This is a genomic window from Buttiauxella sp. AC142 (assembly GCF_979253435.1).
Map to the genome: position 1 here is coordinate 115,344 of NZ_CEEDCH010000001.1, position 461,373 is coordinate 576,716.

Genomic DNA, 461,373 nt, shown 5'->3' on the forward strand with positions numbered 1-461,373 from the left:
CAACAGGCTGGCATCGAGTTTTAGCGTACCGATATCGGCGCTGGTGATCGTGACCCAACTGGTGCCATTGAAATACTGCAATACGCCACCGGTTGGCAGCGACTGGAAGACAATTTTTAGGGCGTTAGCTCCGACAACTTCGTTATTGAGTGCGTAATTATTACTGCCATTAATATTGGCGATGTTTTCCCACGGCGAGCCGCTGTTGGCGTCATCCGGGTCGCTTAAATTCAGCTGCGAGGTGGTGATATACACCGTTTCGCCTTCCGCCAGAACCGTGTTGGAGGAGCCTGTAATCACGGGCGCATCGTTAACCGGAGTGACGAAAATTTTAAGCTCTGGGTTCCACGTCACTGCCACCGGGTTGCCATTGGCGTCGAGCGTGACTTGCCCTGCGGAAACGGAGAAACGCGCATTAAACTCGAAGTTTTCGCCGCCGTCATGAACGATGCGCACCAGGCCCGCATCCAGTTCTGCCTGGGTGAAAGACCCAAACGCGTTAACCGCGACCATGCCGCCGTTGCCATCACTTTTCATGATGGTCAGGCCGCTTTGGCCCGCATCGGTCCCGAGATAGGTATACACGATTTCATTCGGGCTAATCCCTTGCACCACATAACTCATGCCCGGCGTGGCGTCGGAGATGTTTCCGGTGCCAGACAGCGCCAGCGAGCCGCCTTCGTTAATAGCACCGTGCGGCGGCTGCGTCGGGTTATCGGGATCGGTGCCGATATAATCTGAGCTGTTCGTGCTGTCAGGAATATTCCATGGCGGGACGTTATCCGGCGTCGGGTTATTGGCGAGGCGAACCAGGCCAATCGTGAACTGGAAATGGGTTAACCGATCGGTTGCCGCGTCGCCGTCCCAAATCCCGCCCTGGCGGGTAAATGTGGTGCCGTCCGGGTTCCAGCGCAGCGCGGTGGAGTGGTCAATGACGCGGAAGTTAAACACGTCGATGCCGCCCGGTTGCGCATTCAGATACTGCGCATACGCGACTTTACCTTCAATCACATCTTCCATAGTGAAGGTGTCGCCGGTCTTTAACAGCAAGCCGTTGAGCGTCAAATAACCGTGCGTCAGCCCGGCGGTATCCACAACAAAACTGACACGTTCGGCCGGGGAGTCGGTATCCAGGCTGGTGAGCATTTCGGGCGTAAGCACCACGTCAGCCGGGCCTGGCACCACATCGGCGTGCAGGCTGGATTCGGTATCAAGGAACGGGTCGTCATCTACCGGCTGAATATCAAGTATTATCGTGTTACTGGCGCTGGCAGACGTAGCTGTACCACCGCCTTCGTCAGTCACGGTCACGCCGAATGAATCCGTTCCTACGTTGTCCTGGCCGTCATTTTCATAGGTCAAAAAATTGCGTTCGGCATAGCTGAACTGCTGGCCTTGTGTGACCGGCACTCCCTTAAAATAAAGTGTGCCGTGAGCGGGCAACGCAGTAATGGTTAGCGTGAGATTGATGTCCTGCGTATCGCCACCACTTTCGGCCACGATGTACTGCCCGACATTCCCTGTGTTGGCTGCGTTTTGCGGCTGGCCTTCATACACAATGCCCCCGCCGCTAATGGTGGGCGGCTGGTTTTCAGGTGCTATCTCAAGGGTGACGTTTACCGTGTCGGATTGGCCGATGGGCGTTGCGCCGTCGTTCACTTTGGCGGAAAAACCATCGGCGGTGTTTTGTGTGTCACCCGTCGCGGTGTGGACATATTTCAGCGTACCGTTGCGCACATCTTGCTGAGTAAACACCGACCCCACGCCCAGGCGCGTGCCGTTGAGCGTCAGATAACCGTATTGCGGTATCGTCGTCAGGCTGTAGACAATTTGCGATGCGCTTTGCGCGCCAATCTGTAATTCAGGATCGAGTGCTGCGAGCGTGGCTTCAGTAATCACGGTGCCCGAACCGTTTCTTTCCGGCACGATGAGCGTGCTGTCGGCGACTGTAACCGGATCGTTGGCTGGCGTAATCGAAATGTGCGTGACCAGGCTGTCGTTACCAGAAAGGCTAAGGATGTAAAACTGCACATCGGTTGAGGCCGACTGATGCCCCAGTTCGGTATCACTGGCGGTGAATTTAAGCGAGTTAAGCCAGGCCTGTGCATCCGCCACGCTTCCGACGAACTCCAGGGTTTTCCCGGAAGTTGCACCGTTAACCAAATCCCCTGCGGCAGCATTCGTTAAGCTCACGCTAATCGCGACGTTTTCATCGCTGACGTTAAGCGTTAAGCCACTGAAGCTCCCGGTTTCAGCACCCGGACGCAGTGCACTTGGCTCAGAAACCACCATATCCGGCACGCGAGTGGTGATTTCCGGCGCTTGTAAAACACCGTCATAAGCCAGGGATAACGAGCGCGTTTCAATGACGCCAGTGCTGGACTCAAGCGTCCAGTCTGCGGCTTTTGCCGCGCTGCCGGTTTCGTCATTCGACGCCGCCACATCCGCATGGGTGTAATCCGCCATACGCGTAATGAGCACGGTATCTTGTGCGGTGACATTGCAGCCATACAGCAAAATATCGCCATCAGTGGTGAGCTTTTCGCCCAGCTTTTCTAGCTGCTGCTGATACTGCGCAATCGTTTTATCGTTAAGTTTGTCGCTACCGAGGGTGATTTCATCGCTCGCGCCGTGGCTGATGATATGAATCGCGCTGATATTTTTATCGTTTTTTAAGGCGTCATTAATCTGCTCAAGCCCGGACTGCTTTGAGTCCAGCACCAGCACGCGGCTGCCCTCTGGCAACTGGCCTACCAGCGACTGCCAGTTCTGCACGTGGCTGTCGACAACATACACCTCATGCGGGGCAGAGGCTGGTGCGTCAGCAGGTGCAGGCGTGGGCGCGGTAATTGACGCAGGAGCAGGGGCGGTTGATTGCGGCACAGTCACCGCTTTCGAGGCGTCCGGCGCGTTATTGTGATGCTGCGCGTCTAGCGGGTTATCCGTATGGCTTGCGGCTTCAGCGACGGCTGCGCCATCAAACAATTGTCGTGGCTCCAGAGCGAAACGATGATGGCGGGGGCGGGCGGGGTTGTCTCTTCTTTGTGTCGACATAGCGGTGCATCACTCTGGTAGCGCGTCGTAGCATTAAGATAATGATACAACGTGTTTACATAATATGAATGTATTAGATGGGCTTATTACATAATATTTACGAATGTATTGAGAGTGAGTTTTTCGAAATATTCACATGCTTTCTATAAGGTTTTTGGCAGAAAGGGAGATGGCGGGATAAAAGAACTAAATTGTTTCCTGAGTTAATAATAAAGCCACGTGCAGTTATTGTTCTATTTTAATTTTCGCATCACGGAATAGTTTCTATCTGAGAGTTTAATGCATTATTAAGCGTGAATTGCCAGGAACGAATCGAGCTAAATTAGATTAAATAGTAAGCAATACTTTTATATTTCTAATAATAGCTATTATCTGAGAAATAATGAGTTACCAAATAATGTTAGCAAGATGTGAAGATAAATAAAAAGCCACCGGATTCGGTGGCTTTGGGGGATTAAGCGTGTTGTCTATTCACGTTGCGGTTAACGTTGCGCTTGCGTCGAGGGCCTGAGGATGACAGTGGCATCATCAATTCGCGCACTGCGTTTTAACGCGTATCCGACAGCAAACACCACCGCAGCGCAGCCCAGGAACAGCAGGCGGCCCCACATTGGGTTTGGAATCAGCATCATCGCAGACAAGCCCGCAGCCATGTAGATAGTCAGGTCGCCCAGCTTGTTACGTTGCATACGGTCAACGATGTCCTGCGCGTCGTCTTCAACACACTCCGTTTCGACATCTTTAAAGAATGCATCTGTTGCGGCGACATTGCTGTCGGCCTGCGGTTTGTAGAACAGGGCGCTCAGGCAGAAGAAGCCGCCGGTCAGCACCAGGTGTGCAACGATAGGAATGATGGTTTTCAGCTCGCTCACTTCACGGCCAGTCAGTGTTTCAACCCCGAACCAGGACATGACGTACTGCGGCGTGAACACATCAACCACCATCCAGGAGACGCCCAGGCCGAATACTACGGTTGCCCATGGCGCCCAGGAAGGCGTTCTGCGAATCAGCATACCGAAGAACAATGGCACCAGAATCGGCGATTGCAGCAGGGTCGCGACTTGCATCATCAGGTCAAAAAGACTCAGGTGCTTGAGCGAGTTGAAGAACTGCGCCATGAAGATAACCAGCAGGCCGTTCACCAGGCAGGCAATTTGGCCCGCACGCAGTTGCTCTTTGTCGGTCGCTTTGCCTTTGCGCACAATCGTTGCGTAGAAGCTACGTACGAAGATACCGGAGTTACGGTTTAGTGCTGAGTCCATAGAAGACATGGTTGCGGCAAACAGGCCAGCCATCAACAGCCCCACGGTGCCAAGCGGCATCGCTTCGCGGGCAAACACCAGGTAAACCGCATCACGTGCTTTCGCGCCAAGTTCTGGATATTGTGCGCCTGCATTCGGGTAAAGAATCGCCGTCGCCCACGGTGGAATGAACCAAATCACCGCGCCAACCAGCATCATTAGCAGCGCCATTAAAGCGGCCTTGCTGGCGTTTTTGGAGTCTTTAGCATTCAGGAAGCGATAGGACTCCTGCATGTTGTTGATACTTTGCAACTGCTTCACTACGAAGAACAGGAAGGTACCAACCATCAGTAACGGGTAATTCATATCCGGGCCAGTAAAGAAGCCGGATGGGAATTCAGTCACGATGTTTGCCGGGCCGCCCACTGCCCACAGGGCAACCACTGCGCAAGCGACGGAAATGACTGCGATAACCAATGTTTGAATAAAGTCGGATGCCACGACGCCCCATGCGCCACTCAACATGGAAATCGCCAGCACCGCGAGGCCGGTAATCCAGATAGTCGTGATGATATCGGCGTTAAATACAGCGGAGGCAAATACCCCAAGGCCGTTTAACCACACGCCTGCATTAATCACGCTCAGCGGGATAATAACCCAGGTAAAGAACTGCTCGTTGACCGGGCCAAAACGGCGGCGAACCGCTTCAGTTGGGGTGTCTACGCGCATTTGGCGGAAGCGGCGAGCGAAGTAGGCCCACGCCAGAAGATAAGCAAACATGTTGCCGATAAACACCGCCAGCACGGCGAAGCCATCGTTAAAGGCTTTACCAGCGGCACCCGTGAAGGTCCAGGCGGAGAACTGCGTCATAAATGCCGTTGCCCCAACCATCCACCACAGCATCTTGCCGCCACCGCGGAAATAGTCGCTGGTGCTATTATTTGCCATTTTTTTAAATAGCAGACTAATCGCCACCATTAACAAAAAATAACCCGCTATTACAATATAGTCGTAAGACATTTTAGTACCCCATGTCCGTATGAGTAAGTTTCAACTGGAAACATTAAAACACTGCAATCATATAACTTGAAATAGCGTTTCAATGTTTATTTTAAATAGCGGACGAGGATCATGTTTTAGGATTTTTCTGTTAGTGCTTGAGAAGGATCTTAGGGGCGGCGGGGGACGAATCATTAACCAGTAAGGTGATATGTAAGGGGAATGTTAGTTAAAAATTGGGATTTCTCCGCTACTGGCACACAGGCCTTTTTCTTATCGTTTAGCGAACCAATTTCATGAGACAGGCATATGAATCGCTACTCCACTGTGCTGCTGCTCGGCACCCTGACCATGACCTCAATTGCCCACGCCGATGCGCTGGATGGCCTGTTTGACAACTCGATTGTCGGTTCTATTTCGCAGGCAATAAACGACGCTTATAAGCCAAACGATAACCGTGACGATGAGCAGGATGATAGCCGTTGGGAAGAGCAGGACAGGCAGCGTAGCGAAGATGGGCGTCGGCAGTATGAGGATCGCCGCCGTCAGCTTGAAGACCGACGCCGCCAGCTCGATGACCAGCAGCGTCAGTTAGACGAACAGCGCCGCCAGCTTGAGGAAGATGAGCGGCGCTTAGACGATAACTATCGTTAATTACTCGAACAAATTGTGGTGCAACTTCTGCACCACTTTTTCTGCGTCATCGCCCGGCACCAGGAAGCACAGGTTATAGCTGGATGCGCCGTAGCAAATCATGCGGATATTGAACGGTTCAAGCACGCCAAACACCTCTTTGCCCACGCCGCAGGCTTTCGACAGTTGGTTGCCGATGATAGCAACCAGCGCGAGGTTTTCTTCCACTTCAACGCGGCACAATGAAGAAAGCTCGGTCAGCAAAGACGTCGTCAGCAGGCTGTCTGAGGTGGATGTGGAGCCGGTGGTGTCCAGCGTCAACGCGACGCTGACTTCAGAAGTGGTCACCAAATCAACAGACACATTGTGTTGTGCCAGAATGTTGAACACTTCCGCAAGGAAACCGTGGGAGTGGAGCATGCTCATGCTGTGAAGCGTCACCAGCGTTTGCTTGCGGCGAACGGCCAGCGCGCGGAACAGCGGCGGGTTTTCAGTTTGATTACACACCAGCGTGCCACCGGCTTTTGGATCTTTACTGGAACCCACAAACACCGGAATACCGCAACGAACCGCAGGTAATAACGTGGCCGGGTGCAGCACTTTTGCACCGAATGTTGCCATTTCAGCCGCTTCTTCAAACGCAATTTTGTCGATGCGTTTTGCCGCGGGCACCATGCGTGGATCGGTGGTGTAAATGCCCGGCACGTCAGTCCAGATATCGACACGGCTTGCATGTAACGCCTCGCCCAATAATGCCGCGGTATAGTCGCTGCCGCCACGACCCAGCGTGGTGGTGCGGCCTTTCGCTTCGCTACCGATAAAGCCTTGAGTAATAACCAGAGATTGCGCCAGACGTGGCAGGAGCTGTTGGCTCGCCAGGTCGGCTAAGGTGGTGACATCCGGCTCGGCGCGGCCAAAACGGTCGTTAGTGCGCATGATTTTACGGATATCAAACCATTGCGCGTCAACTTTGCGCTCGCGCAGGATCTCGACAAACAGCAGCGTAGACATCAGCTCGCCGTGGCTAACCAGTTCATCCGTCAATGCGGTTGAAGTTGCAAGCGAAGCCGCTTCAGCCAGAGTGGTGATGTTCTCGAGCAGACGCTCGACTTCTTCGCGGATGATTTGCGGGTTAGCTAAACGTTCGACAATGTCATATTGAATTTTGCGAATCGCATCGAGCTTAACAAAACGCTCTGTAGCTTCCAGTCCGCCTGCCAGCGCCACCAGCAAATTGGTGATACCTGCCGATGCGGAAAGAACGACAACGCGAACGTTTTCATCAGCCAGCACCACGTCGGCGCTGCGGTTCATCGCGTCGTAATCTGCAACGCTTGTGCCGCCAAATTTGGCAATAACGGTTTGTGGGTAGGACATTACGGTACAGCCTCGTGTCAGGGAGCCATCGCTATGGCAAAAAAGTCAATCAACCTTGGCACAAGGGAAGAGCGGGATACGGGGCAGACGTAGAATAGAAGTTCTGAACTACGATACACCCAGAAGCGCCCCACCTTGTTTCCCCGATTTCTTGACGCCGCAGCGGCGTTGTCTGCGCTAACTCACCCGAATCACTTACTCAAGTAAGCTCATCGGGATTCATTAGCTTGTCGCCTTGCTGCAACGCCAATAAATTCGGGGAATAATTTGGAGCACTGAGTGCTCCTGGTGACAGCCCAAGGGATTCAGCCCCCGTGGCCGATAATACATGCTGCCATACATGCACTACCTCGGCGTCGCTCCCCCTCCTGTGTCGTCTGCGGATTGGCTCCTCAAACACGATACCTGGGCGACGCGCCTCTTCTGGCTTACTCACAAGTGAGCAAGTAGCCGTATACAAATAAAATGTTACGCGCCAGATGTCAACGTCTGGAAGCCGGGGATTTATCGGTCTGCACCAATGCAATCAAAGTGCAGGGCAGCGTTGGGGTGGTTTGCCCGTTTATCGCGATAGTTTTTCCTTCTTCCAGACGGGCAAAAAGTGGCACGACGCCGCGATTTTTCTCCAGATATTCCAGCCAGCCAAAATTTTCATTCAGACGGGTCGCTTTAATGGTCGCTCCTTTGGCAAGCTGGCTGCTTAAATTGCTCCAGGTGACATCCTCAGGAAAAAGTTTCTCATGGCGACGAAAACGCGCGCTTTCGTTACTGCCTCGCCCTTTCAACGCGGAACCGGAACGGATAGCAAAAACCTTATCGTTGCCGAAAATATGGCTGAAGTGATAAACCGCCAGCGCGTTTTGGTGGCGGTTCGGTGAGAGCGCGAGCACTTGCGCTGTGTTGCTTAAATCGAGCACGTTTTCCGCATGCTCCGACCAGGCATTTCCGTAATAAGCGGGCAATCCTTCCATGCGGGCCAGGCGGTAATATTCCCAACTATTATCGGTGAGGATTACCGGAATGTTTTGTTTCACCAATGCGTGAGCCAGCGTTCGCGCCACCGTATTTGCGCCAATAATCAGTACCCCTTTTGGTTTGCGTTGTTGCACGCCGAGCCACCTTGCCAGCGGGCCGCTGGTCAGGCTTTGCAGCACCACGGTGCCAATAATGATGGCGAATACCACGCTGACCAGTTTATCCGCGCCTTCGTAACCGCTTTTTTGCAGCGTCAGGGCGAATAACGAACTCACCGCCGCCGCGACAATACCGCGCGGAGAAATCCAGCTCAGCAGCAGCTTTTCACGCAGGGTTAACGACGAACCAAGAGTAGAAATCGCAATGCATAACGGGCGGGCGACAAATTGAATCACCAGCAGCAAAACGACCAGCGGCCAGCCCATCGCCAGCACGCCATGAATATCGAGGCGGGCAGCGAGAATAATAAACAACGCCGAGATAAGAATGGCCGACAACTCTTCTTTGAACGCGACGATATCGCTGACATCCACATCGCGCATGTTCGCCAGCCAGATGCCCAGCACCGTCACCGCCAACAACCCTGACTCATCGGCCAGCGAGTTTGAAAGGCCAAACGTCAGCAACACCACTGCGAGTACGGCAAAATTTTGCAGATATGCTGGAAACCACACGCGTTTTAACGCGGTGCCAAGCAACCAGCCAAACAGCGCGCCGCAGGCTAAACCCACCACCACGGTCTGAGCGAAGATCATCAGCAATTGCAGATGCGAGCCTGCTTCCTGGCGCAGCGTGATGAACTGGAACACCAGCAACGTAAAAATCGCGCCGACCGGGTCGATAACAATCCCTTCCCAGCGCAGCACCCGGTTAATCGCGGCGTTCGGGCGCACCACGCGCATCAGCGGAGCGATAACCGTTGGGCCGGTCACGACCGTCACGGCACCCACCAGCGCTGCCAGCGCCGGTTCTAAGGCCAACAGCCACCAACAGGCGAGGCTAATCACGGCAAAAGTCGCCAGCATCCCAACGCTGACCAGGTTGCGCACCACGCCGCCTAAACCTCGAATCTCATCAAAACGCAGCGTGAGCGCACCTTCAAACAAAATAATGGCCACGGCGAGGGAAACCACAGGAAACAGCAGTTCGCCAAAAAGCTGGTCGGGGTTAAGCACATGCGTAAACGGGCCCAGAATCAGCCCGAATAACAGTAAAGGGAGGATGGCCGGAAGCTTAATCGCCCACGCCAGCCACTGCGCCGCCAACGAGCTAATGGTGATAATCACCAATAAAAGAGGTACGGACAGTTCCATAAAATTTTTACCTTACCTGGTTTACAGCGCCATACTGTTTTTCTCAGTGTAGACGGGGTCCAGATGGGCTGAGTCCGCTTCGATAACTTTTTCGCTGGCACATAACCTGAAACGGTATTCCCTGTGCAATGGCAGAAAAATCATCACAAATCCCGTTTTGTGGATATACAATTGACCGCAGTCACAGTTCTCAAATCAAAAGGGTAACGCTATGAAAAATATCAACCCAACGCAGACCGCTGCATGGCAGGCCTTGCAGGCGCATTTTGACGAAATGAAAGACGTCACAATCGCTGAGCTGTTCGCGCAGGATGCTGATCGTTTTGGCAAGTTCTCCGCGACTTTCGACGATTTAATGCTGGTGGATTACTCCAAAAACCGCATCACTGAAGAAACCCTGACCAGGCTGCAAGCGTTGGCAAAAGAGACGGATTTGCAGGGCGCAATCAAGTCCATGTTCTCTGGCGAGAAAATTAACCGCACTGAAGACCGTGCTGTGCTGCACGTTGCACTGCGTAACCGCAGCAACACGCCAATCATCGTTGATGGCAAAGACATCATGCCAGAAGTGAACGCGGTGCTTGAGAAGATGAAAACCTTCTCTGAAAGCATTATCAGCGGCAACTGGAAAGGCTACACCGGCAAAGCGATTACTGACGTGGTGAACATCGGTATCGGCGGTTCAGACCTCGGCCCATTCATGGTGACCGAAGCGCTGCGTCCATACAAAAACCACCTCAACATGCATTTCGTGTCTAACGTTGACGGCACCCACATTGCCGAAGTGCTGAAGAATGTTGACCCGGAAACCACGCTGTTCCTGGTTGCCTCTAAAACCTTCACCACGCAAGAAACCATGACCAACGCCCACAGCGCGCGCGACTGGTTCCTGGCAACCGCTGGCGATAACAAACACGTTGCGAAACACTTTGCGGCGCTGTCTACCAACGCGAAAGCGGTTGGCGAGTTCGGTATCGACACCGCCAACATGTTTGAATTCTGGGATTGGGTCGGTGGCCGTTACTCCCTGTGGTCCGCGATTGGTCTGTCTATCATCCTGTCAGTCGGCTACGAAAACTTTGTTGAATTGCTGTCCGGCGCACACGCCATGGATAAGCATTTTGCTAACACTCCGGCAGAACAGAACCTGCCTGTGCTGCTGGCGCTGATTGGTATCTGGTACAACAACTTCTTCGGCGCAGAAACCGAAGCGATTCTGCCATACGACCAGTACATGCACCGTTTTGCTGCTTACTTCCAGCAGGGCAACATGGAATCCAACGGCAAATACGTTGACCGTAACGGCAACGCGGTGGATTACCAGACTGGCCCAATCATCTGGGGCGAGCCTGGCACTAACGGCCAGCACGCGTTCTACCAGCTGATTCACCAGGGCACCAAAATGGTTCCTTGTGACTTCATCGCGCCTGCGACCAGCCACAACCCGCTTTCTGACCACCATCCTAAACTGCTGTCTAACTTCTTCGCTCAGACAGAAGCGCTGGCATTTGGTAAAGCACGCGATGTAGTTGAGCAGGAATACGCCGACCAGGGTAAAGATCCAAAAACTCTGGAACACGTTGTGCCGTTCAAAGTATTCGAAGGCAACCGCCCAACTAACTCCATCCTGCTGCGTGAAATCACTCCGTTCAGCCTCGGCGCACTGATTGCGCTGTATGAGCACAAGATCTTCACCCAGGGCGCGATTTTGAACATCTTCACTTTCGACCAGTGGGGCGTGGAATTAGGTAAGCAACTGGCTAACCGTATTCTGCCTGAGCTGGGCGATGCGGCTGAAATCAACAGCCACGACAGTTCTACAAATGGTTTAATCAACCGTTATAAATCCTGGCGTGCATAATTAGCGTCTGGAATTAAATATAAGCCGATCTTATGGTCGGCTTATTTATTTAAATAAGATAATTCCCCTTGCCCCGTAAATGGCTTAATTCCCCGGCGTGAGGTTAATCCTAAAAACACCTATAACCTGATAGTTTTACGGGTTTACTTTCGGATTAAGTAGATTGTATTTCCTCTTGATTATATTTTAACTGTCTGTTTTTCATCATCTAAATGAAATGACAATATTGCCAATATTGTCATATTTCCATTTATCTTAAAGCTCGTTCCTTATTCCCCGCTGCGGTCTGTCGCTATTACTTGTTGTGTATACTCGAAAGCGCCTGAAATTCTTTTGGGCAACCTCCATTCATTCAATGAAGGGAAATTGTTATGAAGAAAGTTCTTTATGGCGTTTTCGCCATATTCACGCTGGCAGCGGCTGGCGCGGCAAATGCTGACCCTGTTTCTGTGGGTGAAGCAGCTGGCGCACAAGCAACGAATGTGTCCGCAGGGAGTTCTACTGCGACCAGCGCCAGCACTGTCGGGTCGGCAGTGGGTGTAGCACTTGCTGCAACCGGTGGCGGTGATGGTTCCAATACCGGGACCACAACCACCACGACGACCAGCACCCGTTAATTTCGCGGGTGATTTAACTCTAACCACACTTCGGTGTGGTTATTTCGACTCCGGGGAAACCTCGTGCAGCGACTCGTAATTCTTCTTTCTTGCCTGTTACTTCAGGCATGTTCCGACACCACCAAAGGCCTTGGCTCCTCGCTCTGGCACAGCATGGTGGGGGATGACGGCATACAGCTAACTCATGATGAAATTCAAAATATGCGCTACGCCAGCCAGTACATGCGCATCAATAACGGCCCGCAAATTTTTGTGGTGCTGGCCTTTGACGAAAACGGCCAACAAAAATGGGTGACGCAAGACCGCTCGATGATCGTCACCGAACATGCCCGCATCGTGAAAACCACCGGGCTTGGCGACAACCTCCAGCAGGTCACTAACCTGGCAAACGACCCGCTAACCAACCCGAATCAGATTATTGATGGCGCAAGCTGGACGCGGCAAATGGCCTGGACTGAACACCAACAGGTGCGCATGGCGACGGCGCGTTCGACCTTCACCTGGGACGGTACCGACACGCTAAAAGTGGCGATGAGTACCACGCCGGTTCGCGTGCTCGACGAAGAAATTACTGCCGACGGCAAAACCTGGCATAACCGCTTCTGGGTAGACAGCGAAGGTCATATCCGCCAGTCAAAACAATATCTTGGCCCCGATTACTGGCCTGTTAACACGATCCTGTTGAAGGCGGCGAAAGAATGAAAATAAAACGTAGGTCGGATAAGCGCAGCGTCATCCGACACGTTTTTGCGGCGCTCACCTTATCCACCCTGGTATTCAATGCTTACGCTGCCGGAAACGTGACGATTTACCCACAAAATCAAACCATTAAAAACGTAGAAAGACTGGCTGATTTAGTCACGCAGCCTGCACTGGCAAACGCCTGGTGGCCGGGTGCCGTCATCAGCGAACGCCAGGCATCTGCTGCGGCAGAACAACAGCACCAGAAATTACTGGCTCAGTTAAGCGAATTTGCCGCGCAGGAAGACGGCGACGACGCCGCAGCTATCAACGGCATGCGCCAGCAGATGCAGGCCATACACGTCACCGGACGGCAGTTTGTTGACCTCGATCCTGACTGGGTGCGCGTTCGCCCGCGTGCCAACGTCCCACTTCAGGGCGAATACAGCCTGTGGACCGGCGCACAGCCGACCACCATCACGCTGATGGGTTTGGTCAGCTCGCCGGGCGAGAAGCCGTTTGTGGCCGGGCGCAGTGCCGATGAATATCTGGATGGCATCGACAAACTCAGCGGGGCTGACCGCAGCTATGCGTGGGTGATTTACCCGGACGGCAAAACGCAAAAAGCGCCGGTCGCGTACTGGAATAAACGCCATGTGGAACTCACTCCCGGCAGCATCCTGTTTGTCGGTTTCAGCGACCGACTTTTTAACTCTGATTTCAACAGCCTGAATCAGCAAATCCTCAACTCTCTGACCCATCGGAGACCGGATTGATGAAGAATAAAACGCTCTACAGCTTGCTGGCGCTGGCGGTCTCCGCGGCCTGCCATGCCGAAACTTTTCCGGCACCTGTTGGCCCGTCACAATCGGATTTCGGCGGCGTCGGTTTGCTACAAACCCCAACGGCACGCATGGCGCGTGAGGGCGAATTCAGCCTTAACTATCGCGATAACGACCAATACCGCTTTTACTCCGCTTCGGTGCAGCTCTTCCCGTGGCTTGAAACCACGCTGCGCTACACCGACGTGCGTACCAAACAATACAGCAGCGTCGAGGCTTTCTCGGGTAATCAAACCTACAAAGACAAAGCGTTCGACATGAAAGTGCGCCTCTGGGAAGAGGGATATTACCTGCCGCAAGTGGCGGTCGGCGTGCGCGATTTAGGCGGCACCGGGTTGTTCGACAGTGAATATATTGTGGCGAGCAAAGCCTGGGGGCCGTTCGACTTTACCCTCGGAATGGGCTGGGGCTACATGGGCACCAGCGGTAACGTGAAAAACCCATTCTGCGAAGTCAGCGACGGTTATTGCTATCGTGATAACAGCTACAATCAGGCGGGTTCGTTCAACTTTAGCGGCATGTTCCACGGCCCGGCATCCCTGTTTGGCGGCATTGAATACCAGACTCCATGGCAACCGCTGCGCCTGAAAGTGGAATATGAAGGCAATAATTACACCCAGGATTTTGCCGGGAAACTCGAGCAGCGTAGCAACGTTAACGTCGGCGCTATCTACCGTGTCGCCGATTGGGCCGACGTTAACGTCAGCTACGAACGCGGCAACACCTTCATGTTTGGCGTGACGTTGCGGACCAACTTCAACGATTTGCGACCGGGCTATAACGACAATCGTCGCCCGCAATACCAGCCGCAACCGCAAGATGAAATTCTCCAGCCGACGGTGGTCGCCAATCAGCTCACACAGCTTAAATACAACGCGGGGCTGGCCAACCCGAATATCCAGGTGAAAGGCGATACGCTGTATGTAACCGGCGAGCAGGTGAAATACCGTGATTCCCGCGAAGGTATTGAACGCGCCAACCGCATTATCATGAACGACCTGCCGGAAAATATTCGCACCCTCCGCATCACCGAAACGCGCCTGAATATGCCGCAGGTGACGACGGAAACGGATGTCGCCAGCCTGCAAAACCATCTGCAAGGCGAGCCGCTGGGGCATGAAACACAACTGGTGCAAAAACGCGTCGAGCCGGTGATCCCTGAGAAAACCGAGCAAGGGTATTTCATCGACAAATCAAAGGTGAATTTCGCGATAAACCCGGTGCTCAACCAGTCGGTTGGCGGGCCGGAAAGCTTCTATATGTATCAGGTTGGCGTGATGGGAACCGCCGACTGGTGGGTCACGGACCACTTGCTCACCACCGGCAGCCTGTTTGCTAACATCGCCAATAACTACGACAAATTTAACTACACCAATCCGCCGAACGACTCGACGCTGCCGCGTGTGCGTACCCACGTTCGCGACTACGTTGAAAATGATGTTTACGTCAATAACCTGCAAGCCAACTACTTCCAGTACCTGGGCAACAGTTGGTACGGGCAGGTTTACGGCGGCTATCTCGAAACCATGTACGGCGGCGTGGGCGCGGAAGTGTTGTACCGCCCGGTCGATAGCAACTGGGCGATTGGTGCCAACGCCAACTACGTCAAACAGCGTGACTGGACCAGCTCGCTGGACATGATGAAGTTCACCGATTACAGCGCACCAACCGGCCATATCACCGGTTACTGGACGCCACCGTTTGCGGACGATGTGCTGGTTAAACTCAGCATCGGCCAGTATCTGGCGAAAGATAAAGGCGGCACGCTGGAAATCTCGAAACGCTTCGACAGCGGCGTGGTGGTCGGCACCTACGCGACGATCACCAACGTCTCGAAAGAAGAGTACGGGGAAGGGGATTTCACCAAAGGTTTCTACGTCAATGTGCCGCTGGATATCTTCTCTTCATCGCCAACCCGCAGCCGCGCGCAGGTCAGCTGGACGCCATTAACACGTGACGGCGGGCAGATGCTGGGGCGCAAGTTTGAGCTGTATGGCATGACGAGCGACAGAGATATTAATTTCCGCTAGAGCAAAACTTTGCGAGCGGGTATCCGGTTTTTGGTAAGGGAAAAAAGAACCGGATACCCGCGTGATATGTTCTTCTGGTAGCTTCGTAGGTCGGATAAGCGAAGCGTCATACGACAACAAACAAGGATGCTTCAATGTCGAATTACCGCCGTATGCGTGTTGCGGGTGGAACATGGTTCTTCACTGTAAACCTGCATGACCGTCAATCCGATTTGCTCACCAGAAAGATTGTTGAGTTAAGGCAATCCATTCGAAAGGTAAAACAACGCTACCCTTTCGAGATAAACGCCTGGATTATCTTGCCGGACCATATGCATTGCGTCTGGACGCTACCTGCAAATGACAGCAACTACTCTCAGCGCTGGCGAGCAATCAAAAAGACCTTCACAAAATCTTTTTCTGGAAACACCACCGTCTGGCAAAAACGTTTTTGGGAGCACAGCATTCGGGATGAGCGGGATTATCAGGCGCATGTCGATTACGTGTATATCAACCCGGTTAAGCATGGATTAGGGAAATCAGCCAGTGAGTGGCCGTATTCGTCTTTTCACCGTGATGTCAGAAATGGGCTTTATCCAGCGGATTGGGCGGGGAAAGTCGAAGATTTTCAAGCCGGAGAACGAAAAGCCGGTGGATGACGCCTACGGCTTATCCACCCTACAAAATCGCAAATCGTAGGTCGGATAAGCCGCAGGCGTCATCCGACAAAAACACTAATCCACCCGAATAACCATCCCGTCAAACCCGGCTTCAAACCCTTGCGGCAACGCATTGTCCATCAGCCAGCAATCAAATTGATGGCTGATGTGTGTGAGGATCACGCGCGGGCAATCCATGTGTTTATTCAACTCGAAAACCGTATTGAAATCGCAATGGTTTTTCGGCGTTTCGGTACGCGGTTCGTGGCTGCAATCAATCACAATCACCTGCGGTTTATTGTTCGCCAGAAACTTCAGCGTTTTTTCCGGCAGGCCAGCGGTGTCGCATAGCCACGCCACACGGCTGTGCGGAGTTTCAAACAAATAACCAAAAGTGAGTTTTGAATGGTTGAGCGGCAGAGGGGTTATGCACAGCGCCTGCAGCGTAAACCCGACAAACGGTTCCAGCGTGTGGCTGAAATCGAGAATTCCAGGATGTTTAAACAGATCGTCGCAGCCTTGCTCATCCGGTGGGCCGTAAACCGGGATTTTATCGCCCACGCCCCAACGTAGCGGGAACAAGCCCTGAACGTGGTCCATATGGTAATGGGTGAGCAAAAACTGCTGAAATTCTCCAGGCAGCCAGTGGTCCATTAAATCGGGAATGCCCGCATCCAGCAGCGTGACCGCGTCGTTAAACTTCACGACTGCGCTGCAAGGCTTGCGGCGATAGTGTGGATGATTGCGCGCACGCTCGCAGGCCGCGCAAGAACAGCCGAAGGCGGGTACCAGTTGCGCACCGCCGGTTCCGCTAAGGGTTAACGTCAGGCTCACTCAAACTCTCCACCGGTTTAGTAAAGCGGAAATGGGTATTTTGATAGCCTTCGCGCTGGTAGAAACGGTGCGCGTCGAGGCGTTTGGCGCTGGTGGAAAGCTCGGTGAGTTCCGCGCCTGCAATCCGCGCCTGTTCTTCTGCCCAGGCTAACAGTTTGCTGCCCACGCCGTGGCCGCGTGCGGCGGGCATCACCACCAGCTCCTGGATTTCACCCACCCAGTTCACATGGTGCAGGTGAAATTGCATATGCAAACTGATCATGCCGACAACAGCACCGTTAAGTAACGCAAGTTGGTAGCATAAGTTGCGATCGTCGAGGTTGGCTGCGAAACCCACGTTAAATGCCTGGCGGTTAAACTCCGCCTGTTTTAGCTCACAAATCAAAGCGTAAACGGCATCGCTATCGGCGAGTGTGGCGCGGCGTAATTCAAGCATGGCGCGTTTCCTTGTGAATTTGGTGGATGACGCTACGCTTATCCACCCTACAAAATCATGCACTTGTAGGTCGGATAAGCGTAGCGTCATCCGACATTAAAGCAGCTCAATAGATCAAATGTATAAACGACGAGACAGATTCATCAAGACTATCGTCGTTATTCAGTATCAAGCACTCGTCCAAATTCGGGGCGTAAAGTGCCGCACGTTGCAGGCGCTGCTCGATTTGCAGCGCGGTTTCGCGCCCGCGAGCTTCAAGGCGCTGGCGCAAAACGTCCGTCGAAACATGCAGGCAAATGGGCACTAACGCTTTGCCATAACGCGCCCGTGCCTGGGCCAGATGCTGGCGCGAACCGTTCACCACCACGTCGAACCCGGAATCGAGCCAGATATCCAGCTCGATGCCCACGCCGTAACGTTGGTGATGCGCCTGCCAGCACAGGGCAAACAAGCCCTGGCGCTGGCGCTGGGTAAACTCCTTTTCACTCAGAGCGATATGATTTTCACAGCCAGCGTCGGCGGCGCGGGTGATATATCGGTGCGCCACCAGCAGTTGATTATTCTCCTGCTGGCGCAGCGCGCCGAGCAGGCTGTCTTTCCCGGAGCCTGACGGCCCCATCAACCAGACTATTTTGTTCATCAGAACACCCGTATTCCCTGACGCCAGACGTGGCCGACGTGAATGTGATCGCCATGCTGATGCGCCAGTACCATATCGGCACGTTTGCCTTCCGCAAGCACGCCACGGTCGTCAAGATTCAGCGCTTTGGCCGGGTTGCGCGTCACCAGTGCCACGGCCTGCGCCAGGGTGAAATGGTTGGTTTCTTCAAAAGCCACCCGGAACGCGGCATCCAGCAAACTCGCCGGATAATAGTCGGAGGAGAGAATATCCAGCAGGCCAACTTGTGCAAGTTCATGTGCCGCCACGTTGCCGGAATGCGACCCGCCGCGCACGATATTCGGTGCGCCCATTAATACGCTCAAACCATGCTGGCGCGACGCCTGTGCGGCTTCCAGCGTGGTCGGGAACTCGGCGATGACGCTGCCCAGTTCGTGAGATTCTGCGACGTGCGCACGGGTGGCGTCGTCGTGACTGGCGAGCGCAATATTGCGAGCGCGGCATTCAGTGGCAATCGCCAGGCGGTTGGGTTGCGACCAGCGTTCAGCCAGCGCCAGCTGTTCCGCTTCATAGCGGTCCATGTCGGCGTCGTTAAGCTGATATTTTCCCTGATAATATTCGCGATACTTCACCAGGTTGGAGAACTGACGCTGGCCTGGCGAATGGTCCATCAACGACACCAGCGACACGCCGCCACGGTCGATCAACTGCTGGAACAGCGGCAGCGTGGTGTGGTGCGGTAGTTCGCAGCGCAGATGCAGGCGGTGCTCGGCGCGGTTCACGCCACGCGCCTGGCTGTCCATCACCGCGTTGATCATTTTCTCTAAGTTTTCCAGACGGTCGCCGCCGTCGCGCACATCGCCAAGGGCGACGGCATCGAGCACGGTCGTGATCCCGCTCGCCACCATTAAAGCATCGTGGCTGCTCATCGCCGAATGCGCGGGCCAGTCGACTTTTGGGCGTGGGGTAAAGAATTTGTCGAGGTTGTCGGTATGCAGCTCGATAAGCCCCGGCAGCAGCCAGCCACCTTCGCCATCTTGCGCCTGCGGCAACTGGCTTGGGCTGTCGGCAAAATTACGAATCACACCGTCGGCCACTTCCAGCGAGCCGTTAACCACTTCATTTTCCAGCACCAGCTTGACGTTATTAATGATCATTTTTGGCCTCAACGGTTGCCATATTGTGTAAACGATCTGCGACCTGGTTGCGCACGCTTTCATCGTGGAAAATCCCGACCACTGCCGCGCCGCGCGCTTTGGCTTCCAGTATCAAATCCACCACGGCGGCGCTATTTTTCGCATCCAGCGAGGCCGTCGGTTCATCAAGCAGCAAAATCGGGTAGTCGACGATAAAGCCACGGGCGATGTTTACGCGTTGCTGTTCGCCGCCGGAAAACGTTGATGGAGCCAGGTTCCACAGGCGCTCCGGCACATTCAGGCGCGTCAGCAGCATGGACGCTTTGTCTTCACAGACGTCACGCGAGACGCCCAAATCCAGCAGCGGCTGCATCACGACTTCAAGCGCTGAAATTCGCGGGATGACACGCAAAAACTGGCTCACCCAGCCGATGGTCTGGCGGCGCACCGCCAGCACGTCACGCGCCGGAGCCTGCACAATATCGAGCCACTCGTCGTTATGTTTGACCCAGATATGGCCCTGGTCAGGCAAATAGTTGGCGTACAGCGAGCGCAACAAAGTGGATTTTCCGCTGCCGGAATGGCCGTGCAGCACCACACATTCGCCCGATTCCACTTCCAGAGAGGCATTCGCCAGCACCGGCAAACGGATGCCGTGTTGATGGTGTAACACAAAGGTTTTGCTGAGGTTTTCAACCCGTAATCTGTACATGTTGGTTCCTTAAAACGTCTGCCATGACGTCGGATGACGGCTTCGCCTTATCCGACCTACAGGTTCGTTGTTCGTAGGTCGGATAAGACGCGTCAGCGTCGTCATCCGACAAATGTCAGTTCTGCAACACCGATGACACCAACAACTGGGTATACGGATGGTGCGGGTCGTCCAGCACACGGTCGGTCAGGCCGCTTTCCACCACTTGCCCCTGTTTCATCACCAGCAGGCGGTCGGCCAGCAAACGCGCCACGCCCAAATCGTGGGTGACAATCACCACCGCCAGGTTCAGCTCACGCACCAGGCCGCGCAGCAGGTCGAGCAAACGCGCCTGCACCGAAACATCCAGCCCGCCGGTTGGCTCGTCCATAAACACCAGTTTCGGGTGCGTCACCAGATTGCGGGCAATTTGCAGACGCTGCTGCATCCCGCCGGAAAAGGTGGTTGGCAGGTCGTCGATGCGCGAAGCCGGGATTTCCACCTCTTCTAACCAGCGCTCGGCGGTGGCACGAATGTCACCGTAATGGCGTGCGCCGGTTGCCATTAAACGCTCGCCGATGTTGCCGCCCGCCGAAACGTGGCGGCGCAGGCCGTCCATCGCATGCTGGTGAACCACGCCCCATTCGGTGCGCAGCAGGAGGCGGCGCTCGCCTTCGCTCATGTCATATAAAGAAGAATCGAGATACACCACTTCGCCGTTTTGCGGCGCGAGGCGGGCAGAAATGGATTTCAGCAGCGTGGTTTTACCGGAGCCAGACTCACCGACTATCCCCAGCACTTCGCCAGGATAAAGCTCGAATGACACATCGCTGAAGCCTTTGCCCGGCGCGTACAGGTGGGTCAGGTTATTGACCGAAAGTAAGGGTTGAGTCATTTGCTTGCGGCCTCGCTGTTCTGGCGGCAGAAATCGGTATCGGAGCAGACGAACATGCGGTTGCCCGCATCGTCGAGCACCACTTCGTCAAGGTAGCTGTGGTGCGAACCGCAAATCGCGCAAGGCTCTTCCCACGCCTGGACGGTAAACGGATGGTCGTCAAAATCGAGGCTTTCGACGCGGGTGAACGGCGGCACCGCGTAGATGCGTTTTTCACGCCCGGCACCGAACAGTTGCAGCGCGGGCATCATGTCCATTTTCGGGTTGTCGAATTTCGGGATTGGCGACGGGTCCATCACGTAGCGTTCGTTCACTTTCACCGGGTAGGCGTAAGTGGTGGCGATATGGCCGAAACGGGCGATGTCTTCGTACAGTTTCACCTGCATCACGCCGTATTCTTCCAGCGCGTGCATGGTGCGGGTTTCGGTTTCGCGCGGTTCGATAAAGCGCAGCGGCTCAGGGATTGGCACCTGGTAAATCAGGATCTGGTCCTCACGAAGTGGCGTTTCCGGGATGCGGTGGCGCGTCTGAATCAGCGTGGCGTCGGCGGTGGATTCGGTAGTCGCCACGTTGGTGACGCGCTTGAAGAAGTTGCGAATCGACACGGCGTTGGTGGTGTCGTCTGCGCCCTGGTCAATCACCTTCAGCACGTCGTTTTCGCCGATCACGCTGGCAGTGATCTGGATGCCGCCGGTTCCCCAGCCATAGGGCATCGGCATTTCTCGCCCGCCAAACGGCACCTGATAACCCGGAATGGCGACCGCTTTGAGAATGGCGCGGCGCAGGGTGCGTTTGGTTTGCTCATCCAGATAAGCAAAGTTGTAGCCGGAGAGTGCCTTAGTCACGATGACGTTCCTTTTGCAGACGTTTGAGCAGTTCCAGTTCGGCCTGGAAATCGACGTAGTGCGGCAGTTTCAGGTGCGAGACAAACCCGGCGGCTTCGACGTTATCAGCGTGGGCCAGCACGAACTCTTCGTCCTGCGCCGGGCCTGCTACCGTTTCATCGTAGTCCGGCGCTTGCAGCGCGCGGTCAACCAGCGCCATCGCCATCGCTTTGCGTTCGCTCATGCCGAACACCAGCCCGTAGCCGCGCGTGAAGTGCGGGTCTTCATTTTCGGGGGCGACAAAACCATTGACCATTTCGCACTCAGTAATCAGCAGTTCGCCGACGTTAAGTGCAAATCCCAGCTCTTCCGGCACAATTTCTATATCGACATAGCCACTGCGAATCTCTGCCGCAAACGGGTGATTGCGTCCGTAGCCGCGCTGCGTGGAATAGGCGAGGGCCAGCAAATAACCTTCGTCGCCGCGCACCAGTTGTTGCAGGCGCGAGGAACGTGAACACGGGTAAACCGGCGGCTGGCGGGTGATGTCGTCAGGTTTTTCGCCGTTATCTTCTTCGGCTTTCGCCAGCCCCTGTTTTGCCAGCAGGCTGAATACGTGCGGCGCGGGTTCGGCGTGGTCATCCGCGGTTTTAAGCTGTGGCGCTTCGCCGTTTGCCAGCAAGGTGAAATCCAGCAGACGGTGGGTGTAATCGTAAGTCGGGCCGAGTAATTGCCCGCCCGGCACGTCTTTATAGACCGCAGAAATTCGGCGCTCGATGCGCATCTCGGCAGTGTTCAGCGGCTCGCTCACCGCCAGGCGCGGCAGCGTGGTGCGATAAGCGCGCAGCAGAAAGATGGCTTCGACCATGTCGCCGCTGGCCTGTTTGATGGCGAGAGCGGCGAGTTCCCGGTCGGCAATACCGCCTTCGGTCATCACGCGATCCACCGCCAGGCCAAGCTGTTGCTCGATTTGCGCGACGCTCAGTTCGGCCAGGTTTTGGTTGCCACGACGATTGTGTTCCTGCAATTGATGGGCGGCGGCTATCGCCTTCTCGCCCCCTTTGACGGCGACGTACATCAGCACACCTCCACATGAGTGGTGCGAGGGATCGCCAGCAGGCGGTCGCCGCAGGTGAGAATCAGGTCGATGCCCAGCGGGAACGGGTGCGGGCGCTCGGTGAGTTCGTGGATCACGCAGTCCGGCAGTTGTGGGGCAATCATGCGTTCTTCGCGAATACCCGCGCCGGTTAAGCGCAACATGCGGCCACCGCTCAGGCTCGGCACCTGCAAAATCAGCGTGGCGCTGGTGTCGGGGGCGACGTCGGTGCCTTGCGCCAGCGCGTTCAACTGCCCGGCGGTGATTTCTGCGTCGGCGACGGCAAACTGCGCGTGCTCAGGCGTCAGGGAAATGGGGGCATTTGTATGGAATCGGACATTTTTCAGCGTGACGTCATTGCTCAGAGCGTCGCTAATCCACACCGGAGTGTCGTTATCGGCAAGCGTCAGCAGCACGCTGGTGGAGGCCACGTTCAGCGGTTTCCAGCCATGTTGCAGGGAATGCAGCGCGACGATTACGCCCGGCTCGCTCATCGCTTTTAGCAGGCGACGGAAGCTCTGTTGGGCGTCCTGCACGGGCAGGTTGAAAGCGGTCATCAGGGTCATGCGTTATCTCCGCGAACCAGAGTGAAGAAGTCGACTCGGCTGCTGTTAATTTGGGTGCGGCGAGCAGCTAAACGCTGTTCGCGATTGGCGGCCAGAGGCGCAATAACAGTTTCTTGTAAAGTCTGGAATCGAACTTTTTCCTGCATCAGCGCGTCGATCACGGCACAGCGTTCGGCGTGGGCTTTGTCGCGCCCTAATAAGTAGCTGTAGCCGTAAGTCCCGTTGGCGAGCTGCACCACGGCGCGGGTTAGCGTGGCGTCACCGGCAAAAAAGCGTTGCCCGGTTGCGCCCATTCGCGCCTGAATTTGTGCAAGTCCGGTTTCGGCCTTGCGGATAACTTGATATTCAGGGTTGAGATTTTGTTCTGCCCAAATGGCGGCCAACTCTTGCGGCAGGCTGTGGGCGAGCACGGCCATCCACTGCTGGCGCTGTGCGGTGTCAAAATGCGGTGCGTCCATTTAGTGCTCCATGGTGAATTCAATCATGTCGGCGCGCGTCAGGCTGACGGAGTATTCCGCAGGCGAGGCGTCACCTTCATGGTGGTTGAGAGTGCGCACGCACAGCAGCGGAGACATATTCGGGATCTCCAGCAGGCGACTTTCTTTGGCCTGAGCGCGGCGTGCGCTGATGCGTGTTTGGGTGCGTGTGAGGTTGATACCGAGTTGGGTCTGAATCACGTCGTGCAGCGAACCGCTGGTGAACTGTTGCAGCGTGGGCCACCAGGCAAGTTCCGCAAAGTAATGGTCAATCAGGCACACCGCGATGCCGTTAACGCGGCGCAGTGTGCGCAGGTGAATAATGTTCTCGCCTTCGGTGACGCCGAGCGCGTCTGCCACACTATTGGAGGCCGGGCGCAGCACCGCGAGTAAGCGCTCGCTGGTGGGGTGGCTTCCCTGGTCGAGCAGGTTCTGGCTAAAGCGGGCTTGCGAATTTAACGGGTAGTCGAACGGGCGCATCAGCACTAACACACCAATTCCCTGGCGGCGCTGCACCCAGCCTTTCTCAACTAACTGGTCGATGGCGCGGCGCAGCGTGTGGCGATTCACTTCATAACGCGCTGCCAGTTGGCTTTCGGCGGGCAGGTAGTCGCCGCAGCGGTAGTTTTTACGCAGCTCCACTTCGAGCAGGGCGGCGATTTCCTGGTAACGCGTCGGGTAACTGGTCGGATGTCTGGATAAGTGCATTTTCAACAAAGCCTCGTTAAATGAAATGCTTACGTAACCGTTGCGACATGAAATCCAACAGGCTGACGGTGATGATGATGACAATCATCAGCGCGCAGGTTTGCTGGAACTGGAATCCACGAATCGCTTCCCAAAGTGTTACGCCAATCCCGCCTGCGCCCACCATGCCAACCACCGTTGCCGAACGGACGTTCGACTCAAAGCGATACAGCGAGTAGGAAATCAGCAGGGGCATCACTTGTGGCAGTACGCCGTAGATAATCTCTTCAAGTTTGTTGGCACCGGTGGCGCGAATGCCTTCTACCGGGCCGGGTTCGATAGCTTCCACCGCTTCAGAAAGCAGTTTGGACAGCACGCCGGTGGTGTGAATAAACAGCGCTAAAACGCCAGCGAAGGGACCAAGACCGACGGCGACCACGAACAGCATGGCGAACACCATTTCGTTGATGGCGCGGCAGGCGTCCATCAGGCGGCGCATCGGCTGGTAAATCCACCATGGCACTAAATTGTCGGCGCACATCAGGCCGCAGGGAATGGAAAGCACGATGGACAGCGCTGTGCCCCAGACGGCGATTTGTAGCGTGACGCCCATTTCACCGAGGTATTGTTGCCACTGGCTGAAATCAGGCGGGAAGAAATCGGCGGCGAAGGTCGCCATGTTGCCCGCATCGCGGAACAGAGTCAGCGGAGCCATTTCCGCGCCTTGCCAGGACGCAACGAGGACCGCTAACAAAATCGCCCAGCTCAGTAGCGAGAACCAGCTACGTTTTGGTGCGGCGACCTGAATGGTTTGTTGCATGGGGTGCTCCGTGTTTGGGTTTTGCTTAACACTGTCGGGTGACGCTGCGCTTACCCGACCTACAAGCTCTGGGCCGTAGGGGGGATAAGCGAAGCGTCATCCACCAACAATTTACTGAACCGCTTTATTCACGTTGCTCATCGCAGAAAGCGCGGCGGTCAAACGATCCAGGTCACTAAGCTGGTTTTGCAGGGCAGTGACTTTGGTGGTTTTTTCCGGCTCGGCTAACCCTTTGTTGTCCTTCACACCTTGCATCTGTTTAAACAGGGCGAGCTGGCGAATCGGCACCAGTTGCAGGTCGCTGGATGGGCGGAACGGCGCCCAGGTCAGGCCTTTGAGCACCGCAGCTTCTTCCGGCGTTTTGCCGTAAGTCATGAAGAAGTCATAGATTTTGTCTTTGGTGGCTTCGGAGAGGTTTTTACGCCACACGATCGGATCGCCTGGGATCAACGGAGATTTCCAGATGACTTTCAGATCTTTGAATTTCTCAGGGGCGGTTTGCTTCAAACGATCAAGGTTTTCAGTGTTGTTGGTCGCCACATCCACCTGTTTGTTCGCCACCGCCAGCGCGTTGGTTTCGTGGTTGGCATTCACTGAGCGTTTGAATTCGTTCGGTGCCGCGTTGTTTTTGGCGAAAACGTAGTATCCAGGGACCAGATAACCCGAGGTTGAGTTCGGGTCGCCGTTGCCAAAAGTCAGCTCTTTGCGTTTCGCTAACATGTCCTGCAGATTATTGATTGGGCTGTCTTTGTTAACGATCAACACGCTCCAGTAACCCGGCGATCCATCTGCCGCGACCGTCTGAGCAAACACCTGGCCGTTGGCGCGATCCACCGCTTCCATGGCCGAAAGGTTGCCGTACCAGGCGATATCCACTTTGTTAAAACGCATACCCTGAATGATCCCGGCGTAGTCCGGCGCGAAGAAAGCATTCACTTTCACGCCCAGTTTCTTCTCCATATCCTTCAGGAACGGGTCCCACTGCGGTTTCAGGTTTTGCTGGGATTCGGTGGAGATAATGCCGAAGTTCAGGGACTTTTCTTGCTCATCCGCATGGGCTGCGTTGAACAGGGCGCTAACGCTCAGGAGGCTGGTAAAGGCGAGTGCTTTTACGGCTTTGTAGCTCATGGCTGACTATTCCTTGAAGTAGATAGCAAAGTGGTTAAGCAGCAACCGCATCAACGCGATTTATGCTGCGGTAAAGATTTCCCAGCCGTTCGTTGTCGAACGCCGAGCTGCTTCCGTCGTAAAAAACATGACCCTGGCGCAGGGCGACAATGCGTTCGCAATAGCGCAGGGCGTAATCCACCTGATGCAGCGTCACGACTACGGTGATGCCGTCCAGACGGTTAATGTCGTGCAGCGTTTCCATCACGATGCGTGCGGATTCCGGATCGAGTGAGGCAATCGGCTCATCGGCCAGAATCACTTTCGCCTGCTGCATCAGCGCCCGGGCAATCGCCACGCGCTGCTGTTGCCCACCGGACAGGGTGGAGACGCGTTGATACGCAAATTGCGCCATGCCGACGCGGGTCAGCGCCTGCAACGCACGTTGCTTTTGTTCGCGGGTAAACCAGTTAAAACAGGTACGCCAGAACGGCGTGGCACCGAGCGCGCCAATCAGCACGTTTTCGAGTACCGTCAGGCGATTCACCAGGTTGAACTGCTGGAAGATGTAGCCGGTGTGAGCACGACTCTTGCGGATATCGCTTGCCAGGCGGCCTGCTTTTTGGACGGTGTGGCCAAGCAATTCAACATGACAATCGGCTGATTTATCAGAAGTAATCAGGCCGCTTAGGTGACGTAAGAGAGTGGATTTTCCTGAACCAGACGGCCCCAGCAAAGCGACCATCTCACCTTCATTAACTTCCAAATCAACAGCATTTAATGCCTGATGCTGGTTGAAGGTTTTGCTCAGTTTGTTGACGCGAATAATAGTTTGCATCACACGGCTCCTTAAAAAGTTGCCTCATGGTGCCGATGAAATGTGACGATTTTGTTAAGGATAAGTGTACATATGATGAAGAGTGAGTCTCAGCCTGGAAGTCATCAGGCTAATCAACTATTTGTCGTATTGTTTAGCGTCTCGTTTTTGGCTTTGCTTACAGATACCCTCTGGCCTTGGGAATTCAGCAATGAGCAAAAATATTATTTTTTGTGCCGATGGCACATGGAGCGCTCCTGGTGTTGAAGAACAAGCGGATGACGAAGCCGCGGCAAGTAATGTTTATCAGTTATTCGTTGATTTAAAAGGTGCTGTAGACCAGCAAAGTTTGCTGCTGGCAAATGAACAAGAAAAGACGCTTACCGATAACAGCGGCAATGTGCTGCAAGTGGCCAAATATATTCATGGCATGGGCGATCCGCATAACGGCCTGGTAAAAAGCCTGGGCGGCGCATTTGGCGCGAGCCTGATCATCCCGATTATTCGCGGCTATACGTTTATTAGCCGCCACTGGCAGCCTGGCGACCGGATTTATATTGTCGGATTTAGCCACGGGGCTTATACCGCGCGAATGCTGGCAGAAATGATCGTCGATCGCGGCTTACTCAACCGCGACAGGCTGCATTTAAACGTGCGCAATAAAGAAGAGGCCTGGCGTTTTGGTTCGTCCATCTGGGCGCAATATCTGGCTCATGCACCGGATATGAGCCCGAGTATTTTGGGCAGCGTATTGCGTGAGCTTCCTGGGTTTTTCTGTGACAGCGTTGATCCCACTTGTATTACGCGCCCGGCTTCCATTGAAGCGGTTGCGGTCTGGGAAACCGTCGGGCAGATGGGCATTCCTAAATATTTCAACGACAAACGTTACGATATTTTTCGCTTTCACAGTACAGAGCTGCATTCGCGGGTCAAATACGGGCTACAGGCGATTGCAATAGATGAACAGCGCGTCGATTTAACCCCGGTGCTGTGGGACAACCGTGACCGTATTTTGCAGGTGATGTTTCCGGGGATTCATCATGATGTGGGCGGTTATTACAGCGGCACTGATGAAGATCGCTGTTTGTCTAATGGCGCGTATTTGTGGATGCACGATGCGCTCGATGATTTGGGTATTCATTTGGCGCGGGGCGAAGTGGTGTCTGATGCGCTTGGTCCGATGCACTGCGAATGGTATCCGCCAACGCGCTATTTGCGCATTATGCCGCGCCAGCTTCCTGCCCCCGTTAGCTCGTCAATGATGGTGCATCAGTCGGTTATCGAGCGGATTAATGGGGGAAAATCGTTGCTACAACAGTCGGCGGTAAGCGGGGAGTGGCAGACCGGGCCTTATGTTCCGCACCCATTGCTGGATTACCAGCATGCGGCAAACGTGATCCCCATTAATTGGGCGATTGCGCGGTAAAAAGTGTTACCCATGTGCCCGGTTTGTACCGCTAGCGTCATCCACCCTTTCGTCAGATTTGTCGGATGACGCTGCGCTTATCCGACCTACGTTTGGCATCAGGTCGAACCGGTTACATCGGTTTTTCGACATTCACCATCCACGGAATACCGTATTTATCGGTCAACATGCCAAAGCCTTTTGCCCAGAAGGTTTCTCCGTACGGCATGGTGATATCGCCTCCGACGGAGAGATTATCAAACCAGCGTTTGCCTTCGTCGACATCTTTGCTGGTAAGACTCAGCGCGTAACCCGTGTGTTTCACTTTATCGGCGCACATATTGCCGTCACTCATCATCACTTCGCCGCCGCTAATACGTACATTGGCATGCATGATTTTATCGTCAGGCCAGTTAAATCCGCTGCCGCAACCCTCGGCGGTGTCGCTTGCTTCATCCTTCGGCATTTCGCCAAAAGTCATTTTAAACAGTAACTCAGCACCAACGGCTTGCTTGTAGAAGTCGATAGCTTCTTCGCAGGTGCCGTCAAAAAAGATGTAGGGGCCAATAGACATGGTCTAATTCCTCATAGAGAGAGATTATTTTATGGACAGAACAAGTTTAGATGCGGGGCGCGGGGCTAGCCAGGCGGGGGGAGGGGGAATGGTGGATGACGCTGCGCTTATCTACCCTACAACGACCCTTCGTAGGTCGGATAAGCGCAGCGTCATCCGACACTAAGTTAGTTCTTTTTAACGAACTCAGACTTCAGCTTCATCGGGCCAAAACCATCAATCTTGCAATCAATGTTATGGTCGCCTTCAACCAGACGGATCCCTTTGACTTTAGTACCAATCTTCAACATTGAAGAGCTGCCTTTAACCTTCAAATCTTTCACTACGGTGACGTTATCGCCGTCAGCCAGCAGATTACCGTTGGCATCTTTAACAATCAGTTGGTCGCTGTCTTGCGCAGGTTCGGCATCATTCCATTCATGGGCACATTCCGGACAAATAAACATACCGTTGTCTTCGTAGGTGTACTCGGAATTGCATTTCGGGCAGTGAGGGAGAGTCATAAATAATATCCTCAAAAATAGCGGCGTTCCGCCAAAAGTGGCACGATTATACATTAAAACCCTGCTTTTGTCGGGACTACTGCTGTAATGATGAGTGCTTTCAGACATGCAGCAATAAGAAAGTGCTATTTTAAAACGTTATTTAATTTCCAAATTCGCGACGAAAATACAGAATTGGATTATCAAAATGCGTTATTGTATTCTTTTCCGAGTTATTCAACTGGCGACTCGTCCAGGTCTTTTCTATATGAAAAATTAGTCTTAATTATAATATTAACGAATAAATGATTTCCGCACGTAATTATAATTACCGGTACTGCATTCCCACAAAAATATAAAGACTTTTAAAAATCCGCGTAATTTGATTTAAGTAAGGATTTTTTATGCACACACAAGCAATATTTGAGTTAAGTCAGGAAGCAGAACGGTTATTGCAACTCGCCCTGCAAAACCTGAATACTTTAAAAACGACCTCTTTTACGGCACAGCATAACAATAATTATTTCGCTCAACCGTCAACAGGCAAGGTTGCAGCCTCGCAATTTTGCCCACGCAGCATTCAGGCGCAACAGGCGCTGCTGCAAAATGAGCTACGGAAAATTACCCAGCATGAAATGGTGCTGGCGATAGTCGGAACGGTAAAAGCGGGAAAATCTACCACCATTAATGCCATTATTGGGACGGAAGTTTTGCCTAATCGCAACCGTCCGATGACGGCGTTACCGACGCTTATTCGCCATACGCCCGGCCAGCGTGAACCGGTGCTGCATTTTCCCTATGTTCAGCCCATTGAAAAGCTGATGGAGATATTGCAAACCCGTTTGCAACAAGCGGACAGCGAAACGCTGACAAAACATCTGGAAATTGACAAGGATATGGCGGGGTTATTAACCCGAATTGCCGAAGGAAATTCATTCGCTAAGCATTATCTTGGTGCGCAGCCCATATTTCATTGCCTGAAAAGCTTGAATGACCTGGTGCGTTTATCCAAAGCGCTGGATGTGCCTTTTCCTTTTAAAGCGTACGCGGCGATTGAACATGTTCCGGTTATTGAGGTGGAATTTGTCCATCTTGCAGGAATGGATGAAACCCATGGCCAATTGACACTATTAGATACGCCAGGGCCAAATGAAGCTGGACAGCCACATTTGCAAAAAATGCTTCAGGAACAACTGGCGCAGGCATCGGCTGTGCTGGCGGTGCTGGATTACACCCAATTAAAATCGGTTTCTGATGAAGATGTGCGCAAAGCTATTTTGGGCGCTGGAACTTCCGTCCCGCTTTACGCGCTGGTGAATAAGTTTGACCAGAAAGATCGCAATAGCGACGATGAAGAACAAATTAAAGCGCTGATTTCCGGCACATTAATGAAAGGGGCAATCGATCCCAGCCATGTTTTCCCGGTGTCATCTATGTGGGGATATCTGGCCAATCGCGCTCGTCATGAACTGACATTACACGGCAAATTACCGCCTCCCAATGAGCAGCGCTGGGTGCAGGATTTTGCTGACGCCGCACTTGGCCGTCGTTGGCGCAATGAAGATCTGGCGGATGCTGGAGCCTTGCGCCAGGCGGCAGAATTACTGTGGGAAGATTCGATGTTTGAAGCACCGGTCAAAACGGTGCTCCATGCCGCTCATGCTAATGCGTCGATGTACGCGCTGCGTTCTGCCTGCCAGAAATTGCTGAACTACACCCAGCGCGCGGAAGATTACCTGAATTTCCGTTGCCACGGCCTGCAAATTGCCAGCGAGCAATTGCAGCAAAATATCGCAGCACTGGAAGATGATATGAATCTGGCGGCGTCCAGTCAGCAGACGGCCAATACCGTTGCACGTAATAACGTCAAACAAGCCATTGATGCAATGGGTGATTTTATTCGTCGCTATGAGCTGCAAATTATCACCCACATTGAAGATTACTTTCGTAATGGCATGGTGCCAGAGAAACTCACGCGCCAGGCGCTCTCGTTTGGCACTCAGCGCGGGCGCGACTTTGACGCCCGCCACGCCACTCTCAGTTTTGACGACGAGCCTTCTGCGCAAATTGCGCTCCACAGAATTCGCGCTTCATGCGAAGTCATTCTGACTGCCGCACAAGAAAAGATGACCGAGGAGTTAACTCATCTTTTCAGTTATCTCGAAGTCGAACTGGCCGATACGCTGCGAAATACCCTCAAACCGATTGAATCTCGCGTCGCGCAGGGGTTAACGCAGGCCGGGTTTCGCACCAATATTAGCCTGCCGGTGTTTCACGTCGGCTTATTAAACTTCAATGCTAATCAGGCATTTAACGAGCTTATCGAAGAGCAGGATATTCCCGTCGCGCGATTACGCCGCCCGGAGGGAATGCGTGGAACGGTGGCTCGCTGGCTCAATAGCGACGATTGGGGCTGGGAAGGCTACACCGTCATGCAAAGTCGCTACGTGATTTCCCTGGCCGATGTGCAACGCAGGCTGTGCCAGCATGTGGCTGAGTTCTTGTTGCAGCTTAACCAGAACATGGCGGCACAAATCGAAATGTCTGTCACGGAGGGAATGACCGCCTTCTTCGATGATTTTTCCCAGGCGCTGGATGCGATACGCCTGAATCTGCAACAAAGCCTGATGGCACGTTCGCAAAATGAAGAGGCGGTGATGATCTTGCGCCAGCAGCTTCAACAGTGTGTCCGAACCACACGCTACATCCACGAGGACACCCGCCTGTTGCGGGATGATATTCAGACGCTTTTTACGGTAGAACAGCAATGAGTGGTTTATTACCCGGAACGCAAACACGCGCTTTGGAATGTGTTGCAGAGAAGTTTGTCGTCGACTTTGCCAGAAACAGTGGTGCCATGCGCGAGTCGTGGCGCAGTCAGCACAGCAAAGCCTTTTATCAACGTCTGACGAAGGAATTCATCGGCCAAAGCCAGTTGCAGAAATGGGCGCTGGACGACGTATTACTGGATGCGCCAGAAGTGACGTTGGCGATGCTCGGGCAGCTTTGCCAGCGGGTTGCCAAAAAGCACCGGGCAATGGTCAAGGTACAAGAGAGCATGCGTACGCGCGTATCCTATGATGTTCCTGAGATTCGCCAGCAGTTCGTGCAGTTACAGCAACTGCTGGTGCAGCGTATCGACAAACTGGAAATTCAATTGAACGCCAGCGATATGACTCATCTGGGGCTGGTGCATTGCGAGCAGGTTATTGCCCGCTGGCAGTCCGGGCATTACTCGGCATTTTCTCCGGCCGGCCGCTGTTATATCGCGCTACAAGAGTTGTATTGGGGTGCGTTTGGCGAGGCGCTACGCTTCGGTAATGCATTGCAAACCACGGAGTTAATTGAGCAAGCACGTGCGCTGGCTATCAGGCAATTAGCGCAAGATGTGAATGCGTCTGTCCGCACTCGCCATTACTACTATGAATGGCTGATGTTCCCAACAACGCCAGAAATGATGGAAAGCAAAGAAGCGCTGGCATGGCTTGGTGATGATTGTGACAGCGAAAAACACCCGGTTAGTTTTGCTACAACGCAAACACATCAGGGCGTTTCGCTGGGGATGCCGCGTATTTGTTCGGCAATGCGATTGGGTAGTGCGATGGTCGATGAAGTTTTTAATTAAAATAACGAATAACAGTAATGACTTCTGGAATATATTTATATTCCAGAAGTCATAATGTTCAGCGATATAATCCCATAACATCGCAAATATGAATAATATTTGCGATGGAAGTAACAGCCCTATCTTACTGTTTATCATGCCTAAAAATTAAGAAGTACCATCATCTGCCTGAAAGTACCAATTGTTAAAATTCATTCTGTGTTGTCCCTCTCTTGCTGCTTTTTACGGCTCGCCGCAAAATCTAATTTAACGCATGTCGAGCAGAACAAGACTTATTACAAAAGGGGATATGATGAAGAAGATCTTTTTATGCTGTGCAGCCGGAATGTCTACCAGCATGTTAGTGGAAAAAATGAAGCAGTCCGCCACTCAACGCGATATTACCGTTGAAATTACGGCGGTGCCGGTTTCTGATTTTGACCAAATCATCACTGAAGCAGATGTCATTTTGCTGGGGCCGCAGGTGAAATTTCAACTGAAGAGTTTATCCACCGCTGCCGCTGCGCACGGCGTCCCTGTTGCAGCCATTGATATGATGCAGTATGGCTCTATGCAAGGTGACAAAGTGCTGGATCACGCCCTGTCTTTACTGAATAACCCACAATAAGGGCAGGCTATGAATTACGATTTTCCTGATAATTTCTGGTGGGGAACCGCCACCAGTGCGACACAATCCGAAGGGCATAAATCCGGTGATGGTAAAGGGGAGAATATCTGGGATTATGCCTCGCACCATTTTAATCAGCGATTTCATAATGGCGTAACTGCCGATGACACCTCGACCTTTTACCAGAATTATCGGGAAGATATTCAGCTTGCCAAAAATATCGGTCTGAACTCGTTTCGTACCTCTATTTCCTGGTCACGATTAATCCCTGATGGTGATGGGGAAATTAACCCGCAGGCAGTCGATTTTTACAATTCAGTCATCAACGAACTGCATGACCAGGGTATTGAGCCGTTTATCAACCTGTATCATTTTGATATGCCGATGGCGCTTCAGGAAAAAGGCGGATTTGAAAACCGCGAAGTCGTGGATGCGTTCGCCAGATATGCGGAAATCTGCTTCGACCTATTTGGCGATCGCGTCCGTTATTGGTTCACGTTTAATGAGCCGCTTATCCCGGCAGAAGCCGGATATTTGCATCCGCGTCATTATCCGTATGTGACCAATTTCCGTCGCGCAGCTCAGGTGCTCCATCATATTGTACTGGCGCATTGCAAAGCCGTTGCAGCCTGGCGACGTATGAATTTGCCGGGAAAAATCGGCATTATCATGGATGTTATTCCGGTCTATCCGCGCAGTGATTCACCGGAGGATTTACACGCCGCAGAAATGGCAGACTTGTTTTATACCCGCAGTATTAATGAACCTATTTTGCTGGGGCGATATCCTGACGAACTGATAGCGCTGCTGAAAGAACACGATCAGCTGCCGCAGAGTTTGCCGGGTGACTGCGAGCTTATTGCCAGCACCAAAATTGATTTACTGGGAATAAATTACTACCGCCCTCGCCGCGTCAAAGCACGTGAAACGCTACTCGAAGAACCGCATGGTTTTGTGCCGGAACGTTTTTTTGAAGAATACATCATGCCGGGTCGCAGGATGAATACATCCCGCGGCATTGAGATTTATCCCGCAGCGCTCTATGACATTGCGATGGTGGTGAAAGAGCGTTACGGCAATTTACCGTGGTTTGTTTCTGAAAACGGAATCGGTATTTCTGATGAAGAACAGTTCATGGTTAACGGCCAGGTTCAGGATGATTATCGGATTGAATTTCTTCAGGAACATCTGAGCTATTTACATAAAGCGATGGCTGATGGCAGCAACTGCCTGGGCTATCAAATGTGGACGTTTATCGACTGCTGGTCATGGCAAAATGCTTATAAAAACCGCTACGGCTTTTACCGCCTGGATTTAGAAACGCAGCAACGCTCATTGAAAAAGTCAGGGCTTTGGTTCCGTTCGGTAATTGAAAATAATGGCTTCGAGAGGGCATAAGATGTCTTACTTTGAAAGACTGGCTGAAAAGATGCTCCCGGTGGCGAATGCCATCGGCAATCAGCGTCATATGCAGGCAATCCGCAACGGGCTGATTTCTATTTTGCCACTGACGATTGTGGGTTCATTTTTCGTTATTTTGCTCAATATCCCGATCAAAGGGTATATGGACTTTATCGCGCCATGGCGCGATATGCTGGATGTTCCCTTTCGCTTCACCGTCGGGCTGATGTCGCTGTACGCCGCCTTTACCATTGGCTCGTTCCTCGGGAAAAGTTATAAACTCAACGATATTACCAGCGGGCTATTAGCGATGCTGGCGACGCTGCTGATGATTGTGCCCGTCAACATTAAACAAGGGGTTACTGTTGCCGGAGATGTGGTGTCGGGGCGTTATATTCCAATCACATCGTTAAGTTCCCAGGGGTTATTTGGCGCAATTATTTCATCGTTAATCGCCATCGAGATTTATCGCTTTATAAAAGTCAGAAATATCGAAATTAAAATGCCGGAAGGTGTGCCGCCGGTTGTAGCCAGTTCGTTCTCAGCGTTGTTCCCGACGCTCGCCGTGGTGCTGGTTTTCTGGATCCCGCGTCACTTTTTTAATATTGATATTAACGCCATTATCAGCTTCATTATTATGCCGCTCAAAGGGTTTATGACCGGCACGAATCTGTTTGGCGGTATTGTGACTCAATTCTTTATCGACCTGTTCTGGGTGTTTGGTATCCACGGTCATGCAGTGATGGGGCCGCTGATTCGTCCACTTTGGGATCAGGCGATTGTGCAGAATATGGAGATGTTCCAGGCCGGAACCAGCGCCTATGAGCTGCCGAATATCTTCACCGAGCAATTCTTCCAGTGGTATGCGCAGATGGGCGGGACGGGCTCCACACTGGCGTTAGTGGTGCTGTTTATTCGTTCTAAAGCGATATATCTGAAACAACTGGGGAAATTATCGTTTATTCCAGGGTTATTTAATATCAATGAGCCAATGATATTTGGTGCACCGATAGTGATGAACCCGATTCTGGCGGTGCCGTTTATTCTGGCACCGATGGTGAATACCGTGGTGGTGTATCTGTTTACTATCACCGGGCTTATTCCGCGTATGATGGTGAAACCACCGTTTACCATTCCAGCCCCGCTCGGCGCGTTGATTACCACCAACTGGAACCTGATTGCCTGCGGGCTGGTGTTTATCTGTTTCTTTATTTCTCTGGCGATTTATTACCCGTTCTTCAAAGTATACGAGAAAAAAATGCTGGAAACTCAGCAGCAGCAACAAGAAGAAGAGAAAGCAAAGCAACTGGCTGATGCATAAAACTGACTCAGGGTGTTCACGCTTACATGGGAAGGATTTTTCCCTTCTCATGTAAGCGTGAGACGGTTGTATTCAAAAATAACAATTAAGATTCAAACGTAATAATTGAAATCCCTATCCTACGTATGTAGTCCAAAATAGATCATTCAAATATGATCGAAATCATTTTTCTCCATTATTCCTACAGGGTGTAAATATTTAAGAACACTTTGCCAGTGATGTTAAAATTTAATCTACGCCAGAATCATCTCTAAAAGTAATAATATTACGCGCTTCGCTGTTTCCTTTTCATACCAGGATGTTTTAACGCAATGAACGCGATAATCGTTGACGATCACCCATTGGCTCGTATAGCCATTCGCAATTTGCTGGACACCAATGGCATCACTGTCACCACCGAGCTGGACAGCGGTGAGCAGGTGGTGCAAACCGTAGAAAGACTCAAACCTGAACTGCTGATTATTGACGTCGATATCCCCGGTCTTAGCGGTATCGAAGTGCTGGAGCAATTACGAAAGCGGCACTATCTCGGCATTATTATTATCATCTCTGCCAAGAATGAACTGTTCTACGGTAAACGTAGCGCCGAATTTGGTGCCAATGGATTTGTGAGCAAAAAAGAGGGGATGAACAATATCCTCGCGGCTATCGAGGCGGCAAAAAATGGCTACAGCTATTTCCCTTTCTCTCTCGAACGCTTTAGCGGTTCGACCCTCACCGAACAGGATAAGCTGGATACCTTGTCTACCCAGGAGATGAAGGTATTACGCTATATCCTCAATGGCATTGATTACACCACCATTGCCAGCAAAATGAATATCAGTAATAAAACCGTGAGCACCTATAAAAGCCGCTTAATGGAAAAGTTAGACTGTTCTTCATTAATGGAACTTTACGATTACGCGCAAAGAAATAAAATAGGGTAATACGATGCGATCTGGTTTATCTATTTATCTGGTAGCACTGTTTTGCTTAAGTATATTTTCGGTTCCGGCGGCGACGCATTCCATTGAGCTGAAAAGTAATTATCATCCGGCGCAACTGGATGTCCGTTTAAACGCTGAAGAAACGCGTTGGCTGGCGCATAAAACCACCTTAACGATCGGTACCTGGTTGCCGGAAGTCTCGCCTATTGATTACGAAAGCGGTGGCGAACTTTACCAGGGCGTGAATGCGGATTACCTCGCGTTGCTGCAAAAAAATATCAACACTAAAATCGCTATCAAACAATATGATAACGAAAAGGAAGCGTTGGCTGCGCTATCGCGAAATGAAGTCGATACTTTGCTGACTCAACTCTCCGACCGTGAAGAGGTTGGCAGCCATTTGCTGCGCACTTCCGCGCTGATTAAGACCTGGCCGACGCTGGTTACTTCGCTGAAAAACACGCTGCTGCCGCTCAAGAGTGACAAACAAGTGACGGTGGCTTGTGTGCGCGGTTGTTCGTTTCTCGATGTGATTAAAGTGGCTTTCCCGAAAGCTAAAATTACCTTTTATGATAGTGATTATCAGGCGCTGTCATCGGTCATGTCCGGGGTTAACCAATATTTTATTGGCAACAATGTCACCACCGGGAATTGCATCTCGAAATATTTCTCACAATCGCTGGTTATTACTCACTACTTTAATAAACAGGAGCAATATAACTATTTTGTTACCAACCAAAATCAGCCGCTATTGCGAAATATCCTTGAGCGTTTCATTACTTCTATCAGCAACGAAACGCATATGCGGGTGATGCAGAACTGGTTGAATCGCGGCAATCTCTCCTATCTTAATTCGCCGATCCCTTTTAGCCGTGAAGAGGAAGAGTGGCTTAAAAAGCACCCTAAAGTCCGGGTGTTGATTAACCCAAACTACCCGCCGTTTACGCTGGTCGATAGCGACGGTGAATTGCGCGGCATTATGGCGGATTTACTCAATATTATTCAGTTGCAAACCGGCCTTGAGTTTCAACCGGTCATCGTCAATTCCAACCGCGAAATGACGGAGAAAATGAAGCCTGGTCAATGGGATATGATTCCCGCTGCCACGCTCAGCAGTGAGCCGCAGCGCTTTATCTCGTTTAGCGACCCGCTGATGAATGTCTCGTTTGTGCTGGTGACGGCACACCGCGAAAACGCCAGTCTGCTGCTTGCAAAACCGCAGCGCATTGCCGTGGCCGCAGGGCAAATTTTGACGCGTGACTTAAGGAAACGGTTCCCGCAGGCGACCTGGGTTGAAACAGACAATGTCAGCGTGGCGATGAGAATGGTGGAGGAGGGCGAGGTTGACGCCGCAATAACTACCGAGCTTTCAGCGCGTTATATGATTGACCATTACTACCCGCAGAACATGCACTACATGCGTTTGCCGGGCATGCCGAGTGCGTCGCTGAGTTTTGCGATGGCGCGTGATGAACCAGAACTCAAGTCCATTTTGGGTAAGGCGCTACAGGCGATTCCTCCGCGTGACATTCTCCAAATGACGGAGAAGTGGTCGAAAATATCCAGCGTGCAAATCGATACCTGGAGCCTGTACAGCAAGCAGTTTTATCAGCTGGTGATTTTCGCGTTGGTGTTGATTGCCATCAGCCTCGCCTGGGGGCTGTCGCTGTCGCGAGAAGTGCGTAAAAGAAAACAATCCCAACGTGAACTTGAAGAACAGCTTTACCTCAAAGAGGCGCTTTCTCACGAGTTAGAAGCGGAAAAAGATAAAGCCATTCAGGCGACTAAAGCGAAAAGCCGCTTCCTGGCGAGCATGAGCCATGAACTGCGCACGCCGGTGAGTTCAATAGTCGGTTTTTTAGAGTTGCTGTCCGGGTCAGATCTCAGTGCCAGCCAGCGTAAAGAAGCGATAGCCCTGGCGGGAGCAACGGCGCAATCATTGCTGGGGCTGATTGGTAAGATTCTGGATGTCGATAAAATTGAGTCCGGTAAATATCAAATTGCTCCGCAATGGACGGATTTATCGCAACTGATCGACTTGCAGTGCCATTCGTTCGATGCGCTTGCCCGGCAAAAAGGGATTGCGCTGCGTTGCATCAGCCATCTGGCTGCCGACCAGCGGGTGTTGGTTGATCCGCAGGCATTGCGGCAAATACTCACGAATCTGGTGGGAAATGCGCTGAAATTTACCGAAAAAGGGCATATCCAGGTTTCGGCTCGCCTGATTCCTGAAGATGAAAAACACGGCACGCTGGTTGTCACGGTGAGTGATACCGGCTGCGGCATTAGCCCGGAAGAACAGGAGATGCTGTTCCATCGTTATGCGCAGGCGCGCCAGGGGCGCGAACAAACCGGCTCGGGTTTAGGGCTGGTTATCTGCAAAGAGCTGGTGACGCTGATGGGCGGCACTCTTGAGCTGACTAGCCGCCAGTCGCAGGGCACCACATTTACGATAACGCTGGACGTTGAAACCGGGCGCCAAACGCTGACGCCGACGCGTGATACTCCCGCAGCGCTATCGCCCCTGCCGCGTTTGTCGATTCTGATTGCGGACGATAATCCGACTAACCGTCTGTTGCTCAAGCGCCAGTTGAACGCCATTGGTTACAACGTGGATGAAGCCTGTGACGGTGAAGAAGCGGAGGCGAAAATCCTCAACAAGCCGTATGACTTGTTGATAACGGACGTCAATATGCCGAAGAAAGATGGCCTGGAATTGACGGCATCTTTGCGCCGCCAGAATCAGCGCCTGCAAATTTGGGGGCTGACTGCCAGCGCGCTTTCGCAATCGCGCGAGCAATGCCTGCAAAGCGGGATGGATGAGTGCCTGTTTAAACCGGTGTCGGTTCAAACGCTGACGCATGAGTTGAGCAAACTCGATACTGGCCGTGCGTCGCCTGGCGTCACCCGTCATTTAAAGCTCAGCATTCTGACCGAGAATACCGGCGGTGACAGGAAGTTAATGAATGAAATTCTGGAAACTTTCCGCGAAGCCTCTGCCAATGATTTGCAGGCGGTCGTGCGCTCCATCGAACTCGATGAGCCGCAGAAATTTTTGCACGCGTTACACCGTTTGCATGGCTCGGCGCAAATACTGGAAATCACTGCTTTGCAGAAAGTTTGCGAACCATTTGAGTCACGTCGCCATGATGCGCTGCCGCTTGAGGAGCGACGGGAGGCGTTAGAGGAAATTGCGACAGTTATGCGTGAAATCGAGGTGGAGATAGAGAGTTTGATGAGCCATTAAAAATAGGTGGATGACGCTTGCGCTTATCTACCCTACGAAACCGGAATCGAAATCGTAGGCGGATAAGCGCAGCGTCATCCTGCATCCGGCATGATAATTTTAGTTGCTGGCAGCAAACATTTCGCTATCCACCACGATGCCGTCTTCCGCACTTTTCAGCACCAGATTCGCTTCATAGTATTTGCCATCCGCCAGCATTTTTTGTGCTGTAGCCACCGCTTTGCGGGTCTGGTTCAGCGGCATTAAATACTGATCTTCCATCACGCCAATTCCGGCCAGACGCAGTGTATCAATCGCGCCTTTCTGGTCGCCTTTAGCCAGTTTTGAGTTGGCAGATTTGATGGCGCTCTCTTTTTCTGGTGTCGCGATATAGTCTTCAGACAGCGCAACGGTGGCGTTAATAATCACATACTGGTCGTCAATCATCTTCGCTTTAGTGTTGGTTTTAACGAATTTCTTCCAGTCGGTACTGTCGTCTTTCAGAAGCGTTGCGGCGTCATCTGTCAGCTTTTTGGCGCTGGCTGGAACGCCATGGAACAGCGCGAGACGGGCAAGCTGAATATCGCGCATCGCATTTGCACCCTGAACGGCAATCTGCATCACATCAGTGGCTTCTTTTTGTATCTGAGCGGTTGCCGCAGTTTGCGCCGCAGTATTTGCCGTCGCCGCCATAACCGATGCGGAACACATCATCGTTGCCATCATGCCTGCCAGAATTAATTTTTTCATTTTCTTCTCCTTAATAAACCAGGTGGTTATCACCGAACGCCATCAGAATAAAAAATAACTGTCACGATGAAAATCAGAGCGCCGAATGAATAATGCAGGTGCAGTCTTACAAATGTCGGAAAGCGAATACAGACGTCAGACTTAGCGTATAACAATGACCCGTCACTCTTATTTACCCGCCTGGTGGCAAGCACTACCATTTCAATCATTAACTATACGGCGGAGATGTTATGTTTATATTTAACCAATATAGAATGAAAGCGTTGAGTGAAGTTTCTCGCCTTCATTATAAAAAGCATGCTTTGGTTATGGCGATATTACTGCTTATTTGTGGTGCCTGCTGCTTACTTTTTCCCTTTATGGCTGGCATGTATCTCGCTTATATAACCGGCATGATGTTTATGATTTGCGGGTTTTATACTCTTTATTGCCTGCTGGTGTTCCGCACCCAGCACTGGAAATCGAAATTGGTTAGTGCTGTCTTCGCGATAGTGTGGCTATTGTTGGGCTACAGCTTCATCGTTAACCCGCTGGTTGGCATCAACTCTTTGTCGATTGTTTTCTGCTGTTTGTTCATTATCGGCGGGGTTTCTCGCATCGTATCCGGCTTTACTATGCGTGGCCGGGCAGGCGCAATCTGGAACGTACTCATCGGTGTCTTCGACCTGTTGATTGCCGCCATATGGCTTGGCCTCAACCCGAGTCAATCTTATTTATTCACCACCGCCTTTATTGGCCTGGAGATGATTTTTAGCGCTAGAGGCTTTATTTCTCTGCGTAAGAAACTCTCTCTCGCTCAGCCCAAAAAATTGGCGATGAAAGATTCGCAATAATTAATGAAATTATTTAATTTATATTAAGGAATAATTATGACTATGCTCAATAAGCCCGTCGAAAATGATAATGACGACGTTTATGCTTCCGTAGAATTGTCCACTTCATTGCCAAAAACCGCATTTCCGGTGCAGGAAAGTAACCCGCGTAATGTGTTTCACGCCATCCACGATGAACTGATGCTCGATGGTAACTCCCGTCAAAACCTGGCCACTTTTTGCCAGACTTGGGTGGATGACGAAATTCGTCAGTTGATGGATTTGTCCATCGACAAAAATATGATTGATAAAGACGAGTATCCGCAAACCGCTGAAATTGAACAGCGCTGCGTGAACATGCTGGCCGACTTGTGGCACTCCCCCGCGGCTACCGACACCTTGGGTTGCTCCACAATTGGTTCTTCCGAAGCGGCGATGCTGGGCGGCCTGGCGCTGAAATGGCGTTGGCGTAAACGTCGTGAACTGGAAGGTAAATCAACCGACAAGCCAAATATGGTGTGTGGCCCGGTGCAGATTTGCTGGCACAAATTCGCCCGCTATTTTGACGTTGAGCTGCGCGAAGTGCCGCTGGACGGCGATCGCCTGATGATGACTGCGGAAGAAGCGCTGAAATACATTGATGAAAACACCATCGGCGTGGTGCCGACTCTGGGGATTACCTTCACCTGCCAGTACGAGCCGGTGAAAGAGATTCATGATGCGTTGGATGATTTGTTTGAGCGCACCGGGCTGGATATTCCAATGCACGTTGATGCGGCGAGTGGTGGTTTCCTTGCTCCATTCTGCGCACCAGAAATCGACTGGGATTTCCGTCTGCCACGCGTGAAATCTATCAACGCATCCGGCCACAAATTCGGCCTGGCCCCGCTGGGTGCGGGTTGGGTGGTATGGCGTGAAAAACAGGATCTGCCAGAGGAACTTATCTTCAACGTGAATTACCTCGGCGGCAATATGCCGACCTTTGCGCTGAACTTCTCGCGTCCGGGTGGGCAAATTGTCGCGCAGTATTACAACTTTCTGCGTCTTGGTCGTGAAGGCTACCGCAAAATTCATATGGCTTGTTACAACACCGCGCAGTACCTGGCCCGCGAAATTGCCGCCATTGGGCCGTTTGAAATCATTTTTGATGGCAGCCACAAAAACGGTATTCCGGCACTGACCTGGGCGCTGAAACCGGAACATCAGCATTGCGGTTATACCCTTTATGATCTTGCCGATCGCTTGCGCAGCCGTGGCTGGCAGGTGCCTGCTTATTCTATGCCGACCCATCGCGAGGACTTAGTGGTGCAGCGCATCCTGGTTCGGCACGGCATGAGCACTGACCTGGCTGAATTGCTGATTGCTGACCTGAAACGCACCCTCGACGCGCTGGAAAAAAATCCCGTCACCCATTCGTTGACCGCTGAAGAAGCGGGTGGTTTTAACCACGCATGATTCATGTCGGATGACGCTAACGCTTATCCGACCTACACAAATCATCATCCGCGGGCCACGCTGCCTGCGGATGCGGAGAGATTTATGTCCACCACAACGACCAATCCCCCAGCCCGGCAACTCACTTTGCTCGGCTTTTTTGCTATTACCGCTTCGATGGTGATGGCGGTTTATGAATATCCGACTTTTGCGACCTCAGGCTTTAGCCTGATTTTCTTCCTGCTGATGGGCGGCCTGTTTTGGTTTATTCCCGTTGGCCTGTGCGCGGCTGAAATGGCAACGGTTGAAGGCTGGGAAGAGGGCGGTTTGTTCGCCTGGGTTTCCAATACGCTCGGGGAACGCTGGGGTTTTGCGGCTATTTCCTTTAGCTATTTGCAAATCGCTATCGGCTTTATTCCGATGCTTTATTTTGTGCTCGGCGCGCTTTCCTACATTCTTAACTGGCCTGCGCTGAATACCGACCCGCTGGTCAGAACCGTAGCGGCAGTGCTGATTTTGTGGGGGCTGGCGCTCACCCAATTTAAAGGCACGCGTTACACCGCCCGCATCGCAAAACTCGGTTTCTTCTTCGGGATTTTATTCCCGGCTGTCGTGCTGGTCGCGCTGGCTGTTGCCTGGTTGTATAACGGCCAGCCGCTGGCGATTGAGATGTCGGCGCACACGTTCTTTCCTGATTTTTCGCAGATTGGCACTTTAGTGGTGCTTGTGGCGTTCGTGCTCAGTTACATGGGCGTTGAAGCCTCGGCGACTCACGTCAATGAAATGACCAACCCGGCGCGCGATTACCCGCTGGCGATGATCTTACTGGTGATTGCCGCCATCGTGCTCAGTTCCGTGGGCGGGCTCTCAGTTGCGGCGGTGATCCCAGAACACGAAATTAATCTTTCTGCCGGTGTGATGCAGGCATTCAGCACGCTGATTGGTTATTACGGTCCTGGGTTTGAATGGGCGATTCGTGTGGTTGCCGCACTGTTAATGTTGGGTGTGCTGGCAGAAATCGCTTCGTGGATTGTCGGCCCATCGCGCGGCATGTTGGTGACGGCGCAAAAAGGGCTGCTGCCTGCGCGTTTTGCCAAAGTGAATAAAAATGGCGTGCCGGTCGCGCTGGTTATTTCCCAGTTAATCATTACGACTATTGCGTTGATTGTTCTCACTAATACTGGAGGGGGTAGCAATATGTCGTTCCTGATTGCCTTGTCACTCACCGTGGTGATTTATCTGTGCAGTTACCTGATGTTGTTCCTGGGATACATTCAACTGGTGCGTAAACAACGCGATAAAAAACGCGCTTTCCAGATCCCTGGTGGTCAAAAAGTCAAACTGGTGGTGGCGTGTTCCGGCCTGGTGGTTTCGGTGTTGGCGTTTGTTGTTTCGTTTATTCCACCGAGTTCTTTGCCGGGCGCACATGCTCACGATGTTTACGGCGGCTTGCTGGTTGTCTGCTTTGTGCTGGTGTTTATCCTGCCGTTTAATGTTTATCTGTTCCGCGATAAAGCCAATAAAAAACATGCACCTGAGATGGTCCATGTGAAAGTCGATAACGCACCTGACGGGCACTTTGCGGTGCATCCGAAAGCGCGTCCTTCGCACCTGCCAAAACCTTAAAACGGCTGTCGTGCCATCCACCGCGCAAAGTGTGGATGGCACTCTCGCTATTTTTCTTTATTGAAGGATAATGGTCGATTCTGAAACGACAGTTTAATTTTGGTTAAGGGAAGAGGCGTGAGCAATAACGTTTCACGGTTTACTAATAAGAAAATCGCATGGATGGGGGCCGCTTTTTGTTGCCTGTTATGGGGTAGCGCTTACCCGGCAATTAAAAACGGCTATGAAATATTTCAGATAGCGACGGATGACCTGGCGGGGAAAATTGTCTTTGCCGGTTATCGGTTTGTGATAGCGGGCCTGCTGTTGCTGGCGTTTGCGTCTCTACAAGGCAAGTCTGTTGCGCGTTTATCACGCCAGCAGTTTTCGCAACTCGCGTTATTAGGCGTGACGCAAACCGCGATTCAATACATCTTCTTTTATATTGGCCTCGCCTATACCACCGGTGTGAAAGGTTCAATTATGAACGCCACCGGCACCTTCTTTAGCGTGTTACTCGCGCACTTTATTTATCAGAACGACAAGCTCAGCATCAATAAAGTGGTGGGCTGCGTACTCGGTTTTGCCGGTGTAATGGTGGTGAACTTCAACAGCCAGCTGATGGATTTTAGCTTTAGCCTGATGGGCGATGGTTTCGTGGTGCTGGCAGCATTTATTCTTTCTGCCGCGTCGCTGTATGGTAAGCGGATTTCGCAGACCATGGACGCCACCATTATGACTGGCTGGCAACTGGCGATAGGCGGCCTGGTGCTGACCATTGGCGGGTATGTCAGCGGCGGCACACTGACGTTCCACGGCTGGGAGTCGGTGGCAATTCTTGGTTATTTAGCGCTGTTATCTTCCGTGGCGTTCGCGCTGTGGAGCCTGCTTTTGAAACACAATCGCGTGGGCATGATTGCGCCATTTAACTTCCTGATCCCGGTGTCGGGCGCAGTATTGTCGGCTATTTTCTTGCAAGAAAGCATTCTTGAATGGCGCTATGCGCTGGCGTTAGTACTGGTGTGCTTCGGCATCTGGCGCGTGAACGTGGTTAAGTCTCGCTTAAATTAGACCAGGCAAAATCAGTAAATACAGGCCATTATTTATGGGGCGTTGGTGGATGACGCTTCGCTTATCCACCCTACAACGGCTTGCGTAGGTCGGATAAGCGAAGCGTCATCCGACATCAAACTGACCAATATGACGGGCCTGCAAATGACACGACTTACTGCGAAAGATTTCCCTCCTGAATTACTCGAATACTTCGATTTTTACGTTCATGGCAAAATCAGCAAACGTGAGTTTCTCGATATCGCGGGCAAGTTTGTTGTCGGCGGGCTTTCGGCGGTGGCGCTTGGCACCTTATTAACGCCGAATTACGCTTACGCCACGCAGGTGGAATTTACCGACCCGGATATTGTGGCGGAATACATCGAATACCCCAGCCCGCAGGGCCATGGGCAGGTGCGGGCTTATCTGGTGCGCCCGGCAAAAGCGGCGGGCAAAGTGCCTGGCGTGGTGGTGGTGCATGAAAACCGTGGCCTGAATCCATACATTGAAGATGTGGCGCGACGCGTTGCCAAAGCCGGATTTATTGCGCTGGCACCGGACGGTTTAAGCTCGGTGGGCGGTTATCCGGGTAATGACGAAAAAGGCCGCGAGCTGCAATCGCAGGTCGATCCCACCAAATTGATGAATGATTTCTTCGCCGCTATCGAATTTTTGATGCACCACGACGCGGTGACAGGCAAGGTCGGCATCACCGGTTTTTGTTACGGTGGCGGCGTGGCCAATGCTGCGGCGGTCGCTTACCCGGAACTCGCTGCTGCCGTACCGTTCTATGGCCGTCAGCCGAAAACCGAAGATGTGCCACGCATCAAAGCGCCATTATTGCTGCATTTTGGCGAGCTGGATTCGCGCATCAACGAGGGCTGGCCCGCGTATGAAGCGGCGCTCAAAGCGAACAATAAAGTCTACGAAGGTTATATCTATCCCGGCGTGAATCACGGTTTTCATAACGATTCGACACCGCGTTATGACAAAGCCGCAGCGGAACTGGCGTGGAAGCGCACGATTGATTGGTTTAATAAATATCTGGCTTAGCTTTGAATGAGAATTCTGGCCCCCAGCGCCACGCCATTTTTACCGGTGCGTTTAATCAGATACATTGATTCGTCGGCACGTATCACCGCATCGCTGAAATTGTCGCTGGCCCAGGATTCATTGACGCCAATCGAAGCGCCGACTTTTGCCGCCCCGTTACCCAGCTCAAACGGAGTAATCGCGGCATCCAGGCATCGCAGGGCGATACGCATAATTTCCTGATTATCCAGCGTCCACGGTAACAGCAGGATAAATTCATCGCCTCCGATGCGGCCAATGGTCACTTCTGCCGGGCAGGCATCACGTAGACGCTGGCTGAGTTGCAGCAGGACTTCGTCGCCGCTGCGGTGTCCCAACGTATCATTCACGTTTTTGAAATCATCAAGATCGATAAACGCCACGGATAGCGAACCGAGATTTTTGAGCAAATCGAACTGCGCATGCAGCGCATACCGGTTGGCCAGCCCGGTAAGCGGATCGTGATTAGCCAGCGTGGAAAGCTGCTGTTCGTACTGCTTTTCTTTGGTCATATCGATGTGGGTGCCGGTTACTTTCAGCGGTTTCCCATCATCACTCCACTCCGTCACACGACCCCGATCAAGCACCCAGGAAATGGTGCCATTTTTGGCCTGCATCCGGTGTAGCGCTTCGTAGAATGGCGTCTTGCCCTCGAGATGGTTATAAAATGCAGACAGCACCATTTCTTTATCTTCAGGATGAAGATGCTCCCGCCACACGTCAAAATGAGCGCTAAGTTCTTTGGGCTGATAACCCAGCATGGAACCCCATCGGCGGTTAAAAATAATTAACTTTCCGCTCGCGATATCGAGCTGCCATAAGCACAAACCCGTCCCGTCAAGAGCCGCACTCAGCTTGTTACGCGAGTCGTGCGCAATTCTCTTAAGACGGGCGTTGTGCCTCTTGAGGTTCTGGATCTGCTGCCTGAGGATTTCTTCTGACATTGACCGTAGTTATGTTCAAATAATATCCATTCTTAACAGCTATTAATGTGTTGTAAATATGGCTGAGAAAAAATCGTTCTAATTTAAGTTAAGTTGCGATTCAGAGCCGCGTTTTTTGCGTTGCACGTAAAGACACGCAAACATGATGACCGCGACGACCACGGCCAGCGCGCCTTTCCAGCTATCGCTCGTCGCATCGCGGAACGTTTCTTGCAGGAAAAATAGCAGCGACATCAATGCCAGCGACGCGCCTGCAAGCTGTAACAGGCTGGTCGGGGCGTTGAGTACCACAATGGATACCAGAAGAATAGCCACCGGCATCGCGGCAAAAATAATCGCGACGGTGCTGAGATTGATGAACTGGCCGCCATAAATCACCAGCGTAAGAGGCAGGCAAAACCAGAACAAAAACCCGCAAAACCGGAAAAGCCGATGCCCCGTCGGGAATAACACTTTCGCTTGATGCATGGGAAGCCTCCTTCTGGTGTTAACTCAATGATCGATATAGAGATAATGCATCCAGCTTGTCATGCGTAGCAGGATTTTGCGGATAATAGAAACGTGTTTGAAATAGTCTGAATAAATCGCCACCTGGCCCATCGTCCCGGCGGGTAAGTTCTTCATATCAGCCATATTATTCAACTCTATTTCTGCATAAATACCGTCGAGTTTCGGGTCGAGACTTAAGCCTTGTAGATGGCCTTGCGCCTGGTAGCTGCTGCTGGCGACTACCGGCAGAATTTGCTTCACTTTCCCTTTAACCACGCTGCCTGGCAGGCCGTTAAACACCACTTCCGCTTCATCACCGGCGGTTAAACGCAGGGCTGAGTTTTGGCGGAAGACGGCAAACACGCTGTTTTTCTGCTCCGGAACGAACACCATCACCGGGCGCAGCGGGAGCGGGCGCACGAACATGCCAGGCTTCAGAAGAAGCTGCGTGGCGTAGCCATCGCTCGGCGCGTAAACGACGGTTCTTGCCAGGAAATATTCCGCTTCTTTGAGTTTAGATTTAATCCGGTACACTGCCGCGTTTTCGCCGTTGATCATGGCATTTAACTGGGCCGCGGTTTCATCCCGTTTCGAGAGAACCGAGCGCCACTGGGCCTGTGCGGCGAGGTAATTTTGTTGCGCGCGAACCACTTCCTGGTCGGTAAACGGGCTTTTCATTTTGTCTTTGCTACCGTTCTGGTAGCGATTGGCATCTTTCAATGCTAAATCGCGAACGGCTTTTGCCTGGGCAATATCCGCATTTTCGGAAGCCAGGCGTGCTTTAAGCATTTCCACGTTTTGCTGGGCGGTTTCTATCTCACCTTTCAGGGCTTCGACTTTTGCCTCGTAGGCCGTCGGGTCGATACGGAACAGGAAATCGCCTTTTTTCAGTTTCTGATTTGCGTGTGGGGTGACTTCAACCACCACGCCTTCCACTTCAGGAATGATAGGCAGCGTCACCGTGACCATCTGTGCTCGCTCAGAATACGGATGGTTATAATTCATTAATAACAGTAGCGAACCAATCAGAACAATACCGCCCAAGACTGCGGTAGGAACCGTCCATTTATTTAACGGGATTTTGAAAAATTTAAATATACCGAAACAGATCGCGGTATAAGTCAGAATAAGTAATAAGTCCACAGTAAATCCTGATCGGTTATTCGGCCGTTGATGGCTTTGTTTGCGTTTTTTGATGCTGGGCTTCGAGTTGCGCTATTCTTTCTCGCAAGGCATCCATTTCGTTATTTTTAACCGTGAATCCCCAGCCCCGGTCTTCGCGATATAACATTGCCCAGATCCACAAAAATGGCCACAAAACATGGAGAGTGAATAAACTTACCCAACCCGCAGCATGAATAGCATCCTGATGAGGATGATTCCGATGCACTGCTATTTCATAGGGAATATCGTGTACCACAATCACGCCATAAAATAGCGTCAACCCAACAAAGATAAGTGCCACTAAGGCAACATAATCGAGAAACATACCTGGAGTCCCATGAAGAAATTTCAGCAGACACTAATGAGAAGGCGTGAATGGCACCACTTTTATTTTGTTTAAAAATAAATAATGTGTCATTTTTCAATTGCACAAAGCGCCAATATTGTGCAATAGGAAGAACGGATAATTACACTTCTTTTCACCGCTGAAACAGTTGTGGGAAAATTGCTACAACTTGTTTAGGTTTTATTATGGACAGTTGAATCTATAAGTGAAACACCGCATGGTATGGCTCCCTGCCATATCGTTGGCATGGTATATACTTCAAGGAAAGATTAGGCATCTTAGGATTAAAAATGATTATACCCCCTCCCACGCGGCCAGAAGCTGCCATTCAGAATCTCATTACAGCTCTCGAACCCTATGGAACCCCCATGGAGGTTATTCCGCGTAAAAGGATAAACTGGGAATATAAAGAGATCCCTCAGTTCTATGTCTTTAAAAGTGGTGAGCTTTCTGTTCTGCGAGCCACAGACGGCCTGGTCATCACCACGGTCTACGACCAGAATTTGTTTGGTATTGCAGAGAGCATTCAGCCAATGCGCAGCCATATTCTGCGTGCAGAAACTGAATGTACCATGCTGCGTCTTGATGCCAGCCTCGGGCATGAACTCATCACCGAGAAAGGGTTATGGAAAGATATTGCTATCATCCTGGCTTATTACACCACCCATCTTTTCTATCGTGATTCAGTCGTTGTGCAGCAGCGGACCTATTCGATCATTCGCGGTCATCTTCTTGAAATGAATCGCCTTTCAACAGAATTACGTTCAAGAGTTTCTATTCTTGACTATATTCAGGAACGAACACATTTATCCCGTAGCAGTATTTTGAATGTGATGTTTGCCTTAAAGAGCGGTGGTTACATTGAAATAAAACGGGGTGGATATTTAATCGAGGTGATTAATTTACCCGAGAGGTTCTGAGATGACTTTACTGTGAATATTTAAACGGAGGTCATCTTTACCTTCCGCTGCCTGCCAACACATCGCCCTTAAAATTAATTCCACAGGTAATAGCTATCCTGCTAATCAAAATTATGAACTCAGGATGGCTTTGCTTCATTTGAAAGGCTCAGGCCGATCTTCTTATAATAATCAGATAATTTTGCTCGCCTTTTTTAATGTAAAATTAAATCAAAATGAAATTCCTTCCTTCGTGTTCTCTGCATACCATCCGTCGCTGAAATAGTCATGCTACTGAGTAATCTCTCCGGGACCACTTCAAGGATTAATATGAAAAAGACTCTTATTGCGTTAATCGTCATCAATGCCTGCGCAGTAACCAATGCTAATGCCGCAGCGGATGCTAATACCTGGTACAGTGGTGCGAAATTAGGTTGGTCACATTACTCAGATATCAGTGGCAATAATAATTTTAATGGCAATCAGAATAACGCTGCTGAATTTGATACCGACAGTGACAATGTGGGTGGCGGTGTATTCTGGGGCTATCAAATTCTTCCCTGGTTGGCGGTAGAAAGCGGATACGATTATCTCGGTAATATGCAGGTTCAGGGAAATAACGGCGCAGCAAATGGCAAAATGAAGGCCCAGGGTCTGCAATTTTCGATGAAAGCCAGCTACTCATTCAACGAGAATTGGGATATCTACGGCCGCGCGGGGGCCATGGGGTATCGTGCGGAAACTGACCAGGCTGAGCACAGTAATTTTGAAACCGGTGTGCGCCCATTGGCCGCCATTGGTACCGAATACGAATTTAATGATAACTGGGCTGGCCGCCTGGAATATCAGTGGGTGAGCAACGTCGGCAATTCAAACCAGATTGGCATGTCCGCTGATATCAATACCGTCACCGCAGGCGTGGTCTATCGCTTCGGGCAAAATTCAGCAGCACCGGTTGCTGAAACCGCGCCAGTGGTAGAAGGCCCGCCAGAGCCACAGCGCTTTAACCTCAAATCTGACGTGATGTTTGAATTCAACTCTGCGGTGCTTTCTGCACAGGGGGAATCGGCGGTACGTGATCTCTACAATCGCCCTGAAATTCAGGCCGCTAAAGAGAAAACCACGATGGTGATTGGCTTTAGCGATCGCCTCGGTTCGGCAGAATACAACCTCAACCTTTCAACAAAACGCGCTCAGGCCGTGGCCGATGAACTGGTGCGTTTAGGGATGCCCGCTCAAAACGTGCAGGCCGAAGGCCGTGGTTTAAGCGAGCCGGTGACCGGAACAACATGCGATGCGCTGCAAGAACGCAGTGAACTGATTAATTGCCTGGCACCTGACCGCCGCGTGGTGGTCGAAATCGCCGGTGTCGGCGAATAACCTTAATAATCCCAGTAGTCATAAAAAAGCAGTGATGTTCGTTTTGCCCGATGCATTTGTGCCAGTCGGGCTTTTTTTTGTCTGCTAACCCCACGAGTAAAAATAAGGAACGCGATGAAATTATTAAAAATGGTTTTACTGATTGGTGCGGTATGCGCCGCAAATTCGGCTCATGCCGTGTCGATTCATGGTGAAGCGGGCGCCAAATGGACCAATTTCGGCGTGAGCTTTGGCGCGAACGAACCGGGTTTTACGTTCAGTGGAAATTGGGCGCATAACGATAACGACGGCGACGTCGCCAGCCTGGGAATGGGTTGGAATATTCCGTTAGGTTCGGTACTCGTAACGCTCGGCGGCAAGACGCTTTATCTCAACCCGGATGATAACGATGAAGGTTATGCGGTGGCTGTCGGCGGCGGCGCGCAGTTACCCCTTGGCGATCACTTCTCTTTATATGGCGATGCCTATTTCTCGCCTGACTCGCTTTCAAGCGGCGTAAAACAATACGGTGAAGCGAACGCGGGTGTGCGCTGGAAAGTGAACCCAACCTTCTCTGTTGATGCCGGATACCGCTATTTGGGAATGGAAGGGAAAGATGGGCATAGTGATAATATCTTAGCGGACGGCGCTTATGCCGGGGTTAACTTCAATTTCTGATCTGTTTATTTTTATACATTTATAGAATTGCTGGTTAATAAGTATCTGGTTAAAATTATTATGTTGATGCACTGAGTCTCATTGCTATTATCAACCTCGAGCAATCGATCCTTTAATATTGTTAGCGCATATATTTATGCCAATGCAGTATACCCGCCTGTCCGGCGGGTTTTTTTTATACCCTTCATACTTCAAACTACCTCTTTGTTGGCTGCGTTCATTCACCCGAATCACTTAGTTTACTAAGCTCATCGGGATTCTTTCTCTCGCCGCCGCGATGCAGCTTGAATTATTTTGGGTATAAAGCGGGGAGTTTATTTTTAAACGAAAGGCTAATTGAATGTCAGCCTTGCTAGCCTTATTCTTAATTTATCCCATACGGATGTGGGATATGTAAGCAATCATCAAATAGTCAGTCGCAAATAGTAAGCAGCAAACGCCACACTATGGCAACATAGTGTGGCGTCCTGTGTTTAAAATTTAAGGATATAGAATGAATAAAATATTTAAGCTTGTCGTGATGGCAACTGCGCTGTCATTTTGCGGTGTGGCTTTGGCTTCTCATTCTACTGACACGCTACCGCAAGACTCGCTGGTTAAACAATTACAGCTGACACCTGAACAAATTCAGCAGGTAAAATCACTGCGTAAGAACACGGAAGAAGAAATTGGCAAAATTAACACCGATGCTTTAAAGCAGGATGCGATAATTGATATGTTCAGTTCCGGAATGTGGAACGATGCTGAGGCTAAAAATCAGCTCGACGCCATTGGTGATATTCAGAATCAGGTGCGGTTCCAGAGAGCAAAATATCTTTTTCAGGTCAGCCAGATACTGAGTCGAGAGCAAAAACAACATTTACAGCAAATATTGATTGAGAAACAACTCTATTAAATGAATTCTCTTTGTCGGTCGGATTGGCGGTAGCGTCATCCGACAAAACAGGCAAAATGGTGGATGATGCTTGCGCTTATCCACCCTACAAAACTCCTTTTTATTTTCATTATGATGCGGTATCCGTTACCGGTTTTAATATATTACTAATCTGAATCAGCCCGCTCTTATTCTCGTCGTGTAGATAGATATCATTGAGTTCATTAATTTCTTCCAGTTTGGTTAACGCCTGGAACACATTATCAATGCCATAACGATTATCAAAAACATCCACGCTTCTGAGGTCATCAACCCGCGCTGATTTAATGCCTGCGGTCAGGTTGGCAATGGTGTTTTTATTCAGAGTATGCAGGTTTTTTAACTCTTCCGGATTCTTGCTTTCACTTGGGGCTGATGTAACCGGCTGGAAATTAATCGTATTCAATGCTTCTACGGTTTCATCTGCTGGTTCAGCACATCCGACAATAACTAAGGCGAGTAGTAATACGCAGTTCTTTAACACGGTAGTTCCTTGCAGTTTGCGGGCGGAATAATTCAGACGGCAAGTTACCTGCAACGGTCAGGCTGAAACTATAAAAAGTTTGTTTAATTTTAAATTTTATATATCCGTGATATTGCAAGTTGCAGTATCACGGACATATATGTGGCGGAATTACTTCTCTAATTTGTCCTGAGTGCGTAACTCAAAGTCTGACGCATCATGGCGCTCATGCAATTGCTGTGACGGTTCGCCAAAGGTGCGGTTCACAATACGCCCACGCTTCACCGCCGGGCGGCTTGCCACTTCATCGGCCCAGCGGACAAAGTTTTTGTACGAGGCAACATCGAGGAATTCCGCCGCGTCGTACAGCCCACCTTTTGCCAGCGCGCCGTACCACGGCCAAATCGCGATATCTGCAATGGTGTATTCGTCGCCGGCAATAAAACGATGCGTAGCCAGTTGCCTGTCTAGCACGTCCAACTGGCGCTTGGCTTCCATGGCGAAGCGGTTAATTGCGTACTCAATTTTCATCGGTGCGTAATTGTAGAAATGGCCAAAACCACCGCCCAGATACGGCGCGGAACCTTGCAGCCAGAAGAGCCAGTTCAACGTTTCAGTACGTGCCGCAATCTCTTTTGGCAAGAAGTGACCAAACTTCTCTGCAAGGTAAAGCAGGATGGCACCGGACTCAAACACGCGAATCGGTGGTGTCGCCGAATGGTCCATCAATGCCGGGATTTTCGAGTTCGGGTTCACATCCACAAAGCCGCTTGAGAACTGATCGCCTTCGCCGATGCGAATCAAATGCGCGTCGTATTCAGCCTCACTCACGCCCAGCGCCAGCAACTCCTCAAGCAGAATAGTGACCTTCTGCCCGTTCGGTGTGCCGAGGGAATAAAGCTGCAACGGGTGCTTGCCAATCGGCAGCGTGCGTTCATGAGTCGGGCCTGCAATGGGGCGGTTGATATTAGAGAAGGTGCCGCCTTCGCCTTTTATCCACGTCCAGACTTTTGGTGGCTGATAGTTGTTATCTGACATGTTGTGTTTGCCTTTAAGTTGCCAGGGAGTGACTGGAAAGTGTAACCCCACTTTGTTTTGTTCGGTAATCGCCCGCTATTTTTTTTAACTTCCGGGCGTGTGATCTGGGGTAACAATTAATTAACTATAAATTTGCAATATGAACCAAATGATACAACATTAACCGACTTATCCCGACAGACCAGGAGCCATCATGCAGCGTTCAATTGCAACCGTATCTATCTCTGGCACGTTGCCTGAAAAACTGGCCGCAATTTCGGCTGCTGGTTTTGACGGTGTCGAAATCTTCGAAAATGACCTGCTTTATTACCCAGGCTCGCCCGCCGACGTGCGCAGAATGGCGGCGGATTTGGGACTGACCATCACGCTCTTTCAGCCGTTTCGCGATTTTGAAGGAGCATCGCGTCCTCAGTTTGCCAACAATCTGGAACGGGCGCGCCGCAAATTTGACCTGATGCATGAACTGGGCTGCGACACCATGCTGCTGTGCAGCAATGTGGCCCCTGATTGCTCAGCCAACATTGATTTGCAGGTCAGCGATCTCGCCCATCTTGCTGAACTTGCACACCTTAATGAAATCACCGTCGGTTATGAAGCGTTAGCGTGGGGCACGCACGTGAATCGTTATCGCCAGGCGTGGGAGCGGGTAAAGCAGGTTAATAGCCCGGCGTTGGGGCTGGTGCTCGACAGCTTCCACGTGCTTTCGCTCGGCGATCAATTGATTAATCTCGACGATATTCCTGTCGAGAAAATCACCTTCCTGCAACTGGCCGATGCGCCACTGATGAAAATGGATGTGCTGGAGTGGAGCCGCCATTTCCGCTGCTTCCCAGGGCAAGGTGAGTTGCCAGTGGTGGAGTTCACACGTTTGCTGACCGAGAAAGGTTTCCGCGGGCCATGGTCGCTGGAGATTTTCAACGACAGTTTCCGCGCCACGCCGAACGCGCCAACGGCCAAAGATGGCTATCGCTCGCTGTTGTGGCTGGAGGAGCAAACCTGGCAGACTCACCCGCAAATTGACGCCCCGCTTTTTCACAGTGCGCCGCAGGCCAGCTATCAGGGAATTGAGTTTTTAGAATTTGCCACCGATGATAAAGATGCTGTGGCATTGGGCGAAGCCTTGCAACCGCTGGGTTTCGACCATGCCGGAGAGCACCGTTCCAAAGATGTTTCGCTGTGGCGCAACGGCGGCGCGAATATCATTATCAACCACCAGTCGCACAGTTGGGCGGATGAATTTCATCGCCGCCACGGTGTTTCGCTCTGCGCGATGGCGTGGCGGGTGAAAGGTGCTGCGAACGTTTTGCAGCGTGCGCAAGATTACGGCTACCCCGTCTGGCATGAAAAACACGGCCCGGATGAGCGTGCTCTGGCAGCGGTTTGTGCGCCAGATGGGAGCTTGATTTACTTGATTGAAGCGCCTGAGCAGGGCGAAAGCGACATTTATCAAACCGATTTCACGCTCTCAGAAACTGCCGCCAAAGGCACGCTGCGCGGCATTGATCACCTGGCGCTTGGCCTGGTGGAAGGCAGTCGCGATAACTGGATTATGTTCTTCCGGGCGGTATTTGGTTTCGAGCTGGATACCGAACTGAGCGTGCCGGACCCGTATGGTCTGGTCAGGAGCCAGGTGATGCACAGCCCGTGTCAGTCGATTCGCCTGCCGCTGAATATGTCGCACAGTCTCGATACGCAAATCGCCCGGTCGGTGGCGAGTTATCAGGGAACCGGCCTGCAACATGCAGCATTTGCCTGTGATGATTTACCTTCGACGGTAGAAAGCCTGCAATCTAAGGGGCTGACGTTACTTCCTATTCCGGCGAATTATTACGGCGATTTATTGGCGCGCTACGGAGTCAATAACGCGTTATTACAAGGGCTTGAGCGTCTGAATATTCTTTATGAGCGGGACGCGCAGCAGCATGAGTTTTTACATGCCTACACACCGCCATTCCGCCCGGATCGTTTCTTCTTTGAACTGGTCGAACGGCGGGGTGATTATCAACAGTACGGTGCGACTAATGCGGCGGTTCGTCTGGCTGCAATGCAGATGCGGTAACTCGATTTAAAACAATAAATGAACCTTAAGGTTCAAAAAGGCACCTGTAACCTACGACATAAGAAGGAATTACTGATGGCAAGTTATGAACAGGGCGATATCGCCGCCCCGAAAACTGCTGTTGAAAAACGTTCGCGCACGCGAATGGTCATCCTGACGCTGCTGGCTATCGGGACCATGATTAACTACCTCGACCGGACGGTATTAGGTATTGCCGCGCCGCAACTGAGTGCCGATCTTGGAATCGGTGCCGCAACTATGGGCATCGTATTCTCGGCATTTGCGTGGACGTACGCCGCAATGCAAATTCCCGGCGGCATCTTCCTTGACCGCTTCGGCAATAAAATCACCTACGCGCTGGCGCTGTTTTTCTGGTCGGCATTTACCTTATTCCACGGCTTGACGATGGGCCTGAAAACCTTGCTGCTGTGCCGCCTGGGATTGGGTATTAGTGAAGCGCCGTGCTTCCCGGTCAATAGCCGTGTCGTGGGCAAATGGTTCCCGCAACATGAACGCGCTCGCGCCACGGCGGTGTACACGGTCGGAGAATATGTCGGTCTTGCCGCGTTTGCGCCGCTGTTGTTCTTTATTATGGAAACCTTCGGCTGGCGCGCGCTGTTTATCTCCGTGGGCGTGGTCGGCATTTTATTTGTGCTGGTGTGGTGGCGTTATTACCACGAGCCGCATGAGTCTAAAACGGCTAACCAGCTCGAGCTTGAGTACATCGGCCACGACCAGCAATCGGCTGAACCTGAACCGAAAATGAACTTTAGCTGGGCGAATGTCGGCAAGCTGGTGAAATGCCGTCAAATTCTCGGCGCGGGTATCGGGCAGTTTGCCGGAAACACGACGCTGGTGTTCTTCCTCACCTGGTTCCCGACGTATCTTGCGACGGAACGGCATATGCCGTGGCTGAAGGTGGGCTTCTTTGCGATCCTGCCGTTCCTCGCGGCGGCGGTGGGTGTGATGTTTGGCGGTTGGGTTTCAGACCAAATCCTGAAACGCACCGGGTCGGTGAATATTGCCCGTAAACTGCCGATTATTTCTGGCCTGCTGATGGCGAGCCTGATTATCTCAGCGAACTGGATGCCAACCGACGCGCTGGTGATTACGGTGATGTCCGTCGCTTTCTTCGGGCAGGGCATGGTCGGACTTGGCTGGACGCTGATTTCCGATATGGCGCCGAAGAACCTGGCGGGACTGACCGGCGGCTTATTCAACTTCTGCTCCAACCTGGCTTCCATTATCACGCCGCTGATCGTCGGTTTTATTGTCGCGGCAACCGGCAACTTCTTCTACGCGCTGGTGTACATCGGCGGTGCTGCGCTGCTGGGCGTCTTCGCTTACGTCTTTATTCTTGGCGATATCAAACGTATTGAGATGGAAGATTAATCATGGAAATCAGTGGCAATACCCGTTTAATCGCACACCTGGGCTATCCCACCACCACGTTTAAAGCGCCGATGATTTACAACCCGTGGTTTGAAAGCCAGGGCATTGATATCAAAGTGGTGCCGATGGGGGTCAGGGCTGATGATTACGCGCAACTGATTCCTTCTTTATTCCGTATGACTAACATTATTGGCGCGCTGGTGACGATGCCGCACAAAGTCTCGACCTGCGACTTAGTGCAAAGCCTCAGCCCGACGGCGCAAATTGCCGGAGCCTGTAACGCCATTCGCCTGGAGCCGGACGGTCATCTTCGCGGTGATATGTTCGATGGCGACGGCTTTGTGCGTGGCATGTTGCGCAAAGGGATTCAGGCGCAAGGAGCGCGTGCGTTGGTGGTCGGTAGCGGCGGGGTGGGGTCGGCGATTGCGGCCTCACTGGCGGCGGCAGGCGTTGAATCTCTGGCGCTTTATGATAGCCGCCCGTCAAGCAGCGAAGAGCTGGCAATCCGGCTGCGCAGGCACTACCCCACGCTGACGGTGCAAACCGGTTTGCGCAACCCGCAGGGGTTTTCGATAGTGGTGAACGCAACGCCGCTGGGCATGAATGCAGGGGATGAATTGCCTGTGGATATTCACGCGCTCACACCCGGAAGTTTCGTTGGCGAGGTGGTGATGAAGAGCGAAATCACGCCATTTCTGCGCGCTGCAATGAAAAGAGACTGCCAGATACAACCTGGAACAGATATGTTATTTGAGATGATTCCTGCATATATGGAGTTTTTTGGCCTGCCGGAAGTGACGCCAGAAGCCCTGCGAAAAGTCGCAAAAATAGATTATTAACAACGCATTAGAACATAGCGAGGCGGGTGTAACTTCGTATGATTTACACCCGCTAAGCGAAGCGCTAAATGAGACGTAATTTAACTACAGAGCTGTGGACGGCTAAAATAATCCTTGTCATTCATCGCCTAAGCATGAGTTAATACGCCCCATCGGTTTGACGTACAGACCTTTAAAGCAACCTAGTAAAGCAGTCCTTCAAGAGTCATCCCTGGATACCCTTTGTCGTGTGCTCCTCTACCGCTTCATAAAATCTGTAAAGCATACCAAATCGCCGTAAGGCACACTCAATTCAAAAGGTAATACACATGTCTAACAAAATGACTGGTCTGGTAAAATGGTTCAACGCTGATAAAGGTTTCGGCTTCATCACTCCAGACGACGGTTCTAAAGACCTGTTCGTTCACTTCTCTGCAATCCAGAACGACGGTTACAAATCTCTTGATGAAGGCCAGAAAGTTTCCTTCACCATCGAGAACGGCGCTAAAGGCCCAGCAGCTGGTAACGTAACTAGCCTGTAAGGTTAGCGTTAACTAAGCTCTAAAGAATTTAAAAACCCGCTTCGGCGGGTTTTTTCGTTTCTGTCCGATACCGCTCTGTATCGAGATCTCTCGTCAAAACAGGCTGTTGTAGGGTGGATAAGCGCTAGCGTCATCCACCGTTTACGCCTGTCATTGCTGGTGGAAGTGTCGGATGACGCTGCGCTTTTCCGACCTACGAAGCTATGATTTACTGTTTTGGCGATTCCGGAACACAGGATTTCGGGTCAAACACCGTTCTCCAGTCCTGCTTCATATCCACCACCGTCCAGCCTTTTTCCTTCGCCATACTTAGCCCTTCGACCAGTTTACCGCTGGCAGGCGGATGGCTATCGTAAGCATATTCACGCTCGGCATCGGTATGGTGAACCAGCAAACCGAAGGTTTTATAGTCCGGGTTGGCTGCGGTGTACTGCATCATCGCCAAATCGCCATCGCTGTTACCAAACGCCGCAACTGGGCGTTGGCCCATAAACAGATGGATAGCAACGGGCTTGGCGGCCGCATCGTCGTAGAAAGCCCCTTTCATGGTTTTGCGTAACTGCGTGCCGTTGTCGGTCAGGGAAAACGCGCTAAGCGAGAATGAGCCGATCACTTGCTCAGGTGGAATGCCGTACATTTTCTCCGCGATTACGCGCATAAAATCAATGCCGCCGCCGGATACAATCCACGTTTTGAAGCCGTTTTCACGCAGGTAATCGAGCAACTGGCGCATCGGCTGGTAGCCCATTTGATCGTACCGGCAGCCAAAGCGATTATCCCGGTGGCTACCGACCCAATTGGCTACGCGCTGGTCGAATTCTTCGGTGGTGATGTTGCTGTGCGTCAGCTCTAAAAGCTGCATCAGCCCTTTTTCACCCGCGGCAGCAACGGTTTTTAAATCATTATTCAGCACCGCGCTCACAATGGGATCGTTTTTCCATTCCGGGTGCTCTGGCGCGAGGCGTTTTACTTCATCAATAGCGAACTGGAGCTGGAACGTTAGCGGTGCTTCGGGCCACAACGTGCCGTCGTTATCAAACACCACGTAGCGCTTTTGGGGTGGAATATAGGTTGAGCGGTCTTGATTGGTGGCATTTTGCACCCATTGTTCAATGGATTGTTTCGCCGCCGTATCTTTCCACGCAGACAGCGGGTCGGCGGCGTGAGCCGTACCCATTGCACCCAGAATTAGCGTTGTGAGTAAGAGTTTATGTTTCATCGTTCACCCCTTTTGGTGGGAGTCAGTTCGGGCAATGGGACAGGGTTCCAGAAGCGCTGCCAGACGTGGTGCAGATACCTGAAACTGCGCCGCAGCGGGCGGCGCGTAAACCAGAGAAGCAGCGCCATCAGTACGACGGAGCCAATAATCAAAACGATGCGCCATTTTCCATCATCGGTGGTGCCGCGCAGTGCCGATTCACTTCCTGCGGCACGAGCATCCAGAACCTGCATGGTGGAGCCGGGCAATTGCGCCACTTGCCATCGCTGATTTGCCGTGTCCCACCAGCGTAATTTCAGCGGCGGAATGGTGATGGCACCCGCTTGTGAAGGTAAATAACGCAGGGTTTCTTCACGCTGTGCGCCTTTGATTTCCCCTCGTCCCGTTTTCAGCATGGTGTTCACTGGCGTCAGGCGCTGGGTTTCGGTGCCAGGAATGGCGTACAGCAATTGCGGGATTTGTGTGGCAACAATCCCGTTGGCCTTAACCGTGACGGTGCGCTCGATTACGTCACCCGCGTGGAGTTTGTCGTCTTTGCTTGCGTGATACTGGGTGATTTTCTGGGTGAGCGTTAAGTTGCTGGCGGGCAGGAAGCGATCCGGCTGCTCAACACCTTCCGGCCAGACCACCTCTTTTTTCAGCTCGGGTAATTGCACCGTGATGGGCGGTTGGTTGGGCGAGGTGAGGGTGATTTCCACCGCAGGCATGCGCAGCTCGCCCTGATCCCACGCGGTGATTTGTCGCTCAAGGCGCACGCCGCTCCAGCTAATGCCATTTTTCTGGCGACTCAGCAGTTGGTTTGGCAGCGGCGTGGTGAGTAACGAGCCGTTCTCAATTTTAAAATCAGGCCATTGCGGAGGGGGATTAAACCAGCTATCGGTCCAGAAGGTGATAGCCACCCGCACGGGCTGACCGGGCGCGACATGCTCTGGCGCTTCAAGCTCGCGCGTAATGTCCATCGCCGCTCGGGCAGGTAACACCGCCAGCAAAAGCACCATCAGCAAGGCTCTCATGGCGTCTCCTCCGTGTTGGCGCGGTAGAGATTTTCCAGCAGGCCAGAAGGGGAAACCTCCAGGTTTTCAAACCACTGATTGACCTGTGGGCTGCTGCTGGCAACGGGTTGGATATCCTTCTGATTGACGCCCTGATCTTTCTTTAAATCGTGTTTAATTTCGTCCGGTTTATAGTCCTGTTCTTTACCCTGAGCCGCCTGGCGATCGCGTTCTTTCTGGCGCAATTCCATAATGATTTTGGCGATGGCGGCGCGGTTTTTCTGGGCCATTGCCCAGTCCGGGCGCAGGCTTAAGGCGCGGTCATAGCTGTTAATGGCCTGCTGCCACTGCTTTTGCTGGGCGTAGCTGTTGCCCGTCCATAACAGCGATTCAGCGGTTTGCGGCGCCTGGCGAAATGCGGAAGTAGCCGCGACAAAATCTTCGGCGCGGTAGTAGGCGATGCCTTGCCACAGCGGGTCCTGAAAACGCTCTGCCGCTTTTTTATATTCACCTTTATTGAAGGCGAGTTGCCCCTGCATATCCGGGCTAATCCACGCATCCTGCCATGCGGCCTGGCTTTGCGGCAGATACAGCAGCGGCACCAGCACAATCAGCCAGCAAATCAGCTGTCGCCGTCCGAGCAGCAGTAGCAAAAGCATCGGGATCACCAGCAGATAGCCGCTGTTTTTCCAGTGCAAATCGCCGCGAGCGTTGTTTTGCGCGCTCACCGATTGCTGGATGTGGCTGGCGAGTACCGATAAATCGCTGTCGTCGCTGGTGACGAGCGTGACCGGAGTGCCGCCATCGCGAATTTGGCTAAAGCGTTCGACGTTCAGACGTGTATCAATCCCACGCTGGGCGTAGCTTTCGGGTAATTCACCCCCACGTGCAGTCCCCGGAACCCAGATTTGAATGGGCGCTTTTTGTTGGGCAAGCCAGGTTGCGTCTTGCGCCGAAACGGTGTCGGCAATCAGTAAAATATTGCGCGGCATATTCGGTGTTTCTGGCATGTTTTTCATCGCCAGGGCGATAGCCTGTTTTAGCCCCGAGCCTTCACCTTCTGGCAATAAATTTGGGCTTTGGGCATGCAAGAACAGCGAGTAAAACGTCGGGTCGGAAGTGAGCGGTGTGGTCAGATATGCATGAGCGTTGTAAACCACCAGGCCGAAATGCGTGCCTGTTGAACGATTCATCAGGTCCATGATTTTGCTCTGCATACGCTGGTGGCGGCTCGGCGCTAAATCCTGCGCGTACATCGCTGGATCTTGCTGTAACACCACCATCATGTTGCTTTGCTGCGTCAGTGCGGCTGGGAGTTCACGCTGCCAGGTCGGGCCTGCCAGAGCGATGACACCGAGTGCGCACAACCACGGTAAAATCTGGGTCAGGCGTTTTTGTCGCCCAATAATCAGCGCTTTGGCAAACGGCTTATCCATAATCTGGTGCCAGGCGCTGCGTTGGCTGCTGGCAACAAACCACAGCAGCGCGCAAATCAGCAGGCCGAGCAGCCGCCATGGGTAAACAAAATGGAAGTCACTCATGCTGTTTTCTCCCGCACGAATCGCGTGACCGCGAGCAAAATCAGCAACGCCAGCGCCAGTAGCAGCGGCCACTGGAACAGCGGGATGTGCCACGACCAGCCGATGGATTTCACCTGCACGGGGGTGATGGCGTCGATTTCCTGCCATACGCTATCGAGAGCCGCGCCGGAACCGGCGGCAGTCCAGGATTTTCCGCCGGTAATACGCGCGATATCCTGCATTAGCGGCAAATCTACTTTGTCATCGCCAGTGCTGTTCAGATCGCCAAAGGCGATGGTGTGTACCTGAACGTGGTGTGTTGCCGCCAGTTGTGCGGCGAGCGGTGGCGCTAATTGCGATGCGGTGTCGTTGCCGTCGGTGAGCAAAATCGCCAGTTTGCTGGCGTCTTTGTTAGCGGTGGTATCGAGCAGTTTCACACCGATTCCCAGCGCGTCGCCAATCGCGGTTTGTTGACCAATCATGCCGGGCGCGAGTTGGTTAATGCGCGTTTGCAGCGCCTGTTTGTCTTCGCTAATCGGGGCGAATGGCCACGCCTGGCTGGCAAAAATCACCAGCCCGATGCGGTCGGTTTTACGCGCCGCCACGAATTTTCGCACCGATTCCTGAACGGCCTGTAAGCGCGTGATCCCACCCTGAACGTCGTTTTTGCCCATCGAACCGGAGACATCCAGAATCAGCACCACATTGCGCATCGGTTTTTGAATATGCTGCGGCGGTGTCAGGTATTCCGGGCGCGAGAGGGCGGCAACCAGCAGAATCCACGTCAGCCAAAAAATCAGGCTTGAGAGTTTGCTGGTGCGCACCGGCTGGCTGTTGAGTTTCAGCTCATCAATTAATTCCGGTAAGAACGGCACGCGAACATGTTCTTTGACTTCGCGATCCTGCGGTAAAAAATAGCGGCCAAGCAGCGGCAGGAAAATCAATAACCACGCCCACGGCCAGGCGAAATCGAGGCGGCTCAGAAACTCAGACATAAGGCAGTTTCTCCAGCCAGTGTTTCAGTTGTGTTTGCAGACGTGCGTTTTGATTCGCCTCGAGCTGGTTATCCGGCTGGCAATATTTGGCGCTCAATTGCTGGCGCAAATCGGCGTCGATTTCGACATGCTGCAAGAGTTGTTCAGGCGAAAGCGTGTGGCTAATTTGGCTGCGCGGCTGGTGCATCAGCAGAATGCGTTTTATCAGTTCCAGCCAGCTATCGGCGCTGTGAGGCTGCTGCAATGCCGCCAGCGCTTCACGACGCCACACATTGCGCCGCCATCTCGCCAGGCGGAATAACCCGAAGATAATCAGCGCGATAAGTAACACACCGCCGAGCACAAACCAGCCGGGCGGCAAGGGAAACCAGGAGATGCTTCGTGGAAGCGCCGGGTTTAACAGCTCCGGCACGCTAAATCCTTTCTCCAGCATTCAGACTCCCTTTTGTAGCTGCTTGAGAAGATCGTCTGTGACGACTATCTGGTTCACGCGGATGCCAAGCCGTGTCAGTCGGTTTTGCAGGCCGGAAAGTCGCGCAGTCACGCTTTGTTGAATCTCATCTTTTAGCCGTGGCGAAAGCGAAAATGCGGCTTCATGACCCTGATAACTGGCGGCCAGGTTTCCTTGCGCCGGGAGGGTGAGATGCAGGTTGTCGAGTGTGACAAACGCGCTAATCTCGCAGCGCCGCCGCAGAGCGGCCAGCAAGGCTTCACCGGACGCATCGAGATCGTGGAAATCACTGATGACGGCCATCCAGGATCCGGCGGGGATCAGATGCATGGCGTGTTGCAGCACGCTGCTGAGCGTCACGGTTGCGGGCGTTTCATCAGGGTAGTGTTCGGGTAATTGTTGGTTGTATTGCAGCAGGTCATCGAGCACTGCGGGCAGATTGGTGCGTGGGGCGCGGCATTTTTGCAGGCTGTAATTCGCGTCGCTGAACACCGCGCTGCCGATGCGGTCGCCATCGTGCCAGCTTCGCCATGCGAGCAGGCCCGCAATTTTGGCGGCTGCGACAGATTTGGTTTGCCCGCGGGTGGCAAAAAACATATCCAGCCGCTGATCGACGATCAAGAACACCGGGCGCTCGCGCTCTTCGTTATACATGCGGATCCATGGCGATCGCAGGCGGGCGGTGGCTTGCCAGTCGATCAACCGCACGTCATCACCTGGTTGGTAGCGACGGAGACTATCAAAATTAAGCCCGCGCCCCTGCTGGCGTGAAACACGCTCACCCGCCAGCGCTCCCGGTGGGATCTGCCCCGGTGGGTTCGACAGCAAACGTGCTTCGCCTGCCAGCGCCATCAGGGTTTGGCGATCCACCTGTAACGCGCTATTCATTACGCTACCACTGCGTCGAGCAACATCCGGATCACGTCGTCCGGCGAGGTGTTATCGGCGTTGGCCTGGTAACTGAGCATCAGGCGATGGCGTAACACTGCCGGGGCGACGAGCTTGATATCTTCTGGCAATACCGCATCGCGGCCTTCGAGCCAGGCCAGTGCGCGGCCACAACGGTCGAGTGCTAAGGTGCCGCGCGGGCTGACGCCAAACGTGATGTAACTGGCGAGCGTGTCGCTGATACCCTGCGGATGGCGGGTCATATCCACCAGATTGACGATGTAGTTTTCAATGGTTGGTGCGACGTAAACCGCCGAGATTTCCTGCCAGCAGGTGGCAATATCTTGCTGCGATAACATCAGGGTTTCAGGCAATTTTTCCGGCTGTTCCGTGGAGCTTGCGAGGTATTTTTGCTGCTGCTCGGAGCGCACCAGTTGCATCACTTTTTGCTCGTTTTCTTTGGACGGATAATCCACCAGAACTTTCATCAAGAAGCGGTCAAGCTGGGCTTCTGGCAAAGGCCAGGTGCCTTCTTGATCCACCGGGTTTTGCGTCGCCAGCACCATGAAAATGCCCGGCAGCGGCCAGGTTTTCCCGGCCACCGTGACGTGGCGTTCTTCCATGGCTTCGAGCAAGGCCGATTGCACTCGTGCCGAGGCGCGGTTTATCTCATCGGCCAGAATAATATTGCCGAAGACCGGGCCTGGGCGGAAACGGAACTGGTCTTCTTCACGCGTGGCATTTTGCTGGTAAATCTCGCTGCCGGTGATGTCTGACGGCAGCAGATCTGGCGTGAACTGTATGCGGCGGAATTCACCTTCGACGTGTTTAGCGAGTTCACGCACCGCACGGGTTTTTGCCAGACCCGGCAAGCCTTCGAGTAGCACGTGTCCGTCGCAAAGCAGCGCGACAATTAACATGCGTACCAGCGATTCCTGACCCAAAACCTGTTGATTCATACGCTGCTCAAGTTCGAGCAGTTTCTCTCTGTTTGTCATTTGCGCAATCCTGCAAAGTCACGTTTCAAAAGCGTGGCGAGACCGACAAGAATCGGCTCGGCGTAATTGAAGAAAGTCTTGATGCCGGGGCAAAGATAATTAAGGCCAGGCTCGCCGTCTGGCGTGCGGACAAGGCGGTTTTTCGGGCATTCACCCCAGCATAATTTCAGGTACGGGCACTGTTTACAGTATTCCGGCAGCGTGTCTTTCTTACCCATGCCAAAGGCTTTCTGGCGTTCGGAAAATGCCATGTGCGCGAGTTTGGTGTCTTCGATATTGCCAATCTGATATTCGGGATAAACGTAGTGGTCGCAGGAATAGATATCGCCATTTTTTTCAATGGCCAGCCCTTTGCCGCAGAACTCAGACGCAGTACAAATTTGCGCGGGCATACCCATGGTTTGGGCGACGGCGGTCTCAAACAGGTTGACCTGCACGCGGCCTAAATCGTTATTCACCCACTCTTCAAATACCGTTTTCAGGAAGGTGCCCCAGTCATCGGGGTCCACTGACCAGTCGGTGACGATGGAATCCAGATCGCCCGGTTTTGCGCGGCGCGTACCGGTAATGGGAATCGTGTCATCGCGCCAGAATTGCGGGGCGGTGACTTTGAAATCAACCGCTTCTACGCACGGGTTAAATTGCACGTAGGTTGCGCCCAGTTCGCGGGTGACAAAGCGGTACACTTCCAGCGGGAAACGAGCATTGGTGCGGTTGACGGTGACGAGCGCGTTGAATGGGACTTTGTATTTTTTGAGCGCTTCGACGCCTTTCATCACTAAGTCGAAAGTCGGTTTGCCGCTGCGCGTGACGCGATAGCGGTCGTGCAATTCTCGTGGGCCGTCAATCGACAAGCCAACCAGAAAACGGTGTTCTTTGAGGAATTCAGCCCATTTGTCGTTAATCAACACGCCATTGGTTTGGAGGTCGTTTTCGATGCGCTGGCCGGGCTTTTGGTACAGCTTCTGGAATTTGACGACTTTTTCGAAAAACTCCAGCCCCATCAAGGTCGGTTCGCCGCCTTGCCAGGAGAAAACCACTTGCTCGCCATCCTGGCCGTCAATGTACTGACGAATGAAGTTTTCCAGCACTTCGTCGCTCATGCCGGTGTGGCGGTCCTGATGCAGCAGATCTTCTTTACTCAGGTAAAAACAGTAGGTGCAATCGAGATTGCAGGTGGAGCCGGTTGGCTTCGCCATAACGTGAAAACGACGCTTATATTCAGGGCCTTTGCCATCATATTTCTCTGCTGACGGTAATGCTTTAACCGGCAATGTTGTGCTGTACTTCATAGCGAACCCCTAAATAACCGGGCAGCGAACTGCCCGGTAGAAGTAAAAATTAATTACTCTTAGCACCTTGCTCGATCAATGCCTGAACATCTGACACTGTGAAAGAGCCTGGTTTCTGACGTGGCGGGAATTCCTGGAAGCTTTGCAGCATTTCACCAACGTATTTCTGCGCACCACCGAGCAAGAACAGACGGCTATAGAACCAGCTGTTGTAGTCCATGCCGGTATCGCCTTTTTCAAGCGGGTCGATTTCCAAATCGAAAATCATCGGGACGCGCAGGACGGTGAACGGATAGCGCCACACATCCATGCCGGTGTGTTCCTGAATCATAAAGTGCGCTTTCCAGCGGCCATAACGGATTGCCAGTAAGTCACCGTCATCGCTCCAGTAGAAGAACTCTTTACGCGGGTCTTCGCCTTTACCTTGCAGGAAGTCGAGCTGGTTGTAGCCATCAAGGTGCACTTTGTAAGTCATTGAGGTGGTTTTGTAGCCTTTAAGCAGTTGTTCTTTGATATCCGGAACGCCTGCGGCGGCAACAAGTGTTGGGAACCAGTCGTTGCTGGCAAAAATATCGTTAATCATGGTGCCTGGTTTGATGTGGCCCGGCCATTTGATCATCGCCGGTACGCGGAAACCACCTTCCCAGCCGGTATTTTTTTCGCCACGGAACGGTGTCATCCCTGAATCAGGCCAGGTGGCAAGCATCGGGCCGTTGTCGGTGGTGTAAAGCACAATAGTGTTGTCTTCGATGCCAAGGTCTTTAATCTTCTGCAAAACCTCGCCGACTATCTTGTCATGCTCAACCATGCCGTCTGCATAATCCCCAAGCCCCGTCACGCCTTTGCTGGCATCTTTGAGGTGGGTTTTGTTGTGCATACGCGTGGTGTTGTACCAGGTGAAGAAAGGTTTACCGGCTTTGGTCTGGCGTTCCATGAAGTCGTTGTTGGCGGCGAGGGTTTCTTCGTCAACGGTACCCATACGTTTGATGTTAAGCGGACCGGTATCTTCAATTTTGCCGTCGGCGGTGCTCTTAATCACGCCGCGTGGGCCAAATTGTTTACGGTATTCAGGATCTTTCGGGTAATCCGGGTTTTCAGGCTCTTCTTCAGCATTCAGGTGGTACAGGTTGCCGAGGAATTCATCGAAACCGTGCGCGGTTGGCAGGAATTCGTCGCGGTCGCCGAGGTGGTTTTTACCAAACTGCCCGGTCGCGTAACCGAGTTGTTTGAGGATATTGGCAATCGTTGGGTCTTCTTTACTGATACCTTGCGGCGCGCCCGGCATACCGACTTTACTCATCCCGGTACGGAATGGCATTTGTCCGGTAATGAACGAAGAACGCCCTGCGGTCGAGCTTTGCTCAGCGTAATAGGAGGTGAACTTCGCGCCTTCACTGGCGATGCTGTCAATGTTCGGCGTTTTGTAACCCATGGTTCCCTGGTTATAAGTACTGAGGTTCCAGTAACCAATATCATCACCAAAAATAACCACGATGTTAGGTTTTGAGGCGTCTTGTTTCGGTGCATTTTCGGGCGAGGCTGTTGCGGGAGCGGCATGAACAGCGGACACGGCGCCAGACATTAAAGTCAGCATGCTGGCTATCATTGTCCTTTTGAAAGGGACGTTGTTAAGCATCTTTGGGACTCCGTTCATTTAAGGGACTCAGTGAGTATAGTAAAGACCTGAAATTTGCTATTACGTTTTGAATTCTCATGAAAATTAGCTCAATAAATGAGATGAGATTGTTCTTGAGTGTATAAATAGAGGGTTGTTATCTAACTCTTTGAATAAAAAGAAATAGCGGCATATACAGTAACATTTTCACTAAAGAGGATTTTAACTAACTCATTTAAAAATAAACGGAAAGAATCAAAATTAGATGGGAGTGCAAGATAATAGACAGGAATAACCGAGCAAAATAATGGTTTTGCCCGGCTATTTTATTGGTCAAATGGGATGGGAAGAGAAAAAATAAATGTAATTACTTCCTGGAATTATTTAAATTATCTTAATTAAATATTTTAGTAATTTACCCGATTTCTACCTTGTTCCTTGGCTTTATAAAGTTGCTGATCTGCCTTTTCAACCAGTGCTTCGAGCGTCATTCCTTCTTGCCATTGTGCTATGCCCTGGCTGATGGTGAGCACCGAGGAGATACGCGAGCCTTTGTGGGGAATATGCGCATGAGCAATATTTTGCTGAATCCTGTGGCTGATAGCTTTTACCTGCGAGATGTCATCGCAGACGGTCAGCACCACGAACTCTTCACCGCCAAATCGAAACGCGCTGTCGCTGTCTTTACGCAAAGATTTTTCAATGCATTGCGAGACTTTAATCAGGCATTTGTCTCCGGCAACGTGACCATACATATCGTTGTATTGTTTGAAGAAATCGATATCCATTACAATCATGAACAGCTTTTTTTTGTTGCCAGCAAGCGCGCTGACACACTCTTCAAAGAAACTCGTCATGCTGAGTCGGTTAAACAATCCGGTCAACGCATCGTAATGCGCCTGCTGCACCAGCTTCTTAATCAGAATATTTTTCTCGTATTCGCTGCGCTGAACGCGCTGGTACCACTCGAGCAGAATGTAGCGGGCAGAATAAATCACCATCAGCATGATTACGGCCCCGACAACCTGCGCCACGCTGAATTTATCCTGTAAGAAGAATTCGACATACAGCAAGCAGACCACCAGTGGCGCGGAGAATAGCAGCAGCAAACGCCCTGAAATGTAAAAGGTAATGGTCGCCGGTAATAATACCGAGACGGTTAACATCAGTGTGATAAGCGGGTTTTGATAATAAAGAGTGAAGTTCAAAAATAACACCGACCACAATAGCCCAAACGCCAGAACCACAAAGGGCAGCAGTTTGTGGTAGAAACCGTCGTTAATGTTCTTCTTTATTTTTACTGTGATCAGCAGATTGATTAATGAAAGAGCAATGATGCATCCGCACAGTATTTGCAACATCAGCGGCAGGTCTTCAACATCGCTACGGTGCGTGCCACGTAATAATAACCAGGCGCAGAAGATAATATTCAAAGACAAAAACCACATATAGCCTTTGGTGCTGGTAATGACGCTTTCGCCCGTGCTGTGATTAATGTCCACTCATCCCGCTCCTTTTATAAATTTAATAAATGATAACCTGCGTGCCCTTGAGATGCCACCTGGTGAAATGCGCGTCAGGCAACTCCTTAACATCTCTCAAGTTATCTTGAATATGCCTCACGCTGGTCTATGCTCAACGTAGTATAGAGACGGGTGCGATTGATCTCGTGTGATTGAATAATAAAACAAAATTCTTTCTTTTCCGGGTGATAAATATGATTAGGGCGCTGCTAATTTTTTTGGCATGGACCACTCTGTATACCTCTGGTGCGTTGCACGCGGCGGAACCACGGCAACTTCCTTCTGAACAGGATAAAGCACGCACGGTTTATATTTTTCACCATCCGATTGTTATGTTGCAGGCCAAATTCGGCCTGACAACACCGGAAGAACGTGTGCTGCGCATCCGCCAGATGCTACGTTCGCTCAGTGAAGATGATATCCGCCATCCTGTGCAAATTACCCCGGTTCAGCGCTACAACCAGCAAGGGCGGCTCTTCACCATTAACGGTAAAGTCGTGATGCTACTGGCGGAAGGTGACCTGGATGAAGGCGATGATTTAACCCTGGACCAGGCCGCACAGCGGGTATTAACGCGCATGGATGAACAGCGCACTTCGTTAAGGGATCAGTATTCTTCGTCTTATCTCGCCATCGCGACGGTAAAAACGCTGGTCGGAACGGCCGCTTTAGGGTTGCTGTTCTATGGCGCGTTTAGATCCTGGCGCAGAGTGAAGCGCTACTTTGAGGCAAGAGTCAGCCAGAAAAAGGGGCTTATTCCGGCGAAATGGCGTGAATTGGTTGGTGCAATTGAAGGCTATCTTTACGGTTTACTGATGATTTTGCTGGGGATCGCCGCGTTTTATGTCTGGCTGAGTTGGATGTTCCGGCTTTTTCCGTGGACGCGAGTCTGGGGAGAATCATTAGGTGACTGGTCGATTAATGTGTTTCAGAAAATCGCGTTATCTATTGTTTCCGCGTTCCCCGGTTTGCTGATTGTTTTGATTATCTTTTTAATCACCGCCTTCATTCTGAAGTTGCTGAAAATCCTGCTGACACGTGTTGAGGGCGGCAAGATGATGGTGCCGGGCCTTCATCCTGAAACGGTCGGTGCCACGCGCAAACTCATTTCCGTCATGGTCTGGCTGTTTGCTCTCTCGGCGGCTTATCCGTTCCTGCCCGGTGCTAATTCGCTGGCCTTTAAGGGGATCAGCGTGTTCTTTGGTTTGATGTTAACGCTTGGCTCCGCGGGGGTGATGAACCACGCCATGAGCGGCCTGGTGCTGACTTATTCCCGCGCGCTGCGCAAAGGCGATGTGATTCGTATTGGCGATAACGAAGGGTTGGTCAATGAAGTCGGTATGCTGGCGACCAAAATTCTGACCCGCGAAAACTACATTGTTACGGTGCCAAATGCGGTGGTGGTCAGCGGCAAAATCACCAATCTCAGTGCGCAAAATCCGGGTGGGGGCGTCAATCTGACGACCAGCGTCACCATCGGCTACGACACGCCGTGGCGGCAGGTTCACGCGATGCTTGAACTGGCCGCTAAACGTACCAACGGCATTGAACAAAATACGCCGCCGCTGGTGCGCCAGCTTAATTTGATGGACTGGTATATCGCCTATGAATTGCAGGTCAAACTGCGCCCGGGTGAATCATTGGCAGGAGTGAAAAGCGAATTGCACAGCCATATTCAGGATGTGTTTAACGAATTTAACGTGCAGATTATGTCGCCGAATTTCGTCAATCAGCCGGAAAATGCGGTGATGGTGACGCCAGAAAATTGGTTTGCACCCCCGGCTATACAGCCTGAAAAACCGTCATGAATAATTTCACGCGCGCCTTTGCAGCACTTCTTTGCGTCGGACTGTGGTTACCCGCAGATGCGCGTGCCAGCGGATTTATCGACGACTCCGACGGTATGCTGGACATGAGCCAGTATCTGAGTGAAAACCGCTACGGCTTTTTGCCGATTCCGGTGGTGATCACCGAACCGGCGATAGGCTATGGCGGTGGCTTGTTTGGTCTTTTCTTGCATGACACGGCTGATAGCGAAGCGTCAAAATCCCGCACGGACGGGCGAAAAATACCGCCAGCGATGTCGGCGTTTGGTGGCGGGGCGACGCAAAACGGCACCTGGTTTGTCGGCGGCGGGCATCGCCACACGTGGAACAATGACGGAATTCGCTATCTGGTGGCACTCGGTTATGCCGATATTAATCTGGATATCTATTCTGGTGATATTGCAGGCTTTGACCGGGGAAAGGGCGTTAGCACTCAAACGAAAGGCTACGGCGGAATACAAAAACTGCTGTTTCGCGTGGCCGATTCACCATTTTTTGTCGGTGCGTCGCAGTTTTATGCGAATATGGAAATCTCTGCCGATAACACCTTTATTAACCGTGGGTTACAACGTGTCCTGGGTGAGAAAAGCTCTACCTCTGGTGTCGGGTTACTGGCAGAATATGACACCACGGACAACTTTTTCTACCCGCGTAATGGGTTGTCCGTCACCGGGGAATACCAGTTCTATACCAACTTCCTCGGTGGCGATTATCGCTACGACACGCTGACGCTCGACGGGAAATATTTCCAACCGTTGAGCACTGATTTTACCCTGGCGCTGGCGGCAAATTATCAATCGCTGTCACGTCACGATAAACATTTGCCCCCGATGGCGCGGCCCTACATTAATTTGCGCGGGATCTCGCGCTATCGTTATCAAGGGGATTACGTCAGCACCGTGCAAGCGCAGCTCGAATGGCAGATGACACCGCGCTGGGTATTGCAGGGGTTTGTTGGCGCGGGGAGTGCCAGCAAAGAAGCGGATGAACTTTATGAGCAAACCGAAGTGGCCTATGGCGGCGGGTTCCGTTACCTGATTGCCCGCCAGTTTGGTTTACATACCGGAATTGATGTTGCGTTTAGCGACAATGAACAAGCGGTCTATTTCAACGTAGGGGCGGGGCTGTAAAAGGAATTTGCCGCCTGACTGACAACGCAGACATTAAAAGAGAACGTAATGAAAACAAGGCTAAGGGGCGTGCAACAGTGTCAATTGATTGCACTGCCGTTACTGTTTTTATCCGGAGCGGCGTTTGGCGCGGCAACGGATACAGCGACAGAGAGCAGCACGTTTCCTATCTGGGGAGATGAAGCTCGTGCGCGGGGATACTCCATCCCACTGCCGTTTGGCGTGAATCTCAGCTACATGAATATGCGCCAGAATGTTGATGTCGATAGCATTACTTTCTCCGGGCTAAAACTGGGGGCGCACCCGATTCCCAGCGATATGTTTAATATTGACGTCGGCCATACACGCGAGCGCAGCAAATCGGAAAACTTGCGCCTCGATATGTGGGTTTTCCCGTTTTTGAATATCTATGGGATTGTGGGCTACACCAAAGGCTCGTCGGTTTCGAACGTTTCGGTTGATGCTGACCCGTCGCTGTACACCGGTATTGACCGGATTATTGCCTCGTCGGTACATCGCCTTAATCAAAGCGGTGATTTGCAGAATATTGATTTCACACTCGATTTCGAAGGCCGAACCTACGGCACCGGTTTTACGCTGGCGGGTGGCTATAAAAATTGGTTTACCCTGGTGGACACCAACTACACGCGTACCGATTTCGACATTCTCGACGGTAAAATTTCGGCGGTAACGATATCGCCGCGCGTGGGTTATCGTTTTGATATGCCGTCTATTTCCGGCCCGTCGCATTTAAGCGTGTGGGTGGGGGCGATGTATCAGGACGTTCAGCAGGAGTTCAAAGGTAGCCTCGCTGACCTGAAGATGCCTCCCCAACTTCAGCCGCTGATTAGCGCGGTGAATAAAGATAACGAAGGGCGCTTTGACGTTAAGCAGCACCTTACCTCACCGTGGAACACGCTTATCGGTGCGCAATACGAGCTCACACAAAACTTTAATGTGCTGACTGAGATTGGTTTTAACGAGCGTAATAGCTTCTTTATCGCAGGCGAATATCGATTCTGATGAACAGAAGTAGCGCGCTATTTTTGAGTTTGTTAAGCCTCATGATGATACCGGCCACCACGGACGCAATGACGCGCGAAGAGATCGACGGTTTTCTGGGAAAGCTCGGTGCCGATAACCAGTATGATGCCAGCAAAGGTATTAACTGGAGCGTGCTGCCTGGGCCATTTTATACCCCGGAGCTGAAACTCGGTTTAGGAACGGCGATCGCCGGGATTTATCGTGTTGATCCGAACGATCATGTGACCCAGAACTCTTCGGTATCGTTTACCGGGTTCGTCAGCAGTAGCGGCGCGTTGGGAATGGGTATGAAGAACTACACCTTCTTTAGCGGTGACGAATGGCGACTTTTTGTTGATGCTTCTCTGGCAAAAATCCCAACCGGGTTTTGGGGGATTGGCTACGACGCCGCACAAGGTAACGAACAAAAATATACTCAGCAATCATTCAGTCTCCATCCGCAGATTATGCGTCAGGTGGTTGATAATCTTTATGCAGGCTTAGGCTGGGATTATTCAACTTACGACGCTGAAGATATTGATGACCCACATCCTGACGATAACTTTTCCCGCTACGATGCGGGCAGTAACTCGAACAGTTCCGGTGTTACCGCCGCCATTAACTACGATTCGCGGGATGTGATCACCCGGCCCCAGCACGGGCAATTTTTCAGTGCTGAATACAGCCTTTTTGATCCTGCGGTTGGCTCAGATACCCACTTCACCATATTGCAGCTGCAATATAATTATTACTATCCGCTCAACGATCAGGACGTTCTGGCGTTTGATCTTTGGGGACGTTTTGCACGGGGTGATGTGCCCTGGGATCGTTTGTCCGAGGCTGGCGATGACAACCGAATGCGCGGTTATTATCAGGGGCGCTATCGCGATAAAGACGTGGTGAGCACGCAACTGGAATACCGTAAAAAGCTTAACTGGCGACACGGCTATGTTTTATGGATTGGCGCAGGGGCGCTGGGCGACAGCCCGCAGCATTTGTCAGATAACCCGCTGCTACCGACCGTAGGCGCAGGCTATCGTTTCGAGGTGAAGCCAGACATGAACATTCGCCTCGACTTAGGATTTGGAAAAGAAAGTGCAGGGTTTTACTTTCAAGTGGCGGAGGCATTTTAATGCGGGTTTGGTTTTTGGCAGCGCTATTGGGCGTGGCATTTCAGAGTATTGGCGCACCACCGAAGCCCGCAGATATCTTGCCTTTCGAACAGGCGAGACGCGTGTGGCCGGTGGCGCAAGATCTTACCGCGCCCGAGTCGCTGCGCCCTTGTTGCGCGTTTGGCTACGATTTACAAGTCCGCGCAGTGGGCGTGCCGATTCCGGTCTATCAGATTGGTAATATTTTGACGCTCTCGACGCTCGGCCAGCATCGTTATAACGACAGCGCGCTGGGGGCGGTTAAAAATATCGTTGGTCTGAGCGAAGAGAAAAGCGGCCTGATTTACACCCACCGTGGGGGCTTTATTGATATCGCCCACGTCCGCGATACTGCCGATAACACCTTCTACCTTTTTACGCAGATTTATTCCCGACTCGGCCAGGACTGGCGCCTGTTTTATAGCGAAGAACTGGGCGTGCGACGTGTCCAGCTTCATGCCTTCACGCCGCCAGCCTCTATGGTTGAACGCTACACGATTGCGGCCTGGCTTGCGGGGCATCTCGCGTTTCAACTGGCACAATGGCATGAAATTGCCCAGTGGTATGGATTCCAGTCGGTCCCCGGTTTTTCTGAGGAAATATCCGCTTTCTCGCCAGAAGATTTGTACTCGAATTTGTTGGGTGCCAGGCTTGCGATAAACGTGATTCTGCATGGACATGGCCGCTCGGTTGAGGCCTACAATGCCGCGATGGATAAAGCGTTGCACAAAGCGTTGGTGCAACTTGGCGCGGTGCGGAAAACTGAAACGGAGAGAAAATTTCGCGAAGTGGACGGCGACTGGTGGAACAGCAAACGCCGGGTGCCGGATAAATTTCTGGTGCTCAATCGTAACTACGATTTAAGCGAAAACCGCTTCCCGACGCCGGTACCGTTTGAAAGAGCAAAACCTTACCGTCTGCTGATGCCGGCAACCGTCGCGGGTGTAACAATAAGCCAGCTTGGCGAGTTGCAAATCCATACCGGCAGTGACATGCGCGGCCTTAAAGTACCGGATAGTTTCTACCTTCCGGCACAGTTCCCGGCGCTGGCTGAACAAGCCAAATACGCCGACCAGATACAGCTCCAGCAAATGAAGAAGTGAGTCTATTTGTGCAAAATAAGAAATGACTGCTGGGTAGGGATACTGTCTACCGGGCATCTGTAGGGTAATATATTCGTTGGACTCAATGTGAGGTATTAATTGTGAAAAATAAAAACACGTTTTTTAATATTTGTGCGTTAGCCGTGGCGGCGACTCTATTAACAGCTTGCGCGGGTTCATCAAAACAAGAAAGCACCGGTGGTTACATTGACGACAGCGTGATCACTACAAAAGTGAAATCTGCGTTACTTGCTGAAAAATCTATTAAATCCACAGCTATTGGCGTTGAAACCTTCAAAGGCCGCGTACAGCTCAGCGGTTTCGTCTCTTCTGCGGCAGAAGCCAATAAAACCGTTTCAGTCACCAAATCGGTTAAAGGCGTGAAGGCCGTTGAGAACGATCTGATCGTGAAGTAATAACAAAATTGAACTTCAAATAAGCAGGAAAAGGGCGTTGTCATTTTCCTGCTTATGCTCATTTAAAAAAATGAGTTGTGATCGTATTTAAAAATCAGCGTCATAAGTAATCGTTATTGGACTGGCATGCGGTTGTTCGATTTGATGTTACGAATATGTAACTAACAACCAGGAAGCCGAGCATGTTCACCATCAAAACCGACGATCTTTCGCACCCGGCGGTGCAGGCATTAGTGGCCTATCATATTTCCGGCATGCTGGAGCAATCTCCGCCAGAAAGCAGCCATGCTTTAGATGTGCAAAAACTCCGTGACCCGACCGTGACATTTTGGTCGGCGTGGGAAGGGGAGCAATTAGCCGGAATTGGTGCGCTGAAAATGCTCGATGATGAGCACTGCGAGCTGAAATCCATGCGCACCGCGACGGAGTTTTTACGCCGTGGCGTGGCGAATCAGTTCTTGCTGCATATCCTGGGCGTGGCGCGTGAACGGGGATTTCAGCGCATCAGCCTTGAAACAGGTACTCAGCCAGGGTTTGCGGCCTGTCATCATCTGTATCTCAAGCATGGCTTTGTGGATTGCGAGCCGTTCGCGGATTATCAACTCGACCCGAACAGTCGCTTTATGACGATGGTTTTGTGAGGGGAGTTAGAAACTCAAATCTCAGAAAGCAAAAAACCCGCCATAGGCGGGTTCTTCTAAATGTGGTGCCCGGACTCGGAATCGAACCAAGGACACGGGGATTTTCAATCCCCTGCTCTACCGACTGAGCTATCCGGGCAACGGGGCGCATTAAACCGTAAAGGCCGTTGGGCGTCAACGGCTTTGTCATAAAAAACGGGTTAAATGCGTTTAACTGCCTGCTTTTCATTCATATTGGCGAGAAAATCACTCATCAGGTTAATGCGCCACCTTGTCGGCATTGCGCAAAGCGCAGAATGTCTTCGGCAAGTTGACGAGCAGTCTCAATGTCTGCCTGACTGCGTTTGACCAACAAACGGCTCAGGCAGCCTTCCAGCACCAGTTCCATTTGGTGAGCCACCATCGTTGGGTCGTCCACTTCCAGTTGCGTCAGCATTTCATGGGTGAATTCCCATGCGGCCTTTTTCTGCTGATCGGCCAACTGGTGAATCGGGTGCGACGCGTCCGGGTAAAACGTGCAGGCAGCGATAAACAGACAGCCTGGATAACGATGGTTGTTGACGCATTCGGTCAAGGCTTCGTAGCGTTTCAATAGCTTCTGCTCAAGCGATAGCTCTTCGTTAAGCACGAGCTGGCGACGCCAGATATCCACTTGCTGGCTCAAATAACGCAGGGCGTCGTACAACAGCGCTTCGCCATTAGGCCAGAAGTTTCGAATCTCATTGACTGGATAGTCAGCCTCGGTTGCGACCATCTCAAGGGTGGTGCTGGCAATGCCTTCACGTTCAAGGACGTGTAGGGCGTGCTCAAGTACGTCTTCGCGTTGCACGGTTTTCTCCTCCGTCGTTCAACGGTTTGTCCCACATTAGTGTTGTTTACTGCGCGTGTTTCTGCAAATGCGTACGGAAATCGTTGGCATCCATAAAACCGGTAACGCGTGCATCGGGCTGTTCCTGTCCAGTTGTATCAAAGAACAGGATGGTTGGCAGCCCTAAAACCTGTAAATGCTTTAATAGCGCGTTGTCTTGTGCATTGTTAGCGGTGACATCTGCCTGAAGTAAAACGGTATTGGCCAGTTGCTGCTGAACTTGCGGATTGCTAAAGGTGTATTTCTCGAACTCTTTACAAGCCACGCACCAGTCCGCGTACAAATCGAGCATTACCGGCTTACCTTTTGCCTCAGTAAGCGCTTTATCCAACTGTTGAATGTTGGCAATTTTAGTGAAATTAAGATGCGCCTGGCGGGTGGCGACGGGGGTACCAAATGCCCAGTCTTGCAGCGGTTTTGCCGACACTAACGCGGTACCCAGCAGGATTATCTGCACCACTCGCATCCAGGATTTGGTCGCCTGCAGGCTGGTGATAAATGCCCAGCCGAAGAACGCCACGCCAAGCAAGCTCCACAACCGAACGCCCCACGGTTCTCCCAGTATGCGTTCCAGCAGGAAAACCGGCAGTGCAAGGATCACAAAACCGAACGCGATTTTGACGGTTTCCATCCACGGGCCACTTTTTGGCAGCAGACGGTTGCCGAAAACGGTGATCAGCATCAGCGGTAAACCCATGCCTAACGCGTACAGATATAACGTGCCACCGCCGAGCCACATGTTTCCGCTCTGGGCGATATACAGCAGGATTGCACTCAGCGGTGCGGTGGTGCAGGGCGAGCAAATCAACCCGGCCAGCGCACCCATAGCAAACACACCGCCTGCTGAACCCCCTTGCTGGCGGTTACTCATCAACGTAAGTCGAGTTTGCACAGACGACGGCAGTTGGAGTGTAAACAGGCCAAACATGGACGCGGCGAGCAGCACAAACAGCGCTGATAAACCGATCAGCACGTAAGGGTGTTGCAGCGCGGCCTGGAATTGCAGGCCAGCGGCAGCGACGACAAGGCCGAGCGCGGTGTAAGTCAGCGCCATGCCTTGCACATAGATGAAGGTCAGCAGCAGAGCGCGAGCGGTGGATAAACGCTGTTTGCCGCCCAGCACGATGCCGGAAATCAGCGGGTACATCGGCAGCACGCAGGGCGTGAAGGCGATGCCGATGCCAATTAAGAATGCCCAGAGTGCGGAGAACGGCAGTTGGGTGGGTTCAGTGTTGTCTGAACCCCTCACCCCGGCCCTCTCCCCAGGGGAGAGGGAGGAAGGCGAGTCGGCACTGGTTTGTCCCCTCTCCTGGGGGAGAGGGTTAGGGTGAGGGCCACTCGCCTCAGCCACCACTTCACTGAGCGGCACAATGCGTGTCTCAGGCGGGTAACAGAACCCGGCTTCGGCGCAGCCCTGATACGTCACGCTGACCGTCGCCCCTTTGACCGCCGATTTCACCGTGACCGGCAAATTCAGCCGTTGGGTGTAAATCTCGGTTTTGCCGTAGAACTCGTCTTCATGCCAGGTGCCTTTCGGCAGGTCCAGCGGGGCGAGTTCGGCCTGGGCTGGGTTGAGTTTGATTTGCTGGCGATAAAGGTAGTAGCCCGGTTTTATCTGCCAGTTCAGGTTGAGCTGGTTTTCAGACTGCTGAAAATCAAAGGCAAAAGCCTGGTCGACGGGAACAAACTGAGATTTGCTCTGGTTGTCGAACAGACCGGCGAATGCGTGTGAACTGAAGAGCGCAAAGATTAGCGCAAAGATGCGTAGAGCCATGAGAGGTATTCACTATCTCCGTGGGTAACTGGCAAAACCAGTAATTCAGGGGTTTGGTATGGGTGATGCGATTTCAGGCAAGCCAGCAGGGCTTCCTGATGCTCAATGTCACTTTTGAGCAGCATTTGCACCTCATACTCCTGTTCCATTTTCCCTTCCCAGTAATACAACGAGGTGGCACCGGGTAATAAGGTGACGCAAGCCGCCAGTTTTTCAGCCAGCGCCAGCGCGGCAAGTTCCTGCGCGGTGGCTTCGTCCGGGGCAGTACAAAGGATGACAACAGCCTGGGTAGTCGGCATAGCTAACCTCGTATCTGGTGGGTCAGCGGTGACTATAGCATGAGGGAGCGAGGGGAGGTGTTAAACGGGCCGCTAGGCGACCCGTGTTTTGAAAGATTTACAGAACCAGCCCGCCGACAATAAAGCCGAGGATGACGCACAGCGAAATGGCAATCACGCCAGGAATCAAGAACGCATGGTTAAACACGTACTTACCAATACGGGTGGAACCGGTGTCGTCCATTTCTACCGCCGCCAACAAAGTTGGGTAGGTTGGCAATACGAACAACGCAGAAACGGCAGCAAAAGAGGCGATAGCGGTGAGCGGGCTAACACCGAGCATCAGAGCCGCAGGCATCAATGCTTTGGTGGTCGCCGCCTGGGAGTAAAGCAGAGTGGCGGCGAAGAACAGCACTACCGCTAACATCCACGGATAGCTTTGCAGTAAATCGCCCGCCACAGCCTGAATATCCTGAATATGGTTTTTGACGAAGGTATCGCCCAGCCACGCCACACCCAGCACACAAATACAGGCGCTCATGCCTGATTTGAAGGTGCTGGCATTGAGAATTTCACCGGTGTCGATTTTGCAGGTGATGCAAATCAGAGTGGCGATGGTCAGCATGAACACCACAATCGCTTCGTTACGCGGCAGAATTGGGTTTTGAATCAGGCCCACGGTGTCGCTGATGGCGGTAGCGTAGAACATCACCGCGACGATACCGATAAGGAACAGTAAAACGGAGCGTTTGGCGTGTGGTTTCAGCTCAAAGACGCTGCTGCCACGCAGCTTCACTTCACCTTTTGCGACGCGTTCCTGATAAACAGGATCGTCTTTCAGCTCACAGCCGAGGAAGTTACAGACGATAGCCGTCAGCATAACGGCAACCAGTGTGACGGGAATGCAGATAGACAGCAGGGTCAAATAGCTGACGCCTAACGGCTCCAGAATACCGGCGAAGAACACCACTGCCGCAGAAATCGGTGATGCAGTAATCGCGATTTGCGAGGCGACAACGGCAATAGACAGTGGACGAGATGGGCGAATGCCTTGCTCTTTTGCCACTTCGGTAATGACCGGCAGCGTGGAAAACGCCGTGTGGCCTGTTCCGGCCAGAATCGTCATAAACCAGGTCACCAACGGTGCCAGGAATGTGATGTATTTTGGATGACGACGCAGTAATTTTTCGGCGAGGCTGACGAGGTAGTCCATTCCTCCCGCCACCTGCATGGCAGCAATGGCGGCAATAACGGCCATAATGATTTCGATGACATCGAACGGGATGGCCCCGGGTTTAATCTGGAAAAATAGCGTTAAAACCAGCACACCAAAACCGCCAGCAAAGCCAATGCCTATGCCGCCGAGTCTGGCTCCCAGGTATATCGCTAGCAGCACGATAACAAGTTCAGCTCCAAACATGATTTCCTTCCTTGTGTTTGATTATTTGATAATTATATGTTGTGTTTTTGTGATTGGTGCAAATGAAAAAGGCACGTCCAATGGACGTGCCTTTTGTCGACTACCTAAGAAGATTACTGTTCATTTTCATCGGTATAACGTTTTGCTTTATAGACCGGGTGCATCAGGTTGTTGATGGAGAAAATGTCGTCCAGCTCGGCTTCGGTAAGCAGGCCGCGTTCCAGCACAACTTCACGCACGCTCTTGCCGGTTTCAGCACAAATCTTACCGACGATATCACCGTTGTGGTGACCAATGAACGGGTTCAGATAAGTGACGATACCAATCGAGTTGTAGACATAGCTTTCACACACTTCTTTATTCGCGGTGATGCCGTTAATGCATTTTTCCAGCAGGTTGTAGCACGCATTGGTCAGGATGTGGATGGACTCAAACATCGCCTGGCCAATCACGGGTTCCATTACGTTCAGCTGCAGCTGGCCCGCTTCGGAAGCCATGGTGACGGTGATGTCATTCCCAATCACTTTGAAGCAAACCTGGTTAACCACTTCTGGAATCACCGGGTTGACTTTGGCTGGCATAATAGAAGAACCGGCTTGCAGTTCTGGCAGGTTGATTTCGTTCAGGCCGGAGCGTGGGCCGGAAGAGAGCAGGCGAAGGTCATTACAGATCTTCGACATTTTCACCGCCAGGCGTTTGAGCGAGCTGTGAACCATGACGTATGCGCCACAGTCGGAGGTCGCTTCAATCAGGTCTTCGGCAGGTACGCATGGCAGGTTGCTGACTTCAGCCAGTTTCTGTACCGCCAGTTGTTGATAACCTTCTGGCGTGTTCAGGCGAGTACCGATTGCGGTCGCACCAAGGTTCACTTCCAGCAGCAGTTCTGCGGTGCGCAGCAGGTTGCGGGTTTCTTCATTCAACAAGACGTTGAAGGCATGGAATTCCTGGCCCAGCGTCATTGGCACGGCGTCTTGCAACTGAGTACGGCCCATTTTCAGAACGTTTTCAAACTCAACCGCTTTGCGTTGGAAGCCGTCGCCTAACTGATTAATGGCATCAATCAGTTTCACAATAGAAGCGTACACTGCGATACGGAAACCGGTAGGGTAGGCATCGTTGGTGGACTGGCATTTGTTGACGTGGTCGTTCGGGTTCAGGTACTGGTACTCACCTTTCTGGTGGCCCATCAGCTCAAGCCCAATGTTGGCGAGCACTTCGTTGGTATTCATGTTGACGGAAGTACCGGCACCGCCCTGGTAAACGTCCACCGGGAATTGGTCCATGCACTTGCCGTTATTCAGCACTTCATCGCAGGCCTGGATAATGGTGTTTGCAATGCTTTTTGGAATGGTTTGCAACTCCTTGTTCGCCATTGCCGCTGCTTTCTTAACCATAACCATGCCACGTACAAATTCAGGGATGTCACTGATTTTGCTGTTGCTTATGTAGAAGTTTTCAATCGCTCTCAGAGTATGAACACCATAATAGGCATCCGCTGGCACTTCCCTGGTACCCAACAAATCTTCTTCGATACGAATGTTATTTAACATGTGAACCTTCTTAATTAAAGCTGCCATTGATTGATCATTGCACACACAGGATCTCTGGTTGTGCGATGAATAGACCGACGATTATGTCCATATTCGGTCTGCGTGCCGTGATGATATGCTGATGATAGCGAAAAGCAGTAATCTGGATCACTTATTAAAGGTCATCTCACATAACAATTATTAATATGTGATGCCGATCAATTGTTGAAAATTTCCAAAAAAATAATGCGGCACGAAGATTGATTTTTGGCTAAGGCGTCGCCATCTCTTTGGCTAAGCATAATCGCTAACCTATTTTCGCAAATGCCTGAAGGCGCTTGCCCAACTACAGGAGTGTACGGTGCGCTGGATACCGTTAATTGCCGTCTTTCTCTATGTATACATAGAGATTTCATTGTTTATTCAAGTCGCTCATGTGATGGGTGTCTTCCTGACACTGGTGCTGGTGATATTCACCTCAGTAATTGGTATGTCTCTGGTTCGCAATCAGGGCTTTAAAAATTTCATGCTGATGCAGCAAAAAATGGCAGCGGGTGAAAGCCCGGCCGCTGAAATGATTAAAAGCGTTTCGCTGATCATTTCTGGCCTGCTGTTGCTGTTACCTGGCTTCTTTACCGACTTCCTCGGTTTGTTGCTGCTACTGCCACCAGTGCAAAAGCATCTGACGCTGAAACTGATGCCGCATTTACGTTTCTCGCGCACGCCGGGCGGCGGTTTTAGCGCGGGTACTGGCGGTGGTTCAACGTTCGACGGTGAGTATCAACGTAAAGATGATGCGCCGAAGCAGCTCGACGATCGCGATAACGACGATCGTCACAATCGTTAAAAATCGAAAATTTTTTTGTTTTCCCCCTTGAAGGGGGGAAGGCTCATCCCCATCTCTCAGGTCACCAGCCGATAACCCATTTTGGGCCGGCGTTACCTAAACAATTGATACTGACTTTCTCAAAGGAGAGCTATCACATGAGCATTCGTCCATTACATGACCGCGTTATCGTCAAGCGTAAAGAAGTTGAATCCAAATCTGCGGGCGGCATTGTTCTGACTGGCAGCGCAGCAGGCAAATCAACTCGTGGCGAAATCATCGCTGTCGGTAAAGGCCGCATCCTGGAAAACGGTAACGTGCAACCGCTGGACGTTAAAGTCGGCGATATCGTGATTTTCAACGATGGTTACGGTGTTAAGTCTGAGAAGATCGACAATGAAGAAGTGTTGATCATGGCAGAAAGCGACATCCTGGCAATTGTTGAAGCGTAATACGCGCACTAACTGAACGAACATAAACGAATTTAAGGAAAGTTAAGAATGGCAGCTAAAGACGTAAAATTCGGTAATGACGCTCGTGTGAAAATGCTGCGTGGCGTTAACGTACTGGCAGATGCAGTGAAAGTTACCCTCGGTCCTAAAGGCCGTAACGTTGTTCTGGATAAATCTTTCGGTGCACCGACTATCACTAAAGATGGTGTTTCTGTAGCGCGTGAAATCGAACTGGAAGACAAGTTCGAGAACATGGGTGCGCAGATGGTTAAAGAAGTTGCCTCTAAAGCGAACGACGCTGCGGGCGACGGTACTACCACTGCAACCGTGCTGGCTCAGTCCATCATCACTGAAGGCCTGAAAGCTGTTGCTGCAGGCATGAACCCAATGGACCTGAAACGCGGTATCGATAAAGCTGTTATCGCCGCTGTTGAAGAGCTGAAAGCGCTGTCTGTTCCTTGCTCTGACTCTAAAGCAATCGCTCAGGTTGGTACTATCTCTGCTAACTCCGACGAAACCGTTGGCCAACTTATCGCTGAAGCGATGGAAAAAGTGGGCAAAGAAGGCGTTATCACCGTTGAAGAAGGCACTGGCCTGCAAGACGAGCTGGACGTTGTAGAAGGTATGCAGTTTGACCGTGGCTACCTGTCTCCGTACTTCATCAACAAACCAGAAACCGGTTCTATCGAACTGGACAGCCCGTTCATCCTGCTGGCTGACAAAAAAATCTCCAACATCCGTGAAATGCTGCCAGTTCTGGAAGCCGTTGCGAAAGCAGGCAAACCACTGCTGATCATCGCTGAAGATGTTGAAGGCGAAGCGCTGGCAACTCTGGTTGTTAACACCATGCGCGGTATCGTGAAAGTCGCTGCTGTTAAAGCACCAGGCTTTGGCGACCGTCGTAAAGCTATGCTGCAAGACATCGCTATCCTGACTGGCGGTACTGTTATCTCTGAAGAGATCGGTATGGAGCTGGAAAAAACGACTCTGGAAGATCTGGGTACTGCAAAACGTATCGTGATCAACAAAGACACCACCACCATTATTGATGGTAACGGTGAAGAACCTGCAATTGCAGGCCGTGTGTCTCAGATTCGTCAGCAAATCGAAGAAGCAACTTCTGATTACGACCGTGAAAAACTGCAAGAGCGCGTAGCTAAACTGGCTGGCGGCGTTGCAGTAATCAAAGTCGGTGCGGCTACCGAAGTTGAAATGAAAGAGAAGAAAGCACGCGTTGAAGATGCCCTGCACGCTACCCGTGCTGCGGTTGAAGAAGGCGTGGTTGCCGGTGGTGGTGTTGCGCTGATTCGCGTGGCTTCTAAACTGTCTGAACTGCGTGGCCAGAACGAAGACCAGAACGTGGGTATCAAAGTTGCGCTGCGCGCAATGGAAGCTCCACTGCGTCAAATCGTTCTGAACTGCGGCGAAGAGCCATCTGTTGTTGCTAACACCGTGAAAGCGGGCGACGGTAACTACGGTTACAACGCAGCAACTGAAGAATACGGCAACATGATCGACATGGGTATCCTGGATCCAACCAAAGTGACTCGTTCTGCTCTGCAGTACGCAGCATCCGTGGCTGGCCTGATGATCACCACCGAGTGCATGATTACCGATATGCCAAAATCTGACGGCCCTGACTTAGGCGGCGCAGGTATGGGCGGTATGGGTGGCATGGGCGGCATGATGTAGTGCGACGAGAGTCGCATTCCTCTGCGTAACTAACTGAATAAACAGAGAAATTCCCTCTCTAACAGTTAGCTTACGCGCCCCAGGAGAGCGGGGCTAGTCCCCGCTCCCGAAAGCCGTTTAGCGTAGCAGAAGGTGAGCCGTTTCGACGGTGGAATACGCCCCCGAAGTTTGGGTAACCTTTCAGTGATGAGCAGTAACGCGCCCATTACTTTCACTCAGTTATCTGCAGCGGTTAATTCTGCGCGGAGTGCCCGTCAGGGCAGACGTCGGTGACTCCAAAATCGACGTTACATCTCAACGATTGTGACACCTCGTGTCATACATCTTCATTTCATCCTTTCATGGATTCATGAACAGGGCGGGATCGTTTTGCTCGCGATCTTCACAAGAGGAATGCAGCGCAAGCTGTACGGGTGATTGTTCTGCCGCTATTTCCTGAGCAGAAACAGCGAAGAAGAACCCGTTGTTCAGCCAACGGTAGCCTAAGGATAGTGCGTCACTGGTAACGGTGAGGTGCGAAGCTTCCTGACAACGTACTCCCGCGCAAGCGGCGGCTGGTATCCGCGAGGACGCCATCTGGATTGGTCTAACGACATGACCATGAGAGGCCAGGCTGTATCGTAAGGTTAACGTACGTGAACTGCTGTTAAACACCGTCAGCCGCATTGAGCGTAAGTCGTTGATACGCTTTGACCAAAAGGTGGGTGAACAGGTTATCTCTTTTACATCTGGGGATACGCTGATGTTGTTTCACCGGTGGATAGGCAGAACCTAACCGATACGTGTCATCTGTATGGAACTCGGTAAGCCCGTATATCCGCCTCATCGAGGCAGGGGAGCCGTAAGGCAAACTGTTGGGTATGCGGGTAGAGGAGGCCGGAGAAAGCAAACGCCGCGCTGTAATGGCGCGGACAGAAGCATGAAACAGGGCTTCACCGGAAACGGGGCAGACTTCCGGCTGGTCTTAAATCGCAGTAAGGCTTGTAAAGCTTATTGAATGTACCCCGAGGGGCGAAACGTGATTTCTCCCTCGGGGGAATCCACGTCCGTCCTCAGGGTGCTCTGCACGAGCATTCAGGAGGATAGCAAGGTGAATACCGGAATGCGAGTTGAATCGCAGGCGGTATCTGCATCTTCCCGCCCGGAAAGGTGGCACGCCATTAACTGGCGCAAAACCTCAGAAGCGGTGAGAAAGCTACAGGTACGCATTGCGAAGGCGGCGCAACAGCAGGAGTGGCGACGAGTAAAAGCGTTGCAACGAATGCTGACCCGTTCGCTGGCGGCTAAGGCATTAGCGGTCAGGCGAGTCACGGAAAACCGGGGCAGGGATACCCCCGGAGTGGATGGAAAGTTATGGAATACCCCGAAAACCAAATGGGAGGCTATCTTCGATATGAAGAGAACCGGATATCACCCTAAACCGCTACGGCGGGTGTATATCCCGAAGTCGAACGGCAAGTTGCGTCCGCTCGGGATACCGACCATGAGGGACAGGGCCATGCAGGCGTTGTATCTGCTGGCGCTGGAACCCGTGTCGGAAACAACAGCCGACCGCAACAGTTATGGTTTTCGTCCGATGCGTTCAACGGCGGATGCTATTGAACAATGCTTTGTAGCGCTCAGCCGGGGCAACTCGGCGCAGTGGGTGCTGGAGGGCGATATCAAAGGGTGTTTCGATAACATCAGTCATGACTGGTTACTGGCGCATATCCCGATGGATAAGCAGGTGCTGGGTAAATGGCTGAAGGCAGGTTACATGGAGTCTGGTCATTACTATGCAACCGGTGCGGGAACGCCTCAGGGCGGCATTATCTCGCCGGTACTGGCCAATATGGCGCTTGATGGACTGGAAACGGTACTTGAATCCCGATTTGGGATGAAGAATACCAAAACCAGCTACAAGACCAAGGTCAACTATGTGCGTTATGCAGATGACTTTATCATCACCGGTATCTCGCAAGAGTTGCTGGAGAATGAAGTTAAACCTCTCGTTGAGGCCTTTATGGCGGAACGGGGGCTGCAATTGTCGCCGGAGAAAACGGTGATAACGCATATTGAGCAGGGTTTTGACTTCCTCGGTCAGAACGTGCGCAAGTATCGCGGGAAAATGCTGATAAAGCCTTCCCGTAAGAACCTGCGAACGTTTCTGGCGAAAGTGAGGGACATTGTGAAGCGTCACCCGACGCAAACACAGGACTGGCTGATACGCCAGCTCAATCCGGCATTACGGGGTTGGGCGAACTATCACCGGCATGTGGTGGCAAAGGAGACGTTCAGCTATGTCGATTACCGTGTCTGGAAGCTGCTCTGGCGCTGGTGTTGCAGGCGGCATAAAAACCGCAATAAACGCTGGGTGAAAAATAAATACTTTCATACGGTAAATAATCGTCGCTGGACGTTTCAATGGCGGGAGGATAAGGATAATCCGGTGACTTTAGTCTATGCAAAAGACACCGTCATTAAACGACATACCAAGATAAAGGCGGAGGCTAATCCTTATCTGCCTGAATGGGAACCGTACTTTGAGCAACGCCTTGAGCGTCGCTGGAAGGAAACCATGCAGGGCAGGAAGAAGTTGCTGGCGCTCTGGCTCAGGCAGGAGAAACGCTGCCCGCTCTGTAACCAGTTAATTACTATGGAAACAGGCTGGCACGTTCACCATAAGCACCAGAAGCATCTGGGCGGAGGTGACGAGCTTGAGAATCTGGTCATGCTGCATCCGGGCTGCCACATCCAGTGGCATGTGAACGAGGAAAAAGATGCGCAACCGGTTCAACCCGTCGGTTGAACTTATTAAGGCTTGAGCCGTATGCGGGGAAACTCGCATGTACGGTTCTTAGGGGGCGGCGGCGCAGTAATGCGCTGCTGCTACCCGACATTGCCCCAACACCTGGTGTGAAGTTACACCGTGTTAAGAAAACCCTCAGGCAGAAATGTCTGAGGGTTTTTTCTTTTTGGTCGCAGTCTGGTATAAGATCTCACCGGGCGAAGACGGCCCGCTACTTTTCAAGACAGCATTGATAACGGGGAACAACATGCGCATTAAAGTTTCAGCAGGAATGGCTGTAGCAGCGCTGCTGCTGGCAGGCTGTAGCACCAGCAATGATCTTTCTGCTGGTGGGCAGGGCGTCCGTTTTGTTGAGGATAAGCCAGGCACTGAATGCCAGCTATTAGGAAATGCAACCGGTGAGCAAAGTAACTGGTTTTCCGGGCAGCAGGGCAGTGAAGGCGGTTCTATGCGTGGCGCGGCAAATGCTCTGCGTAATAACGCAGCGGCAATGGGCGGTAACGTGCTGTACGGCGTGAGCAGCCCGAGTCAAAACTTGCTGTCGAGCTTCGCTCCGACTGCCAGCACCATGACTGGCCAGGTTTATAAGTGCCCGAACTGATTTTTGGGTGAAACCACCCTCACCCCGACCCTCTCCCTAAAAGGGCAAGGGAGAAACCGTACATTTCCCTCTCCTGGGGAGAGGGTTAGGGTGAGGGAGAAATTCTCGAAAACGATCAGCTCTGTCGTAACTGCAAGTCTATCGGGGTCTTGCTCGGCTCACCGCCAATCTCACGGGCAAGTTTAGGCACCATATAGCCTGATACCATCGTCAGCAACTCACGCATAATCTTGCGTGCTTCATCGTCACTCACCATGAAATGCGCCGCGCCCTGCACTTTATCCAACACATGCAGGTAATACGGCATTACCCCTGCATCGAATAACGCGTTACTCAGTTGCGCGAGTGTTTGTGCATTGTCATTCACATCGCGCAGCAAAACGCTTTGGTTGAGTAACGTCACGCCAGCCAGGCGCAAATTCGTCATCGCTGCTCTGAACTCGTCACCAATCTCTTGCGCGTGATTAATATGATTAACCAGAATCACCTGCAAGCGTGAACGCGCAATGCGAGCCACCAGTGTTTCGGTGATACGAGCCGGGATGACAATAGGCAAGCGGCTGTGAATGCGTAACCGTTTAATATGCCCGATGGCTTCCAGTTCGCTAATCAACCAGTCCAGTTCACTATCTTTCGCCATCAGCGGATCACCGCCGGAGAAAATAATTTCGTCCAGTTCCGGATGTTCACTGATGTATGAGATAGCGGCCTGCCAGTTGCGCTTGTTTCCCTGGTTATCGGAATACGGGAAATGGCGACGGAAGCAATAGCGGCAGTTAACCGCGCATCCGCCTTTGACCAGCAATAACGCGCGGTTGCGGTATTTGTGCAGCAGACCGGGCACCACGCTGTGCTGCTCTTCGAGAGGATCGGTACTAAAACCGGGCGCGGCAATAAACTCTTCTTTTGAGGTTAGGACCTGGCGTAAGAGTGGGTCGTTCGGATTGCCTTTTTCCATGCGCGCAACAAAAGCTCGCGGTACGCGCAAAGCAAAAAGTCGACGCGCATCACGTCCCGCCAATAGCTCTTCGTCAGCGTTTAGCTCTAAAATATGCAGCAGTTCATCAGGATCGGTTATAACATCGGCAAGTTGCGTCAACCAATCTTCTCTGCGGGGGGGATTTAGGGTTACAATGTGTGCCATTTTTTGGCTAAGCTACCAATTAACAATTTCAGAGGGCCTTATGGCGACTTATTCTAGCAACGATTTCCGTGCCGGTCTTAAAATCATGTTCGAAGGCGAACCTTACGCGGTTGAATCCAGTGAGTTCGTGAAACCAGGTAAAGGCCAGGCCTTTGCTCGCGTTAAAATGCGCCGCCTGCTGACAGGCACCCGCGTAGAAAAAACCTTCAAATCTACCGACTCCGCTGAAGGCGCAGACGTTATCGATATGAACCTGACTTACCTGTACAACGACGGTGAGTTCTACCACTTCATGAATAACGAAACCTTCGAGCAGCTGGCAGCTGACGAGAAAGCCATTGGCGATAGCGCTAAATGGATGCTGGATCAGGCCGAGTGTATCGTGACCCTGTGGAATGGCCGTCCAATCGCTGTTCAGCCACCAAACTTCGTTGAGCTGGAAATCGTGGAAACCGATCCAGGTCTGAAAGGTGATACTGCTGGTACTGGCGGTAAGCCTGCAACACTGTCTACTGGTGCTGTGGTTAAAGTACCTTTGTTCGTTCAGACTGGCGAAATCATCAAAGTTGATACTCGCTCTGGCGAATACGTTTCTCGCGTTAAGTAATACGTGAAGGTTGGCGGTGGCGCGCTTTGCGCATCACCGCCGCTTGCATAAGGCAGGGAAGATGAGCCGTTTGATTAAACATTTACTTTTCATCACGTTGTTAACCACTGTTCTCACTGGCTGCAACGCCACCCGTGGCTTTGGCGAAGACCTGCAACACCTCGGCGGTGCCATCGAGCGCGCTGCAAACAAGTAATTACCAACACTCCTAAAAATCTGCTTTTTCCTTCAGTCTGCCAATTTTTGTCTATGCTTTAACTGCTATACACAAACAATATGGTCAAAAAAGGAAACGGTCATGATTAAGAAAACTATTGCAGCGTTCTTTTCTCTCATAGTGCTTTCGTCGTTACTTACTGCGTGTAATACCACCAAAGGTATGGGTGAAGATATTCAGGATGGTGGTCAGGCGATTTCCGGTGCCGCAACAAAAGCGCAGAATTAATGTATTAGCGGACGGTACGGTATCTTCGCCGTACCGTTGTTTATTTCATGATGACTGATACTGTTAGATAAATAATGAAAAGCGATTGCTAATGCCGAGCTTCATACGAATATTACGCTTATAGGTATATACCGTCTTCGTGCTAATCCCCATCATGCTGGCAATAAAATCATTATTGGCTCTGTCGGTCCATAACTTTAATATGCGTTCCTCACGTAAGGTGAGTAATGGTGATGTGAATTGCCTGTCAGAATTAAAGGGTGGGCGCGCGCTCAGTTGTTTGTGAATGACTGCGTACAACTCAGGCAGTGGCACGGTTTTGTTATATATCGAGCGTGAGCCTTGCACCAGGCAGTACTCTTCAATCATTTTATGACGCATGCTGTTAAGCAGCATCAAACGAATCGATGTGCCGCAGGCGGAATAAATCGACGAGAGTTGTTGGATATTATGTAGCGAACTGGCAAAGCTTGTAAAATCGGCAATAACCAGATTAGGTCGCCACTGTATTATTTTTTCACGGGCTAAAAGTAAGTTATCAGTTTCAGAAATAGTAAATGCAGTATTTTGACTGAGCCAGTTCTTAAAACCCTGCCGGGTATAATGGCAGCGGTCAATTAACAATATCTTATGCATACTTACCGTTCGCGTAACTCACTGATACAGCCTTATCTGAATTCTGAAGAGTGCACATAATATGAAAAAAGAGTAGAAGTGAATTGTGGATATACGGGGCGTTTTGCAGCCAATTCCTGGCTTAACAACTCACCATCTGATTGCTAGAATAGCGCCTTCAACCGCCTTATGGGACGACCCATAAGCGCGTCTTTATTCCGGGGACGGCCCCATTGACTGGAGCTGTATATGGCCTGGTTTGTTCTTGTTATCGCCGGTTTGCTAGAAGTCGTTTGGGCCGTTGGCCTGAAATATACCCACGGTTTTACCCGCTTGTGGCCAAGTGTCATCACGGTTGTGGCGATGATCGTCAGTGTCGCGCTGTTGTCATGGTCGATGAAAACGCTGCCGACGGGCACGGCTTACGCCGTCTGGACCGGGATTGGGGCCGTTGGCGCTGCAACCACTGGCATTATACTGCTAGGCGAATCAGCAAGCCTGGCCCGCATCGCGAGCCTGGCGTTGATTGTCATCGGTATTATTGGCCTGAAACTCAGTACCCACTAACTGGCGGGCTGTTTAATCCACATAAGTTTATCGACTGAGAAGCCCTGCTGCGTGGCGATGTTCAGCATTTGCTGTTTCACGTCATTGCTGATGGTCGGCGTGCGGGACAAGATCCACAGATAATCTTTATCCGGCCCGCACACCAGTGCGTGCCGGTAATCTTTATCGATGGCTATTACGTTATATCCGCCATAAAACGGTCCAAAGAATGAAACCTTCAGGGCAGCCCGGCTTGGGTCGCCGGTGAAATAGGCCTTGCCAATACTTTGCTGCCACATTTGCCTGTCAGGGTTAAAACCTCGGTTGATGACCTGAATGCCCCCGTCATCCATGGTGCTGTAAGTTGCCGTGACTTGCTCCAGCCCGCTTTCAAATTTATGGTCCATGCGGGCAATTTCGTACCATTTTCCCAGGTACCGTTTAGCCTCAAAATTATTCACTACTTTGGTGCCAGGTGGAGGAGTGGGTGAACTACAGGACACAACGAGAAACGCAACTGCAAGGGCGGTGATAATCGGCCAGATGCGCATAGCAAATTCCTTCTCGGTTTTTTGCTAAGTGTAGATTGTGGCAGGAATTAAGGTGGCTTAGAGAAGAAATAAAAAGGCGGGTAATGGATAACGTCACCCGCCACAAAATATGCTACTGCAATGCGTTTAAAATCGTATAGGCCGCTTTTACGCGCTCAGGGTTGGGATAGCTTTTATTCGCCAGCATCACGATGCCAAGTTGCTGCTCAGGAATAAACGCCACGTAGTTGCCAAAGCCACCCGTTGAACCCGTTTTATGCACCCACGAGGCTTTTACTGCGGCCACTGGTGGGTTTATTGCTGTGACGGGTGTCAGGGCAAGAGCGACCTTATTATCGCTCCCGTCAATCACCGTATTGGCTTGCAATGGCCAGTTCAGCATCTCCCAGCCTATGCCTTGATACATGCTGCCAGCACGCCAGTAGCGCGATTGTGCAAGCTCGATTCCCTGGCGTAACGTCTTATCGGCCACGAGTTCAGGAGAGATGTTGTATTGCACCCAGCTCGCCATATCTTCAATGCTTGATTTCACCCCATAGGCTTCGGCATCCAGCATTCCGGGCGACACGCGCACGGGCTTACCGTTGCGATAACCATGGGCGTACTGTTTTTCCTCAGACGCAGGGACTTTTATCCAGGTATGAGCCAGTTTCAGCGGCTGGAACACACGCTGCTTCATCGCCTCTTCAAACGTTTTCCCTGACGGTTTAACCGCCAGCGCGCCAAACAGGCCAATACTGGCGTTGGAGTACAGGCGCTTTTCCCCAGGCGCTGCCTGCGGCTGCCAGGTCTGGTAGAAATTCAGCAGCGCGGCCTGGTGGGTGACTTCATCCGGGACTTGCAGCGGCAGCCCACCCGCCGTGTAGGTCGCCAGATGCAGAAGAGTGATATCTTTCCATTGGCTACCCGAGAGCGCAGGCCAGTATTTCGTTGCCGGATCGCTTAATTTGATTTCACCGCGCGCAATAGCGTCGCCACCCAGAACGCCGGTGAAGGTTTTACTCACGGAGCCAAGTTCAAACAGCGTCTGTTTTGTCACCGGGATATTTTGCTCAATATCCGCTTTACCGTAAGTGAAGTAGTACGGCTTGCCCTGATAAACCACCGCCACGGCCATGCCGGGAATGTCCTGCGCCTTGAGTAAAGGGGTAATCGTCTGTGCGACGGTTTTACCGATTTGTTGTTCGGTGAGGGTTTTCGGGGCAGCAAAAGTGGCACATGAAACGCTGAGTACCAGGGCACTGCAAAGGGTTCTTTTGATCATTGGCGATCCTCCATGAAAGTGACACTTTAGCCGTGAGCGCTACAAATAAAAAGGCCTGCGCAATTAATGGCAGGCCTTGTTTAAATCATCGGAGTGATTAAAGCGTGATGACGCCAATCAGTGTCACGACGCTCAGAATCGCAGCCAGACCATAGAACACCCACTTGCCAGATGGCACGTGAATCTTCAGGTCATGCATCGCGTGGTGAATACGGTGCAGCCCGCACCACAGCGGCAGCACAATCATCAGGAAGATGAACAGGCGGCCAATCAAGCTCTGTGAAAATGCCAGCACACGGTCATAGCCCAATGCATCGCCTGGGAAAAGACCCAGCGGCAGCATGATGCCAACCAGCAGCACGATAACTGGCGCGATGATGGCGCCCCACATGCCGCCTGCGCCAAACAGACCCCAGAATACCGGCTCGTCGGAGCGTTTTGGATTTGGATTAATCATGACGTCCCCCTTACCAGAACAGTGCAATAAACAGAATGACGGCCGTGGCGACAACCGTCACCGCCCATAAGCCTTTAATCACCGGCTCCGGCCCCATTTTTTCATCTTTAATGATGATATTGGCGGCCTTCGGTGCCAGTTCAAACCAGGTTTTTGTATGCAGTAAAGCGGCTGCCAGAGTGATGAGATTGAGGATAATCACAATCGGGTTTTGCAGGAATGTAACAAATCCCGCCCAGCTTTCCGGCCCACTTTTTAGCGAAAACAGACCACAGATCAGCAAAATGCTGAACCAGACCGTTGGCACTGAAGTGCCTTCGCGAATCATATAAAAACGGTAGAAACCGAGTTTTTGCCACCAGGTTGGCGTCATCGCCCGTACATAAGGCTTACGTTTCGTAGTCATTTTGCACTCCTTAGCGTGGTTTCAGGGTGGCAATCAAAAAGTCTTTTGAACTTTCGACTTTACCCTGCTGGATGGCAGCGGCGGGATCGACGTGTTTCGGGCACACTTCGGAGCAGTAGCCCACGAAAGTGCAGCTCCAGACGCCATTCTTGCCGTTTAACTGCGCCATACGCTCTTTCTTGCCATGGTCGCGGTTATCCAGGTTGTAACGGTGAGCCAGCGTAATGGCCGCCGGGCCAATAAACTCAGGGTTCAGACCAAACTGTGGGCACGCTGAATAGCACAAGCCGCAGTTGATGCAGCCGGAGAACTGATGGTATTTCGCCATCTGTGCCGGAGTCTGGTTATTTGGCCCCTGATCTGGCGTACGCGAGTTGCCAATGATGTATGGCTTTATCGCTTCCAGGCTTTCGATAAAGTGGGTCATATCGACCACCAAATCGCGCTCGATAGGGAAGTTCGCCAACGCTTCAACCTTCATGCCCTGCGTGTATTCGCGCAGGAAGGTTTTACAGGCCAGTTTTGGCACGCGGTTGACCATCATGCCGCAAGAGCCGCAGATAGCCATACGGCACGACCAGCGGTAGGTCAGGTCGGGTGCCAGATTGTCCTTGATGTAACCCAGCGCATCCAGCAGCGAGGTTTGTTCATCGTAAGGCACTTCATAGATTGCACTGTGCGGCTCGTTATCCGTTTCCGGGTTGTAGCGCACGATTTCAATCTTCAGGGTTTTCATCACTTCAGCCATTCGACGTCTCCTTCTTCTTGTCGGCCGCTTCTGATTCCGCACCGTAGACGCGTTTAGCCGGTGGCAAAGTCGTGATTTTCACATCGCTGTATTCCAGACGCGTGGTTCCATTGGCGTCACGGAAAGCGAGAGTATGTTTCAGGAAGTTCACGTCATCACGCTCGGTGCAACCTTCGTCCAGGCGCTGGTGTGCGCCGCGTGATTCTTTACGTGCCATCGCTGAGTGCGCCATACATTCCGCAACGTTCAAGCCGTGGCCCAGTTCGATGGTGTACAGCAAATCCGTATTAAACACGCTGGAAGTGTCAGTAATGCGAACGCGTTTGAAGCGCTCTTGCAGCTCAGCCAGCTTATCAATGGTTTTCTGCATCAGTTCTGGCGTGCGATAAATCCCGCAACCTTCTTCCATCGACAGACCCATTTCATCGCGAATCTTCGACCAGTTCTCAGAGCCTTCCTGATTAACCAGTTTCTTGAGGCGAGTTTCTACGTCTGTGGCTTGTGCATTCAATGCAGCGTCATTGGCGGGCGATGCTTCGTTGGCACGACGCATCGCGCCTTCACCCGCCAGGCGACCAAACACCACCAGTTCAGCAAGAGAGTTCGAACCTAAACGGTTCGCGCCATGCAGACCAACAGATGAACATTCGCCGACTGCGAACAGGCCTTTAATGCGGGATTCGCACTGGCTGTCGGTTTCGATACCGCCCATGGTGTAGTGCGCGGTAGGGCGAACGGGGATCGGCTCTTTAACCGGGTCGACGCCAACATACGCTTTTGCCAGTTCGCAGATAAACGGCAGACGTTCGAGAAGTTTTTTCTCGCCCAGATGACGCAGGTCGAGATAAACCACATCGCCACGTGGAGTTGGAACGGTGCGACCTGCACGCCATTCGTGCCAGAAGGCCTGAGAAACTTTGTCGCGCGGACCGAGTTCCATATATTTGTTGCGCGGCTCGCCCAGCGGAGTTTCTGGACCCATGCCGTAATCTTGCAGGTAACGATAGCCGTCTTTGTTGACCAGAATACCGCCTTCACCACGGCAGCCTTCCGTCATCAGAATGCCGGAACCAGGCAGGCCGGTTGGGTGATATTGCACAAATTCCATATCACGCAGTGGTACGCCGTGGCTGAGTGCCATGCCCATACCATCGCCGGTCACAATGCCGCCGTTGGTGTTGTAGCGATAAACGCGACCCGCACCACCGGTTGCCATCACGACCGCATTAGCGCGGATTTGTACCAGCGAGCCTTCCATCATATTCATGGCAACTACGCCACGCGCAGCGCCGTCATCAACCAGAATGTCGAGCACGAAATGCTCGTCAAAACGCTGGATTTGCGGGAACTGTAATGAAGTCTGGAACAGGGTGTGAAGCATATGGAAGCCGGTTTTATCCGCGGCAAACCAGGTGCGTTCAATCTTCATGCCACCAAAGCGGCGCACGTTGACGGAACCGTCCGGGCGACGACTCCATGGGCAACCCCATTGCTCAAGCTGCGTCATTTCGGTCGGGCAGTTATGGACGAAATAGTCGACCACATCCTGCTCGCACAGCCAGTCGCCACCGGAAACTGTGTCGTTAAAATGATATTCGAAGCTGTCGTGATCCTGCGTAACGGCAGCAGAACCTCCTTCGGCGGCCACAGTGTGGCTACGCATTGGGTAGACTTTGGAGATCAGAGCGATTTTGGCTTGTGGATTGGCTTGGGCCGCCGCGATGGCTGCTCGTAAGCCCGCTCCGCCAGCGCCAATTATGGCAAGATCGGCTTGAAAGGTTTGCACGACATTCCTCCAGATTTTTAGTTATTTCGCATAGCTAATTTAACCAAAGGTAGTTCACCGATACGGCGGCAGCTATAGCGAAAGGGTTTTCCCTGCTCCTTTGTAGGTAGCGGATTATAGCCGCAGGCTTTTTAAGGAAATTTGACGTGTTCGATTTTTTTGCTGTTCAGTTCAGCAATTAATTAATACTCATGATGATTTATGTCACGAAATGAGGATTCGTCACGGCATACTGGCCTCAGCAACGTTGAAAATTTACTGCGCAAAATTTGTCTCGCCTATGCGTTGCGGGTAGACTTCTCGGCCTTGTATGAATACGGAGACTCCACCATGAGCGAAACGGCCACCTGGCAGCCGAGCGCATCCATCCCCAACCTGTTGAAACGCGCTGCGATCATGGCTGTTATTCGGCGCTTTTTTGCCGATCGCGGTGTACTGGAGGTGGAAACACCCTGCATGAGCCAGGCTACGGTAACGGATATCAATCTGTTCCCGTTTGAAACCCGTTTTGTTGGCCCAGGCCACGCTCAGGGCGTCAATCTGTACCTGATGACCAGCCCGGAATACCACATGAAACGCCTGTTGGCGGCGGGCATTGGCCCGGTATTCCAGCTGTGCCGCAGTTTCCGTAATGAAGAGATGGGCCGTCACCATAATCCAGAGTTCACTATGCTGGAGTGGTATCGCCCATGCTACGACATGTATCGTTTGATGAATGAAGTTGATGATTTGCTGCAACAGGTTCTGGAAACTGATGCGGCGGAAACGCTCTCTTATCAGCAGGCTTTCCAACGCCACCTGGAAATTGACCCGCTTTCTGCGGATAAAACTCAATTACGTGAAGTTGCGAGAAAACTCGATTTAAGCAACATTGCCGATCAGGAAGAAGACCGCGATACCTTGCTACAACTGCTTTTCAGCATGGGTGTCGAGCCGCATATCGGTAAAGAAAAGCCGACGTTTGTGTACCACTTCCCGGCAAGCCAGGCCGCCCTGGCGCAGATCAGCACCGAAGACCATCGGGTTGCCGAGCGCTTCGAGGTCTATTTCCGAGGTATTGAGCTGGCAAATGGTTTCCACGAATTAACCGATGCACGTGAGCAGCAGCAGCGTTTCGAGCAGGATAACCGTAAACGTGCTGCCCGCGGTTTGCCGCAGCAGCCGATTGACGTGAATTTGCTCGAAGCACTCAAAGCAGGGCTGCCTGATTGCTCTGGTGTCGCGCTAGGTGTGGATCGCTTGATTATGTTGGCGCTGAAGGCTGAAAGCCTGGCCGACGTGCTGGCGTTCCCGGTGGACCGGGCTTAAAGCCACCCTCAGCCTGGCAATTTTGTCCGGGTGAGATCTTTAAGCCTCGCTGATTTTCCGTTCACCCGTGCGTTCAGTTATCTCTTTAATGCCAGCAAACGGTGAACGTGCCAGTGGGATAACGACATCCCCCTGGCGACCCCGTCGCCCGGTGATTAAATTGCCGCTGCGCGGTAAACCCCAGCTTATCCCCAACATCAGGGTCGTTCGCGACTCGTTCCAGACGATCGCTCTCTTTCGCTGCTCCCGGCAGCTCAACCCTGATTTATGGGGAACACTGGGGCAATTTATACCGGGAACAAGGTCAAAACCGGCTCAGTGTGATCTTTAGGTTTTGACGTTGACCTCTGGTTCCGGCTTCAATCACCTCCATTTTGACTCCAGGTGGCGACGGTGGCCACCCTAAGTCGTTCACCGGTTCAGTGGCTATATAAAACACTGAACACCGGGTGAACGGAACTGTCTCCCGACTCACAGAAATGTGACTAAGAGACAGCCCACCGGAGAGGGGGTTGTCCGGTTTTCTCCTTCTCCTGGGGAGAAGGCCGGGATGAGGGGTGTTGGCTTACAAACTTCCCGGCGTTCTGCCTGCTTTCCCTGAAGATGTTAGCGTCTTGTTGCTACGTTGCCCGCCCAGACTATCCAGACGCATCTGGAATGGTGGGAACGGCAGTTCGATACCGTGTTCGCGGAAGCCCTGCAGAATCAGCTGGTGAATCTCATGGCGCAGCGGCATACGGTGGTTCATCTCTGCGGCATAAATTCGCAGCTCAAATATTTGAATGCCCGCCTGCAAGTCCACAAGGAATGCTTCTGGCGGAGGGTTATCAATCACCAACGAACAGCGCTCGGCTGCCTGCAACAACACCTTCGTGACTTCCTCGCTGTTTGCATCAGACGGGGCTGGAACAGTTAGCACCACACGCGTTACCGAATCCGACAGCGACCAGTTGATAAACTGCTCGGTGATAAACGCTTTATTCGGCACGATGATCTCTTTGCGGTCCCAGTCGCTGATGGTGGTAGCTCGCGTATTAATTTTAGTGACGCTTCCGGTCAGATCGCGAATCGTCACGGTGTCGCCAATACGGATCGGTTTCTCGAACAGAATGATCAGGCCCGAGATAAAGTTGGCGAAAATCTCCTGCAAACCAAAACCTAAACCAACACCAAGGGCTGCGACCAGCCACTGCAATTTCGACCACTCAATGCCAATCATCGAGAAGCCGACCAATGTCCCCACCAGTAAAAGCAGATATTTGGTGACCGTCGTGATGGCGTAACCGGTACCAGGTGCTAAATCCAGGTGCTGGAGGAGTGCGAGTTCAAGCAGAGCAGGGAGGTTACGCACCAGTTGCATGGTGATAATCAGCACCAGAATGGCAATTAACACTGAGCCCAGGGTTATCGGCTCGATGCTTTCCACGCCTTGTACCGTTGAAGTGACATCCCACAACGTGATGTTCTCAAGGAAGCCAAATGCAGAATGGATTTCCGACCACAACACGATGACCGATAGAAGTGCAATGAGCATCAGAATCGAACGCACCAGGCGCAGAGACTGCACGCTGATAGTATCCAGATCGATTTCTGGCTCTTCGATAGTTTCTGCCGAACCTTCAGTGCTGTGGCTGTGAGCGGGTTCTTCTTCGCCACGAGCACGTTGGGCGAGTATTTCCGCACGACGATGTTTGGCGCGATCGAATGCCAGGCGGCGGCGCTGAATGAGCATCCAGCGACGGAAGATATGATAAACCACCAGTAACAAGAACCAGATGGCGACCGAGGTTTCAAGCCTTGCCAGCAGAGCTTGCGCGGTTGCCAGGTAACCTACCACGGCGGCCAAAATAGCCAGCAATGGAGCCGCCAGCAGCAGGTTCCATAATATCGTGTTGGCAATGTTTTCGCTGTTGCCCTGTTTATCCAGATACAGTGGAATTCCTGCCCGTTTCAGGCTTAACGTGACCAGTGCCATCGCACCGCAAATCAAAATAAAGCACAGCCGCCCAAGAGAACCGGAGAACTCCCGGTCACTGAGATTATCAAACATTATCAATGCCATAATTAGCGGCACGATAAGCCCGATACTCATCAGGTAATAACGCATAGCGCGGGCGACACGTTGCTGGGGCCAGCCGAAATGCACAATGAACAAACCGTTAGGACGGGCGAATGTGGCACAAATCATTACCGCCCAAAGCAGAGGAACGGTGGCGGTCACGCCATCGCCAATCGCCACTGCGAGGGGATATGGCCAGGCCGCTTGTAACCCGAAACCAAGCGTTGCCCAAAGCACCGGCAACGGTAATGCCACCAGAATCGACCAGAACACGGTGCGCAGCGTTAAGCTGAAATGATCCTGCGTCACTTTCCCCACTTTGGCGCTGGAGCGCTCCAGGAAAGCCGTAAAGTGGCGGCGCGAGCTGATACTGAAGCCTACCAGGATCAACGCAGCAAACAGCGGCAGCAGCGTCTCTTTGCTGGTCAGCATCATGACGGTGGCGCTGCCAAGCTGGCTGAACGTGTCCATCGATACCAGTCGACGCAAATCTTGCACGATCTCAACCGGCCAACTGAAGCCTATCGGGCTGACGTCTGAGGTCCAGAACAGATAACGGTGCGTCGCTTCGTTCACCTCTTTGAGCGCATCTTCCAGTTGGCTGTTGGCCACTTTCAGTTTGGTTAGCTCGAGAATGAGGTTATCGCCCCCTTGTAGCAGGGAGTTGAGCAGCTCGCGTTGGGTACGTAACTGCGCTTCCAGAATGCGATTTTGCTCGGTGGTGAGTGGCTGACCATCAAGTTGACGAATCTGGCGCAGTTGCTGGTGTTTGCTTAGCAGATCTTCGTAATGCAACCGCTGAACACGCAACTGGCCCAGCTCGGTATCCACTTGCTGCGGCTTTGGCATCTCCGGCAAACGTGCCACCTGGGCACGTAATGCTTCTCCCAGCACGTTAGAGACCCCAAGCCATTGTGACTGTTCACGCAGCGTGTTGAGCGCCTGGCGCACCTGCAACGTCTGGCTGCTCGCCTGGCGCTGCTGAGAGGCGACTAAATCCATGCGCTGAGCCTGTTGATTCAACGCCTGAGATAGCTCCCGGTTATTTTTGAACTGGGCAACAATGTCTGGTGGTAAATTCGCGCTGCTTTCAGCCAGCAGTTCGGTGCTTTCCAGCGCTTGTTCTGCTTCGCGCTGACGCTGATTATTCAATTGGTTACGCAACGCTTGCAGATAAGCATCCAGTTGCGTGCTCTGCTTTTGAGCAAGCTCAGCCCGCAGGCGTGAAAGTTCCTGGCGGTTACTGGCGGAAAGCTGCGCCAGTTCCAGTTCATCGACCAGGGCTTTCAGGCGTGAAGATTCAGCCTGCAAAGAGAGATTCTGTGCCTGCGATAATGGCGTGCTGGTGGTGGTTTGCGTGCCCAGCCGCCGTTCGACTTCGTTTAACTGGCGGCGAGCGTCAGTTTGTTGCTGCGGAAGCTGGCTGAGGGAATCGGTGATTTCTCGGGTGCGTTCTTGTTCTTGCTGCGCCAGGCGGCTTTTATCCAACAACTGGCTACTGACTTGCAGGATTTCCTGGTTTAAGGCATCGGTAGACATACCTTCCGGCACTTTCTGCGGCTCTTCGCGCAGGCTGCTAATCTGACGGCGTAATGTTTCAGAAAGCTTTGGAAAGTTATCAATGACTTGCTGATATTGCGTTGCACGTTCCTGAGAAGCTTTACGTTCCTGAAGTGCATTGAGAGCGGCCTGAAGCGTTTCCACGGTTTCAGCCTGAGCGGGCTGATCTTTTGCAGATTTAGCTTGTTCCAGTTCCTAGGAGATTTGTTTGGCATCAGGGGCTGGGGCGGCATACAGCGGTAGGCTTAGGCACCAGGCCATCAGAAAAGTGAGTATCAGGCGCACGTAAATACCTATCTTAGTTAACCCCTTCATCCTTCAAGCCGCAGCTGCGTTGGCTGCCTTTACTCACCCCAGTCACTTATTTATATAAGCTCCTGGGGATTCGCTCAGTTGCCGTCTTGCTGCAACTTGAATGATTTTAGGTTGAGCTTTAAGCGTTAAACGTCGGGTTTGGTTTCCTGATCGGCGGCAACTTCTGCTTCAGTAATCTCACTGACAGGCACTTCCGGTTCGCCCATAGGTTCGGTAGATACGGCCAGCGGTTCACCAATCTTAGTCACAGACAGGCTTTGCAGTTGCTCGGCCAGGTTCACTTTGCCCGGCGCGAACAAGTTAATCACCGTTGAGCCCAGTTTAAAGCGACCCATCTCCTGGCCTTTTAACAGTGCAACAGAACCTTCGCTTTCACCGGCAGGCCACGTCCAGCGTTTGATCACGCCTTCACGCGGTGGCGTGATAGTGCCTGCCCAGACGGTTTCGATGCTGCCAACAATGGTCGCGCCGACCAGAATTTGCGCCATTGGGCCAAATTCAGTATCGAACAGGCAGATAACACGTTCGTTACGGGCAAACAGGTTCGGGACGTTTTGCGCCGTTAAATGGTTCACGGAGAACAAATCGCCCGGCACGTAAATCATTTCACGCAAAATACCGTTACACGGCATGTGAACACGGTGGTAATCACGCGGCGACAGGTAAGTGGTCACGAAGCTGCCGTTACGGAACAGATCGGCCATTAAGTAGTTACCGGCAAGCAGGGCTTCCAGGCTGTAGTTATGGCCTTTTGCTTGCAGGATTTTGTCTTCTTCGATTGGGCCTAACTGGCTCACTACGCCGTCGGCTGGCATCACCAGTACACTTGGGTCGGTGTTAACCGGGCGTACGTCGTCACGCAGTGGACGGACGAAGAATTCGTTGAAGGTGCGATAGCTGGCGGTGTCCGGCTTTTGTGCTTCCTTCATGTCGACTTTGTAGTATTTGACGAACAGGTCGATAACCAGTTTGGTCAACCAGCCAGCTCGTTTGCTTGCACCCCAGCCTGCCAGGCGGGTCAGCCATAGTTTAGGCAGGATGTACTGGAGCGAAAGTTTAAAGTTGTCTAACAAGATAGCCTCCTGGCTAAGTACCCATTTTAGCGGGCATACACAAAAAGGAGCGCGATTTTAGCGATGCCCAGCTTAATTGTCAGCGTTCAGTATCGGAAAAGGTTTTACGCGATTTTACCTCGGACATACTTTCCAGTATGCGATGGTAGTTGTCGAAACGCGTTTCAGCGATCTCCCCACGCTCAACGGCTTCGCGCAGCGCGCAGCCTGGATCGTTGGTGTGGCTGCAGTCACGGTATTTGCAACGACCTAAATAGTCGTGGAATTCAGTAAACCCATTCGTGACTTGATCTGGCTCTAAGTGCCACAGACCGAATTCGCGCACGCCTGGGGAGTCGATAACATCGCCGCCGCCTGGGAAGTGGTAAAGACGCGAAGCGGTCGTTGTGTGCTGACCTAAACCTGAGTTATCAGAAACGTCATTAACCAGAATCTGGACTTCTTTAAAGCCGAGAAGGTTGTTCAGCAGGCTTGATTTGCCCACGCCGGATTGCCCGGCAAAAATACTGACGCGGCCAATCAATGCTTCTTCAAGCTCTTTCAGACCTTCAACTTTGTGGCTGGAAACAAACAGAACGCGATAACCAATCTTGCGGTAGATATCCATTTGTTCGTTGACGAACGCCAGGCCTGCTTCGTCCAGCAGGTCGGTTTTGTTCAATACCAGCAGTGGTTCGACGTCGAGGGTTTCGCACGCCACCAGATAACGGTCGATAATGTTTAGCGACAGCTCAGGCAAAATGGCGGAAACCACAATTATCTGGTCAATGTTAGCGGCAATGGGTTTTACGCCGTCATAGAAATCAGGGCGTGTCAGAACGGTGGTGCGCTCGTGTACTGCATCCACAATGCCTTTAATCGTGACACCTGCCGCCGCTTCTTTAGCCGGGCGCCAGACTACGTTGTCGCCTGTTACCAGCGAACGAATGGTACGACGGATATTGCAGCGGTGAATTTCACCACCGGGTGATTCGACATCGGCATGTTGGCCGAAACGGCTAATGACGCGACCATCGCGTGGTTCACCAAACTGAGAGTCGTCAGGATCGGCTTTCTCCACAGTCTGTTTAAGCCGACGCTGGTGATTTGCTGAAACCCGGCGCTGCTGTCCTTTGGAGAGTTTATTTTTGCTCAATCTTACTGGCTCCTGGTCGCCCGTGATGGGCAAAACCTCTATGATACACACTATTTTATACGAATTAACCCATCGACAACGGTGGGCTACGCACAAGAAGGGTGGAAAATAGCATGAGTGGAAATGAAAACAATCTGATTTGGATTGATTTAGAAATGACCGGCCTGGACCCCGAGCGGGATCGCATAATTGAAATTGCCACGCTGGTTACTGATGCCAATTTGAATATCCTCGCCGAAGGGCCAACGATTGCGGTTCATCAGTCTGACGAACAGCTGGCGCTGATGGATGACTGGAATGTGCGTACTCATACCGGTAGCGGCCTGGTTGAGCGTGTGAAAGCAAGTCAGCTGGACGATCGCGCGGCTGAACTGGCAACGCTTGAGTTTCTGAAACAATGGGTGCCAGCGAATAGCTCGCCAATCTGCGGTAATAGTATCGGCCAGGATCGCCGTTTCTTGTTTAAGTACATGCCAGAGCTGGAAGAGTACTTCCACTATCGTTATCTGGATGTCAGCACGCTGAAAGAGCTGGCGCGTCGTTGGAAACCTGAAATTCTCGCTGACTTCAAAAAGCAGGGCACGCACCAGGCAATGGATGATATTCGTGAGTCTGTGGCAGAGCTTGCGTTCTATCGTGAGAATTTTATTAAGCTTTGACAGGTGTTCGGGAGGAGCTAAACTCCTCCTTCGCTGAGAAATTAATCATTTTGACGCTTAAATCACCATTCAAACTAATTTTGTGAAAAAAACCTTTTGAAGGGCTTGCGACTAAAACGATTTCTCGTATAATGCGCCTCCCGTACCGATGCAGAATTTGCAGCGTTACACAGAGCGGGAATAGCTCAGTTGGTAGAGCACGACCTTGCCAAGGTCGGGGTCGCGAGTTCGAGTCTCGTTTCCCGCTCCAAATTTGATTACAGCAGCACCACCAAATTCGATGGCTTTTAAGCATCAGCTTGAAAGACGAAGAATATGCGGGAATAGCTCAGTTGGTAGAGCACGACCTTGCCAAGGTCGGGGTCGCGAGTTCGAGTCTCGTTTCCCGCTCCAAAATTTGATTTGGCTTTTAAAGCCAGCACCACCCAAGCGGGAATAGCTCAGTTGGTAGAGCACGACCTTGCCAAGGTCGGGGTCGCGAGTTCGAGTCTCGTTTCCCGCTCCAAATTCTAATCTTCAGTACAAATTATCCACAACGCTAAGTCGCGTCGGTGGTGGTTTTCACGTTCCTCAAAAACTCTTGTAAACAGACTTATCCACAGCTTACGTTTTTTCCCTTCGATCGCTAATTATTTATTAACTTTTACACCTTTAGTTTAACTATTTGATTTACTTAATTTTTATAATATTTAAAAATGTTAACTCGATCGCTTGCAGATTTTACATCGCTTGTGGGGCAAGGCATTCAAATTTTTATTCACATCCTGTGGACATTTCACGCATCACGTTTTAACCCCTTTTCTATGACCCGAACCAGACGCTGCTTTTGCGGTAACTGAACCTCAGTTGCATTAGCGCTCCGTTTGCTTAATTGTTGCGCAATCGCCCATTCAATATGCTCATCAAGAAGTGGGTGCTCACCTTTTCGTTGTTGCAATGCTTCCAGAATCACTTCTTCCCAGGGGGCATTTCCTAATGCGACTGCAATATTTCGCAGCCAACGTAAATGACCGATGCGGCGAATCGCTGAACCTTCAGTCACGCGCAGGAAATATTCTTCACTCCAGGCAAACAGTTCAACCAGCGGCGGAGCATGCAATGCGCGACGCGGACTAAAGTCATCTTCCACGGTCAATTGTGAAAAGCGATTCCACGGGCAAATCAGCTGGCAGTCGTCGCAGCCGTAAATTCGGTTTCCGATTAGCGGTCTGAATTCTTCAGGGATTGCGCCTTCAAGCTCAATCGTGAGATAGGAAATGCAACGCCGCGCGTCGACCGTGTAAGGTTCAACTATCGCGCCGGTTGGGCAAATCGTCGTGCAGGCCACGCAGCGCCCACATTTTTCCTCGACAGGTTTATCTATGGGTAATGGAATATCGACTAATAGCTCACCGAGGAAAAAGAACGATCCTGCTTCCTGATTCAGGATAAGTGAGTGCTTACCTGTCCATCCCAGGCCAGCTTTATCCGCTAATGGGCGCTCAAGAATCGGCGCTGAATCCACAAAAGGTCTAAAATTCAGCGTGGAACAATGGGACTGGATCATTTCACCCAGTTTTTTGAGTCGATTGCGCAGCAGTTTGTGGTAATCACGTCCGAGGGCGTAACGGCTGATGTAACCGATTTTTGGGTTCTTGAGCGTCGAGGCAAAGGCCGCGTTTGCCGGGAGATAGTTCATCCGCACGCTAATTACGCGCAACGTCCCCGGCAGCAATTCGTGTGGGCGGGCGCGCATCATGCCGTGACGGGCCATCCAATCCATCTCGCCGTGGTATTGTTTATCCAGCCACAACTGAAGCGCGGGTTCACTGGCGGAGAGATCGGTATCGGTAATCCCCACTTGCTGGAAGCCGAGTTCGATTCCCCACTGTTTGATATTTTGCGCTAACTGATTGAGATCGAGGGGCTGTGACATGACGGACCTGAGCCTAAAAATAACCGCCAAAAGTATACCACATTCAGTTTGGTCAGCAGACTGGTTGCGCACCGCTGAAAAGCAGGCGGCGGATGAATTAGGGCTAACGCTCTATGAATTGATGCAGCGAGCGGGCGCTGCGGCATTTAACCTTGCCCGCGAACTTTATCCGCAAAGCCAGCACTGGATGGTCGCATGTGGACATGGCAATAACGGCGGCGATGGTTACGTATTAGCACGCCTGGCTCAGGCTGCGGGTGTGCGCGTTACGCTTCTGGCGCTGGAAAGTGATAAGCCATTGCCGCAGGAGGCGGCGTACGCGCGTGATGCCTGGCTAGATGCCGCAGGTCTTATTCATGCGCCAGAGCATCCATGGCCTGATGATATCGACCTGGTGGTCGATGGTATTCTGGGAACCGGGCTTGCGCATGCGCCACGAGATAATGCCGCGCAGCTTATTGAAAAATGTAATCACCATTCTGCTCCTGTGATTGCCTTGGATATTCCTTCGGGCTTGTTCGCAGAAACGGGTGCCATTCCCGGTGCGGTGATCAACGCTTCGCACACCATTACGTTTATTGCCCTTAAGACTGGTCTTCTGACCGGAAAAGCGCGCGATGTGGTGGGTGAACTGCACTTTGATGCGCTTGGCCTTGAAACCTGGTTGAAGGGGCAGACTGCGCCGATAACTCGCGTGGATAGCACACAGTTAGCGGGCTGGTTAACGCCGCGCAAGCCCACCTCGCACAAAGGCGATAACGGGCGACTGGTGGTAATAGGCGGTGACCACGGCACGGCGGGGGCGATTCGTATGACGGGCGAAGCGGCTTTGCGGGCTGGAGTGGGGTTGGTCAGGGTTTTGACTCGCTCAGAAAATATCGCACCGTTGCTGACCGCACGGCCTGAGTTAATGGTTCAGGAACTGACTTCACAAACGCTTGATGAAAGTATTGAGTGGGCCGATGTGATAGTGATTGGCCCAGGATTAGGGCAACAAGAGTGGGGCAAAAAAGCCCTACAAAAAGTAGAGAACAGCCGTAAACCGATGCTGTGGGATGCAGATGCGCTGAACCTTCTGGCAATCAATCCCGATAAACGTCAGAATCGCGTGATTACGCCACATCCTGGCGAGGCTGCGCGGCTGCTAAATTGCGCCGTGTCACAAATTGAGAGTGACCGCTTACTTGCCGCAGACCGCCTGGTAAAACGTTATGGCGGAATTGTGGTCTTAAAAGGTGCCGGTACGGTTGTTGCCAGCCAACATGGTGAATGCGCCATTGTTGATGTGGGTAATGCAGGCATGGGCAGCGGCGGCATGGGGGATGTGCTATCCGGAATCATCGGAGCATTGCTGGCACAGAAGTTAACCCCGTATGATGCAGCGTGTGCCGGATGTGTAGCTCATGGCGCTGCCGCTGATGTGCTGGCTTACCGCTTTGGTACACGTGGCATGTTAGCGACCGATTTATTATCGACGTTGTACCCTTTTGTTAACCCGGATTTGAATAGCCAAAAAAATGATTAATCGAGTTATCGCATTACCTGATGAAGCCGCGACCTTAGAACTGGGCGCACGCCTGGCTGAAGCCTGCATCGGTGCCACCGTGATTCATCTGTATGGTGATCTTGGCGCGGGGAAAACGACTTTCAGCCGTGGTTTTGTGCAAGCGCTGGGTCATAAAGGGAACGTGAAAAGCCCAACTTATACGTTGGTAGAACCGTATGAACTCGGTGATTTGATGGTGTATCACTTTGATCTCTATCGTCTTGCCGATCCAGAAGAACTCGAGTTTATGGGAATTCGTGACTATTTCACCAATGACGCAATCAGTCTGGTGGAATGGCCGCAAAAAGGTCAGGGTGTGCTTCCAGAACCGGATGTCGAAATCCACCTAAGTTACCAGGCCGAAGGGCGCGAAGCGTGCCTGAAAGCAGTTTCCTCATCTGGTGAGTCGTTACTGGCGCGGTTGGCCAAATAACAAGGATGACGGGATGATCTATCGCGTGAAAAGTGTGTGGATGGCGTTGTGTTTATTGGTGCTGGCGGCACAAGCAAGCGCGGCCAGTTTAGCGGATATTCAGGTATCGAACGGCGATTCTCAGGCGCGGATCACGTTTAGTTTTATTGGCGATCCTGAATATGCTTTTTCTCAGGATGATAAGAAAAGCGTTGCTCTGGATATCAAACAAACGGGTGTGATCAGAGGTTTACCGCTGTTGTTCAGTGGCAATAACCTGGTGAAAAGCATTCGGTCAGGGCAACCAAAAGACAGCGATTCTTTACGCCTGGTGGTTGATCTCACTGAGCCTGGCAAAACTCGCGCTGTAAAACAGCAAAATGGTTCTAATTACACGGTAGTGTTTACGATCAACGCCGATGCTCCGCCTCCGCCACCACCACCTCCGGTTGTGGCTAAACGTGTTGAAGCGCCACCCGTCACCCGTTCAACCGAGCCTGCAAAAAATCCCTTTAATCCGCAGACCGTGACGGGAGCCATCAGTTCTAATACGGCGATGCATCCTGCACGGACTCAGCGCCCCACGACTCAATCCGATACCGTCGTTGTGGCTATTGATGCGGGGCATGGCGGGCAGGATCCGGGGGCAATTGGCCCTGGTGGCACGAAAGAGAAAAACGTCACTATTTCGATTGCCCGTAAACTTCGCTCATTGCTGAATGACGACCCGATGTTTAAAGGCGTGCTGACCCGCGATGGTGATTATTTTATTTCGGTGATGGGACGTTCAGACGTCGCACGTAAACAGAATGCCAATATTCTGGTGTCTATTCATGCTGATGCCGCGCCTAATCGCGATGCGACGGGAGCCTCCGTTTGGGTGCTGTCGAATCGTCGTGCGAACAGCGAAATGGCGGGCTGGCTCGAACAGCACGAGAAACAATCGGAGTTGTTGGGCGGAGCGGGTGATGTACTGGCCAATAGCCAAGCTGACCCTTATTTAAGCCAGGCGGTTCTGGATTTGCAGTTCGGCCATTCCCAGCGCGTCGGGTATGATGTGGCAACAAAAGTGCTGGCGCAAATGCAGCGCGTAGGCTCGTTGCACAAACGTCGCCCGGAACACGCAAGCCTGGGCGTATTGCGTTCGCCGGATATTCCTTCGGTATTAGTGGAAACCGGGTTTATCAGCAACAACTCGGAAGAGCGCCTGCTCGATAGCGATGACTACCAGCAAAAAATTGCACAAGCAATTTATCAAGGGCTTAGGGATTATTTCCTGACGCATCCGTTGCAATCCGCGCCACCAACTGGTCAAACTGCACGCTCGCAAGGTGCGGGTATTGATCCCGTCGCGATGACTCAATAAGGAGATTTCATGCCGATTCAGGTTCTGCCGCCGCAACTTGCCAACCAGATTGCTGCTGGCGAAGTGGTAGAGCGCCCCGCATCGGTGGTGAAAGAACTGGTTGAGAACAGTCTTGATGCAGGCGCCACGCGTATTGATATTGATATTGAACGCGGTGGCGCCAAGCTCATTCGTATTCGCGATAACGGCTGCGGTATCAAAAAAGATGAGCTGGCATTAGCCCTGGCTCGTCATGCGACCAGTAAAATCGCCACACTTGATGACCTTGAGGCCATTATTAGCCTCGGGTTTCGTGGTGAAGCGTTAGCGAGTATTAGCTCGGTTGCACGACTGACGTTAACCTCGCGCACCGCCGAGCAAAGCGAAGCTTGGCAGGCCTATGCTGAAGGGCGTGAACAGGATGTGACGGTAAAACCTGCGGCACATCCAGTCGGAACCACGCTTGAGGTGTTGGATTTGTTCTACAATACCCCCGCACGTCGCAAATTCATGCGCACCGAAAAAACCGAATTCAATCACATTGATGAGATAGTCAGACGTATTGCGCTGGCGCGTTTTGATGTGTCGATAAATCTCACTCACAACGGCAAAGTGATTCGTCAGTACCGTGGGGTTGCAGAGGGTGCACCTCGCGAACGCCGCCTTGGCTCGATTTGCGGTACGGCTTTCCTCGAACAAGCGCTGGCCATTGAATGGCAGCATGGTGACCTGGCATTACGCGGCTGGGTGGCTGAACCTACGGCGACGACTTCCGCCCTGGCAGAGATTCAATATTGCTATGTGAACGGTCGCATGATGCGCGACCGCCTGATCAATCACGCTATCCGCCAGGCCTGTGAAGACAAACTCGGTGCCGACCAGCAACCGGCGTTTGTGCTGTACCTGGAAATCGACCCGCATCAAGTGGATGTGAATGTGCATCCTGCCAAACATGAAGTGCGTTTTCATCAGTCGCGCCTGGTGCATGATTTTATCTACCAGGGCGTGTTGAGCGTGCTGCAACAGCAAAGTGAAAATCGCCTGCCGCTGGAAGAAACGGCGGAAGAACCGCAACCGCACTGGCAGCCGGAAAACCGCGTGGCATCCGGGCGTAACCAGTTTGCAACGCCTGCTGCTCCCGCAGCTTCTCGCGAATCAATACCTCGCGAATCAGCACCTCGTAATACGGCCCCGGTTTCTGGCGGCTATAGTGAAGGAAGTGCGAGTAAAGGCAGTGCGCCTTTATGGCCGCATGCGGCACCAGGTTTTCAGAAGAAAGAAGGGGCGGTGTATCGTGAATTGTTGAATACACCGACACCCGCAGCCTCAAAAAATCGAGTTGCTGAACCTGAGTCTGAGCCTTACGAGGCTTTAGACGGTCACGCACAAAGTTTTGGGCGCGTGCTGACCGTCATCAATCCGGATATCGCGTTACTCGAGCGTGACGGCAAAATCATGCTGCTTTCCTTAAGCGTGGCTGAACGTTGGTTGAAAATGGCGCAGTTAGTACCAGGCTCCGAAGGGGCACGTGCTCAACCGCTGCTGATCCCCATTCGTTTGAAAGTCACCAAAGAAGAACAGGACGTTCTGATTAAAAATCAGCCGCTTTTACTGGAAATGGGCATTGAATTCGCCATTGAGTCGCGTCAGATAACAATTCGCTCTGTACCTTTACCTTTGCGTAAACAAAATTTACAAATCTTGATTCACGAACTGCCAGGATACCTGGCGCGACAGACAGAGGTGAATGCAACACAGATTGCTCAATGGTTTGCTCGTCAAATGGACGGTAATCATGAACAATGGAATCAGGCGCAGGCGATTGCCCTGCTGGCTGATGTGGAGCGCCTTTGTCCGCAACTGGTGAAATCACCACCTGGCGGTTTGTTACAACCTGTTGATTTACATATGGCGATGAACGCCCTGAAACATGACTGAAGTTAAGCAAAGCCTGCCACAGGCAATTTTTTTGATGGGGCCGACTGCCTCAGGTAAGACAGCGTTAGCCATTAATTTGCGTAAAACGTTGCCGGTAGAGTTGATAAGCGTCGATTCGGCCCTTATCTATCAAGGGATGGACATTGGTACCGCGAAGCCAACGGCTGAAGAACTGGCCCAGGCTCCGCATCGGTTACTTGATATTCTCGACCCGGCACAAGCCTATTCCGCCGCTGATTTCCGGCGTGATGCGTTGGCTGAAATGGCTGAAATTACCGCGGCAGGGCGTATTCCCTTGTTAGTCGGGGGAACAATGCTCTACTTCAAGGCATTGTTAGAGGGTTTATCGCCTTTACCATCCGCTGACCCGCAAGTACGGGAACGGATTGAAAAACAGGCTGCAGAGCAAGGATGGGAAGCGTTGCATCGTGAGTTAGCACAGGTTGATCCTGTCGCCGCTGCACGTATTCATCCAAATGATCCACAAAGGCTTTCCCGTGCACTGGAAGTTTTTTTCATTTCGGGTAAAACTTTAACGGAACTGACGGAAACGTCAGGAGAAGCTCTGCCTTACCAGGTGCATCAGTTCGCCATCGCCCCGGCGAGCCGTGAACTGCTCCATCAAAGAATTGAGCAGCGTTTTCATCAGATGTTAGCTTCTGGATTTGAAGCTGAAGTGCGGGCTCTTTTTGCCCGTGGTGATTTGCATACGGACATGCCTTCCATTCGTTGTGTGGGATACCGGCAGATGTGGTCTTATCTGGCAGGGGAAATTTCACATGATGAAATGGTTTATCGTGGTATTTGCGCGACGAGACAATTGGCTAAGCGCCAGATGACCTGGTTGCGAGGTTGGGAGGGTGTTCACTGGTTAGACAGTGAGAATCCGTCTCAATCTTACAACGATGTACTACAGGTTGTTAGTGCGAAGCACCAATGAATGTGTACAATTGAATCGTTATGGTGCGCAATATTTTACGCAGTTTTTCAGAGCCTCAGGGTTCTTGAGTTACAAACAACAAGCATATAAGGAAAAGATAGAATGGCTAAGGGGCAATCATTACAAGATCCGTTCTTGAACGCACTGCGTCGCGAACGTGTTCCAGTTTCTATTTATTTGGTGAATGGTATTAAGCTGCAAGGTCAGATTGAGTCTTTTGATCAGTTTGTAATCCTGTTGAAAAACACGGTTAGCCAGATGGTCTATAAGCACGCGATTTCTACTGTTGTTCCGTCTCGTCCGGTATCTCATCACAGCAATAACACCGGTACTAGCGGTTCTGGCAGCTACCACCATGGTGGAAGTGCGCAAGGTTCTGCGCCACAACAAGACAACGAAGACGCTGAATAAGGCGTAACGTTGTTTTTCCAAGCCGGGGAACCAGGGATGCTGGGTTCCCCGCTGGTCTTTTTGAGAGGTTATACGCTTGTTTGACCGTTATGATGCCGGTGAGCAGGCGGTGCTGGTACACATCTATTTTACGCAAGACAAAGACAAGGAAGATCTAGAGGAGTTTGAATCTCTGGTCTCTTCAGCCGGTGTCGAAGCATTGCAGGTGGTTACTGGTAGCCGTAAAGCTCCTCACCCGAAGTATTTTGTTGGTGAAGGTAAGGCAATTGAAATTGCCGATGCAGTGAAAGCCACTGGGGCATCGGTCATTTTATTTGATCATGCGTTGTCTCCAGCCCAGGAACGTAACCTCGAAGCGCTGTGTGAATGTCGTGTCGTCGACAGAACCGGCCTGATTTTAGATATTTTTGCTCAACGTGCGCGTACCCATGAAGGTAAGTTGCAGGTTGAACTGGCTCAGTTACGTCATATGGCAACTCGTCTTGTGCGCGGCTGGACCCACCTTGAGCGTCAGGGAGGGGGGATCGGTTCACGAGGCCCTGGGGAAACTCAGCTCGAAACCGACCGCCGTTTACTGCGCAACCGGATTATGCAGATTCTTGGTCGCTTAGAACGAGTCGAAAAACAGCGTGAACAAGGTCGAAGATCGCGTGCCAAGGCTGATATCCCAACTGTTTCTTTGGTGGGCTATACCAACGCCGGCAAATCCACCCTGTTTAACCAAATAACAGCAGCTGACGTCTATGCTGCAGATCAGTTGTTTGCCACACTAGATCCAACGTTGCGCCGTATTAACGTTACGGATGTTGGTGAAACCATACTGGCAGACACAGTAGGTTTTATTCGTCACCTGCCACACGATTTAGTGGCGGCGTTTAAAGCAACCTTGCAGGAAACTCGTCAGGCGACACTGTTATTACATGTCATTGATGCAAGCGACCTCAGGATTGAGGAAAACATTGCCGCGGTAGATACCGTTCTCGAAGAGATTGAGGCTGATGAAATTCCAACGCTCCTGGTGATGAATAAGATAGATATGTTGGATGATTTCGTTCCACGTATCGACAGAGATGATGAAAATATGCCGATTCGGGTCTGGCTTTCTGCCCAGACCGGAGACGGTGTTCCACTGCTTTTCCAGGCTTTGACAGAGCGTTTATCTGGTGAAATTGCACAGCATACGTTGTGCTTACCCCCCCAGGCTGGGCGACTTCGGAGCCGGTTTTATCAGCTTCAGGCAATAGAAAAAGAGTGGATGGAGGAAGACGGCAGTGTTGGCTTACAAATTCGTATGCCTATTGTTGACTGGCGTCGCCTCTGTAAACAAGAACCGGCACTCGCTGACTATATTGTCTAGCCAGTCAAGGGAATGTCCTGAAGACTTTTTCCCCTTCGGGGGATATCACCGCACAACAAATATGGAGCATAAACATGGCGTGGAATCAGCCCGGTAATAACGGACAGGACCGCGACCCGTGGGGAAGCAGCAAACCTGGCGGCGACTCTGGGGGTAACAAAGGAGGGCGGGATCAGGGGCCACCTGATCTGGATGATATCTTCCGAAAATTAAGTAAGAAACTTGGTGGTCTGGGCGGCGGTAAAGGCGGCGGCTCCGGTTCTGGTGGTGGTTCTTCGCAACTTCCACGTCCTCATATTGGTGGCCGCATGGTTGGCATCGTTGCCGCTGTGGCTGTTGTTATTTGGGCTGCGACTGGGTTCTATACCATTAAAGAAGCTGAACGTGGTGTTGTGACTCGTTTTGGTCAATTCAGCCATTTGGTTGAGCCGGGTCTGAACTGGAAACCGACATTCATTGATAGTGTCAGAGCGGTAAACGTTGAAGCGGTTCGTGAATTGGCTGCTTCCGGTGTGATGCTGACTTCCGATGAGAACGTTGTTCGCGTCGAAATGAACGTCCAGTACCGTGTTACCGATCCGCGTCGTTATCTGTTTAGCGTAACCAGCGCAGACGATAGCCTGCGTCAGGCAACCGACAGTGCACTGCGTGGTGTTATTGGTAAATACACCATGGATAAGATCCTCACCGAGGGTCGTACCATTATTCGTAACGATACTCAGCGCGAGCTGGAAGAAACCATTCGCCCGTACAACATGGGTATTACCCTGCTGGACGTCAACTTCCAGGCTGCTCGTCCGCCAGAAGAGGTGAAGGCTGCATTTGATGATGCGATTTCTGCGCGTGAAAACGAACAGCAATACATCCGTGAAGCAGAAGCGTATACCAACGAAGTTCAGCCGCGTGCTAACGGTCAGGCGCAGCGTATTCTTGAAGAAGCTCGCGCTTATAAAACACAGACCGTGTTAGAAGCGCAGGGTGAAGTGGCTCGCTTCGCCAAAATGTTGCCGGAATACAAAGCTGCACCGGAAATTACCCGTGAGCGTCTGTATATCGAAACCATGGAAAAAGTGCTTAGCCATACCCGTAAAGTTCTGGTTAACGACAAAGGTGGCAACCTGATGGTTCTGCCTCTGGATCAGATGCTGAAAGGTGGCTCACAGCCAGCGGCAAAGACTGATAACACGGGGGCGAACAACTTGTTGCGTCTGCCACCTGCGTCAAGTTCAAGCAGCGGTAGCGCCAGCACACAGTCCTCGTCAAGCCGGGGCGATATCATGGATCAGCGCCGCGTGAACGCGCAGCGCACTGATAACCAGCGCGTAGGGAGTGAATAACGATGCGTAAGTCAGTCATTGCTTTAATTATCATCGTGCTGGTTGTGCTGTTTACCTCGGTCTTCGTGGTACAGGAAGGCGAGCGCGGGATTACCTTACGCTTCGGTAAAGTGTTGCGTGATGATGAAAACAAGCCGGTGGTCTACGAACCAGGTCTGCATTTCAAAGTACCGTTTATCGAGTCTGTTAAAACTCTTGATGCGCGTATTCAGACCATGGATAACCAGGCCGATCGCTTTGTGACCAAAGAGAAGAAAGACCTGATCGTTGATTCCTATATCAAATGGCGTATCAGTGATTTCAGCCGCTACTACCTGGCAACAGGCGGTGGTGACGTTTCTCAGGCAGAAGTGCTGTTAAAACGTAAATTCAGTGACCGTCTGCGTTCTGAAATTGGTCGTCTTGATGTGAAAGACATCGTGACCGATTCTCGTGGCCGTCTGACTCTGGATGTGCGTGATGCGCTGAACTCAGGTACCGCGGGTACTGACGATGAAGTGGCTACACCTGCTGCGGATGATGCAATTGCCTCTGCTGCTGCGCGTGTCACTGCGGAAACCAAAGGCAAAGTACCGGTGGTTAACCCGAACAGTATGGCGGCACTGGGTATCGAAGTGGTCGATGTGCGTATCAAGCAGATCAACCTGCCTGCTGAGGTTTCTGAAGCTATCTACAACCGTATGCGTGCCGAGCGTGAAGCTGTTGCTCGTCGTCACCGTTCACAAGGTCAGGAAGAAGCTGAGAAGCTGCGTGCTACCGCCGACTACGAAGTCACTCGTACTCTGGCAGAAGCCGAGCGTCAGGGCCGTATTAGCCGTGGTGAAGGTGATGCAGAAGCTGCCAAACTGTTTGCTGATGCATTCAGCCAGGATCCAGATTTCTACGCATTCATTCGTAGCCTGCGTGCTTATGAAGCAAGCTTCAGCAATGGTCAGGACGTGATGGTGTTAAGCCCGGATAGCGATTTCTTCCGTTACATGAAAACACCTGCGAATAGCACACGTTAATACTCGCAAAAAACTTATCAAGAGCCGGTCTGACCGGCTCTTTTTTTATTGGTGTTAGAGGGAATTATGAATTCGACTATCTGGATGGCATTAGCGCTGGTTTTGGTGCTCGAAGGACTCGGACCGATGCTTTATCCACGCATGTGGCGCCGAATGATCGCTGCGTTAACGCAACTTCCCGACAATACGCTTCGCCGTTTTGGTGGCGGACTAGTGGTTGCAGGTATCGTTATCTACTACATGTTGAGTCGAGCCGCAGGCTGAACCGCATTGAGGTGGACAATTACCATTTTGTATACTAAAAGGGCTGATCATCTAGGAAACCGATGGTAGAATCCTTTTTTAAGCAAACGGTGATTTTGAAAAATGGGTAACAACGTCGTCGTACTGGGCACCCAATGGGGTGACGAAGGTAAAGGAAAGATCGTAGATCTTCTGACTGAACGGGCTAAATATGTTGTGCGCTACCAGGGCGGTCACAACGCAGGCCATACTCTCGTAATCAACGGTGAAAAGACCGTTCTTCATCTTATTCCATCAGGTATTCTGCGTGATAACGTTACCAGCATCATCGGTAATGGCGTTGTGCTGTCTCCTGCTGCACTGATGAAAGAGATGAAAGAGCTGGAAGACCGTGGGATTCCGGTACGTGAGCGCTTGCTGTTATCTGAAGCTTGCCCGCTGATTCTTGATTATCACGTAGCGCTGGATGTGGCTCGTGAGAAAGCGCGCGGTGCGAAAGCTATCGGTACTACCGGTCGCGGTATCGGCCCTGCGTATGAAGACAAAGTGGCCCGTCGTGGCCTGCGCGTTGGCGACCTGTTCGACAAAGCCACCTTTGCCGACAAACTGAAAGAAGTTCTGGAATACCATAACTTCCAACTGGTTAACTTCTACAAAGTTGAAGCGGTTGATTACCAGAAAGTTCTGGACAATGTCATGGCAGTTGCTGACATTCTGACCAGCATGGTAGTTGATGTGTCCGATCTGCTGGATCAGGCACGTAAACGCGGCGACTTCATCATGTTCGAAGGTGCTCAAGGCACGCTGCTGGACATCGATCACGGTACCTATCCGTACGTGACCTCTTCCAACACCACCGCGGGTGGCGTGGCAACAGGTTCCGGCATTGGTCCACGTTATGTTGATTACGTTCTGGGTATTATCAAAGCGTACTCTACTCGCGTTGGCGCAGGTCCGTTCCCTACTGAACTGTTTGATGATATCGGCGAGTTCCTGTGCAAACAAGGTAATGAGTTCGGTGCAACTACCGGTCGTCGTCGTCGTACAGGTTGGTTGGATATCGTTGCTGTGCGTCGTGCAGTGCAGATCAACTCCCTGTCAGGTTTCTGCCTGACCAAGCTGGACGTACTGGACGGTTTGAAAGAAGTTAAACTGTGTGTAGGCTACCGTCTGCCAGATGGCCGTGAAGTGACTACCACTCCAATGGCTGCTGACGATTGGGAAGGTATCGAGCCAATCTACGAAACCATGCCTGGCTGGTCCGAAACGACCTTCGGCGTGAAAGAGCGTAGTGGTTTGCCGCAAGCAGCGCTGGACTACATCAAGCGCATTGAAGAACTGACTGAAGTACCAGTAGACATTATTTCTACCGGTCCGGACCGTTCTGAAACCATGATTCTGCGCGATCCGTTCGACGCATAATGATGTGATGGGGTGTGCTTAGCACGCCCCAACTGCTTTATCCTGCCGTTTTATCCACCTTCCCCGTTAAATAAATTAGCTGGCAACCTTATGGCTGGTTTATCATCAATCTATACCCGTCATACTTCACGTTGCAGCGGCGTTGGCTGCACTCACTCACCCCAGTCACTTACTTAAGTAAGCTCCCGGGGATTCTTGAGCTGGCCGCCTGGCTGCAACCCGAATTATTTAGGGTATAGTATTTACAGCTATTAAGCGTTTCCCCTCCCACCCAAGAGGTTGATGTGCAGTTAACGAGTTTTACTGATTACGGTTTACGTGCTTTGATTTACATGGCGTCTTTGCCCGAAGGCAAGATGACGAGCATTTCTGAAGTAACAGAAGTGTATGGTGTATCACGTAATCATATGGTGAAAATCATCAATCAACTCAGCCGTGCAGGCTATGTGACGGCAGTGCGCGGCAAAAACGGTGGCATTCGCCTCGGCAAACCGGCGGTATCTATCCGTGTCGGTGATGTGGTGCGCGAGCTGGAACCGCTTTCTTTGGTGAACTGTAGCAGTGAGTTTTGTCATATCACCCCCGCATGTCGCCTGAAACAGGCACTGGCCCAGGCGGTGCAAAGCTTTCTTACAGAGCTGGATAAGCACACCCTGGCCGATTTGGTGGACCAAAACCAACCGCTCTACAAATTATTGCTGGTGGAATAAATCACGATTTCCTCAGCAAATGACAACGGAGGAACCGCAATGTCAAAAGATCCTTTTCAGGAACGAGAAGCCGAAAAATACGAAAACCCGATCCCAAGCCGGGAATTTATACTCGCTCATCTCTCCAAACGTGAAAAACCAGCCAATCGTGACGAACTGGCTGAAGAACTGAATATTACTGGTGAAGAACAACTTGAAGCGCTGCGTCGCCGTTTGCGAGCCATGGAACGCGATGGACAGTTGGTCTTTACCCGCCGCCAGTGTTACGCCCTGCCAGAACGTCTCGATTTGCTAAAAGGCAAAGTCATTGGCCACCGCGATGGCTTCGGTTTCCTACGTGTAGAAGGCCGTAAAGACGATCTCTACCTTTCATCTGAACAGATGAAAATGTGTATGCATGGCGACATCGTGCTGGCACAGCCACTGGGTGCCGACCGTAAAGGCCGTCGCGAAGCGCGTATTGTACGCGTGCTGGAGCCAAGAACCGGGCAAATTGTTGGCCGCTACTTTACCGATGCTGGTATCAGTTTCGTGGTGCCAGACGATAGCCGTCTGAGCTTCGATATCCTTATCCCACCAGAAGGTGTGATGGGCGCGCGTATGGGCTTTGTGGTGGTGGTTGAGCTCACCCAACGCCCAACTCGCCGCACCAAAGCGGTGGGTAAAATCGTTGAAGTGCTGGGCGACAACATGGGTACAGGCATGGCCGTCGATATGGCGCTGCGCACCCATGAAATCCCGTATGTCTGGCCGCCAGAAGTGGAAGCTCAGGTTGCTTCGCTGAAAGAACAAGTGCCGGAAGAAGCCAAAATTGGCCGCGTGGATTTGCGTGACCTGCCGCTTGTCACCATCGATGGTGAAGATGCGCGTGACTTCGATGACGCCGTGTTCTGTGAGAAGAAACGTGGCGGCGGCTGGCGTTTATATGTCGCTATCGCCGACGTAAGCTATTACGTTCGCCCGCCAACCGCGCTGGATAAAGAAGCTCGCAACCGTGGCACGTCAGTTTACTTCCCATCGCAGGTTATCCCGATGCTGCCGGAAGTGCTGTCCAACGGTTTGTGCTCGCTGAACCCGCAGGTTGACCGTCTGTGTATGGTCTGTGAAATGACCATCTCTTCGACTGGACGCCTGACCGGCTCTAAATTCTACGAAGCGGTAATGAGTTCCCATGCGCGTCTGACCTACACCAAAGTGTGGCACATGTTGCAAGGTGATCAGGAACTGCGCGAGCAGTACGCGCCGCTGGTTAAGCACATCGAAGAGCTGCATAACCTCTACAAAGTGCTGGATGTTTCTCGTGCGCAGCGCGGTGGTATCTCGTTTGAAAGCGAAGAGGCGAAGTTTATCTTCAACGCCGAGCGCCGCATTGAGCGCGTTGAACAAACCGTTCGTAACGACGCGCATAAACTTATCGAAGAGTGCATGATCCTCGCGAATATCGCGGCGGCGCGCTTTGTTGAGAAGAACAACGAGCCATCTTTGTTCCGTGATCACGATCGTCCAAGCAACGACGCCATCACCGCGTTCCGTTCTGTGCTGGCCGAACTGGGCCTGGAATTGCCTGGCGGGCAGAAACCAGAACCGCGTGATTACGCAGAATTACTGAACTCGATTGCCGATCGTCCGGATCATGAAATGCTGCAAACTATGCTGCTACGTTCCATGAAACAGGCGGTGTACGATCCAGAAAACCGTGGCCACTTTGGCCTGGCGCTACAATCCTATGCGCACTTTACCTCGCCGATTCGTCGTTACCCGGATTTGCTGTTACACCGTGCAATTAAATATTTGCTGGCGAAAGAGCAGGGCCATAAAGGCAACAGCACCGAGTCTGGCGGCTGGCACTATGACATGGAAGAGATGCTGCAATTGGGCCAGCATTGTTCTATGGCTGAACGCCGCGCAGATGAAGCAACACGCGATGTTGCCGATTGGCTGAAATGCGACTTTATGCAGGATCAGGTCGGTAATACCTTTACTGGGATTATCGCCAGCGTCACCGGTTTCGGCTTCTTTGTTCGCCTCACCGATCTGTTTATCGACGGCCTGGTGCACGTTTCTACTCTTGATAACGATTACTACCGTTTCGACCAAATCGGGCAGCGCCTGATTGGTGAGTCCGGTGGTCAGACTTATCGTTTGGGTGACCGTGTCGAAGTGCGCGTTGAAGCCGTCCACATGGACGAGCGCAAAATTGATTTTGCTCTGATCTCCAGCACTCGTGTTCCTCGCGGCGCGGGTAAAACTGAGAAAGACCGAGCGAAAAAAGGCGCAAACGGCAACGGGCCAAAACGTCGTCAGGGCGGTAAACGCACCAACTTCGAGCCAGACAGCACTTTCCGTAAAGAGAAAGGGCCAGCCAAGCCGAAGAAAGCGAAAGCCGAGAAAAGCGTCGACAAAAAAGCAGAGCCGAAGGCGAAGAAACCAAAAACGCAGTCGGACAAAACTCGTAAAATAGCCGCCGCTACAAAAGCCAAGCGCGCAGCGAAAAAGCAGCCGAGCTAAGTCTCCAATTGCTTTTCGTAGGTCGGATTAGCGTAAGCGACATCCGACCTTTACGAGCAAATTAACACTGGTGCATCAGCACCTGAAATGAGTAACAGTAATGAGTGAAATGATTTACGGCATCCACGCCGTCCAGGCACTGCTTGATAACGCCCCTCAGCGTTTTCGGGAAGTCTTTATTCTTAAAGGCCGTGAAGACAAACGTCTGATGCCTTTAATTCATGCGCTGGAAGCTCAGGGTGTGCCGGTTCAAATGGCAAACCGCCAATGGCTGGATGAAAAATCTGAAGGCGCGGTGCACCAGGGCATTATTGCTCGCGTGAAACCGGGTCGTCAGTATCAGGAAAATGATATTCCAGATCTGCTTGCCAGTATCGATACCCCGTTCCTGCTCATTCTGGATGGCGTTACCGATCCCCACAACCTCGGTGCCTGCCTGCGTAGCGCAGATGCTGCTGGCGTGCATGCGGTAATCGTACCAAAAGACAGATCTGCGCAACTGAACGCGACGGCCAAGAAAGTGGCCTGCGGTGCTGCTGAGCACGTTCCGCTGATCAGTGTGACCAACCTGGCTCGAACTATGCGTTTATTGCAGGAATCGAACGTCTGGATCGTCGGTACGGCGGGTGAAGCTGACCACACTTTATTCCAGAGCAAAATGACCGGCCCAATGGCGCTGGTGATGGGCGCTGAAGGTGAAGGCATGCGCCGCCTGACGCGTGAACATTGCGATGAGCTGATTAGCATCCCAATGGCGGGAACCGTTTCTTCATTGAACGTTTCCGTTGCTACCGGTATTTGCCTGTTCGAAGCTGTGCGTCAACGCAGTTAATATCCTGTGGGGTGCGCTCGCACCCCGCTTTGTGATCCTCCTCCATGCATAACTGCTGTCACCGTCCATACTAATGGCATTGCCATTAATGGGAGGGAGCACGATGCGCTGGCAAACTCATACCGTTTTTAACCAACCAATACCCCTCAATAACAGTAACCTTTTCCTTTCTGATATCTCGTTAACCGAGGCTGTAGCCCGTGAAGGTGCTGGCTGGGATGCGGAACTTCTGGCGAGTATCGGCCAACAACTCGGCTCGGCTGAATCCCTGGAACTCGGGCGACTGGCAAACGCGAATCCCCCTGAATTACTTCGTTATGATTCTAGTGGCGAGCGGCTTGATGATGTCCGCTTTTATCCCGCCTGGCATTTGTTGATGCAGGGATTGTGCGCCAACCGGGTGCATAACTTACCGTGGCAGGAAGATGCTCGTCATGGCTCATTTGTTGCTCGTGCCGCGCGATTTGTTCAGCACGCCCAGGTGGAAGCCGGTACGTTATGCCCGATAACCATGACGTTCGGCGCAATTCCCCTCTTACAAAAGCACTTGCCGAAAGAGTTTCAGTCATGGCTAAAACCATTATTGAGCGACCGTTATGATGCTCATCTCTCACCCGGTTCGCAAAAACGTGGCCTGCTGATTGGAATGGGAATGACCGAAAAGCAAGGTGGTTCCGATGTGTTGAGTAATACCACTCGCGCTGAACCGATTGAGAGACGTGGCCCTGGTGAAATGTATCGCTTAGTGGGCCACAAATGGTTTTTCTCAGTTCCACAAAGTGATGCTCATTTGGTGCTGGCTCAGGCAAAAGGCGGGCTTTCTTGCTTCTTCTTGCCCCGATTCTTACCCGACGGCCAACGTAACCAGGTTCGCTTTGAGCGCTTGAAAGACAAACTTGGCAACCGTTCCAACGCCAGCAGTGAAGTTGAATTTTGCGATGCCATCGCCTGGCTGATAGGTGAAGAGGGCGAGGGTGTGCGCTCGATATTAAAAATGGGTAGTTACACCCGTTTTGACTGTGCGCTGGGTAGCCATGGTTTGATGCGCCGTGCGCTGTCCGTTGCGTTGTATCATGCACATCAACGGCAGGCATTCGGCAAAAACCTCATTGATTTACCCCTTATGCGCCAGGTGCTTGGGCGTATGGCTTTGCAGCTTGAAGGGCAAACCGCATTTTTGTTTCGCCTGGCTCGGGCCTGGGAATCACCAGGCAATCCACATGAATTAGCCTACAGCCGCCTGTTTACCCCGGCTGCCAAATTTAGCATTTGTAAAGCGGGTATCCCATTTGTTGCAGAAGCGATGGAAGTCCTTGGCGGAGTCGGTTACTGCGAAGACAGCGAACTGCCGCGTATCTATCGTGAAATGCCGGTGAACAGCATCTGGGAAGGCTCAGGAAATATTATGAGTCTGGATGTATTGCGAGTGCTGGCAAAACAGCCCGGTACAATGGAAATGCTGCATGCAGAATTTGATGAGGTGAAAGGGCAAAACCGACATTTCGATCGCAGTTGGCGGCAACTGCAACAGCGGCTGCATAAGCCACAAGAAGAGTGGGGAAGGGATTTCACCCGATTGTTGGCCCTTCTGGCAACGGGTGCACAAGTTTTGCAGCATCTGTCTCCACCGTCAGGAGAAGCCTGGTGCCGCATGATGTTGGACTCGCGAGGAGAAAGTGTATTACCGAATCAGGTATTAATTGATGTATTGCTGCGGGCGACGGGACGCACGGGATAGGAAAATATAAACCAGCGCCATAGAGTTGAATGACATGGTCGCTGGTTTATTTATGCATAAATAATGGCTTGTACACGCCAGCCTTCAGCAAGCTGGTTTTCCTGCATTTTTACGATGCGATAATAAGATGCACCGTGTTCATCAGCCTTTAAGGCAATCACTTTTTCCACATCTTGCACGCTACCGGCAATACCGTTTACTGAAATCATGCCGATTTCATTCAAACCCGTCACACAATCTGCGGCAACATCTTCTGCCGATTGCGCCGATGTTGTGATGAGTCCCACGGACAGCAGTAGTGAGGTTAAGGCAAGCGATCGTTTCATAATTAACTCCTTTTTACTTACCCTAAATCAGCAGGGCATTCCTTCGCGTTGTCGAACTCCAGAGCTGTCCGTTGGCTGAAGTTCATTGTGCATAACAAACGATCAATTGGTGCAAGGCTTTGTAAATCTGCATAAATAAGTCAGCGCTAATTACTTACGGTATAAAATCGCCTGGGCATACCACTGGCCTGGCACTACCGTCTCATCGTTTAACAAGATGACGTAGTAATCTGCTTTTGCAGCAATTGCCTTCTCTTTTAGCGCCGTCTCAGTATCCATGGGTGAGCCGTGCTCAAGTGCTGTTACCGTTCCTATCTTGGTTAAACCCTGCGTTTGATAACGCTGAATTTCCTGAGGCGTTCCGGTTGCTGGCGGTGCAGGCTGTGGCGTACCTTGTAACACGCTACAGGCACTGAGCGTCATCGCAATGAGCAAAGCTGATAACAGTCGCATGATCGTTTCTCGTCTCTTAATAGTCATAGTGTAGCTCCGGTTTTTTTCGAAGAAGAGGGAATGTTCCCATTCTGTTAGCTCCCCCGCGCTTTTTAATCACTTTCGAATGAAAATCGCTAAGCAGATCTCATAGTTAAGAATTCTCCCCTGGTGCCATGAGCTTGCCATCCCGTGGTTGCTGGCTTACAAAGGAAGTCTCACCCTGATACGGAACGAATCCCATGATAGAAATGTACACCGAACAGTTGGCTGGTATTGAAGTTCTGCATGCTGTACCTGCCGGGAAAAAAGAGAGCCAACTTCCCGTTGTGTTTTTCTATCATGGTTTTACATCATCGAAACTGGTTTACAGCTACTTTGCCGTGGCATTGGCTCAGTCTGGAATGCGGGTGATTATGCCCGATGCCCAGCAACACGGGGCGCGTTTTGATGGTGATGAAAGCGCCCGTCTGTACCAATTCTGGTCGATTCTTAAAAGCAACATTGATGAATTTTCACCGCTTCAGCAGGTTTTATCTGAACGCTATCCAGTCGATGAGCAACGAATTGCCGTGGGTGGCGCTTCAATGGGAGGAATGACAGCGTTGGGAATTATGGCGCGTTACCCGCAAGTGCGCTGCGTAGCGTGCCTGATGGGGTCGGGATATTTCATGTCGCTTGGAAAGAATTTGTTTCCCCCGCAGGCGCTGGACCTCGAATCCCTTAACAAACTTGCAGACTACGATATTAGCCATCAACTCGAAAAAGTTGGCAACCGCCCACTATTGCTGTGGCATGGTGAACAGGATGATGTCGTTCCGGCAACAGAAACATCGCGTCTGGAACACGCGCTGATCGAAAATGGGCTGGATAAACATATGCTCTGTTTACGGGAAGCAGGCGTAAAGCATCGTATTACGCCTACTGCGCTTGAGGCGACCAGCCGATTTTTTAGCGAGCACTTGTAATGGGATGCATAAAAAGGCCCCCGCAAGCGGGGGCAACGTTGGCTTTCTATGTCGTTGTGGTATTCCTGGTGTTAACGCATTACTTCACTACTTCATTGCATTCAGTTAGCGGTAGATGTCGGCACTGACATGCATATTGCCGTTGCTACCGGGTTCTCTCATCAATATCGAGTGGTAGTACATTGCTCCGTGTTGATCCGCGTCGTTTTCGATCGCGACTTCAACCTCTTGCTCAGTAGCAAAATTATGGTTGATGTAAATCACGCCCAAACTCATTACATCATCCATATTTTTGGCCTGATGGTTGTCGATTTTGATAGCGGCTGTCGCATTCGAGCAAAGCAAGAGAACACCGACAAAAGCTAAGGTAATCATTTTCATGGTCCGCTCCACTACAACTTAATGTGTCTGCTGCGGTCGTCGTTCCTGTTAATAAAAAGTGGCGGCCTATGACAACAAGTGTAATCCCTCATAATTGAATAAAAAGCGACCATTTCTGATGGTGTTGGTCAAAAATTTTAAGTGATTCAGCTCAAACTTATAGATTTCACTGAGTTAGCCTGTTGTTGAAACTTTATCCTTCATGCAAAAGAATTAATTTCCATATCACCTTGAGTTAATTGGGCTGCGCTTGTATGATTACGCGTCAATTTTTCGGCCGCCTTTATAAACACGTTCCTTGCTTCCATGGGCCGCGGCTGACCCTGACAGGAGGCTGAATAATCCGTAAGGAGCAATTCGATGCGTCATTACGAAATCGTTTTTATGGTCCATCCTGACCAGAGCGAACAGGTTCCGGGTATGATCGAACGTTACACTGGTGCAATTACTGCAGCAGAAGGTACGATCCACCGTCTGGAAGACTGGGGCCGCCGTCAGCTGGCTTACCCGATCAACAAACTGCACAAAGCACACTACGTTCTGTTGAACGTTGAAGCTCCGCAGGAAGTGATCGATGAGCTGGAAACTAACTTCCGCTTCAACGACGCCGTTATCCGTAGCATGGTTATGCGTACTAAGCACGCTGTAACCGAAGCTTCACCAATGGTTAAAGCTAAAGACGAACGTCGTGATCGTCGCGATGACTTCGCTAGCGAAACTGCTGATGATGCGGATGCTGGGGATTCTGAAGAGTAATTTCCAATGACGGTCAACCGCCTGGTGTTGTCTGGCACAGTGTGCAAGACGCCCCTTCGCAAGGTTAGCCCGTCAGGAATTCCTCATTGCCAGTTCGTGCTTGAGCACCGTTCTGTGCAAAAGGAAGCCGGTTTAGATCGGCAGGCGTGGTGCCGTATGCCAGTTATTATTAGCGGGCACGCACACTCAGCCATTACTCAAAGTATAACGGTCGGCACGGTACTCACCGTTTCTGGTTTCATTAGTTGCCATCAGGCAAAAAATGGGCTGAACAAAGTGGTATTGCATGCCGAGCAGATTGAATTGATAGATTCTGGAGACTAGCCTAATGGCACGTTATTTCCGTCGTCGCAAGTTCTGCCGTTTCACAGCGGAAGGCGTTGTAGAGATTGATTATAAAGATATCGCTACACTGAAAAACTACATCACTGAAAGTGGTAAAATTGTCCCGAGCCGTATTACCGGTACTCGTGCAAAATACCAGCGTCAGTTGGCTCGCTGCATCAAGCGCGCTCGTTACCTTTCTTTGTTGCCATATACTGATCGTCATCAGTAATCGGCCACTGTCCATTAATGACTTTGAGAGGATAAGGTAATGCAAGTTATTCTGCTTGATAAAGTAGCAAACCTGGGTAGCCTGGGTGATCAGGTTAACGTTAAAGCGGGTTATGCTCGTAACTTCCTGGTACCACAGGGCAAAGCTGTTCCTGCTACCAAGAAAAACGTTGAATTCTTCGAAGCACGCCGTGCAGAACTGGAAGCTAAATTAGCTGACGTTCTGGCTGCTGCTGAAGCTCGCGCTGCGAAGATCAACGCACTCGAAACTGTTACTATCGCGTCTAAAGCTGGCGACGAAGGTAAACTGTTCGGTTCCATTGGTACCCGTGACATCGCTGATGCAGTAACTGCAGCTGGCGTTGAAGTGGCTAAGAGCGAAGTTCGTTTACCGAACGGCGTTCTGCGTACTACTGGTGAGCACGAAGTGGACTTCCAGGTTCACAGCGATGTATTCGCTAAACTGACTGTAAACGTGGTTGCTGAAGCGTAATTTACGCGGACGTATATACGTTAAGACGCCGGCCTTGTGCCGGCGTTTTGCATTTCTGAATCTAATAATAAATCCCTAAAAAATTAGCGAGCGCGTATAAAGCTGCCATCTGGCTGGCGTGTAAACAGCACCTGCTGATCGTTACCAATATCAATTGTTAGCCCCGTCACTACGCCATTCGCATTCTGGCGAATCTGAACCATCTGCCCGGTTTGCAAAGTACTCAGCGGTTTATTGCTGCCTTCAACCTGCGCCATCGAATAGACATCTGCGGGCGGTAAATTATGATCGCGGAACAGCTGCGCCATCGTCTGCCCGGATTCCACACGATACGAACGCCATTGCTGCTCAATGTCATTATTAGCGTGCGGAACAGGTGCCTGGGTTTCTGCTTGCGGCTGTTCTTCAATGCGAGAAGGTTCGACAGGAGTCGCAGGCTCAGTATTGGCTGGCGGGTTGACTAAATGGGCACGAATTGGGGATTGCGATTCAATGGATAGCTGCGCGTCACGTGCGACCGGGCGAGTGGTTTCATCTGGCGTAGGCCACAGGAAACCGAGTACCACCACGATCGCTGCAATAATAATTCCGCGTCGATGCATGACCGGAAGTGGGTCCATCAGGCGAAAATTATCGGGTGCATGCCAAATCCGCGCAAGCCAGGGTTTAATAGCGAATCGCATCGACATCACTCCTCATTTCCACACAATGTGCTCGGTTCATTTATCCACTCCATTATAGAACGCTAACTGTTTGATGCATTGAACAATCCGGCTTTACGTGACGCTCAACAGTAATTTAACGCTCAGTTAAACCATTGTTCCTGTTTCCTCTGCATTTGTCACCTTTGCCGCTTTTGCATTTTACCCGTCCGGATGACGCTGTTATGCTGCGGGCTTGCTTTTAAATACATTAAAGGAAATCCCATGACGACCCCTTCTTTTGACAGCGTCGAAGCGCAAGCAAGTTACGGTATTGGTTTACAGGTAGGTCAACAACTGAGCGAGTCTGGTCTGCAAGGTTTGCTGCCAGAAGCACTGGTCGCTGGTCTGCGTGATGCGCTGGAAGGGAATGCTCCGGCAGTTCCGGTTGACGTGGTTCATCGCGCACTGCGTGAAGTTCACGAGCGTGCTGATGCTGTTCGCCAGGAACGCCAGAAAGAAATGGCTGTTGAAGGTCAGAAATACCTGCAAGAAAACAGCAGCAAAGAAGGCGTGAGCAGCACCGAATCTGGTCTGCAATTCCGCGTTCTGACTCAGGGTACTGGCCCAATTCCGGCACGCAAAGATCACGTCCGCGTGCACTACACCGGTAAACTGGTTGATGGCACTGTGTTCGACAGCTCAGTACAACGTGGCGAGCCAGCTGAATTCCCGGTCAGCGGCGTTATCGCAGGCTGGATTGAAGCTCTGACTCTGATGCCGGTTGGCTCAAAGTGGGAACTGACTATCCCTCATAACCTGGCATACGGCGAGCGTGGCGCAGGCGCGTCCATTCCTCCGTACAGCACGCTGGTATTTGAAGTTGAACTGCTGGAAATTCTGTAAGCGTTCAAACGACCCCGCTGCGGCGGGGTTTTTATTTGGCTATTAACAAAACCAACGCGATTTTATCTGGTAAACACTTCCTTAATGAGTGTTTGTGTGAGGCTCCTCACTCTTTAGCCGTGGTTTTGCACTCAAAACAAACATCAAATTAACAAATAATTTCATTCTTAGTATTCAATCCGGCAATTCTTCCCTACTATCATTGCGTTCCCTGGAACAACAACATCACATCCTCAAAATTTTAATAAAGGCCAGCAGAGCCTGAACACAACAGACAGGTACAGGATAAACACAACATGGTAGATCAGATAAAAGTTGCAGACGAAGCTGAGGCTCCGGCTGAGCAGTCGCTACGGCGTAATTTAACCAACCGTCACATTCAACTTATCGCGATTGGCGGAGCCATCGGAACAGGCCTGTTCATGGGCTCCGGTAAAACAATTAGCCTCGCAGGGCCATCCATCATTTTCGTCTACATGATCATCGGCTTTATGCTGTTCTTCGTGATGCGTGCGATGGGGGAGCTGCTGCTTTCAAACCTCGAATACAAATCCTTCAGCGATTTCGCAGCCGACTTACTCGGCCCGTGGGCGGGGTATTTTACCGGCTGGACTTATTGGTTCTGCTGGGTAGTTACCGGCATGGCCGATGTGGTGGCGATAACGGCCTACGCGCAGTTCTGGTTCCCGGGGCTTTCAGATTGGGTCGCATCGCTTTCGGTTGTCGTCCTGCTGCTGACCTTAAACCTCGCCACCGTGAAAATGTTCGGCGAAATGGAATTCTGGTTTGCGATGATTAAAATCGTCGCCATTGTCGCGCTGATTGTGATTGGCCTGGTGATGATTCTGACCCATTTCCATTCACCATCGGGTGTCGAAGCCTCTATCAATAACTTGTGGAATGACGGCGGTTGGTTCCCGAAAGGTATCAGTGGTTTCTTCGCGGGCTTCCAGATAGCGGTGTTTGCGTTTGTCGGCATTGAGCTGGTGGGCACGACTGCGGCTGAAACCAAAGACCCGGAAAAATCCCTGCCACGCGCAATCAACTCCATTCCGATTCGTATCATCATGTTCTACGTGTTCGCGCTGATTGTGATTATGTCAGTCACGCCATGGCGTTCAGTCGTGCCGGATAAAAGCCCGTTTGTTGAACTGTTTGTGTTGGTGGGTCTGCCTGCCGCCGCGAGCATCATCAACTTCGTGGTGCTGACTTCTGCGGCTTCTTCGGCAAACAGCGGCGTGTTCTCGACCAGCCGTATGCTGTTTGGCCTCGCACAAGACGGTATGGCACCGAAAGCGTTCGCCAAACTCTCTAAGCGCGCGGTTCCTGCGAAGGGTTTAACCTTCTCTTGTATCTGCCTGTTGGGTGGCGTGGTGATGCTGTACGTTAACCCGAACGTGATTGCGGCATTCACCATGATCACCACCGTGTCGGCGATTCTGTTCATGTTCGTCTGGACGATTATCTTGTGTTCGTATCTGGTGTACCGCAAACAACGTCCACACCTGCATGAAAAATCCATCTATAAAATGCCGCTCGGCAAGTTTATGTGCTGGATGTGTATGGCATTCTTTGTCTTTGTGATTGTGCTGCTGACACTGGAAGCAGATACCCGCCAGGCGCTGATCGTAACGCCATTGTGGTTTGTGTTGTTGGGTGTGTGCTGGATGTTTATCGGCAAGAAACGCATCGCGGAAATGCGCAAGTAATCATAAACCCCCTCGCCACTGGTGAGGGGGTTTAACCTTTATTCCCCAGCCAGAGCCCGCGGGAACAGCACATTATTCTCAAGACTGATGTGATTCATCAGGTCGTCAATCAGCTCATTAATTCCGTTATACATCGCTTTCCATGTTGTGCAGGCTTCCGGCGGTGGGGTCACGTTATTGGTGGTGTGCTTAATCACTTCCAGCAATTCGCCTGCGTCGTCATGCTCACTTTCCATCACGCTAATCGGGCCGTTGGCCTGAGTTCCCATTCCCTGTTTAATCATCGGGAACAGGATTTGCTCTTCTTTCATCATGTGGCTGCTCAGTTCCTGATGCAGCATGGTGAGGTATTTCGCCAGCCCTTTCGGCACGTTCGGTTTATCGGCGTGAACGCGCTCAACTTTGGTCGCCTGAAGAATCAACTCCGGTAACTGTTCGCGGTGGCGATCGTGATAACGCACGATAATATGGTCGATGATTTCGGCCAGCGGCGCGCTTTGCCAGTCTTTTTCGACAGGTTCTTGAGCAAGCTTTGCAAGCTCGGTTTCGATGGCTTCCAGGTCCAACTCTTTGCGCGTTGCGGCACGCTCAAGCGTCTGTCTCCCACCGCAGCAAAAATCGAGATCCAATTTACGGAACAACGCAGAAGCGCGTGGAATAGTTAAAGCCAGTTCACCTAATGCCTGATCGCGAAAAGCCATGAGCAGTTACCTCGTTGTCGATAATATAAGATGCATATTAAATGCATCTTTAGGTCGGCGCTATGACTATTTCGAGGTAACGCGCTATTTATCCGTCGTGATGACCACTTCCGCGAGCGTGTTTTTCTGCGGTTTTGTTAGCACCGCCATCACCACGCCAACCACCAGGCAAATAATCCCGAGTAACGTCAGCAGCGGCGGCCAACTGTGGCGCAGCATAAAGGTGTAAGCCAGTCCCGCCAGCGTTTCAAAGACAATCAGCGGGCCAACGATCACCGTCGGTAATCGTTGGCTGGCAATGTTCCAGCACAATGCGCCAAGCCATGAACAAAACAGCGCAATCGCTAACATCAGCGTTAAAAACACTTCCGGACGTGGGCCAAAGGGCAGGGTGAAGTCGGTGTTGGTGCGAGACATCCACAGGCAAACGGCAATATAACCGAGCAGTGAAAATGGCAGAATCGCCAGGCCTTGCGCTGTCGCCCACATTAAGGGGTTTTTGTCCGGATTTTCGCGCAGCCAGCATGCGTTACGCAGCGCATACCACGCCCAACAAGCCACCGAGATAAACGCCAGGCCAATCCCGCTCACGTAGCGCCACCAGCTGAAATCGAGTTGCCCGCTGCGTAATTCGGCGGTATTCACCATCGCCAGCCCCAACGCGATAATCACCAGCGCAGGCGCCAGTCGATGCCACGGCAATTTACCATCACGTTTGCTGTAAAGCAGATTGGCGAACACCGGGATCACCACCGGAAGCGTGCCGATAATCATGGTCGAAATCGGCGCTCCGGTGCGCTGAATAGCGCTTGCGAGGCAGACGTAATAAATGAGATTGCCCACGGTCGAGAGTTTAAGTGCTGTAAACCAGTCTTCGCGCTTGAGCTGCCGTAAACGTTGGCGTCCAAACCAGGCCAAAGGCAGGGCAATAAATCCCAGAGCCAGATAGCGGCCGGTTGACTGCATGGCGGCGGGGTAATCAGGAACAATCAGCGGGCCGACAAAAATCAGTCCCCACATCAGCCCTGCCAGCAGGGCGTACAACACACCAGTTAACATCTTCTTTATCCATTTATTGCTTTGGAATGAGTTTAGGTGGCGTGCGCAGGAAAATATTGTACCAGCTTGCGGTTTAGCGGCTTTAACTAGCGGGCGACCTGCTTCTGATAACGCACAGGCGTGATGCCATAACGCTGCGAGAAGGCTCGAGTCAAATGCGCCTGGTCGGTTAAACCGCAGGCTGCCGCCACGTGTACGGCGGGCATGCCGTTCGTCAGAAGCCGTTTAGCGTGCCACAGGCGAATCGCCATCAGCATCTGATGCGGAGTGACATGATAGTGCGCTTTAAACATGCGCTGGAAATGATACGGACTCAGTGACACTACGGCCGCCAGTTCATCAAGCATGACCGGGTGCATATAATTATCGTGTAGATAATCGCGAATATGCTCGAAACGGTGCGCCGGGTCTTGCACTACCCCAGACTGATGTTGCGCGTAGGGTCGGAAAGTTTCGATGAGATTGAGTAATAAACCTTGCTGCGCCAGCAAATCATTCTCGCTCCACAACCGGTTGATCAGTTGGGAAATATCACCTGCCCGTTGCGGATCGTGCTTCACGACCTCGCTAAACGACCAGTTTCGCGAGCCGGTCACTCTCTCAACAAGATCCGGTTCGAGGTAAATCATGCGGTACTGCCAGCCATCTTCGGTTGCTGCTTCGCCGGTATGAAGCTCGTCCGGGTTCATCAACACTAACGAATCCCGCGCAGCAACATGCTGAACACCCCGATACCGAAAACGTTCAGCGCCTCGCGTCACAGTTCCAATGCCAAAGGCTTCGTGGGTGTGCGGTTCAAAGGCGTAGCGTGAAATATGGGCGTGATAAAGCTCAACGCCGGGCAATTGCGGTAAATGCCGGAAGTGAGCGTTGTCTTTTTTATCGCTGAACTGTTCAGGTACGCCTTGCACACTAATCTCCGTATGGACACCCCATCAGTATAGGGATGTCCTGGTTTAACGGAAAGTTAACAATTACAGCGCGGCACGAATGCTCTCGGCAAGCGGGATGGTCGGGCGGCCAATCAGGGCGCTTAGCTGGTGGCGATCATCAAACAGGCCACCTTTGGACGCGCCAACGTCAGAGTTTGCCAACATTGCTGCTAGCCCTTCTGGCAAGCCAGCACCGAGCAATGCTGCTTTAAAATCATCTTCCGGCAAGTTCTGATACACCACGGTTTTACCGCTCTGTTTGGTCAACTCAGCAGTCAGCTCAGACAGCGTCCAGCCGTGGTCACCCGCGAGTTCGTAAACTTTGCCCGCCTGGTTGTCGAGGGTCATCACTTTTGCAGCTGCAGCCGCATAATCGGCACGCGTTGCGGAGGCGATTTTGCCTTCGCCAGTGCTACCAATAAATACGCCGTGTTGCAGAGCAGGCGGCACGCTGGCGAGGTAGTTTTCGGTATACCAGCCGTTGCGCAGCAGTACGAATGGAATGCCGGATTGTTTTAGCATTTCTTCGGTGGCGATATGTTCATCGGCAAGGCCCAGTGGGGAGGAATCAGCATGCAACAGGCTGGTGTAGGCAACCAGTTTCACGCCTGCTTCTTTGGCTGCATCAATCACATTGCGATGCTGAACTGCACGTTGTCCTACTTCACTTGAAGAAATCAGCAGTAGTTTTTCAACCCCCGTCAGTGCCTGCACGAGCGCCGCTTTATCTTCATAGCTGGCAGCACGTACCTGAACACCACGATCAGCAAATGATTGAATTTTTGCCGGGTTACGCACGATGGCAACCAATTGGTTAGCCGCAACGGTATTCAGTAATTCTTCAACAACGAGTTGGCCCAGTTGGCCGGAAGCTCCGGTAATCGCGATCATGGTAAATCTCCTGTGGGTGTTCTGGTTAAGTTGTGCCACACTAGCACTAGCACTAACTTAAAGTAAGTACGCACAAAAAGGTAAGTATGAAATGAGTGAGATTGAAACCCGTCCGCTGTCGTTAACCGAGCAAATGCGTGATGGCAATTTATTTGCTGAGCAGTGCCCGTCGCGTGATGTGTTAAAACACGTCACCAGCCGCTGGGGCGTGTTGATTCTTGTGGCCTTGCAGGGTGGGACACATCGCTTTAGCGATCTGCGCCGTAAGATGGGCGGAGTGAGTGAAAAAATGCTCGCGCAAACGCTGCAATGGCTGGAGGCCGACGGTTTTGTTAATCGAAAATCCTACCCGGTTGTGCCACCGCATGTGGAATACAGCCTGACGCCATTGGGTTTTGAAGTTGCCGAGAAAGTGTCAGGGCTGGCTGACTGGATTGAATTGAATTTGCCGCGAGTGTTAGCGTCCCGCGAAGAAATCTAACACTCGCCGGTGGATGACGCTTGCGCTTATCCACCCTACAAAATCATGCACTTGTAGGTCGGATAAGCGCAAGCGTCATCCGACGCGTGGTTAAACCTACTTACTCAAATCCAACTGATACAACGCAAAGCCGATTTCATCCGTTCCCACATTCATCATCGGATACTGGCCTTTCTCTTTGATGAAGGCCGCCGCTTTGTCGCCCGGTGAGGTTTCAAAGCGAATATCTAATTTCTGATTGCTGTGAATCGGTGCCAGACGCCAGTTGTTATCCGCCGCCGGGTGAATTTCTTTGTTCGCGGTAATCCAGTTTGCCAGCACCGAGCGGTTTTCATCAGGCGATGCGAAAGCTATATGGCTATCGCCAGTTCCTGCAAACTTGCCGCCGTAAGCGCGATAGTTATTGGTCGCCACCAGGAATGTCGCGTTCGGGTCAATTGGCTTGCCCTTGAACGTCAGTCCTTTAATGCGCTCGGCTTTCGGGTTCACCATCTGGCATTCGCCGTCGTAACGCGCCGGTTGCGACACGTCAATCTGGTAATCCACGCCGTCGAGAACATCAAAGTTATAGGTGCGGAAACCGTCCCAATTAATCAGTGACTGCGGTTTCGTGCTGTTCACATCAATCTGATTAAACTGTCCGGCAGAACATTCCAGCCACTCTTTGACCTCTTTCCCGGACGCTTTCACCACAACAAGCGTGTTCGGGTAGAGATACAAATCGGCGGCGTTACGGAAGGTGAGCTGGCCTTTTTCCACTTCGACAAAACTGGCCGGATCGTTTTTACGCCCGCCGACTTTAAACGGCGCAGCAGCCGACAACACCGGCAGATTCGCCAGATCCGGGTCACCCTGAATGTATTTTTCAACGTAGGCAGTTTGCGCGTTATTCACCACCTGCACGGTAGGATCGTCCTGCACCAGCGCCAGATAGCTGTACATATTGTCGGAAGATTTGCCGATAGGTTTGCTCACGAACTCGCGCGTCGCGTCATGGTCATGCTTGAGCACATCAACCAGTTTGGCATCTTCTGCCGCCAGCGATTTCTTCGCCACGCTGTCATAAATCGGGCGTGCTTCCGCTTTGCTGCTGACCACTTTCCACGCGCCGCTATCGTTGTTCAACACTAAATCAACCACACCCAGATGGTCACCCCACATGCCCGGCATCACCGCTGGAATGCCGTTCAGCGTGCCTTTTTCGAGATCAACACCTTTAATATTGGCGAAGTCTTTGCCTGGGAAGACTGCGTGAGCGTGGCCGAACAGGATGGTATCCACGCCCGGAACTTTGCTGAGGTAATACACCGAGTTTTCAGCCATCGCATGATACGGGTCGCTGGACAGGCCAGAGTGGGCGATAACCACCACTAAATCAGCACCTTGCTTACGCATCTCAGGCACGTACTGGCGAGCGGTTTCGGTGATATCTTTCACCGTCACTTTGCCTTCCAGATTCGTTTTATCCCACGTCATAATTTGTGGCGGTACAAAACCGATATAACCGATACGCAGCGTCTGCTCTTTGCCGTCTTTATCCTTAACGGTGGTTTCTTTAATCACATACGGCGTGAACAGCGGTTTATTGGTTTTGGCATCGATAATATTGGCATTCACATACGGGAATTTTGCCCCAGAAAGCGCCATATGCAGGTAATCGAGTCCGTAGTTAAACTCGTGATTCCCCAGGTTACCCACGGCGTAATCCAGCGTATTCAGTGCCTTATAAACCGGATGAATATCGCCTTTCTTCAGCCCTTTTGCCGCCATGTAATCACCCAGCGGGCTGCCCTGAATCAGGTCACCGTTATCAACCAGAACGCTGTTGACTGTCTCACCACGGGCGGCATTGATTAAACTCGCCGTACGCACCAACCCGAATTTCTCCGTCGGTGTGTCTTTGTAGTAATCGAAATCCATCATGTTGCTGTGAAGATCGCTGGTTTCCAGGATACGAAGGTCAACGGTCGCCGCGTTAACGCTGGTTGCAATCAGCGTGGCAAGGATCGTTGCGCTAAACTTGATCATGATTAAGGTCCTTTTTTCGAGGTAGTCCACACAAGGCTATGTATATAAACGTTGTTGCTTACATTTTTGTGAAGTGTGCCAGAAATAAGAATCATTAAACCGGAATCGCTTCACATATAGCGCAACCTGATGCGATGAGATATAAGTAAAACAATAGGTTATTTGCATGACACAACATGAGGTGGAGAATGTTAGATAAAATTTGCCAACTGGCTCGGGAGGCTGGAGCTGCCATCATGCAGGTGTATGAAGGGCAAAAGCCGCTGGAGGCGACCCAAAAATCCGATGATTCACCTGTGACGGCTGCGGACATCGCAGCTCACACCATTATCCTGAAAGGACTGCAAACATTGACGCCGGAAATACCGGTGCTTTCAGAAGAAGATCCTCAGAGTTGGGAAACTCGCCAAAGTTGGGATCGCTACTGGCTGGTGGACCCGCTCGACGGCACCAAAGAGTTCCTGAAACGTAACGGCGAATTTACCGTCAATATCGCGCTTATCGAAAAGGGCAAAGCGGTGTTGGGCGTAGTGTATGCGCCTGTACTGAACGTGATGTACAGTGCGGCAGAAGGTAAAGCCTGGAAAGAAGAAAACGGCACGCGCAATCAGATTCAGGTGCGCGATGCTCGCCCGCCGTTGGTGGTCATCAGCCGTTCTCATAGTGATGACGAACTGAAAGAATATCTTCATCAATTGGGTGAACACCAGACAACATCTATCGGTTCGTCGCTTAAATTTTGCCTGGTGGCAGAGGGGCAAGCGCAGCTTTACCCACGCTTTGGGCCAACCAATATCTGGGATACCGCAGCAGGCCATGCGGTTGCTGCCGCTGCTGGCGCACATGTTCATGACTGGCAGGGTAAGCCACTCGACTACACCCCGCGTGAGTCATTCTTAAACCCAGGCTTCCGGGTTTCTATTTACTAAGCAATCCACGCAGCAGGCTAATCACCTGCTGCACTTCTTCCTGGGTGAGCGAGCCATCTTTGGCAAACTGCACGCGACCTTCCTTATCCAACACCACAATCGCTGAACTGCCGGTTTCGAGTTGCCAGGATTTCTGCGCAACGCCATTACTATCGACAATAAACTGCGACCATGGGTACTGCGTTTTATTGCTCTCAAGACTGCTACGCACGAACATTCCGGTGCCCACAATCGCATCATCGGTATTGACGATAGTGGTGGTTTGATAGCGATCATGAGGGAATTTCGCGGCTTTAATCGCTTCGATTAAACCCGCATTCTTCTCTTTGGCACTGGTGCGACCGGCAATATGCTGCACCACTCGCACTTTTCCCACGAGCTGCGCACTATTCCAGTTTTTATAGCTAAACTTATCATTGTCGAGCATCAACTCGCCTTTATCCGTAATGCCAATAGGCGAGACTCGCTGATTTTTCTCAAAGTTATGTGCCGATGCCGCAAGAGGCAGTAGCAGCAGGGCAAGCGCAAGGGTTTTGCGTAGAGACATGAGGACTCCTTATCTTATTATTTGTGAAAAGTTTGCAGGTGCTCCGACCACTTCGTCGTGACGTTTTAAGCATATGTGCTGAATAGGTTTCTGTCCCGCAACAACAATGCCAGTTTGCGGGTGACCGCACATATCCCTGTTTTTTGAAGGCTTAAACTAAGTTTTGTTTACAATTGAAAAGAATATTCTGAGAAATTGTAATCATACGGTAAATAAGATTGTGCAAACTAGGTGTCGGTTTGTATATGGACTATAGTTTCCAGGCACCAAATTTTTCGCTTCGTTTTGTCGGACCAAATGTGGAACCGCAGGAGCGTTAACACTGCAGGAGAGAAGAAGAATGAAAATTTTCCAACGGTACAACCCGCTTCAGGTGGCGAAGTACGTGAAAATCCTGTTCCGTGGACGGTTGTACATCAAGGACGTTGGCGCTTTTGAATTTGATAAGGGCAAGATTCTTATCCCAAAAGTGAAAGATAAGCAGCATCTATCTGTTATGTCTGAAGTAAACCGCCAGGTTATACGTATGCAGGCGGAAATGGCATGAAGCCATAAGTAATACCAAAAACGGCACCCGAGGGTGCCGTTAGTGTTTCTGAGTTTTGATAATTACGCCGCGTTCTGCTCTTCGCCATCTGGCAGTTTTGGCGTCAACGGCGTCGGCTTATTGTCGATACGCGTTACCAGCAGCTGGTCAATTCGATAGTTATCAATATCCACTACTTCGAATTTATACCCGGAGAACTTCACCGAATCGGTGCGTTTCGGGATTTTTCGCAGCATAAACATCATAAAGCCGCCGATGGTTTCGTAGTTCCCGGATTGCGGGAACTCGTCGATATCCAGCACGCGCATGACGTCGTCAATCGGCGTACCGCCCTCAACCAGCCACGAGTTTTCATCGCGAGCCACGATTTGCTCTTCCATGCCCTGGCCGACCAGGTCACCCATCAGCGTGGTCATCACATCATTAAGCGTGATGATTCCCACCACCAATGCGTATTCGTTCATGATAACCGCGAAGTCTTCACCGGCGGTTTTGAAGCTTTCCAGCGCTTCGGAAAGCGTCAGGGTATCCGGCACAATCAGCGTATTACGCAGATGCACGCCGCTGTTGAGCGCCATGCTCTGGTTGCCCAGCACGCGGTTAAGCAGCTCTTTGGAATCCACATAACCAACGATATGGTCGATATCGCCATTACACACCAGGAACTTCGAGTGTGGATGTTCGGCGATTTTGTTCTTCAGGCTTTGCTCGTCTTCATGCAAATCAAACCAGATGACGTTTTCGCGCGACGTCATCGACGACGGCACGGTACGCGATTCCAGTTCAAACACGTTTTCAATCAGCTCATGTTCTTGCTTACGCAACACGCCAGCCAACGCGCCAGCTTCAAACACGGCGTAAACATCATCAGAAGTGATGTCGTCATTACGCACCATCGGCAGTTTGAAAATGCGGAAAATGACGTTCGCCAGGCCGTTAAAGAACCACACCAGCGGGCGGAAGATAAACAGACAGAAGCGCATCGGGTTGATGATTCGCAAAGCAACTGATTCAGGCGAAATCATACCGATGCGTTTCGGAGTGAGGTCTGCAAACAGAATGAACAGGCTAGTGACGAGCGTAAAGGAGATGATAAAGCTCAGTTGGTCAGCCATTTCTGGGGAGAAGAAACGCTCCAGAAGCACTTTAAAGGCCGGAGAAAACGCTGCATCGCCGACGATACCACCGAGAATCGCGACCGCGTTCAGGCCAATCTGCACCACGGTAAAGAACATGCCAGGGCTTTCCTGCATTTTCAGCACACGCTGTGCGTTCAGGTTGCCCTCATCAGCCAGCAGCTTGAGTTTTATCTTGCGGGAAGCAGCCAGCGAGATCTCGGAAATTGAGAAAAACGCACTGACGGAAATAAGAAGAAGTATTAATAAAATACTGTTTAACATAGTTTATCCGGCTTAGAGCCAGAGCCTCGGAAGGAAAGTTGAAAATCTAAGGGTTAATACGTTTTGACTGCCAGTCCGTGGAGGTTGGGCCAGCAATTTCAACGAGTAGTATAGCGTAAGGGGGTGTGGGGCTGCCAGAGGGTATAATTTGGCCGCTCAAGTACCCTAAGGTGTTGAAGTGACTTTGATGGGAACCATTCTCAGTTAACAGAGGGTTTTCATGCAATCTTTACCAGATCTTTATCCAATCTTTATACAGCAAAATGTGCAGTTTTTAGACAGAACGGCTTCCTCAGAGCGCTCTTTTATGTGGCAGCGTCGATTAGATGGAAAACTTCTTCGAGTGAGCTTAAGGACACAGGATAAAGATGTGGCTCAGTACCGTGCTTTAAAGCTCACTGAAGCCGTTATAAGGCTATCCCAGCTAATGGGGAAGACGAACCCACTTTTGATTCGTGAAATGCTTCTAAAGGTCAGAGATAAGCAAATAGAGGATGAATTTTTATCTGCTGTCACTGCTTGTCAGGGTTTGGCGTATCCGGTGAGGCACGAAGAGAACATTACCCCGCTTTTATCTTCAGTATTTAAAGAGTGGCTTGAGGAAATGAGTTCTGATTGGGCGAAGAGTACCAAAGTACTTAATGAGAGAACGGTATACGGCTTTCTGGAATGGTGTGGGGATGTCCCTGTTGCTTCAGTAACGAAGAAGACAGTGAGTACTTATAAAAAGTTTCTTGATGAGTCGGGCAAGTCACCTCGTTCTAGGCAGGATGCTATAATTAAGGTCTCAGCTATGTTCAATTTCGCTATGAAACAACGTGATTACATTGAAAAGAATCCTTTTTTGGGGATGAATTATAAGAATGTTGAAAATTTGAATATCAAAACTGGTATTTCATTACTTGAACATCAAAAAATTATTGCTTCTCAGTATGTAGTAGAATCCAGACCTTTATGGTGGCTTCTTAACTTACTTTATTACACAGGAGTTCGTATTGGTGAGGCGATCCAAATCACTTCAAACGATTATATTGAGAAAGAAGATCAGGGTACGCTAATAAAATGCGTCAGCATTAATAATGTAGGTACTAAAACCGTTAAGAACAGTGAATCAATTCGTGACATCCCTTTAAGTGATAATCTTTTGAAGATAGGAATATGGGAAGAGAAACCTATATATCATTGGGTTAATAATTCATCTGCAAGCAATGCCATCAGCAAGGCTTTTAAAAGATCAGGTATGAAGCACACTGCACATGATTATAGATATGGTTTGTCTGATCGATTGCGAGACCTTAATGAAGTACCGGACCATATAAGGTTCTCAATACTGGGACATGCTCATAAGACAATGACAGATAGAGTATACAGAAGTAAGCAGCCATTAATGCAAATGAAACAAGCGATTGATCATATTTAACTTTAATTACGACAAGAGTAAGCAAGGTTTGTATTTCTTCCTTACCCGATTCTCCGCAACATCTAGATTTGTTTAAAAAACACGGGATGATTCTCAATTATGTGATATAATAAGATAAATGCTCTACACCCAAAATAATTCGAGTTCATCGAGGCAGCAAGAGATTGAGTCCCGATGAGCTTAGTAAACTAAGTGATTCTGGCGAGTTCACGCAGCCAACAAAGAGGCAGCTTGAACTATGACGGGTATATATCTCTAGTTTGCTCCGCGAAGAGGCACTTTTTTGAAATGATGGAATGTAGAGTAGAAGATAATGCAATGAATAAACATAAACAAACGTAATACTTTAAAAAAGTTAGAGCCTTGTAAAAATTACAAGGCCACATCTACAAAGTAGAATGCTTACCTATCGTATCAATCAATATGTAATTCTAAACTAAATTATAGGGTTTAGTACTTTCACTTTAGACAAAGTAATACACTATAAGAAATACTAACACGGATTGTTAGTACAACATGATAAAGGAAGATCAAAATGCATGACTATTTATTCAAATATATAAGTTCTGACTGTGGCAGTGGTAAAACATACTCACTTATTCAGAAAGTACTAAAAAGTACTGAAAAATACATGATAGTACAAGGGACATTAAAATTATGTGAGCAAACTACAAATGAAATAGGAAGCATTGCACGTTCAATTACAAGTAATAACAGTGCTAACGTGTATGAAGAGCTAGTGGCATTTTTATTTAACAATACACATAGAGTATTAGTAATTACTGATGTTGCATTTTTACAGATAAAAGATGTTAAATTGCTTTCTAAATGGAAAATATATTTAGATGATGTTGTGAGTTTTCATCACTTTGCATCACCTAATACCACCCAAAAATCACTAATTGAAAATAAGTTATTCCATTCATTTGACTGCGTGGGGAATATGCATGTAACAGCAAAACCTGTTATAGAATTTGATGATATAGTATTAGAAAGGGCTTCAACGGCTTTTTCATTCGTTAGACAGTACGATTATTTTCTTTTCAATGCTAGGTTCTTCGAGAAAGTAGGTGGTACTAATCAATACAAGAAAGAGAGAGACCAGCTACAAGTAATGTCTTGGGTAAATCTAAAACGCTTTGCAGGTCTTGATATTACTTTTATGGCGAATGACTTCGAAAATACCTTGGTGTATTTATCTAGTCCTGAATCATTCAAGAGTGTGAATGCGAATCTACGAACCCGCTCTAAGCCCTTGCAAGAGCGTATGCGGGTGTTTTATTTCAGTGATATACCATTGACTAAAACATTACGAATAAACTCGCCTGAACAATTTGAGAAGGTTTTAACATGGGTTAATACTAATCTTTCAAATTACATTTTTACGGTCAATGGTGAGCAAGATAATAAAGTACTGAACGGTCAATATATACCACCAAAAAGTCGTGGGATTAATGACTATTCGAAATATAAAACAGTAGTATGGTTAGCTAGTATGAAACCATCAAATATTGAAGCGAAACAGTGCAAGTTGATGTTTGACCTAACTTATGAAAACTTGGTTCAGAGTCGCGAGAGAGAAGAGTTATATCAATTTATCCAACGTTCAAATCTTAGGGATTATGCAAGTGATGAAATTGTAGATGTTTATGTATTCGATAAAGAACAAGCATTATCTCTAAGTGAGAATCCAGTATTGATAGATCTAGAAATCGAAAGTACTAATAGTGCTAAAGGCGAAAGTACGTTTATTCCTATGGCTTTATCGAGTGCTGAAAATAGTGCATATAGTCGTATTACCATTGAAAAATACCCAAATAAAGAGTCTTTTGATAAATTTATGAACAAGCGAGGTCAAGCAGCAATGAGTGAAGATAAGAAAAAACACTTTGAAAGAAAATGGTTTTCACTCCATTGCTTCCCAAAATGAGAGAAAAACAATCTAATAGTTATAGATATAAAATCTCTCAAGATCACATAAAAAGGAGTGGACCAAGAATAAAAAGGACGGGCTTTGCTCGTTCTTTTGTTCGAAGGGAATACGACATAAGGCGGTTGCTTGCCAACTGCCTTCATAGAGATCTATATAAAGAAGCACAAAAGCTACGCTTTCGGCTTGAAACACATCTAATAGCAATCGGCATAAGTATTAATCGACTTGTTAAAAGTAGTACATACTGCCGATTACTACACAATGTATTTCTTTACTCGCGTTCGCTCAAGCAATAAAAATACACAAAGTGTTATGGTCGCTCGTTGCTCTCGCTAAAGTCTCTGGGAGTACTACGCGTCGCATGGCTCCTTGTCGGGGTTATCGGGCTGTTAAAGCCCTTACTTACCCTGCCAGTACAAAGTATCTCTTTCTTGAGTGGGGTGATCTCAGAAGGCACAGCAATCCCCAAATGCGACTTAGAAGTACTATATATATATGCTTAATAGTAAAAACGCCGAGGCGACGCCGTCAGGGCGTTAAATGGGGTAAATGGCTTATCTTATGGAGTTAATATGGGTCCCAGTACTATAACTGATTCAGTACTATCTCAACTTGCCCCAGTATCTCAAATGAAGATAAAGAAACTTCACTGACGAGCATCTTATTGTATTTGTTATTATCACTACTCAAACAGAACCCTTCTGGCACTATCTGGACTCGTTTGTACAGATAGTTTTCTCCCTTACGCAGAACGATCACTTTTCCCTCTTTTAGCTGCTTCTGGCTCTGGTCTATGAGCAGAAGACTTCCTATGGTAAATGTCGGGTGCATTACATCGGTATCAACTCGAAGGGCTACAAGTTCTTTTGTTTTGTTTTGAAATCCTGGAAATGCACCAGAATCCAGCAAAAGGAAACCATTATTATCAATAAAAGGTACTTCTACTGTTCTTTCAATTTCCCCTGTACTGATAGATTGTGCAAATTCTTTGCCAGTGGCAAGCCATTCGACAGATACGCCACCAGCTTTAGCAAGTAGTACAAGGTTCTCTAGCGTAGGACTTGAAACGGCCTGAAGATAGTTATGTACAGTACTGTAGCCGATACCAGCTCTCTTCGCGAACTCCCGTCCAGAACCAGAGGGAACAATTGATTTCAGCCTTTCGCTAAACTGTACCACACTCTCTTTTTTGCCTGTCATTTATGATCTACCACAGATTAAGGAACATGAGTTCCTTATTTTCAATTGACGAATTCCTTTTAATGATCAATCATGTTCTCAAAGTAAGTAATGAGTGGTCATTATGAGTATTCACAATCGATTAGAATCGCAGATAAAGGAGCAAAATGCCAGTACTGAGAACTGGCATCGGGCGGACATACTTGCAGCTATTAAGAAACGAGGAGGATCATTAGCACAGCTTTCAAGGGAAAACGGACTACATGAAAGAACGTTGTACAACGCACTTGAACGACGTTGGCCTAAAGGAGAACAGATTATTGCCGATTATATCGATGTGGCTGTACATGTCATTTGGCCTGAACGCTATAAACAACTTAATGTAAACTAAACTTGAGGGGAATGTATGTCTGGCTTGATTATTTTTATTATCTGTATAGTTCTTGCTGTACTTACATATAGGAAAGTTTCAAATCGTTCCAGAAATAAAGGTTGGGGAAAGTTCCGTACTTTAACACTTTCCTTATTAATGAGTTTTATTGTGTTTTGTGTGTCGATAGGTATTGGTGCAGGAGTTGTGTCTCAGGATAAAAGTACTGATGCAAAAGCTTCAGCGGCTGGCAGTACTGAAAAAAACAAAGTAAATGTTTATACGTGCAATAAGTTCGATGCAATAACCCAAACCCGACAAGGAACAAAACGCAATTCTGGTTACTATTCAGACAAAGGTGTTTTAATAGAATATACTCTCTCGGATAATGAACTAATTGAGCGAATGCCAATTCCTGGCGATAAAGATAGTATTGAAACGGCTAAGTTTAATAAGATCGCAGATGATGGCTCTAGAAAATATGGGAGTCAGTCCACTAACTATTTTGTTTACGTGATGAATGACAGTTCCATAAAAGTTATTTCCGTCAACTTTGCCGCAGATATGACAATCACACAGATTTGCTCAAAATAAATTGCAGTACAGGAAACTTACTAAGGAGAGGGTAAATGAAGAAATCAATATATGCAGTACTGTTAACGGTAATCCCATTAACTACAATTGCGGCTACTATTCCTGATGGGAAAACTGAAAAGCCCTTTGTTGTTAGCAATGAAGTTGTTTGTTTGAAAGAAATTCAGAAGCAAGTCACCCCTTATCTCAGGTCATTTGAAGAGGAAAGCGGGGTTAAGTACAAATACAATGTTAAATCTGGTCTGTCATACAAAGATACTGTGGGGCTACGGTTACAGATCAACCGAGTGGATTCAGGACTGAATGTGCGTGTAGCTGAGCTGGACTACTATTGGCTACAGGAACGGGGAAGTATGTGCCAGCCAGTGTACATGGTACTTGATCGTTCGCAATGAATATGCTGCTGGACAAGGTCGTCGGCAGGATTGAGCGATTTACTGTTGAAAATTTCCACATTCCAATCACAATGCAAATCCGCTATGACATGGTTATTGCAGTTACTTTCTTACCTACATCAGTACTCCGTTGGTAAGCGACATATGCGGCCTCATGTAGGCCGCTTTTTCATCCTCGCTAAAAGTACTGGTCTTTAGATCACAAAATAATCGAAACCCAGTCTCCCAATTTTTTGACAAAAAATCTAAAGGGATCGTTTACTGAGATAAAAGTACAGTCAGAATTTTTCTGCACGATATAAAATCTCGTTCATCTGCTCAGGTTCAACCCCACCGACCAAATGCCATGTACTCCGACCTCAGTACCGAACTTTTCACTAACCCTTCATTGACTAAAAAATAAACTAGTTGAAATATCTTTTGGGTAGTCCCTTGTGATACTCCGCTTTTGCGTCTCGTTTAGTATCATTTAGTAATTGTAAGTACTTAAATGATACTGTATCATTCAGTTAACTCAAATGATACTAATCGGTAATAAGGGCAGGGAAATGATTTTTGGTTATGCTCGTGTATCAACAAAAGAACAAAATCTTGAGCGTCAATTGGCAGTACTGGAACCTGTTTGTGATAAAATCGTTACTGAGAAAGAATCTGGGAAGTCCACCAGCGAACGGCCTGAACTGTTGAACCTGCTTTCACATCTCCGCGAGGGTGATACCCTCATTACTCATTCAATTGACCGCCTCGCACGTAATACCCGCGATTTACTGGAAATGATTGATAGCCTTGTTGAACGTGGGATCACTGTTCAGTTTATTGCTAATTCAATGAGTTTTGATAACTCCCCACAATCCCGCCTGATCTTAACCATGATGGGTGCTGTTGCAGAGTTTGAAAGAGGTATGATCGCATCACGCCGCTCCGAGGGGATCGCCCTTGCCAAAGAAGCTAAGAAGTACAAAGGTAAGCAAAAGAACATAGAACTTCATAACAAGATTGTCGATATGTTACAGGCCGGAAAGAACACACCGGACGAGATCGCAAAGTTGTGCGATTGCGGTCGGGCTACAGTATTTCGCGTAAAGAAAGAAATGCTTGTCGGTAAGGCATGTATTGAGAACTGATATAGCGGAAAGGGGCAAATAAATCAAACTGCTTGTCGTGTATTACATGAATCCTTTCGATATCATAAGATACTATTCAGTGAAAAATGTCCATGTTTTTGAGCGGTATCACATATAGTTGAGTATTTTTGTATCAAAATCAAATGAGGCATACATATTAAAATATTCTCAGTGTTATAGTGCTTAGATACATTAATATTGAATTTTAACATATAAGGATGATGCTTTGATTGATTTGGAAAAGTATAAGATCAATGAGTTCCTCAATAGTCAAGTTTCGAAGATTTCAAAAATAACTCACTTTTATAAAGATACTGATAATGACTTTTCTAGTATTGAAGAAGATTACATTTGGTTTTCTGGTTTATTAACTTTCAATGATCCGTTTGAGGTTAATATTCAGGGCGGTGATATTGATTTTAAAGTTTTAGATGAATCACAAATGGTTTCATTTTTAATGAGTAATCCATTTGTACAGCTATGTGATGAAAGAGGTAAAGTATTCATACCTTTTCAGTTAAGTAGAGATGTTGTCGAAAGAATTGTTGAAAAGAATTTTGAAGCATTCCAGGAACCGCTTAATGAAATAGTTATGAATTATGTCAGACGACTGCAAGAAAATAAATTTCAATGTTTTAGCCACGATGCCGTCAATAAAGATATAGTTAAAAGCAGACTGATGTGGTCCCACTATGCGAGAGGGCTTAGAGGATTTGCTGTAGAATTTGAGTTTGATCCACTACTTGATTCAATGTCTAATCTAAATAGTGGTTATTTCAATGGCTATACATTGATTAATTACACGGAATTAGGTTTTAATGACTACATTTTAAATGTTACTGATAACGCAGAACCTCTTTTTGTAGATAGAATGATGTTTACTAAACACATAGATTGGGAGTATGAACAAGAAGTACGAATAATGATTAATAGAAATGAGGGGTATTATGACAGAATCTTGTATATCTCGAGTTATTGTCGGTCAAAAAATGACAAATGAGAATAAAATTAGGATGAGAGATATATTAGAAAGGAAAGGACTAAAGGATAAACTATACATTGCGAATTTTAATAGGCGGGATTTTTCAATACATATTGAAAAGTTTGAATGACTTTAATTTCAAATGAAAATCAGTTGATAGTATTTTACACTTTATCTTCAGTTATCGTAACTATAGGTTGTTACTCATAAGATTTCTCATGTCAGTGTCAAATATACTTGATGCTGCCATGAATGGTGCTGCGATTGCTCGGAAAATCCATGTGGGTGAACATCGTATACTATAAGCTGTATAGGTTTGTATTTGTAGTTACTGCGGATAAAAGCATAGTTAAATGATATATATAAATTTCACTAGGCTATTCAACTTACCGAAACATAAAATCTTGATCTCTTTTGTCATTTCCCCTAAGGTCCAAACTTCCTAAACTACCATCAAATCCGCACCAACACAGGCTTACTACCCTAATAAAGTGTTTTCAAAATGGCTGTTTAACATAGTTTATCCGGCTTAGAGCCAGAGCCTCGGAAGGAAAGTTGAAAATCTAAGGGTTAATACGTTTTGACTGCCAGTCCGTGGAGGTCGGGCCAGCAATTTCAACGGGTAGTATAGCGTAAGGGGGTGTGGGGCTGCCAGAGGGTATAATTTGGCCGCAGACGGCCTTTCGTAGGGCGGGCAAGCGCAGCGCCCCCGCCAGCATGGGTGAAAACGGCGGATGACGCTTCGCTTATTCGCCCTACAACTGCTATTTCCATCACCCGCTCAACTTTTCTTCAAATCGCAATATTCGCCCGGCATTGCCCAGCACCAGCAGCGTGCTCAGGTTATGCAAAATGGCGGCAATCACCGCGCCAGATGCGCCGAGCCAGCCGAAAGCCGCAGCGGCGACAATCACCAGCGTCCAGCCAAGGCCGATCATCACGTTGACTTGCAGCGTGCGGCGGCAGCGGCGGCTCAAGCGCACGCAGGTGCCGAGGCGGCGTAAATCCCCGCCAATCAACACGATATCGGCGGATGCCATAGCGATATCCGAGCCGCCTGCGCCCATCGCGACGCCGACAACACCTGCTTTGATGGCCAGGGAATCGTTGATGCCATCGCCGACCACCATCGGTCGGAAGCCGTTGTCGATTTGCACGCTGACCTGGTGCAGTTTATCGGCGGGCAGTGCGCCTGCGATAACGTTGTTTATGCCGACTTTTTTGGCGATGCGTTGCGCTACTGCTTCACGGTCGCCGGTCAGTAATAATTGCTGATTCAGCCCGAGATCGCGCAGTTCGGTCATTGCCTCTGCCGCTTCGTCGCGCAGGCTGTCGGCCAGTAAAATCCAGCCACGGAAACGACCCGCCAGCACCAGGCCGACAATTGGCCCGTCGTGTGGAGGTTCTTCTGGTAAATCGGCAACCTGAGTTTTTAACAATTCATGTCGGCCAAGATACGCCTCGCCCCCCGCTGTGGTGGCAGAAATACCCAAACCTTGATGTTCATGCACATTTTCAAGCTCTGGCCACGCACTTTGCGGGGCGATATTGACCAGCGCCCGGCTGACCGGGTGGTTACTGGTCGCGCCGAGACTTGCCGCCAGAGCGGACAGCGCCTGCGGTGATTCGCCGGCTTCAGGTAGCAATTCATGCAATTGCAGTTTGCCGTGCGTGAGCGTACCGGTTTTGTCGATAATCACCGCATTAAGCTCGGCAAGTTCTTCGAGGAAAGCCGCACCGCGAATCAAAATCCCATGACGCGCGGCGACGGTTAGCCCGGCAATTGACGTTGCAGGTGCGGAAAGTACCAGCGCACACGGGCAGGCGGCAACCAGCACGGCCAGCATCGCCTGGTTATTCTGCGTCAAAAACCACGTGCTGGCGGCAATCAGTAAAACCAGCAGCAAGTAGCGTGCAGCGTGGCGTTCCAGCAAGCGGGTAATTGGCGGGCTGGCCTGTTCGGCACTTTGCATCAGCGCGATAACGCGACCAAGCGTTGAGGTTTCGCCGGTCCGCGTGACTTCAATACGCAGCCGTCCGTCGAGATTAATCGCGCCACCATAAACGTTCATGCCGGGTTTCACTTCCAGCGGAACGGACTCTCCGGTAATTGGCGCGGTGTCGAGGCTCGCCTGGCCCTCCAGCACGCGTCCGTCAGCGGGTAAACGGTCACCCGCCCGCACTTCCACGATGTCGCCCGCCACCAGTTCGTGGTTGTCGATATCGTGCAGATTGCCGTCTGCATCAAAACGTCGCGCCCGGCTGCGGGTGAGCTTGCCGAGGGCTTCAATCGCCTCTTGCGAGCCAATCACGCTGCGCTCTTCAAGAATGTGGCCAACGGTCATGATCAACGGAAGCAAGGCAGCGGTGAGCAAATCGCCCGTCGCCCAGGAGCCAATTAGCGCCAGCGCCACCAGTTGATCGGTAATGCCGTGCAGGCTTGGGTAGCGCAGGCTGTAAAAGGCGTGGCGCAGCACCGGAATGCCGACCATCAGCGAGGCCGCACCCAGCAGAATATCCGCCACGGCGACTTGTTCCGGTGCCAGGCCGCGCCACAGCAGACCGAGTATTAACGTGCCGCTGGCGACCAGCGCCAGAATCAGTTGGCGAGTGATCTGGCGCTGTTCCTGATGGCTTAATGCGCCGCCAGGATTGATAGAATCGGTACTCATTTTTGAGAAGGTTCCTTTTGCCCGGCGGCTTGCAGAATCAAATTCGCATCATCCTGCGGTGAAACGGTAATCACCGATTCGGCCTGCGCCAGAATCGCCGCAATGCGTTCGCGGTAAACGCGTGGCAGCAGGTCTGGATCGTGTGGAGTGTTGGCTAATCGAGCGACCATCGCGGTATCGGACTGGGCTTTTGCAACTTTTTCTTGGGCTTGTGCCTGGGCTGTCTGGCGCGTCTGGTCGGCAAGCTGGGTCGATTTTTGCCGGATTAAAGAAGCATCGGTATTCGCGGTGGCGATGGCCTGTGAAGCCTTCTGGCTGGCGGTGAGAACGGCGTTAAAAGCGGTGACGGTCGAGGCCGGCAGAGTCGACTGGACGGTGACACGCTCAAGGGTAATGCCCAGCGAGCTGCCCGATTGCGCCAGGCGTTGCAAATTCTGCTCGACGTTATGCTGCACATCCGCACGCAGACGTTCTCGCAGCCTCGCGACGTTCATATCATTGCCGATCATTTCCGGGCGGGCGACCAGAATCGTGTCGAGATCGCGTGCGGCACACACCGCAACGGCGGCACGTTCAACCAGGCGATCGAGCGCGGGAATAACGTGTTCACCTTGCAACACATAATCCATCGGGCTGTTGACGCGATAAAACACGCTGATATCCAGCTGCACCACACCCGCATCACCGGTCAGCAAGTAGCCGGATCCCGCCAGTGCGTCGCTGCTGTTATCGTCGCGCATGTCCGCATTCAGCGCGTTGGGCGAGCGTAAAAGTGCGCTAACGCGATGTTCGATAACGCGGTCAGGTGCAGGCACCATCACCACGTCATCAATCGGCTTTGGCCAGCTCAGTAATAAACCGGGTTCAGCAATGCGTTGCTGGGCGCCAAAATGTAGTACCACAGCGCGGCTGTCAGCAGGAACCTGGCGGATGTTTGAGAACAGCCAGCTTGCGGCGGCCAGCAGCGTCAGCCCGAGCAGCGCGTAAAAGGCGAGGCGTATGGATTGCGTCCACGGGCCTGCGGATGTTTTCGGCTGATGCTCACTCATGAGTTTTATCCAGCTTCGGCCCTTCTACCAACAAGCGGAATGGTGCGGCATCGGTGCGCAACACCAGGCGAGTGCTGGAATTCACCACGCCGCTAAGTGCATCAAGCTGGCGTAACAGGCTATAAAGCTCTGGCGAACTGGCGTAAGCCTTGCCATAAATTTCAGCCGCCTGCACCTGAGATTGCGCTTCGATATCGGCGGCCTGAACCTGCGCCTGCGCTTCGACAATACGTGCGTCGCGCTCAGCCGCGGAGCGTATTTCTGCGGCAGCACGTTTGCCTTCGGCGGTGCGTTCTGTGGCAATGGTTTCACGTTCGGCACGCATCCTGTCGACAGTGGCGTTGAGCGTGACCGCAGGGAGCGTCAGACGTTCGGTTCCCACCTGCACCAGACGAATGCCGTAACTTTCCAACAGCGGTTGGCTGATTTGCGCCTGTAAATGCGATTCAAACTGACCGAGCTGTACCTGTTTGCTGTCGGTATTCACCAGCTGCGAGAGGGTAAAACCACTGGTGGTGGTTTCCAGCGCCGAACCCAAATAAGCCCGGATCTGCCGTGCGGCTTCGTCAGGCTGATTTTGTACCGCACGCATAAAACGCTGCACATGTTCCGGCGTGTTATCGACCTGCCACACCGCATAAGACTGGACGATGATCCGCAGCCCATCGCGCGTGCCGACATCCTGTAAGCCGCTTGATGTGGTGCGCATCCGCAAATCCACGGTGGTGGCCGTTTCAAAAGGCGCAGGTAGCCGCCACGCAAGCCCTGGATTGAGCAGCACGCGCACCGGGTTGCCAAAACGGGTAATGATCAGCGATTCGCCGGAGCGAACCTGAACCAGACTGGCGGCAGCGACGAGGATCAGCACGAGTAAACCGGCGCCTGCAATACGCTTCCAGGCTCCGGATTTAGGCGCTTCAGAGTGATGGTTGTGGTGGCAACCGTGACTGCAACCATGTTGATGTGAATGGCTCAACGGGAAGACTCCTGTGTCGGTTTAGAAGGCGCGTCACGCCGTGCTGCTTCGTTCAAAGAGGGAAATTCACGCAGGTCGATGGTGGGTGGCGAGCCTGCGCCAATACGACTGTCGATAATCATCAATGGGCTATGGCCTAAGGTTTGATGCAACTGGCTGAACCACAACTCATCAACAAAAACCTGGCCGGATTGCTCGACCGCCTGTTTTTGCGCGGCAAAACGCACGGCAGTTGCCTGTGCTTTGCTGGTGACATCGGTGGCGTTCATTTGTGCCTGGTTCTGGCGGGTTGTCGCAGTGGTTTGCGCGCTGGCAGCGAGTTGCGCCGCGTGCCCACGCTCGCGCGATACCAGTGCCTGAGCTGAAATTTGCGCGGCCTGCACGCCATGAAATGCATCGGCGGCCCCGGCTGGTGGGTGAATGGCTTCGACCACCGTTGAAAGCAACTCCACGCCGCTGTGTAACTCGTCGAGCCTTTGTTGCACTGCCCGGTTAATCTGGCTGGCTAAGGCATTACGTTGCTCGCCGAGTAACTGTTCAAGCGTGAGCGAGGAAAACTGATGCACCAGCACTTGATTGGCGGTGCTGCGGATAAGCTCTGGCAGATTATTGCTGCGGTAAGTCGCCGCCAGCGCGGCGTTATCGGTTAAGCCAATGCGCCACATAAATCGCACATCGCTGTTAATAATTTGCAGGCTTTGCTGGTCGCCACTTTGGCTGGCGATAATCTGTGCTTTATCAAAGCTATGAACGGCATCCCACAGGCGATCCGCACTTTGCGGCGCATTACCTTCCGCACTTGCCAGCGGTTCGGATGCGGCATCCGGCTCTTTTCCGGCAGCCAGTTCATGCACCTGGCCGTTCTCAGTCAGCATCACCTGACCAAAAGGCCACGGCAGCCCGTAATGCAGGCCGGCAGGTAAGACCGCAACAGGTTTACCAAAACGTTCGTAAATGCCGCGCTGGGTGGTAGAAACTTGCTGGATTCCCGTCAGCAACCAGCCGCAAAGCATCATCACCGCAACAACCGGCACAAAAGCACGCTTCAGGACGGTGAACGCCCAAAGTTGGCGCAAATCAATGCCAAAGTGCTGATGGATTTCATGCTGGAGAAACAGTAGCGGGCGCGGGGGCCAGACGAGCTGTGCCGCCAGTTGGCTTTTTGCCAGATATTCCGGTTCTGCGTCTTCCGCTTTTGGCGGCATAAACAGCGAAAAAAGACCGCGCAGCAGGAACTCAATCGCCACCAGTAACACCAGAATCGCGGGCAGGTTAATCAGCAGTGAGAGCGTGACAGACGGGAAAACCAACGGCGGTAAAGAGAGGAATTGCACCGCAAGCGTTAAGCGCAATATCGGCGCAATGAATTTCGCTTCCGGCCACGCTTCGCTGGCAGTCGCCGCCAGATGACGTTCGGCAACCAGAGTGGCAAACATCGCCGCCGCAATTATGCCGACTGCCGCCCAGCGCAGTGTGCCTTCATCCAGCCCGACGTAATTAGCGCCCCAGCCCGAAAGCGTGACAAACAACACGAGTGCCGCCATCAAGGCAAGGCTAATCCCATCGCTTTTGAGCGCCGCGTTGATGCGTTTGACGTTAACAGGAATGAGCGCGCCAAGCCGCTGATAAATGGTCGGCGAGGCTTCAGCTTCCGTCAGAGCTTCTTCACTTTTCAACGGTGGAGCGAAGATATCAGCTCGCCACTGGCATATTCGTTGCGCGTTATAAAACGCGACGGCTAACAACATCAGCACGGCGGCATTGCTGGTTAACAGCGCTGTCCAGCGGGAAGATGACTCGAAAGTATGAGTTATCAGCGCCACAACAAGCATAAGGAAAATTGTCGCACCTAGCCCGAAAACGACTCTTGCGGCCAGCATGGCCTGCGAAGATGCCAAAGAGTATCGAGCCTGAGCGACTAACGGCGAATGCTCCGTCAGTTCAGATAATGGGGAGGGCTGCATGGAATGATTACTTTCAGGCGCAAGGTGTCTGCGACATTGAGGTTAATTGTTATCATATAACATATCACGGAGATGAATTATCCGTAAATGAAGTGCGGGTAACGGTTTGTACAAACGGGGTGTGGAGCGTGGTTTCGTAGGCCGGATAAGCGTTAGCGTCATCCGCCACCTTTAGAACAATTATTTCCCCTGTACGTTTTCCTACCCAACAAAATCAATCTTCGTGATACCCATCACAGTCAAATACCTTCATCAATCCTATCTTTATTTCCGCTCATCATATTGATTTTATTATATTTATCAGGGTGATGATTTAGTTTCAACTATAGGCTCTGGTCAATAATTCCACGGACAGGAAAGGACTTCCCTCATGGCTTCAGACTGCACCCGCTTTACCTTCACCGCCGGGCGTACTCCGGCGGACACCTTTGCGGTGGTGAACTTTAAGCTTAAACAGTCCCTCTCCTCCCTGTTCAGCCTGGAGATCACCGTCGCCTGTAATGACCCGGCGATTGGCTTTCAAAAACTCCTCGATGAATACGGGGTTCTCACCATCTGGCAGGGTGACGTGATTAAGCGCCGGGTGCGCGGCCTGGTCACCTTCTGCGAGCAGGGCGATTCCGGCAAACATCAGACGATTTACCGCATGACGGTACGCCCGGAGTTCTGGCGCAGCTCCCAGCGGCAGAACTGCCGCAGTTTTCAGAACTACGACATCGAGTACATCTTTGCAAAGCTGCTGAAAGAAATGCGTATCCGCACGCATGACGCGCTGTTCCGTCGTCCGCATCCGGCGCGGGAATTCTGCGTGCAGTTTATGGAGTCGGATTACGATTTTATCGCCCGCCTCGCCGCCGAAGAGGGGATTTTTTTCTTCGAGGATGAATATCTCGACGACCGTGACCAGAAGCTGACCTTCACCGATGACCGCTGCAAGCTGCGCGGCCTCGGGGCGTTTCCGTATAACCCCAATGCCGCCTCTGAATCGTCCACCTACTGCATCAACACCTTTTGCCGCAGCGCGCAAATCCGCCCGGCAAAAGTCACCACAAAGGACTACACCTTCACCGCCCCGAACTGGCAGGCACAGTACCAGGAAGAAGGGGCAGACCTGTCTTATCAGCGTCCGGACTATGAAATCTTTGACTATCCGGGGCGTTTTAAAGACGAACAGCACGGTGCCGATTTTGCCAGATATCAGATGGACGGCTGGCGTAATAACGTCGATTTTGCCAGCGGCACCAGTAATTGCCCGCAGTTACAGCCGGGGCGCTGGTTCACCCTTACCGACCATCCGCGTGAAGATTTAAACAGCCCGTGGCAGGTGGTGTCGAGCGAGATGAACGGCAGCCAGCCGCAGGCGCAAATCGGCAGTTCAGGCCAGGGCACCACGCTCACCAACCGCTTTTATGTTATTCCGGCCACCCAGACCTGGCGCCCGACACCGTTGCCGAAACCGCGGGTGGACGGCCCGCAAATAGGCATTGTCACCGGTCCGTCCGGGGAAGAAATCTACTGCGACGAACACGGGCGTGTGACGGTGAAATTTGCCTGGGACCGGTATAACAAAACCAACGAAGAAAGCTCGTGCTGGGTGCGTGTCTCGCAGGCGTGGGCAGGCACCGGATTCGGCAACATCGCCATCCCGCGCGTCGGCCAGGAAGTGATTGTCGATTTCCTCAACGGCGACCCGGACCAGCCGATTATCACCGGGCGAACCTATCACGCTGCTAACCGCGCACCGGGCGACCTGCCGGGCACCAAAACCCAGATGGCGATACGCTCGCAGACGTATAAGGGTGCCGGGTACAACGAACTGATGTTTGAGGACCAGACAGGCCAGGAGCTGCTGTCGATGCATGCCCAGAAGGACATGAAGACGGTAGTGCTCAATAACCGCGACACCAATGTGAAAGTCGACCACCGCGAAACCATCGGCAATAACCAGCAGGTCACGGTCGGACTGGGGCAGACCGTGAAAGTCGGCAAGGAGAGCGCCGCCGGACACGACCAGACAATCACCGTGGCGCATGACCGCAGCATCACCGTACGCAATGACCAGACGCTGAAAGTCACCCGCGACCGGACGGCAAACAGCGGCCGCGATGACAACCTGTATGTGGAGCGCGATCGTAAAGTCACGGTGAAAGGCAGCCAGCAGCACAGCACGACAAAAGACCATATCAGCCTGGTGAAGGGCCATCACAGCCTGGAAGTGAAAGGCGACCTGGCGCAGAAAGTGGCGGGTGCACTGGGTGTGGATGCGCAGGGTGACATCGTGTTGCAGAGCAACAGCAAAATCACGCTGAAAATGGGCGGTTCATTCATTGTCATCCACCCCGGCGGCGTGGACATCACCGGGCTGAAAATCAATCTCAATGGTGGAGGCAGTCCGGGGACGCCAGTTAAGATAGCCGGGGACGGTTCCTTACCTGGGGAATTATTGACACAGTATTTCGACCGAAAACTTCGTTTTTCATCAGACATTACTTACAGGGTAGAAACAACTGAGGGGGAGGAAATTCTTTCCGGGTCTGGAGTAAGTGGATATATCGGCAAAAAAGATAGTCAGTCGGAATATTGGGTATTTGTGAGTTGAGAGATAAAAAAATGGAAAAAATAGATCTGGACATTGATGGTCAACCTTATTTGATAATAACGAAAGATGAAAAGACGGAGTTAGGCTTTAAAGGAAACACCACACCTGAAACGGAGGAGGAATCTCATGATGTAGATATTCCTAACGTTTTAATTATCACAAGGAAAAATGCTGATGTTTTATTTGTTCTGAGAGGTGGCGATACAGACTCTTTTAAGGTTGTGACAGCTCAGGGCTTATACGATAAATTTAAATATCAGTGGTTTGAACCATTGGCTGATAACTATCGTGAGTTATTGTACGTTAACGATGCGGATTATACTAAGGATGCCTATGAATTATTTACATGGACGGATATCGTAACATTCTCTCTTATAGATCGCACCCCATTAGCTTTTCGTCCAAATTGCGAGGGAGATTGGAAGAGTAATTCTGTAGGTGGGGCTGGATATCTGCTCGTCATGATAAATAAAATTCCATATTGGACGGATGCTGTAGGGCAAATACCATTTTCAATCGATACTTACAGAATGAATAGAAATATACCGTCGACTGTTGAAACGGGAATGATATGGGGGACAGGGAGACGTTCTGACGCAGCTGACAGGACAAATACTTATGATAACTTCTTTGTACTAAGAGGGACTTTATATGCAAGTCAAAGATTCACATACGGCATTAAATCTGGCGATGGTACCTATCCTGCGGTGGATGTTGTTGAAAAAGATAATGCTACGCCAGAAGATACATTAGGTAATTCAATAACACCTGAAGAGTATGATGCATATGCAATCTGGAAAAAATAAAAATATTTATTTATTAAATGGTCGACTACTGGTTGGTTTGTTTGCATGTATGGTTTATAGAGTCGTTTCTATATCACTTGCAACAATTTATACTCATTTTTTCGTTCCTCATAAAATTTACATATCAACGAATCTCTCTGTTTTTTATTCATATTTGTTTCTTGCTGCATTTATTTTCATCGTGACAGTTATATCTAAGCAATCCATAGGTATTGCAGTGGCAATATGTTCAACTCTAGTTTTAGGGGGAGGTATTTTTAACGAGGGTTTGCCGTATCGGGCATTATTGTTCATATTTGCGGCTGCTTTGGCATATTCGTTTGTTTTTATATGTAATTTTCAATTTAAACAATCAATATCTGGATTTTCTAAATGCATAAGATACCTGAAAACCATCCTGTTAGTGATATATCCAGTTTGTCTGTTCTTTGAACAAGATATGTTTAGGCGTGTGTCAATATTCATTGCTTGTATTATTGCTCTATTTTTCTTTATTTCCTGGATGAATAGAAAACTTCAATAAAATTATATGAAATCCTCGCTGGCGATCTGCGTTGTCGTTGCAGGGCTGAATTCGGCGAGAGCCAACAAGTGTTAGCGCATCGCCTGAACCTCACTGATATTCATGTTCCTGCTGATCATGTCGGATGTCGCAGCCGCTTATCCGACCTGTGATTTAACCTTGTGGCGGCAAACAAACACCAATGCCACCGATGCCGCAGTAACCATACGGGTTTTTATGCAGATACTGCTGGTGGTCATCTTCGGCGTAATAGAACGGCCCGGCGTTAGCGATTTCGGTGGTGATTTTTCGGTCATCCCCGGATTGCGTCATTGCCTGCTGGAAGCGCTCAAAACTGGCGCGAGCCGCCGCATCTTGTTCCGGTGTGAGCGGGTAGATTGCGGAGCGATACTGCGTGCCTGTATCGCCGCCCTGGCGCATGCCCTGAGCGGGATCGTGGTTTTCCCAGAACACGTGCAGCAGTTGTTCGTAACTCACCACGTTGGGATCGTAAACCACGCGCACGGCTTCGGTGTGCCCGGTCATACCGCTACAAACTTCATGGTAAGTGGGATTCGGGGTAAAACCTCCGGCATACCCAGCGGCGGTACTGTAAACCCCCGGCAATCTCCAGAATAAACGCTCAACGCCCCAGAAACAGCCCATCGCAAAATAAGCGATTTCCATGCCATCTGGTACATTTGTCATGGAATGCTCGTTAACCGCATGCAAAGTGGCGATAGGCATCGGGGTATTGCGACCAGGCAGCGCTTCCGACTGGGTGACGCGATGGGTTTTCTCAAATAATTTCATCAGTCGTGATCTCCCGATATTGACTAAATTTAACAACAACCTGCGTGCGGTTGTAACGAAGTGCGTAATTGCGGACAATAACCACGCTTTATGAGACTACAGTACATATAAGAATTATTTGGGTTATTGTGCGATTTTCAACCCCAATTGTTGGGGTTTTGTTAAGCCAAAGACGGGCGATGACGTTTCCTTCCAGGGGTGGGAACAAGGATATTCAGGAGAAAACGTGCCAAAGATCCATATTATTTGCTCGGCCTGTTTGTGCCTGGTAAGCACGTGGGCCGGAGCTGCTAACGTGCGTTTGCAGGTTGATGGGTTAAGCGGCGAACTACAAAAAAACGTTCGCGCACAGCTTTCTACCATCCAGAGTGATGAAGTGACGCCGGACCGGCGTTTCCGTGCCCGTGTGGACGATGCTATTCGTAATGGCCTGAAAGCGCTCGGCTATTACGAACCGACTATTGATTTTGACCTGCGCCCACCACCAACCAAAGGGCGCCAGGTTTTGATTGCCAAAGTCGATCCCGGCCCGCCGGTATTAATTGGCGGCACCGATGTGATTCTGCGTGGTGGCGCGCGCGACGATAAAGATTATATTGCGCTGCTGGGCGAACGCCCAAAGATTGGCACCGTTCTGAATCATCATGATTACGACAGTTTCAAAAAAGATCTCTCGAATATTGCGGTGCGCAAAGGTTATTTCGACAGCGAGTTCACCAAAAGCCAGCTCGGTGTGTCGCTCGAGCGCCGTCAGGCGTTCTGGGATATCGATTACAACAGCGGCGAGCGTTACCGTTTTGGTGCCGTCACCTTTGAAGGTTCCCAGATTCGTGAAGAATATCTGCAAAACCTGGTGCCGTTTAAGCAGGGCGATTATTACCAGTCGAAAGACCTGGCTGAACTGAACCGCCGGTTGTCTGCCACGGGTTGGTTTAATTCCGTGGTGGTTGCACCAGAATTCGACGAAGCGCGCAAAACCAAAGTATTGCCGCTGCACGGCGTGGTTTCGCCGCGTACTGAAAACACCATCGAGACCGGTGTGGGTTATTCCACCGACGTGGGACCGCGCGTTAAAGCGTCGTGGAAAAAACCGTGGATGAACTCCTACGGGCACAGCCTGACCAGCAGTATCAGCCTGTCAGCGCCGGAGCAGATTTTCGATTTCAGCTACAAAATGCCGCTGCTGAAAAACCCGCTCGAGCAATATTATCTGGTGCAGGGCGGCTTTAAAGCCACTGACCTGAACGACACCAAGTCAGATTCCACCACGCTTGCCGTCTCGCGATACTGGGATTTATCCAGCGGCTGGCAACATGCCATCAACCTGCGCTGGAGTCTCGACCACTTTACACAGGCAGATGTCACCAATACCACGATGCTGCTTTATCCGGGCGTGAGCCTTAACCGCACCCGTTCTCGCGGCGGTTTAATGCCGACCTGGGGCGACTCACAACGCTATTCGATAGACGTTTCCGACACCATGTGGGGTTCCGATGTGGACTTCGCCGTCGCGCAGGCGCAACAGGTCTGGATCCGTACTTTGCAGGAAAAGCACCGCTTTGTGGTGCGCGGCAATGTGGGCTGGATTGAAACCAATAACTTCGACAAAGTGCCGCCAGACTTGCGTTTCTTTGCCGGTGGCGACCGCAGTATTCGCGGCTATTCCTACAAATCTATCTCACCTGAAAACGAGAAGGGCGAACTGACCGGGGCATCCAAACTCCTCACCGGCTCGCTGGAATATCAATACAACGTGACCGGGAAATGGTGGGGGGCGGTGTTCGTCGATTCAGGCGAAGCGGTGAACGATATTAAACAGAGCAACTTTAAAACTGGCGCAGGCGTTGGCGTGCGCTGGCAGTCACCCGTTGGGCCAATCAAGCTCGATTTCGCCGTTCCGGTGGCGGATAAAGATGAGCATGGCGTACAGTTTTACATCGGTCTGGGGCCTGAACTATGAGTCGCTGGAAGAAGATAAGCCTCGCGGTGTTGGTGTTTGTGGTGCTGCTGATTGGCACCGTGGGTTTCCTGGTGGGGACAACCACCGGGCTACACGTATTATTTAATGCCGCTAACCGCTGGGTGCCGGGTTTAGATATCGCCAGTGTTACAGGTGGCTGGCGTAATCTGACCATCAAAGGGCTGCGCTACGAACAACCGGGCGTGGACGTTCGGGCGGGTGAGGTTAACCTCGCGGTTAAACTCGGCTGTCTGCGTGACAGCAGCCTGTGCGTGAATAATCTCTCGCTCAAAGATATCGACGTGGTTATCGACAGCAAAAAAATGCCGCCGTCGGCCCCGGTTCAGGAAGAAGACTCCGGCCCGCTCAATCTCACCACACCGTATCCCATCACGTTAAGCCGCGTGGCGCTAAATAACGTCAATATCAAAATTGATAACACTACCGTTTCGGTGATGGAATTTACCTCGGGCCTTAACTGGCAGGAGCGTAATCTGACGGTCACGCCGACCAACCTCGAAGGCTTATTGATTGCCTTGCCAAAGGTCGCCAAAGTCGCTCAGGAACAGGTGGTCGAACCGAAAATTCAGAACCCGCAGCCGGAAGAGTTGCCGCTGGGCGAAACGCTCAAGCAACTGTTTGAAAAGCCTGTTTTGCCAGAAATGACCGATGTGCATTTGCCGTTGAACCTGAATATTCAGGAGTTCCGTGGCTCGCAACTGCGCCTGACGGGTGACACCGATTTGCTGGTCAGCAGCTTGTTGCTGAAAGTCAGCAGCATCGACGGTTCTCTGAAGCTTGATGCGCTGGATGTCGACTCCTCACAAGGTATCGTCAATGCCACCGGGAGCGCGGAACTGCGCGACAAATGGCCAGTCGATTTGACGCTCAATACCACGCTGAATATCGACCCGATAAAAGGCGAAAAGGTGAAGATGAAAATTGGCGGGGAATTGCGGGATGTGCTGAAAGTCGGCATGAATCTCTCAGGCCCGGTCGATATGGAATTCACCGCGCACACGCAACTTGCCGAAGCCGGTTTGCCGCTCAATCTCGAAGTGGTGAGCAAGCAGCTTTACTGGCCGTTTACCGGCAAAAAGGAGTATCAGGCCGATAACCTTAAGCTGAAATTCAGCGGCAAAATGACTGACTACACGCTGTCATTGCGCACCGATGTGAAAGGCGAGCAAATCCCGCCAGCCACCATCACGCTTGACGCTAAAGGTAATGAGCAACAGCTCAATCTCGACAAACTGCGCGTGGCGGCTTTGCAGGGCAACACCGACCTGAAAGCAGTGCTCGACTGGAGCAAAGCCATTAGCTGGCGCGGCGAGCTGAAACTCGACGGCATCAACACGGCGAAGCAATTCCCGGACTGGCCTGCCAAACTCGACGGCCTGGTGAAAACCAGCGGCAGTTTGTACGGCGGGAGTTGGCAGGTGGATGTGTCTGACCTGAAACTCGCCGGTAACGTCAAAAATAACAAAGTGAATGTCGCCGGGAAGCTCAACGGCAACAGCTACATGCAGTGGAAGATCCCTGGCCTGCACATTGAACTGGGGCGCAATAGCGCGGATGTTAAAGGTGAACTGGGCCAGAAAGATTTGGCGCTGGATGCCACCATTGATGCGCCTAATCTCGACAACGCGCTGCCAGGTCTGGGCGGTACGGCGAAAGGCACGATTAAAGTGCGCGGCGATGTGAAAGCACCGCAGTTGCTGGCGGATGTCACGGCGAATAATTTGCGCTGGCAAGAGCTTTCGATTGCACGTGTTCTGCTGAAAGGGGACGTGAAGTCCACCGATCAAATTGCGGGCACTCTGGATTTACGCGTTGAGCGAATTTCCCAGCCGGGCGTTGATCTTAGCCTTGTGACGCTGGCCGCAAAAGGTTCTGAAAAACAGCACCAGCTGCAAGTGCGAATTCAGGGGGAACCGGTTTCCGGGCAGTTAGATTTGAGTGGCAGCTTCTCTCGCGAAGAAGAACGCTGGCGCGGCAATCTCAGCAACACGCGCTTTGAAACGCCGGTTGGCCCGTGGTCTTTGAACCGTTCTCTGGCGCTCGATTACCGCAACAAAGAGCAGAAAATCAATATTGGCGCGCATTGCTGGACGAACCCGAATGCTGAACTTTGCGTGCCGCAGCCGATTGACGCTGGTGCGAAAGGGCGGGCGTTGGTCAATCTGAACCGCTTTGATTTGGCGATGCTCAAACCGTTTATGCCAGCCGATACGCAGGCGGTAGGCACGTTCAGTGGCCGGGCGGATGTCAGCTGGGATGCGGAATCTGAAGGCTTGCCGCAGGGTTCTGTGACGCTCGCGGGTAACGGCGTTAAAGTCACGCAGATGGTGAACGATAGCCCGCTGCTGGTGGCGTTCGACACGCTTAATTTGAATGCGGAACTCAAAAACAACCAGGCGAAGTTGGGCTGGTTGATTCGTGTTGCTCAAAACGGTCAGTTCGACGGCCAGGTTCAAATTAGCGATCCGCAGAACCGCCGCAATCTCGCCGGTAATGTGAATATGCGCAACTTTGATTTGGCTATCGCCAACGCGGTGTTCGCCCGGGGGGAAAAAGCCGCTGGCAAACTTAACGCCAATTTACGCCTCGCGGGCAATGCCGAGCGACCACAAATCTTCGGCCAATTGCAGCTTAATGGCGTGGATGTTGACGGCAACTTTATGCCGTTCGATATGCAGCCAAGCCAGCTTGCCATGAACTTTAATGGTATGAACTCGACGCTTGCGGGAACGGTGCGCACCAAACAGGGCGATATTGCCCTGAGCGGCGATGCGGACTGGACGCAAATCGACAACTGGCGAGCGCGGGTGGCGGCGAAAGGCAATAAGGTGCGCATCACGGTGCCGCCAATGGTACGACTCGATGTGTCGCCGGATGTTGAGTTTGTCGCCACGCCAAGTCTGTTTACGCTTGATGGCAGCGTCGATATTCCATGGGCGCGAATTGTGGTGCATGACGTTCCGGAAAGCTCGGTGGGGGTATCCAGCGATGAAGTGATGCTGGATAAAGATCTGAAACCCGTTAAACCGCAAACGGCGGGGATCCCGATCAACAGCAATCTGGTGATCCACGTCGGCAACAATGTGCGTCTGGATGCATTTGGCCTGAAAGCGCGCTTAAGCGGCGATTTGAAAATGGTGCAGGATCGCCAGGGCTTAGGCTTGAACGGGCAGATCAATATTCCAGAAGGGCGCTTCCATGCTTACGGGCAGGATCTGATTGTGCGCAAAGGCGAGCTGTTATTCTCAGGCCCGCCGGATCAACCTTTGCTGAATATCGAAGCGATTCGTAACCCGGAATCCACAGAAAACGACGTTATTGCTGGTGTTCGTGTCACAGGATCGGCTGATGAGCCAAAAGCTGAAATATTTTCTGATCCTGCCATGTCACAGCAAGAAGCCTTGTCCTACCTGCTTCGCGGGCAAGGTTTAGACAGTTCTGGCGACGATGGCAACGCCATGACGTCAATGCTTGTGGGTCTGGGGGTTGCACAAAGTGGGCAGGTTGTGGGTAAAATCGGCGAGACGTTTGGCGTAAGCAATCTGGCGCTTGATACCGCAGGGGTGGGGGATTCCTCACAAGTGGTGGTCAGTGGCTATGTACTGCCAGGTCTCCAGGTGAAATATGGAGTGGGTATTTTTGACTCATTGGCGACACTAACACTGCGTTATCGCCTGATGCCTAAGCTGTATCTGGAAGCGGTGTCTGGTATCGATCAGGCACTTGATCTGCTTTATCAGTTTGAGTTTTAGCAATGCGAATATTTGTTTACGGCAGTTTAAGACGCAAGCAAGGTAACAGCCACTGGATGACAAACGCCCAGTGGCTTGGGGAGCATCATGTCGAAAACTACGCTTTATACAGCCTCGGCCACTATCCGGGCGTCGTCCCGGGTGAAGGTTCCGTGATGGGTGAAGTGTATCGAATTGATGCGTCCACACTCTCTGAGCTGGATGCTCTTCGCACCAAAGGCGGGGAGTACAAACGCCAGCTCATTCAGACCCCATACGGCAGCGCATGGATGTACGTTTACCAAAGGCCGGTGGATGGCCTTACCCGCATCGAAAGCGGTGACTGGCTGGATAAAGATCAGTATTAGTGACTTCTCAGGTCGGATTAGCGAAAGCGACATTCGACATAAGCTGCATAAAAAAACACCGCCATTTGGCGGTGTTTTCACAAGCATTCAGCGAGGCGAGAATTACTTCTTAGCGCGCTCGAAGGAAGCAACGATTTCAGCTTTAGCCGCTTCTGCATTGTCCCAACCTTCAACTTTAACCCATTTGCCTTTTTCAAGCGCTTTGTACTGCTCGAAGAAGTGGGAGATCTGCGCTTTTAGCAGTTCTGGCAGGTCGTTCACATCTTTAATGTGATCGTATTCTTTGCTCAGTTTGGTGTGCGGAACGGCAACCAGCTTGGCATCTTCGCCCGCTTCGTCAGTCATTTTCAGCACGCCAACTGGACGGCAACGAATCACAGAACCTGGTTGCAGTGGGTATGGCGTTGGAACCAGAACGTCAACCGGGTCACCGTCTAAAGACAGGGTATGGTTGATGTAGCCGTAGTTGCACGGATAGAACATCGCGGTGGACATGAAACGGTCAACAAACAGCGCGCCGGTGTCTTTATCAATTTCATATTTGATAGGATCAGCGTTCGCTGGGATTTCGATAACAACGTAGATGTCTTCCGGCATATCTTTGCCCGCAGGGACGTTGAGTAAGCTCATGTCTTTTTCCTTTAAACTGATGTCATTCAAGTGCCGCGTATTATAGCTAACTCGATTTAAATGTCTTCGCCTCTTTTTGCCTTCACTTCTTAGCCGCAACCGTTTCCAGAACCTTCCGACAACGGGAAAATCCATAAACATAGCCATATTCTTTATAAAATTGTGTAAGCGGTTACAGCCATGCGCATGACTTGTTTGAAGTGTGATGTAACTCATTCTGTTAGCCACTATGTCGTCTATAGTTTTCTCGAAGGTCAGGTATTAACCAACAATAACCCTACGAGGATGTACCTATGTGGAAGCGCTTACTTTTGGTCTCTGCTGTCTCCGCAGCTATGTCGTCTATGGCGATAGCTGCTCCGTTAACGGTCGGATTTTCGCAGGTAGGATCTGAATCCGGTTGGCGTGCGGCAGAAACGTCGGTTGCAAAGAGCGAAGCTCAGAAACGTGGCATCACGCTGAAAATCGCTGATGGACAACAAAAACAAGAAAACCAGATTAAAGCAGTGCGTTCATTCATTGCCCAGGGCGTTGACGCTATCTTCATCGCACCAATCGTCGCCACGGGCTGGGAGCCAGTACTACAAGAAGCAAAAGAGGCAAAAATCCCGGTATTCCTGCTCGACCGTAATATCGATGTAAAAGACAAATCGCTGTACATGACGGTAGTGACCGCCAACAACGTGCTGGAAGGCCAGTTGATCGGCGAGTGGCTGCTCAAAGAGCTTAACGGTAAACAATGTAACGTGGTTGAGCTGCAAGGCACCGTGGGCGCAAGCGTGGCAATCGACCGTAAGAAAGGTTTTGCCGACGCCATTTCTAAAGCGTCTAACGTGAAAATCATTCGTTCCCAGTCTGGCGACTTTACCCGCAGCAAAGGGAAAGAAGTCATGGAAAGCTTCATCAAAGCCGAGAACAACGGCAAAAACATCTGCATGGTTTACGCGCATAACGATGACATGGTGATCGGTGCTATCCAGGCCATTAAAGAAGCGGGCCTGAAACCAGGCAAAGACATTCTGACCGGTTCAATCGATGGCGTGCCGGATATCTACAAAGCGATGATCGATGGCGAAGCTAACGCCAGCGTAGAGCTGACGCCAAACATGGCCGGCCCGGCGTTTGACGCGCTCGAGAAGTTCAAAAAAGACGGCACCATGCCGGAAAAAGTGACCATCACCAAGTCTACTTTGTATCTCCCGGATACCGCGAAAGAAGAGCTTGAGAAGAAAAAATCGATGGGCTACTAAGCTGCTTTACCCCTCACCCTAACCCTCTCCTTGGGGAGAGGGGCGGGGTGAGGGCGTCCGGACTTGTAGCGTGCAGAGGACAATAATGAACACCAACAACAATCAGGAAATTCTGCGCACGGAAGGCTTATCGAAACATTTCCCAGGGGTTAAGGCACTAGACAAAGTGGACTTCAGCCTCAATCGCGGCGAAATCATGGCGCTACTGGGCGAAAACGGAGCAGGGAAATCAACGCTAATCAAAGCGTTAACCGGTGTTTATCAGCGCGATAGCGGCAATATTTACCTCGAAGGTGAGCTTATCTCACCAAAGAATACTGCCCATGCCCAACAGCTTGGCATCGGCACGGTGTATCAGGAAGTGAACCTGCTGCCGAATATGTCGGTGGCGGATAACCTGTTTATTGGCCGCGAGCCGCGTCGCTTTGGGTTTATACAACGCAAAGAGATGGAAAAGCGCGCCACCCGGCTGATGGAATCCTACGGGTTTTCGCTGGATGTCGCCGAACCGCTCAACCGCTATTCCGTGGCGATGCAGCAGATCGTCGCGATTTGCCGGGCCATCGATCTGTCGGCCAAAGTGCTGATCCTCGATGAACCCACCGCCAGCCTCGACACCAAAGAAGTCGAAATGCTATTCACCCTGATGCGCCAGCTGCGCGATCAGGGCGTCAGCCTGATCTTCGTCACCCATTTCCTCGATCAAGTTTATGAAGTCACCGATCGCATCACCGTGTTGCGTAACGGGATGTTCGTCGGTACGCGTAATACCCGGGATCTGCCGCAGATCGAACTGGTGAAAATGATGCTGGGGCGTGAACTGGAAACTAACGCCCTGAACCGTGCGGGCCGTACATTACTGAGCGACAAACCGGTCGCCGCGTTTAAAGATTTCGGCAAGAAAGGGGTGATCAACCCATTCGATCTGGAAGTCCGTCCAGGGGAGATCGTCGGGCTGGCGGGATTATTAGGATCCGGGCGCACCGAAACCGCCGAAGTGATATTTGGGATCAAGCCCGCAGACAGCGGTAACGCGTGGATCAAAGGCAAGCAACAATCGCTGCGATCGCCGCATAAAGCCTCGTCGCTCGGCATTGGTTTTTGCCCGGAAGACAGGAAAACCGACGGTATTATTGCCGCCGCCTCGGTACGTGAAAACATCATTCTGGCATTGCAGGCCCAGCGCGGCTGGCTGCGCCCAATCCCTAAACGTGAGCAGTATCAGATAGCCGAACGGTTTATCCGCCAGTTGGGTATCCGCACGCCAGGTCCCGATCAACCGATCGAATTTCTCTCTGGCGGCAATCAGCAAAAAGTTCTTCTCTCGCGGTGGCTGCTAACTAAACCGCAATTCCTGATCCTCGATGAACCGACGCGTGGGATAGACGTTGGCGCACACGCCGAAATTATCCGCCTGATCGAAACCTTATGTGCCGATGGTCTGGCGCTGCTGGTTATTTCTTCAGAACTCGAAGAGCTGGTGGGTTACGCGGATCGCGTGATCATCATGCGTGACAGGCAGCAAGTGGCTGAGATCCCGCTCGCTGAACTTTCCGTATCGGCAATTATGAATGCCATTGCGGCATAAGGAGTAACACGTGATGCCTCGTTCATTGCCGCAAACGGATGCCGAAAAGCCAAAGCGAAATTTCCGCTGGCCGCCGGGTATTCCACAATTGGTCGCGTTGGTGCTGGTGCTATTAGTTGATAGCCTGGTCGCTAACCATTTCTTTGATATCGTGGTGCAAAACGGACGCCTGTTCGGCAGCCCGATAGATATTCTTAACCGTGCGGCACCGGTCGCATTATTGGCGATTGGTATGACGCTGGTGATCGCCACCGGCGGTATTGATCTTTCCGTTGGCGCGGTGATGGCGATTGCGGGTGCGACTGCCGCAACGTTAACCGTCGATGGACACAGCCTGGCGGTGGTGATCCTGGCGTCACTGGGCGTCGGCATCCTGGCCGGATTGTGGAACGGTATTCTGGTCGCCATTCTCAAGATCCAGCCCTTTGTCGCCACCCTGATTCTGATGGTCGCCGGGCGCGGTGTGGCGCAACTTATCACTGCCGGGCAAATCGTCACGTTTAACTCGCCCAACCTTTCATATCTTGGCAGCGGCGCGCTGTTCTTCTTCCCGACGCCGGTGATTATCGTGCTGGCAACGCTGCTGCTCTTCTGGCTGTTTACCCGTAAAACGGCGCTGGGCCTGTTTATTGAATCGGTCGGGATTAACATTCGTGCGGCGAAAAACGCCGGGGTGAATACGCGCCTCGTCGTGATGCTGACTTACGTACTGAGTGGCCTGTGCGCCGCTATCGCCGGGATTATCGTGACCGCCGATATTCGCGGTGCCGATGCCAATAACGCCGGATTGTGGCTGGAACTGGACGCCATTCTGGCGGTGGTTATCGGTGGCGGTTCGCTGATGGGCGGGCGTTTTAACATCGCGCTTTCGGTGATTGGGGCACTGATTATTCAGGGGATGAACACCGGCATTCTGCTTTCTGGCTTTCCGCCTGAGCTTAACCAGGTGGTGAAAGCGGTGGTGGTGATGTGCGTGCTGATTGTTCAGTCACCGCGTTTTATTGCTTTGCTCAAAGGACTCCGTCGCCATGATCAAACGTAACTTGCCGTTGATGATTACCCTGGCGGTGTTTGTGCTGGGGTATCTGTACTGCCTGACGCAATTCCCCGGTTTTGCCTCAACGCGGGTAATTTGTAACATTCTGACTGATAACGCGTTTCTGGGGATTATTGCCGTTGGCATGACGTTTGTGATCCTCTCCGGCGGCATCGATCTTTCCGTTGGTTCAGTGATCGCCTTTACCGGCGTATTCCTCGCCAAAGCGATTGGCTTCTGGGGATTATCGCCGCTGGTGGCTTTCCCGCTGGTGCTGCTGATGGGCTGCGCATTCGGCGCGTTTATGGGGTTGTTGATTGATGCGCTGAAAATCCCGGCGTTTATTATTACGCTTGCCGGGATGTTCTTCCTGCGCGGGGTCAGTTACCTGGTGTCCGAAGAGTCGATTCCGATTGATCACCCGATTTACGACACGCTGTCTAACCTTGCCTGGCGCATTCCCGGCGGGGGGCGATTAAGTGCTATGGGCCTGCTGATGCTGGCCGTGGTAGTGATTGGTATTTTCCTTGCGCACCGCACCCGTTTTGGCAACCAGGTTTATGCGATTGGCGGCAACGCCACGTCGGCCAACCTGATGGGGATTTCCACGCGCAGCACCACCATTCGCATTTATATGCTTTCAACCGGGCTTGCCACGCTCGCTGGAATTGTGTTTTCACTCTATACCTCAGCGGGTTATGCGCTGGCGGGAATGGGCGTGGAGCTGGACGCGATTGCCTCGGTGGTTATCGGCGGCACGTTGTTAAGCGGCGGCGTGGGAACTGTGCTCGGCACTTTATTTGGCGTGGCGATTCAGGGGCTGATTCAGACCTATATCAACTTCGATGGCACGCTCAGTTCCTGGTGGACGAAAATCGCCATCGGCATTTTGCTGTTTATTTTCATTGCCCTACAGCGCGGCCTGACGGTGCTGTGGGAGAACCGCCAAAGCTCGCCAGTGAAGCGCATTAACGTGACGCCTGGTCAAAGTTAAATCGCTTTGCCTAAGGTTTCCCCGGTGATGGTCGATAACACTTCAATCGTTTCTATCGTTCTGTCACCGGGAAAAGAGCATGTTGAAAAATTTGTCTATTCGCACGGGGCTGCTGACTCTGTTGGCAGTTATGACCTTCCTGTTGTTATTTGTCAGCGGCATGGGCATTTACGCTCTGCAACAAAGCTCAACTTCACTCCAGAAAATCAACAGCCTACAGGGCGAGCAGATGGTGCGCTTGTCTGATGGTTATGTCTCTTTGCTGCGCGCGCGTAATGGTGCCGGGCAGGCGGTTCGACAGATGGAAATTGGCTTGCTGGATGATGCAACAAAATCTACCGATTACGTCGCAAGTGACGTCACTGCGGCGCAGCAGAAGCTGAAAGAGTTTATCGATAGCGGCGTGGGTGACGAAGAGGGCAACCGCCTGATTCAAAACTTATCGCAAAGTTATGCGGACTATCTCGCAAAAGGCATTAATCCGATGCTGGCTGCACTCACCAAACAAAACCCCGATGATTACTACGATTTGCTTGAGCACACGCTGATCCCGCTATCGCAGAAGTTTGATACCGATGTGGAGATTTTCCAGCAGTGGGGCGAACAGCGCGGCAATAGCGAAGTTGAAGCGGTGCAATTGCATAAGAAAATCGTCCTTACGCTAATTATTATCGCCGCATTGCTCACCGCCGGAATTATCGTGCTGGTGTGGCTGGCGCTGCGTCATTTGCTGCTCAAACCGCTGAATCAGTCAATTGAGCAACTGGAGTTTGTCGCCAAAGGTGATTTAACTCAGCAACTGCCCACGGCGGGGAATAATGAATTTGGTCGGCTGGCAGCCGCGATTACGGTAATGCGTGATTCGCTGATGGAATCGGTCAGCCGCGTGCGTGATGCCAGCTCGCAAATTGACACCGGCAGCCGCGAACTGGCGGCGGGTAACCAGAATCTGGCTCAACGGACTGAATCCACTGCCACGTCACTTGAGCAAACCGCCGCCAGCATGGAGCAGATCACCGCGACCGTGAAACAGAACGCCGATAACGCGGAGCAGGCACACAAACTGGCAAAAGATGTCTCTGATACCGCCGATCGTGGCAGTGAAATGGTGTGCTATGTGATTGAGAAAATGCGTGATATCTCCAGCAGTTCCGATCGTATTGCCGACATCCTCAGCGTTATCGACGGTATCGCCTTCCAGACCAATATCCTGGCGCTGAACGCCTCGGTAGAAGCGGCGCGTGCGGGTGAGCAAGGGCGCGGGTTTGCGGTGGTGGCGGGCGAAGTACGTACCCTGGCAAGCCGCAGTGCTGATGCAGCAAAAGAGATCCGCACCTTGATTTCTGACTCGCAAAACCACGTTGGCGAAGGCCGTGAACTGGCGCAACAAGCCGGGGAAACCATGGATGAAATCGCCGAAGAAGTGATGCGTATGACCCGGCTGGTCAGTGAAATCGCCAATGCATCGAACGAACAAAGTTATGGTATCGAGCAGGTGAATATCGCGGTCAGCCAGATGGATGAAGCAGCGCAGCAAAATGCGGCACTGGTTCAGGAATCAACAGCGGCTACGCGATCGCTTGAAGAGCAGTCACAGCATTTGGTGGCGGCAATGGCGACGTTTAGGTGTTGATTCACGCGCCCTCACCCTAACCCTCTCCCCCGGGAGAGGGGATTGCTCGGTATTCTCCCTCTCCTGGGGGAGAGGGCCGGGGGGAGGGGGTAAATTAAAACGAATTAAGCGTCCGGGTACTCACGAATAAAACGTTCTACATCATCAACCATGTGTTCGTTGCCCACGAAGAACGGGCGGCGCTGATGCAGGGTTTCCGGGATGATATCCAGAATACGTTCTTTACCGTCGCTGGCTTTGCCGCCGGCTTGTTCCGCAAGGAACGCCATCGGATTGCCTTCATACAGCAAACGCAGTTTCCCTTGCGGGTGGCTGGCGGTGCTTGGGTAGAGATAAATTCCACCTTTCAGCAGGTTACGGTGGAAATCTGCCACCAGCGAACCGATGTAGCGTGAGGTGTACGGGCGCTGAGTATTTGAATCTTCTTCCTGGCAGAACTTAATGTACTTTTTAACACCCTGTGGGAAACGGATGTAGTTCCCTTCGTTGATGGAATAGGTGCTGCCAATTTCCGGGAAGCGCATGCGCTCCTGGCACAGGCAGAACACGCCAAGGGAAGGGTCGTAGGTGAAGGCGTGAACGCCACAACCGGTGGTGTAAACCAGCATGGTTGAGGAACCGTAAACCACATAACCGGCGGCGACCTGGCGGTTGCCTGGCTGAAGGAAATCAGCTTCAGTGACAGGAGTGCCTACCGGCGTAATGCGGCGATAGATAGAGAAAATTGTTCCTACTGACACGTTCACATCGATGTTTGATGAGCCGTCGAGCGGGTCCATCAATACAACATACTTGGCATGTTCCGCGCCTTCGAAAACAACGATGTCATCTTCTTCTTCGGAAGCCACACCCGCCACAATCCCTCGGGCTTTCAGTGCGGCTTTCAGTTTTTCGTTCGCGAACAGGTCGAGTTTTTGCTGCACTTCGCCCTGAACGTTTTCAGCTCCGCTGGCACCCAGAATATCAACCAGACCCGCTTTGTTGATGTCGCGGTGGATGATCTTTGCGCCGAGCTTTATCGCCGACAGCAAGGCAGTCAGTTCACCGGTTGCGTGGGAGAACTCGTGCTGCTTTTCGACAATAAATTCACCTAACGTTTTCATAACACTTTCCCTGCATCAGTCAGTTAAATAAAACGATTGCAACAATCCTAACAAAGATTCAAATAGTAGCGTACAGGTGAATCGCGCCAGCAAAATACGGAATTAACTTAAATGCGATTTGCCACCACCTCACATACGGTTAGAATGTGCGCCAAATAATGAAAGGATGGTTTTTATGCGCATTCATATTTTGGGTATTTGCGGCACGTTTATGGGCGGCCTGGCTATGCTGGCACGTTCACTCGGCCATGAGGTGACTGGCTCGGACGCCAACGTCTACCCACCAATGAGCACTTTGCTTGAAGAGCAAGGTATTGAATTAATTCAGGGCTATGATCCGAGCCAGCTCGAACCACAACCGGACCTGGTTATTATCGGTAACGCGATGACGCGTGGAAATCCATGTGTTGAAACCGTTCTCGAGAAAAGCATTCCTTATATGTCTGGCCCGCAATGGCTACACGATTTCGTACTGCGTGACCGTTGGGTGATTGCCGTTGCGGGAACGCACGGTAAAACCACTACTGCGGGTATGGCGACATGGATTCTGGAAGCCTGTGGCTACAAACCTGGCTTTGTGATTGGCGGCGTACCGGGGAACTTCGATGTTTCTGCACGTCTGGGCGATAGCCCGTTCTTCGTGATTGAAGCCGATGAATACGATTGTGCGTTCTTCGACAAGCGTTCCAAATTCGTGCATTACTGCCCGCGCACATTGATCCTCAATAACCTTGAGTTCGACCATGCGGACATTTTTGACGACCTGAAAGCGATTCAGAAACAGTTCCACCATCTGGTGCGTATCGTGCCGGGTCAGGGGAAAATCATCTGGCCTGAAAGCGATACCAACATTAAGCAAACGCTGGCGATGGGTTGCTGGAGTGAGCAAGAGCTGGTGGGTGAACAAGGTCACTGGCAGGCGAAGAAACTGAATCCGGACGCGTCCAACTGGGAAGTGTATCTGGATGGCGAACGTGTCGGCGAAGTGCACTGGCAGTTGGTGGGCGAACATAACATGCATAATGGTTTGATGGCGATTGCCGCCGCGCGCCATGTGGGTGTGACGCCAGCAGACGCGGCTAAAGCGTTGGATAGTTTTGTGAATGCGCGTCGTCGCCTTGAATTGCGTGGCGAAGAAAATGGCGTGACGGTGTATGACGATTTCGCGCATCACCCGACGGCGATTCTGGCAACGCTTGCGGCATTACGCGGCAAAGTGGGCGGCACGGCGCGTATTCTGGCGGTGCTTGAGCCTCGTTCCAACACCATGAAAATGGGCCTGAGTAAAGATGACCTTGCGCCATCGCTAGGCCGTGCAGACGAAGTGTTCTTGCTCCAGCCGCCACATATTCCGTGGCAAGTGGTGGAAGTCGCAGAAGCCTGTATTCAGCCTGCGCACTGGAGTGCAGATGTCGATACTCTGGTGGATATGGTGGTGAAAACTGCCCAGCCTGGCGACCACATTCTGGTAATGAGCAATGGTGGTTTCGGCGGGATTCATCAGAAATTGCTGGATGCGCTGGCGAAGAAAGCTGAAAAACAGTAATAAAAAAACCCGCATTTGCGGGTTTTTTTATGGGTGGCAAAATTCATTCAGCCACTTTAGTTTCTTAGCCCTGGCTTTCGGCCAGTTCGCGCAGATAAGAGAAAATCTGGCGGTAAGATTTTGGCGGCTTATTGGCTGCCTTTTCTTTTTGAGCGTTACGGATCAGTACGCGCAATTGCTGACGGTCAGCTTCCGGGTAAAGTCTTAACACTTCGGTCATCGCATCATCACCTTCTTCAACCAGGCGGTCACGCAATGCTTCCAGTTTATGGAACAGCGCAACTTGCTGGTTGTGACGGTTTTTCAGCTTGTCCAGCGCCACACGGATCGGGTCCATATCGCGCGAACGCATCATTTTGCCAATCAACTGAACCTGGCGGCGACGGCCTTCTTTTTTGATTTTCTGAGCAAGATCAATCGCGGCACGCAAATCTTCATCCAGAGGGATTTTGTCGAGCGCGTTCTTGCCCAACTCCATCAGCTCCATACCGAGGCGTTTTAATTCCTCGGCATCACGCTTAATTTCGCTTTTACTGACCCAGATAATCTCATCATCTTCGTCTTCATTTTCGTCATCTGGGACGTCGTCGAGCCAGTCATCGGGCTGCTTAGTCATATTAGGCTCCTTAAAAAAAGTGGCTAATTCTACCAGTAAAGCCTGTTCACTGCGAAATTGTTCTGTTCTGGGTTAGACTTAATTCACTCACCTTACATTATGGCAGTAGCGATGAAAGTAAACACGCAAGTAGCACAACAACGTCAGGTTCTGGAACAAGCGGTATCTCAGGCGCTGGAATTGGCTTCCGCTCAGTCCGACGGCGCAGAAGTCGCCGTCAGTAAAACCACTGGTATCAGCGTAAGCACCCGATACGGTGAGGTGGAAAACGTCGAATTCAACAGTGATGGCGCGCTTGGCATCACCGTTTATCATCAAAACCGTAAAGGCAGCGCGTCCACAACCGATCTTAGCGCGGATGCCGTAGCGCGTACCGTGCAGGCAGCACTGGATATTGCCCGTTACACCTCCCCGGACGAATTCGCCGGTGTGGCAGAAAAAGAGTTACTGGCTTTCGAAGCGCCAGATCTGGACTTGTTCCACCCGACCGAAATGGACGCCGACCGCGCCATTGAACTGGCAGCGCGTGCGGAAAACGCCTCGCTGAACGTCGATAAGCGCATCAACAACACCGAAGGCGGCAGCTTTAACAGCCACTACGGCATCAAAGTTTTCGGCAATAGCCACGGCATGCTGCAAAGCTATTGCTCCACGCGCCATTCGCTTTCTAGCTGTGTTATCGCAGAAGTTAACGGTGAGATGGAGCGTGATTACGCCTATACCATTGGTCGTGCGATGGAAGACCTCGACAGCCCGGAATCTGTTGGTGCTGAGTGCGCACGCCGCACGTTGGCGCGCCTTTCTCCGCGTAAGCTTTCCACCATGAAAGCACCGGTTATCTTTGCCGCCGAAGCCGCAACTGGCCTGTTCGGGCATTTAGTGGGCGCGATTGCGGGTGGCTCGGTTTACCGTAAATCGACCTTCCTGCTGGATTATTTAGGCAAACAAGTTTTGCCGGAATGGCTGACCATTGAAGAGCATCCGCATTTGCTTAAAGGGCTGGCTTCCACGCCGTTCGATAGCGAAGGTGTACGCACAGAACGCCGGGACATCATCAAAGACGGCATCCTGCAACAGTGGCTGCTGACCAACTATTCTGCACGCAAACTGGGACTGAAAAGCACCGGCCATGCGGGCGGCATCCATAACTGGCGCATTGAAGGGCGCGGCCTGGATTTCGACGGTATGCTGAAAGAAATGGGCACCGGGCTGGTCGTGACTGAGCTGATGGGCCAGGGCGTGAGTGGCATTACCGGCGACTATTCTCGTGGTGCGTCTGGTTTCTGGGTCGAGAACGGCGAGATTCAATATCCGGTGAGCGAAATCACTATTGCCGGAAATCTTAAAGATATGTGGCGAGAAATTGTTACAGTAGGTAGCGATATTGAGAAGCGCAGTAATATTCAATGTGGTTCAGTGCTGTTGCCGGAGATGAAAATCGCCGGCCAATAGAAACCGTAAGAGGCGCGTCCTGCCGCGCCTTTCTAATAAAAAAGGTGAGTCAATGCGTAAGCAATTAATTGCAATGTTGGCAGTATCGTCCGTGTTATTTACTGGCGCTGTAATGGCGAAAGATGTTGGCGATGATATGGATACCATCGCTGAAAACTACAAAACCGTGTTGAAGACCGATAACGCGGCGGAATTAAAAACCTCGCTTAACAATATGCGCGCGGCAGCATTAGATGCGCAAAAAGGCACCCCACCTAAACTTGAAAACAAAGCCTCAGACAGCGCGGAGATGAAAGATTATCGCCACGGCCTGGATCTGCTGGTCGGCCAAATTGACGGCGCGCTGAAACTGGCAAACGAAGGCAAAGTTAAGGAAGCGCAGGCGGCTGCCGAAGAATTTAAAACCACTCGCAATGCCTACCATAAGAAATACCGCTAAGCTCATACTGGCCCTGCCCACAGGGCCAAAAATATTCGCTTATCTTATAAGGACATCTGATTTATGAAACCGATTCAAACCTTTATCAAAGGTGCTGCTACTGTTTCGCTGCTGGCTTTCAGTGTTTTTTCCGCTAATGCTACAGTCCTGCCGGTTGCGGGCGATTTCCAGGCCGACCATTTCTCCGCGAAAATTGTATCAGTTGATCAAAAAAATCATGTTGTGGTGCTTGAGGGTGAGCAAGGGAACAAAGTTTCCCTTAATGTTCCTGAAGAAGCCGGTACGTTGGCCAATTTGAAAGCGGGCGACACCGTTGATACCACCGTGACGCGTTCCGTTGCTATCGCTTTTGATACCAACGTTGATAAAGCCGCACCTACGGCTTCAACCACCAAAGGTATGGAAAAAGCGACCAGTGGTTCACCTGAGCACGAAGCCTTCCGCCAGGTTAACGTTCAGCTGAAAATTAAACACATCGATCTGAAAAAGAATGAAATCACCTTCGTAGGACCAAAAGGTCAGGAAAAAACGGTAACCGTTGAAGACCCTAAAGTTCAGGCGAAATTGAAAGATCTGAAAGTGAACCAAAGCGTGCGCGTGACTTATACCGATTCAATTAAAATCACCGCTCGCCCAGCTAAATCCTAATAGCTGTGTGCTAAACCCCTCTTTCTGTTTGTGGGAAGGGGGGATGTTTAAGTCCACCAATCGAGACTTTCAGATTTGCTGGAGTTTAAAATTAACTCCGCATGCGCGGGCATAACGCATTAATGTTTCATAGCTCATTTTAGTGGCATTTTTTTCCATGCGCGAAACCGTTGGGGGTTTTATTCCCATTCGCTCAGCAACTTGTGCAGAAGTAAGGCCTGCTTCAATCCTCCAGTTTTGCAATGTTGCCTGAAGGCTTTCCAGTTCTTCTTCGCCTTCATAGGCCGCACGGTATTCAGGGTCTTTCATCAGGTTTGTATGAACCTGCTCAAGCGTTTTATGTTTCATTCTTCATTTCCTCCAGTCGATGAAAGGCCAGATTAAGTTCACCTGATGGTGTCTTTTGCGACTTTTTGATAAAGATGCGCAACAGAAAAATGTGTTCCCCTTTTTGATAAACCCAAAGTCCTCGGGCAATGTCAGTCCCCATCGTTCGAATCTCGAATAATCCGTCGCCTAAATACTGGCTATCTGGCTCTCTGAGTAACCAGGGGCTAATTTCAAGTTTCTTTAACAGTCTGGTCATTTTGGCCTGGACAGGAGTGGGCAACGCTTTCAATTCCTTTTCCGCCTCAGTGTGAATAATCACAGTGAACATACGGCTTCTCCATGAACTGCAAGTTAGTATAAAAGCTAAGTTAGCTCAAGAGCTAATATTGAGGGTTGTGTGTGGCGTCCATCACACTGTCACTTCGGACATTCTACAAACTTCCCCTAATCGCCCAACCGCCAGTACTTCACCTTGCGGCATGTCTCGTAATTATGATTTTTGTTGGTCAGCTAGCCCACATTCCCTTTCCCCGCCTTCCACCTTCGTCACAAAACAGAATATCCATTATTACTCTAAGGCTAATGATTGGCCCCTGAGCTTAATTGATGGTCGAACCAGTGAGGCGCACAATTTAACCAGACTAAAGCAAATCAAAATGATTGGCTGAATCAGGAGGTTAAATATGTTGTCCGGGCAAACCCCAGCACGAGTCTGGAACACACGCCGCACTGAGAAGCAGCGTCGTATGGCTACCACCAACGTGCAGGGCAAGGTGCTTCCAACCGAAGGCCTTGTCGATATGCTGGAAAAACTGATCGCTCCAGGCGATCGTGTGGTGCTTGAAGGGAACAACCAAAAACAGGCGGATTTCCTTTCCCGCATGTTGGCCGAAGTAAACCCATCAAAAGTTCACAACCTGCATATGATTATGCCGAGCGTCGGGCGCAGCGAACACCTTGATATTTTTGAAAAAGGTATCGCTCGCAAGCTCGATTTCTCCTTCTCTGGCACCCAGAGCCTGCGCATTTCGCAGCTGCTTGAAGACGGTCAGTTAGAGATTGGCGCAATTCATACTTATATCGAACTCTATTCCCGCTTATATGTCGATCTTGCGCCGAACGTTGCGCTGATTGCTGGCTTTAAAGCTGACCGCAAAGGCAACTTGTATACCGGTGCCAGCACCGAAGACACGCCAGCGCTGGTCGAAGCGGCAGCCTTCCACGATGGCATTGTTATCGCCCAGGTTAACGAACTGGTGGACGACGAATGCGATCTGCCGCGTGTGGATATTCCGGGTTCGTGGATTGACTACGTAGTAGTGGCGGACAAACCGTTCTTTATCGAACCGCTGTTTACCCGCGACCCGCGCCTGATTAAGCAAGAGCACATCCTGATGGCGATGATGGCGATTAAAGGCATCTACGCCGAGCACAACGTGCAATCGCTTAACCACGGCATCGGCTTTAACACCGCCGCCATCGAACTGCTGCTGCCAACTTACGGCGAGCAACTCGGCCTGAAAGGCAAAATCTGTAAACACTGGACGCTGAACCCGCACCCAACATTGATTCCTGCTATTGAAAGCGGCTGGGTTGAAACCGTGCACTGCTTCGGCGGTGAGTTGGGAATGGAAGAGTACGTTCGCGCTCGCCCGGATGTGTTCTTTACCGGTGCCGACGGTTCCATGCGCTCCAACCGCGCGTTCTGCCAGTTAGCAGGCCAGTACGCGGTAGATATGTTCATCGGTTCTACTTTGCAGGTTGATGGCTATGCCAACTCCTCAACGGTGACGCGCGGTCGCTTGTCCGGTTTCGGTGGTGCGCCAAACATGGGGCATGACCCACACGGTCGTCGCCATGCAACTGACGCCTGGCTTGCGATGCAGGCCCAGCCAGATCTGATGCAGCGTGGCCGTAAGCTCGTCGTGCAGATGGTTGAAACCTTCCAGGCCGGCGTTAAGCCGACATTCGTGGAAAAACTCGATGCGGTTGAAGTCGCAAAATCCTCCGGTATGCCACTGGCTCCGGTCATGATTTATGGCGACGACGTCACTCACGTTTTGACCGAAGAAGGTATCGCGTATCTGTATCGCGCTGAAAGCCTTGAAGAACGCCGTGCGATGGTCGCCTCCGTTGCGGGTATCACCGACATCGGCCTGGGCGTTGACGCTAAACGCGTTGCCGCACTGCGCCAGAGTGGCAAAGTGGTCTTCCCGGAAGACATGGGCATTCGTCGCACCGACGCAACCCGTTCCCTGCTGGCAGCCAGCAGCGTGGCGGATTTGGTCGAGTGGTCTGGCGGCCTGTATAACCCACCTGCGAAATTCCGGAGCTGGTAATGAAACTACAGCCACAAATCGGGGCAGAAGGCAGCGCGCAATGGCTTGCACGGGTTGCCACCCAAAGCCTGATTGAAGAAGCACGTTTAAGCCCGAAACCCGGTCTTGTGGACAGCCGGGGAAATGGCGCTCATCACGATCTGAATCTGGATTTGATGGAGCGCTCGGCGCACAGCCTTTCTCCGACGTTTCATGCTCTGGCATTACAAAGCTGGCAGCGCCCGGCAGATATCGCTCTGCGCCAACTCGTTGGCCGTTTAGGTCGTGAAGGCGAGGCGCAGATGATGGCGGCTACAGGCGGAGTGAATACTCACCGGGGCGCTATCTGGGCACTCGGTTTGCTGGTCGCCGCGGCAGCAATGCATGGCTGCGAAGGCAGCAGTTCGCAGATTGCGGCAAGTGCCGCAAAACTTGCCAGCCTGCCGGACAGCTACGCACCAAAAGTTTTCAGTAAGGGGTTACTCGCCACGCGTCGTTATCGCGTTCCCGGTGCTCGCGAAGAAGCACAACTTGGCTTCCCGCACATCATGCGTCTGGCATTGCCGCAACTGCGCCGCAGCCGTTCGAACGGTGCAACGGAGCAGCAGGCTCGCCTTGATGCGCTGATGGCCATCATGACGACGCTTAGCGATACCTGTGTACTTTCTCGCGCCGGGCTTGAAGGGCTTGAAGCCATGCAAAACGGTGCGCGTAGCGTGCTGGTGGCAGGTGGGACGGCGACGGTTGAGGGCCGAACTGCTCTGGCCTGGCTTGATAAAGAGATGCTCACACTGAATGCGTCTCCGGGCGGAGCCGCAGATTTGCTGGCCGCGACCTTGCTGATTGACCGCATCGCCTGCGATGACGCGACGATTACCCCATTACCGCAACATTCACACTTTTAAGAGGGTGTTATGGAACACATTACGTTGTCATTTCCGGCAACTCGCACCGTTAGCGGCAAAGCGCTGGCGGGTGTAGTTGGCTCCGGTGATATGGAAGTTCTGTTTACCGCGACTCAGGGCGACACCCTGACAATCGCCATCACCACGTCTGTTGATAACAGCGAGCAGCGCTGGCAGGCACTGTTTGAGCGCCTCGGCGCATTGACCAGCATTCCTGCCGGGCAGATGCAAATCCACGATTTTGGCGCAACGCCAGGCGTGGCGCGCATTCGTATCGAACAAGTTTTTGAAGAGGTGAGCCATGCGTAACGACAGCAGCTTTATCGAACTCAAAGCGCGTGAACGTGCTCGCCTGCTGCTGGATGACGGCAGCTTCCGCGAATTACTCGACCCGTTCGAAGGCATTGTTTCACCTTGGCTGGAAGCGCAGGGCATCGTGGTGCAGTCTGACGACGGCATGGTCGTTGCCAAAGGCACCATTAATGGCGGCCCGGCAGTAGTGATTGCGATTGAAGGCGCTTTCCAGGGCGGCAGCATGGGCGAAGTATCCGGCGCGAAAATGGCCGCAGCCCTTGAACTGGCGGCGGAAGATAACCGTAACGGCATCCCAACTCAGGCGGTTTTATGCCTCGAAACCGGCGGCGTGCGCTTACAGGAAGCAAACCTCGGCCTGGCGGCGATTGCTGATATTCACGCCGCCATCGTGGATCTGCGCCGTTATACGCCCGTCATCGGCGTGGTGGCAGGCACCGTGGGTTGTTTCGGTGGGATGTCTATCGCGGCAGCATTATGCAGCCACTTAATTGTGACTCGCGAAGCGCGTCTTGGCCTGAACGGCCCGCAGGTTATCGAGCAGGAAGCGGGGATCGACGAATACGACTCCCGTAACCGTCCGTTCATCTGGAGCATGACCGGCGGCGAAGTTCGCTATGAGAGCGGTCTGGTAGAAACGCTGGTGGGCGATGGCGTTAATGCGGTTAAGCAAGCGGTGAACGACGCTCTCGCAAAAGGGGTTCCGGCACAACATCGCACTGATAATTATGCGTGGTATCTCGAACGCCTGAGCAATTTCGACACCACGAAACAGGCTGATTCCGAACAGATTAAACAGCTTTTTGGGGAGAAACTCGCATGAGCCAGAAACTGAATCGCGCCGCCATTTGGTTGGACAAACTTACCGCTAACGCACCGCATATGGCTGGCCTGTGTGCATCAGTACAAGTGGCTGACGGCACCGTTGATGGCAAAGCCGCCCGTTTTATCGCGGTTGTGCCGGACGAAAATAACCATTACCCGCGTGCTAAAGGCGGCGAAGTGGGCCTGCTCGAAGGCTGGACGCTGGCAAAAGTGGTTAGCGAAACTATCGCTGAAGATGCAGATAGTGCAGAAAAACGCGCCATTGTGGCGGTTATCGACGTGCCGAGTCAGGCTTATGGCCGTCGCGAAGAAGCGTTTGGTATCCACCAGGCACTGGCTGGCGCAGCAGCAGCTTATGCGAATGCGCGTCTGGCCGGGCACCCGGTTGTGGGCCTGATTGTTGGCAAAGCAATGTCCGGTGCGTTTTTGGCACACGGCTACCAGGCAAATCGCCTGATTGCTTTCAACGATTCCGGCGTGATGATCCACGCGATGGGTAAAGAGTCCGCAGCACGCATCACGCTGCGTACCGTGGAAGCGCTGGAAAAACTGGCCGCCACCATCCCGCCGATGGCCTATGACATCAGCAACTATGAAAGCCTCGGCCTGCTATCTGCGCTGTTAGATATTGCGAGTCCAGAAGCACCAGAAAGTGCTGATATGGATAAAGTGAATGCCGCGCTGGTCACGGCTGTTCGTGAAGCTCGCACCGATAACACGCTGAAAAACAGACTGAATGCGAAGAATCGCCATAGCTCGGCGTTGGTTCGTGAGCGTATGCGCGCAGTCTGGTAGTCGCGACAGAGTTTAAAAAGACAGACCTGCCAGACGGTAATAATGGGCACCGTTAGAGTGCCCGATAACCATTAACCGTCTGAAAAATAATAATCATCGCACCGGTGCTGGAATTCTTTTTTTAACTACAGGTGAAGTTATGACTTACGTAATTGTTCATGCGCTTGCGCCCATTTTTGTCATCATGCTGCTCGGCTTTTTCGCTGGCAAAGCAAAGATGGTCGATAACAAAAATGTTTCCCTGCTCAATATCTTTGTAATGGATTTCGCCCTGCCAGCCGCGCTGTTTAGCGCAACGGTTCAAACTCCGTGGGCAGGTATCGTCAAGCAGTCACCAATGAGTGTTGTGTTGGTTCTGGCGATGTGGATTACCTACGCTGCGATTTATTTCCTGGCGACCAAAGTATTCAAAAAATCTCCGCAGGATGCGGCTGTACTGACATTGACTGTTGCGTTACCAAACTATGCGGCACTTGGCCTGCCAATTCTGGGCAGCGTGCTGGGCGAAGGTTCTGCGACTTCACTTTCCGTTGCGGTATCTATCGCCTGTGGTTCTGTGTTGATGACACCGTTCTGCCTGATGATTCTGGAACGTGAAAAAGCGCGTGCGGCTGGCGAGTCTGTCGGTTCTACCCTCGCCATGCTGCCGGTTCTGATGTGGCGTTCGCTGAAAAAACCTATCGTCTGGGGCCCGCTACTGGGTGTGATTTTGTCAGCGATCGGCATTCGTATGCCAGACCTGCTGCTGTCGTCAATCAAGCCGCTGGGCATGTCTGCGACCGCTGCGGCGCTGTTCCTGACCGGCGTTATCCTGTCTGCTCGTAAACTGAAAATTAACACCGTAGTGTGCGTGGCGACTGTGACCAAACTGCTGATTCAGCCATTCATCGCCTGGGGTATCGTGCTGGCGCTGGGTCTGACTGGGCCGGTTGCGATTACTGCGATCCTGATGATTGCGCTGTCTGCGGGCTTCTTTGGCGTGGTGTTCGGTAACCGTTTCGGCGTACAGTCGCCGGATGCAGAAGCCGTCTTGCTGCTTAGCTCCGTGCTCTCTATCCTGTCGTTACCGCTGTTTATCTCTCTGACTTCAGGAATGTAAATCATGAACACACCACGCCCACACGACCTACTCTGGCTAACCGATAGCGACGCGCTTGAAGATGTGAGTGAAGAGTGGGTAGCAAGCCAATGGCAGCCCCGGCTTCCAGTGGTGGTGCGGCGTGATGTGAGTCATGATGCGCGCATTCCGGTAGGTGTTCGTGGAATGCGCCGCGACCAGCGGGCGGCCGGCTGGGTAAATGCGGCAAAAGTTAAACGCATCATTTCCCCGGAAGAACTGGCCTCCCGCGATTTATTAGTAAAATCCCCGTTTGTTTCAATGCCGCCTGTTCAGGGCGCAATTCAACTCGCCCTGCGTGAATGGCCATGGAGCTGGGGTATTACCGGAAGCTGCGGCTACGCGCTGGCGACAGAAGTCCCGGTGCTACATGCTGACAGCGATCTCGATTTGCTGATTCGCTGCCCGCAGCGTGTTGAGCGCGAATCTCTGCTCGAATGGCAGGCGGTTATCGGCCAGTTGTTATGCCGAGCCGATACGCAAATTGAAACGCCGCAGGGGGCTTTTGCCCTTGCAGAATGGTTACGTGACGGGCGTGTGTTGCTGAAAACCAACAGCGGGCCAGAAATCGTCACTGACCCGTGGGCATTAAAGGGATAAGTATGAAAATTCTCTTCACTTTTCCCGGACAGGGAACGCAACGTGTCGGTATGTTGCAGAAATTACCGCAAGATAGCGACATTATGGCGCGTGTTCGTGCAGTTTTAGGTGATGAAGCCGACGCGCTCGATACGATTGATGCGCTGAAACATACCCGTGCTGTTCAACTTTGCCTGTTAATTGCAGGCGTGGCCTGTGCGCAGGAACTTGAGCTCAATGGTGTGGTGCCCGATATGGTGTGTGGTTTGTCCATCGGCGCGTTTCCGGCGGCCGTGGTGGCGGGCGCGTTAAGCTTTGAAGATGCGTTACGTTTAGTGGCTCTGCGCGGTGATTTAATGGAGCAGGCGTATCCGCAAGGTTATGGTTTGACGGCGATTACCGGCTTGCAACTCAGTCAGGTCGAAACACTGGTGGAAGGCAGCGGAACGTACATCGCTAATATCAACGCCGAGCAGCAAATTGTGATTGCCGGGCGTGACGAAGACATGGCGAAAGTGGCCCAGCGTGCGCTGAAATTTGGGGCGCAGAAAGCTAAACAACTGGCGGTTAGCGTGCCATCGCACTGTGAATTACTGGCTGAACCCGCGCTAAAACTACAACAGGCGTTTGCCGATGTGACGCTAACCCGTCCGCGCTGTACCTATCTCAGTGGCAGTACCGCTCGCGTGGCCTGGCAGCCGGAGAAAATTGCCGAAGATTTAGCGCTGAATATGTCGCGCACCGTGCGTTGGCGTGATGCGATGATTGCCGCCAACGAACGTGATGTGCGCCTGGCCATCGAAATGCCGCCAGGTAGCGTGCTGACCGGACTCACGCGCCAGGCGTTCCGTGAAGGTGAAATGGTTTGCGCAGAACAAAACAGCGTCGCGCTGATAAAACGCCTCGCCGAGCGCGTTAAAGAGGCGCGTTAGGCGTATCAATAAACGAACGGGCGTACATGCGCCCTTCGGCAGCAAGTGCCAGGAGATTAGGATCGTGTTCGCGGTTGCGGGCAAAGACAATCGCGATAGATTGCTGCATCTGATAAGGGTCGGCAAGTTTCAGCAGTTGTACTGAATTTTCATACACTTTCTTCATGCGCCCCGGCATTAACGCCAGCCCCACCCCCGCCTGCACCAGGCTTATCATCGAGAAAATATCGTTCACACGCGTGACAATTTCTGGTTCAAACCCCGCGATATGAAACGCTTCCTGGAAACCGTTGTAGGTCGCAAAGCCTTCGGCTAACGAAACAAACTTCTCGTTATGGTACTCGCGAAGATCGGCTAACTTGCTGGTATCAAGCGGAAACGTGCTGGATGCGGCGAGGAAAATGTCATCCTGGAACAAAGGCAACACTTCGAGTCTATTTCTGTCGATTTCGCTTTCTGAAATCGAAATCAGGATCGCATCCAGGACGCCGTCTTCGAGCATATTGAGCAGCATCTGGTTGGAACCCATGGTGAGGTCCATTTCCAATTCCGGGCGGCGTAATTTCATGCCCATAATCAGGCGTGGCACTGTTTCGAGCGTGAGAGAATACAGCGTGCCGATGCGTAAACGTCCTTGCCCGACACCTGCGGTCTGGCGAGTTTCTGCTATACCACGCACCATCAGTGCCACCGCTTCTTTACTGTGTTCAAGCAGCGTATTTGCCGCAGGCAACGGCACCAGATTGCGGCCTTTATGAATAAACAGCGGGCAGCGAACGCCTTCTTCAAGGGTGTGCAGGGCGCGATGAACGCTCACGCCACTGATGCCCAGAGCCTCTGCGGTACGGGCAATATTCCCCTTTTCCATAAACACCATGAATATCTCGAGTTTTCGGAAAGTGATTTCTGCGTCAATTTTCATGGATGTCCTAAATGTTTCATCCCTGCAAGATTGCCATAAAGTACCTTAAATCCTTGCCTGCATCACTGACTCCACGCTTGTTTACTGTTTTTGCATACACCGATTGTGTTTTTTATGAGCAGCTGTTTTCGGCATTTTGAGATCTGAATAGCAAAATGAATCAAAATTTCTTTTTGAGTGAAATAACGTTTCATTTTTAATCCATTCAATGCGTAAATGCTTTCGAAACGGAATAGTTCCACACAGAAATCATGGATAAGGGAATCTCAGGATGCTGCATTTGAAACATGTTTTGCCAAAAATTTCGCTGGTTGCTACCGCTGTTGCGGCAACGATTTTGCTGAGCGGATGTGGCGATGACGCTGCTCCAACAGGCACCGTTACCCTAAAAACCGCGTTTAACCAATCTGAAAATAACCCACAATACAAAGCGTTAGTTTCCTTCAGCGATAAGCTGGAAGCGGCGACCAATGGTCGTTACAAATTAGAAATCCACCCCAATGAACTGTTGGGCGACCAGCGTGCTTCACTTGAACTGGTTCAGTCTGGCGCGATTCAGATGGCGGTTGTGGCTAACCCGCTGGTGGAAAACTTCAATAAAAACTTCTCGGTTCTGGCTATGCCGTACGTGTACGACAACCCGGAACATCAGCGCAAAGTGTTTACGTCTGGCGTGCTAGACAGCCTGTTTGCTTCCACCAAAGGAACCGGTTTTGAAGTTATTACCGCGTATACAGCAGGCGCTCGCAGTGTTTACACCAAAGGTGCCGCAGTCACCACCCCGGCTGATATGCAGGGTAAAAAGATCCGCGTAATGCAGTCCGATACCATGATCAAAATGTTGTCTTGCATGGGCGGAACCGGCGTACCAATGGGCCAGGGTGAAGTGTATTCAGCGATTCAGCAGGGCGTGCTGGATGGTGCTGAAAACAATGAAATCACTTATGCCGACCTGAAACAGTACGAAGTGGCTCCTTATTTCTCAGCAACGCGCCACGTGATGGTGGCCGATCTGCTTGTCGCTAACGAAAGTTTCCTCGCCAAAATGGATGAAGGCGATCGCGAGCTGTTCCGCAAATTAGCCAAAGAAAGCACCCAGACTCAGTTTGAACTGTGGGATAAAGCGCTCGATGGCGCACGTCAAACCGCGAAAGACAACGGCGCGACCTTCACTGAAGTGGATATCAAGCCATTCCAGGAACGTTGCAAACCGCTGCAATCTGCCATGTTGACTACGCCGGAACAAAAAGCGTTGTACGAAAAAATTCGTGAGTTGGCCGAGTAACACGGCTTAGTAACCAGGGGGGCTTTCTGGCCCCCAGTGGAGAATATGATGAAAATGACGCAAACCGCCCCCTCCGCCGCCGTATCCAAATCTGATTTTTATTCGCATATCACCCGAGTGAAACAGGCCATTGATAAAGTGGCGTCGTATCTATGTATTTTAATTGTGGGATTAATGACGCTGCTGGTGACCTGGCAGGTTGCATCCCGTTATTTATTGAATAGTCCAAGTGCGGTCAGCGAAGTGCTGGCGCGTTATTTGTTTATCTGGCTGGTGCTGATTGGCGGGGCCTATGTTTTCGGTCTGCGCGAGCATATGGCTATCACTTTTATGCGCGATAAAATGCCGCGTAAATTACGCCTTTCGCTGGAAATCATTGGCGAACTTGCCACCTCTGTATTTGCATTATTGGTGCTGACTATCGGGGGCTATATCGGGATGAGCCGCCAGATGGCGCAACTCGATTCCGCATTACAAATTCCAATCGGCATTATCTACATTGCAATTCCTCTCAGTGGTGCAATGACGCTGTTCTATTGCCTGTATAACCAATATGGGCTGTTCAGAAAGTTCTCTTCGAAACAAGATTGATTGGGTGTTGATATGGATATTGCAATTATTGTTGCTCTTGTAATGTTTAGCGGTGTGTTTATTTTACTGCTGGCGGGCACGCCAATTAGTATCAGCATCGGGATTTCTTCTTTTGCCGCAATGTTACTTATCTTACCTTTCGATGGTGCGATATTAACGTCGGCACAGCGCGTTTTTGTTGGCCTCGACTCCTTTGCCTTATTAGCGATTCCCTTCTTTATACTGGCGGGGAATTTAATGAATAATGGTGGGATCGCCATTCGTTTAATTAACTGCGCCAAAATGGTCAGTAATTTCTTGCCCGGTCCACTGGCGCAAACCAACGTTGTCGCCAATATGCTGTTTGGATCGATCAGCGGTTCTGGTGTGGCGTCGGCCGCCGCGGTCGGTGGCATCATGTCGCCGATTCAGAAAAAAGAGCAGTACGATCCAGCGTTCAGTGCCGCAGTGAACATTGCTTCTGCACCAACGGGTATGCTGATTCCGCCAAGCAACTCTTTGATTGTTTACGCAACGGTGGCGGGTAGCGTGTCTATTTCCGCGCTGTTTATGGCCGGTTATGTACCGGGTATTCTGTGGGGTTTAGGTGTGATGCTGGTTGCGGGTTTCATTGCGAAACGCCGTGGCTATGTGGCCGACCGTTCGGCAAATAAAGGCCAGACGCTGCGTATTTTGTTTGATGCTATTCCAAGCCTGATGATGATTGTCGTGGTTATCGGCGGTATTCTGGGCGGCGTATTTACGGCGACGGAAGCATCGGCGATTGCGGTCGTTTATTCGTTAGTTCTCGGCATAATCTATCGCAATATTAAAATTGACGATTTGCCGAAGATATTCCTCGCCACGGCGAAAATGACCGCGATTGTTATCTTCATGCTGGCGGCATCTTCGATTATGTCGTGGGTCATGGCCTTCACCAAAATACCGGCACTGATTGCCTCCGGTTTACTTTCTGCTACAGATAGCTTCATTGTTATTTTGCTGATTATGAATCTGGTATTGCTGGTGGTCGGCACCTTTATGGACCCAACGCCTGCGGTATTAATCTTCACCCCAATCTTCCTGCCAATTTGTATGCAGTTTGGAATGGACCCGGTGCATTTCGGTATCATGATGGTGTTTAACTTATCCCTCGGCACGATTACGCCACCGGTAGGGCCAATCTTATTTACCGGCTGTAAAGTCGGGGATATTAAGATTGAGCGCGTGATTAAGCCGTTGCTGCCATTCTTTGCGGTGATTGCGATTGTTCTGATGATGGTGACGTATTTACCGGCTATCACCATGGCACTGCCTCAGAGTATGGGGCTGGTGAAGTAAAAGTAGACTTTACACCTTCTGGCGGGGGTTCCTCCGCCACTTTACTCTTCCTCTTCCTCTTCATAATCCATTGCCGCTATAACTTAAATTACTCCATAAGCCTATGACCAGGGAATTATTTTAATTCGTGGTTATATAAGTGGCTTTCACCATCAGTAATATATTTTCAATAAAATAAAAAGTGCATCTCCAGGCAGTGAGCAATGCCCTCTTTACGCACACCTTGCAGTTATCGACATCCAACTCGTTTAAGATAGTTCGCAATCAGTTAATTGAACCCATGAATGAGCCTAAGCTTTTGCGCGATAGTTTACATGCTGAAAAGCATATACGTAGCAAAACTGGAAAGTCACGTAGCGGAACTATGCGCATTCTCTCTGAAAGGAAAATGAGAGGATTTATCACTATGGAAAATGAGATGCTTAAATCTATTAATTGTACTTATGACATTAAATGAGAATTTATTTTAATTAGGCTCTGGCATTATTTTTTTCCCCTTCTTGACTAAGTCTCTGGGCCTTGTTGTTGGGAAGTACTTTGTTAACTATAACGAAAATAATTTACTAGTCGCTGCCTGTCCAAATTCGGATCATTTCACGAGTGTAAAATATTAGCTTGTGTTGTAGAGTAATTACGAAAAGAAAATCACGAAGCGCAATAGTCATACGCCCCTTGGTTAATACCTCTAAGCTATATAAAGTTTCATTAAAATGGATAGGTAAATCTCAAACTCTATTAGCATGATGCTGATAAGGTTTGATATTTATTTTATAACAAAAAGGGACATAAAATGAATCATACATTTTTCAAAAAAGTGACGCTTGCTTCTTTAGTTGCAGCAAGCGCTCTTGTTGGCTCTATGGCACATGCAGCAGATGACGCGAACATCCTGAACCTGGCAGTTTCAGGCTCTATTAGTGCTCCTCCTTGTAAAGTAGCTCTGAACAAGAATGCACTGGAACTGGGTTCACCTTTGATGGCTGACCTGAAAACTTCAGATCAAGAACCAACTCAGACTTCCGTACGTACTTTGCAAGTTGCTATCACTGACTGTGAAAGTATTAACGCGGAAGTCTCTGTTCTTGGTACCGCTGATGCCACAGACAGCACAATTCTTGCCAATGGCGCTGCTACAAATGCAGCGACTAATGTGGGTATTGCTATGTGGAATCACGATGACTCCACTCAATACAAACTCGGCGGCGATCCAATTAAAACAACCGTCGCAATGGTTGGCCTGGATTTCGGATTAGTAAAATCTGACGCAACTAGCACCGTTACTGCGGGCGACGTATCTACTTCAGCTCAAATTAAAGTGACTTTCCTCTAATTGCTATTTGCTAATCGGTTTAAAAATAAGGGATTTATTATGAACAAGAAGATTTTAGTTCTTTCTTTGGCTATGGCATTTTCTAGCCTGGCAGGTGTAAGCCACGCAGCGCAGGAAGCAATTGTTAGCGACATTACGCTGACTGGCCATGTTATCGATTACGCTGCTTGTGAAATTGATGCTCCTAGCTCAGTAACCTTTGATGACATCAGCATTTACGATATCGGTACCGTAGAATCAGGCAAGCCTTATAAAAATAACCCAGGTGCGGTATACGATATTACCCTGACCAAATGCCCTGCAGGACAAACTGTTTCTGTCAGCATTCTGGGTACCGCAGATGGCGAAAACAGCAGCCTGATCGCACTGGATGATGTACCTGGTAGCGCGCAGCACGTAGCGGTTAGCTTCTGGGACGAGGTTCTGCTTACACAGGAACATGTATTGATTAAAGCCAATAGCGGTAGCTCACTGGTTCATACTACCGAATCCTCCGGTAGTTCACATATCCCTCTGTATGTTGCGCCAACTCAAACAGTATCTACCCAATCAGTCATTTCTGGCACCATCAGCGCTACGACTAACGTTAAAGTTAACTTCCTTTAATTAGCTATTAGTCATCTCATGGCTGGCATTTTTGCCAGCCATTTTTATCTATGGAATACATCATGAAATTACGTCCATTCGTCGCAGCAGCAATTTTTGCGCTGACAAGCCTGAGTTTCTCCTCCTCTGCAACTGTTCAGCTTTCGGCAAACCGTGTTTATTATCATGCCAAAGATCCTGATATCAATATCTCGGTTAAAAATTCAGAAGACCGTGAATATTTAGTCCAGTCGTGGATTGATGCGCAGGGAAATCCTGGGCTTGAAAAGAATGCCAAACTACCTTTCTTTGTTTCGCCACCTTTATTCCATATGGCAAATAAAAGTGAAGCGATTGTTCAGATAATGTATTCCGGTGAGGGTTTACCAACCGATCGTGAAAGCCTGGTTTGGTTAGATGTTAAAGCAATTCCGGCAATGACAGATGGCGAGAAGTTGGTTAAAACCAAAGTCATGGTTGCGGTACTGACACGTATTAAAGTTTTCTATCGCCCTGAAAATCTCCCCGGTAACCTGGAAGACGCAATCGCGGCTCTTTCGTGGAAAAGGATGAGTAATGATACGGTTACCGTGACAAATAACTCACCTTATTATGTTGTTATGAATAAAGTTTTGATTAATAACGAAGCGTTAAAAATCTCCATTGAAGATAACAACACAGTAGTCGCCCCTCATGGTGAACAGACCTATAAAGTGAAGTCTGCACCTGCTGGGGCAAAAGTTGTCTGGACCGCAATGAATGAATTTTCTGTCACTTCGCCTGAGAAAACAGCGACGCTCTAATTCTAGATAAAATTGAAGTTTGCCATGTCACTAATCATTGCTCGTGCCCTCGTGAAACCTGTTTTCATTCGCAGTTCATTGTTTTTATCTATTTTGGCGTCTATATCTATGGCGCAAGGTCAGGCTTATTTTGACCCCGGCATGATGCAGTCTGTGGGCGGTGCCCCCGCTATTACCGATCTCAATTCGGTATTAGCAAACCAGGTTAAAGAGGGGACTTATCACGTTTATATTGAAGTTAATGGCAAAAAATTCGCGACGGAAGATATTCAATTCTCAATGCAGAAAGAAGCACTTATCCCGTGTATTCCGGTTGAGATGTACGCAAAAATCGGCGTTGATTCATCTTCACACGATGTGAATATCAATCTGGACAAAGAAGATCGTAGCTGTGTATTACTGAACGAAGCTGTGCCGGTTGCCACGTCTTCGTTTGATTATCTTACTAAAAAACTGTCGCTCTCTTTCCCGCAAACTACGCTACGTACCTTGCTTAAAGATGAAATTCCCCCAGAGCTTTGGGATGACGGCATTCCTGCGTTGCTCATCGGTTACCAGGCGTCTGGTTCACAAACCATTGAAAATAAGCAAGATAGTTCTGCAGGTGCTGAAAACTATGTCAATTTTAAAAATGGGCTGAATCTTGGCCCATGGCGTTTACGCAATTTATCGACTCTCTCGCAAAGCAGCGGGTCTGGTACGGAAGTGGAAAGCCTCAGCACTTACGTTGAGCGCGCAATTCCTTCGTTAAAAAGTGAACTGGTGATGGGCGACGCCTACACTAGTGGCGATCTGTTCGACAGTATTCGCATTAAAGGTCTGCAACTGACTTCTGATACCGAAATGATCCCGGATAGCATTAATGGTTTTTCTCCGGTTATCCGTGGTGTTGCGAATAGCAATGCAAAAGTCATTGTTCGGCAAAACAATAATATAATTTATCAAACCAATGTTGCACCCGGCCCGTTTGCTATTTCTGATATGGCTCCCGTTTCGTCCGGGGGAATATTAGATATCACCATTCAAGAGGCTGATGGCAGCGAAAAACATCTTAGCCAGTCATTTTCTTCAATGTCTATTTTGCAGCGCCAGGGCTCGTTGAAGTATGGGCTATCCGCCGGGAAATATTCAGAGGCAACAATAAAGTCTGAGGAGCCTGATGTATTCCAGGCTACAGCGGCTTACGGTTTACCCTATGATGTGACTTTATTAAGCGGTATACAGAATACCAACGATTACCGAAGCTACGACCTTGGTGTGGGGCTAGACTTAGGGTTTCTCGGCGCATTCTCCGTTGATGTGGCAAAAGAAAACTCCACGCTTGCGGAAAGTCATGAGAACCGCAGTGGAACTGCGATGCATCTTGCTTACTCTAACCATATGGAAACAACCCGCAGCGATATTAATTTTAATTACACGCAATATAGTGACCGCTATGTTTCATTTGCCGATAACTATGGTACGGCAGACGAAAGTAAAGCGCGCGAAAAACAGTTCACGCTATCAATTAACCAGGCGGTGACTGACACTCAAACTATATTTGTTTCTATGAACCAAACTGATTATAGAGACAGCACCAGCTCAAAAATGTACCAGCTTGGATTTAACTCCCCGATCGGGCCAGTAAGTACGTCACTCACCCTGAGCCTTAACCAGGATTTTGATGAAGAAGGGACCGTCACTAATGACAAACAGGTGATGGTCAACTTCACACTGCCTTTATCCGTATTCGACAAAGAAGCAAAAAATTCGGCTTCGTTAATGATGACCAATGACACCGAAGGGAATAGTAATCAAACGTTGGGCTTGCATGGCAATATCATGGATTCCGAAGTATTCACCTATAACACGCAATTGGGTTACAACGTCAATAAGGGTGAAGAAGATGGCAGAAATGCCAGTATAACTACCGACTATAAAGGGAGTTATGGTGAGATTCAGATGGGTTATAACCAGGATGAAAACCAAAAGCAGTTTACCTATGGGCTAAACGGGCAACTTATTATCCATCGCCATGGAGCGACAATTGGTCAATATTCCGATGGCGCGTTAGCGTTGGTGAGTGCACCGGGTGCGAGCCATGTTGGTGTGAAAAATAACCTCGGCGTTTATACCGACTGGCGCGGTTATACCATCGTGCCTGAATTATCTGCATACGATAATAACTCGATTCAAATTGATGCTGACAGCGTGGGCGCTAATATTTCCTTTGAAAATATCTCAACCAACGTTATTCCCACTAAAGATGCGGTCGTCCTTGCTAATTTCCCGGCGAATATTGGCCGTAAAGTGCTCTTTACTGTGAGCCAGAGAGGAAAAGTCATTCCCTTTGGTTCGCAAGCAAGCCTGATAGATAGCGACAGAATGTTCTTTGTAGGCGACGGTGGGCAACTCTTTATTACCGGTGCGCCGGATGAAGGGGATCTCAGTATTAGTATGGACGATAAGCAGGCTTGCAAAGCACATTATAAATTGCCGGTCGCGAGCGGGAAATTACCGATAACAATGATGAAACTAACCTGTGGGAATAGCTAAGATGCGTGGTTCCTTAATAATATTACTGCTGTCAGGGTTGATTGCGCTATTCCCCACGCTCGCTTCAGCCTGCAATGTGCAAAGCCAATCCCGGCTTTCAATTGTGCTTAACGGATCGCTACAAAAAGATCCTCTGCAAGCCAGTGTGGGCGACACGCTGTATGTGAAACGCGCTTCGCTTTCTAGCCTTGCACATCAACGCAAGGATATTAGCTGCGCCTCATCGCAGTCGCAGGATCAGTTATCAATCACCGGGATCATGAACGGAAGCATGACGGGTGATAATGTTTATCCGACTTCGGTCGCAGGTATTGGCATTCGCCTTTCTTTGATTATTCGTCAGAAAGGAAACCACACGCCGCTTAGCACGTTGCCGGTTAACGAACAGTTTGCGCTGGATGATAAAAGCGATTTAACCAGTGACGATGTTTTTATTAAAACCGAACTGGTCAAGACCGGCTCAATTGAGTCATTAGAGCACATCAGCTATCAAAGTCCTTCCATATTGACTCTGACTCGTTCGGCACTACAGCAGTCAGTCAGCGTGGATTATTCTTTTAGTGCCACACCACCTGCGGGGTATTGCCACTTCTTAGCGGCGAATGCGGCATTCAGCCTGGTTCCTGTTGATGTTGCGACACTACAAGCGCAGAAGACTGCCGCATCCACTCAGCTTGATATCACTTATGTGTGTACCGGTTCCCCGGAACACATCGAAATGACGTTGTATGGTGTGGCAGCAGACCCGGAAAAGGGGATTTTGAAAAATACTCTGACTGCGGATAACGCGACGGGTGTGGGTGTGCAGCTCCTCTATCGCAATTTGCCTTTGGCTTTTGGCTCACCCGTGTCGCTCGATGATCTACCGATGGTGCATAACCAGAGTTCGATACCGCTGGCGGCACGTTATATCGCAATCTCGCCAGAAGTGAAGGCCGGGAAAATTGATACCATTGCGACCATCAAACTTAACTTCCTATAATTTAAAGCAATTCCCACTACTTAAAAATACGGTTGGGTAAAACTCAACCGTTCTGGCACCGCAGGAAGTTTTCTTTACCGGAAAATGTGCCATAAGCCTTTCCAATATCTCCCCCAAAATCCCCCCTGGCTCACAAATTTGCTCAAAAACTATCACTGAGAACTCTCACTTAAGCATTGCTAATGCGTGACTGTAATCACACTAAACCAGCCAATCATCACGATTCAGCCCTTTTTTGTGGCGCAAATCACTATTGAAGCCGCGATTTCCACTTCGAAGTGGAAAACAACTCGCTACAAACCTTTAACCCTGGTCGATACCTTAAAAGCCTGACAGCGAAGAGGTACGTAGTGTGAATGACGGAGCGGTAATGGTTAATGAAGCCGGGTGTACCGAGGAAACGCTTCTCACCGAACGAGTGTTGGCGTTTATCAATACGCTGCTTATGAACAGAAACATCACGCCGAACGCGGTGCAGGAACAGATGCTGACATCCCACGTTCGTGCCATGGCTCATCGGTCATTGACCGGCGAACCGCTGCCAGAAGTTGAAGAGAGTCTGTTTGAGGAAATCTCTGATGACTCGCTGGTGATGGCGAAAGAAGTGGTGGAACAGTTTGGCAATCTCCCTGTTGAAGAGGCGTGGTTGTTGTCGGTGCATTTTGAAGTCGCGAAAGACAATCTTTGAATAATCAGGAGAAACACATGGAACAAATTACCGTAGTGATTGGCGATCGTCTGGGCAAAGGCCAGAAAGTGGCGGCAGGGATTGAGAAAGCGGGCGGTCGTGCCGTGGTGATTCCTGGTGTTGCCGCTGATATGAAACTGGGCGATGTAATGAAAGCAGAAAATGCCACGTTTGGTATCTCTTTCTGCGGTAGCGGCGGCGCAGGTGCTATCACCGCGCAAACCAAACACGGTTACAAAGCCAAGTACGGCATGCGTTCAGTGGATGAAGGCGTGACCGCAATTAACGAAGGCAATAACGTTCTGGGCTTTGGTTTTATGGATAAAGAAGAACTGGGCGAGCGTCTGGTACAGGCCTGGGCCAAGAAGTACGGTCAGTGAGCATGAAAGAACACTTCTCAGAAACGGTGAGAGTGAAAGGGCGCGGCGATACCAAAGCCAAAGCCTTTGCTGACGCCCTGAATCATGTTCAGGGCTCGGTGATGAAATCTTCTCCCCACATTTTACTGCGCATTGAGCCACAGGATGTGCAAGTTATTCAGGCGCGAGTCCAGGTCAAGAAAGAAGCGTTTTTGTTCTTCTTCCTGAAGCGTGAAAAACAAATGTTCAGCGTCGAGCTGGATGTTTCAGTCAATGTTACGGCAATCAACATGGACAAAGTCGATTTCATTCCCCAATAAAATCACACAGAAAGGACAGACAGATGTTCTTAATTATATTAATAAAATCGCTAATCATCGGCGGTCTGGTGGGTGTTGGAGTTGGCGCCGGGGCTGCACGTATGTTTCACGCGCCTACCACTCAAGGGATGGGCGCTTTTCGTACTCTCGGTGAGCTAAATTCCTGCGAAGGCGATCCGGCTTCACACTTCTCATTTGGTCTGGGCTTCTTCTTTAACGCATGGGCGTCCTCGGTTGCAGCTGGAGCGTTCACACAAGATGTTGACCACCGCATTATCCCAAACTGGGGTGCTGCCGCGTTGATGGTGAAAAACCGTAACGTCGCCGAAACCCTGCACGACCCGAGAAAGATGGCTATCGCCTGCGGCATCATCGGCATGATTGTGGTCGCCTTCCTTAACACCACGGCTTCGGCGGTTCCGGCTGCATTGCAGGTCACGGCGGTAAAAGTTCTGGTGCCTGCCGCTAACCTGCTGGTTAACATCATAATGCCAGTGATTTTCTGGCTGGCGGCGATTGACGCGGGTAAGAAATCGGGCTTCTGGGCGACGATTTTCGGCGGCTGCGCACAGCTGATTATGGGTAACGCCGTACCGGGTCTGGTACTGGGCATCCTGATTGGTAAAGGTGTGGAAGAGAGCGGTTGGAACCACGTCACCAAAGTGATGATGGTCGCGATTATCGCGCTGTTTGTCCTGAGTGGTTTCTTCCGCGGTTTCGACATGAAGATGATCGAATCCTTCCATCTGACCGTGCCGAACTGGCTGGATCTGATTCATAACTCGCTGAGCGGAAAATAAGGGAGCCAATGATGGAAGAGAATAAAGGTTTTTGGTACGCCGACTGGTCTTTCCCGATTTTTGTTGGCCTGCTTTCATCCGGCGTGTTCGCCGGGACACACATGTACTACCTCTACGGAATCGGCGCATTTAACGAAGTAGCGTTTGTTTCCATGCTGCGTGCCGGAATCGACACTGGCGTGTATGGCGCAGTCGCAGCATTTGGTGCCAGCTTCCTGTTTGCCCGCATCATTGAAGGTTCGCTGGTCGGGATTCTGGACATCGGCGGGGCGATTCAAACCGGTGTCGGGCTTGGCGTTCCTGCCCTGTTGCTGGGGGCCGGGATTGTCTTCCCAGTCGCTAACTTCACCGCTTCTTTAGCAACCGGTTTGGTGATTGGCCTGGCGATTGGTTATCTGATCATTCTTGCGCGTAAATTCACCATCAACCAAAGCAACTCTACTTACGGTGCTGACGTGATGATGGGCGCGGGTAACGCATCCGGCCGCTTCCTTGGCCCGTTAATTATCCTCAGCGCGATGGCCGCCTCGATTCCAATTGGTATCGGATCCTTGATTGGTTCGCTGCTGTTTTACCTGTGGAACAAACCGATTACCGGCGGCGCAATTCTTGGCGCGATGCTTTTTGGCGCTTTCTTCCCGATTGCTTTGTAGAACTTTTTTGGCGGATGGCGCGTCCCATCCGCCAATAAGGAAAAAATCATGTACGACTTAATCCTGCGCAACGCCCGCCTGGTGGACGATACGGTTATCGACATCGCGATTAAAGATGGAAAAATTGCGGCACTGGGCGGAGTCACGGGTGATACATGCGAAGAGCGCCAGCTTAACGGCGAGTTTTACGTTAGCGCCGGCTGGATTGATTCCCACGTTCACTGCTACCAAAAATCCCCGATTTATCACGATGACCCTGACAGTATCGGTATTCATACGGGGGTGACGACGGTGGTGGATGCCGGAAGCACTGGTGCGGATGACATCGACGAGTTTTACGAGCTGACTCGCTGTGCGCGCACCGACGTTTACGCTCTGCTGAATATCTCGAAGGTTGGGCTGATTGCGCAAAACGAACTGTCTGATATGGCGAATATCGACAAAGTGGCGGTGTGCGATGCCGTCACGCGCCACCCGGGTTTTATCGTCGGTATCAAAGCACGCATGAGCAGCAGCGTGGTGGGTGCGAACGGCATTAAACCTCTTGAAATCGCCAAAGAAATCCAGCGTGAAAACGGTGATTTACCGCTGATGGTACACATTGGCAATAATCCGCCGGACCTCGATGAAATCGCCGATTTATTAACCAGCGGCGACATCATCACCCACTGCTATAACGGCAAACCGAACCGCATTCTGACGTCTGCGGGTGAATTACGTGCCTCGGTTTCCAGCGCGATACAGCGTGGCGTGCGCCTTGATGTCGGCCATGGCACGGCCAGTTTCAGCTTTGAAGTGGCGAAAATCGCCATTAGCAAAGGGATTTTTCCGCACACCATCAGCTCCGATATTTACTGCCGCAACCGCATTAACGGCCCGGTGCATAGCCTCGGCGTGGTGATGTCAAAATTCCTCTCCATCGGCATGTCGCTGCCACAAGTCATTGATTGTGTGACGTCACATGCAGCCGACGGTCTGCGCCTGGTGAATAAAGGCCGTTTGTCGATTGGCCTTGATGGCGACCTGACTATTTTTGCCAAACGCCGCCAGCCGACGGTATTTACCGACTCAGAAAATCAGACACTCCAGGGTGAACAACTACTGGTGGCACTTGCCGCAGTTCGCGCTGGAAAATGGTTTACGACCGAACAAGGGAAGCAAGAACATGTCTTCGATTTATGAAAAATACAATTTAAAACAAGTTATTAATGCATCCGGCCGCATGACGGCACTCGGTGTTTCTACTCCGCGCCCGGAAGTGGTGGACGCCGTGACGAAAGGCATGAATCACTACTTTGAAATGAAAGACCTGGTGAACAAAACTGGGGAATACATCGCAAAACTGCTGGATGTGGAAGCGGCGACGGTAGTGTCCTGTGCTTCCGCCGGTATCGCGCAATCGGTGGCGGCGGTGCTGGTGAAAGACAACGCGTGGCTGATTGAAAACCTGCATGGCACCCCGCTTGAGAACAACGAAATAGTGTTACCAAAAGGCCACAACGTGAACTTCGGCGCACCGGTAGGCACCATGGTTTATCTCGGTGGCGGCAAAGTGGTTGAAGCCGGTTACGCCAACGAATGTTCGGCTGATCAACTGGCTGCGGCGATTTCCCCGCGCACGGCGGCCATTCTGTATATCAAATCTCACCACTCGGTGCAGAAAAGCATGCTTAGTGTTGAGCAGGCGGCGGTCGTGGCCCGCAAGCATAACCTGCCATTAATTGTTGATGCTGCAGCGGAAGAAGATTTGCAGTGTTACTACCGCGCCGGTGCTGATCTGGTGATTTACAGCGGCGCAAAAGCGATTGAAGGGCCAACCAGCGGTCTGGTGATCGGCAAAGCGCAGTACATCGAGTGGGTGAAACTCCAAACTGGCGGCATTGGACGCGCCATGAAAGTCGGTAAAGAAGGCATTCTTGGCCTGACCTGCGCTATCGAACATTATCTGAGTGCGGAAAAAGAGAGCGGTGCGCAGATGGTGGAAAAAATGACGCCGTTTATCGCTAATCTCAATACGATTGAGGGGATCAGCGCCCGCGTCGTGTGGGATGCCGCCGGTCGTGATATCGCGCGTACTGAAATTAAATTCGATGAAGCGGTGATTGGCACCAGTACCGTAGAGTTAGTCAGCGCGCTGAAACAAGGCGAATATGCGATTTTCTTCCGTGGCTACAAAGCTAACGAAGGGATTATCGAAGCCGACGTACGCAGCGTAAACCCACAGCAGCTAGAGATTATTTATCACAGCATTAAGGCTTTGGTCAGCAAGGAGAAACAGGCATGAAATTGACCCCGAACTTTTACCGCGATCGTGTTTGCCTGAACGTGCTGGCTGGCTCCAAAGAGAATGCTAAAGCTATTTATGACGCTGCCGAAGGGCATGTGCTGGTGGGCGTGCTTTCCAAAAATTACCCGGATGTCGCCAGTGCTGTTGCAGATATGCGCGAATATGCGGCGTTGATCGAAAATGCGCTCTCGGTTGGCCTTGGTGCAGGCGACCCGAATCAATCGGCAATGGTGAGTGAGATCTCCCGCCAGGTGCAGCCGCAGCATGTAAACCAGGTATTTACCGGCGTGGGAACCAGCCGTGCGCTGCTTGGGCAAAATGAAAGTGTGGTTAACGGCCTGGTTTCTCCAACCGGCACCGTCGGTATGGTGAAAATTTCCACCGGCCCGTTGAGTTCTGGCGCGCCAGACGGCATCGTACCTGTCGAAACAGCAATTAAGCTACTCAAAGACATGGGCGGAAGCTCAGTCAAATATTTCCCAATGGGCGGCCTGCAATGCCGTGATGAATATGAAGCGGTAGCGAAAGCTTGCGCAAAATATGATTTCTGGCTGGAGCCCACCGGTGGTATTGACCTTGAGAACTACGAAGAAATTCTGAAAATCGCACTAGATGCGGGCGTAAGCAAAGTGATTCCGCATATTTACAGTTCAATTATTGATAAAGCGAGCGGCAATACGCGTCCGCAAGATGTGCGCACTTTGCTGGAAATGACCAAGAAGTTGGTCGGCTAAAACCATCCTCACCCCGGCCCTCTCCCTGAGGGAGAGGGGGAAACTGGGCAGTTCCCTCTCCTGGGGGAGAGGGTGAGGGCGACCAATCTCATACACAACAAGGATCTCTGATGCCTGCAACACAGCCGCAGTATGCCTGGATTGGCACTTACCATCCCAATGGAGAAGGTGTGTACCGCTTCCTGGTAGATGCCGAAACCGGTGCGTTGACCCACAAAACGTTAGTTTGCGAATTGCCCCATGCGGCACAGCTAACCGCCGCTAAAAATGGCAAAACGTTGTATGTGGCAAGCGAAGCAGAACAAGGCACTGTTGCAGCGTTGCGCGTGGGGGATGACGGTAATCTTACCGAGCTGAATCAGGTTTCATCGGGCGGTGCGGGGGCGGTTTTTCTCGCACTCACGCCGGATGGGCGCTATCTGTTGGTGGCCAATTACGGCAGCGGTTCCGTTGCCGTATTGCCCGTGAGAGCCGACGGCAGCCTCGGTGAGGCCACTGACGTCCAACAAGATTCAGGGCCTGCGGGAGCTAAAAAGCCGGTAGCCGCCGTAGAAGGCAGTTTTGCTGCCAGCGGTCACAGCAGTGCGCACGCTCATATGATCGCCGCCGATCCCACGGGCAAATACGTGTTTACTACCGATCTGGGTCTGGATCGAATCTATCAATATCGTTTCGACAAAACCCACGGCAAGCTCGTGCCTAACGATCCTCCTTATATTGATGCTTCTTCAAAAGGTGCCGGGCCTCGCCACTTTGTGTTTACGCCTGGCGGTGAGGGTTTGTGGCTGATCAACGAAGAGGCTTCCACGCTGACGTATTACCAGGTTGATGAAAACCTGGGAACATTGACCGAAGGCGAAAGCCTGTCTTCGCTGCCCGAAGGTTTCAAAGGCACCAGTTATGCTTCGGGTTTACTGCTGAGTAAAGATGGAAAACAGCTTTACATCGCTAACCGTTTGCACAACAGCATCGGTCATTTTACCGTCACCGCGAACGGCAAACTGGTGCTTCAGGAACATGTCTGGACGCGGGGAGATTACCCACGCACGCTCACCCTCGACCATAATGAAAAGTATCTGTACGTCATGAATCAGCGCAGTGACAACATCACTCGTTTTAGTGTGGCGCACGGCAATGGAAAACTGACTTTTGTTGAGGATTACATTGCGGTGGGAAGCCCATCACAGATGGTGATGACAGGCATCACGCCCGATTAAAGAAAGGAAACGGCAGTGAGATTCCCAAACCAACGTCTGGCCCAGTTGTTTGAAATGCTGCAAAACGAAACGCTGCCCCAGGATGAACTGGCGCGGCGCTTATCTGTTTCTACCCGCACGGTGCGCACGGATATTACTGCTCTAAACGCATTGATGGCCGGGCATGGTGCGCAGTTCGTGCTCAGTCGCGGTGCGGGGTATCAGCTCAATATTGCCGACAGCTCGCTCTATCAGGAGCTGGTGCAGCAGCCTTCGCGCCAGTTGCGGATCCCACGTAATTCTCCGGAACGCGTCCATTATTTAGTGGTACGTTTTCTGACATCTGCCTTCTCATTAAAACTCGAAGATCTGGCGGAAGAGTGGTTTGTCAGCCGCGCTACCTTGCAAAGCGATATGGCAGAAGTGCGTGAATGGCTGGCGCGTTACAACCTGACGATTGAAACCCGCCCGCGTCACGGCATGAAATTGTTTGGCAGCGAAATGTCGGTGCGTGCCTGCCTGACGGAGCTACTTTGGCAACTGACTCAGGAAGATAGCGATAATCCGCTGCTGACTGAAGAAGCGCTGAACGCTGGCGTGCCAGAGCAACTGGCGGCGGAATTACATAACTGTTTTACGCGCTGCCGAATTCGTCTGACGGACGAGGGTGAGCAGTTTATCCGTTTGTATTGCGCCGTGGCTGTGCGCCGTATCAGCGAAGGTTATCCGCTGCCGGAATTTAGTGCCGACAATGTGGACGAAGCCGTACGGGAAGCCGCCCGTGAAATTACGGTGTTGATTCAGAAACTGGCCGATAAGCCACTTTCGGAAGCGGAAGAACAATGGCTACAAGTGCATATCGCCTCGCGCCAGATTCAGGATGTGGCCCCGAGCGCCATCAGTGCCGACGACGACGAAGCGCTGGTGAATTACATTCTGAGCTTTATCAACAGCAACTATAACTACAACTTATTGACCGATAAGCAGTTGCACGCTGATTTGCTTACCCATATCAAAACCATGATCACCCGGGTGCGGTATCAGATAAACATTCCGAACCCGCTGCTCGACAACATTAAACAGCACTATCCGATGGCCTATGACATGACGCTGGCGGCGGTGTCGAGCTGGGGGAAATACACTCCTTATGTTATCAGCGAAAACGAAATTGGTTTTCTGGTGCTGCATATTGGCGTGGGGCTGGAGCGGCATTACAACATTGGTTATCAGCGCCATCCGCGCGTGCTACTGGTATGTGACACCGGCAATTCCACGGTGCGTATGATTCAGGCGATGCTGCTGCGTAAATACCCGCAAATTGAAGTGACGCGGATTATCTCGTTGCGCGATTACGAACAGCTCGCCTGCGTTGAAGAAGATTTTGTGATTTCCACGGCACGCGTAACGGATAAACAAAAACCGACGGTGGTCGTCGCCCCGTTCCCAACGGAGTATCAGCTCGAACAGCTTGGCAAGCTGGTGCTGGTGGATAGAACCCGCCCGTACATGCTGGAAAAATTCTTTGATGCCAGCCACTTCCGAGTGATTGATGTGCCTGTCACACAGCAGGAGTTGTTCAGTTCGTTGTGCCAGCAACTAGAGCAGGAAGGGTTTGTCGGTGCGGACTTTTATCCGTCAGTCGTTGAGCGCGAGGCAATTGTCAGTACGGTGTTGGGCGAGGGGATTGCGCTTCCGCACTCATTGGGACTCATGGCCAACAAAACCGTGGTTTATACCGTTCTTGCCCCGCAGGGAATTGGCTGGGGTGACGAAACGGCGCACGTCATCTTCCTGCTCGCTATCAGCAAAAGTGAGTACGAAGAGGCGATGGCAATTTACGATTTGTTTGTGACTTTTCTGCGTGAACGGGCGATGCCGCGCTTGCGGGACAGCAGGAGTTTTGACGAGTTTAAAGCGGTGGCAATGGATTGTTTGAGTCGGTTTTAAGGGGAAGCCACCCTTATCCCAACCTTCTCCCTGAGGGAGAAGGGGAACACCGTATAATTCCCTCTCCCTTAGGGAGAGGGTTAGGGTGAGGGGAAAAGTTACTTCAGAATCGTAAACGCAGTGGTCACATGCTTCACGCCACTGACCCGGCTGGCAATATCTGCCGCGGCTTTGGCTTCTCTGTCAGTCAGCAAACCTAACAGGAACACTTCGCCATTTTCGGTCGTGACTTTCACATTCGTCGATTTCACCTGATCGCTTGTCAGCAACTGCGAACGCACTTTGGTCGTTATCCAGGTGTCATTTGACGCTGTACCCAGGCCAATTGGTGCCATGTTACGGATTTCGTTATACACCTCGGTGGTGCCATCAACGCCCAACGCAATTTGTTTGGCACGCGATGAGAGTTCTGAGTTCGGCGACTGCCCAACTAGCAACACTTTGCCCTGGTATGCACTGACGTTGATACGTGTTTCTTTCTTGATTTGTTCGTCTTTAGCCAATGCGCTGTTTACGCGCAATTCCAGCGTACCATCGTCAACCTGAGTACCGACTGAGCGCGGATCTGTCGCCGTTTTAGTGGCAACTGCGGCGGTACCCACTACTGCGGCAGCAACACAACCTTGTAGCAGTAACGCAGTAATAAGGACTGCAAGTGGCTTATATGCCTTCATCTGTACTCCTTAATCGTCCTGGTGAGGGAATAACGTATTATCAATCAGATCGCATAAGCAGTTTACCGTCAGCATATGCATTTCCTGAATGCGTGCGCTGCGGTGAGAAGGGATGCGAATTTCCACATCCTGCGGACCTAACAGTCCTGCCAGTTCCCCGCCATCGTAGCCTGTGAGCGCAACGATAGTCATGTCACGTGTCACGGCGGCTTCTACCGCTTTGACAATATCACGACTGTTGCCGCGGGTCGAAATGGCGAGCAAAACATCACCGGCATGACCTAGCGCACGTACTTGTTTGGCATACACTTCTTCGTGTAAACGATCGTTTGCGATCGCGGTTAAGACCACATTATCAGCATTAAGTGCAATGGCAGGTAAACTCGGGCGCTCAGTTTCAAAGCGGTTGATCATGCTGGCGGCAAAATGCTGGGCATTCGCCGCAGATGTGCCGTTACCACAGCACAAGATTTTATTGCCGTTGAGCAGCGACTGAACCAGCGTCATGGCTGCACGGGAGATAGCATCTGGCAGAGCTTCCGCTGCGGCAATCTGGGTTTGAATACTTTCCGTGAAGCAGACTTTGATTCTTTCGAGCACGTTTATTTACCTGGTTTCTTTAAACATCTGCGGTGAACGCGTTGGTTAACCACTCTATTTCATTGCCGGTGAAGGCTAACACATCGAAACGGCAATCCACAGTATCAAAACTTCCTGATGTGCGGGCTAGCCAATACGAAGCGGCATGTAACAATTTTTGTTGCTTGCGGTGTGTGACGCTGGCGGCGGCATCACCAAAGTGATTTGAGCGGCGGTATCGCACTTCAACAAACACGATAACGTTGCCATGTCGCATGATAAGGTCGATTTCGCCGCCGCGGGAATGCACGTTGGCGGCGATAAAACGCAGTCCTTTGCGTTCAAGAAAACGGCGCGCGGCTAACTCGTAGTGCGCGCCAGTTTGTTGACGGGTCAGGATGCCGGAACGATTTGCCCCTGACGGAATTGCAGCCAATTTAACTTCCTGTTAATGACGCAGTCCTGATTTGCAGACAGCGTGCCGGTATTGCCATTCACCTGATAACCCGGCACCTGGCGCATTTGAGAGAAGTGGTTTGCCAGTGACCAGGCATCAACGCCCATCGCGTACAGTCGCGCTAACGAGTAATCGTTATGCACGTTGCTGAGTGCTTGCTGCATCAGTGACGGATTGTTGCCCGCGAGCATTGGGATCTCACTAAATTGCAAACCTTCCATTTCCAGGCGGAAATCCGGGCCGTTCACACCCTGAGAACTGCGTGAGCTGGCATACAGTTGCGCCGGGCTGCGGCTGCCGGTACGCATGGCAATCATCGGTTTGATCAGTGCGACTTCGTCAGATGTCGCCACAATGTAGGCTGCATCTACGCCGCCGGAAGTGGCACCTGTAATTTGCGCATCCGTTGGCGGTGGTGGAATTGTCAGCCCGCCAATGGTCACGCCTGCGGGTTGAGCGCTGGCTGGCGTGACTGGCGTGCCGCTTAACGCGATGCCTGAACCGCTGTTAATGCCTTGCTTGAGTTCAGCCGTTGAACCGAACTTCTGCTGTAGGACTGTACCGCCGCCAAGCTTCACCCATTCTTCGGCAAAGGCTTTGGTCACTCGGTCGCCCAAGGCGTTACGCGGCACCAGTATCAGCGGCGCACGGTGGCCTTGCTGCCAGATATGATCTGCGGCATCACGGGCTTCATCTTCTGGCGACAGCGCGAAATAGCAGATATTGGCGCGGTTCTGAACGGATTCCGGCTGGTTGAGTGCCAGGATATTCAGTGGCGAGGTGCTGGTAGCCAGTTCATCTACGTTGTTTTTAAGCAGCGGGCCGACGACCAGCGTTGCGCCATCTTGCTGTGCCTGAGCCAGCAACTGAGCGAGCGGTTGCGAGGTGGTATCGTAGACTTTCACTTCCGCTGAAGGATTCGCCGGAGCGGCTGGCGCTGGCGCCGTTTGTGTTGCCGTTTGTGGAGCCTGAACCGGAGCCGCCGTTGTTTCTGCTGGCTGCTGCGTTAAATCATCAACCGATGCTGCCGAAGGCGCTGCCACCATATTAGGATCGGTTGGCTGCGGTAATGCTGCCTGGGTGGTATCAACAGGCTGTGCGTTAGCATCTGGCATTTGCGCAGGTGCAGTCGTTTGTGCAACCGGGGCAGAACCCATATTTTTGGCGGCTTCAAAACCTTGCTGGATGGTGCGACCAAATACTGCCGCCTGGCCGCTCAACGGCAGCAGAAGGGCGATTTTCTCGGTCGATGCCGCTTTGTAATTCTGCATATTGCTTAGCTGAGTTGGCAGCGATTTAGCACCCGGATTTTGCGGGTAACGCGTTTGCCAGTCTTTGATCCCGGCTTTCAACATTTCCGGATCGTTGCGGTTATCGTTCCATACTCGTTGCAGATCCAGCCAGCCTTGCAGCGTGTTTTCGTCGGCATTAATGACCAGCGCATTCATCTGTTCTAGCGTCATCTGAGATAATGCCTGCCAGGTACCGTCGATATTTTTCTGATGCGCAGGGCCGGTCAACATAGGCTCCTGGGCAATATAAGCACGCAGCAGCTCCAGCGACGGGCGATTCTGGCTGGCGTCGATAAAGGACTGGTAATAGCGGGCCTGCTGGTTTTTGTTCAACTCGGCCAGATTGATTTTTGCCAGCGCGGCATTCGCGGCGGCGTAATCTTTCTGCGCGACTTTGATTTCAGGCACCAGCAACTGTTGTTCACGGCGTTGTTCGTCATTCATCTCTTTTGGCAGCTGATTGTAGAGATCAACGGCTTGCTGAGTTTTGCCTTCTTTCACCAGCGCATGAATGGCGAGTAATTGCCAGGTGGTCTTGCTATCATCACCGCTTTGCTGCATCTGTTGCAGATAATAGGCGGAATCCGCTGTGGCTTCGCCCTGCATATGCGCGGTTGCCTGATCTGGTGCTTTTGTCGTGGTACAGCCAGCGAATATTAGCGCGGCCAGTACAACCGGCAGACAGCGCCCGGCTTTAGAACGAATAATTTTAGACGGTACCATTCTGTATCCAGTGTAATTTTTATCTCAGTGTTCAATATTAAATCGGCAATACGGATGAAACAATGAAACAACTCGAAACGGCGGCTATTTCTGCCAGCACGCTCTACATCGTTCCGACACCCATCGGTAACCTCGGCGATATCACACAGCGGGCGTTATCCGTGTTGCAAAGCGTTGACCTGATTGCTGCCGAAGATACTCGCCATACCGGTTTGCTGCTGCAACATTTTGCGATAAATGCGCGGATGTTCGCATTGCACGATCATAACGAGCAGCAAAAATCCGAAACTTTGCTGGCTAAGCTGCAAGAAGGGCAGAGCATCGCGTTAGTTTCTGACGCAGGAACGCCGTTAATTAACGATCCTGGCTACCATTTAGTGCGTACTTGCCGTGAAGCGGGTATCCGCGTGGTGCCGTTGCCGGGTCCATGCGCCGCGATTGCTGCATTAAGTGCGGCTGGTTTGCCTTCAGACCGTTTCTGCTACGAAGGCTTTTTGCCTGCAAAATCCAAAGGCCGCCGCGACGCGCTTAAAGCGATTGAGCAAGAACCTCGCACGCTAATCTTCTACGAGTCTACGCATCGCCTGCTCGATAGTTTAGACGATATATGCGCTGTGCTGGGGGAATCGCGTTATGTGGTGCTGGCGCGCGAGCTGACGAAAACCTGGGAATCAATCCATGGTGCGCCGATTGGCGAATTGGCGGCGTGGGTGAAAGAAGACGAAAACCGCCGTAAAGGTGAGATGGTGCTGATTGTCGAAGGCTTCAAAGCACCCGCCGATGACGCGCTTCCGGCCGATGCGTTGCGCACTTTGGCACTGCTGCAAACTGAATTGCCACTGAAGAAAGCGGCTGCGCTGGCGGCTGAAATCCACGGCGTTAAGAAAAATGCGCTGTACAAATATGCTTTAGAAAACAGCGAGAAATAGAGATTTTCGAGTAGCCTCGCACTCTGTTGTTACAGGTATCACTATTGTTAGTATGGTTTTAATAAGCGATGGTAGTTTGCTCATTCTTTAGTCTGTTCAGGATGAGCAAATTATGCCGGTGTTGTATCAGGGAGATTCAAATATGATTCTTTACCCTATCAGCTATAGCCCTTCAGCTCTGGAACGTGCATTTGATGTGACAGGGACTACCGATATTCTCGGCGTGCCAGCATGGATTGTATTGCGAAAGGATAAAACAGCTGCGGCTATTGTTTATGCAGAACCTTCGTTGGATGAGAGAGGCGAGCTTCGTCATCTCGTTGCAGCAAAACTGGATTTGATTCCACGCAAAAGCGCTGAGCAGAGAGAGTCCATCCTGGCCGTTAAACGCTACTGGGAGTCTGAGGCTGTTTCACAAAATGTATGAAAACCCGCTTTCACGGGTTTTTTGTTTTGAGCACAGTGACTAAACGCTATTTCTTCCCGGCCATTGGCATGGCTTCTATCACCAGTGTTTCCAGCGGTTTCAGCATCACAATGACCGGTTTGCTGTAATCACTCGGCAGAGTGGTATTTGCGCCATAGACGGGTTTGAGTGCGAATTGTGTCGCTTCGCCATCAGGAATTTCAAAGCTCTTCGTCAAATCGAGATAGTAGCTTTGTTCTTTATCAGACGGATTACGTAAACCAAGGATAGCTTTATCTTTGCTCCACGATGCCCAGCCATATGCTTCCAGCGCTGTCGGGTCGCCACCAATCCAGTGGGTATCAACTAACACTGCACTATTTGCTCGCGACCATTTCGCAGCGTCGGCCAGGGTGTCCCATTTTGCACTGTTGAGCATGGATGGCGTGATATACAGCTCTTGTAGCTGAGTTCCGGTAGCAAAGTAGCTCCAGACCTGGTCGGCAAAATCACTGTCAGTTTGTACTTTTTCAAGCCCGAAGTAGGCATTTTCAGCACTCACAATACCGTGATACATCAGCGAGTTGATTGGGAACAGCGGGCCTTTACGCACAATAGAACGGTAAGTTTCAGCATCGCGGTAGGTCATCCATTGTTGAACCGGCGATCCTTTGCCATATACGTTGATATCATCGCCCTGGCGCCAGATAGAGTCGGCATAAAATAGCCACGAAGGGCTGGCGTCTGTACCGGTGGTCAGGTTAATAAACAGGTCTTTATTCGCTACCCGCATGTTTTTAATCAGCTCAATTGAGGCATCAAAATCCGAAGCGAACTGGCTACCCTGAATCCAGTTATTGGCATTACCCATGCCATCTAATTTGAACGAGGTAATATGTTCGTTCTTAATGAGCTTAATAATTTGTTCGTTAAAGTTGTGGAAGTAATTGGGTCCGGAAAGGGCAAATTTACCGTCTACGGTTTCAAATCCATTTTCTTTGGCGTGAGAAACGCGGATATCACGCGGTTTGTTATAACCTCCCCATGGCGATAACCATAAACCGACAGAGGTATTTAAGCTGTCAGCCTTTTCTTTTACAACGCCAAATCCATTGCTGAACGCCGGGCCAAATAACCATTTTCCTGTGCGGTCATCCCAGCCGTCATCGAGTAAAAATCCGTCCAGTTTTACGCCACGTTTTTTAATTAATTCATTGGCGTAGGCATCCATCCGGTTAAGGACATCTTGTTCGGTATACGTCGTAAAGAAGCCGATATCCATCCAGCTGTTGTAGTGCAAATACGGCTGATACGGGCGCGGGCGCATCGCGTTAATGAATTCGTTAAAGCTGCGGCGTAGCTGATTTGTCGCCTCGAAGGTGCCGAAATAGGTGGTGTAGGTTACTGGCGCATCGGTTTTAATGGGGGTTTTCAGGCCGACATTCAGATTGGTCGTGGTTTCGTACGCGTAGGTATTAACGATAGGTTTTTCCGGCAGAATAAAGAAGCTGTCGGCAATAATCGGTGAGCTATTAATCGCGCCATCAACATAAGGTGCTTGCGATTGCCCTTTGGTCGGGAAGAAGGTGATTTTCGCGACATCCTGCGCTTTGCCTTTTGCTTTAATCGTGTAATCGATGCTGGCGTATTTTCCTTTCAGAACATTCAACACGACAGTAACTGAAAAATCTTTGTGGTCGTAATCAATATGAATAGCGTCATCTTTTTGGCTAACGTTTTTGATTTTAAAATCGGCAGCGTGGATAACATCTTCGTTCGGGAGCGTTAAAAAGAACAACTCTTTAGGCGCGAGTTTGCTCTGGGAAAGTTTGTCCTTAATTAAGACCGCAGAATTGGTATCGTCAAATGAGATGGAGATATTGTTGTTATTGAGCAGATATTCGGAAGCCAATGCGCCATTGCTGACCAGTAAAAGTAATAACGAGCTTTTAATCATTCTATTCATCTGAGTTTCCTGTCAGGGTATTTTCAAACGTAGGGTATTACCCGCATTCGCAGGCAATACCCTGAAGGGAAAGGATTTAAAGCGTTGTTTCTGTTTCGAGAATTAATTTATTGGCAGAACCACAAACGGTGACTTTACTGCGTACCACATCTTTCATTGCGTCCATTCCAACGCGCATGTAGTAGCGTGGATCGTTGCCTTCCGGGTTATCGCTGAACCACTTTTTCACTGCCGCAGCAAAGGCGATTTTTAATTCGGTTGCCACGTTCACTTTGCACACGCCAAGCTCAATGGCGCGTCTGACAAATTCATCTGGCACATCGCTCGCGCCGTGCAGCACCAGCGGAATATCCACCACTTCGCGAATTTCGCCCAGGCGCTGGAAGTCAATTTTTGGCCGTTTAGTGTAAAGCCCATGAGCGGTGCCGATGGCTACCGCCAGGCTGTCGATCCCGGTGAGCTCGACAAAGCGGCGTGCTTCTTGCGGATCGGTGAGGAAAGCGCTTTCTTCATCTACATCCATATCGTCTTCCACCCCGCCGAGACGGCCTAATTCGGCTTCGACACTGCAATCATTACGGTGGCAAAAATCGACCACTGATTTCACCAGGCGCACGTTTTCTGCCAGCGGGAAGTGACTGCCGTCAATCATGGCGCTGCGCACGCCAGCATTCACCTTGCGGCTAATATCGGCCAGCGATTCATGGTGATCCAAATGCAGCGCCAGTGGCATGTCATAGCTTTCGGAGTAGGCTTCGCACAACGCGTAGATCTCTTCAAACGCTATATGTTTAAAGGTGCCGGGCGTGCCAGCAAGAATGACCGGAGACTGCATCTCTTTGCAGACTTCCAGAATCGCCTGGATAGTTTCGGCGTTGTGAATATTAAACGCAGGTACGGCGTAGCCTCGAGCCTGCGCATCTTGCAGAAGATATTTAGTGGAAATAATACTCATGTTGTAATCCTCTCAGCCTCTCCACGGATGAATAATCACACCTTTCACAACACGGTTAACCGTGCCGCTGGCAGATGGCGTGTCAGGGGTAATGCCTGCTTTGATTGATTCGGTCAGTGCGAAAATCTGCGCATACATCAAAAAGCAGAAAGCCTGCTCGACGTCGATAAAATCGCGGGAAGGTGGCAGCCAGATATGTGGCCCTGTTTCCACTTCCGGGCAAGGTGAAGCGCAGATAGCCACAACGCGTAGTGCCTGTTGATCACGACGCAGTTCAGCCAGCAAATCCAGGTCGTACTGGCGTGTGTAAGGGTGGCTTGAGACAAAGACCACGACTAACGTTTCGTTATTGACCAGCGATTTTGGACCGTGGCGGAAACCCGTAGGGGAGTCATAAAACGCGGCTAATTTTCCTGCTGTTAGTTCGAGAACTTTTAGCGCGGATTCACGCGCAACACCCTGTAAACCGCCACTGCCGAGGTAGACGACACGTTTGAAAGGAAGGTCGCCAAACACGCTTTCGCTGAGGTTACATTGCGAGGTAATAATTTGTTCGCAGCGTTCGGCGACATCCTGGAAAGTAGCGCTATTGATGACGTCGGGCGCAAACACCGCAAGGCAGCTCGCCATCATGGTGGTAATACTGCTGGTCATCGCAAAACCGCGATCGTGGGTTTCTGGCGGCATTAACAATGCCAGCGAATTGCCACTGGTCGCGGCGTTTTGATACAGGCTACCGGCTTCGTTACAGGTAATTATCAGGTGGTAGCAGTCCTTCACGACCTGGTTGACTAAATCGACCGCCGCCACACTTTCCGGGCTGTTGCCTGAGCGTGCAAACGAAACCAGTAGCGTCGGCTCTTGCTCGGTTAAATAGTCCATTGGATTGGTCACGAGGTCCGTGGTCGGCACGGCAACAAAGTTTTTCCCAGTGTGGCACGAAAGCCATGGCGTAATAATATCGCCAATAAATGCGGAGGTTCCTGCACCCGTCAGGATGATTTTTAATGAGGTGTTTTGTAGCAAAGGCGCCAGGAACGCGTCGATGTTGCTACGTTGATGGCCAATATTTTTTAGTGACTGAATCCAGCTTGCCGGTTGTTGGCGGATCTCTTTTTCAGTCCAGGTTGATGTGCCGGAAAGACAGGCAGATTGGGTTTCGCTCATAACTCAGTCCTTAGCAGTGCAAGATCATCGGAAGTAGCACAAAGCAGTACAGGACAATCTTTCGTTTTGTTTCATTTACTCAACTTCATGCTTAAATAAAATCTATAGAAAAGAAAACGAAAGGTCAATGTAAGAAAAACAATAAAACGAAAAATGTGATCCCTGAAGACGGTGTTTTTGATTAATTAATTGATTTAAATGATTATTTATAAAAGCTAAATAATATGTGTGAATATAATCGAAAGGAAAAGAAAGGTCTGCCACGGGGTGGTTAGCAGACCAAAACGGAGCACAATGAAAGAACTACAGGAGGACAGCCTGGCCGTTAATCCAGATGTTTTGCAGTAAAAGCTGCGGGTTAAGCGAATTCAGATTGGCGCGTTTTCCCACCGCCAGGGAGCCAAGAGAGTTATCCAGGCCGAGCATTTTTGCAGGATGCAGCGAAGCCATGTGAATGGCATCTTCAGCGGTAACGCCAGCGCTGTTGACCAGATTGCGCACCGCCGCATCAAGCGAGAGCGTGCTTCCGGCAAGCCCGCCGCTTTCAGTTTTCACAATGCCATTTTGCATGGTCACTGGATGCCCACAAATCGAATAGTCGCCATCTGGCATTCCGGCGGCACTCATGGCATCGGTGATAAGCACAATTTGCGATTTCGCGCAGTGACAACAAATATTCATTACAGCAGGGTGAACATGGTGCCCATCGGCAATGAGTTCCAGCCACGCACGTTTATCGCTTAAACCCGCTCCCACCATGCCTGGATTACGATGGTGCAGGCCCGTCATGCCGTTAAAGCAATGCACCAGCCCGTCGGCTCCGGCATCAAACGCCATTATGGTTTCTTCATAACTGGCGGCACTGTGGCCAAGCATCACGCGCACATCACGACTTTTCAGATGCTTGATGGTTTCCAGCGCTGCGGGTTTTTCCGGTGCCAGAGCAACTACGCGCAAGGTGTTTTGCGACACCTCTATCAACCTGTCCAGCTCGGCAGTATCTAACTCGCGGAACAATTCTGGCGGATGAGCGCCTTTGTTCTGCGGTGTAAAATACGGCCCTTCAAGATAGCTGCCCAGCACACTGGCTCCCGGTCCGCCGCGATAATAGCGCTGTGCAATTCGCTGCAATGCCCGCTTGATATCCGCAAGCGGAGCGGTAACGGTGGTGGGCAGCCAGCCACCCACACCTTCACGCGCTTTGTGTATTGCCAGCCGCTCGAGGACGCCGGGGTCGTCATCCATCACATCAACCCCGTCGCCGCCGTGAACATGAATGTCGATGTAAGCCGGGCAAAGCAGTTCAGCATCACGCGTCAGAGTGCCCGCAGGAATCGGCTCTATGGCGACAATCGTTTCGTTTTCAATGCGTAACTGATGATCGTCCAGCCAGCCTTGTTCGGTCAGAACACGCCTGGCGCGCAGCAGCGTGGTCATATTCCTTCCTCAACCGCCTGCTCTTCACGGTAACGCCCCATTTCATCGACCAGGCTGGTTAACCCACGATGGCCGCATTCCAGTGCCTGAAGACGAAACTCTTTACTGCTCAGGCCATCGCGCTCCAGCACCATTTCCAGCAGCAGTTGCAGGTTGATGCCGGTAATGACTTCACGCCCTGGCTTCTCTAGCGCCATGGTTGAAGCCACGCGGAACGGCGTGCCACCGAGTAAATCGGTTAAAAAAACCAGGTCTTCACTTTCATCTAATGCGCCGATCGCTTCTTCAAACTGTGCCGTCAGGAGTGCTGTTGAAGAGGTTTCAGGGAAATCAATGGCGATAAATTGTTCCTGTTCACCGAGGATCTGCTTCATCGCTTTTTCCAGCCCGGTGGCAAAGCCACCGTGACCGCTGAGAATAATACTTAACATATTGTTTTATCTCGCTTACAGGGACTCATTTACAGGAAGTGGGCAAACTTCCCGACAACACCCAGAATGACCGTGATACCGATAAGGCGCAGTGGACTCCAGCCGCGGCGCACCAGTGCATACATGCACAGGGTGTAAACCAGTGGCAAAAATGCTGGCATCAGTTTGTCGATAACATCAGTTTGCAGTTTTACCACCGCATCGCCGGCGGTGATTTCAAGTGTGGTAGAGAGGCGAACGTAAGTGGCTACCAGTGCGCCAATCACCGTCATCCCCACAATAGACGCGGCATGGCCGACTTTGCGAGTGTTGGCTTTGATCAATGGGATGGCGGCCACACCCATGCGGTAGGCGTAATGTGCCAGGCCAAAACGCAGGCCGAGATGCACGACGTTAAACAGTACGATAAAGATAACCGCGCCAAGTATCGAACCTTGTAATGCCAGGCTTGCCCCGATACCGCCGCAAATAGGCAGCAGGGTCAGCCAGAACATGGCGTCGCCAATCCCGCCCAGCGGTGCACCGACGGCAATTTTCGTGCTCTGGATGCTGTTCACATCCTGCTTTGAGCGCTCCATCGCCAGGATAATGCCGATAACAAAGGTCACGAGGAATGGGTGAGTATTGAAGAATCCCATGTGACCTTTCATGGCGCGAGCCAGGTCGTTTTTGTTGGTATGGATTTTTTTCAGCGCGGGCAACAAACCGTAAAGCCAGCCGGATGCCTGCATACGTTCATAGTTAAACGACGCCTGTAACAGCATGGAACGCCATGCCACACGGTTAATATCCTGTTTAGTCAGTTCCGCACCAATACGCTGATCTTCATAGACATTATCATTTTTATCGACCTCGGCGGTGTCAGCGACGTTAACGCCTGGCAGAGTCTGTTCGTTAGATCCCATCTTCAAATTCCTCTTGCTTCACGTGTGTAGGTTGCTGCGGTGCCGGGTCTTTGCGTAAGAAATCAATCAGCGCCATGGCTAATGCTGCGGCGGCAATGGCCAGCACTGGCAGTTTCAGCCAGGCGGCAGCCACGAAGCCGATAATGAAATAAGGAATGTAGACATTCTTCATCATTATTTTCAGCAACACGGCAAAACCGATGGCTGGCATGATGCCGCCCGCCACACCGAGGCCGTCAATCAGGCGAGCAGGTAGCAAGTCGATAGCGGTTTTGGCGTGTTCCGCGCCGAAATAAATGGGCAGGAAGGCGCACAAGAAATAGAAGATACCGAGTGCGAGTAATGCCAGGTAATTCACGCGCTCAATGCCGTCGGTGTCGGCGTTGGCCGCCATGCGATCGCAGCGCGCCATCACGCCGGACATAATTGAGAACAGGAAGGTAATCCCCATTTGCACGGCCACGGCGAACGGCACCGCAACACCCACTGCGACTTCAGGTTTTACACCCGTTGTGATGGCAAATGTGGTGCCAACAATGGTGCCGATAATCACGTTAGGTGGCTGTGCACCCGCAAGTGGCGCAAGGCCCATCCACACCAGTTCCAGCGTACCGCCACATAAAATACCGGTATGAAGATCGCCAAGAATCAAGCCAACCAGCGGCCCCAGGACGACAGGGCGGTGCATATGAGTCAGGCCGTTGAACATATCCAGACCCGCAATAAAGGCCAGAATACCCAACGCTAACGCCTGTAATAAGCTAATTTCCATAGAAAATCCCTCAGAGGAGTTTGTAGAGATCCTGCGCGGATTCCGTCGGCACACCCTGAACAAAACATTCCACTCCGGCCTTTTGTAGGCCATCAAAAGCGGCAATATCCTGGTCATCTATAGAGACGGTTTTCGCGATTTGTTTTTTGCCTTCTGCGTAGTGCATGTTGCCGACGTTGATCCGCGAAACAGGCACATCACCTTTTACTAACGTCAGAAAATCATTAGGGTTTTTGCAAACCAAAAGGATCTTCTGGCGGTCGGCTGCGCGATGAATATTGTCGATAACTTTTTGCAGCGACCAGAAACGCACGGCAATTCCTTCCGCCAGAACCATCTCCATCAAATTTTGCTGTACCGTATCTTCGGCAACTTCGTCGTTAGCCACGAGGACGAGGTTTGCTCCGGAAAATCCGACCCATTGAACGCCTACCTGGCCGTGAATCAGTCGCTCATCAATGCGGCTTAATACAATGTTTGGCATGTTTTTTTCCTCTTATTATCATTGTGTTAATGGAGATTGCTGTGTGCCATGGCAGGCACAATGGTACTGATGCAACACGTCCTGGATATGGTCGATAATCAGCTCATGCGGCGTGGCCGCGATTTTTCCTTCACGGACCTTAGCGTATTGAAGTGGCAGATACTGACTGATGAGCGGCAAAGGAATAGATTCACCGGCCAGATTAGTAACAAGGTTTGAATATGCTTCGTCAATCTCACGATCCGGCCAGTAATAGCGGACGCGGTCAGAGAAGCTGTAGCCACGTGCCAGACGGCAGTCGCTGGTATTGCCGTGATAATGGTGTTTCCAGTATTCGGGCTGTTCGAGCATGACGTTTTCCAGAACTTCCCGCAGCCCTGAGCATTTATGTACCGGGCGTAGTTCATGCTCGATAGCGGCCAGTGAGAACAGCGCTTCACGGAGTGCAAAGGTCAGCGCCGGGCCGACTTTCAGAATCGCAAAGTGGTTCTGAACCAGCTGCTGCAATGCCTGCGGGGTCTGGTAGTCGGTGGAATGCGCTTCAAACACCAGGGTGTCGAACGCTTCAATCATCTGGCTCAGGAAAAGTGATTTTTCCGGCTGATAATCGATAACTTGCGTGTGGTCGAACTCAACGCCTGGCTGAACGACCAGGCCAATGATCCGCGGCCAGATATCGCTTAAACCTTGTAATTCAAAAGCGTGACGGTGAGCTTCCAGTGTGGCTTTTGCGGCCTGCGGTGTCGTCACCGCGAGTTCCGCCAGCGTTTCGTGCGCGCCGCCGGGAACCGGAACTTCAGTGCCGATAACGTAAACTAAATCGGACTCGCCGAATTTCTCAGCACAGGTTTGTTCGGCAATTTTCGCCAGTCTTGCGGCACGCATCGCAACAATAGTATCGGTCAACGGCACCGGGTCATCAGCGCAGGACATACTGCAATCGAGATGGATCTTTTTAAAACCCGCGGCGACATAGCAACGAATCAACTCATCTGCATTGCGCATGGCTTCTTCTGCGTTCAGTCCCTGCCAGCGGTTTGGGCCAAGGTGATCGCCGCCCAGAATCAGGTTTTCGCGTGGAAAGTGATACTGGTCTGCCATTGACTCAACAAACTCGCGGAAGTGTTGCGGCGTCATTCCGGTGTAACCGCCATGTTGATCGACCTGGTTGGACGTCGCTTCAATCAATAAGAGAGATTTGGCTTCTCTTGCATGGCGCATTGCCGCTTCGAGAACCATTGGGTGAGCGGAACAGACGGCAAAAATGCCACATCGTGAGTCCTGTTTATGGTCGGCCACAAACGCGGTTAAATGTTTCACTTTCCTCTCCGTATGAGTTGGGGAACTATTTGTCTTTCGATTTGTTTCATTTAATAGTGGTGTATCGTGCGATAAAAACAAAACGAAAGATAATAGAATTGCGATCTGTTTCGCAAAAGAAACATAATGAAAGCCTATTTGACACGACAACAGTGAATGCAGCAGGCGATGTAAAGGCTTGCTTTCCGCGAAAAGAAAGGTGTTAATAGGCAAAGTGAAATGAAACGAAAGGTTTTATGAAAGGATCTATTATGAGCAATACCGACGCAGCAACGGATAAGCGTGTAACAGGTACAAGTGAAAGGCGCGAACAAATCATTCAGCGTCTTCGCCAGCAGGGAAGTGTGCAGGTTAATGATCTCTCTTCATTTTTTGGTGTTTCGACGGTGACGATCCGTAACGATCTGGCTTTCCTTGAAAAGCAGGGCGTGGCGGTGCGTGCTTACGGCGGGGCGCTGGTCTGCGATTCAGGGACGGCGGCGGTTGAACCGACGGTTGAAGATAAAAGCTCTCTGAATACCTCGCTGAAACGCAGCATCGCGCGCGCGGCGGCGGATCTTATTAAACCGGGTCACCGCGTTATTCTTGACTCCGGCACCACGACTTATGAAATTGCGCGCCACCTGCGCAACCATAAAGAAGTCATCGCTATGACTAACGGTTTAAACGTGGCGAATGCATTGCTTGAAGCAGAAGGCGTGGAATTGCTGATGACCGGTGGGCATTTGCGCCGCCAGTCGCTGTCATTCTACGGCGATCAGGCCGATCAATCGCTGCAAAACTATCACTTCGACATGCTATTCCTCGGCGTTGATGCCATTGATCTTGAACGCGGTGTCAGCACGCATAATGAAGATGAAGCGCGACTCAACCGCCGCATGTGTGAAGTGGCTGAACGCGTAATTGTAGTCACGGACTCTACGAAATTTAACCGCTCCAGCCTGCATAAGATCATTGATACCCAACGGATCCATATGGTGATCACCGACGCGGGTATTCCTGAAGAGAGCCTGAAGGGGCTGCGTAAAGGCGGCATTGAAGTCGTTTTGGTGGGCGAAGCCTAATCGTATAAGCGGTGGATGGCGCTTGCGCTTATCCACCCTACTTAACTCATCTCACCCCGCCGCTAATTTATATCCCCGCAACCGACTCACACTCAGCACGATAGCTAACACCGTCGCAATCACCGCCAGCCATAGGCTGATATGTATGGCGCTGCTCTGCGCATAAATCGACATCAACACGCCAACAAAGGCAGCACCCAGGCACTGACCAAAGGTGCGCATAATCGCCAGCACGCCTGAGGCGTAGCCGCTGTTTTCGCGTGAGGCATTGGACAGCATTTCTCGGTTGTTCGGGCTTTGGAAGCAGCCAAAACCGATGCCGCATAACAGGCTACGCAGGCAGATATCCCACGCCTGAGCGTGTTCCGGGAGCATCGCCAGCAATGCCAGGCCAACCGCAAAAATACTCAAGCCAATGGTGGAAATGATCGCCGCTGAATAGCGGTCGGCAAGGCGCCCGGCATGGGGTGCGGCCAGAATGATGCCGATGGGCCACGGTGTGAAAAGCAGTGCTGAAACCAGCGCGCTGTAACCGTAAACGCTCTGAAACAGGAAGGGCAGTGCGATAAAGGTTATTCCCTGGCTGACAAAAGACGCCAAAGAAGTGAGCGCGGCCAGCGAAAATCGGGAAGAGGCAAAAATGTTGAGCGGCAGCAGCGGTTTTGTTGCGCGGCGCTGAACCCAGATGAACGCCATTCCGGTGAATATTGCGATGCCACCGTAAATCAATGCGGTTATCAGGTCGCTATTTCCCTGATGTGTAAAAGCATCGGCGGCCATCACCAGTGCGCCTAACGCAACGGCGGAAAGCACAGCTCCTGCGTAATCAAACGGTTCACGCTTTAACGCCGGATTATGTGGCACCACACGCAAGGCGAGTAGCATCGCGATAATGCCCAGTGGAATGTTAATCGCAAACAGCCATTGCCAGCTCAAAGTTGAGAGTATGGTTCCCCCGAGAATGGGCGCGATAGCGGTGCTGGTGCCTATCAATAAGGCATTGAGACCAAGGACGCGCCCTAACAGGCGGTTAGGGAAAACCGAGCGCAGAATGGCCGGGCCAATACTTAACGTGGCAGCCCCGCCAATCCCTTGTAAGACGCGCATGGCGATTAACATATCCAGTGATGTCGATAACGCACAACCCACAGAGGCGAGCGTGAAAACGCTCAGGCCAAAAGTGAAAACGGAGCGGAACCCGAGGCGGCTGGAAAGTGCGGCGAAGATCGCCAGCGTCATTGCCGCCGATAGCAGGTAGCCGTTCGCCACCCAGACGGTAGCGCCAACGGAGGCGTTAAGTGACCGGGCGATTTGCGGCAGCGCGATGTTAATCATCGAGCCGTCGAACACCACCATGGCCGCCATTGTCATGACGGCAGCCATCGCTAAACCACGCTCGAAGCCGGGTAAACCTTCATCGCCGGGTTGACTGGAAAATAACGCCATTTGTGGAAACTCTATTTTACGGGTTGATAGCGGAAATATAGCGGTGTATTAGATATGGCGGAAGGCGCAGCATTTGCACTTATAAGATGCATGAAACACCTTCTCTCATTTTCAATGACGAGTGACCATGCGGAATATGAATGAACCCGATTTGAACTTACTCATTGCGCTTGATGTGCTTCTTGCTGAAGGAAGTGTGGCGGGTGCTGCGCGTCGTTTGGGACTCAGCGCGTCGGCCATGAGTCGTACGTTAAGCCGCCTGCGCGATACTACGGGTGACCCTTTACTGGTGCGCGCCGGGCGCAATATGGTGCTCACACCTTACGCAGAGGAGATTCGGCCGCGTACGCAAAACGCAGTGTTTGAGGCCCGTGCAATTCTGCGTCCGGCAAAAGCCGCGCTCAATCTTGCTACGCTTGAGCGCCGTTTCACCCTGCGCACCAATGCGGGATTCATCGAGATTTTTGGTGCCGCGCTGATTGCGGCGGTGGCCACTGTCGCACCTTTCGTGCAACTGCGTTTTATGCCTAAACCGGAGAAAACGGCGAAGTATTTACGCGAGGGGCAGATTGATTTTGAAGTCGGCGTACTCGGGGAAATGGGGCCAGAAATTCGTATTACGGCGTTGTATCGCGACAAGTTCGTCGGCGTGGTCAGAAAGGATCATCCGCTTGAGCAAGAAAGTGAAATTACCCCTGCGAGGTATGCTGCGTTGGGGCATGTGGTGGTGTCGCGCCACGATCGCGGAATCGGCCCGGTTGATATGCTGCTGGCAGAGCTGAATTTAGAACGCAAGATTGCCGCGTTGGTGCCGGGTTTTCCTGCTGCGTTGGCAGTGGCTCAGGCGTCGGATCTGGTGGCGTTGGTGCCAGCGACTTTCTTGCTCAATCAGCCGGGGTTATATGGCAATTCCGGGGAAGCGCGGCTCCATGTTTTTGAGCTGCCGGTGAAAACCAATGAGATTACGGTGTCGTTGATGTGGCACCCGCGTTCGGAAGCCGACCCGGCGCATCGCTGGTTGCGGCAGTTGGTGTTAAAGGTTTGCCGCGAGAAAGTGCCGGGATAGCGGTTGTAGGGCGGATAAGCGTTAGCGTCATCCGCCATTTGTGAATCAAATCAGGTCACTGGTGCCGGGTTGAAAACGGCTAATGCGTTGTGAAGCCCCCACTGATCCGAGAAGGTTTTCTTACGTCCACTCGCCACATCCAAAATAAATTCAAACAACTCCCAGCCGACATCCTCAATGGTTGCTTCACCGGTGGCGATGGTGCCTGCGTTGATATCCATTAAGTCGTACCAACGGTTTGCCAGTGCGGTGCGGGTGGCCATTTTAATCACCGGGACTGCCAGCAAGCCGTATGGCGTTCCGCGACCGGTAGTGAACACTTGCACTGTAATGCCGGAAGCCACCTGCTGTGTGCCACAAACGAAATCACTGGCTGGTGTGGCGGCGTAAATCAGGCCGCGTTTGGTTGGGCGTTGACCCGGCGAAAGCACTTCGACAATCGCGCTCTGGCCAGATTTAGCAATGGAACCGAGGGCTTTTTCCACCACATTTGCCAGGCCGCCTTTTTTGTTTCCAGGAGAGGGGTTGGCGCTACGGTCGGTTTTGCCCATGTCCAGATAGTTGTCATACCATTCCATCTCTTCGAGCAGGCGCTTGCCGACTTCTTCGTTGATGGCACGTGGCGTTAACAGGTGGATGGCATCGCGCACTTCGGTGACTTCCGAGAACATCACCGTGGCGCCGCAGCGTACCAGGAGATCTGATGCGTAACCGACAGCCGGGTTAGCGGTCACGCCGGAGAAAGCATCGCTGCCGCCACATTGCATACCGACTACCAGTTCAGAAGCTGGGCAGGTTTCGCGCTGGCGTTTATTCAGATTGGCGAGATGGCGCTCGGCGACGTTAAGAATATCTTCGACCATTGATTTAAAGCCGACGTGGTGTTCGTCTTGCAGACGCACGATGCTGGCGTCGCCAACATTAATCGACTGCACGTCATCGGTGCCTTCCAGCAGGCGCTCCGGCTGCAACTTCTCGCAGCCGAGGCCAATGACCATAATTTCGCCGCCAAAGTTCGGATTCAGGGCGATGTTATGAATGGTGCGAATGGGAATGACTGCCGCAGGTGCGTTGATCGCCACACCACAGCCGTACAGGTGATTCAGCCCGACCACGCCGTCCACATTGGGGTATTTCGGCAGTAAATCACGTTCAATAATTTTGATGACGTAATCCACCACGCCTGCGACGCAATGCACGCTGGTGGTGATGCCAAGCAGGTTTTTGGTGCCGACGCTGCCATCCGCGTTGCGATAGCCTTCAAAAGTGTAGCCTTCCAGCGGTGGCAATGGCTCAGGCACTTTGGTTGCCAGTGGCAGGGTGTGAAGCGGTGGGGCTTTTGGCAATTCCACCAATGATTCGTCAATCCAGCTACCGCGTGGAATATCCCTTACTGCGTAGCCGATCACTTCCCCATAACGAATGATTTCACCGTGGGCAGGAATATCGACCAGAGCGGCTTTGTGACCTTGCGGGATATGTTCGATGAGTTCCAAACCATCCGGGAAACGCGTACCCGCTTTCAGGCCATTGTCATTAACAATAATAGCGACATTATCTGTCTCATGAACTTTTATATAAAACGACCCAGGGGGTTGTTGTTTAATTTCTATTTTTGACATTGTCGCTATTCTCCAGAATCAACCTGAATGTTAATTAAATAATTTTCTAATCGTGATTGTCTCACAAGCTAAATAAAGAATGTCAGGACACGAGAAATAAAAATGTGACGTTGATCACTTAATATCATGACGCCATATTGCATAGGGGGAGCAATCTATAAAATTGTGCAATACACCCCACAAACATGTGCATAGGTTTAACTATTAGATATTTTTAATGTTATCTATTGTGCATATGCCTAATGTCCATTTGTTCTGTGCTGGCTATACTGTGTTGCGAATGACAAACACCAGGTAAATTTCCAGAGCGGTATTATCCGAACAAATATTCGTGAGATAACGCTTTATATAAATAAAAAATCCTTGAATTAAGTACCCGCAACAGAGGATGTAGAAAATGATTTTAGATACAGCTGTGGACGCAAAAAAAGGGAAGCACACCCGCTACTTAATATTATTAATTATATTTATTGTGACGACGATTAACTATGCCGATCGCGCCACTCTTTCTATTGCGGGTACTGAAGTTGCTAAAGAATTACAGCTCAGTGCAATCTCAATGGGCTATATTTTCTCAGCTTTCGGCTGGGCTTACCTGCTGATGCAAATCCCTGGCGGATGGTTACTTGACCGCTACGGTTCGAAGAAAGTGTATACCTACAGTCTGTTCTTCTGGTCGCTGTTTACGTTCATGCAAGGTTTTGTGGATATGGTGCCGCTGGCGTATGCGGGTATTTCCATGTTCATCATGCGCTTTATGCTCGGTTTCTCCGAGGCGCCATCATTCCCGGCTAACGCCCGTATTGTGGCGGCCTGGTTCCCAACCAAAGAACGCGGTACCGCTTCTGCGATTTTTAACTCCGCACAGTATTTCTCCCTGGCACTGTTCTCTCCATTACTCGGCTGGCTGACCTTCGCATGGGGTTGGGAGCATGTGTTTACCGTGATGGGCGGAATCGGTTTTGTGCTGACTTTCCTGTGGGTGAAGTTTATTCACAACCCAACTGACCACCCTCGTATGTCTAAAGAAGAACTGGACTACATCACGAAAGGTGGCGCCGTGGTTGATATGGACCACAAAAAACCAGGTGCAGTGGTTGAAGGGCCAAAACTTCATTACATCAAGCAGTTGCTGACTAACCGCATGATGCTGGGCGTGTTCTTCGGTCAGTACTTTATCAATACCATCACCTGGTTCTTCCTGACATGGTTCCCGATTTACCTGGTGCAAGATAAAGGTATGTCGATTCTGAAAGTAGGCATGGTTGCTTCCATCCCGGCGCTGTGTGGTTTCGCCGGTGGCGTGTTGGGCGGCGTGTTCTCTGATTCGTTAATCAAACGCGGTTACTCACTGACCGTAGCTCGTAAGATACCGATTGTGCTCGGGATGCTACTCGCTTCCACCATCATTTTGTGTAACTACACCGATAGCACGGCACTGGTTGTCACGCTGATGGCATTCGCTTTCTTCGGTAAAGGTTTCGGTGCGCTGGGTTGGCCGGTTATCGCGGATACGGCACCAAAAGAGATGGTTGGCCTGTGCGGTGCAGTATTCAACGTGTTTGGTAACGTAGCGTCTATCGTGACTCCACTGGTGATTGGTTACCTGGTTTCTGAACTTCACTCCTTCAATGCGGCGCTGATCTTTGTTGGCTGTTCGGCGCTGATGGCAATGGTTTGTTATCTGTTCGTAGTGGGTGACATTAAACGTATGGAATTGCAGAAGTAATTCACTCAACGGATAACTGGATAAATAAGGGCAACAGATGAATACCAACGTTTTCCCCAATAAATTCAAAGCAGCGCTGGCAGCACACCAGACGCAAATTGGTTGCTGGTCAGCGCTGGCAAACCCTATCAGCACCGAAGTGCTGGGCCTGGCCGGGTTTGACTGGATTGTGCTGGATGGCGAACATGCGCCAAACGATATCACCACTTTTATTCCACAACTGATGGCGTTAAAAGGCAGCGAAAGTGCGGCAGTGGTTCGTGCGCCAACCAACGACCCGGTGGTCATCAAGCGTTTGCTGGATATCGGTTTCTACAACTTCCTGATTCCGTTTGTTGAAACTCAGGAAGAGGCGGCGCTGGCAGTGTCTTCAACCCGCTATCCGCCAGAAGGCATTCGCGGCGTGTCCGTTTCTCACCGCGCCAATATGTTTGGCACCGTGCCGGATTATTTTGCGCAGTCGAATAAGAACATCACGATTCTGGTGCAAATCGAGAGCCAGCAGGGCGTGGACAACGTTGATGCGATTGCCGCAACAGATGGCGTGGACGGGATTTTTGTTGGCCCAAGCGACCTGGCGGCGGCATTAGGACATTTAGGAAATGCCTCGCATCCGGAAGTGCAGCAATGCATCAAACACATCTTTGCCCGTGCTAAAGCTCACGGTAAACCGGCTGGCATTCTGGCTCCGGTTGAAGCCGACGCGCGTCGTTATATGGAATGGGGCGCCACCTTTGTGGCTGTGGGCAGTGATTTAGGCTGCTTCCGTTCAGCAACCCAGAAATTGGCTGATTCCTTTAAAAAATAACCACCACCTGAAAAGAGAGACTGAATTATGACACTGAAAGTTGGGTTTATTGGCCTGGGCATCATGGGCAAACCAATGAGTAAAAACCTCATCAAAGCCGGTTATTCACTGGTGGTTGCCGACCGTAATCCAGAGGTGATTGCTGAAATTATCGCAGCAGGTGCAGAAACTGCTGCTACCCCGAAAGAGATTGCCGAGCAGTGTGATGTGATTATCACCATGCTGCCAAACTCCCCGCACGTGAAAGAAGTGGCGCTGGGTGAGAACGGAATTATTGAAGGGGCGAAGCCGGGCACTGTGGTTATCGACATGAGTTCGATCGCACCGTTGGCGAGCCGCGAAATTAGCGAAGCGCTGAAAGCCAAAGGCATCGACATGCTGGATGCGCCAGTGAGCGGCGGCGAGCCAAAAGCGATTGAAGGCACCCTATCTGTAATGGTTGGCGGCGACAAAGCGATTTTCGACAAGTATTACGACCTGCTGAAATCTATGGCTGGTTCCGTGGTGCACACCGGTGATATCGGCGCAGGCAACGTCACCAAACTGGCAAACCAGGTGATTGTGGCGCTGAACATTGCGGCGATGTCTGAAGCATTGGTGCTGGCGACCAAAGCAGGTGTAAACCCAGAATTAGTCTTCCAGGCGATTCGTGGCGGCCTTGCGGGCAGCACCGTTCTGGAAGCGAAAGCGCCAATGGTTCTGGATCGTAACTTCAAGCCAGGTTTCCGTATCGACCTGCACATTAAAGATTTGGCAAACGCACTGGATACTTCCCACGGCGTGGGCGCGCAACTGCCACTGACGGCGGCGGTCATGGAAATGATGCAGGCGCTGCGTGCAGATGGCCACGGTAACGATGACCACAGCGCAATCGCGTGCTACTACGAAAAACTGGCGAAAGTAGAAGTCAGCAAATAAAGAGATGGGCACCTCTGGTGCCCGATTTTCTCGGCACTTTTTTGGCATGGACACACTATGAAAATCGTAATCGCACCCGACTCTTATAAAGAAAGCCTCTGCGCGGTTGATGTGGCTAAAGCCATTGAAAAAGGTTTCCGCGAAATATTTCCTGATGCGGAATATATATCGGTCCCGGTTGCAGATGGCGGGGAAGGTACGGTCGATGCCATGATCAGTGCCACGCAGGGCAGGAAAATTACCACAACGGTGACTGGCCCGTTGGGCGAGCCGGTGAGCGCCTATTGGGGAATGTCTGGTGACGGTAAAACCGCGTTTATCGAAATGGCAGAAGCCAGTGGTTTAGCGCTGGTACCGATTGAGGAACGCAACCCTCTGATTACCACGTCGCATGGAACCGGAGAGCTGATTTTACGCGCTCTGGATAACGGTGCGCGCAACATTATTATCGGCATCGGCGGCAGTGCGACCAATGATGGTGGCGCGGGCATGGTGCAGGCGCTGGGGGCGAAACTGTGCGACGCGACAGGCAAAGAGATTAGCCACGGCGGCGGCAGTTTAATGAGTTTAAACAGCATTGATGTGTCAGGACTCGACGGTCGGCTGGCGGATTGCGTGATCAACGTGGCCTGTGATGTCACCAATCCACTCATTGGCGACAATGGTGCTTCGCGCGTTTTCGGGCCGCAAAAAGGGGCCAGTGAGGCGATGATTGTTGAGCTGGACGCCAACCTTGCTCACTTTGCTGATGTGATTAAAAAAGACTTACATATTGATGTGAAAAATGCAGAAGGTGCCGGAGCCGCAGGTGGCATGGGCGCTGCATTAATGGCATTCCTCGGCGCAGATTTACGCAGCGGCGTAGAGATCGTGACCGAAGCACTACATCTTGAAGAGCATATTCACGACTGTTCGCTGGTGGTGACGGGTGAAGGGCGCATGGACAGCCAGAGCATTCGTGGCAAAGTCCCGGTAGGCGTGGCTGCGGTTGCCAAAAAGTACCACAAACCGGTGATTGGGATTGCCGGTTCGCTGACCAGTGATGTCGCTATTGTTCATCAGTACGGCATTGATGCCGTGTTTAGCGTGCTCAATAGTATCGGCACATTGGAAGACGCGCTGAAAAATGCGTTCGATAATATTTACCGTGCCTCGCGTGATATTGCAGCAACCGTTGAGATTGGGATGAACATCACTCGTTAAGCATGCGTGACATGGGGGGGCAAACCCTCTATAATCCGCGCCGAAGCTGACCAGACAGTCGCCGCTTCGTCGTCGTCCTCCTTCGGGGGAGACGGGCGGAGGGGAGGAAAGTCCGGGCTCCATAGGGCAGGGTGCCAGGTAACGCCTGGGGGGGGAACCCACGACCAGTGCAACAGAGAGCAAACCGCCGATGGCCCGCGCAAGCGGGATCAGGTAAGGGTGAAAGGGTGCGGTAAGAGCGCACCGCGCGACTGGTAACAGTTCGTGGCACGGTAAACTCCACCCGGAGCAAGGCCAAATAGGGGTTCACAAGGTACGGCCCGTACTGAACCCGGGTAGGCTGCTTGAGCCAGTGAGCGATTGCTGGCCTAGATGAATGACTGTCCACGACAGAACCCGGCTTATCGGTCAGCTTCAACCATTCAACAATAACCCCGCTTCGGCGGGGTTTTTGTTTTTGGGTTGGGATGAGCGCAAACAATTGCCATAATACGACTCCCGCCATCACCGGATCCCACACCGCCATGATCAAGTCCCTGTACATCGACAACTACCGCTCAGTGCGCAAACTCTCCATCGATCTCGGTCGCCTGAACGTCGTTTTCGGCCCGAATGGCTGCGGAAAATCCAACATTTATAAGGCGATTCACCTGATTCACGGTGCTGCAACCGGGCAGCTTTCACACTGGTTGTCAGATGAGGGTGGGATCCAGAAGGTTATGTGGGCAGGCTCCCGCGCCAAAGGCTATGCCAGCGCGCCTCGGCGGATGACGCTTGCGGTGGATACCGACGATTTCGAGTACGAATTGCAGGTCGGATTCCCAGATAAACTGCCGTATCCGACCATGTTCGATCTCGATCCTATCGTGAAAGAGGAGCAAATCTGGCTGAGTGGTTTTCGTCGCCGCCCTTCGTCATCCATTATGCATCGCCGCAACCAGGCGGTTTTTCTCAACGATGTCAACGGCGAGAAAGTGACGCATGCTGCGACGCTTTACGAAAATGAATCGTTATTTGGTCAATTGGGCGAACCGCATCTTTATCCGGAAGTCTCCAGCGCTAGAGAAACGTTACGCAACTGGCGCTTTTATCACGAATTCGACATTACTAAAGGTGCGGGTCTGCGTTTGCCGCAGGTGGGTTATCGCTCGCCCGTTTTGTCTGGAGACGGTTTGAATCTGGCCGTGGCCTTCCAGACCATCGTTGAGATTGGCGATAGCGAATTGCTGTTCGAGGTGTTGGCTGAGGCGTTTCCGGAATGCCTGTTTTTCTGTGATAACAGCAATGGGCGTTTCCAGATGATGATGCACCGGCAGGGTATTAATCGCCCGCTGGAGTCAGCTGAGTTTTCTGACGGCACGCTGCGATTTCTCTGCCTGACTGTGGCATTACTCAGTCCGCGTCCGCCACGTTTTATTGCCTTGAATGAGCCGGAAAACAGCCTGCATCCGCAGATGCTGCCTGCGCTGGCTCGCCTGATTGCCGAAGCGAGTCGTTACACGCAAATCTGGCTCACCAGCCATTCGCCTGAACTGGCGACACTTATCGAAAAACACACACCATTTACGCTCTACCAACTGGGGATTGAGAACGGGGAAACTTGCGTTAACCGTCTCTCGTGATCGTTAACTGTATGGAAATGTCTTAATAGCAGTGAAAAAATCTCAACCTTAACCTTATTGAAACAATAATCAGAGGTTCGTGCTAAAGCTCTGCCAGAGTGTGAAGTGCATCAAAATACATTTGGTCTAATGTCACAGGCTATTAACCTCGCTTGTTGCGTCAGCTCACATTGCCTTGTTGAGAATCAATTCCGCTTTAGGGAAATAATTGAAAGAAAATCTTTTAAAAACGACAAATTAAGATATTACTCAAACAGCTTTGATAATTATTTCCTACTCAAAATGCAAAACGTGAATCAAAACTGAAGATATTTCTCTGAATGGAGAATTATTTACTCTTTTATCCCGAATGTGCAGAGTGAGTAGCAAATTTTTTCTCCTCCGCTCGCGCTATTCTTTTTACATTCGAATAAGACCAGAAAACACATCTCAGGTTTTTAATGGTCTGGAAAATCACTCTGTAATTAACACTCACAATTAAAACCTACACATTAAAGCGAGCATTTTTATGGAAACAGGAAGCATTACTGCCGTTAATATTCCGGCATCGAATCGCGCAGGAATGACGGAAAGTGAATGGCAAGCCGCCACCAAATTTGACAGTACTGATGTCGGCTGGATTATTATGAGTATTGGCATGGCAATTGGGGCGGGAATAGTTTTCTTACCCGTTCAGGTTGGATTAATGGGATTATGGGTTTTCCTTCTTTCCTCGATAGTCGGCTACCCAGCCATGTATCTGTTTCAGCGTTTATTTATTAATACGCTGGCGGAATCCCCGGAGTGTAAAGATTACCCGAGCGTAATAAGTGGTTATTTGGGTAAAAACTGGGGGATATTATTGGGTTTACTCTATTTCATTATGCTGGTTATCTGGATGTTTGTTTACTCCACGGCCATCACTAATGACAGCGCCTCTTATTTACATACCTTTGGCGTCACGGAAGGGCTGCTATCGGATAATCCCTTCTACGGCCTGGTGCTGATTTGTATTCTGGTCGCCATCTCATCGCGCGGTGAAAAGCTCTTATTTAAAGTTTCAAGATACATGGTGCTAACCAAGCTTTTAGTCGTCGCCGCACTGGGTGTTTCAATGGTCGGGATGTGGCACTTGTATAACGCAGGCACGCTGCCGCCAATGGGGTTGCTGCTGAAGAATGCGATTATTACGCTGCCCTTTACGCTGACGTCTATTCTGTTTATCCAGACGCTTAGCCCGATGGTTATCTCGTACCGTTCTAAAGAAAAATCACGCGAAGTGGCTCGTTTTAAAGCGCTGCGTGCGATGAATATCGCTTTCGGTATTCTGTTTGTGACCGTGTTCTTTTATGCCGTCTCTTTCACTCTGGCGATGGGGCATGACGAAGCGGTAAAAGCGTATGAACAAAATATTTCAGCGTTGGCTATTGCCGCCCAGTTTATTAACGGAAATGCCGGTGCATGGGTCACAGTGGTCAGCGTGATATTAAATATCTTCGCTGTTATGACCGCCTTCTTTGGGGTTTATCTCGGGTTCCGTGAAGCCACCCAAGGTATCGTGATTAATATTCTGCGTCGCAAAATGCCTGCGGAAAAAATTAATGAGAAATGGGTGCAGCGCGGAATTATGGTTTTCGCCATATTGCTGGCGTGGAGTGCGATTGTACTGAATGCCCCGGTATTAAGTTTTACCTCAATCTGTAGTCCAATATTTGGCATGGTAGGGTGCTTAATTCCAGCGTGGCTGGTCTATAAAGTCCCGGCATTGCATAAATATAAAGGTGTCTCACTGGTCATTATTGTTATCACTGGCCTCTTATTGTGTATTTCTCCATTCCTTGCATTCTCCTGAGTGCGGGCGTGTGTTTTCTGGATATAAGCGTTAAGGCTAAAAAATGGCAAATTCTGCAATTAACCCGGCATGGGCTGAACTCATCCTTGCTGTGAAACAAAATGTGAAGCCCGCAGTGGGCTGCACAGAACCTATTTCGCTGGCGCTGGCAAGCGCATTGGCCGCCTCGCATCTCGCGGGGCCAGTGATACGCATCGAGGCTCGCGTTTCACCGAATCTAATGAAAAATGGTATGGGTGTTACCGTTCCGGGAACCGGGATGGTCGGCCTGCCTATCGCTGCCGCGGTGGGTGCGCTCGGGGGCGACCCGCTTGCGGGACTGGAAGTGCTCAAAGGCGCGCCGGTTGAGGCGATTGCCGCCGCTAAGTTACTGTTGGCGCGTGGTGATGTGAAGGTCAGCATTCAACAACCGTGCGATGAGATTTTATATACCTGTGTGACGGTATTTACCGCCAAAGAGTCGGCAATGGTGGTCATCGCGGGCGAACACACGCGAGTCATCAGAATCGAGAAAGACGGTGATGTGCTGTTTGATGCCGCTGAAGATTGCCAGGTGGAAGGGAAGGCGCAAACCTGCTCTATGGAAAAGGTAAGTCTTGAGCAGATTGTTGAGTTTGCGCAGTGTGTCCCCTTTGATGAGATTGGTTTTATTCTCGATGCGGCCTTGTTGAATAACGAGCTTTCCCGTGAAGGTTTGCGGGCGCAGTACGGTTTGCATATCGGTTCGACGTTACAGCGCCAACTGGATCGTGGCCTGATGGCAAAGGATCTGTTGAGCGATATTATGATTCGCACTGCCGCCGCTTCTGATGCGCGTATGGGAGGCGCGTGTCTTCCGGCAATGAGCAACTCAGGATCTGGCAATCAGGGTATCGCCGCAACAATGCCGGTGGTTGTCGTGGCTGAACATCTCGCCTGTGACAGTGAAAAACTGGCGCGGGCGCTGATACTGTCGCATCTGACGGCGATTTATATTCACCATCAGTTGCCGTCACTCTCTGCGTTATGCGCGGCAACTACCGCAGCAATGGGGGCGGCGGCAGGGATCACCTGGTTAATCGACGGCAGCTACAAGAGTATCTCAATGGCTATCAGCAATATGATTGGTGATGTTAGCGGGATGATTTGTGATGGTGCTTCAAACAGTTGCGCGATGAAAGTGTCTACCAGCGCCGCTTCGGCATGGAAAGCGGTGCTGATGGCGCTCGATAATACGTCGGTCAGCGGAAATGAAGGGATCGTTGCTCACGATGTGGAGCAGTCGATCCGTAATCTTTGTGCCCTGGCAAGCCAGGCGATGCAGCATACCGATCGTCAGATCATTGCGATAATGGCGAGTAAGGTCGCGTAATTCAGAGACTGGCTTCTTCTTCCGCCAGCCGTACATCTGCTTCGACAACAATCGCTTCCAGTTCGTTGAGCATCTCGTCGTAACTCAGCTCGACATCAGCGGTTGTTGTCGCAACCACAACCGCTGACACTGCTTTTTTGGCCGTTTTCTTCGTCGATGATTTCTTGCTCACGGATAACTCCTGTTGGTCCATTCCTGATACTGGTCAGACCGGTAAATCTATCAGTAATGCTTGCAATGGGGTATCTGCAACCAGCGTAATGTTAGCCTCGTCACGGATAAAAGCACCATCGCCACAGGTCAGCCCCTCTTTTTCCTCGGTGGTTGTGACCGCGTGAACGGTTCCGTGAATCGACTGTAAATAAGCGCGTGGCCCATGTAACTGGAAGCTTAACTGCTGACCTTTTTCCAGTTCAATCTGGTGAATCCACACTTGCTGGCGCAGTTGCAGGCTGTCATTGCGTCCATCAGGTGAGGCCAGTAATTGCTGCGGCCCATCTGAAAGCGTGAGTTTTTGTACCAGCGGGTTTTCGCGCTCCGGGCAGGCATCTAACCACAGCTGCATGCGCGTGAGAGATTGCTCTTTGCTGAGGTTATGCTCGCTGTAACTCAGCCCCGGTTGAGTCGAAAGCAGTAAGGCTTCACCCGCTTTGGCCTGAACGTGGTTGCCTTCGCTGTCGCGATATTCCGCTTCACCTTCGAGAATCAGATTAAGAATATCGACCTTTGGATAGGTACGCGGCTGGAACGATGCGCCGGGCGCTAACACTTCCTGGTTGAGAACGCGCAATGAAGCATAGCCCAGCAATTTCGGGTCGAAATAGTGACCGAAGGAAAACGTATAGCGGGCTTGCAGCCATCCATAGTCCGCTTTCCCACATTGTTTGGCAGTTCTTGGCGTAATCATAATTTTTTGACCTCTTTTTACACTATGACCATGGTAAAACTCTGGACGCTTCATTGTTAGCCAGTTAATCTGCTTGGTATGTTCAAATTTCCTGAATGAGAACGAGATGGCTAAAGAGAGAGCATTGACGCTGGAAGCATTGCGGGTCATGGATGCCATTGACCGACGCGGAAGTTTTGCCGCAGCCGCTGATGAGCTGGGGCGCGTGCCGTCGGCACTGAGTTACACCATGCAGAAACTGGAAGAAGAGCTGGATGTCGTACTGTTTGACCGTTCAGGCCATCGCACCAAATTTACTAACGTCGGGCGCATGTTGCTCGAACGCGGGCGAGTTTTGCTCGAAGCGGCTGAAAAACTCACTACCGATGCGGAAGCGCTGGCAAGAGGCTGGGAAACGCATCTCACCATTGTGACCGAGGCGCTGGTGCCTACGGCGAAACTGTATCCGTTAGTAGAAAAACTGGCCGCCAAAGCCGACACCCAGCTTTCGATTATTACAGAAGTGCTGGCAGGTTCGTGGGAGCGTTTAGAGCAAGGGCGAGCGGATATCGTGATTGCTCCGGATATGCATTTTCGTTCGTCGTCAGAAATTAACTCGCGCAAGTTGTACAAAATATTGAGCGTGTATGTCGCGGCACCTGATCACCCGATCCACAACGAGCCGGAGCCACTTTCGGAAGTCACACGTGTGAAGTATCGCGGTATTGCGGTCGCGGATACGGCGCGTGAACGCCCGGTCATCACGGTGCAGCTTCTCGATAAACAGCCGCGCCTGACGGTGAGCAGCATGGAAGATAAACGCCAGGCGCTGCTGGCAGGTTTGGGTGTGGCGACGATGCCTTATCCTCTGGTGGAGCAGGATATTGCCGAGGGACGTTTGCGCGTGGTGAGTCCTGAATATACCAATGAAATTGACATTATTATGGCGTGGCGACGCGATAGTATGGGTGAGGCGAAAGCCTGGTGCTTGCGTGAAATTCCAAAATTATTGAAGTAGTGGGTATGCCCTCACCCCGGCCCTCTCCCTGAGGGAGAGGGGGAAAACCGGACAATTCCCTCTCCCTTAGGGAGAGGGGTAGGGTGAGGGGAAAAGTATTATTCGCTAACGAGCCGGGTATCTAATGCTTTCGGGTCGGAACCAAAGCGATTCTCACCCGGCGTGCCGTTCTGGCAGTTAAACGCCAGAATAATCAGCCAGCCGACAATCGGGATTAACAGCAACAACAGCCACCATGCTGAACGATCGGTATCGTGCAGGCGGCGGAACTGCACGGCCCAGTAAGGCAGGAATATCAGCACACCATAAATGGTCGTGAGCAGACCTTCATCTTTCGCAATCCGCAGCCCTAACATTTTGTCCAGAATGCTCAATACGCCAGTCAGCACAAGGTTGACGAGGATGAACATCCAGAACTCTTTACGGCGCGCACGTCCACTGAAGCCAACATAATTTCTTAATACTTTGAAATACCAATCCATTTTTAGCCTGCCTTAAAAGTAATCAATTACTTGATCTGTAAGCGATCTAATTCAAGAATAGCCGTGAATGGATTTTACGTAAATCATAGCTTGGGTGAATTTTATCAACCCTGGTTAAACCGCTCGTCGCGCCCGTGTGGCTCATTTAGATCCTGAGCTGGCCCGACAGAAATAATGCCGGTTGGATTAATGGTTTTGTGGCTGCGATAATAATGGTTACGGATATGTGCGAAATCGACGGTCTCCGCAATGCCAGGCATCTGATAAATATCGCGCAGGAACCCGTAGATATTCAGGTAATCGCTGATGCGGTGTTTGTCGCATTTAAAATGTGTGACATAGACCGGGTCGAAACGCACCAGTGTTGTCCACAGGCGAATATCGGCCTCTGTGAGCTGGTTTCCCGTTAAATAACGATGCTGACCGAGGATTTGCTCGACGCGCGCCAGGGATTCAAACACTTTAGTCACGGCTTCGTCGTAGGCTTCTTGCGAAGTGGCAAAACCTGCTTTATACACACCGTTATTGATGGTGTCGTAAATCCAGCCATTCAGCTCGTCAATCTTGCCGCGTAATGCCGTTGGGTAGTAATCTCCGGCGCGAGCGCCTTTGGCATCGAATGCAGTATTTAGCATACGGATGATTTCAGCGGATTCGTTGCTGACAATCGTCTGCGTTTTCTTATCCCATAAAACGGGAACGGTGACGCGCCCGGTGTAATCGGGGTCGGCTTGCAGATAAAGCTGATAAAGATATTCGTGCTGATACAAGCCATCGCCGGTGGCATTCGGGAAATCGTCGTCAAACGTCCAGCCATCTTGCAGCATTAGCGGGTTAACCACGGATACAGAAATGAAAGACTCGAGGCCTTTCAAGGTGCGCATGATTAACGTGCGGTGCGCCCAGGGGCAGGCGAGGGAAACATACAGATGGTAGCGGTCTTTCTCAGCGGCAAAACCACCTTTACCGCTCGGGCCCGGCTCACCATCTGCGGTCAGCCAGTTACGAAATGCTGACTCCGAACGTTTGAAGCTGCCACCGGTCGATTTGGTGTCATACCAGACATCGTGCCAGACGCCGTCAATTAGCTGTCCCATGTTTTCATTCCTCTTCGTAGACGTTAAAAACAAAAAAGCGAAGGGATTAACCTTCGCTTTTAGTGAAACTAAGTATAGAGCCTTACCAGTTTTTCTTCAGCAGGCGGTCGATGCTGTATGCACCCGGTCCGAAGATGGCCAGCAACAGATAACCACCGGCGATGGTGAAGTTCTTCATAAACATGGTTGAGTTCATGCCCTGGCTGAAATCACCGTGGAACAAGAATGCTGTCAGAATCGTGAATACCGCGGTAATAATCGCTGTAGTACGAGTAAAGAAACCGAACAGAATCGCCAGGCCGCCGCCAAACTCAAGCAGAATGGTCAGTGGCAGTAAGAACCCCGGAACGCCCATCGCTTCCATATATTGTTGAGTGCCGGCATAACCATTAATTTTGCCCCAGCCTGCAACGATGAACAGAATCGGCATCAGGACACGAGCTAACAGTACACCTGCATCATCTAATTTTTTCATTTTACTCTCCAGCGAATCTCTTGTGGGTGCTATCAGCCCAGGGATGTTTGTCTTTGCAATTTCCGGTAGTTACCGGTGACTGCGTTTGATGTGGGGAATAATAAGCGGGGCGTTAAGGGATTGTTAGCAAGGAATTCTGTCGATGTTCTTCAATATTACTGATTAATAAAAACGCCGCCTGAAAAGGCGGCGTTTTAGATTAATGCGTTTGCTGCTGGATAGTGTTGCGAACCAGGCGCCATGCGCTCCAGGCACCAAATCCGCGTCTGGCCCAGCGCATAAAGAAGCTGGGATGCTTCACTGTCCAGATAGCCATCACGCTGCTGGCAATCAACGCATAACTGCGCAGGCTCATAAATGTGAGCCAGCCCCGGTCATACGAGCCTGTCGCTTCAAGCCAGTCGCGTTTACCCGCACTTAAATCCAGCCGTTGTTGTTGAATTTGGCTGAGTAAAAATGCTTTGCGCCTTTCAAGCTTACGGTCACTCATGGCTTGTCATCTTCCAGTAGCGCACGGTCGTTTTCTAGCTCGCGTCGGGTATGGCGTAGGAGCGTGGACTGGCGCGATTTATGGAGCGTCCAGATGCCGCCAATAAAGGCTAATGCCAGCAATACGACGGTTGTTGCAATCATGGCATTCAGACGATATTGCGGTTCGACCGCCCAGAAAACCAACACCACCAGACTCATTAAGCCAAATGCGGCAAATAGCATGGTTAACCCAAGCATTAGCAGCAACTGGACGAGATGCGCTTTCTCCTCTTCCAGTTCGACAACGGCAAGTCGCACGCGCGTCTCCACCATCCCAACGATGATGGTGACGAGGCGCTGACCGATTCCGAGGACGCCTTTTCCCGGCCCTTGAGGTTGATGGGATTCAGGCATAATTAACGGCGTGTCAGTAGGACACCGAGCACGACGCCAATCGCCGCCCCAATGCCAACGCCAGTCCATGGATTTTCACGAACGTAATCGTCAGCTTTTGCCGCAGCTTCTCGGGTTTGTTTGGCAATCACATCACCAGTATCACCCAGGCGCACACGGCTTTCTTTCAGGGCTTTTTCCGCTTTGCCACGCAATTTTTCGAGTTCGGACTTCGACTTATCCGTTGAGGCACTTAGCACCTCTTCAAGGGTATCTGCCAGGGATTTCAACTCAGCGCGCAAATGTTCTGAAGTAGTATCTTTAGACATAGTTCTCTCCTGGTTTTTTATTAAGTCTTCTCAGTTGGAATGCTTAGTAATCACGGGCCTGCAAGGTCTTCAGCTCATGTTCAGCTTCGGCCAGTTTTTGCTCCCGCTTTGAAATTTTATCCGCGTCGCCTTTCGCGCGCGCTTCGTTCAGGTCGGCTTTACGCTCGGTGATTTCGGCTTTTTGTTCGGTGATTTTTTTCTGATGCGCTGCACGTAAACTGCTGTCTGTGCAATTGGCGCGGACTTCTTTCAACGCTTTATTAAGCCCATCAACACGACTCTGATTCTGGTGTTTCTCCGCATAGCCAATTTCTCGCTGGATATCTTGTTCTTTTTCACTGCACAGCGAGCTAGCTTGCGCGGCAGATGTCAGAGATAACAAGGCGATAGCCAATACGGTACGAGTGTTCATGATAAAAAACCTTCCATTGTGAATGTACGTTTAGCCGCAAGGTAAAGCACACAAAGATCCAGAAATCAGACGAAAATGATGATTTGTAGCGATTTAAGTCAAAACAAGCATAGTCAGAAACTGAGTAAAAACCCAATTCCTGTTAACAAATTAGGATTTCAGGAAAGGGCTAACCAATGCGGATGTTTTCATTCAGGACGCGAGTAAGCCAGGCACTGGCGCTGTCAGCTTCTTCTTGTTGAGCGATGACATAGCCATGCGGCAGTGTCTTGTACAACACGGCTTTGGCGGCTTCACTTTGCGCGCTTGAATCAAATTTGATCAATAAAGAATTGTTTTCAGGGGTAATGCTTTTAAAGCGAATACCGTTGGCATCCAGGTGATGCCAGACAAAAAAGCCATCAGGCATGCTGATACCCTGCTGGCTTGAGCGTATTTCAAGTGTAGATTCAGAGCGTTGCATGCCAGACCAGATAAGCAAGGCACCCAGCGCAATGGCACTGACTAACATCGTGGCTCGAAAGCCACGAAAAAAGTGTGTATTCATCGTCATCCCTCTCTAACTGCGGTTACCGTATTTTTTACGCCAGAGCACAATCAACGAACCGAACAGGCCAATGACCAGTAACACCACTGGCAACAGCATCAGGCAGGACATCAATGCATCTTCATATTTCAGGAATACCGGCGTCTTTCCGAGCAGATATCCCAGCGTGGTGAGGATCAGTACCCATAACAGGCCACTCATCCAGTTAAAAAACTGGAAGCGCGCATTATTCAGACCCGATAAACCCGCAATAGTCGGTAACAGGGTGCGAACAAATGCAATGAAACGACCAATCAGTAATGCGGACAGGCCATGTTTATGGAACAGGTTGTGTGCACGCTGGTGATAGTGAGCGGGGAGGTGCGAAAGCCAGTTTTGTACGATTCGCGTATTCCCAAGCCAGCGCCCTTGAATATAACTGAGCCAGCAACCGAGACTCGCTGCGGTTGTTAACAGTAAAACAGTTTCCGGAAAACCCATTGCTCCTTTGGCAATCAGCACGCCAACCAGGACCAGTAAGCTATCACCAGGCAGGAAAGCTGCCGGTAACAGGCCGTTTTCAAGGAATAAAATCATGAATAAAACGAAGTAAAGCATGCCAATCATTCCTGGATTGGCGAGCGTTTCAAAATCCTGGCTCCACAGAGCATTCAGTAGTTGCGTCAAAAGTTCCATTCAGTGTTCCTGGCACATCGGTTAAGACCGCTGATCAAAGTCAGCCTGGCTGAACTCGGCTTTTTTGTTGTGTTTCTTGTGTAGTTGCCGATATGCATTCCATTATTAATCGCCTGCTCGTGGCACCACTCCGTGTGAATACGACCAGACTGGTGAAAGGCAAAGCTTACACCGACAATGAAATTGCATCTAATTGTAACAAAGCTCGGGCTCATGCGTCACAGTATTTGTGCTTTGTTGAGGATTGATTTTGATGACTCGCAGAGGGGCTGGCGAGGGTATTTACAAACGCTGACACTATTGGTTGGTTTGCTTACCCTCGCGCGGGAAAATGACTATTTTTGACCGTTTGCTGCAGTATCGAGATGAATGACAGGATTATCTGCAAATAAATAGCGGTCCGCATTGAATTCGAAATCGTCGCTGGTTGCGTCAAACAGCATCTGTTTGGTGTTTTCAAGATGCTGCCACATTGCCAGTTTAGCGGCATGAGGGTCTTTACGAATCAGCGCTTTAAGAATTTGGTCATGATCGTCACACCAGTTATCAGCGGTGCGCTTATCAATGTGCTCGTGAAGTTTTTTCCAGTACGGGTTATGAATTCGCTGGCTCCACATTTTCTCAACGATAGCGGCCAGGGCGCTATTTTGCGACGCTAAAGCGACTTGTGTGTGGAAATGAAGGTCCCACTCAGAATCCTGGAAATTGTGCTCATTACGCGCCATTTCCTGAATTTCCATGAGCTTCACGATATCTTGTTTCGTGACCTGGGTGGCGGCAAATTCTGCGATATTGCTTTCGATTAACTGACGCGCTTGCAGCAGCTCAAAAGGCCCAAAGCTCGCGAATTCAAACTGTTCATCAGGAAGGTTGGTGTATTTAGCCTGGTTTGACATCACGTGAATGCCAGAGCCTTTGCGGACTTCGACGTAACCTTCCACTTCCAGCATGATAATCGCTTCACGAACCACAGTGCGGCTCACGTTCTTCTCTTCAGCAATAAAACGCTCTGCCGGGAGTTTTTCCCCAACGAGATAAACACCGTTTTCGATGCGTTGTTTAAGTTCAGCGGCCAATTGCTGATAAAGACGACGTGGTTCCATAACTTCCATCTGTAGCTCCGGGAAAAGTCCTGCGGGTAACCCTATTTGTTATACCACTTTTCAAAGTTAGGCTCTACATTGCGCAGACAGAAAAGCCGCCGGAGCGGCGGCTTTTGTAGATAAAGTGCGAGTCCGATTACGCTAACGCTTGTTTCGGCTTCTGCGAGTCGTTCAACTCGCTGATGGGTTTGTTTTGCAGAACGGTCCAGATAACGATAGCACCGAGGATATCGAACACGGCCAGCGCGGCAAACAGTGGGCTGAAGCCAAGGGTATCAGCCAGTGCGCCAACAACCAGTGCAAACAGGGTGCTCGCAGTCCAGGCCGCCATGCCGGTCAGACCGTTTGCGGTTGCCACTTCGTTACGACCAAATACGTCAGAAGACAGAGTGATCAGTGCGCCAGACAGTGACTGGTGAGCAAAGCCACCCACACACAGCAGGGCGATTGCAACGTACGGGCTGGTGAACAGGCCGATAGTCCCTGGAGCAATCATCAGAATCGCACCCATGGTCACAACCAGTTTACGAGACACAATCAGGTTTACGCCGAACACACGCTGGAACAGCGGTGGCAGGTAGCCGCCTACGATACAACCCAGGTCAGCAAACAGCATTGGCATCCAGGCAAACATCGCAATGTGTTTCAGGTCGAAGCCGTAAGCTTTAAACATGAACAATGGGATCCAGGCGTTGAAAGTCCCCCACGCTGGTTCTGCCAGGAAACGTGGCAGGGCGATACCCCAGAACTGACGGTTCTGCAGGATTTTCCATGCGCTCATTTTTTTGCTGTTGTTGGTCTGGTGATGAGCTTCCTGACCGCCAATGATGTATTCACGTTCTTCTTCGGAAAGACGTTTCTGGTCGCGTGGGTGTTTATAGAAAATCAACCAGCACATTGCCCATGCAAAGCTCAGGACACCAGAGATGATGAATGCCATCTGCCAGCTGTGCATCACAATCGCCCAGACCACTAATGGAGGAGCAATCATGCCGCCGATAGAGGAACCGACGTTGAAGTAACCTACGGCGATAGAACGCTCTTTAGCCGGGAACCATTCGCTACTGGCTTTCAGGCCCGCAGGAATCATCGCTGCTTCAGCAGCACCGACCGCGCCACGAGCGATAGCCAGACCGCCCCAGCTCCCTGCCAGTGCAGTTGCACCGCAGAAGATTGCCCATGCGACAGCAAAGAAAGCGTAACCGACTTTTGTACCCAACACGTCAAGTGCGTAACCTGCAACAGGCTGCATAATGGTGTAGCAAGCAGAGTAAGCAGCGATAATGTAGGAATATTGCTGAGTAGAGATATGCAGCTCTTGCATCAATGTTGGTGCAGCAGCAGCAATAGTATTACGTGTCAGATAACCCAGTATGGTACCCATAGTTACCAGAGCTATCATGTACCAGCGCAAGCCTTTAATCTTTCCCATTTGGAATCTCATCCCGTCTATAAACAACCACATATCATGTGGTCGTACGTCCGGCACTGCTGCCAGAGCGTTTGTTCGTTAGAGGGTTCATATCCGGGGGTATCACCCGGTACGACCCGTACCTTGCCATGTAAAAAACTGCCAGTGGCAATTCCGGTTTCCGTACCGTGATGCGCTGTTATTGATATCAGCGTCTGAAGTAAATCCATTACATGTGTATTGCGACGGCAGGAAAGATAACTTGTCATACAGCTTCAAAAGTTGAGTGATATCACAAAAGTGTCGATCAGCTCACTCTTAGGGGGTAGGGGCTTTCGGGCCAGAACTGGCGCGGGATAAGGGTTCTTTTTAAACACTATATTAACAATAAAAGTATGGTTTTTGTGACGTGCACCTCAAAAATCCACTCGGCCTCAAGAAATTGGTGTGATAACTTTATTTGCATTATGCGCAAGCATCGAACTGCTATGAACAGAGGAACCCTACAATGGCCCAGTTTATGACTGAAGATTTTCTCCTTGATACCGAATTCGCTCGCCGTTTGTACCATGAGTTTGCAGCCGATCAGCCAATCTTTGACTATCACTGCCACTTGCCACCACAGCAGGTTGCTGAAGATTATCGTTTTAAAAACCTGTATGACATCTGGTTAAAAGGTGATCACTACAAGTGGCGCGGCATGCGTGCAAACGGTGTGGAAGAGCGTCTGTGTACTGGCGATGCGTCTGACCGTGAGAAATTCGATGCCTGGGCTGCGACTGTTCCGCACACTATCGGTAACCCGCTCTACCATTGGACTCACCTCGAACTGCGTCGTCCTTTCGGCATCACGGGCAAACTGCTTTCCCCAACTACTGCCGATGAAATCTGGAACGAATGTAACGAGTTGCTGACTCAGGACAGCTTCTCTGCGCGTGGCATCATGAAGCAGATGAACGTGAAAATGGTCGGTACAACGGATGATCCAATCGACGACCTGCGTTTCCATCGCCAAATCGCGCTCGACGCGTTTGAAACCAAAGTGCTGCCAAGCTGGCGCCCGGACAAAGCGTTCAACATCGAGCAAGGCACTTTCGTTGAATACATGGGCAAACTGGCTGAAGTTTCTGATACCGACATCCGTCGTTTCAGCGACCTGCAAACTGCACTGAGCAAGCGTCTGGATCACTTTGCTGAACACGGTTGTAAAGTATCCGACCACGCATTAGACGTTGTTTTGTTTGCAGAAGCAGACGAAGCGACTCTGGATGGTATCCTGGCGCGTCGTCTTTCCGGTGCGACTCCAACTGACCACGAAACTGCACAGTTCAAAACTGCGGTTCTGGTTTGGCTGGCGGCTGAATACACCCGTCGCGGCTGGGTTCAGCAGTACCACATCGGTGCGCTGCGTAACAACAACCTGCGTCAGTTCAAACTGCTGGGGCCTGATGTGGGCTTTGACTCCATCAACGACCGTCCAATGGCTGAAGAACTTTCTCGCCTGCTCAGCAAGCAAAACGAAAACAACGAACTGCCAAAAACCATTCTGTATTGCCTGAACCCACGCGATAACGAAGTGTTGGGCACCATGATCGGCAACTTCCAGGGCGAAGGTATGCCTGGAAAAATGCAGTTTGGTTCCGGTTGGTGGTTCAACGACCAGAAAGATGGCATGGAGCGTCAAATGACGCAGCTGGCGCAATTGGGTCTGTTAAGCCGCTTTGTGGGCATGCTGACTGACAGCCGTAGCTTCCTGTCATACACCCGCCACGAATACTTCCGTCGCATTCTGTGCCAGATGATTGGCCGTTGGGTGGAGGCGGGCGAAGCGCCAGCAGACATCAAACTGCTGGGCAGCATGGTAGAAAACATCTGCTTTAACAACGCCCGAGACTACTTTGGCATTGAACTGAACTAATCAGGCTTTGAGGTTGATATGCAATACATCAAGATCCATACGCAAGATAACGTCGCTGTTGCGTTAGTGGACCTGGCCGAAAGTGAAGTCGTTACCGTAGAAGGTGCAGAGGTAACTCTGCGCCAGCCGGTGCTTCGCGGCCATAAATTTGCGCTGGTTACCATTGCGCAAGGTGAGAACGTTGTTAAATACGGTTTACCGATTGGCCATGCTTTGGCGAAGATCGAAGCCGGGGAGCACATTCACTCACACAACGCGCGTACTAATCTGAACGATTTGGATGAGTATAGCTATCAACCTGATTTCCAGTCTCTTGCAAGCCAGGCGGCAGACCGCGAAGTGAGCGTTTACCGCCGTGAAAACGGCAGTGTGGGTGTGCGTAACGAGTTGTGGATCCTGCCGACCGTTGGTTGTGTTAACGGTATCGCGCGTCAGATCCAGAACCGTTTCCTGAAACAGAACAACGATGCCGAAGATATCGACGGTGTGTTCCTGTTCAGTCATCCGTTTGGTTGTTCACAGCTGGGTGAAGATCACATTAACACCCGCACCATGCTGCAAAACATGGTACATCACCCGAATGCGGGTGCGGTGCTGGTGATTGGCCTGGGTTGTGAAAACAACCAGGTGAGCGCCTTCCGTGAAACGCTGGGTGAGTTCGATGAGTCCCGCGTGAAGTTTATGGTTTGCCAGCAGCAGGATGACGAAGTTGAAGCCGGGCTTGAGCAACTGCAAGCCCTGTACGAAGTCATGCGTAACGACAAGCGTGAACCAGGCAAAATCAGCGAGCTGAAGTTCGGCCTGGAATGCGGCGGTTCAGACGGTTTGTCCGGCATTACGGCTAACCCAATGCTTGGCCGTTTCTCCGACTACATGGTGGCTAATGGCGGCACGACTGTGCTGACAGAAGTCCCGGAAATGTTTGGCGCTGAACGTATTCTGATGAGCCACTGTCGCGATGAAGCGACGTTTGAAAAAACCGTCACCATGGTGAACGATTTCAAACAATACTTCATCGAACACAACCAGCCGATCTACGAGAACCCATCACCAGGGAACAAAGCTGGCGGTATCACGACGCTCGAAGAAAAATCCCTCGGCTGTACGCAAAAAGCCGGTGAGAGCGAGGTGGTTGATGTCCTGCGTTATGGCGAGCGCCTGAAAACGCCTGGCCTGAACTTGTTAAGTGCACCTGGTAACGATGCAGTTGCCACCAGTGCATTGGCTGGCGCAGGTTGCCACATGGTGCTGTTCAGTACCGGGCGCGGTACACCGTACGGCGGTTTTGTGCCAACGGTTAAAATCGCCACTAACAGTGAGCTGGCAACCAAAAAGCCGCACTGGATTGATTTTGACGCAGGCAAACTGCTGCATGGCAGCGACATGAACACCTTGCTGACTGAGTTTATCGACACCATTGTTGATATCGCTAACGGCAAGAAAACCTGTAACGAACGTAATGATTTCCGCGAGTTGGCTATCTTTAAGAGCGGCGTCACGTTGTAAAGCGTTGAGCAGGTGCTAACATGAAACGGCATTTTGATATTCGGAATGCCGTTTTTTTTCGCCTCATGTTTACTCACAAGGATTTGTCATGACCGCGTATTGGGTTGCCCAGGGCGTCGGGGTTCTCGCCTTTGTGGTTGGTATTACCACGTTCGTTAACCGTGATGAACGGCGCTTCAAGTTACAGTTGGCGGGTTACAGCGCCATTATCGGTATTCATTTCTTCTTGATGGGCGCAAGCCCGGCGGGCATGAGCGCGGAACTTAACGCAATCCGAACCGTAATTTCCCTGCGCACTCGTAGTCTGTGGGTGATGGGGATTTTTATCGCGCTGACGCTTGGGTTGGGACTATCTAAATTTAACCACGCCATGGAATTGCTGCCGATATTCGGCACCGTCGCCAGTACCTGGGCATTATTCCGTTGCAAAGGGCTGACCACTCGCTGCGTGATGTGGTGCTCTACCGCTTGCTGGGTAACGCATAACTTCTGGCTTGGCTCGATTGGCGGAACGTTAATCGAAGGGAGTTTTCTGGTGATGAACGGCCTGAATATTATTCGTTTCTGGCGTATGCAGAGGCGAGGAATTGATCCGTTTAAAGTCGAAAAAGAAGTGCAGCAACAAGAGGGATAACTCCCTGCCTCGCAAGACAGGGAGCTTTGAGCATTAACCGCGTAACGGATTATTGTCCGCCAGGCGTGCATCTTCAGCCTGGCAAGCCGCTGCGGTAAACAGCACGTCGGTGGAGGAGTTCAGTGCGGTTTCGCAAGAGTCCTGCAACACGCCGATGATAAATCCGACAGCAACCACCTGCATGGCAATCTCATTCGGAATACCGAACATGCCGCACGCCAGTGGGATCAGCAGTAAAGAACCCCCCGCCACACCAGACGCTCCGCAAGCACACAATGAAGCCACAACGCTCAGCAGAAGTGCGGTTGGTAAATCCACCGGCACGCCCAGAGTATTCACCGCCGCCAGAGTCAGAACGGTAATGGTGATTGCTGCGCCCGCCATGTTGATGGTTGCGCCTAACGGGATGGATACAGAATAGGTATCACGGTCCAGATTCAGCTTCTCGCACAGCGCCATGTTCACGGGAATGTTGGCCGCAGAACTACGTGTGAAGAAGGCGGTTACGCCACTCTCACGCAGGCAAGCGAACACCAGTGGGTACGGGTTGCGGCGAATTTTGATGAACACCAGCAGTGGGTTGATGAGCAGCGCCACGCCGAACATACAGCCAACCAGCACCAGCAGCAGTTGCGCATAGCTCCACAGCGTTTCGAAGCCTGTCGTTGCAAGTGTTGATGCCACCAGGCCGAAGATACCGATTGGGGCAAAGCGAATCACCACTCTCACGATGAACGTCACCGCATCGGAAACATCGTTAATCAGGTTTTTGGTGCTTTCATTGCCGTGACGTAGCGCGAAGCCCAAACCTACAGCCCACACCAGAATCCCGATGTAGTTGGCTTTCAGCAGAGCATCAATTGGGTTGGAAACCATGCTCAACAACAGGCCGCGCAGAACCTCAACAATGCCTGACGGTGGCGTGATATCTGTCGCGCCAGTCACCAGATGCAAGGTAGAAGGGAACACGAAACTCACGACCACGGCGGTTAGCGCGGCGGTGAATGTTCCCAGAAGATAGAGCACCAGAATCGGACGGATACTAGTTTTCTGGCCGTGCTTATGGTTGGCGATTGACGCCATCACTAGCATCAGAACCAGCACCGGTGCGACAGCCTTCAGTGCGCCGACGAACAGTGTTCCGAGCAAGCCGACAGCAATAGCCGCAGGTTTTGAAATTGCCGCCAGTGCGATACCCAGCACCAGACCGACGAGAATCTGTTTTACCAGACTGCCTTGTGCCAGGCGTTTAAGAATACCCGGAGATTGTGTAGCCATGAATAACCTTCCTGTGTTGTATGTCGTCCCATCCTGTGTCGGTACTCTGAGGTACTTTTCTGACCGGATGTAAAGAAATGTGTTTGCCTGGTCGAGTATAAGGAAATGTCGCGGGGTAGTAAGTAGTAATCACTGATTATTTCGACGCAGGCTAGGTTTTATAACTAATAATTAACAAATTCGTGACATTAGCAACATTTCTCACAGCGGATGCTATAAAAAGAAAAACCCTGCCACCAGGGCAGGGTCATGAAGCTTTTCGTAGGTCGGATAAGCGATAGCGTCATCCGACAAAAAATATTATTTCGCCAGTCTTTTCTGATCGTTACGGTAGTTCACAATAGCGTTAATAATTAACGTCAACGCCAGAATACCGCCCACCACGCCAAGCGAAATCGCGATTGGGATGTGGTAGAAATCGACAATCATCATCTTCACGCCGATGAACACCAGGATAATTGACAGGCCGTACTTGAGCATGGAGAAGCGTTCAGCCACGCCAGCCAACAAGAAGTACATCGCACGCAAGCCGAGGATGGCAAACAAGTTCGACGTCAGCACAATGAACGGGTCGGTCGTTACCGCGAAGATTGCCGGAATACTATCGACCGCGAAAATCACGTCGCTCAGTTCAACCAGAATCAGCACCAGCAGCAATGGCGTTGCGAACAAAATACCGTTCTTACGAATAAAGAAGTGCTCGCCTTCAATTTTATCCGTCATACGCAGGTGGCTGCGAATCCAACGCACCAGCGGTTTATCGCCAATGCCGCCTTCATCTTCTTTCGCCAGCGCCATTTTGATACCGGTGAACAGCAAGAACGCGCCGAACACATACAGCAGCCATTCGAACTGGGAAATCAACCAGCTGCCCGCGAAGATCATAATGGTACGCAGTACAATCGCGCCCAGCACGCCGTAGACCAGCACGCGGCGCTGCAATGCAGCAGGAACAGCGAAGTAGCTGAACAGCATCAGCCAGACGAAGACGTTATCCACCGCCAGCGCTTTTTCAATCAGATAGCCGGTGAGGAAGGCGAGGGCTTGTGTGTCTGCCACTTCACGGCCAGATGTCCCGGTGAGATACCACCAGAATGCTGCGTTAAACAGCAGCGAAAGCGAAACCCAGACCAGGGACCAGACGGCCGCCTGCTTCATGGACATGGTGTGCGAGCCTTTACGTCCCTGAAGAAGGAGGTCGATAGCCAGCATGATGACGACCACGACGGCAAAACCGCCCCACAGTAATGGAGTGCCGACACTATTCATAAAAATTATTCCTATAAAAACAAAAACGGCCAACGTCGGAAGACGCCAGCCGCTAATGCTTGCAACAGGGATCTCGCCTTCCGGCAAGGTCTCACTTACAACGTTTTAAACGTTGCTCGGTAACCGGGTGCTTTCACACCGTAATGACGATTAACCGACAATGAAGTTACTCCCCTTTGCGGGTAACAAAATATTACGAATGCTACAATCCGTCAACATGCTGCTACCCCGCTTTTACACACCTTTACGCCGATTGCTGTACAGAGACATCATCCGCCGGGAATTTCACGCCGGTTTGTGCGCGGATCTCGGTACTCAATGCCGCAGTAGAACGCGATGTCACCAGACCTGGATGATTCACTTCGTTGTCATTGACCAGACGAGCAAAGACTTCGGCTTCATAAAGCATAGTATTAATATGCTGTGGCAGCGTCAGATCCTGCGGTTTGCCGCCGCGTGGAATAAAGGTAATGCGCTGGCATTCAGAGATTTTCTCAATCACCAGCGAACCGCCTTCGCCCTGAATTTCGCTTGAGATAGTTGAGTCGCTCACTTTCGAGTGCAGCAGATTCACATCAAAATCGCCGTAATTCATCTGCACCGAACCGTGCGCATCGACACCGCTTTCCAGCAGGCTTGCGGTCGCGTGAACCGAATACGGTTCGCCCCACAGCGCAACCGCCGAGGCCAGCGTATAAAAACCGATATCCATAATCGAGCCGTTGGAAAACGCCGGATTAAAGGTGTTTGGGTTCTCGCCATCGAGATAACGCTGATAGCGCGAGGAATACTGGCAATAGTTGAGCAGCACTTTGCGGATTTTGCCCACTTTCGGCAACGCCTGTTGCAGGGCGATAAAGTTCGGCAGGCTGGCCGTTTTAAACGCTTCGAACAAAACCACCTGGTTTTCACGCGCGCAGGCAATCGCTGCTTCCACTTCACGCAAATTAGACGCCAGGGGCTTCTCACAAATCACATGCTTTTTATGACTGAGAAACAACAACGTTTGCGGGGAGTGCAGAGAATTTGGGCTGGCGATGTACACCGCATCAATGGCATCACTCTTCGCCATCGCATTCAGATCGGTAAAGAGATGTTCTACCGGATAGTCGCTGGCAAAACTTTGCGCCTGTTCCAGCGAGCGGGAGTAGACCGCGGTGAGTTTATATTTGCCACTTTCGTGGGCAGCATCGACGAACTGACGGGTGATCCAGTTAGTTCCAATAACAGCGAGGCGTATCATAAACGGGTGCTATCTCCGAAGGCGGGGTGTGTTTGAAAGACTATCACGATGTATGGGGAAAACCAGTGGTGAGCACCGCAGATTTTGTTGGCTTTTGGTGCCGTGATTTGGCTTCCGCACAGGCTTAAGAGTACAACCAACTGATGATGCGCTGGTTTTTTCAGCACTTAGCACGTAATCGGTAGAATGGTGCTTGCAAGGCGGTCTGTGACAGGTATAATCCCCAACGTTTTCCGCATACCTCTTCGTGCCGAAGTGGCGAAATCGGTAGACGCAGTTGATTCAAAATCAACCGTAGAAATACGTGCCGGTTCGAGTCCGGCCTTCGGCACCAAAAACGATGTGGGTAGTCTGAAAACCTACAACAATCAGTATGTTGTACAATGAAGCTGGACGTTGACGGCAACTACAAAATAGCCGCATCTCCGGCTTTTTTTGTTTATAAAGCCTCGGGCCGGATCTTTTCACTCACTCCTTATTTTGTCAATCTCTCTCCACGCAACTTCTGAGCATCTCGACATTGTGTTCGATATAGCTGAGCGTCACCTTAATATCGCGGTGGCCGAGCAGTTTCTGCGTGACATACAAATTTTGCTCCGGTTTCTGCATTAATTCTGTGGCCACGGTATGGCGGTAGCGGTGCGATGAAAAACGGCTGTGGCAGGCATCACTCAGTTTGGCAAAGAAATAACTGACCTGGTTTTCCGTCATTACTTTGCCTTGCCGTAACGTCCGCCGACTGAAGCGGTTGATGTTGAACAACTGATCGCCAGCCCGCATTCCCTTTATTTCCGCTTCTGCAAGTAAATGCTCCAGATAGGGCCGAAGCCGGGAGGCGATTGGAACAACGTGCTCATCATGGCTTTTGCTGCCTTCACTCTGAATAAACAGTGTGTCATAGACCAGGTCGATATCCCTGACGCGCAGATGGATAAGCTGATTCAGACGGATCGCGGTGTAGTTAAAGGTTTCGACCATCGCCAGCCAGAACCAGGCCGGATACAGAGGCGAACAATAGCCCGGCTGAGTATTCTCCTGTTCGATAAAGTGACTCAGAACTTTGCGTGAAATGAGGATTTGCTCGCGGGTCAGGGTTTTCTTTTTCCTGCGAGATTCCCGTAGCGAAGTTTTCTGGAACGGATTGATGAACTGTTCCAGCAGCCCCTGTTCAATCGCGAAGTTATACAAGGCTCGCATATGGCGCATATAGTGATTCCAGCTTACCGGCTTGATACTGCGCACATTTAGCAGGTAACTTCGCCACTCCAGTACCATGTGGGACGTCACTTCGGCGGGCAGTACATTGCGCCAGCGAGTAAACTGGTTTACCGCCGTGCGGTAGCAGTCCTGGGTATCAGGGCGTAGCAGACGGGCAAAAAAGTACTCTTCCAGGAGTTTTTCAAAGGTCATTTGTGTCTTCTCCTTCACTGAGCAAGAGATGAGGGTTATTAAAGGGAACGTCATCTCCAAAAAGCGGCGCAGGGTCGTTAAGGAGATATCCCCTCAGACGAGAGCTGCGGCGCGGACCGACAACGGCGCAATGCCAGATGTTGAGGCCGTTTTTTCGTTTTCGGTGAAGATTCAGGTTCTGAAATGCCTTCTGTACTTCCCGCCAGCGCTCCGCAGGTACATTCTGGCCGCAGGCGTCCAACCAGAGTTTGAAAATGCCGGGCGTTACCAGAAACGCCGTCCCGGCGACGGTGTGGATCCGGGCGTTGGGTTCGTTCACTTCCAAATGCTGCGCCCGGGTGTTATCAACCAGCCACTGCCAGAATGCTTCGCCCGACAGTAGCGTGTCGTCTGGTTCAGGTGTGGGGGATGGTTTTTCTACAACGATATCAGTTGCAACAACGGCTTCAGTCTCTTTCAGGACTTCCGTTACTGGCGTGATGGTTCCACTGAAGATTGCTGGTCGCTGCTGTGGGTTTTCCCAAATCAGCGAAGGGGAAAAGCGTAATAACGTGAGTTCACTGCTCCAGCCACCGCGGGCTTCAATCCGACATCGCCAGATGGCTTTGTCCTCACAAGGGATGATTAGCTGATGCGCCTGCATCTCGTCAAACAGCCGCACGTTGTGCTGCGGTACGGCGTCAATACCCTGGCGCAGCAACCAGCCACGCACAGCATCGGCAGCGTTCTTGCTGACCAGCCACAGCGCCTCTTCCGTCAGCCAGCCGTCAGAGCCGCCGTTCGGGTTATTGAGCCGGAACGTGTGCGCCAGCAGGTCGCGCAGGGCGGCGATAATTTGCTGCGGCAGCGAGGTTTGTGGGCGGTGGATAGCCTTAACCGGATCGCCACCGAGATTAAACGCCACCGATGCCCGGTCGGCTTTCTGCACCAGTTCACCTGCCAGCCCGGCATACTGATACTGTCCGTTGAGGCAGTGCAGCAGAGTGGATAATGCAGCAGAATCAGCGGCGAGCCAGTCGAGGCTTTCTGGTGGGATAAGTTGTGCAAGCAGAAGCGCTGCGGCAGCCGGATGGCGCAGATAATTACGTTGCGGCAGATAGCGGAACCGATAAGGCTGAGTCAGCGGGCCATGCCATGGAAACCAGCGTTTCCCTCTGGCATCTTCCACCTCAATATCAGTGACGAGTTTGCCCAGATCGTGCAGTAAAGCGGCGTAGATGATAACCGTCGTCCAGCGTTCGGACTGAGCGGCCTGATCTTCCGGCGCTGCATCAGGCGGAAAAAGATAACTCTGCCGCAGCCGTGCGGCGTAACAAGCGACTTCAAGGCTGTGATCGAGCAGACCGCCCGCATGAGCGTGATGGTGGTTTTCCGAGGCCGGAAACGACTGCGCCAGTTCTGCGAAACAATGAAGTGGCGTCAGCCAGAAGCGTTCAAACAGTGAGGCAGGGAGTGCGGTGCTTTGGCGAATAAACTGGATCAGCTGCTGGCGTGATGAACCAGTCAGTAATGTCTGAGCGGATTCGGGATATAGCCATCCCTCCGCGGCGCTTGGCTTGCCATCGGATGGTGTGGTTTCTGGTTTTTTGCGCGTCAGCCATATCCGCATAATGGCTCCTTTTTCGGGTAAACCCGTTACCCCTTCACTCTCTTCCCCTTAACCTTTTGGATTTTGCCTTTTGGTGCCGTCAGGTTCGGGGGGAAATTGTTTATTGGGACGCGCAAATTTATGGGAATGGAGAAAACGGCAGAGCAGGGATGCTCCACCGTTGATATGAAGGTCATGCGCTCAGCGCTAACGGCTGCTGCGCTCGTTCAAGCAGGTACTCGCAGGCATTACGCGCTAATCCGCTGGCGCGGAAAATCGCCCGTTTGTCCTGCTGCAACACCTTCAGCCACGAGGCGATGTAGCTGTCATGTTGTAGTTTCGCCTGAATGCCGACATGGGCGCACAGGAAGGCAGATCCCATTTCGGCAATGAGCTCTTCGAAACTATACGTCGGATCACCAAAGGTGTGTTCTCTACCGGTGATGCCGTCCCGGTTCAGCCGTGAAGCGTGCCCGGTGGCATGCGTCAGTTCATGTAGTAGCGTGCCGTAATAATCTTCACGCGACGTGAACTGCTCAGGATGCGGCATGATGATGCAGTCGCGCCCTGGCGAGTAATACGCCCGGTTCTGGCGTCGGTGAGTGATCACCACAGCACTTTGCCGGGCAACCTGCTCAGCGGCGGCAATGGGATCATTGACCATCACGACCGGTTGCGAGAAGGCTTCCGGCAGTCCTTCGCATTGCTGGATGTTGAACAACCGGAACTCGTGCACCACGGCGTAAGACGCCACTTTAGGATTGCCGTCAACATCAAGAACGGTGCTCCCGTTGCTGTCCACAACCTCGCGCTGCTGGGGCAGATAGAACACGGCCAATGTCGATTTTTCGCCTTTGCGAACATTACCACCCGCATTGCGAATCTGGGTGAAAGTCAGCCAGCGATCGCTTTCATATCCCTGTCGCTCAGCGCTGTTCCAGAGCAGAGGAATGTTGATGCCATGATAAAACCGCCCAGATAAGGCATTCATCGGCACCACCGGTTCCCCTTTCCGCCACGGGCGAACCCAGGGGATCACGCCTTTCTCCAGCGCGGCGATAATTTCATCGGTGACTTTCTGGTAAAGATCGTTGCTTCTGTTCATAAGCGTAACCTCATGATAAAGAAGCCGGGTACGGCGCTCCCGGTCGGGAGTCGCCCGGCACGGGGAGTAAAGGAAGCTGAGGCAATCAGCAGGTATGAAGGGCGGTAACCGAAAGATGGTTATCTTCAAGCGTTAAGCGCAGTGGCGTCATCAGCGGTACATTGCTGCTGCCGTCAGCGGGCAGGCAGTACAGACCGAAATTGATACTCTTACGGTCTGGGCCAGCGCTTTTGAATGTCAGCATGGTCGCGACAATCAGGTTTTCGAGGCGGTCATCTTCCTGAGAAGGATCGGGTGGAAAACTGACTACTTTTTCCCATGCTTCAGATGAGACGGACAACGATAAGGATTTTGCTTCAGGTGAAGTGAGCATAGTGTTTCTCCAGTGATGAAAGCAGAGAAACACCGCCCGGCAGGGAGGGATTCCCTGCATGGTGGGGTAGAGGATGTATCAGGCGCTAAGCGCTGTCCGCGAGGATGATACGGAGCGGACGAAAAGGCGAGCCTCACCGGGAAGGTGGCAACCTGAAGGCTCTGGTTGCGGGTGAAACTTCGTACAGATTAATACGGTATTAATAATAATCAAGGGTCTGGTTTTTCAGGGCGAGAGTTTGGGAGTCGTTATTCTGGAATCCACTTTGGTGCGCAGGGGTTATCAGCTATAGGGGTTAAAGGCAATTTATCCTCCGGAGGGGATAAAGCATATTGGGCAATTGATGATACCTATGAAGCTTACGGTCTCAGGTTTTGAAGATCTGCTTACGATGCCAGCCGACGTATTGTTCAGTGGGCCGTAGCAATGTGTCATGAGGAAGAGGCAATTGCTGGCCGTCACGTTGATGATAGGGAAATCACGTGTTGCGTTTATAACTCTGAAAGTTACAGAGCTGATGAAAAGGTGAACCACGTCGGGAGAGGCTAAAACTAAAGGTTTTGGTTGCGGCTCTATTTTAAACATGATAACTCTATTTTAAGAGTCTTTTAAGAATTGATTAGGGTTATTTTGAAATGCTAGAGCTTGATCTTGGCAAAATGGAAGTTGAGGACATTTTTGATCTGGATATAGAGAAAGAGGATGTTCTAAAGGTATACATTCCACTAGAAAGTATTGGTGTCACAAATTCCTATATGGATATTAGTGATGATTATTTAGAAGCATTATGGGTTGGTGAAAGATTGGCATCAGAGGCTAAGGCTGCAAACGTGGTCTATGATTATCTCTCTGAAGTGCATAAAACTCGCTTATGTTTAATGCTTTACCAACCAACCATTAGTATAAAAATTGCCATCGAAGAATGTGTTGTTTTATATTGTCGAGGTGATGATGGTAATTATGATTTTTACCAATCTGTACGTGATAAGGTCTTGGATTTTGAACTTGAATTGGACAGTTATTCTATTCGACTACCAGAAATTGCTGATGATTATTATGCGAATTTAATCGAAGGTGCTTATTGCGAAATGCTATCGGAGTCACCTGAGCTATATTTTGATGAGGTAAAAAAACACCCTGAGAGGAAGTTAGGCTATTGGCGGAGTTTCTTCAGTAACAGATTGGATAATGACTGCTATATGTCAAGTAGAGGTTGGTTAATTCCCGGAAATTTAAATCTTAATTACTTCTTTGAAGTCACTGGTCAAAAGTACCGTACTGAAAAATTATTACCAGCAGAAATACTAGTAGCAAATGATACATCTTATGTATTGGCGGATGGCCTAGTTGTATATTTCCCTATGAAACAATATCTTAATTCAAGGCTTTGTAGCAGTCTTACAATGTTTGTTGGTGATGATGAAGATGAAGAGTGTTGGCCTCCAGATGAATTCGATTGGTCTGATGGACATATATCAGGTAAGAAGCACTCCACTTTTGATAATACTTATATGCCAACTAAGAATATTAGTAAGTGTATGATAGATCATGATGGAACAATGGTTTCTGTACATGATGGAAAATTTTGGCATGTTTTATATGACACCGAAATACTTTCGATAGAGACAATAAAAAATGTCCGTGATAAGTTTAAAAACATATTATCAACTCTCTCTAAAAACATTGATCTCCCGGATAGTATTGCTTATAAATGGGGCTCTCTTTCTGATGAGGAATTTGAGCAGCTTTGTTATGATATTATTTTTAATCACCCAAGATTTAATGCTGATACTATAAGAAAATATGGTAAATCTCGCTCTCGGGATGGAGGGAGAGACATTGAAGTGTATGATATTCCGAAAAGCGCAGGTGTATTGCCTCGTAAATGGATTTTTCAATGTAAATTGATAACAAACTCGAAATCATTATCGGCTACAAAGTTAGTTGATGTTGGGGATATGCTGGATCGTTACGATGCTCAGGGATTTGGGGTGATGACATCGGCACCTATTGATGCAACCCTATATGATAAGCTTGATTCGATTTGTAGTAAACGTGGGGTGGAACTAATGAATTTTTCAGTACTTGAATTAGAACGAGTACTTTATTGCGATGATATATTGAGGTACCGTTATTTTGGTAAATAGAGTAATGGATTAACGAATGAGCATATTTTATTGGGAGTTAATACTCATGGAGTTGCAAACCTAATCCGTTAAAATTAAGCAATCACATTATTAATAAAAATACATTCCATGTTTTATTAGAAATATTATATTACATATAACTTATCTGACAATCAAAGAAATGCCGTCAATTTCAACTAAATTAACGGCATGAGTTTAATTTATATGTCTTTTGATTTTACTCGTAGCCATTCATGTTGATCCAGACCAATTCTTGAAAGATTTCCAACGATATCTGTTGTTATTTTTTGTGCATGGGTCGTTTTTATTTCCCCAATCCATTTTAATACTTTAGAGGGTGATGTATCTGTAATAGGTAATGAATAAAATGATATTTGTCCAAGGTGTTCAGGATCATTTTTTCTTCCGATTATTACTCCTTTCCCATGTTCAACAAGGAAAGTAAATGAAACTATATTAGAGGCTTTTGCTGGCATTTTTATCTTGAAGAAACCGCCATTGGCATTCTCAATTAGTAAATTATAGTTATCTTCGTCGATAGTACCTTTAATGAATAAAAAATTAGCTTTTTCATGTAACCTAACACTATCACATAATGGTTGAATACATAAATACACCATATTATCATTATCTAAAAGTAAAGTTCCTTGTTTTAAGGAAACATTATCTATATTAGAATGATATCTTAAATTCCTACGAGTGATTTCGAGGGAACATAATTGCATTAATTTTTTATCTTCTTCCCCATCTTGGCTTAAGTATTCCTTTTTACCTAAAGGCGCGCGTTCAATAGCATGTTGAATTTCTTCTAAAGAATCAGCAGAGAGTATATTACTTAGATGTTCTACCGATAAGCCTTTTTGTTTTTTTCCGGTTAATAGAAAATTCTTGCGACCATTTTTTGTATAGTGAAAAATAGGCCAGTGGGATAAGGAATCTTTGCTTAAAGATTTCTTCAGATTTTCACTTATTTGTAATGTTGATCTTATTTCTTCAGAAATTAAATCTACCGCATAATCATGAGCATTCTCATAAGCATATGGCCTTGATTCTCTGGAGTTCATTAAATTTAAAATATGGGAGACGTATGCAGTGTCTAATTTATTATTATACTTTGTTAATATCCCATGGGTTTTTTCTCTTATTTCAGAAATGCACGAAAGTGCGGCGTTGGATAACAATCCAGCTGTAAGATTAGTGAATTTTCTTATTAACACATCTGGAAGGTCTTTTTCAAAAACGTCTTTACTAATAACAACTATACACCATTGTTCGAGTGCATAGTTATCTTCAATAAAAATACTATCATCATTTTTTATTACGCTACAATATGTTTTCTTTAACTCATTGTTCAGCTTGGTTATAACCGCAGTAACATGTTCACCGGTATAAATAGAAAGAAGACGTAATCGTCCACCAGAGTTTATATCTGACACGATAATCGACTTTATTATTTCAATAGCAAATTGCCCACTATCGCTTTGCATATCCCAGTCAAGTATTGTTATATCTGCTTTGCGGGATGATGCTGTAATTATATCTCTTTCTTCAACATTAAAGCTCTTAGCTAATAATCCACAACAAGCAATACCATCTTTGGCGAAAGCTTCTGCTAGAGCCTGGTAATCAAAAGGATGGTTTTTTATCTTTGCTTTTGATTTAGTTGATTCTACCCCTTGGAATGCTAATGGTGTTATTGTCTGTATAGGTTCATCGTCGGGATCAATTAAAGCATCAATATCTTCATCTGTAGGGAAAGTATCGCTACCTGCTCCAAAAGACATATTGTCATCTACAGCAACTACAGAATGTAAAAAACGGCGAACGCAGTCTTCAGAAAGTTTATGAAAATCAGTAGAGCTTGTCATTTATTTATACCCGTTATTCACTTGTTTCTTCTGATGGTTCAATAATAAAGAAGGCACCTTGATCCGGTGTATAATCATCCAATTTTATACTAAACCCATCTCGGGATAAACATTCTTTCGAAATGAACAATCCCATTCCACGACCTCCTGTTTTTCTTGTAAATCCCATATCAAATATTATATCTCGATCTCTGGTTGAAACCCCAGGGCCAGTATCACCAATAATAAAGCCTGTGTTAGTAGCATCAAGTATAAGTCTTTTTTCTCCAGTTGTTTTTCCAAGCCAGTATATTGCATTATCAATTAGATTTATAAAGACAGGATAAATAGTTGATGTGTAAGTTACAACTTCTTGACTAACAAATTTAGAGGTAGTGAAAAGCTCAATTCCTTCTTTCTCAAAACGATCATCGAATACATCTCTGATAAACTCTAAAATAGCAGTTCCAGTTATATTCGTTTTAGATCGACTTAAGCGCCTTGTTAATGGTGTAAAGGTTTTTAAATAACCATCCAGATGATCAAAACTAGTTCTGATTTTCTGATAGATAATATCAAGCTTAGGGCTTCTATCTGCCCATGCTTTCAATTCTCTAAGCGCGCTTCTAATTGCTCTTATATTACCATTAAATTCATGATGTACTACGGAAAGAGCCATGCCAAGTAGTATTAACTCGGCGTTATTTGCTTGTTGGTCTCGTAAATGTTCAAGTTCAGTTTCGATTGCTTCGGTTACTTGAGCTGATGATAAATTTTCTGGAGTAGTACTATCGCTAATTATAGCAATTTGGTCAGTTAGTTTTTTTATTTCATTAATGACCTCATTTGAAGTATTCTCAATTTTACTTTCTAGATTTCTTTTGACATCCAATATATACGCAGTATCTTTGCCATTGAGATTAGTTGATTGGAACTCATAAGAAATATTTTTTAGCTCACTTTTATGTTTTTTCTTATTATCAGAGATTAGCTTATTTGTTTTAGATTGAACGTCTTTCAAAGCATTTTTTGCATCATTATATAGTTTAGCTAGTTCTTTGCCGTAGTAACTTTGTTGTAGATTCAAAGAATCCTCAAGTCTCTTCCGTAAGTTGAGAAAATCATTATTTTTATTATCTAATTCTATAAGCTTTCTATCAACGTTATCTTTTAGTTCATTTAATAATGACAATATTTTTTGTCTTTCTATTTGATATCTATCCCATAAGTTAGATAACTCTTTTGTTAATCCAACTCCAGACGGTTTCCTTATATCTAAAGAAGTACGTAGATTCTTTATGACAGTATCATTTTGTTCTTTAATTTTATTATATACATAATCTATGTTTGCATCTGTTATTTCTGTACTGGAAAAATATTCTTCATTTTTATTTATTAGTTTATTTATTTCAATATTCCAGTGATCGTTATCCAACTTATCGAAAAAATCATACAGATCTTTCTTTAATCTGTCTTTTTTAGCTTTAGTTTGTTTGGATCTTTTAGACAACAGATCATGTTCTTCATTTCTACGCTGCTTTGTCTCAACAAATAATTCAGACATGTCTCCATCATCTCTAAAGAAGTCTCTTGCTATTTCGATAAAGAAATTTTCAAGCATTTCTTTAAACTGCTTATATGGCTTATTTTCAATGAATCCTTCTCGCCCAGCCTTTTCGACTAACGAAGCATTGTTTTCTTTTGTTAATTCTATTGCTCCAAACAGGCGTCGATATGAGAAAAAGTATTCTGAGGCTGACATTGATCTTCGCTGTTCTATTTTTAGAAAATCTGTATTTGAGTCTCCATATGGTAAAATTCTTAGCCCATCTCTATAAATATATAGACCACCATATCGATCAGTTTTCTCTTTCAATGGAGTCCATAATTCAGCGGGTAAGCGTGAGTCACGTAATCGGCCATGAATATATGCTAATTTTATTTTAAATGGTCCACATTGAGTAAGTTGGTTATTGCTTTTCCATGTGACAACATGCTGGATCGGTTTTTCTCCATAAACAGAGACACTGCCACTGAATTGACCAAATTCGTTAAAATATCCCTCAATATGATGATCTGCAATATTGAATTCTTGTGGTGTGAAAAAAATGGATTCACTAATTCTATCAATACATTCACCATCCTCTAAATAATCTCTAAAGCGAGCTATAATTGGAGGGTTTGAATCACTATACATTGTGTTAGTGAAACCTAGTAAAGCTTTTTCTAATCGAGAAGACTGTTCTGTCATTCTACTACTTTCGTTTGGTGAGATATCATCAATTAATATCTCATCAGTGGGTTTGATAATGAAGTGAGTTCCATGCCCGTTTTCAGAGAGCTTTAAACCGCCCAATTTTCTTTCCCATATAATAGGGTCAAAGTCGAAAAGTGATAATTGTGTGTTTATTTGAGATATTTTTGTTTTTGATATTTTGTGTGATAATGAATCTACGTTTTTTCTTGCTTGTGTAAGCATTTCATCAAGAATTGATTTACTTAGAAACTCACCATTATTAATAGTTCTGATTGGTATATCTATATCATCAAGATCAAGTGAAGGAATTGTAAATAGACTCCAGTTAACAAATGCAGCAACTAGAGGTTTTAGATCATCGTTCCTTTTGGCTCTAGTAAGAACTAGCACCTGTGGCCCAATTGCTGCAATAGATAAACGACCTATACCTTTCTCTCCCATGATAGGGCGGAAAGTTTTATTTCTGTCTATCACAGGTTTATCGATGGCATCTTCGTCAATTAATTTGCTAGAGGTACCAATTGTTAACCATCTCTCTTCAAATTCATCAGCTGTCATGCCTAAACCATCATCTCTCAGGATAAGAAGATTTTCTTTCCTGAAAAAATCAACTTCAACATTATCAGCATAAGCATCGTGAGCATTTTTAAATAACTCACTTAAGGCAGTAGGTATACCAGCAATTTGTTGTCTGCCAAGCATGTCCAAAGCTCGGGCTTTTGTTTTTATTTTAGCCATATATCTATGAATCCTTATTAGTACAATTTTCTATGAGATGTAGCCCAAATAGTCTAGCAAGCTCGCAAGGTACAGCGTTGCCGATTTGCTTTGCCATTGAGTTCAGCGAACCTTTAAAAACATAACTTAAAGGAAATGTTTGTAATCTTGATGCTTCTCTTATGCTGATTGCTCTATGTTGATTGGGATCCGGATGCCCAAAACGACCATTGGAGTAACTATTACATTTCGTCGTAAGTGTAGGCGCAGGCCTATCCCAACTCATTCTTCCATAAGTGTCTGTATGGCCATCATAATTTTTATGGCATTTATTTACTAACTCTTCTGGCCAGTTTCTTCTATCCCCCCCCTCTGGAGTGTGCATAATTCTTTTTAGGTTAAGAGGGGTTAGTGTTCCTGCTCTATGTAAAGGATCTTTGGGATCAGTTTCTCCTGAACATAATTTTTTGAAGTCTTGGATATAATCCCGTACAGTTTTGAATGGAATTTTATTTTTACCATGAGTTATTTCAGGTGGCGTAACTTCACCTACTCGGCTGGCTAAGAGTACGAGCCTTTTTCTTCTCTGGGGGATCCCATAATTCTCAGAATTGGCTATAAAAGATATATAGTTATACTCTAATTCTTTAAGTAGTTTAATAAACTCCTGAAATGGACCTTCTTTTTCTTCATCAATTTTTTGCATTCCAGGAACATTCTCAAGCATAATATATTCAGGAAGGAGTTCTTTAATAAAACGATGAGTTTCATTTAGTAGATTTCTTCTTGAGTCATCACTGGTTTTATTTTTATTCTGTTGCGAAAATGGTTGACATGGCGCACATGCACTCAGCAACAAAGGCCGTTTAGCTTGAATATCAATGATTTCAGAGATATCTTTAGGCTCTATTTTTCTAATATCATCTTGGATGAATTTTGCATCAGGGAAGTTAGCTTTAAACGTTTCTGATGCTTGTGGGTCAATATCTAATCCAAGCTCGATATCAAAGCCGGCCTGACGTAGCCCTTCACTAGCTCCGCCACAGCCACAAAAAAAATCTATAACTATCAATTTGATACCTTCTTTGAACTAACTAGAATAAGTTGATATTTTAAATAAAATTGGTTGGTATGGATATAAACTTTGGTCACGCTACCGCCCTGAGGTCATGGCCATCCCCAGACCTTTTGAAGGGATTATGAACAACATTCAACCAATGTTCAACGATGTTAATCCATATAGATCATAATCTTAGTTAATGCTTTGGTCTTAAATTAAACAGAAATGGTTAAAGATAGCGCAAAAAATCATTAGGAAATCAGATGTCACGGGTGTTTGGTGGGGTTATACATAAAAATTGGGAATGCATTTTTTCAATAAAAGCGACATTTCATTACATTTTATATGTGTGTAGGAAAGTGAAGTTGATTAATCACTTCACAATCATCCCCCCTGCCTTACCCCCACTATCCTGCGCCACCTTAACTCCACCCGCCAGTGCCCCATTCACCGCCACGCCAACCTTCACTCCAGCCCATGTCATCGCACCCAACCAGAACGTCGGCAGCACCAGAAACATCGACCCCATCACCAGGTTAATAATCACGTCATCTTGCGTATTCTGGATCCCGGCCAGGTTCCAGCTACTGTGGGCATCGCTATTATAGAGCACATCCAGTAGCCAGCTATCAAGCCACCGCGCCAGTTCCCACCAGAAGGTGAGGAAGAACAGCGCGAACTGCACAAATGTCAGCGTCATCACTGCCTTTATATCCCACGCTGAACAGAGTGTTATCAGCGGAATGCAGATAACCAGCGCCATTTGTAGCAGTGCTTGTACCATTGGCAGTGCCTGGCGTACGCTGTCGAACGCCGGGAAGGCGACGATGCTGCCCAGCAGGTTGCCGGTAGTTGATGCCAGACGGGTAGCAGCATTTGCCATTGTGCCTTCAACATTGCCGCCGTAGCCGGGGTAAACGCGCCCGTTTTGCGACACCTGCATATTGCGCTCACTGACCAGCGAGCGCAGCACGGCCTCTTCATACAACGCCTGCGGCTGGCCGATTTTCTTAAATGCCGTCCAGATATCGGGTGCCGGGAGTTGCAGGAGCCGGGCCTTCAGCCCAATGGCGTCGTCAGTCCACCACTGTTTACAGGTGGGGTAACCACCGGCACCCGTATCGGCCAGCCCTGCATCGCGTGATGCGCTATACGGCCAGGCGCTGTGCGGTGAAAGTGCATGGTCGGTATCGTAGTAACCAGCCATGTTGAGAAAGTACGATGATCCCAGCCAGGCGGTATCATCACTGGTGTCTTTGTCCAGTTCTCCGGCGCGAAGCTTCAATCGGGCGCGGGAAGGGGCATAACACTCTTCAACAAAATCCCGCACTTCCTGCGCCAGCGCCGGATCCCTAATCCGGATGTGCTGCACCTCAAAGCGAAGCTGACGCAGGTCGGGCTGGCAGGGCAGAGTAGCAACTGTTGCGTTGGTGACGCCTTTGCTGATCGCATGAATAAAGTACCACCAGACCGGGACGGCGGCGGTTTTGCCGCCCAGTTCGTTGATGATGGGCTGATAGCCAGTGTCGGCTGGCTGTAGCACCGACATACCGCACTGTTTCGAACGCGTGGTGTCGTATTTGATGGTATCGAGGTCGATATTCAGCAGCGGCACGCAGGTGAACATAATCACCAGCAGTGAGGTGTACATCAGGTGCTCGGTCCATATCAGGGACAGCGCGGCTTTGTTGCCTTCATCCGCTCCCTGACCTCTGGCCTGTAGCCATAGCGCCAGCAGCTTAATCAGCAACGGCAGGGCGAACAGCCCGGTGGCGCTGATCGCCTCCCACAGCCCGTTATTAACCACCCAGCCGAGCAGCGTCAGAAAATATTCCAGATAGCTGTTGGTCGTCACCGGAATACCTCCGGCACGATTTCATTAAGCACAATCAGCACGATGAACATCAGCGCGATACGGCGGATCGCCGGGCGGTGCGGTGGAAAGTGTCGATACAGATGCCATCCGACTCCGCAAACCAGCGTGTACAGCACCATGCGGCAGGTCAGCAGCAGAGTGCCAGAGAACATCAGCCGTTTCATGGCGTCTCTCCACTGTTGGCTTTGTTCAGATCATTCATCCGCTTGTCGGTATCGTCCTCCACGCCGACTGCCTGGCCTTTGGTTTTCGCCCGCATGGTCTGGCGTTCGAGGATGGCGAGTGCGGCGTTATCCGCCAGTGCCTGGCGCATATCCAGTTCCAGCTTAAGCTGTGACAGTTCCTGGTCGAGCTGGGCGGAGGTCTGGGTCAGCGCGGTCTGCGCCTCTTTCTCGCCGGAGATATTGGGTTCGCGCATTCCCGCCAGCAGCGTGCGCCGTGCCATCAGCGCCTGCTCCATCACGCGGGAGAGCGCCAGTTCGCCGGAGAGCCGTTGGATAAGCACCGCCGCATCGGGATCGTCGCGCAGTGCCTCAATCACCCCGCGCGTCAGATGCAGTTCGCCGCCGCTGGCCTGCGCCAGCGTGTCATCGTTAACGGGCTGGTTGCGGTTCACCATATCGATAATCAGCGGCTGGATCTTATCCTGTTCTTCCTGAATCAGCGGCGTCAGCCCGACGCCGGACTGTGCGCCGCTTTGCTGGCTGGTATCGCCGGATTGATCGTTATCCGGGGCGACGTTAATCGTCTGCTCGCCAACCACCCGCGTCAGCCACTGCGCGGCGTCGTCGGGTTTGCTCCACACCTGGCACAGCTCACCCTGACAGTCACTGCCGGATACAGTGCTGGTACTGGTTGCGCTACGGTTATTGAGCAGGTTGTAACCGGCAACTGTGGTATCGCGTACCAGCTTAATGGGCGGCTGGCCTTTGCCGCCACGACGTTCGCCACCCACCCAGCGCTTGCCTTTCTCTGCCGCTTCTTCGGTAGCGCGTTGTTCGGCGCGAACGGCGTCCTTCTCGCTGGCGGCAATTCCCTGATAATTCTCTGCCTGTGCGCTCTGCGTCCATGCCGGGCCGAGCGCGTAATCGGTCATTTTGCCTGCCATCTTCTGGCAGCTTAGCAGTGACTTATCGAAATCGAGTCGCCCCTGAAGCACGCCGTTGGTCAACAGATCGTAGAGCTGAGGATTGGCGCGCTGGATAACCATCGCGGGCAGGCTGGCGACCGCACTGGTGGCGCTTTCGATAACCTCGCCCATCAGTTGCTGGAAGCCGTCCGTCACGCCGTTTAGCTGGTTGCGCACCGTGGTATCAATGTCGAAATTGCCGCACATCAGGTCGCTGTTCCAGCTTACGCCTGCCGCCAGTGGGAAGGTGTTGCGCCGGGTTGGTGGGGGCGATATGGCGGTACCACCGCCGATGCGGTAATACATCCAGTCGCTGATCGCCCCCTGTTGCTTATATTGATATTTGTCGGCTGCCGGGGCGAGAAAGGTGACAAATAAAAGACAGAGTACCGGGCGCATAGTTAACCTCCGCTGCTGCCAAGAAAAGTCTGCCCACGACGCGGGCAGCATTTGTAGGGCCGCCACAGCGTCCAGGTATACGCGCCATCTTCCGCCAACTTATCGGCGTAAGAATCGGTGACAGAACCATCCGGGAAGATGGCGCAGGCGGCGGATTTTTTGGGGACAAGCATTTGCCACTGATGGTTACTGCTGTTGCCTTCTGTAACCGGATCCGGTGGCCAGTAGCCATCGTGAGCGGAGGCGGTTAACGGAATATAAACATGTGACTGGCCGCTACGCGTTATCAGATCGGCCACGCGTTGGGCGACGACCGCGCCTGCTTTGTAATCGTGTGTCTGACTGAGCGCTCCGGCTCGCGGATAGATATTGCCCCACATATCGCCATCTTTGCTGACTTCGCGCAGTCCTGGCGTCAACGCCTCCGGATAAAACATTTCCGGTACACCGCTGCGCCAGGCGAGTGCATCCAGCGTGCTGAGAAAGTAGGGGAGAAATGGCTGTGAGGAGGGGGCGCAGACATAGCCAAACTGCGAGAAGAACTTTGCCAGCGCATCACCGGCAGGAAAGCCAATCGCATCAGCATTCTTAAACCGCACTTTGCTGTGCTGGCCGACGGCGCGGGGATTGGTATCGCCTCCCTGTTCAGCGACACCGGGTAGCGGTGGGCTTAGCGGCGACATCTCCGTCCACGGATTTTGCCCGGTGACGCTGTAGGCCGATACCACCAGATCCGGGCGGAAATGGCGCACTTTCACCGAGGTGCGCACCGAGCAGCCAAACGGCGTGCAGTACAACCAGTAACAGACGCCGACCACCCGATATTTCACACACTCAGGCGTAAGAGCTGAGGCGGCGATTTCCGGCGTGGTGATGGCCTGCGCCGGAAGCGAACCCAGAATTAGCACAATCAAAAGACGTTGAAGGGAGATAAACATAACTACCTGCGGCAACGGGCAATGCCGCAGGTGTAAGGTTTTTTTACTGCTCAGGCATTATGAAATTCAATACTGTCTGTGAATAATTCCCGTCCGCTACTTCAGGTACACTGTTCTTCCTTCTCGCCGCGATTGTTCCGCCGCAAATACTATGCGGTGGCTTTGCAGCGTGGCCTGCGGGCCGGAGAGGATATAACCGGGTGAGTGCTGGCTGACGGCATCGATAAACCGGGCGACCAGTGCCAGGTCGCCGCCGCTGTGTCCGGCGAGCTGCGTGCTGGGGGTATTCGCCTGGGTGTCGTATACCGTTTCCTGGTTCGTGGCAAAACGGAGCACTTTCAGAAAGCGTCCGTCACCGTCGATATAACCGTGACTGCCAAATAACCGTGTCTGGCGTTCAGCCATCGGGGTAAAGGCGGTCATGGTGAAGCTGGCAGTTTTGCCACCTGCAAATTGCATATTCACCACCTGGTGGTCCACTACGTTGTTGTCGCAGCGGTACACGCAACGCCCGTAAGGGCCGGTTTTCAGCGCGTTGAGGAGGTTTTCCGGCGTCGGGTCTGGCGTCAGGACGGATAGAAAACCTGGCGTACAGAAGGGCGACTCGCCGGTATAGATTTTCAGCGCCGAATACGGGCATGCGGCTTCCGTCGCAGGGGCACATTCAGTACAGCGTGCCGCTGCATCTGCGGGTTGGTTTTCCGGGCAGAAGTGGCTGAGATTCCCAAAAGAAGACACGGCCTCACAGGGCGAGTCCATCACATACTGTATCCAGTCGATATCGTGGCAGGATTTTGCCAGTAGCATAAAGGCTGCCTCCTCCGTGTTACGCCAGTTGCCACGTACAAACGAGTGGGCTTGATGCCACCATCCTACCGGCTCCAGATGCTGAAGGCTGATAAGTTCGCCGATGGCCTTGTCTGCCAGTAGCGTTTTCAGTGCCTGCGTGTAGTGCGTGTAGCGCAGTACATGGGCGACGGCGAACAGAATGCCGTTCGCCTGCGCAACCCGTACAATCTCCCGGCACTCATCCTCCTGCGGCGACAGCGGTTTTTCTAGCAATATGTCATAGCCCTGATGCGCAAACGCCAGCGCCGGAGCGATATGTTCGTTATCCGGCGTACAGATAAATACCGCATCGGCCACCCGCCCACAGGCCAGCGCATCGCGCCAGTCGTGCCAGATGCGCTCAGGCGGGATGGCATGGTGTGCGGCGAGCTGGAGGCGGTACTCAGTGCGAGGCTCTGCCACTGCCACCACCTGCATTCGTGTCGGTTGTTCCAGCGCGTAGCGGGCGTAAATTTCCCCGCGTGCGCCAGCCCCGACAATCAGAACTGTTACGGGTGAGTCAGACATTCTGTTTCCTCCTCTGTATTGGTCAGCCGAGTATCCTGCAGAAGAATACGCAGACAGTCGCCTTCATTCAGGGTGATACCCTGCGGAAAATGGAGCATGTGACGGCGGTCTTCTTCGGCCTTCAGTGCTTCGCCGTTGAGCGTGATGCGCCACACCAGGCCAGTGAACGGCCATCCAAACCACTCCAGCCGGAGCGTGCCGTGATGGATACTCAGCGTACAGGTGTATGTACTGGCACTGACAGTGCCCCACGCGCCTTCCGCCGACCAGAAGTAATGGTGGTAGGCCAGCGCGAGCGCCGGGTGGAAAGAGAGGCTGCGGGCATCCGCGCTGTAGTGGACGCCGCTGTATGCCAGCAGCAGGCCGTAACTGGCCATCGAGCGGGCGTAGTGGCTGCCGCACTCCATTTCGTTCCACGGATTACGGTTATCGCCCCGGTAGCGGTCACGGATGGCGCGGGTGATGGCTTCGCCTTCGGTGGTCATACCGCTGGCGACCATCAGGGCGGCAAGCTGGTACTCAAACCCGGACATCATCTCCTGGGCATAGGGCACCGGAATGGCGGGTATATCGCCTGCGGGCCAGCTACAGATGCACACGCCTTGTTCATCATTGATGCCGTACAGACGGCAGGGGTTGGTATGATGGCGGGCGTGGACAAAATTGTGTTGCCACAAAGCGTGCAGTGCCTGTTGTGCCTGGTCAGTGTCAAACACCGGTGGCAGGCTGTACAGCCAGGTGAACCACTGCCCCATAAGCTGGTCGATATGGCAGCCGCTGCCGAACTGGTATTTCAACTGGTGATTTTCTTTACACCAGTACTGTTGCCACACGTCACCGGATAAGCCGTAGTCGGCGGATTCCTCCGATGTGCGCCAGGCGGCCAGCGTTTCCCGGTCAGCCAGGTCAATGACCTGCTGAAAATATTCCCCGTTAAACAGCCTCTCCCGCAGAGTTACCCGTCCCCGGCGGGCAATGTTATGCCATAGCATCGCGTCATCACGGTGCCCGAGGTGATTTGCCATCGCGCAGCCTGCCTCCAACGCGGCGATATACAGCCCGGTGAGCCACGGGTTCGGACCGAATAGCTCCATATCCAGCGTGTGGTGCTGGCGTCCGGTCAGCACGCCACGCTGTTCCGGGTCCCACTGGTCCGGATTATGCTCACTCCAGGCAAAACGCAGCATGTCGCGCACGGCAGGCCACTTCTCTTCCAGCCAGACCCTATCACCGCACAACTGCCAGTCGCGGTAAATCGCCAGCACTTCGCCAAACTGGCCGTCGGTGCAGGCCCGGAACTCAAACGGGTCGTCGCCCGGCGGCAGGCGCAGCCGGAAACGCAGACTGCCGGAGGGGCGCAGGTTATATTGCTGATTCAGGTCGCGCATTGACCGGGAAAGGCGCGGGAACAGCCAGGGCAGCGCCAGAGCGTAGTGCCAGACGTGGGTGCAGGAGCCTTCGCAGCAGCCGATGTCTTCCAGCACGCCTTCCCAGCCCCACAGGCTGCCATCTTCCAGCCGCAGGCAAGTGGAGGATTTCAGTACTGAAAGGTTCGCAGAGACGGCATCGCGCACGCTCTCCGGCAGGCTGCTGTCGTGCAGCGCGTCGTGAAACGCCTGTGTCCGGCCAAACAGGAACTCCGCATGGTTTACTGTGTAATCCAGCACGGCATTCACGTCCGTAAAGCGGGTGGCGTAATGGTTACGCCAGGTTTTTTGGCCCTGATAATCCTCATAGCGCACCAGTTCCTGCGTACTCCGGTCGCGCCAGCGTGTCCAGTAGTTGTACGTCACCGGGCAGTACCAGCCCAGCCAGAAACGTACACGGCCCCGTTCCCCGGCAGCCAGGTGCAGGTGCGCTGCCAGCGAGGCGTGGTCGGCAAAGCGGGGCTGACTCTGTGCATACTCCCGTTCCGGCAGGCGTGTATATCCGCAGAAATCGCGCCAGAACATTGTCATGCTGTCGAACCAGTCCCCGCGGTACCCATACGTCTGCCAGCTTACGTCCTGCGCGTCGGTGGTCATCGCCAGTTCGGCATAACGTGGGTCGTCAGGCGGGTAATGGCTCTGTTCCAGTGTCACCACATGGCGGCCTTCGCGTATATCGTGCCGGTTCACGGTGCTGTCCGGTGCAAGCCCGTTGCACAGGCTCAGGCACAGGGTGTAATCCAGCGCTGCGTCTGTGGTGTTCTCCACCGCCAGCTCAAACCACGCCAGCGGCAGTGAGGAATTATCCTCATCACAGGGAATAAAGGGGTTAAACGCCAGCATGGTAACGTTGCCCGGAAATGCCGGGTCGCCAAATGACGCCTGTGCCATCGGGAACTCGCCGTCAAATTCGCAGGAGGCGAAGTGCGGCATCCCTGCCAGCGTCTCACCGTCCGGGCCGACGCCGTAGCCGGTATGGCGCTTGCGCAGCCGGTCGTGTATCTGCCACTGGCCGCAGGCATTGCCTTGCCAGTCGCCCTGAAGTACGCGGGCATCAACCAGCGCGCCGTTACGTTCCGCTTTCACCGCAAAATGAGTGTAACCGTGATGGTAACCCTTGTCGGGATGGTTAAAGATTTCCACGTCCGTGAGATGGCCATTTCCGGCAAGGCTGATGCAGCCGGTACCGATACCGCCGAGCGGGAAACGCACTTCACGGGCGATGCTGCCTGCATGAATCGTCATGATGACACCTCCTGGCTGTCGCGCAGGCGCAGGGCGTCGGCAATCCGGCGGTTCTCTGTAAACGTCAGGGGGTAGCGCAGCAGGATCAGCGGACAGACCAGTAAAATCAGGCCCGGAATGAGCGTAAATGAAGCGTTAATGCCGGAAAGGGTGACGCCTGCCTGCGAGACATTGGGCACATAATGAATCAGCCCGAGTACAAAACCGGTAGCTGCCCCGCCGATGGCCCCGGAAAACTTAAGCTGAAACAAATTGAGGGAGAAAATCATGCCGCCCGCCTGGCGGTGATGGTGATACTCATGCCAGGCCGCCACGTCCGGCAACAGGGTGCCGAGCAGCACCCCGAGTACGCCGAATAACAGGTGTGGCAGGCTGTTGAGCGTTACGGCAAGCCAGACTGGCACATCTGTCGTAAAGAACGTCAGCATACACAGCAGGCCAGCCATGGCGCAGGTCATGCAACTGGTGAGTCTGCGGTCAGTACGGTTCACCAGTAGCGGTGTCAGCGCAGCACCTGCCATGGCGGCCAGCGTGGAAGCGCCGAGGTAGGAGGTCATGGCCGCATCGCTTTTGACCAGGTATTTAAAGTAATAGAGGCAGAATCCTGAACGGGAGGCCAGTACGAAATTCAGCAGGAACCAGAAACCCATCAGTATTATCAGCGGGCGGTTGTGGCGCAGCAGCTCCGGGTACACCCGCCACGAGTGCAGGGTGCTCTCTTTGGGCGGCGGGACAGGCAGTTCGCGCACCCCGATAAAATTCACCAGCGCACAGGCCAGGAAAAACACGGCGTAAATCATTGCCACCTGGCTCCAGTTGTTCGCAAGCAGCGCCAGTAACGGCAGTGTCACCACGCTTGCCAGCCATGAACCGCAGGTGCCGCCGATGCGGGTCGCCACCACTACCCGATTACGGCTTTCCGGGTTCCGGGTGATGACGGTGGCGAGCGACCAGTAGGGCACATCAAATGCGGTATACGAGGTGCTGAGTAAAAAGTAGGTGATAGCAGCCCAGGCGATGGTGGCACTCATGCCCATCTGTGGGACGGAATATGTGGCGACCAGTGCCAGGGCGCAGACGATACCGCTGTACAACAGCCATGGGCGAAAACGCCCGAACCGGGTATGCGTGTTATCGAATATCCAGCCCCAGACGAGGTCGGAAAAGGTGTCCCAGATACGGGTGAGGAGGAATATCGTGCCGACGGTGGCGGCAGGGATGCCGACATAATCGGTGTAGTAGAGCATCAGGAAGGTAACAATCATGGTGCAGATCACGTTGTCGCCAATACCGCCCAATACATAGCTGGCAAGCGAGGCATAGCTTACTGTGCTGCTGGCGGCTGAAGGTGATGAAGACTGGATGTATTCCTGTGTTTCATGGATGCCCATATGAGCCTCCTGCCGGGCGTGGAGCCCACAACAAATAGGATGGCAGCGGGATAACGGCGCTGCCGCCGTGAACGATGGCTGTAACAACCTGCGGATGCAGTACAGACAGGATTGTAACTTGCATAAATAACACTCCTTATCGGCACGATATGAATGCCCTGCCCGACGATGGGAAAAACGGTTCTGGGTGGCAAGGTGTTAATGTTTCTCCGGAACCGGAAGATGAGGTGCTGGTACGTTGAGTTTCATGCTTGGTAGCGGTTTTTGGGGCTGGCGGTAATTCTCCTGGCCTTTGTAACGTGTGGGCCAGATTTCAGCAGGATGAAGGTTGAGTGCGCAGGCAATCAGCCACTCGCCTTTCGGCCAGGGGCGCGAAAGCGCATTCGCCAGCGTGGAGGAGGCCAGCCCTGCTTCCCGCGAGACGGCAGCCATACTGGTGCCACGTTTGTGCAGGGCGGCGATGATGTCGGCTGGGTGCCAGTCTTGTTTAGTCATTCTGGTTACCTCGGCTGTAGACTATAAGTCACACAGGTGTATGCTAGCACGCTTTTTATGTGACTTATAGTCCGTGGAACAATAAGCAACAAAGATTGATGCTGGCCGTATGGAAAAGACCGGATCAATCAAAAAAAAGCTAGGCAACCGAATCAGAGAACTTCGTCGGGAGAAGGGGTTGTCTCAGGAAGACTTTGCCGATAAATGTGGTATTGATCGCTCATATATGAGTGGAATAGAGCGTGGAGTACGAAACCCTACACTTGAAATATTGTGGGCAATCTCTGGTGGGCTGGGTTTGGATCTTAGCAATCTTTTCATTTTCGAAAAAATACAGAAGAAGAAATAGAAACGATGCCATGTGACTCATAGTCCGTGGTCTGATAGACGACAACACGTCATCTTTTCTGGATGAAAAATTCATCTAGTATCCAGGCTCTTTTTGGGGCACACCTTAAAAAGCTCAGGCTGCAATCAGGCTTATCTCAGGAAGCATTTGCTGATAAGTGTGGCCTTGATCGTACATATGTGAGCGGGATTGAACGGGGTGTTAGAAATCCAACTCTTGAAGTGATCTGTATCCTTTCGGCCGGGCTAGAGATTGAAATTAGTAAACTTTTTGAGTTTAGTTAATTGATTTTATAGATTATTTTATTATTATTTTTCTTATGGTGCATATTGCCAAAAAGTGATTTCGTTCAATCAACTGCCAGTGAGATTCTCTGATAATTTTCTCCGTAAAGGGAGAATGCCATGTCAGAGAACCAGCAACTCAATATCAATCAAACCTTACCTGAAGATCGGGAAGCGCTATACCACCTGGTCTGGCGCGAACCAGCGGAACGTATTGCTTCTCTTTACAACATCAGCATCGAAGGGCTAGCCAGGCGATGCGCTGAATTACAGATACCCAGGCCGCTTACTGGCTACTGGAAAGCGCTGGCGAAAGGGACTGCGCCTGCGATACCCGTTCTTCCTGACTTGAAAAAAGGTAAAACGGCAAAGATTCCGAAGAAGGCTGGCGTAATAGCACCATCATCCACCGTAACTTTAACAAAGCCATTACCTCCAACGACGCGAAAGCAAGCCACGATCACAGGCAATGGCTACGCGTTAATCAATGATCTCAAAACGTATCTCCCTAAGGCCAATGTGACTGAAGATGGTTACTACAAGCCTGCGAAAAAGAAGCTCCTGGATCTCAATGTGTCGGATACGGGGTTTGATAGCGCAATAGATTTCCTGAGCCGGTTTTTTGATGCCCTGGGGAAACAGGGCTATCGGGTAACGTTGGATGTGCCGGGAGAAAGGCTTCATCGGGCAGATATTGATATCAAGGAAGATCCGAAGGGAGAGGGGTATCGTTGGAATAATTTATGGCGGCCTTATACACCAAGTCTTATTTGTGTCGGTGATATGCACTTTGCATTCAATCTTGCCGAAATGACGGAGTATGTTCCGGCGAAGAAAGTTAAAAATCGCTATGTTCGGGACGAGCAAATGAGTCGGTGGATCCGTGGAAAAAACAGTGCGCCTTTTCTTCATGTTTCAAAGCATACGCTGCCTACCGGGCGGTTTCTGTTGCAGCTTTACTCGCCTTATTCATCTGCAAAATGGTTGGTTCAGTTCCGGCAGACCAAACAGTGTGGGTTTATAAGCCAGATCCCCAAGATGATTTTGGCGATGCAGGACGCTGTTCCGCTAATTACCAGGCAGTTAGAAGAGGCCAGAATCAAAGCCGAAGAGTGGCGTATTCAGTATGAGCGCGAACACGCTATCTATCTTGAAAAGGAGCGGATACGTCGGGAGGAAGAAGCATATAACGCCAGCCGCACCGAGCTGAAATCTATTATGGCGCAATGGGCAGAAGACAAGCGGGTGGAACAGTTTTTCTGTGAAGCAGAGCAGGATGCGGCGAGTCTTGATGAGCAGCAGAAGGTTCAGGTAATGGAACGCCTGCAACTGGCCCGGCAGTTTTTGTCGGAGGATTCAGCCGTCGAGCGGTTACTGAAATGGAAAACGCCGCAGGAGCGGTTGAACAAAGAATAGTCTATTGTTTTTGTTCTTTGACGAATTTACGTTTCTTGTTGTCACGACCCTGTTTGACAGGCAGCTAAGAGCGAGGAGCGGAGGGTATTGGAATGTCTAGATGAATCAAAAATCGCTCTCATCCTGATGGGCTTTTTCATGTAACATACTGTCGAGAGCCTCGAACAATTTTGTGCCAAGCGCTATTGCATGATCCAGTAATTTTTCTAAATCTTGCTCGGTAATCACTACTGGGTTACCGTCTTTGTCCTTACCGCCACGATGTACTAAGTGGTTACGAGTTAGTGTTGCATCGTCAATTTCGCCAATCGGCCAATTCTTTTGCGCGTCAATACCAAACGTAGCTTTGTAACGCTTTACAACTTGATCCGTATTATGCCAGCTTGTACTGATCAAATGCTCTTTGATTGTTTTGATCAACCTTTCCTTTATTATTTCAATAGGCTCTCCCCTGAAGAGCAAAGCTGTAATCTCTTTACTTACTTTAAAGTCATTTTTACTTTTTTCAATATAATCGGCAATATGGGATTCATTTTTCTCTATAGAGTTAATGAATAATTCGACATAAAGAGTTTCTAAGGTTGTGATAACGTTAGTATATAATATTCCGAGTAGATGCTCTTTTTGCTTATTAGGATGCTCAAACTTTGACAATGACTTTATTTTATCAATATTCTCCAAGAATTTATTAAAAGGTTTTTCGGAGGATATTACCGCATCGTACAAGTCGGTATCGTACCAATCAATGTTATCGGAATTGCCAGACCATTCGAAACACTCCCCTTGCAAATCGTCTACTAACTCTTGTATATAATCTAACTTTACATATGATTCAAACATCGCTTGTAACTCTTCGCTTGCATCGTATGGGCCGCCATAAATATAATGATACCCGCCTTGACGGCTTTCATAAGGGCAAGCATTTGCAGGGTCCTCGTAGTTCTTAAAAAACCAATCACGCATCACTTCAATTTGGACAGCCTTGCTTTTGTATCGCAAAGATTGAGGTCGTACTTTCTTCCCATCAATATTTAAAATTACTTTCATGACGCCACCCCTTATTATAAATTTTGGGACATCTTTGCCAGCGCTGGACTGATTTAGTTGGCACGTTGTTAATATTTCCACCTCTGGCAAAACACTGCTGTTGCAGCTTTGGCAAGCTCAGATTTTAATTGAGCCGTATATGCTCTGTAGAAATATCACGATTACATCCAGTTGATATCACCTTATTAATTTGAAGGCATTACAAATGTTAGCAACTTGTGATTTACATTCGAGAATACCTATTGCTTTCTTCATTTGCTTACACTTACTTAGCTTTGCGTTAAAAATTAATGATTTAAAGTTATTAATCAGCTTGTTATGAGGTTCTGAGCGACGAAATTTATATAGCTTAAATAACCCTGTTCTTTGATAGTCATATCCATACCTTGACAAGAATGCCATCAGGATAAAATGGAAACAATTAATCAAATGCCATTTATTGCAAGATTTATTCTGCGTAATTGTAGAAATAAAATTGCAAACCTTTGCATAATCTACTTCGTCTTTAGATCTGAATTCTGAAAAAGTAATAACTCCAGTAGGGGTAAACATTTTTTCAACCATGCTAGTAAGATCGTCTTTGAAAAAATGGTCTATGTCATGTTCATTGTCATATCCAGTATCGTTCAACATCGAAGCATCACAAAATATATTTTGCATTGTTTTTATGTACTTAACAAAATAAAGATCATCCTTATCTGAAAGAGTCACATCTATATATATCAATTCTCTTTCGAACTTTAAACACCAAGCATAAAATGCCAAAAATCGATAGCAAAAAGTTTGCAAGTAATATTTGTCACTCAGTAATTCATTACTTTTAAAGCTATGCCATCCTTTGTTACAATTACCTGAAAAATTCCATAACCGATGATTCAATGATTCAGCTGAGTCAAGTAAAGGCATTTTATATTTTGATATTGCTTCTTTAATTTTCTTTTTTTGTTCGTAGTTATGCTCTGCTTTTATTTTATATACGTGGAAATATTTATTCCATAATGGCGTACACACTCCTTTGATTAAAAACAATAAAACTGTAACTAATGCGGACACTAGTGCTGCCATAACGGAGGGGTTTAAAGTTATTTCAGGCATATGGATCTTTTTTCTTTTTTATTGCTGGTGTTTGAAATTTTAATATAAAAATGGCTTTACCACAATAGAGTATGCCTAACCATGTTGGCACTATATCATCGCAGTCAAGCATAAGGGTGATAGGAGTCAAAATGTATTCGCTGCAAATACTTAATCTGCGCAAGATTTAAGTTAATAATCACCTTGATTTTAGTGCAGGCGTCATCCGTAAGTCAGGCTCGGCTCAGCACAATATACTCCCCGATACTTAGTGTTATAAAGTGCTAACAATCTCCGCTCTTGGCACTAACCAGGCCATCGCACTTAGTTGAATCCATAATAGCATTACAAATCAGCCACTGGAAAAACACCTTTCCGCCACCCTCATCGCCGCCTCCAGCTCACTACACCCAGAGTCCTTCATAATCCGCATTCGTTCAGCCTTCTCATGTTTCTCCGTCATCCCCAGCGCCAGCCACAGGGCTGGGGATACCACGCGGAACAGCGCTTCCACACGCGGCGAAAGCACCACGCCTTCGGTGTATTTCCCTGGGGCTTTGGTGGCGCTAAGCAGGAGCTGACGTTGTTCTGGCGTCAGGGATTTAAAGCGACTAACCTGCTCCACCTCCTCGGGAGGCATCACCAGTAACTCCCACCACTCGATCATATTGAGTAGCTTTTTCGCGTCATCCGGGAAATCACTCAGGTTTTGCGTCGCCAGCCACAGCCAGATCCCCAGCTTGCGCCACATCTTCGAACCCTTGGTCAGAAATCGCGCCAGCAGCGGGTTAACGGTGATGATATGCGCCTCGTCGGTGATATTGACGATGGGCCGCGCCAGGTGCTGGTCGCGTTCGCCGAGGTTGTTGATATGGTTAATCAGCGAGATATAGGCAATCGCCAGTTGTGCTTCATACCCCTCGCGGGCAAACATTGCCAGATCCACCAGGGTGATATCTGCCTCCGGCCACGCTTCGCCCTCGCGATTAAACAACTCCCCTTCAAACCCGGAGCAGAACATATTCATCGCTTCCCCCATCTCCCACAACCGGTTACGGCGGGATTCCGGTAGTGCCGCATCCTGTGCCAGTGTGAACAGCGAATTGCGAATGTCCTGCGTCAGCGTCTGTCTTTTCTCGCGAGCGGTGAGCCGGGCCGCGTGCAGAATCGCTTCGCGAATCAGTGCCCGGTCGGATCGTGTCAGGCGTGCGTCCTCTTTCAGTTCGCCGCCGGTGATCATCAGACGGGCGGTGATCTCCATCTCGCCCAGCAGATCGCGCTGCTCGTTATCGGCGTCTTCGGGATCGTCATCATCCGGTTCTGCTGAAGGCACATCGCTTTCCGACAGTTTCCACGCGTCTGCAAACAGCGGCAGCGTGATGCCGGATCCGGGCTTCAGGCTGATTTTATTCACCGTCAGGCCGTGCTCGCGGGCGTAATCAGCCATCAGCCCGAACGAGTTGCCCGCCTCGACGATAAACAGGCGCGGGCGGTGCAGCGCCATCAGTTGCGCGATTTTGGCATTCAGGGTGGCAGATTTACCTGCGCCGGTCGGGCCAAGCAGCAGCAGGTGCCCGTTCTGGGCGCGGTCCTCGCGGTTAAGCGGATCCCAGCACAGCATTCCGCCGCCCCGGTTAAAGTAGCTGACGCCCGGATGCCCGGTGCCGCTCTCGCGGCCAAACAGCGGCAACAGGTTGGCAAGGTGCTGCACAAAGCAGAAACGGGTGTAGAGCTGGCGCTTATCCCTTGCCGGATCGAAGCACATCGGTAGCCAGCGTAACCACGAACTGAGCGGGGCGATCTCGTCATTCTCCTGCACCGGAACCATACCCGCGTTCAGCAGCAGGCTGTTCAGGTTGCGCACGCGTCGGGTCAGTTCACCGTTATCTGGGGCAGAAAGATAAAACGCCAGTGCGCTGCGATAGAGCTTGTGACCGTCCTTCAGCCAGTGGCGCACCTCCTGGCAGTCTTTTTTGGTGTACTCCGATTCCACGTTTTCGCCGATGGCGCGATCGCTGAGGCGGCTTAAATGCTCCTCCAGCCGATCCTGCGGCCAGACGACGATGGTCAGCGCCATAATCACCCCTTCCGGCAGTAGGTCGAACAGCGCGTTAATGCCGTCGCCGCGTGCGGATTCTCCGGTCATGTGGCCGATGGTGGGTGGCTTGCGCAATCTGTCCAGCACGATGACTTTATGCGGACGCTGGTCGAACAGCCATGTTCCCTGCGCGGCCTGTGAGCGGGGTTCGTTGCACAGCAGGCTTTCGGCAAAGTCGAGCAATTCCGGCATGTCATCCTGCTGCGCCATTAGTTGCCAGAACTGTTGTGGTGAATCGGCCATCTGCGGGGCGGGATTAAACCAGCACAGCAGCCAGTGGCGAATGGCCTCACATTCCAGTCTGCGGGCGTGAATACCCGCGCTCGCCAGCGCGGAGACCATCCGCTCACAGACAGTATTCAGCGCCTCTTCTGGCGAGTCTTCCAGCGGATCGTGGGATTTGGCGGGTAGCCAGCGGTAAACCACCATCCGGGTGTGGCGTTGCTGAGCACGCCAGCGGGTATGGCTGACGGCATCGTCCAGGAAGTAGCCTTCCGGGCGGGAAACCGCGTGCAGATGGCGCTCCATCTCTTCCAGCCAGGCGCGGGTAAAGTCAGAGTTCTTCGCCTCCGGTACAGAGTAGTCGCGCAGTGCGGCCAGCCAGCTTGCGGTGTCATCCTCATCCTGGCAGTAAAACTGCACCACCCACGGATGGCGGTCGTATTCCGTGAAACTGTCCTGCAGCGCATCTTTCAGGATATCGCGCAGTTCTTCCAGTCTTGCCGGAGAACGGCCTTCGGTACCGAACGGCGTGATGTCATACACCGCGCCGACCGAGCGCCCGTCATCCAGCAGCAACGTTTTGCTTTCCGGCTGGTATTCCACCCACGGCAGAAAATCGACAAATGACGCGCCTTTCTGATACAGGCTGTCCACCGTCTGTTCGGTTAGCGTGCCGCTGCGCATCATCACAGTGGATCGGTCCGCTCGCCGGGCAGGGCGTACTGCACCCGGTTGTAGAAGGGAAAGACGGTGGTGTAGCCCGGCACCGGTACGCCTTCGCTACCCGCCAGATGGGGAAAAATATACATCTCCAGATCCGGATTCGGCAGTCGCCGGAACAGCGCCTGCGTGGCATTGCCGTCGCTGCGTGTGGTCTGTTGTTGTTGCGTGGTTAGCGTGGCCTCATCCAGCGGGCGACGCAGAACCGATCGTGTGTCGTACAGTGCCTGCGCATCGTTATTCTGTCTGCCCCAGATATTCAGCATGGTGGTGTTTTTATCCACTGGCAGCAGAGTTTTCTGGTCGGTGCTACAGGCGGTCAGAAGTAATGACAACAGCAAAATCAGGGTACGCATCAGTCCAGGTCTCCAGTGCGATCGCCCGCCGTGCGATAGTTTACCCGCCGCCCGTTGGGATCGTAGTCGATGGCGAGCTGGCGAGTGAGATGGATGGCAACGGCCTGGCCGGGTGGCACATAGATGGCGTCGAACATCTGGCCGTAGCGCTGTTTAAACCAGTCTGCGCTCTCCTTCAGGCCACCGCCCAGTGCCTGGCCGAGCACGTACTGCCCACTGTCGCCCGTCAGCGCGGTGGTGACGGAGCCATCTTCCACGGTGGAGGTGGTCTGGTTGTTCGCCAGTGCCTGCGAGGCGGCGGACGATCCGGCCAGCAGGAACTGCGAGCCAATATATTCAGCCGCGTTGGACTTGCGCTCGCCGGGGATGCAGGGCAGGCCGTGAGGGTCGGACAGCCAGCCGATATTGCCCTCGCTGCCACTTCCTGTTTTCTCACCTTCGGCGGGTAGCGTGCGCACCGTGCCGTCGCGAAAGACAAAAGTGATTGACGTTAAGCTGCCGCGCACGCAGGAGAGCGTCCAGTCGCCGGTGGCGCTGCCAGAGATCACCGCGCCTTCAATGTCGGGCAGTTCGATGCCATTGGCGGTGAGGTTATCGCGGCCAATCAGCACCTTGAACGGGTAAGGGTCGGTAACGCTGCCGTTCAGCGGAATACGCCCCAGTAGCGCGGTCATCGCCACCGAGCCGATTAACGTGCTGTTCTGCGGCAGGGTGTAAACCGGTTTGACGGCGGCGGGCGGCGGTATTTCAGGTTTTGACTCGGCATTTTGTATGGCAGAGGGAAAGGTCAGTTGCAGTGGACGACCGTTTTTATCGGTTGGCAGGGCATCAGCCGGGGTTATCCAACGCAGTTGGCTACCGGAGGCCGCTTCCGGTTCATCAATTCCCAGCCCGGCCAGCGAGTCATCCGTTGTGCGGTTGCCTTTAAGCTGTTGGATCTGCGTCTGTAACGAGCTGAGCAATTCGTTTTGCTGCTGCGAGGCGCTGGTTTTCTGGCGGTTAATCGCCTCACTGATACGGCTGTCGGTATCCTGCTCACGCTCACGCAGGCGCTGATTTTCCTGCAACAGTGCGGCGTTGTTGGCCTTTACCGTTTCCAGTTCCTTGCGCCAGAGCTTCATCTGGCCGACCAGCGTGGCGACGGTATCGGCAGGTGTGTCGCCCTCAATCCCGAGCGCTTTAAGCTCGTCGTGGCTGAGGGAGGTCGCGGGTGCTGATGATTTTGGCGGGGTGGTTTTGCGGTCCTGACAGGCATGAAATAGCAGGACGCTGCCCGCCAGCAGGATGAGCGGCGTCAGAACCCGCAGCAGGATATTGGCCTGGAGTTTCATTTCTTCTTCTCCGGCGCAGGCTCCGGCAGGATCGCCTGTTCAGGCCGCTGGTTGCGGGTGATGAGATAGAGCACGGTGGTATCTTCGGCACTGCCCGCAGGCCCCAGCCAGCGATGCTGAAAGGTGGCGGTGTAAAACTGCCCCTGAAGCTGGCGCGGCTCGAGTTCCAGCCGGGTGGCGCTTTTGTTCTGCAGCCGGATCGCCACCAGGTGATAAGGATCCAGCCGCCAGCCGCCGATCGGTATGGCGCTGACGGGTAATGCGGGCAGCAATGTGGTGATGGTTTTTGCCAGCCGCACGCCTTCGGGCTGAACGCCCGGCAAAGGTTCCACGGCGCGTAGCGGGGCATACAACATCTGCGCGGCATAGCGGGTGAGCGCGACCGGAAGCGGTGTCGGTGGCTCCGGGGTTGCGTCAGGTTTCGTATCTGCCGGTTTTTCCTCTTCGCGGACAATGCGCATTGGCTCCCGGATGTGCTCGTCTTTGCTGGCGGAGACATCCAGCAAAATCAGCTCGCCGTTCTCTGTGTCCTGAAGTTGCAGTCGGGTAGCGGAGAACGGCTGGCTGGCGAGCAGGTACAGCGTGCCGTTGCTGCTTTGAATGCGTAGCTTACCTTCCAGCGCGGCGGGATAGCCCACCCGGACATTACGATCGACAAAGACGATCCGCTCCTGCCCGATATTCAGCACCACCGGCAGCGGAATGCGTTCCCACTTCACCAGTTCGACGGCGTGCAGGGGCAGGGCAACCAGCAGGATCAGCAGTGGGCGGGCATTCATGGTTTAGCCGCCTCCAGCTTCTGCGGCGGCGAGGAGAAGCAGTCCAGCGCCAGTCCCCACGGATTTTTCTGCTGATCGATGTCATAGCGCAGCACCTTGATGGGATAACGGACCATCGCCCGCTTAACGGGTTCGGAGTGGAAATACTCATCGACAGTCAGATCCAGCGTCACAATCCAGTTGTCCCGGTCGAGGATCTGCACCCGCTTATCGCTGAATCCCCGACCGGGGATTTCATACACGCCGCGTACCCGGTCACGCAGTTCGCCGTTTTGCAAACGCTGGCGAAATTCCCGGTCAATCTGGCTGTAGCAACTGGGGGTAAGATAGGCCCGTAGGGCGCTGAGGTTACGGGGATAATCGGCCTCGCCGTTGGTCGGCCAGCGGTTGATCTGCTGAAACACCGAAAACGCGAAGGCGTACACCGTGGCGGGCGGCACTTCCCACCACGGACGCTGACTGGCCGCGCGGAGATCCGGCGGCAGATACACCGTGAGCTGGCGTGGGGCACTGTACCAGCCGAATCCCATGCCTGATGCCAGCAGGAATAACGCAACCAGCGCAATATGCAGGGTGCGAATATGCGCATCCCGCGCGGCCAGCGCATGTTTAAAGGCGCTCATCGTCGGCTCCGGCGAATGGCCCAGACGCCATCGTGCAGGACAAAACGCTGAGCGCCGATGCCGAAGCGGGCCAGTTTCAGTTCCAGCGCCCGATACAACCAGCTCTCCGGGCGTCCGCGTTTTAATCGTGCCAGCCAGCGCCCGCCACAGAGGATCGCCAGCGCACCACCGGGCAGAGCGCAACCGGGAATAAAACTCCAGTTGTGCCACAGTATCGCCGGAATGGTTCCGGCGATTGCGCCGGTAGCCAGCCCGACCAGCAGTGCTATCATCAGCTCGCTGACCGTCAGGCCGCGAAATACTGCTGGCTCGTGGTTCAGCCGTTCCGGGAGAAAAGGGATGGTGCTCATGGCTTAAAGAATATCCGAGGCCTGGTTGAGCAACCAGATGGTGATCACCAGCAGAACCGCGCCGACGCCCGCCATTGCGCCTAAATCTTTCCACTGCTTACGTCCGGCCTGGATTTCGGAGTAGGTAGCAATGCAGTTGTTGGCGACCACCAGAAAGCCCACGGCGCAGACGCCCAGCGTCATCAGGATCACAATGTCGTAGCCGTAGTTCTGCAACGTCTCCATAATGCCGTCGCCCTGACCGCGTGAAGGATCCTCCATCTCTGGCAGATCGGCATATGCAGGCAGGGCCGGGAACCACAGCAGCCATCTGAAGATGCGTTTTTTCATTGTGCCTCCTGAAGCCGCTAACTCAGCACCAGCCAGAAACTGACCAGCAGCAGTAAAATGGTTCGCCCGCCGATGCTGCCCAGCGCACGCCAGCTTACCCGCGCCGTTGCCACGCCCCGGTAGGCGTCATTCAGCGCCCAGACCACCCATAGCAGCAGAAAGGCGCTGAACAGGCCGAGCATCACCAGGCTGACGGCATCGGGTTTTACCAGGCTGGCGGACTGGAAGGCGTTGATTTGCTCAGGACTCATGGCGTGGTTTTCTCCTCACGGTATTGCCCGGCAAGCGCTGTCATATCACGCGGCTGGGCGCGGGCGGGTGTGAGGTAATGTTCAATCCCGCTGCGCAGGGTAGTGATATCGCCGTGGATGCGTGGGTAGTCGAAGTAGTAACGTTCGCTGATGCCGGTTCTGGCGCTCTGCTGGGCACGATGGAGTGAGGCTTCGATTTGGCTAAGCTGGTTGAGGGTCAGCGTTAGCTCTTCGCGCTCAGTGAGAGGGGCTGCGAAAATACCTCTCGTATGGCATAGAATTATGAAAAGTATGAAAAACGTATAACAGGATTTCATGATACATTATCCAGATAACCTATTTTGAACAATAGTAGGGAAGCATTACTGCAAGAGCTGTAGGAAAATGTTTATCCACGTGTTATGTTTTTAACTGATTGTGGTAAGTTATCTTTTTCTATTGTTATGCTTCATATTATTCGCTACGCATGTAATCATTTATATGGATAAAGATAAAATTTTGCAATATATTCAAATTCCCTATTGTTTTTCAATGTGTTTTAAGGAGGGTTATAAGTATGTCTACGGATAAATATAATAAATATTTTGGTATAACTAAATTCACGATTAGGCCTACAGATAAACATATTCGAGCGTTTTCTCAAGTTGCCGATATTCGAAAGTTTGAAATCGATATGTATTGGAAAAGAGCAGCTTACTTCTGGACTATTATAGCTGTTACATTTACTGGTTTTTTCGCTTTATCTGCCTCAAGTTCTTTTCCTTATAAAGACCTCTTTTTATTGTTGCTTTCTAATATGGGATTGGTCTTCACATTCTCATGGTATTTGGTGAATCGCGGTAGCAAATATTGGCAAGAAAATTGGGAAAATCATCTTGATCACATGGAGGATAAAATCACAGGACCTCTTTATAAGACAATATTAGAAAGGCCTAAAGTTAGCAATAAAAAGAATAATAAAATCGATCATTTTTTTACTGGCCCCAGTAAACTATCTGTTTCTAAAATAAATCAATGGGTTGCTATATATATATGCTTTATCTGGTTTTTTCTAATAATGATAGCATCATCGAGTGTTTTTATTGAGTTGAAAAACGTCATGCCCATTCCTAAATCATATGTGGCCATGGGTTTTATAGTGCTTTCTTTTATTGCAATGATTCTTATGTATTGGAAAGGAAAGACGCATTCGGGGGAGCATTTATCATCATTAGTTGAAAGGCATTCTCGTATAGTTCCATAATATCAAGAAGAGATATTACCATTATAAGTAATATCTCGTGTTTATTGTAGGAAATATAAAAATTATTTCTTCTTCGGTTTATGTCTTCGACGCAATGCTCGACTATGCATAGAACGCTCTTTAATCAATTCTTGATTAAAGAGCGTAGTGCCAGATGCCATTTGCTCATAAAGGTTATTATTACTCCTTACTTTTTTCAATATGCTTAGTAAGATAGGTGATGCCTCTACACGCCCCTTATCCATAAAAAAGCATAACTGTTTTGCAAAGAAATATAATGTAATAGAATAAGAAAGAACTGTTATCTGAACCCAAAGTGATTGCACTATGTTATATTCACCATCTGCAACCTTGAATGTTAGATAAAGAAAATAAAAAGAAGTTGATACGCTAAATAGTGAAAAAAAGAACGCTATTTTTTTAGGGTATGATCTGCTGCCAACTTTATAGGTAAACAAACGAAAGGTACCTATATTTCCAAATACTAAAAAACCGAATCCAGCCATGCTAATATCAACAGCTGTATTTGTAAATTTCATGGAGGATAAATTGTATAATAATAGTGTAAAAACAAATAGAGACAGCAAACTAATAAATTCTATTCTTACACCTCCATAGAACTCTATCATATAAGGGGAGCTCTTCTTTAGAGTTGCCATAATAAAATCTAACAAATAAACAAATGCAATTATCCATGTTGCCGATGGTAATTGATATTTATAGAGGCTTATAAGCATAGCAATTGGCGATGTTAGATTAAATGGAAATGCAATATAAGACCAAATTATTGATACTGCGACAGATAAGTAAACTATAACCTTCACTATATAGCTCTCTTTTTACGTATCGATTGAGCTTTATTTATACCATGACTAAGTTGTGACGTGTTATACATAGCCACATGGTTATGGAATATTATAAATATTTTTTGAATGTGCCGACAGCCACAGATATGCCAATTCCAGTTACCATTGCTCCCAGCACTAACACAACCCTCGGCTCAAGAAAAACCGGCACCGCCAGCCACACTAACCCCGTTGCCGCCAAGCTGGACTTGATCATACGCCTTGCATGGTGATAAACAAACCCGGACTCATGGCCTGCGCCGAATCTCCGTAAGTCGCGTCGTACCAGTCCGTCAATAAGGCCAATGGTAATGGTCAGCGCAAACAGTGGTAGCGCCTGCAACAGAATCGCCAGCCGCAGCAGAAAGGTGAGGGTGACATTGCTCGCCGACAGTAATGCGCAGCGGATTACCGTAGTGACCGTCTCCGTCCAGAACAACCCACTTTGCCCGTTGAGCGAATGAACCAGCACCGCAATCCCTTGCTGCAACGTATCGCTGACAATTGCCAGATCTTCAATTAACCACACCGGTGCGCCAGCAGAGCTTTTCCACCACTGCCATGTTGCCTGCAATACCTGTTCACTGTGGCTGGCGCAGGCGTTCCGCCAGAAAAACGCATCACCCAGCCACTCCAGCGCTATTGCCAGCATCCACGCGCCCAAGCAAAAGCCGACCAGCACGCCGGGCAGCAATGCGATCCAGCCGAGCAGTCCGGGACGACGCACTGGTCCTGGTGGCGCATGTTCGGGCATCAGTGCAGCGGCAGCGTAACGTAGCGGCAGAGGAACCGGGCCTCGTGAGCCTCATCCAGTCGTACCTGAAAAATATCGTGTTCATCCTGCGGTGATGTAGCTTCGCGCCATGCCTGAAAGCCTTGTAAGTTCATACTAGTGATAATCTGGTCAGGCGTTTCGCCCTGTGCCAGTGCATCCACCGCCTGTTGCAGGGGAAGAGGCAGCGTCTGTGCAGGCCACATCACTTCAACGCTCACGAGCTGGCGGTGTGTCCGGGGTATCATTGGTTGTTTCCTCCGTGGTTTCACTGTCGTTCAACCATAAAATAGGGGCTTTTTTCGCCGTTACAACTGTCTCCGGGCGGTTCCACCATACGGGTGTGCTGTCGTACTGTTTTTCCATATAGCGGGCGATTTGTGCGATGTTTTCCGGCATCAGCGGATCGTGCGCTGTGTCTGGTAACGGGATGCGCAGTTTCCAGAGCTGACCGCCTTCCAGCAGGGCAAACGCCTGACCTTTGGGTAACTGGACCAGTGAGGCGGGTTCCAGTAGCGGCACCTGTACGCTGCTTACGCGATCCTGGGTGTTGCTGGAAAAACCAATGCCGCCCTGGGCATCGGCGCTGTCGGTGACGCCGGAGCTGACGCTGTTGCTGAGCACATCCACTCGCGGCAGTTGCTTCGTCAGCAGTTCGGCGGTGGCGGTTTCCCGCACCCGCATCATGATCAGGCTGTTGAAGTTGCCGATCACCTGTCCCGCTTTGGCGCGATCACCGATGCGGGCTTCGATATCGGAGAGCGTCTGGGTGTAGGCCGTGACCTGGATGCCCGCGCCGCCGCCTTTGTTAATCAGCGGAATAAATTCATCGCCCATCAGTTCGCTGAACTCATCGCAGTGCAGGTTGATCGTCGCTTTTTCTTCCGTCTGCGGCAGACCGTCCATCACGCCGTGTTTGTAGATATGCCCGGCGATGCTGACCAGATCGGCAAATATCGAGTTGCCGACGGCGGCGGCGATTTCTGCATCGGATAGCGCATCCAGCCCAATATAGACAATCGCCCGCTGGCGAATCGCCTGCTGCCAGTCGAATACCGGGCGAGGATCGTTAAGGTCGCCATAGTCCGGGGCCAGCAGTTGCGCGATTTTCCCGGTGGTCAGTTTTTCCAGCAGCGGCAGCAGCGAGGCGACGATCTTATCGAAATAGGTTTTGTCATAGCGGACGGCGGAACGCAGGCCGTCGAGGATCGGGTCATGCAGTCGGGTGGTGGAAAGGTACTGCTCCAGCGCGACGACATAGCTGTCCCGCCCCTGAAGATTACGCGGGGTGTTCTTCTCGGTGATGCCACCGGCAATGCGCACCACGTTGTCCCATGCCTGGCGGTCGTGGCCGGGCAGAAAGACGCGGGCGTAGTCGATAAACAGCTCGTCGATATTGATAACGTGACGGGCGATGCGGGCATAATCCGGGCGCTGGCCCAGTGCCACCAGGGCGCGGGTGATGATATTAACGAAGCGCCACGCGAACTCGCGGAAGGCGGCGGAGTTACCTTCGGTGGAGAGTTGCCCGGCGATGCGGCTGGCCACTTCCGAGATGCGGCCAAAGCGCCCGACGGCGTTATAGCGGGCAGAGATCTCCGGCCAGCCCAGATGGAACAGCCAGAAAACACTTTCCCGCCCGGCGCGGTGCGCCTCCGCCCACACGCGACGCAGCAGGTCGGCGTCGCCCTTGGGGTCGAAAATAATCACCGTGTCGCCACGGCGAATATCCTGGGCAATCAGCAGCTCCGCCAGCCGGGTTTTGCCAACGCGGGTGGTGCCGAGGACCAGCGTATGCCCCGGTCGGTCGCGCAGCGGCAACGTGACGCGGCCTTCGCGCAACTCCACGCCATGCAGCAGCGGATCGCCGCCGCTGGCGGAAGGATGGTCCGTGCGCAACCAGTGCTCACACTGCGGCAGACGACACAGATACAGCCGCTGGGTATGCGTGGGTAGCCAGCGAAAGCCGCGTCCGAGAAACAGGGCGTTGGCCAGTAATGGGATGCGGCTGGCGGAGAGCGTCCAGAGTGGCAGATGGCGCACGCGGCGGCGAAAGCGCAGGATGCGCACTCCCTGTTTTAGCCGCAGGGCAGACAGTGAAAGCAATGCCAGCGCCAGCAGCCAGCCGGAATAAGGCGTCAGCAGCAACGTTTGCGGGGCGATGACACACCATATCGCCGCCAACAGGGCCGCGCTGGCGCTGTAAAGCTCCACCGCCGGGCGCAGGATAAAATCGAGCCTCACTGTTCCAGTCCCTTGTCGGTAATCAGTACCGGATAAGCGGTGATGGACAGGTGTTTTGCCATATCGTCGGCGCTGACCGGCAGTAGCGTCAGTTTGGGCGCGATGGCTCTCAGAGCATTCAACCGCGCCAGCGTAGTGACGTTCACGACCAGCCCGGTGGCGTGCAGGGTTTTTAACGCGTCCCGGTGCTGGCGCAGCCATTCTGTGGACTGTAGATCATCGCCGATTAAAAACAGCGGCGTCATTCCCGGCAGGTTGAGCGCCAGACGAGGTTGCTGGCCGGGATGCAGATTGTGGGTGATGACGGGCAATAACCGGGTTTCATCCAGCGCCTGTATGGGAACGGCAGGCCCGGCAATTGCGGCGACAGTAAACAGCAGCATGGCTGGAATAAGGTGTTTCATGGCGACGTCCCTGATGCTGAGAGCAGCCGGATTTGCTGGCTGATCTTCTGGCGGTAAACGGCGGCGGGTTTGCCTCCGGCAGGGTGATGATAGCGGGCGGCGGCGTCCAGCCAGCTTCCGGGAGATGCGTTGTAGTGCTGACGCAGCAGCAGGGCGGTAACAGTGAGATTGTCTTCTGGATCAAAGCTGGCGCACAGCGAGGGGAACCACTGGCCGTTCCAGCCGAGGTTAATCTGTCCCAGCCCGGCGTCGATGCGTTTCAGGTTACGGGTACGGGCGAAGGTCAGCAATGCCCGGCAGGCTGAAGTACGGCTGGGGTAACGGTAGCCGGTTCCGGCAATATTCAGCGTCCACGGCCACGGATGCAGTCCCTGTGCCAGTCGGGTGCCGCTTTCAGCGCGGGCCACCGCGTAGAGCAGTTCAGCCGGAACCTGCTGCTGGCGGGCGATTTGCGCATACAGCGGCGGCACGGCACAGGCGTGAGCGCTGATGAGCAGGGCTATCAGGGGGCAGAAACGGGACGCCATTGCTCCCCCTGTTGTTCCAGCAATAACGGTAACTTTCCACCACCGAGGCGTTGCCAGCGTCCGTTATCGTGATTAAGGGTTACCTGCCCGCGTTCGACCTTGCGCATATCAATATGCTGGCGCTGCGCCCAGCGTTGCAGGCTGGCATCATCGTTACGGCTGTTGACCAGCCAGATGTCCAGCGAGCGGTCATCGTTGATGAGCTCTCGCGCCAGCGTCTCGCAGGCCGGGCATTTTTCGCTGACGAACAGCGCCAGCCTTGGCTGGACAGCGCTGCGAATGGGCGTCAGCGTCGGGTAAAGTCGCTTCCACGCCTGGTCGTAGGCACGCTGGAACACCAGCTCTTTCTCCACGCGCTGATGCTCTTTACGGGCCAGCAGCTCGGCATAGCGCTGGCGTTCAGCGTCGCTGTTGGCTTCCACGCCGAGGGTGGTGAGGGGATCGAGTCCTGGCGACCAGATGCCGCGCTCGCCCTGACGCAGTTGCTGGTAGCGCTGCCATTCGCTGTCGGTCAGCCCCCACTGCTGCGCCTGCGTGTGGGTGATGGTCTGTTCTTCAATACGGGTTTGCTGCGGACTGGCAAACAGCGGCAGTAGCAAAAGGTACAGCAACAGGTATCTGCGCATTGCTGTTTACCCTCCGGCGTTCAGCGTCAGCCGCTGCCCGTCTTTACGGAAAGTGGCGCGGTTGCCGTCCAGTTGCAGCAGTTGCCAGCCCTGCACGCTGTCGCCTGGGGCAACAAGCTGAAGCTGCGAAAGCGAGCGATAGCTGGTTGGGGCAATAACAGCGAACTGCTGCCCGGCGCGGAACTCGCTGCCGATAAGAGAAAAAGGGGCCTTTGCGGCCCAAAGCGGAGAGGGGACGGGGTGTTTTGCCGTGGCGCGGATGCGCGTGGCGGATTGTTGTTGCAGGTGTTGATAACTGGCGCTCAGGGTTTGGACTTGTCCCTCCAGTACCTTGAGCTGCTCGTTGAGGGGGTTAAGTTGTTCAGCGTGAGTGGTGTTGGCATCGTTAAGCTGGTGGGCGAGGGTTTCCGTGCGATCGGTGATGTTTTTTACGGCAACCTTCAGCTCGTGATAATCGCTGTCTGGCCGCGACTGGTCGCGCCACTGTGTTACCTGGCGTTGTGTCTGTTGCTGCGCCAGCGTCAGGGCATTCAGACGGTTGATGTAGTGGTACGCGCCTGCGACCAGCAGAAGGAGTGCGCTGCCTGCAATCAGAGACGCCAGACGTTTAAGCATGGCTGGCTCCCGTGCCTGGCGTGTTCAGGCGAAAACAGATTTCGCGGTTCAGCACATCGGTCTGCATCAGCCAGCCCGGCCCGGCCAGCGTTTTCAGCGCCTCTTCCAGCCGCAGCGGGCCGAGCCGGTATTGCGAAAGCGGCAGCGGTTTGCCAGCCAGAAATTGCGTCGGGCGGTCACTGGTGCACAGGCTGTAGCCGCTCTGTTTCAGCAGCCAGGCGAAGGCGTCGCCCACGGTGAGCTTCAGGTTCAGCGGCAGGTTGATGTTGACGATTTGGTGCAGCGGGTTGCGCTGGGCTTCGCCGGGGCGGGTGTTAATCAGCAGGTAGCGATCATAGCGCACCACTTCAGGTGTGGGTGGTGTGGCTGGTTTTGGCGCAGGCACAGCGGGTCGTTGGGACGCGGTGCAGCCGCCCAGCATCAGCAGTGTGATAACCCATCCCGTTGTTCGCGCCATTGTCTCTCTGAATCTGGTGAGGAATAGCCAGAGGGTGCGCAAAGGTGAGAAAGCAGACAACGCGAAATTGTTTTTCGGTGATGAAAAAAAGACATCAGGGCCACCACTTCGTGGCAGGCTAAGTCCCCTGTCGGTACAACTGAAAACACGCCGTTATCGTAACCGTGGATGTTTTTACCTAAGAGGCATGTTCATTATGGATGGCCCAATATGGGCTACTGAGCCGGTATAAGGTCAGAAAATATTTTCCAGAAGTGGCGATTTCATCGTGGCATCAAAAGGAATAATTTCAGTTTTAGCAATGTTCAATTTGTTAAATGGATCCTGACTAAGGCGTTCTTCCAGCGATTCAATATTGTCGCATTTTGCGAGGATGACTCCGCCATTTCGGGGTGTTCTCCTTCCGGACGCAAGAAACACTCCATCTGCGTAACCTTTTTTGAGCCATTCAACATGCTCAGGAATGTTAGCATCAACCTCGTCTAGTGGTTTTATATAAGTTAAAACAACTACATAAATCACGCTCATTTTAAAATCCTTATAGAAAGAAAGCCTTAAAAGGCTACCACCACAGGAAATGAATATGAAGCAATGTGATGCTTCCCGCACTGGTGGGAGAAGATTAAAAAGACGCCCGGAGTGGGCGTCACGATAAAGATTCAGGCTGCATCAGCTTCTGCCTCTGCTTCCTGATTTCCGGCCTGCCAGACGACTTCACCGTCGATTTTGACAAGGCCAATATAGAGCAGTCGGGCTTTCAGGCTGACGCCTGTTTCGCCTTTACGTTCGCCTTTGCTGTAGGTGAACATATCGACGTATAAGTCGCCCAACCGGAAGTGGATCAGCACCTTGCGCTTTTCATTGACCGCCTGCTCGCAACGGGCAATCAGCTTACGCGCTTCGCTGCCAGTGACTTTGCAGTCAAAGCGGACATAGTCCACGTCATCGGCGGCTCCGCTTAATGCGGCAATATCACAGCATAAAAAGGGTTCGCCGCGTTTTGGGGTGACGGTACGGATACGGTTAACGTAACCCAGACCGCTGGTGTACAGATTGAAGTAAGTTTTGTCGTTCATAGGGGCCTCTCGCTGTTGAGGAAGGTGATATGCAGAATGCATCGGGACAGAAGGGGGCGCCGGAGTGATGCTGCGCAATTAAAAGGATTGAGTGTCAGGAACCACGCCTTACGGCGGGTAGCGTGCAGGTTCCGGCTACCAGGTAAGCAAGGGGATTTAAACGAGGGGGAAGGGAAATTGCGAGGCGATATTCTGTTTTGCTGCACCTTAAATATCGTGTTCCGCACGGTGGCTGTTAAGGTGCAGCGGGCTGAAGGGGTCACTGTTCGCGTAGGGTTACGCGCGATTTCTGCCAGCAGTGTAAACCGCAATAACTGGCGCTTGCGCACAAACGGATCCCGTTGTTATCCGGTGGGTGCCGGAAAAATGCAGGAGGTCCGGGCGGATAGCGAGACGGCTGTCGCCTGGCTATCTGCCCGAATGATTCTTAACGGGGGCGTAAAGGTTGTTTTGCGCGACGGGAGCGTCACGAGCGCGAATCAACAAAACGAGCCGCGCTGTTGGGTGTGGAGTGAGAATAATCGCGCAGCCGCTTTGTGTCGCGGCTCAACTCATGTCCTGCGTCAGCTATTTTGTTGCCCCTGATGCAGCTTTTCTGCCTGTTCTATCTTTTCCTGACATTCCCGCGCCTGGCGGATAATAAAGGTCAGCACCGACATCTGCATATTGAACACGATGCGGTCCCGCTCGATTTCCAGTAAGGCATCTCTGGCGCGTTGCGGGATTTTGGGATCGCCAATCAGATTGCTGAATGCCGGGGTGCCGGATTTATTGTTCTGCTGGTTCCGCCAGCGCAAGAAGTTTGCGCCAGACGGGGCCGGGCCGATGGTGAATATCAGTGGAAGCTGGCGCACAGGGTAGCGTCTGGCGCTCTGGATTAAGCGTTGCATCAGCGGCTCCATCATCTCACGTACGCTTCGCGCGTTTTTCTCCAGCAACTCGAGCTCCCCCTTACTCTTAAAAGGCTTTAAAAGGCCTTTTAGCGAGGAGACGTAAGCCAGCATTTTATAGTCTTCATCAGCCAGCGGCTGATAGCCGGTTACGGGGTTATTCATCATCGATGACTCCGGGATTTTCAGTCTTGCCAGGCAGCGGTGATGAAAATGATGAGCGCAGTTTGCCGCTCAGTATCGCTTCCGGCAGTGGGCCTAAACGTTCAATGGCGGCTCTGGCCTGTGGTGTATCGTCGATAAAGTCCTGACGGGTCAGCCCGGAACCCTGATATTTCTGCGCCAGACCGAAGGCGCTGCGGATAACCGTTGCGCCGTTATTCAACCGGTTGTGCATTTCCCTGCGGGAGATGACGGCGATATGCGAGGCCAGCAGAAGCTGGCGGGCGAGCTGGTCGAAGTCAGTCAGCAGATAAACACCCTGATAGGCCAGCGGAGCGTTGATAAAAAGCGGAAAACGGGCGGGTTGTACGTTGAAGCAGTTTTCAATATCGATGCCTTCCGGCAATTCGCTGAACATGGCTTTCGCCTGATCCAGCATCACTTGCATCAACTTACGCGACTGCACCAGTTTCTCTTCCATACGCAGCATCCATAGATCGGCGTAAGGATCGTTATGTTCTGCGGCAATGCGCATCTGGTTGAGGATTTCGATAAAGCGCGGCATTCCGATGATTGGCGCAGGGCCGTTCTCGGTCGCCCGCCGCCCGGTCCACAGTCGGGTGGCGTTGTGGGTGTGAAGCTGAATATGGATCGCACTACGCAGGGGACCCATGTTGAAGGTGTAGTCCGACATATGTGTTTCCTGTTGCGGGTGGGTGTCAGCGCAGAGTGATGGCGTGAGGGATTGTGAGCAATGGGAAAACGAAAACGCAGGTGGGAAGATTGTTTGATGGAAATTTTGATGCCACTGGCATCACCCTTTCGCCTATCGGTTGATTGAGATTGATAGACGTTGGTATGATTCAAGTTGCATCAATATTTGTCACTTATTAGATTGCCAGTCTGAAGGCTTCCGCCATCTGTTCCTGCTCCCTAAACGGCAGGACAAGGCTATCAGCAATGGTTCGCCACTGGCTCACTATTCCTCGAAAGTTAGCAATAATTTCATCCGCTTCGGCTAGGTTCAGACGAAAGTATTCAGCAACTTCCCGTGCTAATTCCAGATCAAGAGCGTTATCTGCCTCAGTAATATTGAGTTTCAGGCCGTCAGATCTGGGGACCGGGTTTATATCGTAAGCTTCAGAAAGCCGCCAGCCCTGACCGGGAACCAGAATAAATCCGTGATTTCGCAGATGATCGTCGGTGTTGGATACCAGAATATTAAAAACGATGCGTGACCAGAGTTCTCGCAGGTCAGCATTAGTTCGCGCACCATTCCTGATCAGAACTTCAGCAAGTTCCAGATAGCTGACGCCTGTTGAGTAATCGTCACCATCCAGGTGTCGGGTTAACGTCATGGCTGATGCAAAATGAAGGCGCTGGCCGGATTCTGTCCGGTCAAAACGACGAACCATAAAGCAGTGATGTTCGCTGGCGAATTTATGTGCTTGCGCTGCGGCTACGTTAAGCCCACAGCCGACGGCAAGAGCATTAACAACCATCTCCCAGCCACCGACATCATACTCGTCTCTGGTGCTGGGAAATTTCGCGATATAGAGGTGTCCAGTATCATCAGCGACGCTTGCCTTTGGTCGTGCGCCCCCGAGAGAACCGCCTGGCGCTATCAACATTCTTAACCATTCCTGACCCATCAAGGCTCTGTTATCCGGATCGTCTTCAAGCGCCCTACTGGCCCTTTCTAGTGCAGCAATTTCGGTAAAAGGTGGTGCGGCAACATCAATTCGGTCATCGAGAAACTCACCTACATCTTCCAGTTTGTAACGCAGAGCGCCAACCCGATAGAGATCATGCACGCCCAGCAGAAAATCAGATTCATATAATTGCGTGCCTTCCGCCTGTAGTCCTTCGCGAATATCCCGTTCCAGACGCCGCTTCATCAACATCCGTCCCCATCGGTCCGGGCTGGAATCGCCAAAAACGCCAAATTTATCTCGTGGCAGCGTTGGGTACTGTGCCCCCTCAAACAACATTATTTCTGGGTCAAGTTGCAGAAAATTAAGTGCGGGGTTAGTTAATGCCAGCGGATCGTACTGAAATTCAAATAGTTCACGGGCACGGGTTCGGCGGCTATGCAGGAAGCCGATTCGTTTGGGACCGTACAGCCCATCCCAGTCTGCGTATACGCCGATCATTGCCATCGTCAGTTACCTTTCATGGGTTTCTTTATTGGTTTTAACAGTGCGGCCAGAGATGCAGATGTCGCGGCTGATGCTTTTACCCCAGTATTTCCTGGATGTGCTGAAGTTGTAACTTGTTTGCCGGAGGCATCGTGTTTAATTACGTCCCCTGTATGCGGGTTTTGGCGGTTGAAGGCTGGGGAACGAGAAACGCGCGCTTTTTTTATCAACCGGGAATCCAGAAGCTGGCGTCCCAGCTCGTCCTCGGCAGCAAGTTTATTCAGATCGTTTTCAAGCCCTAAAATCTGCATAACGGATAAGTAAGCCCCGATAGTTACACCAGCACTGCCTGATTCGAGAGAACGCAGAGTCATTGGCGACATACCTGCTCGCTCCGCAACCTGTTTTGCTGTGAGTTTACGCCGCAGGCGCGCGAGCTTGAGCCGCTCACCGAATTCAGCAAGCAACTGGTTAGTATCAGGAAGTAATGGAGCGGTTTTTTTAGCCATAGTGATAATATTTTATCTCTTAAAATATTATATCGCCATAATATTAGCACTTTTATATCGATTCAGCCTTTGTTACGGCTTGTAGTCAGTACATGAAATAGATGTGCTAATATTACTGCGATAATTGTGTTAAAAAGCCAGAATATTTACACTTTTTTTCTGTTGCGACGGAGGGGGAGCAAAGGGGAAGCAAAACGCAGGCGAGAAGATTGTTTGGCGGAAATTTTGGTGCCACTGGCATCAATCCCCATAACATTGTGCTGATTTATCAGAGGTAGTTTTTGGTCCGGGATTTAGCTCAGATCCTGGGATACCCTATAAACCGTTTTCTGGTCGTTTTCTGATATCTCGGTTAAGAGATTTTCACGAACCAGGGTCCGCAGGTCATTCCGCGCAGTGTTATCCGACACGCCCAATACCTCTGCTACGCCTGCGGCGGAATATTTCTTATCAGGCTCTGCGAGAATGATATTGAGTAGTGTGACTTGCCGCCCGCTCAGCCGCGATAAGCTCCCTGATTGATACAAAAAGTGGTCAATTCGGGCAGCGCAGGCAACCAGCTCGTCTACATGTTGCAAGAGCCTTGCCATTGCCCGATGGATAATACGAGTCTGATATTCAAGATAGTACGTCAGATCCATGCCATCGGTTTCAGTGTACTGGTAGCTGTGGGCGTATTTAGCCGGGGCGGCATGCAGTAGCTGGCTGATAGAGACGTATTTAAACGCGTCATACCCTGATTTCAGCATGTACCAGTAAAACAGCCCACGACTTGTACGCCCGTTACCGTCTCTGAAAGGGTGTTCGTGGGCGATCATGAAGTGAAGAATACAGGCCTTTACCAGCGGGTGAACGTAGTGTTCAGTGTCGTTTACGAAATCACACACTATTTGCAGACGTTCTGGCAGGTCGGCGGCGGCTGGAGGCTGATGAACAATGTTACCGTCATAGTCGGCGATCACTACATCATCGGTATCGCGGAATTCGCCGGGACGGTATTTTTCGTCGTTAATTCCACCCATGCCAACGGCATGGAAGCGGCGAATCAAGTCAGGTGTTAATGGCTCCTGGATAAGTTCCGGTATTTCGTCCATCAACCGCGCATTACCCGCGATCATGTGTTCATCTTCAGTGCGGGGAGCCCTGCCACTTTCCAGCATGTTCCGCGCCACAAGCGTGGTTGTGTTAGCGCCTTCCAGTTGCGATGAGGTGATCGGCTCTTCCAGGCTTAGTGCCGTTAACTCTTTACCTGCACCTCTGAGCCGGGTGGTAAGTTCCTTGAGCGCCAGCCTTGTGGCATGTTTATCTATCAGCTCGCATACTGACATGATGCCAGGTGTAAGGACAAAACCCGCTTGCTCGCCTGCTTTGTTACGATAATTGATCCGTAGCATGGCTGAGTTACGCGCCCGACGCGTAAGCGTCCAGGCGATAGCGACATTTTCTCCCCTGGATGTGCGGCGGCAAAATTCGTCAAACGGAAGATAGCGGCCTTTATCGTCCGTCACGCGACTGTAATGCTGGTGAGTTTCCAGATCCGCTCCGGTGAGCTCGGAAAACGGAACAAGTGCCGGTGGTCTTTTGATTGGCATGTGGCTATCTCAAAATTTCATTGATTTGAGATAGTATAGACCGCTCTTTACAACTATCTCAACATTTATTGTTTTTGAGATAGATTAATCTCAGCTAAAGCATGAATACTGGTAAAGCGTCTCAGCTTGCGGGGGAGCCTGGGGAAAACATACCGCGCTCCATTTGTTTTTCCGGTGCAACGGCGTGACAGTTTCTGATGCCTCTTTTTTACTGTTGCAGTTACGCACCTGATTTGTTCCATTAACAGGGCGTATATCGATACTAAGACCTTTTTATGGAACAAGTGGGTATTTATTGCTGACGCTTCATGACGTTATTAGAATCGGTAGCTAAATCCCATATTCCCAGTCCATGGCGATTCCATCCCATCACCTTTTTCGTAATTTATGCTGGCGTAAATATGCGTGTGCGGCGTGAGAGCAGCGCTGAAACCAGCCTGGTAACTTCCTCTTGTTCCGGCGATATCGTTATTGAAATTATCGTCATTAACCCTGACCGGGTTGCTATGCACAAACTCCTGCTCCAGCGCGACTTTCAGCCACGGAATGAACTGCATCCCATTGTGAGTAGTAATATTCTGGCGTAGCCGCAACCCGACTTGCCCCAGAGCGGATTTAGCGGTACCAGGGTGCGCCTGCATTCCGTTCGACAGCCAGTAATCATCGCTTTGCGAGATGAAGCCAGTGAAACCGACAAAGGGGGAAAGGGTGGTCCTGGCGAATCTGGCGTCATACCCGGCAACCAGGCTGCCACCCAGACCGGGGATAGTGTAACTGCCGTCGGCATGGCCACCGGAACTCATGCGGGCATTAAGATGCTGGTTAAACAGATTGCCTTTCAGCATCCCGTCCAGCCAGAAACGACTTTGATCATAATAGCTGGCGTATAACGCGGCACTGTAGCTGTCTACTGAACCATCGCTGTCGTTGATGAGATCAAGATCGGAACGGCTGTAGCCGCCTGCAATACCGAGTGTAAGCAGGCCAGTCTGGCGAGGAAGACTTCTGTCATAGCCCATCATCATCCCACCGAGCCGCTGGCGATAAGCTGCATTGCCTGTGCGGTTAACGTCAAAGCGATTACTTAGCGCTTGCACCCATAGCTCTCCCTGATGCGGACGGGAACGAGTAACGTCCAGGCGGGTTTGCAGCGCACTGGCTTCAGCCTGAAAAATAGTGGGAGTGACGTTTGCCATAGCCAGAACGGCTTCAGTCGATGGTGTGGGGGTTGCCTGCGGCGTTAGTGACCAGTTGCCCTGACTGTCGGGAGTGAGGCCATATTCCCAGGTGCCGATATCTACCTGCTGGTTTGGGTTCAACAGCGTAAACTGCGCATCGCCGCCGCCGGTCTGTACGACCTGTAGCGACTGCGGATCTGTGGGGGATTCGCCAGTGTCGTTAATCCAGATCCCAAAATCGCCGTTAGCTTCCCCGGAGACGTTAATCATGTCGCCCTGCTGTGCGGCAATATTGGTATTCATCCAGAAATTGCCGGTGCCAGATAGCGTCTTCATATTTAGTGTAGCGAAAGAGGTTGGGTCAAAAAGTACCGTACCGCCATCCATCTCCAGACCTGCAATCTGATAATTATGCGGACCAGCATCACTGCCGTTTTGTAGAGAAAGTACGCCATCCAGCGCTAAGGTCAGGCCGGATGTTTTTGCGCCTTCGTTAAGTATCAGTTCGCCACTGCTCCCCACTGAACCTGTACCTGTCAGCGTTGCCTGGCTACTGACGTTCATCTGCCCATAGAGCCAGAAGCTATCCAGATCACCCTCATTTATTTGAGCGCTGCCGCCCTGTGCTACGGTGAGCTGGCGGGAGAGGCCATAACTGCTCAGCGTATATTGCCCACCGGACTGCACCGTAGTGTTTTCATCGAGTCCGCCCTGATTTTGCATCGCGCCATAAACAGCGGTGCCATCTGCGGTGCCGCGATACCAGGCCGAAGGCTGGCTGTCGGTGACAACATCGTAGTGCCATGTGCCGGTGACGATTAATGTGCCGCCATCGTTAACCTGGCTACCTTCGCTTGTACCGCCGTTGCTGACCTGCTGAATACCACCGTTTTGTATAACGGCATTTCGGGAAATTGCGGTGTTGCGGGTTTCATAAGCGTAGTTCCAGCCAGTGTCCAGTTCGCCACCAGCTTTAACGACCGTATTTGTGTCGATGCCATATCGATTAATGACCAGGCCGCCAGCGCCGATGGTGGTGTTAACAATCTGGCCGCCTTGCTCTGGATTTTCAACACCGTTATTTCCTGCGTTAACGTAAACCTGTCCGCCACTATCCACATAGGTGTTTTCAGCATAACCATTCACCTGTAGATCACCAGCGGCGGTTATCTGTGTGTCATAAGCGCTGCCGCCCGGTTCCAGAAACAGTTCTCCGTGATCGGTAACGGTGATGTGATTGGTTTGTCCACCATCGCCAACGTAGCTCCAGGCATAGGGACCAGTGATTGTGGAGTCAGTCAGCGTGCCGTAGACATGCTGATTACCCTTTGAGCCATCAACAACATCGCCAGAAACAGTATTTCCGGTATTAATTTGGGTGTGGTAATCCGCTTCGGCAGATAACGAGATAAACGGCAGCGTCAGTGTTATCAGGTAAGGCGCGAGTTTCATTGGGATTTCCCTGTAACGTTTGTGCTGGAGTCTGGGGAAATCCTGGCGGGACTAACAGGTTGTTTTGTATATGGGGCGGGGAAGTTTTAACTGAATGCGGTAGGGCATTGATGCCAGTTGTATCACTCTATTACCTATTGATTGGTTGCGGATTGATAGGTGTTTATGTGATGCCAGTGGCATCACCTTTTTACCTATTGATTGATGGTGGATTGATAGGTGTTTATGTGATGCCAGTGGCATCACCCTTTTACCTATTGATTGGTGGTGGATTGATAGATGTTGATGTGATGCCACTGGCATCAAAGCTTATTTTTGCCGTTTATCTCTACATAAAGGAGATATAAAAGTGTCTTTTGTGTAGAGATAAATAAATTCCCTTATTTGTCGCTCGGCGATTGAGTAGAGTTCATTAGGGGAAGTAGTCTTTTTTACAGCCTGTAGGGCAAGCTGTAAGAGATCAAAAAATAGCCACGGGGGAAGGGTTTTGGTGGCTCGATATGTAGATCGTCGCATCAATGACACAACAATTTATATGACATTTCTAAAGCCAATAAAAAGTTGATAAACTATTTATAATTGAAATAAATTAGTTTTATCGTTTTCGGCATATAACTCCTTTCTGAGTTGGTTTAGTAAATCTTTCAGGCTATCCAGTAAGAATGAAGAAAACCCCTCTTTTCCCAGACTTGTTTCATATATTGACGATGGAATAAATCGCTTCATTTCGTTATGGAAGTTACCTTCAGTAATAATATTGGGAAGCGAGTCGATTCTGGCTTGTAGATTTTTCTCAAAATTATCGATTTTATAGTCTTTGAGTTTTTGGCTCACCAGATTTGCGTCGATTGTTGCGCCTTGCTGTTTTAACCAAATAAGATCCCACATATCACGATACCGGATACGGTTGGTGGTTGCAGGAAATGACACCAGTTTATCGGCCATCACTTCCTCAAGCGTCTCAACCCTTATTAAGGTATCGCCATACCCATCAGGCAACACAGTATAATTACGAACTAACTGCCGCCAGGCATGGGTATAAGCAGGAATATTAGCAACTTCAATTTTGATACGTTGTCTGGGAATATCTTTACGCTCTGGGGCTGTTGTAACTGAAATTTGCCACTTATCGACTTTTACTTCTGCATATTCTGGCTCTGCGCGTAATTCGTTTGGTTCTTTAACGGTGACTTCAAGCCCGTATCGTTCACCAAGGTAATCTTCAATACAGTCTTTCATTTGTACTAAATTGGCGGAACAAAAATCAGGCCCGCCAGCAAAATCAAGATCTTCACTGAAGCGATTAGAGCCATAACACAGCCGTAAAGATGTGCCTCCCTGAAAGGTTAAAGATTTAAGTAAACCAGCCTCAGAAAGGCAAAAAAGGATGTCGTAATGCAATAACTCTTTTTCTACAACGGGCCGTAAATTTGCCAGACCGCCCTGGCGAATGGCTTCTTCAACCAGTGCATCAAATTCCACTTGTTTAGACATTTTCCAGCTCCCGAGTGTCAATCAAATGTGTATTTCGGCCAACCCGACGAAGATCGCGCAGTGCAGTATCTTTTTTAGCGAATTTAATGGGTGATTTTGTTTCTACCGTACCGTTGAGGATATCGCTTACGGGTCTTTGTGTATGCGTTAATTCAATAACTCCCCAGGGAGTTTTAAATTCCCCACCTCTTCCGGTGGTCATCACCGTCAACCTGTCCATTGGGATCTGGGAGATCACGCCATACTGTGAGAGAGCGGACTCAAGACTGACGTAGTTATACTCGCCCCGGCGGATTGTTTTAGTGATATGTTCAAGGATAAAACTGTCTTTTGGCGCACGGTTGTAGACATAGACTCCCTGGGCTGCACGGGTCAGGATATTCGTATCTACCAGACGCTTGAGAGATGCCTTCAGTGTTCGCTCTGATTCATCGGAAAACATGTTTTTCAGATCGTTAAAATGAAACACATATCGCCCCTGATGACTGAACTTATCCAGGGTGTTAATCGCGACCAGTTTATCCATGATACTACCTCTACAGAAAAGACACCCAGAAGTGATCTTAGTGTATACATAGGTAGTTTAGCATATTCATCTCTACAAAAAAGACATGTTAAAGTGTCTTTTTTGTAGAGATGAGAGTTCGTGGCATTGTAGATATCATACTGTTACCTATTGATATGATGATATTGATAGTTATCTATGTGATGCCACTGGCATCACCCTAATGCCTATTGATTTGACGATATTGATAGTTGTCCATGTGATGTCAGTTTCATTGCAGCCCTATCCAATTGCCCTTAGATGTACGCGAAAGGCATTGTTGACGGACGGCCTGTAGCCAGTCATTTGCAGCCCAATACGCTATTGGCCCTGCCCCAACAATATGTCGATAAAAATGGTTTTTATAAACATATGAGCCGGAATCTATAGGCTGTCGCAACATCAACCACTCCCCAGACACTGCGCCCGAATCTCCGCAACTAACTTACTGATATCCCGTTTTTGACGCGGCCTTGTCGGTATTTCCGGCGCTGAAACCACAGGCTGCACAAACTCCGGCACTGTCGCTTTCCCACGTCGATACTGATTAAACTCACCGTCCTGCGCCTTGCGCAGCGTTGCCAGAAGATAGGCTAACGGGTTTTGTATGCCGCCACGGGCAATACGTTGGGCTGCGTCATCGAGTACTTCCTGGCGCAGCGGGGGCAGCAAGTTCTGCATGGCCTGCAAGACAAGCTGTTTTTCAGGATGGGTTAACGGAATTTCCGGCGGCCAGTTCGGTGGCGAGCTGTTCGCGCGCGCGGTAGTACTATTACAAAGATCTGTATGTACAGTACGTACAGAATCCCGGTCCTGATTTGAGACTAAGCCGTCAGGCCCCGGTTTCCGGCTTAGTCCCGATTCGGTACCAGGTGAAATTTTGCCTGGTACCGTATTGAGACCGGACGTTTCTGGCTTAGTCTCCAGAGGAGACTGGCGCTGCTGCCAGCGGGCGCGTTCTTCCAGCAGTTCTATACGTGATGATAAGTAGCGCAGGCTGGTGTCCTGGCGAATGTCGTACAGGATGTCTTGCGCAGTGGCGCGAATGGCTTTGTTTTCATATCGCGAACACTGTTCCAGTAAATGAAGATAGCTGGCATCAAAGCGCACGGCATCCAGCACGCTCAGCGGTTCATCGTGCAGCGCATAGACATTCCCGAGGATGCGCCCGGATACCCGATCCCGCGCCTTATGGCACAGGCTGAGCCAGCGCGTCAGGCGTAACATCAGCAATGCCCGGCTGACGGTGCTACGCGAGGCTTTTTCATCCTGCGGGCGGTTCGAGAGCTGCACCTGCAATTCGCTGTAGGAGGGGAACACCGCGCCGCCGTTGTCCTGCGCCTGCATTCGGATCACCTGCCAGGCGAATTTATCTCTGGGTGATAACAGTGGATCCTGTAACAGGCGACGCGGAACCGTGTCATGCTGATTGCCCATAAACAGCAGGCTATCGGAAGCGGCTGTCGGATCCTTCTGCATCCGCTGCTGGAGTTTGTCGCCGGTCATAGTGATCAGCGCCTGGATATACGGTGTCATGATCTTCCCCTCAGTCACTCAGCTTTTTTCCCACTGGCGGATCAGATTCCAGACCACGGTCAGCGAGAGCGAACGTTCCTGTGCCAGTAGCATCATGGCTTCCAGTGCTGGTATGGAGTCGATGTTATCGACTTTGATCTCCTGCCAGCGGTTCCAGAGCGCGGCTTCTTCCTCTTCGCCGGGAACCTGGTTACGCCCCTGACGAACGTGGATCCCCATCAGCCGACGACGGGCGCTGATTTCGGCAGTTGAGATGCCGAAGTAGTGGCTAATCAGGGCGATTGAACCGCCTAGCTGCACAGCCTGGCCGACCAGTTGCTGGAATTTTTGCTCCTGGCGTACCTGGACCAGCATTTTGCGCAGTACGTCGTGGTTGATGGTGATTTTCAGGAACTGCGCCGAGGTGTTGCCCATGTGCATTAATTCTTCAAAGGTCAGGGCGTTAAGTTCGTTCAACTCCTCGCGGTCAAAACCCAGCGCTTCGCAATAGCGCACATTGCCGTCCTTCAGGGCTTGTATTACCTGTGACAAAACGGCCTGATTAATCGTCGGCAGCATGTTGTGCCTCCTGCTGTAATTCTCTGATCCGGCGGACAATACGAATGAGCCGGAATACTTTAATAAGAAACAGATCGCTAAAGAAGAAGCCGTCTGTGTCGTGTTGAAAAAAGAGCGTGAGCGTCAGGGTGGCGGCCAGATCTTCCGTCAGTGGGATCTCGTTGAGTGCCGCCAGCAGCGCCCAACAGGCGCGTGACTGTGGCCGGGTGAACATGGGATGATCTGATGCTAATGGCATCACCCGGAAGCCAATGCCATTTTCGTCAGCATCCGAGATAACCCGGTCATCGATGGCATAATGTTCCGCCAGATCCCATGCCAGGCGATCGCTGACCGAACGTAATGATTCAGTAGAATCAAAGAGTTGCGGGATACGCCAGATATCCATAACGGGTTCAGCCCCTTCACACAGTAGCGATGGCGCTTCTTGTGGTTCAGGCAGAGAAGCTGGCGAACCACTGCCATCTTCCTCAGTTTCAGGTTTACGCCTGCGCGTTACCGGGCGCGGTTCGGGTTCTTCCGGCGGTATATACGGTGGTGGTTCCGGCGTGGGGCCGAGCACGGCCTGGCGTTTTTGCTCAGAGGGATCGACGTCCAGCAACAGCAGGTTGTAATCGACGTTCAGCTCCTGACTCATCAGCCCCAGCAGCTCATCCTGCACCCGCTCAATAGCAAAGTCTTCCGGCTGGTCGTTGAACAGCGACAGAGCGGAAGAAAAGAGGTTATCAAAGGAACCAGCGTCTTCGGCGGCATGGCGCTGCCAGAGATGCAATGATGCCGCCCGTAATGACAGTAGCTTTTCTACTTGTGAGCGGCCCATCCCGGCGTACAGTACTTCGGGGATGCAGGGCAGCAGGTATTCCAGCGCTTGTTCCATCCGGCTGATATGCGATTGATTAATGGGGTAGCCGTCGTTCTTCAGATGCTCCGCCAGCTCTCGTTGCGAAAGCTGGCACTCTTCCACCTGCTGATACAGTTCCCGCGCCTTGTTAATCCCCAGCGCACGCTCAATGAAGCTGAGTTTGCCGTGCAGATCGTTTTCCGCCAGATGGCCGATCAGGCAGCGCAGTTCGCCCAGAACAGGTTGGTCGGATGTACCAGCCCATGGTTTGTACAGACACTGAATGCGCCAGAACCGTTCATCATGCGTCTCGCGCCACAGTTCATTAAGGATCGAGAGACGGGTATTACCGCCATTGGCGATGATATACCACGCCTGATCGGGGCGACGGGTGATCGGTGGTGGTGTGTCCAGTCCGCGATGACGGATTGATGCCTTGATGTCGTCATAGTTGGGGTTACGTATCAACCGTGGGTTGAGGTCGTAAGGGCGAAGCTGCTCCAGCGTGACGATCATTGAGGTTTCCATCAGCGGATCGGCAAATCGCTCATCAGACGATCTTCCCCGGTCAAAATTGCCCTGTAGCAGACGAGACTGGAGTTCCGTCGAAGTCAGCTTATTATTCATGACTCTACTCCCTGCTGGCTGAGCGATTCAAAGCGGGTTTGATCGCTGATAAAGCGGGTTCGTACCGTGCCAATCGGGCCGTTGCGCTGTTTGCTGACAATCACTTCGGCAATGCCCCGATCCAGCGTGTTGGGGTCGTACAGTTCATCGCGGTAGAGGAATAAGATCACGTCGGCATCCTGCTCGATAGAGCCGGAGTCGCGCAGGTCCGCATTGCAGGGGCGTTTGTTAAGGCGTGACTCCAGCGCCCGGTTAAGTTGCGACAGCGCCAGTACCGGGCAGTTTAGTTCTTTTGCCAGCGCTTTGAGGGCGCGGGAAATGGCCGAGATTTCCTGGTTACGGTTTTCCGCGCCGCCGCTGCGCATCAGTTGCAGGTAATCAACCACGATCAGCGAAGGAAGCCCGTACTGGCGCAGCGAACGTCTGGCCCGGCTACGTAACAGGGACGGGGTGAGGATCCCGGAATCGTCGAGCAGCAGGCGATCTTTCCATTTTGCCATCAGAACGTTGGCGCTGATGCCGATCTGCTGCCAGTCATCATCACTGAGATCGCCACTGCGTAGTCGGGTTTGTGAGACGCGGCCAGTCAGAGAAACCAGCCGGAGCAGTAGCTGTTCCGCCGACATTTCCATGCTGTAGATTTGCACCGGCTGGGTAGGGCGCAGCATTAGCGCGTTGACACACAGCGTCAGGGCGAAAGCGGTTTTGCCAACTGAGGGACGAGCGGCGGCGATAATCAGGTCGGCAGGCTGGAAGCCGCAGGTCAGGGCGTCGAGCTGTTCCAGTCCGGATGGCGTACCGCTGAGACTACCGCGTTCGGCCTCATAGCGCTGAGCGATGCCTGCCAGCACGTTGTCAAAGCAAGCGTTGATGTCGGTCAGGCCACCCTCCTGATGTGACTGCGCAATGGCAAACAGTTTTTGTTCGGCAAAGTTCAGTACGTCGGCCACATTGCTGCGCGGCTGGCCTGCCATATCGCTCAGTTCATTACCTAGCAACAGAAGCTGGCGCAGTTCACCGTAGCTGGCTATGTATTGCGCATAGGGAATGATATTGGCGGTGCTGGGCGTGTTTTTGGAAAGCTCCGCCAGGTAGGCGAAGCCGCCCACCTGTTCGAGCTGTTCCTGCTGTTCCAGCGATTCGCTCAGGGTAATCAGGTCGATAGGGTTTCCCTGTTCGACCAGAGTTTGCATATGGGAATAAATCGTCCGGTGCGCAGAGATAAAAAAGTCCTGTGAGGAAATCTGCGTGGCGACATCATCCCAGCGATCGTTATCCAGCATCAGCCCGCCGAGCACGGATTGTTCCGCTTCGACGGAGTGGGGCGGTTGTGGCCGCTTGCGCTTACTCATCTCGATTACCCTCCTGACAGGCCAGAAAGGTTTCCCACAGCCGGGTCTGTTGATGCGGCGGTAGCAGTAAAAGCGGTAAATCGCTGGAGTAAAGCGGCTTATTGTTGGACCAGCCGATTTCAAACAGCGGCCAGTCTCTGGGGGACGTCAGTGAACCGGAGTTATCACGCAGTTCGTTTTCATCCTCCAGGTTGTAGCAGTCCACTTTTTCCGGTGGGATATGCCAGAGCAGTGACATTAACACCGGCAGCGTTTCCCGCGCTTCTTCACGGTCAGCGGCTTCAAAGTACACGAGTACTTCATCGTCTTTCTCATAGGGTTGCCGGGCGTAATAAGAGCAAAATGCCCGCCAGATTTTCCGTTTCATGCTATACCCTCCATCTGCTGATGGGGCAGGGCGAGAAACTGCGGGAACAGCTCTTTCGCCAGCATCTGCATGGTTTCAGCGGCGCAGGGCGTTGCCCGGCCTCTGGCGCGGGAGGTCTCGAGGCGATGTACTGGCAGCCCCAGCGATGCCGCCCGGCGGTAAGCCACGCTGGCATAAACCGGCGTCATCAGGATCTCGGTGGGAACCAGCAGTTCCTGTTCTTTCTGCTTGTGCTGGAGCACCTGAAGCAGATTGTGATGGATTTCGCGGGCGTCGTTGGTGTGGTCGAGCTTGTTGATCACCGCCTTCAGCGGCGGCAGCGGGATGCCGTAGCGGGTGAAGGGCTGGAGATCCCGGTACATTTGCAGCGTACCGCGCAGGAACTCGCGTGCGGAGAGCATTTCCGGCAGTACCGGGGAGATAATGAGATCGCTGGCTAACAGCACCATTTCCAGCGCAATAGTGCGTGCGCCAATGGTGTCGATTAGGATGACATCATAACCGGGGATCTGGCGTACCAGATGGCGCAGGCGGATCACGCCGTCAGGGGCAGCCTGAAGCAGGCTCATCAGTTCGCCACGCGGATCGTTGGATATGATGATATCCAGTCCGGGAATGGAGGTGTGTGAAATGATGATTGCTGGATCCAGCTCGTTCTGCGCGATAAGCTCGTAGATCCCGCCGGGGGCTTCATTATTGAGAGGGTAATAGCTGCTGAGCGTCGGCTGGCGTATATCGGCGTCAATCATCAGGACTTTCAGCCCCTGATCGGCCAGATAGCCGCCGAGGTTGGCCGTATCGGTGGTTTTCGCCACACCACCTTTGGTGGAGAGAATGGCGGCAATTAGCGTAGGTAAATCAGGTGCATCTGCGTTTTTCATAACCAGTGCCTTTTTCGTTGTCTGAAAAGGACTTCACTGTAAAAACGCTGATTTGTTAGTAGGTTAAGTTACCTGATCGCTTTGATTCAAAATCAACCGTTGAAAGACGTGCCGGTTCGAGTCCGGCCTTCGGCACCAATAGTATGTAAATAGACCTCAACTGAGGTCTTTTTTTATGTCTAAAATCCAGTCCCCGCAAGGCTTTGCCCCGCTTTTCAGTCAACCGACGTCAATCTGAGTTACCCCACATCAACATGCTTGTGAGTATAGAACCGAGTATATATGCTGGTTCGATAATGCTTATATACTCACGGCAGCATATGGAAGGAATACCATCATGGCCCTGACTGATACCAAGGTGCGTTCGGCAAAACCAGAAGCAAAGGAATACTCGCTAGTAGACGGCGATGGCATGTTTTTGTTGATACACCCTAACGGCTCCAAATACTGGCGCTTTCGTTTCCGTTTTGGCGGTAAACAACATCTGATGGCTTTTGGTGTTTACCCAGAGACATCTCTGGCTGATGCTCGTCAAAAGAGGGAAGAGGCCAGGAGGCTTGTTGCTGCCGGTGTCGATCCTCGTGAGCATAAGCGTGCAATAAAAGAAGAACACGCTAAAGAGGTCATCACTTTTGAATCTGTTGCCAGAGACTGGCACGCCACCAATCAAAAGTGGTCGGAGTCGCATAGTGGCCGTGTTCTTAAAAGTCTGGAAGATAATCTGTTCGATGCGATTGGTAAGCGGAATATCGCTGAGTTAAAAACCAGAGATTTACTTATTCCCATTAAAGCCGTAGAGATGTCTGGACGTCTTGAGGTGGCGGCGCGTTTACAGCAACGAACAACAGCAATTATGCGATTTGCCGTGCAAAGCGGTTTAATCGACTATAACCCCGCACAAGAGATCGCTGGAGCAGTTGCCACAGCTAAACGACAGCATCGTGCTGCGCTAGAACTTAATCGCATTCCTGAACTACTTCATCGTATCGACACATATACCGGCAGACCATTAACACGCTTAGCTGTGGAGCTGACATTGTTGGTTTTCATTCGATCTAGTGAACTGCGTTTTGCACGATGGTCAGAAGTCGATTTTGAAAACGCTATGTGGACGATTCCGGGAGAGCGTGAACCTTTGGAAGGTGTGAAGCATTCACATCGAGGATCGAAAATGCGGACTCCTCATCTTGTTCCTTTATCCCACCAAGCTCTCGCCATTTTGGAAAAGATCAAAAGTATGAGTGGAAACCGTGAGCTAATCTTCGTTGGCGATCACGATCCGCGTAAGCCGATGAGTGAGAACACGGTCAATAAGGCTTTACGGGTAATGGGGTATGACACCAAAGTTGATGTATGCGGGCAGGTTTCAGAACCATGGCTTGTAGTTCATTGATTGAGTCGGGATTGTGGTCGAAGGATGCTGTAGAGCGTCAGATGAGTCACCAGGAACGTAACTCTGTGCGTGCGGCTTATATTCATAAGGCTGAACACTTGGGGGAGCGTAGGCTGATGGTGCAGTGGTGGGCGGATTATCTGGATGCGAATCGGCAGAAGGGGGTTAGTCCTTTTGATTTTGGGAAAAATTTATCAAGCTAAATCAAAGTAATTACAAATTTTAACCTTATATGTTCCGGTTTAAGACGCCCATTAAAACCCCGGGCAGACTCCAGACTAAAGTGACTAGCGGGGTTCTAATGGCTGCTTTGTATATGCTGGCTTTTGTAAGTGATATTTATCATTCTTAATAAAATAATTACATTTTATACCAGTAAATATTTCTTTCCAAAATGAATTCAACATCGAATCATAATGATTTCATCTTAAGCTGCGCAATGTTAAAATGAAGAGAAATTACCAATAAGGTTAAATATGCGACAACTAGAAGAGCTCTCACATGCTCAGCGAGAGCGATTGGCGTTTATTGATTTTTGCCTGACCTATTTTGGTGAGATAAGCCGACCTGATCTTATGTCAAAATTTCGTACGGGACTAGCGGCTGCAACTCGTGACTTTGCTACTTATAAGGCGCTGGCTCCTGGCAATATGGAACTTGTTCATCAAACAAAGCTTTACTCACGAAAGGATACATTTTGTCCTATTTTTGCGCATGAGGCCAAAGTAGTATTAGCAGGATTAAGCCATGGTTTTGGCGATAGTCTGATCACTCGTCACAAAGTTTGTAGTGCATGTGAAGATCCGTTTGTACTGGCTGAACCTTCGACCTCTACTCTATCTGTAGTTATGAGAGCAATAACTACACAGAAGTGCCTACAAGTGACTTATGCCTCTCTATCTTCAGGTATTAAAATGCATACAATCGTGCCACATAGCCTAGCTAATAGTGGTAAACGTTGGCATGTTCGGGCGTTTGACCGATGCGAGAATGCATTTAGTGATTTCGTGATTACTCGCTTCCTCGATTTAAATATTTTGGATGAGGAAGTTGCTGTTTCTGAAACCAAGGATGTGGATAAACAGTGGAACCGAATCGTAGATTTAACTTTGATTCCTCATCCAAAAGCACAATTCGCGGAAGCCATTGAACTCGACTATGGAATGGTGAATGGTGAGCTTCAGGTTGAAGTCAGAGCAGCACTAGCCGGCTATTTACTCAACCATTGGGCAGTAGACTGCTCCTTTGCGTCTAGCTTAAACCCTGAGCAATACCACTTGGCGTTAAAGCATAAGCAAGTAATTTTTGGTATCGAAAATAGTCAATTGGCCCCCGGTTACGAGGAGGTTTCCTGATGAACCAAGACCAGTTAGTTCAGTATGGATTCAAGTTTGGAAAAAATGGACCTCATGCTGCGCGTTGCATGATGATCGAAGAGCTAAAAATATTGCTCCAAGCAAAACCTGAAAATACCTTACCAGAAGAATATAAAGTAAGCATTGTGGAGGATAATATTCTTCATAAACCCAGTTCCAGCGCCAGAAAACTAACGTATAGACATTTGGTTGGTCTCTATGGCATGTCTCCGCATATACCTTTATTCAGAGTGTTTCGTCAGCTTTGGGGGCTTTCTGAGGAAGCTCAGCCTTTACTTGCATTACAGCTGGCGATCGCTAGAGACCCTCTGCTTCGTGGTTCAGTTGAGATCATTACGGCACTTAAGCCCGGACAAATCCTACCAAGAAGTGTTATGGAAGAACACTTAGCAAAAGACGATCCTGACCGATTCAGTTTGGCATCACGTCAGTCGTTTGCTCGAAATCTTAGCGGTACCTGGACTCAGTCGGGCTATCTTGTCGGCAGAACTAAAAAATACCGCACTGACCCCAAAGTAACATATGTAAATGTGGTATTTGCTCTAATTCTTGGTCATTTCCATGGACTATCAGGTAAACGCTTGTTTGATAGCTATTGGATCAAGCTATTACCTGCTGATGAAACCACCATGTATGAATTGGCGTATCGGGCAACATTGCGTGGTCTGATTAATTTCAAACAAGCCAGTGAGGTCGTTGAAGTGTCTTTTGCACCTCTGAATCTCTTAGTTAAGGAACAGCGTGATGTCTGACAGATTGTCAAAGTTACTTAAAAGTTTTTCCAGTCACATTAGTGTGCCATGGGGTAACAATATCTCAGCGGAAGAGAAAGCCATCTTTGTCGTATACGACAAAGAAGATGAGCTTAAGCTTCGTGCTCGCATGACTGAGTTTGAGCATGCGTGCATTGAAAGCGAGCATCCATGGCTGTTGTTGGACTTGACCAATGAGTTCCCCAACTGGATGGCCAGACAGGACTACAAAGAAGCTTATTTCGAAGATCCTGAGTATCTGGAAGGAAGCTATGACTATTTCGCTGAAGAGCTTGTGTCGAAACTGCATCAGCAGATTAATGCGGACCAAACACATGAATCTGTAGTGGCACTTATGGGATGTGGGAGCATGTTCGGCTTTGTGTCGGTTTCTGCTTTAGTCAAATCTTTAACGACTCAAGTGCAGGGGCGCTTGGTGGTATTTTTCCCCGGAGAATATCATGAAAATAATTACAAACTGCTCGATGCCAAAGATGGCTGGGGATATCAAGCCACTGCGATTACCGTAGCTTAACCAGGTACAGAAAAATGCTAAACCGTGAAATTTATAAACTTGACCCTCTGGAAAGCAAACTGGCCAACAACGGTGTGGCCGAGGTAAAAGATGATCTCTCCAAAGGAGCTCTTGAAACATTAGATTATGAGCTGCGGACGTTTGTCTGTAGCGGGGCTTATGCCAAAGGCATGGCTGATATTCTAAGCAACTACTTACGAAATGTTAAAAGCTCTGGTGAGCAGCCCGCAGTTTGGATTTCAGGCTTCTTCGGTTCTGGAAAATCGCACTTAGCGAAAATGCTAAGAACCCTTTGGATCAATCAAAAAATGGAAAGCGGAGCAGATGCTCGCTCGTTGGTTGAGTTACCTGAGGATGTTCGACAGTACTTCGATGAGCTCTCAACGTTGGGGAGCCGGTTGGGTGGGCTCCATGCTGCGTCAGGAACATTGGGCGCTGGGGCAGAAGACAAAGTTCGATTGGCCTTGTTGGCGATTATATTTAAATCAGCAGGGTTATCTGAGCAATACCATCTTGCTCAATTCGAGCTTTGGCTAAAATCTGAAGGGGTGCTTGAACAGGTTAAAGCTTATATCCAACAGCATGCCAAAGGTAAAGAAGGCGAAGACCTGTGGAAGAAAGAACTGCGCAATCTCCATGTTTCACCAGTCATGGCGAATGCGCTGTTACATGCTTTGCCATCTCTAGGCAGTGATGCGAAAGAAGTACGCGATATGCTTCGCGCACAGTACAAAATTGTTGATGATGTTTCTAATACTGAAATGGTTCAGTCAATTGTCGATGCATTGTCAAATGAAGGAGACATGCCTCTCACTTTGGTGGTTCTTGACGAAGTTCAGCAATATATCGCTGACGATCCCGATCGCGCTCATCTTGTACAAGAAACAGTAGAAACTTGCTGTAAAGCAGGAGCCCTTAAATCGAAATTGTTGTTCGTAGCTACTGGGCAAAGTGCGTTATCCGGATTGCAAAACTTGCAACGACTCATGGGGCGCTTCCAGATTTCGGTTCAGTTAGAAGATACTGATGTTGATGCAGTAATTCGTAAAGTTATTCTTCAGAAGAAAGAAACAGCCAGAGCTGAGATTGAATCTGTGTTGCATACCAACCTCGGTGAGATTAACCGTCACATGAGTGGTTCAGTTATTGAAGCTCATAAAGACGATGAACAATGGATGATTGCAGACTATCCATTGTTGCCAGTGCGTCGTCGCTTCTGGGAGCGGGTTTTGCCGGCTCTGGATAAAACCGGTACTGGATCTCAATTACGTAATCAGCTGCGAGTGGTGCATGAGGCGACTAAGTCAACAGCCCTGAAGCCGTTGGGATCGGTAGTGCCTGCTGATTTTATCTATGAGCAGATTGCGATTAATTTGCTGCAAACTGGTGTTATTGGTAAAGAGATCTACGAAAAGATTGCTCGCTTTAAGGCTGGTAGCGAAGATGCTGTTCTGCAAGGCAGGATTCTTTCGTTGATACTTCTCATTAGTAAATTACCGACAGACATAAATCACGGTATTGCTTCCACAGAAGCTTTCCTTGCTGACTTGCTCCTGGAACACTTAAGCGAAGGCAAACACGAACTGAGAGCAAAATTGCCACGTTTAATCCAGGAATTGGTTGATGCTGGCGACTTACTGCCAATGAATACTAGTGCTGGCGTTGAGTACCGACTGCAAACCCTGGAAAGCCAGCAATGGCATGACACTTTCAAACAGCAACAAAATGATCTGCGCGGTAACCCACAACGCTTAGAAACGTTCCGCAGCCTTGAAATAAAAAACCGTGTTAACAATGCTTTAGGGTTTGGTAGCGTGACTCAGGGAGTCAGTAACGAACCTCGTAAGATCACCGTTTGTTTCGACCAAGACCTTCCTGCCGATGCCAAAAAGCATCTTTATGCTCATGTGCTTGAATGTAAGGAAAAAGCCTTTGAGGATGCAGTGCGTAGTGCGAAACCTGATGACGCTACTATTTTCATTCATGTTCCATCCATTCGCCGTAATGAGCTACTGAGTGCAATCGTCGATTTTAAAGCGGCTGAAACAACTCTGGAAGTGAGTGGGATACCATCTACAGATGCGGGTAAAGACGCTCGAGCTGCAATGGAGCACCGTAAATATGAAGCTGAGCGGACCAAGAAACTGATCCTGAAAGAGATTATTGATGGTATCCAAGTACAAATGGCTGGTGGGAGCGATGTACCTGGCGACACCTTAGCTGAGCAGTTCCAAAATGCAGGTAAGAAAGCATGTGAGCGGCTCTACACTGAGTTTAAGCCTGCAGATCAAAAAGGATGGGATAAGGTATTTGAGCGTGCAAGTAAATTCGCTGATGCCAATGCGCTGGAAGCTGTAGGTCATAATGATGAAGTGGAAAAGCATCCCGTCTGTGTCGCCATTAAACGCTACATCGGTGTTGCAAAAAATGGGGCTGAGATACGAGATAAATTTATGTCAGCGCATTACGGCTGGCCGAAAGATACCGTTGACGGCGCGCTCTTTGCTATGTTGGCTGCCGGTGTGCTGAAAGCAAGTGATTCTCAGGAGAAATCAGTTGATGCGAAAAGTTTGGAGCGCAGCAAGGTATCTCAAACTAACTTCCGTCCTGAGACCGTTAGTTTGTCGCCGCGACAGCTGGCGGGCATCAAAAGTTTGATTCATGCGATTGGTTTGAACTGCACAAACGGTGAAGAACAATCCAAATTACGAGATGCGATAGAAGCAGCCAAACAACTGGCGCGCAAAGCAGGTGGAGATGCCCCACTACCGCTGCCGCCAAAAGCAGAGCTGCTTGTCGAAGTCGAAAGGCTTTCTGGCAATGAACAGTTAATGGCTGCGTATGAACGACATAGTAACATCATCGATGAAGTGGAGCGTTGGAAAGGGCTTGCTGAAAAAGTGTCCGCCAGACAGGCGCGTTGGGGGGAACTGAAGGCTGCGCTTAAATTTTGCCAAAACTTAGTTGGCTTTGATGAGCTAATGAAAGAAGTGCATGCGATTGAGCAAAATCGAAGCCTGCTGGCCGATCCCGATCCCGTACAGCCGCTGCTGAAGCAGGTAATAGAAAAAATTCGCGTTGCCATTTTGAAAAAGTACGAAGATTTCCAAACGGAATATAACGAGTGCTTAAAAGATGTGCAGAATGATGCAATTTGGAACCAGCTTTCTAATGAGCAGCAGGAGCAATTGCTGAAAAAGCACCATCTGGATAACCTGGAAATGTCACCTTTGTCCGGTAATGACAGAGTACTCGAATGTATTGAAAACACTTCGTTAGCGCAGTGGAGCGATAAAACCTCAGCCCTGGCAGGCCGTTTTAGCCGTATGCGTCAGGATGCGGTTGATTTGTTGGTGCCTAAGGCACAAATCGTACATTTGCCAAGAGCAGTCATTGAGACCGAGGCGGAGCTCGATATCTGGTTGGCAAAGGTTCGACAAGACGTTATGGCTGCTTTGGCAGAAAACCGCCCCGCTTCTCTGAAATAACTACTCACCGCATTTGAGCCCTGACAATCATGTCAGGGCCCCTGATTTGAATCGAAATGCATAATTAGAAATTAAACTTCATTTAAGAGCTCTACATGCGACAGTCACTGGATAAAACACTAAGAAATCATCTGGAAAAAACCGTTGTTCGGGCCCGCGAACTGATAGAAAAAGCTGCCTCAGAGGCGTTAACTCGTTTAGGTGTAGAAACAGCAGAAGCGCCAGCTTATCTGAATGACAATGAGCGTAAGCTGCGTAATCGCCTGCGTGCCCACGCTCGTCAGCTGGGTGATAAGCTGCAATCTAATGGTGTGCAGGGTGCTGAACACCTGCGGGCGGAAGTCAGTTATGAGCACTGGCATCGTATGTTGTTTGCCCGCTTTCTGGAGCAAAACAATCTGTTGATGTTGGATAAATACCTTGCCGTCACGCTGGCAGAGTGTCAGGAATATGCCCAAGAGGAAGGCTGCAAAGATGGCTGGGAACTGGCAGGAAAGCTGGCACAGAAAATGTTACCCCAGGTATTTCGAACTGACTCTCCTGTGTTTGAGCTGCAGATCCCTGTCGACCACATCCGCGAGTTAGAAGATTTAATTCTGACCCTGCCAGGAGAAGTATTTCAGGCACAGGATAGCCTGGGATGGTGTTATCAGTTCTGGCAAAGCAAACGTAAAGAGGAGGTGAATGCGGCGGGTATCCCTATCGGTGCTGATGAGTTAAGCCCAGTCACGCAGCTGTTTACCGAACCTTATATGGTTAGCTTCTTGCTGGATAACAGCCTGGGTGCCTGGTGGGCGAAAAAACAGCTGACGGATGCGGATTTACGCTCGGCAAGTGATGAGAAAACCTTGCGTCAGGTTGCTACTATAGAGGGTGTTCCGCTGGAATATCTGCGTTTTGTTAAAACCAGCGATGAGCAGGGCGAGTTATGGCAAGCCGCCGGCGGCTGGTTTAATGGCTGGCCACAGGAAATCAGCGCCCTGAAAACTCTGGATCCGTGCTGTGGTTCAGGTCATTTTCTGGTCGCATTGTTCCTGATGTTGGTACCAATGCGTATGCAGCTTGAAGGGCTCGATGCCAAAACCGCTGTTGCTAAGGTACTTTTTGATAACCTTCATGGTCTTGAGCTTGACAGCCGTTGCGTGGAGATTGCTGCTTTTGCGCTGGCGCTGGAGGCCTGGCGCTATCCGGGAGCTGGCGGCTATCGTAGTCTGCCAGCTCTGAATATTGCCTGCTCCGGGCTCGACGTCAGTGCTGCTACACAGGAATGGCAGGCTCTGACTAAAAACAATCCAAATATTAGCGAGGCGCTCAACTGGTTTACCCGAGCCTTTAAAAACGCGCCTGTGCTGGGCAGTCTGATTAATGTCAATACGGTTTATTACGAGGGGAAAACAGAAGGAAAACAAGCGCCTTGGCAAGTCATTCTTGATGTGCAAGCTTCAACAGATGATGAAGCAAAAACAGCCCAAGTGACAGCTCAGGGGCTCGCTAAGGCGGCACAACTAATGTCGAAAAACTATAGCCTGGTGGCAACGAATGTACCTTATCTGGCACGTGGTAAGCAGTGCGATATCTTAAAAGATTATTGTGAGAGTTACTTCCCTGAAGCAAAAACTGATTTGGCTACAGTTTTCCTAGAGCGCTGTCTGGATTTCAGTCTAAAAGGTGGCTGCTCGACTATTGTATTGCCGCAAAACTGGCTGTTCTTGACAAGTTATAAGAAATTCCGAGAAAAGTTGCTTACTGAGGATACTTGGAACCTGGTGGCACGTTTAGGGCCGAAGGGATTTCAGACACCAATGTGGGATTTTAATGTTCAGCTGATCACTCTTACTAAAGATGCTCCACCTAAAGGTGCTTTGTTACAGGGACTGGATGTATCTGCGCCTAAAACCGCAGCAGAGAAAGCAGAACAACTGTTGGTTGAGCCGCTGAAAGGGGTTATACAGGCGAAACAGTTACAGAACCCCGATTCGATAGTGCAGCTAGATATACACAGTTCTGAATGGCTTTTGGGACATTTTGCATCTTGCTTCCAAGGTACTTCTACGGGTGATAATCCGAGATTTGTAAGAGTGTTTTGGGAGTCCAGCGTGATTGCAGAATCATGGAAATTAATGGAATCAGTCTCCCATGAATCACAGCACTATGGTGGTAAAAATTCAGTGATTAACTGGAACGCTGTAGTTGAATTTACTGGTTCAGCAACTCGTGGTTGGGATGTATTTGATAATACTGGAGTAGCGATTGGCCAGATGGCTCAGCTTCCTGCGACTATTTATTTAGGACAACGTTTTCCTAATACTACTCCAGTAATTATCACAAAAAACAAAGACTATTTGCCTGCTGTTTGGGCGCTTTGTATGTCTGACTCTTTCTCATTGGAATTGAGGAAAATCAATCAAAAATTAAGTGTCGATAATGGATATGTAGCTAAGATTCCTTTTGATTTAGCACATTGGACAAGAGTTGCAAATGAGCAGTATCCAATTGGTTTACCTAAACCCTACACCAACGACCCTACCCAATGGATCTTCCACGGCCATCCTTGTGGCTCGGTAGTCTGGGATGAAGAGAAAAAATGGACTGCCATCACGAAGAAACGTACCGATGATACCGTGCTACAAGTAGCCGTTGCTCGTTTACTAGGTTACCGCTGGCCCGCAGAGCTGTATAATAAGATTACGCTTGCTGACGAGATGTTTCACTGGCTTACCAAGTGTGATGATCTGCTCAAATTAGTAGATGATGATGGCATAGTCTGTCTTCCAGCGCTACGCGGGGAAAAAGCCGCAGCTTCTCGCTTGGAAGCCATGTTGCAGGCTGCCTATGAAGACGACTGGTCATCCATTGTGCTGAGTGATCTGCTTGCCAGTGTTGGTAGTAAGAGTCTGGAAACCTGGCTGCGGGATAAATTCTTTGAACAACACTGCAAGCTCTTTCAGCACCGTCCGTTTATCTGGCAAATCTGGGATGGGCTGAAAGATGGATTCTCAGTACTGGTCAACTACCATAAGCTCAATTACCAGGGTTTAGAACGCCTGATTTATACCTATCTTGGGGATTGGATCCGTACCCAAGAGCACGGCTTTAAAGAAGGAATTGATGGTGCGGAAAGTCGTTTGATGGCGGCTAAAAACCTAAAAGATACTCTGGAAGCTATTCTTAAAGGAGATGCCATCACCGGCAAGAATGGTCTCGACATTTTTGTGCGCTGGAAACCGTTACACGAACAGCCTATGGGCTGGAACCCGGACTTAAATGATGGTGTGCGCCTTAATATCCGTCCGTTTATGCAGGCACCAGATGTAGATAAGAAGGGAGCCGGTGTTTTGCGCACTAAGCCCAATATTAAGTGGGGTAAAGATCGCGGCAACGATGTTGAATCGGCCTCCTGGTATCATCTTGGCCTGCAATATGGTGAAAAAGAAGGGGCCCGTATCAATGACCACCATATTAGCCTTGCAGATAAAAAAGCTGCCAGAGACGAACATGCAAATAAGGAAAATCACGGATGATTAAATCAGTATTCAACTATCCGGTGTCAACCTTGTTGGATATTGAAGTTGGGGTGGTATATGCCATCCCACGTTATCAACGGGAGTATACCTGGGGTAAATGGCAATGGGATGCCTTATTTGAGGATCTATTAGAAAACGACCTTAATTACTACTTGGGGTCGATTATCTGTATCAACCAAAGTACAGATACGCTGGCTCTGCAGCAGTTAGAGTTGGTGGATGGCCAACAGCGAATGACCACATTGTCATTATTGTTAGCTGCCATTTATGCAAGCTACAACCAGTTGGGCATTGAACTTGAGATGGAGCAGCAGATAGAGCTGTATAACCTGAAGCATAAATTGGTGCTAAAAAAGAATGCGGACCAGCCCCGGTTAGTACCTCAGGTGCAAAATGCCAACCAGCAGGATTACCTGGCGGTGTTGAAAGAGGCAGGCATTCTTAAAGAGGCTGAGTGGGTTTCCAATGCAGGTAATCGTCGGGTATTTCGTGCCTATCGACATTTTTTAATGCGTATTGAACAGTATGTCAGTGAGAGCGAAACCCCATTGCAGGCACTGAATGCGCTACTTGATAAAGTCAATGCATCTACTCTGGTAAAAATAGAGGTGGCAAGTCATTCAGATGCTTACACCCTGTTTGAGTCACTTAACAATCGCGGTGTGCCTCTTACCGCGATTGATTTAATGAAAAACAAGCTACTGGCGAAGATCGAACAGATTGAGCCGGGCAGTATTGATAAGTCTTTTATCAGCTGGACCAAAGTGATGGAAGCCCTAGGGGATGATTATGGGGTACAAGAGCGTTTTTTCCGTCAGTACTACAATGCGTTCAAGCCCGAGTTAAAAGATATCGTCAATGTACCAGTAGCGACGAAATCTAATCTTATTCAAATTTTTGAAAAATTGATTGCTCATGATCCGCATCAATTCCTGCAAATGATGCGTAGCCATTCTAACTGGTATGCGCAGATTGTAGGGAATTGCGAAGTTCGGGATGAACCTAAACTAACAAAACTGCTTAAAAGTCTGGATAGAATTCAAGGAGCTCCTTCTTATCTCTTATTGCTAATGTTGTTTGCCAGACGACAGGATTTAGCGTTGAGCATTGAGCACATTGAAAAAGTGGTCACTTTCCTGATCAACTTCTTTGTCCGTAGGAACACCACAGATGTGCCCGCTACTCGGGATTTAAACCGCATCTTTATGGAATTAACCGAAATTCTGCGAAGCTGCCAAGGTGAGCAAGTTGTCAGTACTATTGCTAATACCCTGGGGTCTGTCAGTACCTCAGATGAGCATTTCCGCCAAGCGCTTAGTGGTGGCCTATATGAAGAAAATAGCTGGGTCTGTCGCTTTATTTTGTGTGCTCTTGAAGAAAGCATGATGACCAAGGAAAACCAAGTAGATCTGTGGGCGGTAGAAAGTAAACAATATGTGTGGACCATCGAGCACGTATTTCCCCAAGGAATAAATATACCGGACTCTTGGGTAGATATGCTGGCAGATGGTGATAAAACGCTGGCGGAGCAGTATCGTCAAAGTCATGTGCACAAGCTTGGTAACTTGACAATCTCGGGTTACAACAGCTCTTTAGGGAATAAGAGTTTTTTAGAAAAGCGCGATCGTACAACCCGTGATAAACGCCCTGTAGGCTATAACAATGGGTTGTATTTAAATCAGGAGTTGGCTGTTGCCGAGACGTGGTCAGTAGAACTAATTGAGCAAAGAACAGCAATGATGGTGGATAAGGCCCTGACTCTTTTTAGTTTGCCGGGTGTAGTCAGGAGGTAACAATGCAAGTCATCGATAAATTGATTGAACAGCTGCGCGGTAGCGCGAAGCATAATCCTGCGGTGCAGGAAGCCCCAGCAGCAGTGCTTTGGACAGACGAAGCTTGCCAATGGCAAAGTGCAATGCCATTGATTAAACAATATATTCCGGAGTTACTCGAGCTTGGTGAGTATCAACCAAATGAGCGCATAGGCCCAGCTATTTGGTTGAAGTGCGCAATTGCTGGTGTATTAGAGGATGTTACGTTGCCTGAAGGGCGTACACCAATTATTTACCTTCCAAAAATTGGACGTAAAGCATTGCGCGCGATTGAAGAATGCCCGGACTATTTACGTCCGTTGGCTGAGCTGCAATATCGTGGAAGCTGGTGGGCATATAATACTGCTGGCCGTGACTGGAGTATTAGTTCTTTTCTAACCAATCCAAGAGTTGGGCTTGAGTTGGATGTAGCCAAAGATAAAAACACATTAGATGTTATTCCTCAGATTTTAAAAGATCTTTTAGAGACCCGTGTTGAAGACTTACAAGGTAAGCGTCTTGAGGCTAAAGATTTTCAATCTTTAGTTTTTAATGACCCTATTAAGGATCTGCTTGGGTGGTTAAATCATCCAGAGGGTAAGCGTAGTCAGTGGGATGACAACAAGTGGCTGCTTTTCTGCAAAACGTGCTCCAGTCAATTTGGCTATGAACCATCAGATGCTAACTATTCTCAAATGCTCGCAGCTTTGTTATCCGCACAAGGTTCGTGGCAAGAAGTGTGGCTGCGTTTCGTAGATACAGCACATAACCTATCTGGGTTAATTAGCGCACTTCGTACTATAACACCTGATTTGGCTGCGGATTTAAGTCACTATCCAGGCGAAAATACTCATGATGAGCAGAGTCTTGCAAATATGCTTGCGGGGCTGCATGAACATGAGCTTTCCGCTGTTAGAGGTAGGATTGCTTCGCTTTATCAGCAGCATAAAGAGCGTGAAAGCTGGCTTTGGTATCGATTGGGGGAATCTAAATACCTCGAGATTTTGGCTCATCTGGCAAAAGTAGCCGAGTTAACTCAGCAAGTTTTCAATCACCAGTCTCCTGCAGAGATGGCGGAGCTTTATGAAGAACATTTCTGGCAAGCAGATGCTGCGGCATTGCAGGCGATGGCTTTGGCGAAGGAGCCAAGTCAACAAGAATTAGTCGCTAATGTGCTGAAGCTGATCTATTCGCCCTGGCTGAACGAAGTATCACTGAACTTCCAAAAGTTAGTAAAACTAAATGGATATCCTGGTAATAATGAAATTAAGGAAGCTACGGCTGATTACCAGGCAAAAGGGATGGTGGTGTTTTTTGTAGACGGTTTGCGTTTTGACTGTGCTAAAAAACTAGAACAAAAGCTTGATGCGCGTAATTTAGTTGTCGGTGTAAAAACACAGTGGAGTGCGTTGCCATCACTGACTGATACCGCGAAAGCAGCTGTTACTCCTGTTGCTGGTTTGCTGAACGGAGCTTTTGATTCGCAGGACTTTAAGCCTTCGGTAGCCGCAACCGGCAGTGAATTCAGTAGCTATCAATTAAAAAAAGCCTTAGCTCAGCAAGGTTGGCAATACTTAGAAGGGTTGGATACTGGCGAGCCTGATGGCTTGGCTTGGCTGCAAACGGGAGACCTGGATAACTTGGGGCACCAGCAGCAACGAAAATTGCCTTTAGGTATTGATGACGTACTTGAAGAAGTTGCTGATAGGATTTGTCATTTATTGAATGCAGGATGGAAACAAATCCGTGTTGTTACGGATCACGGTTGGCTATGGTTACCAGACCAATTACCAAAAGCTGAACTCGAAAAGCCTTTGGTTCGGAAGTACCTATCAAGATGTGCCATTCTCAAAGATAACGCCACTACAAGTTTGCCTCAGGTTGAGTGGTATTGGAACTCTGCGGTGTCTCTTGCTATGGCGCCTGGCGTCAGTGCATTCACCGCTGGGGATTATTACAATCATGGCGGTTTAAGTTTGCAAGAATGCCTGACACCTGTACTTAAAGTTACTAAGGACTAGAATTTTATTACTTAAAATAAGTTTCACTAAGTGTTTGCTAAAAGCCGCTTTTATAAGCGGCTTTTAGCTATTTGAAGACGCTGGAATTGCGGATGCGAGATAGCTGTTTTGTAGTTATTTTTTTTTGTTCTGTTACTTCGCTAGAGTAGTCTCCACGCTGATACAGCACCATGATTGTATCGTCATATTCACAACCTAAGGCTTCACTCATTTCCCGCATATCCTCTTGGTCCATGGCACGTTTGTAAGCATCTTTTTGTTTAGAAAGATTATAAATACTGAATACACTCGCGACTATGCGTTTGTCAGCAGTGGTCTCTCCGCCACCAGGATTAACAATTAAGTTGAATTCTACATCTTCACCCAGCTCCAAACGTGCATTAAAATCTAGCACTCTCATCTTCGCACAGCTCGGCGAGAAGTCATTATAGGTGGCTCCATTTACCCACTGTGCTTTTATCCAGTTTCTATCATCACCTCGCATCGCGCGACCAGCTTTAGGATAGGGCGCTCCTTCATTCAGGAATTCGTCACGAATTAGTTTGATAGCCTCAAGCAGTTCTGGATCGTTGGTATAGGCACTGAAATCAGCTTCTGACTCAGACAATTTTCCAGGAATAACTAGGTAGCTTTGAGTTAAGAATGTTTCCGAATCATCACGTTTTTTGGTGATTACCGTTTCGGTAGAAGGGGCGATAAACATTCCTCGGTCAAAGCCTCTGACTTGATATTTCGTACAAATATCTTCAAATGAATGCCGTAACCCATCGAAATCATTCAATTCATCACTGGCCTCGAGATGATCAAGTAGTTCAGAGTATGCTCGAACAGCTTCCAGGTTTGTAAAATGTTTCGCCTGAGTATTCTGGTGGTATCCACATGCTCTGCCAACGTTGGCTTGTACCACTGCGGCTATATTGGCAATAGAGCTATCCCATGTGTTTATTAGCGTGTTTTTCATTTCTTGGCCAAAGTTAATACCAGCGCGAAATCCAGCCACAGTGATAGCGATTAGCTTTTCATCAAACATTGCTGCTGTTTCGTACTCTCGTTTGAAGTCATCTATAGATGAGAGTTCGTGCTCGTCAACGCCAACAAGCTTTTGACCAATGATTAAGATTTGCTCCTCATCTACACCTTGATTAATCAGTACTTGTTTGGCTATGTTTGCTTGACTTGATGGAACCCTAATCAGTGACCAGCCTACGCCCTGATGTTCTTTAAACTGGCGTATAAAGCGCTTTTGTAGCAGTGAATCTTCACAAAAATCGCGTTGATCATCGTCGAGTTTGACCAGCTGGTTACTGCGATGCATTTGTCGAATGCCATGATATTCATCGCTAGTTTTGTGAAATACCAAAGACGTATTGAAGCTGTGACGTAGAATGGAATCTTCGCTAGCTGAGTAGAGTGAACTAAATGGAGTTGCGGAAATAAATGCAACTTTACAGTCTACATTATCTTGTTCCAGGTAATTAAATACCTTTTCATAGCGAACACTATCAATGCCAGAACCATAGTGACACTCATCGATGATGATGAGCTTAGGTGGTTGGCGCTTAAAATCCGCTTTAAGCGCATTATCTATATTCGTGAAGTTGCTAACAACGACATTTTTGCAGGGTGCAAGGTCACGCTTTGCTTGCTCTTGAAGTGCAAGATCTGCCATTGTCAGAAGATATAAAGTATCTTTTAAGTATTTCCGGTTAGCCAATAATTCATCGGGTAAAGAGAGTCGCTGAAGGCAGGCAAGGGCAAGAGCGATACCTGATTTTCCTGACTGCATTTCCGCTGCAACGACCACAGCTTTTGAGCCAGAGTTCAATTTAGAAAATGCTTTCTCAGCAGCGTTGCGTTGGTGCTCAAAAGTATTTTCAGCCATTGAGTACTGGACATAGTTGCGATGTTTATTTGGACTATTCATATGTAAATATAAAATTTAGGGGGCATACAGCCCCTTATATTAATAAGTAGATTCTGCTTTGTCGGAAAAATGGGATTCATCACTAAGCTCACCTGACTGTTCAGGAAGCTCGTTTTGCCGTGTCTTAGCAATAGTACGTTCAATGTCATATTCACCGCGCTTGTAGATAACAAGTAGGGTGTCATCATGCTCAACACTAAAGTAGTCGCACATCTCCCAAACATCTTCAAGAGTCATAATTTTCTTTGCAACATTTCGGCGAGATATGTTGTAAACACTAAAAATGGTTGCTACCACAAGCTTATCTTCAGATAACTCCCCGGAACCAGGTGCTACAATGCGGTTAAACTCTAAATATTCCCCATTATCAATTTGTTGGGTATGGGATTTAGTTTTTTCTTTTTGAGTACCGTCAGCGCGTGCCTTTTCGGGGTTATTGTAACTATCTCCATTGACCCAATGTGCCTTGATCCAGTTCTTGCTTTTACCTCGCATAGCTCGATTGCCTTTGACGCTTGGCGCACCTTTGATCGTGAACTCTTTGCGAATAATATCGATCGCCTGCAGAAGATACTTATCTTTGGTGTACTCGGTGAAGTCTGCATCATCGTCAAGAAGTTTAGCGGGTACAGCAATGTAGCTATCAGTTTTATAGGTTTCAACATCACCGATTGGGCGACGACGTTTGTATTTGATAGTTAACCCAACATCCAAACCGTTGACGTGGTATTCCTGACACACACCTTCAAAAAACTCTTTTAATCCTTCGAAATCAGACGCTGCGTGGTCAGAGCAGGTGTTTTCAAGATGATCCAGGATACAAGCATAAGCCTCAGCAGCATTTAAGTTAGTGAAATGAGTTGAAGAGTTGTTTTCATGGTAACCACATGCCCGGCCAATGTTGGCTTGCACCACTGCGGCGACACTGGCAACTGTACTATCCCACGTTGAGATGAGGTTATTTTTCATCATCGCACCGAAGTTGATACCAGCTCGAGCTCCGGCAACAGTAATAGCGATTAGTTTTTCTTCGAACAGCTGAGCATCATCAAACTCCTTTTTGAATTGCTCAATGCTGCAATGTTCGTCTTCTGGTACCCCTGCTAATGAATTACCAATAATGTAAACAGCATTCTCATCAATGCCTTGCGATATGAGAAACTGCTTAGCTTCCATCGCCAAACCAGCGGGTACTCTTACGAGTGACCATCCCATACCTTGATGATGCAGGAATTGTTGAACAAAATCATCGCGTTGAACTGACTTGCAAAGGAAATTACGACTTTCATCCTCAAGACCTTTGACTTTACTATTCATCAGCATCTCTCGAACGCCGTAGTATTCATCGCTAGTTTTGTGGAATACCAGACGGGTGTTAAAGTCTCGACGCAAGATTGAGTCTTTTAGGGCCTCTTCAGCAACATTTCGGGCTTGGGTTAATAGTTCTGCATCGTTATCATTTTTGGCTTCTTGTTGAAGCTCTAGAGCTTCTTGATATTCAGTCTCTGCACCATAGAGAGCACCGAAGGGGGTGGCAGAGATGAAGACGACTTTACAGCTATCGTTCTCTTGTTCCAGGTAGTCGAAGATCCTGCTGTATCGAACAGCAGAGACATTTGAGCCATAGTGGCATTCATCAATAATAATTAGCTTAGGTGGATTACCTTTAAATTCGTTTTCCAATGCCTTTTCGAAGTTAACAAAATTACTGACGACAACATTCTTGGCGAGCTTGAGGTCTTCTTCGGCTTGTTCTTTGAGGGCGGTATCAGGCATTGTAACTAGATAAAGTGTGTCTTTTAGCTGCTTACGGTTGCAAATATCAGTCTCGGAGAGACTTAGTCGCTGTAAGCAACACAGGGCTAGTGAAATACCCGATTTACCTGCCTGCATTTCGGCGGCTGTCACTACTGCTCGCACATTGCCAGTCAAAGCATCAAATACTTTGGTTGCCGCTGTTACTTGGTGCTGGTGTAGCGCTTTACTCTGAAGAACTGAAAGTACTAGTTGTCGGTGCTTTTGTGCTTGTGCGTTCAACTTTATGTTCCTAACTGATGTTAAACATAGAGCTATAAGACTACCTCTTATTTTAAGAGTGGCGAAGTGTTTGGTGATCTTGTAAGTATCCCTGTAAAATGGACCAATCCACTTTTATGGCACGACATTCAGCTACGACCATGCAAGAGGACTGATTGGCTTCTCTTAAGCGCGGAAGGAATGATTAAACTAGAGGCATGCCCCTAGTTTAATGTTCACCAAGGTTATTTCTGCTCGGCTTTCAGGTGCGCGGTCTCTTTACCCTGCGCTTCTAACTGATTCACCACCCAGTCAAACACGGCCTGCGCGCCGACCGGACCATTCTGTGACAAGCGCGGATCAGGGTCAAACGCCGTTTCAATCACATATGGGTTCTGCAAGCGTGTTTTGGCGACCTGAACCATCCTCTCTTTATCATTCGGGCGCAGCATATCTATCTTGTTCAGACAGACCAACACGGGCTTGCCCTCCGCTTTTAACTTCATTAGAGTCTCCACGTCATGACCCGACACACCACGGTTGATGTCGACCACCAGCAGGAACAGATCAGTGTGCTTTATGTTGTCATTCACCAAGTCATTGACCTCGGAACGAACGTCGTGAAATCCAGGGAAGTTAATCAATTTAATAGTGCCGGTGTGCCCCAGGTCATACACCTTGGTATCGGATGTTGAGCCAGCAATGGGATTGATATTGCCGGTATCAACACCGTATACGCTATTAAAGAGCGCATCTTTGCCGACGGAGCCATCACCTACCACGCTGATGGTCAGGCGTTTCAATACGTTCTGACGCAGCATCGCGATATGTACGATTGCCGGGACCGTCTTACGAAACGCGGGGCCTGCGATTTCTACCGCCAGCCATGCACCGGAAGCGATCCAACCAATTGGCCCCATGAATGCGCCTACACCGCGCACCAGAGCCGCATTTGCCGCAAAGTTGAGGCCATTACCCATCAGCGAGCGGGCTAGCATATTGGCCAGAATGACGGACATCCGATATACCGCAAAACCACCAAACTGGTTCAGCATCACCTGCGAGGCCATTAATGTGCCCGCCAGAATCGCCCCCTGGTCTTTGTCGGAAAGATTCATTGAACGCATCAGCGCGCTGCGTTCCTCATCGCTCATTTTTTTCAGGGCATCGGAAAAGAGATGCTGAATAATTAATTCTTCGTTGATCTCTACTGATTTATCTTTGCTGACCCCTCTAACCTTGAGTTTTTCACCAACGTCGCAGACGATTTCTTCATACTTTATCCCCTCGCCGTTACGAAACAGGCTGGCGATATCGTTGCTGCCCATTTTGCGTAGGTAATCGGCGATTTTCTGCGCATCGGTACGGGTGCTGCTGCGATCTATCTGCAGTTTCAGTTCATCTGGGTTAGTGCCAAGGTAGCCAAGCAGTGGAGTAATGTCTTCTTTGTTCTGTGCCAGAGTGCGTTGTAAAACATCAACGAGTGAAAGAGTCTTACTCATTATTTTTTCCTTTTGGGCAGGTACTGCGCCGTGTCGCAAAACCTGCGTTCACTGTAAAAGTTAGGCTAACGCCAGGACAAGGTTGTTGCTGTCGGCTGCCGGATAAACGGTAATACGCACTTGTGCTAAAGCGGCCCCTGCTGCGCTCCCGAGCAGAGCACCGCTCAACGCGCCGAACACGCCGCCGCACATCGCACCCACCACCGTGCCGGTTGCCGCTCCTGCGGCACAAAAGACAATGACACGCTCGGTTGACGCATCTTTAAACTGAACTGTAATACGACGTGCTTTGCAGAAAACACGCAGTTCGCTCTCAACGCTGTGCAATAAACTGGCAGGGATTTCGAAGCGAGTCCCTTTGGCTTTTACGGCAATAAAGGCTAACAGTTTACTGATATGGTCCGGACTCGCAATTTGGATATTCATCGTTGTATCTCTTCAGTTGTGGGTAGTGATATTCCTATAGCGAATTGCGTGCCAACTTTTTAAATTAAAATTAAATGCTATTTATCAATGTGTTAATTATCATGTGCTTTATGTTGACTTCATCGTTGAGTGGTGGAATCATCATTTAGTGTCTTACTTGATGATGAAATCGAAATCATGGATGTCCGGGTTCTCAATTTTAGTGTTGAAAAATGCCCCGCCAATTTGGCACCTTATTGGCATCAGGTCAGCCCGGAACCCACTTCCCAACAGATGATTTCGCTTACCCGTGATATCACCGATATGATTTCGCAAGCCGTGATGAACGAATGGAAGCAGGTGCTGAAATTGCTCCTGGAACAGGAAAATATCAAAGCGCTGGCGAAAACGTACCCGGACTTTTTGCAGTGGATCGAGTTCATTGCAGTTCAAGGACCTGGTGTTGTTTTGCAAAACGAGCGCGATTCTTTTCCTGCCACCCTCATAACGGATCCCTACGACCGGCTTAATGATCACCTTTTTGTCAGCCAAGCACGAGCAATCGTGACGCGAAAAACCATTTTTTTACTACCTGATAGCTCCCCATCAGGCTCAGCGCTACATCAGGCGGATGATCGTAACGAATTTATCCGCTCGCTTTCGGCATTGCTTAGTGCAGGCAATACTTCTATCGCACTGGCAAAATCGGGGCACAAGGCCGGTGGTGAAGATTCAATCTTTCGTACCGTGTTAGCATCACTGTTCGCCAGAAACTCGCAGCTACGAATGGATGAAGACACCGGTATCCACATCAAGCCCGGTCCCTTGCTTATTGAGGGGGATACGGGTACCGGAAAAAGTGCCGCGGCAAAACATCTAGCCACGAAGATGGGTAAAGCGATGGTTGAAATCAACCTTGCCGCCGTCAGTGAAACATTGCTGGAAACTCGTATGCGAGGTTCAATAAAAGGTGTATTTACCGACGCAACCGAAAAAAAAGGTTTTTTTGAAGAAGCACACAACGGCGTGCTCTTCCTTGATGAGCTGCAAAGCGCAAGTCTGGCCTCACAAACACAGCTACTGGATTTACTCTCTGCCATCAGCAATGAGGTCTGGATCAGTAGAGTGGGGGATGATGCGGTAAAGAGAAAATACGATGTCAAGGTGGTACTCGCCGTCAATGAGCCCGTCTCGCGCCTGCTGGCCGAAGGCCGGTTGCGCCGCGATCTATTTCACCGCATCCGCGACGTGGTGAAATTCAAATCCCTTAATAATCTGTTTGCACAAGATAACGCCCGCGCGTTGTTAACCCACATCCTGACGCTCTACCGATGGAAATCCTTTGATCTGCCCGCCTTTGCCAGCGATGGAAAAGCGAAACAGGCGCTGTCGCAGCTTTTCACAGTTTATGATGAGGGTGTCATTGAGAAAATATTGCGCGCCCCTTGGCCAGGAAACTTCCGCCAGCTTGAGCGCTTTGCCTGGGATCTCTTCTTTGTCCTCGGCGAGAGCACTGGAGTGACCAACGACCTTATCGACCGTCTGCTGAAAGAGGAGGCGAACCGTATTCCGTCCTCCTTTATTGAGACCGAGCCAACTGCCCCTACAATATTCAGTGAAGTGGAAACTATCATCAAAAAGCACCATTTCAACCTGAAAGCCTCGCTGCCAGAACTCGGTGTGTACCGACTGCGAACCTACAACGCCCTGAAAGGTTTTATCCGGGAAAACAAAGCCCACTTCAGCGAGGGCTTTCTGGCTGACTCCAAAATTACGAAGATCATCACTTCCGTGATTGCAGGACGGAAAATATCTGCAAAATAAAAGAATCGTGGCTCCCTTTGCATTTTCCTCTCAAAATCAAAGTGCAATCATTTCTACACTGACGCGGTTTTGACGGTCAACATACGAGGAAAGTACGATTTCAATACTTTCATCGACCCAAACGGTGCGTGGCACCTAACTGAAGTGATCAAAATAGGGAAATACCTTAAAGACGTGCTGGTCTATGCGGAAGAATGTAGTGGCGCTGAGCAGACCTCTCCGACCGTGAAATAACGGAAAATTTTATTAAATGATTCAATTAATTAGAATATAAGGCGAGTGACTATCTCCCCGTTGATTAACACACTGCGATGTTAGTAATGTCTTCATCAGCAACAGCAACAGCAACGTGAAGCCATCTCCATGATAATGATTATCAGATTATCTCAGTGTAACTGTAGTGATGTGATGGACGCCCATTCCCAAGGTAGTCAGTACCTTGCTGACTGCATTAATCCGGGAGAGCATCATATGAAAACGATCAAAGTTATTGGTATCGATATTGCCAAATCTGTTTTTCAGGTTTGTGTCTGGTTGATTGATGGTTCTGTTGCCTGGAACAGAAAGGTATCTGAACCGCCCCGGTAATCCTGGATACTACACTCTTTGAGAGAGGTAACCATGATGATAAAACACAACCGATTTCCCCCAGAAGTTCGTCAACGCGCTTTTCGCATGGTTCTGGAAAAGCAGAACACCTACAACTCACAATGGGCTGCTTTCTGCTCCATTGCCCCTAAGATCGGCTGCGCTCCCAAGACATTCCGCATCTGGATATGTCAGCAAGAGCCCGCTGATGAGCAATATCTGGCACTGACAGCCAGCGAAGCCAGCATCTGAAAGAACTGGAGCGTGAGAACCGGGAACTGCGTCGCAGCAATGACATTCTGCGTCAGGCTTCAGCGTATTTTGCCCAGGCGGAGTTCGTATATGGGCGCCTCCTTTTTGCCAGCTAATTTTTTTGCCGTTTTAACCCAGAAGGTGAGGTTATTAAGGGGAGTCGACCAGTTTTGTGGATAACTTTGTGCACAACTGCGTATAAGGCGGGGTTTTGCTGTGGAATGCAGCAGTCAGTCAAATTACTGCATATTTAGGGTTGCAGCCTCAGAAGAACTCCCTATAATGCGCCTCCATCGACACGGAACATGTGAACAACATCACAGAGTCACGGCGGCGATGAGAGTCAAATATCCTGAAATTAAGGGTTGACTCTGAAAGAGGAAAGCGTAATATACGCCACCTCGAGTTAGCAAGCGAAAGCGCGTAACTCACTGCTCTTTAACAATTTATCAGACAATCTGTGTGGGCACTCGCAGGATTGATATCTCAGATACCTTCGGGTATCAAAAAAATATCAAGTCTTGAAGAGTGACCAAGCAGTAATTCATTTAGTTGAATTATTACGAAAGTTAATTTTTGAGCACCGCTTCACGAGTTGAAGCAAATCAAGCTTTTAATTGAAGAGTTTGATCATGGCTCAGATTGAACGCTGGCGGCAGGCCTAACACATGCAAGTCGAGCGGTAGCACAGGGAGCTTGCTCCTGGGTGACGAGCGGCGGACGGGTGAGTAATGTCTGGGAAACTGCCTGATGGAGGGGGATAACTACTGGAAACGGTAGCTAATACCGCATAACGTCTTCGGACCAAAGAGGGGGACCTTCGGGCCTCTTGCCATCAGATGTGCCCAGATGGGATTAGCTAGTAGGTGAGGTAATGGCTCACCTAGGCGACGATCCCTAGCTGGTCTGAGAGGATGACCAGCCACACTGGAACTGAGACACGGTCCAGACTCCTACGGGAGGCAGCAGTGGGGAATATTGCACAATGGGCGCAAGCCTGATGCAGCCATGCCGCGTGTATGAAGAAGGCCTTCGGGTTGTAAAGTACTTTCAGCGAGGAGGAAGGCATTGTGGTTAATAACCGCAGTGATTGACGTTACTCGCAGAAGAAGCACCGGCTAACTCCGTGCCAGCAGCCGCGGTAATACGGAGGGTGCAAGCGTTAATCGGAATTACTGGGCGTAAAGCGCACGCAGGCGGTCTGTCAAGTCGGATGTGAAATCCCCGGGCTCAACCTGGGAACTGCATTCGAAACTGGCAGGCTAGAGTCTTGTAGAGGGGGGTAGAATTCCAGGTGTAGCGGTGAAATGCGTAGAGATCTGGAGGAATACCGGTGGCGAAGGCGGCCCCCTGGACAAAGACTGACGCTCAGGTGCGAAAGCGTGGGGAGCAAACAGGATTAGATACCCTGGTAGTCCACGCCGTAAACGATGTCGACTTGGAGGTTGTTCCCTTGAGGAGTGGCTTCCGGAGCTAACGCGTTAAGTCGACCGCCTGGGGAGTACGGCCGCAAGGTTAAAACTCAAATGAATTGACGGGGGCCCGCACAAGCGGTGGAGCATGTGGTTTAATTCGATGCAACGCGAAGAACCTTACCTACTCTTGACATCCACGGAATTCGGCAGAGATGCCTTAGTGCCTTCGGGAACCGTGAGACAGGTGCTGCATGGCTGTCGTCAGCTCGTGTTGTGAAATGTTGGGTTAAGTCCCGCAACGAGCGCAACCCTTATCCTTTGTTGCCAGCGGTTCGGCCGGGAACTCAAAGGAGACTGCCAGTGATAAACTGGAGGAAGGTGGGGATGACGTCAAGTCATCATGGCCCTTACGAGTAGGGCTACACACGTGCTACAATGGCGCATACAAAGAGAAGCGACCTCGCGAGAGCAAGCGGACCTCATAAAGTGCGTCGTAGTCCGGATCGGAGTCTGCAACTCGACTCCGTGAAGTCGGAATCGCTAGTAATCGTAGATCAGAATGCTACGGTGAATACGTTCCCGGGCCTTGTACACACCGCCCGTCACACCATGGGAGTGGGTTGCAAAAGAAGTAGGTAGCTTAACCTTCGGGAGGGCGCTTACCACTTTGTGATTCATGACTGGGGTGAAGTCGTAACAAGGTAACCGTAGGGGAACCTGCGGTTGGATCACCTCCTTACCTGAAAGATACGAACTTGCGTAGTGCTCACACAGATTGTCTGATAGAAGTAAATGAGCAAAAAGCGATATCCTGCAAAGGATCATTCGTGTCCCCATCGTCTAGAGGCCCAGGACACTGCCCTTTCACGGCTGTAACAGGGGTTCGAATCCCCTTGGGGACGCCATCTTCGATAATGATGTGAAAGACATTATCAATAAATATCTCAAAACTGACTTTCGAGTCACGTTTGAGATATTGCTCTTTAAAAATCCGGAACAAGCTGAAAATTGAAACGACATGTCGTCTCATTCCTCCGTAATAAGGAATGGGAATACGATATGTTCGAGTCTCTCAAATTTTCACAACATCGATTGTGTCTCACGAGACATCTTCGGGTTGTGAGGTTAAGCGACTAAGCGTACACGGTGGATGCCCTGGCAGTCAGAGGCGATGAAGGACGTGCTAATCTGCGATAAGCGTCGGTAAGGTGATATGAACCGTTATAACCGACGATTTCCGAATGGGGAAACCCAGTGCAATTCGTTGCACTATCGTTAAGTGAATACATAGCTTAACGAAGCGAACCGGGGGAACTGAAACATCTAAGTACCCCGAGGAAAAGAAATCAACCGAGATTCCCCCAGTAGCGGCGAGCGAACGGGGAGCAGCCCAGAGTCTGAATCAGTTTGTGTATTAGTGGAAGCGTCTGGAAAGTCGCAGGGTACAGGGTGATACTCCCGTACACAAAAATGCACATGCTGTGAACTCGAAGAGTAGGGCGGGACACGTGGTATCCTGTCTGAATATGGGGGGACCATCCTCCAAGGCTAAATACTCCTGACTGACCGATAGTGAACCAGTACCGTGAGGGAAAGGCGAAAAGAACCCCGGCGAGGGGAGTGAAACAGAACCTGAAACCGTGTACGTACAAGCAGTGGGAGCCTCTTTTATGGGGTGACTGCGTACCTTTTGTATAATGGGTCAGCGACTTATATTCTGTAGCAAGGTTAACCGTATAGGGGAGCCGCAGGGAAACCGAGTCTTAACTGGGCGTTAAGTTGCAGGGTATAGACCCGAAACCCGGTGATCTAGCCATGGGCAGGTTGAAGGTTGGGTAACACTAACTGGAGGACCGAACCGACTAATGTTGAAAAATTAGCGGATGACTTGTGGCTGGGGGTGAAAGGCCAATCAAACCGGGAGATAGCTGGTTCTCCCCGAAAGCTATTTAGGTAGCGCCTCGTGAACTCATCTTCGGGGGTAGAGCACTGTTTCGGCTAGGGGGCCATCCCGGCTTACCAACCCGATGCAAACTACGAATACCGAAGAATGTTATCACGGGAGACACACGGCGGGTGCTAACGTCCGTCGTGAAGAGGGAAACAACCCAGACCGCCAGCTAAGGTCCCAAAGTCATGGTTAAGTGGGAAACGATGTGGGAAGGCACAGACAGCCAGGATGTTGGCTTAGAAGCAGCCATCATTTAAAGAAAGCGTAATAGCTCACTGGTCGAGTCGGCCTGCGCGGAAGATGTAACGGGGCTAAACCATGCACCGAAGCTGCGGCAGCGACGCTTATGCGTTGTTGGGTAGGGGAGCGTTCTGTAAGCCGTTGAAGCTGGACTGTGAGGTCTGGTGGAGGTATCAGAAGTGCGAATGCTGACATAAGTAACGATAAAGCGGGTGAAAAACCCGCTCGCCGGAAGACCAAGGGTTCCTGTCCAACGTTAATCGGGGCAGGGTGAGTCGACCCCTAAGGCGAGGCCGAAAGGCGTAGTCGATGGGAAACAGGTTAATATTCCTGTACTCGGTGTTACTGCGAAGGGGGGACGGAGAGGGCTATGTTAGCCGGGCGACGGTTGTCCCGGTTTAAGCATGTAGGCGGAGAGTTTAGGTAAATCCGGACTCTTATCTAACGCTGAGGTGTGATGACGAGGCACTACGGTGCTGAAGTAACAAATGCCGCACTTCCAGGAAAAGCCTCTAAGCATCAGGTAACAACGAATCGTACCCCAAACCGACACAGGTGGTCAGGTAGAGAATACCAAGGCGCTTGAGAGAACTCGGGTGAAGGAACTAGGCAAAATGGTGCCGTAACTTCGGGAGAAGGCACGCTGTCGGTAGGTGAAGTCCCTCGCGGATGGAGCTGAAGGCAGTCGAAGATACCAGCTGGCTGCAACTGTTTATTAAAAACACAGCACTGTGCAAACACGAAAGTGGACGTATACGGTGTGACGCCTGCCCGGTGCCGGAAGGTTAATTGATGGGGTTAAGCGCAAGCTGAAGCTCTTGATCGAAGCCCCGGTAAACGGCGGCCGTAACTATAACGGTCCTAAGGTAGCGAAATTCCTTGTCGGGTAAGTTCCGACCTGCACGAATGGCGTAATGATGGCCAGGCTGTCTCCACCCGAGACTCAGTGAAATTGAAATCGCTGTGAAGATGCAGTGTACCCGCGGCAAGACGGAAAGACCCCGTGAACCTTTACTATAGCTTGACACTGAACATTGAGCCTTGATGTGTAGGATAGGTGGGAGGCTTTGAAGTGTGGACGCCAGTCTGCATGGAGCCAACCTTGAAATACCACCCTTTAATGTTTGATGTTCTAACGTAGACCCGTGATCCGGGTTGCGGACAGTGTCTGGTGGGTAGTTTGACTGGGGCGGTCTCCTCCTAAAGCGTAACGGAGGAGCACGAAGGTTAGCTAATCACGGTCGGACATCGTGAGGTTAGTGCAAAGGCATAAGCTAGCTTGACTGCGAGAGTGACGGCTCGAGCAGGTGCGAAAGCAGGTCTTAGTGATCCGGTGGTTCTGAATGGAAGGGCCATCGCTCAACGGATAAAAGGTACTCCGGGGATAACAGGCTGATACCGCCCAAGAGTTCATATCGACGGCGGTGTTTGGCACCTCGATGTCGGCTCATCACATCCTGGGGCTGAAGTAGGTCCCAAGGGTATGGCTGTTCGCCATTTAAAGTGGTACGCGAGCTGGGTTTAGAACGTCGTGAGACAGTTCGGTCCCTATCTGCCGTGGGCGCTGGAGAATTGAGGGGGGCTGCTCCTAGTACGAGAGGACCGGAGTGGACGCATCACTGGTGTTCGGGTTGTCATGCCAATGGCATTGCCCGGTAGCTAAATGCGGAAAAGATAAGCGCTGAAAGCATCTAAGCGCGAAACTTGCCCCGAGATGAGTTCTCCCTGACCCTTTAAGGGTCCTGAAGGAACGTTGAAGACTACGACGTTGATAGGCTGGGTGTGTAAGCGTAGCGATACGTTGAGCTAACCAGTACTAATGATCCGTGAGGCTTAACCTTACAACACCGAAGGTGTTTTGGTTGAGAGACTAAGCATTTGATTTTCAGCTTGAACCGAGATTTTAAGTCGATGGTTGTGTGAACAGCATAACGGTTGATGAAACAGAATATGCCTGGCGGCAGTAGCGCGGTGGTCCCACCTGACCCCATGCCGAACTCAGAAGTGAAACGCCGTAGCGCCGATGGTAGTGTGGGGTCTCCCCATGCGAGAGTAGGGAACTGCCAGGCTCCAAATAAGTGTAAAGCCCTGTACTGACGTACAGGGCTTTTTGCTGTCTGTAATTTATGCAAATCCGTTAAGCGATACAGAGCACAGAACACACCTCTTTCAGCCACATGAATCACATCCGGTACATACTTATGGGTGGTAAAACATAAAAGGCGCAATGCTAATAAGGCACTGCGGGTACGGTTATCGGAACTGAGAACATGACAAGCAGGCTAACTTATGGCTAAGAATACTATCTGTCTTTGGTACGACCATGACGCGGAAGCCGCCGCTCATTTCTATGCTGCAACCTTTCCAGACAGCAGCGTAGGTGCAGTTATCCCCGCCCCCGGCGACTATCCGGATGGAAAAGCTGGAGACACAATCGTTGTCGAGTTTGTCGTTGCGGGTGTGTCATGCATCGGCCTCAACGGCGGACCACATTTCAAACATAGCGAAGCTTTTTCCTTCCAGATTTCGACAGAAGATCAGGCAGAAACGGATCGCTACTGGAACGCAATTGTCGACAACGGTGGTCAGGAAAGCGAATGCGGCTGGTGCAAAGATAAATGGGGTATTAGCTGGCAAATCACCCCGCGCGTGCTGACCGAAGCTTTGGCTACAGGCGGAGACACTGCCAGGCGCGCGTTTGAAGCGATGATGACGATGAAGAAAATAGACGTTGCTGCAATCAAAACGGCGATACATAGCTGATAAGTCTGAGTTAATACATGATCACTACGGGCCTTTTGGCCCGTATCTTTCTCCTGAATACCACCCCATTTCGATTCCCATCCCCCAACTATCCTTCCCCAAAATTCATCTAAAAACATAAACGCATTAGCGATAATTTTTAATTCTTTTATCTAATTCTCGCCATTAGAAATACTGTTCCTATCAAAAATACAGGAGCACTCATCATGGTAGCGAAACGACATTCTCTCTGGCTGGCAGCACTAGCCCTTATCGCAACGCCGGTCTTCGCTGTGGATGTCACCGTGGCATATCAAACATCCGCTGAACCCGCCAAAGTCGCGCAGGCTGATAACGCTTTTGCCAAAGATAGCGGCGCAAAAGTGGAATGGCGTAAGTTCGACAGCGGCGCAAGTGTTGTGCGTGCGTTGGCATCGGGCGATGTACAGATTGGCAATATCGGCTCCAGCCCGCTTGCGGTGGCAGCAAGCCAAAAAGTGCCTATCGAAGTGTTCCTGCTCGCCTCGCAGTTAGGTAACTCCGAAGCGCTGGTTGTAAAGAAAGGCATCACCAACCCGAAAGATTTGATTGGCAAGCGTATTGCCGTGCCGTTCATTTCCACCACGCATTACAGCCTGCTGGCAGCACTCAAACACTGGGGAATAAAACCCGGCCAGGTTGAAATTCTGAACCTTCAGCCACCGGCAATAATTGCCGCCTGGCAGCGCGGTGATATCGACGGAGCATATGTCTGGGCACCGGCGGTCAACGAGCTGGAGAAAGATGGCACTGTGTTGACCGACTCCGCGCAAGTGGGCAAATGGGGCGCGCCAACGTTGGATGTTTGGGTAGTGCGTAAAGATTTCGCGCAGCAGCATCCGGAAGTGGTGGAAGCCTTTGCTAAAAGCGCTCTCGCTGCCCAGAAAAGCTATATCGATAACCCTGATGAATGGCTGAAGCAGCCGGACAACCTGAGCAAACTCTCTCGTCTGAGTGGCGTGCCAGAAAGCGACGTTCCGGTACTGGTGAAGGGTAATACCTACCTAACAGCCAGCCAACAAACTGAGCAGCTCAGCGGCCCGGTAAATAAAGCGATTGTCGATACCGCGCAGTTCCTGAAAGCGCAGGGTAAAGTCCCAGCGGTAGAAACGGATTACAGTCAATTCGTCACCGACCGTTTCGTGAAAACGCTGGCGCAGTAAGGAGTTAGCCATGTTACAGGTTTCGCATTTAAGCGCAGATTACGACGGAAAAACCGTTCTCAATGATATCAATCTGACGGTGGACGAGGGCGAGTTGATGGTGGTCCTGGGCCCGTCCGGTTGTGGGAAAACTACGCTGCTAAACCTGATTGCGGGCTTTGTTCCTTACCACTCAGGCAATATTACGCTTGCGGGTAAACAGGTTACGGGGCCAGGCGCTGAGCGCGGCGTGGTGTTCCAACATGAAGGATTATTACCGTGGCGCACGGTGCTGGATAACGTCGCGTTTGGCCTGCAACTTGCCGGGCAACCGAGGCCGCAGCGTGAGGAAATTGCCCTTGATATGCTGCGCAAAGTGGGTCTGGAAGATAAGGCGAAACGCGCCATCTGGCAACTCTCCGGCGGGCAGCGTCAGCGCGTGGGAATTGCTCGTGCGCTCGCCACTCGTCCGCAACTATTATTGCTCGATGAACCTTTTGGGGCGCTGGATGCATTTACCCGCGAGCAGATGCAGACACTGTTACTAAAACTCTGGCATGAAAGCCGCCGTCAGGTGCTGCTGATTACACATGATATTGAAGAAGCAGTTTTCCTGGCGACCGAACTGGTGCTGCTTTCTCCTGGGCCTGGGCGCGTGCTGGAACGTTTGCCGCTTGATTTTGGCCGTCGATTTACGGAAGGCGAGCCATGCCGCAGCATCAAATCCGACCCTGAATTTATCGCGAAGCGTGAGTACGTGCTGAGCCGGGTGTTTGAACAACGTGAGGGCTTTTTATGAGCATCGTTATTCAGGATAAAGCCCGCCGCACACGGCTGGTGTTGCGTTGGCCGTTCTCGCGCCAGCTTACGCTAAGCCTTGCGACACTCACCGCCATCATTTTGTTGTGGTGGTGGGTCGCGGCTGAGCAGTGGATTAGCCCGCTATTTTTACCACCTCCAGGCCAGGTGCTGACAAAACTCATTAGCATCGCCGGGCCGCGAGGTTTTATGGATGCCACGCTCTGGCAGCATCTTGCCGCAAGCCTGTTGCGCATTCTTACCGCGTTGCTGGCGGCGGTGCTGATAGGCATTCCGGTCGGTATTGCGATGGGGCTTAGCCCAACGGTGCGCGGCATTCTCGACCCGTTAATTGAGTTATATCGCCCGGTGCCGCCACTGGCTTATCTGCCGCTGATGGTGATTTGGTTTGGCATCGGGGAGACATCGAAAATCTTGCTGATTTACCTGGCGATATTCGCGCCGGTTGCGATGTCAACGATGGCTGGCGTGCGCAGTGCGAAACAGGTACGCGTTCGGGCAGCCGAAGCACTAGGCGCATCACGCCTACAGGTGGTCTGGCATGTGATTTTACCCGGCGCGCTGCCAGAAATTCTGACCGGTTTTCGTATCGGGCTTGGCGTTGGCTGGTCAACCCTGGTTGCGGCTGAACTTATCGCCGCCACACGTGGATTAGGTTTTATGGTTCAGTCCGCCGGTGAATTTCTGGCAACTGACGTAGTGATTGCAGGTATCGGCGTGATTGCAGTTATCGCATTTTGTTTAGAACTGGGTTTACGCGCCTTGCAGCGCCGCTTAACCCCATGGCATGGAGAAGGGCAATGAGTGAAAAAGTGAATATTTTGCCGTTGGGGCCATACATTGGCGCGCAGGTGACTGGTGTCACGCTGAGCCGCGGTTTGACCGATAACCAGTTTGAGCAGATTTATCACGCGTTAATCCGCCATCAGGTGTTGTTCCTGCGCGACCAGCCGATTACGCCAGCTCAACAGCGTACACTGGCGCAGCGGTTTGGCGATCTGCATATCCACCCGGTTTATCCGCATGCGCAAGGCGTGGAAGAGATTATCGTGCTGGATACGCACAACGATAACCCGCCTGATAACGATAACTGGCACACCGATGTGACGTTCATCGAAACGCCGCCAGCCGGTGCGATACTGGCAGCAAAACAGCTTCCAGAATTCGGTGGTGATACATTGTGGACCAGTGGCATTGCCGCATTCGAGGCACTTTCAGAACCGTTCAAGCGCTTGCTCTCAGGGCTGAAGGCAGAACATGATTTCCGCAAATCATTCCCGGAGTATAAACATCTCGATAGCGAAGAAGAGCATCAGCGCTGGCGCGAAGCCGTAGTCAAAAATCCTCCGCTACTGCATCCGGTGATTCGAACACATCCGGTAAGTGGCAAGCAGGCGCTGTTTGTGAATGAAGGATTCACAACGCGGATTGTCGACCTCTCTCAAAAAGAGAGTGATGCGCTGCTCTCATTCCTTTTCGCGCATATTACAAAACCCGAGTTCCAGGTGCGCTGGCGTTGGCAGGAAAATGACATTGCCATCTGGGATAACCGAGTCACGCAGCATTATGCGAACGCCGATTATCTTCCGGCTCGACGCATCATGCATCGTGCGACGATTTTAGGGGACAAGCCTTTCTGGCGCGGATAATGCGATTTTCAGGGTGGCAATGCGCCACCCAAAATCCTTACTTCACGCGCACTTTCGTGGCGACTAACAATGCTGTTAACAACATTAAACTGCCTGACAGGACTAATGGTGACAGCAGGCCGAGATTATCCAACGCCAGGCCGCCAATCGCGGCACCACAGGTATTTGCCAGTTGAATGACAGCGACCTGAATCGACCCTGCTTTTTCTGCCTGATCCGAAAGTGAGCGGGTGATCCAGGTTGACCATCCAACTGGAATCAGAGCAAAGGCGAAGCCCCAGATAATGGCGATAGCAGAAGCAACAATTTTATCCGAACCCCACAATACCAGCGTGATTGCGCTCAATGCCAGAATCAGCGGTGCGATAGCCAGAGCCGCTTTCAACGAGCGCTTGAGAAATACTGCTGAAAGTGAAGTGCCGACAAAACTAGCGATACCAAAACTTAACAGCACCAGCGTCAGACCGTCGACGTCGAATCCGGCCAGCGTCGTATAGACAGGGCGAATATAAGTGAAGAAGGCAAACTGGCCTGCAAAAGCAGTAAAAATCGCGGCCATACCTGCCAGCACGCCAGGGCGTTTAAGCAGGCCAAACATATTTTGCTTCTTTTGCGTCGTTTCGCCAGGCAGGGACGGTAGCGCTTTCCATACCCAAATAATGCAGGCCACACCCATCAACGCAGCGCCGTTAAATACATTACGCCAGCCGATAATCCCCCCCAGGAAACTACCTAACGGGGCGGCGATCACCAGCGCGATGGACACCGCGCCAAAGATAACCGACAGCGCCTTTGGCACCGTGCGCGCTGGAACCAGACGCATAGTTAAGGAGGCAGACATCGCCCAAAACCCACCTAGCGCAACCCCCAGACAGGCGCGGCCAATCAACAGCATCGTGAAGTTTTCAGCAAACGAAACCAACAGGCAGGAGAGGGTCAGCAGGATGGCGAACAGAAACACCACAAAGCGGCGGTCGGTTGAACGAATAACGCTTGTGACAAAGAGACTGGCAAACATCGCGACAAAAGCGGTGACCGTAACGGATTGCCCGGCAACACCTTCGGATATTCCCAGTTCTTGTGCCATTGGTGTTAGCAGACTGACAGGCAAAAACTCCACGGTAATCAAACATGCCACGCAAAATGCTACGGCAAATACCGCTGACCAATTAGGCCGCGTGACGGCCCTCGGTTCGTTTATCCCATCTATATGCTCACTCATTATGCTCACTCATTTTTCCACCCGGCACGATTTTCAATTTAGCCGCGTAGTGTAGCACCGTAAGTGTGACGCATTTAACGTTTTGGCAACTTTTTCGCAGTAATCTAAAAATCCAGCTCAAGGGCAAAACACAGATATGCCATCAGCGGTGCACAAAACTGAAATTGCTCAGTGCAAAAATTGATAGCACCTGGTTTGCATAGCTCTTCAAAATCGATATTTTTGACGGCGATAAAGTCTTTACGTTTCAATTCAGTTAATAGGGGATGCGTTTTTTCATAGCCCTTTGGCGGGCGAATTAAACTATCCCCATCCATGATAAATCCTTGGTCTTGCAGTGTTTTTAACGCCTTTTGATACGCGTTGGGATTTTCATCAATACAGGCTCGAATTGCATTTAAAGCTTTTGACTCCGGATGCCAGATACCCGCGGCAATAAAGCAACCTTCCTCAGCAATATGCAGATAAAATCCTGGGGCATGGACATCCTTCCCCTGGAAATGACGAAACTGGATGCCAACATTAGTTTTGTAGGGTGTTTTATCTTTGCTGAAACGGCTGTCCCGCTGAGGGCGCATCAGACTGCCACCCACTTTTTTTGGCACGGCGGTGAGCTTCGATGAAATGGCAAAAATACCGGGCTGCATCTGCTCGATAAACCGCAGGGCAGGGGTTCTGACAACATGCTCGTATTCATCCTGATGGTCTTTAAACCAATCACGCGAATTGTTTTGCGCGAGCTTGTTCAGGAATTGCATGCTGGCTGCGGTGAATGTCGTACTTGTAGATGGAGATGCTTGAGTCGTCATTCTCGATAAACCCTTATTGATCCAGTTGATCAGCAACCATCAGCATTGATCTTAATGAGAAAAAAGCAAAGAGGATTATCAACACTTCTTGGCTTGAAGCTGAGACCAGACGCATGTTATTGTCGCTTTCATCAGGATATTAAACTTAAATATTATAATCAGTTACCTGCTGTTGAATATAAAAAACATTAAACCATATGAAAATAAAACTTTTTGATTTTATAGAAGATAATAAAAAAGGGTACACGTTCAGGTGGACTAAAAGGCATTACGAATATTGCCTGGATAATGATATTTTCCTTAATCATAGAGGTAAGAAAATATATAAAGAACGGAACTTTCTAACTTTCAGCAAAGGTGAGAAAGTTACAATTGAAGAAGATGTTGTTGCTGAGCAATATTCGACGATGCCCCATAAAAATTTTTCGAGCGTTGGGGCATTCTCTTTTCCAACTTGTCATTTTACTGGTAACGTAAACATCGGCAGGTTTTGTAGCATTGCAAACAATGTGAAGATTATGGGGGGAGATCATCCCATGAACAGATTCACAACGCACATGCTCACATATAATGGTAATTTTGATAAGTTTGCACACGCTGAGTTTGGTAGTGAGTGGGAATTGAAGCCTTTTAACACCGCGCCAAAAAATCCTGTGATAGGCCATGATGTATGGATTGGAAATGATGTTGTTCTTAAGGGTGGAATAATTATCGGGGATGGTGCGATTATCGCTGCTAATTCAGTTGTGACTAAAGATGTACCACCTTATTCAGTAGTCGCCGGGGTTCCTGCAAAAGTAATAAAATATAGATTCGAACAAGATGTAATCAATGAATTATTAAAATTAAAATGGTGGGATTATCGTTATACCGATCTGCCTGATAATAATAAATGTGATGATATCGATTACTTTGTAAAAGAAATGAATGAAAGGATTTCCGCCGGGAGCATAAACCGAGTGAATTATAAAAAATTCAATCTTTCAGAGGTATTCCGCACGCTCTGAACCATTTTACGTTTTGCAAAGAACATCATGGGCGATTTTAACCGAGATATGTGGTTGTTTATTAACCATTGGTCTCGATGCTGACTTACTGAAAATATTCTATATACACCCGGAAAAGCAAAAGGACCTGCGATTTCTCGCAAGTCCTTGTTTTATTTGGTGGCCCCTGCTGGACTTGAACCAGCGACCAAGCGATTATGAGTCGCCTGCTCTAACCACTGAGCTAAGGGGCCGTGGCGCAGGATTATAATGTAACTTTGGGCTTCAATCCAGTCATTGCGTGACATCTGCTGTTTTTATAAACAATGATGAATCAATCCCTTATGTTTGCTTCTTAATCTATCACTATAGGAAATGTAATGATTAGCGATATCCTGCAACCCGGATTGCGGGTTGTGTTTTGCGGCATTAATCCAGGTAGGTCATCAGCGCATACGGGATTCCACTTTGCGCATCCCGGGAACCGCTTCTGGAAGGTGATACATCTAGCTGGCTTTACCGATCGACAACTCAAACCTGAAGAAGAGCAGCATTTGCTTGATACGCGCTGCGGTATCACGATGTTAGTCGAACGACCGACGGTTCAGGCAAGCGAAGTTAAGCTGCAAGAGCTTCGCTCTGGTGCGCGTGAGCTGGTGACTAAAATGCAGGATTATCAGCCGATGGCTCTTGCTGTGTTGGGTAAGCAGGCGTTTGAGCAAGCCTTTAGCCAGCGTGGGGCGAAATGGGGAAGACAGGATATTAGCATTGGGGATACTGAAGTGTGGATTTTGCCTAATCCCAGCGGTTTGAACCGAGCCACTCTTGATAATCTGGTTGAGTCTTATCGAGCGTTGGATCTTTCGCTTAAGGCCAGAGGTAGGTAGTCTGCAGAGTTGCAGATATAAAAAAGCCCTCACGAGGAGGGCTTTTAGAAGGGCGATGTGATTAGTCGTCCAGGAAGCTACGCAGAACTTCAGAGCGGCTCGGGTGGCGCAGTTTGCGCAATGCCTTCGCTTCAATCTGACGGATACGTTCGCGGGTTACGTCGAACTGTTTACCCACTTCTTCCAGCGTATGGTCGGTATTCATGTCGATACCGAAACGCATGCGCAGGACTTTCGCTTCACGCGCAGTCAGGCCAGCCAGAACGTCGTGCGTTGCATTACGCAGGCTCTCAGAAGTTGCAGAATCCAGCGGCAGCTCGAGGGTAGTATCCTCGATGAAATCACCCAGATGCGAATCTTCATCGTCGCCGATTGGCGTTTCCATGGAGATTGGCTCTTTAGCAATTTTCAGCACTTTGCGGATTTTGTCTTCCGGCATCAGCATGCGTTCAGCCAGCTCTTCCGGCGTTGGCTCGCGGCCCATCTCTTGCAGCATCTGGCGCGAAATACGGTTGAGTTTGTTGATAGTCTCAATCATATGCACCGGAATACGGATGGTACGCGCCTGGTCGGCGATAGAGCGAGTGATAGCCTGACGAATCCACCATGTTGCATAAGTTGAGAACTTATAACCACGGCGGTATTCAAACTTATCAACCGCTTTCATCAGGCCGATGTTACCTTCCTGAATCAGGTCGAGGAATTGCAGACCACGGTTGGTGTATTTCTTGGCGATAGAAATAACCAGACGTAAGTTTGCTTCAACCATCTCTTTCTTCGCACGACGAGCTTTCGCTTCACCGATGGACATACGACGGTTGATATCTTTAACCTGTTCGATGGTCAGGCCGGTTTCTTCTTCAATTTGCTGTAGTTTCTGCAAGCTGCGATGCACGTCGTCAGCAACGTCATGCAGTTTTTCAGACCACGGCTTGTTCATTGCGATTGCAGCGTTGAACCAGGTTTCGCTGGTTTCGTTGCCGGTGAACAGTGTGATGAAGTTTTTCTTCGGCATTTTGCACTGTTCAACACACAATCTCATGATGAGGCGTTCTTGCGTACGAACACGGTCCATCATGACGCGCATGCTGTTTACCAGGTAATCGAATTGCTTCGGTACCAGGCGGAACTGTTTGAAAACTTCAGACAGTTGCTGAATCTCAGCGGCAGCATCAGCATGAGCGCGACCTTTCGCTTTGATGGTGTCGCGAGTGCGTTCGTACTGCGTGCGCAGTTCGCCGAATTTCTCACGAGCGAGTTCAGGGTCGATGCTGTTGTCATCGTCCGCGTCGTCGTCGTCATCTTCCTCTTCGTCACTATCACTATTTTCTTCTGTGGTTAACTCAGAACCAATGTGAGTGGCGGTAGGGGCCAGATCTTCTTCTGCATTCGGATCAACGAATCCGGTGATCAAGTCAGACAGACGTGCTTCTTCTGCTTCAACTCGGTCGTACTGTTCAAGCAGATAAGTGATCGCTTCCGGATATTCGGCAACGGAGCACTGCACCTGGTTGATACCGTCTTCGATACGCTTAGCGATATCGATTTCACCCTCACGGGTTAACAGCTCAACGGTACCCATTTCACGCATATACATGCGAACCGGGTCAGTGGTACGCCCGATTTCGGATTCTACGCTGGACAGAACCTGTGCGGCAGCTTCTTCCGCATCTTCGTCTGTGTTGTTTGAGTTTTCAGCAAGCAACAGGTCATCGGCGTCAGGTGCTTCTTCCATCACCTGAATGCCCATGTCATTGATCATTTGGATGATGTCTTCGATCTGATCGGAGTCGACGATATCTTCCGGCAGATGGTCATTGACCTCGGCATAGGTCAGATAGCCTTGCTCCTTGCCCTTGGTAACAAGAAGTTTAAGCTGTGACTGCGGGTTTTGCTCCATAAGACGGTATCCACACTTCAGTATTAGGGTTGGTGTCGGTCGGCGAAACCGCCAACAATAACGTAACGAGGGCTGACTTATTTTATTGCCGCTGCCCATCCTTGCGGCGTTCGGGTTTACCCGACGAATGTTCGGCAGTTAAGCCGATGGTATTTACTTTTTCGCGCGTGATTGTGTTATCACACGGACTTCCTCACGTTCCGCAGGCGTTAGCCCTGACGTTCTGGAACGTGCCATCAATTCTTCAAATCTCAACTCCAGCACCGAATCAAACATATGTTCAAGTGCATCATTGAACGTTTTTTCTGCGATGTCCTTATCTGCTATATCGTCCCATGAAGAGAGTTTTTCAAGGGTGGCGGCTTCATTTGTGCCGCGATATAGCTCTAAAAGCTGCCCGGTGGTTAAACCCGGTTGCGCCAGACAGGTATTCACCAGGTCGATAAAGAGTTTCAATCCTGGCAATTTCGCTTCTTCCAGACCGCCAAGCGGTGGCACATTGGGTGCCAGTTCTGGATTTTGGACCAGCAATCCTATCAGTATACGCATGGTTGTGCGTTTTAGCTGTGGAGCCGGGCGCGGCGTACTGTTTTCAGCAAGCTTTGGCATCAGCTTTTCAAGCTGGTTATCGTCCAGAATACCCAGTTTGTTACCCAGTTCTTGACGCAGATAAATGCGCAGTGTTTCACCAGGTACCTGAGTTATCAGGGGTAATGCAAGGGTGCTCAGACGAGCACGGCCATCGGGAGAACTTAAGTCAACCTGTGGCATCAGGCTGTTAAAAAGAAACGTAGAAAGCGGCTGGGCATGTTCCATACGCGCTTCAAAAGCTTCTTTCCCTTCTTTACGTACCAGCGTATCGGGGTCTTCACCGTCCGGCAGGAACATAAAGCGTAACTGACGCCCGTCCGTCATATAAGGTAGCGCAGTTTCCAGCGCGCGCCATGCGGCGTCTCGACCTGCGCGATCCCCGTCATAACAACAGACAACGGTATCGGTAACACGGAACAGCAACTGGATATGGTCGGCAGTCGTTGAGGTGCCTAGTGAGGCAACGGCATAAGAAATGCCGTATTGCGCCAGCGCCACCACATCCATATAGCCTTCCACAACCAGCAAACGTGCCGGTTCTGGCTGACTCTGTTGAGCTTCATACAGGCCATAGAGCTGGCGGCCTTTATGGAAAATATCGGTTTCCGGGGAGTTCAGGTATTTCGGCAGGGCATCGCCCAGCACACGGCCACCAAAACCAATCACCCGGCCACGCTTGTCGCGGATGGGGAACATCACCCTTTCGCGGAAGCGGTCGTAACTGCGCCCCTGATCGTTAGTAACCAACATCCCCGCATCCGTCAAAGCCTGACGGTTTTCGCTATTGCCACCAAAACGCTTTAATACGTTATCCCAACCGGGAGGGGCATAGCCGATGGCGAAGTGTTGAATAACCTCAGAACTTAAACCGCGCTGTGCCAGGTACTGGCGAGCAGGTTCAGCTGATTGTTGAGCCAGGGATTGCTGATAAAAGGCGTTCAGGCCATCCATCAATTGATAAAGACTTTGCCGTTGATGACGCTCAATCTGGCTCGGTCCGTTACCCGCTTCGTAAGGCACTTCGAGATTGTGCATTGCTGACAATTCTTCAACGCTTTCGACAAATTCAAGCTTGTCATAGTTCATTAAAAAATCGATGGCGTTGCCGTGTGCCCCACAGCCGAAGCAATGGTAAAACTGTTTCTCACCGTTTACGGTGAAAGAGGGGGTTTTTTCGTTATGGAACGGACAGCACGCATGATAGTTCTTGCCCTGCTTTTTGAGCTTAACACGCGCATCGATAAGATCGATGATGTCGGTGCGAGCCAGCAAGTCATTGATGAATACACGTGGAATTCGTCCAGCCATAGGCCCCGTTTGGTACTCGCTTTCTTTCTGTTTTGCGATAAAGCTGCAAATTGAAAGAGCAGGAAGTATGTCAGTTCATGAACGAAAATAAGCCGCGCATTCCTTTCGGAAGCACGGCCTTTACAACTACTACTGGTCTGTTCCGGAGGTGCGAACCTCCAGGATATTAGTACAGACGAGTGCGGCGTGCGTTTTCGCGAGCCAGTTTCTTAGCGTGACGTTTCACAGCAGAAGCTTTAGCGCGTTTACGTTCGGTAGTCGGTTTTTCATAGAACTCACGACGACGAACTTCCGCCAGAACACCTGCTTTCTCACAAGAACGCTTGAAGCGACGCAGTGCTACGTCGAATGGCTCGTTTTCACGTACTTTAATTACCGGCATTAACTCTCACCTTTGATAAATTCGGTTTGCCGCTGACTTAGGCGTCAGCTATTTCAAAATGGTGCGGAATTTTACTGCAACTACTGCTGCTTTGTAAAGCACCGGACAACCAGAAACCTGGCTTTTAAGGCCGGAATCTTCCAGGGGTGCGGATTATACACCACCTGCGGCCAATAGGTGAGCAAAGTTTTACATTGACAGCCCGTAAGCATAAACTTCGCCGCAAGACTGTGAGGTAGAGAAAGCCATGCGCGTATTGGGTATAGAGACATCCTGTGATGAAACCGGCATCGCCATTTATGACGATGAAAATGGGTTATTAGCTAATCAATTGTATAGTCAGGTGAAATTACACGCTGACTACGGCGGCGTGGTGCCGGAGCTTGCCTCCCGTGACCATGTGCGTAAAACCGTGCCATTGATTCAGGCAGCTCTTAAAGACGCCGGATTAACCGCTAAAGATATTGACGGTGTCGCCTATACCGCAGGGCCAGGTTTGGTCGGAGCGTTATTAGTGGGCGCAACAATTGGCCGCTCGCTGGCGTTTGCCTGGGATGTTCCTGCCGTGCCGGTTCATCATATGGAAGGGCATTTATTAGCGCCGATGCTGGAAGACAATCCACCTGAGTTCCCGTTTGTGGCACTGCTGGTCTCCGGCGGGCACACACAGTTGATTAGCGTCACTGGTATCGGTCAGTACGAACTGCTGGGCGAATCAATTGATGACGCTGCCGGTGAAGCCTTTGATAAGACAGCCAAACTGTTGGGGCTGGATTATCCTGGTGGGCCAATGCTGTCAAAAATGGCGGCTCAGGGTGCAGCAGGTCGTTTTGTTTTTCCTCGTCCAATGACAGATCGTCCTGGTCTTGATTTCAGCTTCTCTGGCCTGAAAACTTTTGCGGCGAACACTATTCGTGGCAATGATGCCGACCCGCAAACCCGTGCCGATATCGCTCGCGCATTTGAAGACGCGGTCGTTGATACGCTGATGATCAAGTGCAAACGCGCTCTGGATCAAACCGGTTTTAAACGTCTGGTGATGGCGGGTGGCGTAAGTGCTAACCGCACTCTGCGTGTGCGCATGGAAGAAATGATGACAAAGCGCCGGGGTGAAGTGTTCTACGCGCGTCCTGAGTTCTGCACCGACAATGGCGCGATGATTGCCTATGCGGGCATGATTCGACTTAAAGCAGGAACGGCAGGAGAGCTGAGTGTGACGGTGCGTCCACGCTGGCCGCTGGCAGAGTTACCTGCAGCGTAATAACTTTGTAGAGTCAGTCGAGAAGGAGTGAGAAATCACTCCTTTTTTTTATCTTTATTTTTGCGCAGCTTCTTCCAGATTTTAGTTTCCTGGCCGCGCCATAAACGCTGAATGTTGTCATGGTGACGCATCAGGATCAGGCAAGAAAGCATCGCGACCGGGAAAGTGAATTCTGGTCTGAACCACCAGACATAAAACGGGGCAATCAGCGCACTGATAATAGCGCCAAGGGATGAATAGCCGCTCAGTAACACGCTCAACAGCCAGGTTCCCGCCATCACGCCGGTTAAATCCCAACCGATGGGAGCGATAGCACCAAAAGCTGTCGCCACACCTTTACCGCCATGAAAGTTGAAGAATACCGGCCAGATATGGCCAATACACGCGGCGATAGCAATCAGGCCTAGCCAGAACGGGGTCACGCCAAGTTCGTAAGCTGCCCAGACGGGTAACATTCCTTTGAGAACATCAAAAATCAGTACCGCTACGGCTGCACCTTTACCGCCTAGTCGCAAGACATTGGTCGCACCTGGATTGCCGGAACCGTTAAGCCGGGGATCGGGCAAACCGGCAACTCGGCAGACCAGAATGGCGCTAGAAATGGAGCCGCAAAGATACGCAAGCAGGATCATGACGGGCGCGATTGCACTCATAACGCTGTTCCATTTTGAAAGTGTCGTTGTATTCTCTGCATCTGTGGATAATACGCATATTTCGCCGGAAGTGGTATCTGGCGTGACTAAAAACCGGGCAGGGCGTGATGGACATTGTATTTATAGAGCAACTGACTGTAATCACCACCATTGGTGTTTATGACTGGGAACAAACCATTTCTCAGAAGCTAGTCTTCGATATCGAAATGGCGTGGGACAACCGCCAGGCGGCCAGCAGCGATGATGTAAATGATTGCCTGAGCTACGCTGATGTCAGCGAAGCGGTTATCAATCATGTATCAGGTGGCCGTTTTGCTCTTGTGGAGCGTGTCGCCGAAGAAGTGGCGCAATTGCTGCTAACCCGCTTTAACTCACCGTGGGTGCGTTTAAAAGTCAGCAAGCCAGGCGCTGTTGCACAGGCGGCAAACGTAGGGGTTGTGATTGAGCGTGGCAGTAATCTGAAAGCCGATTAGTCCATTCATATTTGTTAAACCAAATGTGCGTAGGCTGGTCATAACTGTCATCTTTTTGCGGCAGCTGCCGCATTTTTTATGTTTGTTTTAGGGGTTAGAGGATTTATTAATGAGCGATCTGCACTCGCTAGCTATTGCTGCGATTCTTGGTGTTGTTGAAGGGCTTACGGAGTTTTTACCTGTTTCATCCACCGGTCATATGATCATCGTCGGTCATCTATTGGGTTTTGAGGGTGACAAAGCAAAAACTTTTGAAGTGGTTATCCAGTTAGGTTCTATCCTGGCGGTTGTCGTGATGTTCTGGCGTCGCCTGTTTGGGCTTATCGGAATTCACTTTGGTCGTCCGCAGCATGAAGGTGAAGGTAAAGGCCGTTTAACGCTAATCCATATTCTGCTGGGTATGGTGCCTGCGGTGGTTCTGGGGCTGATTTTCCACGACACCATCAAGTCGCTCTTTAATCCTGTAAATGTGATGTACGCGTTAGTCGTTGGCGGTGTGTTGCTGATTGCGGCTGAACTTTTGAAACCGAAAGAGCCGCGTGCGGTTGGCGTTGACGACATTACTTATCGCCAGGCATTTATGATTGGTTGCTTCCAATGCTTAGCGCTGTGGCCGGGTTTTTCACGCTCAGGTGCGACAATTTCCGGCGGTATGTTAATGGGCATTAGCCGTTACGCCGCGTCAGAGTTCTCGTTCCTGCTGGCCGTGCCGATGATGATGGGTGCGACGGTTCTGGATGTTTATAAGAGCATCGGCTTTTTGAGTATGGCCGATTTGCCTATGTTTGCCGTTGGTTTTATTACTGCCTTTATTGTGGCGCTGATTGCAATTAAAACTTTCTTACAACTTATCAAACGTATTTCTTTTATTCCGTTTGCGATTTACCGTTTCGTTGTCGCCGCGGTGGTTTATTTCGTGTTCTTTTAACGTTAACCATTAATAATAAAAGCCACTCGCTTAGAGTGGCTTTTTTATTTCCTCTGCATGGGGGTTGTAATGTAAAAAATTGTGCGAACAATCACATTACGCTCCCTGTTTACTGACTATTATCACACGCTCTATTCTGGAGGAAATATGTCAGCCATAGTCCGCCGATTTATCAGTTATTGCTTCTTCTGTCTGCTGGGGAAATTCAGCAGCGTGAAGTCGTTGCTGAGCGGACTTTGCTGTTTCAACTCGGTTCAGTCATTGAGTGTTGCTGACGAATCTTCTCAGGAAAATACCGAAGATGAGTTTTCCGGTGGTTGGTCCCGTTTGTGGGATTGTGCCGGTGAGAGTCTTTTTGCCTCCGCTCAACATCTGCCGATCCCGAATGCTTCCAACACCGTAAATACCACTATTCAGGCTCGTCTGGTTGCACAACTTCGCCATGAATTAGCGTTTAGCTTCACCACCCGCAGTGTGCATCAATTGCTGGTTTGCCATCGTTTGAGTGGCGAGTCAGATGCCAATTCAGATTCTCATAACCCATTGCTTTATTGCTTAAAAAGCACAATGCGCCTCACCGCCATTGTGCTTTTTTTATTGTCCAAATCCGACCCGAGAGAGAAACCATTATGTATATCGTTTGTGTAGCTGCATGCCCAACGGGCGTCGCCCATACCTTCATGGCCGCTGAAGCGTTGGAAATCACCGGCAAAAGCCGCGGACATGAAATCAAAGTCGAAACCCAGGGCTGTATGGGAGCAGAAAACGAAATTACCGCAGAAGACCTGGCGCGTGCCGATGGCGTGATCATCGCCGCAGATGTCGCCATCAACAACAAAGAGCGCTTTGATGGCATGTTAAAACTGGAATGCAGCGTGGCAGACCCGATCAAATTCGGCGAGGCCGTCTTTGAAGCCATCGAGCAGGAGATAAATCATGGCTAAATTTCAGGGTGGCGGAACGAAATCCTCCACGGGCACCGAAGTGAAAAACGCCATCATGACGGGCGTGTCGTACATGCTGCCTTTCGTCATTGCAGGGGCGGTAATTATGGGCATCGCCCGCATCGGGGCTTCGATGTATGGCATTGATAACATATGGGATGCCAGCCATGAACAGGCTGCGAGCCTTGTCGTACAGATGCTGCATAAGTTCGACGGCTTTGGCGGTTTAGCACTGTCCTTGATGTTGCCGATTGTCGCGGGTTACATCAGCTTTGCGATTGCTAATAAACCCGGCATTGCTCCGGGTATGGTGGGTGGCCTGCTGGCAAGCAACCTGGGAACCGGCTTCCTTGGCGCGCTGGCGGCCGGTTTTGTGGCAGGTTATGTGGTGCGATTGTTGACGGCAAAAGTGAAGCTCCCACGCTCGCTGGCCTCGGCAGGGCCGATTTTTATTCTGCCCGTGGGCGGCACGTTGCTGACCTGCATCATCATGGCTTTTGTGATTGGCACGCCGCTGGCAGCGCTGAACCGAGGCATGGAGGCGTGGCTACTGGCGATGTCCGGCACTAACAAAATTATTCTCGCGGCGGTGGTCGGTGGCATGGTTGGTTTCGACCTCGGCGGCCCGGTCAACAAAGCGGCAGTAACGACCGCCATGGCACTGCTGGCATCCGGTATTTACGACCCGAACACGGCGGCTCAGGTGGCGATCATCATTCCGCCCATTGGCCTTGGCGTGGCTTCACTCATCTGGAAACATCGCTTCCCGGAATCATTGCAGGAAGCGGGTAAAGCCTCAACGCTGATGGGCTTGATTGGTGTCTCCGAAGGGGCGATTCCTTTTGCGCTGGCGAATCCCAAAATCATTGTTATCAATGTGGTCGGCACCGCGACGGGCGCGGCAATGGCGGTCGGTTTAGGGGCGGTAAACCACGCACCAATCTCTGGTTTTTATGGTTGGCTGGCGGTCGATGGCTGGCCGATTTATATCCTGTCGATAGCCGTGGGTTCCGCGATAGTGGCGCTAGGTTCTTTGCTGGTGTTTCGTCAGTCCAATATTACTAATACCAAAGAAGAAAAAGCCGTAGCTCCCGCACCGAAATTTAAAGTTAGCCGCTAACGGCTTATTGAATGGTGTGTGAGTGAATATAAATGGGGCCGCTGAGTCTCAGGGGTTTCTACATTTAAAATAAAGATGTGATGCTGCGGAAAATATTATTTCCAGTATCTCGTTAAGGTCGATATATGAAAACTGTTCATCTGGTGCAACATACTCACTGGGACCGTGAGTGGTATTTTACTGAGAATGATTCAAAAGCCGTGCTTTATTATTTTATGGGCGATTTATTACAGCGCCTTGAAGAAGATATAACGTTAGGGCCATTTGTTCTGGATGGGCAAACCGTCGTTATTGAAGACTATTTAAGTGTCGCGCCTCATCAGGAAACCCGGTTGCGGAAATTAATCGAACAGGGTCGAATCGTGACAGGCCCGTGGTATACGCAGAGCGATTTTCTGGTGGTGGGGGCTGAATCAATTACCCGCAATTTACTGCTGGGGCAGGCCGATTGCCAGCGCTTTGGGGGCAAGATGCCAATTGGTTATGTGCCTGATTCTTTTGGTCAAAGTGCGCAGTTACCGATGTTTTTGCAACAGTTCGCTATCGACTATGCGGTCATCTGGCGCGGCTGGAGCGAATTTAATGTGCCGCACAGTGAGTTTAGCTGGCAGGCCGCCGATGGCAGCAAAGTCACTACCGCAGTGCTTCCATGGGGTTACGGCTGCGCGAAATGGCTGCCGGAAGAGCCTTGCGCCGGGCAGAAAGCGCTGGAACCTATTCTGGCGAAACAGACTCGTTTTTCACTGACCGACCACGTTTTGCTGCCCAATGGCAATGACCAGTCGCCGTTTGAATACCGTGTCCCAGCGATGCTTGACCAGCTCAATCAGCAGCAGGATGAATATCGTTTTGTACGCAGCAGTTTCAGCCAGTTTTTCCAGGCGCTGGAAAAGACTCACGTCCCTCTGCCGTTGTACCAGGGCGAGCTTATCAGCCCGAAATATATGCGTATTCACCGCGGTATTTTCTCAACCCGCGTGGATATCAAACAGCTGAATGCGCAACTCGAACAGACTCTCAGCCAGCATCTCGAGCCATTGCTGGCCGTTAACTGGCGGCTTGGCCTGCCGTACCCACAAAGTGCGGTCGAGAGTATCTGGCGCGAAGCGATGAAATCCCATGCTCACGACAGTATCGGAGGCTGCAACTCAGACCGTGTGAATGCGATGGTCAAAAACCGTCTTGAGTCCGGCCTGGAAATGGCTAACCAACTTATTGACCTGAATATGAAAATGCTGGCTGAAGGGATTACGGCGCAGCAGGATGGCAAGAAAATCATCATCTTTAACGCGCGTCCGCAAAGGAGTCATGGCCTGGTTGAATTGACCATTTTCACACCCGAGCAAGATTTCCGCGTGGTCGATAGCGAAGGCAAAGAGTGCCGTTGGCAAATCGTCGAAGAAAGCCGTCAGGATATGTCGATCATTGTTCAGGAGTTATCGAACAGCACTGAAACCACCTGGTATCGCAAATGCCTGTTACTGCTCGAAGTGACCGATATTCCGGCGTGCGGCTATCAGACTTTTTATCTACAAGAGGGCGTTCGCGCAGGCTTCCTCCAGCAGACTCAACCGGTGGTAAAGCTGGAAAATGAATGGCTGCGGCTGGAAGCGAATAAGAAAGGGATCCTGACGCTTACCGACAAACGCAGTCAGCAAATTTATCCTCACATTTTGCAACTGGTTGATGGCGGCGACGCAGGCGATAACTACAACTATTCACCGCCGTTTGAAGACTGGCTTATCAATAGCGATGAATTCCTGACGTCGCTCCATGGTGTCCAGGGGCCGCTGCAAAGCAGCCTTACGCTCAACTGGCAGATGGCGGTGCCGCAGAATTTAGCCGCTCGTCAAGAACGCTGCGCCAATGCTGAACTCGATATCACGATGATCGTCACGCTGGCACATAGCAATGCCTGGCTGGATGTGCAGATCTGCGTCAATAACACCGTTTGCGATCACCGGGTGCAAGTATTGCTCCCGACAGGCGTTGCCCAGCACGTGCACTTTGCCGATCAGCCATTTGGGCTGATTGAGCGTCCAAACCTGCCGCCAGAGATGGCGGTCTGGCAGGGTGAACAGTGGACCGAAGCACCGGTTGCGCTTTATCCGATGCAAAGTCAGGTGATGATGCACGACGCGCAACGCGGATTATCTACGGTGACCAAAGGGTTGCGTGAATACCAAATTCCTGAGGACCGCCAGGATGTTATCGCGGTGACGTTGCTGCGCAGCGTTGGCTGGCTCGGACAGGCGAATATGCCTTATCGTCCAGGTCGTGCGTCCGGCATGGTTTTGCCTTCGCCTGATTCGCAAATCCAGGGCATGCACCATTTCAAACTCAGCATACTGGCTATGAATAACGGCGCAGATAGCGTTTTTTGGCGTGACGTTGAACGCGCCCGCGGCAATCTTCACGCCTGGCTTGCTACCGGCTGGTCACGTTTTCGTACTAATCCACACGGCCACGTTTTCCCGCCGCATTACAGCGTCTTAAGCTGGGATACCGAGCTGCATTTCAGCACTCTGAAAAAGGCGCAACAGAGCGATGCGCTGGTGGTGCGCGGCTGGAGCCCATCGACACAAACTCAAGCGTGCGGAGTTATCAGCACAAATGGCGACGTCACATCCGCAACGCTTGCAGAAATCCCGCTGAAAACCCCGCAGGACATAGTATCAGGCTGTGCGCCAGTCACTTTTATCATCGATTTTGAAGGGGTGAAAACATGCTAACCCTCGACTTTATTTGTACGTTACCCAACGGTATTCATGCGCGTCCGGCCAGTGAAATTGAACAACGTACGCAACGATTCAACGCAGCTATTACGCTGATTAACCGGAGCAAAAAGACTCAGGTCGATGCGAAAAGCGTGCTGGGGATGATTGGTGCGGATATCACGCAGGGCGACTCGTGCCAGTTTCTGATTGAGGGCGAAGATCAGCAGGCCGCGTTTGAGTGCCTGGAAGCGTTTATGCGAAATGAGTTTGCTGATTGCGACGAACTGCTGGCACTCACACCGGAAACGCATAACCAGCCCCTACCGATATTTATTGAGCACGCCCAACCGGTTTACCTTCGTGGCAATGGCGTCAGCAAAGGGATTGGACGTGGTGTCCCGTTGCATATCGATTCCGTGGATCTCTATGAACTCTCGCGCCATGAGCCTGAAACCGACATTCCCCGCCAGCAGCAACAATTGCTTGAGGCTTGGGCGTTAACGCAAAAAAACCTGAATAGCGCGGATCCCGGTGCCGCACAGGTTTTGGCGGCTCAGCTTAAATTGCTCAGCGATCCGGCATTCAAATCATGCCTGCTCTCGCACGCCAGCGCACGTAACGCATTACAGGCGATTGCGCTCACGGCACAGGCTTTGAGCCAGCCGTTGCTCAACAGCAGCAGCCAGTATCTGCGCGAGAGGGTTATCGACATTCGCGATCTCTGTCAGGGAATTGCCGCTAATCTGCTGGGCAGACCCCTGGAAGCGCAAATGACGCTGACACAAGACAGCATTGTTATCTGCAACGGTACGCTGACGCCCGGTCAATTCCTGCGGCTGCGTAACCCGCATCTTAAAGGCATCGTGATGGGCGACGGCGGGGAAACTTCACACACCGTAATTCTGGCGCGTTCCTTCGGTATTCCCTTGCTGTGTGGAGTGACGCAGAGTGAAGGACTGACGCGCACTGCCAGCATGCTGCTGCTCGACAGTCGCTACGGTGTGCTGGTGGCAAACCCGGATGCGGCGATGGAAAACTGGTATCGGCTGGAAACGCAAAAACAGCAGGCGATTGCACAGCGGAGCGCACCGCTGCGTGAACAGCAAGTCGCGACTTCAGATGGGACAACCTTTAGCGTGCTGGCGAATATTGCGCTGGCCGTTGAAGCACAAAGCGTCTTCGCCCATGGTGCCGATGGCGTGGGACTGTTCCGCACTGAAATGTTGTTCTGTGAACGCAGCCTGCCACCCGATGAAGAAGAACAATATCAAGCGTATAGCGAAGTATTGAAAAGTGCCGAGGGTAAAAAAATCACCATTCGTACGCTGGATATTGGCGGCGATAAACCCTGTGAATTCCTCGATTTACCGAAAGAGGAAAACCCCTTTTTGGGCTATCGCGCCGTGCGCATGTACCCGCAATTCCACGAGATTTTCACCACTCAGGCACGCGCATTACTTCGAGCGAGCGCCGTCGGGCCAGTGAATATTATGGTGCCGATGGTAGCGACACTTGCAGAAATCCAATGGCTGCACAGTCAGTTTGCTCATGTTGCGCAAACCTTGCAGCAGGAAGATATTCCGATTGGTGAATGGCACCTCGGCATCATGGTTGAAGTGCCTTCTACGCTCTATCTTCTGGAAAAAGCCGCTAACTATCTCGATTTTGTTTCTATCGGCAGCAATGACCTGGCGCAGTATTTTCTCGCTTGCGATCGCGGGAACCCTTACGTCCGGCATCTGTATGACTATCGTAATCCCACATTTTTAGCGTTGATGCGAGATATCACGCGCCGTGCGCAGGCGGCAGGATTGGCGATAAGTCTGTGTGGTGAAATGGCAGCAGATAAACAAATGTTACCGCTGTTAGTCGGCATGGGATTGACGCAATTGAGCATGGCAGCCAGCGCCATCACGCCATGTAAAGAAGCGCTCAAAGTGCTGGATGTGCAGCAATGTCGGCAGTTGCTTGAAACGGCGATAGGCTGTGACACCAGCGAGGAGGTCACAGAATGCGTCGAGCATTTCATGCGAGCGCAGTCGCACAAACCCGTATTGGCGAAGGAGTTGCTGTTGCTGGATAAAACAGTAAGCAGTAAAGAAGAAGCCATCAAATTGCTGACCGATAACCTGGAAGTGCTGCAGCGGGTCGTTTCGGGCGCGTTGGCTGAACGGGCCATCTGGGAACGTGAGGCCGTATTCTCCACGGCTCTCGGTTTTTCCGTGGCAATTCCGCACTGTAAATCGCCACATGTTTTGCACAGTAGTATTTCTCTTTTGCGCGTAAAATCGCCGCTGAGTTGGGGCGAAGGTGTTGATGTGCAACTGGTTATCATGCTGACGGTGAATGATCAGGAGCAGGATAATCACATGAAGATTTTCTCGCGACTGGCCCGGAAACTGATGCACAGCGACTTTCGTGAACAGTTGCAAATGCTGTCAGATGCCTCTGCCATCACCGAGCTTTTATCGGCTGAACTGGCACTTTAACGGACTGTTTTTTAACGGACGATGTTGAAATGACCCTAACCACTCCCTTCCCGGATGCATCACAAAGCCACCGCCAGCCGTTGGCCGTTCTGGCGTGTGCCTTTTTCCTTTGGGGCTGCCTGACCAGCATCAACAGTGTATTGATCCCGTTTTTCTATCACTACTTTTCACTGACCTACCGTGATGCAATGCTGGTCAACGTGGCGTTCTATCTGGCTCCCTTCGTGGCGTGTTTGCCTTGCTCGGCACTCATGGCGCGTCTGGGTTACAAAATGACGTTGATACTGGCCGTGGGGTTTGCCGCTCTGGGTTGTTTGCTGATGGCGCTGGCGATGTGGCTGGTGACGTTTTCGCTGGTACTGGCGGCGATATTCATCCTGGCTATGGGGGTCGCAGCAATGCAGGTGGTGGCGAATCCCTACGTCACGCGGTTAGGGCCGCCAGAAACGGCGGCGGGGCGGTTGAGTCTGGCCTCGGCGATTAACTCCACGGGTACCACGGTTGCACCGCTGCTGGTGGCAAGCCTGTTGGTCATCTTCCCGGTAAGTCTGAGTGCGCATCAGGAGCCAGTACGCTGGCTTTTCCTGGGGCTTGCCGCTCTGACATGTGGATTAATTGTCGTGTTGTATACCCGCCATCTGCCTGATTTTCGTCAGTTACAGATGCAGCGATTGAGCCAGCGCACCAGTGCGTTATTCGGCGAGTCTCACTTTGTGATGGGGTTGCTGGCGATTGGCACCTATGTTGGCGTGGAGGTAGCGATTGGGACGACCGCCCTGAGTTATCTCAGCGATAAGTCGCTCGGGAGCCTCGATTTGCAACAGGCGACTTCGCTGATTGCAATTTACTGGGGCGGTTCGCTTGCCGGGAGAATGTTGTACGGCCTGGTTGCGCATCGCGTGAATGCTATCTGCGCATTCCGTATTGCGACCGTCATGGCAGGCATCCTGGTGATCGCTGCTATAGGGTTCGCAAACCTGTGGGGAGGCGTGTGTTTACTGCTGGTGGGTTTAATGAATTCGCTGATGTACCCGGTGATTTTCGCCCAGAGCGTGCGCAATCTGGGCGATAAAACCAGCCTCGCTTCTGCTTTTCTGATTATGGCAGGAATTGGCGGTGCAATATTGCCGTTCCTGCAAGGCTGGATGGTAGACGTCATCGGCTTACGGTTAAGTTTTTTACTGCCTTGCGCTGGGTATTTAGTGTTGATGGGGGTTGGCCTGAAAATGCGCCAACCATCGGCAATCAGCTAGCCGCAGGGGTTGTCAGCCCTGCTTCTTTTTTCCATGCTTCAACAGCGGCTATACGGCGGCGATTCAGCTCAGTGCGAATCGCCGGGCCGCTGAACCCATCATCGAGCACTTCTTTATTGGTCACACTTTTCGCTGCAACCCACGCTGCTCGCAGTAATCTGCCCTGAGGGTAATCGCTGGCTTCAAAACCGGTGCGCCCACGCGCGTCAGCCTCGCTGGTTAATGCGACTTGCTCAACGCGATGGGGTTTACGCCATGCGTCGATAGCATCGAACAATTTGACGATAGTTTTCGGCTGCAAAATGGAAATCGTGTGGATGAGGTCGTGATACTCGGCAACCAGTTTGGCAAGGTCGCGGATTTCATTGGGCACGCGCATACGCTGGCACAATTGCTCGACAAGTTTCACACCCGCTGGGCCATGCCCGTGATGGCGCGGCCAGAACTCTTTGGGCGTTAAACCTTTACCGAGGTCATGGCATAACGTGGCAAAGCGCACGTCAACTTCCGGGCTAAGCTGCGCGGCAATCGACAGCGTCATCAATACATGAATGCCCGTGTCAATTTCCGGATGCCATTTTTCTGGCGCAGGGACGCCAAACAGCGCGTCGATTTCCGGGAACAACACTTTCAGTGCGCCACATTTGCGCAGCACATCGAAATAAACCTGAGGGTTACGGCTGGTGAGCGCATTTTCCGTCTCTTTCCAGACGCGTTCTGGTGTGAGGTGCTCAAGTTCGCCATTGGCGGCCATTGAGGACATCAGTGCCTGGGTTTCCGGGGCAATCTGGAAATTAAGATGGGCGTAACGTGCAGCAAATCGCGCGACGCGTAACACGCGCAACGGATCTTCATTGAAAGCAGGGGAAACATGACGCAGCTGGCGTTTTTCGATATCTGCTCGCCCGTTGTACGGGTCGATATACTCGCCGTGTTCGTCCTGGGCAATCGCGTTGATGGTCAAATCGCGGCGCAGCAAGTCTTGCTCAAGCGTGACATCAGGCGCGGCATAACAGGTAAAACCTGTGTATCCCTGGCCTGATTTACGCTCGGTACGCGCTAACGCATATTCTTCACGCGATTGAGGGTGAAGAAACACCGGGAATTCTTTCCCAACCTGCTGGTAGCCTGCATCCAGCATTTCTTGCGGTGTTGCTCCAACCACGACCCAATCTTTATCTTTGACCGGTATGTTCAACAACCCATCACGCACTGCACCACCGACCAGATAAATCTTCACGCTTTAATGCCCCTGCATCCAATTACGATAATATCTAAGTGTAGGATACAGGGTTGAAGATTAGTTCATCCAGCGGTCTTTCTTCTTACGGCTTGGGATCATGTGTGGCAACAACAGGCCGAGCAGTAGACCGAAACCAGCGACACCGCCGCCGTACATGAACCATTGCATAATAATGGCGCGTTGTTTGTCATCGAGCTGTACGTTGGCGGCATCCACTTTTTTCTTCGCCACGATCAACTGATTTTTAAGCTGTTGATTTTCTTCTTTCAGACCGGCAATCACGCTGTCGCTTTGCGCCACTTTTTGCTGCATATCCGCAGTACGCTGATTCCAGGTGGTATCAATATTCGTGAGTTTGTCAGTCAGCGTTTTGACCTGGTTTTCAAGGTCAGGCACACGAGTGCGCAGGCTTGGTGTGGTGCTAAGTTGCGCCAGTGGGATCCAGGAAGTGCGACCATTCGCATCGCGAACCTGGCCGTATTTGGTTTCTTCATTACTGGAAAGCAGAGTCACTTCTTCACCCGCATTGACGGTGCCAAGCAAGCGATAATTATCCCCAGGACCACTACGCACCCAGGTATTTAATTCATCAGATACGTAACGTTTTTCATCGGCATGAGCCACAACAGAAACGCTAAGAGAGAGCAAAGTAAGGCAAATTAGGCGGAATTTGTGCATGATTTCGTCGTTATTGTCATAAATAGTGGAACGATAGTAGTGGCATCAGTCTGACGGCGCAATCCGTAAACCTGAATGGGAATCATCCTGGTGTGAATTTGACCAACTACTCGCGGCAAATGGCCCGTCAAAATACGCGCCACTCATGGTAATTTGGCGAAAAATATTATCTACTGACAACCATCATACGATTAAGTTCTCCGGGCTTTCGCCCGATGTGACCCAACTAAAAGTAAAAAGACGATGACCCAAGAAATCGAACTCAAATTTATTGTGAATCCCGTTGCCCTGGATTCTCTTCGTAACACCTTAAACGCACTCGAAAGCCAGCACAGCGAACCTCGCCAGTTGCTCAACATCTATTATGAAACGGCGGACAATCTGCTGCGTCGTCACGATATGGGGCTGCGCATTCGCGGAGATAATGGCCGCTATGAAATGACGATGAAAATTGCTGGCCGTGTCATTGGCGGGCTGCATCAACGCCCGGAATACAACGTTGAGCTGACATCACCGGAACTGGCACTCGCGCAGTTCCCGGCAGAGGTCTGGCCGGAAGGTATTTCCCCGGACGAAATACAGTCACAGCTTAATCCTTTATTCAGCACTGATTTTGCCCGTGAAAAATGGGTCGTTACGCACGGTAAAAGCCGTATCGAACTGGCACTGGATTTAGGTGAAGTAAAAGCGGGTGAACAGGTTGAGCCTTTATGTGAGCTGGAGCTTGAGCTGCTGGAAGGTGAAACCGCGGATGTTCTGGATTTTGCTAAACAACTGGTTGCGCAGCCGGGTCTGCGCCAGGGTAGCCTGAGCAAAGCTGCGCGCGGGTATCACCTGGTACACGGTAATGCCGAGCGTGAAATCAAACCGTTAACCGTCCTGCGTGTTGCACCAAAAGCGACGGTAGAACAGGGGCTGAAAGGCTCACTCGAACTGGTTCTTTCTCACTGGCAATATCACGAAGAGTTGTGGCTGCGCGGCAACGGCAAAGCGAAAGCTCAGGTTCTGGAAGCGGTTGGCCTTGTGCGTCATGCCCTGGCATTGTTTGGCGGCGTTATCCCGCGCAAGGCGAGCACACAATTGCGTGAGCTGGCGGCCACTTACGAAACTATGCTGGCGACCGATCTCAAAGCGCCTGAACTGGCATTCAGCGCCGAAAGTAGCCAGGCCAAACTGGCTCTGACCGAATGGCTCGTTGGACGCCAATGGCAGAAATTTACTGACGAAAAAGCCAACGTTAAACTGGCGGGTTCGTTTAAGCGTTTTGCGGATACTCATCTTTCGCGCCACGCCGCAGAACTGAAAGAAACTTTCCAGCGTCCGTTGGGCGATAGCTACGCCGATCAGTTACCACGCCTGGCGCGTGAAACCGGCTCTATCCGCTTGCTGGCGGGCGTCTATGACGACGCGAAAACTCAACCATGGCTTGATAACTGGCAAGGGCTGCGTCACGCCATTGCCACTCGCCAACAAGTTGAAATCGAACATTACCGTAATGAAGCTATTTCGCAGGCTCCGTTCTGGCTGCATAGCGGTAAATAGTCACCATCGTTTCTTAGGGATACGACCATGATGTCGCAAGCGCCACTATTACAGCAGCATTTGCAGGCGGCGCTGGCGCGTCTGCCACACGAGATTGACCGCCAGACACTCAGCCCTGAAGCTCAGGCTGTGCTGGCGTTTAGTGACTTTGTTTGTGACAGCATGGCGGCTCACCCCGCATGGATAGTGGAGATTGAGCAATCACCTCCGCTGGCCGACGAATGGCAGAACTATGCGGCCTGGTTGCAACAAGAGTTACAGGGGGTCGATAGCGAACCCGCGCTAATGGCCGCACTGCGCCTGTTCCGTCGCCGCATGATGGTGAGAATTGCCTGGGCGCAGGCTCTACAACAACTCCCGACAGAAAGCTCGCTGAAGCAACTGAGTGTGTTAGCGGAAACGCTGATTATTGCTGCTCGTGACTGGCTGTATGCCGCATGCTGCCGCGAGTTTGGCACGCCTTGTAACCAGGCCGGGGTGGCGCAACCACTCATGATCCTCGGGATGGGCAAGCTGGGCGGCGGCGAGCTGAACTTCTCCTCTGATATTGACCTGATTTTTTCCTGGCCTGAAAACGGCTCCACACAAGGTGGGCGGCGTGAACTCGATAACGCGCAGTTCTTTACCCGCCTCGGCCAACGGCTGATTAAAGTTCTCGACCAACCCACGCAAGACGGCTTTGTCTATCGCGTTGACATGCGCCTGCGCCCGTTTGGTGACAGTGGCCCGTTGGTGGTGAGCTATGCCGCACTGGAAGATTATTACCAGGAGCAAGGCCGCGACTGGGAACGCTACGCGATGGTCAAAGCCCGTATTATGGGCGATAGCGACGACGTCTGGAGCCAGGAGCTGCGCAACATGCTGCGGCCTTTTATTTTCCGTCGCTACATCGATTTCAGCGTCATTCAGTCGCTGCGTAATATGAAAGGGATGATTGCCCGCGAAGTCCGTCGCAGAGGGCTGACCGACAACATCAAACTTGGCGCGGGCGGCATTCGTGAAACCGAGTTTATCGTCCAGGTATTCCAGTTGATTCGCGGTGGGCGAGAGCCGTCGTTGCAATCTCGTTCTTTGCTACCCACGCTGGAAGCGATCCAACAATTGCACCTGTTGCCGGAAGGCGATGCGGCCAAAATGAAAGAGGCGTATTTGTATCTGCGTCGCCTCGAGAACTTACTGCAAAGCATCAATGACGAACAGACTCAAACATTGCCGGGCGATGATCTGAACCGTGCGCGGCTGGCGTGGGGCATGAACGCGCAGACCTGGGATGAATTGCAAGAAACACTGCAAGGCCACATGAGCGCGGTGCGTCAGGTATTTAACGACTTGATTGGCGACGATGAGCCGGAACCGGGCGAGGATAAACTCGCTGAAGCGTGGCGCGAGCTGTGGCAGGACGCGCTGGATGCAGATGCCAGTACGCCCGTACTTGAGCATTTAACGCCAGATGCGCGTGCCGAAGTGTTACGCCTGGTGAGTGATTTCCGCCAGGATACCGATAAGCGCACCATTGGCCCGCGTGGCCGCCAGGTTCTGGATCAACTGATGCCGCGTCTGCTCTGCGAAGCCTGTTCGCGCAGCGATGCTCCATTGCCGTTATCACGCCTAACGCCGCTGCTGCTCGGCATTGTAACGCGAACCACTTATCTTGAGCTGCTGACGGAATACCCTGGGGCGCTGAAACACCTGATTACGCTGTGCGCCGCCTCGCCGATGATTGCCAGTCAGTTAGCGCGTTACCCGTTGCTGCTCGACGAACTGCTCGACCCGAACACGCTGTACCAACCTACCGCCACCGACGCCTATCGCGACGAGCTGCGGCAGTATTTGCTGCGCGTGCCTGATGACGATGAAGAACAGCAGCTCGAAGCCTTGCGCCAGTTCAAGCAGGCGCAGTTGCTGCGCGTCGCTGCCGCCGATATCACCGGCACCTTGCCAGTGATGAAAGTCAGCGACCATTTGACCTGGCTTGCGGAAGCCATGATTGATGCCGTTGTGCAACAAGCGTGGGTGCAGATGGTTGGGCGTTACGGCCAGCCAAAACATCTACAGAACCGTGAAGGGCGCGGATTCGCTGTTGTCGGCTACGGCAAACTTGGCGGCTGGGAACTGGGTTACAGTTCCGATCTGGATTTAGTATTCCTGCACGATTGCCCGTCAGATGTAATGACAGATGGCGAACGCGAAATTGACGGCCGCCAGTTCTATTTGCGCCTCGCGCAACGCATCATGCACCTGTTCAGCACACGAACCTCATCGGGCATTTTGTATGAAGTCGACGCGCGTTTGCGCCCGTCTGGTGCGGCGGGCATGCTGGTGACTACCGCTGAAGCCTTCGCTGATTACCAACAAAATGAAGCCTGGACCTGGGAGCATCAGGCCCTGGTGCGGGCGCGTATCGTGTATGGCGATCCGCAACTGAAACAGGAATTTGATGCCATTCGCCGCAAGATTTTATGTGTTCCACGCGAAGGCGAAAAACTCCAGACCGAAGTGCGGGAAATGCGCGAAAAAATGCGTGCGCATCTGGGCGGGAAAACCCGTGAACGCTTTGATATTAAAGCCGATGAAGGCGGGATTACTGATATCGAATTTATCACCCAATATCTGGTGTTACGTTATGCGGCACTGGCCCCAAAACTGACACGCTGGTCTGATAATGTGCGCATTCTGGAATTAATGGCGCAAAACGACATCATGAGTGATGACGAAGCGAAAGCGCTGACGCATGCTTATGTCACGCTACGCGATGAGCTTCACCACCTTGCGTTGCAGGAGCTACCAGGAAACGTGGCCATGGAGACTTTCACTCAGGAACGCGAACAGGTTCTGAGAAGCTGGCACACGTGGCTCAGTGAGCCGCAAACACGCGCATAAGATTAATTGTGATATTATCCGCGACAAAATTTTATCCCTCTCTGGAGAGTCAGGAATGAAAGTAACGCTGCCCGAATACAGCCGTGCAGGCGTCATGGTAGTTGGTGATGTGATGCTGGATCGCTACTGGTATGGCCCTACAAGCCGCATTTCCCCGGAAGCGCCGGTACCGGTCGTGAAAGTCGATACCATTGAAGAACGTCCAGGTGGTGCAGCCAACGTGGCGATGAACATTGCTTCTTTGGGGGCCAATTCGCGCCTGGTGGGCCTGACGGGCATCGACGATGCAGCACGTGCGCTCAGCCAAACGCTGGCGGGTGTCAACGTTAAATGCGATTTCGTCTCTGTGCCGACTCATCCGACAATCACCAAACTGCGTGTACTTTCCCGCAACCAGCAACTGATTCGCCTCGACTTCGAAGAGGGTTTTGAGGGCGTTGACCCGGAGCCACTGCACGAACGTATCAGCCAGGCGCTGCCGCACATTGGTGCGCTGGTGCTTTCTGACTACGCAAAAGGCGCATTAGCAAGCGTGCAGCAAATGATTTGCCTTGCGCGTGCGGCAAACGTTCCTGTGCTGATTGACCCGAAAGGAACTGATTTCAATCGTTATCGCGGCGCAACGCTGCTGACACCAAATCTCTCTGAATTTGAAGCGGTCGTCGGCAAGTGTAAGAGCGACGAAGAGCTGGTGGAGCGTGGTATGAAGCTGATTGCTGAGTACGATCTTTCTGCTCTGCTGATCACGCGTTCTGAACACGGTATGACGTTATTGCAGCCAGGTATCAAGCCGTTCCATCTGCCGACTCAGGCCCAGGAAGTTTACGATGTGACCGGTGCGGGTGATACCGTGATTGGCGTGTTGGCGGCAACGCTTGCCGCGGGTAATTCACTCGAAGAAGCGTGTTTCTTTGCAAATGCGGCAGCAGGCGTAGTCGTTGGCAAACTGGGGACTTCTACGGTTTCCCCGATTGAGCTGGAAAACGCAGTGCGTGGGCGTGCCGATTCAGGTTTTGGTGTAATGACCGAAGCGGAGCTGAAAGTCGCTGTGGCGAATGCACGTAAACGCGGTGAGAAAGTCGTGATGACCAACGGCGTGTTTGACATTCTTCACGCGGGTCACGTTTCTTATCTGGCAAATGCTCGCAAGCTTGGCGACCGACTGATTGTTGCGGTCAACAGCGATGCTTCTACCCGACGTCTGAAAGGCGAAACTCGCCCAGTGAACCCGCAGGATCAACGTATGATCGTGCTAGGTGCGTTGGAAGCCGTGGATTGGGTCGTATTGTTTGAAGAAGACACACCGCAGCGTTTAATCGGCGAAGTGTTGCCTGATTTGCTGGTCAAAGGTGGCGATTACAAACCGGATGATATCGCCGGGAGTAAAGAAGTCTGGGCTAACGGTGGTGAGGTGATGGTGCTGAACTTTGAAGATGGTTGTTCAACCACCAACATCATTAAAAAGATTCAGAGCCACGAGGCGTAAGCCACGAAATTGAGTCTCTACCACGCAAAGTAAAACGCCCCAGCCGGGGCGTTTTTTACATCTGCGGTTCTGTTGGCGGTGCGACATCCGGAGCCTGAACGCTACGGCTTTCCAGTTCGCTCAAACGCTGTTCCAGTAATGCCAGTTTTTCGCGAGTGCGCAGTAGCACTTGCGTCTGCACATCAAATTCTTCACGGCTAACCAGGTCCAGACGCGTTAACTGTGACTGTAAAACCTGGCGAACTTTCTTCTCGACATCATCCCCGAATTCACGAATCCCTTTCGGCATTGACTCGTGGACCTGGCGAGCTATCTGTTCAATTTTTTTCGGGTCAATCATAGCGGCTTCCATAATCTTACGGGATTGTCTTACGGTATTAGCATTAATTGTAATGCCTGCGAGCCTCCTTAGAAACCCGAAATGTTCTAAGGTTTGGCGTTGCCAGAGAAAATCATCGGCGTTATAGTAAGTCTGCTTATTCTCAGGGCGGGGTGTAACTCCCCACCGGCGGTAAATCAGCGAACGCTGAAAGCCCGCGAGCGCTCCAGAGCAATCTGGAGGTCAGCAGATCCGGTGTAATTCCGGAGCCGACGGTTATAGTCCGGATGGGAGAGAGTAACGACTAAGCTCAAGCTTTTAAGCCTGCTCACGTTATTTTTATAGCTCCTAAGACTGCCCTGATTCTGGTAACCATAATTTTAATGAGGTTTTTTTACCATGAATCAGACGCTCCTTTCTGCATTTGGCACCCCTACACAGCGCGTAGAACACGCTCTTGAAGCACTACGTGAAGGCCGCGGGGTTATGGTTCTTGACGATGAAGATCGCGAGAACGAAGGCGACATGATTTTCCCTGCGGAAACCATGACCGTTGAGCAAATGGCTCTGACCATTCGCCACGGTAGCGGTATTGTTTGCCTGTGCCTGACTGAAGAACGCCGTAAACAACTCGAATTGCCAATGATGGTTGAGAACAACACCAGTGCCTATGGCACCGGGTTTACTGTGACTATCGAAGCTGCAACCGGTGTGACTACCGGTGTTTCTGCCGCAGACCGTATTACCACTGTTCGTGCCGCCATTGCTGATGGCGCAAAACCAAGCGACCTGAACCGCCCGGGACACGTATTCCCGCTGCGTGCTCAGCCTGGTGGCGTGTTAACTCGCGGTGGCCACACTGAAGCGACTATCGATTTAGTGACGCTTGCTGGCTTCAAACCTGCCGGTGTGCTGTGCGAACTGACCAACGACGACGGCACTATGGCGCGTGCACCTGAGTGCATCACCTTTGCCCGTGAGCACAACATGGCTGTGGTGACGATTGAAGACCTGGTGGAATACCGTCAGGCTCATGAACGCAAAGCCAGCTAACATTTATCTAAGAAAGTTAAGCTAAAAAGCAAAAAGCCCGGTTTCTACACCGGGCTTTTTTTCAACCAATCCCATTGGTTTGCAATAACGTCAGGCTAAACCCCATCACTGCCATACCGCAAAGTACGCCATAACTCGGGTTGTTGTGCGGGTCTATTTCTTTAGCAAGCGGCATCAGTTCATCCACCGACAGCGCAACCATAATACCTGCCACGGCGGCCATAATGGCAGCCATAAGAACCGGCGAAACCATCGGGCCTAAAATCAACCAGGCCAGCACACCACCCAGGATTTCGGCAAGTCCTGAAATCCCCGCCCAAAAAATAGCTTTTCGTTTCGAGCCGGTAGCCGCGTAAACCGGGCCTGCAACGGCTAAACCTTCAGGAATGTTATGCAACGCTACGGCAAGTGCTATCCCCATTCCTAATTCCAGATTGCTGCTGGCCGTCACGAAAGTTGCAACGCCTTCCGGGAAGTTATGCAAACTAATGCCGAGTGTCAGCAACAGCGCCGTGCGACGCAAATTGCGAGGCTGCGGTTTGCTGTCCATTAAATCTTGCGGATGTGCATGGGGCAGGGCGCGGTCAAGGGCGAAATAGCCCAACAGACCCACCATGAACATACCGTAGCCCAACACAGGCGACATTCCTTCGGTGCGAAGCGCGGCAGGCAGCATCTCCATCAACGAGATAAGCAGCATAATGCCGGCTGCAAAACCGAGGGAAAATGCCAGCACACGGTTTGATGGCTTCTGGCCAAGCACGCCAAGAAAAGCGCCAATGAAAGTGGCTCCCCCGGCTAATAGGGTCAGGATCAAGGGTACTGACATTTACCACTCCTTTTGATAATGATTCTCATTCATATTAATGGGCGACGTGATAAAAATCGAGAGCCAGTTGAGAAGCTTTACACATCGCTTACATTCAAATTTCCTGAAGATCTTCATCATGCTTATCTGAGTTCTTCATAACGCAAAAACGCGTACTGTAGTTTTCATAAACTGAATGACCTGATTAAAGGACACCACCATGACAATTCAACGAATGCCTGCGCTGTTCCTCGGACACGGTAGCCCAATGAACGTGCTGGAAGATAACCAATATACCCAGGCATGGCGCCATTTGGGAGAGACCTTACCGCGCCCGAAAGCAATTGTGGTGGTATCTGCGCACTGGTTCACTAAAGGCACGGGTGTTACGGCAATGGAAACGCCAAAAACCATCCATGATTTCGGTGGTTTCCCGCAGGCTCTCTACGATACTCATTATCCGGCACCCGGTTCGCCTGAGATTGCCCAGCAGTTAGTCGACTTACTGGCTCCTGTTCCGGTAATGCAGGATAAAGAAGCCTGGGGATTTGACCATGGCTCCTGGGGCGTGCTTATTAAGATGTACCCGAATGCTGATATTCCCATGGTGCAGCTCAGTATCGACAGCACGAAACCAGCCGCATGGCATTTTGAAATAGGCCGCAAGCTGGCGACGCTGCGCGATCAGGGCATTATGCTGATTGCCAGTGGCAACGTGGTTCATAACCTGCGCACTGCACGCTGGCACGGTGAAAATACGCCGTATCCCTGGGCTGAGTCGTTTAACCAGTACGTGAAAGATAATCTCACATGGCTTGGGCCAGTCGCTGAACACCCGTTGGTGAACTATCTCCAGCATGAAGGCGGCTCGTTATCAAACCCAACAGCCGATCATTACTTGCCGTTGTTGTATGTCCTGGGGGCGTGGGATGGCAAAGAGCCGATTACGCTGCCGACAGACGGTATTGAGATGGGATCGTTAAGTATGCTTTCAGTTCAGATCGGTTAGCTAAAGGCGCGAATTTCGCGCCTTTAATTTATTACTCTACAAACACATGCGGATAGAAACGTGATAGATCCTGAGTGATTAATTCTCGATCTTCACGAATGCCGATCCCCGCCGGTTGATCGTTGATGAGCCAGCTTCCGATCAGCACATAACTATCGCCGAATTTAGGCAACTGATAGAACTGCTGGACGATCATGCCTTCTTCGCCGTATGGGCCATCGACACGGGCAATTTCTTCGCCGTTTTCGATGATCTTCACATTTGCACCTTCGCGAGAGAAGATAGGCTTCACGACATACTTATCCATCTGTGGATAGTTATCTTCGGCGAAATAAGCAGGCAGCAAGTTGGGATGGTCCGGGAACATTTCCCACAGCATTGGCAGTAATGCTTTGTTGGAGATAATGCTCTTCCAGGCAGGTTCCAGCCAGCGAACGCCAGCATCTTCGAGTTTGGTGGAGAACATTTCACGCAGCATGAATTCCCACGGATAGAGCTTGAACAGGTTACTGATAACCTGATCCTGCAAATCCGTGAACTGGCCTTTCTCGCCTAAACCGATGTCTTCCATGTAGACGAATTCGCTCGCCACTTCTGCTTCGGCTGCGCAGTCTTGCAAATACTGGACGGTGCCGCGATCTTCTACGGTGTCCTGGCAGCAGGCAAAATGCACCAGATTAAAGCCGTGCTGTTGTTTTAACTCAGCAAAACGCTCGATCAGCTTTTCTTGCAGGCTGTTGAACTGATCGCTTCCCGCCGGGAGATTCCCAGCCTGAACCTGATCTTCAAGCCAGATCCACTGGAAGAATGCCGCTTCATACAAAGAGGTTGGCGTATCGGCGTTATTTTCCAGAAGTTTAGGTTCGCCCACGCCATCCCACGCGATATCAAGACGCGAGTAAAGTGATGGCTGCTGGGTACGCCATGACTGGCGCACAAACTCCCAGGTGTGTTTAGGGATGCGGAATTTAGCCAGCAGCTCATCACTACTCACGACTTTTTCGACAACCTTCAGACACATTTGATGCAGTTCAGCAGTTACTTCTTCCAGGCGTTCAACCTGTGGAAGCGTCAGCTGGTAATAAGCGTCTTCACACCAGTACGGCTCGCCATACATGGTGTGGAAGTTGAAACCGTATTCTGTGGCTTTCTCGCGCCAGTCCGGGCGCTCAGTAATCGCAATTCTTTCCATAATTTCTTAGCCACCCATGGAGCGAGAAGAACCTGTTGCGCTGCTGCTGCGTTGCATCGTCGATTGTTTCGCTACGGAGTCACCAAAACCGCCACGAGTCACTGTGCTGGTGGTCGCAGGTTTTGGTGCCATCGCTGTTTTAGGGACGGTCGCGGTGCGGCCTGGCGTTGCTGCACCATAGCTCTTGCCGCTGGCATCAGCATATTTGCCGTAAGCCGGACTTGCCGGGTTTTTGGAGGTGAACAGAGGTTGCTGTGCAAAGCCTGCACCGCCGCCCATCAGGCGACCCATCATATAACCTGCCATTAACGGCATCCAGAAACTGCCGCTTTGCTGCGGCTGTGCCTGAGCTTGCTCACCCGCCATGCTCGCTTGAGCTGGAGCCTGCTGACATTGGCCTTCGCCAAACTCAGCGATACATTCTTCGCGCGATGCATATTTAGGAGCAGTGCGTTCTGCTTCTTTCAGCGCGTTATTAAACGCGGTTGTACATTCGGCACTTTTGCCTGGATTGGCTTGTGAGCAGTCATCCGCGTTTTGATACATGGAGACTGTTTCGTCATTTTGTTCGCAACCGGCAAGCATAAACACAGCGGTAACTGCCAGTGCGACCGGCGTCAAATGGCGTGCGTTCCAGCTTTTGCGGAACGATGCGTGATTTATGATTTTTGTCCGTTTCATTATTCTGTCCTGAGCCCAGTGGTTATGGTGCTTAGAATAGGGGATGAATGGTTGAAATTAAAGCGATGACGGCCGTTTGGAGGGAGATCTTTACTTTGCCTTACGTTCGAGTGCGTAAGTTGTGATGGGGGCATGTTGTCATGCCCCCGAGAACTATGATCAGTTAGCGAATGGGTTAGCTGATTTTTTGCTTGTTGCTGAAGCTGGAGTCGCTTTTGCAGGCGTCGCAGTCTCAGTGGTCGCTGCTGTGTCAGCAGTATAACCATCAGCGCGCGCATTCTGGTCTGGTGTTTCTGGAGCAACACTTTCAGCTGTTGTTGGCACTGGTTTACCCAGCGTTCCGTTCAACGCAACAAGGTCCTGTTCGTTAAGCGTACCCAATGCGGCCTTGATGTTCAGCTGGTTGATCAGGTAGTTATAACGAGCGCTGGAGAGCTGTTGTTTTGCGTTATACAGCGTAGTGGTCGCATCCAACACATCAACGATGGTACGCGTACCCACGGAATAGCCAGCTTCAGAGGCATCTAAAGAGCTTTGGGCAGAGACAACCGCTTGTTTGTAAGCGTTGATAGTACTGATAGACGCGTTCACGTTGTTAAACGAAGAACGAACCGTTTGCACCACGCTACGGTGTGCGCTTTCCAGTTGCTCACTCGCACCAACAAAGTTGTATTGCGCTTGTTTCACCTGGGAAGTCACCGAACCGCCGCTATACAGTGGCAGCGAGAAGTTCAGGCCGATTTTATTCTGGCCAATGTTGCTGTCGTTATATGCCTGGCTGCTAGTGGTGGTTTTAGAACCACTATAAGTGGTATCAGATACGCCTGTAGAAGCGGTTAAACCCACGGTTGGCATATGGCCGGTTTCTGCGTAGCGGATTTGCTCGCGAGCTAAGTCTTGAGACAGACGAGCTTGCAGCAAGGCCAGGTTACGCTTTTCTGCTTCTTTCAGCAGATTATTCACCGCATCAGGCTTATTGGTTTTGAAGCCATCAACATTGAGCGAAGCCAGAGACGGATAGTAGTTACCAGTCACCTGGCGCAGCGTTTCTACTGAGTTATCCAGGTTGTTACGCGCAGTCACTTCGTCTGCTAATACGCTATCGTATTGCGCACGGGCGTTCTGCACGTCGGTAATAGCAACCAGGCCAACGTTAAAGCGTTGAGTCGTTTGGTCTAACTGGCGGTAAATAGCCTGCTTCTGCGCTTCAGTGAAGGACAGTGCATCAATGGCGCTCAGCACATTAAAATAGGCCGTCGCAGTATTCAGAATCAGCGTTTGTTGATCGGTCTGATAAGTGACGTCTTGAATACCGGCAGATTTTTCTTGTAGGGTCAGCGCACGCCATTTCGACATATCAAAAATGGTTTGCGTCAACTGCAAAGAGCCACTGGTTTGGCTGGAGTCGATGCCATTCGAATCATTGAAACCATTAGTGTATTCATAATCGGCACCAAGGCCGAGCTGCGGCAGTAATGGGCTGCGTGCTTCGTTAATTTTTTCGAATGCGGCATCACGGTCAGCAGCGGATTTACGTAGGTCCGGGTTGCTTACACGTGCCTGCTGATAAACCTGCATCAGGTTTTCTGCCTGGCTCATGGCACTGAAACCCGTTAGGCTCAGACCGATAAGAATTGGGAGCAGTTTCTTCATTTGCATTCCTTGTTGTGAAGCAGAATATTGTTTGTTAGCGCTGACAAGAGCCGAAAATGATCGCCGATTCTAGCAGAGTCTGCCAGCTGGGCTGCTTGGCGTAATGTGCCATCTGCCCTTAATTTTCATCAATCTACCACATAGCAAATGAAACGGCAGTCAAACTGGCTTGAAATTACGCACTCGTGACCATAAAAAATCAGGAAATTACTATGACTGAGCAAAACCCTCAACTTGTCACGTTAGGGAAAAACGATGTTGAAATTATTGCACGGGAAACGCTTTATAGCGGTTTTTTTTCGTTGGATCTTTATCGATTCCGCCATCGCTTGTTTAATGGCGAAATGAGTGGTGAAGTCCGACGTGAAATTTTAGAACGCGGTCATGCCGCAGTGCTGCTACCCTATGACCCTGTGCGAGACGAAGTTGTATTGATACAACAGATTCGTATTGCAGCGTATGACACCAGCGAAAGCCCATGGTTACTGGAGCTGGTGGCCGGAATGATTGAAGAAGGTGAAAGCGTCGAAGACGTTGCGCGCCGTGAGGCCGTAGAAGAAGCCGGGCTGTCTGTTGGTCGTACAAAACCGGTTATCAACTACCTGGCAAGCCCGGGTGGCACCAGCGAACGTTTATCTATTCTCGTTGGGGAAGTCGATTCGACAACCGCTACGGGCATACATGGTCTGGCAGATGAAAACGAAGATATTCGGGTTCATGTCGTGAGCCGGGAACAGGCTTATCAGTTAGTAGAAGAAGGGAAAATCGACAACGCGGCTTCAGTCATCGCACTGCTTTGGCTGCAATTGCATCATAAGAAATTAAGAGAAGAGTGGAAGAAATAAACATGAAGCGCTACACACCTGACTTCCCTGAAATGATGCGCCTGTGCGAAACCAATTTTGCGCAACTTCGACGCCTGCTTCCTCGTCTTGACGAGGTGGGAGAAAAGGTCACTTATCAGGTCAGTAGCGCCCAGTATCGGCTCACCATTCTTGAGTCGACTCGTTACACAACGCTTGTGCAAATTGAACAAACCGTCCCGGCGATAAGCTACTGGAGCCTGCCGTCAATGTCCGTCAGGCTTTATCATGACGCTATGGTCGCGGAAGTGTGTTCAAGTCAGCAGATCTTTCGTTTCAAAGCACGTTATGATTATCCTAATAAAAAGTTGCATCAACGCGACGAAAAGCATCAAATTAACCAGTTTCTGGCCGATTGGCTGCGGTATTGTTTAGCGCATGGAGCGATGGCGGTTCCGGTTTGTTAGTGAGGGTGAAACCTAAGGACACCATTTGGAAAGCCTGTTAAATCTTCCTGTGGCCGGTGGGGGCCAGATCAGGATCTTGCAAATTACAGATACCCACCTGTTCTCTGGAAAGGACGAAACGCTGCTTGGTATCAATACCTGGATGAGCTATCAGGCGGTAATTGACGCCATCCTCGCCGAGCAGCGTCATTATGATCTTATTGTTGCCACTGGGGATTTAGCCCAGGATCACAGCGCGGAAGCCTACCAACATTTTGTTGAAGGCATTGCGGAGATTCCTGCGCCCTGTGTTTGGTTGCCGGGCAATCATGATTTCCAACCCGCGATGTTCAGCTCGTTGCTGGAAGCGGGAATTTCACCTGCGAAACAGGTTTTCCTCGGGGATAGCTGGCAGATTCTCATGCTCGACAGCCAGGTCTTTGGGGTTCCGCATGGTGAACTGAGCGATTATCAGCTCGACTGGCTGGAGCGTAAGCTCGCCGGAGCGCCTGAGCGGCATACCCTCTTACTTTTGCATCACCACCCGGTTCCGGCAGGCTGTAGCTGGCTGGATCAACACAGCCTGCGTAACGCCGCAGAGTTGGATAACGTGCTGCAGAAATTCCCGAAAGTGAAAACGTTGGTGTGTGGTCACATTCACCAGGAGTTAGATCTCGACTGGAATGGCCGCCGGATGCTGGCAACGCCGTCTACATGCGTCCAGTTTAAGCCGCATTGCGCGAACTTCACCCTCGACACCATTGAGCCAGGTTGGCGCTGGCTTGAACTTCATCCAAACGGTGAGGTGACTACTGAGGTTTGCCGCCTGAAAGGAGCGGTATTTAACCCTGATACCGCTTCAGAAGGGTATTGATGTCTACGCTACTTTATCTCCACGGCTTCAACAGTTCGCCGCGTTCAGCCAAAGCCACCAGCTTTAAAGCGTGGCTTGCGCACCATCACCCGCATATCAACATGGTGATACCGGAACTCCCGCCGTATCCTGCCGATGCAGCAGAATTGCTGGAGTCGTTAGTGCTGGAACACGGCGGTGAGCCGCTGGGCGTTGTCGGTTCCTCTTTGGGGGGCTATTACACCACCTGGCTGTCGCAATGTTTCATGCTGCCAGCGGTTGTGGTCAACCCGGCAGTACGGCCTTTTGAATTGCTGGTCGATTATCTCGGCACCAACGAGAACCCCTACACCGGGCAGCAATATGTGCTAGAGTCACGCCATATTTACGATCTTAAAGTCATGCAAGTGGACCCGTTAGAAGCGCCAGATCTCATCTGGTTATTGCAACAAACGGGTGACGAAGTGCTTGATTATCGCCAGGCGGTGGCATACTACACCCCCTGTCGCCAGACGGTAGAATCCGGTGGCAATCACGCCTTTGTAGGCTTCGAAGATTATTTCACACAGATAGTCGACTTCCTTGGCCTGCACTGAGGCCTGATGTCGGATTCTTGTTTCGCAATCTGAACGAATAAACCATGACGCAATCCAGTTATAACGCCGATGCCATTGAGGTACTCACCGGGCTTGAGCCTGTTCGCCGCCGGCCCGGGATGTACACCGACACCACCCGTCCAAACCATTTGGGCCAGGAAGTCATTGATAACAGCGTGGATGAAGCGCTGGCAGGCCATGCGAAGCGTGTTGATGTTATTCTCCATGCCGATCAGTCATTAGAAGTCATTGATGACGGGCGCGGTATGCCGGTTGATATCCACCCGGAAGAGGGCGTTCCGGCGGTCGAACTTATTCTTTGTCGCCTGCATGCGGGCGGTAAATTCTCCAACAAAAACTATCAGTTCTCTGGCGGCTTGCACGGCGTCGGCATCTCTGTGGTTAACGCCTTGTCCAAACGTGTTGAAGTCACCGTGCGCCGCGACGCGCAGGTTTACAGCATCGCGTTTGAAAACGGCGACAAAGTACAAGAACTGGCGGTCATCGGCACCTGTGGTAAACGCAACACCGGTACTAGTGTTCACTTCTGGCCAGACGCTTCGTTCTTCGACAGCCCACGTTTCTCAGTTTCCCGTTTAAGCCATCTGCTCAAAGCCAAAGCGGTGCTTTGCCCGGGTGTGGAAATCACCTTTACCGACAAAGTGAACAACACCGAGCAACGCTGGTGTTATCAGGATGGTCTGCAAGACTATCTGTGCGAAGCGGTAAACGGCCTGCCTACGCTTCCGGAAAAGCCATTTGTCGGCAACTTTGCTGGTGACGTTGAGCAAGTAGACTGGGCGCTGTTATGGCTGCCAGAAGGTGGCGAGCTGTTGACGGAAAGCTACGTCAACCTGATCCCAACTATGCAGGGCGGCACGCACGTCAACGGTTTGCGCCAGGGCCTGCTTGATGCGATGCGCGAGTTTTGCGAATACCGCAATATTTTGCCACGTGGCGTCAAACTCTCAGCGGAAGATATCTGGGAACGCTGTGCCTACGTGCTCTCCGTGAAGATGCAGGATCCGCAGTTTGCCGGGCAAACCAAAGAGCGTCTGTCATCGCGCCAGTGTGCTGCGTTCGTTTCTGGCGTTGTCAAAGATGCCTTCAGCCTGTGGCTGAACCAGAATATCCAGATTGCGGAACAACTCGCAGAACTGGCGATTTCCAGCGCCCAGCGCCGCATGCGTGCCGCCAAAAAAGTGGTGCGTAAAAAACTGACCAGCGGCCCGGCACTGCCTGGCAAACTGGCCGATTGCTCGGCGCAAGATTTGAGCCGTACTGAACTGTTCCTCGTGGAAGGGGATTCCGCAGGCGGTTCCGCGAAACAGGCCCGCGACCGCGAATATCAGGCGATCATGCCGCTCAAAGGTAAGATCCTGAATACGTGGGAAGTTTCTTCCGACGAAGTTCTGGCCTCGCAAGAAGTACACGATATTTCTGTGGCGATCGGTATCGATCCTGACAGCGAAGATCTGAGCCAATTGCGCTACGGCAAAGTCTGTATCCTTGCGGATGCGGACTCCGATGGTTTGCACATCGCCACTCTGTTGTGTGCCCTGTTCGTGCGCCACTTCCGATCGCTGGTTCGCGGTGGACACGTTTATGTTGCGATGCCGCCTTTGTACCGTATCGATCTGGGCAAAGAAGTTTATTACGCTCTGGACGAAGAAGAAAAAGCGGGCGTGCTCGAGCAACTTAAACGTAAAAAAGGGAAGCCAAACGTGCAGCGCTTTAAAGGGCTGGGCGAAATGAACCCGCTGCAATTACGTGAAACCACGCTCGATCCAAACACTCGTCGCCTGGTGCAGCTCACCATTGATGATGAAGACAACGACAAAACCATGGCCATCATGGATATGCTGTTGGCGAAAAAGCGTTCCGAAGATCGTCGCAATTGGCTGCAAGATAAAGGCGATATGGCGGATATTGAAGTTTAATCATCGCTCTCGGAAATCAGGATCAACGGCTGCAAAGCGTTGATCCTTTTTTTTGCCTGAAGTTCTTTCTCCCCCGCGTTATGACTCCCTTCACATTTTTCCTGATTGTCGCTTGAAATAGTAATACTCCATCCGCTATTCTTTTTTGGAGTTAAACTTCATTTTGATGTGAAAGGCGGAGCAGAATGTCACTACTAGCAAAATTAGATAACAGCGTGCGTGAATGTGGCGGACTTATTGTCTCTTGCCAGCCAGTTCCAGGCAGTCCGATGGACCGCCCTGAAATTGTGGCTGCAATGGCGCAGGCTGCGGTGAATGCAGGTGCGGTCGCCGTTCGCATTGAAGGCATCGAAAATCTCAATGCGGTGCGCCCGCTGATTTCTGTTCCCATCATCGGCATTATCAAACGCGACCTGGAAGACTCTGCTGTGCGTATTACGCCTTTCTTGCAGGATGTGGATGCGCTCGCGAAAGCGGGGGCGGATATTATCGCGTTTGATGCCACTTTCCGCCCGCGCCCGGCGGCTATCGACGAACTCATTGCGCGTATTCACCACCACGGTTTACTCGCGATGGCAGATAGCTCAACGGTTGAAGAGGGGCTGAATTGCCAGCAACAAGGTGTTGAAATCATTGGTACTACTATGTCTGGCTACACCAGCGCGGTGACGCCACACGAACCCGATCTGGTGATGGTGTCTGAACTGAGCAATGCAGGCTGCCGCGTCATCGCAGAAGGACGCTACAACTCCCCTGAACTGGCCGCCCAGGCTATCGACCACGGTGCATGGGCTGTGACCGTCGGTTCTGCCATCACGCGTATTGAACATATTTGCCATTGGTTCAGTGATGCCGTTAAGCGCTAAACCGGAGAAAACAATGAACACACTTGCCATTGATATCGGCGGCACCAAACTGGCTGCGGCACTCATTAACTCAGCTCTGGAAATCTCGCAGCGCATGGAAATCCCAACGCCTGCGAACGCGGAACCACAAGCGCTGGAGCAGGCATTAGCGCAATTAGTTGAGGCTTATCAAGGGAAAGCGCAGCGTGTGGCGGTGGCATCAACCGGTATCATTGATAAGGGCATTCTCACTGCGCTGAACCCAGATAACCTTGGCGGGCTGAACCATTTCCCATTGCAGGCCATTGTAGAAAAATATACCGGCCTGCCGTGCGTTGTGCTCAACGATGCCCAAGCTGCCGCGTGGGCTGAATATTGTCATTTGTCGGCACAATTCAAGCACGTCACGTTTATCACCGTTTCTACCGGCGTCGGTGGCGGCATCGTCATCAATGGTGAGTTATTAATCGGTCCACATGCCTTTGCAGGTCATATCGGCCACATTCAGGCCGATCCGAATGGCCCACGTTGTGGATGCGGGCGCGTGGGTTGTGTTGAAGCTATTGCTTCCGGGCGTGCCATCGCGGCGGGAGCCACTCAAGAACTCGAGGGTGGAAATGCCCGCGAAATTTTTGCTCAGGCTCTATCGGGCAACTTACAGGCACAACAGCGAGTCGCGCGCTCGGCGCAGGCCATCTGCCAGTTAATCGCCAATCTTAAAGCGCTACTCGACACCGAATGTATCGTGCTCGGCGGAAGTGTGGGTCTGGCGAAGGGTTATCGCCAGCAGGTTGAACATCAGCTCGCGCAACTTCCACTGGCATTCCGGGTTCCCGTTTACTCCGCGCATTATCAACACGATGCAGGGTTAATGGGGGCCGCACTCTGGTCAGAACATCTCGTCATCTGAAAATTTATAAATTCAGATAGATACCTCATCCCTACAATAACCATAAGCAGGAAAGTGCCATCATGACTCACTCTTTCGGCATCTTTAACTACCTTGTTCTTTTCGGCTATTTACTGGCTATGATGCTAGTCGGTGTTTACTTCTCAAAGCGCCAGAAAACGGCAGATGATTATTTCCGTGGCGGTGGCCGCATCCCCGGCTGGGCTGCGGGTGTCAGCGTGTTTGCCACTACACTAAGTTCGATTACGTTTATGTCGATCCCAGCCAAAGCTTTTACGTCGGACTGGACGTTTATCCTCGGCCAATATCTGGCGATAGCGATTTTGCCTCTGGTGTTTTACTTCTACATTCCCTTCTTCCGTAAGTTAAAAGTCACTTCCGCTTACGAATATCTGGAAGCCCGCTTTGATGTGCGCAGCCGCTTGTTTGCCAGCGTCTCATTTATGCTGTTTCACATTGGCCGCATCGCCATTATTACCTTCTTAACCGTGCTGGCCCTGCGCCCGTTTATCGGCATTGATCCGGTCGTTCTGGTGCTCTTGATTAGCGTGATGTGCATTATTTATACCTGGATGGGCGGTATCGAAGGCGTTATCTGGACGGATGTGATTCAGGGGCTATTGCTCTCAGGCAGTGCCGTTCTCATTTTCGTGGTGATTTGCTTCAAAGTGCAGGGCGGCGTCGGTGAGATCTTCACGGTCACTCAGCATGCCGATAAATTCTTCCCGGCCTCACAGTTCCGCTGGAGCTGGACTGAAAGCACAGTGCCTGTGCTGATGATTGGTTTCCTGTTTGCCAATATTCAGCAATTTACCGCCAGTCAGGATGTGGTTCAGCGTTATATCGTTACCGACTCCATTGAAGAAACCAAAAAGACGCTGCTCACCAACGCCAAACTGGTCGCCGTTGTTCCTATCTTCTTCTTCGCGATTGGTTCGGCACTGTTTGTTTACTACCAGCAAAACCCAACGTTGTTACCGGCGGGCTTTAACATTGGCGGCATCTTACCGCTGTTCGTCGTGACAGAAATGCCACCGGGTATTGCAGGTCTGATTATCGCTGCGATTTTTGCCGCCGCGCAGTCCAGCATTTCGAGCAGCCTGAACAGTATCTCCAGTTGCTTTAACTCTGATATTTACCAGCGCCTGAGCCGTCAGAAAAGAACGCCGGAAAAAAGCATGCGCATGGCCAAGCTGGTCATCCTGATTGCGGGAATACTCAGCAGCGCTGCGACTGTCTGGCTGGTGATGGCGGATGAATCAGAAATCTGGGATGCGTTTAACAGCCTGATTGGCCTGATGGGCGGCCCAATGACAGGCCTGTTTATGCTGGGTATTTTCTGCAAGCGTGCCAATGCCGGTAGTGCGGCACTCGGTATTGTGGTGAGTATTGTGGCGGTGTTAGCCGCGCGCTATGCCACTGACCTGAACTTCTTCTTCTACGGTGTGATTGGCTCGCTGAGTGTAGTTATCAGCGGCGTTATTTTCGCGCCATTATTTGCTTCAGCGCCGCCACTGACGCTTGATGAATCACGTGAGTAAAAGGTGAAACCATGATTTTAGGGAAAGTGACAGAACTCAGCGCGCAGAGCGGGATTGCTCCTCAACTGCTGGCCATCATCAAACAGGCGCTGGCACTGCGTCCGGAAACGCTCAGTGCCGGGCGTCATGAGATAGACGGCGACGATATTTTTATGAATGTCATGACATTTGAGACAGCCGAACCGGAGAGTAAGCGTTACGAGCAGCATCGCGAATATCTTGATATTCAGGTGTTACTCAACGGCCAGGAACGGGTTGATTTTGGCCCGCTCGGCGCAGCAATCTCGCCCGATATTTACCATGAAGACGATGATTACCTGCTGTGTGATGCGGTTTCGCCGCGTCAGACATTGCACTTGCAGCCGGGAATGTTCGCCATATTTCTGCCGGGCGAGCCACACAAGCCGGGTTGTATCAGCGAAACGGCACAAGCGATAAGCAAGGTCGTGATTAAGGTGAGCTACCGTTGCTTAGGGAGCGAAAGTTTTACGTCATAATAAAATGAGTTAACAAACCTGTTTTTCTTTGACGGCGCGATGCGGCATACCCCCTATGCTGACATCGCGCTTTTTTTACCGCCACAGACTTGCTACGCTTTGACCCATTCGATATTGCAGGCTTTTTGCCACCTTTCGCCCTACAGAGCAGGAAATTTATGGAGCCTCAAGCGCTACGCCTTAAACCTGGAAAAATCCTCGACACATTAGGGGCGATGCAAAATAGCCTGACGCGCGTTTCCCAGCGTATCGCGCAGTTCATTCTGACTTCTCCGCAGCAGGTCACTCAGCTTTCTATCGCCGAGCTTTCGCGTGAAACGCAGGCGGGCGAGGCCACCGTTATCCGCTTTTGCCGTACCCTGGGTTATAAGGGGTTCCAGGATTTTAAAATGGACCTGGCCATTGAACTTGCCACGACGGAACCGGACAACAACAGCCCGTTGCTGGATGGCGAAATCAGTGAGTCTGATGATGCGCATACCATCGGTTTAAAACTGCAAAGCACGATAAACAATGTGTTATCTGAAACCCTTAACCTGCTGGATATGAACCAGGTTATTCAGGTCGTTAACGCGCTACGTACCAGCAACTCGGTATATATCTTCGGCGTCGGTTCTTCGGGAATAACCGCAGAAGACATGAAACATAAGCTGATGCGTATTGGATTACGGGTCGATGCCGTCACCAATAACCACTTCATGTATATGCAGGCCACGTTATTAAAAGCCGGTGATGTCGCGATTGCGATAAGCCACACCGGGACTTCTCCAGAAACTGTCCACGCGCTCAAACTCGCCAGAGAGGCGGGAGCCACCACGGTCGCGCTGACCCATAATCTTGGCTCTCCATTAATTGATGTCGCAGACTTTAGTCTGATTAACGGCAACCGCCAGGGAATGCTGCAAGGTGACTCGATTGGCACCAAAACGGCGCAGCTCTTTGTGCTCGATTTACTCTATACCTTATTGGTTCAGGCCGCCCCGGAGCAGGCTCGCGAAAGCAAATTGCGCACTATGGACGCACTGAATATCGCAAAATAATGCCGTATTAGCGGCATTGATCACAGTTCAACGTATTTAGCCTTTCCCGGCCGTGGTGATGGTTGCATCACTCCATTTGTCGCCTTAATATAGAGTTAAACTTCATTATCAAAAATCATTAGAAGTAAAACTCCAGAGAGGCTTGCATGGAAAAGTTAACGGGCTTAATCGCCGCGCCACATACCCCATTTACCGCTGATGGAAGTGTCAATTATCCGGTTATTGACCAGATTGCCGCACATCTGATTCAGCAGGGGGTGAAAGGGGCTTATGTCTGCGGGACCACCGGCGAAGGCATCCATTGCTCGGTTGAGGAACGTAAAAAAATTGCCGAACGTTGGGTGAGTGCCAGCGACGGCAAACTGAGTATCACCCTGCACACTGGCGCACTGAGCATTGCCGATTCCCTCGAACTGAGCCGCCACGCTGAAACTCTGGATATCTTTGCCACTTCAGTGATTGGCCCATGCTTCTTCAAACCCGGCAACATTGACGACCTGGTGGAATACTGTCGCATCAACGCCGCTGCCGCACCGTCTAAAGGCTTTTACTATTACCATTCCGGTATGTCGGGTGTGAATCTCGATATGGAGCAATTCTTGCTCGTGGCCGCAGACCGCATTCCGAACCTGACCGGAATGAAATTCAACTCCAGCGACATGTACGAATATCAGCGCTGCGTGCGCGTGAACAACGGTAAGTTTGATATCCCATTTGGTGTCGATGAGTTTTTACCCGCGGGCCTAGCGTGTGGAGCCGTGGGCGCGGTGGGCAGCACCTACAACTATGCAGCGCCGTTATATCACCGCCTGATCGATAGCTTTAATCGCGGCGATCAACAAGACGTGGCGGCGTGCATGGATAAAGTCATCGCCATCATTCGTGTGCTGGTTCAGTACGGTGGCGTGGCTGCGGGTAAAGTGGCGATGAAACTTCATGGTATTGATGTTGGCGATCCGCGTCGTCCGCTTCGCCCGATGACTGAGCAACAAAAACAAGACGCATTGCAGGCATTCCGCAAAGCTGACTTCCTGATGTAATGGATGGAAGGCTCTATATCCATAGAGCCTTCCGTTTTGGTCAGAACTTAATTTTTATCCCCGCAATCCCGCCGTAATTCACGCTACTACCTTCAAACGACTTCTCAACGTTCAACGATCCGGTAAGTGACACTGACTGATTTAGTTGATGGTCCACGCCTGCATTCAACTGCCCCCATGTGCCGCCACTATTGGTAGTGAAGGGAATGTAACCGTCCTGCGAAGAAAACTCGGTTTTAGACTCGCCTTTAAATTCATGCAAAATGCCGGGGCGAATCCAGGCGGTGGTGCGGTTTTTATCCGCCTTGTTGTTTTGCGAATCCTCGTGATTCCAGGTTTGGTGAAGGCGCACGCTGACCCGTCCGGTGAGTGAGTCGGCCCGATCAAAATTCACTCCCGACGCCCGGTCGCGGGTGTTATCCAGTTTCACCGTCGAGTAAATCAGCTGCGCCTGCGGCTCAATAAAACGCTGAACGTCTTCGTCAGGCTGCCACGGATAACCCGTCTCAGCAGAGGCGCTTAACCCGTAACCTTTGGTTTTCATCGGGCTAAGATCGGTCGGGCTGGACTCCACATACAAGCGGTTGTACTGAGCGACCACATCGAGATAACTTCCCGCAGGTGTAAAGTGCGTCCAGTAGCCGCCAACGCCCCATGATTTCAGGGTATTGCGCCCGGCATTCTCGCCGTCGGTATGTGTGACCTTACTGTTTATTTTGCCGATGTTTCCCAGCACCCCGGCAAAATTTGAACTGCCGTCATCTTTGCTTTCGCGATACAAATCAATGCCAATCTGAATGGCATTGAGCGAAAAGCGTGACTGTGGCCCGTCAAAATCAGACTTGCCCTGTTTGTAGATAAACCTTCCCCAGCTCATATGCGGCGATTCAGTCGCCTGCGTGATTTTTTCCGGGCTGGCGAACTGCTCCCCGGTGCGTTCGTGCAGGCTATCAACCAGCATCCGGCCATAGAGCAGCGCGAGCTGAGGAATGTCCTGATACAGCGAAGTTTCCGCCCGATAATTCGGTATAGCAGCCGGTGGTTCGGCAGGTGCGGACGGTTTTACATTATCCACCGGAGGCTTTTCAACGGGCTTCTCACCAGGCGTTGGGTCGGGATCGGGTTTTGCGGGTGGCTGCGCGGGGGGATCGAGATCTTCAACGACTCTTTCCGGCTGTTTGTTCGAGCGCAGATACCAGGCTTCTTCATTGCTGTCATCGACGCTGGAGCGGTACAACGAGTATTCATACGGCCCGGCCTTCACTTTGTTGAGCAGGCTGAATGCTTGCGGGTCGGTGGTCGCCCCGCTAATCGCATCGACCACTTTAATCCCGTTGCCGCGCGTCAGTGCGCCGCTGCCATCGGTGTTGGTGATTTTAAGGTTGGTTGCGCCATCGGCATGACCGCCGTTAATCACCAGTTGGTCGGAGGGGGAATTGTCATCATGCAGATGGGTATTTAATGCAATCGTCCCGTTATCGCCGTGATAGTTATTCACCGTCAGCGTTTTGTACTGGTGGTTTTCGGGGGTACTGAAATTGATCAGGCTTTGATTATTGTTGAGCGTACTGAGCACTGAATTGCCGGTTAAAAACCACACACTGGTGTTGTTTAACGCCACTTCGGAATACGCATTGGCTGCTGTTAGCGCCGCCCCGGTTGCAATGCTCCCGGACAGGTTGATGTGGGCGTTGCCAGGAAAATTACCGACGCCGTTGTTTGCCTGCAACCACTGGCTTTCGCCCGTCACCCGGCTGTTCTTTAACTCGATATCGGCATAACCCGTGGTTTGGATACCGTGGCCATGCTCGCTTGTCAGCGTCGCGTTGGTTAAATTTGCCAGCCCGGTCCAGGCCTGAGAACCCTGAACAGCCAGCGCCGCCGCACCATCGCCGTGCGTTGTAGCCACCACATTATCCGCCAGAACCTGCCCGCCATTGCTCGCCAGAATGCCGTGTGACAACTCACCATCGGTGGAAACAACGATGTTTTTAGCCGTCAGCTCGGCTCCGGCTTCAGCCCACAGGCCGCGTGAATTATCGCCATGAGTCGCCAACGCCACGTTATTAAGCGCCATCTGCGCGGTTTCAGATTTATATTTTCGGCCAACAAACGCACCGGTCGCATTATCTCCCAGTGTCTCAACAGAAACATTCGTCGCTGAAAGATTCACATCGCCCGGTTTTGCCGCGCCAATACCGGCATATAAACCTACAGAGTTTTCACCCAACGTTTTCACCGACAAATTCTTCAGAATAAGACTGCCGCCGTCATCGGCGGTAGCACCGTAGGCCTGAGAACCTTTCGTCACCAGTGTGGTTCCATCCACTGTCAGCATCGCGCCTGCACTGCGAGAGGCGACTGCGTGTGGAAAGGTGAGATTGGACGATACAGGCGAGCCATTCCCGGTGGTGGTGACACTTCCTCCCGTTACGCTCACGGTGGCGCCGATGTTCGCGACAATCCCCATCGCATTATCGTTGCCGGAAGTATTGATATGGCTGTTGGTAATGACCGCCGTGCTGTTGGCAACACCAATCCCGGTACCGTAATTGCCGGAAGTGGTAATTCTGGAGGTGTTCACTTCAAGCTGGCTGTTGTTGATGGCACTGATACCGCTGGCAGGGCTTTCCGTAGTGATAATTTCGCTGTCTTTCAGAATTAGCGAAGAACCGGCACCCTGAAGCAGGATCCCCGGCGACCATGGCCCGCTTATGCCGGGGGCTGCGGTAGTAGTCATTTTGCTGCTGATAATCTCAGCGCTGGCACCGTCATTGATATTCACACTTGAGCTGCGTGCGCCACGTGTTTCAATTGTTGTATTGCCGATTTGCGCGTGGGAGCCAGCGCCTTCCACGGAGACGCCGTGGCTTTGGCTCCCGGTGGTGGTCATGGTGGAATGGCTTACGGAAACAGACGCACCTGAAATTGCCCGAGCGGCTGAACTTGAGTGCGCTGCGTTCCCCGCGCCGCTGACGAAGACCGTGCTGTTAGCGAGGGAAATTGCGCTGTTATTGCCTTCGGCGCGGCTTCCTCCCTGATTCGTACCGGTCACGGACATCGTTAGCCCCGTTCCGGTTATGCTCGCCCCAGACAAGGCATGAAGTGCGGCGGTTGTGGTGCTGCTGGTGGCTGCGCCAGAGCTTGTTATCTGGCTGTTTTTTAGGGAGATCTCACCTTTATTTTCTGCTCTGATAGCACTGGCGCCAATGGCTGACGTGGTAAGTTGCAAGCCCTCGCCGTGAATAGACGAGTTGTCGTCGCTTGCCAGTAGGACATGACTGTAGTTACCCGAGGTTTCAACAGACGTCTCTTTCAAATCGACTTTGCCGCCTTGTTTCGCGGAAATACCTACGCTGCTGGAAGAAGATGTCTTTACGCTTGAGCGATTAAGCGCTGCCAGGGAATAGTCGCCCGTTACAACAATCCCACGGTTGTTGATTCCCTTCGTACCGCCGCCTATCGTGACGCGACTGTTTTCGAGACTCAGCTTTCCATTCTCAACGAGCACGCCAGTCATATCACTGGCAGTGACAATGGCGCTCGCCGCCGTCAGTGGTTCGAGAGTGATCATGGAATCAACAAGATCCACTCTGCTATTGCCTAAGATAAATACCCCGGTCTGGCCTTTTGCCCCTGCGGCAGCCGTCGCATTATTTTTTATCACCCCACGGGTTAGGGTAACGGTTCCACTATCTTCGATTTTTATTGCCGACGTATTTGCGGCACTCATTTTTATTGTTTCATCAAAGTACGAACCACGAACGGAAATCCCTACGGAACCTACGCTCGTTACCAGTCTTTCCGTACTCGCATCGGCACAACCAAAACTCAGAACGCCTGCCACTATTCCAGCGGATGTTTTCAGTATTATTTTATGATGGTTATAATGAATATGGGGATGGGGTATTTTAATGATTTTCATAACTTGCCTCAGATTGTGAATATTATCGCAGAGGCAGTTAATTCGTCAGGGAGTGGTGGTAAAATAAATAACTGAGTGACGGAGCAGGAATATAAATACAGTGTAATATTATTTAACTGCCTTGTGCGTTCGATAAGCATACAGGCGAAATTTGAGCAGCCTATTACTCAACGTTAAATGCGGATTTAGTTTTATTGTGCGTGTATTTAATTACCAAGAATGCTGTTGAGAAATAACATGAAACTGGATTTTTGTTCCATCTCTTTTCGATAGGTCAGATACACGTTCACCTGCTGTACAGGGAATTGCAGGTCCAGCTTGCGCAACCCGAGGACTTGCTGATAGCGATCAAACCCTTCCTCAGTGATAAAACCCACGCAGTCTGTTTCCGACAGCAACGTCATCAGCATCATTAATGAATTCGTTTCAAAAGAGACATGCGTTTTGTTTAGCATTGCCATCAGTGATTGTTTTTTCTGATAAATCACCTGATCGGCCGTTAAATGGCTGACTAAATCGAGCGATTGTAACTCTTCGATACTGACTGAGGTTTTCTGGAAGGGATTATCTTTTCGGCATACCAGTATCGGGCGTAATTCACGGAGCAACACGCATTTTAATGTGGCACTGATAACAGGAGCTGCGGAGAAAACAATATCGGCTTTGCGTAAATTAAGTAATTCTAAAGCATCTGGAATGCCGAGATTCGTTTCTATATATTTGATTTTATAATTAAGATTCTCAGATTTAATTTTTAATATGGTGGACGATAAACTATGCACTGCGACTGAAAATGGGGAATAGATAACCAACGTTTCCCGATTATTCGTCTGTTTACTTCGGCCCACCGAATCACTCATTATTTCAAGGGTGTGTTTAAGTTGTGTGTATAGGTCGTCAGCAAATACCGTCGGGGAAATAGTATTGCCGTGGCGAATAAATAAAGGATCTTCAAAATGCAGACGAAGTTTGCGTAGTGAATGACTTATAGATGGCGGGGTAACATCCAGAATCTCCGAGACTTCTGTAATGCTGCGCGTGGAATAGATTAAACAGAAGGTAGTCAGTAAATTGAGATTAAAACTGGCAAGTTTAAGAACTTTATCGGAAACCGTGGTTGTTTTCATACCCTTCACACCGTGCGCACTGAATAAAGAGTAGCTTAGCAGCGTTTGTGAAATAGGGGGAAAGCCGGAAATCAGAAGAGCCGGACGGGTAAGCATCGCCAACCCGCCGGATCATGATTCTGAATTACTTAATGGCGTCTTCCAGAATATGGATATGAACATCCAGCACATCGTCTTTTACAGCTACGCTGTGGTTCTTCATATGACTGGTTTGCAGGTGCGCTTCCAGGTGAGCAACGGTTTCCCATTTTTCCAGCATAAACACGGAATCGGGTGCGGTAGTCTGGAACGCAACCTGAGCGTTATGGTCGATGAGAGGCGCATAACCAAAGCAGCCTTCTTCTTCGAGCACGGTTGGAATAATTTTTGCGAATGCATCCAAAACCGCCTGGCGATGGTGAACGCCCGGGCGAGTACGAATTTCAGCTATAACAGTAATCATGTTCAACTCCTTGTTGTCGACATAAGACAGTTAAGCAAAAACTCGGCCCAGATGCTCGCGGTATTCTGCGATAAAACGCGGAACATCAGGTACTTTCATTACGTCATTGGCGATAAAGGTCGGCAAACCTTCCATACCCAGGAATTGGTTAGCTTTGTGGAATGACAGATAAACACCATCAACGCCGACGCCATGGAAAAACTGTTCTTTGTCTTCAAAGGCTTGCAGCGGAGCATTCCAGGTCAGGGAAAGCATATAGGTTTTGCCCTGAATCAGACCGCCAGAACCGTATTTTTTCTCAGCGTCGGAACGGGTACGCCCATCGCTGGCATACAGTGAACCGTGGCCTTCGGTGAACACGTCATCAATGTATTTTTTCATGGTCCACGGCGCGCCCATCCACCAACCTGGCATCTGGTAAATCACGGTGTCGGCCCACAGATATTTTGCCACTTCTTCTTTTACGTCGTACTCGCTGTCGGTACGAGTGACCTGAACATCATGCCCGAGGTCGCGCAAAAAGCTTTCCGCGACGTCGGTCAGGGTGTCGTTAAGTTGGCCGTTAGAGTGGGCGAATTTTTTCGCGCCGTTGATAATCAGAATGTTGCTCATAGTTAGTCCTCGAATAATTGCGTCTGGCGCGAAGTCTACCGTGATCGCTATCACGGTTAAATGCTAAAAACGGGCAAAGACTTTTGCTTAAAACGCAATAATCCGAGTGTGTCAGGCATTTTTACCAGCGAATCCGAACTTCGAATCCACCATGGGAGGCATTCAGAAACAGCGCCTGCATACCGTGCAAAGCCGCTATACGGCGGACGATGGATAAACCCAAGCCGCTGCCGGTTTTCTCCTGCCCTGGCGGGCGGAAGAATCGCTCCCCAAGTGAGTTTAAAAACTCCGGGCTGACGCCGGGACCGTTATCAGTAATGATAATCTCATGGCTTTGCAAAACGACCGTGACGACGCTGCCACGCGGGCTGTAACGCACGGCGTTATCCAGCACATTTCTGACCATCAAACTGAGCAGCAGCGGTTGCCCCTGGCGTTTCACGCTGGCGTCTTTGATATCAAGACGGAGATCAACGCCCTCGCGTGATGCCTCGTGATACGCATCCATCACCGCATTTTGCAGTAATGGCTGAAAAGCCACTTCCTGGATGTCATCCAACCCGGCTAACGAATCCAGGCGCGATAATGTTAGCAATTGATCGACAAGGCGTGTGGCGCGGTCAATTCCATCACTCAGATTATTCAATGCGTGGTCGCGTATCGGTGCGTCATCTTGCGCAAGTTGGGCGACTTCGGCCTGCACTTTCAGCGCTGCCAAAGGGCTGCGCAGTTCATGGGCGGCATCCGAGGTAAAACGCCGCTCGCGCTGCATAAACTCGCCGGTACGGGTAAATAGCTGGTTAAGGGCAACCACCATCGGACGGACTTCTTGCGGCAGCGTTGCGGTGGGCAGTTCGCTTGCGTCGTCGGGTTTACGGCTGCGTAACTGGCGCGCCAGCTTGTGCAGAGGGGAAAGGGCGCGGCTCACCAGCCAGACCAACAACAGCAGAATTATCGGGGAGGCAATAAGCCACGGTGTGAGCTGGGACAAAACGATATCTCGCGCCAGGTCTTCGCGGTATTCCCACTCCTGGCCGACCACGATGCGGTATTTGCCGTCGGGTGTCGTGACCCAGACCATACGCCACATATCGTCGTCACCCGCAAGTTTGCCGTCAGTAAATCCGTCACGCTGGTATCTATAAGTGAGATTACGACCATTATCGCCATCATTGAGCAGCAGTTTCCCGTCAGCGCTATAAATGGCGAACGCCAGCGTGTCATCATCTTGCTTACCACGATGGTGCGAAATCATGCTTTTGGTGCGCGGGAGTTGCGGTTCACCCCGTACCGAGCTGAGATCCAGAACGCTCAGACGTTTAGCGAACAGCACCTGCTGTGTATCAAACAGCTTATTGAGGTTTTTAGTGGTTTGCTGCCAGGCGGCAATACTCGCGCTAATCCATGCAATCAGCGTCAGCAAAATAAATCCGGCAATTAATCTTGCCCGTAAACTTTGAGTCAGGGCTTTTATCATTCTTCACCCAGGGTGTAGCCGATGCCGTGCACCGTGCGAATAAAACCGCTGCCGAGTTTGCGGCGTAAATGGTGGATATGCACTTCCAGCGCGTTTCTGGAAACTTCGTTATCCCAGCTATAAAGTTTCTCTTCAATCATGGTGCGCGGTAATACGCGCCCTGCGTTGCGCATTAATAATTCCAGCAAGGCAAACTCTTTAGGCTTTAACAATAATGTTTCGCCATCACGGGTGGCGGCCAATTTAATGGGATCGAGTTCCACTCCGGCATGACGAAGAACGGATTGCGCTTGCCCATGATTCCGGCGAATTAAAACCTGAAGCCGGGTGGCAACTTCTATTAACGCAAAAGGTTTACACAAATAGTCATCGGCTCCGAGTTGCAAACCCTCAACCCGTTGTTCCAGTGTTTCCCGGGCGGTTAGAATAAGCACCGGTTCAGTGCGACCATTACGACGCCAGGATTTTAAGATATCCAGCCCGTCGGTTCCCGGTAGGCTTAAGTCCAGAATCACGGCGTCGTAGGGGGCCAGGCTTAATGCAGACTGACCTTGCAGCCCGTCGGTAAACCAGTCTACGCAAAAGCCCATCTTGGTTAGCCCGGCTTTTAATCCGTCGCCGATGAGCTTGTCATCTTCAATCAGTAATATGCGCATGGTGTTTTCCCTTACTGCCCATTTGCGGGAAGTTAATAACTTTTGAGTGGGAGTGTACAGGGGAAAAATACGATGCTTCGGCACGGTGCGCAATTTACTAAAAAAAGCGATTTTTGATGGAGGAATTAAGATCGCGTTAAGATCTCTAAGGTTAAATAGCTCTCATACCGCCCTGAACGCTGATTCATCCGGGCACTAAAATATTCATTCATAAAGGGAACATTAACGATGAAAAAATTAGCCGCTATTATGACTATTCTCGCTATCACCGCAGCACCGGCTATCGCTGCGCAACAAGGTGGATTCCAGGACCCCAATGCGCCAGCCGCGCAAACGCAGACCCAATCTGCGGGTGGCTTTGTTGGCCCAAGTGGCAGCAACACCACGGTAGAAAAGGCCAAATCACTGTCTGACGATACCTGGGTGACTATGCGCGGCAAGATTGAATCCCGCATCGGCGGCGACCATTACATCTTCCGCGATGCGTCCGGTACCATTAACGTTGATATCGACCATAAACGCTGGAACGGCCAGACCATTACCCCGCAAGATACCGTTGAAATTCAGGGCGAAGTCGACAAAGACTGGAACTCGGTTGAAATCGACGTGAAGCAAATTACTAAAGTTAAATAACCTCCCCGAAATGAGCCGCTGCGAGCGGCTCATTTTGTCTCATGGCACTTCACCTAAGATACGCACTCCTCTGTGACTAAAACTGCCAGATAAGGTACTATCGGCGGCAATTACGCCGTTTATACCCGTCATACTTCAAGCTGCAGATGCGTTGGCTGCACTCAGTCACCCCAGTCACTTACTTAAGTAAGCTCTTGGGGATTCCTGAGTTTGCCGCCTTTCTGCAACTCGAATTATTTAGGGTATGTGGCCACACTCGGCTCGTCAGTTTGAGGATGAATAATTAATGAGTGATTTAACTCATGATGGTGCAGAACGCCTTGCGCTGCACGAATTCACGGAAAATGCGTATCTCAACTATTCCATGTACGTCATCATGGACCGCGCCCTGCCGTTCATTGGTGATGGTTTAAAACCCGTACAGCGTCGTATCGTATATGCGATGTCAGAGTTGGGATTAAGCAACAGCGCTAAATTCAAAAAATCTGCTCGTACTGTCGGTGACGTGCTGGGTAAATACCATCCACACGGCGACAGCGCCTGCTATGAAGCGATGGTGCTGATGGCGCAGCCGTTCTCCTATCGTTACCCGTTGGTTGATGGCCAGGGCAACTGGGGTGCGCCGGATGATCCGAAATCCTTCGCCGCGATGCGTTATACCGAATCACGCCTGTCGAAATATGCTGAAGTCTTGCTGGGTGAATTAGGGCAGGGAACGGTCGATTATGTGCCGAACTTTGACGGCACCATGCAGGAGCCGAAAATGCTGCCTGCGCGCCTGCCGAATATTCTGCTCAACGGCACCACCGGCATCGCCGTGGGTATGGCCACGGATATTCCTCCGCACAACCTGCGTGAAGTGGCGAAAGCGGCAATTACCCTGATTGACCAGCCGAAAACCACACTCGACGAACTGTTAGATATTGTTCAGGGACCGGATTACCCGACCGAAGCCGAAATCATCACCCCGCGTGAAGAGATTCGCAAAATCTACCAGAATGGTCGCGGCTCTGTGCGCATGCGTGCGGTGTGGAAAAAAGAAGATGGCGATGTTGTCATCACCGCATTGCCACACCAGGTGTCTGGTGCGCGTGTACTTGAACAAATTGCCAACCAAATGCGCGCTAAAAAGCTGCCGATGGTTGAAGACCTGCGCGATGAGTCGAATCACGAAAACCCGACGCGCCTGGTGATTGTTCCGCGCTCCAACCGTATCGACGTAGAGCAGGTGATGAACCACCTGTTTGCCACCACCGATCTTGAGAAAAGCTATCGCATCAACCTCAATATGATTGGGCTGGATAACCGTCCGTCGGTGAAAAACCTGCTGCAAATTCTGACCGAGTGGCTGGTTTACCGTCGCGAAACGGTGCGCCGCCGTCTTAGCTACCGTCTCGAAAAAGTGCTCAAACGCCTGCATATCCTCGAAGGTTTGCTGGTGGCGTTCCTCAATATCGACGAAGTGATTCATATCATTCGTACTGAGGATGAGCCGAAGCCGGTGTTAATGTCGCGCTTCGAGTTAAGCGAAACTCAGGCTGAATCTATCCTCGAGCTGAAATTGCGCCACCTCGCGAAACTCGAAGAGATGAAGATTCGCGGCGAACAGGGCGAGCTGGAGAAAGAGCGTGACCAGTTGCAGGGCATTCTGGCGTCTGAACGCAAAATGAGTACCTTGCTGAAGAAAGAGTTGCAGGCTGATTCCGACGCTTATGGCGACGATCGCCGTTCACCATTGCGTGAACGTGGCGAGGCAAAAGCCATGAGCGAACATGACATGACTCCGTCTGAGCCTGTCACCATTGTGTTGTCGCAAATGGGCTGGGTGCGTAGCGCCAAAGGCCATGATATTGACGCGCAAGGGTTAAACTACAAAGCGGGCGATAGCTACCTTGGCTCCGCCAAAGGTAAGAGTAATCAGCCTGTGGCGTTTATCGACTCCACCGGGCGCAGCTATGCGCTCGACCCGATAACGTTGCCTTCAGCACGTGGCCAGGGTGAGCCATTGACCGGTAAACTGACACCGCCGCCGGGGGCTGTCGTTGAGCACGTATTAATGGCGCCGGACGACCAGAAACTGTTGATGGCATCTGACGCAGGCTACGGTTTCGTTTGCACCTTTAACGATTTAGTGGCGCGTAACCGTGCGGGCAAAACGCTTATTTCCTTGCCGGAAAATGCGAAAGTCATGCCGCCGATGGAAATCTCAAGCGTCGATGACATGCTGTTGGCGATTACTGCCGCAGGCCGTATGTTGATGTTCCCGGTGGGTGATTTACCGCAGCTTTCTAAAGGCAAAGGGAATAAAATCATTTCGATTCCGTCTGCTGAAGCGGCGAAAGGCGAGGATAAACTGGCTCATCTGTTTGTTCTGCCACCACAAAGCACCGTCACTTTGCACGTTGGCAAACGTAAAATTAAACTTCGCCCGGAAGAGCTTCAGAAAATAACCGGTGAACGCGGTCGTCGCGGTACGCTGATGCGCGGCCTGCAACGTATTGATCGTGTTGAAGTTGATTCTCCGCTTCGCGCGAGTGCGGGTGACAGCGAAGAGTAATTGAAATCTGGCAGCAGTGATGCTGCCAGAAGCGCTAAAGCAAGTCATACTTGTCAGCGGTTTAGGCTTTTGAGGTTGTTATGCTATCCATCGTTCGTTTTATTATCGTTATCATTTATTGCATCCTGGTCAGCATTTTTGGCTGTATTTATTGCCTGTTCAGCCCACGTAACCCGCGCCATGTTGCAACTTTTGGCCATCTGTTTGGGCGCTTGGCACCGGTGTTCGGTTTGAAAGTCGAAACCCGTTTACCGGAAGGTTATGAAAATCACCCGACGGCGATTTACATCTGTAACCACCAGAATAATTTCGACATGGTGACAGCGGCGAGTATTGTGCAGCCGCCAACCGTGACCGTCGGGAAAAAAAGCCTGCTGTGGATTCCATTTTTTGGCCAAATCTACTGGCTAACCGGAAATATGCTGATTGACCGTGACAATCGCGCTAAAGCCCTCGGCACCATTTCCCAGGTCGTGGCGCAGATTCAGAAACGTAAAATATCGGTCTGGATGTTCCCGGAAGGCACGCGTAGTCGTGGCCGCGGTCTGTTGCCGTTCAAAACCGGTGCCTTCCATGCTGCAATTGCTGCGGGCGTCCCAATTATTCCGGTGTGTGTTTCCAATACCAGTAATAAAATTAAGTTAAACCGCTGGAATAACGGTTTGGTGATTGTCGAAATGCTTGATCCAATTGATATCAGCCATTACGGCAAAGATCAGGCGCGTAAACTCGCTACGCATTGCCGCGATATCATGAGAGAAAAAATCGCCGAGTTAGATAAAGAAGTCGCGGAGCGTGAAGCTTCCGGTCGAGTTGAAAAGAAGCAGGCGAACTAATCACTTCTATTTTGGCGGTACGTTTTGTACCGCCCCACGTTGTTAAGTTTCACATGGAGCAATTATGTCACTCAGTCGGCGTCAGTTCATACAGGCATCAGGAGTCGCACTTTGTGCAGGCTCGGTGCCACTGAGGGCAAACGCTGCCGGACAGCAGCAACCTTTACCCGTTCCTCCTTTACTCGAATCCCGCCGTGGGCAGCCGTTGTTCCTGACGTTGCAGCGGGCGCACTGGTCATTTACCGGTGGCGCGAAGGCGCAAGTCTGGGGCTTGAACGGACGTTATCTTGGGCCGACCATCCGCGTATGGAGCGGCGATGACGTAAAAATGATTTACAGCAATCGTCTGCAAGAAAATATCGCGATGACGATTGCCGGTTTACAGGTTCCTGGCCCGTTAATGGGCGGAGCGGCACGCATGATGCAGCCAAACGTTGACTGGGCGCCGGTACTGCCGATTCGCCAGAAAGCGGCGACGCTTTGGTATCACGCAAACACCCCGAATCGCACGGCAAAGCAGGTTTATGCGGGTCTGGCTGGCATGTGGCTTATCGAAGATGAAGTCAGCAAAAATCTGCCGATCCCGAACCACTACGGTGTCGATGATTTCCCGGTAATCATTCAGGATAAGCGCCTCGATAACTTTGGTGCTCCGGAATACGAAGAGCCGGGCAGTGGCGGTTTTGTTGGTGATACGCTGCTGGTGAATGGCGTGCAGGGACCGTATGTCGAGGTTTCTCGTGGCTGGGTGCGTTTGCGTTTACTCAATGCTTCAAACTCGCGCCGCTATCTGCTGCAAATGAGCGATGGCCGCGCGATGCATGTGATTTCCAGCGACCAGGGTTTCCTGCCAGCACCGGTTTCCGTGAAGCAACTTTCACTGGCACCGGGCGAGCGCCGCGAGATTCTGGTGGATATGAGCGACGGCAAAGAAGTGTCGATAACCTGCGGGGAAGCTGCCGGTATTATGGACAGAATCCGTGGCTTCTTTGAGCCATCGAGCATTCTTATCTCCACGCTGGTTCTGACGTTACGCGCAACCGGCCTGTTGCCACTGGTGACAGACACGCTGCCAATGCGCCTGCTGCCGGATGAGATTATCAATGGCAGCCCGGCACGCAGTCGTGAAATTACCCTGGGCGATGATCCTGGTATTAATGGCCAGCTCTGGGACATGAAACGTATTGATATCCAGACTCAGCAAGGTACCTGGGAGCGCTGGACGGTGCGTTCCGATATGCCGCAGTCTTTCCATATTGAAGGCGTGAGCTTCCTGATTAAAAACGTCAATGGTGCAGCGCCGTTTGGGGAAGACCGTGGCTGGAAAGATACGGTTTGGGTGGATGGGCAGGTCGAATTACTGGTCTATTTCGGCCAGCCTTCATGGGAACATTTCCCGTTCCTCTATTCCAGCCAGACGCTGGAAATGGCAGATCGTGGCTCTATTGGGCAATTGTTAGTACAACCTGCGCCGTAACTCAATTTATGCCCTTTCCATCAGCGGAAGGGCGTTAATTTTTAACATGGCAATAACACTTCATTTTTGACCCCATACCAGCGTATAATCGCCGGCTTTGGTTATTTTTAAATCATTTTTTATTCATTTTTCGGAAGCATTATGAGCTCTATAAGCTTGATCCAGCCCGATCGCGAACTCTTTTCGTGGCCACAATACTGGGCAGCCTGTTTTGGCCCGGCACCATTTTTACCCATGTCACGTAAGGAAATGGACGATTTAGGCTGGGACAGCTGTGACATCATTCTGGTTACCGGAGATGCCTACGTCGACCATCCGAGTTTTGGTATGGCGATCTGTGGCCGTATGCTGGAAGCCCAGGGCTTCCGCGTGGGTATCATTGCCCAACCAGACTGGAATACTAAAGAAGACTTCATGCGTCTTGGCAAACCGAATCTGTTCTTCGGTGTGACCGCAGGCAACATGGATTCGATGATCAACCGCTATACCGCGGATCGTAAATTGCGTCACGACGATGCGTATACGCCGGATAACGTGGCGGGTAAACGCCCGGATCGCGCATCCCTGGCTTATACCCAGCGCTGTAAAGAAGCCTGGCGCGATGTGCCTGTTATTCTCGGCGGCATTGAAGCGAGCCTGCGCCGTACCGCACACTACGATTACTGGTCTGATACCGTTCGTCGTTCGATTCTGGTGGATGCTAAAGCCGACATGCTGATTTTCGGCAACGGTGAGCGCCCGCTGGTGGAAGTCGCTCATCGCCTGGCGATGGGTGAGAAAATCGACCAAATCTGCGATGTGCGTAACACCGCAATGATGCGTAAAGAAGCGATGCCAGGCTGGTCTGGCGTGGACTCTACGCGTCTGGATATGCCTGGCCGTATCGACCCGATTCCACATCCATACGGTGAAGATTTACCGTGTGCAGAAACCGGTAAACCGGAAAAGCCCATCAACGAAGCGAAAGCTATCGTGGTGAAACCTGCGCCGATGAAACCGTGGGAAAAAACCTACGTACTGCTGCCGTCGTTCGAAAAAGTCAAAAACGACAAAGTGCTGTACGCGCATGCCTCCCGTATTTTGCACCACGAAACCAACCCAGGTTGTGCGCGTGCGTTGATGCAAAAACACGGCGATCGTTACATCTGGATCAACCCGCCAGCGATCCCGCTTTCTACCGAAGAAATGGATAGCGTTTTTGCGCTGCCGTACAAACGTGTTCCGCACCCTGCTTATGGCAAGGCGCGAATTCCGGCGTATGAGATGATCCGTTTCTCGGTCAACATCATGCGTGGCTGCTTCGGTGGCTGCTCATTCTGTTCTATTACCGAGCACGAAGGCCGTATTATTCAGAGCCGTTCTGAAGATTCGATCATCAGCGAAATTGAAGCGATGCGCGATACGGTTCCAGGCTTTACCGGCGTGGTTTCCGACCTTGGTGGCCCAACAGCTAACATGTATATGCTGCGCTGTAAGTCGCCGCGCGCGGAACAAACCTGCCGCCGTCTGTCTTGTGTCTACCCGGATATTTGCCCGCACATGGACACCAACCATGAGCCGACGATCAACTTGTATCGCCGCGCCCGTGAAATTAAAGGCGTTAAGAAGATCCTGATCGCCTCCGGTGTTCGTTACGATATCGCTGTGGAAGATCCACGTTATATCAAAGAGCTGGCGACCCACCACGTGGGTGGATATCTGAAGATTGCCCCGGAACATACCGAAGAAGGGCCGCTGTCGAAGATGATGAAGCCCGGGATGGGCAGCTATCAGCGCTTTAAAGAACTGTTTGATACCTACTCCAAACAGGCGGGCAAAGAACAGTATTTGATTCCTTACTTTATCTCCGCGCACCCTGGTACGCGTGATGAAGACATGGTGAATCTGGCGCTGTGGCTGAAGAAAAACCGCTTCCGTTTGGATCAGGTGCAGAATTTCTATCCGTCGCCGCTGGCGAACTCAACGACCATGTATTACACCGGCAAGAACCCGCTGGGTAAGATTGGCTACAAGAGTGAAGATGTGGTGGTGCCGAAAGGCGATCGCCAGCGCCGCTTGCATAAAGCGTTGCTGCGTTATCATGATCCAGCCAACTGGCCGTTGATTCGTGAAGCGCTGGAAGCGATGGGTAAAAAGCACCTGATTGGCGGCCGTCGTGAGTGCCTGGTGCCTTCACCAACGCTTGAAGAGATGCGTGAAGCGCGTCGCTACAACCGTGGCGCTCGCCCGGCATTGACGAAACACACGCCAATGACGCATCAGCGTAAAGCGGCACCTGCGGCAGGGGCAAAGCCTGCGCCAAAAGGTGCGGTGAAGCCAGCAAGCAGGAAGCGTCCGGCATAATTAATGCCCTCACCCTAACCCTCTCCCACAGGAGAGGGGATTAACACCATTCTCTCCCTGAGGGAGAGGGTCGGGGTGAGGGTTGTTTTAAACCTTAACTACCAAACACATCCGGGTCTGGCCCCAGACGCTTACCTTTATCCAACTTCGCAATCTCGCTCAGTTCGTCTTTATCGAGACGGAAATCAAACACATCAAAGTTCTCAGCGATTCGTGCTGGCGTAACAGACTTCGGAATCACCACCAGGCCGCTATCCAGATGCCAGCGAATGACAATCTGCGCGGGAGTTTTACCATATTTATCCGCAAGATCTCGGATGATTTTCTGGTCAAACACACCTTCGCCACCCTGGGCCAGTGGACTCCAGGATTCAGTCTGAATTTTGTGGGTCGCATTCCAGGAATGAAGCTGACGTTGTTGCAATAACGGATGCAGCTCAATCTGGTTGATCACGGGTGAAACGCCCGTTTCATCAATCAGACGCTGGAGATGGTTAAGCTGGAAATTACACACGCCAATACTTTTCACCAGTCCCTGTTTTTGCAGCTCAATCATGCCTTTCCAGGCTTCGACATAATGATCTTTGCTGGGAACTGGCCAGTGCATCAGATAGAGATCAACGTAATCTAACTGGAGTTTATCGAGGCTATCTTCCAGCGCCTGGCGGGGACGTTGCTGATCGTCATTCCAGAGCTTGGTGGTGATGAACAATTCTTCTCGCGGGACACCGGCATGTTTTAGCGCATTGCCTACACCGTCTTCATTCTTGTACGCCGCCGCGGTATCAATGGAGCGATAGCCGACTTCCAGCGCTTTTTCGATTGCTATCAGAACCTGATCGTTGCTGGCTTGCCAGACACCGAGGCCCAGTTGCGGCATTACGTTCCCGTCCTGGAGCTTGATTATGGTTGGATTTCCCATGCATTCCTCCTTAATGAATGATTCACTGGGAGGGGGCTCCCAGTGTAACAATTGCGTTTAAGTCTGGACCAAATCCTCAAAAACGAAAACCAAATGGCTAAATTACTTAGCGGGCAGCTTCGTAAATGCGACGGCTGACATCCAGAGTAATGTCCTGGCGCTCGCCCAATTTGGTCATGCCTTTTTCTTCCAGTTTTACAAGCAATGCCGGGATGGTGCTGCCGTCCAGACCATATGCAGACAGGCGAGTTGGAGCACCCATTTGCTCGAAGAAATTACGTGTTGCGGCAATTGCGGCATCAATACGTTCTTCTTCAGAACCTTCAGTGATATTCCACACGCGCTCAGCGTATTGCAGCAGTTTGCCGCGTTTTTCATTACGCTTTTCATTCAACAGAGACGGCAGAACCACTGCCAGAGTCTGCGCATGATCCAGACCGTGCATTGCGGTCAGTTCGTGACCTAGCATGTGCGTCGCCCAGTCCTGCGGCACACCAGCACCAATCAAGCCGTTCAGCGCCATGGTCGCCGCCCACATGACATTGGCACGAACGTCATAATTCTCTGGCTCTTTGAGTGCAATTGGGCCGTCTTCAACCAGCGTGAGCAGAATACCTTCGGCAAAACGGTCTTGTACTTTGGCATTCACCGGGTAAGTGATGTATTGCTCAACAGTGTGAACAAACGCATCAACTACCCCATTCGCAACCTGACGCGGTGGCAGGGTGTAGGTGTAAACCGGGTCAAGCACCGCAAACACAGGCTGTACGTGTTCAGACATAAACGCCTGTTTGTCACCGGTTGCGCGGCGGGAAACTACCGCACCTTTGTTTGATTCAGAACCGGTAGCAGGCAGGGTCAGAACAGAACCCATTGGAATCGCGCTCTTCACGTCATTACCGTGCGTCAGCAAAATATTCCACGGGTCGATATCAGCCGGGTAGTTAGCCGCAGCAGCAATGAATTTTGTACCGTCCAGCACAGAGCCGCCGCCGACCGCTAACAGGAAAGTGACTTTCTGCTGGCGAACAACCTCGACGGCTTTCATCAGCGTTTCATAAGTTGGGTTAGGTTCGATGCCGCTGAACTCCAGCACATCAAGGCCTTCAAGTGCGGCGTAAACCTGGTCCAGCACGCCGTTTTTCTTCACGCTGCCGCCGCCGTAAGTAATCAGTACGCGAGCATCAGCTGGAATTTGTGCGCGCAGTTCGGAGATAGCGCCTTTACCAAACAGGATGCGGGTTGGAGTATGTAGGTTGAAATTGTTCATTATGGGTTCCTGTGGTGTGGATAACGAGGGACATTGCTTAACTCATTTGATGGTAGCCATTGTCGGCTTCGAGCGGTTATCTCTCAATGCTTATTCCTGCCTTTGTCTTGCCTATTTCTACTGGTAGCTGGAGAAATAGAAAATTTAGTAGCACACTGACAAGGTCACAAAAGCCCTGTTGAGATGAAAAAGATGAAGCGGAAAGCGATTTGCCAGCAATTAACGAATAAAATTAATTGTTTGATTGAAAAAGAAAATAGTGGCTTGTGTTCAGTGCCAAATGTCACATTGCTCTATGGCACTAAGCCTTATGCCCGCACGCCGGTAATGTATGAGCCGGGGATCATTATTCTCTTTTCAGGCCAAAAAACGGGTTATTTGAACGATCGCGTTTTCCGCTACGACGCCAACGAATATCTGCTGCTGACGGTGCCATTGCCTTTTGAATGTGAAACCTTTGCCACGCCTGAAACACCCTTGGCTGGGGTGCGCATTAACATTGATATTTTGCAGCTTCAGGATTTACTGATGGACATAGGCGAAGATGATTTATCGCATCCGCAAACCAGTTCAACCGGGATTAACTCCGCGGAGCTTTCAGAAGAAATACTTTGTGCCGCCGAACGTTTACTGGATGTGCTGGAACACCCGCTTGATGCGCGTATTCTGGGGAAACAGATAATCCGCGAAATTCTCTACCACATTTTGATCGGGCCGTGCGGCGGCGCGCTACTGGCGCTGGTCAGCCGCCAAACTCATTTCAGCCTGATTAGCCGTGTGCTCAGACGCATCGAAACGCAATACACCGAAAACCTTTCTGTGGACCAACTGGCCGCCGAAGCGAACATGAGTGTGTCAGCGTTCCACCATAACTTTAAGTCGGTCACCAGCACTTCGCCGCTGCAATATCTTAAGAGTTATCGACTGCACAAAGCGCGGATGCTGATTTTGCACGACGGCATGAAAGCCAGCACTGCGGCGATTCGTGTTGGCTATGAAAGTGCCTCGCAGTTTAGCCGCGAGTTTAAGCGCTATTTTGGCGTGACACCGGGGGAAGATGCGGCGCGTATGCGAGTGATGTAAATGGGATTAGCGTCGGATTAGCGTTAGCTACATCCGACACTTTCTTACGCAGGATTAAATTTTTTCCTGATAACCACAAACAGTGTCCCCACCAGGCCTGCAATCAGCAGCACCATCGGGAGAATCATCAGGCAAGTCATCACCTGATCTTCATGGCGTTTAACGAAAGGAATCATGCTGAGGGCGTAACCGAGACTGCTCACGCTGCCGACCCATAATAAGCCGCTCAACCAGTTAAACACCTGGAAACGACGATTGCTGAGGCCGGAAATCCCCGCCATGGTGGGTAAAAGCGTGCGTACAAACGCCAAAAAACGCCCGGCTAACAGAGCGAATAAACCGTGTCTGTCAAACATCACCGTTGCCCGCTGGTGATACTGCGGCGGGAGTTGCTTGAGCCAGCTTTTCACGATTTTGGTATTACCGAGCCAGCGACCTTGCGCGTAGCTCAACCAGCAACCGAGGCTTGCTGCCGCGGTCAAAATAATGATTGTCGGGATAAAACCCATCACGCCTTTCGCGACCAGCGCTCCCGCGAGCAATAGCAGACTGTCGCCTGGCAAAAACGAGGCGGGCAGTAATCCATTTTCGAGAAACAGCGTCGCAAACATGACGCAATAAACCACTCCAACAACATGAGGGTCCGCGAGTGCAGCAAAGTCATGTTGCCAAAGCGCCTGAACGATATTGTGTATAACAGCCATGGCAAATCCTGTGGAACTGCTTTAATGAGCACGCGTGAATCTACAGTATGAAGATTAGGCGCACCTTAGTATTTGAGGCCCCGGTTAAAGGGGCCTTAATCTTGTGGTCATAGTGTAACGCTAAAACCCCTTCGACTTCATGATCGCAGACTCAACAAATCATTTCGAAACGGAAAAAACTGTCTTTTATGGCATCCACTTCTGGCAATTTTAGGCAATACGCTGGAAACCTGCGTCGAGATCGGCAATCAGATCGTCAACATTCTCAAGTCCGATATGCACGCGAACTAAGGTTCCGGTGAAGTCAACTCCGCCTGCCGGGCGGATTTCCGCCAGTTCTTCCGGTTGGTTGGCGAGAATAAGCGATTCATAGCCACCCCAGGAATAAGCCATACTAAAATAGTGGAAATTGTCCAGGTAGTGTTGATACTGGTCATTACTCAAGCGCTTTTTAAGCACGAATGAGAATAAACCACTGCTGCCTGTAAAGTCTCGTTTCCAGAACTCATGCCCTTTGCTGCCGGGCAGTGCAGGGTGATTGACGCGTTCAACCTGCGGATGTTGCGCCAGCCATTCGGCAACTTTTAAACTGCTTTCATGATGTTGGCGCAGGCGCACCGCCAGGGTACGTAGACCACGACTGGTCATATACGCCGTGTCGGCATCCAGCATCTGCCCCATCAAATATGAATTCTCGCGCAACTGGTCCCAGCAACGTGCGTTCGACACCGCCGTACCCACCATCGCATCGGAATGGCCAATCAGATACTTGGTGCCCGCCTGAATCGAAATATCGATGCCGAAATCCAGTGCCTTAAACAGAATGCCCGCAGCCCAGGTGTTATCAATCATAATAATGGCGTCAGGGGCAACGCGACGAATCGCCTTAACAATCGCTGGAACGTCATGTACTTCCATTGTGATAGAGCCTGGCGATTCCAGAAATACGACTTTAGTATTGGGCTGCACCAGCTCTGCAATGCCTTCGCCAATCATCGGGTCGAACCAGGTGGTCGTCACGCCAAGTTTAGCGAGAATTTTGGTGCAAAAATCCTGGCTAGGTTCGTAAGCGCTACCGGTCATCAGCACATTATCGCCTTGCTCGACGAATGCCAGAATCGCATTGGCAACGGCTGCCGCGCCGCAAGGGTAAAGCGCACAACCCACGCCGCCTTCCAGTTCGCACATCGCTTCTTGTAACGAGAAATGGGTGAGGGTGCCGCGGCGGCCATAAAAAAGCTCGCCTTTTGCGCGGTTAGCCGTCGCCTGTTTTTTCGCTTCTACAGTTTCAAAAACCAACGAGGAAGCGCGTTGAATGACGCTGTTAACCGAACCCTGGGTGAATTTTTTATCGCGCCCGGCATTAACCAGCGCCGTTTCGATGTGCTTCTTCGCAGTCATGTTCACTTTACCCTGTTTAACCATCTGGATGTCTAAACTTAACTTATCATCTTTTTGCTGCGTAAGCGCAAGGAATGCATAGACAATTTCAGGCACTCTTTAAATACTAATGAGAACTACTATCAATTCGATGCCGTTTTGATATTATTACGACCAGTTTTTGTATTATTTCGTGGTGGAGAGTAAGAGTGACGAATAATTTGATGCAGACAGACCTCTCTGTCTGGGGCATGTATCAGCATGCCGACATCGTGGTAAAAATTGTGATGATCGGCCTGATTCTGGCTTCTGTCGTCACCTGGGCAATCTTCTTTAGCAAAAGTGTTGAGCTGTCTTCGCAGAAGCGCCGTCTTAAGCGCGAGCAGCAGCAACTGGCTAATGCCCGCTCTCTGGATGAAGCCAGTGAAATGGCTGAAGCGTTTGATGCGAGAAGCCTTAGCACCATGCTTATCAATGAAGCGCAAAACGAGCTTGAGCTTTCCGCCGGCAGTGAAGATAACGAAGGCATTAAAGAGCGTACCGGTTTCCGTCTTGAGCGCCGTGTTGCGGCGGCAGGTCGTCACATGGGACGCGGTAACGGCTTCCTTGCGACCATCGGTGCGATTTCCCCGTTCGTCGGTCTGTTTGGTACCGTCTGGGGCATAATGAATAGCTTCATTGGTATTGCTCAGTCGCAAACCACCAACCTGGCGGTCGTCGCACCGGGTATCGCAGAAGCATTGCTGGCAACGGCTATCGGCCTGGTTGCAGCAATCCCAGCGGTTGTTATTTATAACGTGTTTGCCCGTGTGATTGGCGGCTATAAAGCCTCGTTGGGTGATGTTGCCGCTCAGGTTCTGCTGTTGCAAAGTCGTGACCTGGATTTGGCTGCAAGCTCTCAGTCTCGCCCGGTACGTACAGCTCAGAAACTGCGTGTAGGTTGATCCCATGGCAATGAGTTTTAATGAAAACCACGACGATAACGGCGAAATGCATGATATCAACGTGACGCCGTTTATCGATGTCATGTTGGTGTTGCTGATTATCTTCATGGTGGCAGCGCCGCTTGCGACGGTCGATGTGAAGGTTAACCTTCCCGCGTCTTCAAGCCAGCCGCAGCCGCGCCCTGAAAAACCGATCTATCTCTCCGTCAAAGCGGACAAAACTATGTTTATTGGGAACGATGAAGTCACTCAGGAGAACATGGTTAACACGCTGATGGCGGCGACGGAAGGCAAGAAAGACACCACAATCTTCTTCCGCGCAGACAAATCGGTTGATTACGAAACTATGATGAATGTGATGGATACGCTGCATCAGGCAGGGTATTTGAAGATTGGCTTAGTGGGGCAAGAAGTCACTGCTGCAAAAGCCGGTTAAACAGGTTTTGTCGGATGACGCTATCGCTTATCTGACCTACGAAGAACTTTCTAGCGTCATCCACCTTTAGCATAATTTCCAGCGCCGGTTTTTAGGACGCTGGAAATTATAGTTATTCTTCAATCCGCAAGCCGTAGCTTTTGAACTTCTCAAGAACAATGGCAATTTCTTCATCGGGCAGCACCGGCACCGGGTCGACGATGGCAAGCGTGGTGAGATATAACCGCGCCAGCACTTCCACTTCGTGCGCCAGCCACAATGCTTTTTGCAGGTTTTCTTCGCAGGCAATCAGGCCGTGATGTTGCAGCAACGTGGCTTTGCGATCTCTCATCGCCTCATAAACATGTTCTGAGAGTTTTTTAGTGCCAAACGTGGCGTACGGGGCGCAAGGAATCGTGTTCCCGCCACCGACGGCGATCATGTAATGGATTGCAGGAATCGGGCGGTTGAGAATCGACACCGCCGTGCAATGGACGGCATGGTTATGCACTACGGCGTTGGCATCGGGACGGGCCTGATAAACGGCCTGATGAAAACGCCACTCGCTAGAAGGGATTTTGCCCTCTTCAAACTGGCCGTCGGCATCGACAAACACAATATTGGACTCGGTTAAACGCTCGTAGGGTGTGCCCGTCGGGGTGATTAACATGCCACCCTGATAACGCACGCTAATATTCCCAGCGGTTCCCTGATTTAAACCCAGGCGCGTCATTTCAAGGCAGGTGTCTATTATTTCACGTGCCAGTACATCTCTTTCCATTTCTTTTCTCCATATTCTTTGAACGGTGAAAATAATATTCAGTGATTACTCTCACGCTTGATTAGCACCATATTAACCTTTTCTGTTCGCATTGCCGGTTGCCCGTCAATTGCCAGCTGCATTAATTCAAACGCTTTCTCAGCCCAGGTGTCTTCATCCTGGCGCATGGACCAGACATTATTGGATAAAAACCCTAACATTGGGTGTTCATCGAATGTGCCAATATTGATGTGTTGCGGAATAACGCCACAATGTTCGCGAATCGTTTTTATTGCGCCTTCAAGCATTGGCAATGACGACGCAATAAAGGCTTCAGGTACTCCGACGCGCGCGATAAGGTCTTTCATCAGTTGCGCACCGCCTTCCGGCGTATTGTCCTGCGCCTCTGCAACCCAGTGTTCTGCACTTAATTCGTTTTGCCTGAGCGCATCAAGATACCCTTGCAAACGGTCGTGAATACTGGGCAGCGCGGTGTCGCCCACCAAAAACCACAGCGGCTTTTTCCCGGCCTCAAGCATGGACTGAGTGAGCGTTACACCACCGGCAAAGTTATCACTCTCAACCAGCGCGTTATCGGTAAATTTGAAATCACGGTCGAGTAATACCAGTGGTTTTTGTACCTGGCGTAAATGGTGCTGTTGATTCTCAAGCGTCGAAGGGGCAATAAACAGACCGTCGACATTACGCGCAATAAGCGCTTTCACCAGTTTGTTCTCATAATCAACATCGTTATAAGTACAGCTGATCATTAATTGAAAGCCAGATTTACGACAGCGTAATTCTAATTTTTCAGCGAGTGTGGCAAAAAATACGTTGGAGATGCAGGGAATAATTAATCCCAGGGTGTCAGTTTTATTTAACTTCAGACTGCGGGCTGAATGGTTAATAGTGTAACCGTAACGTTCTACATGCTCATTAATGCGGGTCTGGGTTTTCTGACTGATTCGATATTGTTCTGCTTTACCGCTTAATACCAGTCTCACTGTCGTGACCGACAAACTGAGATCCGTTGCGATTTGTTCTACCGTCTTCGGCATGTCCGTTTTCCCCAGTCCGTTATCAAAAAATAGCTGCCATTATAATTCCAAAACTTCAAACACCTACCGCAGTTTGTCATTCTCACCGGACAGCCCCCTTGCGTTGGCGCAAAGGGGGGGCGTTGGGTTTACTTCTTACCAAACGGATGCAGCAGCTTATCTACTGCCGGATCGTTAATGTTCTTCATGCTGACAAATTTGACCGGGATATCAATCACTTTGGCGACGGCTTTACCATTGATTGCATCATTCAGCGCTTTAATACCCTGATAACCAATCTGATACGCATCCTGCACCACAAAGCCTTGCAGCACGCCCGCTTTCAGGAAGCCGATAATCGCTTCGGTGCTGTCGAAGCCAATGACTTTCACTTTGCCTTTAATGCCAAGGCTATCAATGGCGTTGGCAACACCCAGCGTTGAGCCTTCGTTGGTGGCGTAGATCCCTACTAAATCTGGATTTGCCTGAACCATATCGGTGGTTTTATCCATCGCTTTTTGCGGATCGCCATCGCTGTATTGCACCGGCAGCACGGTAATCTGCGGGTACTTCTCTTTCATCTGTTTGGTGAAACCTTCAGAGCGTTCGATGGCGGAGCTGGTTCCGGCAACGTGTGCAATCACCCCCACTTTACCTTTACCGCCTACCTCTGCGGCCAGCGCGTCGGCGGCTTCAGCACCTGCTTTGACGTTGTTAGTGGCAACGAAGCTGGCAGGAATATCTGAATTTACGCCGGAGTCGAAGGTAACGATTTTAATCCCACGGCTGTTGGCGGTTTCAACCAGCGGCGTCAGGGCGTTAGCGTCGAGCGCTGCCAGCAAAATACCATCAGGTTTTTTCGCCATGGTGTTTTCAATAAGCTGAATTTGTTCAGCAATTTGGGTTTCATCTGCCGGGCCAACAAAACTGGTTTCGACGCCTAAATCTTTCGCAGCCGCGACAGTACCCATTTTTACCGTCTGGAAGAATTCATGCTGGTAGCCCTTACTCACCACCGGCAGCGTTAATGTCTTTGCGTAGGCGGTGCTGACCATCAGTGCAGCAAGGGACAGTGCACCTAAAATATGTTTGGTTTTCATCTCACTAGCTCCGTTATGTTCGGGTTTTATGTAGGGTAAAAACGTTCTATTTATAAACAGACTGCTAACGCATTTTTTTGCGTAATGTATCGAGATAAACCGCAGCGATGACCACAATACCCATCGCAACCATCTGCCAGAATTGTGATACCCCCATCAGGTTGAGGCCGTTTTTCAGCACGCTCATGATGAACGCGCCAATAATCGTGCCGCCGATGGTGCCAACGCCGCCCATCAGGCTGGTGCCGCCAATCACCACTGCGGCAATGGCTTCGAGTTCGTAGCCCACGCCCACGGTGGGTTGGCCAGAATTAAGACGTGACGCGAGGATCACCCCGGCGATGCCGGTTAACAGGCCGCAGAAGGCGTAAACAAAGATTTTGACGCGCTGAACCTTAATGCCGGAAAGATGTGCCGCCACTTCGTTGCTGCCCACGGCGTAGACATAGCGCCCAATCACCGTTTTTTTCAGGATCCACGCGGCGACTAGCGCAATGATCAGCAGGTAAAAGACCGGGTAGGGCAGCACATCGAACAGGCGGCCCTGAGCCAGCATTTTAAACATCGGGTAATCAGAGAAATAAATTGCGCGCCCGTCGGTCATTACCATGTTGATGCCGCGCACTGACATCATCAGGCCGAGTGTGGCAATGAACGGTGGAATGGCGGCACGAGTGACCAGGAAGCCATTGATACAGCCGCATAAGCCGCCCGCGAGCATTCCGGCAACCACACAAACAATCAGCGGCATATTGTAAGAGGCGCACAGTCCGACCACCACGCCGGAAAATGCCACCACGGAACCTAACGACAGGTCGATACCCGAGGTGATAATGACGTAAGTCACGCCTATTGCCATGATGCCAATCACCGACGTTTGCAGCGCAATCGTCATGATATTTTCAGTGTTAAAAAAGAAGGGTGAACTGAAGCTAAAAAATATCACCAGCAAAACCAGGCTGAATAAGGGCGCGAGGCGCATCAGAAGTGCTTTATTCAAACGGCGCGCTTTTACCGGTTGGTTGGTGGGCGTTAATGAATCGGTCATTATTCAGTCCTCTAACGTCGCATATTTCATAATGGATTCCTGAGAGGCGTTGGCTTGGTTTAGCTCACCTGCTATGTGGCCGCTACGCATCACTAATATGCGATCGCACATGCCAAGAATTTCGGGCAATTCAGATGAAATCATGATGATGGATTTCCCTTTAGCGACCAGGCGATTCATCAATTCATAAATTTCCAGCTTTGCTCCTACATCAATACCCCGGGTTGGCTCATCAAAAATTAAAATGTCGGTATCTTTGCAGACCCAGCGGGCGATAATTATTTTCTGTTGATTACCACCGCTAAGATTAAGGGCTGCTTGTTGTAAGTGAGGTGTTTTAATACGTAATGCATTCACCAATTGCTGGCTTGTTTCTTCACACTGCTTCTCTTTTACAATGCCAAACTTATCTGAATACTCAGGGAAGTTTCCTAGCATGATATTGAGTTCGACCGATAATCCTAACGCCAGTCCTTCTTTTTTACGGTCTTCGGTTAAATAGCCAATGCCTTTCTCGATGGCCTGATGTACATCACCTATTTTGGTTAATTCACCATTAAGCCATATTTCGCCACTATCAATCGGGTCCGCACCAAATAATGCACGTGCAAGTTCAGTTCGCCCGGCCCCCATTAAACCTGAAAGACCCAATACTTCACCCTTATGAAGGCTGAAATTAATATCGTGGAGCACGCCTTTACGCTGAAGGTTTTTAACTTCCAGAACTTTTTTATCCGCGGTAAATGGCGGGCGACGGGGGTAAATATCGCCAAGTTTACGGCCAACCATTTTGGTAATCAGGTCGCTGATTTGCACCGTTTCATAATCCACAGTATCTATGTATTGCCCGTCACGCATCACGGTAGCGCGGTCAGCGATGAGCGCCAGTTCCTCCAGGCGATGCGAGATGTAAACCACGCCAGTGCCTTGTTCTTTGAGCAAACGCGTGACCCGAAACAGGCTATCAATCTCGCTTTCAGTGAGTGCCGCCGTCGGTTCATCCATCACCAGAACTTTGGCATTGACCGAAATGGCCTTGGCGATTTCGACCATCTGTTGTTGTGCAACCGTTAAATCAGAAACGCGTGTTTCGGGTTTAATTTTAAGATTAAGTTTTGCCAGGATTTCCTTTACGGACGCCCGTTGGGCGGGCACATCGAGTCTCCAGCGATTATTTTTACAAAACTCACGACCAATATAAATATTCTCTTCAACGGTCAGGTCCGGGAATAAATTAAATTCCTGATGAATGATAGTGATACCTAATTTTTGCGCATCGAGAGGGGTATCGAATTTGACCTTATTCCCCTCAAAAATGATTTCACCTTCGTCCGGCCGATATACGCCGGAGAGAATTTTCATTAGTGTTGATTTTCCCGCACCATTTTCCCCAAGCAAAGCATGGACTTCGCCACGGCGTAAATTGAAACTGACATTGCTCAGCGCCAGAACCCCGGGAAATCGTTTAGTTATATTATTCATTTGCAAAAAATGGTCTGACATGGCGCTTTCCCTTGAATTGATCAGGTGTTCGCAGTCGGTAATTAACGGGAAAGACAGATACGTGAGAGAGTTATTTTTCCGGGGCTAGGTTATTGTGCATGACCCACACGCCGGTTTCCTCTGTGTATAAAACCCGTTGAATATTCAAATTCGCTAACTCGAGTTAGCATTTCCGTTTTAAAACTATTCAAACTCGGCGGTTCCGACAAATTATTTGCTATCAAATTGTGACGCAGCTCTGTGTTGATGATGCATCTATATGAAAATAGTAAAGTTATTTATTACTCGAAAAATCCATTATTTTTAACATTTCTCCTGAACGCTAAAACTCGTGAAAAACATCACACTTCAAAGATAATTATATTGTCGATTTTAATCTTCGGTATCTATGCTAATTCGAGTTAGCAATTTTCACTTTTTACACTATTCACATTTTTCGGTGTGTTTAAGTGCCTTTATCTCGTTCACAAAAAACAGATTTTCAACATGAGGTTTCTTATGAACCATATTAATTCCTTACCCAAAATAGGCATCCGCCCGGTTATTGATGGCCGCAGAATGGGCGTGCGCGAATCACTTGAAGAACAAACCATGAATATGGCGAAGGCCACGGCGCAACTGCTTAGTGAGCAATTACGTCATGCCTGCGGCACAACCGTTGAATGTGTGATTGCTGATACCACGATTGCCGGAATGGCAGAGTCCGCCGCCTGCGAAGAAAAATTTAGTTGCCTGAATGTCGGGCTGACCATCACAGTAACGCCATGCTGGTGCTACGGCAGCGAAACCATTGATATGGACCCGATGCGCCCGAAAGCTATTTGGGGATTTAACGGCACCGAGCGTCCTGGCGCGGTTTATCTGGCCGCAGCGCTGGCCGCGCATAATCAAAAAGGGCTGCCCGCGTTTTCAATCTACGGCCATGACGTGCAGGAAGCGGACGACACGTCTATTCCCGCAGATGTGCAGGAAAAACTGTTGCGCTTTGCGCGTGCGGGCCTTGCCGTAGCCAGTATGAAAGGCAAAAGTTATTTGTCGGTGGGTGGCGTTTCGATGGGGATCGCGGGTTCGATTGTTGATCACAACTTCTTTGAATCGTACCTCGGCATGAAAGTACAGGCGGTGGATATGACGGAACTACGCCGTCGCATCGACCATAAAATCTATGATGAACAAGAGCTTGAGTTAGCACTCAGCTGGGCGGATAAAAACTTTAAATACGGCGAAGATAAAAACGCTGAGAAGTACCACCGCACAGAGCAGGAAAACCACGCAATCCTGCGTGAAAGTTTGCTGATGGCGATGTGTATCAGAGACATGATGAAGGGCAACACCAGGCTTGCCGAGAAGGGGCGCGTCGAAGAATCATTGGGTTACAACGCCATCGCCGCAGGTTTCCAGGGACAGCGCCACTGGACGGATCAATACCCGAATGGCGATACCGCAGAAGCATTGCTCAATAGCTCTTTTGACTGGCATGGCGTTCGCCAGCCGTACGTTGTGGCAACTGAAAACGACAGCCTGAATGGGGCCTCGATGTTGTTCGGCCATTTGCTGACGGGCACCGCGCAGGTGTTTGCCGATGTGCGTACTTTCTGGTCGCCGGAAGTCGTCAAACGTGTGACGGGCAAAGCGCTCACCGGGCGGGCTGAACACGGCATTATCCACCTGATTAACTCAGGTTCGGCGGCGCTCGATGGCACCTGCCGTCAGCAAGATGACGCTGGCAATCCCACCATGAAACCGCACTGGCAAATCAGCCAACAAGAAGCCGATGCTTGCCTGGCTGCAACTGAATGGTGCCCTGCGGTGCATGAGTATTTCCGTGGCGGTGGTTTCTCATCGCGCTTCCTGACCCGTGGCGGCGTGCCGTTTACCATGAGCCGCATCAACCTGATCAAAGGCGTTGGCCCGGTGCTACAAATCGCCGAAGGCTGGAGCGTTGATTTGCCGAAAGATGTCCACGACACGCTCGATAAACGCACCGATTCCTCGTGGCCGACGACCTGGTTTGCGCCACGTTTAACCGGCGCAGGGCCGTTCAAAGATGTCTGGTCTGTGATGTCGAACTGGGGCGCGAATCACAGTGTTCTGACCGTCGGTCATGTGGGCGCGGATTTGATTACGCTCGCTTCAATGCTGCGTATTCCAGTGTGTATGCATAACGTTGAGGACGAGGCGATTTATCGCCCATCAGTGTGGGCGGCGCATGGCATGGACAGCGAAGGTCAGGATTATCGCGCCTGTCAGAACTACGGCCCGCTTTACAAACGTTAAACACGCCAGTGCCGCCGCCTTCAAAGTGGCGGCATTGAAAGAGCAGGAGGCGTGATGAAGAAAGAAGCCGTGTTGGTATTAGATTGTGGGGCAACGAATGTGCGGGCCATGGCCGTTGGCCGCGAGGGGCAAATCGTTGCCAAAGCCTCGGTTGCCAATGAAAGCCGGATTTCGGCCGAGAACCCGCACTGGCATGACTGGTCGCTCGACGACATTCTCCAGCGTTTGCAGCAGTGTTCCCGAGAGGTAATGGAGCAACTAAGCGGCTGGGAAATCCGCGGCATAACCGTCACCACTTTTGGTGTGGATGGCGCGTTAACCGATCAACGCGGTGAATTGCTGTACCCGATTATTAGCTGGAAATGCCCGCGCACCGTGGAACATATGGCGGCAATTAACAGCATGATATCGCCGCAGGATTTACAAACGCTGTCGGGTGTTGGCCAATTCAGCTTTAACACCCTATACAAATTGTTGTGGCTAAAACAGCATCATCCGGCACTTATCGAGCGCGCCGACGCATGGCTGTTTATTTCATCTTTAATTAACCAACGTCTGACGGGTGAGTTGACCACTGACCGCACGATGGCGGGCACCAGCCAATTGCTCGATATCCATAACGCTCGATTCAGCGAGGCTATTTTGCAGGCGGTGGGCTTACCTGAGCGGCTATTCCCACGCCAGGTGATTCCTGGAGAAGTCATCGGCATCTTGCTTCCGGAAATAGCATCACACTTTGGGTTATCCCCTGGCATTCCGGTGATTTCTGCGGGTCACGACACGCAGTTTGCGCTGTTTGGTTCAGGGGCCGGACTCTCTGAGCCTGTGCTTTCCTCTGGGACCTGGGAAATCTTAATGGCGCGCAGCCCGATGGTTAATACCACGCTGTTGCCGGGTTATGTCGGTTCAACATGCGAGTTGGACAGCCTGCCGGGTTTATATAATCCAGGCCTACAGTGGCTGGCTTCCGGCGTGCTGGAATGGGTTCGTCATCTTCACTGGCACGATGTTGAGCCTGGGCTGGTTTATCAGCAGATGATCGCGGCTGCGCAAAAGGTTGAACCAGGTTGTGAAGGTCTGCGGATGGATAGCGGGCTAATGGCCCGCCCGTCACATGCGGGCTGGCAGGGCGCAACACTTTCAACAACGCGCGGGCATTTTTATCGTGCCGCTCTGGAAAGTCTGAGCTGGCAGTTACGCAATAATTTGCAGGTTCTGGAATCTATCGGCGGCTTTAAGGCGCAAGAGTTGTTGCTGGTGGGCGGTGGCAGCCGCAATGCGCTGTGGAACCAGATAAAAGCGGACGTTCTCGGCTTGCCGATTAAAGTGCTGGACGATGCTGAAACCACGGTACTGGGCGCGGCGATGTTTGCCTGGTCCGGTTGTGGCGCATTTAGTTCACCTGAACAGGCGCGAGCGCAGATTGATTACCGATATCGTTATTTTTATCCGGGCGAACAATGCGAGGTTTATCGCAATATTGCTGAGAATGGAGTGTGACATGCTAAAAAATATCTCACCGCTAATTTCCCCAACGCTTTTAAAAGTGCTCGCTGAGATGGGGCATGGAGATGAAATTATCTTCGCCGATGCACATTTTCCCGCGCACAGCATTGGCCCACAGGTGATACGAGCAGATGGTGTGCTGGTAAGCGATTTGCTGGCGGCGGTGATCCCACTTTTTGAACTCGATAGCTATGCGTCGCCGCTGGTGATGATGGCTCCGGTCAGTGGTGATGAACTGGATAGTCGGGTTGAGCAACGTTATCGCCAGGCCCTTTTCAATGAATCTCACGGGCCTGCGATTGAGCGCATAGATCGTTATGCATTTTATGAACGCGCCCAACACGCCTTTGCGATCGTCATCACAGGCGAGCGGGCGAAGTACGGCAACATCTTGTTAAAGAAGGGCGTCACCCCCTAATATCCGGGCATTGCCGGGAGACGCCACCATGAAAACCGAACGCCATCAGGAACTGGTTCAGCTTGTCGAACACTATGACAATCTCACCACGCAACAACTGGCCCACTTGTTAGAGGTGAGCCAGGAAACCGTGCGGCGCGATCTGCGTTTACTGCAAAAGCAGGGGAAAATTGTTCGTCAGCATGGGCGGGCGAAACGTATTAATCGTGGAGCCGATGAAGGTGGTGATCCTTTTGCCGCGCGTCTGAAAAGCCATCTCAATAGCAAAGCTGATATTGCTCATCGCGCGCTGGCCTGGATTGCCCCCGAAATGGTGATTGCGCTGGATGCCAGTTCCACTTGTTGGTATCTGGCACGTTTGCTGCCTGATATTCCACTGACTGTTTTTACCAACAGCGAGCGGGTTTGCCAGGCTCTGGCTAAGCGTGAGCACATTCAACTGATCAGCACCGGCGGATTGCTCCAGCGTAAATATGCTTGCTATATCAATGCGCCACTCGCGGCGCAGCTCAAATCACTGGATATCGATCTGTTCCTTTTTTCCTGCGAAGGCGTGGATAGCAATGGAACGTTATGGGATACGCGGAGCTGGAATGCGGATTACAAAACCGCGCTGCTCAAGCGTTCGGCCCAGTCACTGTTGTTGATCGATAAGAGCAAATTTGATCGTGTCAGTGAGGTGCGGATCGGCGAGCGGGCGGATGTGATTGAAATTATTACCGAAGGCGAGCCGTGTTCGGAGGCTTTGCGCAAAGTTGAGCATGCGCCTTAATTTCACAAGTGCGGTGTTTTGTAGCTGTTTTCCAGCAGCGCACGCGTGCGCGAAAGTGTTTGTGCTTCTTCATTTCTCAACTGTTGATAAACCGCTTCCAGACGCCCAAGAATCTGGTTTTTTAACCCTGGATGGTTCGCGATAATTTCACTGAGTACGGCACCGTAAATCTCTTCTTTCACACGAAAAGGATAAATTTGATGGCGGTTATGCCATTTTTGCTCAACCAATGCGGAGGTGATATTAATTTTCCCCTGCGCAAGACGAGCGATATTGTCATTTTTAATCTGCACCAACGCGGTAATATTTTCACTTAAGGTAAATTTCTTCGCTTCACTTTCATCTGGTAATGCTGGCTGGGAGATAATTGGGTCTGATGTCTGTGACATTTATTTTAATTTTCCAGTGAATAAAACAGCGGCCAGGTTTTTTCCTGGGTTAACTGATTGATCCAGATCTGCTGCGAATGCCGACTTATCTGCAATTCTTTATCTTCTATCAGCATCTGGAGATCGGCCGGACACACTTTTTCCTGTTCAATTAATTCATTGAGCACGGTTGTGATTGCTTCAATCTTTACTGCACAAAATAATTGGTCTTTTAAATGACGATTGTTTTCTTCAAGCAATGAGTTCTTCGCCTGTCCCGCATAATCATTTGCATTGAGAATTGTCTTCTCAAGAAGGGAAAAATCATCATTAATATCAGTGGATAAAGTGATTTCTCCTTCCGTGAGTGCATCCTCCTCCCTGGGCGGTATCGGAAGTATCGCGGGCACCAGGTTGTTGGGCAGCATTACATTTTCCTTTTATATCAACGGGGTGTTTATCACAATAACAAAGCGTTACGTTGACAATATTTTGCCTCAAAATTACTATAAAAAAAACAGGAGCGTCGAATGTCGAACGTCATTTTCACTATTATTTTATTCTTACTCCCACTGTGTGCGGTATTGGTTCTGATGCGTTCGGCAATACAGCCAAAAGTAAAAACTGTCACACCATCTTCCCCTAAATTAAATTTATCTGAAACTGATGAACGCGAAGATTACTTTGCAAAGTTAATGTTGAAAATTACACCGGAATATTATTGGCGGGTGAGTCACGAATATGTTGATTTTGCCCATGCCACGATAAAACGCATGAGTGTTGATGAACTGAGCGCGAACCCTGTGCTTTTCAGTGCGCAAAGGCGTTGTAGTGATCTGAACTCGGCCATCTATCGCTATTACGACAACCTTCGTAAACGCTGTGCGGAGGGCGAAAAAGTTCCTTTTGCGGATATCGAAGTGCTGAATTTGCGCCAGTGTTTCGATGAGTTCAGCCATGACGCTTATCCCACGCTGGTGGCGTTAGTGTGGCCGCATTATCAGCGTCCGGAGGTCTGTCTCGCGAACGTATGAGTGCTATTTTCAGTTAAGCGAAGCGGGGTATCAGACTGTTTTTTAAATCAAAAAATACAAGTCTAGAATTGGACAAAATTCGCGCTGTTTAAATTGTGTCCATCGGCTATTATTTGCTCACCCAAAAGGAATTGCTTATCCCATTATTGAATAATCGGTAATGGCCTGTTCGCCTGTGTTTGTAGATGAAAGATATTTCCTATGCCTCTTTTTAAAAAATTTATTACTCTGTCATTATTTATTGCTCCTTTAATTGTTAGTGCAAATTCCTTTGCTTTTAATATGCCAAAGGAATTTGCATCATTAGGAACAAGGGTGATTGCAACAAAACACCACACACCTAAAAAAGAAGTGTTATTTGAAAAAACAGATTATGCCACCTCTGCATCCTCTAATAGTTCCACAGAAATAAAAACAGCCATATTAGAGCAATTTTCAAACTGGAAAGGAACGCGCTACCACTTGGGGGGAACGACGCATAAAGGCGTGGATTGCTCGGCATTGATGCAACATATTTTTAATGACTCTTTCCATAAATCATTACCCCGCACCACGACACAGCAAATAAAAAATGGTGAGGAAGTCAATAAAGAACAATTAAAACCGGGTGATTTAGTCTTTTTTAAAACTTCTCCAGGTATGCGTCACGTGGGCGTTTATGTGGGGGATAATCAATTCATTCACGCCTCAAGCAGCGAAGGCGTAACAATGTCTTCCCTGGCGAACCGTTATTGGGTGACACATTATGAGACGGCTCGTCGATTAGAAGTTATGGGGTAAACATAATTAAGACTTTGTGTCTGTTCTTCGCTGACTATTTTTTATAGTATGTTTGTCAGCTTGCATGTGTATATATTTCTTATGAATGTAATAAGGACATTATATCGCTCGTGATTATAGGTTAGCCCACTTTTATATTTCAGCAGGTTAAATATCAAATGAAACGAAATTTAATTCGCCATGTGGCAGGGACTGTCATGATCGCACTGGTTGCGGGCGCTTTGCTCGTGGGTTGTGATGCAAAACCAGCAGGAGATGCAGAAATGAAGTTTATTAATGTGGAAAAAGTATTAGTTGAATCAGGCCTGGTACAACAGGAACAAGCACATCTTAAAGCCGTTAACGAAAATCTTCATAAAGGCCTGCAACTGGCAGAGAATAGCTATGCCAATTTTCCTGCAGATAAAGTTGAAGCCGCTCGCCAGGCGGATAAGAACGTCATTGCGCAGCAGTGGGAAGTACAACAAAACGCTGCGCGTATTGTGGTGATGAAAGCACTCAAAACGGCCAGTGACACCTATCGTAGTGAGAAGAAAATTGCTGTCATTATGCCGATGCAGGCTGCGGTTTCAGTCGCACCTGAGCTGGATGTGACTGCCGATCTGACTCAAAAGCTAAAAACTGCAAAAGTGGATTTTGGCAAAGTGCCGGAAATCATTCTTAAAACGGCGGAAAATCCTGCTGGAAAAACGGGTTCGAAGTAATCTTTAAAAAATAACAGGCTTTGCTGACACGTTCAGCAAAGCCTTTTTTTTACTCGAAATACGCCATAAGAAAACGCGATGATGGCGCACCATTTTCCTGGTTAGAATCACAAAATTGCCCCGCGCAATGCCTGGATCAGCAGACAGGTCATAACTGAGCTGGCTTCCCTTTATCTTCATTTTCAGGAGCCAGTGATGTCTGCACAACGTTTATGGATCAAAAATCCCCGCGCAGTTTTTACCGCAAATTCGCACGACGCCGCTGGCGGTGTGGTGGTTGAAGGGGCGGTCATTCGTGAATTAGTCCCCGCAGGATGCGAACCTACCCTTTCCTGTGATGCGGTGTTTGATGCCAGCGAACGAGTTCTTTTACCCGGCCTGATTAATACTCACCACCACTTCTACCAGACGCTCACCCGAGCCTGGGCTCCTGTCGTTAACGTGCCGTTGTTCCCGTGGCTAAAGCAGCTTTATCCTGTCTGGGCACGCCTTGATGCTGAAGCTCTGGCGCTTGCCAGCAAAGTCGCGATGGTGGAGCTACTGCTTTCTGGCTGCACGACCACCACTGACCATCACTATCTTTTCCCACAGGGTATGGAAGAGGCGATTGATGTGCAGGTAGATGTGGTGGGTGAACTGGGAATGCGTGCTGTGTTAACGCGGGGTTCAATGAGCCTGGGCGAGGATGACGGTGGGTTGCCGCCGCGCCATACCGTGCAGCAAGGCGAGACGATTTTACGCGACAGCGAGCGGCTGATTAAACGCTACCATCAGCGCGGAGAAGGGGCGTGGCTGCAAATTGCACTCGCCCCTTGCTCACCGTTTTCGGTGACGAGCGAAATTATGCGTGACAGTGCGCAGCTCGCGCAGCGTGAAGACGTGCGTTTGCATACCCATCTGGCTGAAACGCTTGATGAAGAAAACTTCTGCCTGCAACGCTTTGGCCTACGAACCGTAGATTATCTGGAAAGCGTCGGCTGGCTTAATGACAGAACCTGGCTTGCGCACGGTATCCATTTTGATGAGAGTGAAATTCAGCGCCTGGGGCGTGCGGGAGTGGGCGTTTGCCATTGCCCTGTTTCCAATATGCGCCTCGCATCTGGGATGTGCCCGACGGTGGATTTGCAGAACGCGGGTGTAGCAATTGGTCTGGGGGTTGATGGCTCGGCGTCGAACGATGCATCAAATATCATGTATGAAGCGCGGCAAGCCTTGTATCTGCAACGTTTGCGATACGGGGCGCAAGCCATAACGCCTCAGCGTGTGCTCGGCTGGGCAACGCAAGGCTCGGCGAAACTGATTGGGCGCAGTGATATCGGCGAAATTGCCGTTGGTAAGCAAGCGGATTTGGCGCTGTTTGCGCAAGATGAACTGCGTTTTAGCGGCAGTCATGATCCCATTTCAGCACTGTTGTTATGCGGTGCGGAAAGGGCGGAACATGTGATGATTGGCGGAAAATGGCGTGTCACCGATGGCAATATTGTTGGGCTGGATGTGCCTGAACTTATTTCTCGCCACCGCAAGGCTGCAAAAAAACTCGTCGCGGATATTTAAGTTAATCTTCAGCCGTTTCTTCTCCGCTTTTACCTTTTTCCCAGGCCACACGGCGCTGGAGCATTTTCTTCAGTGCCCGGCTGGTGGTATTGAACCAGCCGGTAGGGCGCGGATCGGCAAGCATGCTGAGTGCGCGAGCGTAATCGAGAACTAAACCGGGTGTCCAGGCCATGGTTTGCGCGCGTTTGCGTATTTGCAGTGCCACCCAAAGCTCAGGCGTCGACATCAGTTTCCCCATTGCCATCCAGAACCCACGTTTATGCCAAAGCCTGCCGACTGAGCCTTCAAGAGCGGCTTCCAGCGCCCGTGCTACGCTGCTTGAGCAATTCCGATAGGTCAGATTGTAGGACTCATTCTGGCGATAACTTTCCCAAAATGCTTTCAGGCGCTCTTCGCTGTAATTGCGGATGCGCACTTTTCTGGTTGAGGGGCACCACTTTGCCGATTCGGTTGCATAATCAGGCTGGAATCGCCCCGGAACATTGTTTTCCGGTGTGGCACGCAACAGGCGGGCAAATTCGTCGGGTGACTGGTCAATCAATTCCGCAGGGTAGAGGCTGATGTAAATACCGCCGGGCGATTCTAAAGCGGCGTGCCCGGTGGAGATAACACCGTTGCGGTCGACGGCGGCGATATAGCGGCTAATCACCGGGCGGGGAATGGTTTCACTGGGGGCCGATCCTGCGGGCGTCCATACATGCACGGTCAGCGCTTTTTCGTCATCGGCTGGTGGGCCATCCCATTCCACGACGTCAGGAACATCAGCCTCTTCCATATAGACCGCGCCTTTGAGTCCTGGATTTGCAGCGGCGCGTTTAACGCGGTTGGCGAGGATAAACATATTCCAGCCGGCAAACGCCAGGCCGAGGCCGAGACAATAGGGAACCGTTCCTGAATAGTGCGAAGGCCAGGGCTGGAAGAAGAATATTGCCAGCGCAATTTCGATGATCCCACCCCATAACGCCGGGCGCCAACGCCGGTAACGCACCACGACGGCAGAAGCAATTTGGAGAGCGCCATCGAATAAAAACAGCATGCCGAAGATCATCGCCAGGACAAAATCACCGTCATGCTGACCCGCCAGAATCAGTAATGCCGCAGCACTAAAGACACTGCCTTTTACGTAGCGCAAAATACGTTGTCCGCCCATACCGCTATGAGCAACCATCAGCGTTGCAGCACCTTCGAACAACAGCAGACAGGCGAAAGGTTCGATTGGGAAGAACAGTGAACCATCTAGCGCGTCAATGAAGATAACGATGCCAGCAATCAGAGTAATCCAGCCGAAACGTCGCAATCCGCGCCAGTGAGAACGCAGAAAATCAACGCCAAGCAGAATCATGGTGAGTCGCATCATGGGGGTTTTTCCTGAAATCACATCTCCAAATATATAGCCCACAAGAGAGTAACGCGCGCGAATACCTGATGGCGGGTTGGAAGGTCTGGGATTTGGGAAGGTGATGAATACGGCGAAGGGAGGCGACGAGTAATCGAACGTAGTTCGATGGAGAGTCCGGATCTCAGAAAGCAAAAAACCAGCCATTAGGCTGGTTTCTTTAAATAGTGGTGCCCGGACTCGGAATCGAACCAAGGACACGGGGATTTTCAATCCCCTGCTCTACCGACTGAGCTATCCGGGCAACGGGGCGCATTAAACCGTAAAGGCCGTTTGACGTCAACGCTTTTGTGTTAATAAGTCGTGCGTTTGCACGAATAATGTGCTCTGCGTGGCAGCATCGCCTTGAACCACGGGGAAGAAGGTGCCATGATTGCGCGAAATTTTACACATCTGCAACGGGGCGCTTATTGATGTTTAAAGTCAATGTTCACCGGCATCTCTCGATGGCGCTCGTTCACCTTTCTGTCGTATCCCGAAGACCCTCGCTCACCATGCGGTGAGGGCAACGCACGCTCACTGCAGGACAACAGTAAAATCAGGTGATGCCTGGTTTTACTGATGTCTGGCGGTCGGAGTGGGTATCCTCCTTCAGACCATCAAGACACATTCGCCGGGGAAAACTCCCTTTGCCGTGCCACATGGCACTCACTCATCCTTGAACTCTGGGATTTGTGCATATGAAATCTTTGAAAATTGCCGCCAGCCACGATGTGGTTGCTACTTTGTCTACACATCGCGAAATCGTCACGCTTGATAGCACTGATTTCACCGATATTGCCGCTGTCGTACTTTCTGCGGCGGATAGCCGCAGCGGTATTCTGGCGTTACTCAAACGCACGGGCTTTTCGATTCCTGTTTTTTTAGCGGCTGATAATCTCTCAGGCGAGCAAGAAGGCATTACCGGGCTGATAAAAGGTGATGCGCAGGATTATCTGGAGCTGGAAACCGCGGCCGTTGATTATGAAGAAAGTTTGCTCCCGCCTTTCTTCGATACGCTGACGAAATATGTCGCGATGGAAAACAGCACTTTTGCCTGTCCTGGCCATCAACACGGTGAGTTTTTCAAAAAACATCCGGCTGGCCGCCAGTTCTTTGAATTCTTCGGCGAGAATTTGTTCCGTGCCGATATGTGCAATGCGGACGTCAAACTCGGTGATTTGCTGATTCATGAAGGCTCGGCAAAGCATGCGCAGAAGTTCGCGGCCAAAGTGTTTAACGCGGATAAAACCTATTTCGTACTGAACGGCACGTCGGCGGCGAATAAAGTCGTCACCAATGCGCTATTAACGCGTGGCGATCTGGTGCTGTTTGACCGTAATAACCATAAATCAAACCACCATGGGGCGCTGATCCAGGCGGGGGCAACACCGGTTTATCTCGAGGCGGCTCGCAATCCGTTTGGTTTTATCGGTGGTATTGATGCGCATTGCTTCGATGAGAAATATTTGCGTGAGCTTATCGCGGAGGTGGCTCCAGAGCGTGCGCAGGAAAAACGTCCGTTCCGCCTGGCGGTAATCCAGCTCGGGACTTACGACGGCACGGTTTATAACGCGCGTCAGGTGGTGGATAACATCGGCCATCTTTGCGATTACATTCTGTTTGATTCCGCCTGGGTCGGTTACGAACAATTCATCCCGATGATGGCGGACTGTTCACCACTTTTGCTGGATCTTAACGAGAACGATCCGGGGATCTTTGTTACGCAATCGGTGCATAAACAGCAAGCGGGCTTCTCGCAGACTTCGCAGATCCATAAGAAAGATAACCATCTGCGCGGCCAGGATCGTTTTTGCCCGCATAAGCGGCTGAACAATGCCTTTATGTTGCATGCCTCAACCAGCCCGTTCTATCCGTTATTTGCTGCACTTGATGTGAATGCGAAGATCCATGAAGGGGAGAGTGGCCGCCGCCTGTGGGCGGAATGTGTGGTGCAGGGCATCGAAGCACGCAAAGCCATTATCGCCAGCTGCAAGATGATCAAACCGTTTATTCCCCCCGTGGTGGCGGGCAAGCCGTGGCAGGAACATCCGACTGCAACCATCGCGCAGGAGCGTCGTTTCTTCAGCTTTGAACCGGGCGAAAAATGGCATGGTTTTGAAGGGTATGCGCAAGATGAGTATTTTGTCGATCCTTGCAAACTGCTGCTGACGACGCCGGGTATTGATCCACAAACCGGTCATTACACTGAGTTTGGCGTGCCTGCGGCGATCCTCGCAAATTACCTGCGTGAGAATGGAATTGTTCCTGAGAAATCGGATCTGAATTCGATTTTATTCTTACTGACGCCTGCCGAAAGCACTGAAAAGATGGCGCATCTGGTGGCGATGCTGGCGCAATTTGAACAGCATATTGAAGACGATACGCCGCTGGTGAATGTGCTGCCGACTATCTATCAGAAATATTCACAGCGCTATAAAGGCTACACGCTGCGCCAACTTTGCCAGGAAATGCACGATCTTTATGTCAGCTTTGAAGTGAAGGATCTGCAAAAAGAGATGTTCCGCAAAGCCAGCCTGCCTGCAGTCGCGATGAATCCGCAGGATGCTAATAGCGAGTTTATTCGTGGCAATGTAGAGCTGGTGCGTCTGAGCCAGTCGGAAGGGCGTATCGCGGCTGAGGGTGCGTTGCCGTATCCACCGGGCGTGTTGTGCGTAGTCCCTGGCGAAGTGTGGGGCAGTGCTGCGCTGCGTTACTTCCTGGCTCTTGAAGAGGGTGTGAATATGCTGCCAGGCTTCTCACCGGAATTGCAGGGCGTGTATAGCGAAACGGATGCCGACGGAATTAAGCGCTTGTACGGCTATGTAATTAAGGCGTAATAACAATGTCTCCCGCTTCTGAATGAAACGGGAGACATTATCAATCAGACTGCTGGCTGGATGGCCGCTGGCGTTCTGACATGTTTATATTTGAACAGTGCGACGAAGGCGAAGGCCAGCACCAACGAGTAACCGGCGAAAATCAGCCATACGGTTTGCCAGTCGGTGATACCTTGCAGTGTGTAATGCTCAACTACTTTACCGCTGACAATCCCGCCCAGAATGCAACCAAAGCCGTTTGTCATCATCAGGAACATGCCCTGTGCGCTGGCACGGATTTCTGGTCTGACTTCTTTTTCAACAAACACGGAACCGGAAATGTTGAAGAAGTCGAAGGCGCAACCGTAGACGATCATCGACAGCACCAGCAGCATGGTGCCCATCGGCGTTGGGTCGCCAAAAGCAAACAGGCCGAAGCGCAACATCCACGCGACGATACTGATAAGCATCACATTCTTGATACCGTAGCGAATCAGAAAGAATGGAATCGTCAGAATAAATACGGTCTCAGAAATCTGCGAAATAGACATCAGCACAGACGCGTGTTCGACAATAAAGCTACTGGCAAACAGCGGGTTCTGGTCAAAGCTGTGCAGGAAGGTATTACCGAACATATTGGTAATTTGCAGTTCGGCACCCAACAGCATTGAGAAGATGAAGAAGATAGCCATGCGTTTGTTTTTGAACAACGCGAAGGCATCCAGCCCTAACATTGAGCTCCAGCTTTGGTTTTTCTGTGCATTAGCAACCGGAATATGCGGCAGGGTCAGAGTGAACAGGGCGAGGACAACTGACAATATTGCGCCGATATAAAGCTGCATGTGGCTGAGTTCAAAGCCTGAGAAGCTCACGCCCCACATCGCGAAGATAAAGCCAATGGTTCCCCAGATACGAATAGGCGGGAAGTCACTGACAATATCCATTCCCGCCGATTGCAAGCGATAGTAAGAAATCGTGTTCACCAGCCCTAACGTTGGCATGTAAGCCAGTGAGTTGAGCAGAATCACGATAAACATTGCACTCGGTGAAGTCACCTGAGCTGCAAAATACAACGTAATGGCACCTACCACATGACAACCCGCATAGAGCCAGCGCGCACTAATCCATTTGTCCGCAATAATACCGAGTAGCGTCGGCATAAATACCGCAGCAATACCCAATGAGCTGTATACAGCGCCGATGGCTGCACCATCAAACTTGAGGGTGACAAACATGTATGAGCCGAGCGTCGTCAGCCAACTTCCCCACAAGCAGAACTGCAGAAACGAAAGTACTTTAAGCTGCAGCTTAAGGTTCATGTAAATATCCTCACAGAGGTTAACAGCGGATGTGATTTTTTTAACATATAAGGAGATATATGTTGTGATCGTAACATTAGCAGTGCTGTGGTGAGATTTTTGGTACATTCAGCAAATAAATGAAAACATCTTTTGGTTACATTCGAGAATAGTGACGCTGGTTACATTTTTTGCGGTTTAAGGCGGGAAAAGCGGGGGAGTGTTGTATCTCCTGCCGCTAAACCGACGGCAAGAGATACAACAAACGGATGAATTACCGGCGGCGGTAACTCTTCTGCGCGGTATTCACTTTGTACAGATAATGGCGTGATTCCGCAGACGGGTGGCGTGTGGTCAGCGTCTGATACACGTCGCCCGGCGTCATGCTGTTGATAATGCTGTACGCGCGATTTTTATCACTGTTGAACACGCGCAACACGCTGCCCGCGCCGCCGTTATACGCTGTAATCATCGCGTAACGGCGCGAGGTTGGGTTATCAATTCCGCTCAGATAACTGTTCTGAAGAATCGCCAGATAAGCCGTACCGGTATCAATATTGCTTTCTGGATCAAACAAGAAGCTGCGGCTTGGTTTGCCCCATTTCCCCTGAGATTTGAAGACATCAACGCCCGCGCTGTGCTGCACAACCTGCATCAGGCCGAGGGCATCGGCATGGCTGACGGCATAGGGGTTAAAGCTCGATTCCGTTTGCATAATTGCCAGAATCAGCGATTCATCTACGCCGTATTTCTTCGACGCTTTGCGCACCATGCCGAGATATTTGTGCGCACGTTTATCCAGGTGGTTTGGCACCAGGTTGATCGTCACGCTGTAGATGATCTTCAGCCCGGTGCTGCGGCTTTTCAGGCGCGTTTGCAGCAGGTAATCAGCAAATTTAGACGCACGACCTTCCCAGCGAATCGGCTGCCCGGTGTTATCCACAACCTGGCCATACAGGAACGGCTCTTTGGAGATCTGCACGTCGTTAACATCGGAATAAAGATCGATGGAACCCGGATCGTCACCCATCAGCAAAGTGGATACGATCGCCTGGCGCAAATGGGCGGCGGGATCGGTGCCAGCAATGGTTTCGATGGTAATCGTACCGTCGTCAAAGTTGATGTGGCTACGGGTCAGATATTGGTCGGTATATTTTACGTAGTCTTTTGGACCCGCAATCAACACTTCCTTTATGCCCCAGATATTTTCGATGTTATGGGCAAACTGCCCCATCAAAATATCAAAACCATTCGTGTCCTTAACAAACGCCTCGTTATAGGAATCTTCTTTTTTGCTCGAACATGAGATGAGCAACGGGACAACCAGAGCTAGCGCGAGAAATTTTTTCATCGTTCCGTGTATGCGTTGGGCTTGATGTACATAAGGGCCAGCGGCCCCTGTATTTTATTTTTCTGGTGGCGTGTAGCCTTCGATGTGAACTTCTTTGCCTTCAAACAGGAAGTTGACCATTTCTGCTTCCAGTTCTTTGCGATGTTCCGGGTTCATCATGCTCATTTTGCGTTCGTTAATCAGCATGGTTTGTTTTGTCTGCCATAAAGCCCAAGCTTCTTTTGAGATTTCGTTATAAATACGTTTGCCAAGTTCACCTGGATACAACTGGAAATCCTGGCCTTCTGCGTCACGTTGCAGGTAAGTACAAAAAATAGTTCTGCTCATGGTTATTCCTCTTCAACGGCTCGGGCGGGTTTAAGTACCACCGGCTCGGCGTGTAATTGCTGTAATAAACGCTCTACAGGGGCGGCCAGTCCTACGGACGGTGGCTGCGCTAAGTTATACCAGAGAGCGGTTCCTTCATCCATGCACCCGCTAAACGAAAGCACTGGCAACCACATTGGCACGATATCCAGATGGAAGTGGCTGAATGTATGGCGGAAGGCGTTTAATTGCGTGAGATTATCGGCGGGAATCTGACGTTGCGCCAGCCAGTCGCGAAGTTCTTCTTCGGTTGTGAATTGCGGGAAGCAGTACAACCCGCCCCACAGGCCCACGGCCGGACGCTGGGATAGCAAAATACTTTGCTGATGCTGCATCATCAGGAAATAGCCGGTGCGCTCGGGAATTGTCACCTTCGGCTTCTTACCAGGATAGCTCGCCCAACTATTATTGGCGTAGGCAACGCAGAGATTATTCACCGGACAAAGCTCGCATTTTGGCTTCGAGCGGGTGCAAACCATTGCGCCAAGATCCATCATCGCCTGGTTAAACTGGCTCACACCATTGGCTGGGGTGACTTGCTCACTGATGTCCCAGAGTTTTTTCTCGACGTCTTTTTTACCCGGCCAACCGGACACGGCATAACAACGGGCCAGCACGCGTTTGACGTTGCCATCCAGAATCGGGAAATGCTTACCAAGCGACAAAGAAAGAATAGCGCCCGCGGTCGAACGCCCCACACCCGGTAGGGCGGCGACTTCTTCAAAAGTTTCGGGGAACACGCCATTGTGCTGATTAGCGACCATTTGCGCAGCTTTATGCAGATTACGCGCGCGGGCGTAATAACCCAGACCCGTCCAAAGATGGAGAACTTCATCGAGTGGCGCGTTGGCAAGATCGGTGACGGTCGGGAAGCGCGACATAAAGCGTTCAAAGTAAGGAATGACGGTGGCAACCTGCGTTTGTTGCAACATCACCTCAGACAGCCATACTTTGTAAGGCGTTTTTTCGAGTTGCCATGGCAGTGTTTTGCGGCCGTATTTTTGATACCAGTCGAGAACCTGGTGGGAGAATTGCGGCGCTTGTGTCATTGTTGCCAGGCCATCCGATAAATGTGTGAATTAGGGGGCTGATTCCAGCACAGACGACTCTGTGCTGTAAACCGGAACTTTCTGGTGCTTGCTTCTCACCATTAACTTTGGATAATGCCCGTTTCCCGAACACTAATTAAAGCCTGAACACCATGAAAAATGACGTCATCTCACCGGAATTTAATGAAGAAGGCCGCGCAATGCGCCGGATTCGTAGTTTTGTGCGCCGCCAGGGCCGCCTGACTAAGGGCCAGGAGTTCGCACTGGAAAACTATTGGCCGGTGATGGGCGTTGAATATCAAGACGCGCCTGTCGATTTTACCGAGCTGTTTGGCCGCGAAGCGCCAGTCACCCTGGAAATCGGTTTTGGCATGGGTACGTCGCTGGTGGCAATGGCAAAGGCTAATCCACAGCAGAACTTTTTAGGCATTGAAGTGCACTCGCCGGGCGTGGGCGCATGCCTTGCAACCGCTCATGAAGAGGGCGTTGAGAACCTGCGCGTGATGTGTCACGACGCGGTTGAAGTGCTGCAAAAAATGGTTCCTGACAATTCTTTATCCATGGTTCAGCTCTTTTTCCCTGATCCATGGCACAAAGCGCGTCATAATAAGCGCCGTATCGTTCAGGTGCCGTTTGCTGAGTTCGTGAAAAGTAAACTGAAACTGGGCGGTGTGTTCCATATGGCAACCGACTGGGAACCTTATGCAGAACACATGCTCGAAGTGATGTCCTCTATTGATGGTTATCAAAACCAGTCTGAGAGTAACGACTACGTACCGCGACCGGATTCGCGTCCGGTGACCAAATTTGAACAACGTGGCCATCGTCTTGGTCACGGCGTATGGGACTTAATGTTCGAGAGGGTAAAGTAATGGCAATTAATCGTAGCCGTCGTTTGCGTAAAAAAATGCACATCGACGAATTCCAGGAAGTGGGGTTCTCTGTTGCATGGCGTTTCCCGGAAGGCACCTCCGAAGAGCAAATCGATAAAATCGTTGATGAATTCATTGATGAAGTTATCGATAAAAATGGTCTGGCTTTTGATGGCGGCGGCCACCTTTCCTGGGAAGGCTTAATTTGCCTACAGGAAATCGGCAAATGCACCGAGGAGCATCAAGCTCTGGTGCGCAAATGGCTTGAAGAGCACAAGGCTGAAGACGTTCGCACCAGCGATCTGTTTGATGTCTGGTGGGATTGATTGAAATAGTACAAATGGGCTGGTGAAAACCGGCCCTTTTTTTCAGGAGTAACTATGATTCGTAAGGCTTTGATGGGCGTTCTGCTGCTAACCGCGATGCAGGCGCAGGCCGACTATAAATGCAGCGTCACGCCTCGCGATGACGTGGTTATTAATCCGCAGTCCGTTCAGGTTGTGGGTGAAAATGGCAATCTGGTTATTGCCCCGGATGGCAGCCTGCAATTTAACGGCAAGCCACACACATTAAACGCAACGCAGCGCCAGTTGGCACTGGATTACCAGAAAGCGTTGCGCACCGATCTTCCTTGGATCAACAACGGCGCGTTGGCTCGGGTTGAAAAAGGGCGTGTTGCGCTGGATAAAATCATCGCTAAAGAAGTGGGTGAAAGCAGCAATATGCGCGGTCGCCTGACGAAACTAGACGCGCAACTTAAGCAGCAGATGAACCGAATTATCGAGACTCGCCCGGATGGTTTGACCTTCCATTATAAAGCCATTGATCAAGTGCGCTCCGAAGGGCAACAGTTGGTGAATCAGGCGATGGGCGGCATCTTGCAAGACAGCATCAATGAGATGGGTGCGAAAGCCGTTTTGAAAGGTGGCGGCAATCCGCTGCAAGGCGTGCTGGGTAGCCTCGGTGGTTTACAGACTTCGATTCAAAACGAGTGGAAGAACCAGGAAAAAGATTTCGAGCAGTTTGGCCGTGATGTTTGTAGCAAAGTGGTGACGCTAGAAGGGCAGCGCAAAGGGCTGGTCGAAACGCTGAAGTAATACTCTTCATACTTCAAGCTGCCTCTTTGTTGGCTGCATGTTCTCGCCCAGGTCACTTACTCATGTAAGCTCCCTGGGCCTCGAACACTTGCCGCCGCGATGCAGCTAGAATTATCTTGGGTATAAGATTTGCAGTTTATTAACGCATAAACGCCGGTTGTTTCTGCTCGTAAGCAGAAATAGAACTTTCGTGTTGTAGCGTCAGACCGATGCTATCCAGCCCTTCTAACATGCAGTGGCGACGGAAAGTATCGATGTTAAACGAATAGCTTTTCTCACTCGCAATCACGGTTTGTGCTTCCAGGTCGACCACGAATTTAATCCCCGGATTTGCCGCGACCAGCTTAAACAGCTCATCGACTTCTGCTTCGCTCAATGTCACCGGCAGCAGCTGGTTATTGAATGAGTTGCCGTAGAAGATATCCGCAAAACTTGGCGCGATAACCACTTTGAAACCGTAATCAGTTAATGCCCACGGTGCGTGTTCACGTGAAGAACCGCAGCCGAAGTTTTCACGCGCCAGTAAAATTGAAGCGCCTTTAAACTCCGGGAAGTTCAGCACGAATTCCGGGTTTGGCTGTTGGCCTGCATCATCCAGAAAACGCCAGTCGTTAAACAGATGAGCGCCAAAACCAGTGCGCGTAACCTTCTGCAAAAACTGCTTAGGAATGATTGCGTCAGTATCAACGTTTGCGGCATCCAGCGGAACGACCAGGCCGGTGTGTTGTACAAATTTCTCTGCCATGGTGTTTTCCCTTATTTCAACGTGCGGATGTCAGCAAAATGACCAGAAACAGCGGCTGCTGCTGCCATTGCCGGGCTAACCAGGTGCGTGCGACCGCCACGGCCCTGACGACCTTCGAAGTTACGGTTGCTGGTGGAAGCGCAACGCTCGCCCGGTTCCAGGCGGTCGTTGTTCATCGCCAGGCACATCGAGCAACCCGGCAAACGCCATTCAAAGCCCGCTTCAATAAAAATCTTATCCAGACCTTCTGCTTCGGCCTGCGCTTTTACCGGGCCGGAACCAGGGACCACTAACGCCTGCACGCCTGGCGCCACTTTACGGCCTTTAGCAATTTCCGCCGCAGCACGTAAATCTTCAATGCGCGAGTTGGTGCATGAACCGATAAACACTTTATCGATCGCGACTTCAGTTAATGGAACACCTGGTTTCAGGCCCATGTAGGCCAATGCTTTTTCAGCAGAAGCACGCTCTACTGGGTCCGCGAAAGATTCTGGATTCGGAATGTTTTCCGTGACGGAAATCACCTGGCCTGGGTTGGTGCCCCAGGTGACTTGCGGGGCGATTTCTGCGGCGTCCAGTGTCACAATCGTATCGAATTTGGCGCCTTCGTCAGTGCTGAAGGTCTTCCAGTAGGCAACGGCTTCGTCCCAGTCGGCGGCTTTCGGCGCGTGTAGACGGCCTTTCACGTAGTTAAAGGTGGTTTCGTCTGGCGCAACGATGCCCGCTTTAGCGCCCATTTCGATTGCCATGTTGCACAGCGTCATGCGGCCTTCCATCGACAGCGCCTGAATTGCGCTCCCGCAGAATTCCACTACATGCCCGGTGCCGCCCGCGCTGCCGGTTTTACCGATAATCGCCAGCACAATATCTTTGGCTGTGATACCTGGTGCGGCGGTGCCGGCCACTTCAATCTTCATGGTTTTCGCGCGGCCCTGTTTCAGGGTTTGCGTTGCCAGTACGTGTTCAACTTCAGAAGTCCCGATCCCGAACGCCAGCGCGCCAAATGCGCCGTGGGTCGCGGTGTGGGAGTCGCCGCAAACAATGGTCATGCCAGGCAATGTAATGCCTTGCTCAGGGCCCATTACGTGGACAATACCCTGGAATGGGTGATTCAGGTCATACAGTTCAACGCCGAATTCTTTGCAGTTCTTCATCAACTCTTGCATCTGAATGCGAGCCATTTCGCCGGAGGCGTTGATGTCTTTAGTCTGCGTAGAAACGTTGTGGTCCATGGTGGCAAACGTTTTGCCAGGCTGGCGCACCGGGCGCTTGTGCGCACGCAGGCCATCAAACGCTTGTGGAGATGTCACTTCGTGAACCAGATGACGGTCGATGTACAGCAGCGGCGTTTCATCCACTGCTTCGTAAACGACGTGGGCATCGTACAACTTCTGATATAACGTTTTCGCCATGATTATTTCCCCTCTGCCACGAAGCGAGCAATGGTATCGCCCATTTCGTCGGTGCTGATTGCATTGCCATCACGAGCCAAATCGCCGGTACGGAAACCTTCTTCCAGCGCGAGGTTGATAGCGTTTTCGATGGCCTGAGCGGCCTCTTCAGCATCCAGGCTGTAGCGCAGTAACAAAGCCAAAGACAGGATCTGCGCAATTGGGTTAGCAATATTTTTACCTGCGATATCAGGCGCGGAACCGCCCGCAGGTTCGTACAGGCCGAAACCTTGCTCGTTCAAACTTGCGGAAGGCAACATGCCCATGGAACCGGTGATCATCGCGCATTCGTCAGACAGAATGTCGCCAAACAGGTTGGAGCACAGCAACACGTCAAACTGGGACGGGTCTTTAATCAGCTGCATGGTGGCGTTGTCGATGTACATGTGTGACAGCTCAACGTCCGGGTATTCTTTAGCGATTTCGCCAACAATTTCACGCCACATTACCGACGATTGCAGCACGTTAGCTTTATCAATCGAGGTGACTTTGCTGCGACGTTTGCGGGCAGATTCAAAACCGATGCGTGCAATGCGCTCGATCTCAAAGCGGTAATACACTTCGGTATCAAAGGCTTTCTCATGCATGCCGGAACCTTCGCGGCCTTTCGGCTGGCCGAAGTAGATACCGCCGGTTAATTCACGTACGCACAGGATGTCGAAACCGTTAGCGGCGATATCAGCACGCAGCGGGCAAAACTCTTCCAGCCCTTGATACAGGCGAGCAGGGCGCAAATTACTGAACAGTTTAAAGTGTTTACGCAGCGGCAATAATGCCCCACGCTCAGGTTGTTGAGCCGGAGGCAGATGCTCCCATTTCGGGCCACCGACGGAGCCGAACAGAATCGCGTCTGCCTGCTCGCAGCCTTCAACAGTAACCGGCGGCAATGGATTGCCGTGACGGTCGATTGCAATGCCACCCACGTCATATTGACTGGTAGTAATGCGCATATCGAAGCGCGTACGAACTGCATCCAGCACTTTCAGCGCTTGAGCCATAACTTCTGGGCCAATGCCGTCACCCGGCAATACTGCTATATGATGAGTTTTTGACATGTCACACGGTTTCCTGATTATTTTCTTTATTATGAGCTTTGCGTTGCAATTCTTTTTCGACGATGCCCGCACGCCAGATGTTATTCAGCACGTTTATCATCGCTTTCGCAGAAGATTCAACAATATCGGTCGCCAGACCGACACCGTGGAAACGGCGGCCTTTATGGGTCACAACGATATCTACCTGACCCAATGCATCTTTACCCTGACCTTTCGCAGACAACTGGTATTTCACTAATTCAACATCGTAATTGGTGATGCGGTTAATCGCCTGGTAAACCGCATCGACCGGGCCGTTGCCCGTTGCTGCTTCAGATTGTGTTTCTTCGCCACACTGCAATTGGACAGAAGCGGTAGAAATCACGCTTGAGCCAGACTGCACGTTGAAGTATTCCATGCGGAAATGTTCAGGTTCTTCTTGTTGTTTACCGATGAACGCCAGCGCTTCCAGGTCATAATCAAAGACCTGGCCTTTTTTATCGGCCAGTTTCAGGAAGGCGTCGTACAAAGAGTCCAGGTTGTAATCGTCTTCTTTATAGCCCATCTCTTCCATGCGGTGTTTTACAGCTGCGCGACCAGAGCGGGAGGTCAGGTTCAACTGCACCTGATTCAGACCGATAGTTTCCGGTGTCATGATTTCGTAGTTTTCGCGGTTTTTCAGCACGCCATCCTGGTGAATACCGGAGGAGTGCGCGAAGGCGTTCGAGCCGACAATCGCTTTGTTGGCAGGGATTGGCATGTTGCACAGCTGGCTGACTATCTGGCTGGTGCGGTAGATTTCATGGTGGTTGATATTGGTATGCACGTCCAACATTTGGCCGCGGACTTTAATGGCCATGATGACTTCTTCCAGCGCAGTGTTACCGGCACGTTCGCCGATACCGTTCAGCGTGCCTTCAACCTGGCGCGCACCCGCCTGAATCGCTGCAATTGAGTTGCCGGTTGCCATGCCTAAATCGTCGTGGCAGTGGACCGAAATAATCGCTTTATCAATGTTTGGTACGCGGTTGTACAGAGTCTGAATAATGCCGCCGAACTGTACCGGTGTGGTGTAACCCACGGTGTCAGGAATATTGATAGTTGTCGCGCCTGCGCCAATGGCTGCTTCTACGATACGGCACAGGTTGTCGATTGGTGTGCGGCCTGCATCTTCACACGAGAATTCTACGTCGTCGGTATAGTTGCGGGCGCGTTTGACGGAATTGACTGCGCGAGCCAGGACATCATCGAAAGTGCTGCGTAATTTGGTTTCGATGTGCATGGTCGAAGTGGCCAGGAACACATGAATCCGGAAGGCTTCGGCAATTTTCAACGCTTCTGCAGCAACATCAATATCTTTATCAACACAACGAGCGAGGCCACACACACGGCTATTTTTGATGTTGCGAGCGATGGTTTGCACGGATTCGAAGTCGCCTGGAGAAGAGACCGGGAAGCCGACTTCCATCACGTCAACACCCATACGTTCCAGCGCCATCGCAATCTGCAGCTTCTCTTTTACACTCAGACTTGCCTGTAATGCCTGCTCACCATCACGCAAAGTAGTATCGAAAATAATGACTTGTTGGCTCATGTTGTGGTCCTTTCTCGTCTTAGGGGCCCTTGCTACGAGCATAAAAAAACCCGCGCAGTGGCGCGGGTTTTTTCTGTCTGATGGCTTGAATCAACGCTTGATTTCGCCCACCAGCCTACCGCGCAATGAAGTTGCGTTTAGTAGTAGACCTAGTAGGCGGTTGCTGCGAATCATGTTTCAAGCCCCAAGTGAATTTCGTTATGCATTTATTGGTACTTGATCTGCTTTGCTGTGTCAACACTCGATTGCTTTATGCGTACATTTTGGAAGCGAAAGATTAGAAGGGGTCTTAGCGATCTGTGCTAAGGAAATCATGTTTCATAATATATATAAGAAGTATGAAAAAAGACTTCTTACTGGATCAGGTAAAATTGAAACCCTCAGAAACAATTAAAAATAATATATTTAATAAGCGTTGTATTCATCATGGTTATGATTTGAGGGGGTTAATCATCATTTTGGTTCTATTTTAGGAATTTATCATCTTTTCTTATTGTTTGATTATGGGTAGAACGTTTGTTTCTGAAATGATGATGTTATCCATACTTAATATATTATTCACTAGGCCAATCATTGTGTGCGAAGTCATTTTGTGATTTGATTAGCATGCTTCTGGAATCAACTGATTACGAATAAATCATATAACACCTTATATTTTCGCTGGCCTGATAGACGCTGGCGGCGTGTCGGTGCGTCAGAGCAAATGAGTTCCATAAATTTATATTTGAACAATATAAATTACGTTTTTATTCCATTATTCAACATGCTTGAATAACGAATAATAATAAAGATCACTTGCAGCGCTTATCTGCAAAAACGGAATCGACAACTTAGTGGAGTCAGTCATGTCTGATAATTATGTACAACAACCGGCAGTTCATGATGGGTTTAAACCTCAACTACGTTCTGTGGATTTAAACTTGCTCACTGTATTTGATGCCGTTATGCAGGTGCAGAATATTACCCGCGCAGCTCAATCGTTGGGAATGTCCCAGCCTGCGGTGAGTAATGCGGTCGCTCGTTTGAAAATTATGTTCAATGATGAACTGTTTGTACGCTATGGCCGTGGCATTCAACCTACAGCGCGCGCTTTCCAGTTGTTTGGTTCGATACGCCAGGCATTGCAATTAGTCCAGAACGAACTCCCTGGTGCAGGTTTTGAACCCGGCAGCAGCGAACGAATATTTAACATCTGCGTCAGCAGTCCGTTAGACAATTTGCTGACATCCGTCATCTTTAATAATATGAAGCGCTTTGCGCCAGGTATTCAATTACTCTTTAAGTCGGCATTAAATAAAGATATTGAGCATCAATTACGCTATCAGGAAACGGAGTTTGTTATTAGCTATACTGAATTCCGTCGTCCAGAATTTACTTGTGTACCTTTGTTTGAAGATGAAATGGTGTTGGTTGCCAGTAAAAAACATCCACGCTTAATTAAACCGCTTACAGAAGAAGATATTTACAACGAAAAGCATGCGGTAGTGTCACTTGAGCGTTTTGCATCCTTTAGTGCTCCCTGGTATCTCACCGCAGAGAAGCAAGCCTGCATTTCGTATCAAGGAATGGCGATGACTAGCGTGTTAAATGTGGTTTCGCAGACTCAGTTGGTCGCTATCGCGCCGCGCTGGCTGGTAGAAGAGTTTGCAGACTCTCTGCAGTTGCAAATATTCCCGTTACCCCTGAAAGATAACGTTTCAACTTGCTATTTATCCTGGCATGAAGCAGCCGGACGCGATAAAGGGCATCAGTGGATGGAGAAGCTGCTTACAACGGTATGCAGTAAATAGATTCAGTCTGGTAATCAATTTAAGCCGGGTAGTGAAATCTATCCGGTTATTCTTTATTTTTTGTCTTTTATAGTTTTTTACGCTGTTGTTGGTTTCGAGTTTCCCGCCCCGCTTGTTCAATAAATCCTGTGTTAATTAGATTTAACCTACAAAGCTATCATTCAGAACATTTTCAATCATAATTTTTGCTTATGCTCAGAGCTTAACTCCGCCAGGAAAGTGTTTTGCAGTATTCACAGGCAAACTCTCTTGCTGCGCCTGAAGATTGGCAATTGATTGCCTGATTTTCAACGGTTATGTTAGTTGGATTATTAAAATTAAATGCAGGGCGCAACAACCTGCCTCAACGACTCGCAGAAATGACTTTTGCAGTCGGTCAAACACGTAAGCCTGGAGGCAAACCATGGAGATGTTGTCAGGAGCCGAGATGGTCGTCCGGTCATTAATTGATCAGGGCGTTAAGTATGTATTCGGCTATCCCGGAGGCGCTGTACTCGATATTTACGATGCGCTTCATACTATTGGCGGCATTGATCATGTGCTGGTACGCCATGAACAAGCAGCCGTGCATATGGCTGATGGCCTGGCGCGTGCGACGGGTGAAGTTGGTGTTGTGCTGGTCACATCTGGCCCTGGAGCCACTAATGCAATCACCGGCATTGCCACCGCGTATATGGACTCTATTCCGATGGTCGTGCTATCTGGCCAGGTCGCGACTTCGCTGATTGGTTATGATGCATTCCAGGAATGCGACATGGTGGGGATTTCGCGCCCGATCGTGAAACACAGTTTCTTAGTCAAACAAGCTGAAGATATTCCCGGCATTATCAAAAAGGCCTTCTGGCTTGCGGCAAGCGGCCGGCCAGGCCCGGTAGTGGTCGATTTGCCGAAAGACATCATGAGTCCGGCAAACAAACTGCCATATAGTTACCCTGAAACTGTCAGCATGCGTTCTTACAACCCAACAACTCAGGGGCACAAAGGGCAAATTAAGCGTGCATTACAAACGCTGTTGGCAGCTAAAAAGCCAGTTATGTACGTGGGCGGTGGGGCCATTACCTCTTCCTGTCATGATGAATTGCTCGAGCTTGCTCAGAAACTCAATATTCCCGTTGTCTCCTCTTTAATGGGCCTGGGGGCATTCCCCGGCACACATCGCCAGGCGCTTGGCATGTTAGGGATGCACGGAACCTACGAAGCCAACATGGTGATGCACAACTCCGACGTGATTTTCGGCGTGGGTGTGCGTTTCGATGACCGTACGACTAACAATCTGGCGAAGTACTGCCCGAATGCCACCGTGCTGCATATCGACATTGATCCGACGTCGATTTCCAAAACAGTGGGGGCCGACATTCCGATTGTGGGCGATGCCCGACAAGTTCTACAGCAAATGCTGGATCTGCTGGCGCAAGAAGAGCTGCAGCAGGGCTGTGATGAAATTCGTGACTGGTGGCAGCAGATTGATCAATGGCGTGCGCGTCAGTGCCTCGAGTTTGACAGAACCAGCGACAAAATTAAGCCACAGGCGGTCATTGAAACGATCTATCGCCTGACCAACGGCGAGGCTTATGTCACGTCTGACGTTGGGCAGCATCAGATGTTTGCCGCACTCTATTACACCTTTGATAAACCTCGCCGTTGGATTAACTCGGGTGGCCTCGGCACGATGGGGTTCGGCCTTCCTGCGGCATTAGGGGTGAAAATGGCATTGCCGGAAGAAACCGTGGTTTGTGTGACGGGCGATGGCAGTATTCAGATGAATATCCAGGAGCTTTCTACCGCGCTGCAATACGGCTTGCCAGTGCTGGTGCTCAATCTCAATAACCGCTATCTCGGTATGGTGAAGCAGTGGCAAGATATGATTTATTCTGGCCGCCATTCCCAGTCCTATATGGAATCTTTACCTGATTTCGTACGTATAGCTGAAGCATACGGGCATGTCGGGATCCGTATCAGCGAACCGCAAGAACTGGAAAGCAAACTAATTGAAGCACTAGAAGCGGTGCGTAATCAGCGTCTGGTCTTTGTTGACGTCACTGTTGATGGCACTGAGCATGTCTACCCAATGCAAATCCGTGGCGGTGGTATGGATGAGATGTGGTTAAGCAAAACGGAGAGAACCTGATTATGCGCCGGATATTGTCTGTATTACTCGAAAATGAGTCCGGGGCGCTATCCCGGGTTATTGGCTTATTTGCTCAGCGCGGTTACAACATAGAGAGTTTGACTGTTGCACCGACTGACGATCCCACACTTTCGCGCATGACTATTCAAACCGTTGGCGACGCAAAAGTGCTGGAACAGATTGAAAAACAACTTCACAAGCTGGTGGATGTTCTGCGCGTCAGCGAACTGGTGCAGGGCGCTCATGTTGAACGTGAAATCATGCTAGTGAAAGTGCAGGCCAGTGGCTACGGGCGTGAAGAAGTGAAGCGCAATGCGGAAATCTTCCGTGGGCAAATCATTGATGTCACGCCGACGCTTTATACCGTTCAGTTAGCGGGGACCAGCGACAAACTGGATGCTTTCTTGAATACCATCCGTGAAGTGGCCAAAATTGTCGAAGTGGCACGCTCAGGTATTGTCGGCGTATCCCGCGGCGATAAGATCATGCGCTAGCCTGTGAAAGGCATCTAAAAACTAACCCGGTGACCTGAACCGGGTTTTTTTTGCAATTTGCGCGGCAACTGCCAGCAAAAGCGGTTGCCCGAGGTATTATTCTGCGCTTAGATGATAAAAATGAAACCATGACCAGGGTATGGTTATGGAAATCCTAAATAAGGGGCTACTGTGAAATTGGATGAAATCGCGCGCCTGGCTGGAGTTTCGCGCACCACGGCGAGCTACGTCATCAACGGTAAGGCAAAGCAGTATCGCGTTAGCGATAAGACCGTTGAGAAAGTCATGGCGGTTGTACGCGAACATAACTACCACCCGAATGCGGTGGCCGCAGGACTACGTGCCGGGCGCACGCGTTCTATCGGATTAGTGATTCCAGATCTAGAGAACACCAGTTATACCCGCATCGCTAACTATCTTGAGCGTCAGGCTCGCCAGCGTGGCTACCAACTGCTGATAGCCTGTTCTGAAGATCAGCCTGATAATGAAATGCGTTGCATTGAGCATCTTTTGCAGCGACAGGTTGATGCGATCATCGTTTCTACCTCATTGCCACCTGAACACCCTTTTTATCAACGTTGGGCAAACGATCCTTTCCCCATTATTGCGCTCGACAGAGCCTTAGACCGTGAAAATTTCATAAGTGTCGTGGGCGCCGACCAGGAAGATGCAGAAATGCTGGCCAGCGAGCTGCGTACTTTCCCTGCGGAAACCGTACTTTATCTCGGCGCGCTGCCTGAGCTTTCTGTCAGTTACCTGCGTGAACAAGGTTTCCGTACCGCGTGGAAAGACGACCCGCGTGAAGTGCATTTCTTATACGCTAATAGTTACGAACGTGAAGCCGCAGCACAACTATTTGATAAATGGCTGGAAACACACCCCATGCCGCAGGCGTTGTACACCACTTCATTTGCATTATTACAAGGTGTGATGGATGTTACATTGCGTCGTGAAGGGCAACTGCCATCTGAACTGGCGATAGCGACCTTTGGCGATAATGAACTGCTCGATTTCCTACAATGCCCTGTACTGGCTGTCGCACAGCGTCACCGTGATGTCGCAGAGCGCGTGCTTGAACTGGTTTTGGCAAGTCTGGATGAGCCTCGTAAACCGAAGGCCGGGTTGACGCGTATTCGCCGTAATCTTTATCGCCGTGGTAGTTTGAGCCGCCGCTAACAAGTGATGGCAGTTACCGGCTGCCATTCTTAATTAAGATTATTCCCGTGTTAATTCCCTTATTTAAACAGGTAATTATTTTTCATTAGTAATTGAAGAACTCTTATTACGGAATCGATATAATTTCGCTCCCTTGAATTATTTTGTTACACAGCAAAGTGTAAAAATGCCGGATAATTAAACAATAGATAACCATCCCCAATCAAACTAACCCGCCAGCCCACGTTTCGCCTGCATCTGGCGCTGTTAACCTTCCGCGAAATACCTTAAAATGCCGACCGCGTCGCAAACTGAACACTTCATATTTTACCTGTCAGGTTTTCAGTCGATTTAACGATATTTATGCTTATTGATCTTTTTTCTTTCAAATATTCATAACGTTAATTTTGCATCGTGGATGTAGCGCCTTTTCACGCCAGTCATTTATCAATCGCTTAGGAGATGGAAATTATTTCTATTAGCGTTGTAGCTTGCTTGACAAGGTTTTCCTCCGCTCCGTAAACTCCTTTAGGTGGGATTTTGTGGGTCAAAGTGGTGGAAAGGGGAATTTAAGGGTGAGGCTGGCATGTTCCGTGGGGCAACATTAGTCAATCTCGACAGCAAAGGGCGGCTTGCCGTACCTACCCGTTACCGGGAAAAGCTTGTCGAAACCTCTGAAGGTCAGATGGTTTGTACCATCGACATCCATCACCCATGCCTGCTGCTTTATACCCTTCCCGAGTGGGAAATTATTGAACAAAAGCTAGCTCGTCTGTCGAGCATGAACCCGGTAGAGCGTCGCGTGCAGCGACTGTTACTTGGGCATGCCAGTGAATGTCAGATGGATAGCGCCGGGCGATTGTTGCTGGCACCCGTTTTGCGCCAACACGCCGGGCTAACCAAAGAAGTGATGCTGGTTGGGCAGTTCAATAAGTTTGAACTGTGGGATGAAACGACCTGGCATCAACAGGTCAAGGAAGACATCGACGCTGAGCAGGCCACGACGACTACGTTGTCGGATAGGCTGCAGGACTTGTCACTATAAATAATGATGGAAAATTTTAAACATACTTCGGTGCTGCTTGATGAGGCCGTGAATGGTCTCAACATTCGTCAGGATGGCATCTACATTGATGGCACATTTGGTCGTGGTGGCCATTCTCGCTTGATTCTTTCCCAACTGGGACCAGAAGGACGCTTGCTGGCTATCGACCGCGATCCGCAAGCTATCGCAGCGGCGCAAGCGATCGATGACCCGCGCTTCTCTATCATTCACGGGCCTTTCTCTGAATTAGCCGAATACGCCAGTGAACGCGATCTGCTGGGAAAAATTGACGGCATTCTGCTGGATCTTGGCGTTTCTTCTCCGCAGCTTGACGATGCCGAACGCGGTTTCTCGTTTATGCGTGACGGCCCGCTGGACATGCGTATGGACCCGACTCGTGGTCAATCTGCCGCGCAATGGTTGCTCAGCGCTGACGAAGCTGACATCGCCTGGGTTATCAAAACCTATGGTGAAGAGAAATTCGGCAAGCGTATCGCCCGCGCCATTATTGAGCGCAACCGCGAACAACCCATGACGCGTACCAAAGAGCTGGCGACGGTTGTGGCAGCGGCAATGCCGGTGAAAGACAAGTTCAAACACCCGGCAACGCGCACGTTCCAGGCTATCCGTATTTGGATCAACAGCGAACTTGAAGAGATTGAGAAGGCGCTGAAAGGCTCGATTCCCACTCTGTCTCCAGGCGGTCGCCTGTCGATAATCAGTTTCCACTCTTTGGAAGACCGAATTGTTAAACGCTTTATGCGTGAAAACACCCGTGGACCACAGGTTCCGGCCGGTCTGCCAATGACTGAAGCTCAGTTGAATAAGCTTGGCGGCAGATATTTAAAATCTATTGGCAAAATGATGCCAGGTGATGAAGAAGTGGCGGAAAACCCGCGCGCGCGCAGTTCGGTACTGCGTATCGCTGAAAGGACGAACGCATGATTAACAAAGTGGCAGAAACCCTAAGCAAAGTTACTGGTCAATTGAGCAGTGGCGAACGCCATGCATTACCTGCGGTGATTGGTGGTGATTTATTGCGTCATGGGAAAATGCCACTGATTTTGTTCTCCGCCATTATCGTTACCGCCATTTTTGTCGTCACCACCGCGCACCATACCCGCTTGCTTACTGCGCAACGTGAGCAAATGGTGGTTGAGCGTGACGCGCTGGATATTGAATGGCGCAACCTGATTCTGGAAGAAAACGCACTCGGCGATCATAGCCGGGTGGAGCGGGTCGCAACGGAAAAGCTGCAATTGCAGCATGTTGACCCATCGCAGGAAAACATTGTAGTTCAGCAATAAGGAATCGCGTGGCAGATGAGAGCAGCGGCAAAAACGCTTAAACCGAAACGCCAGGAAGAACAGGCCAACTTTGTAAGTTGGCGTTTTGCGTTGCTTTGCGGTTGCATTTTGCTGGCGCTGGTTTTCCTGTTGGGGCGCGTTGCCTGGCTGCAAATCATCGCGCCAGACATGCTGGTACGCCAGGGCGATATGCGTTCCTTGCGTGTGCAGGAAGTCTCAACTTCCCGTGGCATGATTAGCGACCGTGCAGGCCGCCCGTTGGCCGTCAGTGTACCAGTTAAGGCGATTTGGGCGGACCCGAAAGAGTTGCACGACGCAGGCGGCATTACGCTGGATAACCGCTGGAAAGCGTTGGCAGATGCGCTGAAAATCCCTCTCGATCAGCTCGCCTCCCGCGTTAACAGCAACCCGAAAGGTCGCTTTATTTATCTGGCACGTCAGGTAAACCCGGATATTGGCGACTACATCAAAAAACTCAAACTTCCGGGGATTCATCTCCGTGAAGAATCTCGTCGCTACTACCCTTCAGGCGAAGTAACTGCTCACCTCATTGGCTTCACCAACGTCGATAGTCAGGGGATTGAAGGCGTTGAGAAGAGCTTTGATAAATGGCTAACCGGGCAACCGGGTGAGCGCATTGTGCGTAAAGACCGCTTTGGTCGCGTGATTGAAGACATCTCTTCAACCGACAGCCAGGCTGCTCACAACCTTGCGTTGAGCATTGATGAACGCTTACAGGCGCTGGTTTACCGCGAGCTAAACAACGCCGTGGCCTTTAACAAAGCCGAGTCGGGTAGTGCGGTACTGGTGGATGTGAATACTGGTGAAGTTCTGGCGATGGCAAACAGCCCGTCTTACAACCCAAATAATCTTAGCGGCACGCCAAAAGATGTGATGCGTAACCGTACCATCACGGACGTTTTCGAGCCGGGTTCGACAGTCAAACCGATGGTTGTCATGACCGCGCTGCAACGTGGCGTCGTGCGTGAAAATACCGTTCTGAATACCGTGCCGTACCGCATCAATGGTCATGAGATCAAAGATGTGGCGCGCTACAGCGAATTGACCCTTACCGGGGTGCTACAGAAGTCGAGTAACGTCGGGGTTTCAAAACTGGCGTTAGCGATGCCCTCCTCAGCGTTAGTAGATACTTACTCACGTTTTGGATTGGGAAAAGCGACCAACTTGGGGCTGGTCGGAGAACGCAGTGGCTTATATCCGCAAAAACAACGGTGGTCTGACATAGAGAGGGCCACCTTCTCTTTCGGCTACGGGCTAATGGTAACCCCGTTACAGTTAGCGCGAGTCTACGCAACGATTGGCAGCTACGGCGTGTATCGCCCACTGTCGATTACGAAGGTTGATCCGCCGGTTCCTGGTGAACGTATTTTCCCGGAACCGCTGGTTCGTACCGTCGTCCATATGATGGAAAGTGTGGCATTACCCGGTGGTGGTGGCGTGAAAGCAGCCATCAAGGGATACCGCATCGCCATTAAAACCGGTACGGCGAAAAAAGTCGGTCCGGATGGAAAATACGTTAACAAATACATTGCTTACACCGCAGGCGTTGCGCCAGCGAGTAACCCTCGATTTGCATTGGTTGTGGTGATCAACGACCCACAGGCAGGGAAATATTACGGTGGTGCCGTCTCTGCACCTGTGTTCGGTGCCATCATGGGCGGCGTTCTGCGCACCATGAATATCGAACCGGATGCTCTGGCGACAGGTGAAAAAAGTGAATTTGTAATTAATCAAAATGAGGGATCAGGTGGCAGATCGTAATTTGCGCGACCTTCTCGCTCCGTGGGTGCCAGAGTTGCCTTCGAGAGTACTGCGAGAAATGACACTCGATAGCCGCGTGGCGGCTTCGGGCGACCTTTTTGTGGCTATAGTCGGTCATCAGGCGGACGGGCGTCGATATATCCCGCAGGCAATAGCGCAAGGTGTGGCCGCTGTTGTTGCTGAAGCTGAAGGCGAGGCAACCGACGGTGAAATCCGTGAAATGCACGGTGTGCCCGTGATTTATCTGAGCCAACTGCATCAACGTCTTTCTGCTCTGGCTGGGCGTTTTTACCACCAGCCCTCGAGCGCGTTGCGCCTGGTTGGCGTAACTGGCACTAACGGCAAAACCACTACGGCTCAATTGCTGGCGCAGTGGAGCCAGTTATTAGGCGAAACCAGTGCGGTGATGGGTACTGTGGGCAATGGCCTGCTGGGTCAAGTCAAACCTACCGAAAATACCACTGGCTCTGCCGTCGATGTACAGCAAGTGCTTGCTAACCTGGCTGAACAGGGGGCGAGCTTTGCCGCAATGGAAGTTTCTTCCCATGGCCTGGTTCAGCACCGGGTTGCTGCATTGAAATTTGCCGCTAGCGTGTTCACTAATCTGAGTCGCGATCACCTTGATTACCATGGCGATATGGCGGGCTATGAAGCGGCTAAATGGCTGCTGTTTTCAGAGCACGATTACGGCCATGCCGTCATTAATGCTGATGATGAAGTCGGACGCAAATGGCTGGCGCGTTTGCCTGATGCCGTTGCTGTTACGATGGAAAATAATTTACAGCCTGGCTGTCGTGGCCGCTGGTTGAAAGCAACCAATGTGCATTATCACGATGGCGGGGCGACCGTTCAGTTCAGTTCTTCCTGGGGGGACGGGGAAATTGAAAGCCGCCTGATGGGGGCCTTTAACGTCAGTAACCTGTTATTGGCGCTCGCGACTTTGCTGGTTCTTGATTACCCAATCAACGAATTGCTGAAAACGGCACCAAGCCTGCAACCTGTTTGCGGCCGCATGGAAGTATTCAGTGCTCCGGGTAAACCGACAGTGGTGGTGGATTATGCCCACACGCCGGATGCCCTTGAGAAAGCATTACAAGCCGCTCGTTTACATTGCAGTGGCAAGCTGTGGTGTGTGTTCGGATGCGGCGGTGACCGCGATAAAGGCAAGCGGCCAATTATGGGTGGCATAGCCGAGCAATATGCGGATGTAGTGGTCGTTACCGATGACAACCCGCGTACTGAAGAGCCGAAAGCCATTGTTGCCGATATCCTGGTTGGCATGCTGGATGCGGGCCGTGCACATGTGGTTTCCGGGCGCGCCGAAGCGGTAACAAACGCCATTATGCAGGCGAAAGAGAATGATGTGGTTCTGGTGGCAGGCAAAGGTCACGAGGATTATCAGATTGTTGGAACGCAGCGCCTGGATTACTCCGACCGCATTACCGCCGCTCGCTTGTTGGGGGTTTTGGCATGATTCGCGTTTCCTTGAGCCAACTGGCCACTGTCCTGAATGGAGAGTTGCATGGTGCAGATGCTGACATTATTGATGTCACCACGGACACGCGCAAACTCACGCCAGGGTGTCTGTTCGTTGCACTGAAAGGTGAACGTTTTGATGCTCACGATTTTGCGCAAGATGCAGTGAACGGCGGGGCAGGGGCGTTGTTGGTTAGCCGTAAGCTGGATGTGAATGTTCCACAGCTTGTGGTTGCTGATACGCACCAGGCGTTCGGCGAATTGGCCGCATGGGTTCGCCAGCAAGTGCCAACGCGTATTGTTGCGCTGACCGGCTCTTCCGGCAAAACCTCCGTTAAAGAGATGACCGCCGCAATTTTGCGCCAGTGTGGCAACACGCTGTATACCGCAGGCAACCTCAATAACGATATCGGCGTGCCAATGACGCTGTTACGCCTGACGCCAGAATATGAATTTGCGGTTATTGAGCTGGGTGCCAACCACCAGGGCGAAATTGCCTGGACGGTGAATCTTACCCGCCCGGAAGCAGCTTTGGTCAATAACCTCGCTGCGGCACATCTGGAAGGATTTGGTTCACTTGCCGGTGTTGCGAAAGCAAAAGGTGAGATTTTCGCAGGGCTGCCGGATAACGGTATCGCGATTCTCAATGCAGACAATAACGACTGGCTGAACTGGCAAGAAGTGATTGGCGAACGCAAAACCTGGCGCTTCTCGCCAAATGCCACGGGCAGTGATTTTACTGCGACTAACGTGCATATCACTGTGCATGGCACAGAGTTCACCATCAAAACGCCGGTTGGCGATATAGACGTGACTTTACCGCTACCGGGTCGTCATAACATCGCTAACGCACTGGCGGCGACGTCGCTTGCAATGGCGGTGGGCGCAACGCTCGAAGCGGTCAAAATTGGCCTTGCCGATCTTAAAGCCGTTCCTGGTCGTCTGTTCCCGATACAACTTTCTGAAAACCAACTTCTGCTTGATGACAGCTACAACGCCAACGTGGGATCGATGACTGCCGCCGCACAGGTGCTGTCTGAAATGCCGGGTTTTCGCGTGATGGTTGTCGGCGATATGGCTGAATTAGGTGAAGAATCTGTTGAGTGCCATCGCCAGGTCGGTGAGGCAGCAAAAGCATCAGGCATTGATTGTGTTTTAAGTGTAGGCACACTGAGTGAAATTATCAGTCAAGCCTCTGAAGTTGGCGAACATTTTACCGATAAGCCTTCTTTAATCGTGCGCCTGAAGGCGCTCATCGCCGAGCATTCAATGATAACTATTTTAGTGAAAGGTTCACGTAGTGCCGCTATGGAGCAGGTAGTACGCGCATTACAGGAGAATGGAACATGTTAGTTTGGCTGGCCGAACATTTGGTCAAATATTATTCCGGCTTTAACGTCTTTTCGTATCTGACGTTTCGCGCCATTGTCAGCCTGCTGACTGCTCTGTTCATCTCGTTATGGATGGGGCCGCGCATGATTGCTCGTTTGCAGCAACTTTCTTTCGGCCAGGTTGTGCGTAACGACGGTCCTGAATCCCATTTCAGCAAACGCGGAACGCCAACCATGGGCGGGATTATGATCCTGACCTCCATTGTTATCTCCGTATTGATGTGGGCTTATCCGTCAAACCCGTACGTCTGGTGCGTGTTGTTTGTCCTGGTCGGCTACGGTGCGATTGGCTTTGTTGATGACTATCGCAAAGTCGTACGTAAAGACACCAAAGGTTTGATTGCTCGCTGGAAGTATTTCTGGATGTCCGTTATCGCGTTGGCGGTAGCTTTCACGATGTACAGCGCAGGAAAAGGAACGCCAGCCACCGAGCTGGTTGTGCCGTTCTTTAAAGATGTGATGCCGCAACTTGGCCTGTTCTATGTGCTGCTGGCGTACTTCGTCATCGTTGGCACCGGGAATGCGGTTAACCTGACCGATGGCCTTGATGGCCTGGCGATTATGCCTACCGTGTTGGTGGCTGCGGGCTTTGCGCTGGTCGCCTGGGCTACGGGTAACATTAAGTTCGCCGGATATTTGCATATTCCTTATCTGCGACATGCTGGGGAGCTGGTTATCGTCTGTACGGCGATTGTTGGCGCAGGGCTGGGTTTCTTGTGGTTCAACACCTATCCGGCGCAAGTTTTCATGGGTGATGTTGGCTCTCTGGCTCTGGGCGGCGCGCTCGGAACCATCGCGGTACTGCTGCGTCAGGAATTCCTGTTAGTGATCATGGGCGGCGTGTTTGTGGTTGAAACGCTGTCGGTGATTTTGCAGGTCGGTTCCTTCAAATTGCGCGGACAGCGCATTTTCCGTATGGCCCCAATTCATCATCATTATGAATTGAAAGGTTGGCCGGAGCCGCGAGTCATTGTGCGCTTCTGGATTATTTCGCTGATGCTTGTTCTGATCGGCCTGGCTACCCTGAAGGTGCGTTAACTATGACTGATTACCAGGGTAAAAAAGTCGTCATTATTGGATTGGGCCTCACCGGCCTGTCCTGTGTTGACTATTTCCTCGCACGTGGTGTGACACCGCGTGTGATGGACACCCGCATCTCGCCACCGGGTCTGGATAAATTGCCAGAATCGGTCGAGCGACACACTGGCTCACTCAACGAAGACTGGTTGTTAGCGGCTGACTTGATTGTTGCCAGCCCTGGTATTGCTATCGCCCATCCAGCCCTTAGCCGTGCGGCAGACGCTGGCGTTGAAATCGTGGGTGATATCGAACTGTTTTGTCGTGAAGCACAAGCGCCGATTGTGGCCATTACCGGTTCTAACGGTAAAAGTACCGTCACGACTTTAGTCGGTGAAATGGCTAAAGCGGCTGGCGTGAATGTGGGCGTAGGTGGAAACATCGGCTTACCTGCACTGATGCTGCTTGATCCAAACCGCGAGCTTTATGTACTCGAATTATCCAGCTTCCAGCTAGAAACCACCTCAAGCCTGAAAGCGGCTGCGGCGACCATTCTTAATGTCACCGAAGATCATATGGATAGATATCCTTTCGGGCTGCAACAGTATCGTGCCGCTAAATTGCGCATTTACGAAAACGCCGCAGTTTGCGTGGTGAATGCCGATGATGCACTGACGATGCCTGTACGTGGTGCAGATGTACGCTGCATTAGCTTTGGTGTGGATGTCGGCGATTACCACCTGAATCATCAGCAAGGCGATACCTGGCTGCGTGTGAAGGGCGAAAAAGTGCTGAACACCAAAGAAATGAAAATCGTGGGCCGACACAACTATACCAACGCACTTGCAGCGCTGGCACTGGCTGATGCCGTGAAACTCCCACGCTCCAGCAGTCTAAAAGCATTAACCACCTTTACAGGCCTGGCGCACC

General features: G+C 50.9%; 417 protein-coding genes, 8 tRNA genes, 3 rRNA genes, 1 other RNA gene, 4 pseudogenes and 2 riboswitches (2 of these 435 running past the window's edge). Of the genes and pseudogenes, 225 read left to right on the forward strand and 208 right to left on the reverse strand.

All coding sequences use genetic code 11. From position 1 onward, the window contains the following. Positions 1–3,054, reverse strand: the 5' end (the start) of a protein-coding gene (locus AC0IWZ_RS00455) for an Ig-like domain-containing protein (protein WP_471678402.1). Its footprint begins 9,669 nt before the window's first position; 3,054 of the gene's 12,723 nt are visible here — the first part of the coding sequence; it begins with the start codon at positions 3,052–3,054; its stop codon lies beyond the left edge, outside the window. Between the two features lie 482 nt (positions 3,055–3,536). Further along, on the reverse strand, positions 3,537–5,315 hold the full coding sequence (locus AC0IWZ_RS00460; protein ID WP_471678401.1) for a sodium:solute symporter family protein: 1,779 nt from the start codon (positions 5,313–5,315) through the stop codon (positions 3,537–3,539). 288 nt (positions 5,316–5,603) lie between these two features. Here AC0IWZ_RS00460 and yjdP point away from each other — a divergent pair, with 288 nt between their 5' ends. Next, on the forward strand, positions 5,604–5,948 hold the full coding sequence (yjdP, locus tag AC0IWZ_RS00465) for a DDRRRQL repeat protein YjdP (protein WP_034492533.1): 345 nt from the start codon (positions 5,604–5,606) through the stop codon (positions 5,946–5,948). On the opposite strand, the gene lysC is transcribed toward yjdP, so the two are convergent. Beyond that, positions 5,949–7,304 carry a lysine-sensitive aspartokinase 3 gene (lysC, locus tag AC0IWZ_RS00470; RefSeq protein ID WP_034492535.1) on the reverse strand — a complete coding sequence of 452 codons (1,356 nt, stop codon included), beginning with the start codon at positions 7,302–7,304 and terminating at the stop codon, positions 5,949–5,951. A 270-nt stretch (positions 7,305–7,574) separates the two neighbouring features. Next, a riboswitch (Lysine riboswitch) is annotated at positions 7,575–7,735 on the reverse strand. A 51-nt stretch (positions 7,736–7,786) separates the two neighbouring features. Further along, positions 7,787–9,592 carry a cation:proton antiporter gene (locus AC0IWZ_RS00475; RefSeq protein ID WP_471678400.1) on the reverse strand — a complete coding sequence of 602 codons (1,806 nt, stop codon included), beginning with the start codon at positions 9,590–9,592 and terminating at the stop codon, positions 7,787–7,789. Between the two features lie 211 nt (positions 9,593–9,803). Here AC0IWZ_RS00475 and pgi point away from each other — a divergent pair, with 211 nt between their 5' ends. The 6 genes from pgi to AC0IWZ_RS00505 all read left to right on the forward strand — a co-directional run bounded on the left by pgi (position 9,804) and on the right by AC0IWZ_RS00505 (position 16,261). Beyond that, complete coding sequence (gene pgi, locus AC0IWZ_RS00480) at positions 9,804–11,453, forward strand: glucose-6-phosphate isomerase (RefSeq protein ID WP_471678399.1); 1,650 nt, start codon at positions 9,804–9,806, stop codon at positions 11,451–11,453. 371 nt (positions 11,454–11,824) lie between these two features. Then, the gene (gene yjbE, locus AC0IWZ_RS00485; protein WP_410373554.1) at positions 11,825–12,070 is read left to right on the forward strand and encodes an exopolysaccharide production protein YjbE; all 246 of its coding nucleotides are present in this window, start codon (positions 11,825–11,827) and stop codon (positions 12,068–12,070) included. A gap of 63 nt (positions 12,071–12,133) precedes the next feature. Further along, positions 12,134–12,772 (forward strand): YjbF family lipoprotein, encoded by a 639-nt coding sequence (locus AC0IWZ_RS00490; protein ID WP_471678398.1) that lies wholly within the window; start codon positions 12,134–12,136, stop codon positions 12,770–12,772. Beyond that, positions 12,769–13,527 carry a capsule biosynthesis GfcC family protein gene (locus tag AC0IWZ_RS00495; protein ID WP_471678397.1) on the forward strand — a complete coding sequence of 253 codons (759 nt, stop codon included), beginning with the start codon at positions 12,769–12,771 and terminating at the stop codon, positions 13,525–13,527. The genes AC0IWZ_RS00490 and AC0IWZ_RS00495 overlap by 4 nt, the downstream gene beginning before the upstream one ends. Continuing rightward, positions 13,527–15,623, forward strand: a complete 2,097-nt coding sequence (locus AC0IWZ_RS00500; protein WP_034492546.1) for a YjbH domain-containing protein — start codon at positions 13,527–13,529, stop codon at positions 15,621–15,623. The genes AC0IWZ_RS00495 and AC0IWZ_RS00500 overlap by 1 nt, the downstream gene beginning before the upstream one ends. A 134-nt stretch (positions 15,624–15,757) precedes the next feature. Next, complete coding sequence (locus AC0IWZ_RS00505; RefSeq protein ID WP_471678396.1) at positions 15,758–16,261, forward strand: REP-associated tyrosine transposase; 504 nt, start codon at positions 15,758–15,760, stop codon at positions 16,259–16,261. A gap of 75 nt (positions 16,262–16,336) precedes the next feature. Here AC0IWZ_RS00505 and phnP read toward each other — a convergent pair whose 3' ends face one another. The 14 genes from phnP to phnC all read right to left on the reverse strand — a co-directional run bounded on the left by phnP (position 16,337) and on the right by phnC (position 27,286). Then, positions 16,337–17,095, reverse strand: coding sequence for a phosphonate metabolism protein PhnP (phnP, locus tag AC0IWZ_RS00510; protein WP_471678395.1), 759 nt, complete (start codon positions 17,093–17,095; stop codon positions 16,337–16,339). Then, a complete protein-coding gene (gene phnO, locus AC0IWZ_RS00515; protein ID WP_034492551.1) occupies positions 17,073–17,531 on the reverse strand; it encodes an aminoalkylphosphonate N-acetyltransferase in 459 nt (152 codons plus the stop codon). Before phnO ends, phnP begins: the two co-directional genes overlap by 23 nt. Positions 17,532–17,637: 106 nt before the next feature. Next, positions 17,638–18,171, reverse strand: coding sequence for a ribose 1,5-bisphosphokinase (gene phnN / locus AC0IWZ_RS00520; RefSeq protein ID WP_115631473.1), 534 nt, complete (start codon positions 18,169–18,171; stop codon positions 17,638–17,640). Then, positions 18,171–19,307 carry an alpha-D-ribose 1-methylphosphonate 5-triphosphate diphosphatase gene (gene phnM / locus AC0IWZ_RS00525; protein WP_471678394.1) on the reverse strand — a complete coding sequence of 379 codons (1,137 nt, stop codon included), beginning with the start codon at positions 19,305–19,307 and terminating at the stop codon, positions 18,171–18,173. The genes phnN and phnM overlap by 1 nt, the downstream gene beginning before the upstream one ends. After that, complete coding sequence (gene phnL / locus AC0IWZ_RS00530) at positions 19,297–19,998, reverse strand: phosphonate C-P lyase system protein PhnL (RefSeq protein WP_034492559.1); 702 nt, start codon at positions 19,996–19,998, stop codon at positions 19,297–19,299. Before phnL ends, phnM begins: the two co-directional genes overlap by 11 nt. A 115-nt stretch (positions 19,999–20,113) precedes the next feature. Next, on the reverse strand, positions 20,114–20,872 hold the full coding sequence (phnK, locus tag AC0IWZ_RS00535; protein ID WP_471678393.1) for a phosphonate C-P lyase system protein PhnK: 759 nt from the start codon (positions 20,870–20,872) through the stop codon (positions 20,114–20,116). Then, a complete protein-coding gene (locus tag AC0IWZ_RS00540) occupies positions 20,869–21,717 on the reverse strand; it encodes an alpha-D-ribose 1-methylphosphonate 5-phosphate C-P-lyase PhnJ (protein ID WP_034492565.1) in 849 nt (282 codons plus the stop codon). The genes phnK and AC0IWZ_RS00540 overlap by 4 nt, the downstream gene beginning before the upstream one ends. Beyond that, complete coding sequence (locus AC0IWZ_RS00545; RefSeq protein ID WP_471678392.1) at positions 21,710–22,774, reverse strand: carbon-phosphorus lyase complex subunit; 1,065 nt, start codon at positions 22,772–22,774, stop codon at positions 21,710–21,712. The genes AC0IWZ_RS00540 and AC0IWZ_RS00545 overlap by 8 nt, the downstream gene beginning before the upstream one ends. Next, a complete protein-coding gene (phnH, locus tag AC0IWZ_RS00550; RefSeq protein ID WP_471678391.1) occupies positions 22,774–23,358 on the reverse strand; it encodes a phosphonate C-P lyase system protein PhnH in 585 nt (194 codons plus the stop codon). The genes AC0IWZ_RS00545 and phnH overlap by 1 nt, the downstream gene beginning before the upstream one ends. Then, positions 23,355–23,816, reverse strand: coding sequence for a phosphonate C-P lyase system protein PhnG (gene phnG, locus AC0IWZ_RS00555; protein ID WP_034492571.1), 462 nt, complete (start codon positions 23,814–23,816; stop codon positions 23,355–23,357). Before phnG ends, phnH begins: the two co-directional genes overlap by 4 nt. Next, positions 23,817–24,542, reverse strand: coding sequence for a phosphonate metabolism transcriptional regulator PhnF (gene phnF, locus AC0IWZ_RS00560; protein WP_034492573.1), 726 nt, complete (start codon positions 24,540–24,542; stop codon positions 23,817–23,819). A 16-nt stretch (positions 24,543–24,558) separates the two neighbouring features. Next, entirely contained in the window at positions 24,559–25,341 is a 783-nt protein-coding gene (phnE, locus tag AC0IWZ_RS00565; RefSeq protein WP_034492575.1) for a phosphonate ABC transporter, permease protein PhnE, read from the reverse strand. A 111-nt stretch (positions 25,342–25,452) separates the two neighbouring features. Continuing rightward, positions 25,453–26,469 carry a phosphonate ABC transporter substrate-binding protein gene (phnD, locus tag AC0IWZ_RS00570; protein WP_410373564.1) on the reverse strand — a complete coding sequence of 339 codons (1,017 nt, stop codon included), beginning with the start codon at positions 26,467–26,469 and terminating at the stop codon, positions 25,453–25,455. A 34-nt stretch (positions 26,470–26,503) separates the two neighbouring features. After that, a complete protein-coding gene (gene phnC, locus AC0IWZ_RS00575; protein WP_471678390.1) occupies positions 26,504–27,286 on the reverse strand; it encodes a phosphonate ABC transporter ATP-binding protein in 783 nt (260 codons plus the stop codon). A gap of 190 nt (positions 27,287–27,476) precedes the next feature. Between phnC and AC0IWZ_RS00580 the strand changes: the two genes are divergently transcribed. Next, entirely contained in the window at positions 27,477–28,691 is a 1,215-nt protein-coding gene (locus tag AC0IWZ_RS00580; protein ID WP_410373565.1) for a phospholipase effector Tle1 domain-containing protein, read from the forward strand. Positions 28,692–28,803: 112 nt separating this feature from the next. Here AC0IWZ_RS00580 and yjdN read toward each other — a convergent pair whose 3' ends face one another. Both yjdN and AC0IWZ_RS00590 read right to left on the reverse strand, forming a co-directional pair. Next, on the reverse strand, positions 28,804–29,244 hold the full coding sequence (gene yjdN / locus AC0IWZ_RS00585) for a VOC family metalloprotein YjdN (protein WP_410373566.1): 441 nt from the start codon (positions 29,242–29,244) through the stop codon (positions 28,804–28,806). Between the two features lie 167 nt (positions 29,245–29,411). After that, positions 29,412–29,747 (reverse strand): zinc ribbon domain-containing protein YjdM, encoded by a 336-nt coding sequence (locus AC0IWZ_RS00590; protein WP_034492586.1) that lies wholly within the window; start codon positions 29,745–29,747, stop codon positions 29,412–29,414. Between the two features lie 383 nt (positions 29,748–30,130). On the opposite strand from AC0IWZ_RS00590, the gene crfC reads away from it, so the two are divergent. The 7 genes from crfC (at position 30,131) to AC0IWZ_RS00625 (ending at position 40,853) form a co-directional block, all read left to right on the forward strand. Further along, positions 30,131–32,497, forward strand: coding sequence for a clamp-binding protein CrfC (crfC, locus tag AC0IWZ_RS00595; RefSeq protein WP_471678389.1), 2,367 nt, complete (start codon positions 30,131–30,133; stop codon positions 32,495–32,497). Further along, positions 32,494–33,351, forward strand: coding sequence for a diguanylate cyclase regulator RdcB family protein (locus tag AC0IWZ_RS00600; RefSeq protein ID WP_410373568.1), 858 nt, complete (start codon positions 32,494–32,496; stop codon positions 33,349–33,351). The genes crfC and AC0IWZ_RS00600 overlap by 4 nt, the downstream gene beginning before the upstream one ends. Positions 33,352–33,643: 292 nt before the next feature. Beyond that, a complete protein-coding gene (locus AC0IWZ_RS00605) occupies positions 33,644–33,958 on the forward strand; it encodes a PTS sugar transporter subunit IIB (protein WP_410373569.1) in 315 nt (104 codons plus the stop codon). A gap of 9 nt (positions 33,959–33,967) precedes the next feature. Beyond that, positions 33,968–35,356, forward strand: a complete 1,389-nt coding sequence (locus tag AC0IWZ_RS00610; RefSeq protein WP_034492596.1) for a glycoside hydrolase family 1 protein — start codon at positions 33,968–33,970, stop codon at positions 35,354–35,356. A gap of 1 nt (position 35,357) precedes the next feature. Next, entirely contained in the window at positions 35,358–36,680 is a 1,323-nt protein-coding gene (locus AC0IWZ_RS00615; RefSeq protein WP_034492597.1) for a PTS sugar transporter subunit IIC, read from the forward strand. Positions 36,681–36,991: 311 nt separating this feature from the next. Further along, the gene (gene evgA / locus AC0IWZ_RS00620) at positions 36,992–37,606 is read left to right on the forward strand and encodes an acid-sensing system DNA-binding response regulator EvgA (RefSeq protein WP_034492598.1); all 615 of its coding nucleotides are present in this window, start codon (positions 36,992–36,994) and stop codon (positions 37,604–37,606) included. A gap of 4 nt (positions 37,607–37,610) precedes the next feature. Then, the gene (locus AC0IWZ_RS00625) at positions 37,611–40,853 is read left to right on the forward strand and encodes an ATP-binding protein (protein ID WP_471678388.1); all 3,243 of its coding nucleotides are present in this window, start codon (positions 37,611–37,613) and stop codon (positions 40,851–40,853) included. Between the two features lie 99 nt (positions 40,854–40,952). Here AC0IWZ_RS00625 and AC0IWZ_RS00630 read toward each other — a convergent pair whose 3' ends face one another. After that, a complete protein-coding gene (locus AC0IWZ_RS00630) occupies positions 40,953–41,582 on the reverse strand; it encodes a YfdX family protein (protein WP_471678387.1) in 630 nt (209 codons plus the stop codon). A gap of 230 nt (positions 41,583–41,812) precedes the next feature. Between AC0IWZ_RS00630 and AC0IWZ_RS00635 the strand changes: the two genes are divergently transcribed. The 5 genes from AC0IWZ_RS00635 (at position 41,813) to yghX (ending at position 47,536) form a co-directional block, all read left to right on the forward strand. Next, a complete protein-coding gene (locus AC0IWZ_RS00635) occupies positions 41,813–42,415 on the forward strand; it encodes a DUF308 domain-containing protein (protein ID WP_471678386.1) in 603 nt (200 codons plus the stop codon). Positions 42,416–42,457: 42 nt separating this feature from the next. Next, entirely contained in the window at positions 42,458–43,849 is a 1,392-nt protein-coding gene (locus AC0IWZ_RS00640) for a glutamate decarboxylase (protein WP_471679104.1), read from the forward strand. An 84-nt stretch (positions 43,850–43,933) separates the two neighbouring features. Further along, entirely contained in the window at positions 43,934–45,454 is a 1,521-nt protein-coding gene (gene gadC, locus AC0IWZ_RS00645; RefSeq protein WP_034492608.1) for a glutamate/gamma-aminobutyrate antiporter, read from the forward strand. Between the two features lie 162 nt (positions 45,455–45,616). After that, on the forward strand, positions 45,617–46,504 hold the full coding sequence (locus AC0IWZ_RS00650; RefSeq protein ID WP_471679103.1) for a DMT family transporter: 888 nt from the start codon (positions 45,617–45,619) through the stop codon (positions 46,502–46,504). Between the two features lie 144 nt (positions 46,505–46,648). Beyond that, on the forward strand, positions 46,649–47,536 hold the full coding sequence (gene yghX / locus AC0IWZ_RS00655; protein WP_471679102.1) for a YghX family hydrolase: 888 nt from the start codon (positions 46,649–46,651) through the stop codon (positions 47,534–47,536). On the opposite strand, the gene AC0IWZ_RS00660 is transcribed toward yghX, so the two are convergent. The 4 genes from AC0IWZ_RS00660 to AC0IWZ_RS00675 all read right to left on the reverse strand — a co-directional run bounded on the left by AC0IWZ_RS00660 (position 47,533) and on the right by AC0IWZ_RS00675 (position 50,476). After that, positions 47,533–48,498: a GGDEF domain-containing protein gene (locus AC0IWZ_RS00660; RefSeq protein ID WP_034492614.1), complete on the reverse strand. Its 966-nt coding sequence runs from the start codon at positions 48,496–48,498 to the stop codon at positions 47,533–47,535. The genes yghX and AC0IWZ_RS00660 overlap by 4 nt on opposite strands. Positions 48,499–48,576: 78 nt before the next feature. Next, a complete protein-coding gene (locus tag AC0IWZ_RS00665; RefSeq protein ID WP_051873612.1) occupies positions 48,577–48,966 on the reverse strand; it encodes an EamA family transporter in 390 nt (129 codons plus the stop codon). A gap of 24 nt (positions 48,967–48,990) precedes the next feature. Further along, positions 48,991–50,130 (reverse strand): HlyD family secretion protein, encoded by a 1,140-nt coding sequence (locus AC0IWZ_RS00670; RefSeq protein ID WP_410373575.1) that lies wholly within the window; start codon positions 50,128–50,130, stop codon positions 48,991–48,993. 16 nt (positions 50,131–50,146) lie between these two features. Beyond that, positions 50,147–50,476, reverse strand: a complete 330-nt coding sequence (locus tag AC0IWZ_RS00675; protein ID WP_034492619.1) for a DUF3302 domain-containing protein — start codon at positions 50,474–50,476, stop codon at positions 50,147–50,149. A 311-nt stretch (positions 50,477–50,787) separates the two neighbouring features. Here AC0IWZ_RS00675 and AC0IWZ_RS00680 point away from each other — a divergent pair, with 311 nt between their 5' ends. The 4 genes from AC0IWZ_RS00680 (at position 50,788) to AC0IWZ_RS00695 (ending at position 54,328) form a co-directional block, all read left to right on the forward strand. After that, positions 50,788–51,417, forward strand: coding sequence for a helix-turn-helix domain-containing protein (locus AC0IWZ_RS00680; RefSeq protein WP_034492623.1), 630 nt, complete (start codon positions 50,788–50,790; stop codon positions 51,415–51,417). 309 nt (positions 51,418–51,726) lie between these two features. After that, entirely contained in the window at positions 51,727–52,776 is a 1,050-nt protein-coding gene (gene ompA, locus AC0IWZ_RS00685) for a porin OmpA (RefSeq protein WP_410373576.1), read from the forward strand. Between the two features lie 114 nt (positions 52,777–52,890). Beyond that, on the forward strand, positions 52,891–53,433 hold the full coding sequence (locus tag AC0IWZ_RS00690; protein ID WP_410373577.1) for a YfaZ family outer membrane protein: 543 nt from the start codon (positions 52,891–52,893) through the stop codon (positions 53,431–53,433). Between the two features lie 493 nt (positions 53,434–53,926). After that, positions 53,927–54,328: a Spy/CpxP family protein refolding chaperone gene (locus AC0IWZ_RS00695; protein WP_410373578.1), complete on the forward strand. Its 402-nt coding sequence runs from the start codon at positions 53,927–53,929 to the stop codon at positions 54,326–54,328. Positions 54,329–54,437: 109 nt separating this feature from the next. On the opposite strand, the gene AC0IWZ_RS00700 is transcribed toward AC0IWZ_RS00695, so the two are convergent. Together AC0IWZ_RS00700 and yghU are read right to left on the reverse strand one after the other, a co-directional pair. Next, positions 54,438–54,830, reverse strand: coding sequence for a hypothetical protein (locus AC0IWZ_RS00700; protein ID WP_051873613.1), 393 nt, complete (start codon positions 54,828–54,830; stop codon positions 54,438–54,440). Between the two features lie 150 nt (positions 54,831–54,980). Next, the gene (gene yghU, locus AC0IWZ_RS00705; protein ID WP_034492633.1) at positions 54,981–55,847 is read right to left on the reverse strand and encodes a glutathione-dependent disulfide-bond oxidoreductase; all 867 of its coding nucleotides are present in this window, start codon (positions 55,845–55,847) and stop codon (positions 54,981–54,983) included. Between the two features lie 193 nt (positions 55,848–56,040). Here yghU and AC0IWZ_RS00710 point away from each other — a divergent pair, with 193 nt between their 5' ends. The 4 genes from AC0IWZ_RS00710 to cspE all read left to right on the forward strand — a co-directional run bounded on the left by AC0IWZ_RS00710 (position 56,041) and on the right by cspE (position 60,658). After that, positions 56,041–57,906: a bifunctional sugar phosphate isomerase/epimerase/4-hydroxyphenylpyruvate dioxygenase family protein gene (locus AC0IWZ_RS00710; protein ID WP_471678385.1), complete on the forward strand. Its 1,866-nt coding sequence runs from the start codon at positions 56,041–56,043 to the stop codon at positions 57,904–57,906. 75 nt (positions 57,907–57,981) lie between these two features. Beyond that, the gene (locus tag AC0IWZ_RS00715; protein ID WP_172895724.1) at positions 57,982–59,298 is read left to right on the forward strand and encodes an MFS transporter; all 1,317 of its coding nucleotides are present in this window, start codon (positions 57,982–57,984) and stop codon (positions 59,296–59,298) included. A gap of 2 nt (positions 59,299–59,300) precedes the next feature. Next, complete coding sequence (locus AC0IWZ_RS00720) at positions 59,301–60,137, forward strand: shikimate dehydrogenase family protein (RefSeq protein ID WP_471678384.1); 837 nt, start codon at positions 59,301–59,303, stop codon at positions 60,135–60,137. A 308-nt stretch (positions 60,138–60,445) separates the two neighbouring features. Further along, a complete protein-coding gene (gene cspE, locus AC0IWZ_RS00725; RefSeq protein WP_034461105.1) occupies positions 60,446–60,658 on the forward strand; it encodes a transcription antiterminator/RNA stability regulator CspE in 213 nt (70 codons plus the stop codon). Between the two features lie 208 nt (positions 60,659–60,866). Here cspE and AC0IWZ_RS00730 read toward each other — a convergent pair whose 3' ends face one another. The 10 genes from AC0IWZ_RS00730 to AC0IWZ_RS00775 all read right to left on the reverse strand — a co-directional run bounded on the left by AC0IWZ_RS00730 (position 60,867) and on the right by AC0IWZ_RS00775 (position 72,130). Further along, the gene (locus AC0IWZ_RS00730; protein ID WP_471678383.1) at positions 60,867–61,877 is read right to left on the reverse strand and encodes an HAD family hydrolase; all 1,011 of its coding nucleotides are present in this window, start codon (positions 61,875–61,877) and stop codon (positions 60,867–60,869) included. Beyond that, positions 61,874–62,890, reverse strand: a complete 1,017-nt coding sequence (locus tag AC0IWZ_RS00735; protein ID WP_471678382.1) for an oxygen tolerance domain protein — start codon at positions 62,888–62,890, stop codon at positions 61,874–61,876. Before AC0IWZ_RS00735 ends, AC0IWZ_RS00730 begins: the two co-directional genes overlap by 4 nt. Then, positions 62,887–64,410 (reverse strand): vWA domain-containing protein, encoded by a 1,524-nt coding sequence (locus AC0IWZ_RS00740; RefSeq protein ID WP_471679101.1) that lies wholly within the window; start codon positions 64,408–64,410, stop codon positions 62,887–62,889. Before AC0IWZ_RS00740 ends, AC0IWZ_RS00735 begins: the two co-directional genes overlap by 4 nt. Beyond that, positions 64,407–65,384, reverse strand: coding sequence for a vWA domain-containing protein (locus tag AC0IWZ_RS00745; protein WP_471678381.1), 978 nt, complete (start codon positions 65,382–65,384; stop codon positions 64,407–64,409). Before AC0IWZ_RS00745 ends, AC0IWZ_RS00740 begins: the two co-directional genes overlap by 4 nt. Next, entirely contained in the window at positions 65,377–65,817 is a 441-nt protein-coding gene (locus AC0IWZ_RS00750; protein WP_172895718.1) for a DUF4381 domain-containing protein, read from the reverse strand. The genes AC0IWZ_RS00745 and AC0IWZ_RS00750 overlap by 8 nt, the downstream gene beginning before the upstream one ends. Further along, the gene (locus AC0IWZ_RS00755) at positions 65,818–66,723 is read right to left on the reverse strand and encodes a DUF58 domain-containing protein (RefSeq protein WP_471678380.1); all 906 of its coding nucleotides are present in this window, start codon (positions 66,721–66,723) and stop codon (positions 65,818–65,820) included. Beyond that, a complete protein-coding gene (locus AC0IWZ_RS00760; RefSeq protein ID WP_259268339.1) occupies positions 66,723–67,721 on the reverse strand; it encodes an AAA family ATPase in 999 nt (332 codons plus the stop codon). Before AC0IWZ_RS00760 ends, AC0IWZ_RS00755 begins: the two co-directional genes overlap by 1 nt. Beyond that, positions 67,718–69,013, reverse strand: coding sequence for an anaerobic sulfatase maturase (locus AC0IWZ_RS00765; RefSeq protein ID WP_471678379.1), 1,296 nt, complete (start codon positions 69,011–69,013; stop codon positions 67,718–67,720). Before AC0IWZ_RS00765 ends, AC0IWZ_RS00760 begins: the two co-directional genes overlap by 4 nt. 49 nt (positions 69,014–69,062) lie before the next feature. Continuing rightward, positions 69,063–70,649: an arylsulfatase gene (locus tag AC0IWZ_RS00770; protein ID WP_471678378.1), complete on the reverse strand. Its 1,587-nt coding sequence runs from the start codon at positions 70,647–70,649 to the stop codon at positions 69,063–69,065. A 386-nt stretch (positions 70,650–71,035) separates the two neighbouring features. Next, positions 71,036–72,130, reverse strand: a complete 1,095-nt coding sequence (locus tag AC0IWZ_RS00775) for a GGDEF domain-containing protein (protein WP_471678377.1) — start codon at positions 72,128–72,130, stop codon at positions 71,036–71,038. A gap of 215 nt (positions 72,131–72,345) precedes the next feature. On the opposite strand from AC0IWZ_RS00775, the gene AC0IWZ_RS00780 reads away from it, so the two are divergent. The 7 genes from AC0IWZ_RS00780 (at position 72,346) to AC0IWZ_RS00810 (ending at position 79,441) form a co-directional block, all read left to right on the forward strand. Continuing rightward, positions 72,346–73,959 carry a mechanosensitive ion channel family protein gene (locus AC0IWZ_RS00780; protein WP_471678376.1) on the forward strand — a complete coding sequence of 538 codons (1,614 nt, stop codon included), beginning with the start codon at positions 72,346–72,348 and terminating at the stop codon, positions 73,957–73,959. Next, positions 73,956–75,107 carry a BamA/TamA family outer membrane protein gene (locus tag AC0IWZ_RS00785; RefSeq protein ID WP_471678375.1) on the forward strand — a complete coding sequence of 384 codons (1,152 nt, stop codon included), beginning with the start codon at positions 73,956–73,958 and terminating at the stop codon, positions 75,105–75,107. Before AC0IWZ_RS00780 ends, AC0IWZ_RS00785 begins: the two co-directional genes overlap by 4 nt. 93 nt (positions 75,108–75,200) lie before the next feature. Beyond that, complete coding sequence (locus tag AC0IWZ_RS00790) at positions 75,201–76,130, forward strand: porin family protein (RefSeq protein WP_034492717.1); 930 nt, start codon at positions 75,201–75,203, stop codon at positions 76,128–76,130. Further along, a complete protein-coding gene (locus tag AC0IWZ_RS00795; RefSeq protein WP_471678373.1) occupies positions 76,130–77,263 on the forward strand; it encodes a BamA/TamA family outer membrane protein in 1,134 nt (377 codons plus the stop codon). Before AC0IWZ_RS00790 ends, AC0IWZ_RS00795 begins: the two co-directional genes overlap by 1 nt. After that, complete coding sequence (locus AC0IWZ_RS00800; protein WP_034492692.1) at positions 77,263–78,384, forward strand: DUF4056 domain-containing protein; 1,122 nt, start codon at positions 77,263–77,265, stop codon at positions 78,382–78,384. Before AC0IWZ_RS00795 ends, AC0IWZ_RS00800 begins: the two co-directional genes overlap by 1 nt. Before the next feature lie 101 nt (positions 78,385–78,485). After that, positions 78,486–78,800 (forward strand): BON domain-containing protein, encoded by a 315-nt coding sequence (locus AC0IWZ_RS00805; protein ID WP_034492695.1) that lies wholly within the window; start codon positions 78,486–78,488, stop codon positions 78,798–78,800. A 182-nt stretch (positions 78,801–78,982) separates the two neighbouring features. Beyond that, a complete protein-coding gene (locus AC0IWZ_RS00810; protein WP_034492698.1) occupies positions 78,983–79,441 on the forward strand; it encodes a GNAT family N-acetyltransferase in 459 nt (152 codons plus the stop codon). Between the two features lie 63 nt (positions 79,442–79,504). Here AC0IWZ_RS00810 and AC0IWZ_RS00815 read toward each other — a convergent pair. The 6 genes from AC0IWZ_RS00815 to aspA all read right to left on the reverse strand — a co-directional run bounded on the left by AC0IWZ_RS00815 (position 79,505) and on the right by aspA (position 85,331). After that, a tRNA-Phe gene (locus AC0IWZ_RS00815) sits at positions 79,505–79,580 on the reverse strand. Between the two features lie 114 nt (positions 79,581–79,694). After that, on the reverse strand, positions 79,695–80,270 hold the full coding sequence (locus AC0IWZ_RS00820) for a transcriptional regulator (protein ID WP_034492700.1): 576 nt from the start codon (positions 80,268–80,270) through the stop codon (positions 79,695–79,697). 46 nt (positions 80,271–80,316) lie between these two features. Continuing rightward, positions 80,317–82,083, reverse strand: coding sequence for a protein-disulfide reductase DsbD (locus tag AC0IWZ_RS00825; protein WP_471678372.1), 1,767 nt, complete (start codon positions 82,081–82,083; stop codon positions 80,317–80,319). After that, positions 82,059–82,382 carry a divalent cation tolerance protein CutA gene (gene cutA / locus AC0IWZ_RS00830; RefSeq protein WP_034492703.1) on the reverse strand — a complete coding sequence of 108 codons (324 nt, stop codon included), beginning with the start codon at positions 82,380–82,382 and terminating at the stop codon, positions 82,059–82,061. The genes AC0IWZ_RS00825 and cutA overlap by 25 nt, the downstream gene beginning before the upstream one ends. 97 nt (positions 82,383–82,479) lie before the next feature. Continuing rightward, positions 82,480–83,781 carry an anaerobic C4-dicarboxylate transporter gene (locus AC0IWZ_RS00835; protein WP_034492705.1) on the reverse strand — a complete coding sequence of 434 codons (1,302 nt, stop codon included), beginning with the start codon at positions 83,779–83,781 and terminating at the stop codon, positions 82,480–82,482. Positions 83,782–83,894: 113 nt separating this feature from the next. Next, positions 83,895–85,331 (reverse strand): aspartate ammonia-lyase, encoded by a 1,437-nt coding sequence (gene aspA / locus AC0IWZ_RS00840; RefSeq protein ID WP_034492708.1) that lies wholly within the window; start codon positions 85,329–85,331, stop codon positions 83,895–83,897. A gap of 340 nt (positions 85,332–85,671) precedes the next feature. Between aspA and AC0IWZ_RS00845 the strand changes: the two genes are divergently transcribed. The 5 genes from AC0IWZ_RS00845 to AC0IWZ_RS00865 all read left to right on the forward strand — a co-directional run bounded on the left by AC0IWZ_RS00845 (position 85,672) and on the right by AC0IWZ_RS00865 (position 91,669). Then, positions 85,672–86,157: an FxsA family protein gene (locus tag AC0IWZ_RS00845; protein WP_115631370.1), complete on the forward strand. Its 486-nt coding sequence runs from the start codon at positions 85,672–85,674 to the stop codon at positions 86,155–86,157. Positions 86,158–86,294: 137 nt separating this feature from the next. Then, positions 86,295–86,588: a co-chaperone GroES gene (locus AC0IWZ_RS00850; protein ID WP_034461121.1), complete on the forward strand. Its 294-nt coding sequence runs from the start codon at positions 86,295–86,297 to the stop codon at positions 86,586–86,588. Between the two features lie 48 nt (positions 86,589–86,636). After that, a complete protein-coding gene (gene groL / locus AC0IWZ_RS00855) occupies positions 86,637–88,280 on the forward strand; it encodes a chaperonin GroEL (RefSeq protein ID WP_034492712.1) in 1,644 nt (547 codons plus the stop codon). A gap of 1,102 nt (positions 88,281–89,382) precedes the next feature. After that, the gene (gene ltrA / locus AC0IWZ_RS00860) at positions 89,383–91,068 is read left to right on the forward strand and encodes a group II intron reverse transcriptase/maturase (RefSeq protein ID WP_471678371.1); all 1,686 of its coding nucleotides are present in this window, start codon (positions 89,383–89,385) and stop codon (positions 91,066–91,068) included. Positions 91,069–91,297: 229 nt separating this feature from the next. After that, a complete protein-coding gene (locus tag AC0IWZ_RS00865) occupies positions 91,298–91,669 on the forward strand; it encodes a DUF4156 domain-containing protein (RefSeq protein WP_269474353.1) in 372 nt (123 codons plus the stop codon). Positions 91,670–91,784: 115 nt separating this feature from the next. Here AC0IWZ_RS00865 and epmB read toward each other — a convergent pair whose 3' ends face one another. After that, on the reverse strand, positions 91,785–92,813 hold the full coding sequence (gene epmB, locus AC0IWZ_RS00870; RefSeq protein ID WP_471678370.1) for an EF-P beta-lysylation protein EpmB: 1,029 nt from the start codon (positions 92,811–92,813) through the stop codon (positions 91,785–91,787). A gap of 40 nt (positions 92,814–92,853) precedes the next feature. On the opposite strand from epmB, the gene efp reads away from it, so the two are divergent. The 3 genes from efp to ecnB all read left to right on the forward strand — a co-directional run bounded on the left by efp (position 92,854) and on the right by ecnB (position 93,865). Continuing rightward, entirely contained in the window at positions 92,854–93,420 is a 567-nt protein-coding gene (efp, locus tag AC0IWZ_RS00875) for an elongation factor P (RefSeq protein ID WP_034492727.1), read from the forward strand. 61 nt (positions 93,421–93,481) lie between these two features. After that, entirely contained in the window at positions 93,482–93,616 is a 135-nt protein-coding gene (locus tag AC0IWZ_RS00880) for an entericidin A/B family lipoprotein (protein WP_115631353.1), read from the forward strand. Positions 93,617–93,718: 102 nt separating this feature from the next. Next, the gene (gene ecnB / locus AC0IWZ_RS00885; RefSeq protein ID WP_034492730.1) at positions 93,719–93,865 is read left to right on the forward strand and encodes a lipoprotein toxin entericidin B; all 147 of its coding nucleotides are present in this window, start codon (positions 93,719–93,721) and stop codon (positions 93,863–93,865) included. A gap of 63 nt (positions 93,866–93,928) precedes the next feature. Here the strand turns inward: ecnB and AC0IWZ_RS00890 are convergent, their stop codons facing one another. Next, entirely contained in the window at positions 93,929–94,501 is a 573-nt protein-coding gene (locus tag AC0IWZ_RS00890; RefSeq protein ID WP_471678369.1) for a response regulator transcription factor, read from the reverse strand. 228 nt (positions 94,502–94,729) lie between these two features. Between AC0IWZ_RS00890 and sugE the strand changes: the two genes are divergently transcribed. Further along, the gene (gene sugE, locus AC0IWZ_RS00895; protein WP_034492734.1) at positions 94,730–95,047 is read left to right on the forward strand and encodes a quaternary ammonium compound efflux SMR transporter SugE; all 318 of its coding nucleotides are present in this window, start codon (positions 94,730–94,732) and stop codon (positions 95,045–95,047) included. Here sugE and AC0IWZ_RS00900 read toward each other — a convergent pair. The 6 genes from AC0IWZ_RS00900 to frdA all read right to left on the reverse strand — a co-directional run bounded on the left by AC0IWZ_RS00900 (position 95,044) and on the right by frdA (position 100,238). Continuing rightward, a complete protein-coding gene (locus tag AC0IWZ_RS00900) occupies positions 95,044–95,577 on the reverse strand; it encodes a lipocalin family protein (protein WP_034492737.1) in 534 nt (177 codons plus the stop codon). The genes sugE and AC0IWZ_RS00900 overlap by 4 nt on opposite strands. Positions 95,578–95,689: 112 nt before the next feature. Further along, a complete protein-coding gene (ampC, locus tag AC0IWZ_RS00905) occupies positions 95,690–96,841 on the reverse strand; it encodes a CMY2/MIR/ACT/EC family class C beta-lactamase (RefSeq protein ID WP_471678368.1) in 1,152 nt (383 codons plus the stop codon). A gap of 97 nt (positions 96,842–96,938) precedes the next feature. Further along, positions 96,939–97,298 carry a fumarate reductase subunit FrdD gene (gene frdD, locus AC0IWZ_RS00910; protein ID WP_115631345.1) on the reverse strand — a complete coding sequence of 120 codons (360 nt, stop codon included), beginning with the start codon at positions 97,296–97,298 and terminating at the stop codon, positions 96,939–96,941. 10 nt (positions 97,299–97,308) lie between these two features. Next, positions 97,309–97,704, reverse strand: coding sequence for a fumarate reductase subunit FrdC (gene frdC / locus AC0IWZ_RS00915; protein ID WP_034492742.1), 396 nt, complete (start codon positions 97,702–97,704; stop codon positions 97,309–97,311). 10 nt (positions 97,705–97,714) lie between these two features. Then, complete coding sequence (locus tag AC0IWZ_RS00920) at positions 97,715–98,452, reverse strand: succinate dehydrogenase/fumarate reductase iron-sulfur subunit (RefSeq protein WP_410373595.1); 738 nt, start codon at positions 98,450–98,452, stop codon at positions 97,715–97,717. Then, positions 98,445–100,238 carry a fumarate reductase (quinol) flavoprotein subunit gene (frdA, locus tag AC0IWZ_RS00925; RefSeq protein WP_410373596.1) on the reverse strand — a complete coding sequence of 598 codons (1,794 nt, stop codon included), beginning with the start codon at positions 100,236–100,238 and terminating at the stop codon, positions 98,445–98,447. Before frdA ends, AC0IWZ_RS00920 begins: the two co-directional genes overlap by 8 nt. 330 nt (positions 100,239–100,568) lie before the next feature. Here frdA and epmA point away from each other — a divergent pair, with 330 nt between their 5' ends. Then, positions 100,569–101,546, forward strand: coding sequence for an elongation factor P--(R)-beta-lysine ligase (gene epmA, locus AC0IWZ_RS00930; RefSeq protein WP_172895703.1), 978 nt, complete (start codon positions 100,569–100,571; stop codon positions 101,544–101,546). Between the two features lie 39 nt (positions 101,547–101,585). Here epmA and AC0IWZ_RS00935 read toward each other — a convergent pair whose 3' ends face one another. From AC0IWZ_RS00935 to rsgA, 4 genes and pseudogenes are all read right to left on the reverse strand, one after another. Further along, entirely contained in the window at positions 101,586–101,744 is a 159-nt protein-coding gene (locus AC0IWZ_RS00935) for a hypothetical protein (protein ID WP_471678367.1), read from the reverse strand. A 367-nt stretch (positions 101,745–102,111) separates the two neighbouring features. Then, positions 102,112–105,450, reverse strand: a pseudogene (gene mscM, locus AC0IWZ_RS00940) (miniconductance mechanosensitive channel MscM). A gap of 155 nt (positions 105,451–105,605) precedes the next feature. Beyond that, positions 105,606–106,553, reverse strand: coding sequence for an archaetidylserine decarboxylase (asd, locus tag AC0IWZ_RS00945; protein WP_034492763.1), 948 nt, complete (start codon positions 106,551–106,553; stop codon positions 105,606–105,608). Positions 106,554–106,632: 79 nt separating this feature from the next. Then, positions 106,633–107,688, reverse strand: coding sequence for a small ribosomal subunit biogenesis GTPase RsgA (gene rsgA / locus AC0IWZ_RS00950; RefSeq protein WP_034492765.1), 1,056 nt, complete (start codon positions 107,686–107,688; stop codon positions 106,633–106,635). A gap of 113 nt (positions 107,689–107,801) precedes the next feature. On the opposite strand from rsgA, the gene orn reads away from it, so the two are divergent. The 4 genes from orn (at position 107,802) to AC0IWZ_RS00970 (ending at position 108,852) form a co-directional block, all read left to right on the forward strand. After that, on the forward strand, positions 107,802–108,347 hold the full coding sequence (gene orn, locus AC0IWZ_RS00955; RefSeq protein WP_034492766.1) for an oligoribonuclease: 546 nt from the start codon (positions 107,802–107,804) through the stop codon (positions 108,345–108,347). 174 nt (positions 108,348–108,521) lie between these two features. Beyond that, positions 108,522–108,597: transfer RNA gene (locus AC0IWZ_RS00960), tRNA-Gly, on the forward strand. Between the two features lie 67 nt (positions 108,598–108,664). After that, a tRNA-Gly gene (locus AC0IWZ_RS00965) sits at positions 108,665–108,740 on the forward strand. Between the two features lie 36 nt (positions 108,741–108,776). Next, positions 108,777–108,852, forward strand: a tRNA-Gly gene (locus AC0IWZ_RS00970). Positions 108,853–109,122: 270 nt separating this feature from the next. Here the strand turns inward: AC0IWZ_RS00970 and queG are convergent. Next, a complete protein-coding gene (gene queG, locus AC0IWZ_RS00975) occupies positions 109,123–110,262 on the reverse strand; it encodes a tRNA epoxyqueuosine(34) reductase QueG (protein ID WP_471678366.1) in 1,140 nt (379 codons plus the stop codon). Between queG and nnr the strand changes: the two genes are divergently transcribed. The 15 genes from nnr to AC0IWZ_RS01050 all read left to right on the forward strand — a co-directional run bounded on the left by nnr (position 110,261) and on the right by AC0IWZ_RS01050 (position 128,008). Then, positions 110,261–111,787 (forward strand): bifunctional ADP-dependent NAD(P)H-hydrate dehydratase/NAD(P)H-hydrate epimerase, encoded by a 1,527-nt coding sequence (gene nnr, locus AC0IWZ_RS00980; protein ID WP_471678365.1) that lies wholly within the window; start codon positions 110,261–110,263, stop codon positions 111,785–111,787. The two genes, queG and nnr, sit on opposite strands and share 2 nt — an antisense overlap. Further along, positions 111,780–112,241 (forward strand): tRNA (adenosine(37)-N6)-threonylcarbamoyltransferase complex ATPase subunit type 1 TsaE, encoded by a 462-nt coding sequence (gene tsaE, locus AC0IWZ_RS00985; RefSeq protein ID WP_034492778.1) that lies wholly within the window; start codon positions 111,780–111,782, stop codon positions 112,239–112,241. The genes nnr and tsaE overlap by 8 nt, the downstream gene beginning before the upstream one ends. A 13-nt stretch (positions 112,242–112,254) precedes the next feature. Next, positions 112,255–113,586, forward strand: coding sequence for an N-acetylmuramoyl-L-alanine amidase AmiB (amiB, locus tag AC0IWZ_RS00990; protein WP_034492781.1), 1,332 nt, complete (start codon positions 112,255–112,257; stop codon positions 113,584–113,586). Positions 113,587–113,595: 9 nt separating this feature from the next. After that, positions 113,596–115,503, forward strand: a complete 1,908-nt coding sequence (gene mutL / locus AC0IWZ_RS00995; protein WP_471678364.1) for a DNA mismatch repair endonuclease MutL — start codon at positions 113,596–113,598, stop codon at positions 115,501–115,503. After that, complete coding sequence (gene miaA / locus AC0IWZ_RS01000) at positions 115,496–116,443, forward strand: tRNA (adenosine(37)-N6)-dimethylallyltransferase MiaA (RefSeq protein WP_034492785.1); 948 nt, start codon at positions 115,496–115,498, stop codon at positions 116,441–116,443. Before mutL ends, miaA begins: the two co-directional genes overlap by 8 nt. Before the next feature lie 102 nt (positions 116,444–116,545). Then, positions 116,546–116,854: an RNA chaperone Hfq gene (hfq, locus tag AC0IWZ_RS01005; protein ID WP_034461169.1), complete on the forward strand. Its 309-nt coding sequence runs from the start codon at positions 116,546–116,548 to the stop codon at positions 116,852–116,854. A 76-nt stretch (positions 116,855–116,930) separates the two neighbouring features. Further along, on the forward strand, positions 116,931–118,211 hold the full coding sequence (gene hflX, locus AC0IWZ_RS01010) for a ribosome rescue GTPase HflX (RefSeq protein ID WP_471678363.1): 1,281 nt from the start codon (positions 116,931–116,933) through the stop codon (positions 118,209–118,211). Positions 118,212–118,285: 74 nt separating this feature from the next. Then, positions 118,286–119,548, forward strand: a complete 1,263-nt coding sequence (gene hflK, locus AC0IWZ_RS01015; RefSeq protein WP_471678362.1) for an FtsH protease activity modulator HflK — start codon at positions 118,286–118,288, stop codon at positions 119,546–119,548. Positions 119,549–119,550: 2 nt separating this feature from the next. Beyond that, positions 119,551–120,555, forward strand: coding sequence for a protease modulator HflC (gene hflC / locus AC0IWZ_RS01020; protein WP_034492790.1), 1,005 nt, complete (start codon positions 119,551–119,553; stop codon positions 120,553–120,555). 66 nt (positions 120,556–120,621) lie between these two features. Then, positions 120,622–120,819 (forward strand): DUF2065 domain-containing protein, encoded by a 198-nt coding sequence (locus tag AC0IWZ_RS01025; RefSeq protein ID WP_034492791.1) that lies wholly within the window; start codon positions 120,622–120,624, stop codon positions 120,817–120,819. Positions 120,820–120,921: 102 nt separating this feature from the next. Next, positions 120,922–122,220, forward strand: a complete 1,299-nt coding sequence (locus AC0IWZ_RS01030; RefSeq protein ID WP_471680483.1) for an adenylosuccinate synthase — start codon at positions 120,922–120,924, stop codon at positions 122,218–122,220. Positions 122,221–122,504: 284 nt separating this feature from the next. Then, positions 122,505–122,930: a nitric oxide-sensing transcriptional repressor NsrR gene (nsrR, locus tag AC0IWZ_RS01035; RefSeq protein WP_034492795.1), complete on the forward strand. Its 426-nt coding sequence runs from the start codon at positions 122,505–122,507 to the stop codon at positions 122,928–122,930. Between the two features lie 39 nt (positions 122,931–122,969). Next, positions 122,970–125,438 (forward strand): ribonuclease R, encoded by a 2,469-nt coding sequence (gene rnr / locus AC0IWZ_RS01040; protein WP_034492797.1) that lies wholly within the window; start codon positions 122,970–122,972, stop codon positions 125,436–125,438. 100 nt (positions 125,439–125,538) lie between these two features. Continuing rightward, the gene (gene rlmB / locus AC0IWZ_RS01045; protein WP_034492799.1) at positions 125,539–126,270 is read left to right on the forward strand and encodes a 23S rRNA (guanosine(2251)-2'-O)-methyltransferase RlmB; all 732 of its coding nucleotides are present in this window, start codon (positions 125,539–125,541) and stop codon (positions 126,268–126,270) included. Between the two features lie 103 nt (positions 126,271–126,373). Next, the gene (locus tag AC0IWZ_RS01050; protein ID WP_471678361.1) at positions 126,374–128,008 is read left to right on the forward strand and encodes an isovaleryl-CoA dehydrogenase; all 1,635 of its coding nucleotides are present in this window, start codon (positions 126,374–126,376) and stop codon (positions 128,006–128,008) included. A gap of 50 nt (positions 128,009–128,058) precedes the next feature. Here AC0IWZ_RS01050 and AC0IWZ_RS01055 read toward each other — a convergent pair whose 3' ends face one another. Beyond that, entirely contained in the window at positions 128,059–128,334 is a 276-nt protein-coding gene (locus tag AC0IWZ_RS01055; RefSeq protein WP_034461185.1) for a YdgH/BhsA/McbA family protein, read from the reverse strand. 150 nt (positions 128,335–128,484) lie between these two features. Next, complete coding sequence (gene bsmA, locus AC0IWZ_RS01060; protein ID WP_034492820.1) at positions 128,485–128,814, reverse strand: biofilm peroxide resistance protein BsmA; 330 nt, start codon at positions 128,812–128,814, stop codon at positions 128,485–128,487. A 194-nt stretch (positions 128,815–129,008) separates the two neighbouring features. Between bsmA and yjfP the strand changes: the two genes are divergently transcribed. Continuing rightward, entirely contained in the window at positions 129,009–129,734 is a 726-nt protein-coding gene (yjfP, locus tag AC0IWZ_RS01065) for an esterase (protein WP_471678360.1), read from the forward strand. A gap of 105 nt (positions 129,735–129,839) precedes the next feature. On the opposite strand, the gene yjfY is transcribed toward yjfP, so the two are convergent. Next, a complete protein-coding gene (gene yjfY, locus AC0IWZ_RS01070; protein WP_471678359.1) occupies positions 129,840–130,115 on the reverse strand; it encodes a DUF1471 family protein YjfY in 276 nt (91 codons plus the stop codon). 360 nt (positions 130,116–130,475) lie between these two features. Here yjfY and rpsF point away from each other — a divergent pair, with 360 nt between their 5' ends. From rpsF to rplI, 4 genes are read left to right on the forward strand one after another with little or no spacing between them, the layout of a single operon-like run. Continuing rightward, on the forward strand, positions 130,476–130,871 hold the full coding sequence (gene rpsF / locus AC0IWZ_RS01075; RefSeq protein ID WP_034492828.1) for a 30S ribosomal protein S6: 396 nt from the start codon (positions 130,476–130,478) through the stop codon (positions 130,869–130,871). A 6-nt stretch (positions 130,872–130,877) separates the two neighbouring features. Next, entirely contained in the window at positions 130,878–131,195 is a 318-nt protein-coding gene (priB, locus tag AC0IWZ_RS01080; RefSeq protein ID WP_034492830.1) for a primosomal replication protein N, read from the forward strand. A 4-nt stretch (positions 131,196–131,199) separates the two neighbouring features. Further along, entirely contained in the window at positions 131,200–131,427 is a 228-nt protein-coding gene (rpsR, locus tag AC0IWZ_RS01085) for a 30S ribosomal protein S18 (RefSeq protein WP_002210155.1), read from the forward strand. Positions 131,428–131,466: 39 nt separating this feature from the next. After that, a complete protein-coding gene (gene rplI, locus AC0IWZ_RS01090) occupies positions 131,467–131,919 on the forward strand; it encodes a 50S ribosomal protein L9 (RefSeq protein ID WP_034461193.1) in 453 nt (150 codons plus the stop codon). An 83-nt stretch (positions 131,920–132,002) separates the two neighbouring features. On the opposite strand, the gene AC0IWZ_RS01095 is transcribed toward rplI, so the two are convergent. Beyond that, complete coding sequence (locus AC0IWZ_RS01095; RefSeq protein WP_034492831.1) at positions 132,003–132,608, reverse strand: OapA family protein; 606 nt, start codon at positions 132,606–132,608, stop codon at positions 132,003–132,005. Positions 132,609–132,845: 237 nt separating this feature from the next. Here AC0IWZ_RS01095 and fklB point away from each other — a divergent pair, with 237 nt between their 5' ends. Continuing rightward, positions 132,846–133,466 (forward strand): FKBP-type peptidyl-prolyl cis-trans isomerase, encoded by a 621-nt coding sequence (gene fklB, locus AC0IWZ_RS01100; protein ID WP_034492832.1) that lies wholly within the window; start codon positions 132,846–132,848, stop codon positions 133,464–133,466. 296 nt (positions 133,467–133,762) lie between these two features. Next, on the forward strand, positions 133,763–135,175 hold the full coding sequence (cycA, locus tag AC0IWZ_RS01105) for a D-serine/D-alanine/glycine transporter (RefSeq protein ID WP_471678358.1): 1,413 nt from the start codon (positions 133,763–133,765) through the stop codon (positions 135,173–135,175). 38 nt (positions 135,176–135,213) lie between these two features. On the opposite strand, the gene ytfE is transcribed toward cycA, so the two are convergent. From ytfE to AC0IWZ_RS01125, 4 genes are all read right to left on the reverse strand, one after another. After that, positions 135,214–135,876, reverse strand: a complete 663-nt coding sequence (ytfE, locus tag AC0IWZ_RS01110) for an iron-sulfur cluster repair protein YtfE (protein WP_471678357.1) — start codon at positions 135,874–135,876, stop codon at positions 135,214–135,216. A gap of 84 nt (positions 135,877–135,960) precedes the next feature. After that, positions 135,961–136,935, reverse strand: a complete 975-nt coding sequence (locus tag AC0IWZ_RS01115) for a DMT family transporter (RefSeq protein WP_034492845.1) — start codon at positions 136,933–136,935, stop codon at positions 135,961–135,963. 86 nt (positions 136,936–137,021) lie between these two features. Then, positions 137,022–137,846, reverse strand: a complete 825-nt coding sequence (locus AC0IWZ_RS01120) for an AraC family transcriptional regulator (protein ID WP_471678356.1) — start codon at positions 137,844–137,846, stop codon at positions 137,022–137,024. A gap of 63 nt (positions 137,847–137,909) precedes the next feature. Next, entirely contained in the window at positions 137,910–138,758 is an 849-nt protein-coding gene (locus AC0IWZ_RS01125; RefSeq protein WP_471678355.1) for an SDR family oxidoreductase, read from the reverse strand. A 91-nt stretch (positions 138,759–138,849) separates the two neighbouring features. Between AC0IWZ_RS01125 and AC0IWZ_RS01130 the strand changes: the two genes are divergently transcribed. Continuing rightward, complete coding sequence (locus tag AC0IWZ_RS01130) at positions 138,850–139,239, forward strand: winged helix-turn-helix transcriptional regulator (protein WP_172895681.1); 390 nt, start codon at positions 138,850–138,852, stop codon at positions 139,237–139,239. 96 nt (positions 139,240–139,335) lie between these two features. Here the strand turns inward: AC0IWZ_RS01130 and AC0IWZ_RS01135 are convergent, their stop codons facing one another. Next, entirely contained in the window at positions 139,336–141,267 is a 1,932-nt protein-coding gene (locus AC0IWZ_RS01135) for a bifunctional 2',3'-cyclic-nucleotide 2'-phosphodiesterase/3'-nucleotidase (protein ID WP_471678354.1), read from the reverse strand. Between the two features lie 188 nt (positions 141,268–141,455). Here AC0IWZ_RS01135 and cysQ point away from each other — a divergent pair, with 188 nt between their 5' ends. Continuing rightward, on the forward strand, positions 141,456–142,196 hold the full coding sequence (cysQ, locus tag AC0IWZ_RS01140; RefSeq protein ID WP_034492859.1) for a 3'(2'),5'-bisphosphate nucleotidase CysQ: 741 nt from the start codon (positions 141,456–141,458) through the stop codon (positions 142,194–142,196). Here cysQ and AC0IWZ_RS01145 read toward each other — a convergent pair. Next, positions 142,186–142,743 (reverse strand): YtfJ family protein, encoded by a 558-nt coding sequence (locus AC0IWZ_RS01145; RefSeq protein WP_034492862.1) that lies wholly within the window; start codon positions 142,741–142,743, stop codon positions 142,186–142,188. The genes cysQ and AC0IWZ_RS01145 overlap by 11 nt on opposite strands. A 340-nt stretch (positions 142,744–143,083) precedes the next feature. Here AC0IWZ_RS01145 and AC0IWZ_RS01150 point away from each other — a divergent pair, with 340 nt between their 5' ends. After that, positions 143,084–143,290, forward strand: a complete 207-nt coding sequence (locus tag AC0IWZ_RS01150; protein WP_034461209.1) for a DUF1107 domain-containing protein — start codon at positions 143,084–143,086, stop codon at positions 143,288–143,290. A gap of 62 nt (positions 143,291–143,352) precedes the next feature. Here AC0IWZ_RS01150 and paeA read toward each other — a convergent pair whose 3' ends face one another. Further along, positions 143,353–144,690, reverse strand: coding sequence for a polyamine export protein PaeA (gene paeA, locus AC0IWZ_RS01155; protein ID WP_034492865.1), 1,338 nt, complete (start codon positions 144,688–144,690; stop codon positions 143,353–143,355). A gap of 220 nt (positions 144,691–144,910) precedes the next feature. Between paeA and AC0IWZ_RS01160 the strand changes: the two genes are divergently transcribed. Further along, positions 144,911–146,110: a phage integrase SAM-like domain-containing protein gene (locus AC0IWZ_RS01160; protein WP_471678353.1), complete on the forward strand. Its 1,200-nt coding sequence runs from the start codon at positions 144,911–144,913 to the stop codon at positions 146,108–146,110. Positions 146,111–146,645: 535 nt separating this feature from the next. Next, on the forward strand, positions 146,646–148,040 hold the full coding sequence (locus AC0IWZ_RS01165) for a hypothetical protein (protein ID WP_471678352.1): 1,395 nt from the start codon (positions 146,646–146,648) through the stop codon (positions 148,038–148,040). Between the two features lie 588 nt (positions 148,041–148,628). On the opposite strand, the gene AC0IWZ_RS01170 is transcribed toward AC0IWZ_RS01165, so the two are convergent. Then, the gene (locus AC0IWZ_RS01170; RefSeq protein ID WP_471678351.1) at positions 148,629–149,243 is read right to left on the reverse strand and encodes an XRE family transcriptional regulator; all 615 of its coding nucleotides are present in this window, start codon (positions 149,241–149,243) and stop codon (positions 148,629–148,631) included. Between the two features lie 103 nt (positions 149,244–149,346). On the opposite strand from AC0IWZ_RS01170, the gene AC0IWZ_RS01175 reads away from it, so the two are divergent. From AC0IWZ_RS01175 to AC0IWZ_RS01200, 6 genes are all read left to right on the forward strand, one after another. Next, the gene (locus AC0IWZ_RS01175; protein WP_471678350.1) at positions 149,347–149,613 is read left to right on the forward strand and encodes a helix-turn-helix domain-containing protein; all 267 of its coding nucleotides are present in this window, start codon (positions 149,347–149,349) and stop codon (positions 149,611–149,613) included. 15 nt (positions 149,614–149,628) lie between these two features. Further along, complete coding sequence (locus AC0IWZ_RS01180; protein ID WP_471678349.1) at positions 149,629–150,186, forward strand: hypothetical protein; 558 nt, start codon at positions 149,629–149,631, stop codon at positions 150,184–150,186. 35 nt (positions 150,187–150,221) lie between these two features. Continuing rightward, the gene (locus AC0IWZ_RS01185; protein WP_471678348.1) at positions 150,222–150,581 is read left to right on the forward strand and encodes a hypothetical protein; all 360 of its coding nucleotides are present in this window, start codon (positions 150,222–150,224) and stop codon (positions 150,579–150,581) included. Positions 150,582–150,583: 2 nt separating this feature from the next. Then, complete coding sequence (locus AC0IWZ_RS01190; protein ID WP_471680525.1) at positions 150,584–150,718, forward strand: DUF6392 family protein; 135 nt, start codon at positions 150,584–150,586, stop codon at positions 150,716–150,718. A 411-nt stretch (positions 150,719–151,129) separates the two neighbouring features. After that, complete coding sequence (locus AC0IWZ_RS01195; protein WP_471678346.1) at positions 151,130–151,705, forward strand: recombinase family protein; 576 nt, start codon at positions 151,130–151,132, stop codon at positions 151,703–151,705. 226 nt (positions 151,706–151,931) lie between these two features. Further along, the gene (locus AC0IWZ_RS01200; RefSeq protein ID WP_471680484.1) at positions 151,932–152,705 is read left to right on the forward strand and encodes a DUF2971 domain-containing protein; all 774 of its coding nucleotides are present in this window, start codon (positions 151,932–151,934) and stop codon (positions 152,703–152,705) included. A gap of 755 nt (positions 152,706–153,460) precedes the next feature. Here the strand turns inward: AC0IWZ_RS01200 and AC0IWZ_RS01205 are convergent. The 4 genes from AC0IWZ_RS01205 to hflK (AC0IWZ_RS01220) are packed head-to-tail and all read right to left on the reverse strand — an operon-like array spanning position 153,461 to position 159,348. Beyond that, positions 153,461–155,359 carry a heavy metal translocating P-type ATPase gene (locus AC0IWZ_RS01205; protein WP_471678344.1) on the reverse strand — a complete coding sequence of 633 codons (1,899 nt, stop codon included), beginning with the start codon at positions 155,357–155,359 and terminating at the stop codon, positions 153,461–153,463. Next, positions 155,356–156,408 carry an SPFH domain-containing protein gene (locus AC0IWZ_RS01210; protein WP_471678343.1) on the reverse strand — a complete coding sequence of 351 codons (1,053 nt, stop codon included), beginning with the start codon at positions 156,406–156,408 and terminating at the stop codon, positions 155,356–155,358. Before AC0IWZ_RS01210 ends, AC0IWZ_RS01205 begins: the two co-directional genes overlap by 4 nt. Further along, on the reverse strand, positions 156,401–157,384 hold the full coding sequence (gene hflC / locus AC0IWZ_RS01215) for a protease modulator HflC (protein ID WP_410373611.1): 984 nt from the start codon (positions 157,382–157,384) through the stop codon (positions 156,401–156,403). The genes AC0IWZ_RS01210 and hflC (AC0IWZ_RS01215) overlap by 8 nt, the downstream gene beginning before the upstream one ends. Next, entirely contained in the window at positions 157,381–159,348 is a 1,968-nt protein-coding gene (gene hflK / locus AC0IWZ_RS01220) for a protease modulator HflK (protein ID WP_471678342.1), read from the reverse strand. The genes hflC (AC0IWZ_RS01215) and hflK (AC0IWZ_RS01220) overlap by 4 nt, the downstream gene beginning before the upstream one ends. A gap of 370 nt (positions 159,349–159,718) precedes the next feature. Here hflK (AC0IWZ_RS01220) and tssI point away from each other — a divergent pair, with 370 nt between their 5' ends. Together tssI and AC0IWZ_RS01230 are read left to right on the forward strand one after the other, a co-directional pair. After that, positions 159,719–161,947, forward strand: a complete 2,229-nt coding sequence (tssI, locus tag AC0IWZ_RS01225; protein ID WP_471678341.1) for a type VI secretion system tip protein TssI/VgrG — start codon at positions 159,719–159,721, stop codon at positions 161,945–161,947. Between the two features lie 11 nt (positions 161,948–161,958). Then, positions 161,959–162,753, forward strand: coding sequence for a hypothetical protein (locus AC0IWZ_RS01230; RefSeq protein ID WP_471678340.1), 795 nt, complete (start codon positions 161,959–161,961; stop codon positions 162,751–162,753). 676 nt (positions 162,754–163,429) lie between these two features. Here the strand turns inward: AC0IWZ_RS01230 and msrA are convergent. Further along, complete coding sequence (gene msrA / locus AC0IWZ_RS01235) at positions 163,430–164,068, reverse strand: peptide-methionine (S)-S-oxide reductase MsrA (RefSeq protein WP_115631261.1); 639 nt, start codon at positions 164,066–164,068, stop codon at positions 163,430–163,432. A 226-nt stretch (positions 164,069–164,294) separates the two neighbouring features. Here msrA and tamA point away from each other — a divergent pair, with 226 nt between their 5' ends. From tamA to AC0IWZ_RS01250, 3 genes are read left to right on the forward strand one after another with little or no spacing between them, the layout of a single operon-like run. Then, positions 164,295–166,028: an autotransporter assembly complex protein TamA gene (tamA, locus tag AC0IWZ_RS01240; RefSeq protein WP_034492874.1), complete on the forward strand. Its 1,734-nt coding sequence runs from the start codon at positions 164,295–164,297 to the stop codon at positions 166,026–166,028. Next, positions 166,025–169,801: an autotransporter assembly complex protein TamB gene (gene tamB, locus AC0IWZ_RS01245; protein WP_471678339.1), complete on the forward strand. Its 3,777-nt coding sequence runs from the start codon at positions 166,025–166,027 to the stop codon at positions 169,799–169,801. The genes tamA and tamB overlap by 4 nt, the downstream gene beginning before the upstream one ends. Positions 169,802–169,803: 2 nt before the next feature. Continuing rightward, a complete protein-coding gene (locus tag AC0IWZ_RS01250) occupies positions 169,804–170,148 on the forward strand; it encodes a gamma-glutamylcyclotransferase family protein (protein ID WP_410373616.1) in 345 nt (114 codons plus the stop codon). A gap of 102 nt (positions 170,149–170,250) precedes the next feature. On the opposite strand, the gene ppa is transcribed toward AC0IWZ_RS01250, so the two are convergent. Beyond that, positions 170,251–170,778, reverse strand: a complete 528-nt coding sequence (gene ppa / locus AC0IWZ_RS01255; RefSeq protein WP_034492882.1) for an inorganic diphosphatase — start codon at positions 170,776–170,778, stop codon at positions 170,251–170,253. Between the two features lie 293 nt (positions 170,779–171,071). Between ppa and ytfQ the strand changes: the two genes are divergently transcribed. The 5 genes from ytfQ to AC0IWZ_RS01280 all read left to right on the forward strand — a co-directional run bounded on the left by ytfQ (position 171,072) and on the right by AC0IWZ_RS01280 (position 177,279). After that, on the forward strand, positions 171,072–172,028 hold the full coding sequence (ytfQ, locus tag AC0IWZ_RS01260) for a galactofuranose ABC transporter, galactofuranose-binding protein YtfQ (RefSeq protein WP_034461239.1): 957 nt from the start codon (positions 171,072–171,074) through the stop codon (positions 172,026–172,028). A gap of 85 nt (positions 172,029–172,113) precedes the next feature. After that, on the forward strand, positions 172,114–173,616 hold the full coding sequence (gene ytfR / locus AC0IWZ_RS01265; RefSeq protein WP_410373617.1) for a galactofuranose ABC transporter, ATP-binding protein YtfR: 1,503 nt from the start codon (positions 172,114–172,116) through the stop codon (positions 173,614–173,616). 10 nt (positions 173,617–173,626) lie between these two features. Further along, positions 173,627–174,658 carry a galactofuranose ABC transporter, ATP-binding protein YtfT gene (gene ytfT / locus AC0IWZ_RS01270; protein WP_156104842.1) on the forward strand — a complete coding sequence of 344 codons (1,032 nt, stop codon included), beginning with the start codon at positions 173,627–173,629 and terminating at the stop codon, positions 174,656–174,658. Next, positions 174,645–175,646, forward strand: coding sequence for a galactofuranose ABC transporter, permease protein YjfF (gene yjfF / locus AC0IWZ_RS01275; RefSeq protein ID WP_034492890.1), 1,002 nt, complete (start codon positions 174,645–174,647; stop codon positions 175,644–175,646). Before ytfT ends, yjfF begins: the two co-directional genes overlap by 14 nt. Before the next feature lie 79 nt (positions 175,647–175,725). After that, positions 175,726–177,279: a methyl-accepting chemotaxis protein gene (locus AC0IWZ_RS01280; protein ID WP_034492893.1), complete on the forward strand. Its 1,554-nt coding sequence runs from the start codon at positions 175,726–175,728 to the stop codon at positions 177,277–177,279. Positions 177,280–177,383: 104 nt separating this feature from the next. Here AC0IWZ_RS01280 and fbp read toward each other — a convergent pair whose 3' ends face one another. Further along, complete coding sequence (gene fbp, locus AC0IWZ_RS01285) at positions 177,384–178,382, reverse strand: class 1 fructose-bisphosphatase (RefSeq protein WP_034492895.1); 999 nt, start codon at positions 178,380–178,382, stop codon at positions 177,384–177,386. 175 nt (positions 178,383–178,557) lie between these two features. Between fbp and mpl the strand changes: the two genes are divergently transcribed. Then, entirely contained in the window at positions 178,558–179,928 is a 1,371-nt protein-coding gene (gene mpl / locus AC0IWZ_RS01290) for a UDP-N-acetylmuramate:L-alanyl-gamma-D-glutamyl-meso-diaminopimelate ligase (RefSeq protein WP_471678338.1), read from the forward strand. Positions 179,929–179,992: 64 nt separating this feature from the next. Here the strand turns inward: mpl and yjgA are convergent, their stop codons facing one another. Continuing rightward, on the reverse strand, positions 179,993–180,544 hold the full coding sequence (yjgA, locus tag AC0IWZ_RS01295) for a ribosome biogenesis factor YjgA (protein ID WP_034492900.1): 552 nt from the start codon (positions 180,542–180,544) through the stop codon (positions 179,993–179,995). 99 nt (positions 180,545–180,643) lie between these two features. Between yjgA and pmbA the strand changes: the two genes are divergently transcribed. The 3 genes from pmbA to AC0IWZ_RS01310 all read left to right on the forward strand — a co-directional run bounded on the left by pmbA (position 180,644) and on the right by AC0IWZ_RS01310 (position 183,083). Beyond that, positions 180,644–181,996 (forward strand): metalloprotease PmbA, encoded by a 1,353-nt coding sequence (pmbA, locus tag AC0IWZ_RS01300; protein WP_471678337.1) that lies wholly within the window; start codon positions 180,644–180,646, stop codon positions 181,994–181,996. A 52-nt stretch (positions 181,997–182,048) separates the two neighbouring features. After that, entirely contained in the window at positions 182,049–182,435 is a 387-nt protein-coding gene (cybC, locus tag AC0IWZ_RS01305; protein ID WP_034492906.1) for a cytochrome b562, read from the forward strand. 63 nt (positions 182,436–182,498) lie between these two features. Continuing rightward, entirely contained in the window at positions 182,499–183,083 is a 585-nt protein-coding gene (locus AC0IWZ_RS01310) for a hypothetical protein (RefSeq protein WP_034492909.1), read from the forward strand. A 69-nt stretch (positions 183,084–183,152) separates the two neighbouring features. Here the strand turns inward: AC0IWZ_RS01310 and AC0IWZ_RS01315 are convergent, their stop codons facing one another. Both AC0IWZ_RS01315 and AC0IWZ_RS01320 read right to left on the reverse strand, forming a co-directional pair. Further along, complete coding sequence (locus tag AC0IWZ_RS01315; protein ID WP_410373620.1) at positions 183,153–183,431, reverse strand: helix-turn-helix domain-containing protein; 279 nt, start codon at positions 183,429–183,431, stop codon at positions 183,153–183,155. After that, positions 183,421–183,741: a type II toxin-antitoxin system RelE/ParE family toxin gene (locus AC0IWZ_RS01320; protein ID WP_471678336.1), complete on the reverse strand. Its 321-nt coding sequence runs from the start codon at positions 183,739–183,741 to the stop codon at positions 183,421–183,423. The genes AC0IWZ_RS01315 and AC0IWZ_RS01320 overlap by 11 nt, the downstream gene beginning before the upstream one ends. 355 nt (positions 183,742–184,096) lie before the next feature. On the opposite strand from AC0IWZ_RS01320, the gene mdcA reads away from it, so the two are divergent. The 8 genes from mdcA to mdcH all read left to right on the forward strand — a co-directional run bounded on the left by mdcA (position 184,097) and on the right by mdcH (position 191,196). Then, a complete protein-coding gene (gene mdcA, locus AC0IWZ_RS01325; protein WP_034492912.1) occupies positions 184,097–185,752 on the forward strand; it encodes a malonate decarboxylase subunit alpha in 1,656 nt (551 codons plus the stop codon). Next, positions 185,752–186,636, forward strand: a complete 885-nt coding sequence (locus AC0IWZ_RS01330) for a triphosphoribosyl-dephospho-CoA synthase (RefSeq protein ID WP_471678335.1) — start codon at positions 185,752–185,754, stop codon at positions 186,634–186,636. The genes mdcA and AC0IWZ_RS01330 overlap by 1 nt, the downstream gene beginning before the upstream one ends. A 9-nt stretch (positions 186,637–186,645) precedes the next feature. Then, a complete protein-coding gene (gene mdcC, locus AC0IWZ_RS01335; protein WP_034492917.1) occupies positions 186,646–186,945 on the forward strand; it encodes a malonate decarboxylase acyl carrier protein in 300 nt (99 codons plus the stop codon). After that, on the forward strand, positions 186,938–187,771 hold the full coding sequence (locus AC0IWZ_RS01340; protein ID WP_471678334.1) for a biotin-independent malonate decarboxylase subunit beta: 834 nt from the start codon (positions 186,938–186,940) through the stop codon (positions 187,769–187,771). The genes mdcC and AC0IWZ_RS01340 overlap by 8 nt, the downstream gene beginning before the upstream one ends. Continuing rightward, positions 187,768–188,568 (forward strand): biotin-independent malonate decarboxylase subunit gamma, encoded by an 801-nt coding sequence (gene mdcE / locus AC0IWZ_RS01345; RefSeq protein WP_471678333.1) that lies wholly within the window; start codon positions 187,768–187,770, stop codon positions 188,566–188,568. Before AC0IWZ_RS01340 ends, mdcE begins: the two co-directional genes overlap by 4 nt. Before the next feature lie 139 nt (positions 188,569–188,707). Continuing rightward, positions 188,708–189,667 carry an AEC family transporter gene (locus tag AC0IWZ_RS01350; protein ID WP_115631232.1) on the forward strand — a complete coding sequence of 320 codons (960 nt, stop codon included), beginning with the start codon at positions 188,708–188,710 and terminating at the stop codon, positions 189,665–189,667. Beyond that, a complete protein-coding gene (locus tag AC0IWZ_RS01355) occupies positions 189,668–190,285 on the forward strand; it encodes a malonate decarboxylase holo-ACP synthase (protein WP_246864849.1) in 618 nt (205 codons plus the stop codon). Positions 190,286–190,287: 2 nt separating this feature from the next. Next, positions 190,288–191,196, forward strand: coding sequence for a malonate decarboxylase subunit epsilon (gene mdcH, locus AC0IWZ_RS01360; protein ID WP_471678332.1), 909 nt, complete (start codon positions 190,288–190,290; stop codon positions 191,194–191,196). Here the strand turns inward: mdcH and AC0IWZ_RS01365 are convergent. Next, complete coding sequence (locus tag AC0IWZ_RS01365) at positions 191,180–192,118, reverse strand: LysR family transcriptional regulator (protein ID WP_034492933.1); 939 nt, start codon at positions 192,116–192,118, stop codon at positions 191,180–191,182. The genes mdcH and AC0IWZ_RS01365 overlap by 17 nt on opposite strands. Before the next feature lie 271 nt (positions 192,119–192,389). On the opposite strand from AC0IWZ_RS01365, the gene AC0IWZ_RS01370 reads away from it, so the two are divergent. The 20 genes from AC0IWZ_RS01370 (at position 192,390) to AC0IWZ_RS01465 (ending at position 210,533) form a co-directional block, all read left to right on the forward strand. Beyond that, the gene (locus tag AC0IWZ_RS01370) at positions 192,390–193,403 is read left to right on the forward strand and encodes a TRAP transporter substrate-binding protein (RefSeq protein WP_051873617.1); all 1,014 of its coding nucleotides are present in this window, start codon (positions 192,390–192,392) and stop codon (positions 193,401–193,403) included. A gap of 48 nt (positions 193,404–193,451) precedes the next feature. Continuing rightward, positions 193,452–193,994 (forward strand): TRAP transporter small permease, encoded by a 543-nt coding sequence (locus AC0IWZ_RS01375; protein WP_081908364.1) that lies wholly within the window; start codon positions 193,452–193,454, stop codon positions 193,992–193,994. Between the two features lie 12 nt (positions 193,995–194,006). Further along, positions 194,007–195,314: a TRAP transporter large permease gene (locus AC0IWZ_RS01380; RefSeq protein WP_034492934.1), complete on the forward strand. Its 1,308-nt coding sequence runs from the start codon at positions 194,007–194,009 to the stop codon at positions 195,312–195,314. 196 nt (positions 195,315–195,510) lie between these two features. Beyond that, on the forward strand, positions 195,511–195,771 hold the full coding sequence (locus AC0IWZ_RS01385; RefSeq protein WP_471680485.1) for a helix-turn-helix domain-containing protein: 261 nt from the start codon (positions 195,511–195,513) through the stop codon (positions 195,769–195,771). A 333-nt stretch (positions 195,772–196,104) separates the two neighbouring features. After that, complete coding sequence (locus AC0IWZ_RS01390) at positions 196,105–196,644, forward strand: fimbrial protein (RefSeq protein ID WP_471678330.1); 540 nt, start codon at positions 196,105–196,107, stop codon at positions 196,642–196,644. 39 nt (positions 196,645–196,683) lie between these two features. Continuing rightward, entirely contained in the window at positions 196,684–197,250 is a 567-nt protein-coding gene (locus AC0IWZ_RS01395) for a fimbrial protein (protein ID WP_471678329.1), read from the forward strand. Positions 197,251–197,312: 62 nt separating this feature from the next. Continuing rightward, positions 197,313–198,032 carry a fimbrial biogenesis chaperone gene (locus AC0IWZ_RS01400; RefSeq protein ID WP_051873618.1) on the forward strand — a complete coding sequence of 240 codons (720 nt, stop codon included), beginning with the start codon at positions 197,313–197,315 and terminating at the stop codon, positions 198,030–198,032. Positions 198,033–198,056: 24 nt separating this feature from the next. Beyond that, positions 198,057–200,567 carry a fimbria/pilus outer membrane usher protein gene (locus AC0IWZ_RS01405; RefSeq protein ID WP_410373630.1) on the forward strand — a complete coding sequence of 837 codons (2,511 nt, stop codon included), beginning with the start codon at positions 198,057–198,059 and terminating at the stop codon, positions 200,565–200,567. 1 nt (position 200,568) lies between these two features. Beyond that, the gene (locus AC0IWZ_RS01410) at positions 200,569–201,549 is read left to right on the forward strand and encodes a fimbrial protein (protein WP_034492945.1); all 981 of its coding nucleotides are present in this window, start codon (positions 200,569–200,571) and stop codon (positions 201,547–201,549) included. Positions 201,550–201,735: 186 nt separating this feature from the next. Further along, positions 201,736–201,882, forward strand: coding sequence for a hypothetical protein (locus AC0IWZ_RS01415; RefSeq protein ID WP_156104844.1), 147 nt, complete (start codon positions 201,736–201,738; stop codon positions 201,880–201,882). Between the two features lie 37 nt (positions 201,883–201,919). Further along, the gene (locus AC0IWZ_RS01420) at positions 201,920–202,237 is read left to right on the forward strand and encodes a glycine dehydrogenase (RefSeq protein WP_034492948.1); all 318 of its coding nucleotides are present in this window, start codon (positions 201,920–201,922) and stop codon (positions 202,235–202,237) included. A 17-nt stretch (positions 202,238–202,254) separates the two neighbouring features. After that, positions 202,255–202,617 (forward strand): SFCGS family glycine-rich protein, encoded by a 363-nt coding sequence (locus AC0IWZ_RS01425; protein ID WP_034492950.1) that lies wholly within the window; start codon positions 202,255–202,257, stop codon positions 202,615–202,617. A gap of 2 nt (positions 202,618–202,619) precedes the next feature. After that, on the forward strand, positions 202,620–202,916 hold the full coding sequence (locus AC0IWZ_RS01430) for a DUF4312 family protein (RefSeq protein ID WP_034492952.1): 297 nt from the start codon (positions 202,620–202,622) through the stop codon (positions 202,914–202,916). 23 nt (positions 202,917–202,939) lie between these two features. Then, on the forward strand, positions 202,940–203,716 hold the full coding sequence (locus AC0IWZ_RS01435) for a DUF4311 domain-containing protein (protein ID WP_034492954.1): 777 nt from the start codon (positions 202,940–202,942) through the stop codon (positions 203,714–203,716). A gap of 11 nt (positions 203,717–203,727) precedes the next feature. Continuing rightward, positions 203,728–204,369: a DUF4310 family protein gene (locus AC0IWZ_RS01440; protein WP_471678328.1), complete on the forward strand. Its 642-nt coding sequence runs from the start codon at positions 203,728–203,730 to the stop codon at positions 204,367–204,369. A 48-nt stretch (positions 204,370–204,417) separates the two neighbouring features. Next, the gene (locus AC0IWZ_RS01445; RefSeq protein WP_471678327.1) at positions 204,418–205,551 is read left to right on the forward strand and encodes an amidohydrolase/deacetylase family metallohydrolase; all 1,134 of its coding nucleotides are present in this window, start codon (positions 204,418–204,420) and stop codon (positions 205,549–205,551) included. After that, positions 205,535–206,653, forward strand: coding sequence for a DgaE family pyridoxal phosphate-dependent ammonia lyase (locus AC0IWZ_RS01450; RefSeq protein ID WP_034492962.1), 1,119 nt, complete (start codon positions 205,535–205,537; stop codon positions 206,651–206,653). Before AC0IWZ_RS01445 ends, AC0IWZ_RS01450 begins: the two co-directional genes overlap by 17 nt. After that, positions 206,650–207,390 carry a 2-dehydro-3-deoxy-phosphogluconate aldolase gene (gene dagF / locus AC0IWZ_RS01455; protein WP_034492963.1) on the forward strand — a complete coding sequence of 247 codons (741 nt, stop codon included), beginning with the start codon at positions 206,650–206,652 and terminating at the stop codon, positions 207,388–207,390. Before AC0IWZ_RS01450 ends, dagF begins: the two co-directional genes overlap by 4 nt. A 110-nt stretch (positions 207,391–207,500) precedes the next feature. Then, positions 207,501–208,607, forward strand: a complete 1,107-nt coding sequence (locus AC0IWZ_RS01460) for a lactonase family protein (RefSeq protein WP_034492964.1) — start codon at positions 207,501–207,503, stop codon at positions 208,605–208,607. A 15-nt stretch (positions 208,608–208,622) separates the two neighbouring features. Then, positions 208,623–210,533 (forward strand): BglG family transcription antiterminator, encoded by a 1,911-nt coding sequence (locus AC0IWZ_RS01465; RefSeq protein ID WP_471678326.1) that lies wholly within the window; start codon positions 208,623–208,625, stop codon positions 210,531–210,533. Between the two features lie 98 nt (positions 210,534–210,631). Here the strand turns inward: AC0IWZ_RS01465 and dolP are convergent, their stop codons facing one another. The 4 genes from dolP to AC0IWZ_RS01485 are packed head-to-tail and all read right to left on the reverse strand — an operon-like array spanning position 210,632 to position 214,258. Beyond that, entirely contained in the window at positions 210,632–211,207 is a 576-nt protein-coding gene (gene dolP, locus AC0IWZ_RS01470; protein WP_034492967.1) for a division/outer membrane stress-associated lipid-binding lipoprotein, read from the reverse strand. Between the two features lie 9 nt (positions 211,208–211,216). Then, a complete protein-coding gene (gene diaA / locus AC0IWZ_RS01475) occupies positions 211,217–211,807 on the reverse strand; it encodes a DnaA initiator-associating protein DiaA (protein WP_034492968.1) in 591 nt (196 codons plus the stop codon). Between the two features lie 19 nt (positions 211,808–211,826). Next, positions 211,827–212,222: a YraN family protein gene (locus AC0IWZ_RS01480; protein ID WP_034492970.1), complete on the reverse strand. Its 396-nt coding sequence runs from the start codon at positions 212,220–212,222 to the stop codon at positions 211,827–211,829. Next, complete coding sequence (locus AC0IWZ_RS01485) at positions 212,180–214,258, reverse strand: penicillin-binding protein activator (protein ID WP_471678325.1); 2,079 nt, start codon at positions 214,256–214,258, stop codon at positions 212,180–212,182. The genes AC0IWZ_RS01480 and AC0IWZ_RS01485 overlap by 43 nt, the downstream gene beginning before the upstream one ends. 62 nt (positions 214,259–214,320) lie before the next feature. Between AC0IWZ_RS01485 and rsmI the strand changes: the two genes are divergently transcribed. Together rsmI and AC0IWZ_RS01495 are read left to right on the forward strand one after the other, a co-directional pair. Further along, positions 214,321–215,187 (forward strand): 16S rRNA (cytidine(1402)-2'-O)-methyltransferase, encoded by an 867-nt coding sequence (gene rsmI, locus AC0IWZ_RS01490; protein ID WP_034492975.1) that lies wholly within the window; start codon positions 214,321–214,323, stop codon positions 215,185–215,187. Positions 215,188–215,299: 112 nt separating this feature from the next. Next, entirely contained in the window at positions 215,300–215,614 is a 315-nt protein-coding gene (locus AC0IWZ_RS01495) for a hypothetical protein (protein WP_172895647.1), read from the forward strand. Positions 215,615–215,660: 46 nt separating this feature from the next. On the opposite strand, the gene AC0IWZ_RS01500 is transcribed toward AC0IWZ_RS01495, so the two are convergent. The 9 genes from AC0IWZ_RS01500 to kbaZ all read right to left on the reverse strand — a co-directional run bounded on the left by AC0IWZ_RS01500 (position 215,661) and on the right by kbaZ (position 225,030). After that, positions 215,661–217,559 carry an enterotoxin gene (locus AC0IWZ_RS01500; protein ID WP_471678324.1) on the reverse strand — a complete coding sequence of 633 codons (1,899 nt, stop codon included), beginning with the start codon at positions 217,557–217,559 and terminating at the stop codon, positions 215,661–215,663. Between the two features lie 76 nt (positions 217,560–217,635). After that, a complete protein-coding gene (gene kbaY / locus AC0IWZ_RS01505) occupies positions 217,636–218,514 on the reverse strand; it encodes a tagatose-bisphosphate aldolase subunit KbaY (RefSeq protein ID WP_034492983.1) in 879 nt (292 codons plus the stop codon). 12 nt (positions 218,515–218,526) lie between these two features. Beyond that, positions 218,527–219,681, reverse strand: a complete 1,155-nt coding sequence (locus AC0IWZ_RS01510; RefSeq protein ID WP_471678323.1) for an SIS domain-containing protein — start codon at positions 219,679–219,681, stop codon at positions 218,527–218,529. A 303-nt stretch (positions 219,682–219,984) separates the two neighbouring features. Beyond that, entirely contained in the window at positions 219,985–221,118 is a 1,134-nt protein-coding gene (gene nagA / locus AC0IWZ_RS01515) for an N-acetylglucosamine-6-phosphate deacetylase (protein ID WP_471678322.1), read from the reverse strand. Further along, positions 221,115–221,549 (reverse strand): PTS galactosamine/N-acetylgalactosamine transporter subunit IIA, encoded by a 435-nt coding sequence (agaF, locus tag AC0IWZ_RS01520; RefSeq protein WP_471678321.1) that lies wholly within the window; start codon positions 221,547–221,549, stop codon positions 221,115–221,117. The genes nagA and agaF overlap by 4 nt, the downstream gene beginning before the upstream one ends. A 29-nt stretch (positions 221,550–221,578) precedes the next feature. After that, the gene (gene agaE, locus AC0IWZ_RS01525) at positions 221,579–222,454 is read right to left on the reverse strand and encodes a PTS N-acetylgalactosamine transporter subunit IID (RefSeq protein WP_034492993.1); all 876 of its coding nucleotides are present in this window, start codon (positions 222,452–222,454) and stop codon (positions 221,579–221,581) included. Next, positions 222,444–223,226 carry a PTS N-acetylgalactosamine transporter subunit IIC gene (gene agaW / locus AC0IWZ_RS01530; protein WP_471678320.1) on the reverse strand — a complete coding sequence of 261 codons (783 nt, stop codon included), beginning with the start codon at positions 223,224–223,226 and terminating at the stop codon, positions 222,444–222,446. The genes agaE and agaW overlap by 11 nt, the downstream gene beginning before the upstream one ends. 10 nt (positions 223,227–223,236) lie before the next feature. Further along, the gene (gene agaV / locus AC0IWZ_RS01535) at positions 223,237–223,710 is read right to left on the reverse strand and encodes a PTS N-acetylgalactosamine transporter subunit IIB (RefSeq protein WP_034492996.1); all 474 of its coding nucleotides are present in this window, start codon (positions 223,708–223,710) and stop codon (positions 223,237–223,239) included. Positions 223,711–223,728: 18 nt separating this feature from the next. Then, entirely contained in the window at positions 223,729–225,030 is a 1,302-nt protein-coding gene (kbaZ, locus tag AC0IWZ_RS01540; protein WP_471678319.1) for a tagatose-bisphosphate aldolase subunit KbaZ, read from the reverse strand. A gap of 251 nt (positions 225,031–225,281) precedes the next feature. On the opposite strand from kbaZ, the gene AC0IWZ_RS01545 reads away from it, so the two are divergent. Further along, positions 225,282–226,094, forward strand: a complete 813-nt coding sequence (locus AC0IWZ_RS01545; RefSeq protein WP_172895640.1) for a DeoR family transcriptional regulator — start codon at positions 225,282–225,284, stop codon at positions 226,092–226,094. A 51-nt stretch (positions 226,095–226,145) separates the two neighbouring features. Here the strand turns inward: AC0IWZ_RS01545 and AC0IWZ_RS01550 are convergent, their stop codons facing one another. Beyond that, complete coding sequence (locus AC0IWZ_RS01550) at positions 226,146–227,540, reverse strand: MFS transporter (RefSeq protein WP_410373641.1); 1,395 nt, start codon at positions 227,538–227,540, stop codon at positions 226,146–226,148. 136 nt (positions 227,541–227,676) lie between these two features. Between AC0IWZ_RS01550 and AC0IWZ_RS01555 the strand changes: the two genes are divergently transcribed. Then, on the forward strand, positions 227,677–228,606 hold the full coding sequence (locus tag AC0IWZ_RS01555; protein ID WP_172895638.1) for a LysR family transcriptional regulator: 930 nt from the start codon (positions 227,677–227,679) through the stop codon (positions 228,604–228,606). 50 nt (positions 228,607–228,656) lie between these two features. Here the strand turns inward: AC0IWZ_RS01555 and garD are convergent, their stop codons facing one another. After that, entirely contained in the window at positions 228,657–230,228 is a 1,572-nt protein-coding gene (garD, locus tag AC0IWZ_RS01560) for a galactarate dehydratase (RefSeq protein WP_471678318.1), read from the reverse strand. A 397-nt stretch (positions 230,229–230,625) separates the two neighbouring features. On the opposite strand from garD, the gene AC0IWZ_RS01565 reads away from it, so the two are divergent. From AC0IWZ_RS01565 to AC0IWZ_RS01600, 8 genes are all read left to right on the forward strand, one after another. Beyond that, a complete protein-coding gene (locus AC0IWZ_RS01565; protein WP_471678317.1) occupies positions 230,626–231,957 on the forward strand; it encodes an MFS transporter in 1,332 nt (443 codons plus the stop codon). Between the two features lie 37 nt (positions 231,958–231,994). After that, complete coding sequence (gene garL, locus AC0IWZ_RS01570; RefSeq protein WP_034493012.1) at positions 231,995–232,765, forward strand: 2-dehydro-3-deoxyglucarate aldolase; 771 nt, start codon at positions 231,995–231,997, stop codon at positions 232,763–232,765. Positions 232,766–232,792: 27 nt separating this feature from the next. Continuing rightward, the gene (gene garR, locus AC0IWZ_RS01575) at positions 232,793–233,683 is read left to right on the forward strand and encodes a 2-hydroxy-3-oxopropionate reductase (protein ID WP_034493014.1); all 891 of its coding nucleotides are present in this window, start codon (positions 232,793–232,795) and stop codon (positions 233,681–233,683) included. Positions 233,684–233,740: 57 nt separating this feature from the next. Next, positions 233,741–234,886: a glycerate 2-kinase gene (gene garK / locus AC0IWZ_RS01580; protein WP_471678316.1), complete on the forward strand. Its 1,146-nt coding sequence runs from the start codon at positions 233,741–233,743 to the stop codon at positions 234,884–234,886. 42 nt (positions 234,887–234,928) lie between these two features. Next, an RNA gene (gene rnpB, locus AC0IWZ_RS01585) (RNase P RNA component class A) lies at positions 234,929–235,306 on the forward strand. Positions 235,307–235,410: 104 nt separating this feature from the next. After that, positions 235,411–236,508 (forward strand): AAA family ATPase, encoded by a 1,098-nt coding sequence (locus AC0IWZ_RS01590; protein ID WP_471678315.1) that lies wholly within the window; start codon positions 235,411–235,413, stop codon positions 236,506–236,508. Between the two features lie 508 nt (positions 236,509–237,016). Continuing rightward, the gene (locus tag AC0IWZ_RS01595; RefSeq protein WP_034461318.1) at positions 237,017–238,339 is read left to right on the forward strand and encodes an SLC5/6 family protein; all 1,323 of its coding nucleotides are present in this window, start codon (positions 237,017–237,019) and stop codon (positions 238,337–238,339) included. A 43-nt stretch (positions 238,340–238,382) separates the two neighbouring features. Further along, entirely contained in the window at positions 238,383–239,690 is a 1,308-nt protein-coding gene (locus AC0IWZ_RS01600) for an L-cysteine desulfidase family protein (RefSeq protein ID WP_471678314.1), read from the forward strand. 1 nt (position 239,691) lies between these two features. Here AC0IWZ_RS01600 and AC0IWZ_RS01605 read toward each other — a convergent pair whose 3' ends face one another. Both AC0IWZ_RS01605 and AC0IWZ_RS01610 read right to left on the reverse strand, forming a co-directional pair. Continuing rightward, the gene (locus AC0IWZ_RS01605) at positions 239,692–239,862 is read right to left on the reverse strand and encodes a hypothetical protein (RefSeq protein WP_226812040.1); all 171 of its coding nucleotides are present in this window, start codon (positions 239,860–239,862) and stop codon (positions 239,692–239,694) included. Between the two features lie 33 nt (positions 239,863–239,895). After that, positions 239,896–240,597: a pirin family protein gene (locus tag AC0IWZ_RS01610; protein WP_471678313.1), complete on the reverse strand. Its 702-nt coding sequence runs from the start codon at positions 240,595–240,597 to the stop codon at positions 239,896–239,898. 106 nt (positions 240,598–240,703) lie between these two features. Between AC0IWZ_RS01610 and AC0IWZ_RS01615 the strand changes: the two genes are divergently transcribed. Next, positions 240,704–241,594, forward strand: coding sequence for a LysR family transcriptional regulator (locus AC0IWZ_RS01615; RefSeq protein ID WP_115631164.1), 891 nt, complete (start codon positions 240,704–240,706; stop codon positions 241,592–241,594). Between the two features lie 98 nt (positions 241,595–241,692). On the opposite strand, the gene AC0IWZ_RS01620 is transcribed toward AC0IWZ_RS01615, so the two are convergent. The 11 genes from AC0IWZ_RS01620 to AC0IWZ_RS01670 form a co-directional block, all read right to left on the reverse strand. Beyond that, a complete protein-coding gene (locus tag AC0IWZ_RS01620) occupies positions 241,693–242,076 on the reverse strand; it encodes a DUF805 domain-containing protein (protein ID WP_034493026.1) in 384 nt (127 codons plus the stop codon). A 104-nt stretch (positions 242,077–242,180) separates the two neighbouring features. After that, the gene (locus AC0IWZ_RS01625) at positions 242,181–243,173 is read right to left on the reverse strand and encodes a glutathione S-transferase family protein (protein ID WP_471678312.1); all 993 of its coding nucleotides are present in this window, start codon (positions 243,171–243,173) and stop codon (positions 242,181–242,183) included. 82 nt (positions 243,174–243,255) lie between these two features. Beyond that, positions 243,256–243,648, reverse strand: a complete 393-nt coding sequence (locus AC0IWZ_RS01630; RefSeq protein WP_034493031.1) for a DoxX family protein — start codon at positions 243,646–243,648, stop codon at positions 243,256–243,258. Between the two features lie 199 nt (positions 243,649–243,847). Further along, positions 243,848–244,138: a YqjK-like family protein gene (locus tag AC0IWZ_RS01635; protein WP_471678311.1), complete on the reverse strand. Its 291-nt coding sequence runs from the start codon at positions 244,136–244,138 to the stop codon at positions 243,848–243,850. Next, positions 244,135–244,533, reverse strand: coding sequence for a phage holin family protein (locus tag AC0IWZ_RS01640; protein ID WP_034493038.1), 399 nt, complete (start codon positions 244,531–244,533; stop codon positions 244,135–244,137). Before AC0IWZ_RS01640 ends, AC0IWZ_RS01635 begins: the two co-directional genes overlap by 4 nt. A 2-nt stretch (positions 244,534–244,535) precedes the next feature. After that, the gene (locus AC0IWZ_RS01645; protein WP_034461328.1) at positions 244,536–244,841 is read right to left on the reverse strand and encodes an ElaB/YgaM/YqjD family protein; all 306 of its coding nucleotides are present in this window, start codon (positions 244,839–244,841) and stop codon (positions 244,536–244,538) included. Positions 244,842–244,884: 43 nt separating this feature from the next. Further along, positions 244,885–245,253: a DUF1090 domain-containing protein gene (locus AC0IWZ_RS01650; RefSeq protein ID WP_034493041.1), complete on the reverse strand. Its 369-nt coding sequence runs from the start codon at positions 245,251–245,253 to the stop codon at positions 244,885–244,887. A 169-nt stretch (positions 245,254–245,422) separates the two neighbouring features. After that, entirely contained in the window at positions 245,423–245,800 is a 378-nt protein-coding gene (mzrA, locus tag AC0IWZ_RS01655; protein WP_410373646.1) for an EnvZ/OmpR regulon moderator MzrA, read from the reverse strand. Positions 245,801–245,812: 12 nt separating this feature from the next. Then, positions 245,813–246,475 (reverse strand): DedA family general envelope maintenance protein YqjA, encoded by a 663-nt coding sequence (gene yqjA / locus AC0IWZ_RS01660; RefSeq protein ID WP_034493047.1) that lies wholly within the window; start codon positions 246,473–246,475, stop codon positions 245,813–245,815. A 335-nt stretch (positions 246,476–246,810) separates the two neighbouring features. Then, positions 246,811–247,587, reverse strand: coding sequence for a transcriptional regulator ExuR (gene exuR, locus AC0IWZ_RS01665; protein WP_034493050.1), 777 nt, complete (start codon positions 247,585–247,587; stop codon positions 246,811–246,813). Between the two features lie 127 nt (positions 247,588–247,714). Continuing rightward, positions 247,715–249,010 carry an MFS transporter gene (locus AC0IWZ_RS01670; protein WP_034493053.1) on the reverse strand — a complete coding sequence of 432 codons (1,296 nt, stop codon included), beginning with the start codon at positions 249,008–249,010 and terminating at the stop codon, positions 247,715–247,717. 487 nt (positions 249,011–249,497) lie between these two features. On the opposite strand from AC0IWZ_RS01670, the gene uxaC reads away from it, so the two are divergent. The 3 genes from uxaC (at position 249,498) to AC0IWZ_RS01685 (ending at position 253,047) form a co-directional block, all read left to right on the forward strand. After that, entirely contained in the window at positions 249,498–250,907 is a 1,410-nt protein-coding gene (gene uxaC, locus AC0IWZ_RS01675) for a glucuronate isomerase (protein ID WP_410373647.1), read from the forward strand. Between the two features lie 18 nt (positions 250,908–250,925). Beyond that, positions 250,926–252,413: a UxaA family hydrolase gene (locus AC0IWZ_RS01680; protein ID WP_471678310.1), complete on the forward strand. Its 1,488-nt coding sequence runs from the start codon at positions 250,926–250,928 to the stop codon at positions 252,411–252,413. Between the two features lie 88 nt (positions 252,414–252,501). Next, positions 252,502–253,047 (forward strand): YgjV family protein, encoded by a 546-nt coding sequence (locus tag AC0IWZ_RS01685; protein WP_034493058.1) that lies wholly within the window; start codon positions 252,502–252,504, stop codon positions 253,045–253,047. Between the two features lie 33 nt (positions 253,048–253,080). Here the strand turns inward: AC0IWZ_RS01685 and sstT are convergent, their stop codons facing one another. The 3 genes from sstT to AC0IWZ_RS01700 form a co-directional block, all read right to left on the reverse strand. Further along, complete coding sequence (gene sstT, locus AC0IWZ_RS01690; protein ID WP_410373648.1) at positions 253,081–254,325, reverse strand: serine/threonine transporter SstT; 1,245 nt, start codon at positions 254,323–254,325, stop codon at positions 253,081–253,083. Positions 254,326–254,625: 300 nt separating this feature from the next. Then, positions 254,626–255,594, reverse strand: a complete 969-nt coding sequence (locus tag AC0IWZ_RS01695; protein ID WP_034493062.1) for a TerC family protein — start codon at positions 255,592–255,594, stop codon at positions 254,626–254,628. Positions 255,595–255,838: 244 nt separating this feature from the next. Then, on the reverse strand, positions 255,839–256,837 hold the full coding sequence (locus tag AC0IWZ_RS01700) for a Gfo/Idh/MocA family protein (protein WP_471678309.1): 999 nt from the start codon (positions 256,835–256,837) through the stop codon (positions 255,839–255,841). Positions 256,838–257,086: 249 nt separating this feature from the next. Between AC0IWZ_RS01700 and AC0IWZ_RS01705 the strand changes: the two genes are divergently transcribed. Next, positions 257,087–257,171, forward strand: a tRNA-Leu gene (locus AC0IWZ_RS01705). A gap of 149 nt (positions 257,172–257,320) precedes the next feature. Here the strand turns inward: AC0IWZ_RS01705 and AC0IWZ_RS01710 are convergent. The 5 genes and pseudogenes from AC0IWZ_RS01710 to AC0IWZ_RS01730 form a co-directional block, all read right to left on the reverse strand. Beyond that, positions 257,321–258,247 carry a tyrosine-type recombinase/integrase gene (locus tag AC0IWZ_RS01710; protein ID WP_471678308.1) on the reverse strand — a complete coding sequence of 309 codons (927 nt, stop codon included), beginning with the start codon at positions 258,245–258,247 and terminating at the stop codon, positions 257,321–257,323. Continuing rightward, on the reverse strand, positions 258,237–259,856 hold the full coding sequence (gene mobH, locus AC0IWZ_RS01715) for a MobH family relaxase (protein ID WP_471678307.1): 1,620 nt from the start codon (positions 259,854–259,856) through the stop codon (positions 258,237–258,239). The genes AC0IWZ_RS01710 and mobH overlap by 11 nt, the downstream gene beginning before the upstream one ends. Positions 259,857–260,028: 172 nt before the next feature. After that, positions 260,029–260,940 carry an ArdC family protein gene (locus AC0IWZ_RS01720; RefSeq protein ID WP_471678306.1) on the reverse strand — a complete coding sequence of 304 codons (912 nt, stop codon included), beginning with the start codon at positions 260,938–260,940 and terminating at the stop codon, positions 260,029–260,031. Between the two features lie 85 nt (positions 260,941–261,025). Then, positions 261,026–261,313 carry a hypothetical protein gene (locus tag AC0IWZ_RS01725; protein ID WP_471678305.1) on the reverse strand — a complete coding sequence of 96 codons (288 nt, stop codon included), beginning with the start codon at positions 261,311–261,313 and terminating at the stop codon, positions 261,026–261,028. 367 nt (positions 261,314–261,680) lie between these two features. Beyond that, a pseudogene (locus AC0IWZ_RS01730) lies at positions 261,681–261,785 on the reverse strand (phosphorothioated DNA-binding restriction endonuclease); the annotation flags it as partial. A 163-nt stretch (positions 261,786–261,948) separates the two neighbouring features. Between AC0IWZ_RS01730 and AC0IWZ_RS01735 the strand changes: the two are divergent. Next, positions 261,949–263,460 (forward strand): hypothetical protein, encoded by a 1,512-nt coding sequence (locus tag AC0IWZ_RS01735; protein WP_471678304.1) that lies wholly within the window; start codon positions 261,949–261,951, stop codon positions 263,458–263,460. A 200-nt stretch (positions 263,461–263,660) separates the two neighbouring features. Here the strand turns inward: AC0IWZ_RS01735 and AC0IWZ_RS01740 are convergent, their stop codons facing one another. The 12 genes from AC0IWZ_RS01740 to AC0IWZ_RS01795 form a co-directional block, all read right to left on the reverse strand. Then, positions 263,661–265,328, reverse strand: a complete 1,668-nt coding sequence (locus AC0IWZ_RS01740) for a response regulator receiver domain (RefSeq protein WP_208646983.1) — start codon at positions 265,326–265,328, stop codon at positions 263,661–263,663. Between the two features lie 13 nt (positions 265,329–265,341). Then, on the reverse strand, positions 265,342–268,302 hold the full coding sequence (locus tag AC0IWZ_RS01745; protein WP_471678302.1) for an ATP-binding protein: 2,961 nt from the start codon (positions 268,300–268,302) through the stop codon (positions 265,342–265,344). A gap of 4 nt (positions 268,303–268,306) precedes the next feature. Further along, a complete protein-coding gene (locus AC0IWZ_RS01750; RefSeq protein ID WP_124023389.1) occupies positions 268,307–269,353 on the reverse strand; it encodes a DNA cytosine methyltransferase in 1,047 nt (348 codons plus the stop codon). A gap of 361 nt (positions 269,354–269,714) precedes the next feature. Continuing rightward, positions 269,715–271,196 carry a conjugal transfer protein TraG N-terminal domain-containing protein gene (locus AC0IWZ_RS01755; protein WP_471678301.1) on the reverse strand — a complete coding sequence of 494 codons (1,482 nt, stop codon included), beginning with the start codon at positions 271,194–271,196 and terminating at the stop codon, positions 269,715–269,717. Continuing rightward, on the reverse strand, positions 271,193–271,381 hold the full coding sequence (locus tag AC0IWZ_RS01760) for a hypothetical protein (RefSeq protein WP_471678300.1): 189 nt from the start codon (positions 271,379–271,381) through the stop codon (positions 271,193–271,195). Before AC0IWZ_RS01760 ends, AC0IWZ_RS01755 begins: the two co-directional genes overlap by 4 nt. After that, positions 271,378–272,745 (reverse strand): integrating conjugative element protein, encoded by a 1,368-nt coding sequence (locus AC0IWZ_RS01765; protein WP_471678299.1) that lies wholly within the window; start codon positions 272,743–272,745, stop codon positions 271,378–271,380. Before AC0IWZ_RS01765 ends, AC0IWZ_RS01760 begins: the two co-directional genes overlap by 4 nt. A 2-nt stretch (positions 272,746–272,747) precedes the next feature. Then, on the reverse strand, positions 272,748–273,683 hold the full coding sequence (locus tag AC0IWZ_RS01770; protein WP_471678298.1) for a TIGR03756 family integrating conjugative element protein: 936 nt from the start codon (positions 273,681–273,683) through the stop codon (positions 272,748–272,750). A 96-nt stretch (positions 273,684–273,779) separates the two neighbouring features. After that, a complete protein-coding gene (locus AC0IWZ_RS01775) occupies positions 273,780–275,039 on the reverse strand; it encodes a Gfo/Idh/MocA family protein (protein WP_471678297.1) in 1,260 nt (419 codons plus the stop codon). Further along, positions 275,021–277,711, reverse strand: coding sequence for a GH116 family glycosyl-hydrolase (locus AC0IWZ_RS01780; RefSeq protein ID WP_471678296.1), 2,691 nt, complete (start codon positions 277,709–277,711; stop codon positions 275,021–275,023). Before AC0IWZ_RS01780 ends, AC0IWZ_RS01775 begins: the two co-directional genes overlap by 19 nt. Next, the gene (locus AC0IWZ_RS01785) at positions 277,708–279,102 is read right to left on the reverse strand and encodes an MFS transporter (protein ID WP_471678295.1); all 1,395 of its coding nucleotides are present in this window, start codon (positions 279,100–279,102) and stop codon (positions 277,708–277,710) included. The genes AC0IWZ_RS01780 and AC0IWZ_RS01785 overlap by 4 nt, the downstream gene beginning before the upstream one ends. After that, positions 279,089–279,226: a hypothetical protein gene (locus AC0IWZ_RS01790; RefSeq protein ID WP_471678294.1), complete on the reverse strand. Its 138-nt coding sequence runs from the start codon at positions 279,224–279,226 to the stop codon at positions 279,089–279,091. The genes AC0IWZ_RS01785 and AC0IWZ_RS01790 overlap by 14 nt, the downstream gene beginning before the upstream one ends. A 74-nt stretch (positions 279,227–279,300) precedes the next feature. Further along, a complete protein-coding gene (locus AC0IWZ_RS01795) occupies positions 279,301–279,597 on the reverse strand; it encodes a helix-turn-helix domain-containing protein (RefSeq protein WP_471678293.1) in 297 nt (98 codons plus the stop codon). Positions 279,598–279,706: 109 nt separating this feature from the next. On the opposite strand from AC0IWZ_RS01795, the gene AC0IWZ_RS01800 reads away from it, so the two are divergent. From AC0IWZ_RS01800 to AC0IWZ_RS01810, 3 genes are all read left to right on the forward strand, one after another. Next, on the forward strand, positions 279,707–279,946 hold the full coding sequence (locus tag AC0IWZ_RS01800; protein WP_471678292.1) for a helix-turn-helix domain-containing protein: 240 nt from the start codon (positions 279,707–279,709) through the stop codon (positions 279,944–279,946). A 62-nt stretch (positions 279,947–280,008) separates the two neighbouring features. Next, positions 280,009–280,230 carry a helix-turn-helix domain-containing protein gene (locus AC0IWZ_RS01805; protein ID WP_471678291.1) on the forward strand — a complete coding sequence of 74 codons (222 nt, stop codon included), beginning with the start codon at positions 280,009–280,011 and terminating at the stop codon, positions 280,228–280,230. 120 nt (positions 280,231–280,350) lie between these two features. After that, a complete protein-coding gene (locus tag AC0IWZ_RS01810; RefSeq protein ID WP_471678290.1) occupies positions 280,351–281,646 on the forward strand; it encodes a hypothetical protein in 1,296 nt (431 codons plus the stop codon). 105 nt (positions 281,647–281,751) lie between these two features. Here the strand turns inward: AC0IWZ_RS01810 and AC0IWZ_RS01815 are convergent, their stop codons facing one another. The 11 genes from AC0IWZ_RS01815 to AC0IWZ_RS01865 all read right to left on the reverse strand — a co-directional run bounded on the left by AC0IWZ_RS01815 (position 281,752) and on the right by AC0IWZ_RS01865 (position 291,144). Further along, positions 281,752–282,693, reverse strand: coding sequence for a hypothetical protein (locus AC0IWZ_RS01815; RefSeq protein WP_471678289.1), 942 nt, complete (start codon positions 282,691–282,693; stop codon positions 281,752–281,754). Positions 282,694–282,870: 177 nt separating this feature from the next. Further along, positions 282,871–283,788, reverse strand: coding sequence for a hypothetical protein (locus AC0IWZ_RS01820; protein WP_471678288.1), 918 nt, complete (start codon positions 283,786–283,788; stop codon positions 282,871–282,873). A 331-nt stretch (positions 283,789–284,119) separates the two neighbouring features. Next, positions 284,120–286,774 carry a conjugative transfer ATPase gene (locus AC0IWZ_RS01825; protein WP_471679100.1) on the reverse strand — a complete coding sequence of 885 codons (2,655 nt, stop codon included), beginning with the start codon at positions 286,772–286,774 and terminating at the stop codon, positions 284,120–284,122. Beyond that, entirely contained in the window at positions 286,774–287,163 is a 390-nt protein-coding gene (locus AC0IWZ_RS01830) for a TIGR03751 family conjugal transfer lipoprotein (protein ID WP_471678287.1), read from the reverse strand. The genes AC0IWZ_RS01825 and AC0IWZ_RS01830 overlap by 1 nt, the downstream gene beginning before the upstream one ends. Then, positions 287,163–288,494 carry a TIGR03752 family integrating conjugative element protein gene (locus AC0IWZ_RS01835; RefSeq protein ID WP_471678286.1) on the reverse strand — a complete coding sequence of 444 codons (1,332 nt, stop codon included), beginning with the start codon at positions 288,492–288,494 and terminating at the stop codon, positions 287,163–287,165. Before AC0IWZ_RS01835 ends, AC0IWZ_RS01830 begins: the two co-directional genes overlap by 1 nt. Further along, positions 288,491–289,273 carry a TIGR03749 family integrating conjugative element protein gene (locus AC0IWZ_RS01840; RefSeq protein ID WP_471678285.1) on the reverse strand — a complete coding sequence of 261 codons (783 nt, stop codon included), beginning with the start codon at positions 289,271–289,273 and terminating at the stop codon, positions 288,491–288,493. Before AC0IWZ_RS01840 ends, AC0IWZ_RS01835 begins: the two co-directional genes overlap by 4 nt. Continuing rightward, positions 289,270–289,896, reverse strand: coding sequence for a PFL_4703 family integrating conjugative element protein (locus tag AC0IWZ_RS01845; protein ID WP_471678284.1), 627 nt, complete (start codon positions 289,894–289,896; stop codon positions 289,270–289,272). Before AC0IWZ_RS01845 ends, AC0IWZ_RS01840 begins: the two co-directional genes overlap by 4 nt. Continuing rightward, the gene (locus tag AC0IWZ_RS01850; protein ID WP_471678283.1) at positions 289,893–290,246 is read right to left on the reverse strand and encodes a TIGR03750 family conjugal transfer protein; all 354 of its coding nucleotides are present in this window, start codon (positions 290,244–290,246) and stop codon (positions 289,893–289,895) included. Before AC0IWZ_RS01850 ends, AC0IWZ_RS01845 begins: the two co-directional genes overlap by 4 nt. A gap of 3 nt (positions 290,247–290,249) precedes the next feature. After that, complete coding sequence (locus tag AC0IWZ_RS01855; protein ID WP_471678282.1) at positions 290,250–290,576, reverse strand: TIGR03745 family integrating conjugative element membrane protein; 327 nt, start codon at positions 290,574–290,576, stop codon at positions 290,250–290,252. A gap of 17 nt (positions 290,577–290,593) precedes the next feature. Continuing rightward, a complete protein-coding gene (locus AC0IWZ_RS01860) occupies positions 290,594–290,827 on the reverse strand; it encodes a TIGR03758 family integrating conjugative element protein (protein WP_471678281.1) in 234 nt (77 codons plus the stop codon). Next, positions 290,824–291,144 (reverse strand): integrative conjugative element protein, RAQPRD family, encoded by a 321-nt coding sequence (locus tag AC0IWZ_RS01865; protein WP_471678280.1) that lies wholly within the window; start codon positions 291,142–291,144, stop codon positions 290,824–290,826. Before AC0IWZ_RS01865 ends, AC0IWZ_RS01860 begins: the two co-directional genes overlap by 4 nt. 239 nt (positions 291,145–291,383) lie before the next feature. On the opposite strand from AC0IWZ_RS01865, the gene AC0IWZ_RS01870 reads away from it, so the two are divergent. Then, the gene (locus AC0IWZ_RS01870) at positions 291,384–292,070 is read left to right on the forward strand and encodes a RipA family octameric membrane protein (protein ID WP_471678279.1); all 687 of its coding nucleotides are present in this window, start codon (positions 291,384–291,386) and stop codon (positions 292,068–292,070) included. 62 nt (positions 292,071–292,132) lie between these two features. On the opposite strand, the gene AC0IWZ_RS01875 is transcribed toward AC0IWZ_RS01870, so the two are convergent. The 17 genes from AC0IWZ_RS01875 to AC0IWZ_RS01955 all read right to left on the reverse strand — a co-directional run bounded on the left by AC0IWZ_RS01875 (position 292,133) and on the right by AC0IWZ_RS01955 (position 307,557). Then, on the reverse strand, positions 292,133–292,894 hold the full coding sequence (locus AC0IWZ_RS01875; protein WP_471678278.1) for a hypothetical protein: 762 nt from the start codon (positions 292,892–292,894) through the stop codon (positions 292,133–292,135). 91 nt (positions 292,895–292,985) lie between these two features. Next, positions 292,986–293,669: a TIGR03747 family integrating conjugative element membrane protein gene (locus AC0IWZ_RS01880; protein ID WP_471678277.1), complete on the reverse strand. Its 684-nt coding sequence runs from the start codon at positions 293,667–293,669 to the stop codon at positions 292,986–292,988. Further along, positions 293,669–293,935 (reverse strand): hypothetical protein, encoded by a 267-nt coding sequence (locus AC0IWZ_RS01885; protein ID WP_471678276.1) that lies wholly within the window; start codon positions 293,933–293,935, stop codon positions 293,669–293,671. Before AC0IWZ_RS01885 ends, AC0IWZ_RS01880 begins: the two co-directional genes overlap by 1 nt. After that, positions 293,898–295,931: a type IV conjugative transfer system coupling protein TraD gene (traD, locus tag AC0IWZ_RS01890; protein WP_471678275.1), complete on the reverse strand. Its 2,034-nt coding sequence runs from the start codon at positions 295,929–295,931 to the stop codon at positions 293,898–293,900. The genes AC0IWZ_RS01885 and traD overlap by 38 nt, the downstream gene beginning before the upstream one ends. Beyond that, positions 295,928–296,335, reverse strand: a complete 408-nt coding sequence (locus AC0IWZ_RS01895) for an integrating conjugative element protein (RefSeq protein ID WP_471678274.1) — start codon at positions 296,333–296,335, stop codon at positions 295,928–295,930. The genes traD and AC0IWZ_RS01895 overlap by 4 nt, the downstream gene beginning before the upstream one ends. Then, entirely contained in the window at positions 296,332–296,862 is a 531-nt protein-coding gene (locus AC0IWZ_RS01900) for a lysozyme family protein (protein WP_471678273.1), read from the reverse strand. Before AC0IWZ_RS01900 ends, AC0IWZ_RS01895 begins: the two co-directional genes overlap by 4 nt. Then, positions 296,838–297,488 carry a TIGR03759 family integrating conjugative element protein gene (locus AC0IWZ_RS01905; protein ID WP_471678272.1) on the reverse strand — a complete coding sequence of 217 codons (651 nt, stop codon included), beginning with the start codon at positions 297,486–297,488 and terminating at the stop codon, positions 296,838–296,840. Before AC0IWZ_RS01905 ends, AC0IWZ_RS01900 begins: the two co-directional genes overlap by 25 nt. A 6-nt stretch (positions 297,489–297,494) precedes the next feature. Next, positions 297,495–298,103, reverse strand: coding sequence for a hypothetical protein (locus tag AC0IWZ_RS01910; protein WP_471678271.1), 609 nt, complete (start codon positions 298,101–298,103; stop codon positions 297,495–297,497). Further along, a complete protein-coding gene (pilL2, locus tag AC0IWZ_RS01915; RefSeq protein WP_471679099.1) occupies positions 298,096–298,560 on the reverse strand; it encodes a PFGI-1 class ICE element type IV pilus protein PilL2 in 465 nt (154 codons plus the stop codon). The genes AC0IWZ_RS01910 and pilL2 overlap by 8 nt, the downstream gene beginning before the upstream one ends. Positions 298,561–298,794: 234 nt before the next feature. After that, on the reverse strand, positions 298,795–299,088 hold the full coding sequence (locus AC0IWZ_RS01920; protein WP_471678270.1) for a YciI family protein: 294 nt from the start codon (positions 299,086–299,088) through the stop codon (positions 298,795–298,797). A gap of 131 nt (positions 299,089–299,219) precedes the next feature. Next, positions 299,220–299,636, reverse strand: coding sequence for an STY4534 family ICE replication protein (locus AC0IWZ_RS01925; RefSeq protein ID WP_471678269.1), 417 nt, complete (start codon positions 299,634–299,636; stop codon positions 299,220–299,222). Positions 299,637–300,199: 563 nt separating this feature from the next. Next, complete coding sequence (locus AC0IWZ_RS01930) at positions 300,200–300,694, reverse strand: DUF3158 family protein (protein WP_471678268.1); 495 nt, start codon at positions 300,692–300,694, stop codon at positions 300,200–300,202. Beyond that, on the reverse strand, positions 300,684–301,382 hold the full coding sequence (locus AC0IWZ_RS01935) for a PFL_4669 family integrating conjugative element protein (RefSeq protein ID WP_471678267.1): 699 nt from the start codon (positions 301,380–301,382) through the stop codon (positions 300,684–300,686). The genes AC0IWZ_RS01930 and AC0IWZ_RS01935 overlap by 11 nt, the downstream gene beginning before the upstream one ends. A gap of 196 nt (positions 301,383–301,578) precedes the next feature. Further along, the gene (locus AC0IWZ_RS01940) at positions 301,579–302,847 is read right to left on the reverse strand and encodes a type II toxin-antitoxin system HipA family toxin (protein ID WP_471678266.1); all 1,269 of its coding nucleotides are present in this window, start codon (positions 302,845–302,847) and stop codon (positions 301,579–301,581) included. A gap of 2 nt (positions 302,848–302,849) precedes the next feature. Then, positions 302,850–303,335, reverse strand: coding sequence for a helix-turn-helix domain-containing protein (locus tag AC0IWZ_RS01945; protein WP_471678265.1), 486 nt, complete (start codon positions 303,333–303,335; stop codon positions 302,850–302,852). 293 nt (positions 303,336–303,628) lie between these two features. Further along, positions 303,629–304,927, reverse strand: coding sequence for a Fic family protein (locus tag AC0IWZ_RS01950; RefSeq protein ID WP_471678264.1), 1,299 nt, complete (start codon positions 304,925–304,927; stop codon positions 303,629–303,631). A gap of 317 nt (positions 304,928–305,244) precedes the next feature. Further along, positions 305,245–307,557 carry an autotransporter outer membrane beta-barrel domain-containing protein gene (locus AC0IWZ_RS01955; RefSeq protein ID WP_471678263.1) on the reverse strand — a complete coding sequence of 771 codons (2,313 nt, stop codon included), beginning with the start codon at positions 307,555–307,557 and terminating at the stop codon, positions 305,245–305,247. Between the two features lie 110 nt (positions 307,558–307,667). Here AC0IWZ_RS01955 and AC0IWZ_RS01960 point away from each other — a divergent pair, with 110 nt between their 5' ends. Continuing rightward, positions 307,668–307,904, forward strand: coding sequence for a hypothetical protein (locus AC0IWZ_RS01960; protein WP_471678262.1), 237 nt, complete (start codon positions 307,668–307,670; stop codon positions 307,902–307,904). Positions 307,905–308,130: 226 nt separating this feature from the next. Here the strand turns inward: AC0IWZ_RS01960 and AC0IWZ_RS01965 are convergent, their stop codons facing one another. From AC0IWZ_RS01965 to AC0IWZ_RS02000, 8 genes are all read right to left on the reverse strand, one after another. Beyond that, on the reverse strand, positions 308,131–309,051 hold the full coding sequence (locus AC0IWZ_RS01965; RefSeq protein ID WP_471678261.1) for a nucleotidyl transferase AbiEii/AbiGii toxin family protein: 921 nt from the start codon (positions 309,049–309,051) through the stop codon (positions 308,131–308,133). Next, positions 309,044–309,577: a type IV toxin-antitoxin system AbiEi family antitoxin gene (gene abiEi / locus AC0IWZ_RS01970; RefSeq protein WP_471678260.1), complete on the reverse strand. Its 534-nt coding sequence runs from the start codon at positions 309,575–309,577 to the stop codon at positions 309,044–309,046. Before abiEi ends, AC0IWZ_RS01965 begins: the two co-directional genes overlap by 8 nt. A gap of 420 nt (positions 309,578–309,997) precedes the next feature. After that, a complete protein-coding gene (locus AC0IWZ_RS01975; RefSeq protein ID WP_471678259.1) occupies positions 309,998–311,131 on the reverse strand; it encodes an STY4528 family pathogenicity island replication protein in 1,134 nt (377 codons plus the stop codon). Between the two features lie 18 nt (positions 311,132–311,149). Next, on the reverse strand, positions 311,150–311,689 hold the full coding sequence (locus AC0IWZ_RS01980) for a DUF2857 domain-containing protein (RefSeq protein WP_000938043.1): 540 nt from the start codon (positions 311,687–311,689) through the stop codon (positions 311,150–311,152). Beyond that, the gene (locus tag AC0IWZ_RS01985) at positions 311,673–313,157 is read right to left on the reverse strand and encodes a ParB family protein (RefSeq protein WP_471678258.1); all 1,485 of its coding nucleotides are present in this window, start codon (positions 313,155–313,157) and stop codon (positions 311,673–311,675) included. Before AC0IWZ_RS01985 ends, AC0IWZ_RS01980 begins: the two co-directional genes overlap by 17 nt. Beyond that, positions 313,154–314,509 carry a replicative DNA helicase gene (gene dnaB, locus AC0IWZ_RS01990; RefSeq protein ID WP_471678257.1) on the reverse strand — a complete coding sequence of 452 codons (1,356 nt, stop codon included), beginning with the start codon at positions 314,507–314,509 and terminating at the stop codon, positions 313,154–313,156. The genes AC0IWZ_RS01985 and dnaB overlap by 4 nt, the downstream gene beginning before the upstream one ends. Beyond that, a complete protein-coding gene (locus AC0IWZ_RS01995) occupies positions 314,502–314,876 on the reverse strand; it encodes a hypothetical protein (RefSeq protein WP_471678256.1) in 375 nt (124 codons plus the stop codon). The genes dnaB and AC0IWZ_RS01995 overlap by 8 nt, the downstream gene beginning before the upstream one ends. After that, a complete protein-coding gene (locus AC0IWZ_RS02000; protein ID WP_471678255.1) occupies positions 314,873–315,757 on the reverse strand; it encodes a ParA family protein in 885 nt (294 codons plus the stop codon). The genes AC0IWZ_RS01995 and AC0IWZ_RS02000 overlap by 4 nt, the downstream gene beginning before the upstream one ends. 337 nt (positions 315,758–316,094) lie before the next feature. Between AC0IWZ_RS02000 and AC0IWZ_RS02005 the strand changes: the two are divergent. The 8 genes and pseudogenes from AC0IWZ_RS02005 to pglZ all read left to right on the forward strand — a co-directional run bounded on the left by AC0IWZ_RS02005 (position 316,095) and on the right by pglZ (position 330,657). Further along, positions 316,095–317,353: pseudogene (locus AC0IWZ_RS02005) on the forward strand (tyrosine-type recombinase/integrase). A 273-nt stretch (positions 317,354–317,626) separates the two neighbouring features. Next, the gene (locus tag AC0IWZ_RS02010; protein ID WP_471678254.1) at positions 317,627–318,505 is read left to right on the forward strand and encodes a BrxR family transcriptional regulator; all 879 of its coding nucleotides are present in this window, start codon (positions 317,627–317,629) and stop codon (positions 318,503–318,505) included. Continuing rightward, a complete protein-coding gene (locus AC0IWZ_RS02015) occupies positions 318,505–319,278 on the forward strand; it encodes a hypothetical protein (protein ID WP_217147156.1) in 774 nt (257 codons plus the stop codon). The genes AC0IWZ_RS02010 and AC0IWZ_RS02015 overlap by 1 nt, the downstream gene beginning before the upstream one ends. Beyond that, on the forward strand, positions 319,271–319,813 hold the full coding sequence (locus AC0IWZ_RS02020) for a BREX protein BrxB domain-containing protein (protein ID WP_217147155.1): 543 nt from the start codon (positions 319,271–319,273) through the stop codon (positions 319,811–319,813). The genes AC0IWZ_RS02015 and AC0IWZ_RS02020 overlap by 8 nt, the downstream gene beginning before the upstream one ends. A 14-nt stretch (positions 319,814–319,827) precedes the next feature. Further along, complete coding sequence (brxC, locus tag AC0IWZ_RS02025) at positions 319,828–323,301, forward strand: BREX system P-loop protein BrxC (RefSeq protein WP_471678253.1); 3,474 nt, start codon at positions 319,828–319,830, stop codon at positions 323,299–323,301. 95 nt (positions 323,302–323,396) lie between these two features. Then, positions 323,397–326,822 (forward strand): Eco57I restriction-modification methylase domain-containing protein, encoded by a 3,426-nt coding sequence (locus AC0IWZ_RS02030; protein WP_471678252.1) that lies wholly within the window; start codon positions 323,397–323,399, stop codon positions 326,820–326,822. Further along, on the forward strand, positions 326,819–328,618 hold the full coding sequence (locus AC0IWZ_RS02035) for a DUF262 domain-containing protein (RefSeq protein ID WP_471678251.1): 1,800 nt from the start codon (positions 326,819–326,821) through the stop codon (positions 328,616–328,618). Before AC0IWZ_RS02030 ends, AC0IWZ_RS02035 begins: the two co-directional genes overlap by 4 nt. Before the next feature lie 2 nt (positions 328,619–328,620). Beyond that, complete coding sequence (gene pglZ, locus AC0IWZ_RS02040) at positions 328,621–330,657, forward strand: BREX-1 system phosphatase PglZ type B (protein WP_471678250.1); 2,037 nt, start codon at positions 328,621–328,623, stop codon at positions 330,655–330,657. Positions 330,658–330,724: 67 nt separating this feature from the next. On the opposite strand, the gene AC0IWZ_RS02045 is transcribed toward pglZ, so the two are convergent. The 4 genes from AC0IWZ_RS02045 to AC0IWZ_RS02060 all read right to left on the reverse strand — a co-directional run bounded on the left by AC0IWZ_RS02045 (position 330,725) and on the right by AC0IWZ_RS02060 (position 336,525). Further along, a complete protein-coding gene (locus AC0IWZ_RS02045) occupies positions 330,725–332,539 on the reverse strand; it encodes a DEAD/DEAH box helicase family protein (RefSeq protein ID WP_471678249.1) in 1,815 nt (604 codons plus the stop codon). 81 nt (positions 332,540–332,620) lie between these two features. Next, entirely contained in the window at positions 332,621–334,618 is a 1,998-nt protein-coding gene (locus AC0IWZ_RS02050; RefSeq protein ID WP_471678248.1) for a DEAD/DEAH box helicase family protein, read from the reverse strand. Between the two features lie 224 nt (positions 334,619–334,842). Beyond that, entirely contained in the window at positions 334,843–336,099 is a 1,257-nt protein-coding gene (locus tag AC0IWZ_RS02055; RefSeq protein ID WP_471678247.1) for a GTPase, read from the reverse strand. Between the two features lie 60 nt (positions 336,100–336,159). Continuing rightward, complete coding sequence (locus AC0IWZ_RS02060) at positions 336,160–336,525, reverse strand: hypothetical protein (RefSeq protein ID WP_413536264.1); 366 nt, start codon at positions 336,523–336,525, stop codon at positions 336,160–336,162. Positions 336,526–336,657: 132 nt separating this feature from the next. Here AC0IWZ_RS02060 and AC0IWZ_RS02065 point away from each other — a divergent pair, with 132 nt between their 5' ends. From AC0IWZ_RS02065 to tauD, 11 genes and pseudogenes are all read left to right on the forward strand, one after another. Next, positions 336,658–338,328, forward strand: a complete 1,671-nt coding sequence (locus AC0IWZ_RS02065; RefSeq protein WP_471678246.1) for a sigma 54-interacting transcriptional regulator — start codon at positions 336,658–336,660, stop codon at positions 338,326–338,328. 624 nt (positions 338,329–338,952) lie between these two features. Continuing rightward, positions 338,953–339,091, forward strand: a pseudogene (locus AC0IWZ_RS02070) (IS3 family transposase); the annotation flags it as partial. 691 nt (positions 339,092–339,782) lie between these two features. Beyond that, positions 339,783–341,322 (forward strand): 16S ribosomal RNA (locus AC0IWZ_RS02075). Between the two features lie 90 nt (positions 341,323–341,412). After that, positions 341,413–341,488: transfer RNA gene (locus AC0IWZ_RS02080), tRNA-Glu, on the forward strand. Positions 341,489–341,706: 218 nt separating this feature from the next. Next, positions 341,707–344,615, forward strand: a 23S ribosomal RNA gene (locus AC0IWZ_RS02085). A gap of 112 nt (positions 344,616–344,727) precedes the next feature. Further along, positions 344,728–344,843, forward strand: a 5S ribosomal RNA gene (rrf, locus tag AC0IWZ_RS02090). Together the 16S, 23S and 5S rRNA genes with 1 tRNA gene alongside form the textbook arrangement of a ribosomal RNA operon. Positions 344,844–345,063: 220 nt before the next feature. After that, a complete protein-coding gene (locus tag AC0IWZ_RS02095; RefSeq protein ID WP_034493164.1) occupies positions 345,064–345,537 on the forward strand; it encodes a VOC family protein in 474 nt (157 codons plus the stop codon). A 206-nt stretch (positions 345,538–345,743) separates the two neighbouring features. Then, complete coding sequence (tauA, locus tag AC0IWZ_RS02100; RefSeq protein WP_034493165.1) at positions 345,744–346,718, forward strand: taurine ABC transporter substrate-binding protein; 975 nt, start codon at positions 345,744–345,746, stop codon at positions 346,716–346,718. Positions 346,719–346,728: 10 nt separating this feature from the next. Continuing rightward, entirely contained in the window at positions 346,729–347,496 is a 768-nt protein-coding gene (tauB, locus tag AC0IWZ_RS02105; protein WP_115631076.1) for a taurine ABC transporter ATP-binding subunit, read from the forward strand. Beyond that, positions 347,493–348,320 carry a taurine ABC transporter permease TauC gene (tauC, locus tag AC0IWZ_RS02110; protein ID WP_471678245.1) on the forward strand — a complete coding sequence of 276 codons (828 nt, stop codon included), beginning with the start codon at positions 347,493–347,495 and terminating at the stop codon, positions 348,318–348,320. Before tauB ends, tauC begins: the two co-directional genes overlap by 4 nt. After that, the gene (gene tauD, locus AC0IWZ_RS02115) at positions 348,317–349,165 is read left to right on the forward strand and encodes a taurine dioxygenase (protein ID WP_034493169.1); all 849 of its coding nucleotides are present in this window, start codon (positions 348,317–348,319) and stop codon (positions 349,163–349,165) included. Before tauC ends, tauD begins: the two co-directional genes overlap by 4 nt. Before the next feature lie 37 nt (positions 349,166–349,202). Here tauD and nepI read toward each other — a convergent pair whose 3' ends face one another. After that, complete coding sequence (gene nepI / locus AC0IWZ_RS02120; protein ID WP_471678244.1) at positions 349,203–350,387, reverse strand: purine ribonucleoside efflux pump NepI; 1,185 nt, start codon at positions 350,385–350,387, stop codon at positions 349,203–349,205. A 104-nt stretch (positions 350,388–350,491) separates the two neighbouring features. Next, positions 350,492–351,196: a DUF2461 domain-containing protein gene (locus AC0IWZ_RS02125; RefSeq protein ID WP_471678243.1), complete on the reverse strand. Its 705-nt coding sequence runs from the start codon at positions 351,194–351,196 to the stop codon at positions 350,492–350,494. Between the two features lie 197 nt (positions 351,197–351,393). Between AC0IWZ_RS02125 and AC0IWZ_RS02130 the strand changes: the two genes are divergently transcribed. Then, positions 351,394–352,203, forward strand: a complete 810-nt coding sequence (locus tag AC0IWZ_RS02130; RefSeq protein ID WP_471678242.1) for a CatB-related O-acetyltransferase — start codon at positions 351,394–351,396, stop codon at positions 352,201–352,203. A gap of 157 nt (positions 352,204–352,360) precedes the next feature. Here the strand turns inward: AC0IWZ_RS02130 and AC0IWZ_RS02135 are convergent. Next, positions 352,361–352,436 (reverse strand) — tRNA-Ile (locus AC0IWZ_RS02135). Positions 352,437–352,562: 126 nt separating this feature from the next. Between AC0IWZ_RS02135 and mug the strand changes: the two genes are divergently transcribed. Continuing rightward, positions 352,563–353,069, forward strand: coding sequence for a G/U mismatch-specific DNA glycosylase (gene mug / locus AC0IWZ_RS02140; RefSeq protein WP_034493185.1), 507 nt, complete (start codon positions 352,563–352,565; stop codon positions 353,067–353,069). A gap of 61 nt (positions 353,070–353,130) precedes the next feature. On the opposite strand, the gene rpoD is transcribed toward mug, so the two are convergent. From rpoD to rpsU, 3 genes are all read right to left on the reverse strand, one after another. Beyond that, entirely contained in the window at positions 353,131–354,969 is a 1,839-nt protein-coding gene (rpoD, locus tag AC0IWZ_RS02145) for an RNA polymerase sigma factor RpoD (RefSeq protein WP_034493187.1), read from the reverse strand. Between the two features lie 153 nt (positions 354,970–355,122). Beyond that, positions 355,123–356,868 carry a DNA primase gene (gene dnaG, locus AC0IWZ_RS02150; protein WP_471678241.1) on the reverse strand — a complete coding sequence of 582 codons (1,746 nt, stop codon included), beginning with the start codon at positions 356,866–356,868 and terminating at the stop codon, positions 355,123–355,125. 166 nt (positions 356,869–357,034) lie between these two features. Then, positions 357,035–357,250: a 30S ribosomal protein S21 gene (gene rpsU / locus AC0IWZ_RS02155; protein ID WP_001144069.1), complete on the reverse strand. Its 216-nt coding sequence runs from the start codon at positions 357,248–357,250 to the stop codon at positions 357,035–357,037. Between the two features lie 247 nt (positions 357,251–357,497). Between rpsU and tsaD the strand changes: the two genes are divergently transcribed. After that, on the forward strand, positions 357,498–358,511 hold the full coding sequence (tsaD, locus tag AC0IWZ_RS02160; protein WP_471678240.1) for a tRNA (adenosine(37)-N6)-threonylcarbamoyltransferase complex transferase subunit TsaD: 1,014 nt from the start codon (positions 357,498–357,500) through the stop codon (positions 358,509–358,511). Positions 358,512–358,546: 35 nt separating this feature from the next. Here the strand turns inward: tsaD and plsY are convergent, their stop codons facing one another. Further along, positions 358,547–359,164: a glycerol-3-phosphate 1-O-acyltransferase PlsY gene (gene plsY, locus AC0IWZ_RS02165; RefSeq protein ID WP_034493193.1), complete on the reverse strand. Its 618-nt coding sequence runs from the start codon at positions 359,162–359,164 to the stop codon at positions 358,547–358,549. 107 nt (positions 359,165–359,271) lie between these two features. On the opposite strand from plsY, the gene folB reads away from it, so the two are divergent. The 8 genes from folB (at position 359,272) to AC0IWZ_RS02205 (ending at position 369,088) form a co-directional block, all read left to right on the forward strand. Beyond that, on the forward strand, positions 359,272–359,637 hold the full coding sequence (gene folB / locus AC0IWZ_RS02170; RefSeq protein ID WP_034493194.1) for a bifunctional dihydroneopterin aldolase/7,8-dihydroneopterin epimerase: 366 nt from the start codon (positions 359,272–359,274) through the stop codon (positions 359,635–359,637). A 109-nt stretch (positions 359,638–359,746) separates the two neighbouring features. Then, positions 359,747–360,565 (forward strand): undecaprenyl-diphosphate phosphatase, encoded by an 819-nt coding sequence (gene bacA / locus AC0IWZ_RS02175; protein WP_034493195.1) that lies wholly within the window; start codon positions 359,747–359,749, stop codon positions 360,563–360,565. A gap of 147 nt (positions 360,566–360,712) precedes the next feature. After that, positions 360,713–361,213, forward strand: coding sequence for a hypothetical protein (locus AC0IWZ_RS02180; protein WP_471678239.1), 501 nt, complete (start codon positions 360,713–360,715; stop codon positions 361,211–361,213). Further along, positions 361,195–361,509: a PTS fructose transporter subunit IIB gene (locus AC0IWZ_RS02185; RefSeq protein WP_471678238.1), complete on the forward strand. Its 315-nt coding sequence runs from the start codon at positions 361,195–361,197 to the stop codon at positions 361,507–361,509. Before AC0IWZ_RS02180 ends, AC0IWZ_RS02185 begins: the two co-directional genes overlap by 19 nt. Next, positions 361,502–362,629 carry a PTS fructose transporter subunit IIC gene (locus AC0IWZ_RS02190; protein WP_034493204.1) on the forward strand — a complete coding sequence of 376 codons (1,128 nt, stop codon included), beginning with the start codon at positions 361,502–361,504 and terminating at the stop codon, positions 362,627–362,629. Before AC0IWZ_RS02185 ends, AC0IWZ_RS02190 begins: the two co-directional genes overlap by 8 nt. Before the next feature lie 125 nt (positions 362,630–362,754). After that, positions 362,755–365,361 carry a glycoside hydrolase family 38 N-terminal domain-containing protein gene (locus AC0IWZ_RS02195; protein ID WP_471678237.1) on the forward strand — a complete coding sequence of 869 codons (2,607 nt, stop codon included), beginning with the start codon at positions 362,755–362,757 and terminating at the stop codon, positions 365,359–365,361. After that, the gene (gene ptsP, locus AC0IWZ_RS02200; RefSeq protein WP_471678236.1) at positions 365,355–367,835 is read left to right on the forward strand and encodes a phosphoenolpyruvate--protein phosphotransferase; all 2,481 of its coding nucleotides are present in this window, start codon (positions 365,355–365,357) and stop codon (positions 367,833–367,835) included. Before AC0IWZ_RS02195 ends, ptsP begins: the two co-directional genes overlap by 7 nt. 29 nt (positions 367,836–367,864) lie before the next feature. Then, positions 367,865–369,088: an MFS transporter gene (locus AC0IWZ_RS02205; RefSeq protein WP_471678235.1), complete on the forward strand. Its 1,224-nt coding sequence runs from the start codon at positions 367,865–367,867 to the stop codon at positions 369,086–369,088. Here AC0IWZ_RS02205 and AC0IWZ_RS02210 read toward each other — a convergent pair. Together AC0IWZ_RS02210 and AC0IWZ_RS02215 are read right to left on the reverse strand one after the other, a co-directional pair. After that, positions 369,081–370,328 carry a multifunctional CCA addition/repair protein gene (locus tag AC0IWZ_RS02210; RefSeq protein ID WP_471678234.1) on the reverse strand — a complete coding sequence of 416 codons (1,248 nt, stop codon included), beginning with the start codon at positions 370,326–370,328 and terminating at the stop codon, positions 369,081–369,083. The genes AC0IWZ_RS02205 and AC0IWZ_RS02210 overlap by 8 nt on opposite strands. A 60-nt stretch (positions 370,329–370,388) precedes the next feature. Continuing rightward, a complete protein-coding gene (locus AC0IWZ_RS02215) occupies positions 370,389–371,009 on the reverse strand; it encodes a TIGR04211 family SH3 domain-containing protein (protein ID WP_115630971.1) in 621 nt (206 codons plus the stop codon). Positions 371,010–371,252: 243 nt separating this feature from the next. On the opposite strand from AC0IWZ_RS02215, the gene AC0IWZ_RS02220 reads away from it, so the two are divergent. From AC0IWZ_RS02220 to hldE, 3 genes are read left to right on the forward strand one after another with little or no spacing between them, the layout of a single operon-like run. After that, complete coding sequence (locus AC0IWZ_RS02220; protein WP_471678233.1) at positions 371,253–372,551, forward strand: CYTH domain-containing protein; 1,299 nt, start codon at positions 371,253–371,255, stop codon at positions 372,549–372,551. 30 nt (positions 372,552–372,581) lie between these two features. Then, complete coding sequence (gene glnE, locus AC0IWZ_RS02225) at positions 372,582–375,431, forward strand: bifunctional [glutamate--ammonia ligase]-adenylyl-L-tyrosine phosphorylase/[glutamate--ammonia-ligase] adenylyltransferase (RefSeq protein WP_471679098.1); 2,850 nt, start codon at positions 372,582–372,584, stop codon at positions 375,429–375,431. A gap of 55 nt (positions 375,432–375,486) precedes the next feature. Then, positions 375,487–376,917, forward strand: a complete 1,431-nt coding sequence (gene hldE / locus AC0IWZ_RS02230; RefSeq protein WP_034493221.1) for a bifunctional D-glycero-beta-D-manno-heptose-7-phosphate kinase/D-glycero-beta-D-manno-heptose 1-phosphate adenylyltransferase HldE — start codon at positions 375,487–375,489, stop codon at positions 376,915–376,917. Between the two features lie 55 nt (positions 376,918–376,972). Here hldE and ubiK read toward each other — a convergent pair whose 3' ends face one another. Further along, the gene (gene ubiK / locus AC0IWZ_RS02235) at positions 376,973–377,257 is read right to left on the reverse strand and encodes a ubiquinone biosynthesis accessory factor UbiK (protein ID WP_034493223.1); all 285 of its coding nucleotides are present in this window, start codon (positions 377,255–377,257) and stop codon (positions 376,973–376,975) included. 134 nt (positions 377,258–377,391) lie between these two features. Continuing rightward, positions 377,392–377,539, forward strand: a riboswitch (FMN riboswitch). Between the two features lie 96 nt (positions 377,540–377,635). On the opposite strand from ubiK, the gene ribB reads away from it, so the two are divergent. Next, complete coding sequence (ribB, locus tag AC0IWZ_RS02240; RefSeq protein WP_034493224.1) at positions 377,636–378,289, forward strand: 3,4-dihydroxy-2-butanone-4-phosphate synthase; 654 nt, start codon at positions 377,636–377,638, stop codon at positions 378,287–378,289. 61 nt (positions 378,290–378,350) lie between these two features. On the opposite strand, the gene zupT is transcribed toward ribB, so the two are convergent. After that, positions 378,351–379,118, reverse strand: coding sequence for a zinc transporter ZupT (gene zupT, locus AC0IWZ_RS02245; RefSeq protein ID WP_471678232.1), 768 nt, complete (start codon positions 379,116–379,118; stop codon positions 378,351–378,353). 199 nt (positions 379,119–379,317) lie between these two features. Here zupT and ygiD point away from each other — a divergent pair, with 199 nt between their 5' ends. Beyond that, entirely contained in the window at positions 379,318–380,106 is a 789-nt protein-coding gene (ygiD, locus tag AC0IWZ_RS02250) for a 4,5-DOPA-extradiol-dioxygenase (protein WP_471678231.1), read from the forward strand. 31 nt (positions 380,107–380,137) lie between these two features. On the opposite strand, the gene AC0IWZ_RS02255 is transcribed toward ygiD, so the two are convergent. The 3 genes from AC0IWZ_RS02255 to tolC all read right to left on the reverse strand — a co-directional run bounded on the left by AC0IWZ_RS02255 (position 380,138) and on the right by tolC (position 383,638). Further along, a complete protein-coding gene (locus AC0IWZ_RS02255; RefSeq protein WP_034493231.1) occupies positions 380,138–381,298 on the reverse strand; it encodes a glutathionylspermidine synthase family protein in 1,161 nt (386 codons plus the stop codon). Positions 381,299–381,304: 6 nt separating this feature from the next. Further along, on the reverse strand, positions 381,305–381,979 hold the full coding sequence (locus tag AC0IWZ_RS02260) for a DUF1190 family protein (RefSeq protein WP_471678230.1): 675 nt from the start codon (positions 381,977–381,979) through the stop codon (positions 381,305–381,307). Between the two features lie 159 nt (positions 381,980–382,138). Continuing rightward, positions 382,139–383,638 carry an outer membrane channel protein TolC gene (gene tolC, locus AC0IWZ_RS02265; protein WP_072011132.1) on the reverse strand — a complete coding sequence of 500 codons (1,500 nt, stop codon included), beginning with the start codon at positions 383,636–383,638 and terminating at the stop codon, positions 382,139–382,141. Between the two features lie 206 nt (positions 383,639–383,844). On the opposite strand from tolC, the gene nudF reads away from it, so the two are divergent. The 11 genes from nudF (at position 383,845) to AC0IWZ_RS02320 (ending at position 394,143) form a co-directional block, all read left to right on the forward strand. After that, the gene (nudF, locus tag AC0IWZ_RS02270) at positions 383,845–384,477 is read left to right on the forward strand and encodes an ADP-ribose diphosphatase (protein WP_034493236.1); all 633 of its coding nucleotides are present in this window, start codon (positions 383,845–383,847) and stop codon (positions 384,475–384,477) included. 2 nt (positions 384,478–384,479) lie between these two features. Beyond that, on the forward strand, positions 384,480–384,902 hold the full coding sequence (locus AC0IWZ_RS02275; RefSeq protein WP_034493238.1) for a DUF1249 family protein: 423 nt from the start codon (positions 384,480–384,482) through the stop codon (positions 384,900–384,902). 25 nt (positions 384,903–384,927) lie between these two features. After that, positions 384,928–385,755 (forward strand): 3',5'-cyclic-AMP phosphodiesterase, encoded by an 828-nt coding sequence (gene cpdA, locus AC0IWZ_RS02280; protein ID WP_471678229.1) that lies wholly within the window; start codon positions 384,928–384,930, stop codon positions 385,753–385,755. Further along, the gene (gene yqiA / locus AC0IWZ_RS02285) at positions 385,755–386,330 is read left to right on the forward strand and encodes an esterase YqiA (RefSeq protein WP_471678228.1); all 576 of its coding nucleotides are present in this window, start codon (positions 385,755–385,757) and stop codon (positions 386,328–386,330) included. Before cpdA ends, yqiA begins: the two co-directional genes overlap by 1 nt. A gap of 44 nt (positions 386,331–386,374) precedes the next feature. Continuing rightward, the gene (parE, locus tag AC0IWZ_RS02290) at positions 386,375–388,270 is read left to right on the forward strand and encodes a DNA topoisomerase IV subunit B (RefSeq protein ID WP_034493246.1); all 1,896 of its coding nucleotides are present in this window, start codon (positions 386,375–386,377) and stop codon (positions 388,268–388,270) included. A gap of 185 nt (positions 388,271–388,455) precedes the next feature. After that, positions 388,456–389,136 (forward strand): N-acetylmannosamine-6-phosphate 2-epimerase, encoded by a 681-nt coding sequence (locus AC0IWZ_RS02295; protein ID WP_471678227.1) that lies wholly within the window; start codon positions 388,456–388,458, stop codon positions 389,134–389,136. Between the two features lie 13 nt (positions 389,137–389,149). Then, the gene (nanK, locus tag AC0IWZ_RS02300; protein ID WP_471678226.1) at positions 389,150–390,025 is read left to right on the forward strand and encodes an N-acetylmannosamine kinase; all 876 of its coding nucleotides are present in this window, start codon (positions 389,150–389,152) and stop codon (positions 390,023–390,025) included. A 59-nt stretch (positions 390,026–390,084) separates the two neighbouring features. Beyond that, positions 390,085–391,566, forward strand: coding sequence for a sodium:solute symporter family protein (locus AC0IWZ_RS02305; RefSeq protein WP_471679097.1), 1,482 nt, complete (start codon positions 390,085–390,087; stop codon positions 391,564–391,566). Between the two features lie 11 nt (positions 391,567–391,577). After that, complete coding sequence (nanQ, locus tag AC0IWZ_RS02310; protein WP_034493256.1) at positions 391,578–392,063, forward strand: N-acetylneuraminate anomerase; 486 nt, start codon at positions 391,578–391,580, stop codon at positions 392,061–392,063. 158 nt (positions 392,064–392,221) lie between these two features. Further along, positions 392,222–393,103, forward strand: coding sequence for a MurR/RpiR family transcriptional regulator (locus tag AC0IWZ_RS02315; RefSeq protein WP_034493258.1), 882 nt, complete (start codon positions 392,222–392,224; stop codon positions 393,101–393,103). Positions 393,104–393,249: 146 nt separating this feature from the next. Then, complete coding sequence (locus AC0IWZ_RS02320) at positions 393,250–394,143, forward strand: dihydrodipicolinate synthase family protein (protein WP_471678225.1); 894 nt, start codon at positions 393,250–393,252, stop codon at positions 394,141–394,143. Between the two features lie 40 nt (positions 394,144–394,183). On the opposite strand, the gene AC0IWZ_RS02325 is transcribed toward AC0IWZ_RS02320, so the two are convergent. The 6 genes from AC0IWZ_RS02325 to qseB all read right to left on the reverse strand — a co-directional run bounded on the left by AC0IWZ_RS02325 (position 394,184) and on the right by qseB (position 402,382). Continuing rightward, positions 394,184–398,068, reverse strand: a complete 3,885-nt coding sequence (locus AC0IWZ_RS02325; RefSeq protein WP_471680486.1) for an autotransporter outer membrane beta-barrel domain-containing protein — start codon at positions 398,066–398,068, stop codon at positions 394,184–394,186. 206 nt (positions 398,069–398,274) lie between these two features. Then, on the reverse strand, positions 398,275–399,195 hold the full coding sequence (locus AC0IWZ_RS02330; protein WP_471679096.1) for a LysR substrate-binding domain-containing protein: 921 nt from the start codon (positions 399,193–399,195) through the stop codon (positions 398,275–398,277). A gap of 124 nt (positions 399,196–399,319) precedes the next feature. After that, positions 399,320–399,637 carry a putative quinol monooxygenase gene (locus AC0IWZ_RS02335; RefSeq protein ID WP_034493265.1) on the reverse strand — a complete coding sequence of 106 codons (318 nt, stop codon included), beginning with the start codon at positions 399,635–399,637 and terminating at the stop codon, positions 399,320–399,322. A gap of 30 nt (positions 399,638–399,667) precedes the next feature. Beyond that, positions 399,668–400,249, reverse strand: a complete 582-nt coding sequence (locus AC0IWZ_RS02340) for an NAD(P)H-dependent oxidoreductase (protein ID WP_034493267.1) — start codon at positions 400,247–400,249, stop codon at positions 399,668–399,670. Positions 400,250–400,370: 121 nt separating this feature from the next. Then, positions 400,371–401,726 (reverse strand): quorum sensing histidine kinase QseC, encoded by a 1,356-nt coding sequence (gene qseC / locus AC0IWZ_RS02345; protein ID WP_471678223.1) that lies wholly within the window; start codon positions 401,724–401,726, stop codon positions 400,371–400,373. Beyond that, entirely contained in the window at positions 401,723–402,382 is a 660-nt protein-coding gene (gene qseB / locus AC0IWZ_RS02350; protein ID WP_034493269.1) for a quorum sensing response regulator transcription factor QseB, read from the reverse strand. Before qseB ends, qseC begins: the two co-directional genes overlap by 4 nt. Before the next feature lie 228 nt (positions 402,383–402,610). On the opposite strand from qseB, the gene AC0IWZ_RS02355 reads away from it, so the two are divergent. The 5 genes from AC0IWZ_RS02355 to AC0IWZ_RS02375 all read left to right on the forward strand — a co-directional run bounded on the left by AC0IWZ_RS02355 (position 402,611) and on the right by AC0IWZ_RS02375 (position 410,228). Then, positions 402,611–403,015 carry a YgiW/YdeI family stress tolerance OB fold protein gene (locus AC0IWZ_RS02355; RefSeq protein WP_410373836.1) on the forward strand — a complete coding sequence of 135 codons (405 nt, stop codon included), beginning with the start codon at positions 402,611–402,613 and terminating at the stop codon, positions 403,013–403,015. A gap of 286 nt (positions 403,016–403,301) precedes the next feature. Next, the gene (gene parC, locus AC0IWZ_RS02360) at positions 403,302–405,572 is read left to right on the forward strand and encodes a DNA topoisomerase IV subunit A (protein ID WP_034493271.1); all 2,271 of its coding nucleotides are present in this window, start codon (positions 403,302–403,304) and stop codon (positions 405,570–405,572) included. A gap of 80 nt (positions 405,573–405,652) precedes the next feature. Continuing rightward, positions 405,653–406,408, forward strand: a complete 756-nt coding sequence (locus AC0IWZ_RS02365; RefSeq protein ID WP_034493273.1) for a 1-acylglycerol-3-phosphate O-acyltransferase — start codon at positions 405,653–405,655, stop codon at positions 406,406–406,408. Positions 406,409–406,472: 64 nt separating this feature from the next. Further along, positions 406,473–407,885, forward strand: a complete 1,413-nt coding sequence (gene ftsP / locus AC0IWZ_RS02370; RefSeq protein WP_034493274.1) for a cell division protein FtsP — start codon at positions 406,473–406,475, stop codon at positions 407,883–407,885. A 141-nt stretch (positions 407,886–408,026) separates the two neighbouring features. Beyond that, positions 408,027–410,228, forward strand: coding sequence for a YgiQ family radical SAM protein (locus tag AC0IWZ_RS02375; RefSeq protein WP_034493276.1), 2,202 nt, complete (start codon positions 408,027–408,029; stop codon positions 410,226–410,228). A gap of 94 nt (positions 410,229–410,322) precedes the next feature. Here AC0IWZ_RS02375 and dkgA read toward each other — a convergent pair whose 3' ends face one another. Together dkgA and yqhD are read right to left on the reverse strand one after the other, a co-directional pair. After that, the gene (dkgA, locus tag AC0IWZ_RS02380; RefSeq protein ID WP_034493288.1) at positions 410,323–411,150 is read right to left on the reverse strand and encodes a 2,5-didehydrogluconate reductase DkgA; all 828 of its coding nucleotides are present in this window, start codon (positions 411,148–411,150) and stop codon (positions 410,323–410,325) included. 106 nt (positions 411,151–411,256) lie between these two features. Next, a complete protein-coding gene (gene yqhD / locus AC0IWZ_RS02385) occupies positions 411,257–412,420 on the reverse strand; it encodes an alcohol dehydrogenase (RefSeq protein ID WP_034493290.1) in 1,164 nt (387 codons plus the stop codon). A gap of 192 nt (positions 412,421–412,612) precedes the next feature. Between yqhD and AC0IWZ_RS02390 the strand changes: the two genes are divergently transcribed. Further along, complete coding sequence (locus AC0IWZ_RS02390; RefSeq protein ID WP_471679095.1) at positions 412,613–413,503, forward strand: AraC family transcriptional regulator; 891 nt, start codon at positions 412,613–412,615, stop codon at positions 413,501–413,503. 44 nt (positions 413,504–413,547) lie between these two features. Here the strand turns inward: AC0IWZ_RS02390 and AC0IWZ_RS02395 are convergent, their stop codons facing one another. Together AC0IWZ_RS02395 and metC are read right to left on the reverse strand one after the other, a co-directional pair. Then, entirely contained in the window at positions 413,548–414,207 is a 660-nt protein-coding gene (locus AC0IWZ_RS02395) for a DedA family protein (RefSeq protein WP_471678222.1), read from the reverse strand. A gap of 210 nt (positions 414,208–414,417) precedes the next feature. Further along, positions 414,418–415,632 (reverse strand): cystathionine beta-lyase, encoded by a 1,215-nt coding sequence (gene metC / locus AC0IWZ_RS02400; protein ID WP_081908369.1) that lies wholly within the window; start codon positions 415,630–415,632, stop codon positions 414,418–414,420. Between the two features lie 164 nt (positions 415,633–415,796). Between metC and exbB the strand changes: the two genes are divergently transcribed. Beyond that, positions 415,797–416,531, forward strand: coding sequence for a tol-pal system-associated acyl-CoA thioesterase (gene exbB, locus AC0IWZ_RS02405; protein ID WP_124022395.1), 735 nt, complete (start codon positions 415,797–415,799; stop codon positions 416,529–416,531). A 4-nt stretch (positions 416,532–416,535) separates the two neighbouring features. Further along, a complete protein-coding gene (exbD, locus tag AC0IWZ_RS02410) occupies positions 416,536–416,967 on the forward strand; it encodes a TonB system transport protein ExbD (RefSeq protein WP_034493298.1) in 432 nt (143 codons plus the stop codon). A gap of 112 nt (positions 416,968–417,079) precedes the next feature. Here exbD and fucA read toward each other — a convergent pair whose 3' ends face one another. From fucA to AC0IWZ_RS02435, 5 genes are all read right to left on the reverse strand, one after another. Then, positions 417,080–417,727 carry an L-fuculose-phosphate aldolase gene (fucA, locus tag AC0IWZ_RS02415; RefSeq protein ID WP_034493300.1) on the reverse strand — a complete coding sequence of 216 codons (648 nt, stop codon included), beginning with the start codon at positions 417,725–417,727 and terminating at the stop codon, positions 417,080–417,082. 38 nt (positions 417,728–417,765) lie between these two features. Further along, on the reverse strand, positions 417,766–418,764 hold the full coding sequence (locus AC0IWZ_RS02420) for a LacI family DNA-binding transcriptional regulator (protein ID WP_034493301.1): 999 nt from the start codon (positions 418,762–418,764) through the stop codon (positions 417,766–417,768). 128 nt (positions 418,765–418,892) lie between these two features. Then, positions 418,893–419,843: a substrate-binding domain-containing protein gene (locus AC0IWZ_RS02425; RefSeq protein ID WP_471678221.1), complete on the reverse strand. Its 951-nt coding sequence runs from the start codon at positions 419,841–419,843 to the stop codon at positions 418,893–418,895. 64 nt (positions 419,844–419,907) lie between these two features. Next, positions 419,908–420,891 (reverse strand): ABC transporter permease, encoded by a 984-nt coding sequence (locus AC0IWZ_RS02430; RefSeq protein ID WP_471678220.1) that lies wholly within the window; start codon positions 420,889–420,891, stop codon positions 419,908–419,910. Between the two features lie 3 nt (positions 420,892–420,894). Continuing rightward, positions 420,895–422,394, reverse strand: coding sequence for a sugar ABC transporter ATP-binding protein (locus tag AC0IWZ_RS02435; RefSeq protein WP_471678219.1), 1,500 nt, complete (start codon positions 422,392–422,394; stop codon positions 420,895–420,897). A gap of 498 nt (positions 422,395–422,892) precedes the next feature. Here AC0IWZ_RS02435 and fucI point away from each other — a divergent pair, with 498 nt between their 5' ends. Genes fucI through fucR form a run of 4 tightly spaced genes read left to right on the forward strand, consistent with a single transcriptional unit; the run spans position 422,893 to position 427,367 of the window. After that, positions 422,893–424,671 carry an L-fucose isomerase gene (gene fucI / locus AC0IWZ_RS02440; RefSeq protein ID WP_471678218.1) on the forward strand — a complete coding sequence of 593 codons (1,779 nt, stop codon included), beginning with the start codon at positions 422,893–422,895 and terminating at the stop codon, positions 424,669–424,671. Positions 424,672–424,725: 54 nt separating this feature from the next. Beyond that, positions 424,726–426,171, forward strand: a complete 1,446-nt coding sequence (gene fucK / locus AC0IWZ_RS02445) for an L-fuculokinase (protein WP_471678217.1) — start codon at positions 424,726–424,728, stop codon at positions 426,169–426,171. A gap of 1 nt (position 426,172) precedes the next feature. After that, on the forward strand, positions 426,173–426,595 hold the full coding sequence (fucU, locus tag AC0IWZ_RS02450) for an L-fucose mutarotase (protein WP_471678216.1): 423 nt from the start codon (positions 426,173–426,175) through the stop codon (positions 426,593–426,595). 28 nt (positions 426,596–426,623) lie between these two features. Further along, positions 426,624–427,367 (forward strand): L-fucose operon activator, encoded by a 744-nt coding sequence (gene fucR / locus AC0IWZ_RS02455; protein WP_471678215.1) that lies wholly within the window; start codon positions 426,624–426,626, stop codon positions 427,365–427,367. A gap of 2 nt (positions 427,368–427,369) precedes the next feature. Here fucR and AC0IWZ_RS02460 read toward each other — a convergent pair whose 3' ends face one another. Together AC0IWZ_RS02460 and AC0IWZ_RS02465 are read right to left on the reverse strand one after the other, a co-directional pair. Then, entirely contained in the window at positions 427,370–427,756 is a 387-nt protein-coding gene (locus AC0IWZ_RS02460) for a cytoplasmic protein (RefSeq protein WP_410373847.1), read from the reverse strand. 5 nt (positions 427,757–427,761) lie between these two features. Then, positions 427,762–428,163 carry a hypothetical protein gene (locus AC0IWZ_RS02465; protein ID WP_471678214.1) on the reverse strand — a complete coding sequence of 134 codons (402 nt, stop codon included), beginning with the start codon at positions 428,161–428,163 and terminating at the stop codon, positions 427,762–427,764. 102 nt (positions 428,164–428,265) lie between these two features. Here AC0IWZ_RS02465 and AC0IWZ_RS02470 point away from each other — a divergent pair, with 102 nt between their 5' ends. The 4 genes from AC0IWZ_RS02470 to AC0IWZ_RS02485 all read left to right on the forward strand — a co-directional run bounded on the left by AC0IWZ_RS02470 (position 428,266) and on the right by AC0IWZ_RS02485 (position 431,807). Further along, complete coding sequence (locus AC0IWZ_RS02470) at positions 428,266–428,769, forward strand: ESA_00282 family adhesion-associated protein (RefSeq protein WP_034493313.1); 504 nt, start codon at positions 428,266–428,268, stop codon at positions 428,767–428,769. Positions 428,770–428,970: 201 nt separating this feature from the next. Further along, complete coding sequence (locus AC0IWZ_RS02475) at positions 428,971–429,549, forward strand: NlpC/P60 family protein (protein WP_471678213.1); 579 nt, start codon at positions 428,971–428,973, stop codon at positions 429,547–429,549. A gap of 158 nt (positions 429,550–429,707) precedes the next feature. Beyond that, the gene (locus AC0IWZ_RS02480) at positions 429,708–430,253 is read left to right on the forward strand and encodes an OmpH family outer membrane protein (protein WP_471678212.1); all 546 of its coding nucleotides are present in this window, start codon (positions 429,708–429,710) and stop codon (positions 430,251–430,253) included. 195 nt (positions 430,254–430,448) lie between these two features. Then, the gene (locus AC0IWZ_RS02485) at positions 430,449–431,807 is read left to right on the forward strand and encodes an 8-oxoguanine deaminase (protein WP_471678211.1); all 1,359 of its coding nucleotides are present in this window, start codon (positions 430,449–430,451) and stop codon (positions 431,805–431,807) included. 1 nt (position 431,808) lies between these two features. Here AC0IWZ_RS02485 and AC0IWZ_RS02490 read toward each other — a convergent pair whose 3' ends face one another. Together AC0IWZ_RS02490 and AC0IWZ_RS02495 are read right to left on the reverse strand one after the other, a co-directional pair. Continuing rightward, positions 431,809–433,164: an HdeD family acid-resistance protein gene (locus tag AC0IWZ_RS02490; protein ID WP_034493320.1), complete on the reverse strand. Its 1,356-nt coding sequence runs from the start codon at positions 433,162–433,164 to the stop codon at positions 431,809–431,811. A 207-nt stretch (positions 433,165–433,371) separates the two neighbouring features. After that, positions 433,372–433,447 (reverse strand) — tRNA-Phe (locus AC0IWZ_RS02495). 436 nt (positions 433,448–433,883) lie between these two features. Between AC0IWZ_RS02495 and AC0IWZ_RS02500 the strand changes: the two genes are divergently transcribed. Further along, complete coding sequence (locus tag AC0IWZ_RS02500; protein ID WP_471678210.1) at positions 433,884–436,022, forward strand: ornithine decarboxylase; 2,139 nt, start codon at positions 433,884–433,886, stop codon at positions 436,020–436,022. Between the two features lie 44 nt (positions 436,023–436,066). Here AC0IWZ_RS02500 and AC0IWZ_RS02505 read toward each other — a convergent pair whose 3' ends face one another. The 4 genes from AC0IWZ_RS02505 to mutY form a co-directional block, all read right to left on the reverse strand. Continuing rightward, a complete protein-coding gene (locus AC0IWZ_RS02505) occupies positions 436,067–437,320 on the reverse strand; it encodes a nucleoside permease (RefSeq protein ID WP_115630885.1) in 1,254 nt (417 codons plus the stop codon). Between the two features lie 253 nt (positions 437,321–437,573). Further along, positions 437,574–438,650, reverse strand: a complete 1,077-nt coding sequence (gene mltC, locus AC0IWZ_RS02510) for a membrane-bound lytic murein transglycosylase MltC (RefSeq protein ID WP_034493325.1) — start codon at positions 438,648–438,650, stop codon at positions 437,574–437,576. Between the two features lie 54 nt (positions 438,651–438,704). Further along, on the reverse strand, positions 438,705–438,977 hold the full coding sequence (locus tag AC0IWZ_RS02515) for an oxidative damage protection protein (protein WP_034493327.1): 273 nt from the start codon (positions 438,975–438,977) through the stop codon (positions 438,705–438,707). A gap of 2 nt (positions 438,978–438,979) precedes the next feature. After that, the gene (mutY, locus tag AC0IWZ_RS02520; protein WP_034493329.1) at positions 438,980–440,065 is read right to left on the reverse strand and encodes an A/G-specific adenine glycosylase; all 1,086 of its coding nucleotides are present in this window, start codon (positions 440,063–440,065) and stop codon (positions 438,980–438,982) included. Positions 440,066–440,217: 152 nt separating this feature from the next. On the opposite strand from mutY, the gene trmB reads away from it, so the two are divergent. The 3 genes from trmB to AC0IWZ_RS02535 are packed head-to-tail and all read left to right on the forward strand — an operon-like array spanning position 440,218 to position 442,034. Beyond that, positions 440,218–440,937 carry a tRNA (guanosine(46)-N7)-methyltransferase TrmB gene (gene trmB, locus AC0IWZ_RS02525; protein ID WP_034493331.1) on the forward strand — a complete coding sequence of 240 codons (720 nt, stop codon included), beginning with the start codon at positions 440,218–440,220 and terminating at the stop codon, positions 440,935–440,937. Further along, positions 440,937–441,263, forward strand: a complete 327-nt coding sequence (locus tag AC0IWZ_RS02530; RefSeq protein ID WP_034493333.1) for a YggL family protein — start codon at positions 440,937–440,939, stop codon at positions 441,261–441,263. Before trmB ends, AC0IWZ_RS02530 begins: the two co-directional genes overlap by 1 nt. Before the next feature lie 54 nt (positions 441,264–441,317). Beyond that, complete coding sequence (locus tag AC0IWZ_RS02535; protein ID WP_034493335.1) at positions 441,318–442,034, forward strand: YggN family protein; 717 nt, start codon at positions 441,318–441,320, stop codon at positions 442,032–442,034. Between the two features lie 139 nt (positions 442,035–442,173). Here AC0IWZ_RS02535 and leuD read toward each other — a convergent pair whose 3' ends face one another. The 4 genes from leuD to leuA are packed head-to-tail and all read right to left on the reverse strand — an operon-like array spanning position 442,174 to position 446,858. Further along, positions 442,174–442,779 carry a 3-isopropylmalate dehydratase small subunit gene (leuD, locus tag AC0IWZ_RS02540; RefSeq protein WP_471678209.1) on the reverse strand — a complete coding sequence of 202 codons (606 nt, stop codon included), beginning with the start codon at positions 442,777–442,779 and terminating at the stop codon, positions 442,174–442,176. Positions 442,780–442,790: 11 nt separating this feature from the next. After that, a complete protein-coding gene (gene leuC, locus AC0IWZ_RS02545; protein ID WP_034493339.1) occupies positions 442,791–444,191 on the reverse strand; it encodes a 3-isopropylmalate dehydratase large subunit in 1,401 nt (466 codons plus the stop codon). A gap of 2 nt (positions 444,192–444,193) precedes the next feature. Beyond that, entirely contained in the window at positions 444,194–445,285 is a 1,092-nt protein-coding gene (gene leuB, locus AC0IWZ_RS02550) for a 3-isopropylmalate dehydrogenase (protein ID WP_034493341.1), read from the reverse strand. 1 nt (position 445,286) lies between these two features. Continuing rightward, the gene (leuA, locus tag AC0IWZ_RS02555) at positions 445,287–446,858 is read right to left on the reverse strand and encodes a 2-isopropylmalate synthase (protein WP_034460961.1); all 1,572 of its coding nucleotides are present in this window, start codon (positions 446,856–446,858) and stop codon (positions 445,287–445,289) included. An 845-nt stretch (positions 446,859–447,703) separates the two neighbouring features. Between leuA and leuO the strand changes: the two genes are divergently transcribed. From leuO to murD, 12 genes are all read left to right on the forward strand, one after another. After that, on the forward strand, positions 447,704–448,648 hold the full coding sequence (gene leuO / locus AC0IWZ_RS02560; protein WP_034493343.1) for a transcriptional regulator LeuO: 945 nt from the start codon (positions 447,704–447,706) through the stop codon (positions 448,646–448,648). A 403-nt stretch (positions 448,649–449,051) separates the two neighbouring features. After that, a complete protein-coding gene (gene ilvI / locus AC0IWZ_RS02565) occupies positions 449,052–450,776 on the forward strand; it encodes an acetolactate synthase 3 large subunit (protein ID WP_410373856.1) in 1,725 nt (574 codons plus the stop codon). Positions 450,777–450,778: 2 nt separating this feature from the next. Next, positions 450,779–451,270: an acetolactate synthase small subunit gene (gene ilvN, locus AC0IWZ_RS02570; RefSeq protein ID WP_034460956.1), complete on the forward strand. Its 492-nt coding sequence runs from the start codon at positions 450,779–450,781 to the stop codon at positions 451,268–451,270. Positions 451,271–451,441: 171 nt separating this feature from the next. Beyond that, positions 451,442–452,446 carry a catabolite repressor/activator gene (gene cra / locus AC0IWZ_RS02575; RefSeq protein WP_034493346.1) on the forward strand — a complete coding sequence of 335 codons (1,005 nt, stop codon included), beginning with the start codon at positions 451,442–451,444 and terminating at the stop codon, positions 452,444–452,446. Positions 452,447–453,011: 565 nt separating this feature from the next. Next, the gene (gene mraZ / locus AC0IWZ_RS02580; protein WP_034493348.1) at positions 453,012–453,470 is read left to right on the forward strand and encodes a division/cell wall cluster transcriptional repressor MraZ; all 459 of its coding nucleotides are present in this window, start codon (positions 453,012–453,014) and stop codon (positions 453,468–453,470) included. A 3-nt stretch (positions 453,471–453,473) separates the two neighbouring features. Beyond that, positions 453,474–454,415, forward strand: coding sequence for a 16S rRNA (cytosine(1402)-N(4))-methyltransferase RsmH (gene rsmH, locus AC0IWZ_RS02585; protein ID WP_172895541.1), 942 nt, complete (start codon positions 453,474–453,476; stop codon positions 454,413–454,415). Next, the gene (gene ftsL / locus AC0IWZ_RS02590; protein ID WP_115630857.1) at positions 454,412–454,777 is read left to right on the forward strand and encodes a cell division protein FtsL; all 366 of its coding nucleotides are present in this window, start codon (positions 454,412–454,414) and stop codon (positions 454,775–454,777) included. The genes rsmH and ftsL overlap by 4 nt, the downstream gene beginning before the upstream one ends. A 15-nt stretch (positions 454,778–454,792) precedes the next feature. After that, on the forward strand, positions 454,793–456,559 hold the full coding sequence (locus AC0IWZ_RS02595) for a peptidoglycan glycosyltransferase FtsI (protein WP_034493354.1): 1,767 nt from the start codon (positions 454,793–454,795) through the stop codon (positions 456,557–456,559). Beyond that, on the forward strand, positions 456,546–458,033 hold the full coding sequence (gene murE, locus AC0IWZ_RS02600) for a UDP-N-acetylmuramoyl-L-alanyl-D-glutamate--2,6-diaminopimelate ligase (protein WP_471678208.1): 1,488 nt from the start codon (positions 456,546–456,548) through the stop codon (positions 458,031–458,033). The genes AC0IWZ_RS02595 and murE overlap by 14 nt, the downstream gene beginning before the upstream one ends. After that, the gene (murF, locus tag AC0IWZ_RS02605; RefSeq protein ID WP_410373859.1) at positions 458,030–459,388 is read left to right on the forward strand and encodes a UDP-N-acetylmuramoyl-tripeptide--D-alanyl-D-alanine ligase; all 1,359 of its coding nucleotides are present in this window, start codon (positions 458,030–458,032) and stop codon (positions 459,386–459,388) included. The genes murE and murF overlap by 4 nt, the downstream gene beginning before the upstream one ends. Next, positions 459,382–460,464, forward strand: a complete 1,083-nt coding sequence (gene mraY, locus AC0IWZ_RS02610) for a phospho-N-acetylmuramoyl-pentapeptide-transferase (protein WP_034493359.1) — start codon at positions 459,382–459,384, stop codon at positions 460,462–460,464. Before murF ends, mraY begins: the two co-directional genes overlap by 7 nt. Before the next feature lie 2 nt (positions 460,465–460,466). Then, positions 460,467–461,373, forward strand: partial view of a UDP-N-acetylmuramoyl-L-alanine--D-glutamate ligase gene (gene murD / locus AC0IWZ_RS02615; protein ID WP_471678207.1) — the 5' portion only. It continues 410 nt past the right edge of the window; only the first 907 of its 1,317 coding nucleotides appear in the window; the start codon lies at positions 460,467–460,469; its stop codon lies beyond the right edge, outside the window.

Bases quoted from the DNA above. Each gene is read 5' to 3' on its own strand.
- AC0IWZ_RS00460 (WP_471678401.1), bottom strand. From the start codon at position 5,315: ATGTCTTACGACTATATTGTAATAGCGGGTTATTTTTTGTTAATGGTG.
- yjdP (WP_034492533.1), top strand. From the start codon at position 5,604: ATGAATCGCTACTCCACTGTGCTGCTGCTCGGCACCCTGACCATGACC.
- lysC (WP_034492535.1), bottom strand. From the start codon at position 7,304: ATGTCCTACCCACAAACCGTTATTGCCAAATTTGGCGGCACAAGCGTT.
- AC0IWZ_RS00475 (WP_471678400.1), bottom strand. From the start codon at position 9,592: ATGGAACTGTCCGTACCTCTTTTATTGGTGATTATCACCATTAGCTCG.
- pgi (WP_471678399.1), top strand. From the start codon at position 9,804: ATGAAAAATATCAACCCAACGCAGACCGCTGCATGGCAGGCCTTGCAG.
- yjbE (WP_410373554.1), top strand. From the start codon at position 11,825: ATGAAGAAAGTTCTTTATGGCGTTTTCGCCATATTCACGCTGGCAGCG.
- AC0IWZ_RS00495 (WP_471678397.1), top strand. From the start codon at position 12,769: ATGAAAATAAAACGTAGGTCGGATAAGCGCAGCGTCATCCGACACGTT.
- AC0IWZ_RS00500 (WP_034492546.1), top strand. From the start codon at position 13,527: ATGAAGAATAAAACGCTCTACAGCTTGCTGGCGCTGGCGGTCTCCGCG.
- AC0IWZ_RS00505 (WP_471678396.1), top strand. From the start codon at position 15,758: ATGTCGAATTACCGCCGTATGCGTGTTGCGGGTGGAACATGGTTCTTC.
- phnO (WP_034492551.1), bottom strand. From the start codon at position 17,531: ATGCTTGAATTACGCCGCGCCACACTCGCCGATAGCGATGCCGTTTAC.
- phnN (WP_115631473.1), bottom strand. From the start codon at position 18,171: ATGAACAAAATAGTCTGGTTGATGGGGCCGTCAGGCTCCGGGAAAGAC.
- phnM (WP_471678394.1), bottom strand. From the start codon at position 19,307: ATGATCATTAATAACGTCAAGCTGGTGCTGGAAAATGAAGTGGTTAAC.
- phnL (WP_034492559.1), bottom strand. From the start codon at position 19,998: ATGTACAGATTACGGGTTGAAAACCTCAGCAAAACCTTTGTGTTACAC.
- phnK (WP_471678393.1), bottom strand. From the start codon at position 20,872: ATGACTCAACCCTTACTTTCGGTCAATAACCTGACCCACCTGTACGCG.
- AC0IWZ_RS00545 (WP_471678392.1), bottom strand. From the start codon at position 22,774: ATGTACGTCGCCGTCAAAGGGGGCGAGAAGGCGATAGCCGCCGCCCAT.
- phnH (WP_471678391.1), bottom strand. From the start codon at position 23,358: ATGACCCTGATGACCGCTTTCAACCTGCCCGTGCAGGACGCCCAACAG.
- phnG (WP_034492571.1), bottom strand. From the start codon at position 23,816: ATGGACGCACCGCATTTTGACACCGCACAGCGCCAGCAGTGGATGGCC.
- phnF (WP_034492573.1), bottom strand. From the start codon at position 24,542: ATGCACTTATCCAGACATCCGACCAGTTACCCGACGCGTTACCAGGAA.
- phnE (WP_034492575.1), bottom strand. From the start codon at position 25,341: ATGCAACAAACCATTCAGGTCGCCGCACCAAAACGTAGCTGGTTCTCG.
- phnD (WP_410373564.1), bottom strand. From the start codon at position 26,469: ATGAGCTACAAAGCCGTAAAAGCACTCGCCTTTACCAGCCTCCTGAGC.
- phnC (WP_471678390.1), bottom strand. From the start codon at position 27,286: ATGCAAACTATTATTCGCGTCAACAAACTGAGCAAAACCTTCAACCAG.
- AC0IWZ_RS00580 (WP_410373565.1), top strand. From the start codon at position 27,477: ATGAGCAAAAATATTATTTTTTGTGCCGATGGCACATGGAGCGCTCCT.
- yjdN (WP_410373566.1), bottom strand. From the start codon at position 29,244: ATGTCTATTGGCCCCTACATCTTTTTTGACGGCACCTGCGAAGAAGCT.
- AC0IWZ_RS00590 (WP_034492586.1), bottom strand. From the start codon at position 29,747: ATGACTCTCCCTCACTGCCCGAAATGCAATTCCGAGTACACCTACGAA.
- crfC (WP_471678389.1), top strand. From the start codon at position 30,131: ATGCACACACAAGCAATATTTGAGTTAAGTCAGGAAGCAGAACGGTTA.
- AC0IWZ_RS00600 (WP_410373568.1), top strand. From the start codon at position 32,494: ATGAGTGGTTTATTACCCGGAACGCAAACACGCGCTTTGGAATGTGTT.
- AC0IWZ_RS00605 (WP_410373569.1), top strand. From the start codon at position 33,644: ATGAAGAAGATCTTTTTATGCTGTGCAGCCGGAATGTCTACCAGCATG.
- AC0IWZ_RS00610 (WP_034492596.1), top strand. From the start codon at position 33,968: ATGAATTACGATTTTCCTGATAATTTCTGGTGGGGAACCGCCACCAGT.
- AC0IWZ_RS00615 (WP_034492597.1), top strand. From the start codon at position 35,358: ATGTCTTACTTTGAAAGACTGGCTGAAAAGATGCTCCCGGTGGCGAAT.
- evgA (WP_034492598.1), top strand. From the start codon at position 36,992: ATGAACGCGATAATCGTTGACGATCACCCATTGGCTCGTATAGCCATT.
- AC0IWZ_RS00625 (WP_471678388.1), top strand. From the start codon at position 37,611: ATGCGATCTGGTTTATCTATTTATCTGGTAGCACTGTTTTGCTTAAGT.
- AC0IWZ_RS00630 (WP_471678387.1), bottom strand. From the start codon at position 41,582: ATGAAAAAATTAATTCTGGCAGGCATGATGGCAACGATGATGTGTTCC.
- AC0IWZ_RS00635 (WP_471678386.1), top strand. From the start codon at position 41,813: ATGTTTATATTTAACCAATATAGAATGAAAGCGTTGAGTGAAGTTTCT.
- AC0IWZ_RS00640 (WP_471679104.1), top strand. From the start codon at position 42,458: ATGCTCAATAAGCCCGTCGAAAATGATAATGACGACGTTTATGCTTCC.
- gadC (WP_034492608.1), top strand. From the start codon at position 43,934: ATGTCCACCACAACGACCAATCCCCCAGCCCGGCAACTCACTTTGCTC.
- AC0IWZ_RS00650 (WP_471679103.1), top strand. From the start codon at position 45,617: ATGGGGGCCGCTTTTTGTTGCCTGTTATGGGGTAGCGCTTACCCGGCA.
- yghX (WP_471679102.1), top strand. From the start codon at position 46,649: ATGACACGACTTACTGCGAAAGATTTCCCTCCTGAATTACTCGAATAC.
- AC0IWZ_RS00660 (WP_034492614.1), bottom strand. From the start codon at position 48,498: ATGTCAGAAGAAATCCTCAGGCAGCAGATCCAGAACCTCAAGAGGCAC.
- AC0IWZ_RS00665 (WP_051873612.1), bottom strand. From the start codon at position 48,966: ATGCATCAAGCGAAAGTGTTATTCCCGACGGGGCATCGGCTTTTCCGG.
- AC0IWZ_RS00675 (WP_034492619.1), bottom strand. From the start codon at position 50,476: ATGTTTCTCGATTATGTTGCCTTAGTGGCACTTATCTTTGTTGGGTTG.
- AC0IWZ_RS00680 (WP_034492623.1), top strand. From the start codon at position 50,788: ATGATTATACCCCCTCCCACGCGGCCAGAAGCTGCCATTCAGAATCTC.
- ompA (WP_410373576.1), top strand. From the start codon at position 51,727: ATGAAAAAGACTCTTATTGCGTTAATCGTCATCAATGCCTGCGCAGTA.
- AC0IWZ_RS00690 (WP_410373577.1), top strand. From the start codon at position 52,891: ATGAAATTATTAAAAATGGTTTTACTGATTGGTGCGGTATGCGCCGCA.
- AC0IWZ_RS00695 (WP_410373578.1), top strand. From the start codon at position 53,927: ATGAATAAAATATTTAAGCTTGTCGTGATGGCAACTGCGCTGTCATTT.
- yghU (WP_034492633.1), bottom strand. From the start codon at position 55,847: ATGTCAGATAACAACTATCAGCCACCAAAAGTCTGGACGTGGATAAAA.
- AC0IWZ_RS00710 (WP_471678385.1), top strand. From the start codon at position 56,041: ATGCAGCGTTCAATTGCAACCGTATCTATCTCTGGCACGTTGCCTGAA.
- AC0IWZ_RS00715 (WP_172895724.1), top strand. From the start codon at position 57,982: ATGGCAAGTTATGAACAGGGCGATATCGCCGCCCCGAAAACTGCTGTT.
- AC0IWZ_RS00720 (WP_471678384.1), top strand. From the start codon at position 59,301: ATGGAAATCAGTGGCAATACCCGTTTAATCGCACACCTGGGCTATCCC.
- cspE (WP_034461105.1), top strand. From the start codon at position 60,446: ATGTCTAACAAAATGACTGGTCTGGTAAAATGGTTCAACGCTGATAAA.
- AC0IWZ_RS00730 (WP_471678383.1), bottom strand. From the start codon at position 61,877: ATGAAACATAAACTCTTACTCACAACGCTAATTCTGGGTGCAATGGGT.
- AC0IWZ_RS00735 (WP_471678382.1), bottom strand. From the start codon at position 62,890: ATGAGAGCCTTGCTGATGGTGCTTTTGCTGGCGGTGTTACCTGCCCGA.
- AC0IWZ_RS00740 (WP_471679101.1), bottom strand. From the start codon at position 64,410: ATGAGTGACTTCCATTTTGTTTACCCATGGCGGCTGCTCGGCCTGCTG.
- AC0IWZ_RS00745 (WP_471678381.1), bottom strand. From the start codon at position 65,384: ATGTCTGAGTTTCTGAGCCGCCTCGATTTCGCCTGGCCGTGGGCGTGG.
- AC0IWZ_RS00750 (WP_172895718.1), bottom strand. From the start codon at position 65,817: ATGCTGGAGAAAGGATTTAGCGTGCCGGAGCTGTTAAACCCGGCGCTT.
- AC0IWZ_RS00755 (WP_471678380.1), bottom strand. From the start codon at position 66,723: ATGAATAGCGCGTTACAGGTGGATCGCCAAACCCTGATGGCGCTGGCA.
- AC0IWZ_RS00760 (WP_259268339.1), bottom strand. From the start codon at position 67,721: ATGACAAACAGAGAGAAACTGCTCGAACTTGAGCAGCGTATGAATCAA.
- AC0IWZ_RS00765 (WP_471678379.1), bottom strand. From the start codon at position 69,013: ATGAAGTACAGCACAACATTGCCGGTTAAAGCATTACCGTCAGCAGAG.
- AC0IWZ_RS00770 (WP_471678378.1), bottom strand. From the start codon at position 70,649: ATGCTTAACAACGTCCCTTTCAAAAGGACAATGATAGCCAGCATGCTG.
- AC0IWZ_RS00780 (WP_471678376.1), top strand. From the start codon at position 72,346: ATGATTAGGGCGCTGCTAATTTTTTTGGCATGGACCACTCTGTATACC.
- AC0IWZ_RS00785 (WP_471678375.1), top strand. From the start codon at position 73,956: ATGAATAATTTCACGCGCGCCTTTGCAGCACTTCTTTGCGTCGGACTG.
- AC0IWZ_RS00795 (WP_471678373.1), top strand. From the start codon at position 76,130: ATGAACAGAAGTAGCGCGCTATTTTTGAGTTTGTTAAGCCTCATGATG.
- AC0IWZ_RS00800 (WP_034492692.1), top strand. From the start codon at position 77,263: ATGCGGGTTTGGTTTTTGGCAGCGCTATTGGGCGTGGCATTTCAGAGT.
- AC0IWZ_RS00810 (WP_034492698.1), top strand. From the start codon at position 78,983: ATGTTCACCATCAAAACCGACGATCTTTCGCACCCGGCGGTGCAGGCA.
- AC0IWZ_RS00825 (WP_471678372.1), bottom strand. From the start codon at position 82,083: ATGGCTCTACGCATCTTTGCGCTAATCTTTGCGCTCTTCAGTTCACAC.
- cutA (WP_034492703.1), bottom strand. From the start codon at position 82,382: ATGCCGACTACCCAGGCTGTTGTCATCCTTTGTACTGCCCCGGACGAA.
- AC0IWZ_RS00835 (WP_034492705.1), bottom strand. From the start codon at position 83,781: ATGTTTGGAGCTGAACTTGTTATCGTGCTGCTAGCGATATACCTGGGA.
- aspA (WP_034492708.1), bottom strand. From the start codon at position 85,331: ATGTTAAATAACATTCGTATCGAAGAAGATTTGTTGGGTACCAGGGAA.
- AC0IWZ_RS00850 (WP_034461121.1), top strand. From the start codon at position 86,295: ATGAGCATTCGTCCATTACATGACCGCGTTATCGTCAAGCGTAAAGAA.
- groL (WP_034492712.1), top strand. From the start codon at position 86,637: ATGGCAGCTAAAGACGTAAAATTCGGTAATGACGCTCGTGTGAAAATG.
- ltrA (WP_471678371.1), top strand. From the start codon at position 89,383: ATGCGAGTTGAATCGCAGGCGGTATCTGCATCTTCCCGCCCGGAAAGG.
- epmB (WP_471678370.1), bottom strand. From the start codon at position 92,813: ATGGCACACATTGTAACCCTAAATCCCCCCCGCAGAGAAGATTGGTTG.
- efp (WP_034492727.1), top strand. From the start codon at position 92,854: ATGGCGACTTATTCTAGCAACGATTTCCGTGCCGGTCTTAAAATCATG.
- AC0IWZ_RS00880 (WP_115631353.1), top strand. From the start codon at position 93,482: ATGAGCCGTTTGATTAAACATTTACTTTTCATCACGTTGTTAACCACT.
- ecnB (WP_034492730.1), top strand. From the start codon at position 93,719: ATGATTAAGAAAACTATTGCAGCGTTCTTTTCTCTCATAGTGCTTTCG.
- AC0IWZ_RS00890 (WP_471678369.1), bottom strand. From the start codon at position 94,501: ATGCATAAGATATTGTTAATTGACCGCTGCCATTATACCCGGCAGGGT.
- sugE (WP_034492734.1), top strand. From the start codon at position 94,730: ATGGCCTGGTTTGTTCTTGTTATCGCCGGTTTGCTAGAAGTCGTTTGG.
- AC0IWZ_RS00900 (WP_034492737.1), bottom strand. From the start codon at position 95,577: ATGCGCATCTGGCCGATTATCACCGCCCTTGCAGTTGCGTTTCTCGTT.
- ampC (WP_471678368.1), bottom strand. From the start codon at position 96,841: ATGATCAAAAGAACCCTTTGCAGTGCCCTGGTACTCAGCGTTTCATGT.
- frdD (WP_115631345.1), bottom strand. From the start codon at position 97,298: ATGATTAATCCAAATCCAAAACGCTCCGACGAGCCGGTATTCTGGGGT.
- frdC (WP_034492742.1), bottom strand. From the start codon at position 97,704: ATGACTACGAAACGTAAGCCTTATGTACGGGCGATGACGCCAACCTGG.
- AC0IWZ_RS00920 (WP_410373595.1), bottom strand. From the start codon at position 98,452: ATGGCTGAAGTGATGAAAACCCTGAAGATTGAAATCGTGCGCTACAAC.
- epmA (WP_172895703.1), top strand. From the start codon at position 100,569: ATGAGCGAAACGGCCACCTGGCAGCCGAGCGCATCCATCCCCAACCTG.
- AC0IWZ_RS00935 (WP_471678367.1), bottom strand. From the start codon at position 101,744: ATGTTGGGGATAAGCTGGGGTTTACCGCGCAGCGGCAATTTAATCACC.
- orn (WP_034492766.1), top strand. From the start codon at position 107,802: ATGAGTGGAAATGAAAACAATCTGATTTGGATTGATTTAGAAATGACC.
- nnr (WP_471678365.1), top strand. From the start codon at position 110,261: ATGACGGACCTGAGCCTAAAAATAACCGCCAAAAGTATACCACATTCA.
- queG (WP_471678366.1), bottom strand. From the start codon at position 110,262: ATGTCACAGCCCCTCGATCTCAATCAGTTAGCGCAAAATATCAAACAG.
- tsaE (WP_034492778.1), top strand. From the start codon at position 111,780: ATGATTAATCGAGTTATCGCATTACCTGATGAAGCCGCGACCTTAGAA.
- amiB (WP_034492781.1), top strand. From the start codon at position 112,255: ATGATCTATCGCGTGAAAAGTGTGTGGATGGCGTTGTGTTTATTGGTG.
- mutL (WP_471678364.1), top strand. From the start codon at position 113,596: ATGCCGATTCAGGTTCTGCCGCCGCAACTTGCCAACCAGATTGCTGCT.
- miaA (WP_034492785.1), top strand. From the start codon at position 115,496: ATGACTGAAGTTAAGCAAAGCCTGCCACAGGCAATTTTTTTGATGGGG.
- hfq (WP_034461169.1), top strand. From the start codon at position 116,546: ATGGCTAAGGGGCAATCATTACAAGATCCGTTCTTGAACGCACTGCGT.
- hflK (WP_471678362.1), top strand. From the start codon at position 118,286: ATGGCGTGGAATCAGCCCGGTAATAACGGACAGGACCGCGACCCGTGG.
- hflC (WP_034492790.1), top strand. From the start codon at position 119,551: ATGCGTAAGTCAGTCATTGCTTTAATTATCATCGTGCTGGTTGTGCTG.
- AC0IWZ_RS01025 (WP_034492791.1), top strand. From the start codon at position 120,622: ATGAATTCGACTATCTGGATGGCATTAGCGCTGGTTTTGGTGCTCGAA.
- AC0IWZ_RS01030 (WP_471680483.1), top strand. From the start codon at position 120,922: ATGGGTAACAACGTCGTCGTACTGGGCACCCAATGGGGTGACGAAGGT.
- rnr (WP_034492797.1), top strand. From the start codon at position 122,970: ATGTCAAAAGATCCTTTTCAGGAACGAGAAGCCGAAAAATACGAAAAC.
- rlmB (WP_034492799.1), top strand. From the start codon at position 125,539: ATGAGTGAAATGATTTACGGCATCCACGCCGTCCAGGCACTGCTTGAT.
- AC0IWZ_RS01050 (WP_471678361.1), top strand. From the start codon at position 126,374: ATGCGCTGGCAAACTCATACCGTTTTTAACCAACCAATACCCCTCAAT.
- AC0IWZ_RS01055 (WP_034461185.1), bottom strand. From the start codon at position 128,334: ATGAAACGATCGCTTGCCTTAACCTCACTACTGCTGTCCGTGGGACTC.
- bsmA (WP_034492820.1), bottom strand. From the start codon at position 128,814: ATGACTATTAAGAGACGAGAAACGATCATGCGACTGTTATCAGCTTTG.
- yjfP (WP_471678360.1), top strand. From the start codon at position 129,009: ATGATAGAAATGTACACCGAACAGTTGGCTGGTATTGAAGTTCTGCAT.
- yjfY (WP_471678359.1), bottom strand. From the start codon at position 130,115: ATGAAAATGATTACCTTAGCTTTTGTCGGTGTTCTCTTGCTTTGCTCG.
- rpsF (WP_034492828.1), top strand. From the start codon at position 130,476: ATGCGTCATTACGAAATCGTTTTTATGGTCCATCCTGACCAGAGCGAA.
- priB (WP_034492830.1), top strand. From the start codon at position 130,878: ATGACGGTCAACCGCCTGGTGTTGTCTGGCACAGTGTGCAAGACGCCC.
- rpsR (WP_002210155.1), top strand. From the start codon at position 131,200: ATGGCACGTTATTTCCGTCGTCGCAAGTTCTGCCGTTTCACAGCGGAA.
- rplI (WP_034461193.1), top strand. From the start codon at position 131,467: ATGCAAGTTATTCTGCTTGATAAAGTAGCAAACCTGGGTAGCCTGGGT.
- AC0IWZ_RS01095 (WP_034492831.1), bottom strand. From the start codon at position 132,608: ATGTCGATGCGATTCGCTATTAAACCCTGGCTTGCGCGGATTTGGCAT.
- fklB (WP_034492832.1), top strand. From the start codon at position 132,846: ATGACGACCCCTTCTTTTGACAGCGTCGAAGCGCAAGCAAGTTACGGT.
- cycA (WP_471678358.1), top strand. From the start codon at position 133,763: ATGGTAGATCAGATAAAAGTTGCAGACGAAGCTGAGGCTCCGGCTGAG.
- ytfE (WP_471678357.1), bottom strand. From the start codon at position 135,876: ATGGCTTTTCGCGATCAGGCATTAGGTGAACTGGCTTTAACTATTCCA.
- AC0IWZ_RS01115 (WP_034492845.1), bottom strand. From the start codon at position 136,935: ATGTTAACTGGTGTGTTGTACGCCCTGCTGGCAGGGCTGATGTGGGGA.
- AC0IWZ_RS01125 (WP_471678355.1), bottom strand. From the start codon at position 138,758: ATGATCGCGATTACCGGAGCTTCCGGCCAACTGGGCCAACTCGTTGTT.
- AC0IWZ_RS01130 (WP_172895681.1), top strand. From the start codon at position 138,850: ATGAGTGAGATTGAAACCCGTCCGCTGTCGTTAACCGAGCAAATGCGT.
- AC0IWZ_RS01135 (WP_471678354.1), bottom strand. From the start codon at position 141,267: ATGATCAAGTTTAGCGCAACGATCCTTGCCACGCTGATTGCAACCAGC.
- cysQ (WP_034492859.1), top strand. From the start codon at position 141,456: ATGTTAGATAAAATTTGCCAACTGGCTCGGGAGGCTGGAGCTGCCATC.
- AC0IWZ_RS01145 (WP_034492862.1), bottom strand. From the start codon at position 142,743: ATGTCTCTACGCAAAACCCTTGCGCTTGCCCTGCTGCTACTGCCTCTT.
- AC0IWZ_RS01150 (WP_034461209.1), top strand. From the start codon at position 143,084: ATGAAAATTTTCCAACGGTACAACCCGCTTCAGGTGGCGAAGTACGTG.
- paeA (WP_034492865.1), bottom strand. From the start codon at position 144,690: ATGTTAAACAGTATTTTATTAATACTTCTTCTTATTTCCGTCAGTGCG.
- AC0IWZ_RS01160 (WP_471678353.1), top strand. From the start codon at position 144,911: ATGCAATCTTTACCAGATCTTTATCCAATCTTTATACAGCAAAATGTG.
- AC0IWZ_RS01165 (WP_471678352.1), top strand. From the start codon at position 146,646: ATGCATGACTATTTATTCAAATATATAAGTTCTGACTGTGGCAGTGGT.
- AC0IWZ_RS01170 (WP_471678351.1), bottom strand. From the start codon at position 149,243: ATGACAGGCAAAAAAGAGAGTGTGGTACAGTTTAGCGAAAGGCTGAAA.
- AC0IWZ_RS01175 (WP_471678350.1), top strand. From the start codon at position 149,347: ATGAGTATTCACAATCGATTAGAATCGCAGATAAAGGAGCAAAATGCC.
- AC0IWZ_RS01180 (WP_471678349.1), top strand. From the start codon at position 149,629: ATGTCTGGCTTGATTATTTTTATTATCTGTATAGTTCTTGCTGTACTT.
- AC0IWZ_RS01185 (WP_471678348.1), top strand. From the start codon at position 150,222: ATGAAGAAATCAATATATGCAGTACTGTTAACGGTAATCCCATTAACT.
- AC0IWZ_RS01190 (WP_471680525.1), top strand. From the start codon at position 150,584: ATGCTGCTGGACAAGGTCGTCGGCAGGATTGAGCGATTTACTGTTGAA.
- AC0IWZ_RS01195 (WP_471678346.1), top strand. From the start codon at position 151,130: ATGATTTTTGGTTATGCTCGTGTATCAACAAAAGAACAAAATCTTGAG.
- AC0IWZ_RS01205 (WP_471678344.1), bottom strand. From the start codon at position 155,359: ATGAGTACCGATTCTATCAATCCTGGCGGCGCATTAAGCCATCAGGAA.
- AC0IWZ_RS01210 (WP_471678343.1), bottom strand. From the start codon at position 156,408: ATGAGTGAGCATCAGCCGAAAACATCCGCAGGCCCGTGGACGCAATCC.
- hflK (WP_471678342.1), bottom strand. From the start codon at position 159,348: ATGCAGCCCTCCCCATTATCTGAACTGACGGAGCATTCGCCGTTAGTC.
- tssI (WP_471678341.1), top strand. From the start codon at position 159,719: ATGGCTTCAGACTGCACCCGCTTTACCTTCACCGCCGGGCGTACTCCG.
- AC0IWZ_RS01230 (WP_471678340.1), top strand. From the start codon at position 161,959: ATGGAAAAAATAGATCTGGACATTGATGGTCAACCTTATTTGATAATA.
- msrA (WP_115631261.1), bottom strand. From the start codon at position 164,068: ATGAAATTATTTGAGAAAACCCATCGCGTCACCCAGTCGGAAGCGCTG.
- tamB (WP_471678339.1), top strand. From the start codon at position 166,025: ATGAGTCGCTGGAAGAAGATAAGCCTCGCGGTGTTGGTGTTTGTGGTG.
- AC0IWZ_RS01250 (WP_410373616.1), top strand. From the start codon at position 169,804: ATGCGAATATTTGTTTACGGCAGTTTAAGACGCAAGCAAGGTAACAGC.
- ppa (WP_034492882.1), bottom strand. From the start codon at position 170,778: ATGAGCTTACTCAACGTCCCTGCGGGCAAAGATATGCCGGAAGACATC.
- ytfQ (WP_034461239.1), top strand. From the start codon at position 171,072: ATGTGGAAGCGCTTACTTTTGGTCTCTGCTGTCTCCGCAGCTATGTCG.
- ytfR (WP_410373617.1), top strand. From the start codon at position 172,114: ATGAACACCAACAACAATCAGGAAATTCTGCGCACGGAAGGCTTATCG.
- yjfF (WP_034492890.1), top strand. From the start codon at position 174,645: ATGATCAAACGTAACTTGCCGTTGATGATTACCCTGGCGGTGTTTGTG.
- AC0IWZ_RS01280 (WP_034492893.1), top strand. From the start codon at position 175,726: ATGTTGAAAAATTTGTCTATTCGCACGGGGCTGCTGACTCTGTTGGCA.
- fbp (WP_034492895.1), bottom strand. From the start codon at position 178,382: ATGAAAACGTTAGGTGAATTTATTGTCGAAAAGCAGCACGAGTTCTCC.
- mpl (WP_471678338.1), top strand. From the start codon at position 178,558: ATGCGCATTCATATTTTGGGTATTTGCGGCACGTTTATGGGCGGCCTG.
- yjgA (WP_034492900.1), bottom strand. From the start codon at position 180,544: ATGACTAAGCAGCCCGATGACTGGCTCGACGACGTCCCAGATGACGAA.
- pmbA (WP_471678337.1), top strand. From the start codon at position 180,644: ATGGCAGTAGCGATGAAAGTAAACACGCAAGTAGCACAACAACGTCAG.
- cybC (WP_034492906.1), top strand. From the start codon at position 182,049: ATGCGTAAGCAATTAATTGCAATGTTGGCAGTATCGTCCGTGTTATTT.
- AC0IWZ_RS01310 (WP_034492909.1), top strand. From the start codon at position 182,499: ATGAAACCGATTCAAACCTTTATCAAAGGTGCTGCTACTGTTTCGCTG.
- AC0IWZ_RS01315 (WP_410373620.1), bottom strand. From the start codon at position 183,431: ATGAAACATAAAACGCTTGAGCAGGTTCATACAAACCTGATGAAAGAC.
- AC0IWZ_RS01320 (WP_471678336.1), bottom strand. From the start codon at position 183,741: ATGTTCACTGTGATTATTCACACTGAGGCGGAAAAGGAATTGAAAGCG.
- mdcA (WP_034492912.1), top strand. From the start codon at position 184,097: ATGTTGTCCGGGCAAACCCCAGCACGAGTCTGGAACACACGCCGCACT.
- AC0IWZ_RS01330 (WP_471678335.1), top strand. From the start codon at position 185,752: ATGAAACTACAGCCACAAATCGGGGCAGAAGGCAGCGCGCAATGGCTT.
- mdcC (WP_034492917.1), top strand. From the start codon at position 186,646: ATGGAACACATTACGTTGTCATTTCCGGCAACTCGCACCGTTAGCGGC.
- AC0IWZ_RS01340 (WP_471678334.1), top strand. From the start codon at position 186,938: ATGCGTAACGACAGCAGCTTTATCGAACTCAAAGCGCGTGAACGTGCT.
- mdcE (WP_471678333.1), top strand. From the start codon at position 187,768: ATGAGCCAGAAACTGAATCGCGCCGCCATTTGGTTGGACAAACTTACC.
- AC0IWZ_RS01350 (WP_115631232.1), top strand. From the start codon at position 188,708: ATGACTTACGTAATTGTTCATGCGCTTGCGCCCATTTTTGTCATCATG.
- mdcH (WP_471678332.1), top strand. From the start codon at position 190,288: ATGAAAATTCTCTTCACTTTTCCCGGACAGGGAACGCAACGTGTCGGT.
- AC0IWZ_RS01365 (WP_034492933.1), bottom strand. From the start codon at position 192,118: ATGAAAATTGACGCAGAAATCACTTTCCGAAAACTCGAGATATTCATG.
- AC0IWZ_RS01370 (WP_051873617.1), top strand. From the start codon at position 192,390: ATGCTGCATTTGAAACATGTTTTGCCAAAAATTTCGCTGGTTGCTACC.
- AC0IWZ_RS01375 (WP_081908364.1), top strand. From the start codon at position 193,452: ATGAAAATGACGCAAACCGCCCCCTCCGCCGCCGTATCCAAATCTGAT.
- AC0IWZ_RS01380 (WP_034492934.1), top strand. From the start codon at position 194,007: ATGGATATTGCAATTATTGTTGCTCTTGTAATGTTTAGCGGTGTGTTT.
- AC0IWZ_RS01390 (WP_471678330.1), top strand. From the start codon at position 196,105: ATGAATCATACATTTTTCAAAAAAGTGACGCTTGCTTCTTTAGTTGCA.
- AC0IWZ_RS01395 (WP_471678329.1), top strand. From the start codon at position 196,684: ATGAACAAGAAGATTTTAGTTCTTTCTTTGGCTATGGCATTTTCTAGC.
- AC0IWZ_RS01400 (WP_051873618.1), top strand. From the start codon at position 197,313: ATGAAATTACGTCCATTCGTCGCAGCAGCAATTTTTGCGCTGACAAGC.
- AC0IWZ_RS01405 (WP_410373630.1), top strand. From the start codon at position 198,057: ATGTCACTAATCATTGCTCGTGCCCTCGTGAAACCTGTTTTCATTCGC.
- AC0IWZ_RS01410 (WP_034492945.1), top strand. From the start codon at position 200,569: ATGCGTGGTTCCTTAATAATATTACTGCTGTCAGGGTTGATTGCGCTA.
- AC0IWZ_RS01420 (WP_034492948.1), top strand. From the start codon at position 201,920: ATGGTTAATGAAGCCGGGTGTACCGAGGAAACGCTTCTCACCGAACGA.
- AC0IWZ_RS01425 (WP_034492950.1), top strand. From the start codon at position 202,255: ATGGAACAAATTACCGTAGTGATTGGCGATCGTCTGGGCAAAGGCCAG.
- AC0IWZ_RS01430 (WP_034492952.1), top strand. From the start codon at position 202,620: ATGAAAGAACACTTCTCAGAAACGGTGAGAGTGAAAGGGCGCGGCGAT.
- AC0IWZ_RS01435 (WP_034492954.1), top strand. From the start codon at position 202,940: ATGTTCTTAATTATATTAATAAAATCGCTAATCATCGGCGGTCTGGTG.
- AC0IWZ_RS01440 (WP_471678328.1), top strand. From the start codon at position 203,728: ATGGAAGAGAATAAAGGTTTTTGGTACGCCGACTGGTCTTTCCCGATT.
- AC0IWZ_RS01445 (WP_471678327.1), top strand. From the start codon at position 204,418: ATGTACGACTTAATCCTGCGCAACGCCCGCCTGGTGGACGATACGGTT.
- AC0IWZ_RS01450 (WP_034492962.1), top strand. From the start codon at position 205,535: ATGTCTTCGATTTATGAAAAATACAATTTAAAACAAGTTATTAATGCA.
- dagF (WP_034492963.1), top strand. From the start codon at position 206,650: ATGAAATTGACCCCGAACTTTTACCGCGATCGTGTTTGCCTGAACGTG.
- AC0IWZ_RS01460 (WP_034492964.1), top strand. From the start codon at position 207,501: ATGCCTGCAACACAGCCGCAGTATGCCTGGATTGGCACTTACCATCCC.
- dolP (WP_034492967.1), bottom strand. From the start codon at position 211,207: ATGAAGGCATATAAGCCACTTGCAGTCCTTATTACTGCGTTACTGCTA.
- AC0IWZ_RS01485 (WP_471678325.1), bottom strand. From the start codon at position 214,258: ATGGTACCGTCTAAAATTATTCGTTCTAAAGCCGGGCGCTGTCTGCCG.
- rsmI (WP_034492975.1), top strand. From the start codon at position 214,321: ATGAAACAACTCGAAACGGCGGCTATTTCTGCCAGCACGCTCTACATC.
- AC0IWZ_RS01495 (WP_172895647.1), top strand. From the start codon at position 215,300: ATGCCGGTGTTGTATCAGGGAGATTCAAATATGATTCTTTACCCTATC.
- AC0IWZ_RS01500 (WP_471678324.1), bottom strand. From the start codon at position 217,559: ATGAATAGAATGATTAAAAGCTCGTTATTACTTTTACTGGTCAGCAAT.
- kbaY (WP_034492983.1), bottom strand. From the start codon at position 218,514: ATGAGTATTATTTCCACTAAATATCTTCTGCAAGATGCGCAGGCTCGA.
- AC0IWZ_RS01510 (WP_471678323.1), bottom strand. From the start codon at position 219,681: ATGAGCGAAACCCAATCTGCCTGTCTTTCCGGCACATCAACCTGGACT.
- nagA (WP_471678322.1), bottom strand. From the start codon at position 221,118: ATGACCACGCTGCTGCGCGCCAGGCGTGTTCTGACCGAACAAGGCTGG.
- agaF (WP_471678321.1), bottom strand. From the start codon at position 221,549: ATGTTAAGTATTATTCTCAGCGGTCACGGTGGCTTTGCCACCGGGCTG.
- agaE (WP_034492993.1), bottom strand. From the start codon at position 222,454: ATGGGATCTAACGAACAGACTCTGCCAGGCGTTAACGTCGCTGACACC.
- agaW (WP_471678320.1), bottom strand. From the start codon at position 223,226: ATGGAAATTAGCTTATTACAGGCGTTAGCGTTGGGTATTCTGGCCTTT.
- agaV (WP_034492996.1), bottom strand. From the start codon at position 223,710: ATGCCAAACATTGTATTAAGCCGCATTGATGAGCGACTGATTCACGGC.
- AC0IWZ_RS01545 (WP_172895640.1), top strand. From the start codon at position 225,282: ATGAGCAATACCGACGCAGCAACGGATAAGCGTGTAACAGGTACAAGT.
- AC0IWZ_RS01550 (WP_410373641.1), bottom strand. From the start codon at position 227,540: ATGGCGTTATTTTCCAGTCAACCCGGCGATGAAGGTTTACCCGGCTTC.
- AC0IWZ_RS01555 (WP_172895638.1), top strand. From the start codon at position 227,677: ATGAATGAACCCGATTTGAACTTACTCATTGCGCTTGATGTGCTTCTT.
- garD (WP_471678318.1), bottom strand. From the start codon at position 230,228: ATGTCAAAAATAGAAATTAAACAACAACCCCCTGGGTCGTTTTATATA.
- AC0IWZ_RS01565 (WP_471678317.1), top strand. From the start codon at position 230,626: ATGATTTTAGATACAGCTGTGGACGCAAAAAAAGGGAAGCACACCCGC.
- garL (WP_034493012.1), top strand. From the start codon at position 231,995: ATGAATACCAACGTTTTCCCCAATAAATTCAAAGCAGCGCTGGCAGCA.
- garR (WP_034493014.1), top strand. From the start codon at position 232,793: ATGACACTGAAAGTTGGGTTTATTGGCCTGGGCATCATGGGCAAACCA.
- garK (WP_471678316.1), top strand. From the start codon at position 233,741: ATGAAAATCGTAATCGCACCCGACTCTTATAAAGAAAGCCTCTGCGCG.
- AC0IWZ_RS01590 (WP_471678315.1), top strand. From the start codon at position 235,411: ATGATCAAGTCCCTGTACATCGACAACTACCGCTCAGTGCGCAAACTC.
- AC0IWZ_RS01595 (WP_034461318.1), top strand. From the start codon at position 237,017: ATGGAAACAGGAAGCATTACTGCCGTTAATATTCCGGCATCGAATCGC.
- AC0IWZ_RS01600 (WP_471678314.1), top strand. From the start codon at position 238,383: ATGGCAAATTCTGCAATTAACCCGGCATGGGCTGAACTCATCCTTGCT.
- AC0IWZ_RS01610 (WP_471678313.1), bottom strand. From the start codon at position 240,597: ATGATTACGCCAAGAACTGCCAAACAATGTGGGAAAGCGGACTATGGA.
- AC0IWZ_RS01615 (WP_115631164.1), top strand. From the start codon at position 240,704: ATGGCTAAAGAGAGAGCATTGACGCTGGAAGCATTGCGGGTCATGGAT.
- AC0IWZ_RS01620 (WP_034493026.1), bottom strand. From the start codon at position 242,076: ATGGATTGGTATTTCAAAGTATTAAGAAATTATGTTGGCTTCAGTGGA.
- AC0IWZ_RS01625 (WP_471678312.1), bottom strand. From the start codon at position 243,173: ATGGGACAGCTAATTGACGGCGTCTGGCACGATGTCTGGTATGACACC.
- AC0IWZ_RS01630 (WP_034493031.1), bottom strand. From the start codon at position 243,648: ATGAAAAAATTAGATGATGCAGGTGTACTGTTAGCTCGTGTCCTGATG.
- AC0IWZ_RS01635 (WP_471678311.1), bottom strand. From the start codon at position 244,138: ATGAGTGACCGTAAGCTTGAAAGGCGCAAAGCATTTTTACTCAGCCAA.
- AC0IWZ_RS01640 (WP_034493038.1), bottom strand. From the start codon at position 244,533: ATGCCTGAATCCCATCAACCTCAAGGGCCGGGAAAAGGCGTCCTCGGA.
- AC0IWZ_RS01645 (WP_034461328.1), bottom strand. From the start codon at position 244,841: ATGTCTAAAGATACTACTTCAGAACATTTGCGCGCTGAGTTGAAATCC.
- AC0IWZ_RS01650 (WP_034493041.1), bottom strand. From the start codon at position 245,253: ATGAACACTCGTACCGTATTGGCTATCGCCTTGTTATCTCTGACATCT.
- mzrA (WP_410373646.1), bottom strand. From the start codon at position 245,800: ATGAATACACACTTTTTTCGTGGCTTTCGAGCCACGATGTTAGTCAGT.
- yqjA (WP_034493047.1), bottom strand. From the start codon at position 246,475: ATGGAACTTTTGACGCAACTACTGAATGCTCTGTGGAGCCAGGATTTT.
- exuR (WP_034493050.1), bottom strand. From the start codon at position 247,587: ATGGAAGTTATGGAACCACGTCGTCTTTATCAGCAATTGGCCGCTGAA.
- AC0IWZ_RS01670 (WP_034493053.1), bottom strand. From the start codon at position 249,010: ATGGGAAAGATTAAAGGCTTGCGCTGGTACATGATAGCTCTGGTAACT.
- uxaC (WP_410373647.1), top strand. From the start codon at position 249,498: ATGGCCCAGTTTATGACTGAAGATTTTCTCCTTGATACCGAATTCGCT.
- AC0IWZ_RS01680 (WP_471678310.1), top strand. From the start codon at position 250,926: ATGCAATACATCAAGATCCATACGCAAGATAACGTCGCTGTTGCGTTA.
- AC0IWZ_RS01685 (WP_034493058.1), top strand. From the start codon at position 252,502: ATGACCGCGTATTGGGTTGCCCAGGGCGTCGGGGTTCTCGCCTTTGTG.
- sstT (WP_410373648.1), bottom strand. From the start codon at position 254,325: ATGGCTACACAATCTCCGGGTATTCTTAAACGCCTGGCACAAGGCAGT.
- AC0IWZ_RS01695 (WP_034493062.1), bottom strand. From the start codon at position 255,594: ATGAATAGTGTCGGCACTCCATTACTGTGGGGCGGTTTTGCCGTCGTG.
- AC0IWZ_RS01700 (WP_471678309.1), bottom strand. From the start codon at position 256,837: ATGATACGCCTCGCTGTTATTGGAACTAACTGGATCACCCGTCAGTTC.
- AC0IWZ_RS01710 (WP_471678308.1), bottom strand. From the start codon at position 258,247: ATGACCTTTGAAAAACTCCTGGAAGAGTACTTTTTTGCCCGTCTGCTA.
- mobH (WP_471678307.1), bottom strand. From the start codon at position 259,856: ATGCGGATATGGCTGACGCGCAAAAAACCAGAAACCACACCATCCGAT.
- AC0IWZ_RS01720 (WP_471678306.1), bottom strand. From the start codon at position 260,940: ATGAACAGAAGCAACGATCTTTACCAGAAAGTCACCGATGAAATTATC.
- AC0IWZ_RS01725 (WP_471678305.1), bottom strand. From the start codon at position 261,313: ATGCTCACTTCACCTGAAGCAAAATCCTTATCGTTGTCCGTCTCATCT.
- AC0IWZ_RS01735 (WP_471678304.1), top strand. From the start codon at position 261,949: ATGCTAGAGCTTGATCTTGGCAAAATGGAAGTTGAGGACATTTTTGAT.
- AC0IWZ_RS01740 (WP_208646983.1), bottom strand. From the start codon at position 265,328: ATGACAAGCTCTACTGATTTTCATAAACTTTCTGAAGACTGCGTTCGC.
- AC0IWZ_RS01745 (WP_471678302.1), bottom strand. From the start codon at position 268,302: ATGGCTAAAATAAAAACAAAAGCCCGAGCTTTGGACATGCTTGGCAGA.
- AC0IWZ_RS01760 (WP_471678300.1), bottom strand. From the start codon at position 271,381: ATGAAACGGCTGATGTTCTCTGGCACTCTGCTGCTGACCTGCCGCATG.
- AC0IWZ_RS01765 (WP_471678299.1), bottom strand. From the start codon at position 272,745: ATGCGCCCGGTACTCTGTCTTTTATTTGTCACCTTTCTCGCCCCGGCA.
- AC0IWZ_RS01770 (WP_471678298.1), bottom strand. From the start codon at position 273,683: ATGTTTATCTCCCTTCAACGTCTTTTGATTGTGCTAATTCTGGGTTCG.
- AC0IWZ_RS01775 (WP_471678297.1), bottom strand. From the start codon at position 275,039: ATGTCTGACTCACCCGTAACAGTTCTGATTGTCGGGGCTGGCGCACGC.
- AC0IWZ_RS01780 (WP_471678296.1), bottom strand. From the start codon at position 277,711: ATGACGATTCATGCAGGCAGCATCGCCCGTGAAGTGCGTTTCCCGCTC.
- AC0IWZ_RS01785 (WP_471678295.1), bottom strand. From the start codon at position 279,102: ATGGGCATCCATGAAACACAGGAATACATCCAGTCTTCATCACCTTCA.
- AC0IWZ_RS01790 (WP_471678294.1), bottom strand. From the start codon at position 279,226: ATGCAAGTTACAATCCTGTCTGTACTGCATCCGCAGGTTGTTACAGCC.
- AC0IWZ_RS01795 (WP_471678293.1), bottom strand. From the start codon at position 279,597: ATGACTAAACAAGACTGGCACCCAGCCGACATCATCGCCGCCCTGCAC.
- AC0IWZ_RS01800 (WP_471678292.1), top strand. From the start codon at position 279,707: ATGGAAAAGACCGGATCAATCAAAAAAAAGCTAGGCAACCGAATCAGA.
- AC0IWZ_RS01805 (WP_471678291.1), top strand. From the start codon at position 280,009: ATGAAAAATTCATCTAGTATCCAGGCTCTTTTTGGGGCACACCTTAAA.
- AC0IWZ_RS01810 (WP_471678290.1), top strand. From the start codon at position 280,351: ATGTCAGAGAACCAGCAACTCAATATCAATCAAACCTTACCTGAAGAT.
- AC0IWZ_RS01815 (WP_471678289.1), bottom strand. From the start codon at position 282,693: ATGAAAGTAATTTTAAATATTGATGGGAAGAAAGTACGACCTCAATCT.
- AC0IWZ_RS01820 (WP_471678288.1), bottom strand. From the start codon at position 283,788: ATGCCTGAAATAACTTTAAACCCCTCCGTTATGGCAGCACTAGTGTCC.
- AC0IWZ_RS01825 (WP_471679100.1), bottom strand. From the start codon at position 286,774: ATGATGCGCAGCGGCACGCTAACCGAACAGACGGTGGACAGCCTGTAT.
- AC0IWZ_RS01830 (WP_471678287.1), bottom strand. From the start codon at position 287,163: ATGCGTACCCTGATTTTGCTGTTGTCATTACTTCTGACCGCCTGTAGC.
- AC0IWZ_RS01835 (WP_471678286.1), bottom strand. From the start codon at position 288,494: ATGAAACTCCAGGCCAATATCCTGCTGCGGGTTCTGACGCCGCTCATC.
- AC0IWZ_RS01840 (WP_471678285.1), bottom strand. From the start codon at position 289,273: ATGAATGCCCGCCCACTGCTGATCCTGCTGGTTGCCCTGCCCCTGCAC.
- AC0IWZ_RS01845 (WP_471678284.1), bottom strand. From the start codon at position 289,896: ATGAGCGCCTTTAAACATGCGCTGGCCGCGCGGGATGCGCATATTCGC.
- AC0IWZ_RS01850 (WP_471678283.1), bottom strand. From the start codon at position 290,246: ATGAGCACCATCCCTTTTCTCCCGGAACGGCTGAACCACGAGCCAGCA.
- AC0IWZ_RS01855 (WP_471678282.1), bottom strand. From the start codon at position 290,576: ATGAAAAAACGCATCTTCAGATGGCTGCTGTGGTTCCCGGCCCTGCCT.
- AC0IWZ_RS01860 (WP_471678281.1), bottom strand. From the start codon at position 290,827: ATGAGTCCTGAGCAAATCAACGCCTTCCAGTCCGCCAGCCTGGTAAAA.
- AC0IWZ_RS01865 (WP_471678280.1), bottom strand. From the start codon at position 291,144: ATGAAATCCTGTTATACGTTTTTCATACTTTTCATAATTCTATGCCAT.
- AC0IWZ_RS01870 (WP_471678279.1), top strand. From the start codon at position 291,384: ATGTCTACGGATAAATATAATAAATATTTTGGTATAACTAAATTCACG.
- AC0IWZ_RS01880 (WP_471678277.1), bottom strand. From the start codon at position 293,669: ATGCCCGAACATGCGCCACCAGGACCAGTGCGTCGTCCCGGACTGCTC.
- AC0IWZ_RS01885 (WP_471678276.1), bottom strand. From the start codon at position 293,935: ATGATACCCCGGACACACCGCCAGCTCGTGAGCGTTGAAGTGATGTGG.
- AC0IWZ_RS01895 (WP_471678274.1), bottom strand. From the start codon at position 296,335: ATGAAACACCTTATTCCAGCCATGCTGCTGTTTACTGTCGCCGCAATT.
- AC0IWZ_RS01900 (WP_471678273.1), bottom strand. From the start codon at position 296,862: ATGGCGTCCCGTTTCTGCCCCCTGATAGCCCTGCTCATCAGCGCTCAC.
- AC0IWZ_RS01905 (WP_471678272.1), bottom strand. From the start codon at position 297,488: ATGCGCAGATACCTGTTGCTGTACCTTTTGCTACTGCCGCTGTTTGCC.
- AC0IWZ_RS01910 (WP_471678271.1), bottom strand. From the start codon at position 298,103: ATGCTTAAACGTCTGGCGTCTCTGATTGCAGGCAGCGCACTCCTTCTG.
- pilL2 (WP_471679099.1), bottom strand. From the start codon at position 298,560: ATGGCGCGAACAACGGGATGGGTTATCACACTGCTGATGCTGGGCGGC.
- AC0IWZ_RS01920 (WP_471678270.1), bottom strand. From the start codon at position 299,088: ATGAGCGTGATTTATGTAGTTGTTTTAACTTATATAAAACCACTAGAC.
- AC0IWZ_RS01925 (WP_471678269.1), bottom strand. From the start codon at position 299,636: ATGAACGACAAAACTTACTTCAATCTGTACACCAGCGGTCTGGGTTAC.
- AC0IWZ_RS01930 (WP_471678268.1), bottom strand. From the start codon at position 300,694: ATGATGAATAACCCCGTAACCGGCTATCAGCCGCTGGCTGATGAAGAC.
- AC0IWZ_RS01935 (WP_471678267.1), bottom strand. From the start codon at position 301,382: ATGTCGGACTACACCTTCAACATGGGTCCCCTGCGTAGTGCGATCCAT.
- AC0IWZ_RS01940 (WP_471678266.1), bottom strand. From the start codon at position 302,847: ATGGCAATGATCGGCGTATACGCAGACTGGGATGGGCTGTACGGTCCC.
- AC0IWZ_RS01945 (WP_471678265.1), bottom strand. From the start codon at position 303,335: ATGGCTAAAAAAACCGCTCCATTACTTCCTGATACTAACCAGTTGCTT.
- AC0IWZ_RS01950 (WP_471678264.1), bottom strand. From the start codon at position 304,927: ATGCCAATCAAAAGACCACCGGCACTTGTTCCGTTTTCCGAGCTCACC.
- AC0IWZ_RS01955 (WP_471678263.1), bottom strand. From the start codon at position 307,557: ATGAAACTCGCGCCTTACCTGATAACACTGACGCTGCCGTTTATCTCG.
- AC0IWZ_RS01960 (WP_471678262.1), top strand. From the start codon at position 307,668: ATGCCAGTTGTATCACTCTATTACCTATTGATTGGTTGCGGATTGATA.
- AC0IWZ_RS01965 (WP_471678261.1), bottom strand. From the start codon at position 309,051: ATGTCTAAACAAGTGGAATTTGATGCACTGGTTGAAGAAGCCATTCGC.
- abiEi (WP_471678260.1), bottom strand. From the start codon at position 309,577: ATGGATAAACTGGTCGCGATTAACACCCTGGATAAGTTCAGTCATCAG.
- AC0IWZ_RS01975 (WP_471678259.1), bottom strand. From the start codon at position 311,131: ATGACACCGTATATCCAGGCGCTGATCACTATGACCGGCGACAAACTC.
- AC0IWZ_RS01980 (WP_000938043.1), bottom strand. From the start codon at position 311,689: ATGCTGCCGACGATTAATCAGGCCGTTTTGTCACAGGTAATACAAGCC.
- AC0IWZ_RS01985 (WP_471678258.1), bottom strand. From the start codon at position 313,157: ATGAATAATAAGCTGACTTCGACGGAACTCCAGTCTCGTCTGCTACAG.
- dnaB (WP_471678257.1), bottom strand. From the start codon at position 314,509: ATGAGTAAGCGCAAGCGGCCACAACCGCCCCACTCCGTCGAAGCGGAA.
- AC0IWZ_RS01995 (WP_471678256.1), bottom strand. From the start codon at position 314,876: ATGAAACGGAAAATCTGGCGGGCATTTTGCTCTTATTACGCCCGGCAA.
- AC0IWZ_RS02000 (WP_471678255.1), bottom strand. From the start codon at position 315,757: ATGAAAAACGCAGATGCACCTGATTTACCTACGCTAATTGCCGCCATT.
- AC0IWZ_RS02010 (WP_471678254.1), top strand. From the start codon at position 317,627: ATGCGACAACTAGAAGAGCTCTCACATGCTCAGCGAGAGCGATTGGCG.
- AC0IWZ_RS02015 (WP_217147156.1), top strand. From the start codon at position 318,505: ATGAACCAAGACCAGTTAGTTCAGTATGGATTCAAGTTTGGAAAAAAT.
- AC0IWZ_RS02020 (WP_217147155.1), top strand. From the start codon at position 319,271: ATGTCTGACAGATTGTCAAAGTTACTTAAAAGTTTTTCCAGTCACATT.
- brxC (WP_471678253.1), top strand. From the start codon at position 319,828: ATGCTAAACCGTGAAATTTATAAACTTGACCCTCTGGAAAGCAAACTG.
- AC0IWZ_RS02030 (WP_471678252.1), top strand. From the start codon at position 323,397: ATGCGACAGTCACTGGATAAAACACTAAGAAATCATCTGGAAAAAACC.
- AC0IWZ_RS02035 (WP_471678251.1), top strand. From the start codon at position 326,819: ATGATTAAATCAGTATTCAACTATCCGGTGTCAACCTTGTTGGATATT.
- pglZ (WP_471678250.1), top strand. From the start codon at position 328,621: ATGCAAGTCATCGATAAATTGATTGAACAGCTGCGCGGTAGCGCGAAG.
- AC0IWZ_RS02045 (WP_471678249.1), bottom strand. From the start codon at position 332,539: ATGGCTGAAAATACTTTTGAGCACCAACGCAACGCTGCTGAGAAAGCA.
- AC0IWZ_RS02055 (WP_471678247.1), bottom strand. From the start codon at position 336,099: ATGAGTAAGACTCTTTCACTCGTTGATGTTTTACAACGCACTCTGGCA.
- AC0IWZ_RS02060 (WP_413536264.1), bottom strand. From the start codon at position 336,525: ATGAATATCCAAATTGCGAGTCCGGACCATATCAGTAAACTGTTAGCC.
- AC0IWZ_RS02095 (WP_034493164.1), top strand. From the start codon at position 345,064: ATGGCTAAGAATACTATCTGTCTTTGGTACGACCATGACGCGGAAGCC.
- tauA (WP_034493165.1), top strand. From the start codon at position 345,744: ATGGTAGCGAAACGACATTCTCTCTGGCTGGCAGCACTAGCCCTTATC.
- tauB (WP_115631076.1), top strand. From the start codon at position 346,729: ATGTTACAGGTTTCGCATTTAAGCGCAGATTACGACGGAAAAACCGTT.
- tauC (WP_471678245.1), top strand. From the start codon at position 347,493: ATGAGCATCGTTATTCAGGATAAAGCCCGCCGCACACGGCTGGTGTTG.
- tauD (WP_034493169.1), top strand. From the start codon at position 348,317: ATGAGTGAAAAAGTGAATATTTTGCCGTTGGGGCCATACATTGGCGCG.
- nepI (WP_471678244.1), bottom strand. From the start codon at position 350,387: ATGAGTGAGCATATAGATGGGATAAACGAACCGAGGGCCGTCACGCGG.
- AC0IWZ_RS02125 (WP_471678243.1), bottom strand. From the start codon at position 351,196: ATGACGACTCAAGCATCTCCATCTACAAGTACGACATTCACCGCAGCC.
- AC0IWZ_RS02130 (WP_471678242.1), top strand. From the start codon at position 351,394: ATGAAAATAAAACTTTTTGATTTTATAGAAGATAATAAAAAAGGGTAC.
- mug (WP_034493185.1), top strand. From the start codon at position 352,563: ATGATTAGCGATATCCTGCAACCCGGATTGCGGGTTGTGTTTTGCGGC.
- rpoD (WP_034493187.1), bottom strand. From the start codon at position 354,969: ATGGAGCAAAACCCGCAGTCACAGCTTAAACTTCTTGTTACCAAGGGC.
- dnaG (WP_471678241.1), bottom strand. From the start codon at position 356,868: ATGGCTGGACGAATTCCACGTGTATTCATCAATGACTTGCTGGCTCGC.
- rpsU (WP_001144069.1), bottom strand. From the start codon at position 357,250: ATGCCGGTAATTAAAGTACGTGAAAACGAGCCATTCGACGTAGCACTG.
- tsaD (WP_471678240.1), top strand. From the start codon at position 357,498: ATGCGCGTATTGGGTATAGAGACATCCTGTGATGAAACCGGCATCGCC.
- plsY (WP_034493193.1), bottom strand. From the start codon at position 359,164: ATGAGTGCAATCGCGCCCGTCATGATCCTGCTTGCGTATCTTTGCGGC.
- folB (WP_034493194.1), top strand. From the start codon at position 359,272: ATGGACATTGTATTTATAGAGCAACTGACTGTAATCACCACCATTGGT.
- bacA (WP_034493195.1), top strand. From the start codon at position 359,747: ATGAGCGATCTGCACTCGCTAGCTATTGCTGCGATTCTTGGTGTTGTT.
- AC0IWZ_RS02180 (WP_471678239.1), top strand. From the start codon at position 360,713: ATGTCAGCCATAGTCCGCCGATTTATCAGTTATTGCTTCTTCTGTCTG.
- AC0IWZ_RS02185 (WP_471678238.1), top strand. From the start codon at position 361,195: ATGTATATCGTTTGTGTAGCTGCATGCCCAACGGGCGTCGCCCATACC.
- AC0IWZ_RS02190 (WP_034493204.1), top strand. From the start codon at position 361,502: ATGGCTAAATTTCAGGGTGGCGGAACGAAATCCTCCACGGGCACCGAA.
- AC0IWZ_RS02195 (WP_471678237.1), top strand. From the start codon at position 362,755: ATGAAAACTGTTCATCTGGTGCAACATACTCACTGGGACCGTGAGTGG.
- ptsP (WP_471678236.1), top strand. From the start codon at position 365,355: ATGCTAACCCTCGACTTTATTTGTACGTTACCCAACGGTATTCATGCG.
- AC0IWZ_RS02205 (WP_471678235.1), top strand. From the start codon at position 367,865: ATGACCCTAACCACTCCCTTCCCGGATGCATCACAAAGCCACCGCCAG.
- AC0IWZ_RS02215 (WP_115630971.1), bottom strand. From the start codon at position 371,009: ATGCACAAATTCCGCCTAATTTGCCTTACTTTGCTCTCTCTTAGCGTT.
- AC0IWZ_RS02220 (WP_471678233.1), top strand. From the start codon at position 371,253: ATGACCCAAGAAATCGAACTCAAATTTATTGTGAATCCCGTTGCCCTG.
- glnE (WP_471679098.1), top strand. From the start codon at position 372,582: ATGTCGCAAGCGCCACTATTACAGCAGCATTTGCAGGCGGCGCTGGCG.
- hldE (WP_034493221.1), top strand. From the start codon at position 375,487: ATGAAAGTAACGCTGCCCGAATACAGCCGTGCAGGCGTCATGGTAGTT.
- ubiK (WP_034493223.1), bottom strand. From the start codon at position 377,257: ATGATTGACCCGAAAAAAATTGAACAGATAGCTCGCCAGGTCCACGAG.
- ribB (WP_034493224.1), top strand. From the start codon at position 377,636: ATGAATCAGACGCTCCTTTCTGCATTTGGCACCCCTACACAGCGCGTA.
- zupT (WP_471678232.1), bottom strand. From the start codon at position 379,118: ATGTCAGTACCCTTGATCCTGACCCTATTAGCCGGGGGAGCCACTTTC.
- ygiD (WP_471678231.1), top strand. From the start codon at position 379,318: ATGACAATTCAACGAATGCCTGCGCTGTTCCTCGGACACGGTAGCCCA.
- AC0IWZ_RS02255 (WP_034493231.1), bottom strand. From the start codon at position 381,298: ATGGAAAGAATTGCGATTACTGAGCGCCCGGACTGGCGCGAGAAAGCC.
- AC0IWZ_RS02260 (WP_471678230.1), bottom strand. From the start codon at position 381,979: ATGAAACGGACAAAAATCATAAATCACGCATCGTTCCGCAAAAGCTGG.
- tolC (WP_072011132.1), bottom strand. From the start codon at position 383,638: ATGCAAATGAAGAAACTGCTCCCAATTCTTATCGGTCTGAGCCTAACG.
- nudF (WP_034493236.1), top strand. From the start codon at position 383,845: ATGACTGAGCAAAACCCTCAACTTGTCACGTTAGGGAAAAACGATGTT.
- AC0IWZ_RS02275 (WP_034493238.1), top strand. From the start codon at position 384,480: ATGAAGCGCTACACACCTGACTTCCCTGAAATGATGCGCCTGTGCGAA.
- yqiA (WP_471678228.1), top strand. From the start codon at position 385,755: ATGTCTACGCTACTTTATCTCCACGGCTTCAACAGTTCGCCGCGTTCA.
- parE (WP_034493246.1), top strand. From the start codon at position 386,375: ATGACGCAATCCAGTTATAACGCCGATGCCATTGAGGTACTCACCGGG.
- AC0IWZ_RS02295 (WP_471678227.1), top strand. From the start codon at position 388,456: ATGTCACTACTAGCAAAATTAGATAACAGCGTGCGTGAATGTGGCGGA.
- nanK (WP_471678226.1), top strand. From the start codon at position 389,150: ATGAACACACTTGCCATTGATATCGGCGGCACCAAACTGGCTGCGGCA.
- nanQ (WP_034493256.1), top strand. From the start codon at position 391,578: ATGATTTTAGGGAAAGTGACAGAACTCAGCGCGCAGAGCGGGATTGCT.
- AC0IWZ_RS02315 (WP_034493258.1), top strand. From the start codon at position 392,222: ATGGAGCCTCAAGCGCTACGCCTTAAACCTGGAAAAATCCTCGACACA.
- AC0IWZ_RS02320 (WP_471678225.1), top strand. From the start codon at position 393,250: ATGGAAAAGTTAACGGGCTTAATCGCCGCGCCACATACCCCATTTACC.
- AC0IWZ_RS02325 (WP_471680486.1), bottom strand. From the start codon at position 398,068: ATGAAAATCATTAAAATACCCCATCCCCATATTCATTATAACCATCAT.
- AC0IWZ_RS02330 (WP_471679096.1), bottom strand. From the start codon at position 399,195: ATGAAAACAACCACGGTTTCCGATAAAGTTCTTAAACTTGCCAGTTTT.
- AC0IWZ_RS02335 (WP_034493265.1), bottom strand. From the start codon at position 399,637: ATGATTACTGTTATAGCTGAAATTCGTACTCGCCCGGGCGTTCACCAT.
- AC0IWZ_RS02340 (WP_034493267.1), bottom strand. From the start codon at position 400,249: ATGAGCAACATTCTGATTATCAACGGCGCGAAAAAATTCGCCCACTCT.
- qseC (WP_471678223.1), bottom strand. From the start codon at position 401,726: ATGATAAAAGCCCTGACTCAAAGTTTACGGGCAAGATTAATTGCCGGA.
- qseB (WP_034493269.1), bottom strand. From the start codon at position 402,382: ATGCGCATATTACTGATTGAAGATGACAAGCTCATCGGCGACGGATTA.
- AC0IWZ_RS02355 (WP_410373836.1), top strand. From the start codon at position 402,611: ATGAAAAAATTAGCCGCTATTATGACTATTCTCGCTATCACCGCAGCA.
- parC (WP_034493271.1), top strand. From the start codon at position 403,302: ATGAGTGATTTAACTCATGATGGTGCAGAACGCCTTGCGCTGCACGAA.
- AC0IWZ_RS02365 (WP_034493273.1), top strand. From the start codon at position 405,653: ATGCTATCCATCGTTCGTTTTATTATCGTTATCATTTATTGCATCCTG.
- ftsP (WP_034493274.1), top strand. From the start codon at position 406,473: ATGTCACTCAGTCGGCGTCAGTTCATACAGGCATCAGGAGTCGCACTT.
- AC0IWZ_RS02375 (WP_034493276.1), top strand. From the start codon at position 408,027: ATGAGCTCTATAAGCTTGATCCAGCCCGATCGCGAACTCTTTTCGTGG.
- dkgA (WP_034493288.1), bottom strand. From the start codon at position 411,150: ATGGGAAATCCAACCATAATCAAGCTCCAGGACGGGAACGTAATGCCG.
- yqhD (WP_034493290.1), bottom strand. From the start codon at position 412,420: ATGAACAATTTCAACCTACATACTCCAACCCGCATCCTGTTTGGTAAA.
- AC0IWZ_RS02390 (WP_471679095.1), top strand. From the start codon at position 412,613: ATGAAGCGGAAAGCGATTTGCCAGCAATTAACGAATAAAATTAATTGT.
- AC0IWZ_RS02395 (WP_471678222.1), bottom strand. From the start codon at position 414,207: ATGGCTGTTATACACAATATCGTTCAGGCGCTTTGGCAACATGACTTT.
- metC (WP_081908369.1), bottom strand. From the start codon at position 415,632: ATGGTTAAACAGGGTAAAGTGAACATGACTGCGAAGAAGCACATCGAA.
- exbD (WP_034493298.1), top strand. From the start codon at position 416,536: ATGGCAATGAGTTTTAATGAAAACCACGACGATAACGGCGAAATGCAT.
- fucA (WP_034493300.1), bottom strand. From the start codon at position 417,727: ATGGAAAGAGATGTACTGGCACGTGAAATAATAGACACCTGCCTTGAA.
- AC0IWZ_RS02420 (WP_034493301.1), bottom strand. From the start codon at position 418,764: ATGCCGAAGACGGTAGAACAAATCGCAACGGATCTCAGTTTGTCGGTC.
- AC0IWZ_RS02425 (WP_471678221.1), bottom strand. From the start codon at position 419,843: ATGAAAACCAAACATATTTTAGGTGCACTGTCCCTTGCTGCACTGATG.
- AC0IWZ_RS02430 (WP_471678220.1), bottom strand. From the start codon at position 420,891: ATGACCGATTCATTAACGCCCACCAACCAACCGGTAAAAGCGCGCCGT.
- AC0IWZ_RS02435 (WP_471678219.1), bottom strand. From the start codon at position 422,394: ATGTCAGACCATTTTTTGCAAATGAATAATATAACTAAACGATTTCCC.
- fucI (WP_471678218.1), top strand. From the start codon at position 422,893: ATGAACCATATTAATTCCTTACCCAAAATAGGCATCCGCCCGGTTATT.
- fucK (WP_471678217.1), top strand. From the start codon at position 424,726: ATGAAGAAAGAAGCCGTGTTGGTATTAGATTGTGGGGCAACGAATGTG.
- fucU (WP_471678216.1), top strand. From the start codon at position 426,173: ATGCTAAAAAATATCTCACCGCTAATTTCCCCAACGCTTTTAAAAGTG.
- fucR (WP_471678215.1), top strand. From the start codon at position 426,624: ATGAAAACCGAACGCCATCAGGAACTGGTTCAGCTTGTCGAACACTAT.
- AC0IWZ_RS02460 (WP_410373847.1), bottom strand. From the start codon at position 427,756: ATGTCACAGACATCAGACCCAATTATCTCCCAGCCAGCATTACCAGAT.
- AC0IWZ_RS02465 (WP_471678214.1), bottom strand. From the start codon at position 428,163: ATGCTGCCCAACAACCTGGTGCCCGCGATACTTCCGATACCGCCCAGG.
- AC0IWZ_RS02470 (WP_034493313.1), top strand. From the start codon at position 428,266: ATGTCGAACGTCATTTTCACTATTATTTTATTCTTACTCCCACTGTGT.
- AC0IWZ_RS02475 (WP_471678213.1), top strand. From the start codon at position 428,971: ATGCCTCTTTTTAAAAAATTTATTACTCTGTCATTATTTATTGCTCCT.
- AC0IWZ_RS02480 (WP_471678212.1), top strand. From the start codon at position 429,708: ATGAAACGAAATTTAATTCGCCATGTGGCAGGGACTGTCATGATCGCA.
- AC0IWZ_RS02485 (WP_471678211.1), top strand. From the start codon at position 430,449: ATGTCTGCACAACGTTTATGGATCAAAAATCCCCGCGCAGTTTTTACC.
- AC0IWZ_RS02490 (WP_034493320.1), bottom strand. From the start codon at position 433,164: ATGATGCGACTCACCATGATTCTGCTTGGCGTTGATTTTCTGCGTTCT.
- AC0IWZ_RS02500 (WP_471678210.1), top strand. From the start codon at position 433,884: ATGAAATCTTTGAAAATTGCCGCCAGCCACGATGTGGTTGCTACTTTG.
- AC0IWZ_RS02505 (WP_115630885.1), bottom strand. From the start codon at position 437,320: ATGAACCTTAAGCTGCAGCTTAAAGTACTTTCGTTTCTGCAGTTCTGC.
- mltC (WP_034493325.1), bottom strand. From the start codon at position 438,650: ATGAAAAAATTTCTCGCGCTAGCTCTGGTTGTCCCGTTGCTCATCTCA.
- AC0IWZ_RS02515 (WP_034493327.1), bottom strand. From the start codon at position 438,977: ATGAGCAGAACTATTTTTTGTACTTACCTGCAACGTGACGCAGAAGGC.
- mutY (WP_034493329.1), bottom strand. From the start codon at position 440,065: ATGACACAAGCGCCGCAATTCTCCCACCAGGTTCTCGACTGGTATCAA.
- trmB (WP_034493331.1), top strand. From the start codon at position 440,218: ATGAAAAATGACGTCATCTCACCGGAATTTAATGAAGAAGGCCGCGCA.
- AC0IWZ_RS02530 (WP_034493333.1), top strand. From the start codon at position 440,937: ATGGCAATTAATCGTAGCCGTCGTTTGCGTAAAAAAATGCACATCGAC.
- AC0IWZ_RS02535 (WP_034493335.1), top strand. From the start codon at position 441,318: ATGATTCGTAAGGCTTTGATGGGCGTTCTGCTGCTAACCGCGATGCAG.
- leuD (WP_471678209.1), bottom strand. From the start codon at position 442,779: ATGGCAGAGAAATTTGTACAACACACCGGCCTGGTCGTTCCGCTGGAT.
- leuC (WP_034493339.1), bottom strand. From the start codon at position 444,191: ATGGCGAAAACGTTATATCAGAAGTTGTACGATGCCCACGTCGTTTAC.
- leuB (WP_034493341.1), bottom strand. From the start codon at position 445,285: ATGTCAAAAACTCATCATATAGCAGTATTGCCGGGTGACGGCATTGGC.
- leuA (WP_034460961.1), bottom strand. From the start codon at position 446,858: ATGAGCCAACAAGTCATTATTTTCGATACTACTTTGCGTGATGGTGAG.
- leuO (WP_034493343.1), top strand. From the start codon at position 447,704: ATGTCTGATAATTATGTACAACAACCGGCAGTTCATGATGGGTTTAAA.
- ilvI (WP_410373856.1), top strand. From the start codon at position 449,052: ATGGAGATGTTGTCAGGAGCCGAGATGGTCGTCCGGTCATTAATTGAT.
- ilvN (WP_034460956.1), top strand. From the start codon at position 450,779: ATGCGCCGGATATTGTCTGTATTACTCGAAAATGAGTCCGGGGCGCTA.
- mraZ (WP_034493348.1), top strand. From the start codon at position 453,012: ATGTTCCGTGGGGCAACATTAGTCAATCTCGACAGCAAAGGGCGGCTT.
- rsmH (WP_172895541.1), top strand. From the start codon at position 453,474: ATGATGGAAAATTTTAAACATACTTCGGTGCTGCTTGATGAGGCCGTG.
- ftsL (WP_115630857.1), top strand. From the start codon at position 454,412: ATGATTAACAAAGTGGCAGAAACCCTAAGCAAAGTTACTGGTCAATTG.
- AC0IWZ_RS02595 (WP_034493354.1), top strand. From the start codon at position 454,793: ATGAGAGCAGCGGCAAAAACGCTTAAACCGAAACGCCAGGAAGAACAG.
- murF (WP_410373859.1), top strand. From the start codon at position 458,030: ATGATTCGCGTTTCCTTGAGCCAACTGGCCACTGTCCTGAATGGAGAG.
- mraY (WP_034493359.1), top strand. From the start codon at position 459,382: ATGTTAGTTTGGCTGGCCGAACATTTGGTCAAATATTATTCCGGCTTT.